This is a genomic window from Desulfomicrobium baculatum DSM 4028 (genome assembly GCF_000023225.1).
Taxonomy (GTDB): Bacteria; Desulfobacterota; Desulfovibrionia; order Desulfovibrionales; family Desulfomicrobiaceae; genus Desulfomicrobium; species Desulfomicrobium baculatum.
Genome location: NC_013173.1, coordinates 1,450,739 through 1,912,111 on the forward strand (window position 1 = coordinate 1,450,739; position 461,373 = coordinate 1,912,111).

Annotated in this window: 360 protein-coding genes and 8 tRNA genes (1 of these 368 running past the window's edge); 169 read left to right on the forward strand and 199 right to left on the reverse strand. The window is 58.6% G+C overall.

The features are described from left to right. Positions 1–207 precede the first annotated feature (207 nt). The 20 genes from DBAC_RS20040 to DBAC_RS06695 form a co-directional block, all read right to left on the reverse strand. Positions 208–714, reverse strand: coding sequence for a Mov34/MPN/PAD-1 family protein (locus DBAC_RS20040; RefSeq protein ID WP_081434373.1), 507 nt, complete (start codon positions 712–714; stop codon positions 208–210). Then, positions 675–2,582, reverse strand: coding sequence for a ThiF family adenylyltransferase (locus DBAC_RS06605; RefSeq protein ID WP_015773510.1), 1,908 nt, complete (start codon positions 2,580–2,582; stop codon positions 675–677). Before DBAC_RS06605 ends, DBAC_RS20040 begins: the two co-directional genes overlap by 40 nt. Then, on the reverse strand, positions 2,575–3,612 hold the full coding sequence (locus DBAC_RS06615) for a cyclic GMP-AMP synthase DncV-like nucleotidyltransferase (RefSeq protein ID WP_015773511.1): 1,038 nt from the start codon (positions 3,610–3,612) through the stop codon (positions 2,575–2,577). The genes DBAC_RS06605 and DBAC_RS06615 overlap by 8 nt, the downstream gene beginning before the upstream one ends. Beyond that, positions 3,609–4,712, reverse strand: a complete 1,104-nt coding sequence (locus DBAC_RS06620) for a CBASS cGAMP-activated phospholipase (protein ID WP_015773512.1) — start codon at positions 4,710–4,712, stop codon at positions 3,609–3,611. The genes DBAC_RS06615 and DBAC_RS06620 overlap by 4 nt, the downstream gene beginning before the upstream one ends. Before the next feature lie 71 nt (positions 4,713–4,783). After that, positions 4,784–5,446 (reverse strand): hypothetical protein, encoded by a 663-nt coding sequence (locus tag DBAC_RS18805; RefSeq protein WP_015773513.1) that lies wholly within the window; start codon positions 5,444–5,446, stop codon positions 4,784–4,786. A 397-nt stretch (positions 5,447–5,843) separates the two neighbouring features. Then, positions 5,844–6,209 carry an MIT C-terminal domain-containing protein gene (locus DBAC_RS06625; RefSeq protein WP_081434376.1) on the reverse strand — a complete coding sequence of 122 codons (366 nt, stop codon included), beginning with the start codon at positions 6,207–6,209 and terminating at the stop codon, positions 5,844–5,846. A gap of 82 nt (positions 6,210–6,291) precedes the next feature. Further along, positions 6,292–8,337, reverse strand: a complete 2,046-nt coding sequence (gene brxL, locus DBAC_RS06630) for a BREX system Lon protease-like protein BrxL (RefSeq protein WP_015773515.1) — start codon at positions 8,335–8,337, stop codon at positions 6,292–6,294. Positions 8,338–8,341: 4 nt separating this feature from the next. Continuing rightward, positions 8,342–10,675, reverse strand: a complete 2,334-nt coding sequence (pglZ, locus tag DBAC_RS06635; protein WP_015773516.1) for a BREX-1 system phosphatase PglZ type B — start codon at positions 10,673–10,675, stop codon at positions 8,342–8,344. Continuing rightward, complete coding sequence (locus DBAC_RS06640; protein ID WP_015773517.1) at positions 10,668–12,362, reverse strand: AIPR family protein; 1,695 nt, start codon at positions 12,360–12,362, stop codon at positions 10,668–10,670. Before DBAC_RS06640 ends, pglZ begins: the two co-directional genes overlap by 8 nt. Then, positions 12,359–15,784 carry an Eco57I restriction-modification methylase domain-containing protein gene (locus tag DBAC_RS06645; RefSeq protein WP_015773518.1) on the reverse strand — a complete coding sequence of 1,142 codons (3,426 nt, stop codon included), beginning with the start codon at positions 15,782–15,784 and terminating at the stop codon, positions 12,359–12,361. The genes DBAC_RS06640 and DBAC_RS06645 overlap by 4 nt, the downstream gene beginning before the upstream one ends. Before the next feature lie 52 nt (positions 15,785–15,836). Beyond that, complete coding sequence (gene brxC / locus DBAC_RS06650) at positions 15,837–19,265, reverse strand: BREX system P-loop protein BrxC (RefSeq protein ID WP_015773519.1); 3,429 nt, start codon at positions 19,263–19,265, stop codon at positions 15,837–15,839. 8 nt (positions 19,266–19,273) lie between these two features. Next, a complete protein-coding gene (locus tag DBAC_RS06655) occupies positions 19,274–19,828 on the reverse strand; it encodes a BREX protein BrxB domain-containing protein (protein ID WP_015773520.1) in 555 nt (184 codons plus the stop codon). Further along, positions 19,815–20,528: a hypothetical protein gene (locus tag DBAC_RS06660; RefSeq protein ID WP_218915598.1), complete on the reverse strand. Its 714-nt coding sequence runs from the start codon at positions 20,526–20,528 to the stop codon at positions 19,815–19,817. The genes DBAC_RS06655 and DBAC_RS06660 overlap by 14 nt, the downstream gene beginning before the upstream one ends. Before the next feature lie 155 nt (positions 20,529–20,683). After that, entirely contained in the window at positions 20,684–22,258 is a 1,575-nt protein-coding gene (locus DBAC_RS17765) for a nuclease-related domain-containing protein (protein ID WP_167320922.1), read from the reverse strand. Between the two features lie 359 nt (positions 22,259–22,617). Beyond that, positions 22,618–22,881 carry a hypothetical protein gene (locus DBAC_RS06670; protein WP_015773523.1) on the reverse strand — a complete coding sequence of 88 codons (264 nt, stop codon included), beginning with the start codon at positions 22,879–22,881 and terminating at the stop codon, positions 22,618–22,620. 13 nt (positions 22,882–22,894) lie between these two features. Next, entirely contained in the window at positions 22,895–23,758 is an 864-nt protein-coding gene (locus tag DBAC_RS17770; protein ID WP_015773524.1) for a metallophosphoesterase family protein, read from the reverse strand. Continuing rightward, entirely contained in the window at positions 23,755–24,438 is a 684-nt protein-coding gene (locus DBAC_RS06680) for a metallophosphoesterase family protein (RefSeq protein ID WP_015773525.1), read from the reverse strand. The genes DBAC_RS17770 and DBAC_RS06680 overlap by 4 nt, the downstream gene beginning before the upstream one ends. Further along, positions 24,435–24,704 carry a hypothetical protein gene (locus DBAC_RS06685; protein WP_143890831.1) on the reverse strand — a complete coding sequence of 90 codons (270 nt, stop codon included), beginning with the start codon at positions 24,702–24,704 and terminating at the stop codon, positions 24,435–24,437. Before DBAC_RS06685 ends, DBAC_RS06680 begins: the two co-directional genes overlap by 4 nt. Continuing rightward, positions 24,679–25,488 carry a DUF6088 family protein gene (locus tag DBAC_RS06690; RefSeq protein WP_015773527.1) on the reverse strand — a complete coding sequence of 270 codons (810 nt, stop codon included), beginning with the start codon at positions 25,486–25,488 and terminating at the stop codon, positions 24,679–24,681. The genes DBAC_RS06685 and DBAC_RS06690 overlap by 26 nt, the downstream gene beginning before the upstream one ends. Before the next feature lie 136 nt (positions 25,489–25,624). After that, positions 25,625–26,344 carry a metallophosphoesterase family protein gene (locus DBAC_RS06695; protein WP_015773528.1) on the reverse strand — a complete coding sequence of 240 codons (720 nt, stop codon included), beginning with the start codon at positions 26,342–26,344 and terminating at the stop codon, positions 25,625–25,627. A gap of 155 nt (positions 26,345–26,499) precedes the next feature. Between DBAC_RS06695 and DBAC_RS06700 the strand changes: the two genes are divergently transcribed. Continuing rightward, on the forward strand, positions 26,500–26,727 hold the full coding sequence (locus tag DBAC_RS06700) for a helix-turn-helix domain-containing protein (RefSeq protein ID WP_043810585.1): 228 nt from the start codon (positions 26,500–26,502) through the stop codon (positions 26,725–26,727). Between the two features lie 26 nt (positions 26,728–26,753). Here the strand turns inward: DBAC_RS06700 and DBAC_RS06705 are convergent, their stop codons facing one another. Then, the gene (locus DBAC_RS06705; protein ID WP_015773529.1) at positions 26,754–27,932 is read right to left on the reverse strand and encodes a tyrosine-type recombinase/integrase; all 1,179 of its coding nucleotides are present in this window, start codon (positions 27,930–27,932) and stop codon (positions 26,754–26,756) included. Between the two features lie 159 nt (positions 27,933–28,091). Between DBAC_RS06705 and DBAC_RS19190 the strand changes: the two genes are divergently transcribed. The 8 genes from DBAC_RS19190 to DBAC_RS06740 all read left to right on the forward strand — a co-directional run bounded on the left by DBAC_RS19190 (position 28,092) and on the right by DBAC_RS06740 (position 64,679). Beyond that, positions 28,092–28,162, forward strand: a tRNA-Arg gene (locus DBAC_RS19190). Positions 28,163–29,020: 858 nt separating this feature from the next. Then, on the forward strand, positions 29,021–30,355 hold the full coding sequence (locus DBAC_RS06710) for a TolC family outer membrane protein (protein ID WP_143891045.1): 1,335 nt from the start codon (positions 29,021–29,023) through the stop codon (positions 30,353–30,355). A gap of 37 nt (positions 30,356–30,392) precedes the next feature. Next, on the forward strand, positions 30,393–57,335 hold the full coding sequence (locus tag DBAC_RS06715; protein WP_015773531.1) for a DUF4347 domain-containing protein: 26,943 nt from the start codon (positions 30,393–30,395) through the stop codon (positions 57,333–57,335). Positions 57,336–57,387: 52 nt separating this feature from the next. Next, complete coding sequence (locus DBAC_RS06720) at positions 57,388–57,702, forward strand: DUF3467 domain-containing protein (RefSeq protein ID WP_050762057.1); 315 nt, start codon at positions 57,388–57,390, stop codon at positions 57,700–57,702. A gap of 177 nt (positions 57,703–57,879) precedes the next feature. Beyond that, positions 57,880–59,718, forward strand: coding sequence for a GAF domain-containing protein (locus tag DBAC_RS06725; protein ID WP_015773533.1), 1,839 nt, complete (start codon positions 57,880–57,882; stop codon positions 59,716–59,718). A gap of 22 nt (positions 59,719–59,740) precedes the next feature. Then, positions 59,741–61,885, forward strand: a complete 2,145-nt coding sequence (locus DBAC_RS06730; protein WP_015773534.1) for a peptidase M50 — start codon at positions 59,741–59,743, stop codon at positions 61,883–61,885. An 11-nt stretch (positions 61,886–61,896) separates the two neighbouring features. Next, a complete protein-coding gene (locus DBAC_RS06735; protein ID WP_015773535.1) occupies positions 61,897–63,888 on the forward strand; it encodes a preprotein translocase subunit SecA in 1,992 nt (663 codons plus the stop codon). Positions 63,889–63,965: 77 nt separating this feature from the next. Beyond that, complete coding sequence (locus tag DBAC_RS06740; protein ID WP_015773536.1) at positions 63,966–64,679, forward strand: efflux RND transporter periplasmic adaptor subunit; 714 nt, start codon at positions 63,966–63,968, stop codon at positions 64,677–64,679. A gap of 468 nt (positions 64,680–65,147) precedes the next feature. Here the strand turns inward: DBAC_RS06740 and DBAC_RS06750 are convergent, their stop codons facing one another. Next, positions 65,148–65,762 (reverse strand): tetratricopeptide repeat protein, encoded by a 615-nt coding sequence (locus DBAC_RS06750; protein WP_015773538.1) that lies wholly within the window; start codon positions 65,760–65,762, stop codon positions 65,148–65,150. A gap of 759 nt (positions 65,763–66,521) precedes the next feature. Between DBAC_RS06750 and DBAC_RS06755 the strand changes: the two genes are divergently transcribed. Next, complete coding sequence (locus DBAC_RS06755; RefSeq protein WP_043810592.1) at positions 66,522–66,782, forward strand: hypothetical protein; 261 nt, start codon at positions 66,522–66,524, stop codon at positions 66,780–66,782. 159 nt (positions 66,783–66,941) lie between these two features. Here DBAC_RS06755 and DBAC_RS06760 read toward each other — a convergent pair whose 3' ends face one another. After that, a complete protein-coding gene (locus DBAC_RS06760; protein WP_015773539.1) occupies positions 66,942–68,354 on the reverse strand; it encodes an aspartate kinase in 1,413 nt (470 codons plus the stop codon). Between the two features lie 255 nt (positions 68,355–68,609). Between DBAC_RS06760 and DBAC_RS06765 the strand changes: the two genes are divergently transcribed. The 9 genes from DBAC_RS06765 (at position 68,610) to DBAC_RS06805 (ending at position 79,640) form a co-directional block, all read left to right on the forward strand. Beyond that, the gene (locus tag DBAC_RS06765; RefSeq protein WP_015773540.1) at positions 68,610–70,421 is read left to right on the forward strand and encodes an extracellular solute-binding protein; all 1,812 of its coding nucleotides are present in this window, start codon (positions 68,610–68,612) and stop codon (positions 70,419–70,421) included. Then, a complete protein-coding gene (locus DBAC_RS06770; protein ID WP_015773541.1) occupies positions 70,421–71,527 on the forward strand; it encodes a microcin C ABC transporter permease YejB in 1,107 nt (368 codons plus the stop codon). Before DBAC_RS06765 ends, DBAC_RS06770 begins: the two co-directional genes overlap by 1 nt. Next, positions 71,524–72,540 (forward strand): ABC transporter permease, encoded by a 1,017-nt coding sequence (locus DBAC_RS06775; RefSeq protein ID WP_015773542.1) that lies wholly within the window; start codon positions 71,524–71,526, stop codon positions 72,538–72,540. Before DBAC_RS06770 ends, DBAC_RS06775 begins: the two co-directional genes overlap by 4 nt. Then, a complete protein-coding gene (locus DBAC_RS06780) occupies positions 72,512–74,146 on the forward strand; it encodes an ABC transporter ATP-binding protein (protein ID WP_015773543.1) in 1,635 nt (544 codons plus the stop codon). The genes DBAC_RS06775 and DBAC_RS06780 overlap by 29 nt, the downstream gene beginning before the upstream one ends. 4 nt (positions 74,147–74,150) lie before the next feature. Continuing rightward, entirely contained in the window at positions 74,151–75,497 is a 1,347-nt protein-coding gene (locus DBAC_RS06785; protein WP_015773544.1) for a TrkH family potassium uptake protein, read from the forward strand. Between the two features lie 9 nt (positions 75,498–75,506). Next, complete coding sequence (locus tag DBAC_RS06790; RefSeq protein WP_015773545.1) at positions 75,507–76,160, forward strand: potassium channel family protein; 654 nt, start codon at positions 75,507–75,509, stop codon at positions 76,158–76,160. A gap of 54 nt (positions 76,161–76,214) precedes the next feature. Further along, positions 76,215–76,646 (forward strand): thioesterase family protein, encoded by a 432-nt coding sequence (locus DBAC_RS06795; RefSeq protein WP_015773546.1) that lies wholly within the window; start codon positions 76,215–76,217, stop codon positions 76,644–76,646. Beyond that, positions 76,646–78,013: a DEAD/DEAH box helicase gene (locus DBAC_RS06800; protein ID WP_015773547.1), complete on the forward strand. Its 1,368-nt coding sequence runs from the start codon at positions 76,646–76,648 to the stop codon at positions 78,011–78,013. Before DBAC_RS06795 ends, DBAC_RS06800 begins: the two co-directional genes overlap by 1 nt. Positions 78,014–78,305: 292 nt before the next feature. Beyond that, complete coding sequence (locus DBAC_RS06805; RefSeq protein WP_015773548.1) at positions 78,306–79,640, forward strand: HD-GYP domain-containing protein; 1,335 nt, start codon at positions 78,306–78,308, stop codon at positions 79,638–79,640. Positions 79,641–79,749: 109 nt separating this feature from the next. Here DBAC_RS06805 and DBAC_RS06810 read toward each other — a convergent pair whose 3' ends face one another. The 6 genes from DBAC_RS06810 to DBAC_RS06840 all read right to left on the reverse strand — a co-directional run bounded on the left by DBAC_RS06810 (position 79,750) and on the right by DBAC_RS06840 (position 85,162). Then, the gene (locus tag DBAC_RS06810; RefSeq protein ID WP_015773549.1) at positions 79,750–82,143 is read right to left on the reverse strand and encodes a phosphoketolase family protein; all 2,394 of its coding nucleotides are present in this window, start codon (positions 82,141–82,143) and stop codon (positions 79,750–79,752) included. Positions 82,144–82,988: 845 nt separating this feature from the next. Beyond that, positions 82,989–83,417 carry a hypothetical protein gene (locus DBAC_RS06820; protein WP_015773551.1) on the reverse strand — a complete coding sequence of 143 codons (429 nt, stop codon included), beginning with the start codon at positions 83,415–83,417 and terminating at the stop codon, positions 82,989–82,991. Then, entirely contained in the window at positions 83,410–84,375 is a 966-nt protein-coding gene (locus tag DBAC_RS06825) for a 4Fe-4S dicluster domain-containing protein (protein ID WP_015773552.1), read from the reverse strand. The genes DBAC_RS06820 and DBAC_RS06825 overlap by 8 nt, the downstream gene beginning before the upstream one ends. 45 nt (positions 84,376–84,420) lie before the next feature. After that, a complete protein-coding gene (locus DBAC_RS06830) occupies positions 84,421–84,666 on the reverse strand; it encodes a universal stress protein (RefSeq protein WP_050762058.1) in 246 nt (81 codons plus the stop codon). A 9-nt stretch (positions 84,667–84,675) separates the two neighbouring features. Continuing rightward, on the reverse strand, positions 84,676–84,897 hold the full coding sequence (locus tag DBAC_RS06835) for a hypothetical protein (protein ID WP_015773553.1): 222 nt from the start codon (positions 84,895–84,897) through the stop codon (positions 84,676–84,678). Positions 84,898–84,934: 37 nt separating this feature from the next. Then, complete coding sequence (locus DBAC_RS06840) at positions 84,935–85,162, reverse strand: hypothetical protein (protein WP_015773554.1); 228 nt, start codon at positions 85,160–85,162, stop codon at positions 84,935–84,937. Between the two features lie 249 nt (positions 85,163–85,411). On the opposite strand from DBAC_RS06840, the gene DBAC_RS06845 reads away from it, so the two are divergent. From DBAC_RS06845 to DBAC_RS06855, 3 genes are all read left to right on the forward strand, one after another. Further along, a complete protein-coding gene (locus DBAC_RS06845; protein WP_015773555.1) occupies positions 85,412–86,776 on the forward strand; it encodes a sigma-54 interaction domain-containing protein in 1,365 nt (454 codons plus the stop codon). A 257-nt stretch (positions 86,777–87,033) separates the two neighbouring features. After that, a complete protein-coding gene (locus DBAC_RS06850; RefSeq protein WP_015773556.1) occupies positions 87,034–88,149 on the forward strand; it encodes a Fic family protein in 1,116 nt (371 codons plus the stop codon). Positions 88,150–88,232: 83 nt separating this feature from the next. Continuing rightward, on the forward strand, positions 88,233–88,484 hold the full coding sequence (locus DBAC_RS06855; RefSeq protein ID WP_015773557.1) for an AbrB/MazE/SpoVT family DNA-binding domain-containing protein: 252 nt from the start codon (positions 88,233–88,235) through the stop codon (positions 88,482–88,484). Positions 88,485–88,603: 119 nt separating this feature from the next. On the opposite strand, the gene DBAC_RS06860 is transcribed toward DBAC_RS06855, so the two are convergent. The 9 genes from DBAC_RS06860 to DBAC_RS17775 form a co-directional block, all read right to left on the reverse strand. Next, positions 88,604–88,942, reverse strand: coding sequence for a type II toxin-antitoxin system HicB family antitoxin (locus DBAC_RS06860; protein WP_015773558.1), 339 nt, complete (start codon positions 88,940–88,942; stop codon positions 88,604–88,606). After that, positions 88,939–89,193, reverse strand: a complete 255-nt coding sequence (locus DBAC_RS06865; protein ID WP_015773559.1) for a type II toxin-antitoxin system HicA family toxin — start codon at positions 89,191–89,193, stop codon at positions 88,939–88,941. The genes DBAC_RS06860 and DBAC_RS06865 overlap by 4 nt, the downstream gene beginning before the upstream one ends. Before the next feature lie 170 nt (positions 89,194–89,363). Then, a complete protein-coding gene (locus DBAC_RS06870) occupies positions 89,364–91,748 on the reverse strand; it encodes an FAD-dependent oxidoreductase (RefSeq protein ID WP_015773560.1) in 2,385 nt (794 codons plus the stop codon). A gap of 12 nt (positions 91,749–91,760) precedes the next feature. Beyond that, positions 91,761–93,395 carry a glutamate synthase-related protein gene (locus DBAC_RS06875; RefSeq protein ID WP_015773561.1) on the reverse strand — a complete coding sequence of 545 codons (1,635 nt, stop codon included), beginning with the start codon at positions 93,393–93,395 and terminating at the stop codon, positions 91,761–91,763. Continuing rightward, positions 93,359–94,489, reverse strand: a complete 1,131-nt coding sequence (locus DBAC_RS06880; RefSeq protein WP_015773562.1) for a class II glutamine amidotransferase domain-containing protein — start codon at positions 94,487–94,489, stop codon at positions 93,359–93,361. Before DBAC_RS06880 ends, DBAC_RS06875 begins: the two co-directional genes overlap by 37 nt. Positions 94,490–95,241: 752 nt before the next feature. Next, positions 95,242–95,514, reverse strand: a complete 273-nt coding sequence (locus DBAC_RS06890; protein WP_015773563.1) for a helix-hairpin-helix domain-containing protein — start codon at positions 95,512–95,514, stop codon at positions 95,242–95,244. 9 nt (positions 95,515–95,523) lie between these two features. Next, positions 95,524–96,576: a lytic transglycosylase domain-containing protein gene (locus DBAC_RS06895; RefSeq protein ID WP_015773564.1), complete on the reverse strand. Its 1,053-nt coding sequence runs from the start codon at positions 96,574–96,576 to the stop codon at positions 95,524–95,526. A 6-nt stretch (positions 96,577–96,582) separates the two neighbouring features. Continuing rightward, on the reverse strand, positions 96,583–96,957 hold the full coding sequence (locus tag DBAC_RS06900; RefSeq protein ID WP_015773565.1) for a DnaJ family domain-containing protein: 375 nt from the start codon (positions 96,955–96,957) through the stop codon (positions 96,583–96,585). Further along, positions 96,954–97,421 carry a TlpA family protein disulfide reductase gene (locus tag DBAC_RS17775; protein WP_015773566.1) on the reverse strand — a complete coding sequence of 156 codons (468 nt, stop codon included), beginning with the start codon at positions 97,419–97,421 and terminating at the stop codon, positions 96,954–96,956. The genes DBAC_RS06900 and DBAC_RS17775 overlap by 4 nt, the downstream gene beginning before the upstream one ends. 144 nt (positions 97,422–97,565) lie before the next feature. Between DBAC_RS17775 and aroL the strand changes: the two genes are divergently transcribed. After that, a complete protein-coding gene (gene aroL / locus DBAC_RS06910; RefSeq protein WP_050762059.1) occupies positions 97,566–98,222 on the forward strand; it encodes a shikimate kinase AroL in 657 nt (218 codons plus the stop codon). On the opposite strand, the gene DBAC_RS06915 is transcribed toward aroL, so the two are convergent. The 3 genes from DBAC_RS06915 to DBAC_RS06925 form a co-directional block, all read right to left on the reverse strand. Further along, the gene (locus DBAC_RS06915; protein ID WP_015773568.1) at positions 98,219–99,526 is read right to left on the reverse strand and encodes a 4Fe-4S binding protein; all 1,308 of its coding nucleotides are present in this window, start codon (positions 99,524–99,526) and stop codon (positions 98,219–98,221) included. The genes aroL and DBAC_RS06915 overlap by 4 nt on opposite strands. Next, a complete protein-coding gene (locus DBAC_RS06920) occupies positions 99,523–100,146 on the reverse strand; it encodes a nitrite and sulfite reductase 4Fe-4S subunit (protein WP_015773569.1) in 624 nt (207 codons plus the stop codon). Before DBAC_RS06920 ends, DBAC_RS06915 begins: the two co-directional genes overlap by 4 nt. Before the next feature lie 105 nt (positions 100,147–100,251). Then, on the reverse strand, positions 100,252–100,632 hold the full coding sequence (locus DBAC_RS06925) for a hypothetical protein (protein ID WP_015773570.1): 381 nt from the start codon (positions 100,630–100,632) through the stop codon (positions 100,252–100,254). 136 nt (positions 100,633–100,768) lie between these two features. On the opposite strand from DBAC_RS06925, the gene DBAC_RS06930 reads away from it, so the two are divergent. From DBAC_RS06930 to DBAC_RS06985, 13 genes are all read left to right on the forward strand, one after another. Then, on the forward strand, positions 100,769–100,954 hold the full coding sequence (locus DBAC_RS06930; RefSeq protein WP_167320923.1) for a SlyX family protein: 186 nt from the start codon (positions 100,769–100,771) through the stop codon (positions 100,952–100,954). Between the two features lie 16 nt (positions 100,955–100,970). Next, entirely contained in the window at positions 100,971–103,709 is a 2,739-nt protein-coding gene (locus DBAC_RS17780; protein WP_015773572.1) for an HDOD domain-containing protein, read from the forward strand. Between the two features lie 12 nt (positions 103,710–103,721). Next, positions 103,722–105,143, forward strand: coding sequence for a P-loop NTPase (locus DBAC_RS17785; protein WP_015773573.1), 1,422 nt, complete (start codon positions 103,722–103,724; stop codon positions 105,141–105,143). Between the two features lie 121 nt (positions 105,144–105,264). Continuing rightward, positions 105,265–106,566: a pyridoxal phosphate-dependent aminotransferase gene (locus DBAC_RS06945; protein ID WP_015773574.1), complete on the forward strand. Its 1,302-nt coding sequence runs from the start codon at positions 105,265–105,267 to the stop codon at positions 106,564–106,566. Between the two features lie 4 nt (positions 106,567–106,570). Beyond that, positions 106,571–107,200 carry an NUDIX hydrolase gene (locus DBAC_RS06950; protein ID WP_015773575.1) on the forward strand — a complete coding sequence of 210 codons (630 nt, stop codon included), beginning with the start codon at positions 106,571–106,573 and terminating at the stop codon, positions 107,198–107,200. A gap of 1 nt (position 107,201) precedes the next feature. Further along, positions 107,202–108,020 carry a glutamate racemase gene (gene murI / locus DBAC_RS06955; RefSeq protein WP_015773576.1) on the forward strand — a complete coding sequence of 273 codons (819 nt, stop codon included), beginning with the start codon at positions 107,202–107,204 and terminating at the stop codon, positions 108,018–108,020. Further along, entirely contained in the window at positions 108,020–108,478 is a 459-nt protein-coding gene (locus DBAC_RS06960; RefSeq protein WP_015773577.1) for a hypothetical protein, read from the forward strand. The genes murI and DBAC_RS06960 overlap by 1 nt, the downstream gene beginning before the upstream one ends. 13 nt (positions 108,479–108,491) lie before the next feature. Next, positions 108,492–109,340: an HDOD domain-containing protein gene (locus DBAC_RS06965; protein WP_015773578.1), complete on the forward strand. Its 849-nt coding sequence runs from the start codon at positions 108,492–108,494 to the stop codon at positions 109,338–109,340. Continuing rightward, positions 109,340–109,537 (forward strand): dual CXXC motif small (seleno)protein, encoded by a 198-nt coding sequence (locus DBAC_RS19985; RefSeq protein ID WP_015773579.1) that lies wholly within the window; start codon positions 109,340–109,342, stop codon positions 109,535–109,537. The genes DBAC_RS06965 and DBAC_RS19985 overlap by 1 nt, the downstream gene beginning before the upstream one ends. Positions 109,538–109,614: 77 nt before the next feature. Beyond that, on the forward strand, positions 109,615–110,889 hold the full coding sequence (gene pcnB, locus DBAC_RS06970) for a polynucleotide adenylyltransferase PcnB (RefSeq protein ID WP_015773580.1): 1,275 nt from the start codon (positions 109,615–109,617) through the stop codon (positions 110,887–110,889). Beyond that, a complete protein-coding gene (gene uvrC / locus DBAC_RS06975) occupies positions 110,886–112,703 on the forward strand; it encodes an excinuclease ABC subunit UvrC (protein WP_015773581.1) in 1,818 nt (605 codons plus the stop codon). The genes pcnB and uvrC overlap by 4 nt, the downstream gene beginning before the upstream one ends. A gap of 283 nt (positions 112,704–112,986) precedes the next feature. After that, on the forward strand, positions 112,987–114,552 hold the full coding sequence (locus tag DBAC_RS06980; RefSeq protein WP_492207377.1) for a tetrathionate reductase family octaheme c-type cytochrome: 1,566 nt from the start codon (positions 112,987–112,989) through the stop codon (positions 114,550–114,552). A gap of 5 nt (positions 114,553–114,557) precedes the next feature. Then, positions 114,558–115,199: a cytochrome b/b6 domain-containing protein gene (locus DBAC_RS06985; protein ID WP_015773583.1), complete on the forward strand. Its 642-nt coding sequence runs from the start codon at positions 114,558–114,560 to the stop codon at positions 115,197–115,199. Between the two features lie 196 nt (positions 115,200–115,395). Here DBAC_RS06985 and DBAC_RS06990 read toward each other — a convergent pair whose 3' ends face one another. From DBAC_RS06990 to DBAC_RS07010, 5 genes are all read right to left on the reverse strand, one after another. Continuing rightward, positions 115,396–116,019 (reverse strand): LysE family translocator, encoded by a 624-nt coding sequence (locus DBAC_RS06990; protein WP_015773584.1) that lies wholly within the window; start codon positions 116,017–116,019, stop codon positions 115,396–115,398. Between the two features lie 393 nt (positions 116,020–116,412). Continuing rightward, a complete protein-coding gene (locus DBAC_RS06995) occupies positions 116,413–116,910 on the reverse strand; it encodes an ECF transporter S component (protein WP_015773585.1) in 498 nt (165 codons plus the stop codon). Continuing rightward, complete coding sequence (locus tag DBAC_RS07000; RefSeq protein ID WP_015773586.1) at positions 116,907–117,503, reverse strand: hypothetical protein; 597 nt, start codon at positions 117,501–117,503, stop codon at positions 116,907–116,909. Before DBAC_RS07000 ends, DBAC_RS06995 begins: the two co-directional genes overlap by 4 nt. Continuing rightward, on the reverse strand, positions 117,491–118,009 hold the full coding sequence (locus DBAC_RS07005; protein ID WP_015773587.1) for a P-loop NTPase family protein: 519 nt from the start codon (positions 118,007–118,009) through the stop codon (positions 117,491–117,493). Before DBAC_RS07005 ends, DBAC_RS07000 begins: the two co-directional genes overlap by 13 nt. Next, the gene (locus DBAC_RS07010; protein ID WP_015773588.1) at positions 118,002–118,403 is read right to left on the reverse strand and encodes a hypothetical protein; all 402 of its coding nucleotides are present in this window, start codon (positions 118,401–118,403) and stop codon (positions 118,002–118,004) included. The genes DBAC_RS07005 and DBAC_RS07010 overlap by 8 nt, the downstream gene beginning before the upstream one ends. A gap of 71 nt (positions 118,404–118,474) precedes the next feature. Here DBAC_RS07010 and DBAC_RS07015 point away from each other — a divergent pair, with 71 nt between their 5' ends. Beyond that, positions 118,475–118,891 carry an NUDIX hydrolase gene (locus tag DBAC_RS07015; protein WP_015773589.1) on the forward strand — a complete coding sequence of 139 codons (417 nt, stop codon included), beginning with the start codon at positions 118,475–118,477 and terminating at the stop codon, positions 118,889–118,891. Here DBAC_RS07015 and DBAC_RS07020 read toward each other — a convergent pair. From DBAC_RS07020 to DBAC_RS07060, 9 genes are all read right to left on the reverse strand, one after another. Continuing rightward, complete coding sequence (locus DBAC_RS07020) at positions 118,888–119,454, reverse strand: TlpA family protein disulfide reductase (RefSeq protein WP_015773590.1); 567 nt, start codon at positions 119,452–119,454, stop codon at positions 118,888–118,890. The genes DBAC_RS07015 and DBAC_RS07020 overlap by 4 nt on opposite strands. Positions 119,455–119,466: 12 nt before the next feature. Next, the gene (locus DBAC_RS07025) at positions 119,467–120,219 is read right to left on the reverse strand and encodes a pseudouridine synthase (RefSeq protein WP_015773591.1); all 753 of its coding nucleotides are present in this window, start codon (positions 120,217–120,219) and stop codon (positions 119,467–119,469) included. A gap of 99 nt (positions 120,220–120,318) precedes the next feature. After that, the gene (locus DBAC_RS07030; RefSeq protein WP_015773592.1) at positions 120,319–120,759 is read right to left on the reverse strand and encodes an META domain-containing protein; all 441 of its coding nucleotides are present in this window, start codon (positions 120,757–120,759) and stop codon (positions 120,319–120,321) included. Positions 120,760–120,768: 9 nt separating this feature from the next. Continuing rightward, on the reverse strand, positions 120,769–121,386 hold the full coding sequence (locus DBAC_RS07035; RefSeq protein ID WP_015773593.1) for a carbonic anhydrase: 618 nt from the start codon (positions 121,384–121,386) through the stop codon (positions 120,769–120,771). Between the two features lie 228 nt (positions 121,387–121,614). After that, positions 121,615–122,766, reverse strand: coding sequence for an ABC transporter substrate-binding protein (locus tag DBAC_RS07040; RefSeq protein WP_015773594.1), 1,152 nt, complete (start codon positions 122,764–122,766; stop codon positions 121,615–121,617). Between the two features lie 52 nt (positions 122,767–122,818). Then, on the reverse strand, positions 122,819–124,903 hold the full coding sequence (locus DBAC_RS19935; RefSeq protein ID WP_015773595.1) for an ATP-binding cassette domain-containing protein: 2,085 nt from the start codon (positions 124,901–124,903) through the stop codon (positions 122,819–122,821). Next, positions 124,903–125,667, reverse strand: a complete 765-nt coding sequence (locus tag DBAC_RS07050; RefSeq protein ID WP_015773596.1) for an ABC transporter ATP-binding protein — start codon at positions 125,665–125,667, stop codon at positions 124,903–124,905. The genes DBAC_RS19935 and DBAC_RS07050 overlap by 1 nt, the downstream gene beginning before the upstream one ends. Then, positions 125,654–126,652: a branched-chain amino acid ABC transporter permease gene (locus tag DBAC_RS07055; protein ID WP_015773597.1), complete on the reverse strand. Its 999-nt coding sequence runs from the start codon at positions 126,650–126,652 to the stop codon at positions 125,654–125,656. The genes DBAC_RS07050 and DBAC_RS07055 overlap by 14 nt, the downstream gene beginning before the upstream one ends. 355 nt (positions 126,653–127,007) lie before the next feature. Further along, the gene (locus DBAC_RS07060; RefSeq protein WP_043810607.1) at positions 127,008–127,868 is read right to left on the reverse strand and encodes a branched-chain amino acid ABC transporter permease; all 861 of its coding nucleotides are present in this window, start codon (positions 127,866–127,868) and stop codon (positions 127,008–127,010) included. A 685-nt stretch (positions 127,869–128,553) separates the two neighbouring features. On the opposite strand from DBAC_RS07060, the gene DBAC_RS17790 reads away from it, so the two are divergent. The 4 genes from DBAC_RS17790 to DBAC_RS07080 all read left to right on the forward strand — a co-directional run bounded on the left by DBAC_RS17790 (position 128,554) and on the right by DBAC_RS07080 (position 137,619). After that, on the forward strand, positions 128,554–130,890 hold the full coding sequence (locus tag DBAC_RS17790) for a PAS domain-containing hybrid sensor histidine kinase/response regulator (RefSeq protein WP_015773599.1): 2,337 nt from the start codon (positions 128,554–128,556) through the stop codon (positions 130,888–130,890). A gap of 53 nt (positions 130,891–130,943) precedes the next feature. Further along, the gene (locus DBAC_RS07070) at positions 130,944–134,306 is read left to right on the forward strand and encodes a chemotaxis protein CheB (RefSeq protein WP_015773600.1); all 3,363 of its coding nucleotides are present in this window, start codon (positions 130,944–130,946) and stop codon (positions 134,304–134,306) included. Positions 134,307–134,378: 72 nt separating this feature from the next. Further along, complete coding sequence (locus DBAC_RS17795; RefSeq protein ID WP_015773601.1) at positions 134,379–136,400, forward strand: PAS domain-containing sensor histidine kinase; 2,022 nt, start codon at positions 134,379–134,381, stop codon at positions 136,398–136,400. 73 nt (positions 136,401–136,473) lie between these two features. Continuing rightward, positions 136,474–137,619, forward strand: coding sequence for a sensor histidine kinase (locus DBAC_RS07080; protein WP_015773602.1), 1,146 nt, complete (start codon positions 136,474–136,476; stop codon positions 137,617–137,619). Positions 137,620–137,973: 354 nt separating this feature from the next. On the opposite strand, the gene DBAC_RS17800 is transcribed toward DBAC_RS07080, so the two are convergent. The 11 genes from DBAC_RS17800 to DBAC_RS19790 all read right to left on the reverse strand — a co-directional run bounded on the left by DBAC_RS17800 (position 137,974) and on the right by DBAC_RS19790 (position 151,751). After that, on the reverse strand, positions 137,974–140,730 hold the full coding sequence (locus DBAC_RS17800) for a cache domain-containing protein (protein ID WP_015773603.1): 2,757 nt from the start codon (positions 140,728–140,730) through the stop codon (positions 137,974–137,976). Positions 140,731–140,817: 87 nt separating this feature from the next. Continuing rightward, positions 140,818–141,027, reverse strand: a complete 210-nt coding sequence (gene tnpA / locus DBAC_RS07095) for an IS66 family insertion sequence element accessory protein TnpA (protein WP_143890833.1) — start codon at positions 141,025–141,027, stop codon at positions 140,818–140,820. 81 nt (positions 141,028–141,108) lie between these two features. Next, positions 141,109–141,954, reverse strand: coding sequence for a CheR family methyltransferase (locus tag DBAC_RS07100; RefSeq protein WP_015773604.1), 846 nt, complete (start codon positions 141,952–141,954; stop codon positions 141,109–141,111). A 3-nt stretch (positions 141,955–141,957) separates the two neighbouring features. Further along, positions 141,958–144,018, reverse strand: coding sequence for a chemotaxis protein CheA (locus DBAC_RS07105; protein ID WP_015773605.1), 2,061 nt, complete (start codon positions 144,016–144,018; stop codon positions 141,958–141,960). Positions 144,019–144,035: 17 nt separating this feature from the next. Next, entirely contained in the window at positions 144,036–144,398 is a 363-nt protein-coding gene (locus DBAC_RS07110; protein WP_015773606.1) for a response regulator, read from the reverse strand. Further along, entirely contained in the window at positions 144,395–144,712 is a 318-nt protein-coding gene (locus DBAC_RS07115) for an STAS domain-containing protein (RefSeq protein ID WP_015773607.1), read from the reverse strand. The genes DBAC_RS07110 and DBAC_RS07115 overlap by 4 nt, the downstream gene beginning before the upstream one ends. A gap of 15 nt (positions 144,713–144,727) precedes the next feature. Further along, positions 144,728–146,653: a methyl-accepting chemotaxis protein gene (locus DBAC_RS07120; RefSeq protein ID WP_015773608.1), complete on the reverse strand. Its 1,926-nt coding sequence runs from the start codon at positions 146,651–146,653 to the stop codon at positions 144,728–144,730. 61 nt (positions 146,654–146,714) lie between these two features. Continuing rightward, positions 146,715–147,200, reverse strand: coding sequence for a chemotaxis protein CheW (locus DBAC_RS07125; RefSeq protein ID WP_015773609.1), 486 nt, complete (start codon positions 147,198–147,200; stop codon positions 146,715–146,717). A gap of 19 nt (positions 147,201–147,219) precedes the next feature. Next, the gene (locus tag DBAC_RS07130) at positions 147,220–149,250 is read right to left on the reverse strand and encodes a methyl-accepting chemotaxis protein (protein ID WP_015773610.1); all 2,031 of its coding nucleotides are present in this window, start codon (positions 149,248–149,250) and stop codon (positions 147,220–147,222) included. 157 nt (positions 149,251–149,407) lie between these two features. Further along, a complete protein-coding gene (locus DBAC_RS07135) occupies positions 149,408–151,366 on the reverse strand; it encodes a PAS domain S-box protein (RefSeq protein WP_015773611.1) in 1,959 nt (652 codons plus the stop codon). Between the two features lie 64 nt (positions 151,367–151,430). Further along, positions 151,431–151,751 (reverse strand): hypothetical protein, encoded by a 321-nt coding sequence (locus DBAC_RS19790; protein ID WP_043810619.1) that lies wholly within the window; start codon positions 151,749–151,751, stop codon positions 151,431–151,433. Here DBAC_RS19790 and DBAC_RS19795 point away from each other — a divergent pair. The 5 genes from DBAC_RS19795 (at position 151,729) to DBAC_RS07160 (ending at position 162,325) form a co-directional block, all read left to right on the forward strand. After that, a complete protein-coding gene (locus DBAC_RS19795) occupies positions 151,729–151,869 on the forward strand; it encodes a response regulator (protein WP_267195245.1) in 141 nt (46 codons plus the stop codon). The genes DBAC_RS19790 and DBAC_RS19795 overlap by 23 nt on opposite strands. A 23-nt stretch (positions 151,870–151,892) precedes the next feature. Beyond that, positions 151,893–155,045 (forward strand): PAS domain S-box protein, encoded by a 3,153-nt coding sequence (locus tag DBAC_RS07145; protein ID WP_015773612.1) that lies wholly within the window; start codon positions 151,893–151,895, stop codon positions 155,043–155,045. A gap of 5 nt (positions 155,046–155,050) precedes the next feature. After that, positions 155,051–158,344 carry a PAS domain S-box protein gene (locus tag DBAC_RS17805; RefSeq protein WP_081434380.1) on the forward strand — a complete coding sequence of 1,098 codons (3,294 nt, stop codon included), beginning with the start codon at positions 155,051–155,053 and terminating at the stop codon, positions 158,342–158,344. Between the two features lie 40 nt (positions 158,345–158,384). Continuing rightward, positions 158,385–161,624 carry a PAS domain S-box protein gene (locus DBAC_RS17810; protein WP_015773614.1) on the forward strand — a complete coding sequence of 1,080 codons (3,240 nt, stop codon included), beginning with the start codon at positions 158,385–158,387 and terminating at the stop codon, positions 161,622–161,624. Between the two features lie 305 nt (positions 161,625–161,929). Beyond that, positions 161,930–162,325, forward strand: a complete 396-nt coding sequence (locus DBAC_RS07160; RefSeq protein WP_015773615.1) for a response regulator — start codon at positions 161,930–161,932, stop codon at positions 162,323–162,325. Positions 162,326–162,347: 22 nt separating this feature from the next. On the opposite strand, the gene DBAC_RS07165 is transcribed toward DBAC_RS07160, so the two are convergent. Further along, entirely contained in the window at positions 162,348–163,418 is a 1,071-nt protein-coding gene (locus tag DBAC_RS07165; RefSeq protein WP_015773616.1) for a protein-glutamate methylesterase/protein-glutamine glutaminase, read from the reverse strand. 94 nt (positions 163,419–163,512) lie between these two features. Next, positions 163,513–164,178, reverse strand: coding sequence for a CheR family methyltransferase (locus DBAC_RS17815; RefSeq protein ID WP_015773617.1), 666 nt, complete (start codon positions 164,176–164,178; stop codon positions 163,513–163,515). A 94-nt stretch (positions 164,179–164,272) separates the two neighbouring features. Between DBAC_RS17815 and DBAC_RS07175 the strand changes: the two genes are divergently transcribed. Then, positions 164,273–164,809 carry a chemotaxis protein CheD gene (locus tag DBAC_RS07175; protein ID WP_015773618.1) on the forward strand — a complete coding sequence of 179 codons (537 nt, stop codon included), beginning with the start codon at positions 164,273–164,275 and terminating at the stop codon, positions 164,807–164,809. A 642-nt stretch (positions 164,810–165,451) separates the two neighbouring features. After that, positions 165,452–167,899, forward strand: a complete 2,448-nt coding sequence (locus DBAC_RS17820; RefSeq protein ID WP_081434381.1) for a sigma 54-interacting transcriptional regulator — start codon at positions 165,452–165,454, stop codon at positions 167,897–167,899. 352 nt (positions 167,900–168,251) lie between these two features. Here DBAC_RS17820 and DBAC_RS17825 read toward each other — a convergent pair whose 3' ends face one another. Continuing rightward, the gene (locus tag DBAC_RS17825) at positions 168,252–170,282 is read right to left on the reverse strand and encodes a PAS domain-containing hybrid sensor histidine kinase/response regulator (RefSeq protein ID WP_015773620.1); all 2,031 of its coding nucleotides are present in this window, start codon (positions 170,280–170,282) and stop codon (positions 168,252–168,254) included. A gap of 440 nt (positions 170,283–170,722) precedes the next feature. On the opposite strand from DBAC_RS17825, the gene DBAC_RS07190 reads away from it, so the two are divergent. Beyond that, a complete protein-coding gene (locus tag DBAC_RS07190) occupies positions 170,723–171,958 on the forward strand; it encodes an ISL3 family transposase (protein WP_015773621.1) in 1,236 nt (411 codons plus the stop codon). 98 nt (positions 171,959–172,056) lie between these two features. Here the strand turns inward: DBAC_RS07190 and glpK are convergent, their stop codons facing one another. From glpK to glpA, 5 genes are read right to left on the reverse strand one after another with little or no spacing between them, the layout of a single operon-like run. Then, positions 172,057–173,568, reverse strand: coding sequence for a glycerol kinase GlpK (gene glpK, locus DBAC_RS07195; protein WP_015773622.1), 1,512 nt, complete (start codon positions 173,566–173,568; stop codon positions 172,057–172,059). A gap of 37 nt (positions 173,569–173,605) precedes the next feature. Beyond that, positions 173,606–174,442, reverse strand: a complete 837-nt coding sequence (locus DBAC_RS07200; RefSeq protein WP_015773623.1) for a CoB--CoM heterodisulfide reductase iron-sulfur subunit B family protein — start codon at positions 174,440–174,442, stop codon at positions 173,606–173,608. Then, entirely contained in the window at positions 174,439–176,040 is a 1,602-nt protein-coding gene (locus DBAC_RS17830; RefSeq protein ID WP_015773624.1) for a 4Fe-4S dicluster domain-containing protein, read from the reverse strand. Before DBAC_RS17830 ends, DBAC_RS07200 begins: the two co-directional genes overlap by 4 nt. A 21-nt stretch (positions 176,041–176,061) precedes the next feature. Beyond that, the gene (gene glpB / locus DBAC_RS07210; protein ID WP_015773625.1) at positions 176,062–177,309 is read right to left on the reverse strand and encodes a glycerol-3-phosphate dehydrogenase subunit GlpB; all 1,248 of its coding nucleotides are present in this window, start codon (positions 177,307–177,309) and stop codon (positions 176,062–176,064) included. After that, positions 177,306–178,925 (reverse strand): anaerobic glycerol-3-phosphate dehydrogenase subunit A, encoded by a 1,620-nt coding sequence (gene glpA, locus DBAC_RS07215; RefSeq protein ID WP_015773626.1) that lies wholly within the window; start codon positions 178,923–178,925, stop codon positions 177,306–177,308. The genes glpB and glpA overlap by 4 nt, the downstream gene beginning before the upstream one ends. A gap of 258 nt (positions 178,926–179,183) precedes the next feature. On the opposite strand from glpA, the gene DBAC_RS07220 reads away from it, so the two are divergent. From DBAC_RS07220 to DBAC_RS07255, 8 genes are all read left to right on the forward strand, one after another. After that, positions 179,184–180,011, forward strand: coding sequence for a DeoR family transcriptional regulator (locus DBAC_RS07220; RefSeq protein WP_015773627.1), 828 nt, complete (start codon positions 179,184–179,186; stop codon positions 180,009–180,011). 139 nt (positions 180,012–180,150) lie between these two features. Beyond that, on the forward strand, positions 180,151–181,254 hold the full coding sequence (locus tag DBAC_RS07225) for an ABC transporter ATP-binding protein (RefSeq protein ID WP_015773628.1): 1,104 nt from the start codon (positions 180,151–180,153) through the stop codon (positions 181,252–181,254). A gap of 11 nt (positions 181,255–181,265) precedes the next feature. After that, the gene (locus DBAC_RS07230) at positions 181,266–182,345 is read left to right on the forward strand and encodes an ABC transporter ATP-binding protein (protein ID WP_015773629.1); all 1,080 of its coding nucleotides are present in this window, start codon (positions 181,266–181,268) and stop codon (positions 182,343–182,345) included. Between the two features lie 9 nt (positions 182,346–182,354). Continuing rightward, positions 182,355–183,224: a carbohydrate ABC transporter permease gene (locus tag DBAC_RS07235; protein ID WP_015773630.1), complete on the forward strand. Its 870-nt coding sequence runs from the start codon at positions 182,355–182,357 to the stop codon at positions 183,222–183,224. Further along, a complete protein-coding gene (locus DBAC_RS07240) occupies positions 183,221–184,018 on the forward strand; it encodes a carbohydrate ABC transporter permease (protein WP_015773631.1) in 798 nt (265 codons plus the stop codon). The genes DBAC_RS07235 and DBAC_RS07240 overlap by 4 nt, the downstream gene beginning before the upstream one ends. A 10-nt stretch (positions 184,019–184,028) precedes the next feature. After that, positions 184,029–184,307 carry a DUF2160 domain-containing protein gene (locus tag DBAC_RS07245; RefSeq protein WP_015773632.1) on the forward strand — a complete coding sequence of 93 codons (279 nt, stop codon included), beginning with the start codon at positions 184,029–184,031 and terminating at the stop codon, positions 184,305–184,307. A gap of 83 nt (positions 184,308–184,390) precedes the next feature. Beyond that, positions 184,391–186,130, forward strand: coding sequence for an ABC transporter substrate-binding protein (locus tag DBAC_RS07250; RefSeq protein ID WP_015773633.1), 1,740 nt, complete (start codon positions 184,391–184,393; stop codon positions 186,128–186,130). 121 nt (positions 186,131–186,251) lie between these two features. Next, a complete protein-coding gene (locus tag DBAC_RS07255) occupies positions 186,252–187,082 on the forward strand; it encodes a competence/damage-inducible protein A (RefSeq protein ID WP_015773634.1) in 831 nt (276 codons plus the stop codon). Between the two features lie 45 nt (positions 187,083–187,127). Here DBAC_RS07255 and DBAC_RS07260 read toward each other — a convergent pair whose 3' ends face one another. Beyond that, entirely contained in the window at positions 187,128–187,592 is a 465-nt protein-coding gene (locus DBAC_RS07260; protein WP_015773635.1) for a 23S rRNA (pseudouridine(1915)-N(3))-methyltransferase RlmH, read from the reverse strand. Between the two features lie 194 nt (positions 187,593–187,786). Here DBAC_RS07260 and DBAC_RS07265 point away from each other — a divergent pair, with 194 nt between their 5' ends. The 5 genes from DBAC_RS07265 to DBAC_RS07285 all read left to right on the forward strand — a co-directional run bounded on the left by DBAC_RS07265 (position 187,787) and on the right by DBAC_RS07285 (position 192,741). Beyond that, positions 187,787–188,236: a PilZ domain-containing protein gene (locus tag DBAC_RS07265; protein ID WP_015773636.1), complete on the forward strand. Its 450-nt coding sequence runs from the start codon at positions 187,787–187,789 to the stop codon at positions 188,234–188,236. 13 nt (positions 188,237–188,249) lie between these two features. Continuing rightward, on the forward strand, positions 188,250–188,639 hold the full coding sequence (locus DBAC_RS07270; protein WP_015773637.1) for a hypothetical protein: 390 nt from the start codon (positions 188,250–188,252) through the stop codon (positions 188,637–188,639). A gap of 21 nt (positions 188,640–188,660) precedes the next feature. Then, on the forward strand, positions 188,661–189,578 hold the full coding sequence (locus DBAC_RS07275) for an AAA family ATPase (RefSeq protein ID WP_015773638.1): 918 nt from the start codon (positions 188,661–188,663) through the stop codon (positions 189,576–189,578). A gap of 125 nt (positions 189,579–189,703) precedes the next feature. After that, the gene (locus tag DBAC_RS07280; protein WP_015773639.1) at positions 189,704–191,566 is read left to right on the forward strand and encodes a DNA topoisomerase 3; all 1,863 of its coding nucleotides are present in this window, start codon (positions 189,704–189,706) and stop codon (positions 191,564–191,566) included. Beyond that, a complete protein-coding gene (locus DBAC_RS07285; RefSeq protein WP_015773640.1) occupies positions 191,563–192,741 on the forward strand; it encodes an HD domain-containing phosphohydrolase in 1,179 nt (392 codons plus the stop codon). The genes DBAC_RS07280 and DBAC_RS07285 overlap by 4 nt, the downstream gene beginning before the upstream one ends. Here DBAC_RS07285 and DBAC_RS17835 read toward each other — a convergent pair. The 4 genes from DBAC_RS17835 to folK form a co-directional block, all read right to left on the reverse strand. Beyond that, entirely contained in the window at positions 192,710–193,228 is a 519-nt protein-coding gene (locus DBAC_RS17835) for a hypothetical protein (protein ID WP_015773641.1), read from the reverse strand. The genes DBAC_RS07285 and DBAC_RS17835 overlap by 32 nt on opposite strands. A 493-nt stretch (positions 193,229–193,721) precedes the next feature. Then, complete coding sequence (fsa, locus tag DBAC_RS07295) at positions 193,722–194,366, reverse strand: fructose-6-phosphate aldolase (protein WP_015773642.1); 645 nt, start codon at positions 194,364–194,366, stop codon at positions 193,722–193,724. Between the two features lie 12 nt (positions 194,367–194,378). Beyond that, positions 194,379–194,630: a TRASH domain-containing protein gene (locus DBAC_RS07300; protein WP_015773643.1), complete on the reverse strand. Its 252-nt coding sequence runs from the start codon at positions 194,628–194,630 to the stop codon at positions 194,379–194,381. Beyond that, positions 194,623–195,159 carry a 2-amino-4-hydroxy-6-hydroxymethyldihydropteridine diphosphokinase gene (gene folK / locus DBAC_RS07305; protein ID WP_015773644.1) on the reverse strand — a complete coding sequence of 179 codons (537 nt, stop codon included), beginning with the start codon at positions 195,157–195,159 and terminating at the stop codon, positions 194,623–194,625. Before folK ends, DBAC_RS07300 begins: the two co-directional genes overlap by 8 nt. A 62-nt stretch (positions 195,160–195,221) precedes the next feature. On the opposite strand from folK, the gene xerD reads away from it, so the two are divergent. The 12 genes from xerD (at position 195,222) to lysA (ending at position 208,601) form a co-directional block, all read left to right on the forward strand. Then, a complete protein-coding gene (xerD, locus tag DBAC_RS07310) occupies positions 195,222–196,100 on the forward strand; it encodes a site-specific tyrosine recombinase XerD (protein ID WP_015773645.1) in 879 nt (292 codons plus the stop codon). A gap of 3 nt (positions 196,101–196,103) precedes the next feature. Continuing rightward, positions 196,104–198,782 carry a CBS domain-containing protein gene (locus tag DBAC_RS07315; RefSeq protein ID WP_015773646.1) on the forward strand — a complete coding sequence of 893 codons (2,679 nt, stop codon included), beginning with the start codon at positions 196,104–196,106 and terminating at the stop codon, positions 198,780–198,782. Positions 198,783–198,875: 93 nt separating this feature from the next. Then, entirely contained in the window at positions 198,876–199,616 is a 741-nt protein-coding gene (locus DBAC_RS07320; protein WP_015773647.1) for a basic amino acid ABC transporter substrate-binding protein, read from the forward strand. A 64-nt stretch (positions 199,617–199,680) separates the two neighbouring features. Next, positions 199,681–200,487 (forward strand): amino acid ABC transporter permease, encoded by an 807-nt coding sequence (locus DBAC_RS07325; RefSeq protein ID WP_015773648.1) that lies wholly within the window; start codon positions 199,681–199,683, stop codon positions 200,485–200,487. Further along, positions 200,474–201,214 (forward strand): amino acid ABC transporter ATP-binding protein, encoded by a 741-nt coding sequence (locus tag DBAC_RS07330; RefSeq protein WP_015773649.1) that lies wholly within the window; start codon positions 200,474–200,476, stop codon positions 201,212–201,214. Before DBAC_RS07325 ends, DBAC_RS07330 begins: the two co-directional genes overlap by 14 nt. Positions 201,215–201,216: 2 nt before the next feature. Further along, entirely contained in the window at positions 201,217–201,705 is a 489-nt protein-coding gene (locus tag DBAC_RS07335) for an HIT family protein (RefSeq protein ID WP_015773650.1), read from the forward strand. A gap of 11 nt (positions 201,706–201,716) precedes the next feature. Continuing rightward, positions 201,717–202,064 (forward strand): LapA family protein, encoded by a 348-nt coding sequence (locus DBAC_RS07340; protein ID WP_015773651.1) that lies wholly within the window; start codon positions 201,717–201,719, stop codon positions 202,062–202,064. 93 nt (positions 202,065–202,157) lie between these two features. Further along, positions 202,158–203,177 carry an SDR family oxidoreductase gene (locus DBAC_RS07345; RefSeq protein WP_015773652.1) on the forward strand — a complete coding sequence of 340 codons (1,020 nt, stop codon included), beginning with the start codon at positions 202,158–202,160 and terminating at the stop codon, positions 203,175–203,177. A 10-nt stretch (positions 203,178–203,187) separates the two neighbouring features. Next, complete coding sequence (locus DBAC_RS07350) at positions 203,188–204,282, forward strand: tetratricopeptide repeat protein (protein WP_015773653.1); 1,095 nt, start codon at positions 203,188–203,190, stop codon at positions 204,280–204,282. Beyond that, positions 204,279–206,897 carry a DNA mismatch repair protein MutS gene (gene mutS / locus DBAC_RS07355; protein WP_015773654.1) on the forward strand — a complete coding sequence of 873 codons (2,619 nt, stop codon included), beginning with the start codon at positions 204,279–204,281 and terminating at the stop codon, positions 206,895–206,897. Before DBAC_RS07350 ends, mutS begins: the two co-directional genes overlap by 4 nt. Next, the gene (locus DBAC_RS07360) at positions 206,894–207,310 is read left to right on the forward strand and encodes a hypothetical protein (protein WP_015773655.1); all 417 of its coding nucleotides are present in this window, start codon (positions 206,894–206,896) and stop codon (positions 207,308–207,310) included. Before mutS ends, DBAC_RS07360 begins: the two co-directional genes overlap by 4 nt. A gap of 19 nt (positions 207,311–207,329) precedes the next feature. Further along, the gene (gene lysA / locus DBAC_RS07365) at positions 207,330–208,601 is read left to right on the forward strand and encodes a diaminopimelate decarboxylase (protein WP_015773656.1); all 1,272 of its coding nucleotides are present in this window, start codon (positions 207,330–207,332) and stop codon (positions 208,599–208,601) included. Between the two features lie 114 nt (positions 208,602–208,715). Here lysA and DBAC_RS07370 read toward each other — a convergent pair whose 3' ends face one another. Then, positions 208,716–209,792: an SO_0444 family Cu/Zn efflux transporter gene (locus tag DBAC_RS07370; protein WP_015773657.1), complete on the reverse strand. Its 1,077-nt coding sequence runs from the start codon at positions 209,790–209,792 to the stop codon at positions 208,716–208,718. After that, complete coding sequence (locus DBAC_RS07375) at positions 209,789–210,148, reverse strand: ArsR/SmtB family transcription factor (RefSeq protein WP_015773658.1); 360 nt, start codon at positions 210,146–210,148, stop codon at positions 209,789–209,791. The genes DBAC_RS07370 and DBAC_RS07375 overlap by 4 nt, the downstream gene beginning before the upstream one ends. 208 nt (positions 210,149–210,356) lie before the next feature. Here DBAC_RS07375 and DBAC_RS17840 point away from each other — a divergent pair, with 208 nt between their 5' ends. The 3 genes from DBAC_RS17840 (at position 210,357) to DBAC_RS07390 (ending at position 213,247) form a co-directional block, all read left to right on the forward strand. Further along, positions 210,357–211,376: a GGDEF domain-containing protein gene (locus tag DBAC_RS17840; protein WP_015773659.1), complete on the forward strand. Its 1,020-nt coding sequence runs from the start codon at positions 210,357–210,359 to the stop codon at positions 211,374–211,376. 114 nt (positions 211,377–211,490) lie between these two features. Continuing rightward, positions 211,491–212,300 (forward strand): AraC family transcriptional regulator, encoded by an 810-nt coding sequence (locus tag DBAC_RS07385; RefSeq protein WP_015773660.1) that lies wholly within the window; start codon positions 211,491–211,493, stop codon positions 212,298–212,300. Positions 212,301–212,344: 44 nt separating this feature from the next. After that, positions 212,345–213,247 carry a DMT family transporter gene (locus DBAC_RS07390; RefSeq protein WP_015773661.1) on the forward strand — a complete coding sequence of 301 codons (903 nt, stop codon included), beginning with the start codon at positions 212,345–212,347 and terminating at the stop codon, positions 213,245–213,247. 40 nt (positions 213,248–213,287) lie between these two features. On the opposite strand, the gene DBAC_RS07395 is transcribed toward DBAC_RS07390, so the two are convergent. From DBAC_RS07395 to DBAC_RS07410, 4 genes are all read right to left on the reverse strand, one after another. Then, entirely contained in the window at positions 213,288–213,629 is a 342-nt protein-coding gene (locus tag DBAC_RS07395; RefSeq protein WP_015773662.1) for a HepT-like ribonuclease domain-containing protein, read from the reverse strand. After that, on the reverse strand, positions 213,619–214,008 hold the full coding sequence (locus DBAC_RS07400) for a nucleotidyltransferase family protein (RefSeq protein ID WP_015773663.1): 390 nt from the start codon (positions 214,006–214,008) through the stop codon (positions 213,619–213,621). Before DBAC_RS07400 ends, DBAC_RS07395 begins: the two co-directional genes overlap by 11 nt. Before the next feature lie 155 nt (positions 214,009–214,163). After that, positions 214,164–215,450, reverse strand: a complete 1,287-nt coding sequence (locus DBAC_RS07405) for a citrate synthase (protein WP_015773664.1) — start codon at positions 215,448–215,450, stop codon at positions 214,164–214,166. Between the two features lie 148 nt (positions 215,451–215,598). Then, positions 215,599–218,289 carry a bifunctional acetate--CoA ligase family protein/GNAT family N-acetyltransferase gene (locus DBAC_RS07410; RefSeq protein ID WP_015773665.1) on the reverse strand — a complete coding sequence of 897 codons (2,691 nt, stop codon included), beginning with the start codon at positions 218,287–218,289 and terminating at the stop codon, positions 215,599–215,601. A gap of 171 nt (positions 218,290–218,460) precedes the next feature. On the opposite strand from DBAC_RS07410, the gene acs reads away from it, so the two are divergent. The 5 genes from acs (at position 218,461) to DBAC_RS07435 (ending at position 225,481) form a co-directional block, all read left to right on the forward strand. Continuing rightward, complete coding sequence (gene acs, locus DBAC_RS07415) at positions 218,461–220,434, forward strand: acetate--CoA ligase (RefSeq protein WP_015773666.1); 1,974 nt, start codon at positions 218,461–218,463, stop codon at positions 220,432–220,434. Between the two features lie 115 nt (positions 220,435–220,549). Then, entirely contained in the window at positions 220,550–221,122 is a 573-nt protein-coding gene (locus tag DBAC_RS07420; RefSeq protein WP_015773667.1) for a TetR/AcrR family transcriptional regulator, read from the forward strand. Positions 221,123–221,125: 3 nt separating this feature from the next. Further along, complete coding sequence (locus DBAC_RS07425; protein WP_015773668.1) at positions 221,126–224,275, forward strand: MFS transporter; 3,150 nt, start codon at positions 221,126–221,128, stop codon at positions 224,273–224,275. 65 nt (positions 224,276–224,340) lie between these two features. After that, positions 224,341–224,538: a MoaD/ThiS family protein gene (locus DBAC_RS07430; RefSeq protein ID WP_015773669.1), complete on the forward strand. Its 198-nt coding sequence runs from the start codon at positions 224,341–224,343 to the stop codon at positions 224,536–224,538. A 4-nt stretch (positions 224,539–224,542) separates the two neighbouring features. Then, positions 224,543–225,481, forward strand: a complete 939-nt coding sequence (locus DBAC_RS07435) for a PP-loop family protein (protein ID WP_015773670.1) — start codon at positions 224,543–224,545, stop codon at positions 225,479–225,481. A gap of 65 nt (positions 225,482–225,546) precedes the next feature. Here the strand turns inward: DBAC_RS07435 and DBAC_RS17845 are convergent, their stop codons facing one another. After that, entirely contained in the window at positions 225,547–226,554 is a 1,008-nt protein-coding gene (locus tag DBAC_RS17845) for a GGDEF domain-containing response regulator (RefSeq protein WP_015773671.1), read from the reverse strand. A gap of 212 nt (positions 226,555–226,766) precedes the next feature. Here DBAC_RS17845 and DBAC_RS19800 point away from each other — a divergent pair, with 212 nt between their 5' ends. The 9 genes from DBAC_RS19800 to DBAC_RS07485 all read left to right on the forward strand — a co-directional run bounded on the left by DBAC_RS19800 (position 226,767) and on the right by DBAC_RS07485 (position 233,405). After that, complete coding sequence (locus DBAC_RS19800) at positions 226,767–227,078, forward strand: IscA/HesB family protein (protein WP_015773672.1); 312 nt, start codon at positions 226,767–226,769, stop codon at positions 227,076–227,078. A gap of 192 nt (positions 227,079–227,270) precedes the next feature. Further along, a tRNA-Val gene (locus DBAC_RS07450) sits at positions 227,271–227,346 on the forward strand. Between the two features lie 14 nt (positions 227,347–227,360). Next, positions 227,361–227,437, forward strand: a tRNA-Asp gene (locus tag DBAC_RS07455). A 301-nt stretch (positions 227,438–227,738) separates the two neighbouring features. After that, positions 227,739–228,758 carry an IS110 family RNA-guided transposase gene (locus DBAC_RS07460; protein ID WP_012805434.1) on the forward strand — a complete coding sequence of 340 codons (1,020 nt, stop codon included), beginning with the start codon at positions 227,739–227,741 and terminating at the stop codon, positions 228,756–228,758. A gap of 522 nt (positions 228,759–229,280) precedes the next feature. After that, positions 229,281–229,622, forward strand: coding sequence for a hypothetical protein (locus tag DBAC_RS18815; protein ID WP_015773673.1), 342 nt, complete (start codon positions 229,281–229,283; stop codon positions 229,620–229,622). Between the two features lie 161 nt (positions 229,623–229,783). Further along, positions 229,784–230,197, forward strand: coding sequence for a DUF3192 domain-containing protein (locus DBAC_RS07465; RefSeq protein WP_015773674.1), 414 nt, complete (start codon positions 229,784–229,786; stop codon positions 230,195–230,197). A gap of 744 nt (positions 230,198–230,941) precedes the next feature. After that, entirely contained in the window at positions 230,942–231,376 is a 435-nt protein-coding gene (locus DBAC_RS07470; RefSeq protein ID WP_015773675.1) for an AAA family ATPase, read from the forward strand. A gap of 31 nt (positions 231,377–231,407) precedes the next feature. Continuing rightward, positions 231,408–232,519, forward strand: a protein-coding gene (locus tag DBAC_RS07480; RefSeq protein WP_092194752.1) for an IS3-like element ISDba1 family transposase whose coding sequence is annotated in 2 segments (ribosomal slippage) — positions 231,408–231,657 and positions 231,657–232,519 — 1,113 coding nt in all. Because the reading frame shifts where the segments join, the coding sequence is not laid out codon by codon here. Next, the gene (locus tag DBAC_RS07485) at positions 232,497–233,405 is read left to right on the forward strand and encodes a tyrosine-type recombinase/integrase (protein WP_050762063.1); all 909 of its coding nucleotides are present in this window, start codon (positions 232,497–232,499) and stop codon (positions 233,403–233,405) included. Before DBAC_RS07480 ends, DBAC_RS07485 begins: the two co-directional genes overlap by 23 nt. Before the next feature lie 44 nt (positions 233,406–233,449). On the opposite strand, the gene DBAC_RS07490 is transcribed toward DBAC_RS07485, so the two are convergent. The 6 genes from DBAC_RS07490 to DBAC_RS07515 form a co-directional block, all read right to left on the reverse strand. Beyond that, positions 233,450–233,526 (reverse strand) — tRNA-Asp (locus tag DBAC_RS07490). 14 nt (positions 233,527–233,540) lie between these two features. After that, positions 233,541–233,616, reverse strand: a tRNA-Val gene (locus tag DBAC_RS07495). A gap of 255 nt (positions 233,617–233,871) precedes the next feature. Further along, entirely contained in the window at positions 233,872–234,300 is a 429-nt protein-coding gene (locus tag DBAC_RS07500) for a PGPGW domain-containing protein (RefSeq protein ID WP_015773677.1), read from the reverse strand. A 12-nt stretch (positions 234,301–234,312) separates the two neighbouring features. Beyond that, on the reverse strand, positions 234,313–235,308 hold the full coding sequence (locus tag DBAC_RS07505; protein WP_015773678.1) for an adenosine kinase: 996 nt from the start codon (positions 235,306–235,308) through the stop codon (positions 234,313–234,315). An 87-nt stretch (positions 235,309–235,395) separates the two neighbouring features. Next, positions 235,396–236,439 carry an AI-2E family transporter gene (locus DBAC_RS07510; RefSeq protein ID WP_228644940.1) on the reverse strand — a complete coding sequence of 348 codons (1,044 nt, stop codon included), beginning with the start codon at positions 236,437–236,439 and terminating at the stop codon, positions 235,396–235,398. A gap of 210 nt (positions 236,440–236,649) precedes the next feature. Further along, a complete protein-coding gene (locus DBAC_RS07515) occupies positions 236,650–238,833 on the reverse strand; it encodes a glutamine synthetase III family protein (protein WP_015773680.1) in 2,184 nt (727 codons plus the stop codon). 423 nt (positions 238,834–239,256) lie between these two features. Here DBAC_RS07515 and DBAC_RS07520 point away from each other — a divergent pair, with 423 nt between their 5' ends. Further along, positions 239,257–240,501, forward strand: a complete 1,245-nt coding sequence (locus DBAC_RS07520; RefSeq protein ID WP_015773681.1) for an EAL and HDOD domain-containing protein — start codon at positions 239,257–239,259, stop codon at positions 240,499–240,501. A gap of 8 nt (positions 240,502–240,509) precedes the next feature. On the opposite strand, the gene DBAC_RS07525 is transcribed toward DBAC_RS07520, so the two are convergent. Further along, the gene (locus tag DBAC_RS07525; protein WP_015773682.1) at positions 240,510–242,960 is read right to left on the reverse strand and encodes a glycogen/starch/alpha-glucan phosphorylase; all 2,451 of its coding nucleotides are present in this window, start codon (positions 242,958–242,960) and stop codon (positions 240,510–240,512) included. A gap of 128 nt (positions 242,961–243,088) precedes the next feature. On the opposite strand from DBAC_RS07525, the gene msrB reads away from it, so the two are divergent. Together msrB and DBAC_RS07535 are read left to right on the forward strand one after the other, a co-directional pair. Then, complete coding sequence (msrB, locus tag DBAC_RS07530; RefSeq protein ID WP_015773683.1) at positions 243,089–243,568, forward strand: peptide-methionine (R)-S-oxide reductase MsrB; 480 nt, start codon at positions 243,089–243,091, stop codon at positions 243,566–243,568. Positions 243,569–243,788: 220 nt separating this feature from the next. Then, positions 243,789–244,271 carry a 3D domain-containing protein gene (locus tag DBAC_RS07535; RefSeq protein WP_015773684.1) on the forward strand — a complete coding sequence of 161 codons (483 nt, stop codon included), beginning with the start codon at positions 243,789–243,791 and terminating at the stop codon, positions 244,269–244,271. 98 nt (positions 244,272–244,369) lie between these two features. Here DBAC_RS07535 and DBAC_RS07540 read toward each other — a convergent pair whose 3' ends face one another. The 3 genes from DBAC_RS07540 to DBAC_RS07550 are packed head-to-tail and all read right to left on the reverse strand — an operon-like array spanning position 244,370 to position 246,609. Next, the gene (locus DBAC_RS07540) at positions 244,370–244,672 is read right to left on the reverse strand and encodes a Dabb family protein (RefSeq protein WP_015773685.1); all 303 of its coding nucleotides are present in this window, start codon (positions 244,670–244,672) and stop codon (positions 244,370–244,372) included. A 10-nt stretch (positions 244,673–244,682) separates the two neighbouring features. Further along, on the reverse strand, positions 244,683–245,357 hold the full coding sequence (gene nadD / locus DBAC_RS07545) for a nicotinate (nicotinamide) nucleotide adenylyltransferase (RefSeq protein WP_015773686.1): 675 nt from the start codon (positions 245,355–245,357) through the stop codon (positions 244,683–244,685). Further along, positions 245,350–246,609, reverse strand: coding sequence for a glutamate-5-semialdehyde dehydrogenase (locus tag DBAC_RS07550; RefSeq protein ID WP_015773687.1), 1,260 nt, complete (start codon positions 246,607–246,609; stop codon positions 245,350–245,352). The genes nadD and DBAC_RS07550 overlap by 8 nt, the downstream gene beginning before the upstream one ends. A 236-nt stretch (positions 246,610–246,845) precedes the next feature. On the opposite strand from DBAC_RS07550, the gene DBAC_RS07555 reads away from it, so the two are divergent. From DBAC_RS07555 to DBAC_RS07590, 8 genes are all read left to right on the forward strand, one after another. Beyond that, positions 246,846–247,493 carry a tetratricopeptide repeat protein gene (locus DBAC_RS07555; protein WP_015773688.1) on the forward strand — a complete coding sequence of 216 codons (648 nt, stop codon included), beginning with the start codon at positions 246,846–246,848 and terminating at the stop codon, positions 247,491–247,493. Between the two features lie 129 nt (positions 247,494–247,622). After that, positions 247,623–249,191, forward strand: a complete 1,569-nt coding sequence (locus DBAC_RS07560; RefSeq protein WP_015773689.1) for a sigma-54-dependent Fis family transcriptional regulator — start codon at positions 247,623–247,625, stop codon at positions 249,189–249,191. A gap of 60 nt (positions 249,192–249,251) precedes the next feature. After that, positions 249,252–250,607, forward strand: coding sequence for a sensor histidine kinase (locus DBAC_RS17850; protein WP_050762064.1), 1,356 nt, complete (start codon positions 249,252–249,254; stop codon positions 250,605–250,607). Continuing rightward, entirely contained in the window at positions 250,589–252,055 is a 1,467-nt protein-coding gene (locus DBAC_RS07570; RefSeq protein WP_015773691.1) for a response regulator, read from the forward strand. The genes DBAC_RS17850 and DBAC_RS07570 overlap by 19 nt, the downstream gene beginning before the upstream one ends. 139 nt (positions 252,056–252,194) lie before the next feature. Then, positions 252,195–253,643, forward strand: a complete 1,449-nt coding sequence (locus DBAC_RS07575; RefSeq protein WP_015773692.1) for a UTP--glucose-1-phosphate uridylyltransferase — start codon at positions 252,195–252,197, stop codon at positions 253,641–253,643. A 40-nt stretch (positions 253,644–253,683) separates the two neighbouring features. After that, positions 253,684–256,191, forward strand: a complete 2,508-nt coding sequence (locus tag DBAC_RS07580; protein WP_015773693.1) for an ABC transporter substrate binding protein — start codon at positions 253,684–253,686, stop codon at positions 256,189–256,191. Between the two features lie 217 nt (positions 256,192–256,408). Then, positions 256,409–258,133 (forward strand): methyl-accepting chemotaxis protein, encoded by a 1,725-nt coding sequence (locus DBAC_RS07585; protein WP_015773694.1) that lies wholly within the window; start codon positions 256,409–256,411, stop codon positions 258,131–258,133. Between the two features lie 218 nt (positions 258,134–258,351). Beyond that, complete coding sequence (locus DBAC_RS07590; RefSeq protein ID WP_015773695.1) at positions 258,352–260,076, forward strand: methyl-accepting chemotaxis protein; 1,725 nt, start codon at positions 258,352–258,354, stop codon at positions 260,074–260,076. 234 nt (positions 260,077–260,310) lie between these two features. On the opposite strand, the gene DBAC_RS07595 is transcribed toward DBAC_RS07590, so the two are convergent. Further along, on the reverse strand, positions 260,311–261,300 hold the full coding sequence (locus DBAC_RS07595) for an Lnb N-terminal periplasmic domain-containing protein (protein WP_015773696.1): 990 nt from the start codon (positions 261,298–261,300) through the stop codon (positions 260,311–260,313). 99 nt (positions 261,301–261,399) lie between these two features. Then, positions 261,400–264,627 carry an EAL domain-containing protein gene (locus DBAC_RS19940; protein WP_015773697.1) on the reverse strand — a complete coding sequence of 1,076 codons (3,228 nt, stop codon included), beginning with the start codon at positions 264,625–264,627 and terminating at the stop codon, positions 261,400–261,402. Positions 264,628–264,771: 144 nt separating this feature from the next. On the opposite strand from DBAC_RS19940, the gene DBAC_RS07605 reads away from it, so the two are divergent. Further along, the gene (locus DBAC_RS07605) at positions 264,772–265,236 is read left to right on the forward strand and encodes a YehS family protein (RefSeq protein WP_015773698.1); all 465 of its coding nucleotides are present in this window, start codon (positions 264,772–264,774) and stop codon (positions 265,234–265,236) included. Further along, positions 265,233–266,063, forward strand: a complete 831-nt coding sequence (locus tag DBAC_RS07610) for a CvfB family protein (protein ID WP_015773699.1) — start codon at positions 265,233–265,235, stop codon at positions 266,061–266,063. Before DBAC_RS07605 ends, DBAC_RS07610 begins: the two co-directional genes overlap by 4 nt. Before the next feature lie 103 nt (positions 266,064–266,166). Here the strand turns inward: DBAC_RS07610 and DBAC_RS07615 are convergent, their stop codons facing one another. Further along, positions 266,167–267,201, reverse strand: a complete 1,035-nt coding sequence (locus DBAC_RS07615) for a membrane protein (RefSeq protein ID WP_015773700.1) — start codon at positions 267,199–267,201, stop codon at positions 266,167–266,169. 475 nt (positions 267,202–267,676) lie between these two features. Between DBAC_RS07615 and DBAC_RS07620 the strand changes: the two genes are divergently transcribed. Next, complete coding sequence (locus DBAC_RS07620) at positions 267,677–268,081, forward strand: hypothetical protein (RefSeq protein ID WP_015773701.1); 405 nt, start codon at positions 267,677–267,679, stop codon at positions 268,079–268,081. Between the two features lie 344 nt (positions 268,082–268,425). Here the strand turns inward: DBAC_RS07620 and DBAC_RS07625 are convergent, their stop codons facing one another. The 13 genes from DBAC_RS07625 to DBAC_RS07660 all read right to left on the reverse strand — a co-directional run bounded on the left by DBAC_RS07625 (position 268,426) and on the right by DBAC_RS07660 (position 285,954). Further along, positions 268,426–269,067, reverse strand: a complete 642-nt coding sequence (locus DBAC_RS07625; protein ID WP_015773702.1) for a hypothetical protein — start codon at positions 269,065–269,067, stop codon at positions 268,426–268,428. A gap of 31 nt (positions 269,068–269,098) precedes the next feature. Then, positions 269,099–270,493, reverse strand: a complete 1,395-nt coding sequence (locus tag DBAC_RS07630; protein ID WP_015773703.1) for an ankyrin repeat domain-containing protein — start codon at positions 270,491–270,493, stop codon at positions 269,099–269,101. A gap of 156 nt (positions 270,494–270,649) precedes the next feature. Further along, positions 270,650–270,913: a hypothetical protein gene (locus DBAC_RS07635; RefSeq protein WP_015773704.1), complete on the reverse strand. Its 264-nt coding sequence runs from the start codon at positions 270,911–270,913 to the stop codon at positions 270,650–270,652. Positions 270,914–270,976: 63 nt separating this feature from the next. Then, positions 270,977–272,044, reverse strand: coding sequence for an ankyrin repeat domain-containing protein (locus DBAC_RS07640; RefSeq protein ID WP_015773705.1), 1,068 nt, complete (start codon positions 272,042–272,044; stop codon positions 270,977–270,979). A 311-nt stretch (positions 272,045–272,355) separates the two neighbouring features. After that, on the reverse strand, positions 272,356–272,685 hold the full coding sequence (locus DBAC_RS18820; protein ID WP_015773706.1) for a hypothetical protein: 330 nt from the start codon (positions 272,683–272,685) through the stop codon (positions 272,356–272,358). 226 nt (positions 272,686–272,911) lie between these two features. Beyond that, the gene (locus tag DBAC_RS18825) at positions 272,912–273,214 is read right to left on the reverse strand and encodes a hypothetical protein (protein ID WP_143890839.1); all 303 of its coding nucleotides are present in this window, start codon (positions 273,212–273,214) and stop codon (positions 272,912–272,914) included. Positions 273,215–273,223: 9 nt separating this feature from the next. Continuing rightward, positions 273,224–273,463, reverse strand: a complete 240-nt coding sequence (locus tag DBAC_RS18830) for a hypothetical protein (protein ID WP_015773709.1) — start codon at positions 273,461–273,463, stop codon at positions 273,224–273,226. Beyond that, a complete protein-coding gene (locus DBAC_RS07645) occupies positions 273,460–273,954 on the reverse strand; it encodes a hypothetical protein (protein ID WP_015773710.1) in 495 nt (164 codons plus the stop codon). The genes DBAC_RS18830 and DBAC_RS07645 overlap by 4 nt, the downstream gene beginning before the upstream one ends. Positions 273,955–274,266: 312 nt before the next feature. Continuing rightward, positions 274,267–274,596: a hypothetical protein gene (locus DBAC_RS18835; protein ID WP_143890841.1), complete on the reverse strand. Its 330-nt coding sequence runs from the start codon at positions 274,594–274,596 to the stop codon at positions 274,267–274,269. 225 nt (positions 274,597–274,821) lie between these two features. After that, positions 274,822–275,373 carry a hypothetical protein gene (locus DBAC_RS18840; protein ID WP_015773711.1) on the reverse strand — a complete coding sequence of 184 codons (552 nt, stop codon included), beginning with the start codon at positions 275,371–275,373 and terminating at the stop codon, positions 274,822–274,824. Next, the gene (locus DBAC_RS07650; protein ID WP_015773712.1) at positions 275,370–283,382 is read right to left on the reverse strand and encodes a hemagglutinin repeat-containing protein; all 8,013 of its coding nucleotides are present in this window, start codon (positions 283,380–283,382) and stop codon (positions 275,370–275,372) included. The genes DBAC_RS18840 and DBAC_RS07650 overlap by 4 nt, the downstream gene beginning before the upstream one ends. A 21-nt stretch (positions 283,383–283,403) precedes the next feature. After that, positions 283,404–285,161: a ShlB/FhaC/HecB family hemolysin secretion/activation protein gene (locus DBAC_RS07655; RefSeq protein WP_015773713.1), complete on the reverse strand. Its 1,758-nt coding sequence runs from the start codon at positions 285,159–285,161 to the stop codon at positions 283,404–283,406. A 427-nt stretch (positions 285,162–285,588) separates the two neighbouring features. Continuing rightward, a complete protein-coding gene (locus DBAC_RS07660) occupies positions 285,589–285,954 on the reverse strand; it encodes a CGGC domain-containing protein (protein ID WP_015773714.1) in 366 nt (121 codons plus the stop codon). Positions 285,955–286,296: 342 nt separating this feature from the next. Here DBAC_RS07660 and DBAC_RS17860 point away from each other — a divergent pair, with 342 nt between their 5' ends. From DBAC_RS17860 to DBAC_RS19430, 6 genes are all read left to right on the forward strand, one after another. Further along, positions 286,297–286,812 (forward strand): universal stress protein, encoded by a 516-nt coding sequence (locus tag DBAC_RS17860; RefSeq protein WP_015773715.1) that lies wholly within the window; start codon positions 286,297–286,299, stop codon positions 286,810–286,812. 203 nt (positions 286,813–287,015) lie between these two features. Continuing rightward, positions 287,016–287,558, forward strand: coding sequence for an RNA polymerase sigma factor (locus tag DBAC_RS07670; RefSeq protein WP_015773716.1), 543 nt, complete (start codon positions 287,016–287,018; stop codon positions 287,556–287,558). Continuing rightward, entirely contained in the window at positions 287,555–288,145 is a 591-nt protein-coding gene (locus DBAC_RS07675) for an isoamylase early set domain-containing protein (protein WP_015773717.1), read from the forward strand. Before DBAC_RS07670 ends, DBAC_RS07675 begins: the two co-directional genes overlap by 4 nt. A 7-nt stretch (positions 288,146–288,152) precedes the next feature. Further along, positions 288,153–288,854, forward strand: coding sequence for a hypothetical protein (locus DBAC_RS07680; RefSeq protein ID WP_143890843.1), 702 nt, complete (start codon positions 288,153–288,155; stop codon positions 288,852–288,854). A 46-nt stretch (positions 288,855–288,900) separates the two neighbouring features. After that, positions 288,901–289,869 carry a tetratricopeptide repeat protein gene (locus DBAC_RS07685; protein ID WP_015773719.1) on the forward strand — a complete coding sequence of 323 codons (969 nt, stop codon included), beginning with the start codon at positions 288,901–288,903 and terminating at the stop codon, positions 289,867–289,869. 17 nt (positions 289,870–289,886) lie between these two features. Further along, the gene (locus DBAC_RS19430) at positions 289,887–290,603 is read left to right on the forward strand and encodes a hypothetical protein (protein ID WP_015773720.1); all 717 of its coding nucleotides are present in this window, start codon (positions 289,887–289,889) and stop codon (positions 290,601–290,603) included. A gap of 95 nt (positions 290,604–290,698) precedes the next feature. Here DBAC_RS19430 and DBAC_RS07695 read toward each other — a convergent pair whose 3' ends face one another. The 8 genes from DBAC_RS07695 to DBAC_RS07730 form a co-directional block, all read right to left on the reverse strand. Next, positions 290,699–291,523 (reverse strand): protoheme IX farnesyltransferase, encoded by an 825-nt coding sequence (locus DBAC_RS07695; protein WP_015773721.1) that lies wholly within the window; start codon positions 291,521–291,523, stop codon positions 290,699–290,701. Further along, positions 291,516–292,715, reverse strand: a complete 1,200-nt coding sequence (coxB, locus tag DBAC_RS07700; RefSeq protein WP_015773722.1) for a cytochrome c oxidase subunit II — start codon at positions 292,713–292,715, stop codon at positions 291,516–291,518. Before coxB ends, DBAC_RS07695 begins: the two co-directional genes overlap by 8 nt. Then, positions 292,712–293,008 carry a cytochrome C oxidase subunit IV family protein gene (locus DBAC_RS07705; RefSeq protein ID WP_015773723.1) on the reverse strand — a complete coding sequence of 99 codons (297 nt, stop codon included), beginning with the start codon at positions 293,006–293,008 and terminating at the stop codon, positions 292,712–292,714. Before DBAC_RS07705 ends, coxB begins: the two co-directional genes overlap by 4 nt. Before the next feature lies 1 nt (position 293,009). Next, positions 293,010–293,609: a cytochrome c oxidase subunit 3 family protein gene (locus tag DBAC_RS07710; protein ID WP_015773724.1), complete on the reverse strand. Its 600-nt coding sequence runs from the start codon at positions 293,607–293,609 to the stop codon at positions 293,010–293,012. After that, positions 293,602–295,221, reverse strand: coding sequence for a cytochrome c oxidase subunit I (ctaD, locus tag DBAC_RS07715; protein WP_015773725.1), 1,620 nt, complete (start codon positions 295,219–295,221; stop codon positions 293,602–293,604). Before ctaD ends, DBAC_RS07710 begins: the two co-directional genes overlap by 8 nt. Before the next feature lie 23 nt (positions 295,222–295,244). Then, positions 295,245–296,273, reverse strand: a complete 1,029-nt coding sequence (locus DBAC_RS07720) for an SCO family protein (RefSeq protein ID WP_015773726.1) — start codon at positions 296,271–296,273, stop codon at positions 295,245–295,247. Between the two features lie 146 nt (positions 296,274–296,419). Next, positions 296,420–296,728 carry a c-type cytochrome gene (locus tag DBAC_RS07725; protein ID WP_015773727.1) on the reverse strand — a complete coding sequence of 103 codons (309 nt, stop codon included), beginning with the start codon at positions 296,726–296,728 and terminating at the stop codon, positions 296,420–296,422. A gap of 27 nt (positions 296,729–296,755) precedes the next feature. Further along, entirely contained in the window at positions 296,756–297,067 is a 312-nt protein-coding gene (locus DBAC_RS07730) for a c-type cytochrome (protein WP_015773728.1), read from the reverse strand. 352 nt (positions 297,068–297,419) lie between these two features. On the opposite strand from DBAC_RS07730, the gene DBAC_RS07735 reads away from it, so the two are divergent. Beyond that, entirely contained in the window at positions 297,420–298,856 is a 1,437-nt protein-coding gene (locus DBAC_RS07735) for a sigma-54-dependent transcriptional regulator (RefSeq protein ID WP_015773729.1), read from the forward strand. A gap of 234 nt (positions 298,857–299,090) precedes the next feature. Then, positions 299,091–300,083, forward strand: coding sequence for a hypothetical protein (locus DBAC_RS07740; RefSeq protein ID WP_015773730.1), 993 nt, complete (start codon positions 299,091–299,093; stop codon positions 300,081–300,083). A 90-nt stretch (positions 300,084–300,173) separates the two neighbouring features. Here the strand turns inward: DBAC_RS07740 and murA are convergent, their stop codons facing one another. From murA to DBAC_RS07760, 4 genes are all read right to left on the reverse strand, one after another. Continuing rightward, complete coding sequence (murA, locus tag DBAC_RS07745; RefSeq protein ID WP_015773731.1) at positions 300,174–301,424, reverse strand: UDP-N-acetylglucosamine 1-carboxyvinyltransferase; 1,251 nt, start codon at positions 301,422–301,424, stop codon at positions 300,174–300,176. Between the two features lie 33 nt (positions 301,425–301,457). Further along, complete coding sequence (locus tag DBAC_RS07750; protein ID WP_015773732.1) at positions 301,458–302,042, reverse strand: VOC family protein; 585 nt, start codon at positions 302,040–302,042, stop codon at positions 301,458–301,460. A gap of 66 nt (positions 302,043–302,108) precedes the next feature. Continuing rightward, a tRNA-His gene (locus tag DBAC_RS07755) sits at positions 302,109–302,184 on the reverse strand. Positions 302,185–302,235: 51 nt separating this feature from the next. Then, positions 302,236–302,311: transfer RNA gene (locus DBAC_RS07760), tRNA-His, on the reverse strand. 134 nt (positions 302,312–302,445) lie between these two features. On the opposite strand from DBAC_RS07760, the gene htpG reads away from it, so the two are divergent. After that, positions 302,446–304,338, forward strand: coding sequence for a molecular chaperone HtpG (gene htpG, locus DBAC_RS07765; protein ID WP_015773733.1), 1,893 nt, complete (start codon positions 302,446–302,448; stop codon positions 304,336–304,338). A 776-nt stretch (positions 304,339–305,114) separates the two neighbouring features. On the opposite strand, the gene DBAC_RS07775 is transcribed toward htpG, so the two are convergent. Beyond that, a complete protein-coding gene (locus DBAC_RS07775) occupies positions 305,115–306,884 on the reverse strand; it encodes an ABC transporter ATP-binding protein (RefSeq protein WP_015773734.1) in 1,770 nt (589 codons plus the stop codon). Positions 306,885–307,262: 378 nt separating this feature from the next. Here DBAC_RS07775 and DBAC_RS07780 point away from each other — a divergent pair, with 378 nt between their 5' ends. Both DBAC_RS07780 and DBAC_RS07785 read left to right on the forward strand, forming a co-directional pair. After that, complete coding sequence (locus DBAC_RS07780) at positions 307,263–308,465, forward strand: OmpP1/FadL family transporter (protein WP_015773735.1); 1,203 nt, start codon at positions 307,263–307,265, stop codon at positions 308,463–308,465. Between the two features lie 123 nt (positions 308,466–308,588). After that, on the forward strand, positions 308,589–309,242 hold the full coding sequence (locus tag DBAC_RS07785; protein WP_015773736.1) for a ferredoxin-like domain-containing protein: 654 nt from the start codon (positions 308,589–308,591) through the stop codon (positions 309,240–309,242). Positions 309,243–309,349: 107 nt separating this feature from the next. Here the strand turns inward: DBAC_RS07785 and DBAC_RS07790 are convergent, their stop codons facing one another. The 11 genes from DBAC_RS07790 to DBAC_RS07840 all read right to left on the reverse strand — a co-directional run bounded on the left by DBAC_RS07790 (position 309,350) and on the right by DBAC_RS07840 (position 322,578). Next, on the reverse strand, positions 309,350–309,952 hold the full coding sequence (locus DBAC_RS07790) for a histidine phosphatase family protein (protein ID WP_015773737.1): 603 nt from the start codon (positions 309,950–309,952) through the stop codon (positions 309,350–309,352). Next, positions 309,949–311,061: a DVU_1551 family NTP transferase gene (locus DBAC_RS07795; protein WP_015773738.1), complete on the reverse strand. Its 1,113-nt coding sequence runs from the start codon at positions 311,059–311,061 to the stop codon at positions 309,949–309,951. The genes DBAC_RS07790 and DBAC_RS07795 overlap by 4 nt, the downstream gene beginning before the upstream one ends. Continuing rightward, the gene (locus DBAC_RS07800) at positions 311,058–312,083 is read right to left on the reverse strand and encodes an XdhC family aldehyde oxidoreductase maturation factor (RefSeq protein WP_015773739.1); all 1,026 of its coding nucleotides are present in this window, start codon (positions 312,081–312,083) and stop codon (positions 311,058–311,060) included. The genes DBAC_RS07795 and DBAC_RS07800 overlap by 4 nt, the downstream gene beginning before the upstream one ends. Further along, on the reverse strand, positions 312,080–313,387 hold the full coding sequence (locus DBAC_RS07805) for a DVU_1553 family AMP-dependent CoA ligase (RefSeq protein WP_015773740.1): 1,308 nt from the start codon (positions 313,385–313,387) through the stop codon (positions 312,080–312,082). Before DBAC_RS07805 ends, DBAC_RS07800 begins: the two co-directional genes overlap by 4 nt. Continuing rightward, the gene (gene trsS, locus DBAC_RS07810) at positions 313,384–314,787 is read right to left on the reverse strand and encodes a radical SAM (seleno)protein TrsS (protein WP_015773741.1); all 1,404 of its coding nucleotides are present in this window, start codon (positions 314,785–314,787) and stop codon (positions 313,384–313,386) included. The genes DBAC_RS07805 and trsS overlap by 4 nt, the downstream gene beginning before the upstream one ends. Further along, positions 314,780–315,226, reverse strand: coding sequence for a DVU_1555 family C-GCAxxG-C-C protein (locus tag DBAC_RS07815; RefSeq protein ID WP_015773742.1), 447 nt, complete (start codon positions 315,224–315,226; stop codon positions 314,780–314,782). The genes trsS and DBAC_RS07815 overlap by 8 nt, the downstream gene beginning before the upstream one ends. A 328-nt stretch (positions 315,227–315,554) precedes the next feature. After that, positions 315,555–316,256 (reverse strand): DVU_1556 family methyltransferase, encoded by a 702-nt coding sequence (trsM, locus tag DBAC_RS07820; protein ID WP_015773743.1) that lies wholly within the window; start codon positions 316,254–316,256, stop codon positions 315,555–315,557. After that, positions 316,243–316,452, reverse strand: a complete 210-nt coding sequence (locus tag DBAC_RS07825; RefSeq protein WP_015773744.1) for a DVU_1557 family redox protein — start codon at positions 316,450–316,452, stop codon at positions 316,243–316,245. Before DBAC_RS07825 ends, trsM begins: the two co-directional genes overlap by 14 nt. Beyond that, complete coding sequence (locus DBAC_RS07830; RefSeq protein ID WP_015773745.1) at positions 316,449–318,725, reverse strand: pyridine nucleotide-disulfide oxidoreductase/dicluster-binding protein; 2,277 nt, start codon at positions 318,723–318,725, stop codon at positions 316,449–316,451. Before DBAC_RS07830 ends, DBAC_RS07825 begins: the two co-directional genes overlap by 4 nt. Positions 318,726–318,790: 65 nt before the next feature. Beyond that, on the reverse strand, positions 318,791–321,505 hold the full coding sequence (locus DBAC_RS07835) for a molybdopterin-dependent aldehyde oxidoreductase (protein ID WP_015773746.1): 2,715 nt from the start codon (positions 321,503–321,505) through the stop codon (positions 318,791–318,793). 50 nt (positions 321,506–321,555) lie between these two features. Continuing rightward, positions 321,556–322,578, reverse strand: coding sequence for a molybdopterin-binding protein (locus tag DBAC_RS07840; RefSeq protein ID WP_015773747.1), 1,023 nt, complete (start codon positions 322,576–322,578; stop codon positions 321,556–321,558). A gap of 560 nt (positions 322,579–323,138) precedes the next feature. On the opposite strand from DBAC_RS07840, the gene DBAC_RS07845 reads away from it, so the two are divergent. Beyond that, the gene (locus tag DBAC_RS07845) at positions 323,139–323,540 is read left to right on the forward strand and encodes a NifB/NifX family molybdenum-iron cluster-binding protein (protein ID WP_015773748.1); all 402 of its coding nucleotides are present in this window, start codon (positions 323,139–323,141) and stop codon (positions 323,538–323,540) included. A gap of 30 nt (positions 323,541–323,570) precedes the next feature. Here DBAC_RS07845 and DBAC_RS07850 read toward each other — a convergent pair whose 3' ends face one another. Together DBAC_RS07850 and DBAC_RS07855 are read right to left on the reverse strand one after the other, a co-directional pair. After that, positions 323,571–323,990, reverse strand: coding sequence for a winged helix-turn-helix domain-containing protein (locus DBAC_RS07850; RefSeq protein WP_015773749.1), 420 nt, complete (start codon positions 323,988–323,990; stop codon positions 323,571–323,573). A gap of 8 nt (positions 323,991–323,998) precedes the next feature. Continuing rightward, on the reverse strand, positions 323,999–325,672 hold the full coding sequence (locus DBAC_RS07855; RefSeq protein ID WP_015773750.1) for an FmdE family protein: 1,674 nt from the start codon (positions 325,670–325,672) through the stop codon (positions 323,999–324,001). A gap of 298 nt (positions 325,673–325,970) precedes the next feature. Here DBAC_RS07855 and DBAC_RS07860 point away from each other — a divergent pair, with 298 nt between their 5' ends. After that, positions 325,971–326,819, forward strand: coding sequence for a transposase (locus tag DBAC_RS07860; protein WP_228644945.1), 849 nt, complete (start codon positions 325,971–325,973; stop codon positions 326,817–326,819). Positions 326,820–326,891: 72 nt separating this feature from the next. Here DBAC_RS07860 and DBAC_RS17870 read toward each other — a convergent pair whose 3' ends face one another. Genes DBAC_RS17870 through fdnG form a run of 3 tightly spaced genes read right to left on the reverse strand, consistent with a single transcriptional unit; the run spans position 326,892 to position 331,717 of the window. Continuing rightward, a complete protein-coding gene (locus DBAC_RS17870) occupies positions 326,892–327,827 on the reverse strand; it encodes a formate dehydrogenase accessory protein FdhE (protein ID WP_015773752.1) in 936 nt (311 codons plus the stop codon). A gap of 59 nt (positions 327,828–327,886) precedes the next feature. Next, positions 327,887–328,657 (reverse strand): 4Fe-4S dicluster domain-containing protein, encoded by a 771-nt coding sequence (locus DBAC_RS07870; RefSeq protein WP_015773753.1) that lies wholly within the window; start codon positions 328,655–328,657, stop codon positions 327,887–327,889. A 15-nt stretch (positions 328,658–328,672) separates the two neighbouring features. Then, positions 328,673–331,717 carry a formate dehydrogenase-N subunit alpha gene (gene fdnG, locus DBAC_RS07875; RefSeq protein ID WP_015773754.1) on the reverse strand — a complete coding sequence of 1,015 codons (3,045 nt, stop codon included), beginning with the start codon at positions 331,715–331,717 and terminating at the stop codon, positions 328,673–328,675. Between the two features lie 330 nt (positions 331,718–332,047). Here fdnG and DBAC_RS07885 point away from each other — a divergent pair, with 330 nt between their 5' ends. Further along, the gene (locus DBAC_RS07885) at positions 332,048–333,565 is read left to right on the forward strand and encodes a B12-binding domain-containing radical SAM protein (protein WP_015773755.1); all 1,518 of its coding nucleotides are present in this window, start codon (positions 332,048–332,050) and stop codon (positions 333,563–333,565) included. 144 nt (positions 333,566–333,709) lie between these two features. Here DBAC_RS07885 and DBAC_RS07890 read toward each other — a convergent pair whose 3' ends face one another. Together DBAC_RS07890 and DBAC_RS07895 are read right to left on the reverse strand one after the other, a co-directional pair. Next, the gene (locus tag DBAC_RS07890) at positions 333,710–334,087 is read right to left on the reverse strand and encodes a type II toxin-antitoxin system VapC family toxin (RefSeq protein ID WP_015773756.1); all 378 of its coding nucleotides are present in this window, start codon (positions 334,085–334,087) and stop codon (positions 333,710–333,712) included. Then, the gene (locus DBAC_RS07895) at positions 334,084–334,332 is read right to left on the reverse strand and encodes a type II toxin-antitoxin system Phd/YefM family antitoxin (protein WP_015773757.1); all 249 of its coding nucleotides are present in this window, start codon (positions 334,330–334,332) and stop codon (positions 334,084–334,086) included. Before DBAC_RS07895 ends, DBAC_RS07890 begins: the two co-directional genes overlap by 4 nt. Before the next feature lie 1,057 nt (positions 334,333–335,389). On the opposite strand from DBAC_RS07895, the gene DBAC_RS07900 reads away from it, so the two are divergent. After that, a complete protein-coding gene (locus tag DBAC_RS07900) occupies positions 335,390–336,517 on the forward strand; it encodes an ADP-ribosylglycohydrolase family protein (RefSeq protein WP_015773758.1) in 1,128 nt (375 codons plus the stop codon). Here DBAC_RS07900 and DBAC_RS18850 read toward each other — a convergent pair. The 4 genes from DBAC_RS18850 to DBAC_RS07915 all read right to left on the reverse strand — a co-directional run bounded on the left by DBAC_RS18850 (position 336,475) and on the right by DBAC_RS07915 (position 338,688). Beyond that, a complete protein-coding gene (locus tag DBAC_RS18850) occupies positions 336,475–336,723 on the reverse strand; it encodes a hypothetical protein (protein ID WP_143890845.1) in 249 nt (82 codons plus the stop codon). The genes DBAC_RS07900 and DBAC_RS18850 overlap by 43 nt on opposite strands. Positions 336,724–336,854: 131 nt before the next feature. Next, positions 336,855–337,175: a putative quinol monooxygenase gene (locus DBAC_RS07905; RefSeq protein ID WP_015773759.1), complete on the reverse strand. Its 321-nt coding sequence runs from the start codon at positions 337,173–337,175 to the stop codon at positions 336,855–336,857. 461 nt (positions 337,176–337,636) lie between these two features. Continuing rightward, positions 337,637–338,476 (reverse strand): KilA-N domain-containing protein, encoded by an 840-nt coding sequence (locus DBAC_RS07910; protein ID WP_015773760.1) that lies wholly within the window; start codon positions 338,474–338,476, stop codon positions 337,637–337,639. Further along, on the reverse strand, positions 338,473–338,688 hold the full coding sequence (locus DBAC_RS07915) for a hypothetical protein (RefSeq protein WP_015773761.1): 216 nt from the start codon (positions 338,686–338,688) through the stop codon (positions 338,473–338,475). Before DBAC_RS07915 ends, DBAC_RS07910 begins: the two co-directional genes overlap by 4 nt. Positions 338,689–339,344: 656 nt before the next feature. On the opposite strand from DBAC_RS07915, the gene modB reads away from it, so the two are divergent. Then, on the forward strand, positions 339,345–340,016 hold the full coding sequence (gene modB / locus DBAC_RS07920; RefSeq protein WP_015773762.1) for a molybdate ABC transporter permease subunit: 672 nt from the start codon (positions 339,345–339,347) through the stop codon (positions 340,014–340,016). A 47-nt stretch (positions 340,017–340,063) separates the two neighbouring features. Continuing rightward, positions 340,064–340,843, forward strand: a complete 780-nt coding sequence (locus DBAC_RS07925) for an ABC transporter ATP-binding protein (RefSeq protein WP_015773763.1) — start codon at positions 340,064–340,066, stop codon at positions 340,841–340,843. A gap of 55 nt (positions 340,844–340,898) precedes the next feature. Here the strand turns inward: DBAC_RS07925 and DBAC_RS07930 are convergent, their stop codons facing one another. Continuing rightward, positions 340,899–342,035 carry a TOBE domain-containing protein gene (locus DBAC_RS07930; protein ID WP_015773764.1) on the reverse strand — a complete coding sequence of 379 codons (1,137 nt, stop codon included), beginning with the start codon at positions 342,033–342,035 and terminating at the stop codon, positions 340,899–340,901. 172 nt (positions 342,036–342,207) lie between these two features. On the opposite strand from DBAC_RS07930, the gene modA reads away from it, so the two are divergent. Next, positions 342,208–342,957: a molybdate ABC transporter substrate-binding protein gene (gene modA, locus DBAC_RS07935; RefSeq protein WP_015773765.1), complete on the forward strand. Its 750-nt coding sequence runs from the start codon at positions 342,208–342,210 to the stop codon at positions 342,955–342,957. Positions 342,958–343,024: 67 nt separating this feature from the next. On the opposite strand, the gene DBAC_RS17875 is transcribed toward modA, so the two are convergent. After that, the gene (locus DBAC_RS17875; protein WP_015773766.1) at positions 343,025–345,391 is read right to left on the reverse strand and encodes a hybrid sensor histidine kinase/response regulator; all 2,367 of its coding nucleotides are present in this window, start codon (positions 345,389–345,391) and stop codon (positions 343,025–343,027) included. A 13-nt stretch (positions 345,392–345,404) separates the two neighbouring features. Continuing rightward, positions 345,405–346,361: an ABC transporter substrate-binding protein gene (locus DBAC_RS17880; protein WP_143890848.1), complete on the reverse strand. Its 957-nt coding sequence runs from the start codon at positions 346,359–346,361 to the stop codon at positions 345,405–345,407. A 239-nt stretch (positions 346,362–346,600) separates the two neighbouring features. Between DBAC_RS17880 and DBAC_RS07950 the strand changes: the two genes are divergently transcribed. Then, entirely contained in the window at positions 346,601–347,755 is a 1,155-nt protein-coding gene (locus DBAC_RS07950) for an iron-containing alcohol dehydrogenase (RefSeq protein WP_228644949.1), read from the forward strand. 60 nt (positions 347,756–347,815) lie between these two features. On the opposite strand, the gene DBAC_RS07955 is transcribed toward DBAC_RS07950, so the two are convergent. From DBAC_RS07955 to hpsG, 3 genes are all read right to left on the reverse strand, one after another. Continuing rightward, a complete protein-coding gene (locus DBAC_RS07955; protein ID WP_015773769.1) occupies positions 347,816–349,204 on the reverse strand; it encodes a sigma-54 interaction domain-containing protein in 1,389 nt (462 codons plus the stop codon). A gap of 162 nt (positions 349,205–349,366) precedes the next feature. Beyond that, positions 349,367–350,311 (reverse strand): (2S)-3-sulfopropanediol dehydratase activating enzyme, encoded by a 945-nt coding sequence (gene hpsH / locus DBAC_RS07960; RefSeq protein ID WP_015773770.1) that lies wholly within the window; start codon positions 350,309–350,311, stop codon positions 349,367–349,369. Positions 350,312–350,416: 105 nt separating this feature from the next. After that, a complete protein-coding gene (gene hpsG, locus DBAC_RS07965) occupies positions 350,417–352,909 on the reverse strand; it encodes a (2S)-3-sulfopropanediol dehydratase (protein ID WP_015773771.1) in 2,493 nt (830 codons plus the stop codon). A gap of 660 nt (positions 352,910–353,569) precedes the next feature. On the opposite strand from hpsG, the gene DBAC_RS07970 reads away from it, so the two are divergent. The 5 genes from DBAC_RS07970 to DBAC_RS07990 all read left to right on the forward strand — a co-directional run bounded on the left by DBAC_RS07970 (position 353,570) and on the right by DBAC_RS07990 (position 359,456). Further along, the gene (locus DBAC_RS07970) at positions 353,570–354,577 is read left to right on the forward strand and encodes a TRAP transporter substrate-binding protein (protein ID WP_015773772.1); all 1,008 of its coding nucleotides are present in this window, start codon (positions 353,570–353,572) and stop codon (positions 354,575–354,577) included. 182 nt (positions 354,578–354,759) lie between these two features. Then, complete coding sequence (locus tag DBAC_RS07975; RefSeq protein WP_043812137.1) at positions 354,760–356,619, forward strand: TRAP transporter large permease; 1,860 nt, start codon at positions 354,760–354,762, stop codon at positions 356,617–356,619. 93 nt (positions 356,620–356,712) lie between these two features. Further along, positions 356,713–357,543 carry an amidohydrolase family protein gene (locus DBAC_RS07980; RefSeq protein ID WP_015773774.1) on the forward strand — a complete coding sequence of 277 codons (831 nt, stop codon included), beginning with the start codon at positions 356,713–356,715 and terminating at the stop codon, positions 357,541–357,543. An 88-nt stretch (positions 357,544–357,631) separates the two neighbouring features. Then, on the forward strand, positions 357,632–358,375 hold the full coding sequence (locus tag DBAC_RS07985; protein ID WP_015773775.1) for a sulfite exporter TauE/SafE family protein: 744 nt from the start codon (positions 357,632–357,634) through the stop codon (positions 358,373–358,375). A 61-nt stretch (positions 358,376–358,436) separates the two neighbouring features. Then, positions 358,437–359,456 carry a nucleoside phosphorylase gene (locus tag DBAC_RS07990; protein WP_015773776.1) on the forward strand — a complete coding sequence of 340 codons (1,020 nt, stop codon included), beginning with the start codon at positions 358,437–358,439 and terminating at the stop codon, positions 359,454–359,456. Between the two features lie 157 nt (positions 359,457–359,613). Here the strand turns inward: DBAC_RS07990 and DBAC_RS07995 are convergent, their stop codons facing one another. The 5 genes from DBAC_RS07995 to rnk form a co-directional block, all read right to left on the reverse strand. Then, positions 359,614–359,988, reverse strand: a complete 375-nt coding sequence (locus tag DBAC_RS07995; protein ID WP_015773777.1) for a hypothetical protein — start codon at positions 359,986–359,988, stop codon at positions 359,614–359,616. Next, the gene (locus DBAC_RS19215) at positions 359,985–360,137 is read right to left on the reverse strand and encodes a hypothetical protein (protein ID WP_153304564.1); all 153 of its coding nucleotides are present in this window, start codon (positions 360,135–360,137) and stop codon (positions 359,985–359,987) included. Before DBAC_RS19215 ends, DBAC_RS07995 begins: the two co-directional genes overlap by 4 nt. A 72-nt stretch (positions 360,138–360,209) precedes the next feature. Next, entirely contained in the window at positions 360,210–360,821 is a 612-nt protein-coding gene (locus DBAC_RS08000) for a response regulator transcription factor (protein WP_015773779.1), read from the reverse strand. Further along, on the reverse strand, positions 360,809–362,071 hold the full coding sequence (locus DBAC_RS08005; protein WP_015773780.1) for a PAS domain-containing sensor histidine kinase: 1,263 nt from the start codon (positions 362,069–362,071) through the stop codon (positions 360,809–360,811). The genes DBAC_RS08000 and DBAC_RS08005 overlap by 13 nt, the downstream gene beginning before the upstream one ends. Next, positions 362,068–362,481 (reverse strand): nucleoside diphosphate kinase regulator, encoded by a 414-nt coding sequence (rnk, locus tag DBAC_RS08010; RefSeq protein WP_015773781.1) that lies wholly within the window; start codon positions 362,479–362,481, stop codon positions 362,068–362,070. Before rnk ends, DBAC_RS08005 begins: the two co-directional genes overlap by 4 nt. 641 nt (positions 362,482–363,122) lie before the next feature. Between rnk and DBAC_RS08015 the strand changes: the two genes are divergently transcribed. Next, positions 363,123–364,217, forward strand: coding sequence for a lipid II:glycine glycyltransferase FemX (locus tag DBAC_RS08015; RefSeq protein WP_015773782.1), 1,095 nt, complete (start codon positions 363,123–363,125; stop codon positions 364,215–364,217). 59 nt (positions 364,218–364,276) lie between these two features. On the opposite strand, the gene DBAC_RS19310 is transcribed toward DBAC_RS08015, so the two are convergent. After that, positions 364,277–364,747, reverse strand: coding sequence for a FlxA-like family protein (locus tag DBAC_RS19310; protein WP_015773783.1), 471 nt, complete (start codon positions 364,745–364,747; stop codon positions 364,277–364,279). A 126-nt stretch (positions 364,748–364,873) separates the two neighbouring features. Here DBAC_RS19310 and DBAC_RS18380 point away from each other — a divergent pair, with 126 nt between their 5' ends. Next, positions 364,874–365,842, forward strand: coding sequence for a hypothetical protein (locus tag DBAC_RS18380; protein WP_015773784.1), 969 nt, complete (start codon positions 364,874–364,876; stop codon positions 365,840–365,842). Between the two features lie 122 nt (positions 365,843–365,964). Here the strand turns inward: DBAC_RS18380 and DBAC_RS08030 are convergent, their stop codons facing one another. Both DBAC_RS08030 and DBAC_RS08035 read right to left on the reverse strand, forming a co-directional pair. Further along, positions 365,965–366,723 (reverse strand): slipin family protein, encoded by a 759-nt coding sequence (locus DBAC_RS08030; protein WP_015773785.1) that lies wholly within the window; start codon positions 366,721–366,723, stop codon positions 365,965–365,967. A 13-nt stretch (positions 366,724–366,736) separates the two neighbouring features. After that, entirely contained in the window at positions 366,737–368,206 is a 1,470-nt protein-coding gene (locus DBAC_RS08035; RefSeq protein WP_015773786.1) for an NfeD family protein, read from the reverse strand. 315 nt (positions 368,207–368,521) lie between these two features. Between DBAC_RS08035 and DBAC_RS08040 the strand changes: the two genes are divergently transcribed. Beyond that, a tRNA-Leu gene (locus DBAC_RS08040) sits at positions 368,522–368,607 on the forward strand. A gap of 132 nt (positions 368,608–368,739) precedes the next feature. After that, positions 368,740–368,949, forward strand: coding sequence for a hypothetical protein (locus DBAC_RS08045; protein ID WP_015773788.1), 210 nt, complete (start codon positions 368,740–368,742; stop codon positions 368,947–368,949). Here the strand turns inward: DBAC_RS08045 and rsmG are convergent. Beyond that, positions 368,920–369,564, reverse strand: a complete 645-nt coding sequence (rsmG, locus tag DBAC_RS08050) for a 16S rRNA (guanine(527)-N(7))-methyltransferase RsmG (RefSeq protein WP_015773789.1) — start codon at positions 369,562–369,564, stop codon at positions 368,920–368,922. The genes DBAC_RS08045 and rsmG overlap by 30 nt on opposite strands. 158 nt (positions 369,565–369,722) lie before the next feature. Between rsmG and DBAC_RS08055 the strand changes: the two genes are divergently transcribed. The 7 genes from DBAC_RS08055 to htpX all read left to right on the forward strand — a co-directional run bounded on the left by DBAC_RS08055 (position 369,723) and on the right by htpX (position 378,111). Further along, the gene (locus tag DBAC_RS08055) at positions 369,723–370,646 is read left to right on the forward strand and encodes an ACP S-malonyltransferase (RefSeq protein WP_015773790.1); all 924 of its coding nucleotides are present in this window, start codon (positions 369,723–369,725) and stop codon (positions 370,644–370,646) included. A 12-nt stretch (positions 370,647–370,658) separates the two neighbouring features. Then, a complete protein-coding gene (argS, locus tag DBAC_RS08060; RefSeq protein WP_015773791.1) occupies positions 370,659–372,314 on the forward strand; it encodes an arginine--tRNA ligase in 1,656 nt (551 codons plus the stop codon). A gap of 22 nt (positions 372,315–372,336) precedes the next feature. Continuing rightward, the gene (locus DBAC_RS08065) at positions 372,337–373,041 is read left to right on the forward strand and encodes an SPOR domain-containing protein (RefSeq protein WP_015773792.1); all 705 of its coding nucleotides are present in this window, start codon (positions 372,337–372,339) and stop codon (positions 373,039–373,041) included. A 54-nt stretch (positions 373,042–373,095) separates the two neighbouring features. Beyond that, the gene (speB, locus tag DBAC_RS08070; RefSeq protein WP_015773793.1) at positions 373,096–373,971 is read left to right on the forward strand and encodes an agmatinase; all 876 of its coding nucleotides are present in this window, start codon (positions 373,096–373,098) and stop codon (positions 373,969–373,971) included. 2 nt (positions 373,972–373,973) lie between these two features. Beyond that, complete coding sequence (locus DBAC_RS08075) at positions 373,974–375,143, forward strand: class I SAM-dependent RNA methyltransferase (protein ID WP_015773794.1); 1,170 nt, start codon at positions 373,974–373,976, stop codon at positions 375,141–375,143. A gap of 102 nt (positions 375,144–375,245) precedes the next feature. Further along, positions 375,246–377,000 carry a long-chain-fatty-acid--CoA ligase gene (locus DBAC_RS08080; protein WP_015773795.1) on the forward strand — a complete coding sequence of 585 codons (1,755 nt, stop codon included), beginning with the start codon at positions 375,246–375,248 and terminating at the stop codon, positions 376,998–377,000. Between the two features lie 268 nt (positions 377,001–377,268). Further along, a complete protein-coding gene (gene htpX, locus DBAC_RS08085; RefSeq protein WP_015773796.1) occupies positions 377,269–378,111 on the forward strand; it encodes a zinc metalloprotease HtpX in 843 nt (280 codons plus the stop codon). A gap of 76 nt (positions 378,112–378,187) precedes the next feature. On the opposite strand, the gene DBAC_RS08090 is transcribed toward htpX, so the two are convergent. Next, positions 378,188–378,898 carry a DUF3047 domain-containing protein gene (locus tag DBAC_RS08090; RefSeq protein ID WP_218915601.1) on the reverse strand — a complete coding sequence of 237 codons (711 nt, stop codon included), beginning with the start codon at positions 378,896–378,898 and terminating at the stop codon, positions 378,188–378,190. On the opposite strand from DBAC_RS08090, the gene DBAC_RS08095 reads away from it, so the two are divergent. Then, positions 378,897–380,438, forward strand: coding sequence for a flagellar hook protein FlgE (locus tag DBAC_RS08095; protein ID WP_015773798.1), 1,542 nt, complete (start codon positions 378,897–378,899; stop codon positions 380,436–380,438). The two genes, DBAC_RS08090 and DBAC_RS08095, sit on opposite strands and share 2 nt — an antisense overlap. Position 380,439: 1 nt before the next feature. On the opposite strand, the gene DBAC_RS08100 is transcribed toward DBAC_RS08095, so the two are convergent. Continuing rightward, a complete protein-coding gene (locus tag DBAC_RS08100; RefSeq protein WP_015773799.1) occupies positions 380,440–381,255 on the reverse strand; it encodes a histidine racemase CntK family protein in 816 nt (271 codons plus the stop codon). A gap of 122 nt (positions 381,256–381,377) precedes the next feature. On the opposite strand from DBAC_RS08100, the gene DBAC_RS08105 reads away from it, so the two are divergent. The 3 genes from DBAC_RS08105 to DBAC_RS08115 are packed head-to-tail and all read left to right on the forward strand — an operon-like array spanning position 381,378 to position 384,014. Then, the gene (locus DBAC_RS08105) at positions 381,378–382,169 is read left to right on the forward strand and encodes an undecaprenyl-diphosphate phosphatase (protein WP_015773800.1); all 792 of its coding nucleotides are present in this window, start codon (positions 381,378–381,380) and stop codon (positions 382,167–382,169) included. Beyond that, positions 382,166–382,807, forward strand: a complete 642-nt coding sequence (locus tag DBAC_RS08110) for a class IV adenylate cyclase (RefSeq protein ID WP_050762068.1) — start codon at positions 382,166–382,168, stop codon at positions 382,805–382,807. Before DBAC_RS08105 ends, DBAC_RS08110 begins: the two co-directional genes overlap by 4 nt. Further along, positions 382,797–384,014: an aminopeptidase gene (locus DBAC_RS08115; protein WP_015773802.1), complete on the forward strand. Its 1,218-nt coding sequence runs from the start codon at positions 382,797–382,799 to the stop codon at positions 384,012–384,014. The genes DBAC_RS08110 and DBAC_RS08115 overlap by 11 nt, the downstream gene beginning before the upstream one ends. Here the strand turns inward: DBAC_RS08115 and DBAC_RS08120 are convergent. Beyond that, positions 384,011–384,358 (reverse strand): Hpt domain-containing protein, encoded by a 348-nt coding sequence (locus DBAC_RS08120; RefSeq protein WP_050762070.1) that lies wholly within the window; start codon positions 384,356–384,358, stop codon positions 384,011–384,013. The genes DBAC_RS08115 and DBAC_RS08120 overlap by 4 nt on opposite strands. 175 nt (positions 384,359–384,533) lie before the next feature. On the opposite strand from DBAC_RS08120, the gene DBAC_RS08125 reads away from it, so the two are divergent. The 9 genes from DBAC_RS08125 to DBAC_RS17885 all read left to right on the forward strand — a co-directional run bounded on the left by DBAC_RS08125 (position 384,534) and on the right by DBAC_RS17885 (position 393,903). Beyond that, on the forward strand, positions 384,534–385,064 hold the full coding sequence (locus DBAC_RS08125; protein ID WP_015773803.1) for a metal-dependent transcriptional regulator: 531 nt from the start codon (positions 384,534–384,536) through the stop codon (positions 385,062–385,064). A gap of 188 nt (positions 385,065–385,252) precedes the next feature. Beyond that, entirely contained in the window at positions 385,253–385,504 is a 252-nt protein-coding gene (locus DBAC_RS08130; protein ID WP_015773804.1) for a FeoA family protein, read from the forward strand. Next, positions 385,497–387,665: a ferrous iron transport protein B gene (gene feoB, locus DBAC_RS08135; protein ID WP_015773805.1), complete on the forward strand. Its 2,169-nt coding sequence runs from the start codon at positions 385,497–385,499 to the stop codon at positions 387,663–387,665. The genes DBAC_RS08130 and feoB overlap by 8 nt, the downstream gene beginning before the upstream one ends. Then, complete coding sequence (locus DBAC_RS08140) at positions 387,665–387,919, forward strand: FeoA family protein (protein ID WP_015773806.1); 255 nt, start codon at positions 387,665–387,667, stop codon at positions 387,917–387,919. Before feoB ends, DBAC_RS08140 begins: the two co-directional genes overlap by 1 nt. Then, positions 387,916–388,617, forward strand: a complete 702-nt coding sequence (locus DBAC_RS08145; protein ID WP_015773807.1) for a TIGR04283 family arsenosugar biosynthesis glycosyltransferase — start codon at positions 387,916–387,918, stop codon at positions 388,615–388,617. Before DBAC_RS08140 ends, DBAC_RS08145 begins: the two co-directional genes overlap by 4 nt. A gap of 3 nt (positions 388,618–388,620) precedes the next feature. Continuing rightward, positions 388,621–389,283 carry a TIGR04282 family arsenosugar biosynthesis glycosyltransferase gene (locus DBAC_RS08150; protein WP_015773808.1) on the forward strand — a complete coding sequence of 221 codons (663 nt, stop codon included), beginning with the start codon at positions 388,621–388,623 and terminating at the stop codon, positions 389,281–389,283. Continuing rightward, positions 389,271–390,227: a phosphotransferase family protein gene (locus tag DBAC_RS08155; protein WP_015773809.1), complete on the forward strand. Its 957-nt coding sequence runs from the start codon at positions 389,271–389,273 to the stop codon at positions 390,225–390,227. Before DBAC_RS08150 ends, DBAC_RS08155 begins: the two co-directional genes overlap by 13 nt. Before the next feature lie 122 nt (positions 390,228–390,349). Next, positions 390,350–390,691, forward strand: coding sequence for an SUI1 family translation initiation factor (locus DBAC_RS08160; RefSeq protein WP_015773810.1), 342 nt, complete (start codon positions 390,350–390,352; stop codon positions 390,689–390,691). Continuing rightward, positions 390,691–393,903 carry a PAS domain S-box protein gene (locus tag DBAC_RS17885; protein ID WP_015773811.1) on the forward strand — a complete coding sequence of 1,071 codons (3,213 nt, stop codon included), beginning with the start codon at positions 390,691–390,693 and terminating at the stop codon, positions 393,901–393,903. The genes DBAC_RS08160 and DBAC_RS17885 overlap by 1 nt, the downstream gene beginning before the upstream one ends. Before the next feature lie 119 nt (positions 393,904–394,022). Here DBAC_RS17885 and greA read toward each other — a convergent pair whose 3' ends face one another. From greA to ilvB, 3 genes are all read right to left on the reverse strand, one after another. After that, positions 394,023–394,511: a transcription elongation factor GreA gene (gene greA / locus DBAC_RS08170; RefSeq protein WP_015773812.1), complete on the reverse strand. Its 489-nt coding sequence runs from the start codon at positions 394,509–394,511 to the stop codon at positions 394,023–394,025. A gap of 205 nt (positions 394,512–394,716) precedes the next feature. Then, a complete protein-coding gene (ilvN, locus tag DBAC_RS08175; protein WP_015773813.1) occupies positions 394,717–395,007 on the reverse strand; it encodes an acetolactate synthase small subunit in 291 nt (96 codons plus the stop codon). Further along, the gene (gene ilvB, locus DBAC_RS08180) at positions 395,000–396,679 is read right to left on the reverse strand and encodes an acetolactate synthase large subunit (RefSeq protein WP_015773814.1); all 1,680 of its coding nucleotides are present in this window, start codon (positions 396,677–396,679) and stop codon (positions 395,000–395,002) included. The genes ilvN and ilvB overlap by 8 nt, the downstream gene beginning before the upstream one ends. Positions 396,680–397,116: 437 nt before the next feature. Here ilvB and DBAC_RS08185 point away from each other — a divergent pair, with 437 nt between their 5' ends. After that, positions 397,117–397,665 (forward strand): hypothetical protein, encoded by a 549-nt coding sequence (locus DBAC_RS08185; RefSeq protein WP_015773815.1) that lies wholly within the window; start codon positions 397,117–397,119, stop codon positions 397,663–397,665. 51 nt (positions 397,666–397,716) lie between these two features. On the opposite strand, the gene DBAC_RS08190 is transcribed toward DBAC_RS08185, so the two are convergent. Together DBAC_RS08190 and DBAC_RS08195 are read right to left on the reverse strand one after the other, a co-directional pair. Then, entirely contained in the window at positions 397,717–399,285 is a 1,569-nt protein-coding gene (locus tag DBAC_RS08190; RefSeq protein ID WP_015773816.1) for an NAD(P)/FAD-dependent oxidoreductase, read from the reverse strand. Continuing rightward, on the reverse strand, positions 399,282–399,947 hold the full coding sequence (locus tag DBAC_RS08195) for an HAD family hydrolase (RefSeq protein ID WP_015773817.1): 666 nt from the start codon (positions 399,945–399,947) through the stop codon (positions 399,282–399,284). Before DBAC_RS08195 ends, DBAC_RS08190 begins: the two co-directional genes overlap by 4 nt. 183 nt (positions 399,948–400,130) lie before the next feature. On the opposite strand from DBAC_RS08195, the gene DBAC_RS08200 reads away from it, so the two are divergent. Then, a complete protein-coding gene (locus tag DBAC_RS08200) occupies positions 400,131–401,834 on the forward strand; it encodes a potassium channel family protein (RefSeq protein WP_015773818.1) in 1,704 nt (567 codons plus the stop codon). Between the two features lie 71 nt (positions 401,835–401,905). Here DBAC_RS08200 and DBAC_RS08205 read toward each other — a convergent pair whose 3' ends face one another. The 4 genes from DBAC_RS08205 to DBAC_RS08220 form a co-directional block, all read right to left on the reverse strand. Then, complete coding sequence (locus DBAC_RS08205) at positions 401,906–403,078, reverse strand: iron-containing alcohol dehydrogenase (protein ID WP_015773819.1); 1,173 nt, start codon at positions 403,076–403,078, stop codon at positions 401,906–401,908. Positions 403,079–403,200: 122 nt separating this feature from the next. After that, positions 403,201–404,094: a serine O-acetyltransferase EpsC gene (gene epsC / locus DBAC_RS08210; protein ID WP_015773820.1), complete on the reverse strand. Its 894-nt coding sequence runs from the start codon at positions 404,092–404,094 to the stop codon at positions 403,201–403,203. Positions 404,095–404,096: 2 nt separating this feature from the next. Beyond that, positions 404,097–405,026 (reverse strand): cysteine synthase A, encoded by a 930-nt coding sequence (gene cysK, locus DBAC_RS08215; protein ID WP_015773821.1) that lies wholly within the window; start codon positions 405,024–405,026, stop codon positions 404,097–404,099. A gap of 109 nt (positions 405,027–405,135) precedes the next feature. Continuing rightward, a complete protein-coding gene (locus DBAC_RS08220) occupies positions 405,136–405,441 on the reverse strand; it encodes an HU family DNA-binding protein (RefSeq protein ID WP_015773822.1) in 306 nt (101 codons plus the stop codon). Between the two features lie 159 nt (positions 405,442–405,600). Between DBAC_RS08220 and DBAC_RS08225 the strand changes: the two genes are divergently transcribed. Next, positions 405,601–410,160, forward strand: coding sequence for a glutamate synthase-related protein (locus DBAC_RS08225; protein ID WP_015773823.1), 4,560 nt, complete (start codon positions 405,601–405,603; stop codon positions 410,158–410,160). Between the two features lie 46 nt (positions 410,161–410,206). On the opposite strand, the gene DBAC_RS19220 is transcribed toward DBAC_RS08225, so the two are convergent. From DBAC_RS19220 to ypfJ, 3 genes are all read right to left on the reverse strand, one after another. After that, positions 410,207–410,371 carry a hypothetical protein gene (locus DBAC_RS19220; RefSeq protein WP_015773824.1) on the reverse strand — a complete coding sequence of 55 codons (165 nt, stop codon included), beginning with the start codon at positions 410,369–410,371 and terminating at the stop codon, positions 410,207–410,209. A 159-nt stretch (positions 410,372–410,530) separates the two neighbouring features. Continuing rightward, positions 410,531–413,926: a PAS domain S-box protein gene (locus tag DBAC_RS17890; protein WP_015773825.1), complete on the reverse strand. Its 3,396-nt coding sequence runs from the start codon at positions 413,924–413,926 to the stop codon at positions 410,531–410,533. A 293-nt stretch (positions 413,927–414,219) separates the two neighbouring features. Beyond that, positions 414,220–415,077 (reverse strand): KPN_02809 family neutral zinc metallopeptidase, encoded by an 858-nt coding sequence (gene ypfJ / locus DBAC_RS08235; protein ID WP_015773826.1) that lies wholly within the window; start codon positions 415,075–415,077, stop codon positions 414,220–414,222. Positions 415,078–415,479: 402 nt separating this feature from the next. Between ypfJ and DBAC_RS08240 the strand changes: the two genes are divergently transcribed. The 4 genes from DBAC_RS08240 (at position 415,480) to DBAC_RS08255 (ending at position 419,616) form a co-directional block, all read left to right on the forward strand. Further along, on the forward strand, positions 415,480–416,037 hold the full coding sequence (locus DBAC_RS08240; protein WP_015773827.1) for a hypothetical protein: 558 nt from the start codon (positions 415,480–415,482) through the stop codon (positions 416,035–416,037). Between the two features lie 776 nt (positions 416,038–416,813). After that, complete coding sequence (locus DBAC_RS08245; RefSeq protein ID WP_015773828.1) at positions 416,814–417,113, forward strand: type II toxin-antitoxin system Phd/YefM family antitoxin; 300 nt, start codon at positions 416,814–416,816, stop codon at positions 417,111–417,113. Beyond that, the gene (locus DBAC_RS08250) at positions 417,110–417,547 is read left to right on the forward strand and encodes a putative toxin-antitoxin system toxin component, PIN family (protein ID WP_015773829.1); all 438 of its coding nucleotides are present in this window, start codon (positions 417,110–417,112) and stop codon (positions 417,545–417,547) included. The genes DBAC_RS08245 and DBAC_RS08250 overlap by 4 nt, the downstream gene beginning before the upstream one ends. 623 nt (positions 417,548–418,170) lie before the next feature. Further along, positions 418,171–419,616, forward strand: coding sequence for a Fic family protein (locus DBAC_RS08255; protein ID WP_228644951.1), 1,446 nt, complete (start codon positions 418,171–418,173; stop codon positions 419,614–419,616). Between the two features lie 126 nt (positions 419,617–419,742). Here DBAC_RS08255 and DBAC_RS08260 read toward each other — a convergent pair whose 3' ends face one another. The 6 genes from DBAC_RS08260 to DBAC_RS08285 form a co-directional block, all read right to left on the reverse strand. Further along, positions 419,743–422,940, reverse strand: coding sequence for a hypothetical protein (locus tag DBAC_RS08260; RefSeq protein ID WP_015773831.1), 3,198 nt, complete (start codon positions 422,938–422,940; stop codon positions 419,743–419,745). Between the two features lie 138 nt (positions 422,941–423,078). Continuing rightward, on the reverse strand, positions 423,079–424,413 hold the full coding sequence (locus DBAC_RS18385; RefSeq protein WP_015773832.1) for a GNAT family N-acetyltransferase: 1,335 nt from the start codon (positions 424,411–424,413) through the stop codon (positions 423,079–423,081). A 13-nt stretch (positions 424,414–424,426) separates the two neighbouring features. Next, positions 424,427–424,837 (reverse strand): hypothetical protein, encoded by a 411-nt coding sequence (locus DBAC_RS08270; RefSeq protein WP_015773833.1) that lies wholly within the window; start codon positions 424,835–424,837, stop codon positions 424,427–424,429. 87 nt (positions 424,838–424,924) lie between these two features. Next, positions 424,925–425,569 (reverse strand): hypothetical protein, encoded by a 645-nt coding sequence (locus DBAC_RS08275; protein ID WP_143890856.1) that lies wholly within the window; start codon positions 425,567–425,569, stop codon positions 424,925–424,927. Next, positions 425,566–425,904, reverse strand: coding sequence for a mCpol domain-containing protein (locus DBAC_RS08280; RefSeq protein WP_015773835.1), 339 nt, complete (start codon positions 425,902–425,904; stop codon positions 425,566–425,568). The genes DBAC_RS08275 and DBAC_RS08280 overlap by 4 nt, the downstream gene beginning before the upstream one ends. Before the next feature lie 348 nt (positions 425,905–426,252). Next, a complete protein-coding gene (locus DBAC_RS08285) occupies positions 426,253–426,489 on the reverse strand; it encodes a hypothetical protein (RefSeq protein ID WP_218915602.1) in 237 nt (78 codons plus the stop codon). Between the two features lie 448 nt (positions 426,490–426,937). On the opposite strand from DBAC_RS08285, the gene DBAC_RS08290 reads away from it, so the two are divergent. The 3 genes from DBAC_RS08290 to DBAC_RS08300 all read left to right on the forward strand — a co-directional run bounded on the left by DBAC_RS08290 (position 426,938) and on the right by DBAC_RS08300 (position 428,848). After that, positions 426,938–427,987, forward strand: coding sequence for a T6SS phospholipase effector Tle1-like catalytic domain-containing protein (locus tag DBAC_RS08290; protein WP_015773837.1), 1,050 nt, complete (start codon positions 426,938–426,940; stop codon positions 427,985–427,987). Positions 427,988–428,114: 127 nt separating this feature from the next. After that, positions 428,115–428,537: a nucleotidyltransferase substrate binding protein gene (locus DBAC_RS08295; protein WP_015773838.1), complete on the forward strand. Its 423-nt coding sequence runs from the start codon at positions 428,115–428,117 to the stop codon at positions 428,535–428,537. After that, positions 428,537–428,848 (forward strand): nucleotidyltransferase domain-containing protein, encoded by a 312-nt coding sequence (locus DBAC_RS08300; RefSeq protein WP_015773839.1) that lies wholly within the window; start codon positions 428,537–428,539, stop codon positions 428,846–428,848. Before DBAC_RS08295 ends, DBAC_RS08300 begins: the two co-directional genes overlap by 1 nt. 79 nt (positions 428,849–428,927) lie before the next feature. On the opposite strand, the gene DBAC_RS08305 is transcribed toward DBAC_RS08300, so the two are convergent. After that, positions 428,928–432,143 carry a hypothetical protein gene (locus tag DBAC_RS08305; RefSeq protein WP_015773840.1) on the reverse strand — a complete coding sequence of 1,072 codons (3,216 nt, stop codon included), beginning with the start codon at positions 432,141–432,143 and terminating at the stop codon, positions 428,928–428,930. A 2-nt stretch (positions 432,144–432,145) separates the two neighbouring features. Beyond that, positions 432,146–434,674: a hypothetical protein gene (locus DBAC_RS08310; RefSeq protein ID WP_015773841.1), complete on the reverse strand. Its 2,529-nt coding sequence runs from the start codon at positions 434,672–434,674 to the stop codon at positions 432,146–432,148. Positions 434,675–434,863: 189 nt separating this feature from the next. On the opposite strand from DBAC_RS08310, the gene DBAC_RS08320 reads away from it, so the two are divergent. Continuing rightward, on the forward strand, positions 434,864–438,730 hold the full coding sequence (locus DBAC_RS08320; protein ID WP_015773842.1) for a hypothetical protein: 3,867 nt from the start codon (positions 434,864–434,866) through the stop codon (positions 438,728–438,730). A gap of 77 nt (positions 438,731–438,807) precedes the next feature. Here DBAC_RS08320 and DBAC_RS08325 read toward each other — a convergent pair whose 3' ends face one another. The 13 genes from DBAC_RS08325 to DBAC_RS08385 form a co-directional block, all read right to left on the reverse strand. Next, on the reverse strand, positions 438,808–439,416 hold the full coding sequence (locus DBAC_RS08325; protein WP_015773843.1) for a hypothetical protein: 609 nt from the start codon (positions 439,414–439,416) through the stop codon (positions 438,808–438,810). A gap of 65 nt (positions 439,417–439,481) precedes the next feature. After that, positions 439,482–442,139, reverse strand: a complete 2,658-nt coding sequence (locus tag DBAC_RS08330) for a hypothetical protein (protein WP_015773844.1) — start codon at positions 442,137–442,139, stop codon at positions 439,482–439,484. A gap of 60 nt (positions 442,140–442,199) precedes the next feature. Beyond that, a complete protein-coding gene (locus tag DBAC_RS08335; protein ID WP_015773845.1) occupies positions 442,200–444,242 on the reverse strand; it encodes a DUF4352 domain-containing protein in 2,043 nt (680 codons plus the stop codon). Continuing rightward, positions 444,239–444,949 (reverse strand): SEL1-like repeat protein, encoded by a 711-nt coding sequence (locus tag DBAC_RS08340; protein ID WP_015773846.1) that lies wholly within the window; start codon positions 444,947–444,949, stop codon positions 444,239–444,241. The genes DBAC_RS08335 and DBAC_RS08340 overlap by 4 nt, the downstream gene beginning before the upstream one ends. A 101-nt stretch (positions 444,950–445,050) precedes the next feature. Next, positions 445,051–446,154 carry a S41 family peptidase gene (locus DBAC_RS08345; protein WP_015773847.1) on the reverse strand — a complete coding sequence of 368 codons (1,104 nt, stop codon included), beginning with the start codon at positions 446,152–446,154 and terminating at the stop codon, positions 445,051–445,053. Then, positions 446,151–446,693, reverse strand: a complete 543-nt coding sequence (locus DBAC_RS08350) for a coiled-coil domain-containing protein (RefSeq protein WP_015773848.1) — start codon at positions 446,691–446,693, stop codon at positions 446,151–446,153. Before DBAC_RS08350 ends, DBAC_RS08345 begins: the two co-directional genes overlap by 4 nt. Continuing rightward, entirely contained in the window at positions 446,690–447,337 is a 648-nt protein-coding gene (locus DBAC_RS08355) for a YMGG-like glycine zipper-containing protein (RefSeq protein WP_015773849.1), read from the reverse strand. Before DBAC_RS08355 ends, DBAC_RS08350 begins: the two co-directional genes overlap by 4 nt. A gap of 27 nt (positions 447,338–447,364) precedes the next feature. Then, positions 447,365–449,074, reverse strand: a complete 1,710-nt coding sequence (locus DBAC_RS08360; RefSeq protein ID WP_015773850.1) for a formylglycine-generating enzyme family protein — start codon at positions 449,072–449,074, stop codon at positions 447,365–447,367. Further along, positions 449,064–450,893 carry an ABC transporter permease gene (locus tag DBAC_RS08365; RefSeq protein ID WP_015773851.1) on the reverse strand — a complete coding sequence of 610 codons (1,830 nt, stop codon included), beginning with the start codon at positions 450,891–450,893 and terminating at the stop codon, positions 449,064–449,066. Before DBAC_RS08365 ends, DBAC_RS08360 begins: the two co-directional genes overlap by 11 nt. Then, complete coding sequence (locus DBAC_RS08370) at positions 450,890–451,645, reverse strand: ABC transporter ATP-binding protein (RefSeq protein WP_015773852.1); 756 nt, start codon at positions 451,643–451,645, stop codon at positions 450,890–450,892. The genes DBAC_RS08365 and DBAC_RS08370 overlap by 4 nt, the downstream gene beginning before the upstream one ends. Before the next feature lie 12 nt (positions 451,646–451,657). After that, on the reverse strand, positions 451,658–453,766 hold the full coding sequence (locus tag DBAC_RS08375) for a vWA domain-containing protein (protein ID WP_015773853.1): 2,109 nt from the start codon (positions 453,764–453,766) through the stop codon (positions 451,658–451,660). A 296-nt stretch (positions 453,767–454,062) separates the two neighbouring features. Beyond that, positions 454,063–456,597: an ABC transporter permease gene (locus tag DBAC_RS08380; protein WP_015773854.1), complete on the reverse strand. Its 2,535-nt coding sequence runs from the start codon at positions 456,595–456,597 to the stop codon at positions 454,063–454,065. Then, complete coding sequence (locus DBAC_RS08385) at positions 456,597–457,271, reverse strand: ABC transporter ATP-binding protein (RefSeq protein WP_043810724.1); 675 nt, start codon at positions 457,269–457,271, stop codon at positions 456,597–456,599. The genes DBAC_RS08380 and DBAC_RS08385 overlap by 1 nt, the downstream gene beginning before the upstream one ends. Here DBAC_RS08385 and DBAC_RS08390 point away from each other — a divergent pair. From DBAC_RS08390 to DBAC_RS08410, 5 genes are all read left to right on the forward strand, one after another. Beyond that, positions 457,270–457,920 (forward strand): arylesterase, encoded by a 651-nt coding sequence (locus tag DBAC_RS08390; RefSeq protein WP_015773856.1) that lies wholly within the window; start codon positions 457,270–457,272, stop codon positions 457,918–457,920. The genes DBAC_RS08385 and DBAC_RS08390 overlap by 2 nt on opposite strands. Before the next feature lie 33 nt (positions 457,921–457,953). Next, the gene (locus tag DBAC_RS08395) at positions 457,954–458,667 is read left to right on the forward strand and encodes a hypothetical protein (protein ID WP_015773857.1); all 714 of its coding nucleotides are present in this window, start codon (positions 457,954–457,956) and stop codon (positions 458,665–458,667) included. 69 nt (positions 458,668–458,736) lie between these two features. After that, positions 458,737–459,441, forward strand: coding sequence for an RluA family pseudouridine synthase (locus DBAC_RS08400; protein WP_015773858.1), 705 nt, complete (start codon positions 458,737–458,739; stop codon positions 459,439–459,441). A gap of 175 nt (positions 459,442–459,616) precedes the next feature. Then, positions 459,617–460,120 carry a MauE/DoxX family redox-associated membrane protein gene (locus tag DBAC_RS08405; RefSeq protein ID WP_015773859.1) on the forward strand — a complete coding sequence of 168 codons (504 nt, stop codon included), beginning with the start codon at positions 459,617–459,619 and terminating at the stop codon, positions 460,118–460,120. Beyond that, positions 460,117–460,641, forward strand: coding sequence for a rhodanese-like domain-containing protein (locus DBAC_RS08410; RefSeq protein WP_015773860.1), 525 nt, complete (start codon positions 460,117–460,119; stop codon positions 460,639–460,641). The genes DBAC_RS08405 and DBAC_RS08410 overlap by 4 nt, the downstream gene beginning before the upstream one ends. A 133-nt stretch (positions 460,642–460,774) precedes the next feature. On the opposite strand, the gene lolA is transcribed toward DBAC_RS08410, so the two are convergent. Beyond that, on the reverse strand, positions 460,775–461,373 hold the 3' portion of the coding sequence (gene lolA / locus DBAC_RS08415; protein ID WP_015773861.1) for an outer membrane lipoprotein periplasmic chaperone LolA. Its footprint extends 40 nt past the window's final position; the window shows 599 of its 639 coding nt (coding positions 41–639); the start codon falls outside the window, past its right edge; it ends in the stop codon at positions 460,775–460,777.

The window sequence follows — 461,373 nt, forward strand, 5'->3', positions numbered from 1 at the left end:
CCGTTTATTCTTCAAAAATCTCAGCAGTTTTTGATATTTCGCCTGCGGGGCTGGATCAGCGTGCGCTATCGTCGGCCGAGGATTGCGGAGTCGAAAACCGAGCTGCCAGAAAAGGCGCTGACATTGACGAACTCCAAGCGAGATCCTCCATTTTTATCTTAGGACTGGCATGCTACTGGGAATCATACAAAACAAACATAAGAAAATCTAACTATACGGTAACACTAGTTTTGTTGATATACTATTATTTTGCAGGCCAACCCACAGTCCCCCTGGGAAGGGATTTGTACCCACGATCACCATGAGCATCGCGTGGAGTTCATGGGTCGACTTCTGGAAGCGACTTTGGAAAGTCTGGTAGTCCATTGGCGAGGGGGTGGGAATAGTCGCCGGATGCGTATGCCAATCACCCAAGTAGTGCAGCCCCTTTTCGAATTCGGCATTGATCTCCCTCTGATCAGCCCGTTGGTTTAAAATGATCCTGTTCCAGAATCTTCGATAGGCAGATACCGGTCCGGTCGCCTTCTCTACCTTCATAATGTTCGGGGCGGGGAATGTCCCGAACAGTTGCCCGCCTGCCTCACTGCGCCCCCCTCGCTGCGCGTTCGCTTCAAAGTGGGCAAGGACGTTCGGAGTGAGGGTGACAACTAGGCTGGACCCCTGGGCCGTAAAGGTCAACTCCTGCATACGTGGCAACCCTTGTCCTGATCCCATGGGGCTGTAAAGAAGGTCCCTTCGTGCCTAGGGGGAAGAAAATCGGCAGCCCAGTCGGATTCACGACCATCGTGAGCGCTGATTATGCTGGCTGCAGCAACGTACACGCGCTGGCTGGGTGATTCGACCTCACCGAGAAGCACCTCAATAGAAAATTTGGCAGTCATGGATGCGATAGGATTCATCTCCAAAGCACCATACGGCATGAATGAATCTCCGCAGGCCGGGACCAAAGTCTTAAGGAGTCTTTCGCGAGGGAATGTACACGCTTCGCTTTTAACTGTACGCCCCACTTCTATGCCGCACTCCAAGCATCCGGAAGCAAAATCCACAAGCACTGCCTTCCCCGCACAACAGTAAGCCTCTGCCCATGCGAAAATTGTATCAGGCACGGGTCTCTTCCTACTATACGATACCAAAACACGATTCAGGAATAAATTCGACTGAAGTTCGCCGGTTGTGGACAGGATCAAATCTGCCCCAAGAAGCTCTTCTTTGTGCTTCGGGATGTTCAGGGCCTCTTCCCACTTCAAGGGGATCCCATTAAGTGACAGATGCGGAAAACGTCGGAGGAGTGCTCGGCTCGTCTCCCTGGCCTTGTTCCCGCGTATGGTGTCAACTCCCAGCAAATGGCGACCGATATTTCCTGCCTCCATGTCATCATGGTCCAGGATCGTAAGTTGGCCAACGCCCGCCGCGCACAGCATCTCCGCCACCCGACTCCCGAGGGATCCCGCGCCGATCAAGACCACATGGGATTCGCTTAGTACCTGCTTCTTTTCCGATGCGGAATCGTCCCCTCCTCGGAATCCGAGCCAATCGCCATCGACGCGTGTGATATTGAACGGCAATATCTCGCCACCAAGGCCGAAAAACTGTCTCTGGATCAGATTACTCATACCGGGCTGCCAATAACCTGAAGAAGTCTTTGGACCTTGATTTCTGGATGGTGGAAGCGCAAGCAATCCGGCGAGAGCTGGTCCGTGTTCCGTATCGAACCCAAAGCAAATCGGTAGGTCGTTGCGGCGGCCTTTTGCCACCTTCCTAATGGCCTTCTGGCGTTTTGTAGGAGTGCATGCAAGGAGCACCTCCGCGGCAGCATCGTCCGCCAACGAAAGGAGCGCACGGAGGTGCTTGTTTCTCAATGGGTATAAACCCGGCATGAGCCCTTCTTTCAGCCAAAGAAACGCTGCGGGTTGTGTATACACCTTAACGTCGGGACCAAAGACGTTCTTGGCCCAAGCCACCCCATCCTCTTGATTTTCAGCGAGGAGGTAACCTGCTTTCTTGTCTCCGGTGAGTGTTAGATGGGATACGACCCGGGATCGCTTTATGGATATTTTAAGAAGAGACCAGCGAGGTTTCATAGGCGTTTGCTTCAATCTACAAAAATTGGCCCAATAGCTAAGAAATTCTTGTACAAAATGATCCGCGTTTTTCCTCGAAAAATTGTCACGTAGAAGAACCGCCGTGGCGGCTAGAAGATGGTCGCAAAGGTCGCGGCACATTGCGTCGTTCAGAGCAGGATATGCATTGTCCTGCGGTCCCAGAAGACACAGTCTGCCACTGAGCTCGACGTGAGGATACTGTATGGCCATCTTCTCATGAGGTTCAAGGAGGTAGACGTCGGGAGGAGACAGAGGAAAACAGTTCCGCAGGAAGATTCCAAGGATAACTTTATGGTCATCAACATTAAAAGGGAAAGACCAACCTTTTGCGAATACTCCTTTGGTGGAGGTGCGCTCTTGGATTTCCACGAGGGAGAGCTCTTCAATGTCGCCGACAAGCCGGTTTAGGTGTCGTCCGATACCTCCCGCAGCCTTATAGTAGATTTCTGGGAAAAAAGGTAAAAAGGAGCCTTTAGCCAAAGGTGGTGTCTCCACCCTTGTCTACGGCCTTCTTGGGTATCCCCCCCGTCGCGACGAAGCAATTGCGATTCTCGGGATTGTCTTCCTCTTCATCCTCAATGTACTGATCGAAGTAGTGCGTGTTAAAGAACTTATTCCATGCGTCTAGTGCTTGATTTTTAGTGCAGTCGGGGTCGTCAAGGATTTCGAGCTTCGGGAGCCACTCGTTGAGCTTGGCCTGCAAATTGTCCATCTTGGCCTCGCGTCCGGACGCGAAATCCTCATCGAGATCGGGGGCGGGGTGCTGGGCGGTCTTGTCTCCTCTGTCCAGGCGGCACTTGAGGGCCTTCAAAAGAGCATGAAACGCATTGTCGTCACGGTCGCGCCGGGGAACGTACAGTTCGTCGACCAAGACGGAGAAGATCAAACCGCTGGGAAGGTTCCACGACGCCCGACTAGATGACCAAGCTTTGAGCAGGCACACAAGTCTACGCATCTGGTAGGGTTGATTGTCTTCCGGGCTTTTTTCGGGGACCACCTTCTTGAACCAGTTGGTTATGATCTGCGGATTCGACTCAATCCAGTCTGCGGCGGCCAGTTCGCGGTGTTCGGTGCCGTCGTCATCGGTCCACTCTCGATATACCGGAATGTCGACGTGGTAGCCAGCTGCGTAGTGTACGCGGACGCACTTTGGGAGACACTCGGGCTTTTTCTTGAAACTTCCATCGTCAATGGCATCGCGGACCATCTGGCGAGCTGCCAACGCCGTCTTGTCCGCGCCCTGGGCACCTTTTAGGTCGTCACGGGAGAAGCAGGCCCCGTCATCGATGTCGTAGTCATCGTCAGGACGCTGGACCATTGTGTACATCGCGTAGGATCCCTGAATCAGATGATGTGTGGGCGTAGGCATCATGTTCTTTATCAAGCCATTCTTCAAGCGATTACGGTTTGTCTTACGACGCTCCTTCATCTCCTTCCTTTTATCTTCAGGCAGTTTGACCTCGCCCCCATAAAACGCAAACAATTCAGCATGAGTATTTATAGTGGTCATTGATATACCTCCTCAAAAGGCTTCATTATCTCGAAAACCCGGCCTAAACGACAAAGATCCTCGTCTCCGTTTTTGATTTTTCTAAGTACCTCCTGCGAATCATGTCTGGCCCTGTTTAGAAGAGCACGGACGGCCTTTTGTGAAGGATTGTCCAGTGTAAGGTGTTTGGCCTCTTTTGAGGAAGGAGACGAACATGGAAGGCGGACAATGGTGGCTTCACATTTTAAATATCTTGCAATGTGCGTGGCCATAAAACTGTGTCCTGTGGCCTGGGCATCAATGGACAGGCTCAGAGGCTTTAAGCCGACGTGCCAAGCGAGCACTCCTCTATCGGGATTCGCAATGTCGTCTCCGCTTGCTGGCGAACATGTGCCAACGGAAAAGACCTCTATAGGCCGATCGTGATCGCCATTTAGTTCATTGATATGAAGGGCCTCGATGAGGCCCACCAAAACAGGATTGTTCGCCCATAGGCCGCCGTCGATAAAAAAACACTCGCGACTCTCATTTTGAGGGTCTTGTATCTCGGCAATCGGGAAGATAATCGGCGCGGCACTCGTCGCTAGGCAGACATCAGAAAGCTTAAAAAGACAGTCAATGGTGTATGTCGGGTCATGAGGTGTTTTGAAAACTTTACTAGTTGAGGTCCCCGCGTGGACCGCAGGGATGCATAGAGCAACTCTCCGTTCCTTGTAGAGGTCTGCCAATGTCGTGTGACCAAACACCTCTTCGAGTCTGGCCTTTAGGGCTAAGTTATTCGCGGACGAGGATATACTGTGCTTAATGGCCCAAGCCAGAAGCCACCCCAGACCAGAGGGTGCTGGACTTGGAAAAATCGAAGGACCGTGTTCGCGGTAAAGAGAGACCACAGCATTAGGGTGAAGCCCCTTTGCCAATGCGCAGGCCAGTATGCCTCCGGTGCTCGTCCCGGCAATCAGGTCGAAGCCGGTGCCGATGTCGAGGCCACTTTTCACGCCCCTTAACAGTGCATAGTGGTCCATTATGTCTTTTAGCAATGCGGCAGTGTACAGGCCGCGTATTCCACCGCCATCTATGGTCAGGACTCGAAACGGTATTGCTTTATCCTCTGGCGAACACACCGTGAAACCTCGTATTTTATGACAACTCTAAAAATTCGGACGATCAGTGGCCTAGAGTAGTCATTTAATCATTAAAGATTTATAAATCCTGACACGCACTGGCCACAAACGATTGCTTCTAAATTGAATACGTAGTTTAGCCTGCTCTGTTCTTTATTTTGGAAAAATGATCTAGTAGAGGACTTTTTTTCTATTTTGTAAATATCCCATTGTCCATCATGTGTTCGGATAAGAAATGTTTTGTTAGCTTCGAGTGTTTTATTGGTAAAGTCGACAATGACTATGTCGCCATTTTTTAAGTATGAAATTGAGTCTTTTTTTTCATGGACCCAATAGCCAGTGTTTTTGGGTGTTAATTTATTCGTTTCCATAAAATGTTTTGTAAGAGGAATTCGGGGATTGATGTCACTGATGATCGGCCTTCCGTCATTAGTTATTTTTGAAATGTTATTAATAAGGACGATGTTGTTATATAGAGAAATATGAAATGAGTCGTATTTCTCTCCAATTCCATATGCGATCCAGTCAAAGTTAAATCCCTTATCCTCGAATCTTTTTTTCCATCCAGATGGTATGTGATTTTTTTTCAGCGCTGGGGTGATATTTGACCGATTACATTCTAATATCCTTGCAAGTGCTGAGTAGTTTCTTATAACTTTGGCATCAATTAATCTGTTATAAACTTCTTCGAATGTGATACCTGGGATCGCAGTATCGTAATTATTATCTGGCATTGTGTGTGTTATTCTTGATAAAAAGTTGGCGGGGCATGGAGGGGAGATGTCTCCCCTCCAGCACTTCTCCTATGCAATTTGCTATGGCTTCCTCAATATACACGCTATAATGATGGTCTATGCTGCCCCAGAAGTGCTGTTCCCGCCATTAGTAACGTTAATTCAGTCATCTTTGTTGCTCCTATGTCAAATTTCGAAGTAAATGTTGATTGAACTATTCCAATTTCAACATCAAAGAAATTTGGGGTGAAGCCGATCAAGAAGATAAGTATATCAATTATTCCATAGCTAGCGAATAGGCATTATTATGATATATAAATTGTATTATATTTTCTGGAGAATCATGTCTTGGAATTTCGATAAATATCGACCTTCGTCTCCAAACACTTTCTCAATCTTAAATCAGTGGCACCAAGCTCATACCACCCCCCCCGGGCTTTTGGTAGAAATCAAGGCCTCGACCAATTTTTATTACCCATCCGTTATTGAATCTGATTTCTCGGTCGTGAATTTTTGGATTCAAGTTAATATCCAATTCAACATCAATCTCAAGCAAGCTTTGCTTAAGCTCATCCAACTTGGCGTGCATATCAGCGTGCCGGTTGTTATCATCATAACTCGTGATGAGCGAAATTTTACGAATGGTACCTTCTTTGATAACCGTTTCGCAGAATCGTACAAAGTTTTGAATTTGATGAGGAATACGAATATATGGGTCTTCGACTGTCACAACAGTTGTTCCAGAAAGACATGACCCGACAATTGGGCATTAAGCACCTGTCTCTTTGAGTCCTTATGTACAGATAAATTATAGTAATATAAGTAAAATTCGAATTAAATAGTTTTTATTCAATAATTGCTTTCAATAACGCATCTTTAGCGTCAGAATAGAACTGAATATCGACTTTTGTCGCCATATCATCTGATAAATCGAATAATTGCTTTCGACATGAAACTGGAATTAAAAGAGACGTCGCTCCTTTTTCCACTGCTATTTCGGCAATATTTACTGGATTATGAATTGATTCAATTGAACCGCCAAGATTAATTTCGCCTACCAGTATAAGCCCGCCCCGCACGCTTTTTTTGAGCAGGGCAGTGCATAACGCCACCAGAGCCGCAACTCCGATCTTGGCTCCTGATTTTGAGGCATCAAAGGCCCTAAGTTGAGCTGTGAATTCGTGGTGCCTTGGGTCTTTGTCTCCGACCAGTTGGCTTGCCCGTGAGTAGAGATTTTGCTCGGCGCATCCGATGCTTTCCCGGAATGCCGGTGGAATAGGTTTGTTGAGAACCTTCAGCCCAGAGCCTGGTCCTTCGTTAACTTCGATTCGGTAGAGTCCAGGATTTTCGCCATTACCACCCGGGCTGATGGCCCAGACTTGACCAGGCTCAAGAGGATCTGTTCCGATGCTGTTGTCGCTTTGAAGTTCCGGTGTTGAAACGAATTTCTCCACACCGTCCGTCCCCATCACATAACTGAAATGGGTATTTCGGAATTCGGCGGCACCGATTCTTTTTTGCTGTTCCTTTACGCGTCTTCGAGATTCCATGGCGATTCTGACCGCCCATTCAATGTCTTCCTCTGGAATCTGTTGTGTGCCGTCAGGATGAAGAAGTTTAAGCAGCCCGCTCACGGTTTTGTTCACGGCATTGGTGTCCCGACCTGACAGTGCGCCACCATAGAAAACTCTGTTTTGAAGCTGTGAGACACGGCTCTGATTTCGGAGTTGGGTCCAACACTCTGAAAGGAAATCGCTGACCAATCCGAAATGATTGGTTAGCAGCTCCTTGCTGATTTTGGGTACATCCCAGCCTGGTAGGAATGCGTGCAATCGGTCCATGAAGGCAGTGTCATCCCTCATTTCGGCTGGCATTGGGCCAAAAAGATGGCCGACCCGTTGCTGGTGTTCCACGTCAACATCGAAGTTGCCTACCATGACAACACTTCCGTCCGCCCTGATACTCTCCTTTCCACGGCTGAATTCACCGGACTCCATGTAGCCCTTCATGATGTTTACGCCGTCTTTCTGGTCGAAAGATATCCCGGAAATTTCATCAAAGCAGACGACATCGTATTGGCAAACAAGCCCTTTTTGTCCGGTGCCCATATGCACGAACATTCTGGCTACAGTAGCCTTTCCACCGGATATCAAGTGGGCATAAGGAGAAACCTGCTGGAATAGATGACTTTTGCCGGTTCCACGAGGACCAAGTTCGACCATATTGAAGTTACGCTCAACAAAAGGAACCATACGCAAAAAGAGGGCATTTTGCTGTCGTTCCGACAGCGCGGAATCCTCGATGCCAATTGAGCGCAGAAGTAATGTCTTCCACTCCTTGGTGGAGAACTGTGCTCTTGCTTCGCCAAGTTTCTCCAGGACATCTCGATTCGAAAGTTGGATCTCCCGCAAACCGTCAATTCCGAAAGGGCGTCCAGTTTTTTCTTGGGCAATTATCGGGTCGTAGCCAAGTGTGATCTCAGCGTAAAAGCCTCCGGTCAGCATGCGCTCGTGTTTGCTGACAACGGCGGCCTCAATGCGTGCGTCTGTGAGCCTTAAGCTAGGCAGGGTCGCCAGGTAGGAATCGGATTTGGCATCAAGACGGGCGGATACAAGGTCGATGATTTTGACCTGTCCCTTCTCCCTGGCGCGAGATTTGAAAAGTTCTTCCTCGCCAGCCTTGACGGTGCGATCCAGGAGTTGCCGTTGGACAATGCCCAGACCTTCATCGATCTCATCCTGATCGATACTGGCGCAATACCTGCCGAGCAAAAATTCTACGACATAGGTTGGAACAGGAAACTGTCTGCTGAAGGTTCGAACCAGGTCCTTGCGAACCAGATAACCTTCAAACGTCGAGGCCGCTTTGCGATCAATTGCGTCCAAATTCATATGGTTATCCACCGATTCGTGTCGAAATTTGTGTTGTCACTGTGCCCGCATCATTGGTTAGCACGATAAAAGCATCTGTTCCGTCCAGATCCCCGTCCATGTCAACGATCAGCACAGAAGCGCGTCCGTCATCTTCAATGGGTTTGGCTTGATTGATGAGGGAAGTATCTGCATCTTCTGCAAATTTGCGGACGTCGAGTTGAAGCCCGCTCAATGCGCCTTGGGCTAGCACGGAACAGCGTAAGCCTTTCCATCGGACTTCAGCGATGGTGACGGCTTCTTGAAGAGAATCTGAAGATACAATCAGGTCCAAGGTTAAGCATTCTTGAAGGCTTAAACCACCATGGGTGTATTCTTCGTTGCTTCGGAAGCAACTGATTCCATCGGCCAGAACGACTGACTCGTCAGGATTCCAATGCCAAGGAAATATGCGATGATCGGTAATTGCACCGGATTTTATCAGGGCGCACCGACCCCATTTGCTTTCAGAAACGGCGCTGGGCAGGTTTGATTTTGGCAGACCACCAGGCAGGAGGAGCCAGCCATGATCAGTGACTACTCGAATGCGAGACCATCCCGCAGAAAGCAGGGCTTCGATTCTTTCGGCAACTTCTGCCAAGAGGGCCGGGAGCTGCTTCGCAAGCTTCGCTCCCCGTTCGTGCCCTTCGTGATCGATGTTGCCGATCTCCACCCAAAGTTTGTTGACCGTGGACGCGACGGGGTAGCCTTGGCAAATTGGGGCTGGAATCGGATCTTTGGCTCGGATTACCATCCAGCCTGAGTCTTTGAGAGCTTTCTCGAATTGATACGGAGACATCGCTTGAAAGTCTGTGGAACTTGGATTCTCCGCAGCACTGGTTGAGGCCAAAGGTGCCACTGCTGGCTTTCCCGTCCCTGTCACACTTGGCAATGCAGCCCATCGAATTTGCTCCTTAACGACAGCACCTTTTGATGCAAGGATGGACTTTAAACGCCGAGCGGAATCAGCACGCAAACCGTCGACAAAGACAATGCAGCTTTCGGCATCAGACGAAAGGTTATCAATCTTCGCTATTGGTTCCCAAATATTTTGCAGATGGCGGGCGGAGTCCTCCAACCAGGGAAGGTAGACGCTTCGAATCGCCACTGTCACGGCGTTGAAATCTTCACTGCTTTCCACGCATGCAAGCGCGGACAAAACTGCATCGTCGGCTTTCCAGGCACTGTTCAGGTAAGCTTGGACTACGTCATCCAGAGAGCCTGCGTTCAAAGATTTCCGTATTTCTGACGCCATTACCATCAAATGCTCTAAGGCTAGGGCTAAAGACGCTTCTCGCAGTTCCGCCCACACCAGACTACGGCGTGCGACATGGTGCTGTTCAAACTTGATAAGTTCAGTGCGGCATGTGGATGCATCATGCTTTGCAAGGGACAATAGCCCTTGGCGTAACGCCGTTTCTTGCAACTCGTTCCATTGTGGCCAGCCTTCATACTCCGATGCTTTGCCCATGCTCCACAGCATCGAGTTTCCGGGCATTTTGCATTTTTTGATTTGTGCGGGGATATTAGGATACCTGTTGGGCGCTTCGCAAAACCTATCCCACACGGTTTTCCACGGACCTTCTCTCAAAGCGAGTCGCTCAGAGGCAACAAGGGGGCCGTCTTTTTCAGGATGGATGCCAAACTGAGAACGGCAAACCTCAATAAACGCCAGCCATTCGTTTTCACTAGAGTTGGTTCGGTATTTTTCTGAGTGGTCGATCCACTCCAAAATTTGCCGACGCGGATCACCGATCAGAAGTTTTTTGAAAAATTCGGCATCAAGCCGTTTGTTTTTTAATGGCTCGACTTCTTCATCCAGCAGGCGGCTGAGAGCCAGTAGCATAGACTGTTTGGTGTCGTTGTCTTGGGCAACGTCTAGGCCCAAGCCCCCTTGGGCTGATCTTAGAAAGGCGAGAATGGTCCAGTCCTTTGCATTGCTTTGATTCCAGATCGTTCCCCGGTATTGCAACTCAGCAAGTGGTTTCAGGTGTTCCGGACAATTTTCAACAGCGCGCAAGTCTTGCCTACTTACACCAGGAAGATACAGGATCGGCGTCTGATTTAACGGCCTTGGGATGTTGGATAATGTATTAGCCAGGACACAACGTAGCCAGATGGCCGGGCCAGTCCTCTTGTCCGAGGAGTAGTCTCCAAGGATGAATAGTTCCGGAAGCTCATCAAGCAGGAGCAGAATGATTCCTTCCCACTGTCTTTCTTTGTCTGGCCAAAGGATGCAGACGGGAGGTGTCTGGATTTCTGGGTTGTGATTGCCTGAACTACGGATTGTATTGGCTAGTTCCTTGAGGATGTTAGGCACCTAATGCAACCTCACCCTTCAACTCTTGTAGTAAATCACCGCGCCGGAAAGTTGCCGCCAGCCTTTGTAGGGAAAGATTTTGCTGTCCATACAGCTTTCCGATTGCCTTTTCTATGGCCGTGACAGCCTCCTTGAAATATCTTTCCGCATTCTGATCCCACTTACTCCTGGCTTCCAAGAAATTTAGGTGATTCAGTTTGTCCAGACCAATGCCAAGATCATGAAGAAGGTATTGTCCCATGAGCATGGCCAGAAAACACGAAGCATAGCTTATAAAGTCTGGAGAACCTTCCGGCGGACGCCTGCGCATGTTTTCGGCATGGCGAAACAAAAGAACTGCCATAATGACTTGAGCCGCATGCAAATCATCCGTAAAGATCAGGTCATAGAGCTTTCCAAAGTGTTCCCGTCCATAAAACTTCGCCTGATGCGGGCGCTCTCGCCATACAGACAAGACAGCTTCTGCCGCCGTCGCACTGCTGATATCGGTCGGTTTCAAAGATGCTTGGCTGCGGTGCCGATGGTAGGCGAACCCCAGGTCACTGATGGAAGTCTCCAAACTTTTTTGCTTGGGATCGTTGGAACGCAGGTCGCGGAGGTCTACAGGATTCTGACTGTTGGTCGCGTAGATAATGCTCCGCACCAAGTCGGCGGATTCAGAGGGCAACTGATAGAGGCGAACAAGAACGAATGCATTCTCCATTCCGTCGTCCATGCCGGCCAGTGACGCCAGAGTTGTTTGAATAGTCTTGCAGGTCTGACCGCCGTTGATGACTTGTAAACCTTCAACTCGAACTTGGTAGTTTTCCCCTTGGAGTGCATTGTATGCAAACTTGCGGCATAACAAGGTAATACCGTTGTTATAGAAGTAGAAGTTGCCGCGTTCTGCTTCGGTCTTCAGGGTATGTTCGATGTTCTGATTGACCCGATTTCCCTGCAAACCCAGAAACCGGCGTACGTTTCTCTCAAGCAGGAGGTCGCCGTGGCGATTGAAGAGCACCTCGACTTCCCGCACAGGAATTTTCCCAACGAGTACTCGACAGTAGTCCAAATCTTCAATGATGGCCTTGCCAGATAATCTCAAGGTATCATCAACTTGCTTTGTCGATTGCAACATGCGGACTATGCAATCATGATTGACGTGCTCCCAAACCACTTGGTCATCTGGGTATCCGGCGCGTTCGATGAGTTGCTGCGCGGTATCCGTCCACTTCAAACCATTGTTGCAGAGTACCACCCGCACTCGGGGAATGTGGCCATCGCGCACCAGCGACCGGATTTCTTCCAACCGCTTGGTCAGGTTCTCGTTGGTGGTAATGACTGCATCTGGATCGAAGAGGTACCGAATCGCCTGGATGGTTTTTTCGACACCTGTCTGCGGAAAATTGGCATCACCAGCTAGATTCTGTTTGTACTTACCCTGGAACAGGGTCACTGCAAACTCGCCATCTTCCACATCCCCTATGTGAAGGGCGTCCACGCCAAAATCGTTGCCGCCTTCTGTAAGGCAGTCCAGCCCCTGCTCGTCGGGTAGGTCAAGTATGGTTTTCACAACCAAAAAAACAAAAGAAAGCGAGCGTTGTTTGTTTTCATCGTTCTTGATATTCAGCCGGGCCTCAAATTCCGCTGCCAAGTCTTCGGCGAGTTTGCGGATACGCTGATCAATGATTCCGATATTGATGCTCATGATGTACTATCCTCTGCTCTTATCACGCGACGCGCCCGGCGTTTAACGTCGAGGCTGTAATGACAATTATTGTAACGATCGCCGGTGAACTCCGCCCCACCTGCAAAATCAATGGTTTCATCCCATCCCCAGAACCAAGGAAAATCATTTTGTGGACGAACTGGTTCCTTGCCTCGATCCTTCTTCCAGTCAATTCTTGGTTTTTCACGAAGTACGCCTGCGCCTTTCTTCTTGATGTCAGGCACGGTCATGAAAGGACGAATATTAACACGTACACCGTCATTCAGGTCTGGCTCCCAACCAATTGGTTGTTTCAGTAACGGCTTCCAACGCACAAAAATGTCGTAGGGCGTATCCCCTTGAAGGATCAGTTCGAGCCTTTGCTTAAGTGTTTCAGCAGCGGCCAGTCTCTCTTGTGCGCCATCCGTGTTTGACAATATCTCGTCTCTCTGGCGTGTGATCCAGTCACCTAGATACGTATATATCAGAGTTTCCATATTCTTGCGATCGAGCTTGTGGTAATTGACCAAGGCTGAAAAACCATCGGGAAGGCCGTCCCATATGTGCCAGATGAAAGGGCGTTGATGAAAGAGTTGGCAGTGTTGGATAAAGAATTTATTGCGCAGCCAAGACTCGATCGTTTTGCCGGCATGATCTGCGGCTTTGAGGAGTTCGGAGAGCATTTCAGAGCCCCAATTTTGGCCGTACGCCAAGGCCAGAAGATTTAGTAAGCGTTCGACGGCAGGAGCTTCCCCGCGAACTGGCGGGATACAAACAATGCCGTCGCTGTCTGCAAAGTGACCCAATTCGGCACAGCTATTGGCTAATTTACTGGCTCGATTACTGAGGCGCATGTTTGCGTCAAGCTCGGCAGGCCATCGGTAGCCAAGCAGGCGGGCGACAGCAACTTGAAGTGGAGCGAAAGAGTTTTCTGGTCGTCCATGGAAAAGCCATTGAGTTGGGTCATCGCTTTCCGGTTCTGGGAGTCCGCTGGGGTATTTCTCCGCGGCGACCTTCTGCCAGTGGTCGAGGTCGAAGGGCAGCTTCTCGAAGGTGGCATTCGTTACTCCGACCTTTTGGTCTAGGACTCGGACACCGGTGACAAACTCTGGAGAAGTGGCGAACGCCCAGATCGCGGGCAGATGGTTATGATTCGTCGGTTTTAACACACAAGCATTGTTGTCGTAGGGCGTGCCTTGGTAGAGAGTTGCACACATACGAGCCATTTGGCCCACCACCACACCAGGGCTTCCCCACGCTCCGCGGCCATATGTTCGTGCACCTGGAACTTCGTTCATCGGGCCATTGCCGTCATGCCACTCAACGATTGACTCACACCCGCCGAACGTGATGTGTGCTTGGACAGTGCTTTGGAACCATTCCCACCCAGGAAGGCGCCGTTCGACCTCCCAAAAACGTCGGATAAAACGGTCAGAGTCACCTGTAGTGATACCTTTAACGCTTTCAGCAAAATCACCAAGCCGTTTCAAATCGCAATGAAGTTCGAACAGAACTCGTGCGTCAGGGTTTTTGAGTTGCTCCTTCTGAGGCAGAACCAAAATCTCAGCAGGATCATCTCCTCGTAGCAACGCCGCCTTTTCTTCGGGACGGCTGGCCTCAGAAACATCGATTCCAGACATCGCCTGATCGTCAACGGGTTTGGAAGCAGTGAGTACGCTGAGTTGGATATTGAAGTCCCACATTGGTGTTTGAAAGCCTTTTGCTCCCAACCTAGCCACTATCTCCCATGAACGGTTTCGCAGGAGAGTTTCGCGAAGATTTTTATAAGTCGTCAGGAAAAGCCAGTTCTGGGGTGTCACCAGCGCGGTGGACCCTCCCTTGGTACAGAATTCGAGGCAACGCAGAACAAAAGCGGTGGCTAGGTCGGCCTTACCAAGAGGATATTGGGTTTCCAGATGTTTTTTGAGCACATCATCCTGTTTCCCCCGCCCGAGATAGGGCACATTAGTGACCACCAAGGTATAGCGCTCCGCAAGTAGTTCGGCTGCTTTAGTTAATCCGGCGGCCACAACCCCAAGTTCATACTTGTCCGAAGCGGTCGATTCGAATTTTATAGCTGTGCGCAAAACCTGCATCAGGACTCGCATGCCACTCTCGTCCAAGAGACCACGTCCCAAAAACCTATGCGGATTGATCAAACTGCCTAGGGTTGGCGCTTTGGTGAAAAGATTGTAAAGTTGCTCAAAATGGAACCGCAGGTCGAGCTTCAGATGCTGCCCTTCCAAGATAGCCATCCATTGTTCTTTAGTACTGCTGATGGAAAGTCCAGTCGAGGCCACATTAAGTTCGGGCAATGTCCGATAACCGCCAGCGCTTGGATATCTCCATGCGGTGAGGGCTAGGGCAAAGGCGGCAATCTCAACACAGCGTTGATCAATCTCAAGACCGTGGAGGTTCTCAGTGAGAACTTTGTCGATAGCCTCATGCACTGACAGCTTCTCAAGCTCCATGCGCATGGGTACCAGCATTTGCAAAGCGGCGACCAGAAAGTGACCCGAACCGCAACTTGGATCGAGTATTTTCAGCTCAGAAAATGTTCTCGGCCAACCAAGGAATGTTCCCGCAGCCGGAGTCCACAAATCGTCTTCACTTTTTACAAAACGCAGATACGACAGCGGGACGCCGGGGAGCGATGCCTTCCTGCGGAGTTCGTCTTCGTCTTTTGCAGAGCTTAATTCAGATTTCGTCAGTTTTCTTGATGCCCACCAAGAGCCCAGCGTGTTGTCCAAGAGAAAAGCAACCATATAAGGCTCGGTGAAAAGCTGGGTCACGGCAGGCAACTCTCTCGCGCCGATCTTGACCTCAGATGTATTAACCTCGTCTTTGCGCTTGCTTTGCCAGAACTGGTACACCCACCCTAAGGAATCGGACGCCATGAAAACATCTACGGGTAAATCTGCGATGAGCCGCTCCAGACTTCGCTGATGCTCCGGAGAAAAATGCAGTTTGAAGACAACTGAATCCGTGCGAAATATCTGAGGCAGCATGGCTCCGGCCAGATCGGCGGCCATCTCCCATTCATTGGTAAAGCCTTCATCTTCATCTGCTGCCAGCTCCGCGCATTCTGCCAACGTGACGGCCACGCCGTCGAACATGAGCAAATTATTATCAGCCAGAAAACGGGCAAAAAGCATGCGATGCCAATGCTCATATGCCACTTCTTCCAAAAGCAAGGTTATTTCCTGCTCCCCTTTGGTAGATCGAATATCTCCAAGTTGTCTCCCGTGAGCCCGGAGCCTTCGCCGTAAGTTCTTTTGTTCGTCTGATAGATGCGAAAACGGCACAGACTCACCAACTCCAAGTTGCTCCAAGCATGCCTTGGCTGCATTTTCAGCAATGTCGCGAGCGGATTTGACGGTTTTCTCCAAATCGTTGCGAAGGGATCTAGCGAGAGGCTGCATGGGGTATAGCTCCTTGCATTACAGGATCATCGAGTAGCTCACTACTTTTGGACTACTGAATAACCACAGGCCCAGAGTTTAGCGCAGTCACGAGTTGTTTTTTTACTTCTACCAGCCAAGCATCCAACTCATCCGCAGACTTGATAGTCCGCCGCGGCAGATGAACGAACTTCGCTTCCGGTTCCATGAGTTCTGCCGCAGCTTGCAGGACTGCGTCAAATCGTCCCGGCATAGCGGCAATGCGGTCCTCAAACATGCTCAGCGAGAAAGCTTCCAGTGTGCGCAGCACGTCTTCCGTTGCTTGGACTTCAACTTTTGGTCTGGCAGACTCATGCAGCATTTGGCCTGACAAAAGTTGATGACGCTGTTCCGGTTCCAACTGTTGCCAATTGTCATCCTGTTTAAGCCGGGCCATGCCCTCTTCGTGTTTGGTCGAATACTCACGATCAAGACGGTTCAGTTCTGCTCGCAGAATTTGGGCCAGACTGGATACGAGGGGACTTACCAGATCGGGATCATTTAACAGTTGGCGTTCCTGTTCAATGATCGAAATCTGATCGAACAGCAGCTTGGCTTGGGATAAGGTTGCGGCGTGTTTTTTCAGACGGACCAGGGTGGTCCAGGCAGGACCGCGCTTGGAGATTTGATCTGCAACTTCTGTCCAGGAATCAATCAAGGCGGCTAACTCATCGCGCAGATTGTACACCGCAAGAAGCTGTTCGTTCCCGGTTGTCAGTCTGATGTCTTCGAGGCAGGCGGTATCCGGTATCGCAGGCTTGGGTGCATCGCCGCCCGCTCGCTCGGCCAGGTTTTTCATGCTCTGCACAAACTCGGGGATCGAGGCGGATTCCTCACCCTGTTTGGCGGCAATGCCAATTTTTTGCAGAACCTTGCGGATCTGGATTTTTTGGGCCGCACTGATGGTGGTCGCTTCAACTTTAAAAGAGGTTTTGCCGAAATTCCTTCGGTCTAACGTCTTCGCGTCCAAGGCCTTGCCCATGTCATCCAGAGCACGAACAAGACCCGCGTTGACCATGACGAGCAAGGCTCCATCCACTGCATCCCTCGGCCATCCGTATACGGGGCCTTCAAAGTGACTACGGATGTCGACGCCTTTTTTTCCTCCGGCGATAAAGCCCAGGATCGCTTTGCAAACGACATTGGCTCCAGGCTCACCTTCATAGCCAACGGCCTTCAAGGCGTCAGGAGCGCCTTTTTGGGCGCGTTCAAGCACTTTGGTCCAGCCATTGTTGTCTGCAAGGTCGAATTGTGGAAACAGGCGGGCCAATGAATTTTTGGCTGCTTCCGTCACCTTGTCCTGAAGCTCATTGCCCAGAATTTCGTTACCGCCTCCTTGGAACACTCTGGCCCCCGAAAACGCATCATCCAGAAGTGCGGCTATGCGTGCTTCCGCATTAAATTTCGCCGTTTCCATGGCGGCTCGGGCTTCGGTGCCTTCCGGGGTTGAAGGGACTCCACGTTTTTCCAAGGTGGCGCTGGCTGCCTTGTAATCCATCAGTTGATGACGAAGGTCATCAGCCGAGCGTTTGGGAATAAAAACAAAGATCGTGGGGGATTGGTTTCCGGCGTGCCGGGCATCAGCTAAAACGGAATTTTCATCCGTGCTCCAGCCGTCACGAATCCATACGCAGATTTTTCCGGAGGCGTCAGACGGGAGCTGGGAATCAAAGATCGTAGAGATATCACGCGGTGTCTTGGACATTCCGTGCTGAATAGAAATCTTGCGCAGAGACTCACTGACCTTGCGTCTGATGCGGTCGTCACGTTCTGTTTCGATGCGATGGGCGGTGCTGGCCAAGCTTGTGCGTTGGCTTAAAAATTCGTCATTCCAAGCCGCGCTTTCTTCGGTCTGGATGCGGTACTCGTCGCCAACCTTCATCAGCAGTTCGCAGGAGTTCAACAGGCCCGGAAGCTTGCTGCGCAGCACGCTTGAGCCTTGGGACAAATCCTCCACGAGTAAGTCTGCGAGCGTGTCCACCGTAGTTTTCAGGCCGATTTCAGTGTTTGCAGCGGCTAGCTTGGTGATCAAAAACACAAGGGCGCACGCTCTGGACATGAGCTGTTCATCGGTAGACCCGGATTTCCACCCCACGGTTTTTTCGTACACTTTGCGCGGCAGGATTCTGGTACGGAGGAGATTTTCCGCCAGGTCAAAGAAAATAAAGTCCGCCGGTGCGACATGCCCGATGGGTTGTTCGGCATTGGTTTGGATGACCTTGTGAATCAGGCTGAGCTGGTTGCGGAGCTGACTGTCCGTCCCAGACTGATCCAGGACACGTAAGGCATTTTCCCAAAGACGGCGGCGAACCGGCAGGATGGGGTAGTCATGAACGATGTATTCCAAGTCCGCCTGGCGGTGCGCGATGGTGGTTCCTGTCAGATGGCGGGAGATTTCGCCTAAATTGGCCTGGACCATTGAACTGATGGGAGCCATGGCCTCAGGTTTTTTGGCCAGGATGACCTGCCGAATAACCGCGTCCACATCGGCGTCAGAAAGCTCGACTCGGACCGTAAACCGTCCTTCAAGTTTTTTGAGGTTGCTTGTCCCAGTCACGGCGGTCTGCCCGGTGCCCACAAAGAGCAGCTTGCCGCCGATGTTCTTGGAACAGGCCTCGACAACTTCCTGCACATCGATCGACCGTTGACTGTCCTCGCCGATGTATTGTTGGACTTCGTCCAGCACGATCAGGGTCAGCGGCAGTTTGCCATCCTTGGACAGGGCCTGCTTGATAGCTTTTATCATGTCGTCGCTGGAAACGTCTTTGCCGGATGGAAACTGGTTTCGCAGAATATCGGCGCAGGTTTTTTCATCGAAAAAGATTTGCGGCCTGATTTTGACCAGAGCTTCGCGGAGCACCGTGGAGACGTGCAGACGCAGGACTTCCTGGTCCCAAATTTTACCCGCATTTTCGACATGTTGTCGAATTTGATCCAAGATGCCTTCTTCCTGGAGCCACATGACGAATGATGCAAAGTGGTACTTCGCGGGCAGTCCGACGGATTTGAAGATCATGGCCAAAATGGCGGCGCGGGCACTGTTGCTGTCATCGTTGGCCTTCAAGGTGCCGCTGACGCTGTGTAAACCGCCATGTCTCTGTCCGGCTGTTTTCAATTCTAGGAATAGCTCCTGAACTTCAGGTGGGAGGGTCGTGATGCCTCGCGCGGTGGCTCCATCGGAAAAGATATAGTCCAGCCAGAGAGCGGCCAGAATTTTAACCAAGTGCGATTTGCCTGACCCGAAAAAACCGCTGATCCAGACGCCTGGCTGTTGGGGGTGTTTGAGATTCTCCAAATACGTCCGCAGAATGTGCACCAATCCTTTTTCGTACTGTCCGCTGCACACAAAGGTTTCAAGCTCGTAGCGAAGGATGCTTTCGTCCGACTCGTTAACGCTTGCCACGCCCTGGTTGGCCAGTTTGCGCGATACAGGATCTTTGAGAAAAATGTATTTGTTGAGCATGGGAGTTCCTAGAATGATTTGTCGGCGGTGATGGGTACCGCGAGATAATTCCAGCCATCGTAGCCGTCGAGCAGGCGATAGTTGTTGTTTTCGTAACTGCCGGGGAAAAAGATCATCAGGCGTCCCTTGACCAAAGGAGCCAAGCTATCCACGAGGTCTTTGACCTTGGCGAATCCAAAGAGTGCGCCCACACCCAGCACCGCGATTACAGCGTTTGGATTTGCCGTGGCCTCACCTATGTACGTATTGAAGGATGAGATTAGGAAACGAAGATATTCCTCCGGGAGAAGGTCGCCCAGTAGGCTTGGTTCTCTGAAGAATTCCTCGGCGTAATCCTCGTTTGCCAACCACAGGGCGAATGAGTCGGTCACATCAAAGACAAACCAGTCGTGACCGGCTTGGCGTGTGGTCAGCTCGAACTCTTCGATTTTGGCCCTGAGACGAAGTTCTTCATTCTCGTCATAAACGCAGAAAATGACCCGCTGGGCTGGGGCGGCATCTTCACGCCAAGGGACGGCGATAAAGTTGGCATAGGATTGGATCAGCCTTTTAACTTTGCTCACGCAGCAACTCCATTTCCTTATCAGTCAGAAGGTTTGGAAAAAGGACTTCGACCACGGTGCCGATCCTTTTTAAAACGATCCAGCCACGGCGAGAAGCCTCTGCGGCGGCATCAAGAGCCGATTCCAGGGGACAGTCAAGGAGGTTCATGTATTCTGATTGGAAAAGGGACATTCCACGCAACCCGTTAAGATACCCCAAAAGAAGAGCATAAGCCGTCGCGCCAGGGGTGACGGGTGGCTGAGAGCGAATTTTTCGGACACGGCCACTCAGATAACCCGCCTGCGTCCAGGACGAACTGATATTCTGCGCCAGCGATTTAAGCGTGGCGGCGCTGAAACGGTCAGTCTCCAGCGAATCAATGTAGTGTTCGAGGTTCTGCCGGATGACCGTTGATCCAATGGGGTGATCAAAGAGGAATGGTGTTGCGCTGCGTAAAAGGGGGTCGCGGGCGTACGCGCAAAGGAAGGCCAGAGATGCCCTGGCGGATGGATCCCGCTGCCAGAGGTAAAGGAGGTTACGAAATAAGGTGGTCCCTGTGTCCAGACTATAAAGATCCACGAGGTGCCGGTAGGTCAGCAACCTCGTTCGGCCCGAACGCTTGTTAAGGCAGTTCTCGTCGACAATGGCCTTCCGGAAGTCATCTTTGGAAACCGTAAATTCCGTAGGTTGCCGCAAGACTTCCTGGAGTTCCTCGAACATGATGGTTCGAGCCAGATGGGCTCCCCCTCGTTCATAACTGAATCCGAACGGGCTGATTCCCTTAGAATGCTTATCTTTGTTCGTCAAAACACGTGCCTTTTATAATGAATAATTGGTGAGAAGCTTTTTTCTGAAAAGTGTTAAACAGGCCATCGTCAAGAAGGCCCCCCACGTTTGAAGGCCGCCTTAACCCATGCCTTAGCTTCTGTAATAGGGCTTGGGCCTCCTTTCTGAAGGAACATGCTGGACGTGGCTTGAATGGACGTGACGTTGCCTGTTTTCGTCTGAGAACTCAAGGTAATAAGGGCTTTCTTCGATTCTGATGCTGGGCCGAACAAGTCTTCGTAGCCCTGCCAGGCTTCGCCGGTGACAATGACGTAGCCCAAGTCGACGCGGGGGAGTGTCGTGGTCAATTTTTCGTTCGCGCGAACGCAGGCCCGCAAGGCGAGGGTTTTGGCCTTGTTGTCGAAGAAAAGCAGTATCACATTCTGCCCTCGATCTTCCTCAAAGACGAAAGTGATCGCCTTTGCGGAATTATCCGATGAGACAGCGTGCGTAAGTGGAAATGTTGCGAGATGAACTGAATTCGGCTCATCTGGAATAGGCTTTTCTGGGGCCTGCTTGGTTTGCGTTTGTGGGGGGCTGAAAATGCTGGTCACGGTGGCCTGCATGGTTTTGTAGGCACCGATCAAGAGGAGGGCGGCCAGGGCGCATGCTGCTAATTTGAGCGTCAGCGCAGACCACTGAATTTGTTTGGTTGGCGATTGCTTGTGCTGCGAATCCTGGCCGGAAAGAAGGGCTTGCAATGTCCTGGTTAAATCCTTGGGGGCTGCTGCCTGGGCGGACGTGCTGTCGTGAGGTGAATTCGTCTGGACGTGGGCGTAGATGACGCCGCATTTCGGGCATTCGCCCGCGCTAAAGTGCAGATCATCGTTTTGTGTACGCTCATAATAGCATTTCGGACAGACAATGCCGCCGGTCTTGGACTGAGGGACCATTGGGCTGGGTTGTGCTGTCTGGTCGGACAACGCCGCGGCCAGAAAGGGGATGATTTGATCCCTCGCCTGGGCCGGAAGACTCCCACGCTGCGAGAGAATATACGGCCGTAAGAAGCGGATATTCAGCACCTCAACGCCTCTCACCAGCCCACGAATTTGTATAAATCCCCGAGAGAAGCAAAGAATAGGCATGATCGTCTGTCCGCCAAGTCTCTCCGCGCCCAGATGATCCCGGAGCGAGTAGGTTTGGCTCCAGCATTGATTCAAAAAATCCTTGAAGAATTTACGCCCGTTTCTGAGCAGAACGTCGTTTTCCTGGGTTATGTTCCCTTTCTGGCTCTTGGTCTCCACCAGAAAAATGCCATTGGGGCCGATTACGACATGGTCGATGTTGAAACCAGGGAATTCGAGGTCATGGAAGACGTAGTAATCGTCAGGGAGTTCCTGAAGGGCGTCGGCGACGGCTTGTTCAGCTTCGGCGCCTGTGTCGGCGTCGGAAATGCGTTTTTTGAGCTTGATTCCGGTTTCTTCAAGTGACTTGATGGAGACGATATAAATGCCAGCGACCACGACGCCCCAGAAAAAATGGCCACGGGTTAGCAGATAATACCCGAGAGGTATCAGCAGCAGTAGCGAAAGCATGGGCAGGGCGATGCGCGAAAGCAAGTCCTGATACCGTGTGTCGCCCATGGAAAAAACACTTTTCCCAGCTGATCCAAAGACCTGAGCCATTTCCTCCTCGTCCTCCTGGTTCGTGAGCACTCGAAATGTGCTGCACATTTTGTTGCAGCCATTTTGATAAGCCTCAGCTGGGCGAAAGTGTCAAGAATTTTAGGATGTAAGACATCTTGGCCGGTGTTGTTGAATTCGTGCGGAAAATTGGTTCTTGTCAGACGCCAGCCGAAACATAATGTTTCCAATACACCTTCTTTGGGGATTTATCGTCTTGGATAGTGGAGATCGTCCCAGGCTGTTGGGACGATCTCGTGGAAATTCTGTTGCGCTTTTTCTGTTTGGTAAGCGGTATCAATGAAAGGCCATCTCGATTTATTTCGGGATTTTTTCGATGATTATTGAACTATCTGAGCGTGTTATTCATGAGACGATGCGTTATTCATGGCATCCAACTCTGCAACCGCATCCTTTGCGGCGTGGTAGTCCTTCTCCATCAGATACTTACGCAGAATCAGGCGCTCTTTTGACGTCACCTTGAGCTCAGGGTGAAGGCGTATGCGGTCGTCTTCGATGTCCCAAGGATACTTTCGCAGTATGCGCCTGAGCGTAGTCACTTCCTCGGGATCAATCGGATTCTTTGGAGGCCTCACCTTGGAGAAGTCATAGACCATTGTGTGCATGGGTGTTCTCCTCTTATCTACGCTTGGGTTTCTTCATGAACGTTTCAAGAAGCAGGGCGCCTTTTTCCTGCAAGGCGTTCAGATCGGGCGCCGTAAGATCTTTGAACTTTTCCTGGCCGACGAACTCGCCTTGGAACATCTTTTTTTTCGGGTCGTATCCCATTGCAAGCACATTGCCGCCAGGGAAGGCCGAAAGCCAGAAGAGCCCATCCCTTGGCTGAAGCCATTCGATCATCATGCCCGACATGCCCACCCCGGCAACCCTGACGCCGCCATCAAGCATGGCGTCATAACGCTCGTGGTGATGAGCGTGAACATGAATTCTGGCCTTGAGGGAGCGGGCCACTTCACCCAGGATCCGGTAGCCGAGTTTGTAGGATTCCGGGGCCTCGTGACTCACGATGACGTCGACGCGGGTCTTGCTGGCAAGGCGGGCCATCAGCGCAAGGTCTTCCGGGAAAATTGTCGTGTGATCCTGCGGGGCGAGCTTCTTGTCCTTGCGAATCAATGCCAAGCTTTGGCGAGTGTCCTGGGGGCGGACGTGGGGCAGGTCGCTCAACGTCGTCTGCCGGTCAACGCCCAGGACATTGGACCGAAAAGTGCCGCCGAGACCGGCGATGCGCAGGCCATCAATCTCCACCACGCGGCAATGCAGGTTTCTGTCGGCCATAGACGAGTGATGCTTGATGTATTCGGGATCGTCACTGTCATGGTTGCCGAATATCCACCATGTCTTTGCCGCGATCTCCGGGCCGAGGATGGCTGCCAGATCGTCGAGGGGTTCCTGGTCGCCAAGGAGGACGACTGCTGTGGCCCCTACTGCGGCTTCGAGCATGGGTTCAAAGTCGCCGTGGCAGTCCCCGACGAAAAGGATCATGACCGGTCTCCCAGACCTTGGCCCAGCCAGAAAAAACCTTCGGCGGTTCTCGCCATTCCGATCCCTTCCACGCGAATGTCACCGTCCAGGGTGGCGCTGTAGCGTTCGTGGTGGTGGCCGTGGATCAGCATCCTGACGCCCATGGCACGGGCAATGTCACCGAGGAGTGGGAAACCGAGCGGGTGAGACTCGGGTGCCTCGTGTGTGACTAAAACATCCACGTGTCCTGTCAGCGCCAGCAAGGATTTTAAATCGTCAGGAAAGATCGAGGTGAAGTCTGCGGGGTACGCTCGTCCGCCTCGCCGAAGTTTAATCCATGCTTCCCGGTAGTCCTGTGGGCAGTCCAGATCCACTTCGGCCAGGCGCGTGGTCTGGTCAATTTCGAACTTCTTTGCGCGGAACACCCCGCCCAGACCCGCGACCCGCAAGCCCCCGATCTCGACCACCTGGCAGTGCAGGTTCCGCTCGGCCATGGATTCGTGGTGTGTCATGTAGTCGAGGTAATCGCTGTCGTGGTTCCCGTAGATCCACCACGTCTTCGGGGCCACGCCAGGCCCCAGCTCCGCGGCAAGGTCGTTCAGCGGCTCCTGGTCGCCCAGGAGCACTACAGCCGTGGCCTCGCCGGCCTCCTCGATGACAGGGATGAAATCCCCGTGGCAGTCACCTGCAAACAGAATCATATTCCCCCACAGTCTTTGAAATTAGGCCCCCAGGACTCCCTCTCTGGATCCTGCACCCATCTCCACCATTCCTGGTAAACCAGATCGTCAAAGGGGCTCTTCAAGTTCTTCTCGCATCCGGCGATCTTGTTCAACCGCACCATGATCTCCTGATCATCGAGCGCAGCTTGCCGCATCTCATCCCAATCCTGTTGGCGGCCTCTGGTGATGCAGGAGTCAATAGCCGCCGGGGTCCACAGTTCATGGTTCAAATTTCTGTGCTTCATTTCTTCTTTTCTTCCACCGCCGTTCCCACGCTCTATAAGTCCGCCCAGGTCCAACCAATTTCCATTTTTTAAAATTTGGCAAAGCCTTATCAACGCCAACAAAGTATTCAGTCCTCGGATTCAATGTTTTGCGAAGCATTTCGCTCAAGTGCAGATGCTTCTCAATTTCAAATATCGCACCAAGCAACGCCCGTACCTGCGGAGGATATTGCAGTCCATACTTCAAAAGATAACCAAGATGCTCGATCGTCACGTGCTGTTTGAAGAGTAAAAAAAGTTGGTTCACAACGTGATTCGGTGACGAATCACTGACGTGACGTATTTCTTTGAGTGCATCAAGAATCATAAGTGCCAGCCTTGCCGCATGCACCTTCGGGATTTCTTTAATTGTAGATTGTATATAGCGCACTTTCTGGTATCCAAAACGCCTCTCATGAGTCCAACTAGGCGTCGCAATAGTCAAGACCATCGGGACTTGTGTAGAAAGTCCGAGGTCGTTATGCGCCCATGAGCCGGCAGGATAGCCCACATCCAGGGCCTCGCGCAGCAGTTCACGGCCAAAAAGCTCCATAGGGCCGAAACGGTCCGACGCCCTTGGCCGGTAGAACCGGCCCGGGTATGCCCGCCGGATCTCCTTGTCCTTGACCATCTGTCGCAGTGCCCGCGAGAGCGCCCTGCGCCTGGTCGTGGCCAGATCCCCGAAATCAGCGAAGCCGAAGCTCTGAGCAACCGGTATCTGCTCGACCATCTGCCTCACAATCTCGATGACGCTTTTTTTTTTCACAACAAAACCTCCGCAGCCCGCCTTTCACCGTCGCCTCATAGTACCAAAGTCTAAAAAAATTGGACTACCGTACTATGAGCCGCCTTTCACCGTCGCCAAGAAGTACAGTAACGTCAAAATCTGACGCTAACGTACTTCATCCCACTTCCACCCACCACTTGCCCCCAAGGCCTTCGCCGGACAGGCACTGCCAGGCGCAGCCATGATCCACTCCCTTTGCGTGTAAGTGGAAGTGCCCAAAGAACCACTGCTTTGGGTGAAACTCGCCCAAAATTATGTCCAAAAGCGCCACTGTGGGATCCATAAGCCGGTCATGGTCAATCTTGTTCTTCGGGAGCTGCTGCAAGAAGGCCAAAGGCCCCGTGTGCGAGATCACCATGTCGACCCGCCCTCCGTGGGCCAGGACTTGTGCCCGGGCGTGCTCCAGGTCCGTCTTTGTAGGCACTTCCCCGGCCCACCAGTCATCGCCCTCAACGCGGCCCTCCTTGTCCGTTGACATCGCCCCACCAAAGAAGAGTATGTTTCTGCCGTCGTCCAGGGTCAGGATTGAGCCCTTGGGCATGTAGAAGCATCCCGGAACCGGGATCTCAATCGGTCCGTCCGGGGCAGCCTTCACGCGTTCCTGCAGATCGTCGTGATTTTCGTGATTCCCGTCGCACCAGTATATTTTTGTGCTTTGCGGCTTGATGGAATACTGATCGAATCGGCGATTTCTGGTGATTTTCTCTGTTCCGTGTCGATGTGGCCACCAGCCGAAATCTCCGCATTGCAGAACAATGTCCGGCTTCTTTTTGTTCAGAAACTGGTTCAACGACCCAAAATCTGCGTGAATGTCGCCCATGATGATAATTTTCATAACAATCTGTAAGTAATAGATTTTTTCTCAAGATACGGCTTTAATGTCGGTGCCGGTAGAAGGTAAAGGTTGATGAATACAGTAATATATTACGTTGAGCTTGTCAATAGATTTCCGCTAGTCTCACCCAAAATAATCAGGACGGTGGTGGGGTCATGTCAATTTACGATATTCGTTTGGAAACAACAGGGATTACGAGTAATGTGAAGCGAATCATGGAAGAGAAAAAAATATCCATAGTAGCGCTTTCAAATGAAACAAAGTTGTCCACAAAAATTATTGAGCGAGCCAGAACAAGCCAAATTAAATTGTGCAAGCTTGAAACTCTTGCAATAATTGCCAAGGGATTGAATGTAAAAATAGTTGAATTGTTTAACGAGTGATATCTGGCAAAGCGCCGATTATACGATTATTTTTCGGCGTTGATTTTTGAGACTGTGGCCTTTTTCTTCACCTTCACCATGTCATCCGCAAGAGAAGCGGCACGCCGCAGCGCCTGGTCGGAGAGATGTGCATACCGTTTCGTCACGCTGAGGTCGCCATGAGTCAGGAGCGTGCCCACCTCATACAGGCTCGCGCCTGAACTGGCCAGATGGCTGGCAAAATGATGCCGGAGTCCATGCACCGGACGGAAGTCCGCCGGGAGTCCGGCTTTGTCCCTGAGTCGTCGTCCCATGCGCCGCATGTCTTCTCTGGCGCCTCCATTCTGGCCTGGCCAGATGTAAGGAGAGTTCGGGCGCACGATGCCTTTCAACACCTCCACCGCGCCGGGGGAGAGGGGTATGGTCTGCGTCTTTTCGTTCTTTGCCGTGGCCCCGCGCAGGGTCAGGAATCCATTCTCGAGATCCACGTCTGACCACATGACGTTGAGAAGGGCGGTCCGCCTGATCCCTGTCAAAAGTGCGATGCGGAAAAAGGCCGCGCAGTGCTGGTTCGATTCTTCATCCAATGCTTTAAGATATGCCGAAAGCTGGTCCTCGGTCATGAACTCGGTCTTTTCGTTATCTACGGTCGGCATGCGGAACTTGAGGTGCACTGGCGGATCAATATGTCCCATGTCCGCCGCCCACCTGAGCATGCGCTTGAGCAGGGCCAGGACGTGTTTCTGGGTCTGAGCGGAGAGGGTCTTGCGCGTTCTGGGGCTCTTCGTCTTGGCCAGATTCCGGCGCAGACGTTCAAGGTCCAGCGTCACGATTTCGGAAGGGGTCTTCTCGCCAAGTTCGGGCAGGAGGCGGTTTGCATAGGACGCGTCCGGCTTAGCGCAGGCCCGGTCCTTGTGTGCATCATCGTATTCATCCCAGATCTTCTGGACTGTCCAGCGCCCGGTAATGGCTTCTTGGGCGGCCTTCTCCTGCGTCCTGCGCTCTGTGTTGGGCAAGGTTTGCCCCGTCATGCGTGCAGCCCTTGCCTGGGATGCCTTGGCTTCAGTCATGGCGGATGTGGACTTCCCCACGGGCTCTTCGATTTCCTTGGAACCACGCCCCCCGAGCCGATAGCGAATGTAATAGGTCTTTTCGCCATTCTCGGGATTTTTACGCCAATATACGCCTGGATATTTCTTCGACTTCTCGCGCTTTTCCTCGGTCATGAATTCCCCCTCGCGTTTCGGTACCTCAAGCGATTCTTCCCCGCACCTTCCCCGCACGCAAGGCGTAAATACAGCTCGGGGACCAGAAGTCAATAGAGAGTGACTAATTGATAACTATCTGAAAAATATGAGATATAGGATGCAATGGGATTTGGTAGAAATTGATGAAAAAGTGACTTTTAAGCCTCCGGAGCTAAAGGCCGCAAGTTCGATTCTTGCATTGCGCACCAAGAAAATCAGGGAGTTAGGTATTTAAGCCTAGCTCCCTTTTTCTTTTTCCCATCATATCTCCGCCCCGCAAAATCCACGTCACAACTCTCCATATCTCCAGGTCCTGCCCTGGACTGATACGCAGCGGCTGATAATCCTTCTTGTCTTTAGGATTGACTTTTTTGTGTTTCCTGTCTTCATTCTTGATGGGGTCCTCTCTCTGTTCCCGTCCTCTCTTTGTCCTCTATATGTTCCGTTTGATGCGTAACATTTCTCAATCCTCTGATTGTCAATGTTTTTACTTTACTGTAACAGCAATAATCATGCACAAAAAAATTTATTATTGAATTTTAAGTTAAATTTATTTCCATAAAAAATAAATACGATGTATTTTAGAATTGCTTATGTAAGTTAAAAATTATGAATTAAAAAAAATATTTTGAAATTCTGTTTTTTACATATATTCCAATCGAAATTTCTGTCATGACGCATAAAATAAATGAATACTGTGGTACGTATTTTGAGCCGGAGGCGTACTGTTTACGGACTGGAAAATTGGAAGGAAAGGGGCTGTTTTAGTGCTCATAAATGTACTTGCAACTACCTGTTAACTAGGAGTATTATTCACAAGTTTTGATACAGAGTGTATTAAAATTTATACGGATTTACTAAAATATAGCTAGTATTAATGAGTATTCTAGGAAGTTAGTAATACATACCAATATTTATTTTCACTAATATATTTTTTTTACGCGCTTTTCAAACGTTTTTTCATTTTATTGTTTAATAATTTTCCAGAATTTTATTTATTACAGGCGTTTAAATTTTTTCAGGAGGAAGCAATGAGGCTGATTATTTCCTTTTTGAATGGTATTTCTATGGTTCGCTGCATTAAAATTTTCCTCACGTTACTTGCTTTCCTTTCTTTTTCAACGCCTGCTGTCGCGACAGGTCTGCTGGATATGTACAAGCAGGCCGTTCAGAATGATCCTATATTTCAAAGCTATCAATTTCGGACCTTTGTCGCCCAGGAAGGGAAACGGCAGGCTTTGGCCGCCATGCTGCCGACGGTGATGGCTACGGGCAGCTATATGCACAAGAGTCAGGACATCGTCAGCAGCGACAACGAGGTCTACGCCTCGGGCAGTTCCGAGTACGGGACCACCGTCTATGGCGTAAACCTGACTCAGCCTTTGTTCAACTGGGCCTCTTACACCGGGTGGAAGCAGGCCGAGATCGTTCGCGTCCGCTCGGAGATGGAGTTCGTTCTGGCCGGGCAGGAGCTGATCACCCGGGTCTCGGACCTTTATTTCCAGGCACTGGCCGCAAAGGACAGGCTCGACTACGCCCTCGTCGAGCAGGCCGCCGTCGAGAAACACTTCGAACTGGCCCAGGGCCGTTCGGACATGGGCCTCATTCCCATCACCGACCTGTACGACGCCAAGGCGCGCCTCGCGGCCACCGAGGCCCTGACCATCGAGGCGCACAACAGGCTTGATGACGCCCTGCAAGCCTTGAGCGAAGTGACCGGCGCACCCGTGGATGACCTCATTCCTCTGGCACCAAACATCAAGCTGAAGAGGCCTGAGCCGCCGACCCTGGATTCCTGGCTCGCTGGAGCCCTCGAAGGGAACCCGGCCATCGAGCTCAGCAAAAAGGCCGTGGAAGTGGCCGAACTCGAAGTGAAGCGCCAGAACGCCGCCCATTATCCTACGCTGGACCTGGTCAGTTCCTTCGACAACGAGAACACCGAGGATTCGCTTTTCGGTGGAAGCAGCGAGGTCGACACGTACAAGATCGGCGTGCAGTTCAACCTGCCCCTGTATCAGGGCGGTGAAGTCGCTTCCAAGACCCGCTCTGCGCGGCACGAGGTCGGCATCGCCCGGCAGGATCTGGTCAAGCAGTCCCGGTCGGTTGCGCGCAAGACCCGCTCGGCCTTTCTCGGCGTCGACAGTTCACTGAAGAGGGTGGACGCGCTCGCGCAGTCCCTCGACGCCAACAAATTGGCTCTCGAAGCCAAGCAGGACGGCTACATGTCCGGATTGTTCACCAGCCTTGGCGTCCTTGACGCCGAACGCGACCTGGCACTGGTCAGCATCGACCATGCCCAGGCACGCTATGATTACATTCTCAATAGCCTGCGGCTCAAGCAGGCTGTTGGATCCCTGACCGAACAGGACTTGCTGGATCTGGAAAACTGGCTTGTGAAATAGGCTCGTACACGCTGCCGACCACTTGGAGGGTATGGGAATGCTGAAGCATCTGCGCGAAAGATTCGCCGCCATGAGGCGTGGTTCCGTTTCGCCGGTCGAACCAAGGCGAAAGATGAGGTTTGAAACCCTGGAACCGCGCATCCTGCTTTCGGCGGATCTGGGCATGGAAAATCCCGATCCCGGTCCTCATGGACAAGACGCCACGGTGGCCATCGAGCAGCCTCTGGTCCAGACCCAAGACCCTGCCGTCGTCGCTTCCGACGACACCACGCCCACGGACAGCCCATGGCTGGAAAGTCCCGGACAGGAGAGCCCCGGGCTGCGTAGCTCCACGGAAATGGTTCTCGTCGATCCGTCCGTGGGCGATTACCACTCCCTCCTCGACAGCCTGCGCTCTTCTTCTGAAAATCTTGCCCAGTACGAGGTCCACGTGCTGGACGCGTCCCGGGACGGGTTCGAGCAGATCTCGTCTCTGTTGCAGGATCGGGAAGGAATCGATGCGCTGCACCTTGTCGCGCACGGGGATGACGGGAATCTGAGGCTCGGGACGACGATTCTGTCCGGGGCCAACCTGTCGCAACATTCCGACGAGCTGCGTTCCTGGAACACTGCCTTGAGCGATAACGGCGACATCCTGCTGTACGGCTGCGGCATCGCCGCCGGACAGGACGGCGTGGAATTTGTTCAGGAACTCGCCTCCATGACCGGGGCCGATGTCGCGGCCTCCATCGATGCCACGGGCAGCGCCGGCCTTGGTGGCGACTGGGATCTGGAATACGCCACCGGCGCCATCGAAAGCGCCACGCTGTTCGCCAATCACAACGATTACGCCCGGCTGCTGCAGGACCGCTATGTCACCGGCACCGACAGCGCCGATACATTCACTCTCGACCTCGCAGGGCTCACCCTGACCGGCGGGGGCGCGAGCCTCTCCCTGAACACCACCGACAACTATATTCTGAACGGAGCGGGCGGTTCCGACACCCTGATGATCGTGGGCGGGACCGGCGAGGACACCGTTTCGCTTTCCTCCACCGGCATCGCCTTCAACGGCACGACCTATAATTTTCTGTTTGGCAGCATGACCAGCGTGGAATCGGTGATCATCACCCCCGGCGACCACTCTGAGGATGTACTTTCCGTGGGAAGCCTGGACATGGACGGCAGCCTGACCCTGCTGGCGTCCCAGGGGACGGTGGCGATTGAAGCAGGCGCCGTCGTGACCTGCGACACCGGCATCTTCGTCACCGCGCCGACCATCACCATCGCCGACGGGGCCGTGCTGACGACAGACCAGGATATCCGGCTCATCGCCAGCGCCGGGGTGCAAGTGACCTGGCTGACGGCCACGCCGGTATTCAATTATCAGAAAGCCGAGGCCTCCATCGATATTGGCGCCGCCACGCTGAACGCCGACAACGTACTGATCCATGCCGATGCCACCACCATCAAGAAATTCGAGCTGGTGGTGGACGAAAACGCCTTGAGCAGTTTTGTCGACAGGCTGGTAAGCGGGCTGCTGCCCGCCAACACCTCCCTTGCCTTCACCGACAGCGGAGGGGCTGCGGCAGATGCTATCACCCGCGGCGACGGCGGAAGCTGGATTTCCGACGGGTTCAGCGCCGGTCAGTTGATCCGGATCAGCGGCACGGCCTCCAACAACGGGATCTACCGGGTTGATTCTCTGACGGCCGACACTCTGACCCTGGGAGCGGAATACGCCCTGGTCAACGAAACCACGGCTTCGGCTTCCGTGGCCTCCGCCGTGGCCCTGACCGGCGAGCTTCAGCTTGCCTTCAACAACATCGACAACGCCGCCGACACCATCGTCCGCGCCGTCGGCACCTGGGCCGCGGACGGCTTTGTGGCCGGCCAGTACATCAGCGTGACCGGTTCCGCCGACAATGACGGGATCTACCGCATCGCCTCCATCTCCGGCGCCGTCATCACCCTGCAGAGCAGCTACGTACTGTCCCGGGAAATCCAGACCGAAGCGTCAACAAGCGTGGCCTCCCTCATTGGCATGACGGCCGCGGATCAGCTGACGCTGGCCACCAGCGGGGGCGTCTCCACCATCATCCGGGATTCGGGAAGCTGGCTCAGGGAAGGATTCCAGGCCGGACAGAGCATCGAGATTTCCGGATCCACCGCGACGATCACGCTGTCGGGCGATTTCCATTTCAGGGACAATGGCGCGGCGGCGGACACCATCGAGCGCGCCGACGGCCTGTACTGGGAAGATGGCGGGTTTCAGGCGGGGCAGTACATCTCGGTCGCCGGCGCCAATGCGGGCGTTTACCAGATCGCGGCGGTCGAGGGGTCCGTGCTGACCCTCATGGATATGGACAGCCTGGCCGCGATGGATTCCCAGGCCGCCGTCATCACGGCCGTCACGGCCATGGTTGGCGCTCCGTCCCTGACCTTCGCCGCCACGGCGGATCAGGGGGCCATGGTCTCACGGGATACGGGCAGCTGGGTGGAGGATGGTTTTTCCGCCGGCATGACCGTTTCCGTCGGCGGTTCCGCGTCCAATGACGGAGTCTACCGCATCGCCTACCTCGACGACCTCAATCTGATCCTGGAATCGGGCGCGGTGCTTACGGACGAAGCGCCCGAGGACGGCGTCACCCAAAACATCACCGTCCTTTCCCCCCGCAGCGGGATCAATAACGGCACCTTTCAGATTCAGTCGGTTTCCGCCGACGGCCGCACCCTGACTCTGACGGACACCTTCGTGCTGCTGGCGGAAACCGGCAACGGGTTCACGGTTACGGCCGACCCCGTTTCGGCCGCCGATGTCCCCATCGCCATCGTGGACCAGAGCCAGGGGATGACGGGTACTCCGGCGCTCTATTTCGTGAACAAAGGGGTGCTGGCCGGGGTTGGAAGCCTGACCTTCACCGACAACAGTATCACTCAGGACACCATTTCCCGGGATACGGGCAGCTGGGTGACCGACGGCTTTGCCGTGGGCCAGGAAATCACCGTCACCGGATCCGCCGGAAACGACGGGGACTACGTCATTGCCGACATCATCGACGGCGGAAAGACCCTGCGCCTGGTTTCCGGTCAGGAACTGACGAACGAGACGGCTCAGTGCGAGGATGTCAGCGTCATGACCGATACCGCCGACACCATCACCCGCGCCACCGGCAGTTGGACCTCCGACGGCTTTGCCGCCGGCCAGTACATCGCCGTGTCCGGCACGGACAACAACGACGGCACCTATCTGATCGCAGCCGTTTCCGCCGACGGCAGAACCCTGACGCTGGACGGTGTTTACACCCTGAATGGGGAAATCACGGACAGCGCCTCGGTGGCCCGGATCGCTTCCGCCCTCAACAGCAGCGGCGGACAGCTGACGGCCGGGGATGTCTCCGCTCAGCTTCTGAGTCAGGTCGACGGGGTCGGCCTGTTCAACACGATCAGCTATGTGGCCCAGGTGCTTCTGGCCGAGGCTACGAGCACCATCACTCTCGGCGCGACGATCAACGCGGCGGGGAATGTGGTGGTTGAGGCCGAATCCGTCGCCAACACCACCCTGAAGACTCCCAGCCTGATTTTCGGGGTGTCGGTGGGATCGTCCACGGCAACGGCGTCGGCCGTTGTGGAAAGCGGGTCCGTCATTACAGCGGGCGGGAATTTCAGCCTGACCACCACGGTGGACAACACCCTCAGTGTGACCTCGGCCGCCATGAAGGGCATCCAGAAGATCATCGCCCAGAAAGTGCTGCATATTCCCAGCGGCCCCGGGCTGTTCATCGCGGTGGGCGTGGCCGATTCGAACAATACGGTCGCCGTGAACAGCGGTGCGGTGATCGAGGCGGACTCCGTGGCCGTGCGCGCGGAAACCACCAACAGTTTCAGCACGGCCGCCAAAAGCGTCGTCATCACGCCGCAGAAGAACATGGGTGAGGCCATCGGGGTTGCCGTGGCCACCTACAGCTCCGATACGAGCGCCCATATCGGCGGCACGGTGACCGCTACCGTTGGAGGGGTGTCGGTGGCGGCAGAGTCCGTCAACGTTGTCGATCGGGTCAGCGCCGCCTCGGCCGTCAAGGCCAAGCCTCCCCTTGCCGGACGCATGATGGGCGCAGTCACGAACAAACTGTCCGGCACCAAGGATCCAAAGGCCGGGTTCAGCCAGTTCTCCATGGCGGCCAGCGTGGCGGTCGCGGTGAGCAGCAACAACGCCGAAGCCTATATCGCGGACGGGGCCGTCGTCACTGCCGCCGGCGACATCGTGGTGACCGCCCGGGCCGAAGACAATTTCAAGGTGATCTCCACGGCGGCGGCCAAGCTCAACGCAGCCGTCAGCATCGCCGGAGCCGTGGCGGTGACCGATTACACCAATACCGCCAATGCCCAAATCGGAGCGGACGCGACGGTGATTTCCGGCGGCGATGTGATCGTGACGGCCGACGCCGTGGTGCCGAGCCAGTTCAAGGTCGTCAGCGATTTCATCACGCTCATGACCTGGTTTGCGGATCTGGACCAGAACATCACCGCGCCCAGCATCGATTTCAACCTGCCCAGCATCGATTCGAGCACCGGGACCATCGACTTTGCCGCCTCCCAGGACACCCTGACCCAGCTGTCCACCTACAGCTCGGAAACCCTGGCCGAACTCCTTGAGCCGGTGCAGCTGCTGATCGGTTACCTGAAGGTGGTGCCCACCAGCATCGCCACCACCTTTGTGCAGGCCAGTTCCGCGTCCAAGACCGAGAAGGACAAGAAAACCGGTCAGGTGAAAGACCCCGACGCCATCGGCAAGTTTTCCGCCTCGGGCATCGTCAACGTACAGTCCGTGGACAATGTGGCCAGCGCCTTCATCGGCGCCGGCGCGGTGGTGTCCGGAGATAACGTCGTGGTGGAAGCCGCCGCCAGCATGGACACCATCAGCATCGCAGGGATGAAGCTGGGCAAGATCCAGGATGTCATCGCGCTGCTGAAGGCCGGCGGGGCCGCCGGAAACGAAAGCTCCGGCAGCGGGGCCGGCGGCACGTACAACGGTCAGACCTTTGCCAATCGGGCCACAGCCCTGGTGGACGACGGCGCGGTGGTTACGGCCACCGCAGGCGGCATCACTATCGCGGCTGACGTAAGCAACTGGATGCTCAACATCGCCCAGGCCGGCGGTAGCGCCGAAAAGTTCGGGGTGTCCGGGGCCTTTGCCTGGAACAACGCCACCCATGAAGCCGTGGCCCATGTGGAAGACACGGCCACCCTCGCCGCAACGGGTAATGTCGATATTGAGGCGTCCACGTCCTACCAGAACATCAATATCGTCGGTGCGATCCAGAAGGGCGGCACGGCATCGGCGGGTGCCGCGGTGGTGCTCAATCAGGTCAGCAACATCACCGAGGCCTTTGTCGGCGACACGTCCCACAGCGCCGAGCCTGCGGTTTCAGGCACGCCCACCCTGACTTTTGCCGGTAACGCCGTCATTCGGTCCGGCGGAAGCTGGACGACCGATGGGTTCCGCGTCGGACAGTTGATCCAGATTTCAGGAACCGCCGGCAACAACGGTCTGTATCGCATTGTGTCCATTTCTGCGGGCGGCACGACCTTGACGCTCGACGCGGCCGTTGTCGCCGAAGCGACGGCTGCTGCCGGCGTTTCGGTACTGGGTTCCATCACGTCCGGCGGGGCGGTTAGGCTTGATGCCCGCTCGGATGAACTGCTGGTCACGGTCACGGTGGCCGCTTCCCAGTCCAAGGGCGGCACCAAAAAGGAGGAGACGGGCAGTTCCCCGGATGATCCCCTGGACGGCGAGAGCCTCCCGAACCTGTTCAGCGAAGAGCCGACCAACGTTAAGCAAGTGGCCGGCATCGCCGTTTCCGGCGGGGCGAGCGTCAACACCGTGAGCGATGTCACCCGGGCCTACGTCAGTGACGGCGTTCACCTTGATGCGGCGGGAGATTTGATCATCACGGCCGACAACCAGGCTCTGCTGGTTTCCGTTTCGACGGCCCTGGGCATCGACATGAGCAAGGCCGATGGGGGCGCGGCCCTGGCCGGGTCTTTCGCCTACCAGGATCTGGACCGGGACGTGAAGGCCTATGCGCAGGATGCGGTAATTTCGGCGCATAATGTCTCCACCGTCGCATCCAGCGATGATCTGGTGGTTTCCGTCAGCGCCGGCGGGGGCGGTTCCAAGAAGGGGAAACTGTCCGTGGCCGGATCCGCGGACCTCGTCCTGGTCGACAGCGACGTGCAGGCCGGTCTGTGGGCCAACACTTCCCTGGATGCCGGGGGGGATGTGACCATCGACGCTTCGGGCAAGCTGCTGGACGTGTCCGTGGCCGGGGCCGTTTCCTATTCCGGCGGCGCCAACGGCATCGGTGGGTTTGGGGCGGCGGCCGATGCGGTGGCGCTGGTGCAGACCGTCAAGGCCTTTATCGGCGATAACGCCGTGGTGGATGCCGCCGGGGATATCAGCATCACCGCTTCCCAGGATACGGATATCATCTCCGTGGCGGCCTGCGGGGCTGTGACCAAAGGCAAGATCGGCATGACCGGTTCCGCCTCGATTCAGGTGGTGACCAATGTCGTAGAGGCCTCTATCGGCGCCGACGCCGTGGTGACCACACCCGGAAGCCTGCTTCTGGACGCGGACGACTCGCTCTTTGTGGTGTCGGTGGCCGGGGCCGTGGCGTACGGCAACACGGCCGGGTTCGGGGCGTCCGGGGCGGTCGGGGTCATCGATCAGACCACCTCGGCCTATATCGGCGATGACGCGACGGTTTCGGCCCAGGGGCACGGCGATGGGGTTTCCGGCGGCAGCGGCCTGTCCGCCAACGGCATCGTGATTGATGCCGGCACTTCGGACACGATTTTCCGCATCGCCGGCGGCGGCGGTATCAGCAGCAAGACAGTGGGCGGGGCCTTTTCCGCAAGCACCGATACAATCGACATCGACACCTTGGCCTATATCGGCGACGGAGCCTCCATCAACGCTTCCACCACGGGGGCGGCGGCCAGTCAGGCCGTCAGGCTCCGTGCCGAGGATTCCCTGTTCAAGGTGGGCGTGGCCGGATCCCTGGGCGTTTCCAAAGCCGTGGGCGTCGGCATTGCGGCGGACGTGGAGGTCATCGGACGGCGCACCAAGGCCTATATCGGCAACGACAGCACCGTGAATGCCGTGGATGATGTCGGCTTGCAGGCGGATACGAACGGGAAGATCTTTTCCTTTGCCGCCGGTCTGGGGATCGGCAGCGACACGGCAGGCGTGGCCGGTTCGGCCGCCGTGGTGACCACCACCGATGTGACCCGTTCTTCCATCGGCAGCGGATCGACGGTTTCAGTCGGCGGCGACGTGTCCCTTCATGCCGCCTCTGACACACTGCAGGTCGGCGGCGCCGGAGTGTTCGCGGTGGGCGGCAAGGCCGGTATCGGCCTGACCAACGTGACGGTGGTGCGCAGCGACACGGTGGAAACCGAAATAAGCGGGGCCACGGTGACGGCTGGCGGCGCGGTCGGTCTGGAATCCGGCGCTCATTCCTCTGTCGTGAACCTGGCCATCGGCGGGGCGGCTTCGTCCGAATTCGCCGCCGGCGCCGGCATTGCCGTGAATATCGAGACCACCACGGTCTATGCCGGAATCTCGGGCAACGCTACGGTGACGGCGGGGGGGGATGTGACCGTACAGGCCCTCAATGACCGGTCGGTGGATACCTTGGCCATCGGCGGTTCCGGCGGCGGCAGCTACGCCGGCGCGGCCGGAGTGGCCGCCAATGCGGTCATCAACCGCGTCACGGCGGAGATCGCCGCGTCGACGGTGAAGGCCGGCATGAACGCCGACGGCTCCATAGCCAATGAGGCGGCGGATGTTGTCCTGCTGGCCCAATCCTCCTCCAGCATCCGGGCCCTGGCCCTCGGCGTTTCCGGAGCGGGCACCGGAGCTCTTTCCATCGCGGCGCTGGGCAATGTCGTGACGAACGCCATCGGTGCCCGTATCACCGGCTCCACGGTGGCGGCCGGGGGAGACGTCACTTTGACGGCCAGGGAGCTGGCACCGTTCAGCATTCCGGACTGGATCGTGCCTGCGGAGGCGGCCGCCGACCTATCAACCGCCCTGGACGGATCCCCGGTGCAGCTGGACGCCAACATCCTGGCCGTGAACGTGAGCGTGGCCGGTTCCGGTAAGGTCGCCGTGAGTGGGCTTCTGACGGGCAATGTGATCGCCAACGACATTTCCTCGGAAATATCCGCATCTACGGTAACGGCGGGAAGACACACCGCGAGTGGGGATATTCTCAATCCGTCTGCCGACGTCATCCTGACCACCTTGACCGATTCGGCCATCCTGGCCCTGTCCGTGGGCGTGGGCGCATCGGGCCAAGTGGCGGTGCAGGCCACCGGCTTCGGCAACGTGATCACCGGGGGCGTCGAGTCGAGCATAACCTCGGCATCCACCGTCCAAAGCGGTGGTCTGGTGACGCTGTCCGCCGATGACCAGTCCCACATCACCTCGGTCGGCCTGAGCGTGGCGGCTTCCGGCAGTACGGCGGTCTCCGCCATCATCGGCGCCAACGTGATCACGAGCACCGTGGATGCGCTGATCTCCGGGGCTACGGTCACGAGTGGCAGCACCCTGGCCCTCACGGCCACGTCCGCATCCACCATCTTCAGCTTTGCCGGCGGAGTGGCCGCTTCCGGCTCCACTGCCGTGCAAGTGACCATGGCCGGCAACGTAGTCACGAACACCACCCGGGCCGCAATCCTGGCGGGAACGAGCGCCTCGGATGTGGATGCCGTCGGCGCCGTCACGCTTTCGGCCACGGACACCTCCATCGTCGACGCCATTGCCTTCGGGGTTGCCGGCAGCGGCAGCACGGCCGTGGGCGTGGGCATGGCCGCCAACGTGATCACCAATTCCACGGTGGCCGCTGTCGGCGGATCGAGCCTTGATACGGGCTCAGCGCTGACCCTGACTGCGCAGTCCACCGAGATCATCCGCGCGCTGGCCCTGGGCATTGCCGGGTCCGGTTCGGCGGCCGTGCAGGTCACGGCCCTGGGCAACGCCATCATCAACAGCGTTGCCGCCACCATTTCCGGGTCCACGGTGAGCGCCGCCGGAGACATCGTCCTGACCGCCCGGGATCTGGCCCCGAGCGTGCTGACTCCCTGGAACCTGGGCAGCGAGAAAAACGAAGACGATGTGGACGCCGCCCTGAGCGGTTCGCCCATCTCCCTGGACGCCAACATCCTGGCCCTGAACGTCGGCGTGGCCGCGTCGGGATCCGTGGCGATCAACGCCGTCCTGACCGGCAACGACATCACGGGCTGCGTCGAGACCGGGATCACGGGCTCCGTGGTCACGTCCACCGCCGGCGACATCGTCCTCGACAGCGACGCCAGTTCCGGCATCATATCCATGACCGTTGGCGTGGCCGGATCGGGCGCCGTGGCCGTGAACGCCACGGGCTTTGGCAACGTCATCACCAATTCCGTCACCTCCACCATCAGCGGCAACTCCACGGTAACTGCCGGCGGCCTGGTGGATCTGAGCGCCACGGATCAGTCCATGATCCGTTCGCTGGGCGTCAGCGTGGCCGGATCGGGCGCTGTGGCCGTCGGCGCCCTGATCGCCGCGAACGTGATTACCAATACGGTTGTGGCGGAGATTTCCGGATCCACGGTGACCAGTGGCGGGGCCCTGGGTGTCGCGGCAACCAGCGATTCGAGTATCCTGTCCCTGGCCGGCGGCGTTGCGGCGTCCAGCGTTAGTGTGATGATGTCGCTCACCGGCAATGTCATCACCGGAACCACTAGTGCCGTGGTGTCGGATTCGACACTCGAAGCCGGGGGCGCGATGACGATCGAGGCGGTCAACAGTTCCAGCATCGACGCCCTGGGCTTCGGGGTGGCGGCGGGCTCTGTCGGCGTCGGCGTGGCGCTCTCCGCCAATGTCATCGTCAATACCACCGAGGCCCTGATCAGCGGCTCGACCGTGACCAACGCCGGATCGCTGGACGTTCTGGCCGAGTCCTCGGCGATCATCCGTTCCTTGGCCGTCAACGTGGGCGCGGGCGCCGTTGGCGTCAACGTTGGCGTGCTCGGCAATGCGCTGACCAGCAACGTTCTGGCGACCGTTGAGGATTCCACCATCACTGCAAACGGGGATATCGTCATTTCCGCCCTGGATCAGGCGCCAAGCAGCATTCCCGACTGGATCATTCCGGATCAGTACCAGGAGGATCTCGAGTCGATTCTTGACGACACCCCCATCGACTTGGATGCCAATATCCTGTCGGCCACCATCAACGTCGGCGCCGGCGCCGTCGGTGTCAACGTAGCCCTGGTCGGCAACCTCGTCATCAACACCACCGAGGCGAGGATCGACAACTCCACCGTCACATCGACCACCGGCAAGGTGGCGTTGGGTTCCTCCTCCGAATCGGGCATCACCTCGTTCAACGTGGGCGTGGGCGGCGGCGCCGTGGCCGTCAATGTTGTAGGCTACGGCAATGTTGTCACCAGTATCGTCGGATCGACGGTTGAAAATGGTTCAGTTATCGATGCCGGCGGTGCGGTGGCGATCACCGCCGAAAACACGGCGAGCATCCGCGCTCTGGGGATCGGGGTCGCGGGTGGCGCAGTCGCTGTCGGGGTCATGGCGGCGGGAAACCTGATCGTCGGCACGGTTGATGCCACGGTGGATGCATCCGAGGTGACGAGCGGCACAACCCTGGACATCACGGCTCTCTCCGAGGCGAATATTATAGCCCTGACCTGTGCTGTTGGTGCCGGTGCGGTCGGGGTCAATGCCACTTTCTCCGCCAATATCGTCACCGGAACCACCAAGGCTGGAGTGATTGCCGGATCGGTACTTGAGTCCGGCGGTGCCACCACCATCGAGGCGGTCAACAGTTCCGTCATCGATGCCCTGGCTTTCGGGGTCGGTGCCGGTGCGGTCGGGGTTGGCGTTGCGCTCTCCGCCAATGTCATCGTCACTACCACCGAGGCCCTGATCAGCGGCTCGACTCTGACCGATGCCGCGTCGCTGCACGTTTTGGCTGAGTCTTCGGCAATCATCCGTTCCCTGGCCATCAACGTGGGCGCGGGCGCCGTGGGCGTCAACGTCAATGTGCTCGGCAATGCGCTGACCAGTAACGTTCTGGCGACCGTGAAAGATTCCACCGTCACGGCAGACGGGGATATCGTCATTTCCGCCCTGGATCAGGCGCCAAGCAGCATTCCCGACTGGATTATTCCGGACCAGTACCAGGAGGATCTTGAGTCGATTCTTGACGACACCCCCATCGATCTGGATGCCAACATCCTCTCGGCCACCATCAATGTCGGCGCCGGTGCCGTGGGTGTCAACGTGGCCCTGGTCGGCAACCTTGTTGTCAACACCACCGAGGCGAGGATCGACAACTCCACCGTCACATCGACCACCGGCAAGGTGGCGCTGGATTCCGCTTCCAGTTCGGGCATCACATCGCTCAACGTGGGCGTGGCGGGCGGTGCCGTGGCCGTGGACGTGGTCGGCTATGGCAATGTGATCACCAGCACCGTCGGATCCACGGTTGAAGATGGTTCCGTCATTGATGCCGGCACAGCGGTGGCGATCACCGCCGAAAACACGGCGAGCATCCGCGCTCTGGGGATCGGGGTCGCGGGTGGCGCTGTCGGCGTCGGAGTCATGGCGGCGGGCAACCTGATCGTCGGCACGGTTGATGCCACGGTGGATGCATCCGAAGTGACGAGCGGCACCACACTGGATATCACGGCACTCTCCGATGCGAAAATCATGGCCCTCACGGGCGGGGTTGCCGCAGGTGGGGTAGGCGTGCATGTCGCCTTCTCCGCCAACATCATCACCGGTTTCACCACGGCCGAGGCGGTATCGGGCTCGGTGCTTCATGCCGGTGGGGCAACGACGATCCAGGCGCAGAACAACTCCACCATCGACGCCCTCTCCTTCGGCGTCGCGGCGGGCGGCGTCGGGGTCGGCGTGGCGCTCTCCGCCAATGTGATCGTCAATACCACCGAGGCCCTGATCAGCGGGTCGACCATTACCGGCGATGCATCGCTGGGCGTCCTTTCCGAATCCTCGGCGATCATCCGCGCTCTTGCGCTCAACGTGGGAGCAGGCGGCGTGGCCGTCAATGTCGGCGTTCTCGGCAACATGGTCACCAGCGATGTCCGGTCGGCAATAACGGGTTCCACAGTCACGACCGACGGCGATATCCGTGTTTCCGCCCAAGATCTGGCACCGAGTATCATTCCTGCCTGGATCGTTCCGGCTCAATATCAGGCGGACCTCAATGCGAGCCTTGCCGATTCCCCGATCGATCTGGACGCCAACATTCTGGCCGTCAACGTCAGCGTGGCAGGTGGCGGCGTGGCCGCGAGCGGCGCGCTGACCGGCAACGTCATCACCAACACCGTGCAGGCGGAAATCAATGATGCAGGCGTAACCTCCAGCGCGGGCAGCGTGGCCCTGGACGCATCCAGTTCGTCCGGCATCATCGCCCTGACCGCCGGCGTCGGCGTCGCCGGCAGCGTGGCGCTGAACATCACCGGTTTCGGCAACGTCATCGAAAACACGGTGGACGCGTCCATCAGCAACGATTCGAATGTCACCGCCGAGACCACGGCCTCCCTGTCCGCCACGGACTCCTCGTCCATCACCTCCATCGGCCTCGGCCTGGCAGGTTCCGGCGGCGTGGCCATAAACGGCACGGTGGGCTACAACCTCATCACCAATTCCATCACCGCCGAAGTGTCGGGTTCGAGCCTGACCAGCACCGGCGCGGCCAGCCTTCTCGCGACCTCGGAAGCCGACATCCTGAGCTTCGTCGGCGGCGTGGCCGGTTCCGGCTTGGCGGCGGCGCAACTGTCCCTGACCATCAACGAGATCGAAAACACGATCAGCGCCTCCATCGTCGACGACGATGCCGGAGCCTCCACCGTGACCGCCGGCTCCCTGTCCCTGTCGGCCACGGACGCCTCGACCATCGACTCCGTGGCCATGGGGCTGTCGGCCGCAGGCTTTGCAGCCGGCGGAGCGGCCGTGTCCAAGAACCTCATCGCCAACGAGGTGAACGCTACCATATCGGGTTCCGGAGTGACGGCCACCGGCGCGGTCTCCCTTGAAGCGGAGTCCTCGGACATCATCCGCTCCTACGCCATCGGCGTGGCCGGCGCAGGGCTCGGGGCAGCCAACGCCTCCCTGACCCTGAACGATCTCGGCAACACCGTCACGGCCAGGGTGAAGGATTCGACCGTCACCGCGGGGGGCAATATCTCGCTTTCGGCTTCCGAGACGGCTCCCGCCGTGGTGCTCGATTTCAACTCGGCCATCGCCGCTCCGGCGGGCATGGTCTCTGCTTTGACCTCGGCCCTCAATGGAAATGAGGTCAACCCCAACGCCAATATCGTGTCCTTCGCCGGCAGCATCTCGGTCGGCGGCGTGGCGGCGCTAGGCGCGGCCGTGGCTGACAACGCCATCCACGGAACCGTCACGGCGGAGATCGTCGATTCCACGGCAACCTCGACCGGCGGTTCGGTGACGGTTTCGGCCGTATCCGATGCGGCCATCGCCAGCCTGGCTGCCGGTTTCGGCGCTTCGCTCGGTATCGCGGCCAACGCCTCGGTCGTGCACAACTCGCTGACCTCGACGATCCAGGCCGGAATCCGTGGAGCGTCCACGGTTTCCGCATCCGGCGATGTCACGGTGGATGCCTCCGATACGTCCGCCATCGACGCCCTGGCCTTCAGTCTGGCCGGGGGGTACGCCGCCGTGGGCGGGGCGGTGGTGGTCAACACTGTCGCCGACACGGTCAAGGCCTCTATCGAGGGAACCTCGGCCACGGAAAAGGCGAGAATCGTCAAGGCGACCTCGCTCCATGTCGACGCTCATTCGACGGCCGACATCAGGGCCACAAGCATGGGCGTCACCGCAGGAGCGGTGGCCGTCGGCGCAACTCTGGCCAACTCCACGGTCGGCGGGTCAACCGAGGCCTACATCGGGCCCCACACGGCCATCGGCAAGGCTGTCGGCCTTGTTGTCGGTTCCATCGACGTTTCCGCGCAGGCCGACTCCAGGGCGGCGGCGACGGCCTACGGGCTTTCCGCCGGTATCGGGGCCGGTTCCTACAACCAGGCCGGTGCGACGATAAATACGTCGGTTTCGGGCCATGTCGATGACGCCGACATCGTCGCCAGCGGTGCCGTGAGCATCGGGGCGACGTCCAACGAGTCCGCCAAGGCCAGAGTCATCGGCGTGAATGCCGGACTTGCCGCGGTAGGCGCGTCCAACGCCCTGACCCTGCTGGACACCGATGTCAGCGCTTCTTTTTCCGGCAGCCTTGCGGCGGACAGTTTTTCCTTGAGCGCCGCCAGAGGGAACCTCGATACCTACGCCGCAACCGCCCAGGCCTCGGGATCTTCCGGCGCGCTGGTGGGCATCGACGCCACCTTCAGCAAGACCACCAACAACGGCAGCGTCTCGACTTCCGTTGCGGACGGCTCGGAGATCGACGTCGACGCCGGAGCCGTCCTGAGCGCCACCAGCAACACCCGGCAGTACGCCGATGCCGACAGCGCCGCCGGCGGTATCATCGCCGTGGGCTTCTCCCGGGCGACCAGCTCTTCGGATACCAGCGTCACGATCGAGGTCGGCGATCACGTCACCATGACCGCCTCCAGTCTGGGCATCACCGCCGACGGCCTCGACGACAATTTCGCGACATCCACCGCAGGCAGCGGCGGCGTCGTGGCAGGCGCGGCCTCGCGCTCGACCACCTCCAACACGAGCGTCACCACGGTCACCGTGGGCGACAACACCGTAATGGACGTGGACGACCACCTCTCCATGCTCGCAAAACACACGGCCGTGTTCGACGGCAAGACCAACAGCCTCACGGCGGCCGTTGTCGGAGCCAGCGGAGCGTACGTCGTCAACACCGTGGACGCGGATGTGACCCTTGGTCTCGGCGATTCGTCCGTGAGCGCCGGATCCATGGAGCTGAACGCCCGCAACATCATAAGCAAGAATGTCGGCGGCGTGAACGGTTACAACGTGACCGCCGGGGCGGGCGGCGTGCTCAACGCGTCGGCTGCCTCCAGTTCGACGACCATCGCCAATTCCTCCACCATCGGGATCGGCGATGGGGCGACCCTGACCACGGACGGCACGGACACGAATGTGCTGCGCCTTTCGGCTGTGACCGACCTGACGGTTCTGGACAAAGTTAAGCTCGATGCCGGGGGTGCCATTGCCGTGGCCAAGGCCAGCTCGTCCATCGTCAACACCGTCAATGTGAACCGCATCACCGTGGGCGACGCCGACCTGGACAGCGTCGGCGATCTGGAAATTTCGACGCTGACGAATGTTACGATGCAGGCCAATGCGGCGGTCAAGACCTACGGCGTGGCCGGTGCCGCCCAGGGCGACTCGAAGGCCTACGTCAACGCCGACAACAGTGTCGTCATCGGTTCCGGCGCGGTACTGACGGCCGACGGCGTCATCGCGCTCATGGCCGGCCAGGAACGCGACGGCACCGTCAGCCGGTACGACATCCTTGCCCGAACCGATCTCTGGAACCGGACGGTGCTGCCCATTGAGACCGACCCCCAGGCCGACGGCGAACTGGTTCAGCACAGCACGCTGACCGTGGAGGACGGGGCGTACAGCGGCAGCGGCAAGAATACCTATCTGCTGGCCGAGATGGGCTCCATCCACGTGGACGGCATCGGGTCCGGAACCGACCTGTACCGCGAGGCACTGGAGGCTCTGGGCGAAATCTTCGGAGGCGACACGTCCCTGGCCATCGAGGGCGGCAACGGCGGCGTCCAGAGCGGCAGCGCCGACGTGGCCGTCGGCGGCATCGTGGAAACAGGCATCAACAACAAGCAGACCCTGCTGATCATCGACAAGGATGCATCTTGGCCGGCCGGGTACGATTTGGATGGCCTGACGATTCACGACTATTCCGCGCAGTACGGCATCAAGATCGCCGTGTCCGCCGGCATCGACTATTCCATCGACAGCGGCAGTTCGCTGATCGATGTCCTCAACGAGCGCATCGACGCCATCAACGCCCTCATCAGTTCATATGCCGGCACCGACGAGATCGCCAAATTCGAGATGCAGCTTGCCATTCTGAACACGCTGAAAGCGGACCTGATCCAGGGCGGGGAAGAGGTCGGATACGTCAACGTCGAGCCCGTGAGCATCTCCTCCGGCGACATCGTCATCAAGGCCAACACGTTTACCGGCGACGTCACGGGGCGTCTTGTCGCCAGAAGCGACAGTTTCATGACCGTTGTTAACGATAGCGATTATTACCTGCGGACCAGCGACATCGTTATTTCTGCATATACCGGCGGGTATGTGCGGTTGAACTATCGCAAGCTTACGGCCGGGGAGCTGACCTCCTTGGCCGAATACACAACCATTGAGAACGGCACCTCGAACGACCCGAGCATTTTTATCGAAAGCACCCGGGACACGAGCATCGAGGTCACCGGCGATGTCAGCAACTACAACGGCAGCGTTTCCGTCTCCACAGAGGGCAGTCTGTACTTATGGAGCAATATCGACGACCTGGAGAACAGCGTTTCCATTCTCGGGGACACGGTCACCTTGTACGCCGGAAAAGATTTCGTGCAGGCGAGCCTCCCGGTGACTCAGGACGTCGGTTCGACGCCGGAAAGCACATGGGGAGGAGTGGCCGATGCGGCGCAGGTCGAATCGGACCCCGGGGACAGCATTGTCATAACAGACGCCAATGGAACTGCGGTCATCGGCAGTTCCAGCGGCGTCTCGGCAGGGAATGCGAACGCGGTGCTGGCTGCGGTTACCGGCCTGGACATCGGCGAGAGCGGTTCGGTCGTTGCCGGCAACAAGGTCTTCATCAGCGCCTCGTATCTGAACATCAACGGGCTTGTGCAGAGCGGATTCGCGGACAAGACCATCGTCATCCCGGCTGCTGGAACCACGGCGGGCGATCAGCTTCTTGCCGACATCGCCGGTTACCGGCTCGACTACCAGACGAAGGTCTCCTCCGGCGTCGAGGCCAGCCCGTATTATCGTCTGGATCTCGGGGCCAATGCGTCCGGCGTCGGCAACGTGATCTATTACAACGCCCAGGCGAACGCGATCGAAATTCTGGATATGACGATCCAGGGCGGGTACATCCAGCTCTACGGCGGCATCGTCAACACGGGTTCTGGAACCTTGCGCGCCCTGGACGGGTACGGCCGGATCTCCATCGAAAACAACAGCGGCTTCGATCTTGTGATCAACAATCTGAATGCCGGCGAGGAAATCGACGGGGTGATCAGGATCATCGACACGACCGACAAGGTCGTCGCCGGCACGAGCTTCACCACAACCACGACCACCTATACCCGGACCCTCGATGATTCCGGCAACAGCGTCATCAACACAACGATCGAAAGGACAGCCGCCGACGGGACGACGGTGACGGAAGCCGCCTCCGCATCAGGCGACAATACATCCTATCAACCGACTGACGGCTATCTGTACACCTGGGTTACCGGCCAGTCCAAGACCATGATCGATGTCCGCTACGACCACGACAAGTCCCTGAACCTGTGGCTGTGGAAAGTCGACAGCCTGATCGCGGATTCGGTCAACTGGAACCATTTCTCTTTCGACATCGACATCATTCCCCTGCTCGAGGGCTCCTACTACACGGCAGCAGCCCCCTCGGACCTGATCTACAGCTACTCGGTCTACCAGAAGGAACTCAGTTCCTGGAGTCTGGTCGACAACTCGGAATTGGACGAGATCGAGGACGCAATCAGTCACGATCTCAAGGACACTAATCCCTTCCAGCAGGATCTGACCTACTGGGAATGGCAGGATTTCGGCTTCAACATCAGGATTCCGTTCATCGGCTCCGTGCATATTCCCATCTGGCTCTATGTGCCGATCTACGAATCCTACAGCGAACTGGTGTTCAACAAAGACGTCAAGGTCGTCCGCACCAACACCATTTCCGCAGACAATCCCATCACCGTCGAATTCAGCGGGCACGACACGGCCTCGGTTTCCATCTCGTCCACCGAGGACGTGACGCTCAAGGGGTCGATTCTCAACGACAACGGTGTGACCACCATCACCTCCGGCGGTTCGATCGAGCGCGCCGAGGGCGCGGATAACGCAATCATCAACTCCACGGACATCCGTCTGTACGCCGGCACCGGCATCGGCGACGAGGAGTCGATTCTGGTCAGCCTGGAGGGCGGAACCCTTTCCGCGGCCACGGACAGCGGAGATGTTTTCATCGAGGAAGTGCTCGGGGACATGACAGTGAACACCATCTCGGTGCCGCATTTCGATCCGTTTGCCGAGCCGTCCGACGTCCTCGGGTTCTCGAATTCGGATGTGACCGACTCCGTCTGGACCATTGAGTTCACACAGGCCCACGGCCTACACACCGGGGACCAGGTGGTCTATTCCAGCGACGGCAGCGCGCTGACCGGCCTGGTGTCCGGTCAGACCTACCAGGTGCTGGTCGTGAACACGACCACGGTCATGCTGGCCGATACCTCTACGGACCTGACGGGAGCGGAGGCGTCCCTGCAGACCGGAGGGGTCGGCGCCATCGGCGGTCTGGTCTTCCATCTCGAAGGCACGTCAGCCGAAGCGGCCCACTCCCTGACCAAGGTCGCGGGGCGAACCTCCACGGTCACGGCCGACCTGTCGGGGGCGGCGTCGGTCAATGCGAACACCATCACCTTCGCCGCCGCGCACGGGCTGCGCGACGGCCAGGCCGTGACCTACCGCTGTGCCAGCGGAGGCGTCATCCCGGGCTTGGAGGACGGCGCCGTGTACTACGTGTCCGTTGTCGACGCATACCGCATCCGCCTGGCCGACGACCGCGACAACGTCATTTCCTACCTTCCGGACCTGATCGACCTCGACGCCGCGGTAGCCAGCGGCTTCGGGCATTCCTTCACGGCGGCCGACGGCTCCGTCATCGCCATCAATCGCTTCACGCTGGAGCAGAATCCCGTCGTGGCGGCCGAGACCTTCACCTTTGACCCGGTGACAGCCATCGACAGCTACAAGTCGGCCTTCACGCTGCCTTCGGCCCACGGGCTGAACGATGGGCAGACCGTGATCTACAGGGACAGCGCGGACGGCGATTCCATCGCCGGCCTGGCTGTCGGAACGAGCTACACGGTGAAGGTGCTCGACGCCTCTTCCTTCCGCCTCCTGGACGGCTCCGGCAATGTCGTGGCCATCGGCGTCCCGGAGACTCCGGCCGCCTCGTACTGGTTCGACTACAGCACCGCTCTTGAAGCCACGCTCGACGAGGCCGTTCCCCTCGAGCGCGAATTCTCGTTCCCGAATTCCCCGGAAGCGGGGGAGGGATGGATCCATCTCGGAAACGGCCACGGGTTCGCGGTCGGCGACGGGGTGACCTGCCTGCTCGACAGCGAGGCGGGCGTGACCGTTCAGGGCATAACGTCCGGAACCGCCTATTATGTCCAGGCGGTCACGGACACGTCCGTGCAACTCGCGACATCGGCCGGCGGCTCCACCCTGTCGATCTCGGTGACCGGCACAACCACTTCGTTCAGCCACACCATCTATCGGCTTTCCGCCAACGACAGCACGTTCGGCTATTCCGGCTTGGTTTCGCTGGAGACGGGGGACAATGCCGCAACCGTCTCCATCGATAGCCAGACCAACGGGACATCGATCAGCGGCACGGGGGATACGTTCAGCGACGGGCAGACCGTGGTCTATGACAGCGGCTTCGACAACGCAGTGGGCGGTCTCGGCGACGGTACGTCATTCACGGTTTCGCAGATCGGCAACTACACCCTCCAGCTCCGCTACGCCGGCAGCAGCAGCGCCGTTTCCCTCGATTTCAGCGGCAACACCGGGGACGAACAGCACGTGCTGTCCACTGCGGACGGCACGGAATACGGATTCGTCACCTCGCACCAGAAGTACTATCTCGTCTTCAATGCCGCCCACGGCCTGTCTGATGGCGCCACCATCACCTATGCCGGCGCGACAGGCGGGGGGCTGGTACACAACGCCGTGTACGAGGTCGAGAAATTGGACAACCGGACCGTCAGCCTTGCCGTGAACGGGACGAGTACCCCCGTGTCACTCGATTTCAGCGGCCTGAGCGGCACACGCAGCTTCCAGAGCGGATCCGGTGAAAATCTCAAGACGTATTCCTTCGATGCCGGAGCGCAGGAAACCTATCTGTTCCTGACCAAAACGGGGGGAACCAACAGCCTCAACGGGGCCACCGTGACCTATGACGGCAATGACTGGACGGACATCGTGGCACTGGCTGATGTCGGGACATGCACGGCAAGCGTCGTCTCCTCCAGAACGCTGAGTCTGCAGCGTGCCGACGGCAGCACCGTCAGGCTGGATTTTTCCTCAGCCACCGGGACCAGCCACAGCCTGGGCACTTCGGCGTTCGATCCTTCGGCGCAGAGCACATACCTGGTTTTCGGCGCCATCCATGGCCTGACCGAGGGACTCGAAGTGACCTACAACACTGCGGTCGGCGGCGCGGTAGGCGGTCTGACGGACGAAGCGACATATCATGTCCATGTCGTCGACGACCACACGATCACGCTCTCGGCGGCTTCGGGTGGCCCGGCCATAGCCCTGAACTGGGCTTCCGCGAGCCAGAGCGGCCATCTTCTCGAATACGACAACGGCGGCACCCCGGATTCCGTCGCCTTTGATCCCACAGTGCAGGACACCTATGTCGTCTGCACGATCGGACACGGATTGGCCAACGGTCAGTCCGTCAGCTATGATCCCGGTTCCGCGGCGGCCATCGGCGGCCTGACCGACGGCGGCACCTACCATGTCATCAGGAACGGCGACGGCACGATTTCGCTCCGTTCCTCGTCCGGCGGGTCGGCGCTGACGCTTGCTTTCAGCCAGACGGTCACGGATACGCACGCGCTGACATCCGCAACGGCCATCGCCGGTGACGGCGAGTTCATCAGCGGCCAGAAGGTGGTCTTCCATTCGCAGAGCGCAACGGGCGTGGAAGACAGCCCCGGCGCCACGTTTTTCGGCGGCCTCGTCGCCGGTGCGACGTACACGGTGCAGGTGCAGGGCGATGGCGGCTACGTGCTCTACGACAGCGGCAACCACATGGTCGCGCTGAACATCGACGCGTTCCAGTCCGGCGACGGCACCTCCTATTACCTGAGTTCGGCCTTTGCCCTGACGATCGATGCGGGCACCACGCTGATCGCGGGCGAGACGGTCCGTTTTGAAAGCGGGTCCGGCAACGCCATCGATGGTCTTGTGGACGGGCATGAATATACTGTCGGCACTATCAGCGGACAGGTGGTGACGCTGCTGGACGGGTCCGGCAACCCGGTCGGTGCGGACATGTTCTCGGCCATTGCCGCAAGAACGCATACGGACAGCCTGGACAAGGTCTATCACCTGGTGTCCCTCGACAAGCTGGATCTCGGCGTGGAACATGGTTTCAGCGACGGCGCTGCCGTTGTCTACCATCAGCTCGGCAGCACCGGGATCGGGCTGGTCGAGGGGGCGTCCTACACCGTCGAGAAGGTCGACGCGACCACGATCATGCTCCGCGATGCCGGCGGCAATCTCGTGGACCTCGACGTCGACGACTTCGACGGCAGCGAGCACCGCTTCGTATCTGCACGGGCCCTGTCCGTTGATCCCGCAGTGATCGTCTTCAGCCTGACGACACTGAATCTCGGGACGGCACACGAGCTGAACTCGGGTGATCTGGTCACATACCATGCAGGCGGCGACGGGGATTTCATCACCGGCTTGACTGATGGCGCCGACTATTACGTCGACGTGGTCAACGAGACGACCATCCGCCTTGCGGCATCACTCGAAGACCTGATGACGGGCGCGTTCATCGCCCTCGACACGACAACGGTCAGCGCCGCGACCTCCGGTCATCGCTTCACCGTCGTCGATACCGGCTCTTTGAACACCGCGGCCGACGTCGTTGACGGCTTCACCATCGAACTCGGATACGCGCACGGCCTGACCACAGGGGACTCCGTAGTCTACAACAGCGGCAACGGGGACGCCATCGGCGGCCTCGTGGATGGACAGATATACTCCGTCGTGGTGGTCACGCCCACGTCCTTCCAGCTCACGGCATCCCTTGACGGCATTCTGGTCGACAGCCCGCTCGTGCTCAGTCTCGGCGACACGGAGTCCGGCTCGCATGAATTCACCGTCACCGAAGTGGCGGACAGCGGCATGGGCGACGTCACGCTGACGGCCAACGGGGCCATCCTGGCGGCGGGCGGCGGGTCCCTGATATCCGGCGGGTCGGTCTTCCTGACTGCGGGCACGACCATCGGCAGCGCGGCGCAGGCACTCCGTCTCGACATGGCGACGTCATCGAGTTCCAGCCTGACCGGCGTGGCCAACGGCGACATCCATATCCAGGAAGTCAGCGGCAACCTGAACCTCGTGCGGCTCGAATCCCGCACCGGCGATGTCGCCCTGATCGCGGACGGCACCATCCGCGACGCCAACCGGACCGACGAGGAGGACTCTCGGACGGCAGACGAACTGCTGGACCTATGGGACGACATGAACCTGACCGGCACTGCGGCTGAAGCCGCCGCCCAGGAATCCATCGACGCCTATCTGGCCATGCGCGACCGTGAATACGCCACCTACTGGGAATATCGGGACCGGCAGGATGATCCGTCCGTTTACGATCCGCAGTTCAATTTCACCTTCACGGACCGCGAACGAACCCTGTACGAGGACTACTTCACGGAATTGGGCGCCAGCCAGGGCAAGACCGGCGAGGAACTGGCCGGCTTCGTCGACGACACCCTCACCACCTTGGAAAACAAGCGAACCGACGAATACCGCGAGCTGCACAGCCGCTATGGCGTCCTCGGCGACACCAGGATCGACGGCTGGAGCTACGCAACCTCCGTGGCCTACGAGCCTTCGTTCGATGCGGCTTCGGATGTGGAAGCGGACGCCGACGCCATCGTCATCGGCACGCACCTCTTCAGCACGGGCCAGGCGGTTCTCTACAGGGCCGACGGCGGCACGGCCATTGCCGGCCTGGAAGACAACACCGTCTACTTTGTGATCGTTGTCGATGCGACCACGATCCAGCTGGCCGCGTCCGAAGCCGACGCCCTGGCCCCTGCGCCGGTTGCCCTCGATCTGACGGCGGGCGGCAGCGGGGTCCAGAACGTTTCCGACACGGAGGCCATGCGCCAGGGTTCTGTCTGGACGGACTCGGAACTGAAATACGCCCTGGGCGGAGGCTGGCTCAAGGAAACGAGCGACACGACGGTGCGCGTGGAGGACCCCAACGTCGTCGGCGCGAACATCACCCTGGAAGCGGCGGGGCTCGGGTCGCAGACGGACCAGCTCGTCATCGACCTCAGCAACGGTCTGACCGATCTGAGCGACGAGCAGAAACTGATCCTGGTTTCGGCCGAACGCAGAGACATGGTCATCGTCAACCCCGACGAGAACAGCATCACCTTCGGCACGGTGCACGAACTGACCACAGGCCAGACGGTAAACCTTGCGGAACGATGGCAGATGTACGGCATCGCAGGTCTGACCGACGGCGCGACCTACCATGCGGTCGTCGTCGACGACTTCACGTTCCAGCTGGCCGCCTCGTACGACGCGGCCGCGAGCGGCGATGTGCTTGACATCACGGCCAGGGAAGTCCGCATCTTCTCGCACGAGGATCTGGACGTGGCCGCATCGGGCACGCTGTCGGCCACGGTCACGGGCGATGCGTATCTCGGATCGGAACAGAGCCTGGCCCTTGGCAGGATCGTTGCTGGTGGATTGGTGCAGATCAAGGTCGACGGCTCCATCACCGACGGTAGCGTCGGCGATGCGGTCGGCAACGTCGAGGCCGGGGACCTGCTGCTTGAAGCCGGGCGGGGCGCTCTTGGCACCGAAGGCGACGAGGCGGACGTTGACATCACCCTGACCGGAGGCGTGCTGACGGCCAGGGCCGAAGGCTCGATCTTCCTGACGTCCGTGGCGGGCGACATGCGCGTCGACACGATCTACGCCGAGCAGGACGTGACGCTACGCACGGAAGGCGGCTCCATCGTCGACGCCTACGACACGGACAACCAGAACATTGCCGCCGTGAATCTGACCCTCGTCAGCCAGAGCGGCATCGGTACCGCAGCCAATGCCCTGGAAACCAACCTGACTCCTGAAGGCGCGCTGACGGCGGACGCTGCGGGGGACATCTCCCTGACCGAGAGGGCCGGCGACATGAACATCGGCCGGGTCAGTTCGGCCACGGGTGATGTGTATCTGGTCGCGGCCGTGTCCATGCTCGGCCGCGAGAACGACATCAATGCCGATATCGCCGGAAATAGTATCACTTTGACGGCCCTGGCCGGGTCGCTGGGCGCTCCCAATGGCGAGGACATCAACATCGACAGCGCACGATCCAACGTGGGCGTGCTGACTTCGTCGAGCCATGCCAACAGCTACATCCACGAGACCGCCGGCGACCTGACGCTTTTTGCCATCGGCAGCACCCTGGGCACGGCCTTCATCGACAGTTCGGGGGGCATCTACAACGGCAATGTCGGAGGCAGCAACGTCACGTCCGGAAAAACCAGGCTGTATGCATCCGCAGATATCGGCACCGCGGGCAATCAACTGGAAACCGTGGTCGGCCATCTGGAAGGACGGTCCACGTCCGGCAGCGTATACATTCACAACTCGGGACATCTGACCGTCGGCGGCGTCAGCGACGGTGCGGAAGGCATTTTGGCCACCGGTTCCGTGATTCTGGTGGCGTCAAGTCCGATCACTGTTTCCGAAACGGTCCAAGCCGCGTCCATCACCATGACCGCCTCGGAAGACGGCGTCGACATTGACGATAACCTTGTCGTCGAAGCCGGCGTGACGGTCTGGTCCACGACCGGGGATGTCACTCTGTACGCGGGCGACGACCTGATTATCGTCGAAGGGGCAACGGTCAGAGCGGCGGGCAGCGTGTTCCTGTACGGGGATTACGGCAACAACGATGCCGAAGGCAGCATCATCGACCTGCACGGCACCATCCAGGCGCAAACCGGTTCCGTACAGGTCTTCGGCGATTCGGACAACGATATCGTGATCGTGCCGGGAATACTTTCCGCGACCACGATCCTCACGGGCGGCGGCGACGACGCCATCCACGTCGGCAGCAACGCCGACGCGTCGGGCAGCACGGGTGGAACCATGGCCGGTATCACGGCCCTGCTCGACATAGACGGCGGCGATCATCCAAGCGGCGACACCCTCGTCATCGACGATTCCGGCAACACGAACGACAGCAGCTGCATCCTCGACGGAACCACGCTGACCATGACCGGCATGCCCGGTTCCATCCAGTATGTCCGGATCGAGAACGTAAGCATCTCCTTCGGCAGCGGCGACAACATCGTCAACGTGCGGGGCACGGCGGCCGGATCCACCATATTCCTGACCACGGGGGACGGCGACGACACCTTCAATATCTCCTCCGACGCGCCGACGAACCTGGGCAACCTGGACGGCATCCGGGGTGACCTGGTGCTGGCCGGCGGCGCGGGAGTCAACATCCTGAACGTCAGCGACCGGGGCAACACCACCGGCCGCACCGGCGTGGTCATCACCGATCACGACATCACCGGCATGACCGGCGACGCGGGCGGCTCCGGGATCATCGGCTTCGACGGGAGTTTCAACGACGGCGTAAACGCTTATTTTGGTTCGGGAGCGGACGGCATCACGGTCCAAGGGGTCCGGCCCGGCAGGATCTTCGAGATCAGGGTCGGAGCGGGCGACGACACGGTCACGGCCGTCGATGCCGTTGCCGGCGAAGACGGACTGCTGATCGTCTTCGGTGAAAGCGGCTCCGACACCCTCGACGCTTCGGCCTGGAACAGCGGCGTTGTTTTCTTCGGCGACGACGGCGTGGCGACGAGCCGGGGTTCTATGACTCCGGAAAACCTGGTTTCCCTGGAGTCCGCGGCACCAGCCGGTGACGGAAACGACATTCTTATTGGGGGTACAGGCAATGATATCCTCATCGGCGTTGGAGGCGACGACATGCTGCGGGGCGGTGCGGGCAACGACGTCCTCATCGGTGACGCAGGCCGGGTGACCTTCAGAAACGGCGAACTTTACGAGGCCGGAACACTGGGGCGTTACAGCTCGTCCGACGGGGATGACACCCTCGACGGCGGAGCCGGGAACGATTTCATGTTCGGCGGGGAGGGGTCCGACCTGTTTTACGGTGACCTGTCCGAGGATGTGATGATCGGCAAATACGGCAAGGTCACCCTGAGCGGCGGGAAGGTCGAGGAGGTCATCGCCCTGGGCGATCTGATCAGCCAGACCATGATCGACCTCTACAGTATCGAGGAAACGCTTGGCGGGTCCAGGGGACGCTCGACCGGGCAGGGCGCGCCCCTCACCTCGCAGCCCGCGCCCGACGCGCTGGAGATCGAACAGGTGCGGTCCGAATCGAGTTACTCCCGCCGCGTGAGCCATCATGGCGGGCAGTCGGCTCAGGCGGCCCAGGCGCAGCCCGGACAGGATGCTGCCCCGGCCGACGGTCCGGCCCAGGAGCAAGGGGCGGCGGCGGAAGCTAAGGCCGGGCTGCGACCCGCCGTTTTTGGCCCGAGGCAGTCGGGCGGCGAGCCTTCCGTGCTGGCGCAAGAGCCGGAGGAAACGCTCTCTGCGACCCGGGACGTCGCGGAGTCGACGGGCCTCCAGGGCGCTGTGGCGGGTCTGACCTGCCTGGGCGCGCTGTCGACCCGGGGCAGGGATGAAAAGCGTCGACTGACCCCCGGGGAGCTGGAGGGTTTCGCCAAGCCCAAGGGCCGGAGCTGGAGCTGGGACGGGGAAAGGCTGCAAGGCGAGGAGAAGACGGAATCTTCCCCTGCGCGGCTGGTTACTATATCGGGATTCATCGTTGAAAAGAAACGTCAGGCTGCGGACGCATAGTCCGGCCTTTTTCATACGGAGCCTGCAACATACAAGGAGTGTACACGTGACAATGGAAGACAAGACGCCCCAGGAAAAAGCGGAAGACCAGGCGGCCCAGATCCGCTGGGACGGAAGCCGCATGCGTACCACGTACGCCAACGTCTGCAACGTATCGAGCACGCGCGAGGAAGTGGCGCTCATGTTCGGCGTCAACAAGAACTGGCATCCGTCGCAGAAGGATCTGGTCATCGAGCTTTCCGACCGCGTCATCATCAACCCCTACGCGGCCAAGCGCCTGGCCATTCTCCTGGCCAATACCATGAACGAGTACGAGAAGCGTTTCGGCGTGATCAGTCTCGAAATGCCCGATGTCACGCCGCAATAGGGCGGGACGCGGACTTATGCATCAGGCCCGGCACGGCGGCGTGCCGGGCCTTCACGCGCCTGATTCCGGGTTTCCCCTTGTTTTTTGAGCAGATAGCTGGTTAACTGAGTACGTAAAAGGGGTTTGATCTACTGCCTGCACCGGCGTCGCCGCTGCAGTCGATCAGGTTTCATCATTATGAGCAGCAACACTACCATACAAGACTCCGCACCGACCGGCGCAGGCCCCGTCCTGTCATGGGCCGAGTTCTCGTCGGCCTCGAGCACCCGGGAGTATTGCCAGGGGTGGATCGGGCTGCAGAGCGGCCTGATTCCAGGCGTGATCCAGGGAATTCTGGTCACCGAGGGGGAGGACGGGCAGTTCACCCCCGCTGCGGTGTGGCCGCACGGCGGCGCGGACCCGGTCCGGCTGGCCGAGGCTCTGGAGCGGGTCATCGATGACGAGCGAGGCTTGGTGCTGGAACTGGATACTGCTGACCGGTATGCCATGGTCTACCCCGTCCGGGTGGACGATAGGCTGTTCGCCGTGGTGGCCATGGAACTGGCGGCGGACAGCGAGGCCGATCTGAACCGGGCCATGGAGCAGTTGCAGTGGGGCTGCTCGTGGCTGGAGCTGCTCCTGCGCCGCCGGGAGGCCGACGAGGACAAGGCTCGTCTGCTGCGGCTCGGGACGGCGGTGGACATGCTGGCCCTGACCCTGGACCGGCCATCCTGCCGCGAGGCGGCCATGACCTTCGTCACGGAGCTTTCGGCCGCCGCCCAATGCGAGCGGGTCAGCCTCGGTTTCGTGCGCGGGCGGTCCGTTGTCCTCGAAGCGGTCTCGCACAGCGCCGAGGTCGACCTGAAGATGAACCTGACCCGGAACATCGAACGGGTCATGGACGAAGCCCTGCTGCAGCGTCGCGAGATCTCCTGGCCCACGGACGACGCCACGGTAATTTGCCGCGAGCACGAGGCCCTCTCGCGCCAACAGGCCATGGCTGCGGTCCTGACCCTGCCCCTGTACGGACAGGACCGCTACTATGGCGCCCTGACCGTCGAGCGCGCCGCGGACCAGCCCTTCACGGAGCGCGACGCGGAATTCTTCCGGGCCGTGGCGGCGCTGGCCGGTCCCATTCTGGAGGCCAAACGCCAGTCCGACCGCTCCGTTCTCGACCACGTCCGCGCCAGTCTGTCCGAGGCGGCCGGGCGGCTGCTTGGCCCCCGGCACTACGGCCGCAAGCTTGCCGTGGCGGCGCTGGCCTGCGTGGCCCTGTTTCTTTTCTTTGCCCACGGGGATTACCGCCTGCGCGCGGACATCGCCCTGGAAGGGGGTATCCGCCGAGCCGTGACCGTACCCTTCGACGGCTTCATCCAGCAGGCCCCGTTCCGGGCCGGCGATCTGGTGAACGAAGGAGACGAGCTCTGCCTCCTCGACGACCGGGACCTGCGCCTGGACAGAATGGTCACCGCCAGCCGTCTGCGGCAGCTGGAGCAGCAGCTTCAGGAGGCCGTGTCCCAGCACGACCGGGCCCAGTCCAGCATCATCCGCGCGCAGCTGAATCAGGTTCAGGCCGAGCTGGATCTGGCCGACGCGCAACTGGCCCGCACCTGCCTCACGGCGCCGTTCCCCGGCCTCATCGTCAGCGGGGACCTGAGCCAGCGCCTCGGCAGCGCCGTGAAGCAGGGTGACGTGCTCTTCGAGGTCACGCCGCTGGACTCCTACCGGGTCATTCTCAAGGTCGACGAACGGCGCATCGCCGACGTTCGGGTCGGACAGCGTGGCGAGTTGGTCCTTTTCTCCCTGCCCGGCCAAGAGTTCGGGTTCACTGTCAGCAAGATCACACCCATCGCGAGGGCTGAGGAAGGCAGCAATCATTTCCGGGTGGAGGCGTCGCTGGACAGCGTGGACCAAACCCTGCGCCCCGGCATGGAAGGGGTGGGAAAGGTTGCCGTGGACCGGCGTAAACTGGTTCACATCTGGATCCGGGACATGCGCGAATGGCTGACCCTCTTCTTCTGGAAATGGCTGCCTTGAGACGCCACGGCGGGGGTAGCGCATGAGCGCTTCGCTGCTCAGTCCGTCGTGGTACCGGGTCGCCCCCCTCAAGCCACGCCTGCGCAGCCATGTGCGCATCGAGCGTCACGAGTATCGCGGCCAGGACTGGTATGTGATTCAGGACGGTTTCACCGGGCGCCATCACCGTTTTTCCTCCGAGGCCTACCAACTGGTGGGCATGATGGACGGCCGCCGGACCATGGACCAGATCTGGCAGGCCGTTTGCGCCCGCCTGGGCGACCACATGCCGACCCAGGACGAGGTCATCGAACTCCTGGCCCGCCTGTACCGCGCCGATCTCTTGCAGACCAGCGCCATCCTCGACTTTTCGGACCTGCACCAGCGCAGCGTGAAGAGCAGGCGTAGCCGCCTGTTCACGCAGATGGCTTCGCCGCTGTCCCTGCGCTTCCCGCTCCTGGACCCGGACCGCTTCCTGACCCGGACCATGCCCTGGGTCCGCCCGTTTCTCGGCTGGCAGGCCTTGGCGGTCTGGATGTTGGTGGTGGCCGCGGCCGCGATCCTGGCCGTGCTGCACGGGGACGCCCTGCAAGGCGATTTTTCCGACGCTCTTTTGAGCATGGAGAATCTGCTGCTGATCAGCCTGCTCTATCCCGTGCTGAAAGTCCTGCACGAGTTCGGGCATGCCTACATGGTCAAGAAGGAGGGCGGTGAGGTGCACGAGATGGGGGTCATGCTGCTGGTCTTCATGCCCCTGCCGTACGTGGACGCGTCCTCGTCGACGTCTTTTCGGGACAAGCGTCAGCGCATGCTCGTCGGGGGGGCGGGCATCATGGTGGAGCTTTTCGTGGCCGCCGTCATGCTTCTGGTCTGGCTGAACGTGGAGCCCGGGGTAGTGCGTGCCCTGGCCTACAAGACCCTGCTCGTGGCCGGGGTGTCGACGGTCCTCTTCAACGGCAACCCGCTGCTACGTTTCGACGCCTATTACATTCTTTCGGACTGGCTGGAGATTCCCAACCTGGCGCAGCGCGGCGTCGGCTATCTGGGCTACCTTTGCAAGCGGTATCTGCTGGGAGTGGACAGCGCCGAATCACCGGCCCGCAGCCCCGGGGAGGCCCGCTGGTTGTTCTTTTACGCCGTGGCCGCCTTCTGCTACCGGATTTTCATTTCCGTGCGCATCGTGCTCTTCGTTGCCGGGCAGTTTTTTTTCGTCGGCATCGTCCTGGCCATCTGGGCGGTGTTCATGATGCTCGTCATGCCCACGTGGCGCGTGGCCGGTTTTCTCGTCAAGGATACTCATATGCAACGCAAGCGCATTCGCGTCATGATGACGGTGGTCCTTCCCCTGGTTCTGTTGGCGGGGGTTCTGGCTATGGTCCCGGCGCCGCTGTACACCAACGCCGAAGGCGTGGTCTGGGTTTCGGAGGAATCCAGGGTTTACGCCGCTGCCGGGGGGATGGTGGAGGCCGTGGTCACTCCCGGCGGGACCACCGTACAGTCCGGCGATCCGCTGATCCGCAGCACGGACCTGTTGCTGGAAACCCAGGTCCGGCTGTTGCAGGCCCGCCGGGAGGAATTCCAGGCCCGCCGCCAGTTGAGCATGAACAGGGACCGCGCCGAGACGGGCATGCTGGATGAGGAGCTGAAAAGCATTGAAACGGAAATCGCTCGCGCCCAGGAGCGTCAGGCGGCCCTGATCACGCGCAGCCCTGCGGCCGGGATTTTCGTGCTTCAGGACGAGGCGGATTTGCCGGGGCGCTTTCTGCGGCGCGGCGAGCCCGTAGGCTACATCGTCGACCCGCTGCGCATGCACATCAGGACCGTGGTCACCCAGGCCGATATCGAGCGCGTGCGCTCGGATGTCCGCAGCGTGGAGGTGCGGCTGGCCGAGAACATCGGACAGGTGCTGCCGGCGCGGGTCTCCCGCGAGGTGCCCGCCGCGAGCCGCGTGTTGCCGAGCCTGGCCTTCAGTCTCGACGGCGGCGGGCGGTTCGCCCTCGATCCCCGGGAAAAGGAGGCTCCCCAGGTGCTGGAGCGCCTCTTTCAGTTTGACCTGGTGCTTGAGGGGCCCGTGCCGGGCAACGTGGAGGAGCGCGTCTTCGTCCGCTTCGAGCACAGCCCCGAACCTTTGGCCTGGCGGGCCTACCGGGCGCTGCGGCGTCTGCTGCTCACCCGCCTTGCCGTGTAGCGTGGCACAACATGAGTAGTCGGCTCCATCTGGTTCTTCCCCCCGCCACCCGCGACGTCCGGGCTGAGCGGCCCGATCGGATCGAGACCTGGCTTGAGCGCCAGGCGCACCGTCTGCACGGACGCGTCCTAGCGCTGCGCGGAAAGGGCGGCTGGCTGCGACGGGAGACGGCGGCCGTGGGCGAGGCGGGCCTGCGTCTGGTAGGCTTGAGCGAGAAGGAGCTGGCCGACGAGATCCGTCCGCTTCGCGAGCGGCTGCTGACCGACGGTTTTCTTCCGGCCCACGTGGCGGACAGCTTCGCCCTGATCCGGGAATTCTCCGCGCGCATCCTGGGCCTTCGCCACCACGACAGCCAGGTCATGGGCGCGCTGGTCATGCTTCGAGGCATGGTGGCGGAGATGGAGACCGGCGAGGGCAAGACCCTGACGGCAACTCTCACGGCGGCCACTGCGGCCCTGGCCGGGCTGCCGGTGCACGTCATCAGCGTCAACGACTACCTGACGGGTCGCGACGCCGAGAATACCACGCCCCTGTTTCGGGCCTTGGGCCTGAGCGTGGGGTGCGTGGTGCACGGTCAGTCTCCGCAGCAGCGTCGGCAGGCCTACGGATGCGACATCACCTATGCCACCAACAAGGAACTGGTCTTCGATTACCTTCGAGACCGCCTGACCCTGGCCGACCGGCCGGACCCGATCATGGTCCAGGCCGAAAGCCTGAGTGGCCAGGGCTCTCGCGCCGGGCGGCTGCTCATGCGCGGTTTGCATTTTGCCATCGTGGACGAGGCCGACAGCGTGCTCATCGACGAGGCCCGGACTCCGCTCATCATCTCCGGTTCCTCGGGCGTGAGGGAGGAACGGGAGTTTCTGGAACAGGCGCTGAACCTGGCGGGAGATTTCGTTCGGGACAGGGATTTCGAGCTCGACGAGGCCCGGCGGCATATTCTGCTGACTCCTGCCGGCCGGAGCCGCATCGAGGACGCGGCGCGTCGGCTGGGCGCCCTGTGGAGCGGGCTGGTGCGACGGGAGGGGGCGGTGCACCAGGCCCTGACGGCCCTGCACCTGTTTCGCCGCGACGAACAGTACCTGGTCCGTGACGGCAAGGTGCAGATCATCGACGAATTTACGGGGCGGGTCATGCCCGACCGTTCCTGGGAGCAGGGGCTGCACCAGCTCATCGAGCTCAAGGAGGGGTGCGAGCTGACCCAGCGCCGGGAACCTCTGGCCAAGATCAGTTATCAGCGTTTTTTCAGGCGATACCTGAGGCTTGCGGGCATGACCGGCACGGCGCGCGAGGTGAAGGACGAGCTGTGGAATGTCTACGGGTTGGCCACGCTGCGCATGCCTACCCACCGGCCGGTGATCCGGCGCAGGCTCAAGGAGAGGGTTTTTCCCACCAGGCACGACAAATGGCGGGCCGTGGTGGACCGGATCGGCGAATTGCACCGCCAGGGCCGGGCCGTGCTCGTCGGGACGCGCACCGTGGCGGCCTCCGAGGAACTCGCCGCCCGCGTTCGGGAAGCAGGGTTGCCGCATCTGGTCCTGAGCGCCAAGCAGGACGCCGAAGAGGCCGGAGTCATCAGCCGGGCAGGCCAACCCGGAAGCGTGACCATCGCCACGAACATGGCCGGGCGGGGCACGGACATCATGCTTGCGCCCGAGGTGCGCGATGCGGGCGGCCTGCATGTCATCATCACGGAATACCATGAGGCCGCACGCATCGATCGTCAGCTGGCCGGGCGGTGCGGGCGGCAGGGTGACCCCGGCAGTTTTGAAGGCATTCTGTCCCTGGAGGATTTTCTGTTCCAGGGAAAATGGGGCGACCCGCTCATCCGCGCGGCCATGTTCGTCGTCACCCGGACGAGGACTCCCCAATTCGCGGCGCGCTGGCTGCTGCGGCGCATGCAGCGCAGCGTCGAGCGGCACAACGCCCGGGTGCGCCGAAATCTGTTCCGGCAGGACCAGGCGCAGGGCAGCCTCATGTCCTTTGCCGGAAGGTTCGAGTAGCAAAGTATTTCTCCCCTGTTTGGGCTGTTTCAGGCCCGACGGAAACACTGGACCATACGCATCAAGGAGAACAAGAGATGAAACGCATATTTTTCCTTGCACTGTTGTGCATGATGGCCGCCACGGTTTGGGCCGGGGACCTGCCGCCCTTCGAAGGGCTTATCGAACCTCGGGAGACCGTCAATTTCGGCAGCCAGGTTCCGGGCATCCTGGAGAAGGTCATGGTCGAGCGGGGAGACAAGGTTGAGGTCGGGCAGATCCTGGCCCGGCTCAAATCCGGGGTCGAAGCCGCAGCCCTGCGCACGGCCGAGGCCAAGGTGGATTTCGGGCAGCGCACGTCCCAGCGCAACGAGGAACTGACCAGAAAAAAGCTCATTTCGGTGCATGAAAAAGACGAGATCGAGACCGAACTGCAGCTGGCCCGACTGATGGTGGCCGAGGCCAAGGCGCAGCTCGAAATGCGGGTCATCCGCAGTACGATCAAGGGCGTGGTGGTCAAGCGCACGGGAGCGCCCGGCGGCTATGTCGGAGAGGAACCCTTTCTGACCGTGGCGCAGATCGACCCTTTGAGCGTCGAGTTGGTCATCCCGGTCCAGTATATCGGGTCCATCAAGGAAGGGGTGACGGCCAAGGTCCTGCCGGACGAGCCGGTGGGCGGCGAGTACAGCGCCAAGGTCGTGGTCGTGGACAAGGTCATCGATGCCGCCAGCGGAACCTTCGGCGTGCGCCTGGAACTTCCCAACCCAAAGCTTCGGCTGCCGGCGGGGATGAAGTGCCGAGTGATCTTTTGATCGCGAAGGAGTTCCGGCAGCCCTTGCCCGGAACCCGCCGACACGCGCAGTCCCGCAGAAAAAGATGAAGAGACAACCACCCCGCCCTTCGGGCACCCCTCCTTGGCAGGAGGGGAGTTGGAGCGGCTACTGGCGGAATCTTGATGTTTTAAAGTTCAGGCCCTTGTTTCGTGTCTGCTTTCATGACGTAAGATTATCAGTCTGCAGCCGTACCCATTCGTGAAGTTCCTCTGCCGTGACCGGCGTTCCGCGTATGAGGGCTTTGATCGTAAAGTCGTACAGCACCTCTTCCGGGACCCCCTTCACGTCCGGAGGAGAAAAGTCGAATATATTTCGATACAAGCGTTCCACTTCATGTCTTCCCTTGCCTGATGAGTTCACCTGTCCTCCATGCAGCTTTTCAAATCAAGCGCGTCATTTGTTATTCGGAAAAAAAATTTGCCTCATTCCAATGGTTGATCTGTCACCTTAAACGCTTTTTGATGAGATGGACCCCTTTTTCCACATCAGCGTGGGACGGGGGTATTTCTTGTTGAGTTCATGCGCCCGCAAGTAATCGTGGTAAGCCTCGGTTATGTTTTTGAGCTTCATGAGAGTGGTTGCGCGTTGGTAGTGGTAGTCCGCGACTCCCGGCACGAGTTCTATCAGTTGGCTCAGATCTTTGATGGCCTGGCCGTAGAGCGCCATGCGCAGACAAAGTTGGGATCGGCCATAGAGGGCCTTGGTATGGGTAGGGGCGATGGTGACCGCCAGCGTGTACCTGACCAGGGCCTCCTGATAATTTTCGGCTTTGGCCAGGGCTTCGCCAAGGGCAAAATGCACTTCCGCAGATTCGGGAGCAAGGCTGGCAGCCTTGGAATAGGATGCTATGGCTCCTTGGAGATTCCGCTCCCGTTCCAGTTTGCGGCCTCCGTCCATGTGGCGTTTCGCCTCCATTGACGCGATCGACACGTTATTTTTACCCGGCTGGCCGTAAGCATCTTCAGACCCGGAGATCGTCGCTGCCGCCTGACAATTGCCTACAGTGAAAAGTGTGAGGAATACGACAAGAATTGAATGGACGCCTATGGTGGAGCTTTTCATGGTACCTCCTCATGTACGTACGTACATTCTATTTCACCATGATGGTTAAAGACAGTATTGAGGCTTTTATATACTGATTCATGATTATCATATCGGAAATACGAATAAATAATTTATGGGGTATTTTTGTTTTTTAGTGAAAAATAATTCATTATTTTAATCAAATATCCGTTTTTTTTAAAAAAATTTAATAAATTTATTATTTCGTGATAGGTTTTAGTACACATATTTATGTATAAGCTTCAACTAAAAAGTACATTGTTGTAATTATAAATTTTGCATTAAAAAAAGTACCTACATATTTTTTCGCATAAATAATATGTAGGTACTTATATTGTGAAAGATCACAAAAAATGAAGAAAACTTCAAAAATACAATCAGAACACCATATGTCGACAAGTTTAAAATTATAATTTTAATAAAATTAAGAGTTTATTGATTTTATTAAAAAATGGGTAATACTGATTATTTATCTGTGTTGATATTTTTATTTAACTACAGTGGATTGGCTTTCGTTCGCGCATGATTGCCGGAATGGTTTACAGCTTGGAATTACTGCAAAAAGACCGAAATTTCCGCCGGAAAAATCTTTTACATGTACGCTTGACCATTATGGCGAGATGGGTGTGGCTTTGTCATGGAGAATGCATTTATAGGAATTGAAAATGACATGAATCCCCTTCTTCAAGAGACACGGTATTCTTTTAAGACCGCGACCATCACGAATTCGCTCACTGAAACTCATTATGCGGGGCTTTCATGAACAAGGAGCAAAGTGCGGATCAGGATGCGAACGATACCGCAACCGTTGATTCGGAGCACCAAACATCTCGTGACAGTGACGCCATGAATATCCCTGATGCGGAACAGGCGCGTCATGATCTTTTTCATGCGGCTGTGAAGCGGATTTTGGAGCGAAACGACACGAAATTGAATAGAGTCTTGAAAACTGCTGAGGAAAAAGGTTCGCGTTACACGAGCTTGCTAACGAGCAGTGAACTGAGATTTTTGTTAAAATGAGGGTGTTAAAAGCACGCCTCGCCTTTTCCGAGGGATGACGATTTTGCGCAGAGTCTTCTTGAAATGACGCTTTCAAAGGCTCAGGCATGCACAAAGAAACCCCCGGGACAGAGCTCTGTCACGGGGGTTTCTTTGTGCATGCCTGGTTGAAAAGGAAAACTACGCTGCGCCTGTACACGCCCGGGGGGCGCTCATGCACAGGGCCGCATGCAGGGCGATCTGGGCCTTGGCGAACTGGCTTCGTTCGACCACGAATTGCATGTTGGTCTGGCGGGCGGTCTGCGAGACGGCCAGGATGTTGATCCCATCGGCAGCCAGCGCGCTTGCCGCCTTGGCCATGATGCCGGGCTGTCCGATGTTGGAGCCGATGGCGCAGACGATGGCCACCTTTTGCAGGGTGATCTGCTCGAATCTGTTTTGCAATTCGGCGATCATCTCGGGACGACAGTCGCGGTCGGCTATGATCATGCCGATGGTGTTGGCGTTAGTGGCCTTGCTGATATAGGAAATATCGTGCTTGGCCAGCACCTGCAGAATACGCAGGTCAAAGCCGACCTCTCCGACCATGCGGGTGTCATGCACTTCCAGGCAGGTGACTTTCTCCGATCCGGTCACGATCTCGACCATGGATTCGGGTGCGATGAAATCCTTGGTGATGAGCGTGCCGCTGTGGTCCGGATCAAAGGCGTTCTTGATCCGGATGGGGATGTCGTTGACTTCAAGCGGTTTTGACGCCTTGGGATGGATGGCCTCCATGCCCACGTCGGCCAACTGGTCGGCCACGTCGAAGTTGGTGTTGCAGACCGGGTGGATGTTTTCCTCGCCGATGAGCATGGGGTCGCCGGAGCAGAGATGATATTCCTTGTGAATGATGGCTTCGCTGGCGCCCAGAATTACCGCGACCTTGGAGAATGTGACCTCCGAATAGCCCCGGTCGAACTCGCGCATGATGCCTTCGGTGCCCTTGGTGTAGCCGGTGGCGAAGCAGATGGTCGAGAAGGGGTCGATGCCTTCGAAGCTGTCTTTTATGCGCTCGTCGATGGTCAGCTGGCGGCTGTCTTCCCAGCCGCTCAGGTCCACGAAGGTGGCGTCGAAGCCGCGGTTCTGCAGGATGTTGGCGGAGTTGAAGGCGCTGTGCATTTCGCCAAGGGACGCGAGCAGTTCTCGAGCCGCCAGGAGCAGGGCCGTGCGCGAAACATAGCCCGAGGCCAGAACGTTATCCATGCTGCGCAGGATGTTGATGGCCAGGTCGATGTGGTCGTCGACGAATTCATTGGCAGCGTTCAGGTCAAGCCCGATGGGTACGAAGGTCTTGTTCAATTCAAAGAGGCTGTCGCGCAGGGCGAGCATTTTTATGGGGTAGTTCTCCTGCTGGCGGAAGAGCTGGTATATGCCGGGCTGACCGGTTTTTTTGTGCTCCAGCAACTCGTTGGTCACCCCTCCGTAGGCGGAGACGATGTAGATCCGGCCAAAGATGTCGGCCGGATTGCGAAGAATGATATTGTCGATGATTTGCGGGAACCGTGACATGGACGTTCCGCCGATCTTTTCAACACGAACTTTAGTTTTCATGGACTTTCCCGGACTGAAGTGATGTTGAAGGGCGCTGGCGGCCGAAGCCGGCTGCGCTTGATAACCCTTGAGCGATATTGCTTAAAGTGGTGAGGCGTCAATACGAAGTGATAAGAAAATCGATTTTCGAAAACCTCACAGTTCCGAACTGTTCCGATGTCGACCCAAGACTCCGCCAGCGCTCCTGACCTGTTTGACGCTCTGGGCCGGTACGGCTAAAAGGGCGCAAATTCGCCAACTCAAAGCAGGTTCATCATGAAGCATTTTTTCCTTCTTGTCCTTCTCCTTGGTTCTGCTCTACCTGCGTCGGCAGGAGATTTTTCTCATGCCCTGGCCATGAACGGTCAGCCCCGCTACTCTGCGGATTTCACCCATTTTGATTACGCAAACCCGGACGCCCCCAAAGGCGGAACCGTGCGCCTGGCCGCCACCGGTACCTTCGACAGCTTCAATCCCTACATCGTCAAGGGCAACTCCGCCGACGGCCTGGGCCTTTTGTTCGACACCCTGACTGAGCAGTCCCTCGACGAGCCATTTACCGAATACGGTTTGCTGGCTGATCGCATCGAGCTGGCCAAGGACCGTTCCTCCATGAGCTTCCACCTGCGCAAAGAGGCCCGCTTTCATGACGGCAGCCCCGTCACCGCCCAGGATGTAGCCTTCACCTTCAAAACCCTTCTGGCACAGGGGAACCCGCATTACGCTCAGTATTACGCCGACGTGGAGCGGGTCGACGTGGTCGATACACAGACCGTGACCTTTGTCTTCAAGCCGCAGAGCAGCCAGGAGCTGCCGCTCATCCTGGGACAGCTGCCGGTCCTGTCCGAAGCCTCCTGGCAGGGACGTGATTTTTCCGCCTCCAGCCTGGACATTCCCATGGGCAGCGGCCCGTACCGCATCGGCGAGTTCAAGGCCGGACAACGCCTGACCTTTGTGCGCGATCCCGGGTATTGGGGGCGCGACCTGCCCGTGAACACGGGGCGGCACAACTTCGACAGCATCATCTATGACTATTACCGTGATCTGACCGTGACCCTGGAAGCCTTCAAGGCCGGGGAATACGATTTTCGCCAGGAGTACAATTCCAAGCAGTGGGCCACGGGCTACACCGGCCCGGCGGTGGAGGCCGGGCTGATCCGCACCGAGAACATTCCGCACAAGCTCTCCCAGGGCATGCAGGCTTTCGTCTTCAACACCCGGCGCGCCATTTTTGCCGACCCCCTGGTGCGGCAGGCGCTCAATTTCGCCTTCGACTTCGAGTGGAGCAACAAGAACCTTTTTTATGGCCAGTACGTCCGCTCCACGAGCTTTTTTTCCAACTCGGACATGGCCGCATCCGGCTTGCCTACAGAAGAAGAGATGGCGCTGCTTGAACCGCTGGAGCTGCCTGAAAAAGTGTACACGAAAGAATTCTCCCTGCCGGTCACCGACGGCAACGGCAACATTCGTGACAATCTGCGCGAAGCAGCGGACCTTTTGCGTCAGGCCGGATGGAGCGTAGAGGGCGGCAAGCTGGTCAAGGACGGTCGGCCCTTCGTCTTCGAGATGCTCCTCGTGCAACCCGATTTCGAACGAGTGGTGCTGCCTTTCCAGCGTAATCTGACGCGGCTTGGCATCACCATGAGCGTTCGCATGGTGGACACATCCCAGTATCTGGAGCGGCTGCGCGGGTTCGATTTTGACATGATCGTCTCAAGCTTTCCCCAGTCCCTGTCTCCGGGCAACGAGCAGCGCTCCTTCTGGCATTCGGCCTCGGCGGACATGCCCGGTTCGCGCAACTACTGTGGCATCAAGAACCCGGCCATCGACAAGCTGGTCGACCTGGTCATCGCCGCCCCGGACCGCGACGCGCTCATCCTGCGCTGCAAGGCCCTGGACCGGGCCCTCTTGTGGGGCTGGTACGTCATCCCGCACTGGCATGCCACGTCTTGGCGCGTGGCCTATTGGGACAAATTCGGGCGGCCGGACAAGCTCGCGGACTATGGGCTTGATTTTCAGTCCTGGTGGGTTGACCCGGACAAGGAACGGGAACTGACGGACAGGCGGGGACGGCTGGGGAGCAAGTAATGTTCATCTACATCCTGCGTCGTCTGGCACTCATCATTCCGACCCTGCTGGGCATCCTGACGCTCAACTTCTTCATCATCCAGGCGGCCCCCGGCGGGCCGGTGGAGCAGATGATCGCCCAGTTGCAGGGCCTGGACGTGGCCGCCACGGCGCGGGTCGGCGGCGGAGGGGGAGGGGAGACCGCCGGAGCAAATGTCTCGGCCCAGGCATCCTCCACTTCCGCATATCGCGGGGCCCAGGGCCTGGACCCCGCGGTGGTGAAACGCATCGAGAGCATGTACGGCTTCGATAAGCCGCTTTGGGAACGTTACGTAAAGATGCTCGGGAATTACGCCACCTTCGATCTCGGTGAGAGCTTCTTTCGCAGCAAAGGCGTGCTTGAGCTCATCGGCGAAAAAATCCCCGTTTCCCTGTCTTTGGGCCTGTGGAGCACGCTCATCATCTACACCCTGTCCATCCCCCTCGGCATCATGAAGGCCGTGCGACACGGCACGCGCTTCGACATCTGGACCAGCACGGTCATGATCGTGGGCAACGCCATCCCGGTTTTTCTTTTCGCCATTCTGCTCGTGGTCCTCTTCGCGGGCGGGAGCTATTTCAACTGGTTCCCCTTGCGCGGCCTGATCTCGCCGGGCTGGGAGGATTTTTCCCTCTTCCATAAGATTCTGGACTATTTCTGGCATCTGGCCCTGCCCGTCACGGCCATGGTCATCGGCGGCTTCGCGACCCTGACCATGCTGACCAAAAACTCCTTTCTGGACGAGGTAGGCAAGCAGTACGTGACCACGGCCCGCGCCAAGGGTCAGACCGAGAGGCGCATCCTCTACCGCCACATCTTCCGCAACGCCATGCTGCTCATCATTGCCGGGTTTCCGGCGGCGTTCATCTCCATGTTCTTCACGGGCTCGCTCCTCATCGAGGTCATCTTCTCCCTTGATGGCCTGGGCCTTTTGGGGTTCGAGGCGACCATCAGCCGGGACTACCCGGTCATGTTCGGGTCCCTCTACATTTTCACCCTCATCGGCCTGTTCACGAAGCTTTTATCAGATCTGACCTACATGCTGGTCGATCCGCGCATCGATTTCAGCTCGCGGGAGCAGCGATGAATCCCATTATCCGCCGCAGATTGCGCGCTTTTCGCTCCAATGGCCGGGCGTTCTGGTCCCTGTGGATTTTTTTGTTCCTGTTCCTCTCAAGTCTCGGAGCGGAATTCATCGCCAACGACCGGCCGCTTGTGGTCTATTACGATGGTGCATTCTACGCCCCGGTCTTTAAAGCCTATCCCGAAACGACCTTCGGCGGCGATTTCGAGACCGAAACCGTGTACCGCGACCCCTTTGTTGAGGACCTGATAAAGGCCAAAGGCTGGATACTCTGGCCGCCCGTGCGCTACAGTTACAAGACCATCAATTACAACCTGCCCGTGCCCGCCCCGGCCCCGCCCTCGCGTGAGAATCTGCTGGGCACCGACGACCAGGGCCGCGACGTGCTGGCGCGGATCATCTACGGGGTGCGCCTGTCCGTGCTCTTCGGGCTCATGCTCACCCTCGGCGGCTCCGTGGTCGGGGTTTGTGTCGGCGCGGTGCAGGGCTATTACGGCGGAATCGTCGATCTGGCGGGACAGCGCTTCCTGGAGATCTGGTCCGGCATGCCTGCGCTTTTCATCCTCATCATCCTGGCCTCCATGGTCGCGCCGGGTTTCTGGTGGCTACTGGCCGTGACCATGCTTTTTTCCTGGATGAGCCTGGTCGATGTGGTGCGGGCCGAGTTCCTGCGCGGCCGCAACCTCGAATACGTACGCGCAGCCAAGGCCCTGGGCCTGCCGGACCGGGTCATCATGTTCCGCCACATCCTGCCCAATGCCATGATCGCCACCGTGACCTTCATGCCCTTCATCGTCAGCGGGTCCATCACTACCCTGACCTCGCTCGACTTCCTCGGTTTTGGACTGCCGCCTGGTTCGCCGTCCCTGGGTGAGCTGCTGGCCCAGGGCAAAAACAATCTACAAGCCCCGTGGCTCGGCCTCTCGGCCTTTGCGGTCCTGGGCACGATCCTCAGTCTGTTGGTCTTTATCGGAGAAGGAGTGCGCGATGCCTTTGATCCCCGACACCGGAGCTAGTCCCACAGCGGCTAGCCGGACGCAGGACGAAGCCCTGTTGACCATTCGCAACCTGAGCGTTGATTTCTCCGTGGAGGATCGCACCGTCACCGCCGTGCAGGACGTGTCCCTATCCGTTTATCCCGGACGGACCTGCGCCCTGGTGGGGGAGAGCGGCTCTGGCAAGTCCGTGACCGCTCTGTCCATTTTGCGTCTGCTTCCGCCTGAGGTCGCGCGCAGCAAGGGGGAGATTCTGTTCGAGGGGCGCGACCTCGCGCGTCTGGACGAAAAGTCCCTGCGCGAGGTGCGCGGTGGACGCATCGGCATGATCTTCCAGGAGCCCATGACCTCGCTCAATCCCGTGCACGCTATCGGCCGTCAGATCGCCGAAAGCGTGCTGTTGCACCAGCCTGGAGTTGACGCCAAGGCCCGCACCCTGGAGCTTCTGGAGCTGGTCGGCATCCCGGATGCGGCCTCGCGTCTGAACAGCTTTCCCCATCAGCTCTCCGGCGGTCAGCGGCAGCGGGTCATCATCGCCATGGCCCTGGCCAACAATCCGGTGCTGCTGATCGCCGACGAGCCGACCACGGCCCTGGACGTGACCATCCAGGCCCAGGTGCTGGACCTCTTGAAGGATTTGCAACGGCGACTGGGCATGGCCATCCTGCTCATTTCCCACGATCTGGGCGTGGTCCGGCACATGGCCGACGAAGTGCACGTCATGCGCGAGGGCAGGATCGTGGAGAGCGGGCCGCGTGACGACATTTTCAAGAATCCGGGCCACCCGTACACGAAAACACTGCTGGCCAGCACCCCGTCGGGCAGGCCGGATCCCCTGCCCGAAGACGCGCCGCTCTTGATCGAGGCCAGCGGAGTGCAGGTCTGGTTCCCGCAGGGCAAGACGCTCTTTGGCCGTCCCAAAAGTTTCATCAAGGCCGTGACCGACGCCGAACTTTTCATCCGTCAGGGCGAATCCCTGGGCGTGGTGGGGGAGAGCGGGTCCGGCAAGACCACCCTGGGGCTGGCCCTCTTGCGCCTGCAGTCCTGCCGGGGAGTGATCGATTTTGACGGAGAGCGCCTTTCCGGCATGCGTGAAGGGCTGCTTCGAAGCTTGCGCCGCAATTTTCAGATTGTCTTCCAGGACCCGTATGGCAGCCTCAGCCCGCGCATGACCGTCGGTCAGATCGTGGCCGAGGGCCTGGACGCGCATCGCCTGGCCACGGGCACGGAGCGGGAGGAACGCATCGCCGAGATATTGGAAGCCGTGGATCTCGACCCTGCCGCCATGCACCGTTACCCCCATGAATTTTCCGGCGGCCAGCGCCAGCGCATCTCCATTGCCCGGGCGCTCATCCTGCGGCCCAAATTCGTGGTTCTGGACGAGCCCACCTCGGCCCTGGACCGCACGGTGCAGTTCCAGATCGTGGAGCTTCTGCGAGGCCTGCAGACCCGCTTCGGCCTGACCTACATGTTCATCACCCACGACCTGGCCCTGGTGCGGGCCCTGTGCCACCGCATCGTCATCATGAAGGAAGGACGGATCGTGGAGCAGGGGGCGACGGATGCGATCTTTGCGAGCCCGGTCCAGGAATACACCCGCACCCTGCTGGCCGCCGCCCTGGAATAAAGCCATGAAACACGCCCATAAATTTCTCTCTCCGGCGGTTCTTCCCGTTTATTTCTTCGCGGCGACCATACTCCTGGGGGGGGTGCTGCTGCACCTGCCGGTTGCATTGAACGGGACACACTTGACCTGGCTCGACGCCATGTTCACCTCCGTCTCCGCCACCTGCGTGACCGGACTTGTCGTGGTGGACACGGGCACCGTGTTCTCGACTTTCGGCCAGACCGTCATCGCCGTACTCATCCAGATCGGTGGTCTGGGAGTCATGACCTATACCAGCCTGGTTTTCTACATGTGGCGCCGTCGTGTTTCACTGACCGACCGCATCGCCGTGGGCCAATCCCTGCAGGGGGACCCGTCCTTCAAACTGGGCCGTTTTCTGGTGCAGCTTTTTCTGGTCTGTTTCGGCATCGAGGCCCTGGGTGCCGTGGCCATGTACGCCTTCAGCCTGGGAGAGCTGGACTGGTTCAGCGCTTTTTTTCATTCGGTTTCCGCCTTCTGCAACGCGGGTTTCAGCCTCTATCCGGACAGCCTGATGCGGTTTTCAGGCAACCTGCCCATAAACCTCCTTTTCATGACTCTCATTTTTTTGGGCGGGATCGGTTTTTACGTATTGGTGGAGCTTCCCGGCTTTTTTGGCGCCGCGCTCCGTGGACGTCCCCTGCGGGGCGCATTGAGCTGGCAGGGGTCGCTGGTCATCCGCACCAGCCTGTGGCTGATTCTCATCGGGTGGGTGGTTTTTTTCCTCATCGAGCAGCGGCAGGACGGGATGGCGACGGCGCTGCTCCAGAGCCTCTTTCAGTCCGTCACGGCCCGCACGGCCGGGTTCAACACCATGGACATCGGCATCATGACCGACACCTCGCTCTTTATCATGATTCTGCTCATGATTATCGGCGGTTCTCCCGGATCCTGCGCGGGCGGTATCAAAACCACGGCCCTGCGCGTACTTCTCGGGTTCGCCGTATCCCAGATCAAGGGACGCGATCAGGTCGTTGTCGAGGGCTATGGCGTGGACGCCTCCACCGTGAACAAAGCCATGACTCTTGTCATTTTCGCCTTTGTTCTCATCATGGGCTCGGTCTTCATCCTGACCGTGACCGAAGGTGCCAACCAGCCGCATCAACTGGTGCGAGGCAAGTTCATGGAACTCTTTTTCGAGGCCTCGTCCGCGTTCGGTACAGTGGGTCTGAGCACCGGCCTCACGCCTCATCTTTCGACGCCGGGGAAATTCATCATCATGCTTCTCATGTTCGTCGGCCGTCTTGGTCCCATCGTTTTTTTGACCATGCTGCAAGCCTGGCAGACGCGTGAACGTTTCAAGCGTGCCGAAAAGAGCATGCTCATCGGGTAGGAGGTTTTTATGACTCACAAGGAATTCGGTGTCGTGGGTTTGGGCAAGTTCGGGCTCAGTCTGGCAAGGTCCTTGATGGCTCACGGCCAGAAGGTGGTCGGAGTCGACAACGATCCGGACAAGGTCAAGGTCGCTGCGGAGGCTTTGACGCAAGTCTATCAGGCCGAAGCGGTGGACAAGATCGCCCTGGAGCAGCTCGGGTTCGGCGAGCTGCAGGAGGTGATCGTCAGCACCGGTCACAACATGGAAGCGAGTATCCTGATCACGCTCTTTCTGAAGGAACTGGGTTGCAAGAGCGTGACGGTCAAGGCCATGAGCAGGGATCACGAGAAGGTGCTGATAAAGGTCGGGGCGAATGCGGTCATCTTTCCTGAACGCTACGCCGCCGAACAGCTGGCGGCCAAACTGGCCGTGCCCGGCCTCATCGATTATCTGCCTCTGGGCACGAACATCATCCTTAAGGAGTTCACCGTGGAAAAATGGGCAGGCAAGACCTTGCGCGATCTGGACCTGACCAACTCCTTCGGCATCCAGGTGGTGGCCGTGAAAGGCCTGGAGGATAAGCAGTTCGTTTTCGTGCCCTCGGCCGACAAGTCCTTGCAAAAAGGGGATATCATGGCTGTCATCGGCCGGGGGGAGAAACTTCTGGAACTGGAGTCCTGAAGTGGGAGAGCGAAAAATCAGGATGAAGTTTGACGGTTTCCGGAGGGATATCTGATGGCGCGCGTGCAGATCGAATTACCGAGGACATGGCTTTACCGGACGCGGCTTGATGTGCGCGTGACCGACGTGAATTATGGCGGGCATCTGGGCAATGACCGGGTGTTGGCCCTTGCCCACGAGGCGCGGGTGCGCTGGCTGGCGTCCTGCGGTCTGTCTGAAAAGGACGTCGGCGGGGTGGGGCTGATCATGGCCGATGCGGCACTGGTTTTTAAGGGAGAGGCGTTTCTGGGCGATGAACTGGACGTGGAACTGGGCGCGGTCGAGGTGCGGCGGTCGAGTTTCGATCTTGTCTGCCGGCTGAATCGTCCTGCCGATGGCGCGGAAATCGCTCTGGTCAAGACGGGCATGGTCTGCTTCGATTACGTCGCGCGCAAGGTCGCCCGTCTGCCTCATGTGCTGGCCCGTTGCCTGGAAAGCGTGTCCTGATGCGCTGCCGGATCGCCCACAAACTTTTCCTCTCCGATATCCCGGAACCCATCCAGACGCAGGTCATGGCCGAGCTGACCCTGGAGAACCCCAAGTGGCTCGAAAATTTGAAGATGGGTCGCACCAATTACAAGATCTCCCGGCATCTGAAGTTCTATTCCGTGCGCAAAAGCGGCGGGCTCATCCTGCCGCGCGGCTATGGCGGACGGCTGGCCCGGATCTGCGCCGAGCACGGCGAGGCCGTGGAGTACGAGGACGAGCGGCGCAGCCTGCCGGAAATTGATTTCACCTTTCAGGGGGAACTGCGTCCCTACCAGCAGTCCGCCTGCGACGCCATGCTCCGCCGCCGCTTTGGCACGCTCTGCGCCCCCACCGGCGCGGGCAAGACCGTATGCGGCCTGTCGCTTGTCGCCAGCCGTCGCCAGCCTACGCTGATCGTGGTACACACTCGCGACCTGGCCATGCAGTGGGTCGAGCGCATCGAGCAATTCCTGGACATCCCGGCCCGCAAGGTGGGCATGATCGGCAGCGGCAAAAGCACGGTGGGCGAGGCCGTGACCGTGGCCACGGTGCAGTCCGTGTACAGCCGGGCCAAGGAGCTTAAAAAACGCGTCGGCCACATCATCGTCGACGAATGCCACCGCGCCCCGAGCCGCACCTTCACCGCCGCCGTGACCGCCTTCGACTGCGCCTATTCCCTTGGCCTCTCGGCCACCCCGTACCGGCGCGACGGCCTGACTCAGCTCATTTTCTGGCACCTGGGTGAAATGCACGCCCGCATCGACAGTGATGATCTGATGGAAAGCGGGGCGATCATGCGCCCGGAAATCTGCATCCGGCCGACTTCTTTTAAGTGCGAGCGCGATCCGACAGAGGAGTACGGCCTCATCATCGCCGACCTGACCGAAGACATGGACCGCAACAGCCTGATCGTCGATGAAGTGGCGCGGGAAGTGGCGTCCGGGCGGGGAGTCGGGCTGGTGCTGTCCGACCGCAAGATACACTGCCGGATGCTGCAGGAGCTCCTGGAAGAACGGCATGGGATCAGCGGGGCGATCCTGACCGGCGACACACCCTTGCCCGAACGCAAACGCCTGGTGGACCAGATCCAGTCGGGCCGGGTGGATGTGGTCTTTGCAACGGGCCAGCTTATCGGCGAAGGTTTCGACGCCAGCAACCTGACGTCCCTGTTCCTGGCCACGCCTGTCAAATTCAGCGGCCGCCTGATCCAATATCTGGGCCGGGTGCTGCGTCCCTCTGCTGGAAAAGCTCAACCAAAGGTTTATGATTTCGTGGACGAAAAGGTCGGCGTGCTTGACGCGGCAGCCCGTGCCCGAGCGGCGGTGTATGCGGATATTGGCGAGTAGGCGGGGCGCTTCAACGAGCAGATCAAGCGCAATTTGCGGCGGTTCCCTGAGGACTTTATACTTATGTTGACCGTAAAGGATAAAGCCAGGGTGATCGCAAATTGCGACCACCTCGGAAAGCTGAGATTTTCACCATGTAATGATGGTGAATTGAGATATGGGGAATTGCCATTATAGCCCATTTCCCGATCGGGTAGATGCAGCATGACAACGCGGTGGAGAGCGGTTACATTCCTGAGCGCCAAGCGGCCAATCGCTTTCATGAACACGAACCGCTCATCAGGAGTGACGCATGTATTCGCCGCGAAACGTTCCGCTCTTGACGTACGTGCGTCACGTCCTCGTAGCCCGGCTCGCGCTCATGGCCACCGTCATCGCCCTGACTCTGGCCACTCTGGCCTATCTGGCGGAAGAGCGCATGTTGGAGGAGGCGGTGGTGGCCGAGGCGCAGGAGGATCTCGCGGAACTGGTGGAGCGCACCCGCGCGATTGTCTCTCATGACGGGCTGAAGCCCCTGGACGCCTTTCGTCTGGCGGTCGGGGAAAAAATCGCCGCCAATGCCAGGAAAAGCAGGCGTGGCAAGGTCGTCTACGCCAGATTTTTCAAGCCGGGCATCTCCGGCGCAGAGGAGTATCTGGACCAAACCTTTGTGTTGCACGAGGCGGTGCGCGCGCACGCCCATGCAGGCAAGAGCCCCGAGCCCAATGCCGGGGCCTGGTCGGAAACGGTCTTTATCGCTGATATCCTCTGCGTCCACGCCATACTTCCCATAGACGAGTTTGGACGGAGTGATACCGGCCAGGTCGAAATCATCTTTGTCCCAGCCCCTTCTGTGCTGGCCGCCATGGAACGCAAAGCATTTTACACCGTCGGTGCCGTCGCGTTCGTCGCTCTGGCCACGGCGGCCCTCCTCTATCCGGTCATCCTGCGCCTGACCAACCGCCTCGTCGCCTTTTCCCGCAACCTGCAGGCGGCGAACTTTGAAACGTTGGCCCTGCTCGGCTGCGCCGTCGCCAAGCGGGACAGCGACACCGACGAGCACAACTACAGGGTGACCCTCTACGCCTTGCGCATGGCCGAGGCCCTTGGCCTGGACGCGGCCGGAATGCGCGCCCTGGCCAAGGGCGCCTTCCTGCACGATGTTGGCAAGATCGCCATAAGGGACAGCATCCTGCTCAAGCCCGGCAAACTCACGGAAGACGAATACGAGATCATGAAGACCCACGTCAGACACGGGCTGGAAGTGGTCGCCCGCTCGACCTGGCTGCGCGACGCGAAGGACGTTGTCGGGTGCCACCACGAAAAATTCAACGGAAAAGGGTATCCAAACGGAATAAGCGGAAAGGACATCCCCCTCACGGCGCGGATCTTCACCGTGGCGGATGTCTTCGACGCCCTGACCTCGCGCCGGTCTTACAAGAACGCGCTGAGCTGCGCCGAGGCCCTCGACATCCTCATGCGCGGGCGCGGGAAGCATTTCGATCCCAAGATAGTCGACACCTTCGCCACCATGGCCGCGCCCCTGCATGAACGATACGCCCACAGGTCCGGCCGTGACCTGAGCGCGGAACTGATCGACGTCGCCTGGAAATATTTTCATGTCGGGACCGACACGCTGGTCTCGTGACGGTCCGTTGAAGTATTCCTGACCACTGGCTTGAATTGCCTGGCAGGCATTGTGCGGCCGACCTGCCGGGATACCACGAACGTTCAATTCGTGAGGGGTTTCTTTCGATTCAAGACTCGCGTTTTCCGCCCGCCAGTTTTTCCTTTTCGCCCAGCCCCCATCGCCAGTTCCGAATCTCCGGCAGATCTTCGCCGTGCTCCTCGATGTACTGCCGGTGCTCGATGAGTTTGTCGCGGATGGCCTGCTTGGCATACGCGGCCGTGGCGCCGACCTGCGGCACGCGATCGATGACGTCGGCCATGAGGCGAAAGCGGTCGAGGTCGTTCACGACCACCATGTCGAACGGCGTCGTGGTCGACCCTTCCTCCTTGAAGCCGCGCACGTGAAGGTTCCCATGGTTGGTGCGACGGTAGGTCAGCCGGTGGATCAGCCACGGGTAGCCGTGGTAGGCAAAGATGACCGGCTTGTCGGTAGTGAACAGCGTGTCGAAATCGCCGTCGCTCAAGCCGTGTGGGTGCTCGCGGTGATGCTGCAGCTTCATGAGATCGACCACGTTCACCACCCGGATTTTCAAGGCCGGGAAATGTTCGCGCAGGAGCTGCACTGCCGCCAGGGTTTCGAGGGTGGGCACGTCGCCGCAGCAGGCCATGACGACATCCGGCTCGCAGCCCTGGTCATTGCTGGCCCACGGCCAGATGCCGATGCCGGCGGCGCAGTGCTTGACGGCGGCGTCCATGTCCAGCCACTGCGGCCCGGGCTGCTTTCCGGCCACGACCACGTTCACGCAGTTGCGGCTGCGCAGGCATTGATCCGTCACGCAGAGCAGGGTGTTCGCATCGGGCGGGAGATAGACGCGGATGACCTCGGACTTCTTGTTGGCTGCGACATCGATGAAGCCTGGGTCCTGATGGCTGAAGCCATTGTGGTCCTGCCGCCAGACATGTGACGAGAGCAGGTAGTTGAGGGAGGCGATGGGGCGGCGCCAGGGAATCCCGCGCGTGACGTCCAGCCACTTGGCGTGCTGGTTGAACATCGAATCCACGATGTGGATGAACGCTTCATAGCAGGAAAAGAAGCCGTGGCGGCCGGTCAGGAGATACCCTTCGAGCCAGCCCTCGCACTGGTGCTCGCTCAGCATCTCCATGACCCGGCCATCGGGCGCGACGTGCTCGTCGCCGGGGACGATGGCCGCCATCGAGCAGCGGCTGGTGACCTCGAACACCGCGCCCCAGCGGTTCGAGCTCGTCTCGTCCGGGCTGAAGACGCGGAAGGTGGATGGGTTGCGTGCAATCACGTCGCGGATGAACTCGCCCTGCACGCGGGTGGCCTCGGCGTCCACCGCGCCGGGTTTCGGGACCTTGACCGCGTAGTCGCCGAAATCCGGCAGGCGCAGGTCGCGCAGGAACAGGCCGCCGTTGGCGTGGGGGTTGGCGCTCATCCGGCGCTCCCCTGCCGGCGCGAGCCCGGCCAGCTCGGGGCGGAGCCGGCCGGACTTGTCGAACAGCTCCTGCGGCCGGTAGCTCTTCATCCACGTCTCCAAAAGCTTCACATGGCCTGGATGGCCCATGTCGCCCATGGGCACCTGATGCGACCGCCAGGTGCCTTCCGTGGGTTTTCCATCCACTTCCCGCGGGCAGGTCCAGCCCTTGGGCGTGCGCAGGATGATCATCGGCCAGCGCGGCCGCTCCGTGAACCCCTGTTCGCGGGCGTCCCGCTGGATGCGCCGGATCTCGCCCACCACGCGGTCAAGAGTGGCGGCCATGAGGACGTGCATCTCCATGGGCTCGTCACCCTCGACGAAATGGGGGGTGTAGCCGTAGCCATGGAAGAGCGCCTCCAGTTCGTCATGGGGAATACGCGCGAGCACGGTGGGACCGGCGATCTTGTAGCCGTTCAGGTGCAGGATCGGCAGCACGGCGCCGTCATGGACCGGATTCAGGAACTTGTTCGAGTGCCAGCTCGTGGCCATGGGGCCGGTCTCCGCTTCGCCATCGCCGATGACGCAGGCGACAAGGAGGTCCGGGTTGTCGAAGGCCGCTCCGAAAGCATGCGACAGCGCATAGCCCAGCTCTCCGCCCTCGTTGATCGAGCCCGGCGTCTCCGGCGAGACGTGGCTCGGGATGCCGCCGGGGAAGGAGAACTGCTTGAAGAGCCGCGTCAGGCCCTCCTCGTCCTGCGAAATGTGGGGATAGACCTCGCTGTAGGTCCCTTCGAGATACGCGTTGGCAACAAGCCCGGGCCCGCCATGGCCCGGCCCGGTGATATTGATGATGTTCAGATCGTACGCCTTGATGATGCGGTTCAAATGCACATAGATGAAGTTCAGGCCCGGCACCGTGCCCCAGTGACCGAGCAGGCGCGGCTTGATGTGCTTCAGCATGAGCTCTTTTTTCAGCAGCGGGTTGTCATAAAGATAAATCTGGCCGACCGACAGGTAGTTGGCGGCGCGCCAGTAGGCGTCCATCATTGCAACGAGTTCCGGGGAGAGGGCCTTTGTCTGCATGATTTGATTTTTCCTTTATTCAGGCCGTGAAGGGGCTTTTGCGTCGTCAACCTTTGCTTGCGCAGCTCGACGATCCTTTTTCCTTCGTCGGGCCAAGCAGCCACCAGACCAAACCGAGTTCGTCCATCCGTCTTGTTCTGCCCCACAATAACCCTGGCAAAAGGCCCCAGCGTGAAAGCCGACTCCTGCACGCCAGGGGCTCATGCCCATGCAACCTCCATGGCAACTCCCGTGCCGGACACTGCCCCGGTGCACTTTGCTGATTACACAGGATTAATCGGAATAAGGGAGCTGGCCGGCAAAAGAAATCCATCAACCGTTCCGCCACATCCAACAAAATCGCCCTATATGACGGCACAAGGAAAAGGAGGCGCTTTGACTTAACTTTTTCATCCGCTTCGGCGCTTTCAAAATAAGTGCACATGTTCAGAGGGGGCCTTTCTCTCGCACGACATGAATGAAATGGGATGGCCGCGTTTCCCGGTATTCGTCCCCGATCAACAAAGTCGAAAGCCCCCGGACAGAGGCTGTCAGGGGGCTTTCGACTTTTTGAGGAGGAGAGGAAATGCTATTGCTCGCCTGCATAGGGCCAGGCCATGAGGCCTCCTTCCATGACACGGACGTCTGTGTACCCGGCGCTTTCCAGAATGCGCTGGGCTTCGTAGCCGCTGCCTTGGGTCCGGCCGCGGTTCCTCCGATGACTATGATGCGATTGGGGATCATATTCCTTTCTGTGGTCTTGTTGGTTGAAATCTGGAACTAGACTTCCCGTCGCGCGCACCCAGTCGCGGATGCGCGGCCACTATGAGGGAACGGTCCGAAACATCAGGTGTCCCTTTAACTGTTCAGTGGCTTTTCACAGTACGGACTCGCACTCTGGAGCGCATCAGACTCGCTGCCCCAAGCAGCATGACAAAACCGAGGTGAAGCCAGTCGACCCACATGACAAGGGTCGGGGAGAAATAGCTCTCCGGTTGGTTCTTCATTACCCGGACGATGCCGGTCAGGACGATACCGGCCCAGCACAGGCCAACGATCACGTCCATGGCCGTCCAGGCCGGGCGGCGCAGGACGCGGGGCAGCCGCCAGCCGAGAATGGCCAGCAGCACGATGGCCAGGATGTAATGCGCCACGTGGTTGAAATAGTAATCCGCAGTCCAGCCGAAACCCGGCACGTCGGCCAGATAGTAGCGGGCAAAGATGGGCATCTGGGCGAAGCCCGTGAAGGCCAGGGCAAAAACCGTCAGGCGAAAAACAAGGGTTCGGCTATTCATGGTCGTCCTCCGAGGTCGCGCCGCGCACCAGATGCAGCACTCCGGCCATGATTCCCACCAGCGGGGCCCCATACACGGCGCGAGCCAGCAATTCTTCCTTGGCAAACGGATTGCCGACCGAAGCCAGATGCGGCTTGCCCGGTCCCAGTTCGATGGCCTGGTTCAGCGCTTCAAAGGGTACGGGGGAAACGTAGAAAGTGTTGGTGCCGCCGTTTTCCGTGTCGCCATAGATGAACCCTCCGGTGCGCGTGGACAGTTCCCGGGCCTGGGCCAGGATTTCATCGCGCGGGCCGATGGTCTGCACGCCTTCGGGGCAGACCTCGATGCAGGCCGGAGTCTCGCCCAGGGCCACCCGGTCCCGGCAGCGGTCGCACTTGTACATGACGCCGTTGCCGGCAAAGCCCGGAGCCAGCTTCAGATACAGGCCAACGCCCGTCTGGCGTTCGGGGATGTGCCAGGGGCAGACATCCTTGCATTTGGACCCGCCCAGGCAGATTTCGTCATTGATGCTGACAATGCCCTTGGCGTCCTTGGATGCCGCGCCCCACGGGCAGAGGTTGGCGCAGGGCGGGTTCTGGCAGTGCAGGCAGCGCCTTGGGATGTGCAGCTCGAAGGGCTCGCCGTTGTATTCGCCCGTGGCGGTCTGTATGTAGAGCCAGTTGTAGGGGGTCAGGCGGTCGTCCACATCCTGTTTGTCCGACCAGTCGGCGGCCTTGACCTTGGCCGGGTACATCTTGGGGAAGGGCTTTTGCGGCTGCGGGTACTTGTGCCCGTTGGTCTCACGGCAGGCTTCCACGCACGCGCCGCAGGCGATGCATTTGGAGATGTCCAGCAGTGTGGCCAGCACGACATGCTCAGCGGTTGCTGCGCCCCCAGTGTTTGCCGCCGCCGGGCGCGCCACGGCTGCTGTGGCGGCTGCCAGACCGGCCGCGAGGAAGTGTCTACGATTGACTTTCATGTATCTCTCCGACGTATCCGTTATGCGAGTTTCAAAGGCATGTATTCATTCTGCCGTATTTTCTTTCGGCAGTCGTACCGTCAGCACCGGCACCGTGCTGAGTCTTACGACCTTGTTTGCCACGGATCCGAGCAGCATGTCCATGAAGGCCCTGCGTCCGTGAGCGCCCATGACCACCAGATCGTTGTTCCCGGTATGAATTTCGGCCAGGATGCGTGCGGCCGGGTCTCCGGCCTGGATTTTCAGTTCGGCGCCGGACACGGGGCAGCGGGGACTGTCCGTGACTTTCATCCTTGTTCGTTATTCTTCACACGTGGCGCTGGTCTCGATTTCCCGGCATTCCGGGTTGCTCATGCACGGCGCTTCCTTTTCCTTCATCACCTTGGTTCCGCTCGCTCCGCGTTCGACAATGAACCGCTTTCCACATCCGGGGCAGGCATGAAACTGCGGAGCATAGTCTTCGCCCTGGGTGACGGTTACGCTTTGCCGGCAATACGGACAGTCGACTGTGACTGCGGACATGGGTTCCTCCTTGTGACAGGTTTGCACGTTCAAGGGTTCACGCCTTTCTGACCTGGAACAGATAGTCGCCGCCGTTCTTCACATCATGGGCAGGCGGGATGAGCTGAAAGCTGCACTCCGGATGCACCCTGCGCAGATCGGGTAGAAAGGATGCGTCGTTGACCAGAATCAGCATGGATTCTCCGGCTTCAAGTCTTTTGATGAGCGCGCATGCCGTGAGCATGCCAAAAAAATCCACCGTGTTCCGCATGTCGAGTGTGTTCATAACAATTATCCTCGCATGCCGGCCAGTGCCGACATTTTTTCTTTAGCCAGCGTCGTGCCAGAACGTCGCTTTTCCGGGATCGCTCTTTTTTATAGAAATAATATTCTGAAATAATGGATTTAAATTTAATAGGCGCGACGTTTTCTTGTTCACGATGAACCGAGGTGTTGCGTTTTGAGTGTTCACTAAGTAAACAGGTGAACAGATGTTATGTTCACAAACAAAGCAGAAGGGCATGGAGCAGTAGGGATGGAAGAAAATCTGAATCAATATTGGAAGACCGTGGTCAACACCATTCAGGACGGGATCATGATCGTCACGCCCGATGGCCAGATCGTGTCCGTCAACGAAGGCCTGGTGGCGATGACAGGCTACTCCCGCGAGGAACTCATCGGCGCGTCATGCGCGATTCTCGGCTGTTCGGCCTGCGAGCTGGCGCGGGGGATTCCGCAGTGCCACTGGTGCGTCATGTTCAAGCAAGGTTCCTTGCGCAAGCAGCAGTGTGCCCTGGTGCGCAAGGACGGAACGCGCGTGCCCGTGGTCAAGAACGCTTCCGTGCTGAAAGACAAGGACGGCGAGACCATCGGCGCGGTGGAGACCATCACCGACATCTCCGATCTGGTGGACAAGGAGGAGCAGCTGGAGATCTTCCGGCGCGAGATCTCGCGGGAAGACTCCTTTCACGGGATCGTGGGCCGCGCGGCCACCATGCAGCAGGTTTTCGATCTCATCGACGGCGTGGCGCAGATCGATGCTCCGGTCATCATCTACGGCGAAAGCGGGACGGGCAAGGAGCTGGTGGCCAAGGCCATCCACGATGCCGGGCCGCGCCGGGACAAGCCTTTCATCAAGGTCAACTGCGCGGCGCTGAACGAATCGCTGCTGGAGAGCGAACTCTTCGGGCATGTCAAAGGCGCCTACACAGGAGCGCACAAGGATCGCATGGGCCGCTTCGAGAGCGCGGGCGACGGGGACATCTTTCTGGACGAAATCGGGGACCTGCCCGCCAGTACCCAGGTCAAGCTCCTGCGCGTGCTGGAGGAAAAGGTCATCGAGCGCGTGGGCGACCATCGTCCCATCCCGGTCCAGGCCAGGATCATCACCGCCACCAACCGCGACCTGACGGATCTGGTCGCCAGAAACCTCTTTCGCCAGGACCTCTACTACCGCATCAATGTCATCCCTATCCGCATGCCTGCGCTGCGCGAGCGCCGCGAGGACATCCCGCTCCTGGCCTCCACCTTTTTCCTGCGCACGCAGCTCAAATCCGGCAAGAAAGTGCACGGCATCTCGCCCGCGGCCATGGAGCTGCTCGTGCGCCACTCCTGGCCCGGCAACGTGCGCGAGCTGCGCAGCGCCTTCGAGTACGCCTTCGTGGCCTGCAAGACGGACATGATCGAACCCCGCGACCTGCCGGCCGAACTCATGAACGGAGCGGTCGTGTGCACCCCTGCCGATGTCGCGGCCAGAAGCCTGGACGAAATCAAAAAGGAACGCCTCGCCCAAGCCCTGCGCGAGGCAAACGGAAACCAGTCCGAAGCGGCCCGAATCCTCGGTATTTCCCGGACCAGCGTGTGGAGCCAGATGCGGCGCTACGGGATGGGCAAAGGGTGAGGCTGCGCAGAAACAGGAGGAAGGGGCAGCGTTGCGGAGCGTGGTGGTGCTGGACCGGGCTGTTCGGCAAGTACTGCTTTGGCAGTACGCAAGGGGTTTGCGTTGCTGAAGCACATCCGTATTTCAAAAAACAAATGCTCGTGTAACTTGCCGTTATCGTAAACGTTCGTGTTCGCGGCTGAAATTGATTCAGGGCACTTTCCCGCCACGGCATCCCTTCCCTTGACACTGCGGTGAATACCCCGCACAATCACCGCATGATAAGCGGAGAAAAAAAATACATCTGGCAGCAGGACGACTGGCCGCGTTGGGTTTACGACCTGAAGCGGCTGTTGCCGTTGCTTTCACAGGTGCACTTGGCCCAGGGGCACTTGCTGGGGCGGATGCATGATGTCGGGATGGAGCTGCGCGATGAGGCTACGCTTCGGGTTTTGTCGATGGACGTGCTCAAGACCAGTGAGATCGAAGGCGAGAAACTCAACCTTGAGTCGGTCCGGTCCTCCATTGCCAGACGTTTGGGCCTCGATATCGGGGCGTTGGCACCGGCGGACCGCCACGTCGATGGGGTGGTGGACATGGTGCTGGATGCGACCCAGCGCCACGCCGATATCCTGACCGCCGAGCGGCTGTTCGGCTGGCATGCGGCCTTGTTTCCGACGGGCTACAGCGGTCTGGCCAGGATTCGGGTCGGGGCCTGGCGTGATGACAGCCAGGGGCCGATGCAGGTCGTGTCCGGCCCTGTTCAGCGCCGCCGGGTTCACTACGAAGCGCCTCCGGCGGCCATGCTGGATGCCAAGTTGTTTGAATTTCTGCGCTGGTTCAACGCCCCGCACGATGAAGATCCCGTCATTACGGCGGGAATAGCCCATCTCTGGTTCGTGACCATTCATCCTTTTGATGACGGCAATGGCCGCATCGCCCGCGCCGTGGGTGACATGGCCCTGGCAGGGGCTGATCACTGCGTGCAGCGCTACTACAGCGTGTCTGCGCAATTGCTGCGCGAGCGCAAGGATTACTACGACTGGCTGGAACGAACCCAGAAGGGAACGCTTGATGTCACGGACTGGCTTGAGTGGTTTTTGGGATGTTTGCTGCGTGCCGTTCAAGGGGCCGAAAGCACGCTCTCGGCAGTGCTGGCCAAGGCCGGTTTCTGGAGTCGCTGGGCTGGGGTGTCCATGAACGAGCGGCAGATCAAGCTGCTCAACAAGCTGCTTGATGGTTTCGACGGAAAGCTGACCAGCAGCAAATGGGCCGCCATCGCCAAATGCTCCCAGGACACCGCCCTGCGCGATATTTCCGACCTGCTCGCCAAGGGCGTGCTGGTCAAATCCGCAGCCAGCGGCCGCAGCACGAGCTATGAGCTGACGACGTGATCATCAACCGCAGGCTGACTCCCCGTCTTGATTTGTCGGCGTTCAGTGATTGAACTGTGCCTAAACATGCGAAGGATTCCGCCATGACCGAAACCATTCTGGTCATAAGAAAATGGGGAAACAGTCTGGGGGGCCGTCTGCCTGCGGCCGTAGCCCGCGAGGCGAAGTTGCATGCCGATCAGCGGGTCAGGATCAGCGTGGAAAATGGAAGGATCATCATCACGTCGCTCAGTGAGGTTCATCTGACCCTGGAGCAACGTCTTGCCAGTTTCGATCCTGCCCGGCATGGCGGCGAGGACATGCAGACCGCCGAGAATCGTGGAGCCGAGAAATAGCCCATGACCGCATAGGCTTCGGATAGAGAAGATGTTGTCTGGACAGCTTGTTCTTTCCAGGCGGGGCGGAAAATGCTCCTCATCCGCCTATTCCTCGCTTCAATGCCAGGCTTCGTGGATCATGCGCGGGCCACGGCTTCGCGCACGGCTTCGGTGATGAACTGGTTCAGGCTTTTTCCGCTGGCGGCGGCGGCGATAGTGGCCTGGCGGTAGATGTCCTGATCCAGGCGCAGGGCGAATTTTCCTTTTGCCTTTTTGGGCTCGATGCCACGTGCGGCGCATTCGTCCAAAAAGACCTTGAGCGACAACGCGCCTTCTCGCTTGAGTCCTTCCAGGTCCGTGGCGTAGAAGTCGGCTCCGCCATTCAAGCCGACAAATTCTCCCCGGAACATTTCCAGCTCGGAATCGTAGCCAATGACGGCAGAGTAACCGCCGGGAAAATCAAGTACGTTCTTCATGGCTTCACCCCATTCGTTTCGAGCCACTTCCTGATGCTTGCCACCGCGCCCTTGTCCTTGTCCGGCGAAGGATGCGGGCGATGGAAGATTCTGATCTCTCCAAAAAGAAACACGCTGATGCGCGAACCTTCACGCTCCGCTATTTCCGCTCCCAGCTCCGCAAACAAGGCCTCGATATCTGCCCATTTGATCCCGCCAGATGTCGGATGGTCAAAAATCCTGCGGAGAGTGGATTCGTGTTTGCGTTTCATTGTTTTACGATATTATTTTTTGATATCATGTCAAGATGACGTTGGTGCTGTTGCGTGGAAGAAGACTCAGTCGAAACTCGATGTTGGTATCGGAAATGGTGTTGAAAAAAGATCGCAACAAAAAAGGGGGAAGTCGCCTTCCCCCCTTTTAGTTGTCTTTTTTTCAAACACTATTCCAGCGGCGTATTCGGAATGAGCGTCCAGATGCCGCAGGGGCAGGCTCCGGCGCAGAAGCCGCAGCCGATGCATTTTTCGGAGTCGCAGACCATGGCGAACTCATTGTCCGGCAGGGCCTCACGGCTTATGGCTCCGCGCGGGCAGATGGCCTCGCAGATGCCGCAGTCCCGGCACACGCCGCAGGATGAGCATTCCTCGGCGCACTGGTCCAGGCTGTCGAAACCGCCCAGGCGCGGGTCGAAGTAGGCCAGGTTCATGCGCGAGTAGTCGATGGTCTCGGACATGTGATTGCCCGGGTCCATGTACTCGATGCGCGTCTTGAGCCCCTCGTGCATGTCCGCCGTGACCGAGAGGGGGCGGCGGCCGCTGATGATCTCGTCGATGGCCTGGGCCGCGCGGCGTCCGTCGCCGATGGCCTGGGTCAGTAAACCCAGCTTGACCAGATCGCCGATGGCGAAGACGCGCGGGTCCGTGGTCTGGTTGACGTCGTTGACGGTGATGAAGCCGCGCTCACGGGCGATGTTCTCGGGGAAGGCCTCCAGGTCCGGCGTGTCGCCGATGGATATGATGACTGTGTCACCGGGAATGACGCGGCCGTCGGTCAAGAGTACGCCTTCGGCCGTGATCTCCTTGGTGAAGCAGGGCCACAGGAATTTGGCTCCGGCCTTTTCCGCCTCTTCACGTTCCTTGCCGAAGCTCATGGGCTTCTGCACGTCGATGAGCGTCATGCTTTTCGCGCCCAGGCGGGCGGCTTCCGTGGCCACGTCGCAGCCAACGTTGCCCGCGCCGATAATGACCACGCGTTCGCCGACCTTGGCGTCACCGTGCTTTGCGGCCTTGAGGAAGTCCGTGGCCGTGGTCAGGCGTTCGTTGCCGGGCACGGGCAGGGTGCGCGGACGCTGGGCGCCGGTGGCCAGGACGATGAAGTCGTAATCGCTTTTGATGGCCTCGAAGTCGTCGCGGGTCAGCTTCTTTTCCAGGCGCACATGGGGGATGACCTCCCGCGCCCGGTCCAGCTCCGCCGCCAGCACTTCGGGCGGGATGCGGTTGGCCGGAATGGAGGCCTGCAGTTTGCCGCCGAGCTTCTCGTCCATGTCGAACACGGAGGCCTTGTGGCCCTTGAGGCGCAGCTGCCAGGCCACGGAGATGCCGGCCGGGCCGCCGCCGATGACTGCGACCTTCTTGTCCGAGGACAGGGGCAGCATGGGCGGGTGGGCGTTGATGCCTTCCTTGCCGAGCATCTTGGCGTCCACGGGTTTGAGACTCCCCAGGCCGCGCGTGCATCCTTCCATGCACAGGTTGGGGCACAGATAGCCGCAGACCGTGGCCGGGAAGGGCGTGTACTCCAGAGACAGGTCCACGGCCTCGGCCAGGCGGCCTTCGCGCACCAGCTGCCAGCGCTTTTGCACCGGAATTCCCGATGGGCAGCTGGCCTGACAGGGCGGCATGTATTTGCAGTTTTCCCAGACCGGGACAAAGCGGCGCAGTTCCCCGCTGGTGATGAGCCCAATGGGCGAGCGGTCCACGGAGGTCAGGTCGCCGACCAGTCCGCCCCGGCCAAGCTCCATGTCCCAGACCTGGGAACGGAAATCGGACATGTTCTTGCGCTTGCGGGTGACCTTCTCATAGGGCGACTTGGCGACGACCAGATGCCACTGGTCGCGGGTGGCCAGGATGTCGAAAAGGTCGGACTTGTCGATTTTCTGAAGGTATTGCTTTAAGTTTTCCTGGAGCCAAGTCCAGTCCTCGTCGCTGATGGGCATGTGCTTGGCATCGGCGTTGCTGATGGCCTGTTCCTGGCCACGGTAGAAAATGCGTCCGCCGACCATGCCCACGCAGGGGCGGTAGCCCATGACGTTGGCCTGGTCGTGGGCGTCCACGCCGCAGACCACGGCCGTGCCGCCGGCCATGAACTCGGCGAAATAGTCGCCCGTTTCGCCCAGGACCCACAGCTCCGGGGCCGTGAAGCGCGGGTTCTGTTTGGTCATGGTCATGCAGCGCGACCCGACGTTGCCGCCGACACAGACCTTGCCCTGAGCCATGGCGTTACAGATGCCGTTGCCCGCGTTGCCGTGGACGATGATTTCGGCTCCGGCGTTCAGCCAGCCGATGTCGTCGGAACCCGGCCCCATGACTTCGATGGTCGTGCCGGGGAAGCCCAGGGAACCCAGACGCTGTCCGGGCGCGCCGATGACCTTGACCGTGACCGCTTCAGCCTTGGAGACCCAGAGGCGCCCGCCGATGCCGTGCTGACCGCAGGCTTCGACTGTCAGCTCCCTGGCTCCGGCCTTGACCGCGTCCTGGATGCGTTCCTCCAGGATGCGCGATTCCAGGCGCACGCCGTTTTCCTTTCCGTCAATATGTATGGTGCTTTGCATGTCTTTCCCTCATCAGACCACGTATTTGATGGCCAGTCTGTCCGCCGCGTTCTTGTCGGCGATCCCCAGCGCGTCGGACATGCCGATGGGCAGGGACGTGGACCTGCCCAGGGGGGCGAAGATCTTCTTCATTTCCATGTCGAAGCTGACGTAGAGCTCGACCAGCCTTTCGGCCACCTTTTCCGGATCGAGCCTGCGGTAGATGCGCGGGTCCTGGGAGGTGATGCCCTTGGGGCAGACGCCGATGTTGCACACGTTGCAGCGGTCGGACTCCGAGCCCACGCATCCGGCCGCGGCCTGCATGGCGTATTTGCCGATCTGCACGGCCGAGGCCCCGAGCATGATCAGCGAGGCCGCGTTGGCAGCCAGATTGCCGTTCTTGCCGATGCCGCCGCCGGCGATGAGCGGGACTTCGTTCTGTTTGCCGATCTTGCACAGGGTCAGGTAGGCATCGCGGATGTTGGAGGCGATGGGGCTGCCCATGTGGTTCATGGACACGTTGTAGGCCGCGCCCGTGCCGCCGTCTTCGCCGTCAACCGCCAGACCGGCCGCGTAGGGGTTGCGGCAGAGGTTGTTCAGGACCGCGTTGGTCGTGGTCGTGGCCGAGATCTTGGGATATACGGGCACGCGGAAGCCCCAGGCCATGGACATGGACTGGATCATCTTGGCCACGGATTCCTCGATGGAGTATTGGGTCTGATGCGTGGGGGGGCTTGGCAGGCTCACTCCCGGAGGCACGCCGCGAATGGCCGCGATGAGCTTGTTGACCTTGTGCCACATGAGGAGGCCGCCGTCGCCGGGCTTGGCGCCCTGGCCGTACTTGATCTCGATGGCGCAGGGGTCTTCCTTCATTTGCGGGATGGCGTGGATGATCTCGTCCCAGCCGAAATAGCCCGAGGCGATCTGCAATATGACATATTTGAGAAAACGTGATCTCAAAAGGCGCGGCGGACAGCCGCCCTCGCCGGTACACATGCGCACGGGCATGCCCAGCTCTTCGTTCAGGTACGCGACGCCCATCTGCAGGCCTTCCCACATGTTGGGCGAGAGCGCGCCAAACGACATGCTGCCGATCATGAGCGGATAGATTTCGCGCACGGGCGGAGCCCAGCCGTGCTCCTTGATGGTGGCCAGCCCTTCGGCGGGGCTCTGGATGCGCCCGATGAGGGTGCGCAGGTCGAATTCGTGGCGGCCCGAATCCAGGGCCGGGTCCGTCAGCATGGAGATGCGGATGAACTTGATCTGGTCGAGCAGGGAATTGTTGTCGTTGCGCCGCCCGCCACGGGTGCGCGGCTGGCCGCCAAGATTGACGTGGTAGCGCAGCTTGTCTTTTTCGTCGGAGTGCATGGGCAGGATGGCGTCGTTGGGACAGACCATGCTGCACGTGCCGCAGCCCACGCAGGCCTGATGCGGGGCCGTGCGCTGGCGGATGCCGTAATAAATGGAGTGCTCGTTCTCGGGCTTGTTCTTGAACCCGGCCGGGACCTTGATTGTGCGTTTGCGGAAGGTGCCGAGCTCCAGCGACTGCATGGGGCACACGGCGCAGCATTGGCCGCACAGGGTGCACCGGTCCTTGTTCCATTCTATCTGCCAGGGCAGATCCTTGATGCTCAGTTGGGAAGGGCTAATGGCTGTGTTTGCCGACATACTTTGATCTCCTGGCGGTCCGGGCCGACAATGGCCGAATCAAGATGCATGGGTTGAAAATCCTGGGATTTGTCACGGTCGGGGATGGCCAGGTCCAGGCCGCAGATCTCGGAAGAGAACGCGTACAGGCCGGGGCGGCCGCCGACCACGCCGGGGCGCAGCTTCTTGCTGTCCTGAACCATGAACATGGACTTGTCCGGCAGGCAGCCGATGACGCAGTTGGGGCCGTCGATGATAAGACGGCGGCAGATCTGCTTCAGCTTGGACAGGAATTCCTTGTCCGGATGGTCTTTCATTTCATGGTCTTTCAAAGGCGTGATGATGTGCTTGTAGGCTTCAAAGGGCAGGCCCAGCTTTTTGATCGTGTAGTGCAGGATGTGCGTGAAGACTTCGGAATCGGAGTTGTAGCCCTCGTAGCCGGGAATCCCCTGGGATGCGAGGTAATCACGGATGGGGATGAAGGCCGTGTTCTCGCCGTTGGTCATGGTGCTTAAGCCTTCGATGAAGAAGGGGTGGCAGGCGTACAGATTGATGGCGTAGTTGGTGTTCTGACGGCCCTGGGCCAGGACGAGTCGGCTCTTGATCTCGGGCCGGTCCAGTCCCAGATATTCGCCGACCTGCAGCGGGTCGCCGATCTCCTTGATCATGACCGTGTCCGGCCAGAAGGAGAAGACGGTGATGTCCTCGCTAGCGAGGCCCATGTGCTTGAGCTCAAGGCGGGTCTTCAGGTAGCCGAGGCCCTTCTCATCTTCGCTCAGATCCTTCCACGTCGCAGGGATGTCATAGGCCCGTACGATGTAGCGTTCCCGCTTGGGCGTCCAGGTGGGCATGGCCCCCTTGGGGGTGATGGCGAGATCGTACTTGATGGCGAAGCCCTTGGCGTTCATGAAGGCGTCCAGACGCTGGACACCGGCGTTGGTGAAAATTCCCGACAGGATGGGGCAACCCTTCATGGACTCGAACGGACCGCCCATATCCGACAAATAAAGGCCGACTCCCGATCCGTCGTGCCCCTCGCGCATGACATCCAAGGCCCGGATGGCATCCATGGGGGAGACGGGGTCGCTGCTGGTCAGCGCAAACAATCGACACATAGCGCGCTACTCCCTGATGAGTGTTCAATTCCCGTCGCCTCAGGAGGGTGAATGCATATATGACAGAAATGTCATATTTTCCCAAGGCGACACGGCTTTTAATGACAAAAATGTAGAGAATTATGCTTCCCGGCCTGAATTTCAGGCAGGGGCGATGAAATAAGCAAGTAAGAGGCCAAAAAAATCGATTATCTGATGGGAAAACAGGCGGTCAAGTGGGAAATATGCCCGGTTGAATTGGGATATTATCCTGTTGCGGGGAGACGTGGTGTGGCTGATCAGGAAGTGCGCTCGTGCGCCTGTCTTGCTGTACGAAGCAAAAGGTTTGTTCTGGTCGCGAACGCACAAAGCTTCACGGTCCGTCAATAGCCGCTCCAACTCCTCTCCTGCCAAGGAGGGGTGCCCGAAGGGCGGGGTGGTTGACTTTTGAGATTTTTGCTCGTGTGCGGCCGCCTTGCTGTCCGATCCGGGCGAGGCACGTCGAAACTCCTTCGCCGGCCTCGTACCATTTTCCCGTCGCTTCTCCGAACAGGGGCTGTCGCTTCGGGCGATGGGCGACGGGAAAACGAACGATGCCTGGCTCAGTCAGACAGTCGACGAGCCTCGCCCGGATCGGACAGTAAGGCTAGGATCGGAGTTTTGGAGAAAGGTCGGAAAGAAGAGGTCGGAGAAAATCATGGATCCCTGCGAAGGTGGAAATCCATCTTTCGGGCAGGAAGTGGCTTCGCGCAGGGATTGAACGTCGTGGGCCGCTATTTTCTCTCAGGCGTGTAGTGCCACCACGGCCTGGCTTCCTCTCCGTCCATGAACCGTGTCACGGACACGAAGACATCCAGCACGCAGGGGTCCTGGCGGACTCCTGTCAATGCGCTGAGGCGGTCGTAGAGGGCTTGTGGATTCTGGCCCGCAAGCTGGCCGGGATGCTCGAAGCCGAGCAGTTGCAGGTCACGGGCCATGGCCGGGCCGATGTTGGGCAGGTCGGTCAGCGCGAGAAGCCGGTCGCGTCGGACTTTGGCAGGATTCACAACGGTTTCCTACGCGATGCGGCGGGTAATTTCGTGATGGTTGACGAGGATTCTGCTGACGTATTCCACAGTCTCGGCAAAATTAGGGATGCGTCCGTAGGAGGAATAGACCCCGTATTTGGAGTCGGTGTTGCCAAGACCGGCATTGTATCCGGCCGTGGCCGCCAGAATGTTGCCGCCGCGGGCGCGCAGGTTCTCGGCCATCATTTTGACCATGGCGTTTATTGCATGGGAATAGAGGACGCGCTGGTCGAATTTTTCGAAAAAGGCCACGTCCTGGGGTGAGAAAATGGAGCGATCCCTGAAGTTCTCATCGAGATACAGGCGGCAATTATCCCGCGCCGCGTTGTATTGGGCTTGCAGCAGATCCATGCGGTCCAGGGCCAGGGCGTAGGTTCCGGCGGCGCTCAAGGGTTTGCCTGCAGCCTGGGCGTTTACAAGGGTGCGCAGCAATTTGGCCGGGCTACCAAAGAGTTCCGACTGTTCCTTGCGCAGGGCCCGCATCTGGGTACGGTACGCACCGGCCTGTTCGAATTCCGGTTCCAGGTCTTCGCGCCGCGCAAACCCTGCAGGCTGCCCGTGTTCGTCGGCGCAGACCAGGCCGTACCCTCTGGCCGTGGCGGCGATGAATTGGCAGGGGCCCACAGCCAGGGCCGAGGACACGGCGAATTCATAAAAAAAGGATTCGGCCATCATCTGCCCCATGATCCAGCAGGGGTCCACCGGGTAGATGGAGGCGTGACGCAATACGCCTTGCACCACGTGCGTACAGATCTCAGGAATGCGCGAGTGCAGGTCGATCTCGGACAGCGGTTTTTTCCAAACCGGCAGATTGCCCTTGGGGTAGCTTTCGATGATGAAGGCTAGGGTAGACTGGGCCATGGAGTGGGCGAATCCCGGAGCCGAAACCCGCTCCAGGATACGTGCGGGGTCCTTGGTCTGAATGATCCGGATCTCGGAAATGTCCGAAACCGGCACCGACGCCTGGGCCTCAGAGGTCAGAAAGGGCAGCAGAAGGGGGGCCAGAGCGGCTTTTAAGAGCGAACGTCTTGGGATATTCATGGGAGTTCAGGCTTTGTTGAGCGTGACGCGGGCCACGACTTTCTGGAAATATTTTTCGTTTTCTTCCTGCAGCAAACCGCCGTGCTCCATCTTGGCCCGGGCGATGAAAAGCTGGACCTTTTGGATCTGGCGCATCTTTCGAAACTCGTCCGTTTCCTGTTCGAGACATTCGATCAGGGAGCGGATTTCGCGCTGGTCCTCTACTTCCTTGGGGATGTAGCCGGCATTCTTGAGCACCTTGTAGGCCATGCGCAGCGTTTCAGGCATGAACGGATCGCCGCTCTCCGGCAAAGGGCGTCCCTGACCGTTCAGGTCATCGAATTCGCCGCGCTCCTGGGCCTCGCGGATCGCCCTTTCAGCCAGTTCGGCGAGAACGTTCATGGCATCTTGAGAAGTCGCTCGATAACATGCCGGAAGCTTTCCTCGGAAATGAAACCGAGATGATCGAGGATCTTCTCCCCGGCGCGGTTGTAGATCAGGGTGCGGGGTATGGACTTGATGTCGAGCATGGAGCCTATGGATTCGTCATCAAGAAGTATAGGGAAATTGACCTTGTTCAGTTTGACGAAATTTTCCACCGGGCGCATGCCGTAATCCATGGAGATGCCGATGATGGTCAGCTCATCCTCCGAAAATTCCTGGCGCATATTCATGAGTCCTGGAAATTCCTTGACACACGGTGAACACCAGGTCGCCCAGAAGTTGATGATCAGGACCTTGCCCTTGTTTGATTCGACGATATTTTTGAAATCATGGATTCCCGCTTTATGGATATCCTGCGACAAAGCGTTCGAAGGCAGAAAAGAAAGCAGCAGGAGCAGGACGAATGTCTTCAGAAAATTCATGGATAGTCCTCGTTTGGATGTCGTATAATTGAGTTGCTAGCTGTTTGCCATTTGCCAGTCAATGCGGCGACCATGGCGTCAGGGCATTGCAATTTGCATGCTTTTCGCCCATTCCTGTGACCGCATCACAGAAGGAGGAGATAAATGACAAGTTTTATCAAGAAGAAAGTGGAAGTCGATGACGCCGCCGCCAGCATGACCTTTCGTCCGGGACAGTTCAAACGTGAACCTTTTTCCCTGCAAAAGAAAAATATTTACCTGCTTGGCATGCGGGCCAGCGGTAAGACCACCGTGGGCAAGGCGTTGGCCGAGGCCCTTGGATGCGCTTTCGTCGATACCGACGCCCTGGTCGTGACCGAGGCCGGGCAGGATATCGACGCCATCGTGGCCGGGCAGGGCTGGGATGCCTTTCGAAGCCTGGAGGAAGCTGCCTTGTCCCGCGCGGCGGAGCTTCCGGGCAAGGTCATCTCCACGGGCGGCGGCATCGTCCTCTCCCCGGCCAACCGCGACCTCATGTACCGCACCGGGGTCAGCTTCTATCTGGCAGCCGACGCCGGGCTTCTCATCGCGCGCATGCTGCGCGACCCTAATGCCGCCCAGCGTCCGGCCCTGACCCCCCTGGCACTGCACGACGAGGTGGCGGCGATCATGAGCGAACGCGAAGCCCTGTACATGGCCAGCATGGACCACATGCTCCAGGCCCACAGGAGCGTGGAGGAGCTGGTCGACGACGCGCTCGTGGCCCTGGGGCTCAAAGAGTGGGATTATTCCGAGAAAGAACGGGTGCTGGACCGCTACTAAATCCTGGCCACGGCCAGGAATACCGTGTGCAGACCGGCCACCAGAACCACGAAAACCTGGCGCGCACGCTCCCTGGTCAGACCGGGAAAGCTGTAGCCCAGATGTCCGTGAGGACAGCGGGGCAGGCAGTCCCCGCACAGGGAGCAGGTCAGGCCGGGTCGCCCTTTTTCCAGATCCAGGCGGGTCAGGGCATTGTAGCGGCACGCCCTGGAGCAGAGTCCGCACTGCGTGCAGCCGCTGCCGATGGTCACGCGCCAGGGCAATATGCGCCCGATGAGATTGTTGACCAGCCCGATGGGGCAGTAGGCCGTGCAATGGACCATGGTCCCGCTTTTGCGCGAGATCAGGGCCATGATCCCGACCCCGACCGCTCCGAAGATCGCGGCCAGACCCAGCGCCCAGGGCCAGGAAACATCCAGCAGGCGCAGGACCACTGGAATGACGATCGTGGCCAGCAGCAATCCGGCCCGCAGACGCGGCGCCCAGAGGGGCAGGGGGGTCGGCCGTGCGGGGGCAAGACGGGCCATGCGGTCGTCCCAGGCGCCGATATAGCACAGGTAGCTGCACCAGGCCGGGCCGACCAGTAAAAGGGACACGCCGAGCAGGATGGGCATGAAGAAGCCCTCGCCCCGAAACAGCGGCCCGGCCAGGATCAGGGCCGGGACGGGCAGGTGCAGTTTGCCGGTCATCAGGAAAATGCTCCATCCGGCAAGGCCCAGCAGGAGCTGGCCGAAAAAAACGACCGAAAACAGGGTCCAGATGCGGCCACGAACCTTGCCCCTGTTGTCGGTCAGCAACCAGCCGCTGACCAGCGCCCCGTAAAAAGCGAAAAGACAGATCCAGAAAATTCCGGAACCGGGGAAAAAACGATCTCCAAGGAGCAGGGGGAGGGGCGTCTTGTCACGGGCCAGCAGCAGGATGCCGCCCACCAGCAGGGCCGTGGCGGTCTTGATCAGGTCGGCATCGCGCATGGGGCCGAAGAATTTCTGCCCGGCGCGGCCTGTCAGGAGCGCTGCGAGGCCCAGGTGAGTCAGGCAGACGGCGCCGAGGATCAGGGCGAGGCGCATCCAGGGCAGGCCGAAATTGATCCGCCACGACGCCAGCTCCACCCCCTGGAACGCCCACAGCAGCGCGCCGCCCAGGGCGGCCAGGATGAGAAGGGGCCTGGGCAACAGGCGCGGAAAAAACGCGGCCGCCGCCGGGAACAGGGCGGGGACCGCGTCCCAGAGCGTGCCGAAGCGCAGGAAATGCGCGGCCGTGGTCAGGCTGCACAGCACGATGAGGATGCGCAGAAAATGCGTCATGGCCGCACCCGCCGGTCGAATTCCTCTCGCCCGAATTTTTCGATGAGTTCGCCCAGGCGCAGTCCTGGTCGCCGTTGCTCCATGAGCACGTTTAAAACATTGCCGAGAATTTCAAGCGCCTGGGGCAGGCTGTATAATCCCAGTTCATGGGCCAGGCGCGGGTGGCGGCCGAGTTTGCCGCCCAGGAGCACTCGGTAACCAGTCTCATCCACACGCAGGGCCTTGTCCGCGCAGACCCGCGCGCACGCGGCGCACCCCAGGCAGCGCGAGACATCAAGCCGGATGGCGTCTTCCAGATGCAGGGCCTTTTCCGCGCAGACGGCGACACAATGGCCGCAGCCCGAGCAGCGCTCCGGCAAGGCCCCGATGCGCGCGAAGGCGATGAGCCCGAAATCCGCGATATGCGGCTGGGAGCAGCCGTTGGGACAGGACGCCACGGCCATCCTGAACTGATGATGATGGCGGATGGGGCGATTCATGCCGGCCAGAAATCCGGACCAGCCGGAGGCGGCGATCACCGCTTCGAGTTCGGTGGTCAGATCCCGGCCAAGGACCGCATGCGGGCATTGGGCAGCGCCACGGCAGACTTTGAGCGTATGAGCAGGGAGCTGGGCTTTCATGGCGTTGCCTGTACCTCGAAACGAGTTCGGGAATCCTTGACCTAGGTCAAAAATTCCCGACGTCCGAATTTTGTTGTGAATTTTGTGGAAATTGAAGGCTGTTCGTTACGCAACCTTGATGGTAAAGGGAATGACATGCAGGCTTCGGGATATTTCGCGAGTTGAGCCCAGCGCCCAGGAAGCCATGCTCGCATTGATGCGCTCGGGCAGGCTCTGCGCCAGCTTTCCCACGCCAAGCAGCGGATGCCGGGTGAAAACCTGTGGCAGCCCGTAGGTCAGATTGCAGGCCAGACACATGCCGGGGCGTTGCAGGAGATGGAAGGCAAAGCGCAGCTCTTCCTGACTGTGCCCCTCGAATCTGAGCCTGATGTCGTAGGCGCCGTCCTCGGCATCGCCGAACAGTGCTTCAAAAAAGGCGTCGGTGATCGATGGGGGAAATATTTCGTCCAGGCTGGCCGGGGTGAAAATCTGGTCGGCGTTGGTCATGTTTTTCTCCTTTGCGTCCGAGTCGTTCGCGGTGTATTTTTCATGACCGTGCTTGCGGGTCAAGGGTAAGAATAGCCCGAAAGCACTGTGGGGCCGGTCTTATAAAACATCCCTGGGGAAATTCATGCAAAAACGAATGGAAGATATTGAAATAAAGTATATATATTTGCAAAAAACGGTTGATGATCTGAACGTGGTTGTCATAGAACAACAAAAGGAAATTCGGGAGCTCAAAGCCACGCTGATGCTTTTGGGCAAAAAGCTCCAAGACATCTCTTCCATGGAGCCTTTCGATCCCGATGAAAAACCACCCCACTACTGATTGGCCGGAGTTTTAAGTGGACACCTCTTTTTCTCATCATGAGCCAGACCCGGGGCATTTGAAAAATGCTTCTGTCGAGGACCGGTCCCTGCGTTCCATCCTGCAACAGATCGAAGCGCTTCCATCTCTTCCCGCCGTCGCCAATACCATCCTGGGGCTGGTTCTGACCAAGGACTTCGACCATTCCAAACTGGCGCGCATCATCGAGACCGACCCCGCCATGACCGTCAAGGTTCTTGAGCACGCAAACAGCGCTACCTATGCCAGCCGTGGGCAGGTGGTCCAGGTGGAGCAAGGGCTCAATCGTCTGGGCAGCAAAGTGACGCAGACGCTCATGCTCTCCATGCTCATCAAGGATTCCCTGATCAAGGGCGACAAGAAGTCCGAAGCGATTCAGACCGCGCACTGGAAACACAGCCTGGCCACGGCCGTATTCGCCTCCCTCATCGCGGCCAAGGCGTCTCCCGCCCTGGCCGGCGAAGCCTTTGGCGCGGGCATCATGCATGATATCGGCGGGATTTTCCTGCAGCTGCATCTTCAGGAACAGTATGTTCAGGTCACGGAGCGGATGGAGGAATTGTACGAGCCCGTCCTTGAGGCTGAGCAACAGGTCTTCAAAACCGATCATACCGCCGTCGGCCGCTGGATTGCCGAGAAATGGAAACTGCCCCAGTCCATGACCGACGCCATCTGGCTGCATCATCATACGGCTGCGGCCCTGGAAACCTTCAAGGACAACACCCGCCTTGTGGCCATCGTGGCCCTGGCCAACATTCTGGCGCATTCGACCCTCATGGACTCGCCTCGGGTCATGGCCCGCGAAAAGCAGCGTCAGCTTGGCCTGCAGGAAGTGCTGGGCCTTGGCGACAAAGAGATGCAGGCGATTCTGACCGCCTTTGCCCCGGCCTTTGCCGAGAGGGCCGAACCTTTCGAGCTGGACGGCGATCAGGTCGGCCTTTTTCTTTCATCTCTGCAAAAGGCCAATCAGCAGCTCATGCGCATGAGCCTTGATCTGGAACTGGCCAACGGCCGACTGGAGGACGCTCACCGCTTCACGAGCATGGGCTCCACGGTGGGGCTCAAGATGAGCAAAGCCAGGACCCCGGACGAAGTTTTCGAATCAGCGGCCATGTGCATGCATGACAGTGTCGGAGTTCGTGGCGGTTTTGTATACTGGATCGTCCCTGCCGAGCGCATTATGCAGGGTCTGGTCTGGAACGGTAACGGCCACCGGCGTGTCATCTCCTATCCGCTGGAAGGTGACGGCCTGCCGGCCTTGAATGGCGGGACCAGTCTGCCCGACAACCTGAAGGCCATTCTGCTGACGCATCACGAACGTCACGAAGGCGCTTCCCTCATGGACCGGGAGCTCAGGCTCAAGCAATTTTTCGTGGTGCGAGGATATTGCCTCTTTCCCCTTGTCGGCAGTGATTTCACCGGCGAGATTTGCATCCTGCGCTCGGGCGACCGGCCGTCCAAGATGACCCCCCAGGAATACATGGGGTATTCCCAGGTCTCGTGCGTGGCTTCGGCCTCGCTTGACCGGGTACGGCTCTTCGACAGCCTGCAACTGCGCGCCGACGAGCTGTCCCTGGCCCTGTGGAAGAACCAGCAGATCAACCTGCAGCTCCTGCAGACCGAGCGGCTGGCGGCGGTGGGGCAACTGGCGGCAGGCGCGGCCCATGAGATCAACAACCCCCTGGCTATCATCTCCGCGCGCACCCAATTGCTGGAAAGCCGTGAAAACGACGAGAAGAAGCGCCGGGACCTGCACCAGATCTCCGAACAGATCGAACGCATCTCGTCCATCCTGCAGAGCCTCATGGGCTTTGCCAGACCCAATGCGCCCCAAGTCATCAATCTGGACATCAATTCCCTGTTGCTCAAGATCATCGGCCTAGTGGAATCAATTTTCCAAACCCACCGCATCCCCATCGTTCAGAGCCTTGCCCCGGACCTGCCGCTCATCCTGGCCGACGCCAATCAATTGGAGCAGGTTTTTCTGAATCTGGTCATAAATGCCCAGCACGCAATGGAGAAAGAAGGCGGGGTGCTGACCGTAAGCTCCGCCTTCATGCCCGACGGAAAGCGCATCAGCATCTCCGTCAGGGATACCGGCACGGGCATTTCGCCGGAAAATCTTTCGCGCATCTTCGATCCCTTCTTCTCCACCAAGTCCGAAGGAAAGGGCACGGGGCTGGGGCTGTCCACGGCATATGGCATCGTCACCAACCATTATGGCGAGATCAAGGTGATCAGCACGCCGGGTCAGGGCACGGAAATGATCGTCGTACTGCCGGTGTCCACGCCGGTGACCCTTCCTGAAAAGCCGGTCGTGCGCCTGGAGACCGAATGCGCCATGCCAACGGCGACCAAAGGGCACAGAATTCTGGTCGTCGATGACGAACAGCACATTCGCGACATTCTCTCCGAAACCCTGCGCGAGGCCGGTTATGTTGTCGAAACCGCGCCCAACGGAGATGAAGGTGTCCGTAAATTGCGTTCGGGTTCTTTCGATCTGATTCTGCTCGACATCCGCATGCCCATCCATTCCGGGCTCGACGTGTTGAAGCTGCTGCGTCGCAACGGCGGCGCTCCGCCCGTAATAATCATTACGGGCCTTGCTTCTTCCGAGGAGTTGGAAGAAGCCTTGCGTCTTGGTGCAGCCAAGTGTATACGCAAGCCCTTTCATTTGAAGACCCTGCTGTCCGACATCTCCGGTATTTTACATTCGGGCTGTCCCGCGAACAATTAACCCCCGGCTTTAATGCAGCACTCGCCGTCAACCGCAAAGCCCAGGACCCGTCACACCCGCATCCTGGCCCTGGCCAGTGGCAAGGGCGGGACAGGGAAAACCACCGTGGCCGTCAATCTGGCCCTGGCGCTCAATCGCGCCGGGCACACGGTTTGTCTGCTCGACGCCGATTTCGGCCTGTCCAACGCGGAAGTGCATCTGGGGCTGCCGTCTCCTCTCCACACGCTTGAAAACGTCCTCTTTGACTCCATGCCTCTGGAAGACTGTCTTGTTCCCGTGCGACCCGGGTTTGATCTTCTCTCCGGCAGCAACGGCGTGGCCCGCATGGCCGAACTTGACGTGGCGAACCGCAAGCGACTGGTGGCCGAATTTTCCGCGCTCTCCGGGTACGATTTCCTCATTCTCGACAATTCGCCGGGCATCTCCGCCCAGGTGGTCTCCTTGTGTCTGGCCACGCGCGAGATCATTCTGGTGGTCAATCCCGAGGCCAGCGCCCTGGTCGACGCCTACGCCCTGATCAAGGTGCTCAAGGAAAACGGGCTGTGGTGGCCGCCGCTGGTCCTGGTCAACCGCTCGGAATCGGGAGTGCAGGCCAGACAGGTCTTCACCCGATTTCAGGAGACGGTGGAGCAGTTCCTGGGTCTCAAACCCCTTTTTCTGGGCGCGGTACCCATGGACGACGCGGCCCGGAAAATGACGGCTCTGGGCAAGCCCTTTGTGACCCTGCGCGACGATCTGCCCGCAAGCCAGGCGATCATGTCCATCGCCAAGATCCTGGCCGAACGCCTGAACAAGGATTGGGCCAAAAACAAGCCCGCGGATTTTTTTGAGAACGTCGTGGTGCGCATGAAGCAGCGTCCGGATTTCGGCTTAAGCCAGATCGCCGCCAATTCCAGCGCCCCCACCAATGATACCACCCAGCCCGACGTGTACATGGAGCTGGTGGCCATGCTCGACAAGGCCTCGCGCCTCTGCGAAAAGCTGCTTGAAAATCCGGCCTATGCCTTTGTGCGGGACCGTTTCGGCCTGGTGCGTCTGGCCATGGACAATTTTCTGAATCCCCTCGACCGACTGCGCAAGCCCCGCGGAATCCTGAAACCGCGCATCCTGGTACTCAGCAACCACGAACAGATGCGGACCATGCTTGGTGAAATCGTGGCGGAGGTCGGCTACGAGGGCGAAGCCTTCGCGCCCGGACACGGAGATTTCCTCAAATTCCGCGACACCTGCAATTTGATCCTGGTCTCCTGCGATCGCCCCGAGGCCCTGATCCGTTCCTGCCTGCTCCAGATCCCAGAGGTCCCCCTTATTCTCCTGACGGGATTCGGCAACTCGTCACTGGAGACGGAATTCCGCCACCGGACCGTGGCCGTGGTGCCCAGACCCTTTCATATCAACGAATTGCGCACCATTCTGCAGTCCGCCTTACGCTAGGTACCTATTTACAATCCCCGCCCCCTGGCATAAGCAAAACACCTTTCTTTCCCATTCTTTGGGAGCAGTCATCATCCTGTGAAATCCGGCCGTGCGGATTTTGCAGCATTCGGGAATGCATATGCGCAGAGACATCGAACATGTGGGTTGGGGAAAACTGACCTATGAAATCAGGGCGATAGTGGCCGTGGCTCAGGATCTTCGCAACCTGGGCCTTGAGATTACCTGGGAAAACATCGGCGACCCCATCGAGAAGGGCGAGCAGGTTCCCGGCTGGATCAAGGAGATCATCGCCGGTCTTGCCATGCAAGACAAGACCTATGGCTATTGCGCCACGCAGGGCGTGCTTGAGACCCGCGAATTCGTGGCCCAGCTGGTCAACAAGCGGGGCAGCTATCAGGTCACGGCCGACGATATCATATTTTTCAACGGACTTGGCGACGCAGTGGCCAAGATTTTCGGCTTCCTGAAGCGCGAAGCCCGGGTCATCGGGCCGTCTCCGGCCTATTCCACCCACTCGTCGGCCGAAGCCGCGCATTCCGGTTACGAGCACCTGACCTACGAGCTCGACCCGAACAACGGCTGGATGCCGGATCTGGTCGATCTGGAGAACAAGGTCCGCTACAACGATTCCATCGCGGGCATCCTGTTCATCAATCCCGACAATCCGACGGGCGCGGTCTATCCATGCGAACTGATTGAAAAGATCGTGGACATCGCCCGGCGCTACAATGTTTTCGTCCTGGCCGACGAAATCTATGCCAACATCGTCTACAGCGGTCATCCGACCTGCAGTCTGTCCGAGGTCATCGGCGAGGTTCCCGGCATGGCCCTGCGCGGCATTTCCAAGGAATATCCCTGGCCGGGCGGGCGCTGCGGCTGGATCGAAGTCTACAACAAGGACAAGAATCCGGATTTTCGCGCCTACATCAGGAGCCTCTTGAACGCCAAGATGCTTGAGGTCTGCTCCACCAGTCTGCCCCAGCTTTCCATTCCGCCGATCATGGGCGACCCGCGGTATCCGGCCCACCTCGACGCCCGGCGCAGGATGTTCGAATACCGCGCCCAGGAGGCCTGGGAAGCGTTCCAGGGCGTGAAAGGGGTCAAGGTCATCAAACCCCAGGGCGCCTTCTACATGTCGGTCATGTTCGAGGATGGGGTTTTAAACGGCAAGCAGACCCTTGAAATCGGGAACCCCAAGGTGAAGGCCCACATCGAGGAGATCGTGCAGGGAGTGGAAGTGGACAAGCGTTTCGTCTACTACCTGCTCGGCGCCACCGGCATCTGCGTGGTGCCACTGACAGGCTTCTGCTGCAATCGCAAGGGCTTCCGCGTCACGCTCCTGGAGACCGACGACGCCAAGCGGCTGCAAACCTGGCGGACCATCGTCGACGCCATCACCCGTTACTTGGCCTCGGCCTGAACCCGTGACCGAAGGTTGCAACCCGCGCTGGCTGGATTGGGCGCGAGAGATTCAATCCCTGGCGCAGACAGGTCTGGCCTTTACCAAAAGCCCCTATGACCGGGCGAGTTTCAGCCGCCTGTCGGACATCGCGGCGGAAATTTTGGCGGAACACTCGCAGCTTGACGCCCAGGCCGTGAAGCGAGCCTTTTCCCTGGAACCGGGTTACGCAACGCCCAAGGTCGATGTGCGCGCGGCGGTGGTGCGTGACGGACGCATCCTCTTGGTGCGGGAAAGTGCCGACGGAAAATGGGCCATGCCTGGCGGCTGGTCCGACGTGGGCGACCGCCCCTCGGAAACGGCCGAACGCGAAACTCTTGAAGAGAGCGGCTTCGTGGTGCGGACCACGAAACTCGTCGGTGCCTTCGACGCCAACCGGGGCGAGAAGGCCAGCATGTTTTTTCACGCCGTGAAATTGATTTTCCTCTGCGAACTTCTCGGGGGAGAGGCCAGAGGCAGCCTGGAAACCCTGGAGGTCGATTTTTTCGACTTTGCCGACCTGCCGCCCCTGTCCATGCAACGAACCAACCAGCGCCACCTGGAGGAAGTCCGCGCCCATCTGCGCGATCCCCTGCGGCCGGCTGCTTTTGATTGATATGTACGAATCCGAATGCACTCTGCCCATCGGGGTTTTTGATTCCGGCATCGGCGGACTGACCGTGCTGAAGGCGCTGACCGAAGCGTTGCCCAAAGAGAGTTTTCTCTATCTCGGGGACACGGCGCGTCTGCCTTACGGCACCAAAAGCGCCAAGTCCGTGACGCGCTACGTGCTGCAAACCACGGCTCTGCTCAAAGCCAGGGGCATCAAGCTTCTAGTCATCGCCTGCAACACGGCCACGGGCGTGTCCCTGGAAGCCTTGCAGGAGGCCTATCCGGAACTGCCGGTCATCGGCGTCATCCGCCCCGGAGCTGAAGCGGCCTGCCGGTCGAGCAGAAATGGCCGCATCGGGGTCATCGGCACGGAGAGCACCGTAAACGCCCGTGGGTATGAGCGCGAAATCCTGCGCATCCGGCCTGACGCCCAGGTTTTCGCCCAGGCCTGCCCGCTTTTCGTGCCCCTGGCCGAAGAAGGGTGGTGCGATGGGCAGATCGCAAGCCTTGTGGCCGAGCGCTATCTGGGCGGCCTGGTCAGGGATACCGGCATCGACACGCTGGTGCTCGGCTGCACCCACTTCCCGGTTCTGGCCGATGCCATCCAGGATGTCGTGGGCCCGGACGTGACCCTGGTCGACTCCGCCCGCACCACGGCGGAATTCGTGCAGGACATGCTGGAGCGCCGCGACATCTGCTCGACCACGAAAGAGCGCTGCCTGACCTTTCTGGCCACGGACGGCGCCAGACGCTTTGCCAGGGTCGGCGGGGTGTTCATGCATCATCCGCTCGATCCTGCCGATGTGGAGATCGTGGATCTCTGATGTCCGCATTGCTGGCCGTGGACGCGGGGGTGCGTACGGGCCTCGCTCTTCTGGACCGCGACGGACGTCTGCTTTGGTGCAGGTCGCACAATCTGGGCACCACGACACGGCTCAAAAAAGCCGCGGCCCGGGTACTTTTTGAATTGCCCCATTTACAGTTTCTGGTAGTGGAAGGGGGCGGGCAGACGGCAGGTATATGGGAGCACGCGGCTGCCAAAAGAAATCTGCCCTGCATGATCATCCAGGCCGAGCGCTGGCGCGAGCAGTTTCTGCTCCCACGGCAGCGGGCCAGCGGACAGAAGGCAAAGGCGGCAGCCTGCGCTCTGGTGTCCATAATTTTACGACGCGAAGGCTGGTCTTCTCCGACCGTTCCAGGCCATGACGCGGCCGAAGCCGCGCTCATCGGGCTGTGGGCTGCGGTTCAACTCGGGTGGCGGGCTATGCCCGCGCTCAAATAATTCGACGGAAAACATGGACAAACTCAGTTTTGATCTTCCCGGTATCAGCCCGGTCGGTCTTGACCTCATTACGTTGCTGAACACATCGAATGCCACGGTCAAACAGATCGCGGCCCAGGCCAAGCTTGACCCGGTCATCTTTGGCAATATCATCGCTTGCGCAAACTCGCCCATGTATCACGAGGCCAACAATTCCACTGATATCCTGACCTCCCTGGTCCGTCTGGGGCAGCGGGAAATCAAGCGCATCGTGTACCAGGTCGTGCTCAGATCGGCGTTCTTCCATGAATCCTCGGAAATCAGCGGAATCCTGCGCCGGATCTGGCAACAGAGTCTGACCGCCAACGTGTTCATGCAGAAATTCGTCTCCTCCGTTCCGGACGCCTACGCCCTTGATGCCGAGGGCATGGAATGCATCGAATGTCTGGGACTTATACACAATATCGGCTACGTGGTGCTGCTGGTCAATTTTCAGGATCGTTTCCAGGAATTCTTCACCCGTGACGATGAACAGGATTTGCCCTCCTTCTTCGAGGAAGAGCGTCTCTGGTTTGACGGATTCGATCATTTTTCAGCAGGCCATGCGGTGCTCAAAACCTGGGGTTTCCCTTTGCCCCTCTGCGAAGTCGTCGCCCAATACGGCTTTGAAAACCACGTTTTCAAAGGCCGCTATCCTGAGCTGCACAATCTGCTTCGCCTCTCCAGGCACGTGATCATGATAACGGAATCCAATTTCCACCCCAAAAAACCTGCTGATTTCTGGTTGAACGGGACAGAGCTGCCATCGGCGGAAGTCGATTACGAGCAGATCATTGACGACGTGCGCCAGTGCGTCCAAAGCATCGAGGGGGCATTCGCATGATGCCCGGTCAAAACGAATTCCGGACACGGCTGCGTTGCACGAAATGCCACGGCATGCTGCAGGTCCGTCGCACCTGACGGGCCGTGGAGCTTCGCTGCAAGTCTTGCGGCGCTACCTTTGGATTGCAGGAGTTTGGCACCAATCTTGACGACCTGCTGGAAGAGTATCTGGCCAATTTTCCCTGCGACAGGGTCTAGGCCCTGCACGATTATCGGACCGGCTCCCGCGCAGGGGCCGGGAGTAACATTTTGCGCACAGGATTTCTTACAACCCTATGACTTCAGTTATAATTCCCCGATCGGAACATTCTGTTTCCCGCCAAAACATCCATCCCGATGCGCTCAAGGTCATGTACCGTCTGGTGCGCAAGGGTTTTACCGCCTATCTGGTGGGCGGCGGTGTTCGCGACCTGCTGCTTGGACGCACGCCCAAGGATTTTGACGTCAGCACCAACGCAACGCCAAGCCAGATCAAGAAGATCTTCCAGAACTACTTTTTGATCGGACGACGGTTCCGCCTGGCTCACATCCGATTCGACGATCACGTCATCGAAACCTCGACCTTTCGGCGCTGTCCGGACCAGGAAGAGGAGAACGGCGATGAAGATTTGTACATGCTGCGCGACAACTGTTACGGCACGCCCGAGGAAGACGCCCTGCGCCGTGATTTCACCATCAACGGCCTGTTCTACGAGGTCGAGCGCTTCTCCATCATCGACCACGTCGGGGGCCTCTCCGACATAGAGAACCGCCTTATCCGCTGCATCGGCGACCCGAACATCCGCTTCCGGGAAGACCCGGTGCGCATGATCCGGGCCGTGCGTTTCGCCGCGCGACTTGATTTTCATATCGAGCCCGCGACCTACAACGCCATCATGCGCCACCACGAGGAAATCCTCAAAGCCTCGCCGCCCCGTGTTTTCGAGGAACTGCAGAAGCTTTTCGCCTACGGCTCCGGGGAAAAAGCCGTCCGCCTGCTCTACAAGACCGGGCTGCTGCACAACCTGTTGCCCGAGATTGCGGACTTTCTCGATCACGATCACGGACAGGATTCGATCCTGTGGACGTGGCTTGAGCATCTGGACCGCCGTATCAGAACCGTGGGCAAGGTCGAGCCGGTGCTGGTTTTCGCCGCCCTTTTTTCCGCGCCGGTGCGGCATATCGCGGCCCGATACGAGGCCGACGGCGAGCGGGTGGTCTACAACGCCATGCTTGAGGATCTTTTGCAGCCCATCTGCGTGCGCATGAGCATGCCCAAATGGATGTGTTCACGCATGATTCAGATCATGGCCAATCAGACCCGTTTCGAGCCGGACAAGAAAAAGCGTTTTTCCAAGCGCGGCTTCGTGGCCCACGAGTGCTTTCCCGAAACCCTGGCCCTTTATCAGCTCGGTCTGCTGGTCAGCGGGGCGGATCTGGGACCGGCGGAAATGTGGGGCAGTCTGCGCAGCGAAATGGAAGCGGAAAACCCCCAGGTTCTGCGCACGGATCCACGGGGACAGCAGGGCCGTCCGCCGCGCAAGCGTCCGCCCCGCAGACGTCGCAGATGATCTCGCGTAAAATCCTGCCAAGCTTTCCCACCTGCCCGGGCGTGTATCTGATGAAGAACGCCACGGGCAGAATCATTTATGTGGGCAAGGCCAAGCATCTGCGCCGCCGCCTGGCTTCGTATTTCCAGCCCGAGCATCGCCTCGCCCCCAAGGTGCGGGTCATGATGACCCGGGTCGAGACCATCGATTTTCTGTGCACCTCCACGGAAAAGGAAGCCTTGCTGCTTGAAGCCAGCCTGATCAAGAAGCACCGGCCCAAGTACAACATCGTCCTGCGCGACGACAAGCAGTACGTCCTTTTCTGCCTGTCCAGGAACCATCCCTTCCCGGCCCTGCGCCTGACGCGCAAGGTGCTGCGCGACGGCTCGGTCTATTTCGGGCCCTTCACCTCGGCCCTGTCCGCCCGCGAGACCAAACGGGTCATCGACCGCCTCTTTCCCTTGCGCAAATGCCGGGACACGGTTTTTTCCAACCGCACCCGTCCCTGCCTGCAGTACCACATCGGCCGCTGCCTGGGACCGTGCTGCCTGCCCGTGTCCGAAGAGGAGTACCGGCAGGTCGTGCGCCGGGTCGAACTTTTCCTGTCCGGAAAATCCGACGAACTCATGGCCGGCCTGCATGACCAGATGATGCGTCTGTCCGATGCCCTTGATTTCGAGGGCGCGGCCCGGCTGCGCGACAGCATCCGCGCCCTGCGCGAGACCGTGGAACGCCAGGCCGCCGTGCTCTCCGACGGGCGCGATCTGGACGTCATCGGCGTGCATGGCCATGAAAACGGCGCGGCCTTGGCCATCGTCTTTGTGCGGCAGGGCCGGATCATCGATGGGCAGGCGTTCTGGTTCGCGGACGCGGCGGTGGACACTCCGGAAGCGGAGGCCGGCCTCACGGACTCCTTTCTCATGCAGTACTACAACGCGGAGCGTTTCATCCCGGCCCGCATCATCACCGCTTTCGGCAGCCAGGATCCGGCGCTGGAAGACGCCCTGGCCGACATGCGCGGGGGCAGGGCGAGCGTGGCCAAGGCCCGCGGCGACCAGGAACGTCGGCTGGTGGACATTGCCACGGCCAACGCCAAAGCCCACGCCCTCCGCCAGCGCCGAACCATACCCACTCGGGCGGAACTGGCCGGGGTTTTGGGCGTGGAGGGGGAGGTGGAACGCATCGAGTGCGTGGACGCCTCGCACATCCAGGGCGAAGGCATGCGCGTGGGCATGGTCGTCTTTGTCGACGGGAGGGAAGAAAAAAGCGCCTACCGCGTCTATTCGTTTCCGGAGCTTGAAGGCACTGCGGACGACTATCTGGCCCTGGCTTCTTTTGCCGCTCGCCGCGCCAAATCCGGCCCTCCCTGGCCCGATCTTCTTCTCATCGACGGCGGCAAGGGACAGCTTGGCGCCGTGGAACGCGCCATGGCCGAAAACGGGTTGTCTGCCGTCCCTTTGGCTTCCATTGCCAAGGGGGTGAGCCGCAGGGCGGGAGAGCTGGGCGATGTCATTTTCCGGCCCGGGCGCAAGAATCCCCTGAATCTGAGGCCCGGAAGCCCGGAACTGCTTTTTCTGCAGCATGTCCGCGACACGGCCCATCGCTTCGTCATCTCCCGGCTGCGCCGTCACAAGCGCGCTGCCCAGCTTTCCTCCGACCTTGACAATCTGCCCGGAATCGGTCCCAAGACGGCCCGTCTGCTCTGGGATCATTTCGACTCCGTACAGGCCATGACCCAGGCCCGCATCGAGGATCTGGCCGCCTTGCCCGGATTCGGCCCCAAAAAGGCCGCCGCCCTGCACGCCGCGCTCAAGACTCTGCCCGGAAATGACTGACCGGCGCTTTTGTTTATAAAATTTCTTGCCTGCCTACCTCTTACCTCTGCATTTTTTTCACAATGAATCTTCGCAATCAATGTTATAAAGGTATTTTTTGAGTCTTTCAGTCCGATTTATTTTGCGTAACACAGAGCCTGCTTGCCTGAATTCGCATTTGTGGTACAAAATGATCTGAAATGGATTTGTCTTGTTTTTCCACTTCAGATTTCATGGAGGGACTATGAATCAGACGTTACGGAAGGCGGTCCTTTGCGGGGCTCTTGCCGTGTGCCTGGGCCCCATGGTGGCCTTTGCCGCGACAGAGGACAGCGAAGCGCCGGGCCGAGCCCTGGCGAGACAGACCGTCAAGAATGACGCCCAGAAATGGATCACCACCGATCATTCCCAACATCCGATTCTCAAACAACAATTCAGTTCGCCTGAAGAAGTGACCAAGGCTTGCCTGACGTGCCATAATCAGGCCGCCATGCAGCTGCACAAGACCATCCACTGGACCTGGAAGGACCCGGCCGACCCCAGCGGGGAAACAGGCAAGGGCGGCCTGTCCGTCAACAATTTCTGCATCAGCGTGGGCTCCAACGAACCCCGCTGCACCTCATGCCACATCGGTTACGGCTGGAAGGACAAGAACTTCGATTTCAGCAAGGCCGAAAAGGTGGACTGTCTGGTCTGTCACGAACAGACCGGCACATACGAGAAATTCCCGACCAAGTCCGGTTACCCCGTGACCAACGCAACCATGTTCGAGGGCAAGATAGAATTCCTGCCCCCGGACTATAACGCGGTGGCGCAGTCGGTGGGGCGTCCGGGGCGCGACAACTGCGGCACCTGTCACTTCTACGGAGGCGGTGGCGACGCGGTCAAACACGGCGACCTGGACTCGTCCATGGCCATGCCAAGCAAGCAGCTCGACGTGCACATGGGCACGGACGGACAGAATTTCGATTGCAGCCGCTGTCACACCACAAACGCCCACAATATCGCCGGGCGCATCTACGCCACTCCGGCTTCCACGGAGCGCAAGAGCCTGCTGGAGGACGACCTGACGCCCAAGATCATGTGCGAATCCTGCCACGGCGCGCAGCCGCACAAAACCAACCAGAAAGCCAACGATCACACCGACAAGGTCTCCTGTCAGGCGTGTCACATCCCGACCTATGCCCGCATCAATGCGACCAAGATGCACTGGGACTGGTCCACGGCCGGGGACAAGAAGCGCGAGGTGAAGAAGGACGAGTTCGGCAAGGCGGACTACGACGCCAAGAAGGGCTCGTTCGTATGGCAGAAAAACGTCGTTCCTCGCTACGAGTGGTTCAACGGCTCCATCCGGGGCACCACGGCCAAGGACGTTATCGACCCGTCCTCGACGGTACGCGTTTCCTGGCCCATCGGAGGCATTGGCGACCCCAATTCGCGCATCTTCCCCTTCAAGGTGCACACCGGCAAGACCCCGTACGACAAGGTCAACAAGACTATGGTCATTCCCAAGCTCTTTGGCCCCAAAGGATCGGGCGCGTACTGGGCCGAGTTCGACTGGAACAAGGCCATCGCGATCGGGCAGGAGTACAACGGGCTGCCCTACAGCGGCGAGTATGATTTCGTGGACACGGAATACGTCTTCCCCATCACCCACATGGTCGCGCCCAAGGAACAGGCCGTGGCCTGCGTGGAATGTCATGCCAAGGGCGGTCGGCTCGACCATCTGGAAGGCTTTTACATGCCCGGCCGTGATTCGGTGCAGCTCCTGAACATGGGCGGCTGGGCCATGGTCGCGGCCTCGGTTCTGGGTGTCGTCCTGCATGGGCTGGGGCGTTTTGTGAGCAGCGTCGGACGTCGCAAGGAGTGATTGATATGAGCACAAAAAAGAAAATCTACCTGTACACGAGGTTCGAGCGTTTCTGGCACTGGGTTCAGTCCCTGCTCATCTTCCTCTTGCTGCTGACCGGTTTCGAGGTCCATGGCACCTTCACCCTGTTCGGCTTCCAGAAGGCGGTGGAGTACCATAATTTCCTCGGCCTGACCTGGGTCATCCTCTTCATCTTCATCGTCTTCTGGGTCGTGACCACGGGTGAATGGCGGCAGTACATCCCGACCACCAAGAAGCTCTTCGAGGTCATTGGCTATTATTCCTCCGGCATTTTCAAGGGGCTGCCGCACCCGGTCAAAAAATCCAAGGAGACCAAGCACAACCCCCTGCAGCGCCTGACCTACCTGGGCCTGACCGCGATCCTGCTGACCCTGCAGATGGGCACGGGGCTTTTGTACTACCTCTACAACGACTGGGCCATCTGGAACTGGACCTTCCTGGACCTGCGCCTCCTGGCGCTCATCCACCTGGCCTGCGCGTTTGCCATCCTGGCTTTCATCATCGTCCACGTCTACATGACCACCACCGGCCACACCCTGACCAGCCACATCTCCGCCATGTTCAGCGGCTGGGAAGAAGTGGAAGAGGGCGAAGTGGCGGAGTGGGAAGTGCAGAAGAAAAGATAGAATCCTCCCTCCCAACGCAAAACCGCGGTCGGCCGGGTGGCTGGCCGCGGTTTTGCACCTTTTTGGTTTTCGAAGCTTCTGACCGACCCCGAATGTAAAAGCCGCGACCTGTGATGGAACAGATTGCGGCTTTTTGTGGTGCTTAGAAAAATTCAAGATTCAAGACCCCAGCCCCTTGAACCCTGCTCCGCCGATTTCACGTCCGCCGTATGGCAGCGGTCAAAACCCCCGCGCCGATCAGGGCAGAGCCACCTGCCCAGTTGACCATCTTCATGATCCGGGGATTCGTCACTGCGTATCGCGCCCTGGCCGCCAGAAGCGCGTACAAAGTGGCGTTGACTACCGCCAGGATCACAAAGGTCGATCCAAGGATGAGGACTTGAGCCATGACCGGTTCGGCGTGATTGATGAACTGAGGCATGAAGGCGCAGAAAAAGGCAATAGACTTGGGATTGGTAGCCGTAACCGCAAATGCACGGAACACGCTGGCCCCGCGCGATACAGAAGCAACACGCGGCAAGTCCTTGCCCGACACGGGGTTGGTTCGAAAGGTCTTTACGCCCAAGTAGACGAGATAGAACGCACCTACCCACTTGAGCACAGTGAACAGCGTGGCCGAGGTGGCAAGCAATGCGCCAAGCCCGGCCATGGACGCAATCATTGCCACGGTGTCGCCAAGACCGACGCCCAGGGCTAGCGGCAGGGCTAAGCGTTTGCCTTGGGTCAGCGAACAACTCACCACCAACATGATAGTCGGTCCAGGAATGACCAAGACTACTATGGTGGCCAAGAGAAAGGCGAGATAGGTATCAGGGCTCATGAACATCTCCGAGGAGTAGCGTATGTAGGTATCGGAAGGTCTTGGAGAAAGGGCAGAATGTCAAGATGGAGCCGGGCCAGTGCGACAACGCGTGGAGTAGCATCCAATTGGACCGGACGTTATAGGTTCTCATTTTCAACAGTCTAACAGGCTGTCCATCTAGTTTGGTAATTCTGCATCATTCTGGCTCTGCCTGCGGATGGATTACGATCTCGAAATAGCCGCAGACAGACAGCTTCCGAGGATTTGTAAAGAGGTCAAGCAGATGACTGTGGCTTGAAGTGTGGGTTGCTTAGGAAAATTCAAGATTAAAGATCTGACCACCCGGCCCCGCGAGAAGGACGACCCGGCTTCTGCTTCCAGCCGGGTCGTCACTGCCGAGTAATCCCATTATCAGATCATTTTTGTCTTCTTGAGCGCAGTGGCCGCGAACATGCCGCCCACTGCGCCGCCCACGGCCTGGATCAGGTTGGCCGGGATTTCGGCCACTGCGCCCTGCAGGCCGATGTTGGGCATCATGACTTCTCCGAAAAAGTAGATTCCGACCATGGCCGCTCCGCCAAGGGCGAGCACCGTGTAGCGGGCCGCCCCGGTCCTGCTTGCGGCTACGGCGGCAAGCGCGCCTTCCGCGCCCTTGGCGGCGAAGGTCAGGGGCGCGAAAACCGCGAATCCGCCCAGGATGTCGGCCAGGGCCGAACCGATGCCGCAGGCTCCGACCGCCCACAAGATGCCCTGTCTCGGATTCATGAAGCCAAGGACCAAACCACCGAAGACCACGGCCACATCGCCCACGTTGAAATACCCACGGCTCGGCAGCGGGATGCGCACGAAGAGGGTGGTCAGGCAGGTCAGGGCCACGATGGACAGGGCGGCTATCTTGATGTTCTTCATTTTTCTTTCCTCATATATCTGGTGCGGTGGTCAAACAGGGCCTGGGTCTTTTCGGCCTGGCCGTAGATGCTGATGTAGGCGGCCACGATGACCGCGCACAGACGCTGGAACCTGTGCCAACGTCGGCCGTCGAAATGCGGGGTCAGGTCCATGAAAAAACGGTAACGGTGCAGCAGTGGGGTACATTTTTCCATCACGGCCTTCAAGACGATGGCGTTGCGTCGTCCTCCCGCGCCAAGTGGGAGATGGACGATGTCGCGAAAGGTGATGGCTTCAAGGCCGAGCTTCACGGCCAAAAAGGAATTGGGAAAGACCAGGGCTTTTATGAGCGAATCGTGAATCCAGTCGGTGCGGCCCATGAGCCCGATCCACTGAAAGATCGCGCCGAAAAGAATCAGGGACAGCACAAAGGGCAGGATGAACCACATGGCCTGCACGGTGCCTCTCGGGCCATTCCTCCAGACGCTGACAGCCAGGAACGCAAGCAGCAAAACGGCCTGGAGGTCCACCTGCTCATAACCGGCCCCGAAGACGAAAAACCGGAAATAGGCCCCGAGCAGCCCGAAGATGCCAAGCAGTTTCAACGTGGCCATAACTGTGTGAGCCTTACGTTGACGTCCGTTCCTTCCTGCCTCTCGAAGGCCAGCTCAAAACCATGGGAAAATTCGGTGCATCGCTCACGTCGCGGCAGATGCGAGACCTGCACGACCCAGTCGAATCCGGGCAGGTTCAGAGCCTTTAGTTGCTCAGTGCTCACGTATTTGTCGAACTCGTCAAGAATGATGGTGTCCCGGCACCCGCTGGTTCTGACCCAGGCCACGGCCATGTCCGCCAAAGAATCAGGGACATCGTGTCCGAGCAGGGCCAGGGTGGTGCGGATGGTGTTCTGTTGCAGCTCCATGTCCTGGGCCAGATAGAGCAGGCTGTGCTTTTTGCGCAGGCTGGGAATGAGAACATGTTCCAGAAAGGTGCTCTTGCCCGCGCCGTTGTCCCCGCTCAGATACAGGCAGCTGTGCCTCGGCAATTCAAGGGCGCGGTCAAGGACGAAGTTCAGTCCGGCCTGCGCGACGGGATAGGTCCGAGCAGCGAGTTCAAACATGATCGGCCAGGGGTTTGGGTCCGTTTTCCGTCAGCACCGAGAGCGACGCGGCCGGAAGAAGGGCGGCGAATCTGTCCAGAAGGAGGCTGCGATTGCGCGGGGAGAGGGTCTCCAGCACGTGGACCAGGAGGACGCACAGCTTTTCCTTGGGCAGCAGGTGCATGAGCAACAGGCAGCAGATGATGCTCTGCTCGCCGCCTGAATAGGAGGGAAGCTTGCGGCCGGGCTCAAGCTGCAGGCCGAAGCGGGAGCACTCCTGGGCAATGACGGAAAAAAGGTCGTCGCCCGCTCCCAAAAGCAGAATTTCATCCTCCAGCGTGGTGCCGACAAAGAGATTATGCGTGTCGATGACACAATAGTCGCGGCCATATTCCGCAAGAGTCGCGAAGCTCATGGGCGCTCCAGCGGGCGGATGGGCCTTGTTTTGCTTGACGGGGAAAGGCGGTGGTGCAAAAGAGTTGTCCCATGATAAAATTCAGTATCGAATGCTGGCTCTACAATGATCTGGAAGACCGATTTCTGCTCTTGCGCTGCCCCGTGACCCATCGCCATGATGAATACTGGCAACCCGTGACCGGCGGACGAGGCCCCGACGAGCCCTGCATCGAAGCCTGTCTGCGCGAAGTGGAAGAGGAGACGGGCGTGACGCTGACCGCGGAGCAGCTGGAAGTGGTCATCCCCGAGTTCTCTTTCTGCATCCCCGACGCGCGCATCGAGTTGCGCAAGCCCATCTACCTGGCCCGGGTCAGAGTCGAAAAAGTGGTCCTCTCCGCAGAGCATATCGGCTACTATTGGTTTGACGCCGGGGATGTCGATGCCCAGTTGCACTGGGATTCCAACCGCGAATCGTTTCGTCAGGTTCTGGCCCACACCCGCCCCTAATTGCTCGTCGCCTTGGCCAGGGCGTCCAGATAGGCGACGATTTCCGGTGCATCCCACTGGGCGATGCCCGTATGCGCAAAGACCACCTTGCCTTGACGATTGAAGATGTATGTCGTCGGCAGTCCTTCGGGATCCAGCTCCGGCGGCGCCGGCGAGGTGAAGACATATAGGGGCATGGTCAGTGATTTCGCCAGGGGGTCCTGGCGCACTTCCGCCAGGGTCTCCTTGCTGATGCACAGCACCTGGACCTGGTCATTGTCCTGGAATTTCTTCCACAATCCTTCCAGAAAAGGCATCTCCGCCCGGCACGGCGGGCACCAGGTGGCCCACAGATTGATGACCACGACCTTGCCTCGCAAATCGGCCAGCGTGAAGCTTTGACCACCCAGATCCGAGAAGGTTGCCTGCAGATCATGCAGACGGGTCATGGGCGGAAGGGCCTGGGCATCGTCTGCCGAGCCCACGCTGCTCACGAGCAGCATGGCAGCGCCCGCCTCCAGCAGCAGCAACAGCAGGACCGCGCATAAAAATCCGGTGATTGGTTTGGTTGCGATACTGTTCATGCGCCTCCAGGGTCAGTCGAGACCAAGGCTTGATTTCAGGGTCTTTATTTCGGCGTCGGTCAGGGCGCGCCATTTTCCGGGTTCAAGATTCCCCAAAAACAACGGTCCCAATTCAATGCGACGCAGTCGCAGGATGGTCAGCCCCAGGTCGCGGCACATACGCCGGATCTGACGGTTCACGCCCTGGCGCAGAGTCATGCGCAAGAGCGTCGCCCCGCCGGCATCGGAGGCGCTTTCGACTTCCACCGGAGCCAGCCGTTCACCTTCCTGCAGGCGCATGCCCTGGCGCATGATGCCAAGGGATTTCTCCGTCACCGCCTCGCGCACCAGCACCTCGTATTTTTTCGGGTGTTCGTAGCTGGGGTGGGTCAGGCGCAGGGTGACCTCGCCGTCATTGGTCAAGAGGAGCAGGCCCTCGGACATGTAATCGAGCCGTCCCACGGGAAAGAGGCGCAGCGTGCGGAGTTCTTCGGGCAGCAGGTCGACGACGGTCTTGCGGCCCTGGGGATCATTGACCGTGGTCACCGTATGCACCGGCTTGTGCAGCATGATGTAGGAGGACGGTGCATTCTGCTTGGCCGAGACCGGTGCGCCGTTGCAGAGCACCGTGTCCTGGCCGGGAATGACCCTGGTCCCGGGCTCGCGCTGGATAAGGCCGTTCACGCAGACTCGCCCGCCCTGGATCAGGGCGTCGGCTCCGCGACGGGAGGCTATGCCGGCATCGGCAAGATATTTGTTCAAACGAACGGGGCTGTTTTCTGGCATGGGCGAACAAATAGGAAGATAGCGGGAACAGGGCAAGCAAAAAGGCGCGTCGGGACGAAAAACGAAAGGCTCCGCGCGGAGCCCTCGCGTTCCGGGATGTCAGCGCACGGCCTCGAACCTGGCCAGGGGGGCCATGCGCGCCTTGTACAGGGCAAGGGTTTTGCCGTCACAGGCGAAATTGTCCGTCATGGACAGCACGTTGAAAAGCTCCTGCTCCGAGTCCATGTCCGGACAAGCCATCATGGTGCTGGCCATGTTCGTGAAGCGGACGCGGTTGCCGGCCTTGAGCTCATAGCCGCCACCGAAGCTGTTGCATCCGCCGAAGCCCGAGATGCGTCCCTCCTTGGCATGGAGTTGGATAAACGGATACCGTTCGACCTCCGCCACGGGTTTTCCCCAAAGCTCCACCAATTTCCAGCGTGTATCCAGAATGCGCGCGTCCATCAGATCCAGGGACGTATCGATGTTTTTGTTGTCGGCATGCACGCAGCCCCACAACGCCGTACAGGCGAAAATCGTTATCAGGATGAGTTTTTTCACTGCATTCTCCTAATGTTTCGGACGCAGTGGAGCTTCAAGGGGTTCCTCTTCCTGCTTGTCCGGGCCGCGCGTGATGCACAGGTCGTGGATCAGGCCGTTGGAAATGGAATAGATCCAGCCATGCAGATAGAGGTTGCGACCACGCTGCCATGCCTTGCGCACGATGCTGTTCAAGGCCAGATTGCGGATCTGCAGCTTGACGTTGAGTTCGCACATGTCGTCGAGATTGGGGCGGCCCTTGCGTTCCATCAGGTCGTGCACGTTTTCCAGCCAATGGGCCAACAGGCCCGGAGTCTGGTCTTGCATGACCGCCTCGATGCCGCCGCAGCCGTAATGACCGCAGACGATGATATGCTTCACCTTGAGCACGTCGATGGCGTACTGCAACACGCACATCAGGTTGATGTCGGTGTTGATGACCTGATTCGAGATATTGCGATGCACAAAGACCTCGCCCGGCATGACGCCGATAAGCTGGTCCGCCGGGACCCGGCTGTCCGAGCAGCCGATCCACAGGAATTTTGGCTTGTGCTGGTTCTCCAGTTTGCGGAAAAAACCGGGGATGTTCTTTTCGACGTTCTGGGCCCAGGTCTTGTTATTATCAAGCAGCTTGCTGATTTCTTTCATTTTTAATCCTTATAAAAGGGTTGGCGACATTTTTATTTACCCATTTCAGGCTTGGCGCGCAATCCTTGGCCTCACGCTCAAAACCTGGGACGACGGGCTGCCGGCATTGGAAAAATATTGCGCCCCAAGACGGTGTCTCGGCCTATCCGCTGGTTATTTCCCCGCGACTCAAAAAAAAAGCCTCCCCCGCGAAGGAGAGGCCTTGTTGTGTTCGTAACGCAGGACCGTTTAGTCGGCCAGAACGAACTTGCCGTCCTTGACCTGGACCATAACCATGGAGTCCACATCGAGTCCGTTGTGGTCTTCGGGGGTCAGGTTGTAGATGCCGGAGATGCCGACATAGTTCTGCGTTTTCTCGATTTCGGCGCGCAGGGCTTCGGGCTCGGTTCCGACCTTGGCGATGGCGTCGACGATGAGCCGGATCGCATCCCAGGCATAGCCGGAGTGGGTGTTGATGGGGAACTGCTTATCGTAGCCCTTTTCGACGTAGAGCTTGACGAATTCCTGGATCACGGCCTTCTGAGGGTCCGTGTCAGGCAGTTCGTCCACGACCATGAGTTTGGTCGCGGGCATGCGGTTGCCTTCGCTCGCCGGTCCGGCCAGTTCGATGTACTTGGGATCGGGCAGGCCATGGCACTGGAACAGGGGCAGATCAATGCCGAGCTGGGCCACGTTCTTAGCGCTGATGGCCCCGGCCGGGCCCGTGGTCCAGACAACGAGCGCCTGGGGACCTGCGTTCTTGGCCTTGGTCAGCTGGGCGGTCATGTCCGTGTCGCGGGCGCCGAAAGATTCCTTGACCAGCATTTCAATCCCGAAAGCGGGGGCCAGCTCTTCCATCCAGCGCAGGCCGTCCTTGCCGAAACCGTCATCGGCCGAGAGCAGGGCGACCTTGGTCAGCCCCTTGTCCTTCAGATAGGTGAAGAGGCGTTCAACCGCGATCTTGGAGCGCTGGGGCGATTTGAAGACCCATTCAAAAGAGCCGAACTTGCCGCCCATGATGACCGGATCCCCGCCCACGGTCATGACGATGGGTGTCTTGCCGGAGTCCACGATCTTCTTCACGTTCATGCCCGTATCGGTCAGGGTCGGCCCGACAATGGCCACGACCTTGTCCTTGTGGATGAACTTGGTGGCGATGTTGGCGGCCTTGGCCGGATCGCCCTCGGTGTCGGCCATGAGCAGCTCGATCTTCCTGCCGTTTATCCCGCCCTCTGCGTTGATCTTGTCAACGAGCATCTCTGCGACCAGCTTGCTCGGAGTACCGATGAAAGACGCCCGGCCCGACAGGTCGAAAAACGCGCCCAGCTTGATGGTGTCCTCGGACAGGGCCGGGGAAGCCAGCAGCATGAGACAGCTCAAAAAACAGAAAATCTTGCGCATGACATTTTCTCCTCTTCAGATTGATTGATGCCTATATGGCCCAGTCGTAAAATCAAACGATCTCGTCCTGAATCCGGCTGTCGAAAACCCGCTGGCTCTTGCGATCCGAACGGGGCAAAGCGCCGTAGTCCACAAGTTCCAAGTCCACCGTGACCATGAGCTGTTTTTTTATCTGATGTCCAGCCTCATGCGCCAGCTCCGGCCCACGCCCTGCGGCCACGCCCTCGGCGCGTTCGATCACGAGCCGCAGATTGTCGCGGCCGCCGTCGCCCCGGGTCAGATGGATCTGATATTCCGAACCAAGTCCAGGCACGGACGAAAGGATGGTGTCGATGGAGCTGGGGTAGATATTCACGCCCCTGAATTTGATGGTGTCGTCGGAGCGGCCCTTGATGCGCGAATGCCGGGGCATGATGCTGCCGCAGGTGCAGGGCTCGGGGATGATGCGCGTGATGTCGCGAGTACGGTAGCGGATCAGCGGCGAGCCTTCCTTGCACAGGGTGGTGATGACCATCTCGCCCCATTCGCCGTCGGGCAGCGGCTGGAGGGTCTGTGGATCAAGGATCTCCAACAGGTAGTAGTCGCTCCAGTAATGGATGCAGTCGTGATCGGAGCATTCGATGCCCGTGCCCGGCCCGTAGAGTTCGGTCAGGCCGGTGATGTCGAAAAGCTCGGCCCCGCCGAAGAGCTCGGAGATCTTCTTGCGCATGGACCGGCTGGAGCGCTCGGATCCGTAGATGATCTTCTTGATCGCGATTTTGTCGGCGATGCCTCGTTTGTGGATCTCCTCGGCCATGAGCAGCGCCATGGAGGCCGTGGAGCAGAAGACCGTGGACTGGAAATCGAGCAGGAACTGGATGTGCATGTCGATGTTGCCGGGACCCACCGGCACGGCCAACGCGCCGACCTTTTCGCAGCCGAGCTGAAAGCCCATGCCCGCCGTCCAGACTCCGTAACCCACGGCGATCTGGACCCGATCGAGGGAATTGACGCCCGCGCTCTGGTAACAGCGGGCGAACATGTCGGTCCAGTCGTCCAGATCTTTTTGCGTGTAGCAGAGCACCTTGCGCTTGCCCGTGGTCCCGGAACTGGCGTGCACGCGCACCAACTGCTCGAAGGGCACGCTTTTCAGCGGGAAGGGGTAACCGTCGCGCAGATCGTCGGTGGTGGTAAAGGGCAGGCGCTTCAGATCATCCAGGCTCTGGATCGAATCCGGGGTCACGCCCGCCGCCTCAAGCTTGGCGCGGTAGGCGGGGGACCCTTCGAAGGCGTGGCGCACGGTCCACTGCAGCCCCTGCAACTGGTGGGCTTTGAGTTCTTCTTCAGAGTTAAAGGAAGGCATGAAGTTTTTGTGCATGGGCGGTTTCTCCAGACGGATATTGGTCAGCCCGGCCGCTCCCAGGCGGCTGGCGGATGGGTTGTCTTGACTGGCCGCGCCCAGGAATGCGGCGCGCAGGGAAGGGTCCAGGAGCAGATCGCGGCTATTGCCCTGCTCGACAATGTTTCCCCCGGCCAACAGATAGGCCGTGTCCGATGCGGACAGGGCGCGGGCGGCGTTCTGTTCGACAATGAGGATGGTCGTGCCGGCGCGGGCAAGCTGGTGGATGATGGAAAAGATTTCGTCGGTGATGAGCGGGGCCAGCCCGAGGCTCGGCTCGTCCAGGAGCAACAGGCGCGGCGCGGCCATCAGCGCCCGGCCCATGGCCAGCATCTGCTGTTCGCCGCCGGACAGGGTTCCGGCCAACTGCTGCCGACGCTCCTTAAGTTTTGGAAAACGGGCGAAAATCTCTTCCATGCGCCGGGTTTCCTCGGCCTTGGCCAGGCTCAAGGGGATGGCGCCGAGCTGCAGGTTTTCCAGCACAGAGAGCTGGGCAAACACCTCGCGCCCTTCGGGAGACAAGGCCAACCCGTGACGAACCATGCGCGCCGGACTCGATCCGGTCACGGTTTTGCCATCGAGGAGGATTTCCCCGCCCGTGGGCCTAACCAGACCCATCACGCATTTGAGCAGGGTGCTCTTGCCCGCGCCGTTGGCCCCGACCAGGGCCACGGTCTGCCCGGCCCCGACCTCCATGTCGATGCCGAACAGGGCCTGGGCCGCACCGTAGTGCGCCGTAAGATTCTTTATGGTCAGCATCAGGCCGTGGCCTCCATTCTTCCAAGATAGGCTTCAAGCACCAGCGGGTTGCGGCGGACTTCATCGGCCGTGCCCGTGGCGATGCAGCGGCCGCTGTCCAGCACCACCACCAGATCCGCGATGTTCATGACCAGATCCATGTCGTGTTCGACCAGTAAAATGGTGTGTCCCGCGCGGCGCAGGTTTCTGAGCTGCTCGCCCACGGCCGCCGTTTCTTCCGCGTTAAGGCCGGCCACGGGCTCGTCGAGAAGGAGCAGCTTCGGTTTGCCGACAATGGCCCGCGCCAGCTCGACTCGCTTCTTGTCGCCGTAGGCCAGCACTCCGGCTGGCCACTGGGCCTTGTCGGCCAGTCCGAACTGGTCCATCGCCTCAAGGGCCCGCAGCTTGAGCTGCCGTTCGCGGTGGCGCAGATAGGGCAGACGCAGCATGGCCATGATCATGGATTCGCCCCCTTCGCAGGTCAGGCCGGTCAGCACATTGTCCAGCACCGAAAGGCGGGGAAAAAGGCGCAGATTCTGAAAAGTACGGTGGATGCCCAGACGCGTGATGCGATGGGCCGTAAATCCCGCGATTTCCTGATCCAGAAATCGGATGGATCCAGAGCTTGGGGGGAGCACGCCGGTCATGCAGTTGATGAGCGTGCTCTTGCCCGCGCCGTTGGGGCCGATGAGCGCGGTCAGCTGCCCGGCGGGCACGCTGATGGATACGTCCTGCAGGGCAGGCAGTCCCCCGAAAAATTTACTGAGCCCGTCAAGCCGCAGCATGGTCGCGCCTCCACAGGGCCAGGCGCACCCGGATCATGTCGGTCAGGCCCGTGATCAGGCCCTGCGGCAGGAACATCAGCACCAGCACGAGAATGCCGCCGTGCACGAAGTCCTTGTAGGTATCGAAGACCTCCATCCATTCCGGGAGCAGAGTCAAAAAGGCCGCGCCGAAGACCGAGCCCCAGATGGAGCCCATCCCGCCGACCACGACCATGATGACGAGGTCCGTCGAGGTGAAGATGCCGAAGGTGTCGGGGCTCACGTAGGAATAGCAGTGGGCGAAAAGGCTTCCGGCCAGTGAGGCGAGCACGGCCGAGAGCACGAAGACCTTGACCTTGGCAGCGCGGGTGTCGACGCCCAGGCTCGCGGCCGCGGTCTCGTCCCCGGCCAGGGCGGCCAGGCCCCGGCCGACCCCGCTGCGCACCAGATTGAGACACAGCAGCAGACACGCCATGGTGAAGCCCCAGAGCAGATAATGCAGGCTGACCGGGTCATCGAAGACCACATCGGCAACGGACAGGCTGGGGATGCCTGCGAATCCGCTGGGGCCGCCCGTGACCTCGTCCCATTGCAAAAGGACGGTGTGCACGACGTAGTTCAGGCCAAGCGTGGCCATGGCCAGATAGTGCCCCGACAGGCGCAGCACCGGGATGCCCACGGCCAGCGAGACCAGGCCCACCAGCGCCGCGATCAGAAACATGGCCGGCCAGGGGGGCAATCCGAAAGTGACGGTGGCGATGGCCGAACCGTAGGCGCCAAGGCCGAAAAAAGCGGCATGGCCAAGCGAAATCTGTCCGGCATAGCCAATGAAGAGGTTCAGGCCCAGAACCACGATGGCGTTGATGGCGATGAGATTGGTCAGGCCCAGGGTGTAGGGGTTGTCCTCGATATAGGGAAAGAGGATCAGCGCCATGGCCATGAGGGATACGAAGAGTCCTGTCCGGTGCAGGGAGAGAAAGTAGAGAATGTTTTGTCTGCCGGTCATGAGAGTCCTTGAAGAATGGTGTCGTCTGGGCCGGGAAAGTATAATCGATTTGGCCGGGGGTAAAGCATATAAATTAGTGTTTTGCCATGAAGATGTCGAGCGTAGGGGCAGGCCCAAGTGCCTGCCCTCTTCGTCTTGGCGGGATGGGTGAGCATGCCGAATTATGAATCTCCCCCTGCCAAGGGGGAGTACCCGCAGGGGGAGGGGGTATTCCCCTTGAATGAAGCAATCAGACTGTAAGAGTCAACCACCCCGCCCTTCGGGCACCCCTCCTTGGCAGGAGGGGAGTTGAAGCGGCTGCTGACAAATCGTGATGCTTTACGCGTTCGCGATCTTTATAGTCAAAGGAAAGTCGTCACTTGCCCAGCAATCCCTTGGGGCGAACAAAGAGGACCAGCAGCAGAACCACGAAGGCTACCACGTCCTTGTAGGCGCTGGACAGGTATCCGGCGGACAGGGATTCGAGAAGGCCAAGTCCCAGGCCGCCGAGGATGGCTCCGGGGAAGGAGCCGAAGCCACCGAGGATGGCGGCGGCGAAGCCCTTGAGGCCCAGCAGCACTCCCACATCGTAGTTGAGCGTGGTGATGGGCGTGACCAGCACTCCGGCCAGGCCGCCCAGGGCTCCAGCGATGGCGTAGCTGGTCAGGCGGATGCGGCCCGAGGCAATGCCGACCACGGCCGCAGCCGTGGGATTGGAAGCCACGGCGCGCATGCACAGGCCAAGCGAGGTCCGGTGAAAGAACCAGGTCAGGACTGCGATGGCGACCACGGTCAGACCCAGAATCCACAGAGCCTGCGGCAGCACGCTCGCTCCCAGGATCTGCACGGGCACGTCCGGAGTCAGCGGGGGCAGCGCCATGCGGTTCTTGCCCCACACGATCTTGATGATCCCGCGCAGAATGATGGACAGTCCAACGGTCAAAAAAATGAGCACTAGATGATTGTCCGATCTCGCGGGCCTGAGGCCGATACGCTCAACCACCATGGCCACCAGCGCCACAAGGCAGACGGACAGGCCAAGCGCCGGGACCGTGGGCAGGCCGAGGGCGAACAGCGCCGAGAACATGAACATGCCGCCCAGGGTGACGAAATCGACCTGGATGAAGTTGACGATGCCCATAGTGTTGCTGACCACGCAAAAGCCCAGCGCGATGAGCGCATAGATGGCTCCGCCGGTCAGTCCGCTGAAAATATACTGAAGGAGATCTGTGTACAAATTTGTTTCCAACTGCTTGAAATGTGAAGATGGTTTCGTGTAATGGAGATGGCAAGGAATTTCAAGGATTGGTGCCGGCTTACTCCTGTGCATTCTGGCCGGACCCTGTCGATACAAATCGCATGATTACTCATGGTCCGGTAAAATGTGAAATGCGGCAACCGACCGGAAACTCACGCGTAACAAAGACAGCAACTCAATCATTTTTTGTCCTACGCATATTGTATGACAAACTTCGTAATGAATACCTGCATTGCTTGGCGGCCCGAGTTGCTTAATATTCAAGAGCAAATTTCAGCCGTTCACACAAAATCACCTTGGCACGAATCCTCTTTGACAAATGTTTTGACTTCCGGAGCATCTTAAGAAAAAAATGTCTTACAAAAAATGCTTGCTCGCCAGAAGACGCCTACTTTACGGTGGCCGCAAGCATAGATCAAAAACAAAGGCGGGCTCCGCGCCTGTCTGACACGATTATTCGAGACCGGATTCAAGCCAGGATTCAAGCCCAGTTTCAAGATCGGCACGAACAAACGAAAGGTAGTGGAGTCTTCGCAAACTGTGGTCGAACGTACGAATTTTTAACACGAGGCGTGTTTGAAGTCATTCCCCTGCGTTATCCTGATAAACGTCCTGCACACGGAGACCATGGTGGTAATGATGTCGCTACATTGCGGAGCCGGACATGGCTCCTGATCATTCCATAAGCCCCCCCTCGCGACTGTCCGGATTTCAGGATGTGGACGATCTGCTGCTGAGCGCTCCCATCGGCGTGTTCTCATCCACTCCCGAAGGGCGGTATCTGTACGTAAACCCAGCCTGGGTCAGAATTTTCGGCTACGATTCGCCAGAGGACGTCCTTGTCTCCATTACCGACATCGGCACGCAGGTTTATGTCGATCCGGCCCAAAGGGAGGAATTCAAGCGTGTGCTTGAAGCCCACGGCGAAGTCGTCAACTTTGAAAGCAAATTTAAGCGGCGGGATGGATCCATTGTCTGGGTGTCCAGAAACGCCAGGGCAGTACGCGACGCGCAGGGCAGAATCTCCCATTACCAAGGCTTCACCACGGACATTACCGAGCGCAAGCAATCCGAAGCAGCCTTGCAAAAACAAAAGGCAATGCTCGAGCATTTGTTCGACAGCTCGCCGGAGGCCATTGCCATTGTTGATAACCAGGGTTTCGTTTTGCAGATCAACAAGTCTTTCACCTATCTTTTCGGATACGAATGGGAAGATGCGCACGGCAAGCAGATAAACGATCTCGTTTCCCAGGGCATGTACCGTGACGAAGCGGGACACTATTCGGATCTCGTTTTTAAAAATGGAACGATCGTCGAGACGGAAACAGTGCGTTGCACAAAAGACGGCACGCCTCTCGATGTTGTGCTCATCGGGTACCCCATCCTCATCGACGGACGCATCATCGGCGCCTACGCCATTTATCGCGACATAACAGATCGCAAGCTCGCCGAGAAATCGCTCCAGGAAAGCGAAGAGCGCTTCAAGGCCCTGCACAATGCCTCTTTCGGCGGCATAACAATCCACGACAAGGGGATCATTCTCGATTGCAATCAGGGGTTGTCCGGCATCACCGGCTACTCCGTGAATGAATTGATCGGCATGGACGGCCTGCTGCTCATCGCTGAAAAGTCGCGGAAAATGGTCATGAAGAACATTCTGGCCGGGTACGAAAAGCCCTACGAAGCGGTCGGCCTGCGCAAGAACGGTCAGGAATACCCGCTGCGCCTGGAAGCCCGAAACATACCGTACAAGGGCCGCATGGTCCGATCCGTCGAATTCCGGGACGACACAGAGCGAAAACTGGTCGAAGCAGAGCTGATCAAGGCCAGGGACGCGGCCCAGGCGGCCAACCAGGCCAAGTCTGAATTTTTGGCCAACATGAGCCACGAAATCCGCACCCCTTTGAACGGCGTCATGGGTCTCATGCAACTGCTGCAAACCACGCTCCTGGACGACGAGCAGCGCGAAATCGTTTCCATGGCCATCAGGTCTTCAGACCGTCTGGCCCGTCTGCTGACAGATCTTCTCGACATCTCGAAGATCGAGGCGGGCAAGATGGATGTCGTCGAAGAGGATTTCAGCCTGCGTGAGCTGTGCGATTCCGTAACCGAACTTTTCGCCGTCAACGCCGACAAAAAAAATGTCTCCCTGGAGTATGTCATCGACCCCGACCTGCCGCCGATTCTTATCGGCGGTGTCGCCAGGTTGCGGCAGATTCTTTTCAACCTGGTCGGCAACTCCCTTAAATTCACCGATCAAGGCAGGGTGCGGCTGGAGATGGCTCCCATCGCTCCTGCCAAAAACGGCGAACTGCGGCTTCTTTTTTCCGTTTACGACACGGGAATCGGCATCCCCGAGGATAAACTGAGGGATCTGTTCAAGCCTTTCGCGCAGGTGGAAGGATCCTACACGCGCAAATACCAAGGTGCGGGCCTCGGACTGGCCATAGTGCGGCGTCTGGTGGAGCTTATGCGAGGGCACATTTATATGGAAAGCGTTCTGGGCAAAGGGACCGCGGTGCATGTGGTCCTCCCGTTCAAGTCACTGCAGGAGCTGCCCCCGGCAAGGATGAGGGAAAAGGCAGATATAACCGGTCGTAAAACCATGCACGTTCTGATGGTCGAAGATGATCCGTCCAACCAGGTCGCCACCCGCAAATTGCTGGAAAAATCCGGCCATGCGGTAACCCTGGCCGAAAATGGCCAGGAGGCTCTTGATCTCTTGCGCACAGGAGATTTCGACATCGTGCTCATGGATATTCAGATGCCGGTCATGGGAGGCCAGGAGGCCACCAAGGAAATCCGCAACTCTCCCGGCCTAGCCGCCTGCAAGAGCATCCCTGTCATCGCACTGACCGCGTACGCCATGACCGGGGACCGGGAAAAATTTCTCGCCTCGGGAATGGACGACTATCTGGTCAAGCCGGTCAGCCTGGAGAACCTGCAGCGAATGATCGAAAAACATGCTCCCCGTGCCGGGAGTCGAAACATGCATCCCTGACGCTTCGGACTGTTTGACGCGAACCATTGAAACCCCGGCACGAGGTCTCTTTAATGACAAAAAAGTATTCCCCCAAACAAAAGAAGCCGGCATCCGCCGCATCCAACACGCAGACGTCGATCAAACCGTCCCTGTATGTGGCGGTGGGAGCTTCGGCCGGAGGCCTGGAAGCCATTGAAGCTTTTTTCTCGGGCATGGCCCCGGACAGCGGCATGGCCTTCATCGTCATCCAGCACCTGTCTCCGGACTACAAGAGCCTTATGGTCGAGATCCTTTCCAAGAAGACCAAGATGAAAGTGCTCCGGGCCGAGGAGGGCATGCCGGTCCTGCCGGACAACGTCTATCTGATTCCGCCCAAGAAGAACCTGAGCATATTTCACGGCAAGCTGCTCTTGAACGACCAGGAACACGTCAAAGGCACCATCAACCTCCCCATCGATATTTTTTTGCGTTCCCTGGCCGAAGACCAGGGCGACAAGGCCGTTGCCGTCATCCTTTCTGGATCGGGCAGCGACGGCATGCGCGGCGTGCGGGCCATCAAGGAGTTCGGCGGCATGGTCATGGTCCAGAGCGAAAGCACGGCCAAATTCGACAGCATGCCCCGGGCCTCCCTTTCCACGGGACTGGTGGACTTCATCCTGCCGCCGGAGGAAATGCCCGAACGATTGCTTTCCTACGCCAAGCACCCCTTCGTCATAAAAGCCGAGCGCTCCGAGACCGTCATCAGCGACGAGGACGCCCTGACCCGCATTTTCGCCATCCTGCGCGACAAGTTCAAGGCCGATTTCACCTACTACAAGCCCAGCACCGTGACCCGGCGCATCGAACGCCGCATGTCCATAAACCGCATCGATGAGATCCGGGATTATGTGGCCTACATGCAGAATTTTCCCGGCGAGGCGGGCACGTTGTTTCGCGAATTCCTGATCGGCGTGACCAGATTCTTCCGCGACCGGGAGGTGTTTGAACTTTTGAAGGAAAGCTGGCTACCGGAAATCCTGAACCGCTCCGCCGGAAAAGAGAGCCGGTTCTGGATCGCCGGTTGCTCCACGGGAGAGGAGGCCTACACCCTGGCCATCCTGGCCAAGGAATACATGCTTCAGTCCGGAATCAACCGTGACCTGAAAATTTTCGCCACGGACATCGACCGCGACGCCGTCCTTTTCGCGGCCAACGGGGTCTACCCCGACAGCATCGCCGCCGACGTCCCGCAGGAGCTGCTGAGCAAGTATTTCTACCGCAAGCAGGACAGCTATCAGATTTCCCGCAACATCCGCGAGATGGTCGTCTTTGCCCAGCACAACCTCATAAAAGACCCTCCGTTCACCAATATCGATCTTATCTCCTGCCGCAACCTGCTTATCTACCTGCAGCCTGTCCTGCAGCGCAAAGTTTTGGAGTTTTTCAATTTTTCGCTCAATGCCCAGGGCGTTTTGCTGCTCGGCACCAGCGAAACCATCGGCGAGATGGGCGACTGTTTCGAGAGCCTCGATCACAAAAGCAAGATTTACCGCACCAAGGGGCGGTTCAAGCACAGCCTCGATTCTCATGAGCTGCCCCAGGTTCCGGGTTCGACCTACCGCGACCTGGGCAGCCGTTTCCCGGTGATGCGCCGGGATCCGCACGTCAATGACGAGCGCATTCTGGAGCGTTTCCTGGAAGCGCTAAGCGCGGACAATTTCCCCCTGGCCGTGGTCGTCAACGAGCAGATGGAGGTGCTGCACGTCTTCGGAGACACCACAGGGTATTTCAAGCTGCCCTCGGGCAAGCTCTCGCGGGACATCTCCAAGATGGCGGCCAAGGATCTGTCCATCCCTCTTTCCACCGGCATCCAGAAAGTTTTCCGCAAGCAGGAGGCGCTTCGCTTCTCCAACATCAAGCTGCGCGACATGGATGCGCTCAAAGTGGTGGATTTGCGGATTCTGCCCCTGCCCCAGAAAAAAGGGCAGGAGCCGCTGGTGGCCGTATTTCTGGAAGAGGTCGCACGGCCCGACATTCTGGACAAGACACAGGCCATTCAGGCTTATGATCTGTCCCTGGAAGCCGAGCAGCGCATCACCGACCTGGAGCAGGAGCTGCAATTCACCCGCGAGAACCTGCAGGCAACGGTAGAGGAACTGGAGACCGCCAACGAGGAATTGCAGGCCACCAACGAAGAGCTCCTTGCCAGCAATGAGGAGTTGCAATCCACCAACGAGGAACTGCAATCCACCAATGAAGAGCTGTATTCGGTCAATTCCGAGTACCAGTCCAAGATCGTGGAGCTGAGCGAGCTGCACAACGACGTGGACAACCTCTTGAACGTCAGCCAGATCGGGCAGCTCCTGCTCGACGAGAACATGGATATCAGGCGTTTTTCACCCAAAATCGCCGAGGTGTTCAATGTGCTTGGCGCGGATGTGGGGCGGAGCTTGTCGGACATCTCCCACCAGCTCGAAAATGCCGATCCGGTCCGGATCATCGAGAGCGTGCACAGGCAAGGGAAATTGGCAGAGCACGAGGTCCGCGCCAAGGATGGCCGCTGGTATCTGATGCGAGTGGTGCCGTATTCCGTAGGGCCGAGGGTCTTTTCCGGCACCCTGGTTTCCTTTGTGGACATCACCCGCATGAAGCTCGGCGAGGAGGCTCTGCGTGCAAGCGAGGAAGAATACCGCGCCCTCTTTGAAACCCTCCCCTTAGGCGTGGTCTACCATGAGGCCGACGGCTCCATCATCTCCGCCAACCCAGCTGCGGGACGCATTCTGGGGCTTACCCTGGACCAGATACTGGGCAAGACATCCATGGACCCGCGCTGGAATATGATCCGCGAGGATGGCTCCACTGTGGCCGGAACGCACCACCCGGCCATGATCGCCTTGCGGACCGGACACAAGGAGGGACCGGTGGTGAGAGGGGTCTTTCATCCCGAGAAGAACGCGCACATCTGGCTCTCCATCACCGCCATGCCTCTGTTCAAACCCGGCGAGAGCACGCCTTCGCAGGTCTATGCGACATTTGAGGACATAACTGAAAAACGCCAGGCGGAGCAGGACTTTCAGACGCTTTTTCGGGAAATGTTCAACGGATTCTCGTTGCATGAGATCATCTGCGACGAAAAAGGCACGCCCGTGGATTACCGTTTTCTGGCCGTCAATCCCGCTTTCGAGAGGATGACTGGCCTGAAAGCCGAGCAGGTTTTGGGCAAGACCGTTCTTGAAATCATGCCGGATACGGAAAAATTCTGGATCGAGGCTTTCGGCGAGGTGGCCCTGACCGGTAAGTCCTCGAAATTCGAACAATATTCGTCGCAGGTCGGCAAACGTTTTCAAGTCACGGCTTTCAGGCCGGCGCGTAATCAGTTTGCCTGTATTTTTGCCGAGGTCATGGATGGTGAAGGGGTCGATAATGCGGTTCAACCCACCGCCCAGGCCTCTTGACCAGTGTCTATATGATGACCATTTTATCAAGTATCTTAGGGTGATCACTGACAACCAAAACATGGGAGAGCCATGACAGCGACCTTTGAAGTCAAGAAGAAGATATTGCGAGAGCAAGCCGAGGCACGCCTGGCGCAATCCGTCAGCACGGTCGAGAATCTTTCCCTGGAAGAGATCAAGACCCTGTTTCACGATTATCAGGTGTACCAGATCGAGCTTGAGCTTCAAAACGAGGAACTGCGCGACACCCAGAAACAGTTTGAAATCGCGCGGGACCGTTTCGCGCGTCTCTACAATGACGCCCCGGTCGGGTATCTGACCATCGACCAGAGCGGAATCATAGCCCAGACCAATCAGACATTTGCCGAAATGGTCGAAAAGGACCCCTACCTGCTTTGCGGCAAGGCCTTGGTCGATTTCATTGCCGCGCCGGACCGCTCGGCTTTTCTGGGCCGTTTCAAGGCGTTTTTCAAAAACCCCGATGGCAAGGAATTGAGCTTCGCCCTGGCCGGCTGCCAGCGCACGGTGCGCTGTGTCGGCAGAATCGAGAATCACAGGCAGGAATCGGAACAGGAGCGTAGACTGCTCCTGATCCTGAGCGACATCACGGAGCAAGCCCGGATGGAAGAGGCCCTGCAGGAGCGGGAACGCTTCCTGACTTCCATTCTGGAAACCACCCAGGACGGATTCTGGGTCATCGGTGCGGACGGGCGCCTGACCGATATCAACGATGCCTATTGCCGCATGACTGGCTACACGAAAGGCGAACTTGAAGGGATGCGCATCGGCGAGCTGGACGCTCTGGAAGACAGCGCCGTGACTGAAGCGCGTCTTGTGCGCATCGTCGAAAACGGCTCCGAATTATTTGAAACGAAGCATCGTCGAAAAGACGGCAGCATTTTCGATGTGGAAGTCTCCGCATCTTACCTGGAGCTGTACGGAGGCATGTTTATCTGTTTCTGCCGCGACATTTCGAATCGCAAATCAGCGGAGCTGGCTTGCCGAGAAAACGAAATGCGCTATCGACTGCTTTCAGATGTGACTATGGAGGGGATTGTCATCCACAAAAAAGGCGTCATCGTGGATTTGAATGCCGCCCTGGCCAGACTTCTTGGTTATGAACAGCAGGAAATACTCGATAAAAACATTCTCGATTTCTTGGTTCATGAGCAGGATAGGGATATTGTCCGCAAGAATATAGTCAAGGAATATGCACGGCCGTATGTCGTCAGATTTGTGAGAAAAAATGGTGAAGCCGTTTTTGTCGAGCTTGAAGCGCGAAATTTTGAAATCAACGGCGAAATCATGCGCGTGGCTGCGGTGCGTGACATCAGCGAGCGCATAAAATCCGAAGAGGAGATTAGGCGGGTCAATACGGAACTGCGAAATGCGATTGCGGAAAAGGACAAGTTCTTTTCCATCATTGCCCATGATCTCAAATCCCCCATATCGGGTTTCCTTTCCCTGACCAAAATTCTGGTCGAGGATTTCGAGGAATTGACTGTAAAAGAAGTCAACAGGTCTTTGGACGCCTTGTACGCAAGCTCTGTTCGCGTTTACGCGCTGCTGGAAAATCTTTTGGAGTGGGCCAGAGTCCAGCAAGGGCTGCTGACCTGTTCGCCAAGTCATTTTCTGTTGAAAGGAGTCGTCAGAGCGAGCCTTGATTTCACGCATTCCGTGGCCGACCAGAAGGGGATCGTCCTGCGTGACGAGACTCCGGACGATCTGGTTGTATGCATCGACCCGCCAATGATAGGTACTGTGCTACGGAACATCATTTCCAATGCCCTGAAGTTCTCGAATCGGGGCGAACAGGTTCGTATTACGGCTCGTCGCGATGGGGACATGGTCACGGTCGAGGTACGGGACGAGGGTGTGGGCATGGACCAACACACCCTGTCCATGCTCTTTGCCCTCGACAACAAGATCACCCGGCCCGGCACCGAGGGAGAAGCGAGTACGGGCCTCGGGCTCATCCTGTGCAAGGAATTCGTCGAAAAGCACGGAGGCACGATCTGGGCGGAAAGCAGCCTCGGGCAGGGCACGACATTCTATTTCACGCTTCCCCTCGCAGACAAGGAATGCGACATTTAACGCACGTGCGAAGTCGCAGACAGAGACAGCGCCATCGAAATTTTCCTCAACATCCACATAGAAGCAGTCAATAATGAACAAGAAATGTGAAACACTGTGCGCTCCCGGCGAACGATTGCCCATACATGAAATTCAGCAGGAAAATGCCCGGATCGGAAATCATCTGTGTTCGCAATATTTCGATTTTTTTCCGTTGCCTCTTCTGGTGCTGAACTCTTTTCGTCAGATCCTATTCAGCAACAAGGCCTTCACCGACCTTTTGGGCACCAACGATGTCGGCTCATTTCTGGCCAAGCGCCCGGGCGAGGCCATAGGCTGCAGCTATTCCGATGTGGGGAAAAACGGATGCGGCACGTCACTGTATTGCCGCGAGTGCGGAGTGCTGCGGGCGATGCTCGAGAGTATACGAACCCGGGAAAAAACCGTGCACGAATGCCAACTGCTGTGCGGTGATGAGCACGGCGCGACCGTGGCCCGGGATCTGCGGGTCTTCGCCTCCCCGTGGGAAACCCCGGACGGCACGTATTACGTGCTGACCCTCCTTGACATAGCGGACGAAAAACGCCGCCAGGCCCTGGAGCGGATCTTTTTTCACGACATCCTCAATTCTGCGGGCGGGGCCAGAAATCTGGTCGACATCCTCATGAACGAAGTGCCCGAGGACGCCCGGGAGATCGCCCACATGGCCAAGTCCTCGCTCTTCGCCCTGGTCGACGAGATCCAGAAACAGAAGCAGCTCTTGGCTGCGGAAAGAAATGAATATGCTACTTCAAAGATAACGCTGCAGGGACTTGAAATTGTCCAGTCCGTTGTCGGAGAATTCCGCACCCATCCCAAGGCTCTGGGCAAAAACATCCATCTTGACGGTGGCAGCTTCAATGTGGCCGTCTACTCCGACTTTTCCCTGCTGCGCAGAATTCTGGTCAACATGCTCATAAACGCCCTCGAAGCCACTCCCGCAGGGGGCATCGTCACGGCCGGGCTGCGCCGGGAGGAGGACATGGCAGTGTTCTGGGTCGGCAATCCCGCCGTCATGGAAGAATCGGTCCGGCTGCAGGTCTTCAAGCGCTCATTCTCGACCAAGGGCCAGGACCGGGGGCTGGGAACCTATTCCATCAAGCTGCTGGCGGAGAATTATCTCGGCGGGGAGGTCGGCTTCACGTCCGAGGAACCGGCAGGCACGACATTCTGGGTGCGACTGCCGGCTCTTGAAGCCTGATTGCGTGGACATACGGGGGGATTAGTAAGCGCTGTGGGAACCCCATCTTCCAATAATTTCAAGCGATGAGATAATGGGCCTTCAATTCAAGTAGGTCTTTATGAAATCTCAGTTTGCACAGAATCATGCGGCACGCTATCCGTCTTGTCGCCAGGCACAGGTTATTGAAGTCTGGGGGCTCGATATCGTGGTCTTGCCGATTTCGACCAGGGAGCGCGTGGCGCTAGCGTCCGCACCCAAGGGGGCTCTATACCGTGCTTTACTCAAGCATTTTGACCTACCTTTTTGACCCACCCAAATCGATCTATAATACCTGAAGCAACTTGTCCTGCGCCACAAGGTGCGTCTGCTTCCCTAACGCCGCTGTTCTGAGAGCGTTTCGACCATCATCTGCATGAGGGTCTCCATAGTTACGGGCTTTGCTACGTATCCGCTCATGCCCGCAGCCAGAAATTTCTCCTTATCTCCGGCCATGGCGTAGGCCGTCAGGGCGATGATGGGGACATCCCGTTTGTGTGAGTTTCTAGAGCCTCGGATGCGCCGGCAGGCTGCGATGCCATCCATGACCGGCATCGATACGTCCATGAGGATGAGGTCGAAATTATTCGCTTCATGCATTTCCAGGGCTTCCTGCCCGTTGTGGGCCAGGGTTACGCTGTGCCCGGACTTCTCCAACAGCCTGCTGATACTGAAACCCGTTGTCTCGTCGTCTTCGGCCAAAAGGATTTGGAGGGACGTCGGCGGCGCAGTAAGGCTCTCTGGCGCAGCCTCGTCGTCATGAGGCTGCACTTCCTTGCTGAAGGTCACGCAAAAAGCAAAGGTCGTGCCCACTCCCTCCTCGCTCTCCACGGCCATGTTGCCGCCCATGAGGGCCACCAGTTGCTTGCTGATGGTTAGGCCCAATCCGGCACCCTGGTGGTTCCGATTATATCCCTGGCTTACCTGGGTGAAAGGTTGGAACAGATTCCCAATATCTTTTTCCGCAATACCGCACCCCGTATCTTCAATGGCGAAGAAAACTCTTAAGGTATCGATGCTGCGTGACGGAAGCGGATAGGCCTCGACGTGCACGTGCCCGCGCTTGGTGAATTTGAAGGAATTACCGATCAGATTGGTGAGCACCTGCTGTAGCCTGATGGAATCTCCGACAACCCAAATCGGAAGACCAGGGTCGAGATGCGCTGTCAACGTGACACCGGTCTGAACGGCGACAGGTCCGAAAAGATCAATGGTCTGAGTCAGTGCGCTGTGCAGGTTGAAGCGTTCGGAGCGGATGAGCATCATGCTCGCCTCGACCCGGGAGAGGTCCAAAATGTCCGAAAGCAGGCTAGTCAGACGATTGGTGGACTGGATGGCCAAGGCACAAAACTGCAACTCTTCCTTATCCTGCACAGATGTCTCAAGGAGCTGAAGCATGCCCAAGATGCCGTTCAAGGGAGTTCGGATCTCGTGGCTCATATTGGCCAGGAATTCGGACTTGGCCCGGTTAGCTGCTTCGGCATGCTCCTTCGCCAGCAGCAGTTCTTTCTCCTCCCGCTTGCGCTCGGTGATGTCCTGGACCATGCCGACGGAGCGGATGACCGTGCCTTCGGCATCCCGCTCATGGACGCAGCGTTCGATTACAAAACTGATTTCTCCGTCGTCCCTGCGTACGATGCGATGCTCAATTTCGTAGCGCTCCCCATTTTCCTTAATGGAGGAGGCATAAGCATGGTCAACGGCGGCGCGGTCGTCGGGGTGCACGATGGCCATGAACAGCTCGTAGCTGGGTTCAACTTCGTCCTGCGTTGCACCAAAGATGCGGTAGGCTTCGTCCGACCATGTCAGGCGCTTTTCGACCAGGTCCAGCCGCCAGCTGCCCATGTGGCCGATGCTTTGAGCCTGCTCCAGGATGCCCTGGGTTTTGTGCAATGCATCTGCCTGTTGGCGCAAGGCCTCTTGTTGGGCGAGATTGTTGCGGTGGTACTCCGTGAACAATTGGCGCATCCAGCGCGAGAATATCCATGAGACGATCAGGCCGATCAGCAACGCCATCAGTCCCGCCAGCGTGATTGTCAGTGCCTGCCGGGTAATCAGCTGCGCGTGATTTTGTTGTTCAGCTGCGACCGCCGCATGCACCTCGTCATCGAATATGGTGGTCACCACGACCCACTGCCAGGGAGCATAGGTCTGAACATAGGCCGTTTTTTTCGCCAGCGTGCCGGTGCCTGCTTGCGGCCAATCGTAGTGGACGATGCCGCCGCCGGCTCGGGCAGTGCTCAGCAGCTTTTCGAGGACGCTGCGTTCAAAGACAGACAGGTCGGCTGCCGTCTTGCCTTCAAGCGCGGCTTTGGAGGGCGAGAGCAGCGAACTGCCGTCGGAATCGAACAGCGCGACGTAGCCGGTTGTGTTGAAGCGGTGATCACGCAGTTGCAACATCGCTTCCTGCTTTTGCCTTTCCGCCCACTTGTAGAGGTAGTCGCCAGTGCCGATCAGCCAGTCGTAAGGCTCGAAATATCGGACGTAGGACAGCTTGTCGGCCATCACTGTGGGATTTTCCGGCGTGTACCAGCGATAGCGCGAGAAGCCCTCGCCGCGAGGCAGTCTTGCGGCGGCGATCAGGCCTTGCATAATGAAGTGGCCGGTGTCATCCTGATTGTCGAGCAGGGTTTTGCCTTCGAGCTCTGGCGACGTGGGCAGCAGGATGAACTGGCCGTTCATGTCATCGATGAAAAAATAGCCGCGGCCGTCGTAAAAGCGTATCGGCCGGAGCGTCTCGACGATCATTTTTTGGACTTCGGCCTTCGGCCGGAGGCCAGACTCCCGGGTGTGGATGGCTTCGGCAATCTGATAGGCGCTATCTACCTGCTGCACAATGCTTTCACGCAGGACTGCCTCAGTCTGGCTGCGGATATATTCGAGGGTGGTCATGGCGCGGTGCATTTCAGCCTTCAGGCGTGCATCGATCTGCTCGGTGAGGGTCTGCTCAATGCGGTCGAAGGACGATTGCGCATTCTGCCGGCTTTGCCACAAGTTATAGCCGGCAAGTCCGACCGTTAGCAGCAGTACGACTAACAGCGTGCCGACCAGATGAATGCGCGGGATTGACTTTTCGTTGGCGATCAGCCGCATAGTCTCTCTCCTGTAACAATGCCGTAATGCGGGCCCATCAGGATCAAAAGTCCATTCCTCATACCTCGTCCCCCCGGTCGCGCTCGGTTACCGCAGCGGCTGCCCGGCCAGGGTCAGCAGTTCAGCAGTGGATTCGCAGCCAGAAGATGGTTGGGACTTTGCTATCCAGTATTGAAACGTGATCAAAGCCAAGCCATTTTCGCGGCAATATCGGGTCTTGCCAAGGGCAATCTCCCGCCATTGCTGGACATGCGCCATCCAGCGAGCCGAGCGATTCTGTGCAAACTGTGATTTCATGAAGACCCCCTTGAATTGGAGGCCCATTAGCTCACATGAAAAATTTATGGATAGATGCGGATCGGTGAGCGCTTACGGAGATCATAGGCGCATGTAGGTGGCCGGAGCCAGCTGTTTCAGCGGCAGGTCCGTGCCGGCCAGGCTTTCGGAATGGCCGATGAACAGATAGCCGCCGGGTTCGAGGTGGTTGCAGAATTTCTGGACCAGCTCATTCTGGGTCTTCTTGTCGAAATAGATCATGACGTTGCGGCAGAAGATCAGGTCCATCTTCTCGCGGAACTGAAAGTCATCCATGAAATTGAGGCGTCTGAAGCTGACCGTGTCGCGCAGTTCCGGGATGATGCGGACCATTCGCCTGCTCCTGTCCTTACTACGCAGCAGATATTTGCGTCTGAATTCCACCGGAATGGTCCCGATTTTTTCATCTTCATACACGGCGCGCGCGGCCTTCTTCAGGATGTCCGTTGAGATATCCGTGGCCACGATGGTGAAGCGCAAGGGGCTGACCCGCTGGTGGTAGTCCATGAGGGTCATGGCCGTGGTGTAGGGCTCCTCCCCGGATGAGCAGCCCGCGTTCCAGACGGCGAAAGTCTGGCCGGGATGTTTTTTTTGCCACTGCGGCAGGATGATCTGGGACAGGTACTCGAAATGCTTCGGTTCGCGGAAAAAGCTGGTGGTGTTGGTGGTCACCGCGTCGACCATCTGCGGCAGTTCGACCTCCAGCCCCTTCAGGGACTGCAGATACTCAAGATACTGCCCGTAGGACCTCATGTTCAGGGTGCGCAGACGGCGCTGCAGCCGGGCCTGCAGCATGGTCTTCTTGGTCTGGGTGATCTTTATGCCAAGCTCGGAATAGATGAACTCACTGAACTGCTTGAGTTCCTTGTCGGTCATGAGCGGCGCGGTCTGGCCGTTTGCGTCGTACATGGATCAGGCCACAAGAGCTGCGATATCAAGGATAAGCGCCATGCTTCCATCGCCCTTGATGGTCGCGCCGGAGATGCCTCGCACGTCCTGGTAGACCTTGCCCAGGCTCTTGATGACGGTCTGGTGCTCGCCGATGACCCGGTCCACGACGATGCCGACCCGCCGCCCCTGGGAGTTGCAGACCACGACCTGCTCGATCTCCGGAGTCTGGCCCGGAATTTCGAAACCGGCGCGCAGGCTGACGTACGGCACCATCTGGCCGCGCAGATTGATGAGATCGGCGCGGTCCTTGTCCTTGCGGATGAGCTCCACGCACTCCTCCACGGCGGAGAGGGGCATGATGAAATAGCTGTTTTCGACCTGGACTTGCAGTCCGTCGATGATGGCCAGCGTCAGCGGGATGCGCACCGAGATCGTGGTGCCCTGGCCGGGCACGCTCTCCAGGGAGATGCGCCCGCGCAGGGCGTCGATGTTGCGCTTGACCACGTCCATGCCCACGCCGCGCCCTGAAACGCTGGTGACCTTTTCGGCCGTGGAAAAGCCCGGCGCAAAGATGAGCATGAGGGCGTCCTTGTCGGAAATGAGCGAGTCCGGGGCAATAATCCCTTTTTCCACGGCCTTGGCCCGGATGCGCTCGGGATCTATGCCCGCGCCGTCATCGATGATGCGGATGAGCACCTCGCCGCCGGAATGCTCGGCCGAGAGTTCGATTCGGCCTTCGGGATTCTTGCCTTTAGCCAGACGCTCCTCGGGACTCTCGATGCCGTGGTCGATACTGTTGCGGAGCAGGTGAACCAGCGGATCGTTCAGACGTTCGATGACGGTTTTGTCGAGTTCCGTGTCTTCGCCGTGAGTCTCGAGCACAATGCGCTTGCCAAGCTCCTGCGAGAGGTCGCGCACCAGGCGCTTGAAGCGGCTGAACGTCGAGCCGATGGGCAGCATGCGAATGCCGAGGGTGTTGTCGCGCAGCTCATCGGAGAGTCGCTCGATCTCTTCGGAGATGGCCTGCAGCCGTGCGTCATTCTGCTCGCTGGCGAATTGGGTCAGCCGCGCCTGGGCCGTGACCAGTTCGCCGACCAGATCGACCAGAAAATCCAGCTTCTGCGCCGGAACCCGGATGCTCGACGCCTGCGGCTCGGCGCCAGCCGTCTGACGCAGACGTTTGACTTCCTGCTGCTCGACCAAGGCCGCCTCGACCTGGCTTGCGCTGACCAGCCCCGCCTCGGACAGAAGCTGTCCGATGGGCTTGCGCTCAAGTAAAATGCGCTCCAGGGCATCCTTGGTGATGTCGTTCTTCTCGACCAGGATCTGGCCGATGAGCTTGTAGGATTCCTCGTCGATGCCCTGACAGCTCCCGACCATCTGGATGGTCAGGTCGCTGTCCTCTTCCACGAAGATGAACACGTCACGGATATCGTCCTCGCTGCTGGCCGTGGTCAGGATGATATCCCACCAGACCAGACAGTCCTCGGGATTGAGCTGGGGCAGGGCGGGGATATCCTTGGTGTGCATGATGACGTGGTGTTCACCCATCTCGCACAGTTCTTCCAGGAGGGAGGCCGGGTTGGTACCGCTCATGAACAAATTCTTGGGCGGGGCGAAGCGAATGCGCCAGGTGTTCATGGACGAATCCGTGGCGCAGGTCGGCGTGGCCGTCTTGACCGCAGGGTCCGGTTCAGTCTGCGTGCGGCTTGGAGTCAGCGCTTTGAGCCCCCGTATGACCTCGCCGGCCCGCGCGCCCAGGCCCTGCTCCTCGCCTTCGAGCATGGACAGAATATGGTCCCTGGCCAGAAGCGTCAGGTCCAGAAGCTCTTTGGATACCAGAATCTGACCATTGCGCGCCAGATCGAAGACCGTCTCCACCTCGTGGGTGAACGAGGCGATATCCTCAAAACCGAACATGGCCCCCGAGCCCTTGATGGTGTGCATCGCCCGGAAAACGCGGTTGATGACCTCATCATTGGCCGGATCTTCCTCCAGTTCGAGGAGGGATGTCTCCAGTTCGCCCAAAAGTTCCAGGGCTTCTTCTTTAAACGCCTGACGGTTCAGTTCTTCTCTGGACATTTTTGCTCCGAGGTGGGTTAGCGCAGCAGTTTCTTGGCCACTGCCAGGAGCTGATCCGGCTTGAACGGTTTGACGATCCAGCCGGTGGCCCCGGCCGCCTTGCCTTCCTCTTTGGTGGAAGCCTGGGATTCCGTGGTCAGCATGATAATGGGCACGAACTTGTACTGAGGCGTAGCGCGCACGGCGCGGATAAGTTCGATGCCATTCATGTTGGGCATATTGAGATCGGTCACGATCATGTCCACCGGCCCGGAGAGTTTGGCCAGGGCGTCCTTGCCGTCGCAGGCCTCGATGACCGCATAGCCGGCGTCTTTGAGGGTCAGGCTGACCATCTGACGGACGCTGGCCGAGTCATCAACCGTCATTATGGTTTTACTCATACGTTTTCCTCTGTACGGCTCGTTATTTCTTTGATGAGCCCGTCCGCCCCAAGGCTCGCCGCATTTTCGAGCAGGTGGGTGGGCAGGTTCACGAAGCTGATTCTTTTGTCCTCATCCTTCAAGAGGGAGCAAAGGATCTGCACAAAAGAGAGGTCCGATTTTTCCGAATCAGCCAAATCAAGGGTAATGGCGCTGGCCTGAGGCAAACGGGCCAGCAGCTCGGCGTGTATATCCCTGGAATGATCGAGGGTGAGATTGCCGGAAAGTTTTATGACCGGGTGTTCCGGGGGGCCCTGGACGGTGCATGAAAACATGAAAGGCTCCTGATTTTAGAAAAGTTCCACGTTGTCGCCGAGATCCTCTTCGGGTTCGGCCTTCTTTTTTGGCGCGTTCGGCTGCCCGTCGAAAAGTTCGACATTGTCGTCGTCAAAAAGCTCCACGTTGTCATCACTGAAGAGCTCGACATTTTCATCGCCGAAAAGTTCGACGTCATTATCGCCGAACAGATCGACCTCGCCATCTTCATGAGCGGTGCCATGGTGCCCAAGTACGGACAAGTGGACCAGCCGTTCGCTGTCCATGGTGTACCTGGAGAGCTGCTCCCGCAATTTCTCGGGCTGTCTGGCCGTGTCGAGCTCTGTAGAGAAGGGGGCGAACGTGTCTTTCAAGACCGTGATTTCTTTTTCCAAGGTCAACAATTGGTCCGATACCAACTCATGGAAATGGATGGAAGATGTCAAGGCGTTGATTTGTGACACAAGCCCTGTGCTAAGCTCCGAGAGGTGTGCGATGTTTGTCCCGAGTTCGGCATCAAGACCGGCCAGATGGTCGAGCACGGTTTCAAAACGGCCTTGGATTCCGCCCACCATTTCGGACACGTCCGAGTCACGGGCCAGGGTGGAGAGGCGTTCGGCCACGGAGGAAATGCGATTCAGGATTTCGGCCACCGTACCGGTGCGGGCGCGGGCGTCCACGGAAAGATTCTGGATTTCCATGGCGATGACCCCGAGGGTGCGGCCCTGGTCTCCGGTGTGGGCGGCTTTGACCCGGGCGTTCAGGGCGATGAGCTCGATTTCGGCCCCGATGTCCTCGATGCCGTGCACGAAGGTGCTGACCGTGGAGATGGTTTCCGCCATGTGCGACATGGTTTTGGATGTCTCCGAGATGTGTCCGCTGGTGGTCCGCATGGCGTTCGTGACATCGCCGATGTGATGCCGAATGGCATCGAGAATGGAAACGCCGCCTTTCCTGTCCGCATAGGCCACGGCGGTGATCTTGCCGTGCAGGTCCTTGATGCCATGTCCGATGGAGATCAAATTGCTGATAAGCTCTTCCACGGCCCCCGAAAACATTTCCTGCGCCTGACGCAGTTGCGGAGCCTGGAGCGTGAGCACGTCCCGCACCCAGGCTCCAAGGCCTGGATCGCCATCATTATTTGCGCTGGTGCGGATTTCCCGAACGGCCTGATCCAGAATTTCCTCGACGTGTTCGACCTGCTGGCGGGTGATATCGTGAAATTGCACCGAGGCGATGACCTGTCCCATGCTCTCGGTCACCTGCCGCGACCCGTGGGCCAGATCCTGAACCAGACCGGCCGAATGGGTGCGCATGGACTCGAGTTCGGAAATGCCGGCAAAGAGTTCCGTGAACATGTCCTCGACAATGCGTTTCTGCGAAGCGATCTGCATTTTGCTGCGCTCGCAGGCGGAGGTCACCTGGTTCATGAGCAGGTGCGAATGCTCGCGGATTTTTTCCGTGTGCTCGTCGATGATCGTGCCCAGCGCCCTGACATCGTCGGCCAGGGTGGTGAACCCGGCACCGGCGCTGCCCAGGCGGGCGCTCTCGATGCGGGTGGTGATTTCGAGCACTTTCAAGGTCTGCACCATATTGAAAAATTGGGCCATGGCTTGGTCCAGGCTGCGAATAAGGCCCAGCACCTCGGACATGCCTTGCAATTGCTCCGTGGACGAGACGGAAGAAAATACGGCTTTTGCCTCGTCGGCCCGGGTCTGCAGTTCGCCGATGGCCGCGTGCAGCGCGCCTTCTCCGACGGAAGACGCCATGGCCGAAGCCGTGGCGGAAAACGTGTTGGCTTTTGAATTGATGCCGAAAATCGTGGACCCAAGTCCGAGAAATTCCTCTTCTCTGTCTTTGATGACACCGGCAAGGCGGGGCAGAAGGATGGGCAGGCTGTTGGCGCATTCCTCCATCACAGAACCCAGTTCGTGGAGAGGATGCGCTTTTTCGTGGGGCATGGACCGGTCCTTGTTCATGATGCGGGCCGGAGTTAATGTCCGGCCCGCGTTGTTTCTTGTGTTACGCTTCCAGTTCTTCGGTGCTGCGCAGAACCTGCAGTTCCTCGGGGGAGAAGACCCTGCCGATGTCGAGGATCATGATGAACTCCTCGTTCTGCTTGCCCATGCCCCGGATGAAGTCAGCCCTGATGGCCGTGCCCATGCGCGGCGGCGGGTTGATCTGGTCGCTGGTCATCTCGAACACTTCGCGTACCGAGTCAACTATCGCGCCCATGTAGCAGTTTTCGCCTTCAACTTCCACATCAACTATTATGATGCATGTATTCACAGTATCCTGGGCCGTTGGCATGTCGAACTTTATGCGCAGGTCGACCACCGGCACGGCATGGCCGCGCAGATTGATGACCCCGCGCATGTAGGCCGGCGTCTTGGGGATGCGGGTCACGGACACGAGCTCGATGACCTCGCGCACGGAACCCGTCTCCAGGGCAAAGACCTCCTCGCCAAGACCGAAGGTCAGGTACTGCAGGGTAGTGTTGTCACTCATGAGTCACCTCGACCTTTGGTTAGAAACGTTCGAATTCATCATCTTCATCGTCGCGTCCCATATCAAGGGCCAAGCCGCTGGCTGATCCCTTGGCGGCCAGGGCCTTGGGAGCCGCCTTGCGGGAGGCCTGCGGCCGTCCGCGATGGGCGGCCTGACGGGTGACGCGGGCCGCTGTCGCGCCCAGATGGAAGAAGGAGATGGAGGACTGCAGCTGCTCGGCCTGGCTGGACAGTTCTTCGGAAGTGGAAGCCATCTCCTCGGAAGCCGAGGCGTTCTGCTGAATGACCTGATCAAGCTGCTGCAAGGCCTTGTTGATCTGTTCGGCACCGGCGTTCTGTTCGTTTGAGGCGGCGGAAATCTCCTGCACCAGCTCTGCCGTGCGCTGGATGTCCGGGACCAGCTTGACCAGCATCTGCCCGGCCTGATCGGCCACGCTCACGGTGGAGGAGGACAGTTCGCTGATCTCGGCCGCGGCCGTGCCGCTGCGTTCGGCCAATTTGCGCACTTCCGCCGCGACCACCGCGAAGCCCTTGCCGTGTTCGCCTGCGCGGGCAGCTTCGATGGCAGCATTGAGGGCCAAGAGGTTGGTCTGGCGGGCGATCTCCTCGACGATGGAGATCTTCTCGGCGATGTTCTTCATGGCGCCCACGGCCTGGACCACTGCCTTGCCGCCGGCTTCGGCGTCAAGGGCGGCCTTGAGGGCGATCTTTTCGGTCTGGGAGGCGTTGTCGGCGTTCTGGCGGATGTTGGAGCCCATCTCTTCCATACTCGACGATACCTCTTCAACAGAGGCGGCCTGCTCGGTCGCGCCCTGGGAGAGCTGTTCGGCCGAAGCGCTCAGTTCCTCGGAACCCGAGGCCACGTTGTCGGAAGCCGACTGCACTTCGGTCACGATCTCGCGCAGCTTGGCGACCATGTCGCGCAGCGCCTGGGCCAGGATGCCGACTTCGTCCTTCTGGTCCACGTCCAGTTTGGCGGTCAGGTCACCCTGAGCCAGCTTGCGGGCAAAATCCACGCCCAGCTGCACCGGGCCGGTGATGCCCTTGGTCAGGAAAATGGCGGTGAGGATGCCGATGATGACGCCGACGCTCAGGCCACCGATCATGACAGTGGAGGCCGAGTTCAGATTGGCGACGGCATCGTCGGCGATCTTTTGCGTGCCTTCAAGTCCGGCTTCCGCGGTGGTCTGAGCGGAAACAAGCACGGCCTCACCGGTCTTGGTGCGCTTGGCGTTGATCTCGCTCAGCTCCTTCCAATGCTCGTTCAGGCTGAGCATGGCATTCTTGTATTGGAGCGCGGCATCGCGGGTTTCCGCAATTCTGTCGAGATCTACGTCCAGGCGCGTGATGGACTTCAATTTATCAAACAGCACATCCATTTTGGGAAAATTGTCCATGGCTGATTCGATAATCTTCGGATCACGCTGTGCTTGAGCGCGCCAGACCTGGATGCGCGTGTCATTGCCCATTTTAATGATTTCGTTGACCAGAGATATTTTTTGAAGCCGCTCGGCCAGTTGATCCGGAGCGGCCCCTGCCGTGATCTCCTGGTTCATGGCCTGATTCTGTCCCGCAAGGAAATCCGCGCAATTTTTCATGTACTGGGCGGCGCCAAGATCCAGATTTTTTCGATCATTGTTCATCACTTGTATAGTGGCCACGGTCTGATCCGCCAAGCTGGCATATTCGGCGACTTCACTTTTTGCCTGGACAATCTGTTCCTTCAGTTTGACAAGGGCCGGAAATGTCTGCGCATGCTTTTCGGCCGTGCTCAGGGCCTGCTGCACGGATGCCAGCTGTTTGCGCCCTTCATCCAAAAAGGAGCTTTCTTCTGTAAAGGAGTAGCCGCGCCAGGCATACATGGTCAGCAAAGACGTGCGTTCAAGTTCGTTGGCCATCCCGACTTCCGGCACATACTCATGGGCCAGCCGGATGGAATCTCCCTCGACGGTTTTCATGTTGAATACGGCCAGACCACCCAAAGCGCATGCGATAAGAATCAGAACTCCGAAACCTCCGCCGATCTTGATCCCCAACTTGATGTTTTTCATTCCCCCCTCCTTGTGAGTGAAACGGCGAAAATTCGCCTGCAGGGCTGCACCACGCTCCGGGTGGATGAACTTGGCCGCCTGGGCCGATGCCAAGGCGGTGAGGCTCTTCCTACGCGGATTTATTGATCAAAAGCCAGAAAAAAATGAAACCGTGAACTCATTGCGAACCGCTCGTAAGCAGTTCGAGAGTCTTTCTGGCTTCGATATCCTCTACAAAAACATCATACTGTAAAAGCTCGCCCCGGGCGTCGCGAACCACGCGGATGGTGCGGGAAGTCCAGATTGTGCTCCCGTCGGCGCGGCGAATGCGGCACTCAAATCCGAAAATTTCGTCCTGCGCTTGGAGCATCTTCCGCAGCCGCTGCCAATCTTCAGCAGAATCAAAAAGCTCGGATACGTCGCGCACGGAATTCATCATCTTGCCGGATGACGCGTAGCCGTAGAGGCGGGCGTAGCTGGGGTTCATGGACACGAACCGGCCACGGGCGTCCACCGTGCACATGCCGATGGGCGCGCCTTCGTAGATGGTGTGATACTTGTTCTCGATTTCGGCCAGGGCCTGCTGAATCTGTCTTTTGGAGGTGATGTCGCGCACGAAGACAATGACGCCGGTGACCAGTCCGCTTTGCGCATCCTTGATCGGATATGCGTTGAATTCGATGGCGCGAGAGGCCGTTGAGGACATGATTTCGAGTATTTCGAATTCATTGCGACCCGTGCGCAGGGTTCTGACCGCCGGACAGCGGGAACAGCACTCGCCCAGACGATGAAAGGCCTGATGGCATTTGCGTCCCACGACGGGCATCTCTTCGGCATACCAGCGGGTCATGGTCTGGTTGGCGTAGCGAACCGTCATGTCCGGTGCGAGCACGCTGATTCCTTCCTCGATGCTGCCGAGCAGATTTTCAAGGAAAGCCTCGTTGGCGAGGATCTGTTCTTCGGCCGCCTTGCGCTCGCTCATGTCGTAGTTCGTGCCGATAATGCGTATCGGTGTCCCAATGCCGCTTTTCTCCATGAGCTTACCCCGTGAGTGGATCCATTTGTAGGAACCGTCACTGCAGCGCAGGCGATATTCAAAATCATAAAAATCCGTTTCCCCGCGAAAATGGGCTGAAAGCATGTTCAAGGTCGGAACGCGGTCATCGTGGTGGAGCAGGGCTTCCCATTGCGTGATGGTCGGTTCAAGGTCCCCATCCTTGTAGCCAAGCATCGTGTACCACGAAGGCGAGCACTGCATTCTTCCGGAAGGGACATCATAATCCCACACTGCTTCCTGCGCCCCCTCCAGGGCGAATTTCCAGCGCTGCTCGCTGGCCTCCAGGGCCTGCTTGGCATGCATGAGCTCCGTAACCTCGAACTGCATGTGGACGATCTGGGTCACGTTGTCATGAGTATCGAGCACCGGGGCGCTGCGAACGAGCCAATGCTTGCCGTCCGGGGACCTGTAGGTTCCGTTTTGCACTGTGCGGGTCTTCATGGCCCGCCAGGCGGTGCTGAAAGCTCCCGATTCGGATTCGCTTGAACCGTTTTGGCTTGCCGGCTCACTCTTCTTCAAATCGTGGTGATCCAGAAAATTCGCAGGGCTTTCGGTAACCGGGGAATTTGACCACAGAATGCGAAACTGGGAATCCAGCAGCGTCACCGACACGTCCTGCAGATTTTCCAGAATGGTGCGCTGCACCCGCTGCTGCTCGCGCAGTTGCGACTCAAGAACCTGGCGCTCCCGTATTTCGTCGCGCAGCAGGCGGGTCAGCTCTTCGAGTTCGTTTTTGCGCAGATCCTTGCGCAGGGCCGGAGCATCGGGCATGCTTGCGTTCTGCTTTTCAAGTGCTTCCACGCTGCCGAGAAAAAGCAGGGGATTTGAACGGATGAGTCCGGTGATACGATCGGACAATTTCCCGGACAGAGCCATGAGCAGATCCGGATCTTCTCCCAGAAGCCTGGCCAGGGCGTGGATGCGCTCTTCCGTCAGGGGCGCGTTCTCACCGCGTTCCAGCTTGCTCAAGTAGGAATGATGGATGCCGATACGCTTGGCCACGCTCCGGATTGAATATCCGGAATGTTTGGCGGCGAGTGCTTTTCTGCGCTCGGTGAGATAACTTCCTAGTGCGCTCATGTGTCTATGATATGGTAGTCAGTTTTTCTTGGGCAAGCATTTATTTGTCGGACGCGCAAATTATTTATTTGAGGCGTATTGCGGCCATGAAGGCCGCGTTTGGGCCGTTGTTGGCAAGCCGTTTGTCGGACAAGGGGTAAATACTCACAAAAACAGTGATTTCTGGCTCAAATGCATGACGGCGGCCCGCAGCCTGCACCGGCATCCATGGCGATAGCGCTTTCGGCAGGTTTTCAAAAAAACATGTTGACCACAAAACATTGGCTATTTCATACTCGCCAACAGGGCCAGCTGAATGAGTAAAGGCGACCCGGCGCATCCGGGCGGAGCAGTCCCTCTGCGGCAAAGCCCGGATTCCCATCATCGCCGTGACCGCTTTCGCCATGAGCGGAGACAGGGAGCGGTTCCTGGACGCGGGCATGGACGACTACATCCCCAAACCCGTGAACATGAATACCCTGGTCGAAGCCATGGACAGGGTGGTGGAATTCAACAGGATGTGAATACAAACTTTTTGGGGGATGGAATGAAGAGTTTACGTTTGACCGACAGCGCAATCCCGCAGGTGGTGCGGTGCGGTGCGCGGCAGTTCCTCCCCCTCTTGCTGCTCTGTCTGTTTCCGCTCTCTGCCTTGGCAGAAGGGGAGCGGGTGCTTTTTATCAGTTCCTATCATCCAGGTTTTCCGACCTTTTTTCAACAAACCGAGGGGCTGCGTACGGAATTGGAACCGGCGGGCATCACCCTTGACGTCGAATTCATGGACACCAAGCGTTTTTCCGGAACCGAGTATGAGGCGCTCTTTTTGGAACATCTGCGCTTTAAGCTGAAAAAAGTCCCTGCCTACGACGCTTTCGTCGTTGCCGATGACGCTGCATTGCATTTCGCCTTGGATAACCGTCAGGAGCTCTTCGCAGGGAGACCCGTGATTTTTTGCGGCGTCAACAATCAGGACCTGGCCCACGCATTGAGCGGTACTCCAGGCATCACCGGCGTCATCGAATCCATTTCAATACGTGAGACTCTTGAAGCCATGTGGCGCTTGAGGCCCGGGTTGAAAACGGTCTACGCGCTGGTCGACGGGGAGCCTGGCGGTCAGGGCGACCTGCGCACCTATCTGGCGCAGCGTGAGTTTTTTTCCGAAAAAAGCCTCCAGGTTCTGGGCCTTGACACCATGACCTGGAACGAACTTAGGGACAGACTTTCCGCTCTGCGGCAGGATGAAGCCGTCCTGCTGCTTTCCGCATATCGTGACCGTGACCTTATAACCAGGTCCTTTGAAGATGCTTTGAAATTCATTCTGGCTCACACGCGCGTGCCGGTGCTGCATCTCTGGGAACATGGTCTAGGCCAGGGAATCTTCGGAGGCAGGATCATCTCGCACACGGAGCAAGGGCGCATCGCTGGCCAGTTGACCCTGAAAATACTGGCGGGAACGCCTGCTCATTCAATACCTGTGGTCGAAGGCAGCGAGGCCAACCGTTATGTTTTTGACCATGCGGTCCTGACCCGCTTCGGCATCAAGGAATTCCAGCTGCCTTCGAGCAGCGAAGTCCGGGGCAAGCCTTTCTCCATCCTTTCCCAATACGGTACGGAAATTTTTGTCGCGGTCGTGTTCCTGGTTACGCTGATAGCCCTTGTAGTGACCCTGATCAGTCACATATATCGATTGCGCAGGGCACAGGTTCAGATCACGGACAGCGAGAAACGCTACAAAGCCCTCTTCGATGCCAACTCCGATGGAATTCTGGCCGCCGACAGCGTGACTCGACGTTTTGTTTTCGCCAACCCCGCCGTGTGCCGAATGTTCGGCTACTCCGAAGAGGAGTTTCGCGGGTTGAAAGTAGACGATATCCATCCGCAGGAAAATCTTGAAGAGGTTCTTGGCAATTTCAACGCCCAGGCCCTCGGGCAAACAGACGTTGCGGAGGCGCTGCCCTGCCTGCACCGGGATGGGAGTGTTTTCACGGCCGACATCCGCAGTTTTTTGCTCAAGATCAATGGAACGTCCTGCGCCGTGGGCCTTTTCCGGGACGTGACCGAGCGCAGCCAGATCCTTGATGCCTTGCGTCAGACTCAGGAGCGTCTGGCACTGGCCATCGCCGGCAGCAATGACGGCATCTGGGATTGGGACCGGGTTGCCGACCAGGTCTATTTTTCCCCGCGCTGGAAGGAGATCATCGGCTACGAGGATCACGAACTGCGCAACGACCTGGAGGAATGGCGAAGCAGGATTCATCCCGAGGACAGGGAGCGGGTGCTGGCCGTGAACAACCAGTTTTTCAGCAGCGATGCGTCCCACTTCGTCATTGAATACAGGCTGCGCCACAAGGACGGAACCTACCGCTGGATCATGGGGCGAGGCACCTGCCTGCGCGACGATGAAGGCGTGCCATGCCGCATGGCCGGTTCGCACGCGGACATCACCGAACGCAAGGCCATGGAACTCGAACTTGTGGGCGTACGCGACGCTGCCCTGGCTGCAAGCGTCGCCAAGAGCGCCTTTCTGGCCAACATGAGCCACGAGATCCGCACGCCGTTGAACGGGATAATGGGCATGCTGCAGTTGCTTGACTCCTCATCCCTGACCGAAGAGCAAAAAAACTACGTGCGCATGGCCGATGTTTCGGGCCGGCGTCTGACAGCACTTTTGTCAGACATTCTGGACATCTCCCGGATCGAAGCTGGTAAGTTGTTGTTGACGGAACGCGCTTTTGACCTTGAAGAGATGCGGACTTCCATTATAACTCTTTTTTCAATCCCCGCGCAGGAGAAAGGCATAAGCCTTGTCGTTGAGCTGGCTCCTGATCTTCCTCCAAGGTTGATCGGGGATGATCTGCGGCTGCGGCAGATTCTTTTCAACCTGGTTGGAAACGCAGTCAAATTTACCAATGAAGGTTTCGTGCAAACGCAGATAAGTTTGCTGTCCAGCCAGGCCGACAACGGATGCCGACTTCTGTTTTCTGTCCAAGACAGCGGTGAGGGCATCAGCGACACGCTCTTGCCCGCCATTTTCGAGCCTTTCGTGCAGGGCGAGGGGTCCTATGTGCGCTACCACCAGGGGGCGGGACTTGGCCTGGCCATTGTCGGACGTCTCATGCGCATGATGGGCGGGTCGCTGGCCATCGACAGTTCGGACAGCGGCACGACGATATGTTTTTCCCTGAACTTCAGGATCCCGGAAGCACCGGCAAAAACAATCGTCGAATGCGAACATTCTGAAAAGACAGGGCACGGGAATCTGCGTATTCTGCTCGCTGAGGACGATCCGGTGAACATGTTCGCCGCGCGGCGCATTCTGGGCAAGGCGGGACATGCGGTCACCCCGGCCACGAACGGTGGGCAGGCTGTCGAATTGCTGCGGGAGTCGGAGTTTGACCTTATCCTCATGGATGTGCAGATGCCGGTCATGGACGGTTTGGAAGCCACGGCAATGATTCGTGGCGATGCAACCCTGGGTGAAAAATCCCGCATCCCCATCGTGGCCATGACCGCCTACGCCATGAGCGGCGACCGGGAGAAATTCCTGGCCGGAAGCATGGATGGCTATATCGCCAAGCCTCTGAGTTGCGAGACTCTTTACGAAATCATTTCCAATGTCATTGCCCGAAAAAATATCGAACCGGAGCCATGTGCACGAGGTGTTTCGAACGAAAAAGGCACCCTGGAATCTAATCCTTAGGAAGCATGATGCCCACACGAGAAAACGACCTGAAGACTAATCCCGAGCAGGGACAGGCATCTGAAGATCTACTGCGTGAGCTTGAATCGCTGCGCCGCAGGGTGACCGAACTTGAAGACATTACCTGCGCGGCAGCACTGGCCGAGGAGACCCTGGCTCACCAGGACGCGCTCATGCAGGCCATGCTGCGCAATCTGCCCCTGGATTTCTGGGCTCGAGATTTGAACGAAAACATCATCATACAGAGCGACGCATCCGTGCGCCTGTGGGGCGATCTGTCCACCACCAGGGTCGACGACGCCGACGTTTCGGAGGAGATCCGCAGCACCTGGCGCTCGGTCAACGAACGCGTCTATGCGGGGGAGGTCCTTACGGGCGAAAAGGAATACGTCCTGCCAAACGGCGAAAAACGCATTTTTCGCGACATCGTCGCCCCCATTCGCAAAGGCGACGAAACCCTGGGCATCCTCGGCACCAACATCGACATCACGGAGCATGTGCACAGCATCCTCGCCCTGCATAAGAGCGAGGCCCACCTGGCCTCCCTGCTCAATTCCATCGACGAGTCCGCGGCGCTGCTCGAACCGGACGGCAAGGTCATCACCGTCAACAAGACCTTTGCCGCCCGGGTGGGCAGGACCGTCGAGGAATGCCTGGGCCAGTCCATCTATGATTTCATTCCCCCTGAAGCCGCGCAGACCCGAAAACGCATGGTCGAAGACCTGGTGCGCAACGCCCGGCCCGTGGCCTTCGAGGACGAACGCCATGGCCGCTGGATGCGCCACAGCCTGAGCCCGGTGCTCGGCTCCGACGGCACGGTGGCGGCGGTGGCGATTTTCGCCATGGACCTGACCGAGCGCAGGCGCCGTGAAGCCCTCCTGCTCGCCCGCCAACGGCTCGGCGAATACGCCATCAACCATTCCCTCAAAGATCTCTTGCGCAAGGCCCTGGACGAGGCCGAAACCGTGACCGGCAGCACGCTGAGCTTCCTGCATTTCCTTGACGAGAAGCAGCGGACCATGACCATGCAGGCCTGGTCCACCAGGACGCTGCGCACCGGCTTCATGGTCCCGGAGAAAAACCTGCCCTATGACCTGGGGCAATCCGGGGTCTGGGCGGATTGCGTGCGCCTGCGCCGTGCAGTGGTCCACAACGACTACGCCGCCCTGGGACACAAGAAGGGGATGCCTTCCGGCCATCCGCCGCTGGTCCGCATGATGCTTTTGCCGGTCTTCCGCGTCGAAAGAATCGTGGCCATCGTGGCAATGGGCAACAAGGCGTCGGACTACACCGACGAGGACGTGCAGGCCTTGACCGAGCTTGGCACCCTGCTGTGGGATATTCTGGAACACAAGCGCGCCCAGGAGGAACTGGGCAAGAGCGAAGCCCTCCTCAACATGACCCAGCGCCTGAGCCGCATTGGCGGCTGGCAGTGGGATGTGACGCAGGGCGTCATGACCTGGACCCGGGAGCTTTATCGCCTGCACGGCTTTGCACCCGACCAGTTCGAGCCGGGTTCGCCGGAGCATATCAGAAGCAGCCAGGCCTGTTACGAGCCCGAGGACCGGGAACTCATCCGCCAAGCATTCGAGAACTGCGTGACTCATGGCCTTCCCTATGACCTGGAGTTGACGTTCACCCCGGTCGGCGGAGAGCGGATACGGATCCGCACCAGCGGGGAGGCGATGTGGGAGAACGGGCGCGTGTCCAAGGTGCTCGGCACCTTTCAGGACATCACGGAAAAGAGGGCTCTCGAACAACGCTACGAAGCCCTGTTCCAGCACATGCTGGACGGGTTCGCCCTGCACGAGATCATTTGCGACGCCTCAGGCCGGCCCGTTGATTACCGTTTTCTGGAGGTCAATCCGGCCTTCGAACGGCACACCGGACTTGCAGGCAAGGACATTAAGGGCAGGACGGTGCGCGAAGTCCTGCCCCTGGTCGAACAGGTCTGGATCGACACTTACGGGAAGGTGGCCCTGACGGGAGAACCTGTATTTTTCGAGGAATATGCCTCGGCCCAGGACAAATTCTTCCAGGTCAGCGCGTTTCGCCCAACACCCATGCGCTTCGCCTGCATTTTCACGGACATAACCGACCGCAAACGCTACGAGCGGGACCTTCGTCAGGCCAAGGACGCCGCCGAGGCCGCCAATGTGGCCAAGTCGGAATTTCTGGCCAACATGAGTCACGAAATCCGCACCCCTTTAAACGGGATCATGGGCATCCTGCATTTGTTCGAGTCCCAGGACCTTCCTGGCGAACAGAAAAAACTTCTCGAATTGGCCAACACCTCGGCCGGACGGCTGAACGGCTTGCTCTCGGACATCCTTGATCTGGCCAGGATCGAATCCGGTAAACTGGCCATCCAGTCCGCGCCCTTCGCCCCCCGCGAATTGCGGGCTTCGACCCTGGGACTTTTCACCCTGGCCGCCCAGGGTAAAAACCTGAGCCTCGAATTCATCCTCGACGACACCCTGCCGTCCATGCTGGAGGGAGACGAATCCCGGCTGCGCCAAGTGCTCTTCAACCTGGTGGGCAACTCTCTTAAATTCACCCGCGCCGGTTTCGTGAGGGTAGAGGTCGGCCCGTTGCCGGGCGGGGCATCGCCCAGGATTCTCTTTTGCGTCACCGATTCCGGGCCCGGAATTTCCGATCACCAACTTAAAGATATTTTCACCCCGTTTGTGCAGGGCGAGGATTCCTATGTCCGCCGGCATCAGGGCGCGGGTTTGGGGCTCGCCATCGTCAAACGCATCGTTGGGCTGATGGACGGATGCCTGTGCGTTGACAGCTCCGCAAACGGGACCACGATCTGTTTCTCCCTGCCTATGTCCGCTTCCACCGCCGCACAGACCGCCAGTCATGACCCGGCCCCCATCAAGGGCAAAGCAGACAGCGATTTGGCAGGGCTGCGCATTCTCCTTGTCGAAGACGATTCCGTGAGCATGTTCGCGGCCCGTCGTGTCCTGGAAAAGGCCGGACACACCGTCAGCATGGCCACGGACGGCAGCGAGGTGCTGCCGCTGTTGCGGGCACATGATTTCGATGTGATCCTCATGGACGTGCAGTTGCCGGTCATGGACGGGCTACAGGCCACTGCCGGAATCCGCTCCGAAACGTCCCTGGGGGACAAATCCCGCATCCCCATTGTGGCCATGACGGCATACGCCATGAGTGGAGACCGGGAGAAGTTCCTGGCCGCCGGAATGGATGACTACATCGCCAAACCCGTCAGCGCACCCGAATTGCTGGACGTGCTGCGCAGGACGGGAATCCGTTTTCCGGAGAAATCATGAATCGACATTGTCTTGAATTTATTTCGGGAATAAACCAGCCATGACCAAAACCATGCCCCTGAAAAATAACGGTGACCTGCGTTTTGAAGATTTCTTCGATCTGCGGGAGGTCCAGATTATTCAGGACAGTTTTGCCATGGCTACGGGCGTCGCATCTCTGATCACTTCTCCCGAAGGGCTTCCATTAACCAGGCCAAGCAATTTTACCCGGCTCTGCAGTCAGGTCATCCGCGGATCCAGAGCGGGAAACGAGAACTGCATGCGCTCCGACGCCCTGCTTGGTGCGTACAACCCAAGCGGCCCGAACGTAAGCCGCTGCATGAGCGGCGGGTTGTGGGATGCAGGCGTGAGCATCACCGTGGGCGGCAGGCATGTCGCCAACTGGCTCATCGGGCAGGTGCGCTCCAGCCTCGCAGACGAGGAGGCCATGCTCGGCTATGCGAAAACCATCGGCGCCGACCCGCAGGAATACCGCGAGGCCATGAAAGAGGTGCCTTTCATGGAAGAGGCGCAGTTCCGCCGCGTGGCTGATGCCCTTTTCGTCATCGCCAACTCCCTGTCCGAAAAAGCCTATCAGCAAACCATGCTGCTGGAGGAAAAAAGGGAGCGGCAGAAAATGGACGCCATGCGCGAGATGCTCATGGATCGAAGCCTCGACGCCATTGTCGTCGTCGACCAGAACCATCGCATCATCGAAGCCAACAGGCGCTTTGCGGACATGCTCGGCTACACTCCCGCCGAGGTGCTGGGTTTGCGCACCTGGGACTACGAAGCGAACATGACCGAAGGCATGATCAAAGAGCTGTTTTCCGATTTTTCGCAAGTCAATTCGGTTTTCGAGACCAGGCATCGCAGAAAGGACGGGTCGATCTTCGATGTGGAGGTGACTACGGCCGGGGCCAGCATAGACGGCCGGTCCTGCGTCCTGGCCTTCAGCCGGGACATTACCACGCGCAAGGAAGCCGAGCGGCAGCTGCGCCAGAGCGAAAAGCATTTCCGGGCGCTTTTCGAACTGAGCCGGGACGGGTTCATCCTGGCCGACGCGGAAGGACGCTTTCTGGATGCCAACAAGGCATACTGCGACATGACGGGCTATTCGCTGCCGGAGCTACGCGCCCTGGGCGATTTCTACGCGCTCACACCCGAGAAATGGCATGACTGGCAGCGGGACGAGATCTGGACGAGGCTGTTCAAATCCGGCGACACGGGAGTGTACCGGAAAGAATACATCCACAAGGACGGGCACGTGTTCCCGGTGGAACTGCGGGATTTCGCGGTCCATGACGACCACGGCGTCGTCAGGTACGCCTGGGGCATCGTGCGGGACATTTCCGAACGCGTACGGACCGAGGAGCGGATGCGCTCCCTCATGCAGATGGTCGAGCAGAGTCCGGCCTGTATCGTCATGACCGACCCGCAAGGCAACATCGAATACGTCAATCCCAAATTCACGGAGCTTTCGGGATATTCCTTCGACGAAGCCCGGGGACAGAATCCCCGCATTCTCGGTTCGGGCTACAAATCGCGCGAAGAGTATCAGGATCTCTGGCGCACGATCGAATCCGGCCGGCAGTGGCGGGGCGAGTTTCGCAACCGCCACAAGGACGGCAGCCTGTACTGGGAATCCGCCCTCATCGCGCCCATCCTCGACCCTGATGGGCGGACCACCCATTATGTAGCCATCAAGGAGGACATCACCAAACGCCGCCACACGGAAGAGGAGCTGCGCAAGCGCGACATCAACTTCAAGAAGATCGTCGACATCCTGCCGCAACTGGTCTCGTATATTGATAAGGATCTGCGCTACCGCTTTGTCAACGCCACGTATTCCAGTTTTTTCTCGCCCGGGAACCTTATCGGCAACACCGTCGCGGAGGTCATCGGCGAAAAGGCTTTCGAGGCCACACGGGGGCATATCGAACAGGTTTTTCAGGGCAAGACCGTGCATTACGGGGCCACTTTGACGTATCCGGAAATGGGCGAACGCTTTGTCGATGTCTATCTCATTCCCGATTATTCGAGTCATGGTGTCGTGGATGGCTATTACGCGATTCTGAACGACCTGACCCATTTGAAGAGAATCGAGGATTCCCTGCGCCTGGCCAAGGACGAGGCGGAGGCCGCGAACAAGCTCAAGTCCGAATTTCTGGCCAACATGAGCCACGAAATCCGCACGCCATTGAACGGCATCCTCGGCATGCTGCAGCTCATGCAGGGCTCGAACCTGGACGCGGAGCAACAAGAATGCCTGCACACGGCCATCAAATCATCGGAACGCCTGACCCGCCTCCTGAGCGACATTCTCGACATTTCAAAGATCGAGGCGGACAGACTGATTTTCCGGGAGCATGCCTTCGACATCATGGATGTCGAAAAGGCGCTCACGGAATTGTTCGGCCAGGCAGTAAAGGAAGCAGGCATCGCCTACGACTTCAGAGTGGACCCCGGCCTGCCGAAACAGGTCCTGGGCGACGAGGCGCGGCTGGTGCAGATACTTTTCAATCTGGTCGGCAACTCCCTCAAATTCGCTGACAAAGGCTACGTAAGCGTCGATATCACGCCCCTTCCGTTCACGGCGGGCGCGCCGCTGCGACTGCTTTTTTGCGTCACCGACTCGGGCCTTGGCATGTCGGAGCAAACCCAGCGCGACATCTTCGAACCTTTCATCCAAAGCGACGGCTCCTACACCAGACGCCATCAGGGAGTGGGGCTGGGGCTGACCATCGTGCGCAAACTCGTGCAACGCATGGGCGGTAGCCTCTGTCTGGATTCAGTCTCCGGGCAGGGCACGGCGGTGTATGTTTCCCTGCCGTTTGGGCTGCCGCCTGATCGCAGCGGGGAAGATCCCACATCCTGCGGACACTGCGATGGAGTGCCGGGCCTGCGCCTGCTCATGGTCGAGGACGATGCGGTCAATCTGCTTTGCGGACAGCGCCTGCTGGAAAAATCAGGGTATGTGGTCACAACGGCCCGTGATGGCCAGGAGGCCCTTGAAGTACTCATGGTCCATGATTTCGATCTGGTGCTGATGGACATTCAGATGCCGGTACTGGACGGAATCCAGACCACCCGGGCCATCCGCCATGCCGCGCCATTCGCGCACGTATCAACGATCCCCATTATCGCCCTGACCGCTCACGCCATGGCCGGGGATCAGGAAAAATTTCTGGCTGCGGAAATGGATGGATACCTGAGCAAACCTTTTGACATTTGTAAAATCAACCAGGAGATCGCCAGGGTCGTGTCCCTGCCCCGCAGGGGAGCGCGCCAGGCGGATTGACGAGGACAATATTTTGAGAAAAGGCGTCGGCCTGCTCCGTGAAACAGAGCCGGGCCGGAGGAAAAAAAGCCAGCCATGAAAATATAACACCATGAGGCCACCGCAAAAAATCGCGAAAGAGTCTGAATGTCATTCCCGCAAGCGCGTGCCCGGCAGGGCCATGACGGACAATGAGACGAAGTTCATTCCAGGCGGTTAAAAAAACATGGATTCCCTTCTTCAAGGGGATGACGACTTTTTACAACAATCCCGTGCAACCATCATCCTGTCAGTCTTGAAATACCGTCAGAAACAGAGAGGTCTGAATGCGAATACTGATCGTTGAAGATGATTTTGTCGGCCGCAAAGTGATGCACCAACTGCTGCTCGAATACGGAGAGTGCGATGTCGCCGTGGATGGAGTCGAAGCCGTCAAGGCTTTCGAACTGGCCTGGGCGGCGAACCAGCCCTATGACGTCATGTTTCTGGACATAATGATGCCGAACATGAGCGGGCATGAGGCGTTGAAGATCATCCGGGACAGGGAGAAGGAGCGCGGCGTGACACCGCAGAACGAAGTGAGGGTCATCATGACCAGCGCCCTGGATGACGTGAAAAACGTGACCCAGTCCTTTTTTCAAGGCGGGGCTTCAGCCTATCTGGTCAAGCCCATCGAACGGCGCAAGGTCATCGAAGAGCTGCGCAAACTGGGTCTGGTGTAATCCGCTTGTGCCGATCCGCCGGTCAGGATCGGCACAATTGCAGAACCAGGGGCGCGATCTGGGTCAGCGGCACTATTTTGTCCACGCCGCCCAGTTTGATGGCCTCGCCGGGCATGCCGAAGACAACGCATGACGCCTCATCCTGGGCCACGGTCACGGCTCCGGCCTCGTGCATCTCAAGCATGGCCTTGGCTCCATCGTCGCCCATGCCGGTCATGATGACGCCCACCGCGTTTTTGCCCGCGTAACGCGCAGCCGACCGGAAGAGCACGTCCACGGAAGGGCGGTGCCGTGAGACCAGCGGTCCCTCCTTGACCTGCACGTAATATCTGGCGCCGCTGCGTTTAAGCAGCATGTGCTGATTGCCCGGGGCGACGAGGGCCTGACCGCGCAGCACGGTGTCGTTGTCGACGGCTTCCTTGACCACGATGTCGCACAGGGTGTTCAGGCGCTGGGCAAAGGCGGCCGTGAATTTCTCCGGCATGTGCTGGACAATGACGATGCCCGGGCAATCCACCGGCATGGATTGCAGCAGGGTCAAGAGGGCCTCGGTCCCGCCCGTGGAGGCCCCGACCACGACAACCTTCTCCGTGGTCTGGATCATGGCGTTGGACGCGGCCTTGGGCAGCATGACGTCGGCGTTGAGTTTCTGAGTGATCTTCAAGGTCCGGGGCACATATTTGACCACCTTTGCCTTGGCTGCGGCCTTGACCTCGTCGCAGAGCATGATCCGCGACTCCTCCATGAACTGCTTGGTGCCCACCTTGGGCTTCTGGATGATGGACACGGCCCCGTATTCCAGGGCCTTCATGGTCGTTTCGGCGTTTTTTTCGGTCAGGGTGGAGCAGATGATGGTCGGAATGGGGTGCTGGGTCATGATCTTTTTGAGAAACGTGATTCCGTCCATGCGCGGCATCTCCACATCCAGGGAAAGGACATCCGGGGTCTGATCGCGCATGATCTCCGCCGCCGCGAAGGGGTCTCCCGCCGCGCCGATGACCTCGATCTCCGGATCCGAGGAATAGATGGAGGTCAGTGTCTGGCGGACCAGGGCCGAATCATCCACTATAAGAATGCGTATTTTATTTTTCATGCACGCAGGCTCCGGATTTGCATACAACAAACTGATTTTTTTGCTTATATAACGTTACGACCAGAGAGTAAACCAGGAAATGGATTTGAAGTGCCTAGATCGCCTGATACAGCGCATGATCCAGGTGACGGAAACCCGGCATTCGCGGCATGCGCGCCCCCAGGACCAGAATGCCGCCCGGAGCCAGATACTGACGTAGACGGCCGGCCAGGGCCAGAGCCAGGGCGGGGTGAAAATGATGCAGTACCTGACGGCAGACAATGACATCCATGGGTTCGCGCAGGGCGAAGGACTCGAAAATGTCCTGACACCGGAAATTGACCATGTCGCGCACCCCGGGCCGCAGCCGAACCAGGTTCGTGGCGGAATTGCGACTGCGCAGAAAATAGCGTTTGATCAGGGCTTGCGGCAAATCCCGGACGCTGGACGAAGAGTACACCCCGCGTTTGGCCTGGCTAACGTTGACAGGCAGGAAATCCGTAGCCAGTATTGAAAATTGGAGCCCGGAGTGCTCTTTGGCCTCTTCCAGCAGGGTGATGCACAGACTGTAGGCGTCGAGCCCGCGATCACATCCTGCCACAAGGAACGAGGAGAGCGGAGTGGACCCGTTGAGATGATGATCGGCGACGATTTCCGCCAGGAACTCAAATTGCCGGGCATCATGCAAAAAGCCGTGGTCCTTGCCCAGGGCATCGACAAGATAGGGCAGTTCCAGCCGCAGACCCGAGCGAAAGGTGTTTTCTTCTGATGACATGTGCATGGATAAAGGTTACTTTTATCTACAGAATGATCGCTGCCCTGAACGTACACCCAAGGTTTCCAAGTCGGCAATGCAAAGAATCGCAAAAAACAGGATGATCGTCCCGACACAGGCCGTTGACGGCCTCGAAGATTGTCGGGAGCTGCCTCATGACTACCTGCTGGTAGGGCAGGGAGGAGTCTATGCCGCCCCGACTCTGGTGCAGACGGTGCTCGGTTCGTGCGTTTCCGTGACCATGTATTGCGCGAAATACCGCTGGGGCGGAATTTTTCATGCCTTGCTGCCGCGCATCGGCGATTTTCCAGGGAGCAGATCCAGCGGCGATCAGTACCGGTACGTCGACTCGTCCATCTGGAGCCTGCTGCGGGAATTCGCCAAGGCAGGAATTTCAGCAAAGAGCCTCGAATGCAAGGTTTTTGGCGGGGCCTCCCCGCTGCATCAGAATTGCGACGCATCGGCTGGAAACCGCAACGTGCAGGTCGCCATGGAGGTGCTGGCCAACGAGGGCGTGACGGTAAGCGCCTCCAGCGTCGGCGGCTACGGCGGCCGTAAGCTTTTCTTCCGCACAGACACGGGCCTGATTCTGCAGAAACGCTTCCAGGTCAAAACCTGCAGGGATTGCGGGAGCTGAAACTTCTTTTTTCAGCCTCCTGGAATATGCGTGCCTTATCCGGTCCAGACATCGCTACGTGTTGCCGACACAATGCAATAACTCCCGCCTGACATCATCGAATTCGGACAGCTCTTCATGGCTGGCTTAGGTTTTTGCTGACCGTTTTGCTCTTGGCAGGATGTGTTGGCGACGTGTCATTTTTATACATATCCCAAGAAATAGTACGATTATACCGGCAGATATTGAGAATTAATCCCTGTCATACATTTTAAAGGGTTGACATTGTTTTTATATTCATGTTTATGGATGTTTTACAGATCTTCATTTTGTACCTTCAAATGTATTTCGATTCATATTTTATATATTTATTCTTTTCTGAAATTCTTCTTGTGCCGTTATAAAATTAAAATTTTTGTTTATTAACTCCAAATTTAATTTTAAAATATATATTTATTTATATTAAGCACGAAAAATATTTATATCAATAAATATTTAATAATAAAATATATTTTAATAATTTTATTATTTTTTGCGATAATTAATGAATTGTTTTTAATTTATTCTTATAATTTATAAAAAATTTACTTTGATATATATTTTAAAAATATTACTTATTTTTTTAAATATTATTTTATTATAAAAAATGCTTACTAAGAATAAATGATTCAATATGCATGGAGCCAGAAGATGAAGTTAAGCAACGGCCAAAACCAGTCTCTATCCAGGCTCCGCAAGCAAGCGGAAAAGAAGTTTAAAATGAAGTCTGCTGAATTGTATTCGCCCCACACCGAGGCGGATGCGAGACGAATGGTGCAGGAACTCGCGGTTCAGCTGATAGAACTTGAGATGCGGAATAAAGAATCGAGTCGAGGCAAAGATGAGCTGACTCGGTCGCTGGAGAAATACACAGATCTCTACGCTTTTGCACCCATCGGCTATTTTACCCTCAACCGCGGGGGAGAGATTCGCACCGTGAATCTCGCTGGCGCCGTTCTCTTGGGGCTTGAACAGAGTGTCTTGCTCGGTCTGGACTTTAAACTCTTTGTCTTGAATGAAGCCTCCCGTGTTTTTTCTGATTTTCTCGACCGGGTGTTTGCAAGCCAGGTTAAAGAATCCTGCGAGTTCACCCTCAAGAGCAAGCATGCCCCGGCACTTTTCGTGCGGGCGGATGCGGTTGCGCGTGATTCCACCGAGTGTTTCGTCACGATCATCGACGTCACTGCGCACAAACAAACGGAGAGGGCACTGCGCGAAAGTGAGAGGCTGTATCGCGCCATCGGCGAGTCCATTGAATACGGCGTCTGGGTTTGCGCCCCTGATGGACGAAACATTTACGCCAGTGAGTCTCTGCTCAACCTGCTCGGCATAACCCAGGAGCAATGCTCCAACTTCGGCTGGGGCGATGCACTGTACCCCGATGATGCCGAACGCACCATCGCCGCCTGGAAAGAGTGCGTAAAAAGCGAAGGCATTTGGGATATTGAGCATCGTTATCGCGGTGCGGATGGGCAATGGTACCCCATTCTGGCGCGAGGGGTGCCGGTCAGAAATGAAAACGGCGAGATTGTCTGTTGGGCCGGCATCAATCTGGATATCAGCCGCTTGAAACAGGCTGAAGCTGCGCTGCGCGCAAGCGAAGAACTGAATCGCAAAACGTTGCAGGCATTGCCTGCGCATATTGCAGTGATTGACCGTCAAGGCGGCATTATCGCCGTGAATCATGCCTGGGAAGAGTTTGCCCGTCACAATGATGCGGACGGATCACCCTCGGTTACTGTGGGTGCCAACTACTGTGAAGTTTGCCGTCGAGCCACCGCCGGCAAGGATTCCTTGGCGGAGGTGGCCCTGCGCGGTATTGAGGCCGTGTTGAATGGCACAAGTGAGCAGTTCATGATGGAATATCCCTGCCACAGTCCGCAGGAGGAGCGATGGTTTTTCATGACCGTCGCGCCTTTGGGTCTCGGCGGGGAGAACGGTGCGGTCATCACGCACCTCAATATCTCCGAGCGGGTACGGTTCGAAGTCGAACTTCAAAAGGCTCACGACGAACTGGAGCTCCGGGTCGAAAAACGGACGTACGAGCTCCGGGCTGCGAATAAGGAGATAAATCAGCTCAAAGACCGGCTTCAGGCTGAGAACATCTGCCTACGGCAGGAGGTTGCGAGAGAGTACAACTTCGGAGAGATCATCGGTCAAAGCGACTCCATCGTGAACATGTTCGAGCAAATTGAACAGGTGTCGCCACTGAATGCGACAGTTCTTCTGCTGGGCGAGACCGGCACCGGCAAAGGCTTGGTCGCACGGGCCATCCATGCCCGCAGTGCCCGCAAGGGCCGGTCCATGATCACGGTCAACTGCGCGGCGCTGCCGGCCAATCTCATCGAGAGCGAACTTTTTGGGCGGGAACGGGGCGCGTTCACCGGGTCCAACGCACAGCAGTTGGGGCGCTTCGAACTGGCCGACGGAGGCACCATCTTTCTCGATGAAATCGGGGAGATGCCGCTTGAGCTGCAAAGCAAGCTGCTGCGAGTCATTCAGGATGGAGAGATGGAGCGGCTGGGCAGTCCCCGCACAATCAAGGTTGATGTCCGCATCATAGCGGCCAGCAATAGGAATCTGCAGGATGAGATCCGCAAGGGCAGGTTCCGGGAAGACCTTTTCTATCGACTCAATGTTTTTCCTATCTCGATTCCTCCGCTTCGTCAGCGCGACGGCGACATCGCGTTGCTCATCAATTTTTTTGTGGCCAAATTCAACAAGAAGACCGGCAAGAATATCAAAACCGTGCCCAAAAATACCCTGAACGCGCTGCAGGAATATCATTGGCCCGGAAATGTGCGGGAACTGGAAAGCGTCGTTGAGCGGGCGGTGATCACCAGTCCCGGAAGCTCCCTGCAAATATTGGACAGGTTTGAAACATCGAGAAAGACGGTGCCGGTTGATGGAAACATCAAAGCCCTGGTCGATCTGGAACGCGACCACATCCTGCAGGTGCTCCGGAAGACCGGCTGGCGCATTGAAGGCAAAAGCGGGGCCGCGGCGCTCCTTGAAATCAACCCCAGCACCCTGCGCGCCCGCATGCGCAAATTCGGCATCCGGCGCCAGTAGAGAAGCGCGGCAGTCCGAGCGTGAAGTCATGCAAAGGACTAGGCCAATGTCTCGATCAGCACCATTTCCGAAAAAATGAGGTCCTTCCGGAAAATATGTGGGTAGCGCTCCGTGCGGATAATTGGTTTGCCTGCGTGATTACGCCGCCCTCTGCATGCCCCGAACCTGCGACTGAATTCTGGCGCGACCTGCCTCGTCATATTTTGCGTTTAAGTTGGATCTAGCGAGTGGAGTCGAGCAATCCCCTGTTCGGAAATTCATGATTCGCATCAGGATGTAGGCTCTAAAATCCGGGAGTCTCCAGCTTTTTATGCACGCGTTTTTGCTTTGAGCACAAACAATAATCTACTGTTCATCCCGAGCGACTGAAGGCGGTTACGCGGTCTAAGGCCACCGCCAAATCATCCATTCGCACCGGCTTCCCAACATAATCGCTCATTCCCCATTTTAGGAACGTCTCCCTATCTCCCCTCATGGCATAGGCGGTCATGGCAATGATCGGTATGTCCTTTTTGGGGCCAAGATCCGCTGAGGAACGAATAGTCTTCGTCGCCTCCAAGCCGTCCATCAAGGGCATCTGCACGTCCATAAGTATACAGTCAAAGTCGTGAATCTTCAGCAGGTCAATGGCCTGCTTGCCATTCTCTGCCAGCATCACTTCATTTCCTGCCTTCTCCAGCAGTTTGATCATTGCAAACTGGTTGGATGGATCGTCTTCAGCCAGAAGAATTCGCAATTTTTGCTTTTCCGCAATCTGTACGGTTTGATGCTTTAATATGCTCGCTTCGATCGACTGTTTGAAAGGTAAAACTACGTTCATTGACGTTCCTTCACCGACAACGCTATCAACTTCAATGCTTCCACCCATCAAATGGACAAGCTTTTTGACTATAGACAGGCCAAGTCCAGCTCCTTGGTACTTACGAGTATAGGATTTTTCTATCTGGACAAAAGGTTTGAATAGGTTTTTAAGATGATCTTCGTGTATACCAATTCCTGTATCAGAAACAGTAAACAGAACTCTGTAATCATTATTTTTTTCTGATCCCAATGGAGTTATTTCAACAGTGACAGAACCTTCTTTTGTAAACTTTAATCCATTTCCAACTAAATTGAATAAAATTTGGAGGACCCTCCCTTCATCACCAATAACTTCGGGATGAATGGTTGGATCAATAATGCATTTTAAAGTGACAGCCTTGGTCAAGGATTCCACGGCGAAGAGTCCTAAGATTGAGTTACGCAAATCCGCAAAGCGGAATTTTGATTCGTGGATTTCCATCATGCCCGCTTCAATTCGAGACAAGTCCAGAATGTCTGAAAGTAAACGGGTCAGGCGGTTGCACGACGTCAAAGCCAACTCAATATACTTATTTTGATCAGCACCGACAGGTGTGCCATCCAGAAGCTGAATCATGCCCATAATACCGTTGAGTGGGGTGCGAATTTCATGGCTCATATTGGCAAGAAATTCGGATTTTGCTATGTTCGCTATCTCAGCTTGTTTTGTTGCCCGTATAAGAGATTTTAAATTTATTTTGTTCTGAGTCATGTCTCTAATATTGCATTGTACTAAAGATGCTCTATCAACTAAATATATATCTGTATCGATATCAAGATTAAAATTTGTTTTTATACTGACATCATCATAATTTATTACGCCTGTATCTCTTAATTTTTGCATTATAATCTGGAAATCACTGTTTTCGAGAAAAATGCCAATATCTTCTAGATGCTTTCCAAGAATTTCCTTTACGTTATAGCCAAACATCTTCTCGAATGCCGGATTGGCATGAGTTATCGTTCCTTCACGTTTTTCTAGCAGCACAATCCCATCATTGGCTGTCTCAAAAAGACGTCGATAACGCTCTTCAGAATCCGCTAACAAATCCTCCAATCGCTTACGTTCAGTGATATCCTCAATAGCCAACAGGATGATCGGATCTTTGTCCGAAGTGCGCTGAATCTGCCGGGCATTCAAAAGCATGACCCGTCTGCCGATGGAATCAAAAACGTGTTCAACTTCGTAGTTTCCAAAATTTGTTTCTCGGGGAATTATTGTCTCAAGTAATTCCCGTAGTTTTGGAATATCCCACTGCTTGTTACCAAGATCATAGAGAACACTCCCTATCGTCTCATCAGGATTTACACTGAAGGTGTTATAAAAATTACGACTTGCCGAGATAACCTTCATGTCTTTATCCAGAATCAGAAGCGGTTCTCGTATGGTTTCCAGGATACTTTGGGCGTAGTTCAGGGCTTCCTCTGTCAAAAGCACATCGGATTTTGACTCAGTCATCGATTTTTTCAAGGTGACAAATTGCGAACGCAATTCTGTAAGTTCTTGGATAAGTAATGCTTTTGATTTTATTTCATCATCCATTGTGTTCCCCCCTTCAATTGTGAGAGCCGGACAAAACGAACCGCCCCCCCCCCGCTCCGAATCCGACTCCAGCACGCTAGGGTGACCATAACCATGCAATCTCCATGACAACTCCTGTGCCTGCCGATGCCTTAGTACATTTTACTGATTCGCTTGATTAATCGGAATAAGAGAGCACCCTTGAGTAAGAAATCCATCACCGACGTTCCGTCACATTCGACATAATCACACTATATGACGACATCGATCTCCTGCCCAGCAGACTTAAGATGCGGGTCATTTCTTGTCACGAAAGACAGAATAACAAATCAGAAATCACAGGCCGTTGCAAAAGAGTTGGATGAAGACATTACTATTGGCGGTATGATAGTTGATTTTGGTCCTTCCGGAATTGCTGTGAGTAAATGACTTGCTTAGGAGTCTTCTCACGGAGGACGCCGATGAGAGACACCGAACTTTACGCACAGATTCTTGGAGTCAAAGCGCCTTGGTTTGTTGACAAGGTTGATCTGAAAATAGCCGAGAATAGTGTTGATATTTGGCTAGACCATGGTCCAGGCGAGCGCTGGCCATGCCCAGAATGCGGCAAACTTCTGCCCTGCCGGGACCATGTAGGCGAGCGTGTCTGGCGTCACCTGGATACATGTCAATTCAAGACGTTACTTCATGCCCGAGTTCCGCGAGTGGAATGCCCGGAACATGGAGTGCACCAGGTGCTTGTACCCTGGGCTGAACCACGGTCTCGCTTCACATTGCTCATGGAGCGCTGGATTATAGATGTGCTCACGGAGTGCGCGACAGTTGATGGTTTTCGGCGCTTGCTGAAACTCACATGGGATGAGGTTTGGGGAGTAATGGAGCGGGCTGTTCGACGAGGTCTTTCGCGCAAGGAGGCCCAGCCGATTCACTATCTCGGAGTGAACGAGAAAGCATTCCGCAAAGGGCACTCCTACATGACCATAGTCTGCGACCTTATGCGCAGTACGGTCGAGCATGTTTCCGAAGAGCGGAAGAAGAGCAGCCTGGAGGGATATTACCTCAGCCTCTCACCCGGCCAACTGGATTCCATACGGGCCATCGCAATGGATATGTGGGAGCCATATTTCACGGCGACCATGGCGCACGTGCCGGATGCCGGAGCCAAAATCGTCCACGACAGATTTCATGTCATGAAGCACGTGAACGAAGCCGTGGATAAAGTGCGCAAGCAAGAACATAAGGCCCTGATGGCTCAGGGCGACGAAACCCTCAAAGGGACCAAGTATCTTTGGCTGTTTCGCCCTGAGAACTTGCCTGCCCAGCATCAGCCGACATTCGACGTCCTTAAGGCCAGCGATCTCAATGTGGCCAAGGCATGGGCCATGAAAGAGAATTTGCAGTCACTGTGGGACTATATGTCTCCTGGATGGGGACGCAGATTCTTCAAGCGTTGGATAAAATGGATTGATCGTTCCGGCTTGGAACCAATGAAGCGGGTTGGACAGTTACTTTCGCGGCATCTTGAAAATATTCTGACTTTCTGCCGCCACCGGATCACCAACGGCGTCGCCGAAGGGTTGAACAGCAAAATCATGAGCATCAAGCGAAAGGCGTGTGGGTACAGCAACAAGGATCATTTCAAGACGGCGATCTACTTTTTCTGCGGTGGACTTGATCTGTACCCAAGGTCAGTTTGAACACGTTACCCACATATTTTCCGGAAGGACCAAAAATGAAAACGTCCGGAGCGGGGCGCTGCGGACGTTTTCATGTGGCGTGGTGCTGCTCGAATTCGTCATTCGACCCAATCAAAAGTCCTGGTTACGGCCTTTTGCCAACCTGCGAACAACTCCCTGCGTTTCTCTTCCTCCATATCCGGAACCCAGCGTTTGTCCTCTTCCCAGTTGTTGTAGAGCTCCTCGCGACCGGACCAGAAGCCCGAGGCGATGCCTGCGGCGTAGGCCGCGCCCAGGCAGGTGGTTTCGGCCACCTTGGGCCGGACCACGGGTACGTTCAGGATGTCCGCCTGGAACTGCATGAGCAGTTCGTTGAAGACCATGCCGCCATCGGCCTTGAGGGTTTTCAGGTCCACGCCGGAGTCCTTGTTCATGGCCAGGACGATGTCCTTGGTCTGGTAGGCTGTGGCCTCAAGCACGGCCCGGGCGAAATGGTTGCGGTTGATGTAGCGGGTCAGGCCGACCATGACGCCGCGCGCGTCGGGCCGCCAGTAGGGGGCGTAAAGACCGGAAAAGGCCGGGACAATGTACATGCCGCCCGTATCCTCAACTTTCCGGGCCAGAGTCTCTATCTCCGGGGCCGACGAGAACATCTGCAGGTTGTCCCTGAGCCACTGCACCAGGGCCCCGGCAATGGCGATGGAGCCTTCAAGACAGTAGGACGGCTTGCGGCCGCTGAACTGATAGGCCAGCGTGGTGATCAGTCCGTGTTTTGACTGGATGGGCTCGTGACCCGTGTGCATGAGCAGGAAGCAACCCGTGCCGTAGGTGTTCTTGGCTTCGCCGGGCGCGAAGCAGGTCTGCCCCACAAGGGCGGCCTGCTGGTCGCCCACGGCTCCGCAGACCGGCACGCGCGCGCCGATGGGGCCGTCCTCGCTGGTGGGACCCCAGGTCTCGCTGTCGGAGGAGGGCACAATGCGCGGCAGACCCTGCAGCGGAATGTCCATGATCTTCAGGATTTCTTCGTCCCAGCTCAGCGTTTTGAGGTCCATGAGCATGGTCCGGCTGGCGTTGGTCACGTCGGTCACATGCGCGCCGCCTTTGGGACCGCCGGTCAGCCACCAGATGATCCAGGTCTCGATGGTGCCGAAGAGGGCGTTGCCTTTATCTGCGGCCGCGCGGGCCTCGGGCACGTTGTCCAGAATCCAGCGCATCTTGGGTCCGGAAAAATAGGTTGCCACGGGCAGTCCGGTCACGAGGCGGAAACGGTCCTGACCGCCGTCGGCCATGAGCTGCTTGCAGATTTCGTGAGTGCGGGTGCATTGCCAGACAATGGCGTTGTAGTAGGGCTTGCCCGTGAAGCGGTCCCAGACCACGGTGGTCTCGCGCTGGTTGGTGATGCCGATGGACGAGAGATCGGAGCCTCTGATCCCGGACTTGGCCAGCGCTCCCCGGATGACGTCCTGGGTGTTGTTCCAGATCTCCATGGGATCGTGTTCGACCCAGCCGGGTTTCGGATAAATCTGCTCATGCTCTTTTTGATCCATGCCGACGATGCGGCCGTGCTCGTCGAAAATGATGAAACGGCTGCTGGTGGTTCCCTGATCGACTGCTCCTACGTAGCGGGCCATGTGCTCTCCTCCTTGGATGTATCTTCCTACAGGAATTTCATGTGTTCTCAAACCACGAAGCGACGACATCGCCGGGTAGAATCCCGAGGTCGTCCGGATCCAGCCCCAGGGCCAGACCCAGAATCTGGGGGTAGGGGACGGCCGGTATGGTCCCAGGCCTTTTTGTATTCTCGGCCCCGAACTGCAACTGGCAATACGTGCAGGCCGTGGCCAGCACATCCGCGCCGGACGCCTTGGCGCCGGCCAATTTCTTGGCCACCAGAAGATCCGCGATACCCTCGTCGCGGCCGCGCAGCGGATACCCGCAGCATTCCAGCCGCAGGTCCCAGGGCAGGGCAGCGGCTCCGGTGACGGCGATCAGCCGCTCGAAAAGCGTCGGCGCCAGAGGGTCGTCGAAATGGGTGATGTTTTCGGGACGCAAGGCATGGCATCCGTAATGGCAGGCAATTTTCAGATTCCGCAACGGACGGCTCACGGCGCCGGCCACGCTGGACAGATTGTCGTCAAGTACCTGCAGCAGATGCCGGACACGGGTCGTAGCGGGAAAATCAAGCCCGTCCTCTTTCAGCATATTCTTCATGCGACACATGAGCTTTTCATCATGATCGACCTGATGCCGCGCCTGCTGGAAATTGCCGAAACAGCATTTGCATGGCGTCATCAGATCCAGGCCTCGATTTGCCGCCAGGGCGAGGTTGCGCAGGGCCGAATAGACGGATGCGTCCCGGCTCTCGTGGCGCACGGGGTAGCCGCAGCAGTTGAACTCGGGCTTGACCAGTTCCAGCCCGAGATGGGCGCAGACCGCCTCCACGCTTTTTCCGTACTCCGGCAGATGGTGGGCGATCTTGCAGCCCGGAAAATAGGCGTATTTCATGACCGGCCCTCTTTCTTGCGCAGGATTTCCGCGCCCAGTTGCCGCAGCTCGTACAGAATGTCGGCCACGGGCACGCCTTGGGGGCAGTGCTCCTGACATTTGTAGCAGGTGGTGCAGCTCCAGACCATGCGCGCGCCCAGGGTCTGGGCTTTGAGACCCATGCGCAAAAGGTTCATGATCTGCTGCGGGGCGAGGTCCAGATCGCGGGACGGGTCTTCGCTGACCGCGACCACGGGGCAGACCCCCGTACAGGTCGTGCACTGCACGCAGCCCCAGAAGGATTCGGCCCGGTCCGCAAGACCGGCCCCTGTGCTGCCGATCCTGCCCGGATCGCGCGAGCCAAGCTCCCTGGACCATTCACCGGCCGTTCGCTTGCGGATTTCACCGTCAACCCCGGCCCGGCCCGCCTCGGTAAGCGCTTTCTTGGAGGCCATCCAGAGGTCCTGCAGATCGATGCCGGCGGAGCAGACCTCCGTGCAGCGCAGACATTCGGTGCAGATGTGACTTCCCTCCGTCAGAGAGGCTGTGCGGGCGGGCGAAAGCCTGCCGCCCAGATAGCGGCGCAGATCCGAGAGCTTGTCCATGGGCAGAATATCCGCGTTGCCCATGACCCTATGGATCGGCGCGACGCTGCAATGCAGGCTGCATTGGCCGCAGCGGGTGCAGGCGTCCAGGCCCAGGCCGCGTGATAAGGGCGGCGTATCCGCACGGCTTTTCACGCGTCCGCCTCGCACAAGCAGGTTGGCTCCCGTCGCAACGGGGTGAAAGAACTTGCCCCAAGGCAGAAGCCCAAGGCCAAGAAAGGCGAGGCCGACGTGCACATACCAGAACAGGTCGCGCCCCTGATCGGCGATATTCCAGGAAGCAGGCACAAGCGCGGTCATGGAGCGGGAAACAAAGGCCGAGGACGTGGGGGCGTGGCATCCGGCACAGTGATTCTCGTGCAGCTCGGCGCCAAGCTCCATCATTTCAGGGGCTGTCGGCATGAATTCCTTGAAACGCACGCCATTTTCCCTGGCCCAGTAGGCTTTGAGGGAGATCAGCTCGCCGGGTTCCTCCTCGACAAAATAATAGTCCGTCATGCGCGTGAAATCGCCGGCGGACATGATCTTGAATGATTCGAGAAAAAAACCGGAAAGGAGCAGGCCAAAAACCACCGCAAGGAGCGCCCAGTCTTGCGGTATGCTTACTTTTTTGAGTTTTGTGCAGCGATTCCAGAAAAGGAGTGCGAGGCCGAAAACGCTGAGCAGCCCGAAGAGATTGCGCAGAAATTGCCAGGGGTCGAGGGTTGGTTCGTACCCGGCGATGAGGGGACGGGTGACGACCCCGTCCATGGCGTGCAGGACAAGAAGAGGAAGAAAGCCAAGCACCAGGAACATGTGCCCGCTCCAGCGAAGAAAACCCTGACGCAGGGTGCGGCGCAGGAAGACCAGATCGGCCAGTCCGCGCCAGACTGCGCGGAATGTGCCCTGGCGCGGTCCTCCGGGTCCCGGCTTTGCGACTGCTGATCCGCGCGTACGCCATCCGCGCACCCGCCAGAGGATGCCACCGACCGCGCTGATGCACGCAAGGGTGAGACCGATGGAAAAAAAGTCCATGCAGGCTCCACTGGTTTGAAATTACAAAGAGGCCACCGCCTTGTAGGCAGTGGCGATGGCCAGCCCGGCACCGCACTTCATGCGCATCCAGTCCTGATGGGCCAGGATCGCGCCCGCGGCATGCAGGCGCGGGTGAAAGACCCGGCCTTGCGCGTTGAGCGGCCGCAAGGCCTCGTCGGTCTCGACCCCGGCCTGGTTGACCTCGTGTCCACGCGGATCGAAAAATTCGGGCCTGTGCCAGAGGCTGCGATCTTCGGGTTGGGTCACGGGCAGATCGAAGACCGCCTCCTGAATGCGATGACGGTCCGCCTTGAGGCCCTTGCCGAAAAAGCGGCCGCTGGCAAGGATGGCACTGCGCGCGAAAAGCTCCACGGATGTCGAACCGCTTCCGGCGGTAAAATGGAATCCCTCATCCGAACACACCGCCCTTGTGATCAGCTTCTGCGTATAGGTACGCACTCCCAGGGTCGGCAGGCCCCGATCGAAGGCGGCGCGCAGCCGGGGCCCGGCGATGGAGGGGGGCAGGGTAGGGATCTCGAAGACCCGTTTGCCGAGCAATTCTTCCAGGTGCCGCAGCACGGCGGCGGTGTCGGTCATGCCCAGGATGGCCGGGAAGCCGACATAATCGACGTCTCCGGCCAGCGGCGCGACGCTTATCGCCAGTTCGGCCCGGCGCGCCGGGTCGGCCATGCTCCAGGCCATGTGTTCGGGATACAGCTCCCCGCTCATGCCGGGAAATTTTATCCGCGCCACTTTCAGCTCCGGCCAGGAATCTTTCCGCACTTCCGCGATCTGTCTTGCGCTGAGACCCTTGAGGCCATGAAAATCGACGATCAGCGCGGGGGCCTTCGCTTCCCATGCCTCCACCCCGTTCCAGGCGGTGCAGGGCATGAGGTAGGTGGGCTTCATGGTCCCGGCGGAGGTCAAGGTCAGGGTGTTCTTCCCGGCGCGGCCCCGATAACAAAGCCCGTGTTCGCCCAGAAAAAGGGTGAATTCCTCCAGTGCCCGGCAAATCTCCGCGTCGCTCACCCGGCAGTAGGGGTGCGCCGGAAGATCACGGCGCAGGGCGGCCAGCGCGGCAAAGGGGTCCTCCCAGACTTTCTGCTCCGTGATGGGATGCACGGCCAACAGGTCGATGAATCCGGTGCTGAAATCAATGCCGCCCGTGGCTCCTGTCTGGGCCACGGACAGGCCGCGCCTGGCGGCGAAAAGCGCCGCGGCCATGCCGGCGAAGCCGGAGCCGATGACCATGACATCATATGTTTTCATGGCTGCTCCTTGACGGCCGCGGCAGGGCATTTTTCACTCTCCTCGTCCCTGGTCGAAGGGGCGGGCCCGAACTCCAAGTCCATGGCCCCGCAATGCAGGGCCTCCTGCAAGTCGGCCTGCATGAGCGGCACGCCCCAGAGGATCGGCGAAAAGCCTCTCCAGCGGCGCTCGGTGAAGGTTTTCAGCTCCGCCAGCCCCTGCGTCCCGGTGGAAACCTCGCGGTCATAGAGGTGCCCGGTGATGCGCGGTCCGCAGAACCCGCCCTGGCACGGCCCCTTGCCGACCCGGCTGCGCATGCCGATGGCCTTGAGCATGGAACGGCCGCGCATGTCCTTGGCCTCGTCCACGATGGAATCGATGACCCTGCGCGAAACCATCTCGCATTCGCACAGCACGATGTCGTCTTCGGTCCGGCTTTCGATCCAGCTTTTCGGGCCCCGGCCGGGCTCCGTCCACTTGCCCATGGTGGAGGGCGGGAGCGGCTCCGTGCGCGTCCGGCACTTCGCGGACACGCCGAGTTTCGCGCAGGCCAGATCCGCCGCTTTTTCGGCCATGAGCCGATACGTGGTCAGCTTACCGCCGGTGATGGTCATAAAATTCGACACGCCCTCATCGGCGTGGTCGATGAGCGAGAAGCCACGGCTGACCGCGCGGTCGTCCCCGGCCGGGCCGAGGGAAACCAGGGGGCGGACTCCGGCGTAGGCGCGGATGAAGCGCGTGCGCTCCAGGATGGGCAGCATGTGGCGGGCGTCGTCGATAATGCGGTCTGTTTCCGCCACGCTGGGCCTGCATCCGTCGGGGGTTGGCACCCGGATGGAAGTGGTGCCGAGAATGGACACGGTGCCGCCGGGCACAAGGATGTCCGCGTCCGAAGGCGGACGCAGCCGGTTGATGACCCGGGTGGCGATGCGGTCCTGGGTGATGATGAGGCTGCCCATGGAATAGAGTATGTTTATGTGCGCCCCGGCCAGGGCCGCGATCCGTCCTGCCCAGGCCCCCGAGGCGTTGATCACGAGTTCGGCTTCGATCAGGACCTCGGCGCCTGTGGTTATATCCCGGCAGCGCACAAGGGTGACGCGTGCGTCCTGCACTTCCATGGACACGGCGGCGAGATTGCGGCGCACAAAGCACCCCAGGCTCAAGGCCTGGGCGATGTTATCGAGGGAGAGCATGAACGGATCCACCGCGCCGTCCTGCACCGCAAAGGCGGCGATGAGATTCTCCGACAGGGCGGGTTCCATGGCGCGGGCCGTGCTCAATTCCAGTCCACGGCAGGGAACGCCGCTTTTGGCGCAAAGAGCGGAAAAATCAGAGGCATACTTTTCGTCGTCTCCGCGCACGGCCACAAAAAGCCCTCCGGTGTCCTCTATGCACTGCGGCGCGAGTCGGCGCAGGATGTCGCCTTCTTCCCTGCATTCGACCGCAGCCTCCACATCCGAGGCCACATAGCGCGCGCCGCTGTGCAAGAGGCCGTGGTTCCCGCCGGATGCGCCTGAATTGACGTCGCGCTGTTCGATCAGAAGCGCCTGCACCCCGCGCAGAGCGAGATCGCGCAGCAATCCCGCGCCGGTGACACCGGCACCGATGATGAGAACCCGGGTTGTAAGTATGGTCATGGATATCCTTAAGAAGAGTCAAAAAAATAAGAATACGAAAACAAACGAAAAGATGAAATCTTGGCCTACGCACTTCCGGCGTGCGTTCGGGTGCTGGGAAATCATGCTGGCAATGGGAAACAAGCCATGTTAACAGCTTTCGCGGAGCATGCCGCCTTCTGGGGAGATTTTTTAACATGAGCCGGTGCATTCTGCCAGAATTTTTTTCTTAAAACGACACTTCATGTAGTTTTTTTTTCGGAAACGAAAGGAGTAGGTATGCATAACGCCCGCCCCGACAAAAGCGAAGGCCAGGACACGGGAGCCCGGCATGTCACGGTCCGTCAACGCCATGCCGAAATGATCCGCATGGTCCGGGAGACGGGTTTCGCCACCATCCAATCCCTGGCCGACCATTTCGGCATCACCCCGCAGTCCGTGCGCCGGGACATCAACACCCTGAACGCCAAGGGCCTCGTGCAGCGCTATCACGGCGGGGCGGGGCCATGCCTGAGCACGGAGAACATGGACTACCTGGACCGAAAAGTGCTCTGCCTGGCCGAAAAGCGGGTCATCGGGCAGATGGTGGCCAGGGCCATCCCCAACAAGTCGTCGCTCTTCATCAACATCGGCACCACCACCGAAGAGGTGGCCCGGGCCCTGGGCGGACACAAGAACCTGCGAGTCATCACCAACAGCCTCAATGTGGCCTCCATCCTGACGGGAAACCCGGAGGTGGAGATTATCGTGGCCGGCGGCCTGATCCGGCATCATGACGGAGGCATCGTCGGCGAGGCGGCCATCGACTTCATCCGCCAGTTCAAGGTCGACTTCGGGATCATCGGCATCAGCGGCATCGACATGGATGGCACGCTGCTTGACTTCGACTACCGGGAAGTGCGCGCGGCCAGGGCCATCATGGAAAATTCCAGACAGGTCTTCCTGGTCACGGACCATACCAAATTCGGTCGCAACGCCATGGTGCGCCTGGGCAACATCGAGGAAATCGACTCCCTGTTCACGGACAAGACGCCGCCGGCGAGCGTGCTTGAGCAGATGAAACGCGGGAACGTGAAACTGCACGTCGATGAAGATTCGGAAATTTGAGTGTTTACGAAAAAAAATAGGTTAACTGACCAATTTTCTTTTTCAGTTGAGAAAAATATTTTCGTTTGCTATGGGCTTTTGAACACGCTCCGGCCTTCATCCAGATGCCGGAATTCATACCCTGCCACGGAGGAGCCGCATGGGGCTTCAGCTTGATTCCATTGACAGAATCGTGGACGGCGAAACGTACCTCAAAGACATTTCGCTCAATTTTGAAACAGGCCAGCGATATGTGCTGCTGGGCCGCACCCAGGCCGGCAAGACCTCACTCTTGCGCATCATGGCCGGGCTTGATCGTCCTTCAAAGGGCAAGGTCCTGGCCCACGGCAAGGACGTGACTGGCGTGTCGGTACGCCGCCGCAGCATTGCCATGGTCTACCAGCAGTTCATCAACTACCCATCCCAGACAATTTTCGACAACATCGCCTCGCCTCTGCGCATTGCAGGGATGCCAAAGGCCGAGATCACGAAGCGGGTCATGGAGACAGCCCGGATGCTGCATCTTGAACCGTTGCTCGACCGTCTTCCGGCCGAACTCTCCGGCGGCCAGCAGCAGCGCACGGCCATTGCACGGGCCCTGGTCAAGGAGGCCCAGCTTCTGCTTCTGGACGAACCCCTGGTCAACCTCGACTACAAGCTGCGCGAGGAATTGCGCGACGAATTGCAGCAGATCTTCGGCCAGCGCGAGTCCATCGTGGTCTACACCACGACCGAGCCCACCGAGGCCCTCATGCTCGGCGGCAACATCATCATCATGCACGAGGGCAGGGTGCTGCAGACCGGCCCCACGGCCGACGTCTACCATCACCCGGCCACGACGCAGGTCGCCGAAGTCTTCAGCGATCCGCCCATCAATTTCATCACCGCCGAGGTCGATTCGGCCAAGGCCCATCTGCGCATAGGCATCGATCTGCCCCTGAGCGGGCATCTGTGCGACCTGACTCCGGGCGTCTACAAATTCGGCATCCGCTCGCACCATTTCAATCTCACTCGCAAGACCAGCGAGGACGTGGAGATCCGCACCGTTGTCGAACTGGCCGAAATCAACGGCTCCGAAACCTTTGTGCATTTCCACTATCGCAACAGGTCCCTGGTCCTGCAGGAGCAGGGAGTGAGAACCTACAAGGTCGGGCAGGAAATTTCAGTCTTTGTCCGTCCTTGCGATGTCTACGTGTTCGGTGAGGACGACCGTCTGGTCAAGGCACCTGCATGTCCCGCCACGTGCGCCCAAAGCGCCAAATAAAGGATTTTTTCATGGCCAAAATCGAACTTGAGAACATCGCCCACAGCTACCGGTCCAAACCCGCCAGCGATGACGATTTCGCAATCAAGAAAGTGCAGACGGTCTGGGAAGACGGGGGCGCTTACGCGCTGCTGGGTTCCAGCGGGTGCGGCAAGACCACCATGCTCAACATCATCTCGGGCCTGTTGACCCCAAGCCAGGGGCGTGTGCTCTTCGACGGCAAGGACGTGACCAAATTGCCGCCGGAAAAACGCAACATCGCGCAGGTCTTTCAGTTCCCGGTGCTCTACGACACCATGACGGTTTTCGACAATCTGGCCTTTCCGCTGCGCAACCGCAAGGTGGAGGAGGGCGAGGTGCGCGCACGGGTGCATGAGATCGCGGAGATCCTGGACCTGAGCCCCTACCTGAACAAACGGGCCAGCGGCCTGGCCGCCGACGCCAAGCAGAAGATTTCCCTCGGCCGGGGACTGGTGCGAAAAGACGTGGCCGCCATTCTTTTTGACGAGCCCCTGACCGTCATCGACCCGCACCTCAAATGGCAGCTGCGCCGCAAATTGAAGGAAATCCACCAGCAATTCGGACTGACGCTCATCTACGTGACCCACGATCAGACCGAAGCCATGACCTTTGCCGACAATATCGTCATCATGTACGATGGCGCGCTCCTGCAGATCGGCTCGCCGGACGAGCTCTTTGAGGACCCGGCGCATACCTTTGTCGGGTATTTCATCGGCAGTCCGGGCATGAATCTCTTGCCGTGCACGATTGAGGGAAACCAGGCCGTGCTCGATTGCGGCAGCATCCCCCTTGATCCGGCCGTAGCCGCCAAGGCGGGACAGGGCGAATTTAAGATCGGCATCCGCCCGCTGTACCTCGAACTGTCGGACGCGCCCCGTGACGGGGCCGTGGCCGGACGAATCGTCTCTGTCGAGTTCGAAGGCAGCAGCCGCATCGTGACCGTGGAGTCGGGCTCATCCAAGCTCAAGGTCAGGGTCCCCGAAGGGCGGCCCATTCCGGCCGACAGCTGCTGGGTTGTCTTTCCGCCGCAGCGGACCAAGCTTTTTCGCGACCAGTATCTGGTCAAGTAGGAGGTGGGCGTGGAAAAATGGGAAAACAACAGGGCCTGGTTTCTTATCCTGCCCGTCTTCGTCATCGTGGCTTTCAGCGCCATCATCCCGCTGATGACCGTGGTCAACTATTCGGTTCAGGACATCCTTGGGCCCGGTCAGAGCATTTTTGTCGGCACGGAATGGTTTCGCGAGATGCTGACCAATTCCCGCCTGCATGACGCGCTCGTCAAACAGCTCATCTTTTCGGGCCTGGTCCTTCTGATCGAGATTCCGCTCGGCATCGCCATCGCCCTGACCATGCCGGCCAAGGGCTGGACCGCTTCAGCCTGCCTGGTGCTCCTGGCCTTGCCGCTGCTCATTCCCTGGAACGTCATCGGGACCATCTGGATCATCTTCACCCGGCCTGACATCGGCCTCTTCGGGGCGACCATCAACAGTCTGGGGCTGAGCTTCGACCACACCGCCAATCCCCTGCATGCCTGGATCACGGTCATGCTCATGGAGGTCTGGCACTGGACGCCGCTGGTGGTTCTGCTGGCCTACGCGGGTCTGCGCTCCATCCCCGACGCCTACTATCAGGCGGCAAAGATCGACGGGGCCAGCCGCTGGGCCGTGTTCCGCTTCATCCAGCTCCCGAAGATGCGCGGGGTGCTGACCATCGCGGTGCTGCTCCGCTTCATGGACAGCTTCCTGATCTATGCCGAACCCTTTGTGCTGACCGGCGGCGGACCCGGCAACGCCACAACCTTTCTGTCCATCTATCTGGTCAAGCTCTCGACGGCCATGGATCTCGGGCCGGCCGCGGCCTTCTCCATCATCTACTTCCTTATTGTCCTGCTTTTCTGCTGGCTTTTCTATCAGGCTCTGCAGGCCGTGGGCACGGGAGACAAGTCATGAGAAAACGTCATTTCGTCCTGATTTTCTATCTCACGCTCCTGCTGCTGCCCATTTACTGGATGCTGAACATGTCTCTGCGCACCAACGCGGACATCATGCGCTCCTTCGAGCTATTCCCGAGTTCCATGACCCTGGGCAATTATGCCAAGATTTTCTCGGATCCGTCCTGGTATTCGGGTTACATCAACACCATGATCTATGTCAGCATCAATACGGTCATCTCGCTGGTCACGGCGCTGCCCGCCGCCTACGCCTTCTCGCGCTTCCGTTTCATCGGCGACAAGCACGTCTTCTTCTGGCTGCTGACCAACCGCATGGCTCCTCCGGCCGTCTTTCTGCTGCCGTTCTTCCAGCTCTATTCGACCTTCAATCTGATCGATACGCACATCGCTGTGGCCCTGGCGCACTGCCTCTTCAACGTGCCGCTGGCGGTCTGGATTCTGGAAGGGTTCATGTCCGGAGTGCCGCGCGAGATCGACGAGACGGCTTTCATCGACGGGTACAGCTTCCCGCGTTTCTTCCTGGCCGTCTTCATCCCGCTCATCCGTGCCGGCATCGGCGTGACCGCGTTCTTCTGCTTCATGTTCAGCTGGGTCGAGCTGCTTCTGGCCCGTACCCTGACCACCACCGTGGCCAAACCCATCGCCGCGACCATGACCCGCACGGTCAGCGCCTCGGGCCTGGACTGGGGCCTCCTGGCAGCGGCCGGCATCCTGACCATCGTGCCCGGCGCTCTGGTCATCTGGTTTGTACGCAACCATCTGGCCAAGGGCTTCGCCCTGGGCCGGGTTTAGGAGGGCAGCCATGAATATCGCCTGGATGGCCTGGACGCCTGTCACGGCAGGATTTTTCATTTTCATCGTGCTCATGCTCATCAGCATGACCATCTGGCAGATCATCTCTCCGAGCATTGCCCGCCAGGGATTTCTGCCCTTGGTCACCACCCGTGGGGACCGTCTGTTCATAAGCCTTCTGGGTAGCGCATACATCCATCTGGCCTGGCTTGGCCTGACGGAACTGGCTGTCTGGATCGCTACCATGATATCCGTGCTTTTTCTTGTCGCCGTCATGCGCTGGGGTTGAGATCAGGACACCAGCGCGGTGACAGGAGCAGGGCGGAAGCGGCGTTTTGGGGTTTATTGTAATAACCGCAAATGGAGGTCCGTATGCAAGTTCGACGTGTTCTCTTAACCGGAATGCTCATCGCGGCGTTCCTGGGCGTCACCACTTTAGGCTTTGCCGATGAGGCGGCCCAGAAGGCGGCGGCGAAAAAATGGATCGAAGAGGAGTTTCAGCCTTCGACGCTCAGCAAAGATGAGCAGATGAAGGAAATGGAATGGTTCATGAAAGCGGCCGCCCCCTTCAAGGGCCTGGAGATCAAGGTTGTCTCCGAAACAATTCCCACTCATGAATATGAGTCCAAGGTCATGGCCAAGGCATTCTATGACATCACTGGCATCAAGGTCACTCATGACCTGATCCAGGAAGGTGACGTCATTGAGAAGCTGCAGGTCCAGATGCAGTCCGGCGAGAACGTTTTCGACGGTTACGTCAACGACTCCGACCTCATCGGCACGCATTTCCGCTACGGCGCAGTGGTCAACCTGACGGACTGGATGGCGGGCGAAGGCAAGGACGTGACCCTGCCGACCCTCGACATCGACGACTTCATGGGCAAATCCTTCACCACCGGCCCCGACGGTAAGCTCTATCAGCTGCCCGACCAGCAGTTCGCGAACCTGTACTGGTTCCGTTACGACTGGTTCCAGCGTCCCGAACTCAAAGAAAAGTTCAAGGCCAAATACGGCTATGAGCTGGGCGTGCCGGTCAACTGGTCCGCCTACGAAGACATCGCCGAATTCTTCACCAACGACGTCAAGGAAATCGACGGCAAGGCCATTTACGGTCACATGGATTACGGCAAGAAGGCTCCCGATCTTGGCTGGCGTTTTACCGACGCATGGCTGTCCATGGCCGGAGCCGGCGACAAGGGCATCCCCAACGGCGTGCCCGTCGATGAATGGGGCATCCGCGTGGACGGCTGCCGTCCTGTCGGCGCCAGCGTATCCCGTGGCGGCGCAGCCAACGGCCCGGCCGCCAAGTACGCCCTGCGCAAGTACATGGACTGGCTGCGTCTCTATGCACCTCCCGGCGCCCTGGGCATGGACTTCTATCAGTCCCTGCCAAGCCTGGCCAAGGGCAACGTGGCCCAGCAGATCTTCTGGTACACCGCCTTCACGGCCTCCATGGTCGAGAAGGGCACACCCGTGGTCAACGACGACGGCACGCCCAAGTGGCGCATGGCTCCCTCCCCTCATGGCCCGTACTGGGAAGAAGGGCAGAAGCTCGGCTATCAGGACTGCGGTTCCTGGACGCTCCTGAAGAGCACTCCTGTTGATCGCCGCAAGGCCGCCTGGCTCTTCGCGCAGTTCTGCGTGGCCAAGTCGACCTCGCTCAAGAAAGCCCATGTCGGCCTGAACCCGGTTCGCGATTCCGACATCCGTCATCAGTCCTTCACGGACCGCGCCCCCATGCTCGGCGGTCTGGTTGAGTTCTATCGCAGCCCGGCCCGCGTGGCCTGGACGCCCACCGGCACCAACGTGCCCGATTACCCCAAACTGGCCCAGCTGTGGTGGCAGAACATCGGTGAAGCCGTCTCCGGTGAAGTCACCCCTGAAACCGCCATGGACAACCTGGCCGCCGAACAGGACAAGATTCTGGAACGCCTGGAGCGCGCCAATGTTCAGGGCGATTGCGGCCCGAAAATGAACGAGCCCCGGGACGAGCAGTACTGGCTCGACCAGCCCGGCGCTCCCAAGCCCAAGCTTGAGAACGAGAAGCCCAAGGGCGAAACGGTTGATTACGATCAGCTGATTCAGGCCTGGAAGGCCGGCAAGGTCAAATAGACTCCAAAATCCGGCACCAAGCGAGGGAGCGTCTTCGGATGCTCCCTTTTTTATTGTCGGGGCATGGGCCTGCAGGTATGTGAGCCGTGGCAACGGGACAATTTCGGCACAGGGGGAAAGCATGACCTATTCGGCGATTGTGGAGATTCTGGTCATCGGCAATGAAATTCTCATCGGCGACATCCAGGATACCAATACGAGTTGGCTCTGCAGACTGATCAACTCCAGGGGAGGGCATGTGGCGCGCGGGACCATGCTGCGCGACGATGTGGATGAAATCGCGGCCGAGGTCGGGCGCGCGCTGGAACGTGGGGCGGACGTCATCTTCACGTCCGGCGGGCTCGGCCCGACAGCCGACGATCTGACCCTGTCCGCCGTGGCCCAAGGGCTGGGCTTGCCGCTTGAATTGCATCCCGAAGCCTTGCGCATGGTCAAGGAGCAGTACGACAAATTTCATGCCTCGGGCATCATGGCCCAGGGCGGACTCAACCCGGGCCGCGAAAAAATGGCCTGGCTGCCCAGGGGCTCCGTGCCACTCTTCAACCCGGGCGGGACCGCGCCCGGCGTGCTGCTGCGGACGGGGCGGACCGCCATCATCTCGCTGCCGGGAGTACCCTCGGAACTCAAAAACATCATTGAGTCCTCCCTGCAGGAGTTCATGAATCAGACCTTCGGCGACGGGGGGTCCCTCTGCCGGGCCCTGCGCGTGCGCTGCAACGACGAATCCCTTCTGGAACCGATCTTGCGCAAGGTGGTTCCAAGGCATCCCCGGGTCTACATCAAGTCCCTGGCCTCGACCGTCGGCATGACGCCTGAACTGGACATAACCCTGACCGTCACCGGCGGCGAGACAGGGGAGAGGGTTCGGCTTTTGGACGTGGCTTTCGGGGAACTGTGCCGAGGACTGGCGGAGCAGGAGATCGGATTCAGGGAAATGGCGCGAACCGTATAAGAGCGGAAAAAGGCATTTATTCCAAAATATGCCCAACAATTACGATCAATAATGGTACGTCCTCCCGGCCATGATGGTCGTGGCCCGGAAAAGCTGCTCGTAAAGCACCACCTGGGCCAGTTCGTGCGGCATGGTAAGCGGGCTCAGACTGAGCTGGACCTGGGATCGGGCCAACAGCTCCGGCGACAGCCCCAGCGCCCCGCCGATAACGAAACAGCACTCCCCGACGGGATTTTCAAGCAACGGGCGCAAAAATGAGGCGAAATCCAGCGATGTGAAGAGCTTTCCCGTCTCGTGCAGGGCCACCAGAGTGTCCTTGGGGCCTACTTTCTCCAGGATGCGCAAGGACTCCAGGCGTTTTCTTTGGGCCCCTTCGGCCCGCGGGCAATCCTTGACATTCTGGACATCGATACGCACGACTGGCTTGAGCATTTTTGCGTAGTGAGCAATAGCGTCAAGGTAGTAATTTTTCTTGAGTTTGCCTACGCTTATAATTTTGAGTCTGTACATGTTCCTCCGGAATTTCTGCAGATTCACGGCCGCCGAACTGTGCTTTTCGCGATTTTTTACGTTTGCGTCGAGGGATTGATTTTCAATAAAATCAAGGGCAATAATACATCATTGCCAATCGTTGCCTGCCGAAATACATCGGCCCGGCATCGGGTCATGGATAAATTGCCAGCCACGGTCTTTGGAGGTGTTGCATGAACAGCAAGGTAGGACAAGACGATACGGGCGCGAAAACGGCTCGGACAGGCGACGATTCAAGCCTGCTTATCGCCTGCGATAACGAGGGAAAGAAGGTCGTGCGCAAATCTTTTCGCGTACCGGTGCCCCATGGGCTTGTGACCATGAATCATGACGGGCTGAAACATTCCGTAAAGGACCTGTCCATGTACGGCATCGGACTTTTGGTGACGAGCCCCGACGCCTTCGTGATCGGCAGCGTTTTGAACGGGGTACAGATCATCTTTCCGGACCGCTCGTTCCACGTCGACGTCAGGATCGTGCATATCTCGCCCTACGAAGGGGATACCCTCATTTGCGGCATGGAGATCATAAACACCCATGATTCCGGATATATAGACTGGATGACCAGGGTCGTCAGCGAAATCAAGAGTTCGGTCCTTTCAAGCGTCGCAACAAAATCTTGAAGCGGGAAAACAGATGAGCACACGCGAACAGCACGACATTCTCGGCGAACTTTTCCGGGAAGACAGAAACCTTGCGGCCGTGCCCGGCCTGGAAGAGCTTGATTCCCTGATTCATGCCTGCCTGGCACCCAAGACTCCGCAGCCTGCAGCCAGAAAAAAAGTCCTGCCCTTGAAATCGAAGGCGGGAGCCAGCACGAAGAAAACGACCCATTATTTGCGCGAAGATGTGTTTGACGGTTTGACCCAGGCCAAGGTGATCCTGAAGCGTTTGCTACCTGCCGGGGCGAAAGGAAAGGCGTCCAAATCCAATCTGGTCAATTACGCGGTCAATACGTTGCTCAGGGAAATCGAGGAAAAAGGGGCCCAGAGCTCCATCATCAAAAAAATTCTCGAGAAAAAATGAAGTTACGGCAGGAGGCTGTCAATGAAGGTGATCTGTCCGCAGTGCAAAAAAGAGCACAACATCGATGAATCAAAGATACCTGTGGGTGCCACCGTGGCGCAATGCAGAGCCTGCGGCCATCGATTCCCGCTTTTTGAACCGGCGCCTGAGCCGGCCCCTGAAGCGGAAGCTCCAAAAACCGGGCCGCGCCGAATAGGCGTGACTTTGAGCAAGGGCGGCGTGGGAAAAACCACCACCTCCGTCAACCTGGCCGCAGGCCTCGCCCTGGCCGGTTACAAGGTTTTGCTGGTCGATACGGATACCCAGGGCCAGGCTTCCTATCTGTTGGGGCAAAAAACCCAGGCAGGACTGACGGAACTGGTCACAGGCGAACTGCCTGCTGCCGAAACCATTGTTCAGGCCCGGGAAAATTTATGGCTGCTGGCCGGCGGAAGGTCGCTTGCGGGCGTTAAACGCATGATCGACCGCAAGGATTTCGGCGGCGAGCTGACCCTGGTCGAGGCCCTGGAGCCCGTTGAAAAGGATTTCGATTTCGTCATCGTCGATACCTCTCCGGGCTGGGACCCGCTGACGGTCAATGTTCTCTTCTATGTCTTTGAACTCATTACGCCTGTTTCCCTGGAAGTCATGACACTTCAAGGACTGGTTGAATTCTTGAAAAACCTCTCGTCCATCCAGAAATACCGCAGTGAAGTGGCACTGAACTACATCCTGCCGACCTTTTTGGACAAGCGCATCAAGAACCCCGACGCCATCCTGGATAAGCTCAAAGACCTGTACGGGGAATACGTCTGCACGCCCATCCGCTACAATGTGCGGCTCTCGGAATCCCCGGCATACGGAAAAACCATTTTCGAATACGCGCCGGGCTCGCACGGCTCCCAGGACTACCGCGACCTGGTGCGCAAGATCACCGGCCGTCCGGAACTGTTCTCCTGAATGCATTGCACAGCCCTTCAAATCCCTGCGCATTCGCGTGCGCAGGGATTTTTTCTCGATGAAAATCCTGCTGCGATTACGAAGCTACACAGGATTGCTCGTCTGTTGCGGGTAAAGAGGTTCATGTGCCCAGAACGCTGATCATAGCCGAAAAGCCCTCCGTGGCCCGCGAGCTGGCAGGTGTCCTTGGCGTCAAGGGACGCGGGGACGGCTTTCTGCAAGGTCCGGGACACATAGTCACCTGGGCCGTTGGGCATCTGGTCAACATCGCCGAACCGGCCGAACAGAACCCGGCATGGTCCGGCCGCTGGTCCATGCGCCAATTGCCCATGCTGCCTTCGCGTTTCACCCTGGGAATTCTTCCGTCCACGGCCAAGCAGTACGAAATTATCCGCAATTTCCTGCTCGACGACGATATCGATTCCGTCGTTAACGCCACGGACGCGGGCCGGGAGGGGGAACTCATCTTTCGCCGTATCTACCTGCTGGCCGGAAGCACCAAGCCGATAAAACGCCTCTGGGCCAACGACATGACCGAAAAAGGTCTGCAAAAGGCTTTCGCCGGCATGGTCAGCGGAGAGGAAAAAAGAAATCTGGGGCACGCCGCCTTTGCCCGAGCCGAGGCCGACTGGCTGGTGGGCATGAATTTCTCCCGTCTCTTCACCTTGCGCGCGGGCAGCCTGATCACTGTCGGGCGGGTGCAGACGCCGGTTCTCAAACTACTGGTTGAACGCAGGCGCGAGATTGAAAACTTCCTGCCTCGGGATTACTGGACCGTGGAAGGCGAGTTCGCGCACGAGGGTGAGACGTTCAAGGCGACCTGGTTCGCGGCTCCGGATTTCAAGGACTCCAAGATCTGGCAGGTGGAGGAAGGGCAGACCGTGGTCCAGGCCTGCGCCGGAAAGGATGGGGCGGTTCTTGAAATGGAAAAGAAGAAGGGCAGACAAAAACCGCCCCTGCTCTTCGACCTGACCAATCTGCAGAAAGAAGCCAACTCGCGGCTTGGTTTTTCGGCCCAGCAGACGCTCTCCATCGCCCAGGACCTCTACGAAAAAAGAAAGCTCATCACCTATCCGCGAACGGATTCCAGGTATCTGACCAAAGAGCTTTTCGCCGAATGCCTGGAGAACATGCGCGCGGTCTACGCCCATTTTCCCGAAATTTCGCAGTCGGCCGCAGCCAACATCAAGGACGCAAAGAAGAAATTCGAATGCGTCAACGACAAGAAGGTCTCGGATCACCACGCCATCATCCCCACAACCCTGCGCGCCAATCCGGCGACGCTGGGCAAAGAGGAGTGGGCCATCTATGAAATGATCTGCAGGCGTTTCGCGGCGGCCTTCATGGATGACGCCACCTTTGCCAGCTCAACGCTGTGGATCGGGGTGGAAGGGCATCGCTACCGGGCCACGGGCAAGATATTCCAGGACAAGGGCTGGCTTGAGGCCGAGCCCTGGCGCGCGTCCGAGGACAACCCCCTGCCGAACCTGCGCAAGGGCGCGGCCGTCACGGCGCAGAGCCTTGATCTGGTCGCGCACAAGACCAAGCCCCCGGCGCATTTCACCGATGCCACGCTGCTGGCGGCCATGGAGACGGCGGGCAAGCTGATCGATGACGAAGAGCTCCGGGACGCCATGAAAGAGCGCGGCCTCGGCACCCCGGCCACCCGCGCCCAGATCATTGAAACCCTGCTCGCCAGGAAGTATATCGGCAAGGACGGCAAGCGTCTCGTGGCCACGGATCTCGGCTGCTGGGCGGTGGACGTGGTCTGCTCCATGATTCCACAGGTGGCGTCTCCCGAACTGACCGGCGAGTGGGAAAAACGGCTCAAAGAAATGGAGCAGGGCGGCTATGCCTACGGCGTCTTCATGCATCAGGTCCGGGAAATGGTCAGTTCCGGAGTGAGCCGGGTCAAGGGCAGCAACGCACGGCCCCCGGCCTGCCCGGTGGTTTCGGACAGAAAGCCCAGCAAAGAGGTGAACTCATGAGTTCCATTTTAATCGTGGATTCAGACGGCAAGTCCCTGACGGCCATGCAGCGCAAGCTGCGCAAGAGTTTCGAGACCCACATCGCCCTGGGACCCCGCCTCGGCTTGCAGCGAATCAGGGAAGAGGGGCCGTATGCGCTGGTCCTGGCCGAATTTTCCATGCCGGAGATGGACGGTATCGATTTTCTGGCCGAGGTCCGCACGCTTTGCCCGGAGACGACCCGCGTGCTCGTGAGCCGTTCGCCCATGGACGTTGCGAGCCTGATGAGAGCGATCAATTCGGGCAAGATCCATCACGTGCTGCCCGCATCCTGCGAGGAAGCCACGCTCGGCGCGGCCGTGCAGGAAGGCGTCGATCACTACAAGCGCATCTCGACTTCGGCCGGCAACATGCACGAGGTTCACGCCATCTTCGCCAAGGCCGTGCATGAGCTTGTGTGCTGGCTGCGCGGCGACGTTCGCGGAGTGATCAGTCCGCTGCTGCCTTTGCTGCGCAGCCTTGGGCAAAAAGCTCAAAATCCGATGCCGACAATCACCGAGACCGCGATCCTGCTTTCCATCATAGGGCTTATCGTCCTGCCGCCGACTGTACTGGAAAAAATCGTCCGTGGGCAAACGCTCACGGACGATGAACTCCTGATTTTCGCAAGACACCCGGAACACGCGGTGGAATGGGTTCGGCACCTGCCGCAATTGCAAGAGGTTGCGAATGTTCTGCGTGAATATGCCAACGCCCTGCATCTGTGTTTGCTGCCCGAATCCGCGGAACCTGCGGAGCGGCCGGCCATCTCCATGGAAGCGACCCTTCTGGCCATGGTCCTGGAATATCGCCTGGCCGGCTACGCGCAGCTCGAAAATGCCGAAATCCTGGCCAGGATGCGACGCAACAGCCTGTATTCACAAACTTTGGTCAAGGCCTTTGAAGCGGTGCTGCTCGATCTCGATCAAGACGAAGTCGAACTCAGCCTGGACGGCCTGCAGCCGGGCATGGTTCTGGCCAGGGCTGTGATCGGTATTCGTGACGGCGTAGAAGTCGTCATGGTGCCGGAAGGATACGAGTTGTCCCGGACGACCATTGTCTTTCTGCGGCAGTCGGCACGAAACGGCCAAGTCCGGGAACCTTTTTTCGTTCGGAAGATGAGCGTCATTCCTCAAGAAGATAATGATATCGCTTGAGATTCGTGTACGTCCATTCCAGAATTTTCTGCATCTCCGCTGCAACCCCCTCGGTATGAACCTGCCCCTGATAATGGTTTAAATAATAGGCCAACGTACCTGCATCTTCTTGATATACAAGAACAATAGAATACTGAGAGGCGATGCCGGGGCGATCGGGAAATTCGGCCTGGGTGAGTACATGCAGGACAAATTTCTTTTTGTCCGAAACTTTCAGTTCAAACAGCCTGCTGGCGATGACCTCTTCTTTGAGCTTGTACGAAAGCAGGGTGCCACTTTGATCGGAACCTCTGCTTTGAATGTCGAGAGGAAACTTGCCGGGCGAGTCCTCCTGGGGAATACCGGCCGCAGGTATGGTCTTGGGTTGTTGTTCCTGCACGGGCCTGGCGATGCCGGGAGTTGAATTGTCCTGGGTCTCGGCCCAGGCAGGCACGCCGACAAACAACACCGTCAAGGCAATCAAAAGGAACCGGACGCAGCATTTCATGGGTAGACCTCAGGTTGCAGATTCATTTCAGACAGCTGATTCAGTTGCACAGGATCAGCGGATGGTCACAAAACAGCGGTCGTTTTTTGCCATGCACCGATGTGGATCATAACAAAAGAGAAGCGACATAGGCAATGCCGCGACATTGCTCAACCTTGGTTTTTTTAAAGTTAACATAATTTTCATTATGTGTCAAAAAAAACGGGTAAAAATGTGGCCAAAAACGCCGGACCCCTCTCGCAATCGAATGTGCCGGGTTGATTTTGATCGCTTCCGTTCTGTGTTCAAATCGCTTCGTTCGACAGGCGCATTCGTCATGCCCAACGCAGAATAATGGGACGGGTCCATCCCATTATCCTGCGCGGCACTAAACGCCACGGCACGGTGTTGAGACTGTCATTTTCCGCCTGCGGGGAATTCAGCAACGTCCCACAAGCAAAAAAGCCCGAGGCATTGGCCACGGGCTTTTTTGCTTCACTGCGTGCAGGTGTCGTTATTTGCCTTTCTTCTCCCAATCCTTGAGAAACGCGGCAATGCCCTTGTCGGTCAAGGGATGGTCGATAAGCTGGGTCAGGATCTTGTACGGGACCGTGGCGATGTGGGCTCCGGCCATGGCTGCGTCGAGCACGTGCAAAGGGCTGCGTATGCTGGCCGCGATGATCTGCGTGGTGAATCCGTAATTGCCGAAGATGCCCATAATCTGGTGCACCAACTCCATGCCGTCCTGACCGACATCGTCGAGCCGACCCAAGAACGGGCTGACGTAGGCCGCCCCCGCCTTGGCCGCAAGCAAGGCCTGGGCGGCGGAGAAAATCAGGGTCACGTTGGTCTCGATGTCCATGGATTTCAAGATGCGCACGGCTTTGAGCCCTTCTGCCGTCATGGGCACCTTGACCACGACATTGGGCCCGAACTGCACCAGATCCTTGGCTTCACGCACCATGCCTTCGGTATCGAGCGCGATAACCTCAAGACTGACCGGCCCCGGGACCAGCTTGCAGATTGTGCCGGCGATGTCGCGCCAGTCATCCGCTTCCTTGCTCATGAGCGAAGGGTTGGTGGTCACCCCGTCCACGAGTCCCATTTCCATGGCGGCCTTGATCTCGGTCAAGTTCGCCGTATCGATGAAGAATTGCATAGCGTCCTCCTTCTAATCGATCATTTTCAGATATTTGTCCCGGCATTCGTAACTGCAGAAACAGCGCACCTCTTCCCCTTCCTTGATTCTGATGTCCGAATCCTTGGAAACGTAGGTCCCGCAGACAGGGTCCTTTACCAGCACTCCTTCCTTGGCCAGTTTCTCTTCCTGCTTGTGTTTGACCTCGACCTTCTTTTTCTTGTCATTGGTCACCAGTTTGTAAAGGATGAAGCAGACTGCAGCCAGAATGACAAATTTAAGCATTGTTCACCTCGGAAATAACGTTGGTGGCCTGCAAGATCCGATCTCCTTCAAGGCGATACGGAAGCCGGGACAGCCACTGTGATGGATAAAAGTCCCGGATGCGGATATCCGGAGCCAGATGCATGAGCGGGACGAGCACAAAAGCCCTCTCGGTCATGCGTGGATGAGGGATTTGAAGCGTGGGCGAATTCCACTGCATGTCTCCGTAAAGGAGGATGTCGATATCTATGACCCGTGGTCCCCAACGCTTCGCGCGGACCCGGCCCATCTGTGTCTCAATTCCTGCCAGGACGCCAAGCAGCTCTTCGGGGGAATACGAAGCACGAACATTCAGACGTACCACGCAGTTGGCGAACCAGTCCTGGTCACGCACCCCCTGCGGCTCCGTCCGGAAAATCGGGGACACGGCGTCCACCTCAAGGCCGGGGGCGCTGTCCAGGGCTTTGATGGCCTGCTTCACATTGGCCACGGGGTCTCCGATATTGGACCCCAGACTGAGATATGCCTGAGAGGCGCTTGGTTTGGGCATTGGTTGAAAAAGCTACCTTTTTCAGCTTGTGCAGGCAAGGGGGCAGATGTACCTTGCCGGGAATGCACGAAGAAATCGACGCCTATCTCCAGCATCTGACCGTCATTCGCGGATTGGCCGAAAAAACCGTCGAGGCCTATGGTTCGGATCTGCTTTTTTTCCGGGATTTTTTGTCGGAACTTGGCGGCAGCCTGCATCAGATCGATGAACACACCCTCTTCCTTTATATGGTGCATCTGCGGCGCAAGGGTCTGAAAAACACGTCCATGGCCCGCAACATCTCAAGTTTACGCGGTTTTTTCGAATTTCTGGTGCAGGAACGCCACCTCGCCTCCAGCCCCGCCGCTCTGCTGGACAGCCCCAAACTGGTCCGCAAACTGCCGGAAGTCCTGTCCCGGGATGAGGTCACCGCCCTCTTGGACCGCCCCGCCTTGAACACCCCGCTGGGTTTTCGCGACCGGACCATGCTCGAACTCCTCTACGCCTGCGGACTGCGCGTGTCCGAACTGGTCTCCCTGACCGCACCCGACTTTGATCCCCAGGCCGGGCTTTTGCGCGTGCTGGGCAAGGGCAGCAAGGAGCGATACGTGCCTCTGCACGACTCCGCGGTCAGCTTCATGCTCTCGTTCCTGCGCCAGTGGCGCCCCCTGTTCGGCCCCAAGACCGACACCGTATTTCTCAATCGCTCCGGCCTTGGCCTGTCCCGACAGGGCGTCTGGAAGCTGCTGCGCCGCTACGCGCTGGAGGCCGGCATCACGCGTCCGGTCTCGCCGCACACTCTGCGCCACTCGTTCGCCACGCACCTGCTGGAAGGCGGGGCCGATCTGCGCACCGTGCAGATCCTGCTCGGTCACAGCGACATCATGGCCACGGAAATCTACACCCATGTGCAATCGGCCCGCATGGTCGCCCTGCACCGCAAATTTCACCCCCGGTCCTAAGCCATGACCCAGCCCACTTCTTTTAAAACGGTCATCACCTGCCACGCCAATGCGGATTTCGACGCCCTGGCCGCCATGATCGCGGTCAGCAAGCTCTATCCGGACGCCGCCCTGGTCTTCCCCGGCACCCAGGAAAGCTCGCTCAAGGATTATTTCATCCAGAGCGCCATGTATCTCTTCAATTTCAAAAGCTTGAAAGACATTGACCTGCAGGCGGTGCGGCTTTTGGTGGTCGTGGATACACGGCAACGCTCCAGGCTCACCCACGTCGAGCCCCTGCTGGCTTTGCCGGATCTGTCCATTCATCTCTATGATCACCACCCGGCCACCGATGACGCTCTTGAAGCGAGTCTCGACATCTATCAGCCATGGGGCGCGACCACGTCCATCATCGTTGAAAAGCTCCGCGAAAAATCCCTGACCGTCAGCCCCGACGAAGCGACCATCATGGGTCTTGGCATCTTCGAGGACACGGGCGGATTCACCTTCAAATCCACCACCGAACACGATTTCAAGGCCGCGGCCTGGCTGCGGACCATGGGCATGGATCTCGACGTCATCCGCGACATCATGAGCCGCGAACTGTCCACGGAGCAGGTCGCCATCCTGTCGGAACTCATCGATTCCGCCACCACCCACACCATAAACGGCGTCGACATCGTCATCGCCGAGGTCGTGCTTGATGCCTATGTCGGCGATTTCGCCTTGCTGACGCACAAACTCATGGACATGGAAAACATCCGCGTGCTTTTTGCCGTCGGCCACATGGGCGACCGCATCCAGCTCGTGGCCCGCAGCAAGGTTCAGGAAGTGGATGTGGGCGTGGTCTGTTCGTCTTTCGGCGGCGGAGGCCATGCCTATGCCGCGTCGGCGTCCATCAAGGACCGCACTATTTCTCAGGTAAAGGATGAGCTTTTTGCTCTGCTCTACTCGCTCATCAACCCCCAGATGGTGGTCAAGGATTTCATGTCCTCGCCCGTGGTGCGCATCAAGGCAACGCAGAGCGTGGCCCAGGCGGCGGAAGTGATGGTCCGCTATGGGCTCAAAGCCCTGCCCGTGGTCGAATACGCAGACCAGGTCTGCGGCATCATCGAGAACAGCGTGGCCGAAAAAGCCGTCGGACATGGTCTGGGAGAGGAACGGGTCACGGAGTACATGCTGGAGGATTTTCTTTTCGTGACCGAGGCCCAGGACCTCTATCAGGTCATGGAGATCATTCTGGGGCATCGCCAGCGTCTGGTCCCGGTGCTGCGCGAACAGGAATTGGTCGGGGTCATCACGCGCACGGACCTCATCAATCTCATGATTCAGGAACCGGCCCGCATCCCCGAGTCCCTGCTTTCGGACAAGCGCCAGGAAAAGAACATCCGCCAGATACTCCTTGAGCGGCTACCTAAAGACATTGTTTCCCTGCTTCAGCTGGCAGGGCAGACCGGGCAGGAGCTTGGCGTGGAGGTCTATGCCGTGGGCGGGTTCGTGCGCGATATGCTGCTGGGCATCCCCAACGACGACATCGACCTGGTGGTCGAAGGCGACGGGATCGTGTTCGCCCAGAATCTTGGCCACAAGCTCGCGGCGCGGGTGCGCTCGCACCTCAAATTCCGCACCGCGGTGCTCATCCTGCCCAGCGGCCAGAAGATCGACGTGGCCACCGCCCGACTGGAGTACTACGAGTACCCGGCCGCCCTGCCCATCGTCGAACTCTCGTCGCTGAAGATGGACCTGTACCGCCGCGATTTTTCCATCAACACCCTGGCCATCCACCTCTGCCCGCCCCACTTCGGGCGGCTGGTGGATTTTTTCGGCGGGCAGCAGGATTTGAAAGACGGCGTCATCCGCGTCCTGCATTCCCTGTCTTTCGTGGAAGACCCGACGCGCATCATCCGCGCCATCCGTTTCGAGCAGCGTTTCCAGTTCAAGATCGGCTCGCAGACCGAGCGGCTCATCAAAAACGCGGTGCGCCTGAACATCTTTCAGAAGCTCTCCGGGGCGCGCATCCGGCACGAGCTGCGCCTTTTGGCCGAAGACAGCGCGCCCCTTGACGCGCTGATCCGCATGCGCGACCTGGGACTTTTGCAGGAGATCCATCCCCTGCTCCATTTCCCGCAGACAAAAGAAGCCCTGCTGGAGGAGATCGAGAAGATCATCACCTGGTACAAGCTGCTGTTCCGCGAGGAATCCCCGGACATCTGGATCGTCTATTTTCTCGGGCTGGTCTCGGGCTTCGACACGCATCAGGTCCAGGCCCTGACCTCGCGCCTGAAGTTCCCGCCCAAGAGGACGGACCTGGTGGAATCCACCCGCCGCCAGTTGCGCTATGTAGCCATGCAGCTGGCGCAATGGGGGAAGAACGAGGGGTCGTTGGCCGATCTGTACGAGATCCTCTCCCCCTTGTCTCTGGAAGGACTGCTCTATACCATGGCCAAGCAGCGCAAGCTGGAACTAAAGAAAGCCATCTCCCACTACCTGACGCATTTGCAGGATGTGGGCATCCTCGTTACAGGCTCTGATATCAAGGAAATGGGCCTGGAACCGGGGCCGCAGTTTGCGAATATCCTGCGGGCGGTGAAACGGGCCGTTCTGAACGCGGAAGTGCGGACCAGGGAAGAACAGCTCAAATACGCCAAGCGCATGGCGGGATCGCTGCAAGGCCAAAGACGCGCACCCAAAGCCGTTTCTTGACCAAACCATGGCAATTCTTTAATGATTTTGTGTCATTTTGGTCTGTCGGACAAATTTTCGGAAAATCATCATTTTACCAGCTCTGGAGGACGTATGCGTACACGGATTGCACTAGTTTTGCTGGCTCTTTTTCTCATGGCCTCAAATGCCCTGGCCAAGGATGTCGTCTTTGCGGTGGATGCCACCTATCCGCCAATGGAAATGATTGACGCCGACAAGAACATCGTGGGCTTTGGTCCCGAGGTCGTCATGGCCATGGGCAAGGCCGGCGGATTCAACCCCATCCTCAAGAACACCGCCTGGGACGGCATCTTCGCAGGTCTTGCCTCCGGCAAGTACGACGCCATCGCCTCTTCGGTCTCCATCACCGAAGAACGCAAACAGAGCATGGATTTTTCCGACCCCTATTTTGAAGTGAAGCAGGGCGTCATCGTGCCCAAGGGCGCGGCCATCAGTTCCGTGGCCGACCTGGCCGGCAAGACCGTGGCCTCCCAGATGGGCACCACCGGCTATTTCGTCTGCAAGAAGATCGAAGGCGCCACCGCCAAATCCTACGACGAGATCGGCCTGGCCGTGGAAGACCTTTATAATGGTCGCATCGACGCCGTCATCGCCGACGACGCCGTCGCCTCCAACTACGCCCTGCAGCACGAGCAGTATTCCCAGAAGCTGACCCTGGCCTTCCTCATCGCCCCCGAAGCCCCCGAGTACCTGGGCTTTGCCGTGAACAAGGGCAACAAGGAGACCGTGGAACTGATCAACTCCGCCCTGGCCGCCATCAAGGCCAACGGCGAGTACGACAAGATCTACGCCAAATGGTTCGGACCCAAATAATGTCATAAACCGGGGCTAACGCCCCGGTTTTCCTTTTCTTTCCAGCGACTCGACAAGGCCAGTCATGAACCCAAAATTTTCCAAAAAAGCTGTCAAGATCGACATCGGCGACGGCGCGGCCATCCCGCTCAAAAAGGATTCCGGCCTCTTCAACGCCTGGTGGCTCACTTTTTTCGGCGCCATCGGCATCATTACCTATCTGTGCGTGACCAGGCCCGAACCATACTGGCGGATTCTGCAATTTCTTCCCGACGGCGTCGTGGTCACCTTCCAGGTCACGATCCTGTCCATCATGCTCTCCCTGGTGCTCGGACTCATAACAGGCCTTGGCCGCCTGTCCCGCAACAAAGTCCTGAATCTGATCGCTTCGACCTATGTCGAAGTCATTCGCGGCATCCCGCTTCTGGTGCAGCTTTTTTACATCTACTACGCTCTCGGACGCCTCGAATTTTTCAAGGATCTGCCTCCCATGGCCGCGGCAGTGACCGCCATGGGCATCTGTTATGGCGCCTACATGGGCGAAGTATTCAGGGCCGGCATCGATTCCATCGACAAAGGCCAGGCCGAGGCGGCCAGATCCCTTGGGTTCAGCCGCGCCCAGACCATGATGTACGTGATCCTGCCCCAGGCCTGGCGGACCATCCTGCCACCGGTGGGCAACGAATTCATCGCCCTCCTGAAAGACAGTTCCCTGGTCTCCATCCTGGCCGTGTCGGACCTCTTGCGCCGAGGCCGGGAATTCGCCAGCGAATCCTTCATGTATTTCGAGGCATACACCATGGTGGCCCTGGTTTATCTGGTCATCACGCTCTTCTTGTCCAAGGCCGTCAGTAAAATGGAGCAGAGGTTGAATTATTATGAACGGGACTAGGCCCATCATCGAAATCAAGAACGTCTACAAGTTCTTTGGACAGTTGCAGGCATTAAACGACGTCAGCCTGTCCATCAATTCCGGCGAGAAAGTGGTCATCATCGGTCCCAGCGGATCGGGAAAATCCACCCTGCTGCGTTCCATCAACCGCCTGGAAACCATCGACAGCGGAAGCATCGTGGTCGACGGGCAGGATATCAACGCCAAAGACAACAATATCAACCTGATCCGCCAGGAACTGGGCATGGTCTTCCAGAGTTTCAACCTTTTTCCGCACAAGACGGTGCTCGGCAACCTGACCATGGCACCCATGAAGCTGAAAAACGTGCCGGAGCTTGAGGCCAAGAAACGGGCCCTCAGCCTGCTGGACAAGGTCGGTATCCGGGAGAAGGCGGAGGTTTTTCCGGCCATGCTCTCCGGTGGACAGCAGCAGCGCGTGGCCATTGCCCGGGCGCTGGCCATGAACCCCAAGATCATGCTCTTCGATGAGCCGACCTCTGCCCTGGACCCGGAGATGATCGGCGAGGTGCTCGACGTCATGGTCACCCTGGCCAAGGAAGGCATGACCATGGTCGTCGTCACCCACGAGATGGGATTCGCCCGCGAAGTGGCGGACCGCGTCATCTTCATGGATCACGGCCAGATCGTCGAGACGGGCACTCCGGAGCATTTCTTCACCAGCCCCGAGCATCCGCGCACCCAGAAATTCCTGAGCCAGATCCTGTAGACATGAAAACACTGCACGCGCCCTGGCGCATCAACTACATTCTCGGTCCCAAACCCGACTCGTGCGTCTTCTGTCTGCCCGAGTCCACGGACGGCGATGAGAAACGCTTCGTGTTGCACCGCGCCGAGAACTGTTTTGTCATCATGAACATCTTCCCCTACTCCAGCGGGCATCTCATGGTCACCCCGTATCGGCACGTCAGCAACATCACCGAACTCGACGCGAGGGAAAGTCATGAGATCATGGACTATGTACAAAAGTGCTCTTTTATCTTAGAGCAGGCTTTCAATCCCCACGGAATCAATATCGGCGTAAATATAGGCGAGGCCGCCGGCGCCGGGATCAGGGAACATCTTCATGTGCACCTTGTGCCGCGCTGGAACGGAGATCACTCCTTCATGGCCGTCATGTCGGAAACGAGCGTTCTGCCTGAGCATCTGCGCGAGACGTACAAGCGCTTGAAGCCCTTTTTCAACAACCTTCAACGGTAGAGGTGATACGGATGCGATATCTCAAGGTGTTGGGCCTGGTAGCCCTTTTCTTTTTCTCCATGCTTTTCTTTGTTCAGAACCATGAGATCCTGATCCAGGAACTGGCGCTGGAACTCAAAGTCTTCGGCTGGCATTACCAGACCGAGGCGGTGCCCTTCTATCTGATCATCCTCATGGCTTTCGTGATCGGTTCCCTGCTCTGCACCTTCTACTTCTTCCTGGAAAGAATCCGCCTGTCCAAGCAGTGCCGCCAGTACAAGAAGGAAGTGGATGCCCTGGAGCGCGAAGTAGCATCCCTGCGTCCCAAGACCATGGATGAGTACACCACCACGGAATCCACCGACAACATCCAGAACTGAAGCATCCGGAACGATCCGTCGTCCACCCTGCTGTAGTGCGTCCCAAGGATCACCCCTTCGGGACGCAATTTTTTTCCTTATATCGAGTACCTCATGCATAAAAAAATACTCCCTCTTCTGGAATCCAAACAACGCTGGCTCGTCACCGGCGTTGCCGGATTCATCGGCTCGAACCTGCTGGAAACCCTGCTGTGCCATGATCACGAGGTCACGGGTCTCGATAATTTTTCCACCGGCCACAGGCACAACCTGGACGAAGTCCAAGGCAGCGTGACCCCCGAGCAGTGGGCCCGTTTCCGCTTCATCGAAGGCGACATCCGGGACCTGCCCACCTGCATGGAGGCCTGCAAGGGCGCAACCTACGTCCTGCACCAGGCCGCGCTTGGCTCGGTGCCCCGCTCCATTGTCGATCCTCTGCTGACCAACGCCAACAACGTGACCGGCTTTCTGAACATGCTGGTCGCCGCCAAGGACAGCACGGTCAGGCGCTTCGTGTACGCGGCCTCAAGTTCCACCTACGGCGATCACCCCGGCTTGCCCAAGGTCGAGGACACCATCGGCAAGCCCTTGTCTCCCTACGCCGTGACCAAGTACGTGAATGAGCTGTATGCCGAGGTCTTCCTCAAAACCTATGGCCTGGACAGCGTGGGGCTGCGCTATTTCAATGTCTTCGGAAAACGCCAGGATCCCGAGGGCGCCTATGCGGCGGTCATCCCCAAATGGTTCGCGGGCCTCTTGCGCGGCGAGACTGTCTGGATCAACGGCGACGGTGAAACAAGCCGCGATTTCTGCTTCATCGACAATTGCGTGCAGGCCAACATCCTGGCAGCATGCGCCACGGGTCCGGACGTTGCCGGGAGCGTGTTCAATGTCGCCTTTGGTCAGCGCACCACCCTTGGCGAGCTGTTTTATCTCATCCGCGACGAGGCCGCCAAATTCATGCCGGCCTGCGCGGAAGCGTTGCCCTCGCACCGGGATTTCCGGGCCGGGGACGTCCGGCACTCCCTGGCCGATATTTCCAAAAGCCGCAGACTGCTCGGCTACGACCCCGCCTATGACGTGCGCGAAGGCCTGGCCAAGGCCGGCGAGTGGTACGCCAGGCATCTGACCTAGGAGCAAACACATGCAATGGCTACGATCCCTCCTGGGAATGCGCGACGACCACGCCGACCTTTTCTCTCCTGTGCCGCCCAATCCGGCTCAGGACGCCCTGGCCGCCATCGACGACCTGTCTCGTGCCATGCGCAACCATCAGGGCGCGGTGGAGATCTGTTCGGCTCTCGGCAACCTCTACCGCATGCGCGGGGAGCTTGACCGGGCCATTCAGATGCGCAGCTCCCTTTTGCACCGCGCGGACCTGAACCGCGAGGATCAGGCCCGCATCTATTTTGAACTCGGGCGCGACTACTCCCGGGCCGGCATTCTCGACCGCGCCCATGAGGCCTTGCGGAAATGCCGCGACATCGGCGGCGACAATCCCGCGCTGGAACTGGAACTGGCTCTCCTGCATGCCAAAGGCGGCGATTTTCTGGCCGCCAGCCGCCAATACCGGAAAATGGGGCATGATCTGCAAGCCGCCCACTATCTGGTCCGTGCCGCCACAACCGGAACCGAGGTCACGGATCAGGGGCTGCTGGCGGAGGCCAGGGAAATCTATCCCGCCTCCCCCGAGGCATGGCTTGAAGGAATCATGTTCCAGATCAGCCGGGAATCCTGGGATGATGTCCTCTCTCTGCTCGACCAGGGCCTTGGTTCGGTCGGCACGCATCTGGGCTTCGTACTGCTCGACCCCCTGCTTGATTTCGAGGATTCGGGCGCGCCCGTGAAAGCCATCCTGCCGGCGGCATATCTGGACGCCTTGCTGACCGTCATCGACAGGCATCCGCCCGAGCTGGCCCCGCTGCATTATGCCGGATGCCTGCTGCGCGCCCATGGCCGCATCGAGGAAGCCAAGACCTGGCAGGAGAAAACCCTGCTCATGAGCCCCGCCTTCTGGCCCGCCCGCCTGGAGCTTCTGACCATGTCCCTGCCCGAACAGCAGATGACCGCGGTCTTTGAATTGCAACTTGAATTTCTGCTGCGCCGCGCACGCGAGGCGAAACGCTTTGTCTGCGGCCGCTGCGGTCTGAAACGCGGGCAGATCTTCTTCTGCTGTCCCAAATGCATGTCCTGGCACTCCATAACCATCCGCCAGCTCTTGAGCGACGAGGCGTCATGAGCACAGTCAAGGTCACGCCCATGATGGAGCAGTACCTGCGGGTCAAGGAAGAATATCCAGGCACCCTGGTCTTCTTTCGCATGGGAGATTTTTTCGAACTCTTCTTCGAGGACGCCCAGATCGCGGCCCGGGAGCTGCAGATCACCCTGACCAGCCGCAACCCCGGCGCGGAGAATCCCGTACCCATGTGCGGAATGCCGCATCACGCCATCGACGAATACCTTCGCCAGTTGCTGGATAAGGGCTACAAGGTGGCCCTGTGCGATCAGGTCGAGGACCCGAAGCAGGCCAAGGGGCTGGTCAAGCGCGAGGTGACGCGGGTGCTGACCCCGGGCACCGTGGTGGAGGATATCAACCTCGACGCCAAGGGTCACAATTTTCTGGGAGCCCTGTACTGGGATGCCGACCTCGGCGGCGGTCTGGCCTGGGTCGATTTCTCCACCGGCGTCTGGTCCGGCATTCAGACCAAAAGCGAGTCCGTGCTGTGGCAATGGCTGGTCAAAATGGACCCGCGCGAGCTGCTCCTGACCGAGACCCAGGCCCTGCCCAAGGGCTTCGAGCAATGGCAGGCCAGGCTCTCGCGCTATCCGCAGAAATCCTATTTCGACGAGCGCGGCGCCCGGGACAAGCTCCTGCGCGCCCAGGCCGTCCCCAACCTGCAGACCCTCGACCTGGACGACAAGCCGGCCCTGATCCGCTGTTGCGGAGCGCTCCTGACCTACCTGGAGCTGACCCAGAAGCGCGACCTTGGCCACCTCTCACCTTTCATTCCCCTGGACCTCTCCGCCACCCTGCTCCTGGACGAGGTCACGGAGCGCAATCTGGAACTCTTCAGGACCATGGACGGAAGAAAGGGGCGCGGCACCCTGTGGCAGGTCCTGGATCAGACCCAGACCCCCATGGGCGGCAGGCTGCTGGAGACCCGGATGCACCAGCCCTTCAAGGACCTCGGGAGCATCCTGCCCGTGCAGGAACTGGTCGCCTATCTGCACGACGGCGATGGCATCCGCGAGGATCTGCGCCGGTCGCTGGACACGGTCTACGATCTGGAACGACTGTGCACGCGCATTGTCGTCAACCGCTCGACGCCCAAGGATTTCGCGGCCCTCAAGGCGTCGATGGGCGTTCTGCCGCGCCTGCGGCAGGCCCTCCTTGAACTTGAGTCCCCGCCGCCGAGGCTTGCCGCATTGCTGCGCGACTGGGACAATCTGGATGATGTGCACGGCCTCCTGACCCGCGCGCTGGCCGATTCCCTGCCGCCGGTCATCACCGAGGGGGGGCTCTTCAGGCCCGGCTACGACGCCGCCCTCGACGAACTCATGGATCTGACCGACCACGGCGAGGCGGCGCTCGCGGGCATGCTCGACCGAGAGCGCGCGGCCTGCAATATTCCCAAGCTCAAGCTCGGGTACACCAAGGTCTTCGGCTATTATTTCGAATTGAGCCGGGCAGTCGCGGCCGAACCACCGGCCCACTTCATCCGCCGCCAGACCCTGGTCAACGCCGAACGCTATATCACTGAAGAACTGAAAATCCTTGAAGAAAAACTTCTCAGCGCCTCGGATCAACGCAAAACCCGCGAGTACCAGCTCTTTCTGGCCCTGCGCGAGGAAGTGGCCGGGCATCGCGCCCGCTTCATGCATATGGCCACAATCCTGGCCGAGCTTGATTTTGCTCAGGGGCTCGCCCATGCCGCGCGCAAATGGGAATGGAGCAGGCCCGAGCTGCATGACGGGCTGGAAATCGCCATCAAGGGCGGACGCCATCCCGTGGTCGAGGCGGTGCAGGGTCGCTCGGGCTACATTCCCAACGACCTGACCCTGGACGACTCCGGCCGGGTACTGCTCATCACCGGCCCGAACATGGCAGGCAAGTCGACGGTGCTCAGGCAAGTGGCGCTCATCTGCATCCTGGCCCAGATGGGAGGGTTCGTTCCCGCCGCCAAGGCCCGGCTTGGACTCTGCGACCGCATTTTTTCACGCGTCGGCGCATCGGACAACCTGGCCATGGGCCAATCGACCTTCATGGTCGAAATGACGGAGACGGCCCGCATCCTGCGCCAGGCAGGCAAACGCTCGCTGGTCATTCTGGACGAAATCGGACGGGGCACAAGCACCTTCGACGGCCTCTCCCTGGCCTGGGCCGTGGCCGAAGAACTGGTCAGACGCCAGGGCGGAATCCGCACCCTTTTCGCGACCCATTACCACGAGCTGACCGTGCTCGAAGACCGCTTGCCCGGGGTGCGCAATTACAATATCGCCATCAAGGAATGGAAGGGCGACATCGTCTTTCTGCGCCGCATGGTGCCCGGACCGGCAGACCGCAGCTACGGCATCGAGGTGGCCCGGCTGGCAGGGGTCCCGGCTTCGGTCGTGACCCGGGCCAAGGAAATTCTGGCGGTGCTGGAGCGTCACGCTCCCGGCGGAGCCAAACGCAATGACTTTATCAGCCGCCAGGTCTCCCTGCCCGGTCTGACCAAGGCGCCGGTCTCGCACAAGCAGCCCGAGGAGCACGAGGTTCTTCAGGCCCTGAAAAAACTCAACGTCAACGAGCTTTCCCCCCTGGACGCACTGACCCTGCTCCACCAGTGGAAAGCAATGGCAGGATTGTCATGAAACGTATTCTTTTCCTGTTTCTTGTTCTCATGCTCGCCGCCTGCGGCAAAAAGGAATGGCCGCAGCCCATCGTCAGTGAAGAGATGATCCAGATCAACCACATGGAAGTCCGCATGGAAGAGGGCTGCGTGCTGATCAATGCCAAGCTGGGCGGACGACTCGTCAATCTCGAATATTTCATGGTCGAGATCGAGCAGGACGGCTGTCCCACCTGCCCGTTCACCCCGTCCTTCGTGCGCAAGTACTACCCCTTCAGTTCCGAGGTGTACCGCCAGGAGAACAGCTATATCTTCACCATCTGCGAGCCGTTGCCGGGCCAGACCCTGCGCGTTCGTCTGAAGGCGGACAACACGCACCAGATCATCGCGCCCGCGTTTTCGGAAATCATCACGCTCACCCCTAGCGCCCCTTAATCCCGAAAGGAGAACACATATGCATCATTTCCAATACAAGAACGGTCAACTTCACGCCGAGGACATAGCCGTGGCCGATCTGGTCTACGAATACGGCACACCGCTCTACATCTATTCCGCGACGACCTTGAAGCGCCACTACAAGGCCTTTGACTCCGCTTTCGACGGCATCGACCACCTGACCTGCTACTCGGTCAAGGCCAACTCCAACCTGAGCTTCCTCAAGATTCTGGCCCAGGAAGGAGCCGGTACGGACATCGTCTCCGGCGGCGAGCTTTTCCGGGCGCTCAGAGCCGGGGTGGACCCGAAAAAAATCGTCTATTCGGGAGTGGGCAAGAAGACCGTGGAGATCCAGGAAGCCCTCTTTGCCGACATACTCATGTTCAATGTGGAGTCCGTGCAGGAACTTGAACGCATCAACGACGTGGCCGGCGGCGTGGACAAGGTCGCGCGGGTCAGCCTGCGCATCAACCCCGACGTGGACCCCAAGACCCACCCCTATGTCTCGACCGGCCTCAAGGAGAACAAGTTCGGACTGTCCCGGGCCGACGCCCTGAAAGCCTACGCCCTGGCCCAGAGCCTGCCCAATGTCGAACCCATCGGCATGGATTGTCATATCGGCTCCCAGCTGACCCAGCTTTCTCCCTTTATGGAAGCACTGGAAAAGCTGAAAGAATTTCATGGCCAGCTGGTGCAGATGGGCATCAAGATCAAGTATATGGATCTGGGCGGTGGCCTCGGGATCACCTACAACGAGGAAGCCCCGCCGCATCCCGAGGAACTTGGCAAGGCCCTCATTGAATCCCTGAAGGGGCTGGATGTGACCCTCATCCTTGAGCCCGGACGGGTCATCGCCGGAAACACCGGCATCCTGGTGACCGAAGTGCAGTACACCAAGACCAACGAGGACAAGACGTTCGTCATTGTCGACGCGGCCATGAACGATCTGGTTCGCCCTTCCCTCTATGGCTCCTACCATCGCATCGCTTCGGTGCGTGAAGGAAACGGCGAGGAGATGACCGCCGATGTGGTCGGCCCCATCTGCGAGTCCGGAGATTTTCTGGCCAAGAACCGCACCTTCCCCAAGGTCGCCCAGGGAGACCTGCTGGCCGCCTTCTCGGCCGGGGCCTATGGGTTCGTCATGTCCTCGCAGTACAATTCCAGAGCACGCGCCGCCGAAATCATGGTCGAGGGCGACAAGCACGTGCTCGTGCGCAAGCGCGAGGTCTACAATGATCTGGTGGCTTTGGAAGAGGATGGGCTGGCCTGCATCGGCAGATTGAAGAAATAGGCGTTGCCTAGAGCCTGACTGATGAATCCCCCGGGCGCCCGAAGCGACCGGGGGATTTTTTTAGACCTGCGATTCAGCGGACGAGTACGAACCAGGCTGCGCGACTATTTTTTTTCATGACCGCAGCAGCCTGAAACGGCGGACGGCCAGCTGCAGGACCGAACGCAGCAGCACCGCAAGCATAATGAGGGCTGCCAGGATCGCAAGCAACCCGCCCTCTTCGGCACCGGAATTCTCGAGCCAGCCGTGCACTTCGAATCCGAGCCACAGGTAAAGGGCGTCGGCCGCCACGGCGCAGACAAGGGTGACGACGATGATGGACCCCACGTAGATGAAGGCGGATTTCCTGCCCAGCAACCTGCCGACCATGACCATGGTGGCCGCGTTGGTGGCCGGTCCGGCCAGCAGGAACACCAGCAGCGCTCCGGGAGAAAAGCCCTTCATAGCCAGGGCCGCGGCTATGGGCGTGCTGGCCGTGGCGCAGACGTACATGGGCAGGGCCACGACGAGCATGGCCAGCATGGAGGTGAATCCTCCGCCCGGCAGCGTCTGGCCCAGGTCATCCGGGAGATAGAGCGTGATGATCCCGGCCAGCAGGATTCCAAGGCCGAACCAGGGCGCGATGTCCGCCAGCAGATCGTCGAAGGCGAAGCGCTGGCCGTCGAGAAAGCGTTTCCAGACGGAGGGCGCAGGCGCCTCGCCTTGGCAGGAACAGCACCCGGATGCGCAGCCCTGCCCTGCGCCCGACGGCGCAAGGGTTTGCGGCGGCGCTGGTTCCTGTGTGCTGTCCTTGTCCGCCGCGTCGATGAAGAATCCCGTGACCATGGCCGTCAAAAAGGCGGAAAGGGGCCGCAGCACGGTCATGAGAGGGTCAAGAAGCGCCCAGCTCACGGCTATGGAATCGACGCCGGTCTCGGGAGTGGAAATGAGAAACGAGGCCGTCGCCCCCTTGCCCGCGCCCTGCCGCCGAAGCCCTGCCGCAGCCGGAATGACCCCGCAGCTGCACAGGGGCAGCGGCACCCCGAAGAGCGCCGCCTTGAAAATGTTTCCGGACTGGTTCTTGCCCAGGTGCCTGGCCACCAGATCGGAGGGCACGAACGCGCGCAGGAGTCCGGCCATGAAGAAGCCAAACAGCATCCAGAACGATGAATCGACCAGAATATCCCAGCATGCTTGCAACAATTCGTTCATTCCCCGCACCTCTGTCTGCAGTGATCAAGGGCCATATCGATGAGTTTTTCGACATGCCCGTCGTGAATCGTGTAGAAAATCACCTTGCCCGCCCGCCTGCCGCGCACCAGCCGGGCCGTTCGCAACAGCCGCAACTGATGGGATATGGCCGAAACGGACATGGAAAGCACCGCCGCCAGGTCGCAGACGCACAATTCTCCGAGGCGCAGGGCGTCCATGATCTTGAGCCGCGTCGGATCGGAGATCACGCCCAGAAGCGCGGCGGCTTCGTCCAGCACGCCGTCATCGGTCCTGGCACGCTGCGCCCTTTGCACGTTTTCTTCATGGATACAGCGTACTTCGCAGACATCCTTCATTTTGACTCCTCTGGAACGCAGATTGTGGCGATATCAAACCAACGCTTGAATAGTTGTTCAAGTATTAACTTGGAGTGCGCAGGTCAAGAGCCGCGCCGCACAGATTCTCCTTTCAAGGCGAGGCTCTTTTTCGTAAGATATTGATGCAGCGCACGGCTTTGGCCCGCGAAGCGGCCCCGCATCACATTTTCAATGAACACGAGCACAGATGACTATTCCAGGATCAGATCACTCCGCGCAACCCTTCGACACAAAGGCGCTGGTTCACGTCTTTGAGCAGCTCTGGAAGCATTCCAGCGATCCGTTCTGGATCTGCAGGCCCGTGGACGAGGACTATGAATTGCTGATGGCCAACGATGCCGCGGTCCGTCTGGACGCCAGGCAGGTCCCCGGGAATACGGTGCGCTCCATTGTCGGTTACGCCCTTGCGGGTGATCAGCTCATTTCCGGATATCACGAGTGCATGGCCCGCGGCGAAGCCGTGACCTTTGAACAGCGCCCGGTCCTGAATGGCAGCCAGCGGCTTTTCGAGACACTGCTTGTGCCTGTGAAGGACGAAGCCGGCACGATCACCCACATCTGGGGCATGGCGCGCGACCTGACACGCTTTCTGGTTTCCCAGAACGCGCTGGTGCATTTGAACGAACAGCTTGAAGCCAAGATTCTCCAGCGCACCAGGGAATTGGAAGAGGCGAACCACAGGCTGTCCGAGCTCTCGCTGACCGACGGGCTCACGGGCATCGCCAACCGCCGCAGGTTCGATGCGGCCTTGGCCGAGGAATGGTCCCGGTCCGCGCGAACGGGATCGACACTGGCGCTCATCATGCTCGATATCGATCACTTCAAGAAATACAACGATCACTACGGACACCAGCAGGGAGACGACTGTCTTCGGCGCGTGGCGGAGGTGCTCAGGTCCAGCGCCCGCCGTCAGGGAGACCTTGTGTCGCGCTACGGAGGCGAGGAATTCTGCATGATCCTCCCGGACACGGCCTTGCCGGGGGCGTTTGAAATCGCCGAGCGATTGCGGCGTGAAGTGGAAAACATGGACATGCCGCACGTCTTGTCGGACGTGGGCAGGGTCACGGCCAGCATGGGCGTGGCGGCGAGCATGCCGTGCAAGGCCATGAGCCCTGCCGAGCTGCTGCGCCGTGCCGACGAATCCTTGTATCAGGCCAAGTCCGAGGGCAGAAATTGCGTGCGGGGCGCTTTTTCCTGCGTTGGTTGAAATTCTGTCATGGGCGAAAATTACGCGGATGACATGATCTCATCGTGAAGAAACCTGGGGAAAGCGCAATTTTTTCCAAGACGGCCTCCCCCTCCCTGGTCTATCAGCGTGCCCATGCCCTGTCCGTCCATCAATTTCCTGCATGTTCAGCCCGGTCTCGAAATGAGCCAGGTCGCGCGCAGCAGCCATGTCTTTCCCCGCCATTTCCATGACGACCTCTACGCCATCGGACTCATGCGCCAGGGAGCAAGCTACTGCCTCGGCCCCTCGCATTCCGAGGCCACGGTGCGACAGGGACAGGCGTGTCTGATCAATCCCGGCCAGGTCCACTCCGGCGTGCCGATTTCGGACGATACCATATCCTACACCATGTTCTACCTGCATGCAGACCTGGTCCGGAACATGGCCGAAGACATGAGCCGGCGACCGGGAACGGCACCGGAATTCACGGCCCTGATCTGCGACCGGCCTGATCTTGTCATGTCCCTGCACGGACTGGCGCAGGCCTTGGCCGCAAGCAACGGACTGGCCCGCGAATCGGCCCTGGTCAGAACACTGGGGGATATTCTTGGCGCGCACGGCGGAGTGAAGAGCAAATCCCCGGAGCACGCCCCTGTGCTCGTCCGTCAGGCCACAGAAATACTGCGCTCGAACCTGGAACAAAAAATCACCCTGCGGGCCATGGCCGCCATGCTCGGGATAAGCCAGTATCAGCTGCTGCGCGCCTTCAAGCGCCAGACAGGGGTGCCGCCCCATGTCTTCCGCACCCAGCAGCGCGTGGAGCGGGCCCGGTCCCTGATCCGGCACGGCATGGTCCTGTCGGAGGTGGCGCAGGCCACGGGCTTTTCCGATCAATCCCATTTCAGCAACACATTCAAACTCTACACCGGAGCCACGCCAGGCCAGTATGCGCTTCTGCCCTGAAGCTCTCCGGCCGGTTCATCTTGCGTACGACTCAAGGAGCTTTCATGAAATCCGAATCCCTTTCCATCACCGCCGCCAGCCCCGTCGCCCTGCTGCCAAGGCTCGCCGTGCTCGGTGCGGTGGTGCTCTGGGGCGCGTCCTTTTCGACCATGCGCATCGCCCTTCAGGACCTCCATCCGCTGAGCGTGATGTGGCTGCGCATGATCATCGCCCTAACCTGCATCCTGCCGCTGTACCGGACCGTAAGCCTGTCCGCGTATCGCAAGGGCGACTGGAAGCTGCTGTTGGCCGCCGTCATTTTTCAGCCCTGCCTGTACTTCTGGCTGGAATCCGCGGCCCTGGGGCTGACCACCTCGGCCCAGGCCGGGATCATCTCCGCCTCCGTGCCGCTCCTGGTCGCCGTGGCCGCCTGGATGATCCTCAAAGAACCCATGAGCACGCGCATCACCGCCGGGCTGCTTCTTTCCGTGGCCGGCGTCGCGGTCCTGACCCTCGGCGGACAGGCCACCGAGTCCGCCCCGTCCCCGCTCCTGGGCAACAGCATGGAGTTTCTGGCCATGGTCTGCGCGGCCGCGAACATGATCCTCATCCGCATCCTCGGCAGGCGCTACGACGCCTGGACCCTGACCGTCATGCAGGTCGTCACGGGCTGCCTCTTCTTTTCGCCCGGCATCGCCCATCTGATGGAAGTTCCGGCGGGGACCTTCGACCTGCAACTGGTCCTGATCCTCGTCTTCCTCGGCGCGGGCGTGACGCTTGGCGCTTTCTCCCTCTACAACTGGGCCATAACGCGCATGCCCGCGAGCACGGCTTCGGCGCACATCAACCTCATCCCGGTGGTGGCCGTGGGCTGCGGCTTCGCCGTCCTGGGCGAGACCATGAACCCGCTCCAAATGGCCGCCGCCTGCGTGGTCCTCTTCTCCGTGCTGATGACCCAGAAATTCTGAGCGCAAAAAAAGGGAGCCAGGCTCCCTCTCCTTGCGGACATCATCCTTTCGATTCCGGCGCGAGCGGATCCAGCAACGCCAGAAGTTCAGGCAAGTCCCTGTGCACGGTGTCCCAGACGATATCCATGTCCACATCGTCGTAATCATGGATCATGAGGTTGCGCATTCCGATCATGGCTGCCCAGGGAATTTCGGGATGCAGTTCCCTGGTCTGTGACGAAACGCGCCGCGCCGCTTCACCGTTGACTTCGATGCGCCTGATCACCGCATCCTGACATCGGGTATCGAGCAGGAAATCCTTGAGAGTCAGGTCATCGACATAGGAAAGAGCGAGGCGTGCGGCTTCGGTGATATCGAAAATGTACGCGCGGTCACGATCCATGGAAGACCTCCGCGCTTTGCAGAATCGCATTTCGACGAATGTGATTTCGGCTTTGTTCCAGGCCGCGACGGCTGACCAAGTCAACCTTGCGACCAAAAATCCCTTCCAATTCGTTTTGCATGCGGACCATGTCGAAAAGGGTCGGACGGGCATTTTTTTGAAAGCGGACCAGCACATCGACATCACTGTGAGGTCGAAAATCTTCACGCAGCACGGATCCAAAAAGCGCCAGTTCCGAGACACTCCATTTCAGACAAAAAGCGGCCACCGCCTCCCGGTTCACGGAAATTCCGTGCACTATCGATGCGGGCGTCGCGCTGGACGCATCGAATCCCTGACGTTGCTGGTCCGAAACGTTCATCGCCTGGTTTTTTGCCATGCCTGCCTCCATTTCAGAACAAAGAATGCTTTTTCCGTAAATAAATAAAAAAAGTGTACGAAGAACACGGATTGAAGGCCAGAATTTTCTGAACCAAAGGCGGCTGGACTATGCAATGGGGTTGTTAAAAAAAGGGAGCCTAATGCCCCCTTTTCTCAACGATCCTTCATCAGGATATAGTCCCTTATGTTCGGCCCCACGTAGATCTGACGGGGGCGGTGGATGCGGGTGTTCTCTTCCAGGTGCTGCTCGTGCCAGTGCGCGATCCAGCCCGGCAGGCGGCCGATGGCGAACATGACCGGGAACATGTTCACCGGAATGTTCAGGGCGCGCAGGATCAGTCCGGAATAGAAGTCCACGTTGGGATAGAGCTTGCGCGAGACGAAATAATCGTCATGCAATGCGATCTCTTCAAGCTCCTGGGCGATATCGAGGAACGGGTCCTTGATGTGCAGCGAAGCCAAAAGGTTCGTGGCGCATTCCTTCAAAACCTTGGCCCGGGGGTCGAAGTTCTTGTAGACCCTGTGCCCAAATCCCATCAACCTGAATTCCTTGCGTTTAACCTTTTCGATGCAATCCTTGACGGTGAGATCGCCGTCGCGGATGTTTTCGAGCATCTGCACCACGGCGGAGTTGGCCCCACCGTGCAACCGGCCCCACAGGGCGCAGATGCCGGCCGAGACCGAGGCAAAAAGATTGGCCTCGCTCGATCCGACCATGCGCACCGTGGAACAGGAGCAGTTCTGCTCATGGTCGGCGTGCACCAGCAGGAACTGCGACAGCGCTTTCTGGGCCTCGGGGGTGGGCACGTGCTCCTTGTAGGGCACGGAAAACATCATGTGCAGAAAGTTTTCACAGTAGGAGCGGCTGGGGTCCGGGTAGATGATGGGCAGCCCTGCGGACTTGCGGTAACTGAAAGCCGCGATGGTGCGCACTTTGCTGACCAGCTTGGCCACGGCCTTGCGAAACTCCTCTTCGGTCTGGATGTCCAGCAGATCGGGATTGTAGGCTCCGAGCGAATTGATGACCGCCGAGAGGATGGCCATGGGATGGCCGTTGGGTGGAAAACCCTCGAAGTGGTGCATGAGATCCTCATGCAGCAAGGCCGTGTCGCCGAGCATGGTGCGGAACGCGGCCCGCTCTTCGCGGGTCGGCAGTTCGCCGAAGACAAGCAGCATGACCGTTTCCACGAAGGAACTCTGCCGGGCCAGCTGTTCAATGGGATATCCGCGATAGCGCAGGATCCCCCTCTCCCCGTCCACGAAAGTTATGCCGCTGTAACACGAACCGGTATTGGCGTAGCCCTGGTCCAGGGTAATGACCCCGGCCCGGGTTCGCAGACAGCTCACGTCCACCCCGATCTCGCCTTCGGTGCCGCGCACGATGGGCAGCTCGTAGGTCTGGCCGTCAATGGTCAAAGTGGCTGTATCTTTTTTTTGCATAAATCCTCCTGCAATCTTTCCCCCCGCCAGGAAAAAGACCAGTCTTGAACACGTTCCGAGCCTGCCCACGCTCACGCGGGGGCAGGCTCAGTCTCGCGAAAAAAATCGTTTAACGGAAATCGATTGAATTATCCAGACGGCAAAAAGGCTAGGATTTCGGCTCCCATTCCCACAAAGGCAAACGCATTTCTACCAATTCTTCTTCATAGTTATGCGACACATTCAGGCCGAAGCGCTTGGCCAGACCGATCATGCCCTTGTTGCGCGGCATGGTCTGCCCCTCAAGATAGCGGGTCCCCCGCCCTTTGCAATAGCGGATCATTTTTTCAAACAGCACCGAGCCAAGGCCCGATCCTTTCATGTCCGCGCTGATGATTATGGCGAATTCGGCCGACGAATTATCGGGTTTGGTGGACGTGCGCACCACGCCAAGAGTCTTGGGCTGGCCATCGACGTTCTGGGTGGCGATGAAAGCCATCTCGCGGTCGTAGTCGATCTGCGTGAACTTGGGCATGTCGCTTAAAACGAAATTCTGGACCAGCCCGAAAAAGCGCAGGCGCAAATCCTCCTCGGGCAGGTTGTGGATGAAATCGAGATGGGCCTGGGCATCCTCCGGCCGGATGGGCCGCAGCAGGACCTGCTCGCCGTTCTTGAGGCGCACGCATTCTTCCAGCTCCCGGGGATACGGACGGATGGCCAGTCTTTCCGGTCCCGTGACCAGCGAGGGCTGAATCCAGATCCGCGCGCCCAGGGCCAGCACGCCCAGATCGTCGGCAAAGATCGGGTTCATCTCCAGGGTCACGATCTGGGGCAGGTCAATGACCATCTGACTGATCTGGATGAGGGCCAGACAGATGTCGTCGATGTCCGCCGCGGCCTGACGCCTGGATCCCTGCAGCAATTTGTAGATGCGGGTGCGGGAAATGAGTTCCTTGGCCAGCCCCATGTTCAGCGGGGGCAGGGTCACGGAGTGGTCGTTGATGACCGGCGCGGAAACGCCGCCATGTCCGAAGCGCAGCACCGGACCGAAGACCTTGTCCGTGAAGATGGAAATGAAAAGCTCATGCGCCCCGGGCCTGCGCCCCATTTTCTGGACGGTGAAACCCTCGATGTAGGCGTTGGGAACCTGGGCATGGACGCGCGCCGACATGTTCGCCGCCGCTTCGAAGACCAGATCAGGGGTGGTCAGGTCGAGGGCGATGCCGCCGATGTCGAAAGGCTGGGTGATCTGCGGGGAGCGGATTTTGAGCGCGACCGGAAAGCCGATCTCGGAAGCCGCCTCCACGGCCTGCATGGCCGATTTGCAGATTCTGGTCTCGACCACGGGCACGCCGTAGGCGGCCAGGACCTGCCTTGATTCGTCCTCGGTGAGGTGGTTGCGGTCTTCGTCGAGGGCGGTCTTGATGATCTGAAGGGCGTGCTCCGTGTCCGGAAAAAAGTCCGCCGGCAGGGAATCCGGGGTTTGCATCAGGATCTTCTGCGTGCGTTTGTAGCGCAGCATGTGCAGATAGGCCATGATGGCCTTGCCCGGCCGGTCGAAGACCGGGATGGCGGCCTCTTCGAAAACTTCCTTGGTGTCCTGCACCGTTTCCTCGCCCAGCCAGTTGGCCAGCACCAGGCAGCGGCTGGTCTTGGCCACCTGGGTCACGGCCTGGGCGATCTCAAGGCTCGACGTACCCTGGAAAGGCACATGCAGGATGAGTACGCAGCCCACGTCCGCCGCCCGCACCAACACGCTGAGGACCCGGGCATAGGTGTCGGGGGTGGCATTGTAGGGCAGGGTCACGGGGTTGTCGGAGCAGCGCTCCTGACCCAGGATCTCCTCCAGCTTGAGCTGGGTCTCCTCGTTGATGGCCGCCAGCTCCCCTCCTCCGTTGATGAGGGTGTCGGCGGCCAAAAGGCCGATGCTCTGGCCGTTGGTCATGATGGCCAGGCCGTTGCCGCGCAGAGGCTTGTAGTTGGCCAGGGTGCGGGCGCCCTCGAACAGGGAGTCGATGTCGTCCACGCGGACCATGCCGGCGCGGCGGAAGGCGGCGTCGTAGATCTGGTCCTGGTCCATTTCCGTGAGTTCGCTGGCGGCGTCGCGCAAATCGCAGGGCAGACGGCGCGGACGGATGACCAGGATGGGCTTGTTGCGTGCGCTGGCTCGGGTCGCGGACATGAAGCGGCGCGCATCCTGGATGTTTTCCACATAGAGAAGGATGGCCTTGGTGGCCGGATCGGAGCCCAGATAGTCGAGCACGCAGCTGAAATCCACATCCAGCTGGCGCCCAAGGGAGATGCAGTGGGAAAAACCGACGTTGTTGGTCCTGGCCCAGTCCAGAACGGATTCGAACAGACTGTCGGACTGGGTCACAAAGGCGATGCGGCCCTCCTTGGCTCCCACCCGGGACAGGCTCGCATTGACCCCGCTCGCCGGGACGATCATGCCCAGACTGCCCGGACCGAGCACGCGGATATCTTTCTCGCGCAGCACCTTGCGGATCTTTTCATCCATGAGCGCTCGCTCTTTTGCTTCAAGTAAGGCATAACCAGGGTCCATGATCACGGCCACGTGCGTGCCATTATCGACCAGCTCGACAAGACGGTCCGGAATCTCGTGCGCCGGGGAGCAGATGATGGCCATGTCCGGGGTCAGCGGCAGGGAGGCCACGTCCACATACGACAGGACGCCGAAAATGGCCTCCTGCGCCCCGGAAACAGGCAGCACCGGTCCGAGAAATTTGCCGGACATGAGGTTGCGCATGAGGATCGCGCTGACTGAATTCGGATCGCGGGACGCCCCGATGATGGCCAGGGAATTGGGCTTGAACAACAGATCCAGGTGTTTGACGCTCATCGTCCGAAAAGCTCCGTTTACCGACTTGAAGGTGGTGGCGTTTCCGTTAACCGCCAATATCAGCCATTTACCAGAAAAGGGGGGAAAACAAAATTCATTTCTTCTACACCCTATTGTCAGATACACGTCCTTCAAGGACATCGCCTACCCAACAGCAAAGGAGGAATCACCATGACACCTGACAATATCCAGAGCCTGCAGCACGAACAGCGCCTCTTCAACCCACCCGCCGCCAAACGGGCCCACATCCCCGACATGGCCACCTACGAAGAGCACTATCGCCGCGCCGACCAGGACCCCGAAGGCTACTGGGCCGACCGCGCCAAGGAGCTTCTCAGCTGGAGCAAACCCTGGGACAAGGTCATGGACTGCGATTTCACCGTTCCGAAGATCAACTGGTTCGTGAACGGCCAGCTCAACGTCAGCTACAACTGCCTTGACCGGCATGTGGAAAACGGCCTGGGCGACAAGACGGCCATCATCTGGCAGGGCGAACCCGAAGAAGATGTCCGGCACATTTCCTTCCGCGAACTTTTGCACGATGTCATCCGCTTCGCCAACATCCTCAAAAAACTCGGAGTCGGACGCGGTGACCGCGTGGCCCTCTACATGCCCATGGTGCCGGAACTGGCCGTGGCCATGCTGGCCTGCACGCGCATCGGAGCCACGCATTCCATCGTTTTCGCGGGCTTTTCGGCTTTGAGCCTCATGAACCGCATCCAGGACTGCGAAGCCAAGGTGCTGGTCACCGCCGACGCGGTGCTGCGCGGAGGCAAGAAGATCCCCCTCAAGGGCAATGTCGACGAAGCCCTCAAAGGCTGCCCCACCGTGACAGCTTGCGTGGTCCTGAAGCGGGCCGGCATCGACATCAACATGGTCGAGGACCGGGACCTGTGGTGGCACGACGTCATGGCCGACCCGAACATCGCCACGAGCTGCCCCTGCGAACCCATGGACTCCGAGGACCTGCTCTTCATTCTGTACACAAGCGGCTCCACGGGCAAGCCCAAAGGGGTCATGCACACCACGGGCGGTTACCTGACCTACGCGGCCCACTCCACGCAGCTGGTCTTCAACCTGCATGACGACGACATCCATTTCTGCACGGCGGACATCGGCTGGATCACCGGGCACACCTACATCGTGTACGGTCCTCTGGCGCTGGGCGTGACCTCGGTCATGTTCGAAGGCGTGCCGTCCTATCCCGATCCGTCCCGGTTCTGGCAGTTGGTCGAGAAGTTCAAGATCACCTCCTTCTACACCGCGCCCACCGCCATCCGGGCGCTGATGCGAGACGGCTCGGAATGGACGCAGAAGAACGATTTGTCCTCCTTGCGCGTGCTCGGCAGCGTCGGCGAACCCATCAATCCCGAGGCCTGGATGTGGTATCACAAGAACATCGGCAATTCCAAGCTGCCCGTGGTCGACACCTGGTGGCAGACGGAAACGGGCGGCATCCTCATCTCCGCTCTGCCCTTCGCCACGCCACTCAAACCCGGCTCCGCCACCCGTCCTCTGCCCGGCGTGCATGCCCGCATCGTCGACGCCGAAGGCAACCCGACCTCTGCCAACGAAGGCGGCCACCTGATCATCGAGCGCCCCTGGCCGGGCATGCTGCGCGGCGTGTTCGGTGATCCCGAGCGCTTCAAGCAGCAATACTTCGAGCGCTTTCCCGGCCGCTACGAGGCCGGCGACGGCGCGCGCCAGGACGAGGACGGCTATTTCTGGATCATGGGCCGCCTTGACGATGTCATCAACGTGTCCGGCCATCGCCTGGGCACGGCCGAGATCGAGTCCGCCCTGGTCTCGCATCCGGCCGTGGCCGAGGCCGCCGTGGTCGGCATGCCTCACGACATCAAGGGCCAGGCCATTTATGCCTACGTCACCCTGCGCGCCGACGCGGACGAATCCGACGAACTCATAAAAGCCCTGCGCAACCACGTCCGCAAGGAAATCGGGCCGCTGGCCTCTCCCGAAGTCATCCAGTTCACCGTGGGCCTGCCCAAGACCCGCAGCGGCAAGATCATGCGCCGAGTACTGCGCAAGATCACCTCCGGTTCCACGGCCCTGGAAGACTTCGGCGACACCTCGACCCTGGCCGATCCTTCCGTCATTCAAGATCTGATCGCCGGTCGCCATACCTAACCCCAGGCTCCGGTTTTCGTCTCCCTCCCCGGGCGCGCTCTTATGAGCGCGCCCTTTTTCTTGACGTGAATCGAGAATGAGTAAATACATACTCACATCAGAAAGGAGGCCTACCATGTCACGACCAGTCATGAAACGCGAAACCATAGAAGAATCCGCCATCCGCCTTTTTGCCACCAAAGGGCTGGCGCGTACCACCATAAAGGATATCGCAAGCGAGGCGGGAGTCACCGAGGGCGCGCTGTACCGCTACTATTCCGGCAAGGAAGAAATGGCGTGGAAGCTTTTCAACCGCGAGCTGGACCAGTTCACCCATCTGGTATCCGAGGTCCTCTTCGACGACCGCATGCCGTTCGATCTGCGTCTGGGGCTCGCGATCCAGACCATCTACGACTATTACATATATAATGGCGACCAGTTCGCCTTCATCCTGCTGACCCAGCATGGCTTTCCCGAAGACAAGCTCCTGAGCCGCGAGACCGAGCCCATGGCCATGGCCGAACGCTTTATCGGCCAGGCAGTGGGCGCGGGCGAGATTCCGCCCTGCGATGCCGATCTCCATGCGGGGCTGCTGATGGGAGCCATCATGCAACCGCTCGTTCTGCACCGCTACGGCAAACTCGAACTGACCCCCGGCACGCCCGCGCAGGTCACGGCCGCCTGCCTGCGCATGCTGGGTCTGTGCTGAGCCATGGAAACACGCACCTCGCACCGCCTTGGGCTCCTGAAAATCCGGGGATTTTTGCCCTACCTTACTGTCGTCCTGGTCAACGCCATGCTCGACCTGGGGCACAAGATCATCATCCAGAACACGGTCTTCAAGTGCTATGACGGATCCACCCAGATTGCGCTGACAGCCCTTGTCAACGCCTGCATCCTGCTGCCCTTCATCATGTTCTTCACGCCTGCCGGATTCCTGGCCGACCGCTTCTCCAAGCATCGGGTCATGCGCTGGACCGCGGGTCTGGCCATTCCCATGACCGTGCTCATTTACGGCAGTTATCTCTTGGGCTGGTTCGAAGCGGCTTTTGTCCTGACCCTGATCCTGGCCGCGCAGTCCGCCTTTTATTCCCCGGCGAAATACGGATACATCAAGGAAATGGCCGGCAAGGACAACCTCGGCATGGCCAACGGCGTGGTCCAAGCCGTGACCATTGTCGCCATCCTGCTGGGCGGCGTCCTCTTTTCCCTTCTGTTCGAGTCCCTCATCGGCGACGCCACGACCAAGGAAGACATCCTGCACGCCATCGCTCCCAGCGGGCTGCTGCTCATCGCGGGCGCCGTGGCGCAAACCCTAGTGGCCCTGCGCATCCCGCAGTACAAACCCGGCGACACGACCCTGCACCTTGATTTCAAAACATATGTCCGTGGAGTATACTTAAAGAAGAACTTGAAGAACATCTATGGCCACGAGACCATCTGGCTCTGCGTGCTCGGCCTGTCGCTCTTCTGGGGGGTCAACCAGGTGCTTTTCGCCGCTTTCGGCGCGCACCTCAAGGATTTCGCGGGCGTGACCTCCACCGTCGTGGCCCAGGGGCTGCTGGCCATCGGCGGCGTTGGCATCATCGTCGGCTCCATCACCGCCGGACGCCTCTCGCGGACCTATATCGAAACCGGGATCATCCCCCTGGCCGCGCTCGGCATGACCATCTGTCTGGCCACCATCCCCGGCATGAGCAATATTCCCGCCCTCGGCTGTCTGCTGGCCGTGTACGGATTTTTCGGCGGTCTCTATGTGGTGCCGCTCAACGCGCTCATTCAGTTCAATGCCAAGGATTCGGACCTGGGCACGATCCTGGCCGGCAACAATTTTTTGCAGAACGTGTTCATGCTGGCCTTCCTGTGCATGACGGTGCTGGCTTCCCTGACCGGGCTCTCCAGCGTGCCCATCATCCTGACCCTGGCCGCGATCATGGCTCTGGGTTCGGTCCACACCCTGCGCAAGCTGCCTCAGTCTTTCATGCGTTTTCTGCTGCGCATCGTCTTTGCCCAGCGCTACCGGCTGGTTGTGACCGGCCTGAAGAACATTCCGTCCCAGGGCGGGGTGCTGCTCCTCGGCAACCACACCAGCTGGATCGACTGGGCCGTGCTGCATCTGGCCGTGCCCCGGCCCGTGCGCTTTGTCATGTCGCGCCATTATTACAGCCGCTGGTATCTGCGCTGGTTCCTGGATCTCTACCGTGTCATCCCCATCTCTTCCGCGGCCAGCAGTTCAGCCTTGCGCACGATCACCGAGAACCTCAAGGCCGGCGAATGCGTGGTCCTTTTTCCCGAGGGAGCCATCAGCCGCAACGGCCAGCTCGCGGCCTTCCGGCGCGGCTACTGCATCCCGGCGGTCCAGAGCGAATGCACCATCGTGCCCTTCTATCTGCGCGGCCTGTGGGGCAGCAGGTGGTCCGCCGTGAGCAGGCATTTCCGCCGCAACACCAACGGCGTTCTGGCGCGTGACGTCAATCTGTGCTTCGGCCCTGCCCTGCCTGCCACGGCTACGCCGCAGGAAGTCAAGGACGCCGTGCACCGTCAGTCCATCATGGCCTGGCAGGAATTCGCCCGCACCCAGACCTCCATCCCGCAAAGATGGCTGCGCGCGGTCAAACGCGCTCCGGCCAGGCTGGCCGTGGCCGATTCCGGCGGAGCCCAGGCCACCGGCGAAGAGCTGTTCCTTTCCGCCCTGGCCCTATCCCGCACGCTCAGCGCCCTGCCCGAAAAGGCGGTGGGCATCCTGCTGCCGCCGGGAGTAAGCGGCGCTGCGGCCAACATGGCCGTGCTCATGGCCGGCAAGACCACCGTCAACCTTGATCCGGGCCTGTCTGCGCCGGCCTTTGCGAGTTGCCTGCAGCAGGCCGGAATCGGGACGATCTTAAGCACCCGCAAGCATCTTGAAAAATTGCGCGGCCAGGGATGCGCCGGGCTTCATGACGAGCTGCGTTTCCAGTTCGTGGAAGATTGCCGGACATCCCTGCGCGACACAGCCCTGACTCGCCTCCTGATCCGCCTCCTGCCGGTGGCTCTGCTGCGTTTTGTCCTGCCTCTGCGCGTCTCGGCCCAAAGTACGGCCGCCATCGTCTTCGTGCCCAGGCAAGAGCCCATGCCCGTTGGCGTGTGCCTTGGACACTCCAGCATCATCACCAACGCCCGCCAGATCGCCTCTCTCTTTCCGCCTCGGGGCGACGACGTGCTGCTGACCGCCCTGCCCCTGCATGACGCCCTGGGGCTGACCACGACCATGTTTCTGCCCTTGCTCGAATCCGTGCCCATGGCCTGCGCCCATGACCCCTTCGAGGCCCGCAGGATGGGACGGCTGTGCGTCGACTTCGAGGCGACCATGCTCTGCGCCGATCCCGCGATGCTTGAGGCGTACATCGTCAGCCCCGCGCTGCACCCGCTGATGTTCGCGTCCCTGCGCTCCGTACTGTCGGGCGGACTGGCGCTCTCCGATTACTGCGTGCAGGCCTTCCGCCAAAAATTCGGACTCATCGTCCATGACGGCTACGGCACCACCGAGACAACGCCCGTGGCGACCGTCAATGCCCCCGATGTGCTCAATCCCCTGGACCTGAACATCCAGCAGGGCCGCAAACCCGGCACCGTGGGGCTGCCCCTGCCCGGCTCCGCCCTGCGCATCGTGCACCCGCAGACCCTGACGGACCTGCCCCATGGCGAGAGCGGCCGCATTCTTATCGGCGGAACCCAGGTCATGCAAGGCTACCTGGGCCGCGACGACCTGACCGCAAAAGCCATCGTCGAAGCGGACGGCATCCGCTGGTTCATCACCCAGGACACAGGACGACTGGACGAAGACGGCTTTCTGATTCTGGAAATCGGACCAAAGCGGTCTTGAATTTTGCAACGCATCGATTTAGGGCACGCACCTGTCAACACCGACAGCAAAAGCCCAGGAGAAACATGATTACTGTCCGCCTTGAACCCGAAAACCGGGAACTGACCATCGACCGCGCCGCCACGGTCACCCAGCTTCTGCACAAACTCGGACGCAAGCCCGGCCGGGCCCTTGTCATCCGCAACGGCGGGCTGCTCACTCCGGATCTGAACCTCAAAGACGGCGACCACGTCATCGTGCGCGACGTCGGATCGAAGGGATAGCCATATGAAATGCAAACGCTGCCAGATCCCCGCCGTTGTCGCCCTGCCCAGCCACCACACCGCTTTCTGCAAGGACTGCTTTCTTGTCTTCGCCCGCAGGCTGGTGGAACGGGCCATCAAGGAACACGGCATGTTCACCTTCGATGACCGCATCCTCATCGCCATCTCCGGCGGCAAGGATTCCCTGGCCCTGGCCTGGCAATTGAAGGATCTCGGCTACAACATCGAAGGCCTGCACATCGACCTCGGCATCCCTGAATCATCGCCCATCGCGCGGAGCTACGCCGAGCGTTTCTGCGCGATGGGCGAGATTCCCCTGCACGTTATCGAGACGGCCAAATTGGGACTGGCCATGTGCGACGTCAAGCGCCGGGTCAAACGCCCCATCTGCTCCGTCTGCGGACAGACCAAGCGCTACCTGTTCAACAAGTTCGCCCAGGAGAACGGCTTCACGGTCCTGGCCACGGGGCACAATCTCGACGACGAAACCTCGCGCCTTTTCGCCAACGTCATGCGCTGGGATGTGGAGTTTCTGAGCGACCAGGGGCCGGTCATGCCTGCCGAGAAAGGGTTCGCCAAGAAGGTCAAGCCGCTTTTTCGCCTGACCGAATTCGAGACCGCGAACCTCTGCTTTCTGGCCGGCATCGACTATGGCTACGCGCCATGCCCCTACAGCTCCAAGGCCAGCTTTCCCATCTACAAAAACCTGCTGGCCGATCTGGAAGACATCCAGCCGGGACGCAAGATCCGCTTTTATGACGGGTTTTTAAAAGATGGCCGCCAGGGCTTTGCCCCGCGAGGCGAAACGAGCGTGGACATCCAGCCCTGCACGACCTGCGGATATCCGACCTCTGCCGGGGAATGCGGCTTTTGCCGTCTGACGGCGACGATGAACGAAGATGACGGGAAGCGTGAGACGCGCGACGTGAAGCGTAAAGCGTAAAAGCGGGAGGCGTGAAGCGGGAATGAAGTGGCTCGTGCCGACCGCTCACCTCTCCCTGAATCTGATCACTTGCAAACCGTAGTGTTGCGACCGCATTTCTTGGCCGCGTACATATTCTGGTCGGCCCGGTCCACGAGGTCCGAGACGGATTCTCCGGGACAGTAGCTGGTCACTCCCAGGCTCAGCGAAACATGGACACCCTGCGCATTTTTCGGGTAAAAGGAATGTTCGAAAAAAGTGGTCCGGATGCGTTCGGCCACTCTGGCGGCTTCTTCGCGGGGTGTTTCCGGCAGCACGATGATAAACTCCTCCCCCCCGTAGCGGTAGGCCGAGTCCGCGTCGCGGATCAGTTTCTGAATGAGGCGGCCCAGCTCCGCGAGCACGGCGTCGCCGCATAAATGCCCGTAGGTGTCGTTGTACCGCTTGAATTTGTCGATATCTATGACGCACAGGGATAGCGGGCTGTTGTAGCGCGTGGCCCGTTCCACCTCGGCCTGCACCTGCCGGAAGAAATGGCGTGCATTGTAAAGCCCTGTCAGTTCGTCGGTCAAACTCAGCTCCTTGTAGCGCATCTCGCTGCGCCGCAGATCCTCCTCGATGCGTTTGCGGGCGATGATCTCCTGACGTAATTCAGCGGTTCGACGCTGCACCTCTTCTTCCAGATGTTCCCGGTAAAGCCTGTTTTCCCTCTTCAAATGCACCTTTTCAATGCTTTTGTTCACGGAGTGCAGCACGAATTCCAGATTGAGAAAGGGCTTGACCAGAAAATCCCACGCGCCCCGGCGCAAGCTCTCGATGGCGTCGTCGGTGGACCCGACCCCGGAAATGACAATGAGGCCCGTTTCGTCATCCCGGGAAGAAATATGCTTGAGCACGTCCAATCCGGACAGGTCCGGCAGCTTGAGATCAAGAAGCACCAGATCCGGAAGTTCGGAGTTGTACAGGTCGAGGGCCTTGGTGCCCGTATCGGCCAGAATGACCTCGTGACCTTGTTCGCGCAAAAAGTCGCCGAGCAACTCAAGCAACGTCGGTTCGTCATCGACAAGCAGGATACGGGCTTTCTGTGGGCTCATATTCAGGCCGGGGTTACAAGTGTATAGAAACGGATTACTGATAAACCGTATGAGATGTAAGACACAAGCATCTTTTTCCTGGATGACGAAGTTCCCGGCAGACGGCGATTCCCGGGATTTCAGGGACAGCCATCACCAAAATCCCGCTGCCCCGGACATTGACATCGATAAAATCAATAACTACTCCCTTACCCACATCAAAGGAGGATTCCATGTTCGAACTTACAAAGGCTGCCAAAGAGCAGCTTGATATGCACTTCGCAGGCAAAGAAGTGTCCCCGATCCGGGTCTACATGGCTGCCGGCTGAGGCGGGCCTCGCTTGGCGCTTGCTCTGGATGAGCAAAAAGACAACGACGTAGTACACGAAATTGACGGATACAAATTCCTGGTTGAAACTGCCCTGATGGACGAGTCGAAACCCATTTCGGTGGAATTCCACCCGCACATGGGTTTCAACATCAAGTCCGGGCTTAAAGCGAGTTCTTCGGGATCTGGCTGCTCTTCCTGCACTTCCTGCGGTTAAGACTCAGCTTTTCGAAGACCAAAAGGGCTGTCCGTAACGGGCGGCCCTTTTGTTTTGCACGGTCATTCCAGCCTTCCGCTCCTCTGCCCGGGCTGGTCTCAAGGAAATTTCACTTTTTTTCATTTTCTGCGAAAAAAGTCTTTGACAGCGGGCATGTGGCTCTATAAAGACTGTTTCTCGTTGGACGGGACGGGGCGGTTAGCTCAGCTGGGAGAGCGTCGGCCTTACAAGCCGAGGGTCATAGGTTCGATCCCTGTACCGCCCACCACGAAGACAAAATGCGGGGTCGTAGTTAAGTCGGTTATAACGCCGGCCTGTCACGCCGGAGGCCGTGGGTTCGAGTCCCATCGGCCCCGCCATTAGAGAACAAGGGATTTCAGTCGAAAGGCTGAAATCCCTTTTTTCTGTTGTGGGTTCCGCTGTGGGTTTATGTGATTCCAGCGACCTGTTTTTCGACTATGAACGAAAGGCCATCCGGTGACGGGCGGCTTTTTTTGTAACGATGATTGCACAATAAGTTCCAGTTCTGAGAGAGTCAGAAAATGGTAAGATTCAAGATTCAAGATCTGATAACCATACAAAAGGACACCTCCGAAAATAGCAGGTGACCGATTCCTCTGCTATATAGGAGTTGGCAAACACTCGTATCGGAGGTGTCCAATGGCTATATACGCAGGAATCGATTTGCATTCAAATTCAAATTTCTTGTCTGTGGTCGATAGTGCAGGAAAGATCATTGAAAAACGAAAACTTGCTAACGATGTCCAGGCAATTTTGCATCCGCTTGCTGCCTATCGAGAGCAGGTCCAAGGAATTGCTATCGAGTCGACTTTTAACTGGTATTGGATCGTCGATGCTTTGATGGACGAAGGGTATCGGGTGCATTTGGCCAATCCGGCGGCCATCCAGAAGTATTCTGGGCTCAAGCACAGCGACGACGCCAGTGATGCGGCTTGGCTGGCCGAGATGCTTCGCCTCGGCGTCCTGCCTGAAGGGTACATCTATCCCAAAGCGGAACGCCCGATCCGAGATTTATTGCGTAAACGCGGCCACTTGGTACGTTTAAGAACTTCATTGATCACCAGTTTGAAAGGTATTGTCTCCAGAAACAACGGGCATTCGATTTCGGTGAACAAGATCAAACAGCTTAAGACAAATCACGTAGCACCACTTTGCGTCGCCAATGAGGATCTGGCGCTTTGCGGAGAAGTCAGCAAAGACACCATCGACTACCTGGGGCGGCAGATAAAGAAGATCGAGAAGCAGGCCGAGGAGAGAATCGAACTGCGTCCGACGTACAAGGCCCTGCTTTCCATGCCAGGAGTAGGCGTGATTCTCGGTCTGACGATCATGTTGGAAACCGGTCCAATTGATCGTTTCCCCAAGGCGGGCAATTTTAGCTCATATTGCCGGAAAGTGCCGTCCACTTGGATTAGCAACGGTAAGCGTAAGGGGCGAGGCAACACCAAGAACGGAAACAAGTACTTGGCGTGGGCTTTCTCAGAGGTCGCAGAACTCGCAAGGCGTTACGACGACGCAAGCCGTTCATGGTATGACCGCAAGATGGCCAGAAGCAACAGAATGGTCGCACATAGCGCCTTGGCCCACAAACTTGCGCGGGCCGCGTATTTCATCATGCGGGAGGGCGTGAACTTTGATCACGAGAAATGTTTTGCATAAATTTGGAGGCGGTGGGGAACCAGCATTAGGGTTGGAATAACCACCAGATCTGATTGGTAGCCATCGCTTCCAGCTTTTCGGATGACTTTGTTTCGCCGACCACGACATGAGCCAGCAACGGGTTGGTTCACAACCATGAGATCTGTAAAAACACTTTGGACATGGCGTGGGATCGAAGATTATCTGGCCGTCGCAAGACGGTGGGGCTGCTCCGGCAGCCTAGATCCTGATGGGTGACTGGTGCGGCGAAATACGCTGACATCGCAAAGCTGATATTTCGAGAAAGGCAAAAACAAAGAAATTCGAGGTATTATCAAGTAGTTTTGTCCGAGGCGAGAAAACCTAATTTTCTGGCCCGCTGGAGCACTTTCTCTTGACCTCGGTCCTTTTGATGGGTGACCCCAGATCCCGTTTGTTAGTGACAGTCTATACAAACTAATTGATTCTCTTCAAGAATCTAAAATTTCAATAAACGACATTAGTAAATCTTCATTTTTTTTCGATGATCCTGTCGGGCAAGATTTGCCAGGGCGTGCAGGCGATAAATATTTTGAGTGTGTTGAAGTATCACCCTTACATGAAGATGAATCGCACACTAAAATTGCCGCTTACAAGGCACTTTACGTAAATCTTGATTTTAATATTCCAGTTGAAGTGACTTGGTTTGGAACTCAGCCACTCATTGGTCAAAAGCTGAACTCTGATTTTCTAATTTGTACAGGTGCAAATACTTATATGACTATTGAGAACCAAGAGCGGACAAAAATTAATTTCATTTGGCCCATATGGGCTGTCAAAAATGGATATTATCCAGACGAACTTGCTCAAGAATATCGCAATCGTCTTAATAATAAACAGGAGTAAGAACTACTCAAGAAATGTTTAATTAATAATTTAAATCAAACCTGTCTATTTGGCATTGTGCAAAAGTTGATAATATTTGCTAATTTATCCATCTTATTAATAAAATAAATTTATTGTTAATATTTTTAATATTTTACAGGCATCAACATGTTGGAGAAAAAATGAATTTCAAGTTTATATTATTATTGTTTTTAACAGTACAACTGACAAGTTGCGTTGGATTACAGATTGATAACGCCATAGTAAAATATAATAATGTTTCCAGCAAGATAGAACTTGGTGATAGCAAAGGTAAAGTACTATCTATTCTTTTACCTACGCAAGAAGATGTGCCAATTTCTAGTCGAAAGAGTCCAGAAAAATACATCAAAGATGGCGTCAAGGTTGAAATTTACTACATGAGATCTGTACGTCAACCAGACGGACTAACTACTGATGATGAGTTTGTTCCTTATCTCTTCAATGACGAGAAGCTTGTTGGCATTGGTTGGCAAGTACTCGGTGGGCCAAAAACACAGGGCCAGGCGACTTCAGATACCTATATTAGCAATCAAAATACAACAATAGTATATTAACGGATAACACTATTTTAATAATTAAACATTAATGAATGATTCCATAACTATCTCTATCATCGGATTTATGGGCGCCTTGATTGGGTCTATTGGAAGACTTTATAGTCACTTAAATCACGTGCTTCGCTCGACATAACATAGTAAGGTATAAATCGATGCCTCAAATGAGAATTTTAAGAGATTCTAGGACTACAAACCAAGCACCAGTACATAGCTGATAGATATTTTTGTGGCTCTTTGGCTGCCTATTGGCAGGACCTCAACTGTTCGACCAAATACAGCCAAGAAATGACATCCAGTTTTGGCAAAAGACCTAATAATATTCATAAACATATCTAGTTACTATGGCATGGCATTCTAGGGGGCTTTAACCGAAATTGAATCACAATCCTCTGGGATAGGGTTTATGATTTCGTCCTGCGACTATCGACTTGCAAATAGTAATCATAATCTCTGCAAGTCACCATGGTTCGGACAAAAATGATAACTTGCGCAGGTCGACTTGTTGTATGACAACTTTTTTTGCTGATTTTCAGGTTATACCATGCTACGTGTGTGCTCACGGTTTGACGCTTTAGGGGTGCCCGTTCAAACTATTTGGGTGCCTATGGATTCGTACAATAGAGCCTGCAAGGCTGCCTGACGAAAGATTTCAAGCTTAATAACGGTGATCCTCTGTCCAACGATTGGTGGAACGCCTCTGTAATTGAATGGGGAAAATTTAAAGATAGCCGCAGGCAGGAAATGATCAAGGGAATCGCAAAAATCAAAGGGTTAGGCGTCTATGAAAACTATACCAAGCCAGCAGACGCTCAAGAGTTTGGTGTCAAAAACCTTATCTACGGATGGAACTACTCCGGTAAGACCACAATTTCGCGTCTGTTCGCCCAGCTAGAAAGTAGGACGCCGAATCAAGATCTATCGGGGTGCTCGTTTACATTCGAGACTGACGGCGACCCTATTACTGAGGCGAATTTCACACAGTCAAATCTGCTCGTTCGGGTCTTCAATTCAGACTTTGTCCGGGACAATCTCAACTTCACCGGCCAAAGCTTTAACCCTATCCTCCTTTTGGGAAAGGAGTCAGAAGAAGCGCAACAGAAGTATGATCATTGCGTGGACTTGAGCAGGCGAACGCAGGTGACCTGCCCGGCACTTTTCAGACCAGTCGAAACTTGAGATAGGTTCCCCCTCAACCACGAGGGAACTGATGAAAAAGGGACGATTTTCCGAAGAGCAGATGGTGGGCATCCTGCGCGAAGCTGACCGCAGTCCGGTGGCCCAGGTGGCCAAGAAGCATGGAATCAGCGAGCAGACGATCTATACGTGGCGACAGCGGTTTGCCGGCATGTCCGCCGATGACGTGAAGCGGCTGCGGTTGCTGGAACAAGAGAACACGCGACTGAAGAAGATCCTTGCGGAACGGGACCTCGAAATCGAGGTCATGAAGGAGATCGCCGCAAAAAAGTGGTAGGCGCACCCGCCCGACGCCTCCAGGTGGCATACGCCAGGAGTCGCGGACTTTCACAACGCAGGGCGTGTGCGCTGTTATCCACTTCCCGGTCGTCGCTCCACTACGAGTCACGGCTGGAGGCCCGGGACAAGCCACTGATGGCGGCTATGACAGATCTGGCTGCGACGTATCCGCGCTTTGGATATCGCCGGATCAACGTGTTCATGGAGCGTCTGGGGCATGTCATGGGCGCCGACAAGGCGTTCCGCCTGTGGTCCAAGGCCGGGTTACAGGTGCCCAGGAAGCGGCCTCGGAAACGAGTGGCGGCGTCCCGCCCGAGACCGCAACTGCCGATGGGAGCAAACGAACTGTGGGCGTACGACTTTGTCTATGACGCCTGCGCCAATGGTCAGCAGATCAAATGCCTGACTGTGGTAGACGAATACACGCGGGAATGCCTGGCTATAGACGTTGCCGGCAGCATCAGATCGGGCCGGGTGATCGAGGTGCTGTCCCGCCTGATCAGCGAACGTGGAGCCCCTCTGAGCCTGCGTTCTGACAACGGACCGGAGTTCGTGTCGAAGGCGCTGCTCAGATGGGCGGCTCAGGAGTCTCTGGATCTGGCGCTGATTGAGCCTGGGAAGCCATGGCAGAACGGTTTGAACGAGAGTTTTAACGGCAAATTTCGCGATGAGTGTCTGTCGATGGAATGGTTCCGGTGTCGGTCCGAGGCGCGGGTTGTGATCGAGGAATGGAGGCGGCACTACAACTCCATTCGTCCGCATTCAAGCCTGAACAACATGACGCCAGAACATTTCTGTCGGCAGTATGGGAAAAACCTGAACCGTGGGGAAACTCTCAAGAATTGAGTGGTCCGAAGTTTCCCGGCAGGTCAGCGTCAAGACGTACAAAGAGAAAAAGCTTTGTCATGACATGTTCACAGAACAGTATGAGGATTCTGGTCGGACCCTAAAAATTGGTGGAGGGAGGGGTTGTCTGAAAATCGAACAGATCACACCTCTGCTTGCGCAGCATTACTTTGCGGGTGAGCGAAAGCTGGGAAGAAGCGGCAATGCCGCGAATAAAGATCGCAAAAATTTGATTGCGGCCTGGCAATGGGGCGTTCAATATTGCGGGTTCCCGGCAGAAAACCCATTCAAGAAAGTCAAGCGGCAGGCAGAATCACGACACCCTCGATATGTACCCTCACTCGACGACTTCGTTAAAGTCGTTGCTGTTGCTGACAAAGAAGGCAAGACGCTGCTCATGGCTTTATTCTTTTCAGCAGGTCGCAAGAGTGAGGTCTTCGGATTGAAGACAGAGGATGTTGATTTGCGAGAAAACCGGCTGCGCTTGTGGACACGGAAGCGGAAAAACTCCGACGTAGAAGCTGATTTTGTTCCCATCCCCCCGGAGTTTAAGTCGGCCCTGTGTGAACAGATGAACCGATATCCGAGCGTGGAGCACGTATTCGTTAGCAAGAGGGGCCAAAAGCCATTGGTTGATCACAGACGTTGGCTTTACCGACTTTGCGATCAGGCCGGAGTCCGGCCATTCGGTTACCACGGAATTCGGCATCTTGCAGCAAGCGTAGCTATCTCTGATGGATCCGTTGGTCTGCTCGACGTCCAACAGCTCCTGCGGCACAAATCAGCGACTACGACGCAACGCTACATCCACCGTGTCACAACGGCCAATCGAGCCACGTCAATTCTGGCCTCGAAAATTCTTGGGACACGCAGGCGGGACACGTGAACAAGAAAAAGGGTTTACGCTTTCACGTAAACCCTTGATTTCTTTGGCGGGGCCGATGGGACTCGAACCCACGGCCTCCGGCGTGACAGGCCGGCGTTATAACCGACTTAACTACGACCCCGCATTTTGTCTTCGTGGTGGGCGGTACAGGGATCGAACCTATGACCCTCGGCTTGTAAGGCCGACGCTCTCCCAGCTGAGCTAACCGCCCAGTCCCGTCCAACGAGAAACAGTCTTTATAGGGACACATGCTCGCTGTCAAAGACTTTTTTCCAAAAAATTAAAATTCAAATAAAAAGCTATTAATTCAGCATGTTAAAACATCGAAAATAACGCGACCTGCGGTGTTGAATCACCCATACAAACTCATAATATCCTTAAATCAGAGGATATTCCTCTTTCTGACTGCAAAAAATCTGAACGCTCTTCGCAATAAAGCCCCAGGCCGAACCGCTGCCGAACGTTTTCATTGTCCCCTGCCCTGCTCTCCCACTTCCAAGACCGCCACACCCGCCCGGTACCGAATCCAGTTGATGGCGCGAAGCACGGGGCCGCGTGAGATGATGTATTTTTCCAGGCGGTATTTTCCGGGGAAATCCATCAGCATGATGCCCAGAAAAATGGTCAGCAGCCCCTGTCCCGGCAGGAAGATCATGAGCACTCCAGCCAGGAAGAGGACCAGTCCCAGGAGATTTTTGAGAATCAGCACATACAGCCGCAATATGGGATGCCGTCTGCGCCACTCTGTCTGCCCCCGCCTGGGCGCGGAGAAATAGTCGGCGGGGATGCGCGCGGCCACCAATGGAATGATTATCAGCGACCCCGCGAACGTCAGGACGGAGAGACCAGCCAGCCAGCCAAGCCATTCGGCCCATCCCTCAAGTCCCGCAAACATCCCCGCTCCCCGCTACCGGCCCTTGAATTCGGCCAGGGTCTGGGCGTACTGTTCGGGGGTGAGCCGAGGGCCGAAGGTTGTGACCACCTTGGACGCGGCAAGGCTCGCGAACTCTCCGGCCTGGACGTAGCTCATGGAGTGGGTGATGCCATAGAGGAAGGCCCCGGCAAACATGTCGCCGGCGCCGTTCGTGTCCAGAGGGGTGACCCGGCAGGCGTCGATCTCGTGCATGTCTTCTCCGTCAAAAACCAGAGCCCCCTCGCTGCCGAGGGTGATCACAAAGCTCCGGGCCTTCTGACGCAACTTGGTCACGGCCTTGGCCAGGGTGCGGCACTCGCCCCAGAGCAGCGCCTCTTCGCGGTTGCAGAAAAGCAGATCCACCCCTTCCCCGACAATCTCTTCCAGCCCCAGACGGAAATACTTGACCATGGACGGATCGGAGAAGCTCAGCGCCGTCTTGACTCCGGCAGAGCGTGCGATGTTCATGGCCTCCACCACGGCAGGCCGGGCCGTGGGCGAGGTGACCAGATACCCTTCCGCGTACAGAAATTCGGACTCGCTCAGCTCCGCAGGGCACAATTGCTCCACGGACAGGGATTCGGAGATGCCGAGGTAGGTATTCATGGTCCGTTCGGCGTCGGGGGTGATCATGACCAGACACTTGCCGGTAACCCCGTCGGCGCGGCGTTCCGCGAGATTGGTGTCCACCCCGGCCTGGGCCAGCTCCTGGGCGTAGAAGTCGCCCATTTCGTCGTTGCTGGCCAGGCAGGTGTAAAAAGACTTTCCGCCGAAAAAGGCGTTGGCCACGATGGTGTTGGCCGCCGACCCACCGCCGGAACGGACGCTGCGTTCACTGCGCAGGTATTCGAGCAACTCGAACTGCCGCTCTTCATCGACCAGGGTCATGAAGCCCTTTTCCACGCCCATGGTTTCCAAAAAGGCGTCCGGCACTTCAAACTCCATATCGACCAGGGCGTTGCCCATTCCGTAGATGTCGTATTTTTTCATTAATTTTCCCTATAATCTAATGAGTTGTGTAGTATTTTTCACAGGCCCGCAGGACCCATACGACCTGTTGGTCCTATAAAAACAATCTCAACTTTCCCCCACCACGCATCCGCGCCTCAGTTTCCAGACGCCGAGCACTGATTGCACCAGCGAGGCCAGCGGTATGGCGAAAAACACTCCCCAGAAGCCCCAGATGCCGCCAAAAATCAGGATGGCCGTGATGGACGCGATGGGGTGCAGGTTGACGGCTCCGGACAAAAGGAGCGGCACAAGCAGGTTGGCGTCCAGCAGCTGGATCACCAGATAGACGATCATGGTCCAGGTGAACTGCGCGTCAAAACCCCACTGGATGTACGCGATGATCAGCACTGGCACGGTCACGACCACGGCCCCGATATATGGGATGATTACGGACAGTCCCACCAGGAGGCTCAGCAGCATGGCGTAGTCCAGGCCGAAGAACAAAAACGAGGCGTAGGTCGCGCCCCAGACGATGAGCACTTCCCAGATCCGCCCGCGCACGTAGTTGCCGGCCTGGGTCTTGACGTCCATCCAGACAGTGCTGGCCAAAGTATGGTCCTGGGGCAGAAAGCCGCACAGCCAATCAAGGATCACGTCCTTATCCTTCAAAAAGAAAAAGACCATGATCGGCATGAGCACCATATAGACCACAAAGGAAAAGACGGAGCGCACCGAAGAAAGGGAAAAAGCCAGGACCTGCTGCCCATACTGGGAAAACTGGACGGTCAGGGAATCGACCACGGTCTGCACCTGGGCTTCGGTCAGGATCGGATACTGCCGGGGCAGATGCGTCAGCGCGTTCTGCGCCTTGGAGATGATCCAGGGGATATTGTCGATCAGATCCGTGATCTGCGACACGAGGAGCGGCACCAGGGCCAGAATCATCACCGCCAGAAACAGCATGAACAGCCCGAAAACCAGCACGACGACCAGCATGCGCGGCCAGCGGAACCTGACCAGAAAGCGCACCAGCCCATCCAGCAGAAAGGATATGACCACACTCGCAATGACCGGAGCCAGGAGGTTGCCCACGGACAGGACAATGGCCACGCTGACGACCAGTACCAAAAAGAGGATGACCAGTTGCGTGTCGGAAAAAACAGCGCTCATCCATCTGCGAAAAATTTCCATGGGTGGGTTCTCACGTGCTATGTGCAAAGGCGCCACAGATATCTAGACACACGGGCGCGCGGCGTCAACACAACGAAAAAGGGCTGCCCGAAAGCAGCCCTTGAAAAAATTCCGTGAACCGGCCGGTTTTCGGCAAAGACCTGGCGAGGGGAGGATGCGCTTCGACAGGCCGGTTCGGCGGAAAACTGATTAGCGGATGAAAAGCATCTCCTGGTAGCTGGGCAGAGTCCACAGATCGTCGGCGACGATCGTTTCCAGCAGGTCGGCATGCTTTCTGACCTCTGCCATGGCAGGCAGGATGGTCTTGTAGAAGTAGTTGGCGTGATCCAGGGTCGAGGCGCCTTTGTCACCCTCAAGCAACGCTTCAAGTTCGTAGGTGACCTTCTGCATACCGCGCAGGTTGGCGGTCAGCTGGTCAAGCGTGGTGGTGCCGAATTCCTTGCCGATGGCCTGAAGATTGGCGCAGGCCTGGGCAAGCTCGTTCTGATAGCGGAAGGAAGCCGGGAAGATGACGGTCTTGGACATGCGCAGCATCAGGTTGGCTTCAGTCTCGATGGTCTTGCAGTACATCTCCAGGTAGATCTCTTCGCGGGAACGCAGCTCGGCTTCGGTCAGCACGCCGTATTTGGTGAAGAGCTCGATGGTCGAGGGGATGGACAGCATGGGCAGGGCGTCGGGGGTGGCCTTCAGGTTGGCCAGACCGCGCTTTTCGGCTTCCTTGTGCCATTCGTCGGAGTAGCCGTCGCCATTGAAAATGACCGCATCGTGCTCGATCATGATCTTCTGCAAGAGACTCTGCACGGCTTCATTGAGCTTGGTCTTCTTGCCGCCGGTGGCTTTTTCCAGCTCCGTGGCGATGTAGTCCAGGGACTCGGACATCATGGTGTTCAGGGCCACCTGTGAGCCGGCGATGGACATGGAGGAACCCACCGCGCGGAACTCGAAGCGGTTACCGGTGAAGGCGAAGGGGCTGGTGCGGTTGCGGTCGCCCGGATCCATGGGCAGGGGCGGCAGCGTGTCCACGCCGATGTTCATGACGCTTTTCTTTTTGGAGCTCTTGACCTCGCCCTTCTTGAACTGCTCGAAGACGTCGGTCAGCTGCTCGCCGAGGTACACCGACATGATGGCCGGCGGGGCCTCGTTGGCGCCGAGGCGATGATCGTTAGAGGCGCTGGCGACGGTGGCGCGCAGCAGCGGGCCGTACTTGTGCACGGCGCGGATGGCGGCGGCGCAGAAGACCAGGAACTGGGCGTTTTCATGCGGCGTGTCGCCGGGATCGAACAGGCAGCCGACCTCATCGTTGCCGATGGAATAATTGAGATGCTTGCCCGAGCCGTTGATGCCGGCAAAGGGCTTCTCGTGCAGCAGGCAGACCATGCCGTAACGCTTGGCCACGCTGCGCAGCACGGTCATGACCAGCTGATTGTGGTCCGTGGCCAGGTTGCCCTGCTCGTAGATGGGCGCGATCTCGAACTGGCTGGGCGCCACTTCGTTGTGGCGGGTCTTGACCGGGACGCCGAGCTTGAACAGTTCGCGGTCCACTTCCATCATGAACGACATGACGCGACGCGGCACGACGCCGAAATACTGGTCCTCGAACTCCTGACCCTTGGGCGGCTTGGCGCCGAAAAGGCTGCGGCCGGCGATGAGCAGGTCGGGACGCGCAAACACGAAATTGCGGTCGATGAGAAAATATTCCTGCTCGGGACCGGCGTAGCTGGTCAGGGGCAGCTTGGTTTCGACGCCGAAAAGCTTCAGCACGCGCTTGGCCTGCTTGTTCAGAGCCTGCATGGAGCGCAGCAGCGGAGTCTTCTTGTCCAGGGCCTCGCCGGTCCAGGACACGAAGGCCGTCGGGATGCACAGGAAAGTCCCGTTGGGATTCTCAAGGATGAAGGCCGGGCTGGTCACGTCCCAGGCGGTGTAGCCACGTGCTTCGAACGTTGCGCGCAGGCCGCCGGAGGGAAAACTGGAGGCATCGGGCTCGCCCTGAATGAGCATCTTGCCGCTGAATTCGGCCACAGCCCCGCCCTTGCCGTCGGGGGTCAGGAAGGAGTCGTGCTTCTCTGCGGTCAGGCCGGTCAGGGGATAGAAAACGTGCGTAAAATGGGTGGCCCCTTTCTCGATGGCCCAATCCTTCATGGCGTTGGCCACGACATCAGCCACGGAAGCGTCGAGCTTTTCACCGAGTTCGATGGTCTTCTTCAATGATTTATAGACGGTCTTGGGCAGGCGTTCACGCATGACCTTGTCATTGAACACGTTGCTTCCAAACATTTCCGTAAGGGATGTCTCGTTGAAATTCAGGGGAGCATGCAAGGGTTTGTAGTCGGTGATTGCCTTGATGGCGTCCCTGCGGGCCGTGAGTCCGTTCATGATATCCTCCAGGACAAGTTGATGTATGCTTTTATGCTGCGTTGATCCGTGATTACAGTTGCAAACCCAGAAGCAATTCAGATGCCACAAGCGCAACATGCCGAAATATAAGAATGTCGCGAATTGCACGATTAAATAGATTACATTTTTGAAATATGCAATCCCGGCAATCCCAAATATATCGGGAAATAAATTACAAATTTGCAAAACCATCCAAAATGCCACAACATCTTCTCAGGGTGCGCCATGCCTGGAGTAACGCGCATGGCATCAAGGCCAAAACAATCCGCAACGCCGCGCCGGAGAAAAGCATGCACATAAATGTCAACACGGGTTTGCGGCCGGCAAATAACATTTCAAAATTGTGCCTGGTTCTGCTAAAATGATCATACCCCACAATTCCAACCCAACCGGGAGCCACCCATGCCCGCAGCAGTTCCGAGCACGACAAACCTGCACCTCCTGTCCCGAAACCCGATTTTCACCGCCGCCAAGACAGTGTGGGGTTATGAGATTCAGGCCACTTCAAGCCTTGCCGCAGGCCTTGCCCAAAACCCGGAGCAGGCCAATGTGGGCGCTGCGGTCATCGCCGGTGATTTCATCGGGCTGAACACAATCCTGGCCCGCAACAAGAAAATACTTCTCTCCTACACCCGGGACCAATTGCAAAAGCAGATCCCCTACGCGTTTCCGGCGCAATCCTCAGCCATCCTGGTCAACCCGGATTTCCAAAGCGACCCGGACCTGCTCCCGGCGCTGCGGCAGATGGCGACGGACGGGCACACCATCGCCCTGGAGTGGGATGCCGGCACCGCCCCTTCAGCCGCCATCATGGACCTGGCCGCCGTGATCTGCCTGTCCGCCCCGGACATGGCCGAAGACTTTGCCAAAACCGTGAAGGCCGCAAAGACCGTCATCGCGCGCAACGTGACCAGCCGGGAAGAACTGGAACACCTGCAGAGCCTTGGCATTTCCCTTTTCCAAGGGCGTTTTTTCAAGACCGCGGAGATCATTCCGGGAAAAAAGCTGTCCTCGCACCAGAATTCACGCCTGCAGATCCTGCGCGTCATTGAAGCCAAGTCCCCCGATCTCGACCACCTGGCCCAGACCATCCAGGCCGACGTGACCCTTTCCTACCGGCTGCTGGCCTATCTCAACTCGCCGACTTTCGGATTCATGCGCAAGATCGATTCCATCCGCCAGGCCATCACCCTGCTCGGCTGGACAAACGTGCGCAATTGGCTGCGTGCCGTGCTGCTGGCGGACATCACCCAGGGCGAGGAGCAGACCGAGCTTCTGCATCTCTCGCTGTGGCGGGGAAAATTCCTGGAGCAGACCGTGGCCGGCCACGACTACTGGGACTTCAAGCCCGACGAGATGTTTTTGCTGGGCATGTTTTCGCTTCTCGACGCCATCCTCGGCATCTCCATGGCTGACGCCCTGGCGTTTCTGCCCTTGAACGACGCGCAGAAAAAGGCCCTGCGCGGCGAGAGCACAACTGAATACATGCCGCTCATGACCCTTATGCTCGCGTTCGAAGATCAGGATGAAGACAAGCTGGGCAGGATCCTGCAGGATTTGAATCTGGGCCAGGAGACAATGCGGCGAGTACACCGCGAATCAGGCGCCTGGGCGTCCTCCCTGCTTGAGGTCGGCCAAGGCGCCTGACTGCGGGCTTAAGCCAGAGGCGAGACGTTCCAGATGTTGCGCGCGTATTCCATGATGGAACGGTCACTGGAGAATTTCCCCATGTTGGCGGTGTTCAGGATGGACATCCGCGTCCACAAGGGTCGGTCTTCATAGCACTTTGAGACGTTGCCCTGCTCGGCCACGTATTTGGCGTAATCGGCCAACACGAGATAATAGTCGCCGTGGGCCAGAAGCGAATCGACGATGGGCCTGAAAAGGTCCGGCGCCTCCGGCGAGAAAAAGCCGGTGGAGATCATGTCCAACGCTTTTTTGAGCTCGATGTTGCTTTCGTAAATCTGCACGGGGTCATAGCCCCCGGAGTGCAGACGGTGCACATCGCTTTCCGTGTGACCGAAGAGGAAGAAGTTGTCCTCTCCCACCACCTCCCTGATCTCGATGTTGGCCCCGTCCAGGGTGCCGATGGTCAGCGCCCCGTTGAGGGCGAACTTCATGTTGCCGGTGCCCGAAGCCTCCATGCCCGCCGTGGAAATCTGTTCGGACAGATCCGCGGCCGGGATGAGCTTTTCCGCCTGCGAGACGCAGTAGTTGGGCAAAAACACGACCCGCAGATCGTTGCCCACGGCGGAATCGCCGTTCACGGCCTGGGCCACGGAATTGATGAGTTTGATGATGAGCTTGGCCTGAAAATACCCCGGCGCGGCCTTGCCTGCAAAAAACACCGTGCGCGGAACATGATGTTCAAGGCTTTCCGAGCGGATGCGGTTATAAAGAGTGATGACGTGCAGAACATTGAGGATCTGCCGCTTGTACTCGTGGATGCGCTTTATGTGCATGTCGAAAAGCGTCGCCGGATTGATGCCGACCCCGAGCTTGCGCAGGACATAGCGGGCCAGGAGCTTCTTGTTGCGCTTGCGCACCTCCTGCCAGCGCTGCTGGAATTCCGGATCGTCGGCATGCGCGGCCAGTTCGGAAAGGTGCGACAGATCATGAATCCACTCGTCCCCGATGACGCTCGTGATCAGCTCGGCCAGGGACGGATTGGCCTGCATCAGCCAGCGACGGGGGGTGATGCCGTTGGTCACGTTGGTGAACTTGCCGGGATAAAGCGCATTGAAATCCTTGAACAGCCGGGTTTTGAGAATCTGTGAATGCAGCTCGGCCACGCCGTTGACCGTGTGGCTGCCGACGATGGCCAGATGGGCCATGCGCACCTGCTTTCCATCACCCTCGGCGACCAGGGATAACGACCTCAAGAGGTCGACGCGGCCCGGAAAGCGCTTGCCCACATCGTCCAGAAAACGATGGTTGATTTCGAAGATGATCTGCAGGTGCCTCGGCAGCATGCGTCCGATGAGTTCCACGGACCATGTCTCCAGAGCCTCCGGCAGGACGGTGTGGTTGGTATAGGAGAACGTCTTCTGGCAGATGCTCCAGGCCGATTCCCAGGTCAGGGCCTCTTCATCGACCAGGATGCGCATAAGCTCCGCGATGCTGATGGCCGGATGCGTGTCGTTGAGCTGCACCGCGACCTGGTCGGGAAAGCAGTCGAAGGAGGAGTAGTTGTTCTTGCGGAAACGCCGCAGAATATCCTGAAAGGTCGCGGCCACGAAGAAGTACTGCTGCCGCAGCCTGAGTTCCTTGCCGCGCGGGCTGGTGTCGTTGGGATAAAGCACCTTGGAGATGTTCTCGCTCTCGACCTTGGCCTGGACCGCGCCGATGTAGTCGCCCCGGTTGAAATGCTCGAGTTCGAAATCCCGGGTGGAGATGGCCTTCCACAGGCGCATGTTGGTCACATGGCCGTTCTGATGGCCTGGCACCATGATGTCGCAGGCCATGGCCATGACCGACTCCGTGTCCACCCAGCGAAAACGCTCGTGCCCGGCGCTGTCCTCGTAAGCCTCGCTGCGTCCGTAAAAATTGATGCGGAACATGAAATGCCCGCGCCGAAGCACCCAGGGCGAATCCTGACGCAGCCAGTTGTCGCAGCCTTCATGCTGGTAACCGTTGACAATGGTCTGATAAAAAATGCCGTAGTCGTAGAGGATGCCGTAGCCGTAACCGGGAATTTTGCATGTGGCCATGGAATCCATATAGCAGGAAGCCAGCCGGCCAAGACCGCCATTTCCAAGCCCCGGATTCCATTCCTCCTCAAGCAGCTCATCCAGATCCAGGCCGAAATCCCGCACCGCCTCGCGGCACACCTCCTCCAGACCCAAGGCCTGGATATAGTTCATGAGGAATCGTCCGGGCAGAAATTCCAGGGACATGTAATACACGCGCTTGGTGATGGAATCGTAATATGAGCGCTGGGTCTCAATCCACTGGCCAAGCAGGCGGTCGCGCACGCTGTAGCACAGGCCGAGATAATAGCGCCCCTTGCGCGGGGGGAAGGGGTCGCTGCCCAGGGTCAGAGCCACATGCCGCTGTATGTCGTCCTTCAGGGATTCGACGATTTCATTGATCTCCGGGTTCGCCATCTTGCCTTCTCCTTGGGTCAAAGTCTGTCGTGCAGGATGAGCGAAGCTATCATAAAAGAACACCAAGAGAAACAAGCGCCTTTACAGCCCCGGCACAATTCTTACGTGTTCGAAAAAGGAGACGAAACATGCGCACATGTTCAAAAACAACCCGGTTGCTTCTGATCCTGGCTCTCATCATCGTATGGCCCACGGGAGGATATTCAATGGACAAGATTATAAAGACGGATGCCGAATGGCGGGAAATATTGAGCCCGGAGCAGTACCACGTGCTGCGCGAAAAGGGCACCGAACCCGCTTTCAGCGGAGAACTCAACGATCATCATCAGACGGGAACCTATGTTTGCGCGGGCTGTCAGACCCCGCTCTTCCACTCAGACGCCAAATTCGATTCCGGGACGGGCTGGCCCAGTTTTTTCAAGCCCGTGGATGAAACGCATATCGCAAAGCACGAGGACAAATCCTGGTTCATGGTCCGCACTGAAGTGCTCTGCGCTGTCTGTGACGGACATCTGGGCCATGTATTCCCCGATGGACCAGAGCCCACTGGATTGCGATACTGCATCAATTCCCTCGCTTTGCGATTTGAACCTCAAGACACCAAGTAAAGGCAATAACCATCCGGAAAGAAACAGTTTTCTTTCCGGATTCTTCTTTGGGGACGGCGTTCACATTCAGGGTTGCATCGACCTGGCCGTTCGGTTAAAGAAGTAAATTGTTATGAACTATTGTTTCCATGCGGTCGGCATTTTCCCGCTCTCTCTCTTCGGCTCCCACTCCCCACTCCCGTCGCCGACAACACCCCCCAAAGCATGATGAGGTACATACATGAATAGTCATGGAGTATTTGTCGTCACCTCGCTTTTTTTCGTCATGATCGCCTCTCTGGTAGGATTTGCCGCCTACAACGGAACCAGATTGGAGACGAGCCGGCACTACGAAGCCCGGATCGCGACGCTTAGCGAGGAACGACAGGAACTGACCCGCCAGGTGGCGGAGCTCAGAAATAGATGGGTCAAGGAAGTGACCGTGACGGCCTACAGTCCCACCGTCGAAGAATGCGGGCCCGACCCGCAAACAACGGCCAGCATGGGCAAAGCGCGGCCCGGCATCGTCGCCGTGAGCAGGGATCTGTTCGATGAAGGCTGGGTTTTTGGCAAGAAGGTCTACGTGAAAGGACACGGGATCTTTGAAATCGCGGATCTGATGAGCAGCCGCTACACGCAGCGTATGGACATCTTTTTTCCGGACACCGATAAAGCCAGACAGTTCGGCAAGAAACAAGTCACGGTGGCCCTGTTGGCCAGCTGAAAAAAAGGGGTGCGCAGGCACCCCTTTCTTTTTGCGGAATTTATGAAGGCAAGGGGAAAATACGGTTCGGGCTCCCCCTGGATCACTCGCCACATTCTCTAGAAATTGTAATCCACCATGCGTCTTTCGGCGGCTACGGCCGAGACAAAGGCCACGCATTTCTGGTGTTCGGGGTGGACCTGATACGTCTGCAGGTCTTCGGGGGAATCGAAGACCGTGTACAGGACCACCTGCGTCTCCGGGATAGAGGCGAAAACGTCCGTGCTGACCACCAGGGTGCGCAGCTGCGGGATGAGCCCCGGCAGGGCGCCGAGCATGTCCTTCATGATCTGCGCATTTTCCGCGGCGCTGCGACCTTCCGCGGTGTCCTTCAATTTCCACATCACAATATGTCCGACCATGATTCCTCCGTCAGGGTGATACGTTCCAGCGATCCTTGAAAAGATGGGGTTCGGCCAGCATCCGCCCCCGGACCGCTTCAGGCACGAGGCCGCTGGTTTCAAGGCCCGCGCAAAATTTTTCCCGCACCATGCTCGCGCTGACATCAAGGCGGGCCATGGGCACAAGAACGACCCGCCGGCCTGCGGCGATGCGCCGCACTCCCGGTCCTTCCTCCCGCCAATCCCAGTGCGCATCCAGAAAACCGTCCACCGCCGTCTGTCCCAGCCCAAGCCGGTCCACCACGGCGATATCCGTCAAAAGCGGCAGCTCCAGGCCCCTGTGCCAGTCGGGCAAGGTCAAGAAATCAGGGCTGCCGAGAACAAAGACGTACTTGGTGGCCGGGAACATTTCGCACAGGCGGCTTAAAGTCGCATACGAATATGAAGGGACGGGCATCTCCCCTTCCAGGGCGTTCACGGCCAAACCCTCCACGCCCTCCACCGCCTGGCGCAAGAGGGAAAGCCGCAGGCCGAAATCAAGCAGGCCCGTCTCTTTCTTGTGCGGCGGGACCTTGGCGGGCAGCAACTCCACCCGCGCAAGATCCAGCGCCTCCCGGGCCTCAATGGCCATCCGCAGATGCCCGTTGTGCACGGGATTGAAAGATCCGCCGAGAATCCCCACCGATCCGGACAAAGGTCTAGACACGCACCTGCCCTTCTCCGAAGACGATGTACTTGAGACTGGTCAGCTCTTTCACGCCCATGGGGCCGTAGGCATGGATCTTCGAGGTGCTGATGCCAATTTCGGCTCCAAGCCCCAGTTCCCCGCCGTCATTGAAGCGGGTGGAGGCGTTGATGAGCACGCAGGAGGCGTCCACTGTGCGCAGGAAGCGCATGGCCCGGTCATGGGTGCGGGTCAGGATGGCTTCGGAGTGGCCCGATCCATGGCAGGCGATATGCTCTTCGGCTTCGGCCTGGGTGGCGACGACCTTCACGGCCAGGGTCAAAGACAGAAACTCGCGTCCGAAATCATCGGCCTCTGCGGGGGTGGCCGTCGCCCCGAGAAGCGGCAAGGAGCGGGGACAGGCGCGAAAAGACACGCCCTGCGGCGCCAGGATTGCGGCCAGACGCGGCAAAAATTCCCGCGCGACGCCCTCGTGCACGAGCAGACACTCAAGCGCGTTGCAAACACCGGGACGCTGCACCTTGGCGTTCTCGATGATGGGCAGGGCCTGTTCCTGGTCCGCGTCTTTGTGCATGTAGATATGGCAAACGCCCTTGTAATGCTTGAGGACCGGCATGGTCGCGTCCTTGACCACGGCCCGTATGAGGCCCTCGCCACCGCGCGGGATGACCACATCGATATATTCGTCCAGGGCCAGAAGATGCTTGACCGCGGCCCGCTCGGTGGTCGGTACGATCTGAACGCAGCCCCCGGGCAAGCCGGCGGCTTCCAGGGCCCGGCGCAGCAGACCGCCCAGAATCTGGTTGGAATGATAGGCCTCGGAACCACCGCGCAGAATGACGCTGTTGCCGGCCTTGAGACAGAGGATGGCGGCGTCGATGGTCACGTTGGGACGGGATTCGTAGATGATGGCGATAACGCCCAAAGGAATGCGCATGCGCCCGACCAAGAGCCCGTTGGGGCGCCTTATCATGCCCTCCACCTCGCCCACGGGGTCGGACAAGGCGGCCACGTGCCGGCAGGCTCCGGCCATGGAATCCACGCCGGCATCGGTGATGCGCAGGCGGTCGATTCGCGCCTCGTCCAGACCGCCCGCACGCGCCGCGTCAAGGTCCAGAGTGTTGGCCGCAAAAATTTCCTGCCGGGAATCCTGCAGCAGGTCGGCTAAAGCCAGAAGCGCCTTGTTGCGCTCACGTCCCGTGGCCGTGGCCAGTGTCCTGGCGGCGCTTCGTGCCGATGCGGCCAGTTCGCGCATTTGTAATTCCAGATTCATCCTTCGCTCCTGTCTGTTGAGAAAAATATCCGAAGCCGAAAAATTTATTCATCAAAGACTATACCAACGGTGCGCCGCAGGCAAGAATACTTCGCCAGCGAACCTTTCCCGGGAGGAAATTTCCTTTTATTCGAGACGGTTTTACACTCACGCAATCTCTTTGACCTTTTTTGAAATTGCCTATAAACAGACTGGGCTTTTACAATAATGGCAATTCGAATTTAAGGAGCCCTTCCATGGAAGAACGCAACGCGACAAATGATATTCTAGCAACCATCGAACAGGAAATGGACTCCGACATCCATCCCCTGCTTAAAAAAATCCTGGACAACATAAAGCCCATAGGCATCACCGTCGGCGGCATTGTCATGGCTGTGGCCGTGTATTCAGGCGTCACCACCTATCAGGAGTCACAGCGCGAAAAGGCCGTGAGCGAGCTTGGCGTGATCATGACCATGGCCGACCAGACCGCGCGCATCGAAAAACTGGAAGCCTTCGCCGCGTCCGGCCCCAAAGAGCTGCGCTCCGCCGCGCAGCTCGAACTGGCCCGCATTTTCATGGATCAAAACGATTACGAGAAAGCGGCCGGTGCCTGGCGGTCCGTTGGCCAGAGTTCTGATATCCGCGTCATTGCCGGACTTGGCGAAGCCAAGGCCCTGATCCTCAAGGGCGAGTATGCCAAGGCGGTCGAGATACTGAGCGGGCTCAAAAAAGACGCCAGCCAGGAATTCCTGCCGGCCATTTCCGCCAACCTGGCTTTCGCCGCCGAAAAAGCAGGACAGATCGATCTGGCCATCTCGGAATACGAGGCCCTCAAATCCAAGGAAAGCGGCAATGAAGCCTTTCTTGACTACAAGATCGGCACGCTCAAGTCCAAATCCTAGACCAATGAAATCACAAAGGCGTCCCCGCAATGCGGGGCTCGCCTGCTACCGCAGGCTCCGGCTTCGATCCTTTAAGCCTTTGCCGGAAACGCATCGCGCACGTCCACAAAACGATCTGGAAAACACCCCATGATGACCGCTGAATTCCTGCATTACCTGCAAACGCTTCAAAGCACGGTGCAGCACCTCGACCCCATGAGCCCGCTGCAATCAAGCCTGGACAGCCTGCTGGCCATGACCGCCGAGGCCATGAAGTACAAACGCATGGCCCTGGCCATCTTCGACCCCAAGGCCAACACCATCCGTTTCGACCTCACGTACGGCCACAAAGGCCCCGTAAAGGCCACGTACATGCCTGGCCAGGGAGTCACCGGACAGGTTCTCGACAGCGGAAAATCCATCATCATCGAGGCCATGGGGCATGACGAGCGGTTTCTGAACAAGGCCATGGGCCGCACCCAGAAAGAGCTGGCCGAGCTGTCCTTCATCTGCGTTCCGATCAGCAGGATCAATCCCGACGGAACCCAGGAGGCGCTCGGCGTCCTGAGCGCGGACATCCCCTGCCAGCCGGCCGAGGTGCTACGGGTTCACTGCTCCTTTCTGGAGGTCCTGGCTGCGGTCATCGCCCGCCAGACCGCGTATCTGCAGGAAAACATGGCCCAGAAAGAACTCTGGGCGTCCATGGGGTTCCTGGGCGAGAGCCTGGACCGCGACACGGCCATGGTGCAGGCCAAGATCGTGGCCACATCAAAGGCCATGGCCTTTGTCATGGGGCAGATCATGCAAGTCGCTTCGAGCAAGGCCTCAGTGCTTCTGCGCGGCGAATCGGGCACCGGCAAGGAGCTGCTGGCCGAGGCCATCCACAACGCCAGCTCGCGCCGCTCCAAGACCCTCATCCGCCTCAACTGCGCAGCGCTGCCCTCGGAGCTTCTGGAAAGCGAACTCTTCGGCCATGAGCGCGGCGCCTTCACCGGCGCGGTGGGTTCCAAGAAGGGCCGCTTCGAACTGGCTCACGGGGGCACCTTGTTTCTGGACGAAATCGGGGAACTCAGTCCCGAGGCCCAGTCCAAGCTGCTGCGCGCCCTGCAGGAAGGGGAGATTCAGCGTCTGGGGAGCGAGAAAAGCATCAAGGTCGATGTGCGCATCATCTGCGCAACGCACCAGCCCCTGGAAAACCTGATCAAGTCCGGCGCATTCCGCGAAGATCTGTATTACCGCATCAACGTTTTCCCCATCTTCATTCCGCCCCTGCGGGAACGCCGGGAAGACATCCTGCCCCTGGCCGAGTATTTCCTGGAATTCTTCGCCAAGGAGTACTCGAAGAACATCAAACGCATCTCCATGCCCGCCATCGATCTCCTGACCCAGTACCAGTGGCATGGAAACGTGCGCGAGCTGCGCAACTGTCTGGAACGGGCCGTGCTGATATGCAACGAGGAAGCCATCCGCACCTACCATCTGCCTCCGACCCTGCAGACGGCCGAAAGCTCGGCCACGGACAACCAGCTCTCCTTCGGGGAAGCCGTAGGCAAGTTCGAGCAGGAGATTCTGGTCGAGGCCCTGCAGAAATGCGGAGGCAACATGCTGCAGGTGGCCCGGGAACTCAGGGCCAGCTACCGGATCATCAATTACAAGATCAAGAAGTACAACCTCGACCCCAAAAAATACGACGGGCGGGGCAAAACACGCAAACCCTGATTGCAGGGGGGCAAGGCCTGGGTTATGCTTTCGCGAAATACGCGCAACCCGGGACACACCATGCAACCCTCGCTTCACGCACGCAAACACATAAAAGCGCGCCTTCTTGAGCGCCTTGCCGGCTGCGCCGCCGATGACAGCGCCGCGGCCCGAAGCACGGCGCTGAACCTCTTTTTCGAAGCCAGCTTCGAATTCGAATCCCTGCGCGACCTGAAATCGCTTTGCGTGCTCGTGCCCGATGTATGCCTCAAGACTCCCGCCTCCCTGTACATGCGCGGTCCCAAAGACACGCTGCGGCTGCGGCGGACCACCAGTACGCTTGGGCCCAGGCTCGTCACCTTTCCCGAACCCTCCTGTCCCGATCCGGTGGCCATCGCGCGGCGTGACGGCCTGACCGCCGTTCCCATTTGCGAAACCGGGCCCGAGCCCAAACTGCTGGGCATGCTGTGCCTGCACAAGGACCTGAGTCCAGACGAGGAAACCTTCTATCTGGGGTTCGTCCGCAGCGCCGCCCAGCTCATGGCCGTGAAGCAGATCGCCATCAGCAACCGCCATCGTCTGACTTTCATCAACAATCTGGTGCGCGACATCGGACACAACGTCATTGTGCCCAACATGCATTTCAAGCTGCTCTTCCTGCAGATGGAAAAACAGCTTGAGCGCCTCGGCCGCATAGTGGATGCCCTGCCCCCCATGCGCTCCGACGCCCCGGATCGCGAGGCCCGCCGAGAGCTCGCGGCCATGGCCAAGGAATTGCAGATACGGCAGAAAAGCATCTCCAGACGCTTTCAGCAATCGAGCCTGTTTCTGGAAAGCCTGCTCAGGCGCGGCCACTTCGAGAAAGGAAGTTACGATCTGCAGTTGCGGCCCTGTAAATTCAAGAGCCAGATCTTCGAGCCGCAGCTCGAACGCTTCCGTCCCCTGTTAAGCGCCCAGGGAATCTCCATCCGCATAGCCCCTGACGTACGCATCGACGAAGACCTCGTCCTGGAGGCCGATCTTGGGCTCATCGCCCAGGTTTTCGCCAACCTGCTGTCCAATGCGGTCAAATACACCGTGTCCATGCCGACAGAGTCCGGCCGCGATGAAAAGCTGGTCATTTACGGTTGGGAATCACAGCCGCATGCCTTTGGTCCCGGGCAACCGGGGATCGAGCTTTACATCCGCACCACAGGCCACGAAATCCCCAGCCAGGACTGGCCGCAACTTTTCGATGCGGATTTTCGCAGCAGCGCCACGGATGACGTCGAGGGCTCCGGTCACGGCCTTTTCTTCGTCAAGCAAATCGTCGAGTTGCACAATGGGCGGGTCGGCTACTCCTACGCCACGCCCATGAACACGTTCAGCATCATCCTGCCCTGCCGCAACAATTCCCAAGCATCAACGGAGCCGGGGTCATGCCACATTCCATCCTGATCATCGAAGACGACGAGCATCTGCGGGGCTCCATCACCGCAAGTCTCGAAGACGCGGGATTCAAGGTCCATGGGGCGGCCGAGGCTGGGGTCGCCATGGACCTTTTCGTGCAGCTGGCACCGGACCTGGTACTCCTCGACCTTGGAATTTCCGGCGACGAGGGCATGAGGCTGCTGGACGACATGAAAATGACCCGGCCATCCACTCCCGTGATCATCGTTTCGGGACGCACGCACATCACCTACGCCATCGACGCCTTCAAATCCGGAGCCTTCGACTATGTGACCAAACCCATCCTCAGCATGGATGTCTTCATCAACAGCCTGCGCAACTGCCTGAAACAGTCACGCCTGCGGCGGCGCATCCACGATACTCAAGGGCACCTCTTCAGGCTGGTCCAGAAGCTCCCGGTCATCATTTTCATCATCAACCGCGACCTGGAATTCGAATTTCTGAACCAGGCCTCGACGCAGATCCTCGGCTACACCCCGCAGGAGATTCTCGACTCGCCCAGATCCTTTTTGAAGCGCATCGTGCGGGAAGACCGCGGCCGATTTATGCTGGCGCTGAAAAAAAGCCTGCAGCCGGAAGCTGCCGAGTTTCATTTTGAATTCCGTTTCCTGCACAAGAAGGGATATCCCGTCTCCCTCATGGTCCAGTCCATCGCCCCGCCCCTCATGTCGGGAGGCGCTCCGGACAGGGTCGAAGGCATGATCATGGACATGACCCGCAACTCCTACCTGGACAAGCTCCTGCTGCAAAACGAAAAGCTGAATATGCTCCGCATCATGACCGAAGAGGTTGCCCACGAAATCCGCAATCCCCTGGTTTCCCTCGGCGGATTCGTGCGCCAGTTGCACAATCGCTACCCCGAGGCGATGGAGACCAAAGTCATCCTGGAAGAATGCAACCGCCTTGAACGCCTGCTCCAACGTATCACCGCCTACCTTGAACCCATGAACGTCACGCTGACCTGCTGCCTTCTGCCCCCCACGGTGAACTTCGTCATGCGCCTGGTCTCAAGTAGGCTGGAACACAAATCGATCAGCTGCGACATCGCGTTGGAAGACGATCTCCCCCCGGTCCTGGCCGATCAGGAATTCCTGCATCGCATCTTCATCTACCTCATCGGGCATGGCGCCGACATCGTCGAACAATCCGGTTCGATCCGCATCACGGCTTCCGAAGCCAATGAGCTGGTCATGGTCAACCTGTTCATGAAGCCTGTCCATACACCGGCAACCGGGCACGAACGACTCATCATGCCCTTTGAGGACGACGAGATGAACCTGGCCATGTGCCTGCGGCTGGTGGAACGCATCGGAGGGCACCTGCACATGGAGCGCAAAGATTCCTTGGCTCGGCTGACAATTTCCATGCCGAGGTGCGTGGTCTCTCCCGAAGACCAAAATCTCGAACCGGCAGACGAGAACCACAGATTTTTTTGAACACTCCAAAAATATCCTCTTACGGTCCACGCCATTATGGACGAATAAACTCACATGCACTATGTAGTTCCTTCAACCGCGCACATTCACCGCATGCTCGGCAACACGATCATAAACTTGATTCACAGAAGGAGCCTCCATGGCCCAGGATATCAGTTGCGTCAGCGTCGACGACCCCAAACTCTCCACTCTCTTCAGGCCCTTTGCCCTGAAGATGGAGCAGCAAGGACTGCCGCCCATCGTCATCAACACCTTCAAGTGTTACTTTAACCAATTCCTGTACGGCGCCCAGGTCAAGCTTTCCGACCGCGACGTCATGGCCGTGCATGACGACGAACTGGCAGATTACGATGCCATGGAGCAGTTCAAGGACAAGGGTGAAAAAGCGCTGGGAAAGACCGCGGTCATTAAGCTCAATGGGGGCCTTGGCACCAGCATGGGCCTGGAGTCGGCCAAGTCGCTTATTCCGGTCAAGGAGGGGCTCAGCTTTCTGGACCTCATCCTGCTGCAGGCCTCGACGGTCCGTACCCACTACGGGGTGGATTTTCCGCAAGTCTTCATGAACAGCTTCAAGACGCACATGGACACCATGCTCAAAGTCGGGGACTTTCATAACGGCACGACCGGCATCGACCTCGCTTTTCTGCAGCATCGCTACCCCAAGATCATGGCCAAAGACCACAGCCCCGCGTCCTGGCCCCGGAATCCGGAGCTGGAATGGAATCCTCCGGGACACGGAGACATCTACACCGCCATGATCACCTCGGGCATCCTCGATGCCCTGCTGGACAAAGGCTACCTGTACGCTTTCATTTCCAACTCCGACAATCTCGGAGCCATCATGAATCGCCGCCTGCTCGGCTACATGGTCCACCACAACCTGCCTTTTTTGATGGAAGTCGCCCGTCGCACGGAACAGGACAAAAAAGGCGGGCATCTCTGCCGCCTGAAAAAGAACAAGCAGCTCGCTCTGCGCGAAGTGGCCCAGTGTCCCGACAACGAGATGGAATCGTTCTGCGACATCGAAAAATACAAATTCTTCAACACCAATTCCATCTGGATAGACCTGCGCATCCTGCAGTCTGTTTTCATCTCGCATCGCATGATGCCGCTTGACCTGATCATAAACCCCAAAAGCCTGGATCCTCGCGATCCGTCCTCGCCAAAAGTTTTTCAACTGGAAACGGCAATGGGTTCGGCCATCACCAATTTCCTTAATGCCCAGGCCGTCATCGTGCCCCGAAAACGCTTTGCCCCGGTCAAAACGACAAATGACCTGCTCCTTGTCATGTCCGACTGCTTTGTACGCACGGAGCGCGAGACCATCATCCCCAACCCGGATCGCAGCACACCCATGCCGTCCATCTCTTTGGACGAAAACTATTTCAAGAAAATAGACGCGTTCCTGGCCCGTTTCCCCAAAAACCCGCCGTCCCTGCTCAAATGCGACAGCCTCGTGATCGAAGGAGATGTCCGCTTCGAGGAAGACGTTCGTTGCGTGGGCGATGTACGCCTCGTCAACAGAGGGCCGAAGCAGGAAGTGATCAAAGCCGGCTCCGTACTGCAGGGAGAGACCGTCTTTGCGTGACGCGGGCAGATCCTGCTCGCGCCTTCGCCCGGAGGGACGGTTGCCGTCGCTCCGGGCCGTGCTTCTGCTCTTGATCCTGGCCCTGTGCCCGGCAAGCGCCCTTGCGGCCAAACAGGTTCTCATCCTCAACTCCTACCACCCGGACTACAAATGGTCCTCCGACATCATGCACGGTCTGGAGGCGACCCTGCATCAGTACGATCCGGAAGTGTTCATTCATGTCGAGCACATGGACACCAAGCGCAACCTCGATCCCGCCTATCTCGCCGGCCTACCCAGATTCATGGAACTCAAATACGCTTTCCTGCGCCCCGATCTGGTCATCACGGTGGACGAAAGCGCCTTCTTTTTCTTTCTTGAACACGGGGCACGCATCTTTCCGGACACGCCGGTCGTGTTTTGCGGCGTGAACACCAACCCCCTGCCCCCGCTGCCCAAAAACATGACCGGCGTGCGCGAGTACTCGGACCTGAACACGAACGTGAAACTCATGCGCAGGTTGCATCCGCAAATGCGCGAGCTCGTGGTCATTGCGGACAAGACGGCAACGGGCGATGCCGCCGTGGCTGAGTTGCGCAAGGCCGTCCCGCCGGACCTGCCTCTGCAGGTGCTTGAGGATATGCCGCTGCCGGACCTGGTAGACAGGGTCAAAGAGATTGGACCGGAAACGGGACTTCTTTTTCTGCTCTATTTCCAGGACCGCGATGGGCAGGTCTATGACGCGACGGAAGCCATCTCGGCCATTTCCGGGGCCAGCCCCGTGCCGGTTTACGGAATCTGGAATTTTCTCATGGGGCATGGGCTTTTCGGCGGATATCTGACCAACGCATACGAACAGGGCCGGGTGGCAGGCAACATGGCCGGGCAGATCCTGTCCGGAAAAAATCCCGCCGACGTTCCCGTCACCTATGACGACGGAATCCAGCTTGAAGTGGACATGCGGCAAATGGAACGATTTGGAATCACGCCGGACCGGCTGCCCCCCGATACCAGATTTTTCAATGCCAAAGCGGATACGGAGCACGAAATTCTGCTTCTGCATTCCTACCACACGGGATTCAAGTGGACTGACGACCTGCAGGCCGGAATCCGGGAAAGCCTGGGCGCGGACGCCGCAAAACTCGAAATGCATGTCGAATACATGGACACCAAACGGCATCCCGAGCCTGAATTCACCTACCTCAACTACACCGTGCTGCGCGAAAAATACCAGTCCACCAATTTCTCCGTCGTGCTGACCTCCGACGACAACGCCTTCAATTTTGCCCGCCAGTACCGGCAGACCTTGTTCAACAACGCGCCCATCGTCTTTTGCGGCGTGAACTATCTTGCGGACCCCGCGTCCCTTTCCGCGCAAGGCATTACGGGCGTGCTCGAATCCTACGACATCGTCGCTACGGTGCAGGCCGCAGCCGGGCTCCTGCCCAAAGCCACGAAGCTCTATGTCATCAACGACGCCACGCCGACCGGCATCGGCAACCACAACCGCTTTGAAGAAGTGCGTCACCTCCTGCCGGACCGACTCGACATCGAACTGCTCGAGAACATGTCCATGACCCGTCTGCTGGAACGCCTGCCCTCGCTGCCACCGGACAGCTTCATCCTGCTCATGAGCTTCAATCAGGATCGGGACGGAAACACCTATTCCTACGAAGAGAGCTGCAGAAAAATCGTGGACGTCAGCCCCGTGCCCGTCTTTTCCTTCTGGGACTTCTACCTGGGCTCGGGATCCGTGGGCGGAATGGTCACCAGCGGCCGCCACCAGGGATTGGCGGCGGGAAATCTGGCCCGGAGCATCCTTGGCGGGCAAAAGGCCGAAGACCTGCCCATCATTACCAAAAGTCCCAACGCGCTCATTTTTGACGCCGATGCCATGAAAAAGCATGGTCTGGACTTCAGTCTGCTTCCCAAAGGAGCCGCTCTCATCAATGATGACCCAGACTCATCCCGCTACACGCGCGCCGTGTGGACAATCACGGTCCTGATGCTGATCATCGCCATGCTGCTTTTCATCTTTGTCTTCGTTTACCGTCACCAGCACCGCAAACGCCGGGCTCTGGAACATTCCGTGCGCATTGATCCCCTGACCGGGGCGAGCACCAGAAGCGCCTTTGATTCGGAAATGCCGCACCGGCTCAAAATCGCTACGGAGAAAAATGAAAAATTCATGTTCTGCTACGTGGATGTGGACAAGCTCAAGCAGGTCAACGACACGTACGGGCATATCCATGGCGACACCTATTTGAAGGAAGTCGTCTCCATCATCCGCGCCTGCATCCGCGCCAGTGATGAAATCTATCGTGTCGGCGGAGATGAGTTCGTGCTGATCTTTCCCGGATGCGGCCCGGAGGAGCTACAGCGGATCTGGGGACAGGTGCACGCCCATATCGACGCCCTCAACAACTCCGGCACGATCCCTTACACCATGGGACTCACGCACGGATGCACGGTCTTCAATCCGCAGGAACCGCAGGATATCGCATCCCTGCTCAAAAAAGCCGACCAGTCCATGTACCGCCGAAAGCAGCCCCACTCGTCCCAACCCTGATTCGTGTCCCGGGCTTCACCTCCTTTCCCTACCGGGTGTTGTGCATCTCTCTTCACAGGTCGAAATTCAACAGCCGCTGTCGAAGCAGCCTGTACCTTAATGCAGGCTCACCCTGTGAAATAATGCACACTCCTTTTGTCATACAAACTCTTGCACAAATCTTCCCGATGATGATAATGTATGACAAACCCAAGACAATCTATCCGGAGGCAGTGAGATGAGCATACGTTTGGGAATTCGCAACAGGCTGCTTTTATTGGTTGGCGTGATGCTTGTCTTCATCGGAGTCGTGGTCGCTTTTTTTGTCTACCAGGCAGCGAGCACCAAAACACAGATGATAGATCGCGTGGGCATAATCATGACCGATGAGGCCAAGGACAAGATCATGGTTCTGACCCAGGCGATAACCAACAGCGTGGCGGCAAGCATAAAGAACATCACCGATCAGGATGAAAAAATAGGCATCATCAAAAATCTTGTATACGGCATTCGTTTCGAGAAAGATCAATCGGGCTATATTTTTGTCTATCAGGAAACCACCAACAGGGTCATGCCTCCGAACCCGGCCATGGAAGGGACCGACCTCAAGGACCTTAAAGACCCCAATGGATTGTATTTCATCCGCGAATTAAACGAGACGGCCAAGAAAGGCGGCGGATTCGTCGAATATGTTTTCGACAAGCCAGGGAAAGGTAACCAGCCCAAGGTCAGTTATTCCACCATGATCCCGGGCACTGATTTATGGATCGGCACCGGCGTCTATATCGACAATATCGCCGAAGCCCAGGCAAAAGTCGCAGCGGATCTGGAAAGCGCGGCTGCGAGGTCCCTGACCATAGCCATGTCCTTTATCGGCGCCGGGTTCGCCTTTCTGGTTCTGCCCTTGGCCATCTTCCTCATCCGTTCCATCATCACTCCGCTGCAACGCATGATCGGCATGCTTAAAGACATTGCCCAGGGCGAGGGCGACCTCACCGCCCGCCTGAGGGACACCTCCGGCACCGAGACTCAGGAACTTGCCGAATGGTTCAACAAATTCGTGGAACAGGTGCACGGCATCATCCGCGAGGTGGCGGGCAATTCCGCGCAGGTCAACCAGGCCTCGACCGGGCTGCTGAGTCTGGCCACCAATCTGCGCGGTGCCTCCAGCGACATGACTGCCAAATCCACCAACGTGGCCGCGGCCACGGAAGAGATGAGCTCCAACATGAACTCCGTGGCCTCGGCCATGGAAGAATTCTCCATCAATATTGGGACGGTGGCCACAGCCTCCGAAGAAATGACCGCCACCATCGCCGAGATATCCCAGAACGCCAGCAAGGCCAAAGACATCACCGGGCATGCTGTCGGCAAGGCCACGGAAGCCTCGCGCCGGGTGGACGAACTGGGCCGCGCCGCGCGGGAAATCGACAAGGTCACCGAGACCATCACCGCCATCTCCTCCCAGACCAACCTGCTGGCTTTGAACGCCACCATCGAGGCCGCCCGGGCCGGCGAGGCCGGACGCGGATTTGCCGTTGTCGCCAACGAGATCAAGGAACTGGCCATGCAGACCGCCCGCGCCACCGAAGAAATCCGGGGCAAAATCCAGGGTATCCAAGGCGCGACCGGGATCACGGTGTCGGAAATTCAGCAGGTCAGCCAGGTCATCAATGAAGTGGACATCATTGTTGGCACCATTGCCGCCGCTGTCGAGGAGCAGTCCGTCACGACCCGCGACATCGCGGACAGCGTCGGCCAGGCTTCGCAGGGCGTGCAGGAAGTGAATGAAAATGTGTCCCAGGCAGAATCCGTGACCCGCGACATCGCCAAGGAAGTGGCTTCCGTGAACGCCGCCTCCGAGGATATCGCGCATTCGGCCGCGGCGGTTCAGACCAGTTCCGAAAGTTTGAGCGCCCTGGCCCGCGACCTGAACACCATGGTCGGCAAGTTCAGAATCTGACCCCCCCGCTCTTTACCATATTCAAAAGCCCGGCTACATGCCGGGCTTTTCTTATGTGGGAACGCTAACGTTCACTTCGGTGATCGCTGGAATCGCTTTGCATCCCGGCTCGGCAGCTTTGGAGCGCCCCGCGACTCCCTTTTTTCCTATTCTTGCCATGTTTGTGGCAAGTGATGTAAAAGAAAAATCTTAATTTACCATAATTTTGGAGGAAATTCATGGCCATTCGATTCGGAATCCGCAATCGTTTACTCTTTTTGGTCGGCATCATGCTTGTTTTCATGGGCGCGGTAGTGGCCTTTTTCGTCTACCAGGCCAATGGAACCAAGGATCAGATGATCGACAAGGTCGGACAGATCATGAACGCCGACGCGCGTGACAAGATCATGGTCGCCACCTCGAACATGGCGGCAAGCCTCGGTTCGGCCGTGAAAGGGATGACAAGTGATACGGAACGGATCCCCCTTATCAGCGAACTCATCAACGACATCCGTTTCGAGGAGGACAAGTCCGGCTACTTCTTTGTCTACCAGGAGACGACATGCCGGGTTCTGCCGACCAAGAAAGAGGTCGAGGGCAAGGATCTCGGTGGGAACAAAGACGTGAACGGGCTCTTGTATGTGCAGGAACTGCGCAAGCAGGCCCATGCTGGAGGCGGATTCGTCGAATACGTCTTTGACAAGCCCGGCAAAGGCGACCAGCCCAAAATCGCCTACTCGATGATGATCCCCGGCACGGATTTGTGGATCGGCACTGGCGTCTACATCGACAATATCGCCGAAGCCCAGGCCGCAGTGGCATCTGATCTCAAGAGCGCGGCCGCCAGATCCCTGACCATAGCCCTGTCCTTTATCGGCGCCGGGTTCGCCTTTCTGGTTCTGCCCCTGACCATCTTCCTCATCCGCTCCATCATCACCCCGCTGCAGCGCATGATCGGCATGCTCAAAGACATTGCCAAGGGCGAGGGCGACCTCACCGCCCGCCTGAAAGACACCTCCGGCACCGAAACCCAGGAACTGGCCGAATGGTTCAACAAATTCGTGGAACAGGTGCACGGCATCATCCGCGAGGTGGCGGGCAATTCCGCGCAGGTCAACCAGGCCTCGACCGGGCTGCTGAGTCTGGCCACCAATCTGCGCGGTGCCTCCAGCGACATGACCGCCAAATCCACCAACGTGGCCGCGGCCACGGAAGAGATGAGCTCCAACATGAACTCCGTGGCCTCGGCCATGGAAGAATTCTCCATCAATATCGGGACGGTGGCCACAGCCTCCGAAGAAATGACCGCCACCATCGCCGAGATATCCCAGAACGCCAGCAAGGCCAAAGACATCACCGGGCACGCCGTCGGCAAGGCCACGGAAGCTTCGCGCCGGGTGGACGAGCTGGGCCACGCCGCGCGGGAAATCGACAAGGTCACCGAGACCATCACCGCCATCTCCTCCCAGACCAACCTGCTGGCTTTGAACGCCACCATTGAGGCCGCCAGGGCCGGCGAGGCCGGACGCGGATTTGCCGTTGTCGCCAACGAGATCAAGGAACTTGCCATGCAGACCGCCCGCGCCACCGAGGAAATCCGGGGCAAAATCCAGGGCATCCAGGGCGCGACCGGGGTCACCGTGTCGGAAATTCAGCAGGTCAGCCAGGTCATCAATGAAGTGGACTCCATCGTCGGCACCATTGCCGCTGCTGTCGAGGAGCAGTCCGTCACGACCCGCGACATAGCCGACAACGTCGGCCAGGCATCGCTGGGCGTGCAGGAAGTCAACGAGAATGTGTCCCAGGCCGAAACCGTGACCCGCGACATCGCCAAGGAAGTGGCCTCCGTGAACGCCGCCTCCGGCGATATCGCCCAGTCGGCCGAAGCGGTCCAGGCCAGCTCCGAGAGCCTGAGCGGTCTGGCGCGCGACCTCAATGCCATGGTCGGCAAGTTTAAGATCTGAGCACGTCTTCATCTCGCGCGAACGCAACCAACGACAAAGCCCGGCTCGAAAGCCGGGCTTTGTCATTGATAAAATTGATGAAATTGGTGAGATTGGTGAGATTGGTGAGATTGGCGAGCCGGTCCACTGCCTTTGAGCACAAAACCGAGCCCAATGGATTTGTCAATTGAACCGGGATGGTTGAATTTGCACTGCTGAACGTGTCGCGTGAACTTTGAATCAAAAGGCTTTCGCTTATCCAGGCGTCCTGAGCCCGTCCCGGATGCGCAAGGAAAAATCCGGATCATCACCCAGGGCCTGCGCGCGCGAGTTGATGTGACTGAGCCTCCTGAGCTCGGCGAAAGGGATTCTGGTATCGAGCATGCCTCGCTCGTAGGCCATCTCATCCACAAACCCGTTGACCAGCATGCGCCAATCGATACGGGCGTCGCGGGTATGGGTCAGCGCGTTTGCACGAATACTGGTCGTGCAATTGCTCAGAAGGGCGTTGTACCATTGCGGGCTTTCATAAAGCGCATTCATCTGATGCAGATACTGGAGAAAAACAGGCCCCGCCACATCCGGATTGAAAGCCAGCCGATACAGATACACGTCCTCATTGCGGTAATTGGTGCGCAGGCGGACCAGATCGCGTTCGTCGGCCAGCACGTAAATCAGCTCGTACTGTCGAAAAAATCCGCGCAGCGCCGAATATTCCTCGTCAACGGTCTTACGGGTCTCGATGGAGATGCAGACGAAATCATTTTCCCCGAATTGAAAGCTGAGCATGGTGTGGGCAATCAGCGGCGAGCCCCAGTAAACCAGAAACAGGTCCACGGCCTTGAGCTCTGAGAGGCGCACCGTCTTGTCGTAATGACTCACGGTGTACTCGGTTTCGGAAGTGTATTCGCAATTGCGGATATTGCGCAGCGTGATCAGGTCGCCTTTGATTTCGGCACGCGGGAGAATGGCGACATCGGGCTGCCAGTTCCTGGTGTTGGACGGTTCCCGGGCAAACCACCAGAGCAGGAACACAGAAAACACGAGGCTGAACACTGCCAGCCGCATTCGCCACCTGCGCAGCATGAGAGTCCCCAGCAGCAATCCTCCTGCCGCCGCTGCAGCTGGAATACGCCAGAGCTGTGGCAGATCACCGTAATATACGGCCAGCACACTCCAGAAGACCACCCCCAGCAGCACGGCATAGAGCAGAGCCTGGGCGCCGATACGGATAAATGCTCTCATAAATAGTACTCCGCTTCAGCGCGGGTAAGCAGGAGCGAGCTCTATGTCGTCCCGTTCCGCCCACAATCAGTGTCTTCAGAAGATGCTCACGCCGCAGGATCAGATCACGAGTGGCGGGAGCAGCGCGTCCCTTGACAACAGGGCCTCGAAGTCCTGCGCGGGAACCGGTCTGCTGGCAAGATATCCCTGCAGCACGATGGGGCCCATGGAAGCCAGCAAGCCGCGCTGCGCCTGTGTTTCCACCCCCTCTGCGACGATCCGCAGATTGAGGGTCCGGGCCATGGACACAATGGCCGCGACAATGGCCCGGCTGTCTGAATCATCGGTGATATCCTTTATGAAGGAGCGATCGATTTTGAGACCGTCGATGGGCAGGCGCTTCAGATAGGAAAGGGAGGAATAACCTGTTCCGAAGTCGTCGAGGAAAAAGGTTCCTCCTGCTTCACGCAGATTAAGCAACGTCGTCTCGGCCTTGCTCACATCGCCCATGAGCATGGATTCGGTGATCTCGAAATACAATCTTCCCGGACGCAACTCCGTATCCAGAAGGACCTCGCGCAGCGTCACGGCCAAATCCGCTCCGGAAAACTGACGAGAGGAGATGTTCACGGACATGGTCAGATCATGCCCGGCATCCTGCCAGAGCTTGGCCTGATGCGCAGCCGTCCGCAAAACCCAGTCGCCCAGGGGCAGGATGAGCGCCGACTCCTCGGCCAGAGGAATGAACTCCGCCGGGGAAATGAGCTTGCCTTCGCAGCGCCAACGGATCAGGGCCTCGGCCCCGAGAATGTGTCCGCTCTGAATATGCACCAGCGGCTGGTAAAAGAGTTCAAACTCCTGCGCCTCGATGGCCTTGCGCAGCTTGTACTCCATGGAAATGCGCCGATGCGCGGCCACATCCATTTCCGGGGTGAAATACTGGTAATTGTTGCGTCCCATGCTTTTGGCCCGGTACATGGCCATATCCGCGTTCTTGATCAGTTTCGGCGCCTCGTTACCATCATCGGGGGCGATGGTCAGGCCGATGCTGGCCGTGACGAAATATTCGACATCCCCATGATGAAACGGCGCTTTCAGGGCATCAAGCATCCGGGTCGCGATATGGCTGGCGGCATCGACCGATTCGATCTCGGGCAGTAGAATCAGAAACTCATCTCCGCCCAAGCGGGCCAGGGTGTCCCCGCTACGCAAGAGCCTCTCCAGGCGACGGGAAAGATCCACCAGCAACTCATCGCCGACGCCGTGCCCCAAGCCGTCGTTGATGGTCTTGAAGTTATCCAGATCGAAAAAAAGAAGCGCAAGCTTGCCCCCGCTGCGCGCTAGCTGCGCCAGCGCCATGCGCAGCCGGTCGCCCAGCAGGATGCGGTTGGGCATGCCGGTCAGGGCGTCGTGCTGCGCCTGGTATTCCAGCGCGTCCTGCTGGCGCTTGAGCTCGGTTATGTCGTGAAAAATGGAGACGTAGTTGGTGGTCTGCCCCGCCTCGTTCTTGACCGCGCTTATGGTCAGCCACTCGGGATAGGATTCGCCGTCCTTGCGGCGGTTCCAGATTTCTCCGGCCCAGTGCCCATCCTGCGTCAGCTTGGTCCACATCTCTTGATAGAAATGCTGGGCATGTCGGTCGGATTTGAGAATGCGCGGATTGCTGCCGACGGCTTCATCGGCGGAGTACCCAGTGATAACCGTGAACCCGGGGTTTACCTGCTCGATTGTTCCTTCAGTGTTCGTGACCACAATGCCTTCGACTGTGTTCTCAAAGACCTTGGCGGCCAGCAGCAGTTTCTCCTCGGCCTTTTTGGCCACAGTGATGTCGCGGACCACCGCCAGATAGGATTCAGGATGTTCGCCCTGGTCCCACAGGGGGGAGATGGTCGCCAACCCCCAAAAAACGCCGCCGCCTTTGCGCACATAGCGTTTTTCCAGCGTGATTTCCTTCTGCTCTTTTGTGACAAGGCTTTTCATGGCTTCCTCGGAGGCTTGCCAATCATCCGGATGCACGAGATCGCGGGGAGAAAGCGTGCCGAGTTCCGCAGCGGAATATCCCATCAGGTCGGAAAATTTCCGGTTCACCTTGATAAAACGTCGCGTATCGCCCTCAAACTGCGCAACGCCTACGCTTGCCATCTCGAAAAAAGCCCTGAAACTGCGCTCACTGGCAGACAGAGCCGCGGTACGCTCCTGGACCTGTCTGCTGAGTCGCGTATTGAAAAAGAAAAGCATGGCCGTGATCCCGGTCCCGACAAACAGGAAAACGCCCAGCGCAATCAACGTCGTGCGGATGGCTTGCTCCTTGCCCGCCTGCAGACGCTGCTTGAATTCGGGATACAGGAATTCGGACAGGTCATAATCCGGGCCCATCATCCCCAGCTTGACATAAAGCCCGGCTATATGCTGCCAGCGCTCGGGATTCATATGACCGATCTCGACAAAATCCGGGCGGATCAGCCGGCGCATGGTCTGGGCTTCAAAGAGAAGATGCTGCAAAGAAAGCTGCGTGGAATATTGGTCGCGAATGAGCGTGGCAATCTCTTCGGGATTTTCCATGGCATAGCGCCAGCCGCGCTGCACCGCACGCAGAAAGGCCTCGACCCGCTCCGGATGCCCTGAGACCTGATCCTGGGTCGTGACCAGGCAATCGCCGTAGAAATCCACTCCGTAATTGATGGGCCTGATGAACGAAACGGAAACACCGCGCTCCTGCATGAGATATGGTTCGCTGGTCAGATAGGCGCTCATGGCGTCAACCCGCCCGGACACGAGATCCTCGATATTCCAGGAATGCGGAACCTGGGTCATGCTCTCCAGGGAAATCCCCTCGCTGACGAGCATGGCCATGTTTTCCGGATCAGTTGCGGAGGTCATCATGACACGTTTTCCGCTTAGGTCGTGCGGAGAATCGAGACGTGACTCCTTGAGCGTCATCATGACGCTCGGCGAATGCTGAAAAATGGCGGCCAGAGCGACCAGAGGTTTGCCTTGCTGGCGTTTGATGAGAATCGCCGGGGAATCCACTGCGAACTCGGCTTCTTTGGACAGCAGTTTGGCTGTCGGATCAATACCTGGCGAACCCTCCAACAGTTCGACCTGCAGCCCTTCGTCCTTGAAATACCCCTTGGCCACGGCCGCGTAGTACCCGGCAAACTGGAACTGATGTCGCCATTTAAGCTGCAGGCGGATTTTTTGAACAGAATTTGGAGCGGCAAAAATGCTGCCGGATGGCACAAGAAAAACACCGACCAAAACCAATACGACAATAAGCTTCGTAAATCCGAAAAAAGGCTTCACTACGGCCCGGAATAGAAGGGAGTCGAGACAAGAACGTGTACTCATGCTATCAAACGTACCATGCCGTCACAACGGGTCAAGAGCAAACACGCCCTCGCTTTTTCCCGGGCGGTGGAGCTTTTTTTCTGATGACCGCCGCAAACTTCCCGTGTAGGCGAGGCCAGACGCTTCTCACAGAGGATTCGACTGATGACCAATAACGACATTCTGCGCCGATTGCGCTATGCGCTGAACCTGGACAACGCCGGGGTCATCCGGCTCTTTACGCTGGGCGGACACGGCCTGAGCCAGGAAGACCTCGACCTCTTGCTCAAGAAGGACGATGAACCCGGTTTCGTGGACTGCCCGGATGTGCTGCTGAGCGCATTTCTTGATGGGCTGATCAAATCCAGGCGCGGCGCTCAGGACACAGCCCCGGAAACGGCCGAAACGTTGAACAACAACCTGATCCTGCGCAAGATCCGCATCGCGCTTGAACTTAAAGACTCGGACATGATCCGCATTCTGGAAGCCGGCGGCATGGAGATCTCCAAACCCGAGCTCTCCGCCCTCTTTCGCAAACAGGGGCATCGCAATTTCGTGTACTGCCGGGATCAGCTGTTACGAAAATTTTTGAGCGGGCTGGCGAAAATCTCGCGGGAGGAACTTTCATGATTGAATTCGGCAAAACAGCGACCCTGAAGGTCATGAAGCTGGTCACGGGCGGCGCCTATCTCGACGGCGAGAACCTGGGCGAAGTTTTTGTGCCCAAGCGGGAACTCCCGGCTGGCACGGCGGTCGGCGACAGTTTGAGCGTCTTTTTGTACCGCGACTCCGAGACGGTGCTCACAGGCAGCCTGACAAAACCCAAGGCCGAAGTCGGCCAGTGCGCCTTCATGAAGGTCGTGGCCGTGACCAAGTCCGGGGTCTTCGTGGACTGGGGCCTGCCCAAGGATCTTTTTGTTCCGACGAGCGAGCAGTACAAGGCGCTGGATGAAGGCCGTTCCTACGTCATTCTCGTTTATGTGGACGAGCGCAGCGGTCGTCTGGCAGGCACGGCCAAGCTGCATTCCTATCTGAACGAGGATGGAACGGGATTCAAGCCGGGCCAGGAAGTGGACCTGCTCATCAGCGGCTTCTCGGAGCTCGGCTTCAAGGCCGTCATCAACAACACTCACCTCGGCCTTGTCTTCCGGGACGACGCCCCCGGCGAGCTGCGCTACGGACAGCGCATGAAAGGCTATGTCAAGGCCATCCGCCCGGACGGCAAGATCGACCTGTCCCTCTTGCCCCCCGGCATGTCCGGCCTCGATATGCTGGCTGACCGCATCCTGGCCCACCTGACCCAGTGCGGCGGAAGCACCGACCTGACGGACAAAAGCCCGGCCGAATACATCGCCGCCGCCTTCGGAGCTAGCAAATCCAACTACAAAAAAGCCCTGGGCCGCCTCTACAAACAAAAAAAAATCAACATCGAACCGGACCGGATCGTGCTGCTCTGAATCTGATTTGAAGACACAAGACCACAGAGGTCAACGTAAAAGAGCCGCAAGGATTTTCCTGCGGCTCTTTTACGTTTGATGAAGCGGGAATCGCGCTGGCCCGCTAGCCTCGGCGATCCACCAGATCCCGCAGCGGCTGTGGCAGAAATCCGCGCAATTTCTGGGCAATGGCATTCTCGTTGCGTTGCCAGATGATGCCCATCCATATGACTCCAAGCCCTATGAAAGTCAGGGCGAAGGGAAAGAGCAGGCTGTCCTTGAAGACGTTCCAGGACAGGTAGCCCAGATAACCCGCCGCGCCCAGGCCGCCGAAAACGGCGAAAACCCTGCGACGCAACGCAGCGCCGCAGAAGATGAGCAGCATGTTGATGCAGAAATAAAGAAACTTGTTCAGCTCGCTGTCGGAGCGCATCAGCGAAAGCCCGCCCCAGAGCGCAGTGACCCCGAAAATGTAAAGCCAGAAGGCGTAGTCCTTTTCACTCCTGGTGCGGATGTCGAACCACAGGGCGACAAGGGTGATGACCACGCCGGACCAGAGCGAAACGAGCTTGCGCAGCTCCCAGGTGGCGTCGGCCTGACCGAAGATGAAGGGGGTCAGGTCCATGCTCATGTACCACAGCGTCGCGGCCACGGGCATGACCAGAAACGGCAACCGGTAGCGCCAGAGCATGATTACTCCTGCGGCCAGGGTGCCCAATTCCATGAAGATCCATCGCCAGTCGATATAGACATGGTAGTCGCGGTAAACCCGTCCTTCGGCCCACCAGCCCATTGCTTCCTGGAATCCGTAGATCGCCAGCGGAGTCAGGGCCACGACAAAGGTGGCGATGATTCCGGCCGGAATGGGCAAGCGGCGCTTGTGCAGAAAATTTTCGGTGAGCAGAAGCCCGGCCAAAGCGTAGGCCACGGCAATGCCGAACAGTCCCCATCCCCCGAACGACTCCCAGCCCAGGGTCATGAACAGGCTCATGGCACCGATGGCCATGAGGCCACCCAGATAATAGAGGATGTGCGTGAAGCGGAAGCCAGGCGTGTCCACGTCCGAATCCTTCAGAAACTCCCACAACCGCTCCGCCTGTCCGGCGTCAAGAATGCCCTTTTCCACCGCCTGTCGCAGCCGGTATCTGCTAACGTCCATGCATCCTCCGGATTTGGCGAACATGTCCGGACAACGGGCCCGGAATGCACACCCTTTATTACCGGTGGCGCCGACAAGGCAACGGGCAATCGTGATCATGCCAATCGCCCATCATCACCGCACTCTCTGTGCCGCAATCAGTCACAATAATCCCGACCAAAAAAACATCCGAAAACGGGTGTAGCGTCCCGACACGCAAAAAAAAAATCGGAATACCCGCACAGCCAGGCCAGTCCTTGAGCAGGCCATCGGCCAGACATAAGTAGCCCCCCCTCAGCATTATGAACTCAACATACTTACAAATCCGCATACATTAAAAAATTTACACATTATTTTATTTATAATTATTATATATATTTAATTACAAATAAGCATTAAAAATAATATATATATTTGTATTTAACAAGAACACATCAAATTTATAGAAAAAATAACTATCGGGAGAGATTAATGAAAACTAAATTATTAATTAAGGATGTTTAAAGTGAAAAAAATAATTCACACGGCAGGGCTGATAATGCTTTCACTGCTGCTCCTGACAGGGTGTGCGAGTAGCGGAAACAAAAGCCTGCAAAAAGAGAGCGAATCGTCTGTCGCACAAAAAATTTTCGAGGAAAAAACAACCAAAGATGAAGTCCGTTCTTTATTTGGATCCCCCATATCAACCACTTTTACAGATGGAGGCCTTGAGATATGGAAATACGAGATGGCAAAAATGAGTGCTGATGCAGTCAATTTTATACCATTTGTGAATATGCTCGGCACATCTGCAACCGGTACAAAAAAAGAGCTGACAGTTCTATTTGACGATAAGGGTATAGTGAAGCGCTATTCCATGAGCGAGTCGCCAGTCCAGGTCAAAACAGGTCTGTTTCAGTGAAGATTCAATCCTGCTCCAGCAGTCTAAACAGCCTGCCGGAGCAGGATAATCGCCGAAGGCTGCCTAATAGCCATTCTACTTCTTCTCCAAACAGCCAACTATGGCTGGACCAACCTCATCCGTACGCTGAACTAGATACGCAATCCCGCCGACGAGGTCATTGATGATCTTGGCAAAATTGAGGACTCCTGCTGGTAGAGATATCCATTTCTTGCCTTGTTCAGCATGTAGCCGGACATGTCGTTGAGAAAGACAGGTGCGGAATTCGCGTCGGAACCTGCACTCTCAAGACCGATGCTGTTTGGCGCCCTTTCCCCTTGGCCCTCTTCCCCTCGGACAACAACCTACTGCGCGTTCGTGAATTGAATCGACTTCATATCCTCCGCCGCCTCGGCAATCACATCACGAGTCATCGGTGATTGGTCTGTGCCCATATGTTTCGATTCATAGCGCCAGGCCTGGTACACTTTCACGAACGTGCTGTTGACTTGGGACAAATACAAAAATCCACTTTCTGCATCCATCCCATTGCACACGACTTCGTCTGCAAGTGCCGGACAGTGGTACGTCATGACAATTCGCCCATCTTCCACAGCTACCAATGACGAATTCGCCTGCTTTTTGCACCCCAAGGAAAGCGCATGGAGGGATTCTTCAAGAAAACGCTTCAGGTCATACTCAGGGAGTCGCCATGCGTAGACCCCGTAAATGTTGGTCCAGCTGTTGAACTCTTGTGATTTTGGGATCATCTCAAAGGTAAATGTATTCTCTTCCTGCTTTCTGAAGACATCGAAGTCACTGATTTTATCCTTCGCCTTCATCCATAACGGAGGCGGGTAGTGCAGCATTCCATCATAAAGCTTGATGACCTGGGTCATCTTGAACGACTCCTCCGCTTGGGCAGTCTGCGGTACCGTAGCGGCGATCATGAAAATAATCGCTACGCTTAACTTGACCCATGTGTGTTTCGTGACGCCGATATTCATATGTGATGTCCTGAAGTTGCGTGCCGATATTTCAATCAAGGGGAATGACATTCATTCCTTTCTTCAACACGATGCGCCTAGCCCCGGCCAGGGCGTTGGTCTGGTAATCCCGGGCCGTTGCGGTGTCCACGGAGCGCCACGCCTGCCAGACAACGACGAAGGTGTTTTCAAATTTTCCCAGATACTGAATGCCTTCGACGGGCAGCCCTTGCCTTGCGGAAACCTTGCGGATCGAATGGTCTGGCGACTCTTCGATAGTCTGGATATCCTCAAAGCCCGACTGCTTTGCGGCCATCTTGACGAAATCCCGAAACGATACGCCCGGCGCATAGACAGCGGACACGGTCAGAATGGCCTTCCAATCGTCCAAGGTTTGCCCGGTTGGCAGATACTCGTAACTGATCTTTCCGTTCGTTTGGGCTTGACGTCCCTGAACGTCGAACCTGGTCTCCGACGTCTGCGCCCAGAAGGGAGTTGGATGGGTTAAGTGCACTTCATGCATCAAGACGGAGTCTGTCAGCGGCATGCGCTGCGCCGCCGATTTTGACAGGGGCGGGGCGGTGTCCAAAACGGCAGGTTTCATGGCCGGAGGGCGGTTTCCTTTGGGGGTGTAGTTGAAAACCATGCCGCGTTTTTCCAGGAAATCAACACAGCGCCAGAACCACATATAATGCGGGACAGTATTGTCGCGAGCCAGATTATGGCGGCCCAAATCTATATTTATACTTTCGCGAATGTCTTTTATTCCTCCACCAGTGTAGTTGGACGAATAGTCAACTCCTTGCTCGAGAAGGTATAAAGTGATCTCGAAGTTATCGTAAGACGCCGCGTAAAAAACTAACGGCCGCCCACTTTCATCTTTGTAATCTATTTCAGCTCCTTCTTTGACAAGTATCATGAATGCGTCTTCATTTCCAAATCGGAGCGCCTTTTGGATAGGCCGATATTTTTTATCTGGCGGGAGCAAATTCGGATCCCCTCTGCCAATTTCCAAGCACATTCGCAAATAATCAGTGCCTATATAAGGGGCATCTTCGACGGATCTATGGAGTAAAGACAGTTGCTCTTCAGTTCCGGCATAATGAATGAACCATATCTTGTTTGGGTCAGCGCCATGCTCAAGAAGTCGACGAAACCCAGCCTTGTTGGGATGATGAAACAGCCACTCTGGAACGGCCACACCATATGTACCTACGGCATTCACATCCGCGCCTGCTGCTATCAGTCGATCGATTTCCTCGATGTTACCCCGTTCGGCGGCCAGGGCCAGGGCCTGCGCCTGAGGGTTGCCTGGAAACATCTCTGCCACGCTCATGTACATGAGCCCCTTGGGCCGAGAGGATTTCGAACTTTGCCCCATCCCCGCACATCCGGTCAGTAACAACAATGCCACGCCGAGTGTTATCCATAATTTGACAAACGCCATTCTGCCTCCAAATGTTCTGCTGGCTTTAATTCGGTTCAAAGACTTTGGCCAACGCATCCATGCGAAGCTCCATGCTTACACCTCAATCCTGATCCCCAGAACCGACAGCAACCAATAAACACTTTGCATCTTATGGCTTTCCAAAATTTTCACCGTTCAATTCGACGGGATGACGTCCAAACCTTTCTTCATGACGATCCGCTTGGCACCGGCCAGGGCGTTGGTCTGGTAATCCCGGGCCGTTGCGAGGTCCACGGAGCGCCATGCCTGCCAGACAACGACGAAGGTGTTTTCAAATTTTCCCAGATACTGAATGCCTTCAACGGGTTGCCCCTGCCGTGCGGAAACCTTGCGGATCGAATGGTCTGACGACTCTTCGATAGTCTGGATATCCTCAAAGCCCGACTGCTTTGCGGCCATCTTGACGAAATCCCGAAACGATACGCCCGGAGCATAGACGGCGGACAGGGTCAGTATGGCCTTCTAATCGTCCAGGGTCTGGCCTGTCGGCAGATACTCGTAACTGATCATACCGTTCGTTTGGGTTTGCCGCCCCAGAACATCGAATTTGGTCTCCGGCGTCTGTGCCCAGAAGGGGATGGGATAGGTCAGGTGCAACTCATGCATGAGGACGGAGTCGGTCAGGGACATCCGCTCAATTGGTTTTTTCGACAAGGGCGGCGTGGTGTCCAGCACGGTCGGCCTCACGACTGGTGTTCGGTGTTTATCAGGCGTGTAGTCAAAGACCATTCCGCGTTTTTCCAAGAAATCAACACAACGCCAGAACCACTTATAATTCCGCACTGTGTCGTATCTGGCTACAACGTCGCATTTCAAATCATTATTGATGATTTGCTTGATATCTTTGATTCCTTTTCCGAAGTATGTTGAACTGTAATCCACGCCAAGATTTAGTAAAAATAGCGCGATTTCAAAATTTCCATACAATGCAGCATTAAAAACAAGTGGATGACCTAACAAATCTTTATAATCGTAATTTGATCCTGCGTTGAAAAGCATTAAAAAAGCGTCTTCATTTCCAATACGAAGAGATATTTCAATAGGACGATGTTTCTTATCTGGTGGCAAAAGATTCGGATCGCCTTTTCCGATTTCCAAGCACATTCGCAAATAATCAGTTCCTATATAAGGGGCATCTTCGACAGCTCTATGAAGTAATGAACTTTGCTCTTCAGTTCCAGCATAATGAATGAACCATATCTTGTTTGGATCAGCGCCATGCTCAAGAAGTCGACGAAACCCAGCCTTGTTGGGATGGTGAAACAGCCACTCTGGAACAGCCACACCATACGTACCTATGCCATTCACATCCGCGCCTGCGGCTACCAACCGGTCGATCTCCTCAATGTCGCCACGCCCGGCGGCCAGGGCCAGGGCCTGCGCTTGGGGGTTACCCGGAAACATTTCCGCCACGCTCATGTACATGAGCCCCTTCGGCTGGGAGGATTTCGAACTTTGCCCCATCCCCGCACATCCGGCCAGAAACAACAATGCCACGCCGAGTGTTATCCATAATTTGACAAACGCCATTCTGCCTCCAAATGTTCTGCTGGCTTTAATTCGGTTCAAAGACCTTGACCATGAGAGGGCCAAGGTTCAGATCTTGAATCTTGAATTACGCCATTTTCCAGATGGTTTTCACACCATTGAATAGCGCAAGTCTGTCGCGGCGGTGACTAGTACCTGAGTGCAGTTGAAATCGTCGCCGGAGGTGATGCGCACCGATTGCAGGATGACGCTGTCGCCAGCTGTGACCCCATAGCTTGCCTCGGAGAAACGATGGAGCCAGCTTTCTTGTCTACCCTATGCCTTTGTGACAGGGTGGGGCCATATATGGTCTGTTATGGTTTTGTCTTTTCTCTGCTCGTAAAGCCTTTTTCCCGTACACAATTATTTGCGTCTTGGATTATTTTTGCTGCTTCTTTAACATAAGCATCCGGTTGTGTAGAACCATAATTCGATTGATATCTTCCAGCTGAGATTGATATACCAATTAATTTAGAAGCATATTTAATTTTTTTATCATACTCGCATTCGCATTTCACATTTTTAATTTCATCTTCAGATGCGATATTTCCACTAGGATTGATCCATATAAATTCTTTTTTTTGTTGAAAAGAGCAGCTTGATACTAATAAAGTTATAATAATGATCATTATGAATTTTTCCATTAATTAAGCTCCATATATATAATTAATTATATAATTAAGACAATTCAAATTTCAGGTATATGCAAGATCAAAAATCTAGTCCAATTTCAACTATTAAACCGTCTCTGATTCGCATTGATTTAATGTATAGATTTTCATTGTTTTTTAGTTATTAAATTCTTGTGAAACTATTTAATATTAGTTTTACGAGTTAGCATTTATGTCAAAAATTTAGCTTCAATTTTTATTATTCGTGACCAGGTAAAGTGTTTTCCGGCCAATACGTTTTAAGAATTTTATTCATTTTCTTGCTCGTTGCATCAGGGTCATCGTCAATAGTGAACATTTGCTGAAACACCGGACGCCATTCATCGTCCGGTTTAACACCGATGCCACGCATGATTACGACGAAACCTTCTCTTTGTTGTAAATATATTGAAGCCGCAGTAATAAATTCTTTATCTCCATTGTGATAAGTCCCATACCCTGGAATGTTAAACCCACCTTTAGCTGCATAGTCACTCCATCTTTTTAATTTTCTATCAACCAAAGGAGTGAATTACCTATAATATACAATTTTAGAATCAGGCGAATATACATAACCAACATAAAGAGGATATTTATATTGTTTTACATCTATATTAAGATGATATATTCTACTTATTTCACTTGCTTCATATGGATCTAAGGCAAGATAAATAACCCATGAATCATTATTTTCAATTTTTAAATTTTTTGCATAAGAACTTGTAATGATGGACAAATATAATAATATAAAAACTAATAATCGAATGATCACTTTACAACTCCTTTATCAGCAAAATTTTTTAAAAAATTATCAGCTACTGCATTTGCGTGATTTTCTAGTGGTTGCGAAGCATACAATCCATAAACTTCTTTTGGATTAACATACATTTTATTACTTGCGACCAACAAATAACCAAGATCACTCTTTTTACCACTGATTTGATCGTTCATTATACTAATTTGTCTCATATGAGTGACCTCATGAGTGAAGACATGCACGATATCACCAGTCACCATAACTTCGTTCAATATCTCGCTATTCTCAGGTATGCAGATGACATAATCCGTGCTGAATTTTGAGGAGAAAAAACCATTCTCCAGTGTATTCGGAGTATACGCGATCACGTTGCCAAGTTTTCCATTCGGAGGGACAATTTTGACAGTCACGTTGTCGATGCCCCACGCCTTTCCAAGATCCGATGCAATCCCATTTAATGCCTGTATTCTTTCAGTATAGGATTGGGCATTGCGATAGGTGGCCATGTCGACCTCAAGATTGTTGTTTGCAGCATATGAATTCGCTGCCGAATCAACATGAGAGGGACAAGGGTAAGATCTTGAATCTTGAATTACGCCATTTTCCAGATGGTTTTCACACCATTGAATAGCGCAAGTCTGTCGCGGCGGTGACTAGTACCTGAGTGCAGTTGAAATCGTCGCCGGAGGTGATGCGCGCCGATTGCAGGATGACGCTGTCGCCGGCCTTGACCGCATAGCTTGCCTCGGAGAAACGATGGAGCCAGCTTTCTTGTCTACCCTATGCCTTTGTGACAGGGTGGGGCCATATATGGTCTGTTATGGTTTTGTCTTTTCTCTGCTCGTAAAGCCTTTTTCCCGTACACAATTATTTGCGTCTTGGATTATCTTTGCTGCTTCTTTAACATAAGCATCCGGTTGTGTAGAACCATAATTTGATTGATATCTTCCAGCTGAGATTGATATGCCAATTAATTTAGAAGCATATTCAATCTTTTTATCATACTCGCATTCGCATTTCACATTTTTAATTTCATCTTCAGATGCGATATTTCCACTAGAATTGATCCATATAAATTCTTTTTTTTGTTGAAAAGAGCAGCTTGATACTAATAAAGTTATAATAATGATCATTATGAATTTTTCCATTAATTAAGCTCCATGTAGATAATTAATTATATAATTAAGACAATTCAAATTTCAGGTATATGCAAGATCAAAATCTAGTCCAATTTCAAATATTAAACTGTCTCTGATTCGCATTAATTTAATGTATAAATTTTCATATTTTTTTAGTTATTAAATTCTTGTGAAACTATTTAATCGTAGTTTTACGAGTTAGCATTTATGTCAAAAATTTAGCTTCAATTTTTATTATTCGTGACCAGGTAAAGTATTTTCCGGCCAATACGTTTTAGGAATTTTATTCATCTTCTTGCTCGTTGCATCAGGGTCATCGTTAATAGTGAACATTTGCTGAAACACTGGCCGCCATTCATCGTCTGGTTTAACACCGATGCCACGCATGATTACGACGAAACCTTCAAACTGTTGCAAATTTATACTTGCGGCATAAATAAAATCTTTATCTCCATTATGGTAGTTATCATAACCTGGAACATTAAACCCGCCTTTGGATGCATATTCACACCATCTTTTTAATATTTTATCAACAAGTGGAGTGAATGATTTATAATATATAATTTTAGAATCAGGAGAATATACATAGCCAACATAAAGAGGGTATTGGTATTGTTTTATATCAATACCAAGATGGTATGCTCTACTTATTTCACTTGCTTCATATGGATCTAAAGCAAGATAAATAACCCATGAATCATTATTCTCAACTTTTAAATTTTCTGCATGAGAACATTGGATGATGGAAAAATATAACAATACAAATAATATTAATCGAATAATCATTTTATAACTCCTTTATCAATAGAATTTTTTACAAATTTATCAGCTGCTGCATTTGAATGATATTCTAGTGGCTGAGAAGCATACAATCCATAAACTTCTTTTGGATTAACATACATTTTGCTACTGGCGACCAACAAATATCCAAGATCACTCTTTTGCCCACTGACTTGATCATTCATCATATTAACTTGTCTCATATGAGTGATCTCATGAATGAAGACATGCACAACACTTCCAGTCCACATAACTTGGCTCAATATCTTGCTATTCTCAGGTATGCAGATGACATAATCCGTGCTGAATTTTGAGGAGAAAAAACCATTCTCCAGTGTATTCGGAGTATACGCGATTACGTTGCCAATTTCTTCATTCGGAGGGACAATTTTGACAGTCACGTTGTCGATGTTCCACGCCTTTCCAAGATCCGACGCAATCCTATTTAATGCCTGTATTCTTTCAGTATCGGATTGGGCATTGCGATAGGTGGCCATGTCGGCCTCAAGATTGTTGTTTGCAACATATGAATTCGCTGCCGAATCAACAATAGCCTGCTCTTTCTCCCAAGTTCCAAGAGGCATCAGGTCTTTCGCCTGTATTTTTAACTTGAGATACTCCGATGGGGAATTAACATTCAATACCTTTAAGTAGGTAGTGCCCCCGACCAAGGCCATGAGGCCAAGTTCGTACTCTTGCTGACTTCTCCCCTTTTCCATCGAAACCGCCGCCACTGCGGCCCGCTCCTGCGGAGATAGGGAATCAACATATGCGGCAAGCTGATGCGGATCGTTCATTTTGACCATCCGAGACAATTCCTCTTCCGCAACCTTCAGTTCTGCCTTGGTAAATGAACGTTTAAACAGAAGGGCATCGGCGTCCTTCTTTGTGATGACCCCTTTGGACACCAACTCGGCAAGCAGCTTGACGGCTTCTTCGTTAGTCTTCGGATCCTCCAGCGCTTTTTCAATCAGATCAATAAGTTCTAACAGTGCCTCTGAATCAACATACACTTGGACCTTGACGGCATCATCCCGCGTGATTTCGCGGGCTTTTTCAAGATCGCGGTTCAGCCCCTCCAAGCCCTTGGACGGATCAAGCCGGATGATGATCTCGCCATCGCCGATGGTGGCCCGGTTGATCTGACGCCGGTCTCCTGAACTATAGCCTGCGTCGATGGTGCCGGATGCAGAACTGCTTGAGCCGTTCGCATCTTTTTGATCGCCGCCCGAGGAGGAATAAGAGCCCGCCAGGCTGACTTGGAAGTTTTTGGATTTATCGTGATCCTCGAGATCCCTGTAGGTCAGGGTACCCGTATCCAGCTTGAGATTCCCGTTCTCGGCGGCGATGACCGCGCCCTCGACATGCGTGTTTTTTTCGGTGCGGATATCGACCTTTTCCTGGCCGATGATCGAGGTCTGCTTGTTCACCCAGGCCGAGTCAGCCTTACTCTTGCCCATACCCACATGGGCATCTGCGGAAAAACCGTATCCTAAGGTGGCCGAACCGCCCGCGTTCCAGTTGGAGCCGGCGGCGACTCGTTTGTCCTGTTCGCTTTTCACGACCAGATCGCCGCCAACATCCATGGCGACCTTTTTACCTTCGAGATTGGCACCGGCAACCGTCGTGTCTGCGCCGGACTTCACCGACAGCGTCTCACCGGCCGCAACCGCCGAGTTCGTATGTATTTGAGCGCGGGACGTGTTCTTGGAGCCTGCGGCCTCAGCCTGCACCCGTATGCCTGCGGCGGCTCCGCCCTTTGCGCTGTAGCTTGCCCCGAGACCGACTCCGGCCGAGGCGGTAAAGGAATCCGAACCGGCGCTGAAGTTGTTGGTGGCGGATTTGATTTCGACATCTCGGCCCGCTTGGATGGACACATCCTCTTCTGCCTGCACCGCCGCGCCGGCGATACTGACGTCGCGGTCCGCATCGAGTTCCACATCACGGCCCGCCCGAATGGAAGAGGAAACCGCGTCAGCCGCATCCATGGAGGAACTGCTCTGAGAGACGGACGCTCCGGCGGTGATGGAGGCGGAAGCGCTGACATTGGTCAACTGCTGAGCGGCCGACACGCCGCGCAGGATGGAACTTGCCGCCGTGATGCCCTTGGCCGCGTCGCTGCCTTCCCCCGAGACCATGTTCTTGGGAGTGTCCGCCAGAGTGCGGGCCGCCGTAGTGACGCTCTGCCTGGCTGACGCCGTTACGCCAACCTGGATCTGTCTGGCGTACTGCTCCATGTGCTCAACGTCCTTGTTGGCATCGACATTGATATCGTTGCCCGATTTGAGCGTCACGTCACGGCCGGCCTCGATGCCGGAGGAAAACTGATTGACGTTGTTTCCGGCTTCGATTTTTACATCATTGCCCGCGCTGACAACGGAACCGGCATTGTAATCACCAGTGAATTTGCTGCCGGTTTCTTTCTTGGTAACCCCAGCAAATCCTTTGATTTCGTTTTCAGAAATGGAAAGGGCCGTGAAGCCTATGCTCTTCTCTTTGGTCCTGCGCTCACTGGTCTGCGCGGTCAGACCGGGAATGAGATTGGTATCCCTGACGGCCTTGATATTGACATCATTGCCTGCCGCAACGGTGGAACCGATCACGACAGCATCACGCGCCGATTCCAGATCTACGTTGTTTCCTGCAGTTATGAGGGAACCGAAGTTGGATGATGCGGTATTTTTTCCCTCTTTCATCTTCGAGCTATAAAACTCCACTCCACCACCAACCAATATGGCAAGTGGAATCTCCAGCGGCGCAGACAGATTCCAACCACTCTTCTTTTCATAACGGAACGCCGATACTGTATTCTGGGCACCGGAAACGATAAGATCACTTTCGACGCTTTTAATGTCGACATCGTGATTCGCATGGATTTGACTTGCGGATACGGCAACATTCTTGGCTTCCGCTTTAAGATCGTTGCCTGCGACGATCTCGCTGCCCACCTGGGTTACGCGAGCATCTCCCGAGGCTTTTGATTTTCCGCTGAACAGTGTTGATCTGCTCGAAGCGGAGATCATGGATTCGCTCTCCTGAGCCGAAGAAACGAGGATGCCATCTTCTGCCTTGAGGCTCATATCCACGCCCGACCGCACCTTGCTGCCCACGATCGCCAGATCTCCGGCACCTCCCTTGCCCGCCACCACATTCACATCACCGCCAGCCGTGATGACTGAAGCCACATTGGTCGTGACTTTGCCCGTATGCATCTCCGAGCTAGAGCCGCCGAAGAAACCGCCTTTGCTTTTCTGTTTGAAGTAATAGTCGTAGCCGTCGGTGGCAGCGGTGATGGAGACATCGCGACCAGCTTCGAGGTTCACGTCCGCTCCGGCCGATACGTGGCTGCCGTGAACGGCGACATCCTGGCCCGCGCTGATGTTCACCGAACCACCTACCTCGACGGTGGATGCCTTGCTGGTCAGCGTGTTGAAGCTGCTTTTGGATGTCCCGGTCTTGCTGGAACTGTGCGACTCCAGTTCCTGGGCAACGATAGCCACGTTGCGACCTGCGGAGAGCGTCGCATCGCCACCGGCCTTCACGTCGCTACCGACGATCCCGATGTCGCGCCCGGCTCGCATGCTCAGGTCGCCCGTGGCTTCGATGGAGCCTCGCTGACCGACGGTCTCGCTCGTGGAACTAACGAACGAACTGCGGACCTTCCCTCCGGCCGCGAAGGTGGTCTTGGCCGTGCCGGATATGATGTCCTGGCCGGCGTCGAGCGACACGTCGCGCCCCTTGATCAGCCCGCTGGTGTTAAAAATCGAATCGGCCGCAGCCAGGGTCACCGTGTCGCCCTGGATCGTTCCGAAGGTGTTGAAGATATTTTTGGCATTGATGGCCAGGTCGCCCGAGGCCTTGATCACGCCGCTATTGGCCGTGTCCCCCGTGGTGCGAATTTCCACATCGCTGCCTACGATGACGGACCCGCCCCGGGCTATGGTGTCGAGGCTGCTACGGCAGAGGTAAACGACAGGCACCAGAACCTCGTGCCCGTCCACCACACGGGTTTCCAGCCAGACAATGTCCGAGCTCAGGGCCGAGACCTGATCCGCGCTCAAGGCCACGCCCACGCTCAAATTCAAGTCTTCACGGGCGGCGACGGCATTGTCCATGAGGACCAGCATCTGCTCTGAGTCGCCGGATACGGAGTCCGAAAGGAAGCGCCGCCCCGTGAGGGCGAAAATCTGCTCACGCACCAGTCTGGTTTCATAAAAGGCGTCACCCAGAAGCTGCTGATGGGTCTTGCTCAGATCGATGCCCGTTCGGCTCAGAAAATAGTCGGATCCATAGAACAGGGCCATACTGGTCAGTGCGGGATTGGTTTCGACGAGGTAACGGTGACCAGGAGCTTTGTTGACGCTGAACAGTCCGTCTTTGGGCAGTTCGCCGATTATGTCGCCGATATCGTCGATATTGTGGGCCAAGTCTTCGGGTCTGGGCGGAGCGATGACCCCGCCTTGGGGCCCGATGCTGCCTGGGTAGGAGACTTTACCAGTGTTACTACTGGCCACGCCCGTGTTTTCTAATATTCCGTTATTGACGTGATCTGCGCTGATGAAGACATTGCCGCCAGCGCTGATGGTGCCGTATGCATAGTCGACGGGGGTTTTAAAGATTTCCCTTCCATAGGATTCAACAGCAAGCCATGGGGAGCTGTGATTGTTGGGATGACCAGTGGCCCAGTCCACAGTGTGCGTTTCATAAATAGCTTCACCACTGTTCGCAAAAATATCTGATATAATATGAATATCACCCGCTGAAGTGCTGATGTTACTTAAGAAATTTGCGAATGATTCTCCATCTATGATCAAATTGGCAGCTGCGGCTATTGTACCGCCACTACCAACGCCGACAACAGAGTCTTTTCTGATTGTATCTACATAAGCAGAAACATCTTTTCTATATCTATAAGCTTGCACAGCAATATAAGCGTTTTTTGAATTAACTTCATTTTTTACCCTATTAACAGAGCTTATTTCAGAACTCGTTCCTCCAAATTCAGCGATACGTTTTTCTGTTTTTAAGATTGCAGCATCAAGCTCTGCTCTTAAAAAAGTCTTTCTACTTGAATCAAGACCAAGTACAGATATTTCATAAGGAATAATTATCATCGAATTTCTTTTAAAAGGAACACTCAACTCTTGTTTTTTCAAATTATTATATTCAAAATGCGAAATTTTTGGGTCAATGGAAATTGATTTTCCATATTTATCTAGTGCAACTGAAGCATCAAGCAACGATCGGTATAGTGCCTCTGCTTGCTCCCACTTACTCCCAGTATAATATGAATATATACCTCCCTTGCGGCTCACAACCTCCGTCCCAGGCGTCAACCTAAAATCCAAATTGGAATTCCTCACCACCTTCGCCCGGATGGACATGCCGCCTTCCAGAGTCTCGATGGTTCCCGAATCGTTCTTCAGTTCGAGCATGCGGCTACCGGCTTCCAGACCTTCCAGCACCATGTCGCCCAAGGACAGGATCTGTCCCCTCAGATTGTGCAGCATGCCGCTCACGCTGAACGTCGCCTTGCCGCCGGAAAAAAGAAAGTTTGTGTTGATCAGATCGCCCAACACTGAAAAAACACTGTCGCCCTGAGCCAGGATCTGGCCGCTGTTGTCCAGGCTGGAGGAGGTCAGGGTCAAAATGTCCCCGGAGTGCATGACGCCCGTATTTTCCAGGGAGCCCAGCACATCGAATTCCAGGGCGGTTTGCGACAGGATGTCCCCGTCCGTATTAAAGAGCCCGCCTCCCACGCCAAGCAAACCCCTGCCGGTGGACTCCATCCGGCCGGAATTGCGCAGATCGCCGGACACGTCGAACAATGCCTCGGCTGAAGCCAACATCAAGCCGCCAGCGGCGTTCTCAAGACTCCCCTCGATGTCAAAAGCGACATCGGCGTCGCCTGCAATCTTACCGGAATTGAACAGATCTCCGGCCAGAAACAGGCCAAGATCGCCGGAGGACAGAATCTCGCCGGAATTTAAAAGCTTGCCGCCCAGATCATAGGAACCGCCGCCCGAATGCAGGATTCCCGTATTTTCCAAATCGTTGCTGATTTCAAAGACGGCCTCACCCACGGATAGGATTTTGCCCTCGTTGAGGAGCATGCCGTCTGATCGAAACAAGCCGGTTCCGCCGGATTGAATGCTGCCCGAATTCCTGATGTCGCCTTGAGCCACAAGCTCCATCCCAGTTTGAGCCAGGATGCTTGCGCCCCGGTTGAAGAGACTGCCGCCGCTGCGCACCCGGAGGGACTCCCCGGCATTCAGGACTCCCAGATTCTCCAGATCAGCGCCCAAATCCAGGGACAAAGACCCGAGGGCCAGCACCTGACCGGCAGGGTCATTGCGCAGGTTTTCAGCCCCGATCCGGCTGGACGCGCCGGAATAGATCATTCCCGAATTGCTCAAATCGCCCGTCACCACCACGTCCAGATCGCCTTGGGCAAGGATGCTGCCACCTTCATTACCCAGGCTGCCGGCGCTGATGATTGCATCCCGGTCCGCTCCGATAGTGCCCGTATTTGCAATATGCCTCGCTGCGTCGAGGGTCATGACATCCTTGGCAAGGATGCTGCCGCCCTCATTGCTCAGGCTGCCGGCGCTGATGATTGCCTGCCCTTCGGTTCGGATGGTTCCGGTGTTGGAGATATTTGCCGTTGTCTGAATGGTGGTTGATTTTTCGGATAACACCTCGCCCGTGTTGACGACATCACCTGCGGAATGAATCCTGACCGCACCGATGGACAGCACTCGCCCTGAGTTCTCGACAGCCGCGCTATTGACGGCCAAGCTGTCTTTGGCCTGCATCTGCCCAGAGTTACGCACGGTTCCCGCAACGTTCAGAACCGCCTCCCCACCGGAGAAGAGAACTCCTTCATTTGTGACATCAGCGCGCGTTGCCACGGCCAAGCTTTTCCCAGCTTCGACCCTTGCGTCATTGATGCGCAACGATTCGGTCGCGAGCCTCACATCCTCTGCATACAAAAAGGCCTTTGCACCTGTTCCGGATTGGAGCGACACGGTTTGAGCCGCCGTCACGTCCGCCACTTTCGCTGCAGCCAGCAAACCGGAAATTTCAACGTTGTCGGCGGTGGAAGCGACCCGCACGCCATTATCCGAAGAAACGCTCCCCTTGATCCGAATCTTGCCGTCCGCAGTCAGAACAAGCTCATCAGTGGCGTGGGTGATTCCTTCAAGATTCACCCCCACGCCCTTTTCATTGCCCACAAGGATAATGCGCTCCGCGTACATGCCGCCAAGGGCCGTGGAATCCAGCCCCACAGTCGGGGCTGCCGAACCGTCGGAGGGCAAATCGTAAAATTGGCCAGTGGCAACGTCATGGCTGCCATATCCGGTGCTGATACCCAGCTTCACGGCATGCACGTCGGCATTGATCCTGGCTGTACGGCTGATGATGTCGAAAGCGTCGAGATTGGAGACATTGAGACCCAGCCCGTCGACAAGCACATCCCCCTGACGCACATCCAGGGCGCTTAAGTCACCGAATTCGTCAAACCGGGGCTTGCCTGTGGTCAACGTGGCCCGGGGAGTGTTGATGAACCCACCGCCATTGACCGTGATGCCGTTGGGATTGGCCAGGATGTAATCGGCCGGATAGCCAAAGATTTCCGTGTAGCCTTCAAGGCGTGAGCGACTGCTGCCCGTAACCTCGTTCAGGATGACGCGGGCTTCCGGGCCTTTGCCGAGTTTGGGATTGTTGGTCACCACGCCGCCCAGCTGCGTAAGTCCGACCTTCCTGCTGTTATTCATGATCACGCCGGACTCGCCCACGTTGAAATGATCGTATTTGTTGTGGGAGAGGCCTTTGGAGTTAGGCTTTGCGATATCGACCATGGGCACGCCGTTGGGCGCGGCGCTCAACCCCGGCTGATTGGCTGACGGGGCCGTGGAATCGACCACGATGCCTCCCGCGGTCGCCAGCATTGGATTGAAAACCAACAGAAAGGCCAACGTCAGGCAAATGATTCGCTGAATCGCATGGTTCATGAAATCTCCCGCATTCAAACGTCAAAAATTAGAGTTCAGCGACCAATAGATCTCCCAATCCCTGTTTTTCATGAACGACGGCGCGTCCAACGGGCGCGACACGCACAGGTCGGTCTCAAGGGGGCCGCCCTCGGTACGCACCCCCAAAACCGCGCCTTGCAGGACACCCCGTTCGTATTCGTCTTCCTTGTCACGGTGGATGAAGCCGGCATCATACCCTGCGTATACCTGCAGATCGTTGAATACCGAGGCGAACCACGCAGAGCGGGCTTGAGGCAGAATGGACATGGCAATCTCGTTGCGCACGTATCCGCCGCTATCCCCGCCAAGACTATCGAGCTGGAAGCCGCGAACCGTGTACCGGCCGCCCAGATCCAGACGCTCGGAGTTGTAGAGGGTATCGGGCGACCACTGCGCCACGCCCTGCGTGCTGAATGTGAAAGGATGCCCTGCAATCTCAAAAGGCCGCATCCAGCTGCCCGTCAGGGAGAGCTTGCGGAATTCATGTTTAGGGACACTCCGATCCGAGGAACTGTCCCGGTCAGCCTCGAACAGGGGAAGTCCAAGATGGAATTCACCGCTCAAGCCAAGCGTTCCATCTAAAAATCTGCGATGGTGACCCAGCGATGCACTGAAAATGGACAAGTCGTAGCTGCCGGCAACAAGGCGCTCGTTCTCGATGTAGTTATTGATGTCTTTGACGTTGAATGAGATGCCCGCAGTAGTCTTGCTTTGACTGCTGCGATGCAAAACCCGGTTCACATCCAGGCCATAGGTTGAGGTGCGTCCGTCGCTCGCATACCGAGCTCCGCCACCATCCAGGTGAGTGTAGTACTCAGAAACACTGGCGCTGGCCGTCACGCTCCAATACCCGAAGGGTACGGTGTAGTATCCTGAAACGCTTCTGCTTCCAGGCCGGGACCCGTCGAGCACGGCTTTGGCGTCAGCGCTCAGGTTCAGGGACAGCATGTCGTTCAGGCCAAGCAGATTGTCCGTGTCGACGGACGCGGATGATTTGGTCTCACCCGTGCTTTCCTGGCCGGAATTGTCCAGCCCGACCCGAAAGCGCCAGAACTTGCCCGGCACATCCGTAACCACGATGCGACTGCCCCCGACTTTTTCCCCAGGCTCTATGCGTAGCTGGGCGTTGCCGGAGGGCAAACGATTCAGCTGATCCATGCCCTGCTCGATGTCGCGCAGGTTGAGCGGCTTGCCCACGATCCCGGAAGGAAAAGTCATGGCGATCCGCCGCCTGTCCGCAGCGGAATCCTCGTTGAGCATAACGCTCTCAACTTCGCCCTCAATAACGCGTATTTCGAGCTTCCCTGAGCCAAGATCCTGCGCAGGCACAATGGCACGTGTCGTGACATAGCCGCGCTGTATGTAAAGATTGGTTGTCGCCCGCAACACTTCGTTGATCTGGGATATGTTCAGGCAGCGTCTGATGAATGGCTCGGACAATCTGGCCATATCGGACTCGGAAAGCAGTGTCGCACCAACAAAAACAATATGGTCGATCTGAACGCAGCCCCCCGTTTCCTTACCCTCCATCACTGACGCTGGCTGATCGACATCAATTCTTGACGGCAATCTTTCCTGTGCACTTTCATGCTGTTGCTTTAATTTTCTTCTCTGCTCTTCCTGTTCACGATTTATCTGTTCTTGCTGACGAATTATCTCAGAAGAGGCAAAGCACGGATTTATATCGGTAATAAAACAATACGAGCAGATAAAAAATAAAAAAAAGACGAAAAAAGAATTCGATATTATTTTATACATAATTATTAAATTATATGTTGATAAAATAATATATTAATACAATAAAACACAATAACTATACGTCTTTTTTTGTATAATTTTGTTTATTTTTTATATATCATTATGATTAAATAAAAATTTTAGTACGCATATATACCCATATAATTCCCTCTCTCCACTCTCAAATCAGTCGTAGACATCTGTTTCAAACACGCTCAATAACACTTCCCCTTTAACCGGGAGTGTTGCTGAATCTGAATTGGTCAATTCCTGAATTTTTTTGAACGCCAGAGCCAAAATTTCGCATCAAAAAAGCCTCCAATCACATAGTGATCAGAGGCTCATCTATTTGGACAGAAAACCTGCCGATACGAAAATTTTCATTAAACAGATGCGGAATGAAAAAAAAACCGGGGATACTCACGCATCCCCGGTTCCTGCGCGATTTTCAGGCGAAAATATCTTGAGGCACATAGGGATGCGTGCCTTCGATGACGCGGATGCCGGCCTTGGCTGTGATTTTTTTGATGATCTCTTCCTTGTGCGGACACTGCTCGGCAATGCAGGGTGCGATGTGGATCACGGTGGGCTTCTCGTTCATGGGCGCGTTCCAGAGCTTGACCTGCATAAGCCGGGTCACGATGGCCGGAGCCGGACAGCCGCCGCAGCCGACCATGCCGACGATCTCCGCATCGGTATCCTCGTAGATTTCAAAAACGCCCTGCCTCCTGTTGAAGGCCACCAGGCAACGCGAACAACCGATGCACACGTCGTCCATGGTGTTCTTGCAGCCCACGATCAGAATCTTCTCCACAGCACACCTCCTAAAAAATGTCAAAATAACAGGTTGTTATAAAACATTTCCATTTTAGACCCATTGCGAGGCAATGGCAAGCGTACTCGCGGCATTTTATGGTATGTCGGTCATATCCATAACAAACATCACGTTAACAAATATTGAATTTTCAGCGTTCGCCTGCCCGATTTGACAACAACGACGCAGGCCTTCCAGGCTGTCATGAAACCATTGCCCCCCAACTACCCGCGTTTGCTTCAATTTTTCAGCTCTTATGAAAATTTTCTTGACGCTCCCTTGTGAAGCATGGCACGAATTGGTTGATTAACCAACTCAATCTTTCTTCGGGAGGAACTTCATATGAAATTGCCAGGCTTCAAAACTTTTCTAGTTCCTGTGAACAACAGCGAATCCGCCCGTCGCGCCAAGCGCTATGCCATCGCATTGGCGAAACAATGCGGAGCGAAGGTCATCCTTTTCCACGCTCATGACCTGATCAGCGGACGCATCAGCCCCAGCGGACGCGAAATGATCATCCGCAAGAATCTCGAAGAGATGGGCAAGATTTTTGCCATCTTTGTCGAAGGCTGCCGGGAGGCCGGGGTGGAGTTTGAAATCGTAGTCGAGCAGGGCACTACGTCCGACGCGATCATCAAGGCCGCCAGCGATCATGACTGCGACATGATCATCATGGGCACCCAGGGTCATGCTTCCGCGCGAAAGATTCTCGGGTCCCTGTCGGACACGGTCAGCAAGCAAAGCTCCGTGCCCGTGGTCGTCGTGGGCGAGGAATGCGAATGCTCCAATTCCTGCGGAACATCCTGCCAGAACAAATGGCGTTTCGCACCCGTGCCCAATCTGCAGCACGCCTGCTGACCGTTCGAGCGCGACACTGCATGAAAGCCACGCCGGGAAACCGACGTGGCTTTTGCATTTTCGGCCCCTGGAGGCGGAACCGGTGTCCTGGCAGGAATGCGTCGCTTAAAACAGAAATGACAAACCACAGCGAAAAAGAATTTTTTGCATAATTTTGTCGCCGCATGTGACAAAACGCCACCGAGGAGCGTATATACAAGTACATGGAGCAATGGGAAAACCAAGATGACGCCTGGGCCGTAAGCCGCACCTTGCAGGGCGATACAAAAGCTTTTTCCGTGATTGTCAGGCGTTATCAGGGACCGATCTTCAGACTCATGCTGCGCTTTTCCCGAGACGAACACGCGGCTGGCGAGCTGGCGCAGGACGCATTTGTCAGGGCTTTTGAGCGTCTGGAATCCTATGACTCCAAACGCCGCTTCTTCACCTGGCTCTACACACTGGCCCTGAACCTGGCTCGCGATCATTCGCGGCGCTATGCGCGAACCGCGTTTGAGCATCACGGTCTTGAGCTGGCCGGTTCGGACGGAGGGAACGACCCGCTGGCAATTCTGGAAGGCGCAAGGCTGCATGATGCGCTGCGCGACCTGCCGCCAAAATACAAAGAAGCCCTGGCCCTGCGCTATATCGAGGGCATGTCCCTGGCCGAAGTGGCAGCAACGCTCGGGCTGTCCATGAGTGGCGTCAAGATGCGGATACACCGGGCTCTGCGCATGCTGCGCGAGAGCTATGGAGAGAACCGATGAGGCACATGAAATACGACGATAGACACGAGAATTCAGACGACAATCTGAAATCCGCCCTGTGCGCGCTCGGCAAAGCGGACCCCGGCCCGAACTTCACGGATCGCGTGATGGCGCGTATCGAGACGCGCGCCAAAGACACCGTGCCGGATGCCCGTATCAAGCGTCTGGCTCGCTGGTTCCTCGCTCCCCGCGTCATCCGCATCTCCCCTCTCGGGACGCTGGCCACTGCCGCTGGCCTGCTCATAGTCATGAGCCTGGCCTTTCGAACCGGCACAGTCGAAACAATTGCAACGCCTCAAGGCCTTTCGCCCGTCAAATTCGTACTGACTGCTCCCAGCGCGCGCGAGGTAGCCGTGATCGGCAGCTTCAACGGCTGGAACGCCGCCGGCTGGTCCATGCAGAGGGACAAAGCAACCGGGGTTTGGACCTTATCCGCCGCTTTGCCTCCAGGCAGCCATGAATACGTTTTTCTGGTCGACAAAGCCACACCTCTGCCCGATGCCGCCGCGCCTTTCAGCGCGGATGACGGCTTTGGCAGCCGCAACTCCATTCTCATGGTGAAAAGCAGCGATGACTCGATTCTTTAGAAACATCGTGATCGCACTGCTGTGCCTGGCCGTTCTGGGGCAGTGGAGTCTCTTTGGAGGGATGGCGCTGGCGGGAACCATGGACGGAGCCCTCGAAAAAGCCAAAGCCGCTGGACACCTTACGTCCGACCAGGCCGCCGCCATTCAAGACAGGCTCGAACGCATCCGTATCGAGGGCCTACCGGCCGCGCCATTCACAGCCAAAATCGAAGAGGGGCTGTCCAAACGTGTACATGGGCAGGCCATCGTTCGAGCCCTCGACACCATGCGCGACGATTATGCTTTCGCGGCCAGGAATCTTGAACGCGACGGATTCACGCCGGACCCGCAGGATGTCGTCATTACCGGAGACAGCCTGAGGCTTGGCCTGACCCGGCAGGAACTTTCCGAAATGGCGCAAGTCAACCCCCATGCGACTCCGGCCATGTTGGCCACGGCCGCCAGAACCAGGGCCTATTTGAACGCCATCAATTTCCAGGCGGCCATGACCTCCGATATCGTGCATCAGGGTCTTGTCTTCGCCACCCTCGCGCCCGAATGGACGCAACTCTTCCGAGTAGTGCAGCGCGCCCGCGCGGCAGGAATGGCCGACGAGATTGTCGCCGAGGCCGCTTCGCGGGCCCTGGCCGAAGGGGAAAGCCTCGGCGCGTTGCTGCAGGTACTGGGCTTCACCGGACGCGACACCCGCCAGAAACCGGACAACAACTAAATAATTTGTGACCAATCAGACTTCGTCAAACGTATATGAAGGTACAATGAAGATATTCCTGCCGACATGCCTTACCCTGCTGCTCCTGGCCATGGCCGGATGCGCCGACGTCAAGTCCACCTTCGTGGGACAATACTATCTGAACGCGGCCGAATACGCGCAAGGTCGCTCCGCGTTCACCTCCAAATTGAGCGAAAACCCCGACGATCCGATACTGAACTACTACATGGCGCGTTTCGAACTTGGAGCTGACAACCCGGAAGCCGCTCGACCTTTCATTGAAAAGGCCGTTCGCCTGGCTCCGGACAATGCCGATTACCGCTTCTGGGAAGGCGTGACCTGGTGGGCGCTGATGGAACCCGACAAGGAAAAGGCCGCCTACGAAAAAGCCCTCGCCATCAATCCTGAGCATCTGTCCGCCAACCTGTACCTCGGGCACAACGAGCTCGACCGGGGCAAGAATGCCGTGGCCCTCGACTACTATGCACACGTCCTGCGCATGGATCCTGAAGAGCCACAAGCCCTGTTCAACACTGCCGTGGCCCTTGACCGGCTCGGCCGTAGCCCGGAAATGCGGCGGGCCATGAAACAATATCTGGACCTCTATCCTGACGGCCCGATGGCTCGCCTGGGAACGGACATGCTCAATCGGAACGGTGACTTTTCCTGGCGCAACCACATGCTCGGACTGCGCACGGTCACCCTCAAATCCATCGAATTCGAGGCCGACAGCGCCGCTCTGACCGAAGACTCGAAAGACTCGTTGGCAGTGCTCGGGTCCATTCTGGCCATCAAGCAGGATTTGGATTTGCATGTGGTCGTCTACGCTAAAGGAAATTCCACTCTGGCCCGTCAACGGGCGCTTGCGATCAGGGGCTATGTCAGCGGCATGCATCCCGAAGTCTCGCCAAAACGGCTCATACCGAGTTGGTTCGACCAACCCGAAATCATAAAAATCGACGGTCGGTCCCACGCAAAGGCCGAATCCGTCTCCATCTTCACCAACGTACAATGACCGAGAGGAGAATCACCATGAACACAATCCTGCGCCTCTTTCTGGCCTGTCTGCTGGTACCTGCTCTTTTGTCCAGCGCGGTCCTGGCGGCGGAAGAAACTGACGAGCCCGAAGCGGTCTCGGCCTTCAATAATCCCACCCAGGCCGCCATTGCCGAGGGCCTTGCGGCCGCTTCCCTGGACAATCCCGATGCCCTGGCTACCGAAAAGGCCGCGCTGGATGGCGCTCAGGCCAACTACGATGCAGCCGTGGCGACAGAGGACCCCGTAGCGATCGAGACAGCCCAACTCGAACTCGATGCGGCGCAGACCGCCTATAATGACGCATTCGCGGAGGCGGTCGGCGTGTCGGCGGATCAGATTTCGTCCATGCGCGCCGATGATATGGGCTGGGGTCAAATCGCCCATGCCCTGGGGGTGCATCCGAGTGTCATCGGGCAGAGCGTGGCCAGCCAAAATCCGGGAGCCCATTTAGGCTTGTCCAAGAACAACGCAGCAATGAATCGAAACATGGAAAAAACGCAGATGCGAAACATGAACGCAGTGCGTGACATGACGACAGCGAGGAGCATGGCCAAAAGCAAGGCCAGTGTCTCGGCAAATTCCGCTAAAGGCGGCGCGGCCAAATCTTCCGGCAAGGCTGGAGGCGCAGGAAATGGTGGCGGAAACGGTGGAGGAAAGGGCGGTGGAAACGGCGGCGGCAACGGTGGCGGCAACGGTGGCGGCAAAAATTAGAATCAAAGCCGAATATCAATGACCATTGAAGGGATCGGAATTGCTTCCGGTCCCTTTTTTTGCCCGATATCCCAGGCGGGGCCTAGTCACCCATTTCAACCCAACCTCTCCGCCACGATCATAAGCACCACGCCGGCCAGAAAGCCATCCGAGACGTAACGCAGCACCCTGGCCCGCGCGAAAACCGCCAGCAACGCGTAGGCCGGGCAAGCAGTGGCTAGGGCGTAGGCCTGGCCTGGGCCGACCGCAAGGCCGAAGAGCGGAGCCATGCCGCCGAGCATGGCCAAGGCCAGGGCCCATATTCTGGGGAGTGCCTGGCGGGAGAAACCGGAAAAACTGTTGGCTGGAACCGGGAACCCTGCGGCCGCGTAGTCAGCGGCATTGCTTTCGGCCAGCATCCAGAAATGAGGCATTTGCCAGACGAAATAAAGGGCAAAGAAATACACGGGCGTTACGGCGACAAGCCCTCCGCCGCCGGCCAGCCAGCCAATCCAGAACGGCAATGCGCCGCAGGCCGCTCCGGGGATCATGGCCCAGCCGGTCACGGGTTTCATGAGGGTGTAGAGTCCATTGTAGAGACCAACCACCATCAGCAGGACAGGAAGTACAAACCAGGACAGATGAACCCAAAGGGACAAGGCGGACAGCATGAGCAGGACGGCGAAGATCAGGCTCCCCTGCCCCACGCTCATTCTTCCACTGGCCAGTGGGCGTCCCTTTGTCCGCTCCATGCGCGCATCGCGCCCGCGCTCCTGAATCTGGTTCAGCACGGAAACGGCCGCGCTCAAGACAAAAGTCCCGGCAAAAAGCGGCCCGCCGCCGGACAACTCCCCGGCGGCCAAGGCATACCCGGCCAGGGCCGACAGCCCGACGGCCAGGGAAATCCCGGGCCGGGTCAGTGCCAGCGTGCTTCTAATCATGATTGTCACTTAAGGTATGCATGTAGTCGACCATGGCCTGCAGTTCGTCTTCGGTCAGGTGACCGTAGGACGGCATGATGGGATCATATCCGACGACAATGAACTTTTCCGGATCAAGGATGGCCTCTATCAAATACCGATCATCAGCCGCGATCTCGGAACCGTCGGCCATTTTCACCTTGCGGCCGACGATGTTCCTGAGCGTCGGCCCGGCTATTTCCGAACCATCCGTGGAATGGCAACTCAGGCAGCCTTCGGCCTCCATCAATTGCCTTCCGCGATCCAGATCGCGCGTTGCTCCGCCCGTCAGATATTTGATGATGGCATCCAGATCCTGCTGCGGCATCTCCTCCTTGTAGGACGGCATGCCTTCAAAGCCCACCACCAGTTCCGCGTCCGGTTCGACGATGGCCCGGCGCAGATACGCTTCGTCCACGAAGGCTTCCCGCGTGCCGTTCACATCGCTCACGCTGCGCCGCGCGCCGTAGATGTTCAGGAGCGTCGGCCCCATCTCCTCCGATCCATCCAGGGAATGGCAGCCCGTGCAGCCATACGACTCCAGAAGCCCTATCGCAGCCTCGTTCCCCTGGGCCGAACTCTCGTACCACTGCCGAAAATCATCCGTTGCCATGACCTCGACGGTGGAGAGCATGTTGGAGTGACGCAGGCCGCAGTATTCAGCGCACAGGATATCGTAGGTCCCCTCGCGCTGGGCCTGGAACCAGGCATAGGTCTGCATGCCGGGCACGGTGTCCATCTTGATGCGAAATGCGGGCACGAAAAAGCTGTGGATGACGTCGACGGAGGTCATGTCCAGGCGAACGGCCCGGTCGAGCGGCACATAAAGGGTGCTTGAGCGCTTGCCGTTCTCGTACTCGAAGACCCAGGACCACATGCGCGCCGTGACCTGCACGCGCATGGCGTCGGCGGGTACCGAGCGCAGGGCCTTGAAACTGGCCCAGCCGTAGTAGAACATGCCCATGACCAGGAGAGAGGGGATGACCGTCCAGATGACCTCGGCCAGGACATTGCCGCGAATATCCGCCGCCTTGGGACTGCGGGTGTGGTGATAGCGGATGACGAACCAGACCATGAGCACGGTGATGAAGACCAGTATGGCCGCCGAAACGCCGAAGATGAGCAAAAAGACGTGATCAACCTGAGCTGCGACTTTGGTTATGGACGGAGTCATGGGGTCGTCTCCGGCCGCATCGCCACGTCGAAAAAGGTGAAGCCGATGAAGATGGCCAGGATGACGAAAACCAGCAGCAGAAAGACCCCGAGGATGCGATTTTCGTATTTGAGGTGCATGAAGAAGAAGATAACCAGCAGCGCCTTGGCCGAGGCCACGGCCATGGCCACCAGCACGTTCAGGTATCCGAAGTCGAAGCTCGTCACCCCCACCGTGATGCCGGTCAGGACCATCAGGGCCAGCCAGATCTTGGTCAGGAGAGCGAAGGGCATGATGTGAGTATGTGTTGTCATATCAGCTGATCAGGTAAAAAAGTGGGAAAAGGAATATCCAGATCAGATCGACCAGATGCCAGTACAGGCCGCCGTTTTCAAGCACCCCGAAGTCTTCGGCCGTAACCCTGCCCTGCCGGATACGCAGCATGCAGTAGCCCAGGATGGCCGCGCCGATGACCACATGCAGGCCGTGGGCGCCGGTCATGACATAGTAGAGGCCGAAGAAGATGTTCGTGCCGCCCGCTCCCGCCGCCATCTCCGGGGAGCCAGGATAGATGCCGTGAGCGATCTTGGCCGACCACTCGATGTATTTGTTGACCATGAACACCCCGGCCAGCGTGATGGTCGCGGTCAAAAGCCACAGGCAGAGCGCCTTGCGTCCCTGCTGCAGTGCGGAGATGGCCAGTGCCACGGTCAGGCTCGAGGTGATGAGCACGACCGTGTTGAGCGTGCCAAAAAGACGGCTGAGCTGCAGCCCGCCTGCATGAAACTCCGCCGGATAGCGATGCAGGTAGACCGAATACAGGAGAAAAAGCCCGCCGAAGAGCAGGATCTCGGTGAACAGGAACAGCCACATCCCAAACTTGTCGCCGGTGTAGTCCTTGTGCGCTTCACTCATCGCGGCTCACCCCCTCGTAGGAATAGGGGCCGCGCGGCACGTCCGGCGGATCGATGAAGGTCAGGTGCGGCGGCGGGCTCGGCAGAGTCCACTCCAGGGTGGCGGCGCCCCAGGGATTGTTCCCCACGGTGCGCGGCCCGCGCAGACATTTGGACAGGCCATAGAACATGACAATGAGCCCCGCGACCAGCACCCAGGAGCCGACCGTGGAGACCAACTGCCCGGTCTGGTACATGGGCAGGTAATCGTAATAGCGGCGCGGCATGCCCTGCAGGCCGACGATGAACATGGGAAAATAGAGCATGTTGAATCCGCCGATGAGCAGGTACCAGCTTAAGTTGGCCATGCGGCGGTCGTACATGCGTCCGAAGATTTTCGGAAACCAGAAGTGCATGGCCGCGAAGAGCCCGAAGCCCGTGCCGCCGAAGATGACATAATGGAAATGCGCGACCACGAAGTACGTGTCGTGGACATGGATGTTCGTGCCGGCAGAGCCCAGCACCAGCCCCGTCAGCCCTCCGGCCGAGAAGAGGAAGATGAAACCGAGGGCGAACATGAGCGGCGGCTCCAGATAGATGGAGCCCTTGTACAGGGTGGCCACCCAGTTGAAGACCTTGACGGCAGACGGAATGGCCACCACGAAAGTCAGAAAGGAAAAAACCATGACGGCCGTATCGCTCATGCCGCTGACGAACATGTGGTGGGCCCAGACCAGAGAACCGGCGAAGGCGATGGCCAGGCTCGATATGGCGATGGCCTTGTACCCGAAGACCGACTTGCGCGCGAAGGCCGGAATGATGTCCGAAACCACGCCCATGGCCGGCACGATCATGATGTACACGGCCGGATGCGAGTAGATCCAGAACAGGTGCTGGTACAGGAGCGGATCCCCGCCCTTGGAGGGGTCGAAGAGACCGATGCCGAGCAGGCGTTCGATGAAGACCAGGGCCACGGTGATGCCCAGCACCGGCGTGGCCAAAAGCTGAATCCAGGCCGTTGCATAGAGCGACCAGGTGAAGAGCGGGAGCTTGCCCCAGCTCATCTGCGGAGCACGCAGGCGATGGATGGTGGTGATGAAATTGAGCCCCGTCAGAATGGACGAAAAGCCGAGGATGAAGACCGCGACCACGGCCAGGGAGACGTTGGTCGTGGTCCGCTCGCTGAACGGCACGTAAAAGGTCCAGCCCGTGTCCGGCGGGCCGCCGCCGGTGAAGAGGCTGGTCACGGCCAGGACCGCTCCGGTCAGGTACAGCCACCAGGAAAGGAGGTTGAGGCGTGGAAAGGACACGTCCTCGGCGCCGATCTGCAGCGGCAGCAGAATGTTGCCGAAGGCCGCCGGGATGCCTGGGATGACAAGAAGAAAGATCATGACCACGCCGTGCAGGGTGAACATGGCGTTGTAGGTCTGGGCGTCCATGATGGTCCGTCCCGGCGCGATGAGTTCCAGGCGCATGAGCACGCCCAGCACCACGCCGACGGCGAACATGCTCAGGATGGACCACAGGTAGAGCATGCCGATGCGCTTGTGATCCGTGGAGAAGATCCAGGACAGGATGCCGCTTCGACCCGGATACGGATCAAGAAAGGGCACGGTTTCGCCGGGAGAATGCATGCTGGAAAACCTCTCTTGCAGGCTTAATTTCGGGGAGTGCGCTTCTTGCGGCCGGCAAGCACCAAGGAAACGAGCAAGACGGCCAGGATGAGTAGGATACCCGTGCCGGTTATCTTCATGAAATTGAACGCATAGCGCTTGCCTTCGGGATCGTAGGAGAAACAGTAGGCCAGCACGCGCTTGACGGACAGGCCGATTCTCTCCTTGTCCGCCTCGGTGGCGGCCATGGTCAGGTCGAAGGCCAGGGGTCTGGTGCCGTAAAGATAACGCACAATCTTGCCCTTGGGCGAGACGGCCATGACCACCACCGGATGCAGAAAATCCTTGCCTTCGCGCCGGAAGCCAAAGCCAAGGGAATCCATGAGTTTGCGGATGTTGGCCTCGTCGCCGGTCAGAAAGCGCCAGCCGTTTTCCGGAAACGTGAAATCCATGGCCGCCATGTAGTTATTTTTCTGATGGGCGGCCAGGGTCGGCGTATCCGTGTCGTCGAAGCTGACGCTGACCACTTGGAAATCAACGCCCGGTTCAAGTTTCACATCCGGCAACACCGCCGTCAGGGAACTCTGGATGATGGCGCAGACATTGGGGCAGGAAAAATAGACGGGCACGATAATGGTCGGCTTGTCCACGATTTCGGCCATGGTCACGGCCTTGCCACCTTCATCGAAAAAGCGGGCCTCGGCGGCGATGAATTCCCCGAGCTTCTCCGTCACTCCAATGGACGTTTCGGCCACGGGCGCCGGATGGACATGCTCGGCCGGGACCGGCTGCTCCCCGTGCCCGGCATGATCGGCGGACATGGCCCCAGGCTTTACGAATCCCGAGTCCGTGGCCTCGCCCGGCGCTGCAACAGGAGCGCGATCACCTGCCGCATGGTCCTTCGGTGGCGCCTCAACGTGCTCGGCATGAAGCGCTTCATCGGCCTGCTGGGCCGTGGAGTGGTCATGAGCGGTAACGGCGGCCGCCGCATCGCGAGCCGTGTGCAGCGCACTCTGCGGAAACGCAACCGACGGCCAGGTCAGGAGAATGAAAACAAGAAGAGCTGATCGCATCCGGGCCTCGAAAGAGAGCCCTCCCGGTCAGGAAGGGCTCGTTTGTCTTTGGGTTCAAGATTGGAAGAAGGCAGGCCCAAAAAAATGATTTTTGGGCTGCATTTTCACGGGTGAAGCGTCCCCGCGACGCTGTGCCCCGGTACGATCTATTTCGGAAAAGCACCAATATGCGTGGCCAGCGCCTCTATATCCTCGTCGGAAAGCGATTTGGCCACGCGCTCCATCATGGCCTTCTTTTTGCCGCCATAGGTCTGCTCCTTGTAGCCAAGCAGCGCGGTCTTCACGTCCTCGGCCGGAAGCCCTTTGAGGGGTTTGCTCATGGCCGCATTGGAACCGTCAGCGCCGTGACAGCTTTTGCACAATTTCGCATAACGCTCGGCACCCAGATCATCGGAAGCCACGGCCACCGATGCGAAAAGAAGACCAGCCAAAAGACATGCAAATGCGTATTTCATAACGTCCTCCAGATTTTCAACAGTTTTTCAGTTTGAAGAGCAGAGCGTACTCCGCTGTTGGTCGTCGGCCAGAAAAAGCGCGACGCGAGCAACCTCATCCTCGCTCAGCAGACCATTCTTGTATTCAACCATGCGCAGCACTGTTTCCGTCCACCAATCCGGGTCGGTGGTAGTGACTTCGCAATTTTTTTCCATGCCGTGACAACCCAGGCAGCGCTGGGTGACCAATGCGCTGCCGTCACCGGCCTGGGCAAGGCAAACCGCAAAGAGCATGGCCGTGGCAAAGAAAAGAACCGCACGCGCCATGCCTGGCCTGCGCCGCTTTCTGCCTGGAATCATGACAATCTCCTCAATTTTCACTCAATTCTCCTGCGCGGGTCTGACTGAAAAAAAACAAACTCACCACCTGCTTGCTTTCAATGTTGTTTCGCATGTTGACATAAAAGACCGCCAACAACAATCCGCCGTGGCCTTTTCAGACCCTGAAAATTTCAACTGAAATACATCACTGACGGCACCTGTCGAAATCATTTTTCAGATGGAAGAATATTTTTATTCCCAAAACAGAGAAAAGGCCAGCCCGCTTGTTGTTTTCAAGTTCACAATCTTGATGGAACAGGTGTGCACAAGAATCTTGCTTTTCCAGACATACTCCGACAAAAGCGGTTTTATATTTTGCTTGGAGTTACGAATGGCCAACATTCTCATAATTGACGACGATCAGGATTTCTCCCGTGCATTCCAACGGATCATTGAACGCATGGGACACCCCTGCCGGATCGCTCAGAACATCCGGGACGCTTTTGCGCAGCTCAAAAGCATGAACTGCGATCTCATCTTTCTCGACGTCAATCTGCCCGACGGCAACGGGCTGGCTCACATCAAGCAATTCCAGTCCTTTCCCTCCCTGCCCGAGGTCGTCATCCTGACCGGCGACGGGGATTCCGACGGCGCGACCCTGGCCATCGCCAACGGAGCCTGGGATTATGTGGGCAAGCCCATCTCCCTGAACAACATCACCCTCATCCTGCAACGCACCATCGCCTACCGGGCCTCCAAGGAACAAAACCGAGGGCCGCGCAAGGTGAAACGCAGCGCCATCATCGGCGAAAGCCCGGTCATCATGGGTTGCCTTGAGGTCATGGGCAAGGCGGCAGTCAGCAAGTCCAACGTGATCATCACCGGCGAAACGGGTACGGGCAAGGAACTTTTCGCGCGCGGAATCCACGAAAACAGCGACACACCCGGCAAGCTGGTGGTCATCGATTGCACAAACCTGTCCACCCATCTGGCTGAGAGCACCCTCTTCGGCCACACCAAAGGCTCCTTCACCAGCGCTCACGAAGCCCGGGACGGCTTGTTCAAACTGGCCAACAACGGCACGGTTTTTCTGGATGAAATTGGAGAACTGAGCCTTGACCTGCAAAAATCCCTGCTGCGGGTGCTGCAGGAACGCAAATTTCGCCCCATCGGTTCGGAAAAGGAAGTCAGTAGCAATTTCAGGGTCATCGCCGCCACCAACCGCGACCTGCGACTCATGGTCGAGCAGGGACTTTTCCGCAACGACCTCTACTATCGTCTGAACGGACACCAGATAGAGATTCCGCCCCTGCGCGCCCGCAAGGAGGACATCCTCCTGCTGGCCGAGTATTATACGGAAAAATTCTGCCGCGAGAGCAGCATCACGCCAAAAACGCTCACGCCCGAATTTCTTAACGCCCTCCAAGCGTACAACTGGCCCGGTAATGTACGCGAATTCGTCAACACCGTAGCCGTGGCCATCGACAACTGTCAGGATGAGCCGTCCCTGTACAGCCACCACCTGCCCGTGGATGTGCGCATCGGCATTGCCAAAAACTCGTTTCGCCATCATCCGGACAAGGAGCAGCCCACCCTGCTTGAACCCGGCCGCCATCACGGTGCCATTCCTCTTCCTTTTTCCCCGGGAGATGACCTGCCTCCCCTGCGCGAGGTGCGCGAAATCGTCGTCGGCCAACTCGAAAACGCTTACATGCGGCAGCTGCTCGAACTCTGTGACAACGATGTTCCAACGGCCTGCGAGCGTTCCGGCCTCTCCAGGGCGCGGCTTTACGAACTGCTCAAGAAGCATTCCATCCGTTTGAAATGATCGCGCAGCAAAAAATCATCTGAAAAATTCGAATTCGCCCTGGCGGAAACAAACCAGCCGGCGGTGGCTGACTTTGGCACATTGCGACTTCCGAAGTGAAATCTGCGATGACGCAGGGCTGCGCATCCCAAGAAACCTGCAACGCTCGACTTCCGCAAATTACGGACGAATACTGGCTTGACGCGACGCGCTCCTTAGATACACAAACACCCATTATCCAACAGGGAGTTTGCTATGACCCGGTTCTCTCGATATTCGCTGCTGACCTTTCTCTTTCTGGCCGCCTCCTTCCTCTCCGGCGAGGTCTGGATGCAGGCCGTGCGCCATACCTCCTTCTGCACCACCTCCGCCTGCGACGTGGTCGGAGAGTACGTCCGTTTCGGGGAAGGCAACCTCATCAAGATGGGAGCCGCGTTTTTCTGGTTCCTGTGGGGCCTGGTCTTTTTTGGCGGACGTTACGACAAAAAATGGATCTGGGGACTGGCCAGTCTGCTGCTTTTCGGGGCCCTGGCCTTTGACGGCGCAATCCTGGGCTTTCAGTTCATGGGGCTGAAAGAGAAGTGCCTGCTCTGCGTCATCGTGGGCGCGAGCCTTTTCGTGGGCTTGTGCCTTTTCGCCTGGGTACGAAAATCGCTTCTGACGGTCTTTCTGGGTGTGGCCGTATGGTGTGGAGGGTTCACCGCCAACGCCGTGCTCGACCTGAACGTCGTCCCCCCCGCCATCACCGACACCGCCTTCGCCACCTGGGAGACGGCTCCGGACAACGTCCCGCAGCACGTCCTCTTTTTCAGCCTGCACTGCGACCACTGCTCCAAGATCCTGGCCAACCTGTCCATCAACGCGCACACCTTGCCGGGCAAATGGCATCTGGCCAGTACGGACAACAAGGAAGACGACCTGTACCGCCTGGCCACGGTGCAAAACTCCGACGCGAGCAAGGAGAACCTGTTTCTGGAGGTGCTGCGCGTCGAAAGCATGGACACGATAGACCCCGTGCCGGTGTCCGAGGACTTGCGACAGACAGTGCGCACGGCGCGGGCCTATTTCAAGATGAAGGGCTTCCAGGGCGTTCCTGTCCTGGTGGTCATGGAGCGGCCGGGCTGGGAAATGGTCTTGCGCGGAGAAGGCAACATCACCGAATACCTGCGTGTGCGGGGATTTTTGCAGCGAGAGCTGCAGTTCCCGCGCAACGCGCCAAAGGCAGCGGGTAACGCTACAGCGGAATAGCGCCCCGGGCGGCATGCCCGCAAAAAAACCTCGCCGACAGCATCGGCGAGGTTTTTTACACTGTTACCATTTGCGGCACCGCCGCACCCACTATTCCTTCTCGCGCCTGATCCTGGCCCCCACCGCGCCAAGCTTCACTTCCATCTGTTCGTAGCCGCGATCAAGGTGATAGATACGGCGAACGTCGGTGCGCCCCGTGGCTGCAAGCCCGGCCAGGACCAGACAGGCGCTGGCGCGCAAATCCGAAGCCATGACCGTGGCGCCTTTCAGGGTATCCACACCGCGCACCATGGCGCTCTGCCCGGACAGGGTGATATGCGCGCCAAGGCGGGCCAGTTCCTGCACGTGCATGAAGCGGTTCTCGAAGATGCCTTCGGTGATCACGCCAGCGCCACGGCTGACGCACATGAGCGCCATGATCTGGGCCTGCATGTCCGTGGGAAAGCCGGGGTAGGGTCTGGTGGAAAGATCGACGCAGTTCAGCGGGCCGTCGACAGTGGCGGTCAGAAGGTTGCGATCACCTTCGATGACCATGCCCATTTCACGCAATTTCGAGATGACGGCGTCAAGGGCGTCCACCGGGCAGTCCCGCAGGGTCAGGTCGCCCTTGGTCATTCCCGCGGCCACAAGATAGGTCCCTGCTTCGATGCGGTCGGGCATGACGGGATAGGAGCAGCCGTGCAGGGATTCGACACCCTCGATGCGCACCACGCTGGTGCCATGGCCGGTGATGCGCGCCCCGCAGGTGTTCAAAAATTCCGCCAGATCCTGGATTTCCGGCTCGCGGGCCGCGTTTTCGAGCACTGTCTCCCCTTCGGCCAGCACAGCGGCCATGATCAGATGCTCAGTGCCGCCCACGGTGGGGAAATCAAGATGGATATGGGCCCCTTTGAGACGGTCGCAGGTCCCGATGATGTCGCCGCTCTCCAGTTCGAAGACGGCTCCCATCTGTTCCAGACCTTTGAGATGCAGATCCACGGGCCGCGCTCCGATGGCGCAGCCGCCGGGCATGGCCACCCGTGCCCGGCCGAGCCTGGCCAGGAGCGGCCCCAGGCACAGCACCGAGGCACGCATGGTCCGCACCAGGTCATAGGGGGCTTCGGGCTTCAGGTCGCACGAATGCAAGAGCACGTCCCCGTCATTGAATTCAGCGCGGCAGCCAAGCAGTTCGAGCAGCTTCAGCGTGGTGGCGATATCGCGCAGGTCCGGCACATTGGTCAGGCGCACCTCGCCTTCGACCAAAATGGATGCGAGCAGGATGGGCAGGGCCGCATTCTTGGAGCCGCTGATCCGCACCTCTCCCTTCAGCGGCACGCCGCCTTCTATGACAAGTTTATCCATATTTTCCTCAAATACCCCGGTCTGTTCCGGGATTTATGTTTTCTTAATGAATGCGGCGCGCACGGCTTCGGCCTCGCCGGGATAGATGCCGTGGTCCGAATCCGAAGGAACGGCTTCCCGCCATCTTTCCGGTCGCGGCTCGCTGCCTTCCATTGCGGCCGGCGTCGGATGGGAATCGATCATGATCGGATGAGCGTGAACCTCGTATTCGGGCACGGGATAACTGAATTCAATGGGGATGTTGTTGGGATCGAAGGAGTACAGGGAGATGATGAATCCGTGGTCGATGAATTCCGATGCCCAGAAATCGTTGGCTTCCAGCAGGTCCTTCAAGCGCCCCAGTTCTTCGAGGCTCTCCACGCCGAACGACAAATGGTCGAAAGCCGCTGGCCCGCGCACCGGCGCGCCGTGATCCTTTTCGGCGACAGGCTTCACCCCGGGCCATTCAAAAAAGGCGATCGTGTCCTTGGCCGTAATCTCAAAAAAATAATGCCGATACCCCGGATGTCCAAGGCCCACGACCAGACGCATGCCCAGCAGGTCCCGCCAGAAATGGACCGTGCGGTCCATGTCCGCCGTGACCATGGCCAGGTGGTTGATGCCCGTGAATGCAGCCATGCGACCTCCCCTCCCTCCAAAAAAAAAGCAGAACCAGTTCTTATCCGGTTCTGCTGGGGTGTCAAATGGGGTGAGTGACGCGGCTTGAACGCGCGACATCCTGGGCCACAACCAGGTGCTCTGCCTACTGAGCTACACCCACCACAAAAAAGCGGGAAAAAAAGGGACAGACGAACTGTCCCGTGTGGTCTAATGGGGTGAGTGACGCGGCTTGAACGCGCGACATCCTGGGCCACAACCAGGTGCTCTGCCTACTGAGCTACACCCACCATCCGACAGGGGAAACTCTCTACCCAAGGCCCCCGTCCCGGTCAAGCACAAATCTTGTTTCGGGCGCAGACCTTGACAATGGGGGCAGGCCATTTATTTGGTGCAAACAAAATTTCGCAACCAAGGAGCATTTATGTCCCAGGCACAACAGTTCGAATTTAAAACAGAAATTAAACAACTCCTCGATATTATTACCCATTCCCTCTACACGAGCAGAGAAATCTTTCTGCGGGAGCTTGTTTCCAATGCTTCCGACGCCCTGGACAAGCTGCGCTTCGAGCAAAGCCGGTCCGCCGAAATCGTAAGCCCGGACCTGGATTTGCAAATCTCCATCACGGCCGACGAAGAGAACCGCCAGCTCGTCATCACCGACACCGGCATCGGCATGACCCAGGACGAACTGGTGGAAAACATCGGCACCATCGCCCATTCCGGGTCCGCCGAATTCATCCGCCAGGCCATGGCCGACCAGGCCAACTCCTCCAACATCATCGGCCGCTTCGGCGTGGGCTTTTACTCGGTCTTCATGGTCGCCGACAAGGTCACCATCCGCACCCGCTCCTTCCGTCCCGAAGCCAAGGGTGTGGAGTGGAGTTCCGACGGTATGGGCACCTACTCCGTAGCCGAACTGGACGAGGATATGCCCCGGGGCACGACCCTGACCGTGCACCTGAAGGAAGAGGGCAAGGAATTCGCCGAGCCGAACCGCATCAAGTCCATCATCAAGAAGCACTCAAATTTCATCTCCTTCCCCATCCTGGTTCAGGGCGAAAAAGCCAACACGGTGCAGGCCCTGTGGCGCGAAAACAAGTTTTCGATCACCCCAGAGCAGTACACGGAATTCTACAAATTCCTGACCTACGACCACGAAGAACCCCTCGACACCCTGCACCTGAGCGTGGACGCCCCGGTGCAGTTCTCGGCCCTGGCCTTCGTGCCCCCGCGCAGCCAGGACACCTTCGGCTTCGACCGCGACAACTACGGCCTGGACCTGTACGTGCGCCGCGTCCTGATCCAGAGCAAGAACAAGGACCTCATCCCCGAATACCTTGGCTTCGTGCGCGGCGTGGTCGACACCGAGGACCTGCCGCTGAACATCTCCCGCGAGACCCTGCAGGAAAACCTGCTCATCCGCAAAATCGCCACCACCCTGACCAAGCAGATCCTGACCCATCTCAAGAAGCTCGGCCAGGACAAGGATCGCTACATCACCTTCTGGAAGGAACACGCCAAGCGCTTCAAGCTCGGCTACTCCGACTTCGCCAACCAGGAAGCTTTCGGCGAGCTGCTGCGCTTCAACTCCTCCCGCCACGAGGACAAGGACGGGCTCATTTCCCTGGATGAATACATCGAGGCGGCCAAGGAAGGACAAAAGGAAATCTACTACATCTCCGGCCCCAGCCGCGAGGCTGTCGAGCAGAACCCGCACCTGGAGATCTTCCGCGCCAAGGGCGTCGAGGTGCTCTACCTGTACGAACCCGTGGACGAATTCGTCATGGACAGCCTGCGCAAGTTCAAGGAGTTCGAGCTCAAGGCCACCGAGAACGCCGACATCGCAAACCTCGAACAGTTCGCGAGCGCAGCCGACAAGGCCGACAAGCCCGAAGACCTGAACACCGAGGAAACCAAGGACATGGACCGCTTCCTCGCACGCGTGCAGGAGATCCTGGGCGACCGCATCACCGAAGCCCGCATCTCCAAGCGCCTGAGCCAGAGCCCCTCCTGCCTGGTCAGCCCGGACGGGTCCACGTCCCAGATGCACAAGATCATGCAACTGGTGACCAAAGACTCCTCCATCCCCAAGAAGATCTTCGAGATCAACCAGGACCACAAGCTGGTGCGCAACCTGCTCTCCGTCTTCGCCAAAAACGAGAAGGACGAATTCGTGGCCACCATCGTCGAACAGCTCTACGAATCCGCCCTGCTCATGGACGGCTACCTGGCCGACCCGCACAAGATGGTCAGCCGCCTGAACAAACTGATGGAAGACTCCAGCGCCTGGTACAAAGAACGGGAAGGAAAATAGAAGATGCCTCCGGCGGGCAGGGGACGAGTCCCCTGCACCCCGTTCATGGTTTTGAATTTATCAGCCCGGCACTTTTGAATTTATTCGTTTGAGACAAAAAGTCCCTCTGGGAAGCAAGCCTTTCCAGAGGGACTTTTCTATTTCGCGCGGCCCAAGGAGTCAGGCGGCACAATCTTGAAGAGGCAACCACCCCGCCCTTCGGGCACCCCTCCTTGGCAGGAGGGGAGTTGGTGTGTCCGCTAACGTGAAAATAGCTCATTTATGCGTCAGCGGCATGTTATGGATGCTCGAATCCAACCTGAAGAACGACTATACGCGGCAAGCACAATCTGACTCTCCCCCTGCCAAGGGGGAGTACCCGAAGGGGGAGGGGGTATTCCCACTGTGCGCTCGCGGACTTCGACGAGCTTGGGTTGAGCCCTTTCTCGGCCGCCTGCTGCTTGAGCTTACCCGTCATGCCGTGGAAAATTTGCAGAACGTGACGCACACAACTCACAGTCCCCATCTTTTCCGCCCATCAACCAGCTTCGACCAATCTTGATTCGACCCAAGGAGTCGGGCTGGGCGGTTTGTGTTGCGCCGACTGTCTGACTGAGCCAGGCATCGTTGGCTTGTCCGTCGTCCGCCGCGCTTCCCGTCACATCCGTCCTGCACGCGACGGTCAAGCCTTACGAGGCCCGCGAAGGAGTTTCGGCGCAACGCAAACCGCCCAGCCCGACGCCGCAGCACAGCGCGGCCATCCAATCTTCACCCTTCTTCTTCCATCTTCCTCGCTCTTATTCCCCGCTCTGCACCTGCCACAGCCCCGCATACACGCCGCCCGCCGCGACCAGATCCCCGTGCGTGCCACGCTCGACAATGATCCCATCCACGACCACCACTATCTCGTCGCAATGCCGCACCGTGGACAGGCGGTGCGCGATAGCCAGGGTGATGCGGTCCGCTCGCAGATTTTTGAGATTGTTCTGAATGACCTCCTCCGTACGCGTGTCCACGCTGGAGGTGGCTTCGTCCAGGATCAGAAATTCCGGATCACGCAAGAGAGCCCGCGCCAGGGAGATGCGCTGCCGCTGTCCGCCGGAGAGTTTCATGCCCCGATCTCCGACCATGGTTTCATACCCTTGCGGCAATGCCGCGATGAATTCCCCGGATCCGGCCATGTCCGCCGCCCGAATGATGTCATCGTCCGTGGCCGACGGCGAACCGAGGCGGATGTTTTCGGACACTGTGCCGTGAAACAGGTACGCCTCCTGCGAGACATAGCCGATGCGTCCGCGCCAGGAATCCAGGGTCACGGAGGACAATTCTCGGCCATTGACCAGAATTTCGCCTTCCAAGGGGTCGTAGTAGCGCAGCATGAGCTTCGCCAGGGAGCTTTTGCCCGCCCCTGTGGGCCCGACCACGCCCAGCACTCGGCCACGCTCCAGGCGCAGATTTATTCCGCACAAGACCTTCTCGCGCTCCGGGTAGGCAAAGCAGACATCGCGGACCTCGACCCGCTCAAGCCCTCCTTCAAGAGGCGTAGCCTTGGCCTGGTCACGCACCGTGGGCGTGGTGTCGAAGATCTCATTGATGCGCAGGGCCGAAGCTTCGGACTGCTGAATCTGATTGATGAGCATGCCAAAGACAAACAGCGGTAAAATGAGACGCATGGCCAGTAGCACAAAGGTGGTGAAATCGCCCACGCTGGGCCCGATGCCCGCGAATGTCATCCACCCGCCCCCGCCGATAAGAAGAGCGTACCCCAGCCCCGCCACCCCGTAGAGCAACGGAACAAATCGCGCCCGCTCCCGGGCCGCGCGGATGGCGGCGTCGCGGTATTCCTCGGAACGCAGGCGGATACGGCCGGTCTGGTGGTCCTGGGCCGAGTAGGCCTGGATGACGTTCATGCCCTGCAGGTTGTTTTCGAGGATGGCGTTGATGTCGCCCACGGCCTTTCTTGCCTTGCGGTACTGCGGGGCGACGCGGGTGGCGAAGAAGCGCACGGCCCAGATGGCGATGGGCATGGGGGCCAGAAGGAGCAGCGCCAGATGGTAGTCCATCCAGAAAAGGATGCCGTAGATGCCGGTGAAGGTGATGAAAAGACGCACGATGCTCGTGGACGTGTCCGAGAAAAAGCGCTCCAGATTATCCACGTCCCCGGCCAGCACGGCCATGATGTCGCCTGTCTGGCGGGACTCGAAATAGGACACGTCGAGCTTCTGGACATGGGTGTAAAGGTCCACGCGCAGATCATGGCGGATTCGCTGCGCCGCCGAGTCCAGGGTGTAATCGCTCACGCTCTGAAACACGGCCAGACCGGCAAAGGTGCCCAGCACCAGCAGACCCGCCCACGCAAAATCACTGCCTGCCAGTGCCTGTTCTTCGCGCAAAGCCCCGGCCACGGTGTCCACCACCCGGCCAACCACGATCATGGGCAGCAAATCGAAAAAGCGTGCCCCGGCATTGGCCGCAAGCCCGATGCCGATCCGCCGCGCATGGGGGCGGGCGAAACGCACCAGCCGCCAGAGGGAGCGACCAAGGGCGCTGTTGTCGTTATTTTTCATCAGTTCTCCAATGATATTTCGCCAGAAACCGGGCGGAAAGTCGTAAATATTTTTTCGATCCCGAAGTGTGCCTAAATCCGAGGCCGAATCAAGACAAATATGTCAGAGTAGCACAGACCGAGGCCAAAGAAGATCATCCTACTCAAAGTTTTTATCGTGGGCAAAAGCATGAGCCTTTTTTGACAGCGGCCTTCACTCAAACCACACGACCCATGGCTGACCACACCAATCCGGCTGATACCGGAAACCCCGCAACGCAACGATTGAGCACTCACTTAAGCACTTCTCCTTGAGATGAAAGGCAAAACTCCTTATTGGGCGAGGTTTGTCGCGTCTCCATCGGGACGCGCGTTAACCTGGGTTTTCCAAGGAGGAACAATGGGGAAATGTGTTGCGATTGCCGTGTTGGCGCTGATGCTGGCTGGGCAGCAGGTTCAGGCGGCCGGGTTCGCCATATATGACTGGAGCGCGCGCGGCGTGGCCATGGGCGGCGCGACCATGGCCGGAAAACCCGACGCCTCGGTGGTGGCCTCCAACCCGGCGGCCATGACCGGTCTGAACGGCACACAGGTCATGTCCGGGCTTTCCGCCGTGGCGCCCATGGTCACGGTGTCCATTGCCGGGAAGGAAAGCAGCGATGCGGAGTCCAACGTCTGGATGCTGCCCCACGCCTATGCCGTGAAGCAGCTCGGAGAGCGCTACTGGCTGGGCATCGGCGTCTTCAACCGCTTCGGCCTGGGCACGGAGTTCGACGAGAACTGGCCGGGGGCCGGCAGCGTCTACTATGCGGCCATCAAGAGCGTTTCCCTGACCCCGGTGCTGGGCATGCGCCTGACCGACAACTGGTCCATCGGCCTCGGAGCGGAAGCCAACTATTTCGACTTCACGCAGAAAAAGAAGGTCGGCGGCGCATACGACGTCAAGGTCCAGGGCGACGACGTGGGCGTGGGCGTCAACCTGTCCACCTGGTATGCGCCCACGGACTGGCTGTCGCTGGGGCTCATGTACCGCAGTTCCATCGACGTGCACCCTCGTGGCGAAGCCGACAGCAATCTGCCCTCGTATTTGGGCGGCGACAAACTCAACGGCGACGCCGACGGTGAGATCACCCTGCCCGATTCCTGGTCCCTGGGGCTGTGCATCACGCCCTCGGACAGATTGAGCCTCGAATTCGACGCGACCCGCACGGGCTGGTCCTCGTACAAGGAACTGGACATCCGCATCAACGGCGTCAATCCGTCCGGCGTGGCCGTCAAGGATTGGAAGGACGCCTGGAGACTTGGCATCGGGGCGGAATACGCGCTGACGCCGTCCTGGGACCTGCGCGCAGGCTACGTGTACGACGAAACCCCGGTGCGCACCGAACGGGCCGACTACATGGTCCCGGCCAACGACCGCCAGCTGTTCTCCACTGGCCTTGGCTGGCATGATGCCTCCTGGAGCGTGGACCTGGGATACACCTACCTGCTGATCCTGGATCGCAAGGGGGCGGAGGTATATGTGAACGGCGGAGTGGACAGTGCCGATTTCGAAGACGGCGACGCCCATTTGCTCAGCATGAGCGTTGCCTACCGTTTCTAACCCGACGCGGTTGGGCAGTGAGGCGAGTCGGAAAGCCCGGGCCTTCCGGGCTTCTGACCACCCTTCAATCGTAGCCGCTCGAAAAGATTGCGAAAATCGCGCGTAGTCTTTAGGATTTTGCACATGAACACAGTTTCCGAATCCATCACCATCATGCCCCTGGAACGCAAGGACGGCACGTTCGCGCTGCGCCTGTGCCTCAGCCAGGGCGAGCTTTCCATCGCCATGCTGCGACGTGTCATGGACGTCATGACCGCATACGGCCTGCCCACCTTGCGGGCCACCACCGGCCAGCGCATGAATCTGGAAGGGGTCCCGAAGGATAAGTTGGACGAGATCGTTGCCGCGCTGGGCACTGCCGTCGAGAAATGTCCTCCCGGCGTTTCCGTGTGTCCCGGAAGCGCGGAGTGCAGATACGGCAAGCAGGAGACGCGGAAACTGGGGAGAAAGCTGACAAGCCTGGTCAAGGAAAACGGGCCGTACCCGTTCAAGGTCAAAACCGGCGTGTCCGGTTGCAGCTTCGGCTGCGGGCTCAGTTTTGTGCGCGACATCGGGTTGGTCGGCAAAAGCGCGGGGTGGGATCTCTATTTCGGCGGTTCCGCCACGTTCAGTCCCGGCCCTGGAGTAGCGCTCGGCAAAAAACTGAGTGAAGACGAAGTATTGGACCGCGTGCGCAAGGCTTTGGCATTTTATAAGGAAAACGGCAGAAAACGTGAACGCATCGGCAGCATGGTCCGCCGCCTCGGCCATGAAGCCGTTGCCGAAAGCCTGAAATAGCGTGGGTTTGAGACTTTGAGAGCCTGAGCCTCAAGAACACCGCAGTGGTCATGGGATTGAAGTGGCGTGTCGACAGGAACAGAAACGAAAAAATTCAACATCACCGTTTATTGCGCTGACGATTCACGAAAATTCATCACCTCGACACAAAACCCATCCCGTCCAGTCCGCACCACGTTCACGCACCCATAATCCTGCCCCAACCGAAACAGATTCTCCAGCGGCATCCCCAGAATGCGGCACAGCAGCACCCGGTTGACCCCACCGTGGGCGACGATGGCCTGCGGGGATTTGAAATCTGATAGAACCTCGAAGGCGGCCCAGGCTCGGCGTTCGAGATCTGCGAAACTCTCACCGCCCGCAGGCCGGAACCGGGCCAGATCGCGACCCCTGGCTTCGTAATCGCCGGAAAAACGCTCCCGCACCTCCTCCACCGTCAAGCCCTCCCAGACGCCAAGGCCGATCTCGCGCAGATTCGGCACGACTTCCGGCTCAAGCCCAAGCGCCATGCCGACAATGCCCGCGCTCTCCATGCAGCGGGAAAGCGGGCTGCACAGCAGTCGCGCCAACCCCCTGCCGGCAAGATATTCCGCCACCGAGCGCATCTGTTTCCGGCCTCGATCCGTCAGCGGCAAATCGCTTTGGCCGACGAAACGGCGCGGTGAGGACTGCGTGATTTCCCCGTGGCGAATGAGGTAAATCTCGCTCACGGCAGCACCCCGTCCAGAATCTCCTCAATGTCACGGCCACAAAACCGCTCCACCAATCCACGCAAGGCCAGGGCGTTGTTCATGCGTCCGCGAATGGCCAGGCAGGCGTGCGCATCAAGGCTGTAGAGGGCCAGCTTTTCCGCGAAGCGCTCCTGCACGGAAATTCGCTGTGAACCGCGCACCAGCTTGTCCGCCAGGCAGACAACTTCCTTTTCTGTAAGCACGCCGGAGAGCGGCGGAGGCACGTCGCGGTGGCTGGCCACTATCCCGGCCAGACCATGCAAGCCCAATCCGGCCAAAAGCTCGCCACCGCACGCCTCGTGATTGGGCTGCCCCTTGCCGATATCGTGCAGCAGAGCCGCGTTGTGAATCAGATCCAGATCAAGAGCTCCGCCATGACGGTTCACTTCCTCACCCAACCGCACGGCAACCGAGGCTGCGGCCCGCCCATGGGCCACGCCGCGCTCCGGCATGACCATGGCGGCCAGAAGAGCAGCTTCGGCCCTCGTGCCGACGACAAGCCTTGTAGCGCGGCAGACCAGGGCCGCAAAGTCGTCCGGAGTGTCCGCGTCGAGCAGAACTCCTTGGTCCCAAACAGGCACGTCCAGAGACGGATGCCCCTCCAGAAGGCTTTTCATCCCCCCTTTTCCATCGTGGCCCAAAATTGCCTGGATGAGCCGGGTGGGAATGAGCGGCGGATGCCCGCGCTCGCCTCTGAAACAGGGATAGGCGATGCGCCCGTCATACGCCTGAACCAAAGAATCAACGGTCGCGGGGCGCACCAGCGGGATGTCCACTGGCAAAAGAAAAAAGGCGTCCAGACCCGCCAATGAGGCCACTGCAGCCCGTACGGAAGAAAACATGCCCTGCTCGAAAACGGGATTATGAATGGTCGAAACACCAAATCTCTCAACCTCTACTTGAACTTCCGACGCGCGATGACCGATCACGACCACGATTTTGGCGATTCCCGCATCCCGGAACGTTCTTACGCAACGGGCCAGAACCGTTTGCCCCGCCAGATCCATGAGCGGCTTGAAATCCCCCATACGCGAAGACAGCCCGGCGGACAGAATGACCGCCGCAAAGCGAGGCCCGACCAAAGTCATGCAGACAATCCCGCTCGCACACTGATCATCTCGCCCACAATGCTGACCGCGATCTCTTCGGGGGTATCGGCTCCGATGGGCAGACCGATGGGGCAGTGCACCCGGGCAAGATCCTGCTCTGTATAGCCCGATTCCAGCAGGGAGCGGTACACCGCGTCACGCTTGCTGCGACTGCCGATCATGCCGATGTACCCTGCCTGGGTTCTCAGGGCCTGAGCCAGGACGTCGCGATCGTGCAGATGGCCGCGGGTGACGATGACCACGAAATCATCGGTCCCAAGCTCGCTCAGGCAGCCGTCAAAACTCTGCAGCACCCGCACCTCGCGGGCCTCGGGGTAGCGCTCCTCGCTTGCGAACTCGGCCCTGTCGTCCATGACCACCACCTCGAACCCGGCAAAAGCCGCGACCTTGGCCGTGGCCAGAGCCACGTGCCCCGCGCCGACGAGATGCAGGACGCTCGGATTGATCACAGGCTCGGCAAAGACGCGCAGGTCGTCCCCTTCCAGGCTGAAGGACTGGCGGGCTTTGGCCGCCTTGCGGATGAGCTCTTCGGCCAGCGCGTCGGGCAGGTTCATTCCGTCCAGCCCCTCCCGTGCGCTCCAAACATCCAGGATGGGACTCTCTTCCCCGGACATGACGGTGACGAGCACGGGCCGGTCGCCCTGGCTGCGCATTCGATCCAGCCGTTGAAAAAATTGAAGCTGATCCGGCGTGACCCGCTGCAGGAGGACGCGCACCGCCCCGCCGCAAACCATGCCCGCGTCGGCGGCCTTGGTCGCGGTCATGTCGAAGGACAGGTACCGATGCGACTCCTCGCCTTCCAAAATTTTCCCGGCCATGGCCATGCACGCCCCTTCCACTGCCCCGCCGCCCACGGAACCACGTATCGACCCGTCAGGAAGGACCAGCATCCTCGCCCCGGATGTGCGCGGGGCCGACCCGGAGCTCTCGACGATGCCGCAAAAAACGGCATTGCGTCCCTGCTCCAGGGTGACGATCAGGTCCTGCAATATCTCTTTCATGGTCTGCTCCCGCGTTGGTCAAAAAGTGTGCGCTTCACTGTGTGTGAAGGAGAAAAAGCCGAGACCCGCAGCATGGGCCCAAACCTCAAGCCCCCTTGCGCCAGAGCCGAAGCGATGGCCGGGACCTTCGCAAGTGTCAGGGAAAGTTCCCGATCCACATGTTCATGCCCCGGTCTGGCCAGGAATTCAATGCCGAGCAGATCACACCCGTTGGCGTGACCCAATGTGGCGCGGTAGTCCAGCAGCCCGTCGAGAGCAAAAAGAGCGTCATCCAGATCCTGACTGGTCACGCTGAACCCGCCTGCGAGGCGGCACGCGGTTTGCCGCCCCTGGATGGCGCACAGCCGCGCCGTGACGCCGCCGCAGACGCACGGCTGCGTGACCAGACGGGCCAGATCCCCGGTGCGGTAGCGCAAAAGCGGCATGGCCCGGCGACCGAGCGTGGTCACCACCACCTCGCCCGGTTCGCCCTCGGGCATGGGCTGGCCCGTGTGCGGATGCACGACCTCCACCAGCAGGTCGGATTCGCGCAGATGGCAGCCGTCGTGCGCTCCGCATTCCACTCCCCCGCCCAGCCCGGTCTCCGTGGTCCCGTAATGCAGGAAGGTTTCACAGCCACTGGCCTCTTCGATGCGGGTCCGGAGCATGGGCGGAGCATAATCCGAACACAGCAGCATGCTTCGAACCAGACCATGCGGAAGCGCATACGCCAGAGTCAAAAGATGCTGAGGCAGACCGACGAGACACGAATAGCCTTCACTCCGAATTTGTTCGGCCAGATCCTCCCAATCCGTCGGGGGCCAGAACCCGGCGCAGCGCACTCCTCCTTGCCCGAGGGCCTGCAAGAGCAGGGCTCCCGTGCTGTCCGGCTGGGTAAAAGGCAAGAGGGCCAGCACGTTGTCCACAGGAGAGATGAGGCTCAGCATGCCGTGCAGAAAAAAATCCACCGTCACGTCCAGATCGTCATGCGTGAAATGCAGACGCTTGGGCGATCCTGTGCTACCCGAAGTCTGCAGGGTGATGATGCGGGCCACCTCGCTCTGGGATACGCAGACAAGACGCGGGCCATGGGCCGCAAGCTCGTCGCTGCTCAGCAGAGGCAGCCGGGACAGATCCGCAGAGGTGCGCAGGGAGGCGGGATCAAATCCGGCCAGCCGCTCCCGGTACCACGGGCTTTTGGCGCAGGCATGTTCCACGGTCCGGCGCAGGCTCGCCATCTGCGCCGTCTCCAGGCTCGAGCGCTCCAGCGGCAAAGACAAACCCAGCCGCCGGGCGGTCAGGGCATCCACGGACGAACAGTTCACGCCCGCCCCCGGTACAGGGAGCGCCCATCCCTGGCCGTCAGGTTGAAGGCGCAAAAGGGAACGAGCCGCCCGTCGGGCTGGGCCACATGGATGCAACATCCTTGCAGACGCTCCAGATTGAGACTCCAGGCGTCCTGAAAAGCCATGGCTGAAATGGTGAACGTGTGGGTCCTGGCGCGGGCCAGAAAGCGGTCAAGGTCATTATCGGGGGTGGGGGTGGAAGAAATGCGGGGCTCTGCCCCGCACCCCGCAAGGGGCAACACCCCTTGACCCGTGCAGGGGGTATTCGCGGAGGGGTCGACAGGGCCGGAAGGCGCGGACCATTGGCGGGCCGTGACGCCGATGGATTTGAGCGCTCCGGCTTCGGCGGGTTTGGGCGTGCAGTCGCAGGAAGCGCTGCCCAGACGCGCAAAGCTGCCGTCCTCATGGGTCATGAACTTGCCCGAGAAAGAGCACAGGGCGTGCTCGCAGCCCGGAGGCAGGAAATCCGACGCCTTGACCGCGCCGCCGCTCTGAACCTCAAGACCGGTCATGAGCTCGGGCAGCGTGACATGGTCCGGGATGAAATCCTCAGGATAGCGCCCGAAGTAACTCATGGGCTGAAAATGCACCCCGCGCACATGCGGCTGACAGCCCAGACCGAAACGAACGATGTCCCAAAGCTGATCGACGTTCACGCCACGCGCTACGGTCGGCACGAGCACGATACCAAGTCCGGCGGCAGACGCGTGACCGATGGCTTTCTTTTTGACCTCGAACAGATCCCGGCCGCGCATGGCGCGAAAGGCCTCGTCACGCACGCCGTCGAACTGCAGAAAAATGGACGACAGCCCCACCTCGGCCAACCTTCCGGCCAGCTGCGGATCTTCGGCCAGCCTGAGACCATTGGTGTTGAGCTGCACGAAACCGAACCCGGCCCTCCTTGCCAGCCGCACGATATCCGTCAGATCCGCCCGTACCGTGGGTTCGCCGCCGGACAGCTGCAGGTTGCAGCCGCCGGTGCGGGCCATGGTCTGATCGAACATGCGCCCCAGGGTGGCCATATCCGGGTCTGCCCTCACGCCCCCGCTGTCGGCGAAGCAGACCGGGCAGTTCAGGTTGCAGCGCGAGGTGATCTCGACCAGGGCAGTGCAGGTCCGCTGGGCATGGCGGGCGCACAGACCGCAATCATACGGACATCCTCGCCCGCTCTCTTCGCGCATCCCTCCGCCAAAGGGGAGCTTGGGCCGCACCCAGCTCGAAAATGCCGGTTCCCCGCGCCAGACCACGGTCGAAAACTCCCCGTGCTCGGGACACCTTTTCACCATCCGCACAACATCTCCGTCCCGCAGCAGCTCCCCTGCTACCCGGTTCAGGCACTCCGGGCACACGCTCTCAACCGGACCCAATACCTTATTCATGAACGTCGCTCGACGGATCGAACCCGTTTTCCACCAGAATGGTCATGGCCTTGCCGTAGCATTCCGAGACCAGACCGCCGCAGATGGACGCATCCGGCTTGCCGTCGGCCACGATGTTCGCGCAGTTGATCCCGCCGAACCGCCCCGTGGCGTACTCCTCGAACCAATCGGCCAGCTCGGTCAGCATGAGGGGCAAGCGGTCATGGGCTTCCTCGTCGGCCGCGCCCTTGCCCGCATAATAGGCGACAAGGCACGCCGCCCCGGTAAAAGCCCCGCACGCGCCCCCCGTAGACGAAAACCCAACGCACAGGCCGGACATGGCCCGGATGAGACCGGGATTTTCCACGCCCTGCATCTCCAGAGCCAGCTGCAGCACGATCTGGGCGCAACAGAAGCCCTGACTGTGCAGGCGCAGGATGTCGAGATCGTATTCGTTCATTTCGGCCTCGTGATGTTCAAGAGTACACTCTTCCATTCATCGCCCCGGCACTCCAAAGCGCCAAGGCCGGGGCGGGGTGGTCCGTTCATGGCGCGTCGACTGTCTGACTGAGCCAGGCATCGTTTGGTTATCCGTCGCCTTCCGTCCTGAAGGAACCGACCGACCTGCACGCGACGGAGAACCAGTACGAGGCCCGCGAAGGAGTTTCGACGCGTCATGAACGGACCGCCCCGTCCCGGCCGTCTCACGAACAAAATCCCCGCAGCGCAAGCCCCCAGAGCCAAGACCAACCGACACACCGTCTCCCTGGCAACCAACCCGCCTTTCTTCACTTCCCGCCAGCATGCGCCATCATCAAAAACAGCCCCGGCCGCGTCGCCTTGGACGCCTCGCAGGCGGCAACAGCCAAATCCGGTTCGCCGGTCACGGCCTGCCAGAAGCCATGCAACGATCCGTGCCTGAACACGAAATCGGCGGAGGTCTTCTTCAAAAATTCCGTATGGTCCTCCACCACGTCAATCTCGAATCCGGCCCCTGCCACCTGCTCCATCACAGTCTGCAGGTCCGTGGCCTGCGTAAAGCAGCAGCGCACGGGCCACTCCCCGGCCCTGTACCCACGGGCGTATATGTCGGCCAGAGCGAGCACTCCTCCGGGCCTCAAGACCCGGAAAAACTCCGCCAGCGCCCGCTCCTTGTCGGTCAGGTTCCACGCGCACTCGCACAGTACCAGATCCAGGCATCCATCAGACAAAGGCAGTTCCGCCAGATCGGCCCGCGCGACCCGCAGCTGTCTCCCCCTGCATTCTCGCAGAAAACCGACGTTCAAATCCAGCCCCACGGCCCGCGCTCCATGCTCCTCAAGCAGGACCAGACTCGCCCCGCATCCGCACCCGGCGTCGAGGGCCAAAGCGCCCTGCAGCGGCCCGGCCAGCTCCAGCATGCGCCGGGTCAGCTTCTCGCCGCCCGGACGCAGAGCCCGGCCCAGGGTCGCCCTGACCGGCGCGGACGCATAAAGCTCATTTGTCCTCAAGGAGCTGCTCCACTTCGAAGATCCGCCCCAAGGCCAGCTCTTCATAGACGAACGCGGCCCCACATTTCGGGCAGACCGGAAGCTCCACATGAAAAACCTGGCCAAGATACGCGAGTTCGACCTTGCCTGGTTCAAGGGGCACACCGCACGGTTCGCAGCTCCAGTTCATGTCCTCGGGCAAAAATACGAGACTCATATCCGTCCTCCCGCGATGCGCATGCGATGACTCCAGGCTTTCAGCACCGTGAATACGTCCCGCTCCTCCCGGTATTCCACCCAGAACGTGACCTCGCCCAGCTCGGCCGACGCGATCCTGCGGCCGTCGTCACCATGGATAAAGCAGCGCCCGTCCTCCTTGGACCTGAAAATGACCTGACGCAGATCGTCCTCCAGAATACGGCGCTCCTCAAGCACGGCGGCCACGGACGTCGATATGTCAAGACGCACATCCTCCCAGGGCTGCCGAGGCATGCCCTCCTGGCCGTAACGCTCCAGCACCGCCGTCTTGAGCATGCGCCGATTGACCCGACGCAGCGAGATGCCCGCCGGAGGCTCGTCGGCCGGATGCGCCAGCTCCGGGAACAGGAGGTCCAGGATGTGCAGCACGGGCTTGCCGGTCTTGGCCAGCTGATCCCGGCACATAGCGCAGTAGGTCAGAAAATCCGCGTCGGACTGGGCCACGCGGGCCGTCGCCACCTTGCGGGCCAGGGCCGGATTCACGCTGTCCATGAGGCCGCCGAACCCGCAGCATTCGGTCAGCTCGCCGGACATGGGCAGAGCGGCCAGGGGCTGCCCCATGTTTTCGAGCAGCGTGCGCACATCCTTTCTGGTCCCTTCGTCATGCCGCGACGTGCACGGGTCCGAAAGGGCCAGGGCCGGATGCGCGGCGGCCGCAAGCACGGACCGACCGGCCAGCACGGTCCAGACTGAAACCGCATTCAGCTGCGGCAGATGCTCGCGAAACATCTTCAGGCAGGTCGAGCAGGCCGTGACTACCTTGGGGCCACCCATGTTGATCCAGATCGTTTCCAGCTTCTTCGCAAGCTCCGCAAACTGCTCCGCCTGCCCGGACCAATGGGCCGGGGCCGCGCAGCAATCAAGCCAGATCCCGGTTTGCGGTTCCAATTCGAGCAAGCGGTCGTACAGGCGCAGCGTCTGCGCGGGCCGGATTCCGGCAAGCTGGCAACCGGGAAAAAAGAGTGCCGTGCTCGCTTCCGTACGCGGTGCGTGACGGGCCAGGGCGGCCTGCTCGCTTCCTGCGGAGCGCATCTCCTCCAGGGCGAACCAGTGGGCCGAGGGCGGCATGCGCTTTTCCCGCACCATCTGCCGCCGGGCGTCCAGACACATGTCGGCCATGGAGAAATCATTGGGGCACAAGGTCTCGCACTGGCCGCACAGGGCGCAGGAGTTGATGAACCTGTTGGCCTGACGGGCGCCCTGCACGATGGACAAGTTGTTGAATACGCGGCGGGCATAGGATTTGGGATAACCGTTGTTCTCTTTCAGATAGACGCAGTGGCGCACGCATTCCAGGCACTGGCAATCGATGCAGCGGCCCGCTTCCTCCTCGCCCTCCTGCCGGGTGTACCCCTCCGCGCCTGTGGGGATGACCGGTTCCCGGGATGGGATGTCCTTGGTCTGGGTGAAAAGGTCCGTCCGGCCGTGACGCAAAGGCACCCGGCTCGAAGTCAGGGACGCGCCCTGGAGAAAGCGGTCCATGGACACGGCGGCTTCGCGGCCGTGGGACATGGCGGTGATGAACCGATAGGGATGATCCGTCAGACCCATGCCGCCGGTGAACCAGCCGGGCCGGTCCAGGGCAAAGGTCAGGGAGTCGGGAAAGCCGAGGCCGGCCAGCAGGTCCGGAGCGATCGTGTCATCCTGACCCACATACACTGCGTCGGCCGGATAGGCCGTGACCAGGGCTGCATCCAGCGCGGGTACGGCCGTAAAGGACACGTGCAGGGCGGTCAGGCGACGCAATTCCTCGTCCAGGACTTCAACGGGCAGAACGGAGCCGGGTAGCTTCCGCAGCCATGCGCCGGGAGCGGAGTCACGATGGTACACGCTGACCGGATAGCCCTTTTTGGCCAGATCAAAGGCCACGGCGAGGCTGCTCGGACCGGAGCCGAGCACCGCCACTTTCTTGGGCCGCGCCGGGAGGCGCAGGATCTTGCCTTTAGGCTGCGTCTCGCGGATGCAGAGCCGCTCAAGCAGGCCAATATTGATCGCACCGCCCAGATCCTTGCGGATGCAGAACCGCTCGCACGGGGCCTCGCACAGCCGGGCCGTGATCGCCGCCAGGGGCATGCTCTTCTCCAGAATGGTCCGGGCCGCGTCCACCTCGCCTCTGGCCATGGCCAGGGCGAAGGCGCGGGCGTCAACGCTTAGGGGGCACCCTGCACGGCACGCCGGGGGCTCTTCCTGAATGCATTTGGCTTCCCAGTCCCGCAGTTCCTTTTGATCCATGCCGTCTCCTTGAAATAAAAAAGCCCTCCGGACGCAGCAGCGCCCGGAGGGGAATCAATCGGTCATTACTTTTTCATCGCGGCCAGAATCTTCTCCGGCAGCGCGGGCAGCTCGCGCACACGGGCGCCGCAGGCATTGTACACCGCGTTCAGGACCGCGGCATGAGGAGCGGTCAGGGGCATCTCACCCACGCCCGAGGCACCGTGAGGGCCGGCGGGGCGAGGAGTTTCGACATAGATGATCTCCATGTCGTCCGGGATGTCCTTGGCGTAGGGGATGCCCGCGCCACGGATGGTCGCGTGTTTTTTGAGATCCTCGTAGTCCTCGCTCAGGGCCAAACCGATGCCCTGGGCCACGCCGCCGTGGATCTGGCCGTCAACCACCGAGTAGTTGTTGACCTTGCCGATGTCGCCGACGGTGATCATCTTCTCGACCGTGGTCTTGCCGGTGGCTGTTTCCACGGCCACCTCGGACAGGAACAGGCCGTACATGTAACAGCAGAAGGGGCTGCCCTGGCCGTTGGCATCGCAATCCTTGGCGGGTGCGGTCCACTTGCCGTTATAGCGCAGGGGCAATTTTTCGGCGACCATCTCGTCATAGGTGCGGAAACCGTTACCCTTCTTCATGGCCTTGATCAGCTGCTCGCAGGCGTTGACGATGGCCTGACCGCCCACGACCTGCGAACGGCTGCCGCCGGCGGGACCGGTGTTCGGGGCCACGCGGGTGTCGTTCATGACCAGGCGGATCTGGTCGGAGGTGATGCCCAGGGGGCGCAGGGATTCGTGCGCCGTGCCGAGGGTGCCCATGTCGGCGCCCTGGCCGTGATCCTGCCAGCAGGCGTAGATGGTCACGGTGCCGTCGGCCATGAGTTCGGCGTCGGCGGCGCCGCTGTCAGCTCCGTCGAGGCCTGCGCCGTACACGCCCAGCGCAATGCCCACTCCGCGTTTCACGGCAGCGGTGGAATTGGCGGCGGCGCGCTTCTTGGCCTCTTCATACTTGGGCCGCATGATGTCGAAGATCTCGGACAGGCTGTACACTTCCGGATCCTGGCCGGTCGGAGTGGTAGAACCTTTGCGGTAGATGTTCTTGTAACGCAGTTCGAAGGGATCCATGCCCAGCTTTTCGGCCAATTCATCCATGAGGGACTCGGACGGGAACTCGCTCTCGGGTGCGCCGTAGCCACGGAAAGCCGCGCCCCAGGCGTGGTTGGTGCAGACCGTGCGGCCTTCACCACGGATGCTGGCGATGTCGTAGCCGGCACCGATGTACTGGGCGCCGCGCAGGGTCAAAAGGTCACCGAACTCCGAGTACGGGCCGTGGTCGACGGTCCAGTCGGTTTCCATGCCCAGAAGCTTGCCGTCCTTGGTTGCGGCCAGACGCAGCGTGGTGTGGAACGGGGAGCGCTTGCCGGTGTAGGCCTGCTGCTGACGGTAATCGTAACCCAGGAACACCGGACGGCCGGTGGCCAGGGCGGCCGCGCCGACGAGGGCTTCCATGGTCGGGCTGAACTTGTAGCCGAAGGTGCCGCCTGCGGGGTTCTGCACCAGGGCCATGTTCTCGACCTCGATGCCGAGACCGGGCGCGATCATGTACATGTGCAGGTGCAGACCGATGGACTTGGAATGGATGATCAGCTTGCCGTCGTCATCGATGTAGGCGAAGCCGCAGTCCGGTTCGATGGGCAGATGGGGCTGGCGCTGGGTGTAGTAGCTGCCTTCGATGACCACGTCGGCCTTGTCGAAGATGGGCTTTGTTTCGCCGCCCTTGGCGATCTTCTGGATGTAGTAGACGTTGGGCGTGCCAGGATGAATCTCGATGGCGTCTTCAGCCATGGCCGCCGGGGCGCTCATGTACTCGGGCAGCTGCTCCAGCTTGACCACGACCTTCTTGGCCGCGGCCTTGGCGTTGGCTTCGGTGTCGGCGCAGACGATGGCGATGGCGTCGCCGTACTGGAAGACCTTTTCATCGCAGAGGATGGGCCGGTCCCAACCGTCGCCGAGATTGGAGGGGAAGGTGATGAGGCCGGTGATGCGGTTCTTGCCCTTCACATCCTTGTGGGTCACGATCTTGTACACGCCGGGCATTTTCTCGGCCTCGGCCGTGTCGATGCCCAGAATCTTGGCATGGGACACTTCGGCCTGGACCAGGGCGCACATGAGCGCGTTCTCGGGCAGCTTCAGGCCCAGATCGGCGCCAAAATCAAGCGTGCCGGTGACTTTGCCGAGCGCCGAGGGACGAGGCTGTCTCGTGCCCCAGACCTGGCCGTTTGCAGGCTGCTTGTACTCCAGGTCGGCCGCGCTCTTTTCGCCGCGCAGGACCTTGGCCGCATCCATGACCGCGTCCACCAGGGGTTTGTAACCGGTGCAACGGCAGGCGTTGCGGTGCTTCTGAAACCAGTCGCGCACGTCTTCGCGGCTGGGGCTGGGATTGGTGTCCAGCAGGCCCTTGGCCGAAACGATGAAGCCGGGGGAGCAGAAGCCGCACTGAGCCGCGCCGTGGAGCATCCAGGCGAGCTGCAGAGGATGCGGGTTGGCCGGGGTGCCGATGCCTTCGATGGTGGTGATGCAAGCGCCGTCCTCGACGCGCTTCATCTTGGTCGCGCAGGCACGGACAACCTTGCCGTCCATGATCACGCTGCACGCGCCGCACTGGCCTTCGCCGCAGCCGACCTTGGTGCCGGTCAGGCCAACGGTTTTTCTGATCACGTTGACCAGGGTGTCTTCCGCGTCGACCACCAGATTTCTGGCGATGCCATTAACCACAATTTGCTTTTTGATCATTCCGGTTCCTCCAAATAACGTGTTATTTCAAACAGATTTTGCGCAAGGTTCTAGAGTTTGCCGAAGCCGCAGGCCGGGTAGTGGCAACTGGGGCAGCTTTCGCACAGGCCTCCATGGCCGAACGCAACAATATCCTTGCGTTCCAAGCGTTCCCCTGAGAGCAGACGGGGCACGATCAGATCGAAAATGCTGGCTTTGTAGTACATGACGCATCCGGGCAGGCCGACCACGGGCACGTCGCCCAGATAGGCGAGCATGAACATGGCCCCCGGATAGGTGGGCGCTCCGTAAGAGATGACGCGCGCCCCGGTGGCGCGGATGGCGGCCGGGGTCTGGTCATCCGGGTCCACGCTCATGCCGCCGGTGACGGCGATGAAATCCGCGCCGCGATTCTTGAGGCCCAGGATGGCTTTGGCGGTCATCTCCACCTGATCGGAGACAAAGACCTGATCGAGGACGGTGGAACCCAGGGATTCGAATTTTTTCTTAAGGACCGGACCAAAACCGTCCTTGATGCGGCCGGTGTAGACTTCGCTGCCCGTGGTCACCACGCCGACCTTGGCAGGCCGAAGGGGAAGAACCTGGATAAGGGGCGCATGCTCGCGACACACGGCTTCGGCCTCCTGCAGCAGCGCTTCGGGCACGGCCAACGGAATGACCCGCGTGCCGCCCAGCACCCGGCCCTGCTTTACGAACTGGCCGGTGTGGATGGTGCCGAAAGTGACGTCCGTGATGGAATTGAGGCGAAACAGACCGTTCACATCGATGGACAGCACCCCATCGTGGGCGGCGGTCAGCGTGGACTTGCCCTCACTGGGCGAGCTGATGGAGATGCCCTGCCCGGCGGCGGCCCTGGCCAGGCGCAGGGCGCATTCATCTTCATGTACATACCCGTCCCGAGGGTCGAAAACGTAGAGATTGGCCTTGCCGATATTGAGCAGGGTCTGAATGTCGTCCGGGGTGACGATATGCCCGCGCCGGAAGGCAGGCCCTTTGGCCTCCCCCGGAACAATGCGCGTGATGTCATGACAAAGAACGGTGCCTACGGCTTCTTCAACAGGAATGGCTTTCATCATTTGTCCAAAATGTATCATATTTGGCATTATCAAATTAAAACATGTCAATATTGACATATCTTAAGACCCAAGTAACCAGCACTCATGGGCGTCATCCGGCACGCGGAGAAATTCGGCGCAGGTCTTGGGGCCGAACAGGTCGTGCCGGGAAGTTTCACGAGCACCAGAATATGCCCGGAAAGGCATAACAAAGCCATTAAGGCAAAAACAAGGCCAGTTCACTCCAATTCTTAATAATTAATCACAACAACCTGTATTAAATAGAAATAATTATTTCACATACAGTATTCGAGGACAGATTTCGGCTTCAGGGTCCACAACTGCGCACGAGAAATTGTGCCAAATGGAACCACTCATATCTAGCCAATCGTGACATAATGACACACGTATCATGCACGCGACCAGGCCAAAACAGTCATACAAGTTCGCAGGTTGCGCGTCCGCATGCGCAGGGCTCGCGCAGCCCATGAATCATGCCATTTTAGGCATACTATATGCTTTAGCCATTCATCGCCACATCATATTTCAGCGACCGTCATCACATCCAAGGAGAACTCATGAATATTGCCATCAGCGCTGCCGGACCGACCCTGGACAGCCCCGTTTTCGATGAATTCCGTCGCACGCCGTTTCTGCTCATCGTCAATGTGGACACCATGGAATGCACGAGCATCCCCCATGCGGCCCATGAAGGTTCAGATACGGCTCTGGCCGACACTGTGCTGGAACATCGCTGTGAAGCGTTGATCACCGGCAAAATTGGTGAGGAAGCGTTCAAGATCCTGGCCGACGACCACGTGACGCGCTATGTCGGATCGGGACTTACGGCGGGCATGGCCCTGGAGGCCATGGAGGCGAGAAGCCTGAAGCTCATCCGCAATCCTGACGGATCGGATGAGTGCAATGAAAATCATCATGAAGTGGAAGAGCTGCAGGTCTGCAGCGGGCACACCCACTAGCAGGCGGCGGAACCCATGCCAGACCGATGGTTACGGCCTGGCCTCGCGCCGGGCCAATGGCGTCAGCGGCGTGGCCGCGCGGGGCCTCGTGTTCTTTTCGGCAAAGCTCTGCACCCCTTCGGCGAAAATGAGCCGGGCCTGGGTCACGGCCGCCTTCTCCACGGCAGTGTACCAGGCATTGAACTTGTCCCGATACCACCGGCCGGCAGGGGTCAGGCGATACCCTCCGCGCTTGGCGCCCACGGTCTCGACCAGCAGCTCGCCCACGGCGTCCTCGGTCGCCCGCAGCTTGCCCCAGGCCGCTCGATACGACATGCCCAGCGACTCGGCCGCCTTGCGCAGGGACCCGTGCTCTTCGATCCTGTCCAGGAGCATGAGCCGCCCCATGCCGAAATAGACGCTCTCTCCGGATTCCAGCCACAGATGCATGCGAACGGTAGGTGTCTTCATGTCGCGCCTCACTTTCCGAACGGACATTTGGGATAGGTGCAGCGTTTGCACTGCATGCACATGCCGCCGTGGCCAAGCCGGGCCAGCTCACGCCGCGAGGGCGAGGCTCCGGCCAGGACGCGGGGCAGCAGGATGTCAAGGCTCGTAGTCTTGAAATAGAGGGCGCAGGCCGGAACGCCGATGACATCGACCTCGCCGATGGACGCCAGGAGCGTCATGGCTCCGGGCAGGATGGGCGTGCCGTAGCGCATGTTCTCCAACCCCGCGTCCGCCAGACCCAGCCGGGTCACGTCGCCGGGGTCCACGGACAGCCCGGCCGTGGTCACGATCAGCTCCGCGCCCTGCCCGAGCATGGCCTGCACGGAACGGGAAATGCGCGCCCGGTCATCGGGCACGATGTCCGTCGCCACCACCGGGCAGCCGTAGGCTTCGACCTTGGCGCCGATGATGGGGATGAAGCGGTCCTCGACCAGGCCCTGAAAGACTTCCGTGCCCGTGACCAGGATGCCGACCTTGCGCTTGCGCAAGGGACGGACCTCCAAAAGCGGGCCGCCTTCCAGAATTCTGCCCGCCTCTTCCAGGACATCGCGGCCCAGATAAAGAGGAATGGCCCGCGTGGCGGCGATCTGCTGCCCGCGCGAGACCACGCTGAAGGCATGACGGCTGGCGCACATGATTCCGGGAATGGAGTTGAATGACTCCAGGGCGTTCTCGTCGATCATGAGCATGCCGTCACGGGTGGCGGTCATGGTGATCTTTCCCTCGCGGGGATCACCGGAGCTGTCCACGCCATCCCCGGCCAGGGCCGAGGCCAGCACGCGCGCCGCGTCATCCTCGTGCACCCAGGCCTCGTCCTGCTCGTCCTCCTGCACATAGACCTCGAAGCGGCCCATGCGTTGCAGACGGCAGACATCGCCCACGTCGAGCACCTGGCCTCGGGCGAAGGCGGCGTCCTTGCTGACACTCGGTTCGATGCAGGTCATGTCGTGCAGGGCGTTTTTGCCCACAGCTTCGGCCGTGGGCACTACCCGCAGCTTCGGGCCGTCAAAGCCGAGCTCGCGGCTGTCGTGCCCGCCAATCCAGCCGACATAGGGCGATTCGCCCTTGCACGACCGGCAGACCGAGCCGTCCCGGGCCGGATAGGCCTGGCTGCAGGACGGGCAGGCGGCGATGGCGCCCTTGCCCCGGCCGCCCATGAATTCGGGCCGCAGCTTGATCTCCTTCACGGAGCAGATGGACGCCCCCGCCAGGCGAATCTCCTGGCGCAGCCGGTCACTGTCCTGTTCCTTCTTGGGCTTGAGCTTGAAAAGCCACTCCCGGATGACCGGATACGGTTCCAGCTTGTCGCTCTCCACGGCCACCCGCACACCCTTGCCGGTGGATTTGTCAAAGAGGGACACGGCGTAGAGGCCCAGATTGAAAATCCGCATCCAGCCGTTGCCCACGGTGCAGGGGGTGAGCATCTGCACGGCGTCGGGCAGGCACCAGGCGGTTTCGGAAATGGCGTCGAACAGGACGCCCTCGGCGATGTGACTTCGCGCCTCGTGGACCATGAACCCGCCCAGGATCAGTCCCGGGGCCGCGTACCCGTGAAAACGGGCCGCCGCGTCGATGAATTCGTCGACCGTATACGGACCGATGACGGGGCTGGCATAACTCAAGGCGGAAGATCCTTCAGGCATATTCATGGGCGCTCCAAATGTGAAATTTCAGGGAATGTCGGATGCGAACCTATCACGCGACTCCCCATCATCAACACACGCGCCCTCCACAACCCAACGCTTTGGCCCCGCAAATTCAGCGCAAACAATATTAAAAAACAAATGGTTATAAAGAAAAGACACCCAGATGTCTCTTTTTGACCCATTCTTTTGAGACAGGCTTATTATTATGCCTTGTTTGGCATCATTGTTTATGACAGAAACGCGTACGAGCGGATTGCCAAACATGTACACAATTACGATCCGGCACTGGGAAGCAATGACGAAAATTAATATAATAAGCTTCAATACTTTGACTTTTTCAGAAAAATCGGCACGCAGGTTCTTTTTGGATTTTTGCTGGAAAAACCATCAGCGGTATTGTCCGGCCTGTAAAAATCGAAAACTCTACCATCTCGCCGATGGCAGGCGCAGATGCGGTCGCTGCGGGTACACCTTTCACGACTTCAGCCGCCGCTATCTAAGCCGTTGCGCCTTCACCTCGCGGCAATGGCTCTGGTTCCTGAAGCTCTTTGCGCTGGACATCGCGCCGGCAAGCATCGCGGCGGAAATGGAGGTCAGTTACGCCACCATTCTCAAGGCGGCGGATACCGTGCGGCGGGCCATCGTGGCCCAGGCCCTGGACGCCGGGCGGCTCTATGACGCGGGCATCTGGCCCGGACCGGGCAACCCCCTGCCCACCCAGGAGATCGTCAACGCCCCGGTCTTCGGCATCATCGAACTCGGCGGCGTGGCCATCTGCGATCTGCTGCCGGACCTGCGCGCCGAGAACCTGCTGCACTTCAAGCTGAACTTCTGCCTCAAGACGGCAAGCGTCGGCCAGGTGGTCTACACCGCGCCCTACAAACAATACCTGGCACTTGTCTCGTGCGGCTCCGGACTGTGGCCCGCCCGCTACATCAAGCACGCGGACAAGCGCCTGCCCGTGGAGGCGTCCCCCTTCTGGAGCTTCGCCAAACAGCGCCTGCGCCAGATGCGCGGCGTACCGGCCTCGCATTTTCCGCTCTATCTGAAGGAATGCGAGCTGCGCTACAATTCACGAAATGAGGATCTGATTCCCGTCCTGGCGCAAGCGCTCTGCGCCTTCGTACCCCGGCCTGACGCATAAAAAACGGCCGCCAACGAACCCGCCCGGTCCGCTGGCGACCCTTCACCTTGGAGGAGGGTGAAAATCAGGAAATCATGAGGCCTTGGCCTGTTTCTGCGCGATTCCCATGGCGGTCCATGGGGCCGGGGACAGCGGAAAGTATCCCCTGCTCTGGGCCACGGCATCCAGATGCACCAGCCCCAAAGCGGCCAGATCAAAATCAACGTTCTCGGAACTCTCCACCAGGTCCAGACAGGGCAGGTACTGGTGGCAATCCTCGCAGGCATAGATGTGCTCACGCGGGGAATCCGGAAGGGAAAAGCGCGTGATGCGTTCGTGCTCCTGGTTGCCGCAGCCTGGACAGATCATGCGTACAAAGCGCCAGCGATGCGCGCAAACCGGACAATGATGCCAGAGCTCCCCACTTTTGGAGATCAGAAATTCGGAAGGATCGGGATGGTTTTCGAGCACGGCAAGGTCCGGATCGGAACCGCAGACCGGGCAGTGAGGATTGCGCCACAGCTTCGCGGGCGCGAGGGCCAAAAGGGCCGGCCTGTTGGCCGCGATGCACGGTCCATACGCCGCGCGCAGGGCCATGAGCAGGAAATCGGGGCTGACCGCGGCCTGTCCCGCAGCCAAATCAAGGGCCTCACCCTCGCCATGGACCACGACCTTCAGACACAGGCTGGTCCAGGCCGGATCCGCGTCCAGTTTCCGTCCAAGATCCGTCAGGCTTTCGGCCAAAGCCGGAAAAATAACGCCCGTCACGGGCCACACGCGGAGTGCCGCCGCCTTCAAGGCCGCAGCGAACACTTCGCTGTCCACGAAGCTGACCAGCGCCTCTCCGCCCAGAAACCGACCCTCGTCAACAGTCACCCCATGTATGTTTGCAAGCGGAAGCTCCGTCCGCAGCTCGGCCTGACGGCAGAGCAGCAAGCCAAAACGGTTGATGATCTCCTGAAAGGGCTCGTGGCGTTTGGCCAGGAGGTTAAGTGCGCTCTCCTTGGTCTGAATTCCAGTGCTCGGCATGTTCTCTCCTTGAGAAAGCGGCCCGCCGGGATTCCGGCGGGCCGAAGTTAATGAATGCGTCAGCCCAGAATGTTCTTGAAGGGCTTCGTCAGGCTCGCCAGGAAATCGGCCCTGTTCAGGGGCTTGATCTCGCGGGCGGCATACTGATGGTACATTTCCCTGGGCATCTCCAAAAAGTAGATGACGCCCAGATCTTCCTGATCGAGAATCGTGCAGCTCTTGTGCACATCGCAGGCGATCTTGGTCTCAAGCTCGGACTTCGGCCTCTCAAGATCCGCCTGGGCCTGGGTCAGGCGCAGCTTGGCCTTGATGAGCATGTCCTCGCGTTCGCCGAAGCTCATGGCGCCTGTGCAGCAGGTTTTCACGCACATGGGCACAAGGCCCGCCTGGACGCGATCGATGCACATGTCGCACTTGGCCAGCTCGCCCGAAACCTCGTTGCGGCGCGGGATGTTGTAGGGACAGGAGTCGATGATCTCGTCGCACTGTTCCTTGGTCAGATCCTTGGTCTTTTCCGTGCAGACGACGATGCCGGTGGCCTCGTCCAGCACAATGGCGCCTTCCACATACATGTCCGCCGTGGCCTTGCAGGCGGGCTGCAGGCAATGGCGGCACTGATCGGGAAAGAAGAGCCAATGAACGTGCCCGTCGATCTTGTGTTCCGAGAAACGGACCAGTTTGAAGTTGTTGGGGGTCAGATCCGGCGGATTCTGATGGGTGCCGGTCTGTTTTGTGGGCACGGCCACATGGTCATGCCACTGCTTGCACGCCACCTGACAGCCACGGCAAGCCGTGCAGCGGGTGGTATCGATGAAGATGCTCTTCGCCATGATGTTCCTCCCTGCTTAAATGGCCAGTTCCGTGACCTTGTCGGCCTTGCGGATATTCACCAGACACGCCTTGTACTCCGGAATGGTGGTGTTCGGATCACCAACAGACGGGGTCAAACGGTTCGTGGCGTCGCCCACGCCGGGCGTTGTCCAGCCAAAACAGAAAGGCATACCGACAAGGTGCACGGTCTTGCCTTCCACCAAGAACGGGGTGATGCGCACCGTGACCATGGCCACGGCCTCGACCTTGCCGCGGATGCTCTCGACCACCACATGGTCGCCGTTCTTGATGCCCTTCTCACCCGCCAGCTCGTGGCTCATCTCCACATAGAGCTGCGGTTCGGCCTCAAGCAGGTACGGGGTGTTGCGGGTGTCGCCGCCGCCGCACCAGTGCTCGGTCATGCTGTAGGTGGTCAGCACGATGGGGTATTTCGGATCGGCATTCTTGGCCAGCAGGTCCTTGTCGCTTTTCGTCACCTTCATGCATGGGTTGTTCATCTGCGCAGAGAACGGATTCTTGGCAATGGGCGTTTCGGCCGGCTCGTAGTGTTCCGGGAACGGCCCGTCCACTCGGCCGGGGCCGTAGAGCTGACCGTGGCCTTCTGTGTGCATGATGAAGGGATAGGTTCCCTTTTCCATGGCCATGGGCGGAGCCGGACCATCCGGAATGTCGCCGATCCACTTGCCGTCTTCCCAGGCGATGACAGGCAGCTCCGGATTGAAGGGCTTGCCGTTAACGTCCACCGAGGCGCGGTTGTAGATGATGCGCCGGTTCATGGGCCAGGCCCACGAGTATCCGGGGAAGAGGCCGAGCTTGGCCTGCATGGGCGTCTGGGTCAGATCGCGGCGCTTGGACAGGTTCTTGTCCGCCGCCGGATAGCCGCCGCAATAGAGCCAGTTCAGGCTGGAGGTGGAGCCATCCGCCTGCAGCAACGCGAAACCGGGCACCTGATCACCCTTCTTGTAGGTCACGTCCTTGATGGTCACGTCGCGGGTGAACTGGCCGTTGATGCGTTTGGCCATGTCTTCGGCATCGTATTCCTTGGGCCAGGAGTGGGTCAGAACGCCCTCGGGGAAGACGCCCTTCTCCTTTTCGTACAGGGCGCGCACGCGCTTCATGATCTCGACGACCATCCAGCCCATGGACTTGCTCTTGCCCGCCGGCTCGTAGCCCTTGTAATGCCACTGATACCAGCGGCCGGAATTGGAGGTGGTGCCATCCTTCTCGCCACGCTGGCAGGAGGGCAGCAGGAACACTTCGGTGGGCACCTTCTTGGGGTCCAGCGAAGGGTTGCGCCAAAAGGACGAGGTTTCGGTGTCGTGCGCTTCGCCCACCACCAGCCAGTCCAGCTTTCCAAGCGCCTCGCGGATCTTGTGGGTGTTGGGCATGCTCATGGCCGGATTGTGGCCAAAGATCATGCCGCCCTTGACCTTGCCCTCGTACATTTTGTCGAACATGAACATGCTGGCGTAATCAACGCCCGGCTCGACCTTGGGCAGCAGATTGTAGCAGAACTCGTTCTCGGCCGTGGCCTTGTCGCCAAACCAGCCTTTGAGCAGGCTGACCATGTACTTGGGCCGGTTGCCCCACCAGTTCACGCTCTTGGGATCCTTGGTCACGGGAGTGTTGGCCTTGAGGTACTCTTCCAGGGTCGGCCAGGCCGAAGTGGCCACGGCGTTGTAACCGGGGATGATGTGCCAGAGCAGGGCATGGTCCGTGGAGCCCTGGACGTTGGGCTCGCCGCGCAGGGCGTTGACGCCGCCGCCGGCCACGCCGATGTTGCCCAGAAGGAGCTGGACCATCGCGCCGAGACGGATGTTCTGCACGCCCACGGAATGCTGGGTCCAGCCCAGGGCGTACATCATGGTCCCGGCCTTGTCCGGCTTGCCGGTGGCCGTGTAGATTTCGTAAACCGCGAGCAGGTTGTCCTTGGACACACCGGTGATGGAAGACACGGTGTCCAGATCGTAGCGCTCGTAGTGTTTTTTGAGCAACTGATACACGCAGCGCGGGTCTTTGAGCGTCTTGTCGCGCTTGGAAACCCCGTTCTCGTCCTTGGCGAAGGCCCACTTCTTCTGGTCGTACTTCTTCTTTTCCGGATCGTAACCCGAGAAGAGGCCGTCCTCGAACGTGTAGTCGTCGCCGACGATGAAGGAGGCGTTGGTGTATTCGGTGACGTATTCCTTCTGGATCAGATCCTTCTCCAGAATGTACTTCACCATGCCGCCCAGGAAAGCGATATCCGTGCCGGAACGGAGCGGAACATGCAGATCGCTCCTGGCCGACGTGCGCGAGAATTTCGGATCCACATGGATCACCTTGGCCCCCGCGTCCTTGGCCTTCAAAACCCATTTGAAGGAAATGGGATGGTGCTCGGCAGCATTGCTGCCCATTATCAGAATAGCATTGGCGTTCTTGATATCAATCCAATGCTGGGTCATCGCGCCACGTCCGAACGACTCTGCCAGAGCCGGTACAGTTGGGCTGTGTCAGACCCGGGCCTGATGGTCGATGTACACGCCTCCCAGCGCCCGACACATCTGATGCGTGACGGAACATTCTTCATTGTCCATCTGGGATGTCCCCAGCTGGAAATAGGATTCCCAACGGTTGACGGTCACACCCTTGTCGTTGGTCAGCTGGAAGTCCTTGTCGCGCGTGTCCTTGATCTTGCGCGCGATCTTGTCGAGCATCCAGTCCCAATCCTTCTCTTCCCATTTGTCGCTGCCCGGTGCTCGGTATTTGGGCACGAGCACGCGGTGATCACTAACGTGCATCTGATAGAACGCAGCACCCTTGGGACACAGCGAACCTTCGCTGACCGGATAATCCGGGTCGCCCTCGGAACTGATGATCTTGCCGTCCTTGATGTGCATGATGATCTGGCAGCCGCAGGAGCAGAAAGCGCAGGTCGAAATGACCTCCTTGGCTCCCTCGATCTTCAGGGCCTTGGCATAGGCATAGGCGGGCTTCAGATCGAACCCCAGTTGGGACAGGGACACGGCCGCAACGCCCGCCCCGGTCAGTTTCATGAACCCTCGTCGTGAAAACGTAGTCATCAAAACCTCCATGGTTTTACGGTTCTTGGGTCCGTGCCAGGCATTGCGGCATGAACAACGGACACAAAGATGATGCTACGATACTATATCGATCAATATTATCAATATGTTATAAATAATACATATGGAATTCTCCTTGATTTCAAGAACACGATGACGTGGTGGTTCGCCATGCACGCGGTGCCGTCCCGCTCGATCATGTCGTCGGCCCCATTGGCTTGACTGGAGATATTAAAGTCAGTGAGAACATGAACTCGCCGCTCACGACGTCGAAGGACAGGCAAGCACGGAAAATCGCCCACAACATTTCGCAAACCCAGGCATCCACCTATGCACGATATTGTTCTGACCACGCTGAATGCCCGGTATATCCACCCCAGCATCGGGCTGCGCTACCTGCATGCCAATCTGCATGACCTGCGGCACCGGGCCGTTATCCAGGAATTCGTCATTTCGGATCACCTGCTCGATATCGCTGAAAAAATCCTGGCCCATCGTCCCAGGATCATCGGCCTTGGCGTCTACATCTGGAACGGGAAGGAATGCGAACAGTTGGTGCGTATTCTCAAATCCCTTGCGCCCGAGGTGCTGCTTGTACTTGGCGGGCCGGAGGTCAGCCATTTTCCGCACCGGCTCGATTTTTCCCAGGCAGACCACGTGATCTGCGGTGAAGGCGAAGAGCAATTCCATCAGCTCTGCTGCGCCTATCTGACAGGCAGCGCCGGGTTGCCCCGGATCATCACGGCCAGCCCGCCCGATCCGGACCGCCTGGTCATGCCGTACGACTTGTACACCGACGCGGACGTCGCGCACCGGGTCATCTATGTGGAAGCGTCCAGGGGATGCCCTTTTTCCTGCGAATTCTGCCTGTCCTCCATCGACAAGCTGGTCCGCTATTTCGACCCGGACCGCTTTCTGCGCGAACTGGCCACGCTCTGGGACCGCGGGGCGCGCAACTTCAAGTTCATCGACCGCACGTTCAACCTGAGCATGCAGCGGGTCGGCCCTATCTTAGATTTTTTCCTGCGGCGGCAGCCGCCGTTTCTGGTCCATTTCGAAGTTGTGCCCGAACATTTTCCTTTTGAATTGCGGGAGAAGCTTGCCCAGTTTCCTCCGGGCACCCTGCAACTGGAAGTCGGCATCCAGACCCTGAATGCGGATGTGGCCGCGTCCATTCACCGGCGGCTGGACATGGACAGGATCACGGCCAACCTGCGCTTTTTGGAAGAAGAGACCAATGCCCATCTGCATGTGGATCTGATCATCGGGCTGCCCGGGGAAAGCGCCGACAGCTTTGGCCGCAACCTGAACCGGCTGGCGGGCCTGACCAGGGCGGAAATCCAACTGGGTGTCCTAAAAAAACTGTCCGGCACCACCTTGAACAGACACGATGCCGTACATGGGATGACCTATCTGCCCTATCCCCCCTACGAAATCCTGGCCAACGACCTGATTGATTTTACAGCCATGCAGGACTTGAAGCGCATGGCCCGCTTCTGGGATCTGCTCTATAACAGCGGCAATTTTAACGGCAGCGTGCGCCTGCTGTGGCCGGATCAGGATGTCTATGCCGGATTTCTGCGGTTTTCGAAATGGCTGTACGGCGCGACCGAGTCCACCTGGCAGATTGCCTTGAAACGTCTGGCGGAACTCTTTTTCGCCTACCTGACCGAGGAACTCGGCCTGGCCAAGGACGAAGCGGCCAACGCCATCGCCGCCGATCTTCTCAAGGTCAAAGGCCGCCCTCTGCCCGTGGTGATCTCAGACAACATGACTGTCCATCCCGGCTCGTTGCAGGCCCGGAATACGCTGAGCCCTGGGAAGAGACAGGCCAGGCATGCGGAGTGATGGCCGCTCAACATGACCAAGAAATTCAAGCGGTTTTTTGGAACGTGGACGCCGAGGAACCGGCTTCATCAGAATGCGGAAGGTTCAAGTCGCAAGGCACGAGTGCTGTCGATTTCACAGACCCGGCCCAGAGACCCAGTCGGACTAAATAAGAATGACCAGAGGCGTGTACTTGGCGAGGACTCCGTCGCCGGTGATCAGCCGCATGGGTTCGGCCATGGCCTGAGCCACCAGCATGTGATCAAAAGGATCGTTGTGGTACCTGGATAGTGTCGCCAGCATTTCCGCGTGTGAGCCGAGAAGCGGCAACTCCAGAAACCCGCTTTCCTGCGCTGAAGCGCGAAGTTCAGACAAGTTGGCGTCCAGTTTTTCGATATTCGTTTTGATGGCGATTTCCCACCAGGAGACGGTGCTCACAAAAACTTCGTTCTCGTCCGCAAGCAGCAGATCTCTCACCGGGTCAATGCGCGGTCCATTGATCAGCGCCCAGAGCAGCGCGTTGGTATCCAGCAGCAGCCTCATTTGGCTTCCCCCTCAAAGGCGACGAGAATTTCCGCAGGCAAGGGTTCGTCAAAATCATCGGGAACAATCAGCTTGCCTTCCAGGAGGCCAAGGCGTTTCTTGGGCTTGGCGTTGGCGGCTGAAGAAAGTACGGCCTCCGCCCGGCCATAGCTGCCGATGAAAATGGTTTCACCATCGGCGGCACGTTTGACCAACTGTGAAAGGGTACTCTTTGCCTGGTGCATAGGCACTACTGCTGTGGACATAAAGCCCTCCTTTGTCATGTGTCGTGTAAAAAAAGACTTAGCCATGGCTTAGCCCGACGTCAATATTGGGTGCAGGCAGGGATAGGTGTGAGGCATTCCTCCCGCGCCTCCTACTCTGAAAAAAGCGCGGCCTCTTTTGTATATAAAATGTATTGACTGGTCTTGGCTGACGCCATCTCCATTTCTCGAAGGCGGGAGTTCACGGCGTCGCCCTTTGATCCGCTCGTTCTTTTCCTTGCCCTTAACCATGTCGGAAACCGGTTTGCCGGTTCATAAAGGCAAGGGGCACATCTTGAATCTTGACCAATTCAAAAACCGCCAGCCTCACTCTCCCACTTCAGCCAATTCGCCTGCCTGTACTCTTGGCCTCAGAGACTCAGACCCTAAAATGTCTAATACATACCAACCCGCCAATTTACTCAAATTGGCATACTTACTCGCAATTTCAAGAGTTTTATCATTTAATCACAATATGCTAGACAGAAAAAAACGTCTTCGCAAAGAAAAAAAGCAATTCTAACGCCCGAAAAAAGCCCTTTTTCAAACAAAATATCAAATATTTCAGCATACTCTTGGTCTCAGAGACCCAGACCGCTTGGAGACCCAGACCGCTTGAGACCCAGACCGCTTTGCCAAATATTTCAGTATACTCTTGGTCTCAGAGACCCAGACCGCTTTGTGAGTCGCAATACTGTGGTGCCGACTGGAAAAATGAGGAAACAGAGGCCCTGACGACACCCATTTTTTCCGACTCACATATGCATGACAAATTCATTTGCGACTCATTTATCGGTAAAATGAGTCACAAATCACTAAGCCGACCATTTTTATTCCCAGCCTTCCGTAAATGATGAGCAGCGGTTGGTACCCCAACTCTGCCGGCTTTCATATTTTACAACTTTCCGTAGACCCGCCTGATTGGTTGCATGAAAGTAAATTATTCCCGCCAACTTTCCTTTTCGCCCGAAATGTGAAACTGATTCAAGCTAACCACCAGATTGATCAGCCTTCTGACCACCCTCCTCTGGTGCATACATGGCAAATAAAGGAATCTCCCATGGAACCAACGCCATCAAGCCACGGCCCTATACCGTCCATATCCCTGCAGCGAGCATCGGCGGCCCTCGCCTCTCTTTTTGTCGGCGACTCCCTGGCGATGCCGGTGCACTGGTACTATGACACCGCCGATATCGAACGCGCCTTTCCCGGCGGCATCAAAGAGTTCGAAGCTGCGCCGGAATTTCACCCTTCATCGATCATGTCGCTTCACTCCACCCGGCGTGGCGGCCGGTCGGCGCACGGGGGCCTGTCCGACTCACCGGAGATCATCGGCACGGTTATCCTCAAAGGCCGGCAGCACCTGTGGGGTCAGGCCAATCGGCACTATCACCATGGGATGCAGGCGGGCGACAACACCCTCAATGCGCACTGTGCACGCGTGCTCATGCGTTCCATTATCGCGAGTAACGGCCGCTACAGCCGCGACCACTTTCTGCAGTCCTACATCGAGTTCATGACCGCCGATCCGCCCCGGCACAGAGACACCTACGCCGAATCATATCATCGCGGATTCTTTGCCAACCTTGTCGCAAAAAAGCCCCCGCATCAGTGCGGCGCCCGTACCCATGACACCCCATCCATGGGCGGATTGGTGACCATCGGCCCTCTGGCCATGAGTAGTCTGCTGCATGGGGCTGCGTTGAGCACGGCACAGGCAACCTGCCGGGAGCATCTCTTTCTGACGCATCCGGATGAGACATTGGGCCGTATCTGTGACGGGTATGTCGCCCTTGTTGCAGGCCTGCTCCTGCGCAAGGCAGGTGAGTCCCCGGACCGGTATCTGCTGGAGGCAGCCGAGACGACCATGGGCATCGACCTTGCGCACATGGTGGATCGCGCCCGGACAGACAGGGAAATCGTCGGTGGCAGGTATTCCACCGCATGCTACATCAGTGATTCGTGGCCGAGCCTTTTGTACCTGGCATACAAATACCGCAATGACCTCAAGGCCGCCCTGCTGGCCAACACCAACCTGGGTGGCGAAAACGCTCATCGTGGCGCGGTCCTCGGAGGGATTGTCAGCCTGTCATGCGACAGTACGGCTCCTGACTGGTTTGAACGACTCGTTGACTGTGAGGCCATTCAATCGGAAATAGCGGCATTGCTTGCCCCGCTTCCAGTATGACCAGGCTTTGAACCATAAAAGGCGAGGGTCACATAAAAGGCGAGAATCAGATCTTGAATCTTGACCACTTCAAGAACCGCCAGCCCATTCTTCCGCTTCACCCAATACGCCTGCCTGTGCCCTGCATTTTTGGCACCCAATTCTTTTCGACTCACATGTGCATGATAAATTGATTTGTGACTCATTTTTTCAACAAAATGAGTCACAAAGTCACTGAGCCGACCCTCTTTCTTCCCGGCCTTCCGTAATGAAGAGCAACGCCTGGTACCCCAACACTGCTGGCTTACTCCCGACCTGTTCCTCCAAAATTATGAAGTACTGTTTGTGCAGACCGTCTTCAGGCCTGCTTTTTCCAGACGCCGTCATCGGGAAACAGATGGACACCCGTTGCAATCTCCAGGGGGCTGGCGAGCCAGTTTTTGGTGGTCTCCACCCAGCGAGTGAAATGGGGGGTCTTCTTGTGTTCTTCGAAGGCCTCGGCGCTGGCATAGACTTCGTAAAGGTGCAGGCAGTTCTCGTCCTCGCTGTCCTGAACCACATTGAACAACAGACACGCGCTCTCGTTCCGCACGGACCCGCGTGCGTCGTCGAGCATGGCCTCCACGAATTCTTTCCTGTATTCCGGCTTGATGTGAACATTGACCATTACAGCGAACATGTCATTCTCCTGGATGTTGTTGAGTTGCCTTGTGTGCAGTGCACGACTCGGGATCGAATGCATTGAGCTACAGGAAAAGAGGTGGAGAGCGCAAGCAAGGATGGGAATCAGCCATCGGGCTCGAAATCTACGCTCGGACAAACGCTACGCTTATGTCGTTTACTGTAGATGTGTAGAAATCCACAGGCGTAAGCCGTTCGCGAAGGAGCGGATATCATCGCAGCTCCCGGTCATGTTTTCCGCGCTACCGTGACCGGCTTGAGGCCAACGAACCGGAAAGCTAAGGGATCTTGAAAGTCTCGATACGCGACGTCGGGAACGCCTTCTTGCGGCCCGGTTGTTGCTCAAGAGCCTGGAACCATTTACGGCAGAACACGCCCAACCCTCGCCAACGGAAAATGCGAATGTGACCGGACTCTTCAGAAAGTTTCATATTTTACAACTTTCCGTAGCCCCAGCTGTCACTTTTGCCCTCTTCCCAACTGCTTTGCGATTCGTGCGGTGAGCGTTTGCATCTGGCGGATGGCAATTTGATTAAGCCGTTTCAAACGGTCGCCCTGAGGGAGTCCCATATGGATAAACTCGGCGTTCATGTTTTCGAGGTTGGCGAGAACAAGAAGCTGTTCGAGGCTGGCGTGGTCGCGCATATTACCGTCTTTGCCGAGATTGGCGTCCCGCCATTCGCGGGCGGTCTGGCCGAAGAGGGAGACATTGAGGAGGTCGGCCTCTTCGGCGTATGCGAAAGCGGCCTGTTTTGCGGTAACTTCCTTCGGGATGAGATGCGTCTGAATCGCGTCGGTGTGGATGCGGTAGTTGATCTTGGCCAACATGCGGTTGAGGTTCCAGGCAAGGGAAAGGCGGCGATTTTCGTCCTCTTTGAGACGCTGGAATTCCTTGATGAGGTAAAGCTTGAATTCCACTGAGATCCAGGACGCAAATTCGAAAGCCACATCGGTATGGGCATACGTTCCGCCGTAGCGTCCGGCTTTGGAAACAATCCCGATCGCGCCGGTTTGATCAATCCACTGTTTCGGAGTGAGCGTGAAGCTGTTCAGTCCGGCCTGTTTTTTAATCCCGTCGAATTCGACGGGATTAAAACCGGAGTTGTGAAGTTGCTCCCATATGCCGAGAAACTCCAACGTATTACGATTACGTAGCCAATTGCGAATGAGGTCGTCGGTGTGCTCCGGATTCCTCGACTTTGCGATGTCGGTGAGTGAAATGAAGTCCTCGTCCTGTCGACGAATCACGGTGATCCTGGTGCCGCGGACGTTGATTGTGGTGTCGGAGTTCTTCTTCATTCCTTGGATCCCACGTGTCCGAGAACACCCCTCAGGGCCTTGTCAGTATGCCTGGCCTCCAGTTCAACGGCGTTCGAAACATGGTGCAGCGCCAGCAAAAATCCTTCCGTATCGCCGTCTTCCAGGCATGCATTGAGCATGTCCGCCGCCAAAGCGGGATCTTCCCGGTACATCCTTATGGCCACTTCATCAAAGGGTTTTGTAGCACTCATTTCTTCCTCCGTTCATAGTCGGCCCTGTATTCCCTGGCCCGCTGATTTTGTGGCAAAAGGGTTCCCTCACGAGTCAAAACGCGCACCCTTTATCCACGGATTCCCGCAGGCACTGCATCCGTGACATTCCGGTGCATGGAGCGACTGGCGACCGCGTTAATCATCTTCCACCTCCTCTGGCCAAAATTATCCGGCACGCTCCGGTGAGCCAGAATGGAGCCCTGGATTTAATGAAGAAGCGAAGACATGGACATTCGGCGCATCGTGTACCGCTGCGAAACTGAAGCTACGCAGTATGCGGTATGCGCAGGGACTGAAGTGTGAGATACTTTGGAAGAGAATAACGCGGCATCGCAAAAATATTCGAAAGTGCTCGATATCTGCACTCATAATAACTACGTTTATGTATCCTGCTGCAAATATGTAGAAACCCACATCGTAGTCCGTCCGAAAAGGAGCGGATATCATCGCGGCTACCGGTCACGCTTTTCCGCGCTACCGTGACCGGCTTGAGCTCAACGGACCGGAAAGCTTATAGGATATGAACGTCGGAATCTGCGGTTTCGAGAACACCTTCCTGCGGCCCGGTTGTTGCTTGAGAGCCTGTAAACACCCTCGGCGGAACACCGCCCAACCTTCGCCAACGGACAATGCGAATGGACATGACCTTTCTCTTCCCGGTGCAGCTCAGCCTGCGCGTGGCCGCCCTGGCCACCCTGACTTCCCTGGTCTTCGGGGTGCTCCTGGGCTGGGTTTTCCACCGCTACCGCTTCCCGGGAAAGGAACTGCTCGATTCCATCCTGAGCCTGCCCATGGTGCTGCCGCCGACGGTGCTCGGTTATTATCTGATCGTGCTGCTCGGCCGGAACGGTTTTGCGGGCCGCTGGCTGCAAGAGACCTTCGGCGTGACGCTGATCTTCACCTGGCAGGGGGCGGTCATCGCCGCCGCCGTGGTCTCCTTTCCGCTCATCTTCAAATCCGCCCGCGCCGCCCTGGACGGCGTGGAACGCAAATACGAGGACGCGGCCCGGACTCTCGGATATCCGGAGTGGCGGGTGTTCCTGCGCGTCTGTCTGCCGCTGGCCGGACGCGGCATCCTGGCCGGGACCATGCTCGCCTTCGCCCGCGCCATGGGCGAGTTCGGGGCCACGCTCATGATCGCGGGCAACCTGCCCGGCCGCACCCAGACACTGTCCCTGGCCGTGTACAGCGCGACCCAGGCCGGACAGGACAGCCTGGCCGCGCAGTTGGTGCTGGTCATCTCCGTGCTGTGCACGCTCATTCTCTGGGTTTCAGGGCGTCTTTTAACCCCCAGATGGCAGGCCTGACCATGTTCATGATCGGCCGCACATCCAGCTCCCGTTCCGAGGCATCCATGCACCCACGGACCGAACCGAAGACACCGGCCCGGACCATCTCATGCGACATCGACACCCGTGTGTCCGCGCCCGGCGCTGAGTTTCGCCTTCGGGCCCGTTTCGAGGCGCCCGGACGGCGCATCGCACTCTTCGGCCCCTCGGGTTCGGGCAAGAGCCTGACCCTCATGGCCCTGGCCGGGCTGTTGAGACCCCACAGCGGCCACATCGAGGTCTGCGGCCGCACCTTCTTCGACGCCGCCTCCGGCGTGAACGTCCCGGCCCGCAAGCGCAACATCGGCATGCTCTTCCAGGACTACGCCCTCTTTCCGCACCTGACCGTGCGCGACAACGTGTCCTTTTGCCTCAAACCCGTCTTCGGCCCACTCAAAGCGGCGCACCGTGAGCGCGTCGACGAACTGCTGGAATTGTGTGGCCTGACCGGTCTTGCCGGCCAGCGTCCTGCCCAGATTTCAGGCGGCCAGCGCCAGCGCACGGCCCTGGCACGTGCCCTGGCCCCAAACCCGGACCTGCTCCTCCTGGACGAACCCTTCACCGCGCTGGACCAGCCCCTGCGCGAACGCATGCGCGCGGAACTGTTCGACATCCTGGAGCGCTTCGACATACCCATGGTCATGGTCAGCCACGACCTCGAAGATGTGGACCATTTCGCCCAGACCCTGGTCGCCTTCGGGCATGGCCGGGTACTGGACGTCGTCGACTACGAAGCTCGCCGCAAGAATGAAAATCCTCGCCAGATCCTCGATCCACTTTTCCTGGCCGCGCAGACCTGCGAATGAAAAAGGGCCCGGCGCAGAAAAATTCGCACCGGGCCCACACACAAAGGAGGCTTGATTATTCGAGGGCCAAAATGACGGAGAAGGCCTTGACCATGGCGCAAATCTCATCGCCGACCTTCAAATCCAGGTTGCTCACGGACTCGTCGGTGATGAGCGATGTGATCTTGGTGCCGTCGGCGAGATCCACGACCACCTCGGCCGCGATCTGACCTGTGTTTACGGCGGAAATCCTGCCGCAGAACTTGTTGCGGGCGCTGGTCTTGAGCATGGATTCCTCTTTGACCAGCACCACCCATGGGGCCTTGACCGTGGCGATGACCGTCATGCCCATGGCCAGCCCCAGGTTCTCGAAACTCTCCTTGGTGATGACGGAAACAACCCTGAGCCCTGTGGCTGTGGTCACCTCCACCTCGCTCAGGATGTTCCCGTCGCGGATGGCGCTGATCTGGCCGACAAACATGTTGCGGGCGGATGTCTTCATTTTCCGTTCCTCGAATATGTAATGATTCATGATGCGCCGGGTGTCGGCATCGGAAAAACTGACGTACTGCGAGGACGGCCCCTGGTGCCCGAGCATGGCGTCCACCACAACCAGCGGCACCCCGCCGCGCAGCAGTTCCACGGCGCGGGAATGCCGGAGCACGCGGGGATTGAGGAGTTCACGGGGGATATCCGTGCCCTTGCCCCGCTCCGAAAACTTGCGCCGCACATAGCCCTGGTCCAGGCGAAAAACCTCTCCGCGCAGCTCCAGGCTCATGGGATGCTCGAAAAAGAGGGCCAGCGCGTCCACAACCTCGGCAGGCAAGGGAATCTCGCGAGGCGCGTCGCCCCTGACCATGACCACGCCCCGGGCAAGGTCGAAGTCGGTACCATCGTCGAGATCAAGAACCTCGCCAAGACGCATGCCCGTGTAACGCAACAGAAGAAAGAGGAGCCATATGCGCGTGCGCGCCTGGCGGGTCCGCGCATCGCGGGCCGCATGCAGCCAGTCGCGAAAGGAGCGCGTCAGGGCGTCGAGCTGACCGTGATCGAGATATTTGACCGTCTCCGGGACCTGAAAAATCCTGGCCGCCTTGGGTGCTCGCCTTGGCCCGCCAACCGGATCATCCAGCCCTCGGCGCTTGACTTCCTCCTGCGCCAGACAGGCCAGTTGCATCAATGTATTCGGATCAAGCTGGTCCAATTTGTACATTATTTCTCCAGGCAAGAGCGTTTTCATGACCATGCAAGAGTACTCAACAAGCGATGCACGATATGCAGCGCCCTGAGCAATACAGTCACGCTTTATCATGCGTGCGTGACCATATTGCCAAACGGGGGCTCTTCAGGCCAGGAAAAAAGCAATCAAAAAAAAGGAGACCCCTATGAATTTGAAATCGTTGCATACAATTTTGTCGCTTTGCATTGTGCTCATGTCCACGCCGGCCATGGCCAAGGACCTCCTTGTCTCGGCGGCGGCCAGCCTGGCCAACGCCTTCACGGAAATGAAGGAACCCTTCGAGAAGACCCATCCCGGCACCACTCTGGTTCTGAATTTCGCTTCGTCCGGGGCGCTGCTCAAGCAGATGGAACAGGGTGCGCCCGTGGACGTCTTCGCCTCGGCCGATCAGGCGACCATGGACAAGGCCGGGAAACTCATGGATACGGCCACCCGCGTCAATTTTGCCGGCAATGCCCTGGTGCTGATCGTTCCTGCGGACAGCAAACTCCCCTTGAGCACGCCCGATGAGCTTAAAGGCGAAGCGTTCAAACTCGTCGCCATCGGCAACCCCGACTCCGTGCCCGTTGGCCGCTACACCAAGGGCACCCTTGAAGCCGTGGGACTGTACGAGGCCCTGACCCCAAAATTCGTCATGGCCGAAAACGTGCGCCAGGCCCTGGACTACGTGGCCCGAGGCGAAGTGCAGGCCGGATTCGTCTACGCCACGGACGCGGCCCTGCGCGCCGACAAAGTCAACGTCGCAGCCGAAGTGACCGGCCACAAACCCATCACCTACCCCATCGCCCTGCTCGCCGGATCGCAGAACAAGGACATGGGCCAGGCTTTCGTTAATTTCGTGAAGGGTGAGGAAGGACAGGCCATCCTGGGGAGATTCGGGTTCAAAAAGCCGTAAATTTTGCGGGAAGTGTCTGGAAACGCGTGATACACGCATAAAAGAATTGGAGAGAATGGACGGACTATCAAGCAGTGGATCGATGCGCCGCGATCCTCTCCAGTTCCCGTTGCAGATCGTTGGCGTCCACCGGCTTGGTCAAATACCCATCCATTCCCAAGCCCAGGAATTTTTCCCTGTCACCGATCATTGCATGGGCGGTCAATGCAATGATCGGTATATCTTTGGCGTACCCCGGCCTGGATGACGAGCGAATTGCATGTGTCGCCTCTATTCCGTCCATGACAGGCATCTGAATGTCCATGAAAATGCAGTCGATGGTGTCGCGATCCGGCAGACCGAATATCTCAAGACCGTTTTCCGCCGTTGTCACCTGGTGACCAGCCTTCTCCAGCAGCTTCCGCGTGTACAAAGTGATTATCGGCTCATCTTCCACAAGCAGGATATGCAGCCTGGGAACTGTTGAACCGGTGTCCAGACGGGATTTGGATTCGCCTGCGCGTGAACCCGCCATCTTGAAAGGCAGTTCCACGTGCATGTTCGTCCCCTCGCCTTCGATGCTGTCCGCGAAAATCTGCCCGCCCATGAGCTTCACCAGGCGCTTGACGATGGCCAAGCCGAGTCCCGCTCCCTGAAAGGCACGTGAGGATGCGCCGTCGACCTGCACGAAGGATCCGAATATCCCGCTCAACATGTCCACAGGTATGCCTATCCCGGTGTCCGAAACAGTAAAGAGGACTCTAAGATCGGCGCCCTTGACCGGGGAGAGGAGGATTATCTCGACGCAAACGCATCCCTTTTCCGTGAACTTGATCGCGTTGCCGACAAGGTTGAAAAGGATCTGGCGCACACGCATCTCGTCCCCCACCAGCCGGGCGGGTACGGACGGATCGATGAAGAACTCCAAGGAAATCCCTTTCTCCTGACTGGCCAGGGCAAAAATCTCCATGACCGAGTCGTGCAGATCCGATGTTGAAAACTCCTGCTCATGGATATCGAGCTTGCCTGCCTCGATGCGCGAAATATCGAGCAGATCCGTAAGCAGGCGGGTGAACCTGTCCGACGCCTTGATGGCCAGGCAGACGTAGCGGCGCTGCTCGTCATCAAGCCCCGTGCCTTGCAAAAGCCGCATCATGCCCATGATGCCGCTGAACGGGGTACGCAGCTCGTGGCTCATGTTGGCCAGAAATTCGCTTTTGGCCTCATTGGCGCTTTCCGCGCTCTTCTTGGCCGCGATCAACCCTTCTTCCATGCGTATCTGGGCGGTCACGTCATCCAGACGAATGACCGCGCCATAAACCTCGTCGCTGATCAAAGGGCTGACCAGAATATCCACGGTCCGTCTCTCTTCGGCCTGCTCATAGGACTGCCTGGTCAGGCTGAGCGTCGTCGCCTCATCCATGGATCGCCGCACCGTATCGACCAGCCAAGCAAGCTGCGGAAGGGCCTGTTCCAGAGGCAGTCCGATAACCTGTTCCGGCTCAAGTCCGACCCAAGTTCGGGCCGTGCGATTCCAGTGCGCCACCACGCATCCGCAATCCACCGCAATCAGCACGGAAGGAGAGGAATCAAAAATTCCCATGAAAGAAGTCGTGGCCTTGCGCAAATCATGCTCGACACGGACGCGCTCCGTGATCTGTGCTTCCAGATGGATGTTGGATTCCCGCAATGACGCGGCCTGGCGCGTCAGATCGGCCTGACTGTCGCGCAGACGCCGGGCCATGGCCACGAAATTGCGGCTCAATTCGCCGATCTCGTCCTTGCGCGCCAGCGGCTCAGGCAGGCCTTGCCAATCTCCCCGACTGATCTCCGTCGCGGCTCTGGACAGGTCCAGCACAGGGTCGAGCACCGCCCGGGCGGCGCGAACGTAAAACCACCAGCCAAAAACGGAGGCGATGGCAAAAATAAACGCAACTCTGGCCAGAAATTCGTTGCGGGTAAAACGCATCTCCTCAGCGCTGACGGTCACCATCAGTAGCCAATCCCACTCCGGGATGAACAGGTACGGACCAATCCGCGTTTCCTGGCCGGTGACGCAATCAATCCGGCCCGCTCCGATCCGCAGCAGCTCCGGCAGGCACGACAGCTCAAAATTCTGCTCGCCGGGAAGGCCTACGTACATGACGGCCTCGCCCCGGGACGAGACAATGCCGAGTTGGCCGAACATCTTTGGCGCCCGCGCCTTGAAGGAGGCGAGCAGGTCGGCTTTGGCCTTGTCCTCGTAGTCCCGGATTCCGAGCAAGCCGACGCCGTCGAGCACCTTCCGGGATTCGAAAATCTTCTCGCGGTACTCGTCGAGTTCCTTGTCCAGCAGGCGAAAATTGAGGGTTTCGGTCAGATGATCGATGGTCAACGTCGCCAGGCCTGAAATACCCAGAGTGATGCTGGCCACCAGAATGAATCCGGTCAGATTGGCCCGGAATTTCAAGTCCATGCGTTTCTCCCGATCACTCTTCTTCCTTGCCGATGACGGTCGCCGTCTTGAGCAGGGAAACCGGCAGGACAAGCCCGGCGGCACGGGCCAGTTTCAGGTTGACGATCAGCCTGACCCGCCTGTTCTCGACCATGGGAATGGACGCGGGACTTTCACCGCCAAGCACCCGCAAAGCGGTGAGCGCCATCCACTCTCCCTGCTCCTCGGGATCCTTGGCAAAGGTGAAAATCACGTACGGGGCGAGGTACTCGTCGAAGCTGCCGGTCGGAACACGGGTGTGTTTTCGCAAAAACTCCCGGGCCACGGCATCATCCCAACCTTCGATGCCGCCGTTGCCGCCCATGATGAGCATGTCCGAGCGGGCCTGGACTTCGTTGAAGGCGCGAAGGAACTCCTCGAACCGGGAAACGAGAAGCCCCTGCAATTTGCCCTGGAAACTGCGGGCATTGTAGATCAGCACGTTCTTGCGCTCGCTCTCGGAATCGGCGGCGATGTAGCCGAAACGATCCCCTTGGCCGAACTTGCGCAGCATGGCTTTGGCCGGATCCAGAAGATTGACCTCCACCATGCCAGTCACGTTGGGCGCGGGATAGCCGTGTTCCCCGGCGTCCCAGTTGATCCCAGCCGCCACCACCGGCAGGTCGCCGCCTTTCAGAAAAGGAACCACGAAATAGCGCTGCGCGTTATCATCGGAGGCCATGACCATGTGGGGATCGAACTCCCGCAGAATACGCGAAGCCTCCCGGGCGGACGCCTCTGCGTGTTGCGCTGATGGATTGCGCTTGGTGTCCATGTGCACCACCCGCAATTCCACCCCGGTTCCATCCAAAATTTTCTCGACCCCCCGCGCGATCCCATCCGACCAGGAGAACCCTTCGTGGTAGGATTCAACCCACAGAATGCGTTTCCCCTGAAAAGGGGCAGCCGCGCCCTCGCCTGGGAACGCCAGAACGAAAAGCATCATGCTCATCAAAAATCGCGCAATTCGGATCATGGCACCGCACACTGTAAGATAAAAAGGTCAAGAAACACCCGGACGATAGACAACGAGCACGGGTATTGACAAGGAGATTCAGAACCACGAACCTGATCGTTAACGATTTCAAAGTGCAAAGAGCCCGGCAGCCATGTCACAATCGCTCACCGCAGACCCGTAAAAACGCACGCGCCGCACCGCGCAACACATTTCACGCACGATACTTGGGAGCCATGATGATTCATACGTTCAAAACTGTCAGCACAATTATTCACGGCCAAGGTTCTTCCGCCGACATCGGCCTTGAGATCAAACGCCTCGGCGCGACCCGTGTTCTCGTAGTGACAGGCCAGGGCACTGTTCACCGTGGCAGCCACCTGCCGATCATCGATTCCCTGAAACGGAGCGGCCTCCTCGCTGAAATCTTCTCTGCGGTGACGAACGAGCCGACCCCATCCGTGGTCGAGGCATGCGCGGCCAGCGCCAAAACGTTCAAGGCCGATCTCATCCTCGGACTGGGCGGCGGCAGCGTCTTGGATACGGCCAAGGCGGCCTCCGTACTTGCCGGAAACGAAGGCTCCATCGAAAGATACTTCGGGGTCGATCTCATCCCTTCGCCGTGCCTGCCCACGGTGCTCATTCCCACCACCGCCGGAACGGGCAGCGAAATGACCTCCATCAGTGTGCTGGCCGATATCGCCTCGAACTCGAAAAAAGGCATTGTCAGCGACCATCTCTTTGCCAGGCTGGTGGTGCTCGATCCGGAACTGACCGTCTCCATGCCGCCGCGCGTGACCGCAGCGACCGGGCTCGACGCCTTTGTCCACGCCATGGAGTCCTTCGTCAACCAGAGCGCCACCCCGTTCACGGATTGCGCCAACCTCCAGGCCATGACCATGATCGCGGGCAACATCCGCAAAGCCTACGCCGATGGGAGCGACATCGAGGCCAGGGAGCAGATGCTTTACGGCTCCGCCCTGGCCGGCATGGGCTTTTCCAATACGCAGAACGGGGTCATCCACGCCATCGCCATGGCCGTTCCGGCAGACTACCACCTGCCCCACGGCCTGCTCGTCGGCGCGGTGGCGCCCATGGGCATCGCGTTCAACTGCCTGACCGCGCCGGAAAAATACGCACGCATCGCCGAAATTCTGGGCTGCGATTCCGGCCTGAAAACCGAAAGCGACCGGTCCCGGAGCGCCGTGGCCGGATTCGAAAAGATGCTGACCGATCTGGGTGTCACGCCCGGCTTGGCCGCCCACGGGATACAACGCGCAGACATTCGGGGAATCGCCGAGCGCGCCGCCGCAACGGAGCGCCTGATGCGCAACAATCCGCGTCAGGGGACGGCCGACGACCTTGAAAAACTGCTGGAAGGGTATTTCTGATCCGTCTATGACGGAAGAAATGATGAACAGGGGAGATGATCCGGGGCGGCCGCCCCGGATTTATTTCTTCTGGATTTTCCGAAAAATCGTGCTGCGATCAATCTGGAAAAGATCGGCGACTTTCTGCACGGAACCATGCACTTCCAGGGCCTGCTGCAAAAAATCACGTTCGATGTCGGCCATGATGTTTTTGAGCGCGCGACCACCGGTCAGGATTTCGTCGGCATAACACCGGCCACGGGTCTTGTCTTCGGTGATGTGGACCGGCAGGTCTCGCAAAGAGATGAGCGAACCTTTGTGGGTGATGACCAGTCCATGCACCAGATTCTGGAGTTCCCGCACATTTCCAGGCCATTGATAGCGTGACAGGATGCTGAGGGCGACCTCCATGATGGCCATGCTTTTACCGTATTTTCCCGCATAATACCGCAGAAAATGCTCCACAAGGGGGCGCACGTCGTCGGGACGCTCGCGCAAAGCGGGGATGGTGACCGTGGCCACGTTCAGCCTGTAGTACAGATCCCGACGAAAAGTCCCCGTTTCTACGCATTCGGAAAGATTCTTGTTGGTGGCCGCGATAATCCGGACATCGACCTTCGTGGTGCGACTCCCGCCGACGCGCATGATCTCCCCGTCCTGCAGCACGCGCAAAAGGCGGGTCTGCATGGACAGGGGCAGTTCCCCGATCTCGTCCAGAAAAACCGTGCCGCCGTCGGCCAGCTCGAAATACCCGGCCTTGCCTTTGCTGGACGCGCCGGTGAAGGCTCCGGGCATATAGCCGAACATCTCGGACTCGGTCAGGGTTTCGGAAATACCGCCGCAGTCCACCTTAAGAAAAATCTTGTCCTTGCGGGCGCTGTGCCCATGGGTGAGACGCGCGAAGACATCCTTGCCCACACCCGTTTCTCCCAGCAACAGCACAGACGCATCGGTCGGCGCGACGGTTTGCAGCATGTTCACGACACCTTGAATGGCTTGGCTTTCATAGACCGGAGTAAGCGCCTTGCTGCTTTTCTGGGTGATGTAGGCCATCTGCTCATGAAACTGGTCGATCAGATGCCGCTGCTCCTCCATCTGCTCATTGAGGCGCGTGATCATGGTGATGTCGCGTACGAAAGTGACCACCAGGCGCAGCGCCCCGGACTCGTCAAAGACCGGAAACCCGGACAGGACCAGCTTCTTCCCGTTCTGCAGCTGCTGCACGTGCGTGGCGGGCTTGCCGGTGCGCACGATTTCCGGATTGAGCACCTTGTCGAAGACGCCGTTCTCGACCAGGGCGCGAACCTGCTTGCCCTGGACCTGCTCCTGGGTGAGCCCGGTCAACTGTTCATACATACGGTTGACGCGCAGCGTGATGCCGGAAACATCGGACACAAACACGCCATCGGGCAAAGCATCAAGGATGCATTCAAAATACTTGGAAAGAAAATCCATGGAACGGGTTGTCATGTAAAAAATCTCTCATGGCTTAAAAAAAAAGGCAACCTTGCAAGTCGCCTTTTTGTGTAATACCCGTAAAAACCATAGTAAAATTACATCATAGCAACAATATATTTAATGCATTGTCGCTCATAAAAACAGACACAGCCCTATCGAAACATGGCATGCACCCTATTTGACAACTTCAAGCCTGTCTCCAAGAACATTTCGTGCGACGTCAACCAGCTTTGCCATGATGGATTTATCCAGAGTTACTTCATCCATGGGCGGCACCCTGTCCAGAAAATGATATTTCTGTGTCCCAAGGCGATGATAGGGAAGCATCTCGTAACGCACGTTCGGAAAAGGCTTTATGAATTGCGCGATGGCTTTGATCGCTTCTTCCGAATCATTGAATCCGGGGATGACCGGGGTGCGGGCCAGGATCGACTTGTCCGGGTCCAGCGCGGCCAGCTTCTGGAAATTTTCCAGAATCGTTTCGTTGGAACATCCGGTCTGCTCTTCGTGAATACCGCTGTCCATGTGCTTGATGTCGTACAGAACGTAGTTCAGATACGGCGCGGCTGCCTCCAGCGTCTTCCATGGCACCATGCCGCAGGTCTCCACCGCCGTCTTGATCCTGCGCCGCCGGGCGTCGCGCAAGAGTGCCAGGGCGAATTCACCCTGCAAAAGCGGCTCGCCGCCGGAGAGGGTCAAGCCGCCGCTGGACCTGATGTAAAAGGCCGCGTCCTGCTCGACCACGCTCAGCACATCGTCCACGGTGCGTTCCTGTCCGTAAACGATCAGGCCCTGGGACGGACACGCCTCGGCGCAATTCATCGGACATCCGGAGCACAGCGACCTGTCGATGCGCAGGGAGTCGTCGACCTCGCGGATGATCGCCCCGCGCAGGCAGGCCTGCAGGCAGCGCGTGCATTTGGCGAAGGTCAGACAGCGTCCGGGATTGACCGCCAGTTCCGGTTCGCGGCGCTGCGATTCTGGATTGCTGCACCACCGGCAGGACAAGGGACAGCCCTTCAAAAACACGATGGTCCGAATTCCAGGCCCATCGTGGACCGAGTATTTCTGGATATTGAACACCAGACCTTTCTTCTTTTTGTCTTCAAACGCGCTCATGAGGCCCCTCGATGGTTTCACGCAAAATGCGAGGATGAGTTTTGATCCCGAAGCGAATTTCGCGGCTGGAAAAAGGCAGGGGGCCTTGGGGCCCCCTGCTGATTCTTAAAGAGCGCCATGCTCCGTGCGGGCGATGAGGTCGTCCTGGAGGTCCGGGGACAGATCCACGAAGTAGGCGCTGTAGCCAGCGATGCGCACGATGAGATTGCGGTACTTCTGCGGATCCTTCTTGGCCGCGATGAGCGTGTCGCGGTTGATGACGTTGAACTGCACGTGCCAGATCTTCAGGTCGCAGAAAGTGCGGATGAAGGAGACGAGCTTTTCCGTGCCCTGCTCGCCCTCGATGCACTTGGGCGTGAACTTGATGTTGAGCATGCGGGCCGCGCGGTCGCGCATACCGTAGTTCTTGGTATTGTAGTTGGACAGCAGGATGGCCGTGGGGCCGTTGACATCCGCGCCGTGGGAGGCCGAGGAACCGTCGGACAGCGGGGTGAACTGCTTGCGTCCGTTGGGGGTGGCGCTGACGACCTTGCCGAAAGGCACATGCGAGGTGAAAGGCACGTAGCGCACGTCATTGTGCATGCCCAGTTCCTTGCTGTACTTGCCGCCGTATTCCACGGAAATCCTGTCGATTTCACGACCGATGCTGTCGGCGTAGGGATCGTTGTTGCCGTAGCAGGGGGCGGAGCGCAGCAGCGCCTCGACATCCTCGAAACCTTCGAAGTTGGCGTCAACTGCGTCGATGATCTGTTGCATGGTCAGCTTCTTGTCTTCAAAGACAAGCTTCTTGATGGCCGCCAGGGAGTCCACGACTGTTCCCAGACCCATGTACTCGAAGTAGCCAAGGTTGATGCCCTCGGGGATCTGCTCCTGATGCAGGTCGATGCAATGCTTCATGCACAGGTCATGCACGGCGGAACCCATGGGCTGGGCGAAGCAGGTCGCGCGGATCTTGTTGATGGTGTACTGCTGCACGAAGGCGGCGCGCAGGAACAGAAGGTGCTGCTGCACATAGGCGTCCCAGAACTCGTCCCAGGTGGAGAACGCGGTCGGATCGCCGGTCTTCACGCCCAGGTCGATGTCGCCGTACTTCTTCATACGTCCGTTGCGCAGCACCATTTCCACGGCCGCGGCGAAGTTGATGTACGCGCCACCGGAGGTGTACGTGTCACGGTTGGGCATGCGTGCCTCGGTGCAGCCGGACACGGCGTAGTCATAGGCTTCGGCGAAGGTCGCGCCCTTGGAGACATAGAGGGGCACGATCTCCTCGTCGTTGATCAGCTTGGGGAAGCCCGAGCCGTCCTTGATGGTCTCGGCCACGTCCCACAGATAGCTCTCGGGCGAACGGCTGTGGATGCGGGCGGCGAGGTCCGGGTAGTGCAGCGGAAATTCGCGCTTGGACTTGAGGATGAGGTGAGTCAGGTCGTTGGTGGCGTCGCGTCCCTCCGGAGTCTGGCCGCCAACCGTTACAGCTTCCCAGTGTGCGTAGCCTTCGTTGAAGGCCCCGCCCGTGGGGGAGATGTACATATCGATGAATTCGGCCATGCCGACCCACATGCACTCCAAGAGTTCCATGGCCTTCTCTTCGGTCAGCGTGCCGGCATCGATGTCCTGGGCGTAATACGGCAGGAAATACTGATCCATGCGTCCGTTGGAGATGGTTGTGCCTGTCTTCTGTTCGATGCGGGAGAACATCTGCATGAACCACTGGCTCTGGCAGGCTTCCCAGAAGTTGCGGGCGGGCTCGCCGGGTACGCGTTCGGCGTTTTCGGCCATGCGGATGAGTTCCGCCTTGCGTTCGGGATTGGTTTCCTTTTCCGCCACTTCACGCGCCAGCACGGCGTGACGCTTGGCCCAGAGCACGATGGCGTCGCAGACGATGACTACGGCTTCGAGGAAGGGCTTCTTCTCGCAGTTGTCCTTGGGGCTGAGCGGATCGAGATCGGCCAGCTTTTCCAGGGCTTCGCGCTTGATGTCGTTGAACCCGCGCTTCAAAACCTTTTCGTAGTCATGGACCCACTGGATGGAAGAGCGGAAGGACGCAGTCTCGTTGACGATGAAGCGGGACATGAGACCGGACGGATCGTCATAGGTCAGCTTGTGCACTTCCTCGGGCAGAGCGGCGTTGAGCTTTTCGTGAAAGGTCTTGCCCTTCCAAAAAGGGGCGATCTCTTCCACCACTATCTTGGCGTCCTCGGGGGTGATGGTCGCAGGAGAGGTCGGGCGGTTAGGCAGCTCCTTCACAGCGATGTCGAGGAAATCGCCATCGAGCTCGGGATAGAGAATGCCGTAACGTCCGTCACAACCGGCGCGGCCCAGCAGAAGTTGATCTTCCTGAACGTAAACGGTCATGTTCTCGGCAATGTGCTTCATGGCCTTTGCCCATTGCAGAACCAACGGCTGACCTTCCGTCTGCTGCATTGACTGTGTGAAGAACAAGGCGCGTTCGATATCGATACGCGGCTTCTGTCCATCAAATTTTTCCAAAAGCTTGAAAACGCGGCTATGCGTCTTTCTGAATTTATCTTCTTTGCCTTCGATCTGATTGTAAAGACGTTCTTCCTGAGGTGACATGCAGCCACATGTAAAGCGAGTCATGTTCTTACTCCTGGTCTAAGTTTGCGTATGAAATTTTATAAAACCGCTATCCATTTTTTGCTGCCAGATTAACGTGATAGAATGATAACATTACTGGCTTGCTGATCTGCTTCACTTCAACACAACTGCTGGGCCATGAGCATTCTCTGTGCCAATCCTCTTAACCTATTAAAAAGAAAGAGTATTCACGATTCACCGTGGCATTGCGTTCTTTGGGAAAAATGGAACAAAGCGAACCCGTCGCAAACTTGCAACAAACACGAACATTTCCGACTTTTTTACACAAAAATGGTTGCAAATTTGCAACGGGACACGCAAAATACGCATCATCACGGGTCGCAAAAAAGCCGACGGCAGTGTAAGACAATAATGGACGCCGGGATTTTGTGATTTTATTCCCAAAAACGGCACCTCTGCTAAGAACACCTCTCAGTAGTTGCAGTTTTGCGATTTAAACTCCCTTTCTCCGCCGCGATTGTGCACCATTGACTCACAAGTACTTGAATTTTAATAAATTTAAATTACAACAAGCTGTCCAACCCTCATTTTCCGATGGCATGCATTCTGCTCTGGGGTCATCAACACCCGTGGCCAGAGGGCGACAGCCGGAAACATTGCCTGGCAATGCTGGTCAAAACTCAACTTTTTTTGGAGGAATACATGAAGAAGATCGTCTTAGCCGCACTGAGCCTTATGACCGCAGTAGGTTTGGCTGGCCCCATCGACACGGCGCATGCCGGAAAACCCCTGACCCTGCGTATCGGCCATCCCATGGCCCCGGGCAACAACGTCACCGTAGGCTACGAGAAGTTCAAGGAACTTGTCGAAGCCAAGAGCGACAAGCAGATCAAGATCCAGATCTTCGGCAGCGCCCAGCTCGGCAGCGACCGCGTGACTACAGAGGCCGCGCAGGCCGGCACGCTGGACATGTCTTCGTGCTCCTCCCCGAACATGGCCAGTTTCAGCAAGGCCTTCATGGCCATCGACCTGCCCTACATCACCGACCCCAAGTTCCAGGACAATTTCTACAAGGGCCTCGATGAAGGCGAGCTCGGCAAGGAAGTGGAAAAGGCCGCCAACGAGATCGGCCTGCAGCCGATCATGCTCAGCCAGTACGGCTACCGCAATTTCGTCAGCACCAAGAAGCCCATCCGCACCGTGGCCGACCTGGCCGGCCTGAAAGTCCGCACCACGGACTCCCCCGTCGAAGTCAGCGTTGCCAAGGCCCTGGGCATGAACCCCGCCCCCGTGGCCTGGGGCGAGACCTACACCGCCCTGCAGCAGGGCACCGTTGACGCCGAAGGCAACACCTTCTCCCTCTTGAACGATGCCAAGCACACCGAAGTGCTCAAGTACGCCATGGATTCCAATCACAACTACAGCATGCACCTCTTGCTCATGAACAAGAAGAAGTGGGACGGCCTGACCCCCGAGCAGCAGACGATCATCAGCGAGGCCGCCCGTGAGGCCCTGGTCTGGCAGCGCGCCGAGAGCGTGAAGCTCGAACAGAAGGCCTGGGACGCGTTCAAGGAAAAGGGCATTGAAGTGACCATCCTACCCGACGCCGAACGTGCCAAGCTGAAGGAACTGACCGCCCCGGTGCGTGAGGAATTCGCCAAGCAGATCCCCGGCAGGATGATGGAATTGTTGACCGCAACCCAGCAGTAACCGCAAATCCTGACCGCCGCCGGGACATCCCCGGCGGCGGTCGGGCTGGGCTCTTCCGACGCCCGGGGAACAGCATGCGAATGAACCGCCTCGTCGACGATCACGCACAGGCTCCACACGACAAGGCATAGGGAGAATATATGGAACCGAATACCAATTGCGGCGTGCTGCCTCTTGAGGCCATGGACAGCCCCTCCGCATTCAAAAACATATGGGGCTGGCTGAACGAGAATTTCGAAAAGGTCTTTCTTGTCTCCGGATTGCTGACGATCATTTTCCTGATCACCTTTCAGACGCTGTACAGATACATCATCGTGCATTTCGTCAGCTCGGCGGGCGCGGCGGTCTGGACCGAGGAACTGGCGCGCTACATCTTCATCTGGATCAGCTATCTCGCGCTCTCCGTCGCGATCAAGAAGCGCAGCTCGATCCGCATCGACATCATTTACGACCGGATTCCGGTCCGCTGGCAGAATGCGAGCTGGGTCGTGGTCGACATCTTTTTCCTGATCCTCACGCTGACCATCTGCTGGTACGGCTGGACCCAGATCGAACGCCTGATGGAATTCCCGCAGCACACCACCGCCCTGGGGATACCGTACATCATCCCGTACCTGGTCCTGCCCCTGGGCTTTGGTCTCATGGCGCTGCGCCTTCTGCAGAATCTCAGAGGCCAGACGCAGCTCTGTGGGCCGCTTGACACCGCCATTGCGGTTGCCTTTGTCGGCGCCATCATCGCTCCGGCAGTGCTGGCGGAATACATCGAACCGCTGCCGGCCCTGTTCGGATATTTCGGAATCCTGTGCGTGATCGGTGTGCCCATCGCCATCTCGCTCGGACTCTCCACCCTGGCCACGGTCATCTGCGCCGAGACCCTGCCCATCGAGTACCTGGCCCAGACGGCTTTCACATCCATCGATTCCTTTCCGATCATGGCCATCCCGTTCTTCATCGCCGCAGGTACCTTCATGGGCGCCGGAGGCCTTTCCCAGCGCCTCCTGGCCCTGGCCGACGAGATGCTCGGCGGCCTATACGGCGGCATGGCCCTGGTCACCGTGGCGACCTGCATGTTCTTCGGGGCCATCAGCGGGTCGGGTCCGGCCACCGTGGCCGCCATCGGCGCCCTGACCATCCCCGCCATGGTCCAGCGCGGCTACGACAAGTACTTCGCCGCCGCCATCGTCGCCTCGGCCGGCGCCATCGGCGTGCTCATCCCGCCGAGCAATCCCTTCGTGGTCTACGGCATCTCCGCCCAGGTCTCCATCGGCGACCTGTTCATCGCCGGCATCGTGCCGGGAATTCTGGTCGGTCTGGTGCTCATGACCTACGCCTACCTGTATGCCAAAGCGCGCAACTGGCGCGGCGAAGCGCGCAAGAGAACCGTCGCATCCCTCATGGCCGCGGTCTGGGAAGCCAAGTGGGCCCTCATGGTCCCGGTCATCGTCCTGGGCGGCATCTACGGCGGCATCATGACCCCGACCGAAGCCGCCGCCGTGGCCGCCTTCTACGGCCTCATCGTCGGCGTGTTCGTGTACAGGGAGATCGACGCCCGCAAGTTCGCCGCGTGCTGCGTGGAGTCCTGCGAAACTTCGGCGACCATCATCGTGCTCATGGCCATGGCCACCCTGTTCGGCAACATCATGACCCTCGAAGACGTGCCCGGCACTATCGCCAGGGCCATCCTCGGCTTCACCGAGAGCAAGATCGTCATCCTGCTGCTCATCAACGTGCTGCTGCTCATCGTCGGCACCTTCATGGAGGCGCTGGCCGCCATCGTCATCCTGACCCCGATCCTCTTGCCCGTGGTTGTCGGGGTCGGCGTCTCGCCCCTGCACTTCGGCGTCATCATCGTCACCAACTTGGCCATCGGCTTCATCACTCCGCCCGTGGGCGTGAACCTCTTCGTGGCCAGCAGCATCTCCAAAACCAAGATCGAATACCTGGCTCGCACCGTGTTGCCCATGCTCGGCCTCATGATCCTGGTGCTGCTGATTGTGACCTACATCCCCGAAGTGCCGCTCTTCTTTATAGGCAACAAGTAAACCATCCGCACAACACGCCGCCGGACACCTCGTCCGGCGGCTTCTCAAACCCGGACGGCGTCCTCGCCAGCCTGGAACAGGAGATCTTTGCCCATGAAAATCATCGACTTTCGATTCCGCCCCAACACTCCCGAAATAATTAACGGCATCAAGAATAGCGCCATGTTCAAGGCCGCCTGTCAGGCCATCGGATTTGACGCCCGCAAGCCCCAGCCCCTTCCCGAGATCGTGGCCGATCTGGACAGCCGTGGCGTCGAGCGCGCGGTCATCACCGGCCGCGATTGCGAAACCACCTACGGCTCCCCGGCCAACAACGGCAGCGTGCTGGAGTTCTGCAAGGCCTATCCGGAAAAATTCATCGGCTTCTGGGGTATCGACCCGCACAAAAAAATGGCCGCCGTATATGAAATCGTCAGGGCCGTCGAAGAATTCGGCATGAAGGGCATCGCCATCGACCCCTACCTGGCCCACATCCCGGCCTGTGAGGCCCGCTACTACCCGATCTACACCAAATGCGCGGAGTTGAACCTGCCGGTGTTCGTGACCATGGCCCCGCCGCCGCAGGTCCCCGGTGCGATCATGGACTACGCCGATCCCCGCCACATCGATCAGGTCGCCCGCGATTTTCCCGAGCTGACCATCATCATGAGCCATGGCGGCTATCCGTACGTCAACGAAAGCGTCTACGCCTGCCTGCGCAACGCCAACGTCTACATGGATTTCTCGGAATACGAGCGCGCGCCCATGGCCGACGTTTTCGTGCAGGCCATGAGCACCATCATCCAGGACAAGGTCGTCTTCGCCAGCGCGCATCCGTTCATCGAACTGGCCGACGCCCTTGACGCCTACGCCGGCTTCCCCCTATCGGACGAGGTCCGGCGCAAGGTCATGTACGACAACGCCCGCCGCATTCTCGGATTGTAACATCACCCACGCCGTCGCGGAGAACACGGTTCTCCGCGACGGACCATCGGCTCAAAAATCTATCCGCAACCGCTTTTAAGACGAACTCATGGACATTGCAGCGCTGTATCTCGTAACCATCTTTGGCTGGCTGCTCGGCGGGTTCGTCAACGGCATCGTCGGCTTCGGCGCGGCCCTGGTGGCCATGCCCATCGTGGCCACGGGTCTGGACATGCCGCTGGCCGTATCCACCTGCGGATTGGTGGTACTCTCTCTCAACTTCCAGATGGCCTGGAATTATCGAAAGCATCTGGACTCCTGCGGCATCAAGGCCCTGTTTCTGGGCGGTTTGCCCGGAGCCATCTGCGGCGTGCTGGTGCTGAAGAATGTCCCGGAAGCTGGACTCAAATTCGGGCTTGGCGCTCTTTTGATAGCCTATTCCATCTGGGGGCTGAGCGGCACGCAGGTCAACAAGAGAAAGCTGGCCGCGCCCTGGGGCATGCTGGCCGGATTTCTGTCCACGGGTCTCGGCACGGCCTTCGGGTTCAACGGGCCGCCTCTGGCCGTATACCTGTCCCTGCGCGGCGGCACCCAGCAGCAGATCAAGGCCGCTCTTGGCGCGTTCTTCATCGTCAGCGGCCTCTTCATCGTCGCGGCACACGCCCTGGCCGGACTGTACAGCGTGCACGCGCTCTGGCTCTACATCGCCGCCCTGCCTTCGGTTTCCTTGGGCGCGTGGGCCGGGATGCGGGTGTCCGGACGCTTGCAGGATCTCTCCTTTCAACGCGTACTTTTCCTGATGATCCTGATCATGGGGCTGAGCATGGCCTGGAAGGCGCTGCCTTCGGCATGACCCGAACCTCGCGCCGGAAACCATGCTGGCCAGCTGACACGAACTTCGGTACGTGCCTGCCATGAGCGACGAACCCGATTCACCCCCCTGCCCCGTCCCCGCCCTCGCCGAGGCCGACCTGCCCATCGACGCCAATGGGCGCATCTATCATCTTCAGATCACGCCCGAACAACTTGCGCCCGACATTCTGCTAGTCGGCGACCCTGGGCGGGCCGAATTCATTGCCCGGTCCTTCTTGCGCGACCTGGAGGTAGAACGGGAGCACCGTGGTCTGGTCACGGCCACGGGCACATACTACGCCACCGGCGACCGGGCCACGATCATCTCGCCCGTGCGCGCCACCGTGGCGACCTCGGGCATGGGCACGCCCTCTCTTGAGATCGTGGTCAACGAACTGGTGGCGCTAAACGAGATCGACTTCGCCACAAGAAAGCCCAAACCCCTCTTTCCGAGGCTGCACATCATCCGGGTCGGGACATCCGGGGGTTTGCAGGCATCGACCCGGCTCGGCACATCCATCATCACCACCTATGCGTTAGGCATGGACAACACCGGCCTGTTCTACGAAACGCCCTGCCCGGACCAGACCTGCGCGCGCCTGGAACGGGAACTGGCGGCAGTGGTTGAAAAGGCGGCCAGGCCGGACTCGCGATTCCGGGGAAAAATCCACTCTTATGTCTCCCGCGCCGAACCGGCAGTGGTCCGGGCGCTGACGCAAGCCGCAAAGAACCTGGGAGTTGCCGCCAAGGCAGGCCTCACCGTCTCAAACAGCGGATTCTTCGCCTCCCAGGGCCGCGACATCTCCCGCTTGCGGCCGAGCGCGCCGGATCTGGACAGGGTTTTCAGCGAATTCGATCCAGGACTCGGCGAACAGCGGGTCGAGAACATGGAGATGGAGGCGAGTTTTCTGCTGCATTTCCTCGGCGGCCTCGGGCACTGGGCAGGAGCCATCTGCCCGGCCATCGCCAACCGGCGCGACAACACCTTCGACCACGAGTACCTGGCTGCCATCGAAGGCGCGACCAGAACGGCGCTTGCGGCCCTGGCCGCGCTGACGACGAGCCGAGACTTTGCTTTATGATGGGATGGATGACGGATAGGCAGGGGACGGATGAGGCGCACGAGGCCATGGATCCCCGCCTGCGCGGGGATGACTTCGTGGCAGGTGGAACGTGCGAATCGGCAGCAGTCGTTGTCTGAACCGACTCGGGCCGAGCTGGAATGCTAAAAACAGCCTGCTAAGGCTGATGCGGACTGGCGGTGATGGATTTGGCGCCTGCGTCGACGCAAATTCTCAGGATGTCGTGCAAGGCGGAATCATCTTTCATGGGTGAGGGAAAAAGAGCCAGAATATCCTGCGCGCAAAGGGCGCCGGCTTCCTCCACGGTCTTTTGCAGCACCTCGTCGCAATAGGCCGAAGCGCAGACAAGGCCGTCGCCAGGGATGTTGGTCAGAAAGCCCACGTCGATGATCCTGCCTTCGCGCACGGCCACGAAAATCTCCACAAAGCGTCCCTCTTCCTCCCAGCGGCCCGCCTGACACGGCCAGCCGGGCATGCCCAGGTGCGGCGGATCGAAGGCACGCAGTTCAAGTTCCTCAAGGCTCAGGCTCATCGTCTTCTCTCGGAATATTTGCGGTCGGCGAAATCAAAATTATCCGGCAACGAACGTCTCGTAACGCGTTTTCGCCGGCCAAGCATGACCAGTGACAACGCCAGGCCAAGCACCCCGGCCAGAAGCAACAAAAATCCTATCTCTTCCATGAGGTATCCTTTCATAAAGCCTTAACCTCTGACGCCTCGGATGCAATCTTGTCGGATTTCTCCGACACCCCCTCACATATCGGCCAGACCGCGTTCGAGCAGATAGCGGATCAGGCCGGAGGTGGTGGCGATACCGAGTTTGCGCATGGCGCGGGTGCGGTAGGTGCTGGCGGTCTTGACGCTGACGCCCATGGCCTGGGCGATGGCGGTCATGGTCTCGCCTTTGGCCAGCCTGCGGGCCACATCGCGCTCCTGGCGGGACAGGGTGTCCATGGCCGAGGTCGACCGGCGCGAGTCGAGCAGCGACGGATTGACGTAGATGCCGCCGTCCAGAATGGAGATCATGGCTTCTTCAAGCTCTTCGGGAGCCGAATTCTTGCTTAAGTAACCGCGCGCGCCGAGGCTCAGGCAGCGCTGGGCGTATTCGATCTCGTGGTGCATGCTGAGCATGATCACGGGCAGGCCCGGAGAGTGTTCCTGCGCGTATTCCAAAAAATCAAGCCCGCTCCCGTCGGGCAGGGAAATATCGAGGATCACCAGGTCGAACCGCGCATCCTCCAGCACCAGTCGCGCCTCGTGCAACGTTCCCGCCTCGGAGAATTCGCACTCCGGGAAGCGGTCGATGATGATGTTCATCGTGCCTCGCCGCACCACCGCGTGATCGTCCACAATCAAGATACGCATGAGCCATTCTCCCCGGCCAGGGGCACCCTGACCACAACTTCGGTTCCGCCCTTGGGCAGACGGTCCACTGTAAGCGTTCCGCCGGCCAGGCGGACCCGCTCGCGCATTCCGAGTAGTCCCAGCGAGCCCGAGGCGTCGGCCTGGGCCTTCGTGATACCTCGGCCATTGTCGGCCACGCGCATGACAAGCTCCCCTTTTGCGGCCTGCACGGCCACGTGCAGACGGTTGCCTCCGGAATGGCGGGCCGCATTGGTCAGGCATTCCTGCAAGACCCGGTACATGGATGTGGCCAGGGCCGCAGGCAGGTCGGGAATGCCCTCGATATGCTGATCCACGCGCAGCCCCGAGGCCTGGGCAAAAGTACGGATCTGCCAGGCCACGGCCTCGGCGAACCCCAGTTCGTCGAGCATGGGCGGACGCAGTTCCCGCGAGATGCGGCGCACCGTCTGCAGAGTGCCGGCCACAAGGGCACGCAGCTCCACGACCTGCGCCAGGCGGGCGTCACCCGTGTCCTGGAACGAGCGTTCCAGACGATGCAGACCCATGTTCATGGCGGTCATGTCCTGCCCCAGAACGTCGTGGATCTCGCGCGAAATATGGGCCCGCTCCTTCTCGATACGGTCCTGCAGATATCCGGACAGGGCCCGGTAGCGCTCGCGGGACAGTTCCAGCTCCGCCGTGCGCTCCCGCACCCGCTCTTCGAGGTTCTGCCGGGCCTGATCGAGAAACATGCGGGCCTGCACCCGCTCCGTCACGTCGCGCAGGGACAGGCGCCAGCCCTGGAACCTGCCGCGCGGATCGAAGACGCGGGTGGTCTCCTGGGACAGCCATATCTGGGAACCGTCCAGGCGGCGAATGCGAAAGTCCATGGCCGCAATGTCTTCCCGGTGTCCGCAGTCCATGGTCCGTCGCCATTGCGGAAAATCCTCGGGAACGATGATTCGCGCAAAAAAATCCCTGTCGCGCCGGGCATCCTCTGCCGCGAACCCGGTCATGCGCAGGCAGGAGGGAGAGACATAGCGCAGCGATCCGGCAGCCTCCATCCAGATCTCCAGATCATAGGTGAAGTCGGCCACGGTGCGATACATGTGCAGCACGGCCCGCTGACGGGAACGCAGTCGAGGAATGGCGAATCGAGGCTTCATGGTCGCCATATGAAACAGAAGCGGCCGGGAGGCAACCCCGGCCGCTTCCGCCGGAAAATGGCGGCGCAGATGCGCGCAGGCAAAATGGCTGCTGCGGAGAATCAAAGCTCGTACTCTCCTGCGCGTTCGGGCTGATAGACGATCTCTTCGATGCGCACCTGCAGCATCCCGCCGCCGGGCCGGGGCCACTGAATTTCATCGCCGAGAGAAAGCCCGAGCAGGGCGCTGCCCACCGGAGCCAGGATCGAAATTGTCGTGCCCTGATCGTCAACCCTACCCGGATAGACAAGAGTAAGACAAAATTCCTCACCTGCGGGCATGAGTTTGAATTTGACCGTGGAATTCATGGTCACCACGGTGGGTGGAACATTTTTGGGATCCACGATGCGAGCGCGGTCCAGTTCCTCCTCCAGAGCGGCTTTGCCCGGAAATCCGCCCTTGGGCAGGGAATCGAGAAGTATTTCAAGACGCTCGGCGTCAAGAGATGTTATGGTGATGTTTGGTTTTTTGTTCATGCTTGTCCTCATAGGCTCTTTCTTTCGATTTTGCGCGCCTGCAGCCGCAACCAACATAAAAACATGTCCATGCTGCGACAAAAGCGCGAAAGCACATAATCTTACGGAAAAACAAAAATGGTCAAGCTTGACAGAATATTCTTACAAAACATTTCTCATTTTCTTGGAAAGAGAATTTTTTAACACAAAATATAAAGCACATCATATTCCATGATGAAATTGTTTTTTCGATAACTCTTTTATCGAGTGTGTTTTGCAATGCGCTAAAAAGAGAATTTTTGCGTACAAAGAGCTGAAAAAGCGCTCAATAAAAATAATTTTCCAAAAAAAGATCGACAGGCTTGCATGAATGAAAAAATGCGTATAGCAGTTCGACGTCATTTCGAGTCCGGAATCGTCAGGGGGAGGCTTTCGCAAGCCTCCCCCTTGCTTGTTACCATCTTGCCCGGACCGTGCCGAGGAGGAAAAAAACATGGCCTTTCGAATCGTAAACAGCCCCACTGCCGAAACCCGGCAGTTTCACCAGCGCATGAACGCCTGAACACCTCGAAAATATGACTTCTTTTGGGGGGATGCGTCGTTTGCGCATCCCCCTTTTTATTTACCAAAACTCGATCAAAATACCGACAGGAGGCTGCAAAATGTTCGATCTCAGCGCAAAAACACCAAAGGCGCTTCTGCCTACCGACATCATCTTCCAGACCCCCTACTGGGCGCAGGTCAAATCCCGGTTGGGCTACACGCCGCTGGCCTTCGACCTGGAGTCCAGACGGTGCGGGGACGTGCTGGTGCTCTTGCAGCCCTGCGGGCAAAAAAAGATCGCCGTGGTACCGCAGGGGCCTGAATACGCCCCGGACGAAGAAAACTACGGCCCCTTTCTCGAAGAGTTTTCTTTGTCCCTGGCCCGGGAACTGGGTCCGGACGTGGCCTGCATCCGCTACGACCTGCCCTGGAAGTCGCTCTACGCCGACGAAATGAAAACACGGGAATGGACCGCCTTTCCGGAACCCAGAATCCGGGAGATGCGCATGAACATGGGCACCAGACACTGGAATATCCGCAAATCCCCCAGCGATCTGACCGTGGCCAGCTCGCTGGTGGTGGATCTGGACGGAAACGAAGAAGCGATCATGTCGCGCATGAAGGCCAAGACCCGTTACAACATCGGCCTAGCCCAGCGCAAAGGCGTGACCGTGCGCACGGTCAGCGCTGATAACTTGCCGGAATTTCACGCCCTGTACGGCCAGACTGCGCAACGAAACGGATTTTCGCCATGCAGCTATGAGAACTTCGCGGCCCTGTTCAAATGCCGGTTTGCAGGAAAAGGGAATGCGGAACTTGTCTTTCTGCTGGCCAGCCACGGGTCGGACAATCTGGCCGGAGCAATCATCGGGATTTCTGGCAAGGCGGCCAACTTCCTCTACGGCGCGTCCTCCAACCTGAAACGAAACCTCATGGCTCCCTACCTCATGCACTGGACCGCCATGAACCTAGCCCGGACACGCGACTGCCTGACCTACGAAATGGGCGCGGTCTCGCCTGGGATTGATCCCGCGCACCCCTTCTACGGTATGTACCGCTTCAAGACGGGATTCGGCGGCAGGATCGAACTCAGAAGCGGCTCCTGGGACTTCCCCCTGAATCAGGACGCCTACAGGAGTTTCTGCAACGCGGAGCATCTGGACCGTTCCAGACCTGCGCCGCGTACGAGCCGAGACGGGGCACGTCATGTCTGACGAGGCAGATTACGCGAAAAAAAAGGTCATGACGCGGATCACCGTTGCGAGGCAGCCTGCTAGGCCTTTTTCTGCTGCTCGCTCATGAGCTGCTGCAGTTGTTGCTGCAGCTCCGAAATCTGTTGCAAATACGGGGCGGCCGCGCTTTGTTTCTGTTCAGGCGGCAGATTGCTGTCCATGATGTGCTTGACCTTGTCCATCAGGTCTTTGATGCGCTCCTTGATATCCTCGACCTGGCTGCCGGACCCGGAACCGCTCCCGGATGAGGACCCTTGCGCCGCGCTGACTGCGCCGCCTTGCACGTCGTCAGCCAAGCCCTCGGACGAGGTTTCGGCTGACCCGGCATCGCTTGCCGCTTCCCGATCCGTCGCGTGGACCTCTTTGTTGCGAAAATACTCCATCAGGCGCTTGGCTTCCGCGGACAGGGTGACCGTGTCCCCCTGGCTTGCAGGGATATCTCTGGGTGCGCGTCCCTGAGCGGCGTAATCTGTACGCATGCCCATGATCGAATGCGTGCCGCCGATTTCCATGTTGCCTCCTTGCTTGCAGGAAAATCCTGCCTTATTGAAAACCAAATCATTCCATCTAGCAAAAATCGTACACAATTTCCGCCATTCGGCGTAAAAATCGAATGATGCCGATAATGAGCCAACATCATGAAATGGTTTTTCAAAAAGAAAAAACGTGAAACAGGCCCCCTCGTCGAACGAATTCTCAAGCACATCGCTGACGAGAACGCCTTTGATATCGAGGATGATGCCGAATGCGCCGAAACACTGGTCAATTCTGTAGAGAGAGCCTGCGCTTACGCCGAGACCCTGGTCGAGGAGTTGGGGGAGCCGTTCGTTCTGGACCGCAACGCACCCAGCGAAAGAGCCATTGGCCCGGTTCTTTTCGATACCACCAAAGACGCAGTGGATGCCCTGCGACATTCAGTAAAGATCAAAGAAGTCTTCACCAGCACTCAAAGCCGGGATTGCTTCTTTCTGCTGACAATGCATCGCCACGAGTACATGATTCTCGGTAACGAGATTGAAGGGGAAGTGATCAAGCGGGATGTGCTGCAAAACGCAGTGGAATTCCTGGATCACGAATTTTCCAGTGCGGCCCCGACCCTGCTTGAGTTACGCGAAAAGCTTACGGAAAACGTGATGCGTTATCTCATTGGTCTAGCCCCTGCGCGCATTCGCCAGGACACGAGTTTAAGGACCGAGATGCAGCGATCCGAAGCTATGCTCAAGGCGCAAATGAAAACCCTGGATTATGCGCTCAAGGAAAATAAGCCCATTTCCGCGCCCGCCTCGTTGCAGGCCAAGCTCTCGCAGGGGAAGCGGGAGATGACCGGACTGAAGGAGAAACTTGACTCGCTTGCAACTCAATCGGAACTGGCCCCGTGCCTTCGGAAAATACGCGAAATACTCGATTCGCCTCATGAACACATCCGACTTGAGCGCGTGGTGATGCGCGTGGGGGATTTCGGGGTGAAATCCGACACGGGAAAACTGATCCGTTTCCACGAGTGCCATTTCGGAGAAGATGAGCATCTGGCCGTTTTTCTCGCCTCGATTAACCGCGACAACGCCCAGTACCTTTGGCCGGAACTGGCGGAAGATCCGCAGGGCTGATCCGACAAAGCCTCCTCCCGCAGCCTCGGAGCACGGCACGCGATGCCTCCTGCCCCCCTTTGTGGCGCCACCCCGAACCTGTCCTCATGTTCCCCGGAGCATCTCCCTCGACCGGCGACAATTCAAGACTTTCCGCCGAACAAGGTCTTCAGGGTGTCGATGGGCACCGGGAAAACGATGGTCGAGTTCTTCTCCCCGGCGATTTCGCCCAGTGTCTGCAGGTAGCGGAGCTGGATCGCATTGGTGCTTTCGGACAGCTTTTGCGCCGCCTCCACCAGCTTCTGCGCGGCCTGCTGCTCGCCTTCGGCGTGGATGACCTTGGCGCGTCGCTGCCGCTCCGCCTCGGCCTGCTTGGCGATGGCCCGGATCATGGATTCGTCGAGATCGACATGCTTGATCTCCACGTTGGAGACCTTGATTCCCCAACCGTCGGTCTGGCGGTCGAGAATCTTCTGGATGTCCTCGTTGAGCTTGTCGCGCTCGGCCAGGATTTCGTCGAGTTCATGCTTTCCGAGCACGGAGCGCAAGGTGGTCTGGGCCAGCTGGCTGGTTGCTTCCATGAAATGCTCAACGGCGATGATGGCCTTTTCCGGATCGATGACCCGGTAGTAGACCACGGCGTTGACCCGCACGGACACGTTGTCGTGGGAGATGACGTCCTGGGTGGGAACGTCCATGACCACGGTGCGCAGGTCCACCCGCACCATCTGCTGCACGAAGGGGATGAGGATGATCATGCCCGGCCCCTTGACCTTGTCGAACCGGCCCAGAGTGAAGACCACCCCGCGCTCGTACTCGCGCAGGATCTTGATCGTAAAGTAAAGCAAGACCGCCAGCAGGACTACGCCAAAAGTCGCAAATTGCAGAAAAAAGGGATTCATGCGGTTCTCCTTTTTAGTGTTTGTCGTTGTCGGTCGGCGCCTTGGTCACGGAAAGGACAAGCCCCTCCTCTTCCATGGCGATAACGCGGACCTTGTCGCCCTGACGGATCGGATGCCCTGACCTGGCCGACCAGTTCTCGCCCTGCAGATGCACCCTCCCGAGTCCGTCGATAAAATCCTGAATGGCTTCGGCTTCAAGGCCGACCATTGCCTCGCGGCTGCTGAGCCGCGGTTTTCGCAACGTGCGTGCGGCCACCCAGACGATGCCGCCGAAGAGCAGAGCAGAGCCGGCTCCCATGCCGACAATTGCATATGTGTTGATGCGGAATTCGGGCATGTCGCCCTCGAAAAGAATGACCGAACCAGCCACCACCGCGACAATGCCCCCGATCCCAAGGATGCCGAAGGCCGGAATGAAAAGCTCCACCCCGATCAGCGCCATTCCGAGCAAAATGAGCGCAAGCCCGGCGAAGTTCACGGGCAGGATCTGGAAGGCGTACAGCGCCAGCAACAGGCAGATGCCGCCGATTACCCCGGGCACCATGGCGCCCGGGTTGTAGCCCTCGAGAATCAGGCCGTAGATGCCCACCATCAGCAGCATGTAGGCCAGGGTCGGGTTGGTGATGATGGCCAGCAGTTCGGTGCGCCAGTCGGTTTCGATCTCGACGGTGGCAAGATTTGCCGTTTGCAGGGTGCGCGTGCCGTTCTCCATGCGCACCTCGCGACCGTCGATGGCTTCGAGAAGCTCGGGCAGGTTGGCCGCGACAACATCCACAACCCTCTGCTCCAGGGCCTCGGAGGCCGTCAGGCTGACCGCTTCGCGCACCGCGCGCTCGGCCCACTCGGCATTGCGGGCGTGACGCTCGGCCAGACCCTTGATGTAGGCCACGGCGTCATTGACGACCTTGCGCCCCATGGCGTCGTCGGGCAGGTTTTCCGGCTCTTCGGGCAGATTTTCCGGCTGCTCCGTAGCGTTGGCGCCTTCATCCCCATCCCGCATTTTTTCCATCGCCTCCCGGGCACGCTCCCAGCTCGATGGCGATTTGTCGCTCTCGCCGCCCCCGATCTGCACCGGCGTGGCCGAGCCGAGATTGGTGGCCGGGGCCATGGCCGCGATGTGACTGGCGTACATGATGTACGTTCCGGCACTGGCGGCACGGGATCCGGCCGGCGCGACCCAGGTCACCACCGGCACTTCGGAGGCCAAAATCTTGCGGATGATGTCGCGCATGGAAGCATCAAGTCCGCCAGGAGTGTTCAGACGCAACACGACCACCTCCGCGCCCTCTTTCTCGGCACGCGTGATGTTGCGCACAATGTGGTCGCGGGTGGCGGGTCCGATGGCATCATCAACGGTCAGAACATACCCCCGCCGCCCCGTGTCCGCCTCCTGCGCAAAAACAAAACCTGCCAGCACGGCCAGAATAAGGGCCGCCAGTACGCCGAGAATACGGAAGGAATTGGAGCTTCGGTAAATAGACATGCCTTCTTGATAAGGCCATTACACGAAGGATTCAAGGCCGCAGAGAAATTTCTCCAGGTGCATGGAGAACGGTTTTTGTCAGCGCTATCCCTAAGAAGCTTTGAAGCGTGAGAGAAATCGGCAAGAATCGAGTGGTCCGAAGTTGTCCGGCAGGTCACCGGCCTGGGCGAACATACTCAGCCCCTTGCCTTGCTTCTGAGCCAGCCCCGTCAAGCATTGTCTGGAGGACATCGACACAAATCCTCCTGCAACTGGGATTTTTCCCAAGAATCTGGTTGACTTTGAAATACGGCTTCACTAAGAACGACTCCTCACGCCGGAGTGGTGGAATGGTAGACGCAGAGGACTCAAAATCCTCCGGGGGCAACCCCTTGCGAGTTCGAGTCTCGCCTCCGGTACCATGAAAGATTAAAGGGTTAGCAGCTTAACAGGCCGCTAACCCTTTTTGTTGGTCCATCCTTCAAGCTCTTTGACCACGCGGGGCTCTTGTGGCAGGTAAACCCGGTCGATAGCGCACGCCCAAGGAAGGTCCCATGCTGAGTGAAAAATTTCTGAACGAATTCGAGGAATACCTGACCTCCGGCCAGCTGGAGGAAGACTACGGCTACTCCGCCGAGGACCGTAAGATCGAGATTCTTGAATATCTCGAACGCTTCATGGACCTGGCCGAGGAGGTCGACAAGGTTGCCACGCGCCTGCTCATGCCGCATCTCTCAGAAGTCATGCCCGCCAAGGACAAATAGCCTGAAATACCTTTTCTTCCCGGCCACCGTGTAGTCCCGGACCTGCTCCAGGCTGTAGCCATCCACCGTGTCGGCGGAAGTTTCGTTGCTCATGACCAGCACCCGCCCTTGCGGGGCGAGGCAACCCTTCACCGCGACAAGAAGCTTCTGCCAGGGCATGAAGGCCCGGCTGACGATGAGCCCGGCCTCGCGTCTGGCCGGGGGGAGCGCTTCCATGCGGGCGCAGATGACCCTGGTCCGGGGCAGCTTCATGTGCGCCACGGCCTGCTCCATGAAGATGGCCCGCTTTTGCCGGGGCTCCACCAGATAATAATCGCCCTGCTGCCAGAAGACGCGTAGCGGGATGCCCGGCAAGCCCGCTCCCGCGCCCAGATCCAAGGTCTGGGCGGGCTGGGGCGCGAGGGTCTGCAGCAGATCCGCCAGATGCCAGGAGTCCTGGATCAGGGTATCGAGGATTTCGGTCCAGGTCGCGGGCCCGACCAGATTCATGCGGCTGTTCCACTTGACGAGAAGACCAAGATAGACGCTTAAGAGGCGGGCCTGGTCATCGGTCAGGACCCGTCCCAGGCCTTGGGCCCTGACGGCGATTTCACGCGCGTCCGGAAAAGAATTCATAGACATTCCTTGTTCACGTCGGGGACGGGTTTCACTGGGTTACACCTTACAGGCATTTGCCCGGGGCGCTGCCCGCAAGGCGCAGCCCCGGGGGATTTTCCCTTTACCTGCGCGGGGGCTGCGGATACAAGCAGCTCAGTTTTTTGATTGGAGGAACAATGACCACACAGAGCATAGTATTTCCCGGCCAGGGATCGCAGGAGCCCGGGATGGGCCGGGATCTGGCCGAACACTGGTCCGAGGCCATGGACTTGTGGAAAAAAGCCGAGCGTCTGAGCGGCCTGCCGTTGCGCGAAATATATTGGGACGGTGACGAAAACGCCATGGCGGTGACGCGGAATCTGCAACCCGCCCTGACAGTTGTCAATATGAACCTGTGGTGTTTTGTGGCCGAAAAGCTGAGCCCCGCAGGAATGGCCGGGCACAGCCTGGGCGAATTCGCGGCCCTGTTCGCGGCCCGGGTCCTTTCCCTGGACAACGTCCTGGAGCTGGTCTGCCTGCGCGGCAGGCTCATGGACGAGGCTGTGAACCAGGACGGCCGCATGGCCGCCATCCTGAAGCTCGATCAGGCCAAGGTCGAAGAACTGGTCGCGGCCGCAGCCGGCCTGACCGGCCAGGAAATCCGCATCGCCAACTACAACACCCCGGGCCAGTTCGTGATCAGCGGACATGCCCAGGCCGTGGACCATGTCTGCGCGGGGGTCAAACCCCTGAAGGGCCGGGCCCTGGTCCTGCCGGTCAGCAACGCGTTCCATTCTCCGTACATGAGCGAAGCCGGAGACGAGCTCGCCAAATTCATGGACAAGCTTGATTGGCGCGACCCGCAGACCCCGGTCTATCTGAACGTTACGGCCAGGCCCGAAGCTGACGCCCGGGCGCTGAAAGAGACCGTGAAGCGCCAGATGACCTCGTCCGTGTACTGGACCCAGATCATCGAAAACCAGTACGCCGACGGCATGCGCTCCTTTATCGAACTGGGCCCCAAGGGCGCCCTGTCGCGCATGATCTCCCAGATATTGAAAGACCGGGACGGGGCCCAGACCCTGTCCGTCAGCACTCTTGAACACGCCGCTAGCCTTTGAGGAGACTCTGGCATGAAAGCCAAAAACTATATTTCTGAAAAATTGACCGCACTCATGGCCGCCAAAGGGCAGGCCCTTCCGGCCAAGACCACCATCGAGGCCCCCAAAAGCGAACAGCACGGCGACATGGCCACCAACATCACCATGGTCATGCCCAAGGAAAAAGGCCAGAACCCGCGCACCGTGGCCGAGGCGCTGAAAACCGAACTGCTGGCCATGTGCCCCGAGATCGAGAGCATCGAAATCGCCGGGCCGGGCTTCATCAATTTCACGTTCAAGCCCGTCTTCTGGCAGGAAGTGGCCCTGGCAGCCCTGGAAAACAAAGCCGACTTCGGCCGCATCGATGTCGGCCAGGGCCGCAAGGTGCAGGTCGAGTACGTGTCCGCCAACCCCACCGGCCCCCTGCATATCGGGCACGGACGCGGCGCGGCCGTGGGCGACAGCCTGACCCGCATCCTGCGCTTCACCGGACACGAGGTCGAGACCGAGTACTATTTGAACGACGCCGGACGCCAGATGCGCCTTTTGGGACTGGCCGTGTGGGTGCGCTACCAGCAGGCCTGCGGCATCGAGATCCCCTTCCCCGAGGACTGCTACCGCGGCGACTACATTAAAGACATCTCCGCCGCCCTCCTGGCCGAAAAAGGCAAGGCCCTGCTGGACCTGCCCGAGGAAGAGGCTCTGGACCTGTGCTACGAACGCGGCATGACGGACATCCTGAACGGCATCAAGCAGGACCTCATCGATTTTCGCGTCGAACACCAGCACTGGTTCTCGGAAAAGAGCCTGGTCGACGGCGGCCAGGTCGAGGCATCCCTGAACCGTCTCCTGGCCGAAGGCCGGGCCTATGAAAAGGACGGGGCGCTGTGGTTTCGGTCCACGGACCACGGCGACGACAAGGACCGCGTGCTCAGAAAATCCGACGGTCTTTTGACCTATTTCGCCTCCGACATTGCTTACCATGACAACAAGATCGCTCGCGGCTTCGACATGATGGTCGACATCTGGGGCGCGGACCACCACGGCTACGTGCCGCGCATGAAGGCGGCCATCGAGGCCCTGGGCAAGGACCGCGAATCCCTACAGGTCATTCTGGTGCAGCTTGTGAACCTGATCCAGGGCGGCGAGCAGATCGCCATGTCCACCCGCGCCGGCAAGTTCGAAACCCTGGCCGATGTCTGCGCCGAGGTGGGCGTGGATGCGGCGCGTTTCATCTTCCTGTCGCGCAAGAGCGACTCGCACCTGGATTTCGACCTCGACGTGGTCAAACAGCAGTCCATGGACAACCCGGTCTACTACGTACAGTACGCCCACGCCCGCATCAGCTCGCTCATGCGCAAGGCCGAGGAACAGGGCGTGGCCCTGCCCGAGCCGTCGGGCGCGCTCATGGCCCTCTTGACCACCCCCGAGGACAAGGCCCTGTTTAAAGCCCTGGACGCCTTCGAGGACACACTGGAACTGGCTGCCCGGACCCTCTCGCCGCATCACGTCAGCTACTACCTGATGGAACTTGCGGGACTGCTGCACCGTTATTATACTGTTCACCACATTCTGTCCGGGGACGACCAGGCGCTGCTGCAGGCCCGCATTCTTCTTTTCCAAGCCGTGGCCGGGGTACTCAAAGCCGGTCTTGATCTGCTGGGAGTGAACGCGCCCGAGCGCATGTAGAGCAATCGGACTTTACCGCATCATGATTACACGCAAATCAAGCACCACCAAAAAGAAAGACAAGAACAAGCTCAGTTTTCAGCTTGGCTTGTCGGGTTTTTTGTCGCTGGCCGTGCTTGTGGTTATCGGCATGGCCTGGTCATTCATTCTTGGCATCATCGTGGGACGCGGCTACCAGCCCGAAAAAATGGCCATGGAGATGGCCCAGAAGGTGCTCCCCGAAGACTTTCCGCTGCTGACTGAAAAGAATGAGGAAGTCCTGAAAGGAGAGGAACTTGAATTCTTCGACAAACTGAAGCAGGGGCCCACTTCCGTGGCTCCGGCTCCAGCCCCGCAGGCCAAGGCGCCAACACCTCCTCCGGTCAAGCCGGAGACCGCTGCCGCGCCCAAGCCGCAACAGTCGGCCATTGACGCGGCCCTGCAGTCGGCAGCGGTCGCGGCCGGCCAGAGTCCGACCCCGGCGGCAAAAGTCGCCAAGGAGGAGGTCTTTGTCTTCAACTATCAGGTCGCGGCCCTGGCTTCCATGGAGCAGGCCCAGACCTTCCTGAAAAAGCTCGATCCGTCGAAATTCAAGACGTCCGTGGTCACGGCCACCCACGAGGGCAAGACCTGGTACCGTGTCTACGTGCATCATCAGGGCACCGTGGACTCGGCCCTGGCCCTCAAGGAACAGCTCAAGGGCAGCGGCATCGGCGGCATGCTGCTGCGCTCCCGCACTCCGCTCTGATCCTGCGCCGTTTCACGCACGCCGGGCATCACATCCTGTCTGAAGGAGACATCCATGCATCACGAATTTTTTGACCTCGGGCCACGGCGGGGACGTAATATTTACGTACTGCCCGTCCCATACGAAGGCACGGTCAGCTACGGCACGGGCACGCGCCTGGGCCCGGAGGCGCTGTTCCGGGCCAGCGTGCAGATTGAATCCTTTGACGCGGAACTGGACCTTGATCTGGCCGATCTGGCCCACTTTACCCCGCTCCCCGTGGTCCATCCCCCGGCCAGCGGTCCCGATGGTCTGCACCAGGCCATGCGCGAACACCTCAAGGGACTCGACGCGACCAAGGACTTCGTCCTGACACTGGGCGGCGAGCACTCGGTGCCCTTACCCCTTTTCGAATTCTACCGGCAGGCCCATCCCGACCTGGCCCTGCTGCACATCGATGCCCATGCGGACCTGCGCGAAAGCTACGAGGACAGCCCGTATTCCCACGCCTGCATCATGGCCCGGGCCCGGCAGCTGGGCATCCCCCTGGCCCAGATCGGCATCCGCTCCCTTTGCCGGGAGCAACGGGACTACATGCGCGCGCAGAACCCCTCGGAACTCATGACCCTCTTCGCCTGGGACCTGCCCACTCCTGGCGAGGCGGCAGAACGCATCCGGGCCTTTATCGGGGGCAGGCCCCTGTATATCTCTTTCGACGTGGACGGCATGGACCCCAGCGTCATCCCCGGCACGGGCACACCCGAACCCGGCGGCATCCCCTACAGGTGGATGACCCGCTTCTGCAAAGAGCTGTGGCTCGACGGACTGGGCCCGAAGCTGGTCGGCATGGACATGTGCGAACTCGCGCCCATTCACGGCTCCCAGGCATCGGAGACCGCCGCCGTCAAGCTCATCCAGCGCATCCTGACCGCCTGGCTCGGACTCGCCTGATAATGAGCACCGTAGGCGATCTCTTGACCCTCAAGGTCGAAAAACTGCTCTGGCGCGGGCGCGGTCTGGCCCGCCAGGACTCGGGACAGGTGGTCATGATCGAACCCGGCGTGCTGCCGGAAGAGGTTGTGGACGTACGCGTGACCAAGACGGCCAAGGATTTCCTGCAGGCCGAGGCCGTAAAGATCCAAAGCCCCTCGCCGCTGCGCGGAATTCATCCCTGTCCCCACGCCGCGGACTGCGGGGGTTCGCGCTTCGGCATGGTCGCTCCGGAAACGGGCACGCAGCTCAAGGCGGACATCCTGCGCGACGCCCTGCCCCGCGCGCTTGGCCGGGATCACGGCCTGCGCATTCCCGAGCTCCGGGTCGTGCCCAGCCCCCAGGGCTGGCGCTACCGCCAGCGCGGCCAGATCCATGTCGCCTCCGGCCTTCCCCACGCCATGGGCCACGCCAGCAACGACCTCGTTCCCCTGACCGACTGCCACCTTTTGGCCGCGCCCCTGGCCAGTGCCATGCCCGCCCTGGCAAAAGGCCTGCCAGACGGCCGCTTCACCATCGCGGCCAGCCCGGACACGGGGCAGACCGCAACGGAACGGGACAACGTGCTGCTGCCCTTCTCCTTCCCCGATTTCGGTCTGACCCTGCAACTGCCGCCGAGCACCTTTTTCCAGGCCAATTGGGCGCTGAACCAGCATCTGGTGCGCAGCACCGTGGACGCGCTGCATGGCTTTGAACGCATCGCCGACCTCTTCTCCGGAGCGGGAAATTTCGCCCTGCCCCTGGCCAGTCGGGGCAAATCCGTACTGGCCGTGGAAGGCTCGGCCCCGGCCGTGGATACCGGCATGCGCAACGCCGATCGGCTGGCCCTGAAGTCGGTCACTTTCCGCGATGCCAACCTGGCAAAACCGGCCGCCTGGAAAATGGTGGAAGACTTCGCCCCCCGCGCCGCCATCCTGGACCCACCCCGCACCGGCGCCAAGGGCATCGGCCGCACCCTTCTGGGCATGCCGGGCCTTGAACGCCTGGCCTGGGTCTCCTGCGACGTGGTCAACACCGTCCGCGACGCAAAGCCGCTCCTTGCGGCCGGCTGGAGCATCTCGTCCCTGACCCTCTTCGACATGTTCCCCGGCACCTGGCACATGGAAGTGCTTATGATCCTCGACCGTCCGTAAGGGCAACCCTGTATCCTGAAACCTGACTGGTCCCCAAGGCTTGCGCCAAAACGCGGAGAACTGTAGGACATCCTTCACACTTCACAGCCGCCGGGGGAGCACATGATTGCAGAGGCGATAAACAAGGTCTGGCTCAAGCACTATGATCAGGAAGTCAGTCCGAGCCTGGACTATGAAACCGTTCCGCTCTTCGAAATTCTGGAGCGTGCGGCGGCCAGCTATCCGGACCGTCCAGCCATAGTCTTCAACAACTGGAGCGTGAGCTACAAAAAGCTCAAGCGTCTGGTGGATCTTGCCGCTGCCAACCTGAAAAAGGCCGGGGTCAAACCCGGTGAGCGGGTGGCCATCATGCTGCCCAACTGTCCGCAGACGGTCATCACCTACTGGGCCTGCCTCAAGCTCGGGGCCGTGGTCGTCATGACCAATCCCTTGTACATGGAGAAGGAGCTGCTCCATCATTTCAACGATTCCGAGGCCAAAACCCTCATCACGTTGAATCTGCTCTGGAAACGCGTGGACGCCCTGCGCTCCAGGCTGCACCTGCGGCGCATCTTCGTGACCTCCATCGCCGACTGTCTGAGCTTTCCGCTAAGCGTCCTCTACACGCTCAAATCCAGGCGCGAATACAAGCTCGAACCCATCCCGTACGACAGCACGCACGTGCTGCCCTGGAAAGGACTTCTCAAGCGGGCGACCATCGAACCGCCCCATCCCGTCGATCCCGTGAAGGATCTGGCTGCGCTGCAATACACCGGCGGCACCACGGGCGTGTCCAAGGGCGTCATGCTGACCCATGCCAATCTGGGCTACAACGCCCAGCAGGCCCGGGCCATCCTGCACACCATCAAGGACTCGGGCGAGGTCATGCTCGGCCTTTTGCCTTTTTTTCACATTTACGGGCTGACTGTCTGCGTCAATTTCGGCACCCTCATCGGCGCGACGCTGGTACCCATGGCCAAGTTCGTGCCTCTGGACGTGCTTAAGACCATCCACAAGAAAAGACCGACCATCTTTCCCTGCGCGCCGTCGATCTTCATCGCCCTCTTGCAGCAGAAGAACCTGCACAAATATGATCTTTCCTCCGTGCGCTACTGCATCTCCGGCTCCGCGCCCATGCCTGTGCCGATCATGGAAAAATTCAACAGCCTGAGCAACGGGGCCAACATCATCGAAGGCTTCGGCCTGACCGAAGCGTCGCCCATCACGCACCTCAATCCCCTGCGCGGCAACAGCAAGAACGGCTCCATCGGTCTGCCCTTTCCCGACACCGACGCCGCCATCGTGGACATGGAAGTAGGTTCCCTGCCGCTGCCCGTGGGCAAGATAGGAGAACTTGTCGTGCGCGGCCCGCAGGTCATGCAGGGCTACTGGAAACGCCCCGACGAGACGGCCAGCGTGCTCAGAAACGGCTGGCTCTATACCGGCGACATCGCGTACATGGACGAGGACGGCTTTTTTTTCATCGTCGACCGCAAGAAGGATCTGATCATCACCGGCGGGTACAACGTCTACCCGCGCGAAATCGACGAAGTGCTGCATGAACACCCGGCCATCAAGGAGGCCGTCAGCGTGGGCATCACGCACAAGACCCGCGGCGAGATCATCAAAGCCTACATCGTGCTGCGCGAGGGCGAGAGCCTGACCAAAGCCGACGTCATCGCCTTCTGCAAGGAGAAGCTGGCCAATTACAAGGTGCCGAAACAGGTCGAGTTCAGGGACGATCTGCCCAAGAGCATCGTCGGCAAGGTCCTGCGCCGGGTCATCCGCGAAGAAGAGGACCGCAAGGCTCACGATCATTGCGAGTGCAACGGAAACGGTGAAGACATTGAAGCAAACGGCGACGAGAAGGATCGATAGCCAGGCGCGTGTCGTTTTTTGCGACCGCCTGTGAAACGCCTGCCGGGCCACCCTTGACAGCCGCCGAGCCGGTACTTATTTCAATTAAATCAAAAAGGGGAGTAGCTAGCGGTTCCCGGGCCAACCCGGCAACCGACCCGTGGTTCGTCAGTACGGCGCATACGCCCGGACCCGGGAATCCGACAACGGTCGAGATCAGCAAGACCTTTATCCACATGAACACGGGTAAAGGTCTTTTTCTTTACCCCGGATGTAAACGGAGAAAAAAATGAACCTGCTGAAGACCACGTTTCTCTTGACCCTGCTGACGCTGCTGCTTGTCGCCATGGGCGGCGCCATCGGCGGCAAGTCCGGGATGATCATCGCCTTTGTCATTGCCGGCGGCATGAACTTCTTTGCCTACTGGAACTCGGACAAGATCGTCCTCAAGATGTACAAAGCCCGCGAAGTGACTCGCGCCGACAGTCCGGATTTCTACGGCATCGTCGAAAACCTGGCGCGCAAGGCGAACATGCCCATGCCCAAGGTCTACGTCATCCCGTCGGACAGCCCCAACGCCTTCGCCACCGGCCGCAACCCGGAGCATGCAGCGGTCGCCGCCACCACGGGCATCATGCGCATCCTCTCGCGCGACGAGCTTGAAGGAGTCATGGCCCACGAACTGACTCACGTCATGAACCGCGACACCCTTATCGCCACCGTCGCCGCGACCATCGCCGGAGCCATCTCCATGCTCGGCAGCATGCTGCAGTGGGCGGCCATTTTCGGCATGGGACGCAGCAACGACGAGGAAGGCGGCGGAAGCGTGCTCGGCAGCCTGGCCATGGCCATCATCGCGCCCATCGCGGCCATGCTCATCCAGATGGCCGTTTCGCGTTCGCGCGAATTCATGGCCGACGAGGGCGGCGCGAAAATGTGCGGCAAACCGAAAGCCCTGGCCAGCGCGCTCATGAAGCTGCAGCAGTCCGCAACCAGAGCCCCCATGGAGGAAGCCACCCAGGCCACCTCGCACATGTTCATCGTCAATCCGCTCTCGGCATCAAAGCTGGCCAGCCTCTTTTCAACCCACCCCGCGACCGAAGACCGCGTGGCCAGACTCATGGCCATGTAAGGCTGGAATCTTTTCCTGAAAAAAGAGCCCTCTCCACACGCCGTGGAGGGGGCTCTTTTTGTTCAGGCAATCGTGACTAGTGCTTTGAAAACCACGGCTGCCCGTACCAGGCCCGGGCGGATTGGCCCGAGTTGTCCGTGTCGGTCATGATGGCAACGGCGTCGATTTCCTCGATATCCTCGCCAAAGACCTGTTTCCAGTCCTCGCGGATGTTGCGCTTTTCCGTGACCAGTTCGCCCACACGGGCGGTTCCGCTGCGCACCGCGACCATGTAGGCGCTCGACGTGAAGGCGTTGGGCCACATGGCGCCCTCGGGTTCGGTGCTGGACCAGGCGTAGGACAGGGCCTTGGTTTTCCAGAAGGCCAGCCCGCCCTTGGCCACCACGTAAATACGGGCCGGATAGTCATCCCCGCCCTTCTCGCGCTCGTTTACGCCCTGAAGCACGTTCTCCACCTTCCAGGACCAGTTGAGCCAAGGCGTTGCTCGAAGATCAATCGACTGCTCGAAAAATAGCCCCGAGGCCGTGCCGTTGCTTTCGGCCAGCAGCAGCTTCTCCTCTTGCAGCGGCGTATAGACAGTCCGCCCCACGAACTCCTTTTCCTTCCAGCCCGGATGTCCCGGCGCATAGAGGGCCGGAAGCCCGCCCGCAAGGGCCACGCACGCCCAGCCCATGAACACTGCGGCAAGCACCAGCCGCGCCCATGGACCCATTCCTGCATTTTGCTGGGCAGGCAGGAAAATTCTGCCGGATCGTACACGCATTTTTTCAGTCCCGGAGGCATTCATGAGCATCTCCTCTTCCCTTTATATCGGCACCACGGGGATCATGGCCCAACAGAAGAACATGGCGGTCATTTCCGACAACATAGCCAATGTGAGCACGGTTGGATTCAAATCCTCGCACATGATCTTCAATACCCTGATGAGCCAGCAGATGGGCTCGGCGAGCGTCAGCAACCAGGTCGGGCAAGGCGTCGGCGTCAGTTCCATTCTGTACGACATGTCGCTGGGAGCGCTGGAACCGACCAACACGGCCACCGATATCTCCATCAGCGGCAAGGGATTTTTCATCGTCTCGCCCAACGGAAGCAGCGACCAGCATTATACCAGAGCCGGCAACTTCCGCTTCGACGCGGAAGGCTACCTGCGTGATCCGCAAGGGAACATCCTGCAGGGCTATCGGATGCCGGCGGAATCCATACTGGACACGGCGCCTGTCATTCCGCCCGCCGCAAGCGCTCCCATCACGGACATCCGTCTCGACATGCAGGACGGCGGAGGTCCCGTCTCCGAACCCGAAGCGACGACGGAAATGCGCATGATGATCAACCTCGATTCAAGCTCGCAAGAACGGAGCACCAGCACGACCAGCCCCTTCACGGCCCTCTTCGACAGCTGGGATGCGACGCAGCCGGAGCCTTTGGACGCGGGGGCCTACTCGTATCAATCGGCCATGAAGATCTACGATTCCGACGGCGGAGCGCATGAGGTCAGGGCCTATTTCGATCCTGTGCAGGACGGCGCGAGCGTCCCCAGCGGCAACCGCATGTGGGAATTTCTGGTCACCATCCCGCCCACGCAAGACGCCTCCGGCCTGGACACGAAAAAAGGCGTGCTCATGACCGGAACCCTGACCTTCACGGCATCGGGCGAACTGTTGAACATGAGCGCCTTCGAAGGCTCCTCCGACGACAAAAACAGCTGGGTCCCGGTCAATTTGTCCGAAGACGGCTACCCTGTCCTGAACGTGAACCTGGTCGGAGCGGAGCCCATCTCAAGCGCTCTGGACATGGGACTGCGCTCGAATTCCGGCTGGGCGCTGCCTGCGGGGGTGAACACCCTGGCCGATCTGGGCACGGCGATTTCGGATTTGCCTTCCTTGCAAAACGCGGACAGGCAGATCCTCTCGATCACCAATTTCAACTCCGGATCCAGCACCCTCTATCAATCCCAGAACGGATATGAACGCGGATTCCTGCAATCGGTCAGCGTGGACACCGCAGGAGTGCTCGTCGGCTACTTTTCCAATGGTCAGAATCAGGGCCTCTACAAGATCCCCATGGCCGATTTCATCAATCCGCAGGGACTCTTTCGAGAAGGAGGAAACCTTTTTTCCGCCACCAAGGATTCCGGGGCCGTCTCTGTGGGTTGGGCCGGAGAAGGCAGGCTTGGAAGCGTCATCACCAGCAGCCTGGAAAATTCCAATGTCGACCTGGCCACCGAATTCGTGAACATGATCATCACTCAAAAAGGATTCGACGCCAACAGCAAGGTCATCACCACAGGCGACCAGGTCGTGCAGACGGCCATCCAGATGAAGAGATAGCTTAAAGAAAGGCCTCGCCTCTGGCGACCAGGGTCACGGGTCCAAAAATCCAGACGCCGGGACCGTCACCGTCGGCGCGCACGCCGATCTCGCTGCCGCTGGGCTGCAGGACCCGCAGATCCGTGGGCAAATTTTTCCCACGCCCCAGCCACAGCGCCAAAGCCAGGCTGCCCGAACCGCAGCCGGTCTCGTAATGCGTAGAGGCGGTGGAACGCACCCAGACCACGGGTTTGATGGCGCACGTGGGACTGGTCCGGTACCAGAGGCAGCCCACGGCCTCTTCATCCAGACCGAATTTCGCCCGCAGGGCAGCGCAGGCACTCTCGAAATCCTCGGCAAAAGGGTGCAGCTCCTCGTCAAGGCAGAGATGCGTGATGCCCGGCAGGCGCACCAGCCCAAGGCCCGGTTCCAGCTCCGAAATCCAGTCGTGCCTGCCGACGTCAGAAGATACTGGCAGCGGCATCTCGACCCAGCATTCATACCCATCCGCGGCGACCCGCAGCGCCACCGGACGATCAACGCCCGACACCCGAAGCTCCCCGCGCAGTTCCTCGCCGATCCGGGCCAGCCCAACGCCTTCCCGGGCCATGACCGCCGCAGCCGCGCGGCAGGCGTTCCCGCAGAATTCACCGCCCATCATGTCGAGACGCACAGGGTCGGCCCCAAGGTCTAAAAAGCCGACCTGCTCGGCCTGCAGATGATTCGCATCCATAAGAAGCCGGGCAAGCTGCGCCCGTTGTCCAGGCGGCACCGCATCAAGGATGAGAATGGTCGCATTGCCGCCGGGACTTGCCTTGTAAAACCGAAGTGTACGCACGTTGTTCCCCTTGTGATCAAAGCGTGCAAAGCTACCTCAAGCCCACCTCGCGGGCAAGGCGGTATTGACCCCTCTGTCGCCCGTGCGTAGGACGGTTTTTTCACTTCCACCCCCGAAATCACATGACATCATATCTGAACGCCATCATCCTGGGCATTGTCGAAGGCCTGACCGAATTTCTGCCCGTCTCTTCCACCGGGCACCTGATCATCGCCGGACACCTGCTCGATTTCACCGGCCCCAAGGCCGAAACCTTCAGCATCGTCATCCAGCTCGGGGCCATCCTGGCCGTGGTCGCCCTCTACTGGCCAACCTTCTGGGGGCTTGTACGCCCGACAAAGCGACCCTTCAGCGGCATGCGCGGCCTGATCCTGCTTTTTCTGACCTCTCTGCCGGCAGCCATGCTCGGACTCTTTGCCCACTCGGCCATCAAGGAGCATCTCTTTTCTCCCGTGACCGTGGCCTTTGCCCTGGCTGCCGGAGCCCTGGCCATTCTCATGGTTGAAAGAATGCCCGCCAAAAACCGGGTCACAAGCCTGGACGAGATCACCCCGGCCCTGGCGCTGGGCATCGGCTGCTTTCAGTGCCTGTCCCTGTGGCCCGGATTTTCGCGCTCCGCCGCGACCATCATGGGCGGCATGATCCTTGGCGCCGGGCGCCGCACCGCCGCCGAGTACTCCTTTGTCGCCGCCGTGCCCATCATGTTCGCGGCCACGGGCTACGACATGCTTAAAAGCTGGCGTCTTTTCAGCCCCGATGACTTTCTTATCCTGGGCGTTGGTTTCGCCGTGTCCTTTGTCTCGGCCTGGCTCGCGGTCAAGGGCTTTATCGCGCTGCTGGGCCGCCTGACCCTGCGCCCCTTCGCCTGGTACCGCCTGGCCCTGGCCCCGGTCGTGCTCTGGATCTTCTGGTGAGCGCGCTGGGCATCGAGCACGAGGCAAAATTCATGCTCGGCGACTGCCGGGACATGGAGCCCCGACTGCGCAGTCTGGGCAGGCTCTGCACGCCGTGGCATTTCGAGTCCAACACGGTTTACGACCGCGACGGCGAATTGGCCGCCTCCGGACGCCTGCTGCGCCTGCGCTGCGCCCACGCCGCGACCCAAACTTCGACCCTGACTTTCAAGGAGCCTGCGCCGGACCACGAGAATAAAGGAATCAAGAGCCGCATCGAGCGGGAGATCATAGTCCAGGACCCGAACGCCATGGACGCCATCCTGCGCGGACTGGGCTATGCGCCGCGGCTGCGCTACGAGAAATTCCGCGCCGTCTGGGAGTTACCGCAAGGCCTTGTCTTCCTGGACATTCTGCCCTTCGGCCATTTTCTTGAAATCGAGGCTGAGCCTCAGTCGATCACCGACATCGCGCAAGCGATCGGCCTTGAGCCAGGCTCCGCCATGGACAAAAGCTATCACAGCCTGCACCGGTCCTGGCGCAGGCGGCAAGGCCTCGCCCCGCTGGACGATTTCGTCTTCGACGAGGCCGAGCGCCACCTACTGACCATTCGCCTGGGAGTACTCCCAAGGCCTCAAGGAGAAATACATGCTGACTGATATCCAACTCGAAAAATACGCGAAAGTCCTGTTCTGGGGCATGCAGAAAGCCCGCGTCACCCCCTTTGCGCCGGGAGACATCGTCCTTGTGCGTACGGACCTTGCGGCCCTGCCCCTGGCCGAAAAGATGCAGTCCCTGATCCTCGCGCAGGGCCTCAATCCCGTGCTGCGCATCAATCCCCCGAGCACCCTGGAGAAAGGCTATTTCAGCCTCGCTTGGCAAGAGCAGCTCTCTTTTGTCATCCCCGGCGACCGCGAACTCTATGAGCACCTGGCCGGGCTGATTTCTCTGCTGGCTCCGGACTCCATCACGCACTTGAAAGACATCCCGCCGACCAAGATCGCCACCTTCTCCCTGGCTCGCAAATACCTGCGCGACATTCTGGACAAACGCGAAGCCACCCGGCAATTCGGCTGGACCCTCTGCCTCATGCCCACCCCGGCCCTGGCCGAAAACGCGGGACTTTCCCCGGAGGATTACGCAGCCCAGATCATACGCGCGTCCTACCTGGACGAAGCCGACCCCGTGGCCACCTGGGAGGAAATTTTCCGAGAGGCTCATGGCGTCAAGGAATGGCTCAACGGCATGGATGTGGAGTATTACCATGTGCAGTCCGCTTCCACGGACCTTAAAATCCACCCCGGAGAGTCCCGTTGCTGGATCGGCATCTCGGGACACAATATCCCAAGCTTCGAGCTCTTCATCTCACCGGATTACCGCCTGACCGAGGGCACCTACCACGCCGACCAGCCTTCCTACCGCAGCGGCAACCTGGTCAGCGGCGTGACCCTGGAATTTTCCGCAGGCCAGGCCCGGGTGGTCAAGGCGGATCAGGGCGAGGAGTTTGTGCGCTCGCAACTGGAAATGGACCCGGGCGCGTGCCGGCTTGGCGAATTTTCGCTGACCGACAAGCGTTTCTCGCCCATCAACGCCTTCATGGCGCACACGCTTTTCGACGAGAATTTCGGCGGCGAACACGGCAACTGCCATGTCGCGGTGGGAGCATCCTATGCCGACACCTACGCGGGAGATCCGGCGGAACTGACGGATGAACGCAAAAAGGAGCTGGGCTTCAACGATTCGGCCTTGCACTGGGACCTGGTCAATACCGAACCCAAAAAAGTGACCGCTTTCCTGCGCGGCGGCACGAAAACGGTCATTTACGAGGACGGCATGTTCACCATGCCGGATGAGGCCCGGCTCTAGTCCGCGCAAAACCTGCGCATGGACTCCAGGGTCTCTTCACAGACCAGGGTCAGCTCCGTGCGCAGGGCATCGATCCGGTCCCGCGACCGGGCCTTGGCGACCCGCTCCAGCTCGGCGGCAAGCCCGCAGAGCCGGGTCGCCCCCACCGTGGCCGAAGCGCCTTTCAGGGAATGGGCGGTGCGCTCGATCTGGTAGAATTCACCCTGACTCGCAAACTCCTCGATACTGCGCAACTTCTTGGGCGCATCGTCGATGTAGAGCTGAAAAAGATTGGCCAGCAGTTCCCGGTCTCCGGACATGCGCTCCAGCGTTTCTTCAATGGAAAGCAGCGGTATATCAGACACGATTCACTCCCTTCGGGTTCAAGCAGTAACGATTTGCAACCCTTACCTATTTTTTACCTGCCTGAAAAGGGTCTGGCTGCTTGCGCTTTTCATGTTTCATCTTCCTCTTGCCACGTGCACGCAAAATTACTAGTCGTAACTAACATTTTTCGAGCAACCGCAAAAGGACAACACCATGGACCACATGTCCTCCAATCTGGAAGACTATCTCGAAGTCATATTCTCCCTGGAGTCAGTCAATTCCGAGGCCCGGGCCAAGGATATCGCCGACGCCATGGGCGTGCAGAGGGCCTCGGTCACCAACGCGCTGCAGAAGCTTTCCCAGCGGGGGCTCATCAATTACCAGCCCTACAGTTCGGTCACCCTTACTCCCGAAGGATTCCGCACGGCGACCCGCATCGTGCACCGCCACAAGGTGCTCTACGACTTCCTACACACCTTTCTTCAGATCCGGCCCGAAGTGGCCGAGGACACGGCCTGCAAGCTCGAACACCACATCGACGACGAAAGCCTTGAGACCCTGACCAAATTCGCCCGCTTCATCATGACCTGCCCCCGCACCGGCAAGGACTGGCTGGAGGCGTTCACCCGCTCCTGCAATGAGCGAGGAACGTGCACCAACTGCTCCGAATGCATCAAATCCTGCCTGGAACGGCAGGATGACAAGTGTCCTGGCAGCTCCGAGCCCAGCTCAAAAACATCCTGAAAACTTCATGTCCGCGCTGCGAAACCCAAAGAAAACGCTTGTGAAGCTGGTAAAATATCTCAAAATCACAGTCTGTTGAGCTTACATAACGGCTGCAAAGAGCCCTTAAGCTGCTTGACAAATTAGACGTACTAAATATTGTCTCTTCGGCTCAAACACGAGTCGAAAGACCGCATCAAGGAGATCCTGTGCCTACCATCGTCAATTTGCGTGAAATGCGCGTGAATCAGCATGGCATCATCAAGACCATCGGCGCGCAGGGAGAGCTTGGCCGCCGTATCCGCGACATGGGGCTGGTGCCCGGAACGGAAATCATCGTCATCGGCCGCGCACCGCTCAAAGACCCTGTGGCCCTGCGGCTCAAGGGTTTCACCCTGACCCTGCGCAACAGTGAAGCCGATTTCATCACCGTTGAACTCCCGGATAACGATCTTGTCTGAACCTGTCATTGCAACCATAGCCCTCGCCGGCAACCCCAACGCGGGCAAAACAACCCTGTTCAACGCCCTGACCGGCTCGCGGCAACACGTAGGCAATTATCCGGGTATCACCGTGGAGAAGAAGGAAGGGTATGTGGACACCCCGGCCGGACTGACCCGAGTGGTGGACCTGCCCGGCACCTACTCCCTGACCGCCTATTCCCAGGAAGAGCTGGTGGCTCGGGACTTTCTGATCCACGAGCGCCCCCAGGGCGTCATCAACGTCCTCGACGCGACCAGTCTGGAGCGCAACCTGTACCTGACGGTGCAGTTCCTTGAAATCGGCATTCCCGTGACCGTGGCCCTGAACATGGTCGACGCCCTGGAAGCCAAAGGCATGACCATCGATTCGCAGCGTCTGGCGAGCCTCATGAATGTGCCGGTGGTACGCACCGTGGCGCGCTCCGACAAAGGGGTGCGCGAAGCCCTGGATGCCGCCATGAATCACCCGCAAAAGGTCTGGCAGCCGCTGCACATCTCCTACGGCCCCGACCTCGACCCGGTCCTGCAGGAAATGACCGACCTCATAAAAGAACGGAATTTTCTGACACAGACCTATCCCCCGCGCTGGCTGGCCCTCAAGTTTCTGGAAAACGATCTGGTCGTGCGGCAGCTTTTCGAGGCGGATTCCGAGTTGCACCGCAACATGCGCGACATGGCCGACGATGTCGCCCGGCACTGCGAAAAAACACTCAAGACCCAGCCGGAATTCATTGTCGCCGACTACCGCTACGGATACATCTCGTCCATTCTGCGCCAGGGCGTGCTGACCATTCAACCCGATCTGCAGGGCCGCGCCGACCTGTCGGACAAGATCGACAGCGTCCTGACCCATCAACTGGCCGGGCCGACCATCATGCTCTGCGTCCTCTACGGACTCTTCAGCGTGACGTTCGCCATCGGCCAGGTTCCCATGGGCTGGGTCGAGTCCTTTTTCGAATGGCTCTCCGCGCTGGCCATGCACATGCCCGGCGGCCTGGCCAGATCCCTGATCGTGGACGGAATCATCGCCGGCGTTGGCGGTGTGCTGGGCTTTGTACCGCTTATCCTGATCATGTTTCTGGGCATCACTTTTCTTGAAGATTCCGGGTACATGGCGCGCATGGCCTACATGCTGGACCGGGTCTTTCGCATCTTCGGATTGCACGGCAGCTCGGTCGTGCCCTTCATCATTTCCGGAGGCATCCCCGGAGGCTGCGCCGTGCCCGGCGTCATGGCCGCGCGCACCCTCAGGAGCCCCAAGGAGAAGCTGGCTACGCTCTTGACCGCCCCCTTCATGGTCTGCGGGGCCAAAGTGCCCGTCTTTATCCTGCTCGCCGCCGCCTTCTTTCCGGGACACGGGGCCAGAGTCATGTTCCTGATCACCCTGGCCGGCTGGGCCGCGGCCCTGGTGGTGGCCAAATTGCTGCGTTCATCCGTCATTCGCGGGCCGTCCACCCCCTTTGTCATGGAGCTGCCGCCCTACCGCATGCCCACGGCCATAGGCATGGTGCTGCACACCTGGGAGCGCGGTTGGCAGTACATCAAAAAGGCCGGCACCGTGATTCTGGCCATCTCCATTCTGATCTGGGCTATGATGACCTTTCCGGCCCTCTCCGTGGAGGTGGCCGCGCCCATAGAGGCCCAGATAGAAAGTCTGGAGACGCGCCTGGCTTCGGAACCGGTGGAAGAGATCCGGCTGGCGCTGCACAACGACATTTCAGAATTCAGCCTGCGCCTGAAGGAAGAAACTCTGGCCAATTCCCTGGCCGGTCGTATGGGACGCGCCATCGAGCCCGTCACGGCCTGGGCCGGGTTCGACTGGCGGACCAATATCTCCCTGGTGGGAGGAATCGCGGCCAAGGAGGTCATCGTCTCCACCCTGGCCACGGCCCATGCCCTGAGCGACGACCAGACGCAGAGCTTCTCCGAACGCATCGCTTCCGCTCCCGGCTGGAACACCAGCGTGGCGGTGAGCCTCATGATCTTTGTGCTGCTCTATTCCCCCTGTTTTGTGACCGTGGTCGCCATCGCCCGCGAGGCTTCCTGGGCATGGGCCGCTTTCAGCGTCGTCTTCAACACGAGCTTTGCCTTTGCCCTGGCTGTGGCCGCGTACCAGCTCGGCATGAGGATGGGGTGGTAATGTTTTTCTGCAAACTCAAAGACACGGTCAATGGGGTCCGCACCCTCTGCGACCTCAAAGACGGCGAAAAAGCGGTGGTCCAATGTCTGATCAAATCCCAGGGCTGTCATCTGAGCAAGCTCGCAGCCATGGGTATCACGCCGGGCACGCAGATAGAGATGATTTCCAACTCAAGCGGCCCGCTCATGGTTCTGGTCCGCTCATCCCGGCTGTGCCTGTGTCGCAGCCTGGGCAAGTCCATTGTGGTGGAATGAAGATATCCGTTGTCATCCCGGTCTTCCGGGAGAAAGGCATCGCCGCCTTGCTGGAAGACCTCCTGCGACAAATCCATATTGAAGAAGCAGGCACGGACACCGAAATACTTGTCGTTGACGGCGCGCCCGAAGCCGACACCCTGACCCGCATAGGCGACACTCCCGTATTGCGGCTGTCCTCCCCACCCGGCCGGGGGGTGCAGCTGAACCACGGCGCGGCAGCCGCCGGGGGCGACGTTCTGCTTTTTCTGCATGCCGACACCCTCCTGCCCGCAAACGCCTTCACCCTCATCCGCCAGACCCTGCGCGACACACGCCTTTCCGGCGGGGCCTTCAGCCTGCGCTACGAACCGCGCACGCCGGGGTTGTCTTTCATCGCCGCGCTGGCCAACCTGCGCTCCAGGCGCACCCGCGTGCCCTACGGGGACCAGGCCATCTTCGTGCGCCGCAGCGTTTTCGAGGAACTGAACGGATTCGCGCCCATACCCATTATGGAAGACCTGGAATTCATGACCCGCCTGCGCAGGCAGGGACACAACATCCGCATCCTGGCCATGCCGGTGCGCACCTCCGCCCGGCGTCAGCTGCGTGAAGGCATCCTGCGCTGCACCCTGCGCAACCTCTGCCTGCGACTCTTTTACCACTGCGGAGTGCCGCCAAAAATGCTGGCCAGCCTGTATCGCAGGCACGAGGGCTGAACCATGCGCGTGCTGGTCTTCACCAAATATCCGCAGCCCGGCATGGTCAAAACCAGGCTGGGGCAGACAGTGGGGCTTGAGTGCGCGGCGAAGCTGCACGAGGCGTTCATTCAGGACGAATTGCACATGCTGAAGGAGATCGGCGCAGAAGTGACCATGTGCTGCGACCCCAGCCTCCCCCTGGCCGACTACAAGCGCCTTTTCGGCCCCGGGATCGGATATTGCCCGCAACAGGGGGCTAACCTGGGCGAGCGCATGCTGCACGCCCTGCACCTGGCTCTGCGGGGAAACGAAACAGCGGTGCTCATCGGCAGCGACCTGCCCGATCTGCCGGGACAGCATATCAAAGAGGCGTTCGCAGCCCTGCGTGCCGCCCAGGTCTGCCTGGGTCCGGCAACCGACGGAGGTTTTTACCTTCTGGGCCTGCGCGAGCCCCTGCCCGTTGACATTTTTAATGGGGTCTCCTGGAGCGGCCCGCAGGTCCTGAAAAAGACCCGGGCCAACTTCACGGCCGCAGGCCTGACCCATCATCTCCTGCCAGCCTGGCCGGATGTGGACACGCTGGATGATCTGTCCGCCTACGCCGCCCGCAACCGGAACAAAAAATCACGCTCGATGGATCTCATCCGCAGCCTCGGGCTGGTGGAGAACGCATGGAAACCCTGATCCGCTCCTTTCTGCTCGATCACGAATGGGTGCGGGACACGCCAGAAGTCAGCTTCCTGGCAGCCGGCGAGTACAATCAGAATTTTCTTGTGCAGTGCGGGAACCAGCGCCTCGTGTTTCGTATCAACCATGGCAGCCAGCTCGGTCTGGATGACCAGATCGGATATGAATTCAAGGTGCTGCAATGCGTCGCACCTTCCGGAGTGACTCCGCGTCCCGTGCGCGTGCATCCGGATCACCGGCCTTTCGGCGGCGGAGTCATGCTCATGCAGCATCTGCCGGGCGAAGCGCTGGTCTACGAACGCGACCTGGAACGCGCGGCGGACATATTCGCGCGCATCCATGCCCTGCCGCCCTGTCCGGAGTTGCTGGTGCAGGAGGATCCGATCGCGGCCATCGCCGCGGAGAGCCTGACGCTCATCAACCGCTATCCAGATCACGCCCTGACGCGGCAGCGCGCCCGCTTGATCGACTATCACGGACGCATCGTGCGCCTGGGCGAGGATAACCGCGCCCTCTTCGCAGCCGACCGCCTCTGCGTGGTCAACACGGAAGTCAATTCTGGCAACTTTCTGATCTCTCCAACAGCGGCGTTTCTGGTGGACTGGGAAAAGGCCGTGGTCTCCAGCCGCCATCAGGATCTGGGGCATTTTCTGGCACCCACGACCACCCTGTGGAAAAGCGAGACGCTTTTCGCCCCGCAGCAAAAAAACGCATTCCTGCAGACCTACCACCGCCAACTGCCCGAGCCCCCGGCGCTTGAAGAGCTCATCCATCTCAGCCGGATCATGGAACAGGTCATCATCCTGCGCGGCCTGTCCTGGTGCTTCATGGCACACCATGAATACACCCACGCAGCAAAGCCCCTGACCGATGCCGGGACCCGATGCAAGATCGAACTCTACATGCACGACATGGACAGAATCATCCCCTCTCTCCCATGACCCGATTTGAAAGTCTGGGTTCTGTATGACGAACGCCTTGTCATCAAGCAAACTTTAACGCATTGTCCGACGTCGGCTGCAAAGCCGCCGCAATTTTTCTGGACCATGCAAAGGATGCCTTCATGCCTCGCGATTCCTTCAAGACAGTCTACTCCACGGAAAAGCCCGTCTGCCGCAAATGCGGACGGGTGGACTGCATCTGCGGCCAAAACGGACCCGCAGCCTCCGGCCCGATACGGGTCGGCAGGGAAACAAAAGGCCGCAAGGGCGCAGGAGTCACGGTCGTGACCGGCTTGCCCCTGCCGGAGGCGGAACTCAAAGCGCTGCTGTCGGACTGCAAGAAGCGCCTAGGATGCGGCGGCACCCTGCGCAATGGCGTCCTCGAATTCCAGGGGGAACACCGCGACACCCTGCTGGCCTTCCTTAAAGACCGTGGCATATCCGCCAAAAAATCGGGAAGCTGATGCCGGCAACCATTTCCCTGCAGCGTCAGCTCGACCACCTGAACCGCGCCCAGCGTCACGCTGGCATCGGCTCCTTCGAACACGACTTTTCAAGCGGCGCGACCTTCTGGTCCGACGAACAGTATCGTCTGCTCGGATTCTCGCCCGATGAGACGCTTCCATCCCTGGACCGCTTCCTTGAACTGCTTGATCCCCGGGACCGGGACCGTTTCCTGCGCAAGGTCGGAGTCTGTTTCACCAAGCGGCGCGAACTGCGTACCGAAGTGCGCTACACCCCGAAAAGCGGCAAACTTCGCACCGCCCAGATCCGCGCCGAATTCGAACCCGACGAGAGCGGCCGGATTCGCGTCATCTCCGGCACATTTCAGGACGTGACCGAGCGCAGAGCCGTGCAGTCGGCGTTGCGTCAGAGCGAAGCCGGCTACCGGACCATCTTCGAAAACGCCCTGGAAGGAATCTACCAGTCCACCCCCGGCGGCACATTTCTGAGCGTCAACGCCTCCATGGCCAAAATCCTGCGCTACGACGATCCCGCCGACCTGATGGCAAGCATCAAGGACATCGGCCACGATCTTTACGCCGACCCCTGCGACCGCAAGCGCTACATGGAACTTCTGGAAGAGCATATCCGGGTCATGGGCTTCGAGACGCAGGTGCGGCGCAAGGACGGCAGCCTTATCTGGGTGACCCTCAACTCCACCCTGATCCGGGACGCGGGCGCCAACCGGCCCTGTCTGATCGGAACCATGGAAGACATCAGCACGCGCAAGCGCTTTGAACTGTCGCTGATCGAATCGGACCAGCGCTTTCGGAACCTGCTGCAACAGATAAGCTGCATCGCCGTGTCGCTGGACAATCAAAGCCGGATCGTCTTTTCCAATCCTTTTCTGCACCAGCTGACCGGGTGGAGCGAGGCGGAACTGAACGGCCAAAACTGGTTCGACGTATTTCTCCCCGCCGGACAGCGCGAAACCATGAGCAGGGTTCTCACGCCTCACCCCACGGCGGCCACGCACGGGTCGGAATCCATGGACACGGAAATCCGGACCCGCCAGGGGGCGCTGCGCCTCATCCGCTGGAACACCGTGCCGGACATCAACGTGCAGGGCGAGATCATCGGGGTTACCTGTCTGGGCGTGGATATCACCGCCATCAGGATGGCCCGCGACACCTTGAGCAAGAGCGCGCAGATGCACTCCATGCGCCTGCGCATCGACGACGCGGCCCATTCCACCCCGGATTTTGCCACCCTCATGCGCACCGTCCATGAAATTCTGGGCGAAGTCATCGACGCCAAGAATCTGATCACGGCCCTGATCAACACGGACAAGAATTCACTGGAATTTCCCTACTGGGTCGATGAAATGACCGATGTCAGCGAAGCGGCCCCACGCATCGACGATCTGAACGACCCTGAAAACCGTCGCCTGACCCTGGAGCTCTTGCGCGGCAATATTCCCAATATTTTGAGCAGCAGCGACATGACCGCCTTGGCCGAGGCGGGAAAAATCCGTCTGGTGGGCGTCATCCCCCAGAGCTGGATGGGCGTGCCCCTGAAGGTGCGCGGCAAGGGCATCGGGGCGCTCATCGTGCAAAACTACGCAACTCCGAAACACTACACCCGGAACGATCTGGACATCCTGCTCGAGGTCTCAGAACAGATCGCTCTGGCCATCGAGCGCCAGCGCCACGACGAGCTTTCCCAGACCGCCGAGGAAATCTTTCACGACATTCCTTCGGGTCTTTTCATCTACAAATACCGGGAACCGGACCAGCTGATCCTGGAAAGCGCCAACCCGGCCGCGCTGCGCCTTATCGACAAACGTCTTGAAGAGGCCCGCGGCACGCTCTTCACGGACATCTGGCCCCGAGCCACCCTGCAAAGCAATTATCTGCGCTGCCTGCACACCAAGGAGCCCTTCGACAAGGAAGCGCACCTCTACGAGGACGAACGCATCCGGGGCTATTTCCGTATTCACGCCTTCCCCCTGCCCGGGGAAAAGGTGGCCGTGGCCTTCGAGGACGTCACCGAACGCCAGCAGGTCCAGCAGGCCTTGGTCCGCGCCAAGGAGATCGCCGAATCGGCCAACAGGGCGAAAAGCGAATTCCTGGCCAACATCAGCCACGAGGTGCGCACCCCCTTGAACGGGATCATGGGCATGTTGCAGCTGGCCATGCAGTCGGAGGTACCGCCGGAGCTGGAGGATTACATACGCACGGCCCTGGAATCGTCGCGCAACCTGCTGCGAGTGTTGAACGATGTGCTCGATTTCACCAAGGTCGATGCGGGAAAAATGGAAATTGTGGACCGGGATTTCAGCCTGGACGACCTGTTGTCCCAGGCCGTGAACTTTTTCAGGGCCCTGGCCATGGACAAGAAAATCAGCCTCGTGCTCTCGGCCCCGCGCGATATCGGCAGATTTGTCGGGGACGAGGGGCGCCTGCGCCAGATCCTCTTCAACCTGATGGGCAACGCCCTCAAGTTCACCGACACGGGCAGCGTAACCCTTGAAGCCTGGCCTGTGGGCGAGCAGGGAGATGCGACGCGCATCCTCTTCGCCGTCAGGGACGAAGGGATCGGTATCCCCACGGACAAACTGGGTTATGTCTTCGAATCCTTCACGCAGGTCGACGGCACCTATTCGCGGCGCTACCAGGGGACAGGTCTGGGACTGCCCATCGTCAAACGGCTGGTGACGCTCATGGGCGGCAACATATCGGTGGAGAGCATGGAAGGCGAAGGCACGACCATCTTCTTCGTCCTCCCCCTGCGGGCGGCCCCGCCGCTCCAGCAGGTACAGACGTCGGCGCAGCCCGAGCTTGCCATGACCGCTGTGCGCCCGCTTGGCATTCTGCTGGTGGAGGATGACGTGGTGAACATGACCATGGCCAGGCGGATGCTGGAAAAAATGGGACACAGCGTCATCTGCGCCCGCAACGGCCAGGAAGCCCTCGATACGCTGCAGGCTCCGGGCGTTGATCTGGTGCTCATGGACATCCAGATGCCGGAAATGGACGGAATCGAGGCCACGGAGATTGTCCGCAACGATCCCCTCTTCACGCCCTACGCCCGAGTCCCCATCATTGCCCTGACCGCCCACGCCATGGGCGGCGACGAGGAAAAATTCCTGTCGCACGGCATGGACGCCTATCTCTCCAAGCCCTTCGATCATGCCCGCCTGCAGGAGCTGTTGCACCGCTTTTTCGGCTGACACGCCCCACGGGCCCACACGCCGTTCACGAGGCATGGCGCCGGAAAAGACGTATCCAGGCAAAAAAAAAGCCTCCGCAGGAATCCCCGCGGAGGCCGTTCTTTACGGTGTCCTGGCGGCTATTTCAGTCCGGCCGTGCCGAGGAAGCTGACGGAAATGACCTCGTAGTCCACACGGCCCTTGGGCACCTGCACGGATATCTCGTCGCCCTCCTGTTTGCCGAGCAGCGCCCGGCCCACGGGGGACTCGATGGAGATGGTGCCCTTGGTGTGATCGGCCTCGTCGGCCCCAAGCAGGGTGTAGGTCTTGCGCTCTTCGGTCTCCACGTCCTCCACGGTCACGGTGGCCCCGAAGACAGCCCGGTCGCTCTGCAGCGTATCGATATCAATGACTTCAAAACGAATCATGCGTGATTCGATATGGCTGATCCGCGCCTCCAGCATGCCCTGGCGTTCACGTGCGGCGTCGTAACCGGCGTTCTCGCGCAGGTCGCCTTCTTCGCGGGCCTCTTTGATGGCCTGGATAATGGCCGGCCGTTCTTTCTTGAGGTCTTCCAGTTCCTTTTCCAAACGCTTGAAGCCTTCGACTGAAATGGGAATCCTGTTCATCATCATCCTTTGTGTGCAAAAATCGCATTAGGCCAATAAAAAAAAAGATGCTTTGCCCACCAATTGGCTTGTGGCGGGCAAAGCTGTAGCAACATTTTCAATACCAAAACAATATCCCAAATAGTGCATCCCCGGTTGCGGGTCAAGGGCCTTGGCAAACCAATCCGTCATCGCGACCCGGCTAGCGCCCGCGCCGACGGATTTCTCAGGCGCTCATGATCTGGCCAAGCTGGGCAAAAGTCTCTTCCGCAGCGGGCCGCAGACGCACGTCGTGCACATCCTGCAATTTGCGCATCTGCCGGATCATCTGCTCCAACCGTTCATCCTCGCTGACCAGAAGCCAGATGCGGCTCTCCTCTCCACCGTCAAGCGGCAGGCACAGGATGGCCTCGACATTGAAGGCGCGCCGCGAAAAAAGACCGCAGACATGGGACATGACCCCAGGATGGTTTTTGACCAGCACATCAAGGACGGTGCGTGACGTATCGCTATGCATGGCATTCACCTCCAAGCATGGTTCTGTTGGCAGCCCCGGGAGGGACCATGGGCCAGACTTTCTCGTCCCGGTCCACCGGGACATGGATCAGGGTCGGCCCCCGGTGGGCCAAGGCCTCACCCAGCACAGCGTCGGGATCGGCGGCTCCGGCCAGATCCCAGGTTTTCCAGCAAAAACCCGAGGCGATGAGCCCGAAATCCACGTTCACGTCGTAAATGGATGAAAAATAATTGGCCTTGAAAAAAAGTTCCTGCTGCTGGTGCACCAGGCCAAGGGAAGCGTTGTTCATGAGAACGACGGTCACGTCCACGCCCTGTTCGGCGGCCGTGGCCATTTCCTGAATGTTCATGAGCAGGCTGCCGTCACCACTGAAGCAGACGACCTTGCGCTCCGGCGCCGCCAGAGCCGCGCCGATGGCCGTGGGCAGGCCAAAACCCATGGTGCCGAGGCCACCGGAGGTCAACCAGCCGGTACCGGGCGTGAAGGGATAGCCCTGCGCCGCCCACATCTGATGCTTGCCCACGTCGGTGACCACAATGGCCGAGTCTCCGGCCAGTTCCCCCACCCGGCGGATGAGTTCCAGCGGAGTGGCGTGCCCGCCCTGCTCCGGAATGCGGGAGGGAAAGGCCCGCTTCAAGGCCTCGATGTACCCGATCCATTCCTGACGTTCGGCGGGTTCGACCTTGGGCAGCAAAGCGCGCACCACGTCGCGCACATCGCCCAGAATGGGCAGGGAGGCGGCCCTGAGCTTGTCCAGCTCGCTGTGGTCGATGTCGATATGAATGACTTTGGCCTGGGGACAGAACTCCTGCACCTTGCCCGTGGCGCGATCGTCGAAGCGCACCCCGGCGGCCAGGATGAGGTCGCAGGCCTCAAGCGCCATGTTGGTGTGCCGCTGGGCATGCATGCCGAGCATGCCCATGTTCAGCGGATGGTCGTGGGGAACGACGGTCAACCCCATCAGCGTCGAGGTCACGGGCATGGAGAGGCGTTCGGCCAGCGTCAGCATCTCCCGGCCCGCGCCCGAGGCGACCACTCCTCCGCCAAGCCATAAAATCGGCCGCCGGGCGGAATTGAGCATCTCCACGGCCAGGTCGAGATCACCGTCGAAACAGGCCGGCACGGGCTCGCGCTCGCCGATCTCGGGCCACTGCCCAAAATCGACCATCTCCAGCTGGACATCGCGGGGGATGTCGATCAGCACCGGACCGGGACGCCCGCTGGTGGCGATGGAAAAAGCCTCGGGAATGATGTGCAGGAGGTCGCGGGCCTGGCGCACGAGAAAATTGTGCTTGGTGATGGGGATACTCATCCCGTAGGTGTCCACCTCCTGAAAGGCGTCGGTGCCGATCATGGCCCGGGGAACCTGTCCGGTGATGCAGATGACGGGCACCGAATCGAGCTTGGCGTCGGCGATGGCGGTCAGGATGTTGGTCGCGCCGGGCCCGGAGGTGGCGAAACAGACGGCCGGGCGGCCTGTGACCCGGGCCATGCCCTGGGCCAGAAAGCCCGCGCCCTGCTCATGGCGGGTCAGGACGTGACGGATGCGGGTACTGCGTGAAAGCGCGTCGTAAAGGGGGAGGTTTGCGCCGCCGGGGATGCCCGCAATGGTGCGGATGCCTTGGCGTTCCAGAAGGCCAATGGTCAGTTGCGCGCCGGTCATGGAAAACATCGTGCACTCCTTTTGTCAGCTCGTCTGTAGACCGGCGGAGGGTGAGCTGAAAAAGGAAAACCCCCGCCGGCGCCTGCGCTGGCGGGGGAAGAATTCGTCCGTATCCCGTTACAGCGTCAGGGCGTCCATAACGACGCATACTACTACGACTACGACTAGGCTTACGGAGACGTCGGCAGTAATGCGGTTCATGGGGCTCTTCCTTGGGATGTGGATAATCGAGTATCGAAGAATTTTTTTTAGGCCGTTCAAAAAAAACTGTCAAGCAAGCGCTTGACCTTGAGCACCCCGACAGGACAGAAAAAGCTTGCCTGCCGTGTCTGCCCGTGACACGCCGAAATGATGCGAGACCTTGATTCAGATACGTTTTGCGGGCATGGTGCTCTTGCGGCTGACAGACTCATCGTATTGAACTTCAACCACTCACAGGAGGGCTCATGCCCACATCGGAATACACGCTTTTCAGCGGCGGCGCCCAAGGTGCGGAAACGGAATTTGGCCGTCTGGCCGAACAATACGGCATCCAGGAAGTGACCTATACCTTTGAAGGCCACAAGATTGAGCGGACCAGAGGGCTGCGCGTACTGACCCCCGAAGAGTTGATGCGCAAGGATGTGAGTCTGAGCTATGTCTCCAAGCTCCTGAACCGGACCTTCACCAACGCCCCCATGATGCGCAGCATCCTGCAGACCGTCATGTACCAGATCGAGTCCGGCTACGAGATCTTCGTTGTCGGAACCATCATGGAAGACGGCACGGTCAAGGGCGGAACGGGCTGGGGAACGGAATTCGCCAAAATCTGCAACAAGCCCCTGTACTGCTTTGGCCAGGTCCGCAATTCCTGGCACAAATGGACCGGAGAAATCTGGGAACGCTGCGAAACCCCGACCATAACCAGCCATCATTTCTGCGGCACAGGCACCCGCTTTCTGGAAGACAACGGCCGCCAGGCCATCGCCGACCTGTTCGCGAAGTCTTTCAAATAACAATCTTCTGGCTTTCCATAGGTCCTATAGGTCCCACAAGACCCATAGGACCTATTTTTTGAGCTGCCGTTCCACCGCCCGCGCCACAGCCACCCCGTCCATGGCCGCCGACACGATGCCCCCGGCATACCCAGCCCCTTCGCCGCAGGGAAAAAGACCGCTCACCTGCGGATGCATCAGCGTTTCGCTGTCTCGCGGGATGCGCACCGGCGAACTGGTGCGTGACTCCACGGCCAAAAGCGTCGCTTCGGAACTGTCGAACCCCTTGTTTTTCTTGCCCAGAATGGCGAGCCCCTCCTGCAGGGCCCGGGTCACGAAAGCGGGCAGCAGCTCGTGCAGCGGCGCGCCATAAACGCCCGGGATGTACGAGGTCGCACCCAGATTCGCGGAAATCCTGCCCTGCAGGAAATCATCGGCCCGCTGGGCCGGGGCGCGCTGGGTCTTGCCGTCTCCGGCGCGGAACATGGTCTGCTCGACCTCGGCCTGAAAACGCAGCAGCGCCAGCGGATCGTCCCCCTGTACGTCGGCGGGGTTGATCTGGGCCACGAGCCCCGCATTGGCGAAGGGGGCCTTGCGGCTGGCCAGGCTCATGCCGTTCAAAACCAGTTCGCCCGGAGCCGTGGACGCCGGGACCACGAACCCGCCTGGACACATGCAGAACGAGAACACGCCCCGCTCCGAGGTCTGGCAGGCCAGGCGGTAGCTGGCAGGCGGCAGGGCCGGATGACGCGGGCTGTGGTGGTAGAACATCCTGTCGACCAGTTCCTGCGGGTGTTCTATGCGCACCCCCAGGGCAAAGGGCTTGGCCTCCACGAGTACCCCGCGCCGGAGCAGAAGGCCGTAGATGTCGCGGGCCGAATGCCCGGTGGCCAGAATCACGGCCTCGCCTTCCACCGTCTCTCCACCGGTCAGACGCACGCCGCGCACCTGTCCGGAATCGAGCAGCAGGTCGGCCACATGCGCCTCGAAATGGATCTCTCCGCCCGCCGCGACGATGGCCTCGCGCATGTTCCGCACCAGCTTCGGCAGCACGTTGGACCCCAGGTGCGGGTGCGCGTCCACGCCGATGTCCGGGGATGCGCCGAGAGCCACGAAAAGATCGAGGATACGGTCCACATCGCCGCGCTTTTTGGAGCGGGTGTACAGCTTGCCGTCGGAATAGGTGCCCGCCCCGCCTTCGCCGAAACAGTAGTTGGAGTGCGGGTTGACCAGACCTTCGGAGTAGATCTTCTTCACGTCCTTGAGCCGGGCGCGAACGTCGCGTCCGCGCTCCAGCAGCACGGGCTTAAGGCCCGCCTCGAGGAGGGTCAGGGCCGCAAAATAACCGCCCGGCCCGGCCCCGACCACGATCACGCGCTGACCGCCAAGCGCCTTGGGCGCGAATACGGAAGGGGTCGCGTCCGTCCCGCCCACGGCGACACGCAGCAAAAATCTGGGCATCTTGGCCCGTGCATCTATGGAGCGGCGCACCACCCGCACGCGGATGCTCCCGTCGTCGTCCAGGCCCGCCTTGGCCAGGGCCTGAGCCCGCACATATGCGGCGTCATCGTGTTTGTCCGGCTCCACCAGCACGTCGACATGCACAGGTTCCATGGGTGTTTTTGTAGTCAGAGTATTCAAAACCAATCCTCGCGGTTATCAAAAGCGTGGTTCAGGGAAGGATAAATATGGGCCGCACCGGCCCGCACATGGGGCTCCGGCGCGACCAGCTCGGGGATCATGATAGCGCGGGCGCCGGAGGCGATGGCTGCGCGCATGCCGGGGTTTGAGTCCTCAAAGACCACGCAGTCCGTGGGCGCGACCCCGAGATGCGCGCAGGTCCGCAGATAAATATCCGGATCCGGTTTGGGGCGTGCCACCTGCTCGACGGTCATGATGGACGCGAAGCGAAAGAGTTCCGGCCAGCTTGCGCGATGGCGGTCCACAGCCTCGCGCGAGGAGGACGTGGCCAGGGCCATGGGCACTCCCTGCCCTTCAAGCCAGGCCACAAGTTCCAAGGCACCGGCTTTGGGCGGGATGCCACCATTATTGTGCTGCTCTGCCCGCGTCGCCTTCCAGTCGCTCCGGAATTCGTCGAGGGGAAAATTCTTAAACCAGAGCATGAGCTTTTCCTCGCACAGGACGTTGGGAACCCCGACCAGATGCGCATAGAGGCTGTCGTTCAAATCAAAGCCCAACCGGGCCGCACAGTCTTGCCAGATCCGCTTCAGGGTGGCTTCGGAATCGATGAGCAGGCCGTCCATGTCAAAAAGGACGGCTGCGGGTCGTTGCGCTTTCTTCATGGGGTTGGAGCTAAGCGTGAACGTGAGAAGAGGCAAGGGGGAAATTGCGCCGTGAACTGCGTGCGGCTTTACAGCATAGCGCGCCATGGGTAATCGTTGACGATGACTCTTGGATAGACGCCTTGATCCCCGGATCCTCCATGGGCTGGATATGACCCTCACCCCTTCATTACGAGCGCACCCATGAAATTTCTCGTCTCTCAGATGGCGGCCCTGGTCCAGCGCGGACAACAGAAAGCCAATACGCGGCTGATGGTCCGCTTTCTGCTCATCCTGCTCGGCTTCTTTGCCGCCTTCACGGTCCTCTTCCATTTCCTGATGGCCTACGAAGGCCAGGATCATTCCTGGATCACCGGCCTGTACTGGACCCTGACGGTCATGAGCACCCTGGGCTTCGGGGACATCACCTTCACCTCGGACCTCGGGCGCCTGTTTTCCATCTTCGTGATGCTGAGCGGCGTCGTTTTCATGCTCATCGTTCTGCCCTTCACCTTCATCCAGTTCTTCTATGCACCGTGGCTGGAGGAACAGAACAAGGCCAGGGCGCCGCGAAAAGTTCCGGACTCCCTCTTTGGCCACGTCATCCTGACCTTCTGCGACGCGATCACCCTCAATCTGGTCGACAAGTTGAACCAATACGGCATCAGGTACGTCATTCTCGTCCCGGACCTGCAGCAGGCCCTGAACCTTCACGAGACGGGTCTCAACGTCGTCCTCGGAGAACTGGACGACCCCGAGACGTACCTGCGCCTGCGGGTGCGCGAGGCGGCCATGGTCGTGGTCATGAACGAGGATGTGGCCAGCACCAACATCATCTTCACCATCCGCGAGGTCGCGGACAAGACGCCCATCATCACCAACGCCGATCAGGAGGACTCCGTGGACATCCTCAATCTGGCCGGCAGCACGCACACCTATGAGTTCACCACTATGCTGGGCCAGGTCCTGGCCAGGCGGGTCATGGGGGTGAGCATGAAGGCCAACGTCATCGGCAACTTCGACGAACTGCTCATCGCCGAGGCTCCGGCCATGCGCACGCCCCTGCAGGGCCGAACCCTGGCCGAAAGCAGGCTGCGCGAACTGACCGGGGTCAATGTCGTCGGCATTTGGGAACAGGGGCGCTTCCATCTGCCCGACCCCATGACCATGATCGGCGCGTCCACGGTGCTGGTGCTGGCCGGTTCCGAAAACCAGTTCGACATCTACGATTCGATCATGGGACCAAGCGGAAAGGACAGGGAACATAGCGGGCCGGTGGTGGTCCTGGGCGGGGGCAGGGTCGGCATGTCCGTGGCCCGGACCCTGGCCGAACGGGGCGTCGACTATCGCATCGTGGAGAAAAGGATGCTTAAGAACACGGAGGACGCGCGCATAATCCAAGGCAGCGCGGCCGACCTCGACATCCTCGTCCTGGCCGGGATCAACGAGACGCCGTCCATCATCATCACCACCCATGACGACGACCTGAACATCTTTCTGACCATCTACTGCCGCCGCCTGCGTCCGGACGTGCAGATCATCAGCCGGGCCAGCCTAGACCGCAACATCAACACCCTGCACCGCGCCGGGGCCAATCTGGTTATGTCCTTCTCGTCCTTGTTCGCGACCACGGTCTTGAACCTGCTCAATCCCGAGAAGCTGCTCATGCTCTCCGAAGGGCTGAACATCTTCCGCTCAAAGCCGAGCGAAACCATCGTGGGCAAGGCGCTGCGGGAACAGAAAATCCGTCAGACCACGGGATGCAGTATCATCGCCATCAAGCGGGGCGAAGAAATGCTGCTCAATCCCGATCCGGGGACCATCGTATCAAAAGACGACGAACTCATCCTGATCGGAACGGCGCAAGCGGAAAAGAATTTCATGGAGCACTATCTGGCCCCGTCCTGAAAAGGATCGATGATCCGGCCCTGAGCCCAGGAGCGCTTCAGGCACGAACAAGGCACGACCCGCGCCGTGTTTTACGAAAAAGAAGCGCCCTCGCCCATGGCTTCGCGCAGGATACCCAGCAGTTCATCCCGCGCCAGGACAATGGGATTGCCATGCATGCTCGATGCCCGGGCCGCCTTTTCGACCACGTCCTCCATGAGCCCTTCGGTCAAGCCGAGAGCCGCAAGCCCGCGAACGCCGAGGTCGCGGCAAAGCGCGCGCACGAATTCCACCCCTTCCGTGGCCGCTGCCCCCTCTGTGCCGGTCAGCATCCGTCCGACCTCGTCGTATCTGGCAAGCGCCGGGTGCCTTGGAGCCGAGCGACGCAGATTGCGGATGTTGGCCTCCATGACATGAGGCAGCAGGGCCGCGCAGATTTCGCCGTGCGCCGCGCCGAGCATGGCCCCCAGCGGGGCGGCGAAGCCATGCACGGCCCCGAGCTTCGCGTTGGCCAGGGCCATGCCTGAAAACAAGGCGGCCAGAGCCATGTCCGAACGCGCCCGCAGGTCGGCGCCATCCTGCACCGCAATGCGCAACGACCTCGCCGCTCGCGTCAGTCCGTCGCGGCAAAGCGGATCGGTCAGCGGGCTGGCCGCATGGGACACGAAGCTCTCCATGAGCTGGGCCAGGGCGTCCATGCCGGAAGCCGCGGTCTGCCTCGGAGGCAATGAAACAGCCAGTTCGGGATCGACGATCGCCAGGGACGGGATCAGACCAGGCGCGCGCAGGCTGGCTTTGACCCCGTGCGCGGGCGAAAGCAGCACGGCGTTGGCCGTGACCTCGGCCCCGGTCCCGGCCGTGGTCGGCACCGCGATCATGGGCAGGGGATCATGCTCAAGCGGCGCGCCGCGTCCGACCACCTCCAGATAATCGAACAGGTCGCCTGTATTCGCGGCCAGCGCGGCCAGGGCCTTGCCCGCGTCGATGACGCTCCCGCCGCCGATGGCCACGACCACATCGCAACCAGCCCGTCTGGCGGCCTCAGCCTGTGCGGAGATAAACGCGGTCTCGGGCTCGCCTGAGATGGCCACGCTCGCAACCTCATCCATCACCTCCCGTAAATTCCCCAGCAGCCAGTCGCAGCGCGCGGCGCGGCTCCCGGTCACCAGCAGGCAGCGTTTTCCCAGATGCGCGGCGTGCGTTGCCACGCCAGCCCTTGCGCCGATACCGAAAACCACGCGTGCGGTGGAAAATGAATATATCATGCGGCCTCCATGCCTCGTATCGTATGCCCTCCCGCCTTTGTCCACAAGCGCAGGCGCCGACGCCGGGAACAAAAAAACCGCACTCCGAGCGAATGCGGTTTTTGCCGGGCAGGGGAGCCTGGTTAAAGATTGCGATACACTTTGCTCCCCGGAGCCACGTCGTCCACGACCCAGACATTGCCGCCGATGACCGCGCCCTCGCCGATGGTGATGCGCCCAAGGATGGTCGCCCCGGAGTAGATGGTCGCGTTGTCCTCGACAATGGGGTGACGGGCGATGCCCTTGACCAGATGGCCGTTCTCGCCCTTGGGAAAGCTCTTGGCCCCCAGGGTCACGCCCTGGTACAGACGCACGTTTTTGCCGATGATGCAGGTCTCGCCAATGACCGTGCCCGTGCCGTGATCGATGAAGAAGGACTCGCCGATGGTCGCGCCGGGATGGATGTCGATGCCCGTGGACGAATGGGCCATCTCGCTGATGATGCGCGGGATGAGCGGCACGCCCAAGAGATAGAGCTCGTGGGCGATGCGGTGGTTGGTCACGGCCCGGATGGACGGGTAGCAGAAGATGGTCTCGCCGGGATTCTTGGCCGCGGGGTCTCCGGCAAAGGCGGCCTGCACGTCCGTGGCCAGCATGTGGCGGATGCGCGGCAGGGTCTGCAGAAATTCGTTGCAGAGGTTTTCCGCCCGCACCTCGCACTCCACGGAACAGGAGTGCTCATCCTTGTCGCAGGCAAAGCAAAAACCCCGCTCCACCTGCTGAATCAGCTCACGACGGACCTTTTCCAGTTTGGAGCCGACGAAATAGGCCATGTTCTGCGGCGTGATAAAGGATTCCTTGAAGAAGCCCGGAAAGAGCACGGAGCGCAGCCGCTCCACGATCTCCGACAAGAGCTCCACCGACGGCATGGGCGATCCGAAGGATGGCTGGTGATAGACGCCCTTGTAGGATTCCGGGGCGCAGAGGCTTTCCACCACGCCGCCCAGGACATTGTCGATTTTCAAATATTTGGCCATGTTCAGCTCTTGGATGCAAAAAGTTCGGTGGTCAGGTAACGTTCGCCCGTGTCGCAGATGATGGCGACGATGAGCTTGCCCTTCATTTCCGGTTCACGGGCCATCTGCAGGGCCGCCCAGACGTTGGCGCCCGAGGAGATGCCGCACAGGATGCCCTCTTCGCGGGCAAGCCGGCGGGCCGTGATCATGGCGTCCTCGTTGGAGACGGTGATTATGCGGTCCACGGTGCTCCGATCGAGCACTTCGGGGATGAAATTGGCGCCGATGCCCTGGATCTTGTGCGGCCCGGCCTTGCCTCCGCTCAAAAGCGGTGAAGCCGCCGGTTCCACGGCCACGCCCAGAAAACCCGGTTTGCGGCGTTTCAGGGTGCGGGCCACGCCGGTGATGGTCCCGCCCGTGCCCACGCCCGCGACCAGGGCGTCGATGAGGCCGTCGGTGTCGTGCCAGAGCTCTTCGGCCGTGGTCCGCTCATGCATGGCCGGATTGGCCGGATTGACGAACTGGCCCGGCATGAAGCCGTCTTCAAGGGAGGTCAGGATCTTTTCCGCCTCGGCCACGGCTCCGGCCATGCCCGCCGACGCAGGGGTAAGCACCAGCTCGGCGCCCATGGCGGAGAGGAGCATGCGCCTCTCCAGGCTCATGGATTCGGGCATGGTCAGGATGAGATGATACCCACGCACGGCGCAGACAAAAGCCAGGCCCACGCCGGTGTTGCCGCTGGTCGGCTCGACAATGACCGTTCCGGGGCGAAGCCTGCCGCCGCGTTCCGCCTCGTCGATCATGTTCAGCGCGATGCGGTCCTTGATCGAGGACAGAGGGTTGAAAAATTCGAGCTTGACCACGACATCGGCCACACAGCCGGCAGCCATGCGATTCAAGCGAACCAGAGGAGTATTACCGACCAGATCGGTCATGGAATTTGCAATCTTCATAAAGCCTCCTGAAAAGGACTGACAGCGCAAAAATGAACCAGGACAGGGGGTAAGTCCAGGCAAAAAAAAACCGGCCTGAGGCCGGATCGAACCATACGAAATATATTTTTTATTCCAAACCCTTGGTTATAAAATCAAGAGACGTGAGGGCATCTTTAAGACGCTTGCCGGGAGAAAATTTGATATCCCTTCCCGTGGAATGGTCCTCGCCCTTGCGCAAACTCCGCTCGACCACGGCCATTGTCCCGATGCCCGGCAGGTTGATCTTGTCGCCCTTGCTCAAGGACTCGGTGATGCTTTCCATCATGGCGTCCACAACGCGTTCGGCCTCTTCCTCGGAGTAGCCCATTTCGGCCTTGAGGCGCGCGATCAGGTCAGCTTTTTCCACATGAATCTCGGCGTCGTCCGCTACCATATACATCTCCTCACATTAATATGAACCATTATGGAGACAAAACCGGCCATGAAGCAAAGATCCTCGCAAAGCCTTGTGAAATATTTATTAAAATAGCAACGTAGCGTACATCACGATATGGGGAATTATTCTTGTTTTGTCAATCCCGGGAGACCCGTCATGTATAGACCACACCTGCTTGTAGAAGAGCGCGACGCCTGCGCCATCATCGCCTTCGTGGACAAACGCGGCCGCGCCACGCACGCCAATATAGTCAAGACCATCGACGCCCTCAAAAAAATGGCCCACCGCTCCGGCGACATCAACAGCGAAGGCGACGGCTGCGGCATCCTGACCGACATTCCGCGCTCCCTCTGGGGACAGCGTCTGCAGGCGGCGGGGCTGAGCCGTCACTTGAGCGAAAGCCGGGGCTTTTTCGTCGGCCATTTTTTCCTGCCCCCGGACGGCAGGCTCGATGAACTCAAAGGCCGCATCCGCGCCATGCTGACCGCATCCGGCGCGGAAACGCTGCTGGAAGTGGATGACCAGATGCACGCCGCCGAGCTTGGCCCCATGGCCCGGGTCGAAGCGCCCCGCTTCCTGCAGATCTGCGGTCTGGTCCGCGACGAGACCAGGCAGGAGGGAGCCAGACGCCTCTTCAACATCCAGATGGAACTGGAACAGAGCATGCCCGAAACGCATGTCTGTTCGCTCAGCCTGGACAGCGTCATTTACAAGCTGCGCGGCACGCCGGATCTTCTGATCCGGGTCTATCCGGACCTGCAGAACCCGGACAGCAAGTCGCTCATCACCCTCGGCCACAGCCGCTACTCCACCAACACCCTACCCACTGCCGAGCGCGCCCAGCCCTTTTCCCTCCTGGGCCACAACGGCGAGATCAACACCATCGAGAAACTGCGCAGCTCGGCCCGGGCGCTCGGCATCATCCCCACGCCCGGCGGCAGCGACTCCCAGGATCTGAACCGCATCCTTGAAGGCCTCATCCACCTGCACGGATTCGAGTTCATGGAAGCCCTCGAAATGGTCTTTCCGGCCATCCACACCGAAGTCGAGCGCATGCCCGCCGAGCTTGGCCGCATGTACGGCTTCTACCGCTGGTTCTTCGCTCCCTCGGCACAGGGCCCGGCGGCCGTGGTCTCGCGCTTCGGCGACATGTGCATGGGCAGCGTCGACGCCCTGGGCCTTCGCCCACTGTGGTTCGGGGAGAGCGACTACGACTATTTCCTGTCCTCGGAAAAAGGCGTGGTCGACCTGCAAAGCACCATCCACGACCCCCGCCCCCTGGCTCCGGGCGAAAAGATCGCCATCATCTCCGGCGCGGGCAAACGCGGCGAGGTGCTTGATTATTGCGCCGTGCAGCAGCGCCTGCTGCGCCTCTTCGAGCAGGGCCGCCTGACCCCGCTGGCAGGCAACCTGCACCGGGAGATCCCCGAATCCATCCTGAACTGCCCTGAAGGAGCCTGCCACGAACTGCGCCGCTTCTTCCAGGACAGGCCCGTGTTCGACGACCGGGAATGCCCGGCAACCACCGCCCTGCTGGCCGCTTTCGGCTGGCACAAGTACGATCAGGACATGCGCAAGCATGTCGCGGCGACTGGCAAGGGACCCATCGGCTCCATGGGCCATCAGGGACCGCTGGCCTGCATGGACACCGAGGGCCTGTCCAATGTCAGCGATTATTTCAAAGAAAATGTGGCCGTGGTCACCAATCCGGCCATCGACCGCGAACGCGAGGCCGAACACTTCTCCACCGCCGTCATCCTCGGTGACCGCCCGGACAACCCGGACCGCCCGCCCGTGGGCCTGCGCCTCAAAACCCCCATCCTGCTCGGAGGCGAGTTCACCCCGGCCCTGTCCTCCCTGGACATCCTGGCCGTGTGCCGCGAGCACGGCACGCACACCCTCGAACAGGTTCTCGACTTTTTCACCGCCCAGCAGCGCGACCCCTCGCGCATGGCCATCCTCGACGCGACCTACGTTCCGGACCAGGGGCTGGCCGCGCGGCTTGCAGAGCTTGAAGGCGAAGCATCGCAGGCCGTCGAGGCCGGAGCCGCCATCCTCGTGCTGGACGACAGCGCATGCTTCGTGGACGGGCGGGTCTACATCGACCCCGGCCTGGCCACGGCCCGGCTGCACAGCGCCGCCGAAGCGGGCCGCATCCCGCGCCTGCCATCGCTGGTCGTGCGCAGCGGGGCCATCCGCAACCTGCACGACATCATGTTCGTGCTCGGCCTCGGCGCGGCGGCGGTCAATCCCTACATGCTCTGGAAGCAGGCCTATGCCCAGGCTGAAAGCGCCGAAGGGCTGCAGCGCACCCTCTCCAATACCCTGACGGCGCTGCAGACGGGCGTGGAAAAGATCATGTCCACCATGGGCATCCACGAGCTGTGCGGTTACGGCCGCATCTTCTCGTCCATCGGCCTCAAAAAAGAGCTGGAGGAAATTTTCGGCTGCTCCAATTTCTGTTCGTCCACGTCCTCGGGGCTTGGCTACGCCGAACTCGAAACCCAGGGCCGCAGGCGGGTGGCGCTAGTCCGGGAGGGCCTGGAACGCAAGCTGCAATCCGACCCCAAGCGCAACGCCAAGGTCGGCAAGATCCTGCGTTCCGTGGCCGTGGGCAAGACCGGATATCTGCAGATGGCCGAGGGGCTGGCCGAGGTGGACCGGGACAATCCCGTCGGGCTGCGCCATCTCCTGGACATCAGGACCCGCGACGCCGCCCCCCTGCCCCTTGAAAACGTGGACATCTCCATCGGCTCGCACGCCATGCCGCTTCTGATCTGCGCCATGTCTTTCGGCTCCCAGGGGGAAAGCTCGTTTCGGGCCTATGCCGAGGCCGCGCGCAAGGTGAATATCATCTGCATGAACGGCGAGGGCGGCGAAATTCCGGACATGCTCGGCAAGTACCGGGAGAATCGCGGACAACAGGTCGCCTCGGGGCGTTTCGGCGTGTCCATGGAGCTGCTCAACTCCTCGAATTACCTGGAAATAAAAGTCGGCCAGGGCGCCAAGCCCGGCGAGGGCGGCCACCTGCCCGGCTCCAAGGTCACGGACATGGTGGCCCAGGCTCGGCACTGCAAGCCCGGCATCGCGCTCATCTCACCGTCCAACCATCACGACATCTATTCCATCGAAGACCTCTGCCAGATCATCACGGAGCTGAAAACCGCGAACCCTTTTGCGCGCATCTCCGTAAAAATCCCGGTCACCAGCGGCGTGGCGACCATCGCCGTGGGCGTGGCCAAGGCCGGGGCGCACATCGTCAACATCAGCGGCTTCGAGGGCGGCACGGGAGCTGCCCGTGAACACGCCAAGAAGTATGTCGGCCTGCCCGTGGAGATCGGCGTGACCCAGGCCCACAGGGGGCTGGTGGAAGCCGGCCTGCGCCATCAGGTCGAGCTCTGGTGCGACGGCGGCGTGCGTTCCGGGGCGGACGTGGTCAAGCTCATCTGCCTCGGCGCGGACCGGGTCGGGGTCGGCACTGTCGCCCTCATGGGCGTAGGCTGCATCAGCTGCGAGCAGTGCCACCTGGACGTCTGCCCGCGCGGCATCTCCACCCAGCTGCGCTCCGTGGAAGAGGCCACGAAGCGCGGCCTGAAACTCTTCAAACCCCTGCAAGGCGAGGTCGAAGCCGAGAACCTGGCCCGCCTGCTGCGCGCCTTCGGCGATCAGATCCGCCACATCCTGGCCGGGCTTGGCGAAAAGCGGCTGTCCGACCTGGTTGGACGCACGGACCTGCTCGTGCAGGCCAGGGGCCGCGAATTGACGGACCTGACCGACCTGCTCATTCCTGCGCCTATGGACTCGGTCACGTCCTACTGCCCGGTACCGCGCATCGTGCGCAGGCCGCTCGACAACCTGACCCGGCTCATCTCCGACATGGCCCTGTCCACCCTTGGGCAGGAGTGCGGATTTGTGCAGTACAAAGAGGAGAATGTACGCTCCGTGGACCGGGCCGTGGGCACGTACCTGGCCGGGGCCATGGTCCGGGAGCGCTCGGAAGGCGACCGGGGCAAGGTGGAGTTGCTGCTGACCTCCTCGGTACCCGGCAACGGCCTGTGCGCCTTCAATATCGACGGAATCGGCACCGTGGTCGAGGGCGGCGGCCAGGACGGCATCGCCAAGGGCTCGCGCGGCGGCGAGGTCTGCATTTTGAAAGGGGTCAACATCCTGGGCCAGCGCGTGGACGGGTCCGTGGGCAAGTCCCTGGCCTACGGGGCGCTTTCGGGCACGGTCATGGTCCAGAACCAGGCCGACTCGCGGGCCTGCGTGCGCATGTCCGGGGCCGACGCCATCTTCGGCGGCCGCATCACCGCGCCCGTGCGCGACGACCTGGGCAACATCGCCTCGCGCGCCCACCTGAAGGGCTTCGCCTTCGAGTACATGACCGGAGGCCGCGCCGTGGTCCTGGGAGATCCCGGCCCGTGGATGTGCGCGGGCATGACCGGCGGGGTCGTCTACCAGTGCCTGTACCCCGAATGGAACTTCGGGAGGGAGAATCTTGAGCGCCGCTTCTCAAGCGGCGCGCATGTGGTCATCCGAGGCCTGGACGCGGACGACGCGGCGCAGGTGCGGGAGTTGCTGGACAAGTACGTACGCACCCTCAAACAGAGCTTCCAGAATGATGAGGCGCAAATCGTGCAGGGCCTGGCGGAAGAGGCCGAAAAGCGGTTCGTCAAGATCGTGCCGGGATCCGGCACAGGCATCAAGCCGGAATAGGAAAAAGGCGCCGGGAGTGTTTCCTGGCGCCTTTATCCGCTGAATTTCATAACGGCAGTCCGGTGATCACCACCGCCACCGCCAGCAAAAACGGCAGAATGAGCGCGGCTCCCAGCAGCCTGCGATCCGCCGCATCTTGTACGCAACCCGCGCAGTGATTAGTATCCCCGGACAGACGCGTCCCGCATTTGGGACAAAATCGTGCAGCCATGACGCCCTCCCTTTTTTTTAAGGACGATCATAGCTTGCAAATTTGGCCTGTTGAATACGCAGTCACCGCACAATATTTACAAAGCAAATACAGAAAAACACGTAGCCAACGGACTGGAAGAAGAATCAACCCGCCGGGCCCTTCTCCCGCTCGTTTCGGCTATGAACGGCTTGCCCGGCCCGACAAAACGGCGTCGATGGCCCGGGTCAGGTCTTTCATTCCGACCGGCTTGGCCACATACCCATCCATCCCGGCCGCCAGGAAGATTTCCTTTTCTCCGTCCATGGCAAAGGCCGTCAGGGCGATGATGGGAATGCTTCTCTTGTCGCCAAGGCCCGGATCGCTGCGGATGATCCGGGTCGCCTCGACGCCGTCCATGCCGGGCATCTGAACGTCCATGAGCACCAGGCCGAAATCCTGTTCCCGGAGCAAGGAGACCGCCTCGTGCCCGGTGCGAGCGACGCTGACCTCGTACCCGGCCCGCGTAAGCAGGGCGCGCGTGGCGAAAATGGTGACCTCGTCGTCCTCGGCCAGGAGGATGCGCACCGGACGCGAAGGCGATGGAACTTCGCCTAACGCTTCCGGAACAGTCGTGGCACCAGGCGCTGTTTTGAAGGACAGGCTGAACGAGAATGTGGTGCCGCAGCCGGGTTCGCTCTCCACGGCCATGGTGCCGCCCATGAGGGCGATCAACCGCTTGGTGATGGCCAGACCGAGGCCCGCGCCCTGATGATCGCGGGTGAACCCCCTGGTGACCTGGCTGAAGGGCTGGAACAGGGCGGAAAGGGCCGCGTCCTCGATGCCTCGTCCGGAGTCCGCTACCGAGAACAATACCCGGACGCTGTCGCTCTCGTGCGACGGCAAGGGGTGGGCCTCGACGGCAACGAACCCCTTGGTCGTGAACTTGAAGGCGTTGCCGATCAGGTTCATGAGCACCTGCTGGAAGCGCACAGAGTCCCCGACGACGAATTCTGGAAGCGCAGGGTCGAAATGATGCCGAAACTCCAGCCCGGCCTGCATGGCGATGGGATTGAAGAGATCGACGCTCTGCCCAAGCGCGTCCCGGAGGTTGAACGGTTCGATGCGCATCTGCATCTTGCCCGCCTCCACCCTCGACAGGTCGAGGATGTCGGACAACAGCCGTGTCAGCCGGCCCGTGGCCTGCAAAGCCATGGCGCAGGTCCTGTGCTGCTCCTCGTCCCGCGCCCCGGACTCCAGAAGCTGGATCATGCCCATGATGCCGTTCAAGGGGGTGCGAATCTCGTGGCTCATATTGGCCAGGAACTCCGATTTGGCCAGACTGGCGGCTTCGGCGGCCTCCTTGGCCTTGACCAGCTCGTTCTCCATGCGCTTGCGCTGATCGATGTCCACATGGGTGCCGACCATGCGTAGCGGCCGCCCGGCGGCGTCCCATTCGACGACCTTGCCGCGGCTCATGACCCACTGCCAATCCCCGGCCTTGTTGCGAAGCCGGAATTCAAGGGCGAAGGGCTCGCCGCGCTCGATGTGGTCCAACTCGGTTCGCTTGGTCTTCTCGAAGTCATCGGGATGCAGGAGCTTTTCCCAGCCGGTGATATTGAGTTCGAGATCGCCCGGATCATACCCGAGCATGCCCAGGTAGCGCGGACTGAAATACACCTCACCCGTCTGAAAGTTCCAGTCCCAAAGGCCGTCACTGGAAGCTTCCAGAGCCAAAGCAAGGCGCTCCTCGCTCAGGCGCAGGGCCTCCTCGGAGCGCTTGCGCTCGGTGATGTCGATGCCGATGCCGGTGAAATAGATGCGGCCTTCAAGTTCCAGACGCACGGCGGTCAAGAAGAAGGGGATGCGCCGTCCGTCCTTGGTCTGAAGCTCGGCCTCCTCGGTGCCGATGCCCTCTTCAAGCACGCGCTCAATGGCCCTGGCGACCTTCTGCTGAGAGGCGGGGTCGTCCCGGTACCAGTCCATGAGGTGCATGGCGCCAAGCTCCCGGTCCGAGTAGCCCGTCAGTTCGCAGTGCATCCTGTTCCAGCGCACCAGCCGCCCGTTTTGCTCGTACAGGTAGAGCAGGCCTGGAACGCTGTCGATGATCGCCTTGCTGAGGACGCGTTCGCGCTCCAGCTGCGCCTCGATGTACCTGCGCTCGGTTATGTCCAGGTTGATGCCCAGGATGCCGACCACCTCGCCCTGCATGACGATGGGCGCGCCCATGGAATGAAAGATGCGATGCCGCCCGTCGGTCAGGACCAGAACCTCTTCCTGCTCGATGGTTTCCCCGGCATAGAGGCGGTCGTGCTTGGCCTTCCATTTCTCGGCATTGTGGGAATGCCTGGACTGGGCGTCGAAATTCGCTGAGCAGAAATCTCCCCAGTGCTCCTTGCTGAGTCGGCTCTGGATGATGCCTCGGCCATCCTTGTCCCGCGCCCAGAAGTCCACGGGCAGGTTTTCAAGCATGGAGGAAAGCATGGCTTCGCGCTGGGCGAGCTGGGTCCGGGCCTCTTTTTCTGCGGTAATGTCGGTGTCGTTCCCGCGATAGCCCAGGAGATTCCCCGCGCCATCAAGCAGCGGAAAGCCATTGGTGGAAAGCCAGATCTCGCGCCCATCCCGGGTGAGGGCCCGGTTTTCGAAATTCGTGAATTCCCCTCTTCGGCCAAAGACCTCAAAGGCCGCGGATTTGAAAGCCTCGCGCCCGTCCTCCGGATGCAGGTCGAAAAAGCTCATGCATCCGACGAGCTCTTCCGGGGCATACCCCAGAACGGAAGCCGAAGCATTGGAGACATAGATGAAGAGGCCGCCGGCATCCACTTCCCAGGTCACGGTGCGGCTGTGTTCGGCGAGTTGCTCGAATCGGTCCTCGCTTTCGCGCAATGAGCGTTTGTAATTGCGGAAATGAACATGACTCGCGCCAAGGCCGGTCAGACCGAGCAGGCCGATGACCAGATGCGCGATGACGAGGTGCAGGCGTTGCTGCCCGGCGAGGCCAAGATAGGTTTGCAAAGGCACCGAGACACTGATGCCCCCGATGACGTCTCCCTGGGCATAGCCCTGGGCAGCGTGACATTTGAGGCAGGGCGGGTCGGCGAAAAGCGGACGCATCAGCCTGAAGTACGGCTGTCCGTCGAAGCTCTGCCGGGTGGTTTCCTTGAGGCTTCCCTCGACGAACGACCGCAGGACCTTTGTTTCCCACTCGTCGGGCGCGTTCTCGGGGCGCAAGGGCTCAAGGCTTGTGATGTGCCCGCGCAGACCGTACTTCTCCTTCCCCAGTTCATGCACCTGACGCGTCATGTAGGCCGGATTGACCAGGGTCAGTTTTTCTCCGCCGGTGGTTTCAACGTCGCGTTGCGGGATATGCTTGAGATAGGGATTGGGCGGGGTGTTCTCCGATAGCGGCACATACACCCCTCCCTGCATGGCGGCCCACAACCTGTAGGTCACGTCCTTGTGAAATGCGGCATTGGCCTCGGATTCGGCCAGCCCGATCAACGACCGTTCGAGGTGTTGCCAGTTCCACCCGAGGGAAAGGGCCAGCAGCATGATCCAGAATACCGCAGCCAGAATTGTCCATCGCAAACGTGTCATGCCGTGCTCGAGCTGAAGTGAACCGGGAAGCGCCGGGACGCCGCCGGACCTGTGTATGGCAATACCTAGAGGATGTGTCCGAATGTGTAAAGACAACCCGCAGGCACAGCGACGCCGCAACAAATAACGTCAGTTCGAAATCCAGACAGCGCCAACTTTTTATGCTTCGACTTCTGGAATCGAAGCCTTTGATGGACTGAAGTCTTGCAGTGGAAGCTTCCAAGACGGATGGAAGTTACGCCAAAGCGGGACGTGCCCCCCATTCCGGGGCCTCCTCGCCGTCCACGCGCTCCCTACATCGCGCCTGGTTTGAAGGTGTCGCCTTCGGACAGATCGCCGGTCCGGAAGCCTTTTCTGAACCAGAGCATGCGCTGCTCCGAAGTGCCGTGGGTAAAGCTGTCGGGCATGATGTAGCCTTGCGTCTTCTTCTGAATGGTGTCGTCGCCCACCGCGCTGGCCGCCGTCATGGCCTCCTCGAAGTCGCCCTCGTCGAGCAGGTTCTTGTTCTGGACATGGTGTGCGAACACCCCGGCCAGGTAATCGGCCTGCAATTCCAATTTGACCGACAGGGCGTTGAACTGCTCCTGGCTGATGCTGGACCGCTGGGAATGGACCTTATCAAGGATGCCCAGCAGGTTCTGGACATGATGCCCCACCTCGTGGGCGATGACATAGGCCATGGCAAAATCCCCCGGCGCCCCGAACGTGCTGTGCATGTCATCGTAGAAGCCTAGATCGAGATAAATTTTTCCGTCCAGAGGGCAATAGAAAGGCCCGGAACCGGAGGAGGCGACTCCGCATCCGGACTGCACGCTGCCGGAATAAATCGCCAGGGTCGGCTCTTCGTAGGCTTGCCCGCTCCTAGCGAACAGCTCGTTCCAGACCTCCTCTGTTTCCTTCAGCACGACCGCTGAAAACGTGCGCAACTGCGCTTCTTCGGCGCTTTCCTGATAGTTGCCCCCGCTCTGTTCATAGGCGGTCGGCTGTTCCTGGACCATTGTCAGCAGGTCCAGGGGGTTGCCGCCCATGAGCATGTAAACCACGGCAACAATCAGCCCCAAACCGCCCAGCCCCCCTACTCCAGCCCGCCGGACGCTCCGCCCTCTGCGGTCTTCGATGTTCGTACTTTCCTGCCGCCCGCGCCATTTCATAAGGATGCCCTCCTCGCCCCGGGGCGACCCCTATTCAGGACGTGCCGGAGAATTACATCGTGTTTCCATCAAGCAAAGCCTGAGGATATCGGGAGCAAAGCGACTATACCCATGTTTTCCGTCAGCAGGCAACTGAATCGGGCAAGCCTGCGTGATCCGTACAGACACGAAGGACGGGAGGTCGGGCTCAGGTAGCATTGATCTGCATCATTCGCATCGGTGCCTTAAAGGAAGACCCGATCCGGGCCTCTTGCGATCCGAACGTGATTGGCAGGCGATTTCCGACAAAGCAAACTTCACGGTGCGCCCCGTTCCCGCCGCGTCATCCAGCGCTGTCCTTGCGGCATCCCCCTTGCATTTCCATGATATTTCACTGCAATTTTTTCTTCTGGAGGAATCTGCATGACCTCGATCGAGAACCGCATTTCAGTGCACGACGCGCAACCGCTGGACATGGGCAAAATTAAACCCGTAGCTGTCTGGGAACAGCCAGAGGAATTGTTCGAGAATTTCATGAGCGCCCACGAGGCGATACTTGAATCGCGCCATTCCACGCGTCCGGACACATCGAAGAACCCGGCCTACGCAGCCTACGCCACTGTTCAGGTTGGAGGCCAGGTGGTGGCCGAGATCGACAATCACGGTTTTGTCACCACCTCCAATAGGGCGGGCGCCATGCTTGGAAACCTGCCGAACTCCGCCCAGGGAGTGATCTCAGGGCCGAACCTGGCCAAAGCCAGAGCGGAATATCTTGCCGACCTGCTCGGCGGCGAGGTGGTCATGTCTTCCACGGCGCTGACCCAAGCCGCATTTGCAAACGTGCCCCAGCCCAAGGTCGAACTGGACACGAAGGCCATGCTGTCCGACCCTCTGTACCAGAACCTGCAACGCCTGAAGCAGGCCAGGGCGCGATACATCGAAGGGCTCGCACCGGACGCCGCTTTCGGATCCATCGCCTAGGTTAAAAAAGAAGACTCGCGCCCGCCGCCTTCTTCAGGATGCGACCCGCTGAACTGCCAATTCAGCTTCGTGCGCAAAATGAAGAAGGCCGCAACGAGTGCGTACCTTGTTTAAGAAAAGTCAACGCGAGCCTCGACCCCTTTTGCTAACATTTCAGCGAAGGGTTCACGAACGATCAGTTCGAGTATGCCCATATTTGACACATAAGATTGCTTATTCTCTCAGATGGGTTACATAGAGTGAATGATAACATTAATAATAATTGTCAGCATTTTTCTCGTTCTTCTGGTTGCCGTGTTCCTTCTCAGGAGCAATCATGAAACGCTAAACCGCGAGATTAACATCTGTTTCAATGAGATGAAGGCGAAGGAAATTGGCAATCGTTGACGACAGCATCATGTAGCACCGCTCCGAACCGGAGCTTATTCTGCGAAGGAAGCTACAAAAAAGTTGCGGAACGACTGAAAGTGCTCCTTTGCGTACACTGAAAACAACAAAACCACCCGTTGTCGGATGGCTTGTTGTTTTTTTCATATTCAAGAGTGGATCAGATTATTGAGACCAAAATTTGCGTCTATATCCAATAAATTCATGATTCAAGATCAGATCTGATCCCAGTTTCCCATGTGGCGGACTTCAAGGCGGACGCGCTGGGTATTCTCAATCCGTGGCAGTAGAAGCGAAACGTGGCCCATTTCTTCACTTGACACGCATTGTCCCGGTTCATACTTGTAGCGAATATGTAGCCATATTGTAGCCAAGCAGAGGATGCCAGCATGAGATTATTCACCGATCGCGAGTTCCGCAACGAACCGGGCAAAATCCGAGAAGCACTCGCCGACCAGGAAGTCGTCATGACGAGCCGGGGCAAGCCATATGCCGTCTTGCTACCAGTCCACGACAGCAACGACATCGAGGAAGTCCTCCTCCTGGCACGCCGCATCAGGGCGCAGATGGCGCTTTCCGCCGTGCGACGAAAGGCGGCGCAGTCCGGTCTGGATAAAATGCCCGAGACGGAGATCGATGCGGAGATTTCGGACGTGAGGGCGAAACGCGGCCGGTCCGACGCAGAATGAGCGTACGCGTTGTCATCGACACCAACGTGCTGGTTTCTGGTTTGCTTGGCGTGTATTCCTATCCGGCGCGCATCATCGACCTTGTCTATTCCGGACGGTTCCACTGCGTCCACGACGACCGCATCCTCATGGAATACCGGGAAGTACTGTCACGCCCGAAGTTCGCCAGCGCAATTTCCGAGCACGAGAGAGACGACCTGATCGACTATCTGGACCGCTGGGGCCTGCATGTCCTGCCCGGCCCGATTGGCCCGCTTGCGGCCACCGCGCCTGATCCCTTCGACCTCCCCTTCGCCGAGGCGGCCGTCGCAGGACAGGCAAGCTACATCATCACCGGAAACACCGCCCATTTCGATTTCTTTTCGGGCAACCACTGGGGAATCCGGGTTCTGACTCCCAAGGATTGCCACGCCCTAATCTGCGGCGGCGCATGAACCGAAGCGACGCGTTCAGTCAATTTTACACTGGCATGTGATCTCGAAAGCTCGCCTCGCTGGCATAGCTTTGTCAAAAGAAGACCAGCCCTCTTTCCTGATCGATATTGGGACGCATGATCAGGTTTATTAAATTGGATGAGTTGTTTGGATTTTTGAAAATTCAAGATTCAAGATGCGACCCCATTTCCCGCGATGTGGCGGACTTCAAGACGGACGCGTTGGGTATTCTCAATCCGTGGGAGTAGAAAGGGTGACGATTTCGCTTTTCGTTTGCTATTTCTGACGATTTGTCTTGATTGACGGGCTCATGAGCGAAGATGCGTCAAAGGAAGCTCCCGTGCCCTTGACAGGCTTCGATAACTGTTTTTCTTGAATAATGCCAATTTGTAATCATATTTTAAGACACAAACTCATTTTTTGAGAACTCCCCCCGTTTTGACCTCACCCCAGGCATCTCAAACAATTATCTTGAAAATTACCGCAATAATAACTATATTTTTAGAATATACGGTTTTTATAATCATTTTTTGAGAGCCGTAACGATTTTTTGAGGTGTGATGATATTGGGCACGACACAGATCCGACCAGCAGGCTATGCGTTTCTGATAGAGCAATACGGCTTGAGCGCTTTGCCGAACTGGCACACGTCCTCAGTCAGCCCGACGGGGACGCTGCGCTCGACTGTTCAGGATGGGCGGGAGGAATCCGTCTATCCCCAGTCCTATTGGCCCGGAGACGGGACGGGAGGCCATCTGGAGTTCGCCCTCAAGTACGACGGCGTCAATCTTGGCATCCTGTCGGCCCTTTTCGACGTGGTTCCGCCAGAAGAGATAGCGGCCTGGGTCAATTCAAAACCGACCGGGAAATACGCCCGCAAAATCTGGTTCCTGTATGAATTCCTGACCGGACGGGAACTCCCTCTGCCGGATCTGACCAAGGGAAATTACACCCCGCTGCTTGAACCGGACCGTTACTACACCGCAGCGCCCGGCCGTCGCATGCAGCGCCAGAGAGTCATCGACAATCTGCTTGGGGGGAAAGATTTCTGCCCCATCATCCGGCGCACCGAAAAGCTCGACGCCATGGAAGGAATCGACCTGCGCAAACGGTGCGAAGAGGTCGCTGCCTCCTATCCACCCGAGCTTCTCAGACGGGCACTCACCTACCTGTACAACAAAGAGACCAAGTCCTCATTCGAGATCGAGCACATCAAGCCAAGCCCCTCCCGGACAGAGAAATTCATCGGCTTGCTGGAGATGGCCGAGCACAAGGACTTTTGCGAGAAGCCTCTCCTGATCGACGTGCAGAACCGCATCGTCGATCCCCGCTTTCAAGACTCGGACTACCGGGCCAACCAGAACTACGTCGGTCAAGCCGTTTCCTATCAGAAGCAGGTCGTTCACTATGTCTGTCCCAGACCGTCCGACCTCCCGGAACTGATGGAGGGACTCCTCACTGCCCATCACGTGATGAAGAAGGGCGCGCTCCCCGCCATCATCCATGCCGCCGCCATCTCCTACGGATTCGTCTTCATGCATCCCTTCGAGGACGGCAACGGCCGTATTCACCGGTTTCTCATTCACAATATCCTGTGCCTGCGCGGCGAGATCCCGAAAGGGCTCATGTTTCCGGTCTCCGCCGCCATGCTGAAAAATCCGGAGCTTTACGATCACTCCCTGGAGGCGTTCTCAAACCCGCTGATGCGGCTGGTCGAATACAACCTGGACGATCTCGGCCAGATGACCGTGACGGATGAGACCGGGCCTCTGTACAGGTACATCGACATGACCGCGCAGGCGGAAGCGTTGTATGATTTCGTCAAGATCACCATCGAGCACGAACTCGTGGAAGAACTCGATTTTCTGGCGAATTACGACAAGACCAAGCAGGCCATGCAGCAGATCGTTGATATGCCAGACCGTCTCATCGATCTTTTCATCCAGCTCTGCCTGCAGAACAATGGTCGTCTTTCAGCAAGAAGGAAGGAATCACATTTCGGATTTCTGACCGATGACGAGTTGGCCGGCATGGAAAACGCCGTTCGTGAAGGATATGCGAGGAACTGAGTTTCAAGGGGGAGAGGATCGGGCTCGGACAGATTCGTTAAAGGACGACCTGACCCCTTGCCCCTCCTGCACCATCTTCGCTATGTCCAAATTCGGCCAATAACGGACATAGAATGCCGCATAAAACTAGGAAAAATCTCGAATGCGAAGTGCCATTGATTCAAGGTCATGTTCTCCAACATTTGCTGCTAGTTTAACAGTAAGATTGTGCTTCAATATGGCGAGATCAAAGAGCAATTCTGGGATCCCTGAATCTCCGAATAAGGCCGGCAATATGTAGAATGCTCCAAAGTGACGGTATGAATTAAGAAATCTTTCTAAATTAGTACCATTGTCGGGCGTCATAGTTAGAGATCTACTGGCCATTGTCATCACTTGATTTGATTTGAAGCTGCTCGTTTCGGGCAATTTGGAGGTTAGCAGAACACAATAGTGATGCTCGTTTTGTTTCGGCAATCGCTGAATGATGGATAAAGAAATCTCTTCATTTTTATCCTGTGTACCAAACCGTTCCAACCACCGCTCAAAAATTTTTCTTCCGCCTTCCTCATTTTCAAAAAGAAACGCTATACATGGCGGCTGGGAAGGGCTGAATTGAGCATAAGCTGTTCCTCTCCACTGTGCTTGATTCCAAGCATGAATATCAATGACAGATTTAACGCTATATGCCCGGTGATCTTTTGGCATCGGCGGTCTGTCACTTTGAGATTCTATTTTATCATCTTCTTCTGTAAGTGGAACAAGGTTTAGCGCCGGGCGTTCGCTATGTAATTCGTAAGATTTCTGTATGGCGTCTTGCCAGTCTGCTATTCTGGAAATGCTGCGCGTCGCTATCCTGTGGTAACTGGTAGAGGCTAGCGCCACCATTGTCATTCTGTGCTGTACCGCCTCATCTGTATAAAGATTTTTCAGAAATTTATCTGCATCTTCAATGATACAGCATGCGGCAAGGACGTGGCCTGATACTTTCGCCCAGAATTTATGAATCTCGTTTTGATTTTCAAAGCTACTGGGAGAAAGATTAATGGGCCAGGTGATAGTGCCGGTTATATCCATGGCGCTCATTTCAAAAGATGGCTCGGGTGCTTTAGTGCATTCCACCACATTAAGCCGTAATTTTTCTGTATGAGGAACAATGCGCTGTTCAATCGCGGTGGCAAAGAAGGCCTCCAAAGAACCCAAAACAGCTTCCGCAATAAGGACGGATTGAGTGCTGCCTTCAACATGGATTTCAACGGTCATACCCAGAATAGTTGTGTTTAAAGTCTGCGGTTCTTCGGTGTTCAGGACAAGAGAGGCGCGCAGATTATGTGCAACAGGCTGGCTTGCGAGCATTGAAAAAATGCGGTTTGCATCTTCATCGGATTCATCCTCAGGTAAGCTGCCGTCGGCCCGTAAAACATCGGCATGGCCAAGAGTATAAAGAAGCGCAGACCGCGCCATAAATAATCCGAGAGCATCAAGGATATCCGGCAGATTCTCCAGATTACGAAGATCAGGTTCAGTCAAATTCAGTAACAGGCTGCCCAGCGCCATATCAAATTTCCGAATATCTTCGCTGACCTTTTCTTTCGAATCGTCTGCCAATGGAAGAGTGGCCAGAGCGCCGTTTAATAATTGAATCGAAAAGAGGAAATCGGGAATGTGACACAATTCCAGCGATATCCACGCCCAGATTTTCATCGTTGGAACAAAGCTAACCGGCAATGCACTGTCTTCTTCACCTTCCATAACAAGGGATGCGGCAAGAAAGGCACAGCTTGCCCGCGCAGCCCACAACAGGCCAGCACTCCGGTAGGCAAGCATCAACAGTTGAAGGGCTTCGATGAGATGTTCCGTGTACTCCTTTTTTGTCAGCCCTATAGCGGCTTTTCCAAGCAGGCGGATCATTTCAAAGTTATTATCAAAATCCAGCTTCTGTGCCCGTTTAAGGAGTATCAAAGCGCCTTCGGCTTCACTTTTCCGTTTGGAAACAAATTTTGCCGTTTTTTCTACCAGATCGTTGTAAGCGGGATCATTCCCTGCCACATTTCCGGCGACTTCCACCATTTGCACCAACCGGTCAGCTTTATACTCGCCAAGTCCGCTTGCTTTTTCCAAGGTTGCGGAAAAATCGCTCCAAACGCTGGCCAATTCCTCGCGTTTATTATCAAGCATAGCTTGGTTCATCCGGATAATAAGGAGAGAGGTTTGCGCTTCAAGTGCATTGTTGGGACGATCTTTATCTGTTGCTATCTTTCCTAACGCGTCCTTGAGCCTACCTGTGCGCTCCTCCAGCCTGCATTCATCGCGGGATATATGGTCATGAATAACGGAATTTACGAAGAGTTGAAGCAGATTGCTTAAAAATTCCAGATTCAAAGCATGATCGGATTTAAGCACCAGCGTTTCAAAGGTTTCATATGAACTCTTTAAAAAATGAAAATCATCAAACCACCAGAATGCCGTCCAAATATGTTCGTATTTGGCTTCCAACTTTTGCCGGTAGGTACCGTCTGCCTCTGCCAGTCGGATAGCTCGGAGAAATCTTCCGTCTGTTTCGTGGCGTGGACGTTCCATATTCCGGGAGAGCTTTGCCGCCAAGAGGGCTTCTGTAACCCGCTGTTGTTCCATGCCTGCAAAGGCATCAGGGTCATCAATGGACTTTTCAATTTCTGTCAGTTGCTTTGTCCGTGAATAGTCCGTTGGCCCCAGTCTTAGCGGATCATCTTTGGCTTCGCCGATTTTCAGGTAATTGTAGGCAATATCTTTACGATCATTTTCTATGATCTCTTTTACGATCCATGATCGATCGTGAATTGTAACCGGAATACCAAATTGTTCTGAAAGCTCATCCTCGATACGGGCACGAACCTTATCCCGTGCAAACCTGCTCGTGACAAAAAATATCCTTTTGTAATCACGCTCCGTTTCAACAATGCCTTTCACATCACTGCGAACCTTTACTGACCATTTATTTTCAGCACTAAAAGCAAAAGCCCATCGCTCCTGTGCTGACTTTAGCTCGCCAACATAAAACAAAGCCGCAACTTCTTCAGCTACGGGGTATGTTTCAGTATCAGCCTTGCTATCGCCTCCGCCATCCGGCCCCGTATGCGCGCGTAAGTTTGGACAAACCGTCCGTTCGCAGAGTTTCCGGCAAAAGATTTCAAAGTCATGTGTTTGATTGCGAGAGGTAATAGAATTTAAATGGTATTCTAACGTGGGAGTGTCCAGAAAGTAGGCTATCCGGTCTTGGGTATCCGAATAATATTCAGGCCGTAGTCCCCTCATGAATTGAGATGGTGAGATTATCTCCATATGTGATTCTTTATCTTTGGCCATTACTCTCTACTTTATAGTAATCAAAAACGTCCGCTTGGGTCGATATCGAACTTACTACGCTCAACGTGGAGTTCAGTGGTGAAATTCTGCGAATCCGCTGGAACGATTTGTTGAGCAATTTATATTAACTTTTAGAAATTAACCAAACTCCTCTGAGAGATCTAAAACATACACTCCTAATCTTTCCTTATGTGGAGGATATATATCTGAAAGTAATTTTTCTGTTTCTTCTCTATTATTTGAATTTGGAGCAATTAGTTTGTAGTTTTCGTGATTTAGCATTTCAGAAAACGTTTTATATATCCTTATTTCTTTTACTGTTCGAACGAGTCGTTCGTCACGAGACATAAAAACTATAGATTCACCACTCTTTATTGTTTTGATGTTGTCATACCCAACTCTAACCTCTAAAGTTTTTTTGCCTCTTTTTATAAACTCTAAAAAATTCTTTTTTAGTCTTATAATTCTCATAAAGCGATCCCTCTCAAACTCCTTACTCCATTGTTGAGTTGCTATACCAACTTGATATGCATCAGGCATTACACCATCCATCTGCCAACCAGCTTGTTCCAAAAATCTTACTTGTTCAGCGTCTGGTACTATATGAACATATACTTTCCTGCCATATTCTCTCAATAAACCTGGTACATCGAACAATAGAGCAAAAAATGCAGACGAATCTTTTGCCACAAATGGCATGAGCTTTATTGGCTCCCCTTTCTTAGGGGTAGCCCCTGTAACTCCAAGGACTTTTCCGTAACTATCTGTAGCTGTAAAGATAAGCTTGTATTTTGAATCAATATCTTTTGAATCTCTTCGATTATGACCATCAAATAATTTTTCAACCCATTCGTCATTAATACCAATAAAATCGTTAGGCAACTCTTCGAGAAGGATTCTCTTCACTTGCTCTTTGTTTTTGTCATCAAGAGGCAAAACTGAAATATGGTCAAAATCAAATTCATCATCTCCAGATATATGTTCAAAACTTTTATAAAGCATATATTCTGTATGACCGTCTTTGTAATGATTTTCGCTTTTACCTGCCAAAATAAAATTATTTTTCAAGAATAAACCTAATGCCTTTCTATTTTTTTCAGCAACAGTACAATATAATTGTCTACAATTATTTTTCTGAGCATATTGCTCAGCAGTTTTGATCAAAAAATTTCCTATGCCATTTTTACCTCTAAAATCTTTATGAACGATTAACGGGCTAATTTTACATGTTTTTTGTCGCTTGAGTACGAGGTGCAATAAACCTGCTTTATTACCATTTAGCTCTACAATAAACATTTCCTGCTTTAACGAAAAAAAGCCAATTTTATCGATTCCACCAGAGTTATGAGCATTGAAAATTCTCATAGCATGTGCATAATGGTCGCCACCATAAAATGGAGATAGTGCCTCTACCATTAAATTAATAACAAAATCTTTATCTTCAAAAGTGGCAGATCGTATACGTAAAAGCATCAATATAAAACCTTTAAATTTTAGTTGGCAAAGCGATAATTCCTAACCAAGCTCCGCCAGCAAAACTTAAAATTGAGAGAAATAGAGTAGAAAGCAAAACTACCCTAAGCACTGTACCATTAAATAAGAAAGGTCGTTTTTTAAACGCTTCCTCTTTAAAATATGTAAATTGAGTCATGTAACCCAGGATCGCAGAAATACCACCGAGAACGACACCAATAATAAAAAATGTTGCAGATATTTTTAGATTTTTTGACATAGACAAATAAATATTTTTTTCGATATCACCAATAAAAGTTAATGTTGCTATTAAAGCACCACCATTAATTAAAATTGAAATCGATACTGCTTGAGTAACAAAACCAAGGAATGATTTATAAAGTTCGACAAACTGCTCTTTTGACATTCTTTCGAATTCAATCATTTTAGCATCCACTTACTTATTAGTATTTCGATGATTTTTTTCTAAGCACAACGCAGTGTTCACCGATTTATCCGGTGTAACACCTTGTTATATATTTTTAACTCTCAGGCTTATAATTGCCAGATAGAGACCTGCCGCACCAATCATAAGGCTGAATAAATTCACAAGATCTTCCGGTACAACAAAAGATGGGATAAAAATCTTAGACACAGATACAACCAAGAACACAGAAAATAGAATGCCAAAAGCGATGATCACATGCCGCTTATGAAAATGTTCCTTATAAAGTGAAGACAATGCTCCCGAACTCATAAGATCTGAATAACGGTGGTTACCATCAACCAAAATCCAGTCTTCATCTTTTTTGAAGCGTTTCAACCAATTTAGTTGGCAAACATGTACACGCCGAATACCAATGGCGGCCGCAGAGAAATTAATTGCTAATTCTTTGCTTACTGCTGTCACGTCCACCACATCCCATCCCTCCACAACGCTCACATAGTTTTCGCTAGCACGCTCGATCTCCAACTTTACTCTAGTAGCTTTTGCATATCGAGAATTACTAAGAAGTGAGACAAGTCGCTTTTGAATATTTGACACAAAGTTTTCATCTGGGTCAGAATCAACGAATGAAAGCATTATGTGCTCTACTGAATACTCTTCACAGATTGCAGACATTACATTAACATACGTGTCCACCGTTGTACTTTGAACCATAATTTTTGCCTTCACAAAATCACCTCAATGCGCCTCTTCCCTAGTCCTTTTGCCTTTTTAAGGGCTAATGTCGCATCACAACAATTGGCTCCTATACCTGCAGAAAAAGTCAAACCACCAAGTGATAGGCGCTCTAAATTTAGATCAATCTCGTGTTTAGAGTAGGCCAATAGACTGTCGCCACCACAAAAAACGATAGTGGCTGAATTCTCTTCGAAGTAAGTTTTTAGCTGAACCAAAGATTCGCAAACCTCTTCCGAAAGCATTTGTATTGATTTCAGATCACCTAATAGGGCAAACTTTTCGAGCTTCGCCCCAATGTCATCCCCATCTATGGCATAAAAGTACACAAATACCCTCCAATCTATGATGTATAACAGTGTTATTATCCGGACTTCGCCAAAATGGCAGCCCGTTGATTATTGAATTTACAGCAGCAAGTTTTGATTTCGTACATATATCACTAATTATTCAATATTATTGAATATTTCTCCAACAACTATCATCAGCTTGGCTATGAAGTCAGCTTTATACCTCTAACTGAAGTCAGGGTTATGCGGAACCCACAAGCGCATCTGAACAAAATTGCATCCCATCGAGGAAAATAATGCTACGGATGACTTTTCGAATACGGGAACTGCAAACGCGAAGACGCCAGAAAGGGGTCGTGCCTTCCTTTGACTCATCGTCTTCAACCATCAGGAAGCAGTGGATTTCACAGAATCGGCCGCCCAGCTCTCCTTTTCCACCCAATACGCCTGCCTATGCCCCTTCCTCTCATACTCTCGCACCAAAGCCAGCGCCTCTTCTTCCGTCAACCCGCTCCGAACCAGAAACTCATTGTTATTGTCATCCAGGCGCCAGACGGAAAAGGCCGACTCACCTTGGTTGCCATTCTTTTCCATTCCATCCTGATCTTTTCGGTCACGCATCATTGCCTCCAAAGGGATCAATGATCATAAAATTTTTTAGGCCATACATCACATGAAACAGGCAAGCAACTTAATTTTCCATTGTCATACATAGGACTCACTCATGTACTACAATATCGTGCAAGAGTACTCGACTACGCAATGAACCGTTCACAAACACCCCTCATTTACCTACCGCATGATTCAACCCATCTGCTTAGCATCCAGTAAAAATTTGTCGAAACATCTCATAACTCGTCCCCATCCATCGCCAACATAAATTCCGTAAAAATCATCGCCTGAAACTTCCGGTCCGCTTCCCCGGCATCCGCCGGGTGGACTCAAAGCGCGGAAGCGGAGGTCATTTGCGGCAACAATGGCCGCATTCGCAGACTCTTCGCGATCCATGCACGCAGGACGCAGCCAATACGCCCCGGCTCCAGCAATTTCACTCAATTTTAAGGGAGAGCTCATGTCCAAACGCATCGTCATCTGTGCCGACGGCACCTGGAATACTCCGGATCAGAAAGATGAAGGGGTGGTTTCGCCGACCAATGTGGCCAGGCTGGCCATGTGTGTGGCGCCGTTTGCGGGGGATGGTCGGCGACAGCTGCTTTATTACGAGTCCGGCGTGGGCACGCGGTGGTATGACAGGATACGGGGCGGGATTTCCGGGGTGGGGATTTCGAGGGTCATTCTGCAGGCGTACCGGTTTCTGATGGAACAGTACGAGGACGGCGACGACATCTTTCTGTTCGGCTTCAGCCGTGGGGCCTACACTGTGCGCAGTCTGTCCGGGTTGCTGCGCAATTCGGGACTCTTATGCACGAACTACCTGCACAAGCTGGACGACGCTTACCGGCTCTACCGCCGCCGCGACAAGCAGTCCCACCCACGGGCCATCGAGTCCGAACTCTTTCGCCGCACCTATTCCCGCGAGGTCCGCGTGCACTGCATCGGTGTGTGGGACACGGTGGGGGCGCTGGGTATCCCGTCCAGGAACTTCGACATCTTCAACAAGCTCTTAAACGTCGAATTCCACGACGTGGAACTGAGCAGCCGCATCAACAACGCCTTTCAGGCCCTGGCCATCGACGAGCGCCGCAGCGCGTTCGAGCCCTGCGTGTGGAGACAGCAGGAAGGGTCCTACTGCCAGCGACTGGAGCAGGTCTGGTTTGCGGGCGTGCATTCCAATATCGGCGGGGGCTACCGGGATACCGGCCTCTCGGACATCGCCCTGACCTGGATGATGGAGCGGGCGGAAGAATGCGGCCTTGAGTTCGACCCCGCCCCCATGAAGCGCCTAGACCTTGCAATCCGCCCGGCCTGGGACGGCCAGTTGGTGGACTCCAAAAAGGGGCTCTACAGCCTTTTCCCGGACCACATCCGCCCCATCGAACCCTCCGCTGCCGACGACAACACCGCCGTGGCTCCGCAGGCCTGGCAACGCTTCGACGCCGACCCGGCCTACCGGTCAAGCTGCCCCAACCTGGCCCGGCTTGACCGAGACGGACGACCTTGAGGCACGATTGCTGAAGATAATCCCTCTCGCTGCCTGTTTCCTTTTTCCGCGTTTTGTCGCACGATCATGAAATGTTTCGCGCAACCTTGCACGGCGACAAACGTTGAACCAACAGACCAAAAAATGCATGAATCCTGACATCCGCTGGAAGCAACGCTTCGACAACTTCGTCCGGGCGCTATCCACTCTGGAACATGCGGCGCACCTCGCCAGCCAGCGCCCTTTGAGCGATCTGGAGGAGTTGGGGCTAATCCATGGATTTGAATTCACGCACGAACTGGCTTGGAACACCCTCAAGGACTTTCTTGAACACAAGGGTATCACCGGGCTTATCGGCTCACGCGACGCCACTCGCACGGCGTTCAAGAACGAACTGATCGAGGATGGCCAGACCTGGATGGACATGATCAAGGACCGCAACCTGAGTTCCCGCACCTACCATCTGGAAGTGGCAAACCGCATCGCGGGCAACGTGCTGACACGTTACTATCCCGCTTTCCAGGCCCTATCGACCCGCCTCAAAGCCGCCATGAACGAGGAAACCGCCTGATGCGTTTCGGACTGCCCGAAGAGGCCATACTCGAAATCAAGTCTGTACTGGCCCTGTATCCTGAGGTCGAAAAGGCGATTCTTTACGGTTCCCGCGCCATGGGCACGTTCAAGCCCGGCTCGGACATCGACCTGACCCTGGTCGGCGAAAAGCTGACCCACAACCACCTTTTGGGCATCATGTCCGACCTCGACGACCTGCTCCTGCCCTGGCTCATCGACCTGTCCCTCTACGCCGATCTCGATCATTCCGGGTTGCGCGAGCACATCGACCGTGTCGGGCAGCCCCTGTACGAACGGGACATGAAATAGCACGACGTTTCTTGCCCTCTTCCTCACTTCGCCAATGTCTTCGACCGCGTCGAAGGACGCATGCAAGCCGCCCGGTCGGCTACTGCGCGGCCGCCGTCTTGCCGCGATTGCGATCGCGGATCTTTTCCATAAGCACATCGTCGATGCGCTGGCCCGAGTCGGGCACGACCTTGCCGTCGTCGCCCTTTTCCATGTTCATGCGATTGGCCGCCAAACACGTTTCCCAGATGCCGGAATCCGATGGCAGCGGGTAGCGCATGCAACCGAAGCCTGAGACGACACACGGGTCGCCCGGCTTGTTGCAGCTGTACTTGGGGTTGTAATCGCCAATGGTATCGGGGTGGTAGATCTGTGCGGTGCCGGGGCTTCCGTAACCCGCCGAGCGGCACAGGCAATTCAGGAACTCCTGGGATGGGGCGACACCCAAGTGCTCGAAGACATTCTCCATCTTCTTGTGGTTGAGACTCTTCAGGTACTCCACCAGGCTCTTGTGCTTGACGGCGACCTCCTTGACCGGGGCCTTGCCGCCCTTCCTGCCCGCCACATACTTGAGGTAAACTTCGCGGACCTTGTCGGAATTCTCGTCCTCGGCGAAGGCCCGGGCGGCCTCCAGGGCTTCGTCCTTGGGCACGCCGTTGCCGCGCAGAACCTGATAGAACTTGGCCGCGCGCTCGTTATTGCGCATCTTCTCCAGATTGTTCTCCTCATACCATTCATAAACCATGTCCAGGGGCCTCAGCACGGTCTTGCCCTTGTTCTCCACCATCTCCCACGCGTTGTTCCTGATCTCCTTCCAGTAGTCGCCGGCTTCGTAGGAATCCGTGCGGCCAGTGGCGTCCAGGCCGGACGTTCCTGTCTCCGGGTCCACGACTCCAGCCTGCTTCAGACGCTGCGCGATGCCGTTGAACTCCGACGAATCCCCCGACCGCTTCAGATCCACGGCCCGACGCGCCTCCTCGTACGGCACGCCCATGCGCATCATCTTCTTGACCACCTGATTGTCCACATCGTCCTGGATGCCGCTCTGGGTCCGATCCTGCTCGGCTCCCAAGGCTTTGCGCTGGGCCATCGCGTTCTCGGTCTTTTCCACGATGCCGCCGTAAAAGCCGTCGACGTATTTGCCGGTCTGCCTTGCTCCCTCCTTGAGGCGCTCCTTCGCGCCGTCCTCCTCCTGCAGCGCCCCACCGGCATCCAAGGCGCGCTGGCCATCGTCCTTGATTCCCTTTTCCTTGATACGGGCCACGTTCTCGTGAAAACCGAGCCGGTCGCCCCTCTCGTACCTGTTCCTGGCCTCCCGGGCCTCGGCTTGCGTGGCGCCCATGCGACGCAGTTTGGCCTCAAGCTCGGCTGCCACTTCCTGATCTTTGGCATCCAGAGCCTTGCCCTCAAGCTCAGCCCACTCGTAGGCATTCTTCATTCTGGCCCGTTCGGACGTATCCTGACCGAGGATGGGTGACGCGGCCTTGGCGGCGTCGCCCTCCTTGATGCCCTCGACGACGGTGGTGCCGATTTCGATGGTCTGGATGATCATGTCCGCCTTGTCGGCGGCGTTCATGCCCTTCTGGGCAATGCCGTCGCCCTTGGGAACTCCGGGCGTGGCGGGCGTGTCCACATCCGTGACGGGACGCCTGCTCTTCGCCTGCATGTCCGCATCGCCGCCCTTTGTGCGTCCGGCGCTTGCCTCTGAATCGGCGGAGGCCGCCTTCTTCGACCCGGCATCGCCGTCAACGTCCGTGACGGATTTCGCGGCAGGGTCGGCATCGCCCTTGGCCGTCAAACCATCGGCGTCAGCAGTCCCCTTGCCGGTGGCAGCGGGATCGGCGGAGGCCGTCTTCTTCGGCCCGGCATCGCCATCAACGTCCGTGGCGGGTTTCGCGGCAGGGTCGGCATCACCCTTGGCCGTCGAACCATCGGCGTCAGCGGTCCCCTTGCCTGTCGCGTCGGAATCGGCGGAGGTCGTTTTCTTCGCCCCGGCATCGCCATCAACGTCCGTGACGGATTTCGCGGCAGGGTCGGCATCGCCCTTGGCCGTCGAACCATCGGCGTCAGCGGTCCCCTTGCCTGCCGCGTCAGACTTTGGCGGCTGACCGTCCGCCCCCTGCACTCGTTTTTTCGCCTCGGCGTTGGCCTCGTCGATGTAGTCCGCCCTTTTCTTGACCTGCTCAGCCGTGTCGTCGGTCCCGCCGCCCTTGCTCTTCTTACTCTGGCCCGGCTCGTCGCCAAGCTGATCCTTCCAGTTCTGGTCGGCATTGCCCTTGGCTGTCTTCTCCACTTTTTCGGCCATGTTGCGCCGTGCTTCCTGGAGCTCTTCGCTTCGCTGCTGCGCCTTGTGCTCGGCTACCTCTAAATCGGCTTCGGCCTTGTTCGTCCAGTCCTTGAGCTTTTGCTCCTGCACTTCCTTGGACTCGCCAAGTCGGGTGATGCCCACCTCGCTCGGACTCTTGTAGTTGCGCAAGGCGTCCGCCTGACGGCTGACCGGCGAGGCGTGCCCCACGTTTTCGGCGGCCTTGCTGAGGCTTTTGCCCATGGTCTTCATGTCCTTGACCTCGCGGGCGTGTTGAAACTTCTGCTTGTTGTCGAGGGCATAGCCCAGGGGGTCGGTCATGGCCTCGGGACCCGTCACGCCCACGGCCTTCTTGCCGCCGGGGGTGACGAAGGCGTCGGCGTCGGCCTGCCGCGCCTTCTGCCGCTCGGGCGTGGCTGGCTCCCAGATGGTGGCGTCATGGATCTTGCTGACGTATTTTCCCGTCTTCGGATCGTAGGTGATGGTGTAATCCCCGTTCTTGCGCCATTCATCCACGAGCTTTTTCGCCGCTTCATCGGTCTTGGCCGTGAGGTCCAGGTCAGCGCGCACGTCCTTGGGCGGCTTGAGATCCTTCGTCTTCACGTCGGCCTTCGAAGCGGGGACGGTCTTGGCATCGGTCTCCGTGGCGCCCGAGCCGGAATTCTCGATGAGCCCGTCGTAATCCTTCTGGATCCGTTTGAGTTCCGGGAGCCTCGGGTCGTACTTGGCGTATTTCCCCCGGGCCTTCTCCATCTGCTGTTTGTACTCCGCCTCCACCTTGCGGTAGGCCTCGCTCTCGACATTGACCGTGCCGTCCGGATTGCCCGCCACCTGCCGGGCTTTTTCGGAATATTTGGCCTCGATGGCGTCCAGCTCTTTTTTCTGCAGGGAGCGCAGCGATTCGAGATCATGGCCGAAAGCCCCCGCCCCCCAGAAAAGACACATCGCGGCGACAAGACAGGCCAGGGCGAACCGTGCCGCGCGACCGTGGTTCATGAATGCTTCGGACATACTCACTCCTCCTTGGGCAACGCGCCGGACACATGGTCCAGGAACGCGTCAGCGTCGAATTTCTCGTCGTCCACAAGGGTCCACCGTTCATCCGCGCCCATGCCGGGAGGAGTGACCCATCCGCCTGTGATCTTTTTTAAGGTCAATGCGGACGCGCCGCTTTTGACATGCGGGCAGGCCGTAACGGCCATGTGGTAGCTCCAGCCCTTGCCCGTGCGCATGTCCGCGCCGCGAATGGACGGTCCGCCGGGCAGTCCGGCCTCGACCCAGCCGTCTCCGAAACGGACCTCCAGAACCCCGTCCCAGTTGGCCTCGACCCAGTCCGCGTCCACCCGGCGCGACCAGGTCCGGTAGGTGGAGTGCTCCCCGCTCAGGGACAACACGTACTTACCCGCGTCGGGCCCGGTGTCGTGGCGGACAAAACTGGTCAGAACCTCCGCGCCCTTGTCCATTTCCGCAGTCTTGGCGGAACGGAACACGACCTCGACGCCGCTGGTGCGCTCGCGGTCGCAGGCCACGCGCACGGCGTAGGGCGTGTGCAGGATGCGCTCGTTGAACGTGAGCACGGGATCCACGGAAACGATCCCGATCTTGGGCCAGGAGTGGGCAGCGGCGGGCACTTCCGCCACGAGGCGGCCGTCCTCGAAGCGGCCGTGCTTGGCAAAATCGGCGCCACGAATGCCATAGGGCTCCCATCCGCCCAGTGCCGGACCGGCGAAAAGAAGATCGACATCAAGAGGCGCGACGCCCTCGGTCGGCTCGGCAGCGGGCGGGGAAGCCCCGGCCACGCGGTCAAGGGTGATGCGTTTGAGAGCCATGCGCATGGGCAGTCCCGCCTTCTGGGCCTGACTGAAGGCATAGACGCGAAAACCCATGTTCGGAACGGCCCATTTCCAGGGGAACCGTTCATCGGGACCGCCCAGTCCCTGGGCCAGGACACCGTCCGGCGAAATGCGCAGGGTCACTTTTCCAGGAGCTTGCGGCCCGGTCTCGACCTTCCATGCCCCCTCGCGGGAATCCGGATCGATCAGGAGCATGCTCGTGCCCCCGGAACCGTCCTCCTTGAGGGTCCACTGCGCCCAGACGAAGGGCTTGCTCGGATCGTTGCGCTTAAGATTGTAGAGCGGAGACAGGGCCACGACAAAGCCCGTGGTGCCCGCCGGGTCGAACTCGAAGGTCACGCCGGCCTCGGACCCGAACCCGAAGCCGTCCAGCCAGACCATGGGTCCCGGGGAATAGATGCCGACCTTGGCCGAGCCCGCGCCGCCCGGCACGTCCACGGCCACCACGCCGTCCTCCAGTCGGACGTGCTTGTCGAAATCCCCGCCCTGGGGCGACCACCAGCGGCCCAGCACGCCGTCGTCGAAAAGGATCGTCCGCCGCGCCCCGTCGGGAACGGAATCATGGGCAGCCTGGACGAAAAAAGGCTCCGGACTGCGTTCGATCCTCTTCAGGGCCATGCGCACCGGCTTGTTGCCCCGCTTCGTGGCCACGTCGGAGAGGGCGTAGAGCCTGTACCCGTCCTTCGGGACTTCGCCGGGCAGGACGCCCTGCAGGAGGATCTTCCCGCCGGAGTCGGTCACCACGACGGCGTCGTCCGGACGCAGGACGAGGTCGATCCGTTCCGGCACGGCGTCGATCTCCCGGGTCATGACCGCCTGCTGAGCGATCCACAGGGTCATGGTCTTGGGGCCGTCATCGGTTTCCAGATGCACACCCACGCGGACATGGTGGTATCTCCACTCGTTGTCGGTCTTGGCCTCGGCCGGGACCAGCGAGAGCACAGCGTCGGTGGTCCCCTGCGGATCGAGCAGGACCGAAAGCCGCACGCCCTCGCTGCCGCCGCGCGGGCTGACGACCATGCTGGCGTTGGAATGCATGCCCGTACGCCCCCAGGAATGCCCCGCCGGGACGTCCACGACCAGCATGCCCTGATCAAGCTTTGCGAAATCCTTGAATTTCCCGCCGTCCGCCTGGTACGGGACCCACTGGTCCGACATGTCCCCGGCAAAAAGCACTTCCGGCCCCTTTGCGACCGGCATGGTCGGATCAAAGGGCTCCGGCGCGGCGGCCTGCCCCTGCGGGCCCTGCACCCACAGGCGACCATCGCGCCGCAGCAGCGCGCCCGGCGCGACGGCCCCTTCCTCGGCAACGGCTTCCCAGTCCAAAAATTCGCCCCGCTGCAGATAGCCGAGCAGGTCTTTGAGGCCATCCCTGGACGGGGCCAGGCGGGCGTCGCCTTCCTCGGCCAGAGCCAGCCACTGTGCGACGGTTCCGGCGTCGGCGTCGAGCAGATTCACGCCCGCTTCCTTGCGCAGGGTCTGCCCCAAAGACACGAACTTCGCGGGCAACCGTCCCCACGCGCCCAGGGCGCGGACGCTCATTGCCCCCTCCTGTTCCAGCCGCACCATGGCCGCGGGGCCCACCGCCCTCTCCAGGGCGGCAGGCGACGCGCAGACGGCGACAGGCGGGCACGCCGAAAAAAGGGCACACAGGGTCAGGAGAAACGCCATCGTGAAACGAAAATGCATTTTTAAATCCTCCCGGAAAACGGCGCTGGAAAAAACCGGCCCGTGTTTCGCCTTCGGGCCATGCTTCGACATACAGACAAGATGGCATGCAGAGCAAGCCGGTTGCCCTCTCGCCGTCCAACCGCAGCGGATTGTTTTTTTTCGTAAAAATACCTAGGTATGAGCGAGAAACACGTTCAGGAGGATAGCATGTTCCTTTCCAGCGCCAAGCGCATCCCGGCCCGTTCACCCGGAGCGACCATTTTCTTTCTGATCCTGCTCCACTTCCTTGCAATTTGGACGGCGCACGCCCAAAGCGAAGCGCCGCAGACCATCGGCGGATCGCGGCAAACGGCCTCGGACGGACAAGCCGCCGAGGCCCTGCGCGGCCTGGCCGAGAAGAACGCCCTGACCGTGCGCGCGCTGGTCGGCTACGGCCGCATCCCCGCCGCCGACATGGCGCCCCTGGCCGGCCTGCGCGGCAAGGGCATCGACGTATTGGGAGCCACGCCCGAGCAGCTTGACGCCATTCTTCAGGAACACGGCGCAACGCTCTCCCCCGAAGAGCGGGACAGCCTGGGCCGGGTCGCCGAGGCTATGCGGGAGGCTGGCGCGGGCGAAGCGGCCGCCGATAGCGCCCCGCAGGAGAAGGCCACCGACGTCACGGAGAACGCCCCGATCGATGACGAGGCCCTGGATGCGGAGCTGGCAGCGATTCTGGCCGAAGAGGTCACGGAAATCCCGGCACAGGAGGACGAATCCGAGCCGAGCCAGGACAACGCCGTTGCCCGGACAGACGGCGTCACCTTCACCGCGTCAAACGTCGAGCCAGCCGCCCTGCCGCCCATGAAGTCCGCGCCATTTCTGGATATCAACGCCCTGACCCCGACCCAGTGGGATGGAGCCGTGGCAGCGGCCATGGAAGGCATGCGCATGGTCTACGGCCCCATGTCCGAAGCCGAGGAAGAATCCTTCCGCAAGACCTGGGGCGTGCTGCGCCAGTACCCCTCCCCCGACGCCGTGGACTACCTGAACAGGTTCAACCCGCTGCTGGGCGAATTCCTGTCCCTGCGCGGGGCCGTGGCCGAGGCCGGAGCCAGGCTTGAAGAGACCGTGGAACAGATCGCCTGGGCGGCCGAAGCCGACGATCCGGCCCTGGCCATGGACGCCATGACTCTCGCCCGCCAGCACCGCAACACCATCCTGTCCTGCCAGAAGCGCCTGGACGAGGTCGTGGCCGAACTGGTTGCCCTGGGCAACCCGCCCGACGGCGCGGCCCTCATGGCCGAAGGCCAGCAGCAGTACAAACGCGCCAAGGATTTCCTGCGCGGGCTCATGGTCCAATCCGGACCCGAAGGCGAATGGGTCGGCTACGTTACCCACCCCAATAACTACGTTGGCACGGACGTCGGCGACATCAAGCATCAGCCTTACTACTTCCTGATTTACTCCCATGGCGACCAGAAAACGTATTCCGGCATCGCTCTGGACACAGACACCTACAATGAAAAGGAGTACAATTACGTCGAGGGCTTCGACCTGGACAGAATAAACCTGCTGTCCGGCCTTGAGGGCGATACAATCAATTTTGAATTCACGGACGAAGACGGAGACCCTTGGATTATTCACGCACAGCGTTATACGGGCGGTCCATTCCCGGAATTTTCCGAGGTCTCGCCAGAACTGTTCGAGGAGGCGCGCATCACGAATGACCGCATTTACGCGGAACGTCTGGAAGCGGCCAGGCTCGCCAATGACGGCACCCTCACTGCGAGCATCGGCCACGCACTGAACGACTCGCCCATCAAGGAAAGCCTGGCTCACTACCGGATGCGCGACGCCTTCCATGCCGCCGCCGTGAAGTGGGCCGCCATGGGAAAAGAGCTGCCCGAATCCGAAGAGGCCCGCCTGCGCCAATTCGACGCGCTGGTGGCTGGCGGCGCCCCGCAGCAGGTTGCCGAAGCACAGGCTGCAAAGCAGAAGCCCCAGGGAGAAAAGGAGGGGGCCAAGGAAGCGCAGGAACCCAAGGTCGAAATCGGAAAGGGCGACACCCCCCTGCACATCGTCGACGATCAGCCTGCCGAGGATCGGCGCGTCATCGACCAGGAGGCCATTGATTTCCACTCGGCCAACGTGGCCATCATCCAGCTCAACATGGACAAGGACCTGGCCGAAGCCACGAAGGAGACGGACCCCGTCCGCCGGCACGATCTGGAGATGCGCGTCCTGAATGCCAAGGCCAACCTCCAGTCCGAACAGGACCGCATCGAATCCCTCAAGACCGGCGTCATCGTACACACCCGCTCCGAGTGGGACGACTTCGCCCGCAGCCAGTTCATCCAGAACATCGCCGCGGACCAGCGCAAGATGGAAAAGGTCGACCGGGCCATGAAGAAGGCCCTGGCCATGGCCGACACCCTGCCCTACGACAAGGCCGCCCAGGTGCGCGAGATCGTGGCCAAGGGCTTCAGCCCCGAAGTCATGACGGCCACCGACACGGCCAAAGCGTCGGAAGTCATCAACAATGTCTACACCGTGGCCACGGGCCACTGGGAAGGCGAGAAGAAGAAGGCCGACGCCGACGCCGAGTGGGCCGACACCTGCCTGCAGACGGCCGAGATAACCAAAAGCGTCGCCGACAAGTCCCTCATGGCCCTGTCCTTCATCGGCGGCCCTGCCGTGAACCGGGTCTATCAGGGCACGCTCGGCTACATCGAAGGCGGGCCCAAGGAGGCCTTCCTGCGTGTGGGCGGCTCCTACAACCAGCTCACCGGCATCGCCGTGGACGGCTACCGGGGCTTCGAGGCCGCCGTGGAGAGCGGCGGCGGCTGGGAAGAGGGCCTCAAGGGCGCGGGCTGGGAAGTGGTCAAGGGCATCGCCACGGACAAGGCCATGGGCTTCGTCGCCGGCGGGGTGTCCCGGGGCTATGGAGCCTTGAAGGGCCTCAAGGGCGCTGACGCGCCAAGCACGTCCAAGGCGTCCAAGGGCAAGACCGGAGAGGCCGATGTCCAGATCTCCGGCGGCGCGACGAAACCCAAGCCCTCGACCGTTCCCGACGACGGCTTCAACCGACCCCTGACCGAGGCGGAGTTGAAGGGCTACAAGGCGGGGGTGGTCGAAGGCCGTCAACGCGTCAATTCCTACAAGAGCACGTTCAAGAAGTTGCAGACGGCCCGCAAGGAAAAGGCCCCGCCCTCCGAGATCAAGAAGATCCTGCGCGAACTGGACAAGCGCTCGGCCATGATCCACTCCTCTCCACAGGCCAAAATGATCATGAAGAGCAACCAGCGCAACCCGAAGAACAAGGAGATGGTCAAGCGCTTCGTGAACAGCATGGACCGGGTCCACAACCGGGTGCAGAAACGCTTCCATGAAAAGATGGACGCCGAGTGGGAGCGCGAGGGCCTCGCACCCATCCGCAACGCCGGCAGCGGCAAGAGCGTCAACACGGACTACGACATCGCGCGCCAGGTCAAATTCGACGAAAACGGGGTGCCTATCCCGCCAAAGAAGAATGGCCGGCCCGTCCCGGAAAGCCTGTGGCAGGCCGAAGCCCAGAATAAATGGGAAGATTCGTACCGGGAAATCACGGGGCAAAGTCCCAAACGATCATGGGAGACCGTGACCACCAGCGGACACTCCGAAGCCTACAAGGACCTGGCCCTCATCGAAAAGAACGGCGTCCTGCGGGCCAACAAGGCCTGGGCCGGGCAGACCTCCGACGTGAACCAGTTCAAGGGCGACCACCTACGGAGAAAAGACCAACCGTTCACCCGCATCGAGAAGCACGTGGAGATCACGCGTAGCACGGCCAAGGAGTACCAGAGGCGCCTCAAGCCCCTCATGGAAGCCCAGGTCCCGCCCAAGACGGACAAGGCCAATTACGAGGCCTTCATGAAGCACAAGGAGTACTGGGAAAAGATGAACGAAGTCATGGAGGGCATGGGCTCGGGCCGCATCGACCCCCTGGAGGGCGACCGCCGCATCCGCCTGCTGTCGGGCGGCAAGAGTTCCCTCGAAGTGACGCACGACCTGCGCAACTTCCTGGAGTCGCTGATCAAGTTTGGCAAGTCATAAGCTCCTCAGTCCCCGCGAAGAAAAAAGCCGGGCGCCGCTCCTCGCGGTCCCGGCCTTTTTCTTCGCGGCGGCTCAATTCATTTTACCAGCCGCAGCAGAGTCTCATGATCCGGCTCCGGGGCGCGGCAGCGGGGACAGGTCCCCGCGCCGTGGGCGTAGAGGTTGCCGCAGGCCAGGCAGACCCGCTCCTCGCGGTCCGGCTCCGCCTTTTCCGGCCAGTCCAGCCCGGAAATCTTGAACACCACGTCGCCGGGGGCGAAATAGCCGTACAGGCTCTCGGTCAGGCGCAAGGTCATCGCCTTGCCGCCCCGGGTACGGATCCTGGCCCTGGGACTGTAGGTGATGTCGTCGGACTGATTCCCGTCGCGGCTCGCCCGCACCTGCTTCATGAACAGCTCCTCCACCACCCCGGCCCAGCTTTGCGTCGTCTGTTTGCGGGACCATCCGGCCAGAAGAAAGGTCACTGCGGCGGCAAAACTGAATGAATATAGCACGTCGTCGTTAACCTCGCCCATCTCCCACCAGATCAACCCAAAGATCATGGACAGGACCAGGGCGAAAAATCCCCAGGCGTAGATGCGCGAGTGGCGGCCATAGGTCCGCACCCAGGCCGTTGTCTGCTCAGGGGTCAGCGGGCTCGCGGCCGTGGAGCGTTTTTTGGCCGAAGCCCTTCTTTGCGCCGCCATTTCCTTCTCCTTTTATTAATATGAAAGCGGCCCGCTCCTGACCGGGGAACGGGCAGCCTTCTTTTCTAGTCGAGGGGAATGCTCTCTCGCCGGAAGTGCGTCCCGTCGATGGCCAGGTACTCAAGGCCACCCTCCACGAACACCGCGCGGGGCGGAATGATGTCGTGGGCGCGCTCCTCGCCGCCGAACACGACGATGTGCATCTTCTTTTCCTTGCGGTCGCGGGTGAAATAGACCAGATGCCGCCCGTCGGGGCTGAACTGCGGAGGCTCTTCGTCGTAGATGTCCCTCGCCTCCGGCCCGGCCTGTCCGTCGAGACAGATGCGCGCGGACGTCTTCTGCTTTTCCAGCCACGCCACCCTGGTCCCGTCGGGGCTGAAGACGATCCCCCTGGGCGAGCCCTGGCCCCGGCCGATCTCCTTGCCGTCCACGACGACGACGTATTCCTCGTCACTCAGCTGAAAGCCCGCCGCCCAGCGACTACCGTCGGGACTGAAGGTTTCATCGACGACGCTTTTCAGCGCTCCGAAGCCGTGGGAAACGATCTGGCCATCGACCACCAGAAAAGACTCCTTTTCCTTTTTGGCCGAATAGATGTGCCGCTGGCCGTCGGCGCTGAAGGTGGCCGGATCCCAGATGTCACTGAAATCAGGTCCGATCTGCCCGTTAATGACCATTGACCTCACACTCTCGTCCACTTGGGCGACATAGGCATAAAAGGCGCTGTCGGGAGTCACCGAGAACTTGTAGCCGCTCCCCATGGTGGGCTTCAGTTCTTCGCCGTCACGCACCAGAAAGCGGTCCCCGCCCTCTTTTTCGGCGATATAATAGAGTTCGGCGCGATTCTGCGTGAATCGGGGGCTGCCGTGAATAGCCGGGTACTTTTGCCCTTCGGAACCATCGGCGGTCACGACCATGGCGAACTCGGCCCCGGTCTGAGGGTCTTGCCCCCTTTCTATCCAGGCTGCTTTTCCGTTCTCGGCCACGGCTCCGTCCCGCACGGAGGCGTTCGTCTCCCGCACCTGCTTGCCGTCGAGATAGACCCGGTACACGCTGCCCGTCTTGCCTCCGGCCAGGACATGTTCCCCGCTCGCGCTCATATCCACGAATTCGAGGTCGTCGAAGATCGGGCCGTCGGCCCCGTTGAACACAGGGATCTCCTTCTCACCCAGCTCGGCCTCATAGCGGAACATCTCTCCCCCGGGCGTGAAGCGCAAGGCGTATCCCTTGACGTCATCGTACCATTTTCCGGGGACACCGTTGACGACAACGCGCTTCTTTCCCTCTTTCTCGCCCTCGACCCAGGCCACATGGCGCAGATCCTCCGAAAGGCCGATGGCGGTCTCGTCCAGGGCATATTGGGACACCTGAAAATCGAACTTCTCCGGCGCGGGAGCCGGTCCGGCAGTCCCGCCCGCCGACAGGGACTCCTCCTGACCCACGGCGTACAGCGCGCCTTCATGCTCGTACACGTCGCCCGGCATGGCCACCACGACCCAGCCGATGCGGTGCTGGCTGGTGCTTAAAATGCCCAGCTCGTTATCGCCGATGTACTTTTTGATCCTGTAGGACATGTATATGCCCAGAACCCTGGGGCCGACCGGGCGACCGGTGGCGGGGTCGATGCGGGGGGTCCAGCGCACCTCGCCGTCCAGCTTGTCGTCGAAACCAATGTCGGCGTCGCCTCTGGCCTCGTCGTGCTCGTACACATAAACCGATTTGCCGGCCACGCGATAGGAAATCCTGTCCGCGATCTCCTTCTCGCTCAAGGGGATTTCCGGGTTATCAGGGGCATCGACGCGGATGACCACCGGCGTGTCCGGGGTGGCGAACCCGAGGACGAGGTTGTAGGAGGCGTCGTCGTCAAGCACGGGCTTCACGTTCAGATATTCGGAAAGCTTGTTGAAATACCCTTTCTCTCCTGCCAGCACAGCGGGGTCCTCGGGCAGCATGTGCTGCAGACGCCGCTGGAAATAGGGGTCATCCTGCGGAGCGGCGACGGAAAGCCCCTCCACCTGCAATTTGACCCTGTACGTTCCCGGCACCTGATCGTTGAGGGGAAACTCCACGCCATCCCCCGGCCCTGCGTCGCTGGGGGCGGCCGGAGGCAGGGAGGACGTCGTATTCGTGCCCCCCTCCTGAACAGGCTCAGCCTGAACAGGCTCGGCCTGAACAGGATCAACCAGGACGGGTTCGGCCTGGGCGGGCTCCGCCTGGACAGGCTCGGTCGCAACGGTCTCGGTCGGAGCGGGCTCCGCCTGGACAGCGCTCGGGACTTCGACGGGACCGTCCTCGGCCTGTGCCCAGCGCGTGGCGCCGCTGCGCACCAGGGTGCCGGCGGGCACGGAAGCGCCCGGGGCGGGCGGCGACCAGTCGAGATGCTCACCGCCTTCCATGAAGGCGGCCAGCTTGGCCAGTTCGGCGCCGAACTGCGCCAGGGCAGGGTCCGCACTCCACTGCCGGACCTGATCCAGATTCGCCCCCAGGAGGTCCAACCCGGACTCCTGCCGCATCCGCTGCGCCAGTTTCACGTACTCGTCGGGCAGCCTGCCCCAGCCCCGCAGAGCCCGGACCGTGACCTTGCCCTGCTGCTCCATCTGCAGGAGCCCGTCGGGGCCGGTGGCGATTTCCACGGTGGAGGCAAAGCCAGGGCCACAGCAAACAACCACAAGCATCAAACACACCGATGCGGCCAGCGCCTGCGTCATGAGAATTCGCCTCATCCTACCTCCCATAAGACCAAATTGTAGGCTTACCGTTCAGAATGATTATAATCATTCTATCTATTTATGAAAAAGAAATTGCAAATCCGGCTTTAATGAGTACCCTTTTAGATAATGAAACTCTACACGATTCATATTTTTAGGCATCAAATACACCATGCTTCCTTCAAATGATTCTCCAGGAGACAGTGTTTTCGCCCCGAAAGTATCAGGCATCGACTCGTCTGTCTTAACACCTGAATATTGTTCTATTCCATTTCGATGTCCTTGACTGTCAACCCACTGAAAATCGTTTGCTCCTATACTTTCTTCTTCATTCGATATATTCACGAATCGAACAGCGACGACGATATATTCTTCATCTTCTTTCTTGTCTTTTGTCCAATACGATGCTTTTGCGACAGCCGTTACAGTTATCTCAAAAATATCTGTTCGACCTGCTTGGCCAAGATGAAGAAATTTCGCATCTTCCTCATTCGGGGGCGCTTCATTCGCAGGCTCCTCGTTGACCGCCAACACCTCTACGCTTTTGACGACTTCGCCGATTTGGCCCTTGTCGTCCTTGACACGGAAACTCACAGTTTTTTCGCCCGGCTCCGCCGGGGCCTGCCAATAGAACACCGCGCCTGTGGACAATCCGTAGCCGCCCATGTCCAGCGGCCGATAGTCGGGGATGCCGCCGGTCAGGCTGACCTCGAAATGCACGACCTCTCCGGGCGCCACCGAGTCCGGCCCGCTGACCGTTGCCTGCCCCAAGGGAGGAGCCTCGGCGATCATGCGGTCGATCTGCGCGATCAGTCCCTGCACCTGCCGCACCCTGTCCTCGAGTTCGGGATGACTGCCCTGGGCCTCCGTCAACACGGCGAGGGCCTCCTCCACATACGCCCGGGCCATGGTCAGGTTGCGTCCCTGGCTGGCCAGGCGGAAGCCGTACATGTAGGGAACCCGGGCCCTGGCGATGACCTGGTTGGCGGCCCTGCGCTCCTCGGCCTTGGCCACGACGCTCTTGAGGTCCTGGATCTTCTCGAAAATGCCTTCGTTGGGGAAGCTGTGCTCCACCGCGTAGCGCTCGACCTTGGCCAGATAGTCGCCCGCGGCCTCGGTTTTGCCGGCCTTGAGCAGCTCGTCGACCTTGAGCATGCCGCGGATGGCGTTCATGCGCAGCTCCATGTCCGCCCACTGCTCCTTCATGGCCGCGTTGGCGCGGTCGTACTGCAGCATGATCATCTCCGTAACCAGCTCCTTGACCTGGGAACTGGACCAGCTGACCACGAGCCCCGGCAGGAATCCCCCGCCCAGGGCGGCCGTGGCCGCCGTGCCCGCAGTCTGGGCGGCGAAGCCGAAACCCGTGCCCGTGGCGCTGGCTGCCGCTTCTTCGGCGTCGTTCAAGGCCAGAAGAGCAGGTACGTCAAAAGCCAGGACAAAGACACCATCTACAAAGGTGCCGATGACTCCGGGGTTCTTGACCAGGTAATCCTTGACCGCGGCCTTGGTGCCCTTTTCGGACAAGAGTTTCCGAGCCGCCCGGATCTGTTCGGGGGAGAGTTGTTGCAGGGCCGTCTTAAGATCGTTGGCCAGATGCGCCGGGACCTTCCCTGTCGCGGTGATGGCATCCTCAACTCGGTTCAAAAGATCAAGAGCCCTGACGCCGGCATCGTCCAGGGCGTCACCGCTGTAGGCCACGAGCTTTTTCAGACCGTCGGGGCCGACATTGTGAAAAGCCCCCGAGGCGCTCTCATCCAGTGCGACGACTGCAAACTCCCGGAGTTTCTTGCTCCGGATCATGTCCAGCAGCTCCTCGCGGTTGGAACCAGCCAGCTTGCCGAGCCTGCCCGCAAACTCCTTCAGCCCGTCCTTGTTTCCCTTCCAGTACTCAAGCGCGGCGCGAAGCTCCCCGCTTGCTCCTTCCGGAAGCGAGTCGTACGTCAAGCCCGCGCTGAGAAAGGACTTCATGACCGCCTTCATGCTGTCGTCCACCACGACCTGCTGTGCAATCTCGGCCTGTGTGGGTTGCTTCAATTCATCGGCAAGAGACGCGCCGCCACCTGCAAGCACCAGAACCAGAAATAAAACGCCCGCCCTTTGCAATGCCTTGATGTTCATTCGAGCCCCCACTGCCCCAGTTGTGATCCTGCTTCCGCGGCTTTGCGACGCAGCTGCCCCGCCTTTTCCGCATCCTGGGGCACCCACAGGCCGGATTCGTATTCATCAGCCAAAAGCGCCATGGCATCGGCATCACCCGCTGCCGCAGCGTCCTCAAGAAGGGCCACGGACCGAATCGGATCAGGCGGTCCGTCAACGCCAGTCCTGACCGCAAGGGCCAGGCTGACCTTCGCCCCGGGATCACCGCCGTCGGCCTGAGCGCCAAGCTTCCCGATCATTTCGCCAAGGTCCGGAGTTTCCCCTTTGACGTCGGCATCGACAACGGGAGGATCCTGGACAACGGACGTCCCTGAAGCGGGCTGCTCGCCCGAGGACAAACCTTCGTCCATGCGGCTGATAAGCTGTCCCAGAACATCACGCTGGGCTTCGCTCAGAGCAAGCTGTCCCTCACCTGCCTGCTCCTTCCAGGTTGCAAGTTGCGCCCTGTCGGCGGAAATGAGGTCCAGGCCCAGGGCGCGGAACTCCATGGCTATTTCCGCAGTGGACGGAGGGACCAGCTTCCAGGCCCACAGGGCCCTGACTGTGAGCCGCCCTTCGTCCCGCAGCCTGACCAGCTCGGGCGGAAGCGTGTCATAGGCCGGTTCGGAGGCAAGAGCCGGGTGTGGCAGAACCAGCATGAAAAAAAGAAGAGCGAGCCAACGTTTCATTTTGCCTCCGTGTTCAAAGCGCTTGGTTCTCAGCGCAAACGACAGTCCCCAACTCCGATCCGTCCGTGATGGCAGAACATCCCGGCAGCTCCATTCGAAGATCACTTGCCGGCCAGAACGCTATCCACCACCTGCACCAGCCCCGCCAGATCCATAAGCTCGGCGCCGGACACTTCCCTGTCCGGCATGAGGCCCGCGCCGGAGCAGGAGCTGCCATCCGGAAGCAGGACGTCTCGGTTGGTGTAGCGCAGCACCGAGCCGTCGGACAGGCGGGCGTCGGTCTGGGAGCTGCATTTGCCGTAGGTGCGCTGGCCCACGAGCAGGGCCCGGCCCTGCTGGTGCAGGGCCCCGGCGAAGATCTCGGCCGAACTGGCCGTATCCGGGCCAACAATAAGCGCCAGAGGCATGGAGTACTTCTCCCCGGACGGGGCCCGCACTGGGCGAGCATCCTCGCCCCGGCCCTGGATCGTGCCCAGAAGGGTCCCGGCAGGCAGAAACATGCCCGCCATGTCGAAGGCTTCGTACAGATCGCCGCCGCCCGCGTCGCGCAGATCGATGACCAGCAGCCCAGCTGGCCCCGCGCCCTTTCGCGCCAGGAAATCAATGGTGGCTTGCAATGCGGGTTTGGTCATGCCTCCGACAAACTCGCGGACACGCAACACCTGCCGGTCCCCCGGCGGCACAGGCTCCACGTCCAGGGGCTTGAAGGCCTCGCGCACGACCCGGATGTCAAAGCTCTTCCCGCCTGGCCGGGCCAGAGTCAGGCGCACGACAGTGTCTTCCCCTCCTTTGAGCAAAGACGCCACGCTCTGGGCATCACGCCCGGCCACGCTCTCGCCGTCGACTTCAAGCAGCCTGGACCGGTCGGGCACCCCAGCCTTGTCCGCCGCTCCGCCCCGATAGACGGAGAGGAAAATATCCTCGCCGCGCACGATCAGCTCCGCGCCGATGCCGATCCAGGCCTCGCGTCCGGTCATGGGGGACTGATATTCCCGCGCCGGGAAATAGCGCGCATACGGATCGAACCGTTCCAGAAAGGCGGGCAGTCCGGCTTCGTCCAATTTTTCCAGTTCCGCATGATTCGGGGGAACCAGAGCCTCGTTCAGCAGAATCCTGCGGATCTCCTCCAGGGGCGCGGACTGCGCCCCCGCAGGGACCGGCAAGGCCATCAGCACGGCCAGCATCCAGAAGGACGCAATCCTCACTGGGCAAGCTCCATCTGCATCTTCATGAGCAGGTCGTATTCCTTGCGCAGGGCATCGCGCTGCTTTTCGAGCTGCTTGCGGCGCAGGTCCATGTCCGCGTCGCCAAGACCGCTGCCTTCCAGATCATCCAGGGACGATGCCTGCTGGTTCATTTTCCCTTTCAGGTCGGTGACCCGCTTCTGCAGGTCGGCCACGCGCTGCGCGTCCGCGCCATCCTGGGCGGCGAGGCTTTTGGTCTTCTTGTCCAGGGCCGCTATCTCGGTCTGCATGGCTTTCACTCGGGCCTGGTCCTTGTCGACCAGGGCCTGGGCCGCCGATTTCTGGGACTCCAGCTGCCCCTTTTCGGCGTCGAGTTCGCTTTGGGTGGCACGCAGCTCTGCAAGCCGGGCCTCGCGCTCCGCCACGCGATCCTTGTAGCCGCCGCCACCCAGCCCGGCCACCCCGCCGAAAAAACCGCCTGTGCGCGGATCGTGCTGACCCGCGCAACCGCCCAGCAGCATGGCCGCCAGCAGCATGGGGATGAGAATCGCCGTCCTCATACGCTCAGCCTCTGGTCGATCTGAGCCAACTGGGTGCTGCCGTCACGCAGCTTGTCCAGGTTCTTCTGCAGCGTGCCGACTTCCTTTTCCAGGCGAGCGACGTACTGGTCGCCGGCAGGGCGGGTCTTTTTCTCGTCGGCCAGGATGGCGGTCTGGACGTCAAGCTCCTTGGCCAGCGTATTTTCAAGCTTCTTGCTGGCGTCGATCTTCTTCTGCAGTTCGTCGCTCTTGGCCGCCAGAACCTTCTTGTCCACCGTGCCCTTGTCATACTGGGCGCGCAGGGTCTTGGACTGCTTTTCCAGCGTGGCCACGTCCTTGGAGAGCTGCGCGTTGTAGGCGATGGCGGTCTTGTTGTACTCCTGCGTGGTGGAGATTTCCGCGTCGAGGAACTCCTCCGTAGTGGCGTAGGCCTGCTTGCGCTTTGCGATCTCGTTGCCGACAAGAAAACCCAGGCCCGCGCCGGCCGCGGCTCCGATGGCCGCACCCTTGCCCCCACCCACGGCATAACCGAGCAGGCCGCCCAGCACCGCGCCCACGCCCGTCCCTTCGGCCTGGGTGCGGTTCTTGTCGGTCATGGTCGCGCATCCGGGCAACAGAGCAAAGACCAGAAGCACCACGACGAGCACGTTCACAATCTTTTTCATAACTTCATCCTCCTGAAATTATTTGTTTTATGAATCTGAAAATTCGGCAAAGCCCTTGCGAAATTCCTCCAGCCAAAGTTCGGTGTCGGCCCGGCGCTGCTCGGCGTAGTTCTGGGCGTGCCCTTTGAGCAGCTTCATGACCAGGCGTTCGCGTTTGGTCATTTCCCGGGCCTCAAGCTCCGTGAAGGCGAAGTCGATGTAGGCCTTTTCGTACTCGCCAAGGGTCCCGATCTTGTCCTTGTAGCCCTGCATCTGCTCGCCCAGCGCCGTCTTAAGCTCAGCCATGGACTTCTCCACCGCCGCGACCTGCTCCTGGTAGCGCGTCGACGTCTCGGCAAGTTCCTTGGCCAGGGCCAGAGTGTCCGTCAGCCGCTCCAAGCGGGACAGATAGACCGACAGGTTGACCCCGTTGCGGGCCGCGTCCTGGGCCAGGCTGCGCGCGCTCTCGCGCTGGGCCAGTTCAAGGCGCTCTCTGGCCTTGTCCAGGGTGGACTGAACCGCCCCCAGGGGCTCTTTGAGGGCCGGATTGTCCTTGATCAGACGCTCGATGATGGGGTCGGCCGCGCCGATCTGGACCGAAGCCTGGCTGACCAGGTTATCCAGGGTGCGCCCCACGGGCATGGTCTTGCGCAGGTCGGCCTTGTAGGCCTCGTACTCTTTCTCGATGCGGGCGCGCTGGGCCGAGGTCACGACCACGTTGGCCCCGATGGCCAGGCGCGCCCCGGTGTTGAAGGACTTGCGCTCCTCGACCTTCTTCTCGTCCACGTTCCAGGCGTAGACGTCGAGCTCCGCCCTGAGCGCGCTGCGCAGGTCCGCAGCCGGGGTGGAGACGCTCCCGCCGCGCACGGCCACGCCACCGGGCTTACCCTGCCAGATCTCCGGCCGGAACAGACCCGAGGTCATCTCCTGGGCGTTGCCGAAGAGGTCATGAAAGCCGTTTGCGTCCGCATTGCGCAGCCCAACCGGCCGCAGTTGGTGCTTGGCGTTGCCCAGATGCCACGCGAACTCGTTGGCCTCGGCCGCAGCAAACGGCAGGGCTTTGTCGAAGGCCCCGGCCTGGATGGACGCGAGGCCGCCCCGGGCGCAGTATTCCCACTCATCCTCCGTGGGCAGACGCATGAATCCGGGGGCCTCGTCCACACGTGGCATGGCCGCCACACGTTCCGGGTGGGCAGGATCGAAGAGCCACTGGTTGTAGCGGCGGAGGAATTCAAGCACGTCCCCATGGCTGACATAGGCCAACGGGAGCATCAGCGCGTCGCGCAGCTCGCGGCCCTTCAGGGTCGGCAGCTTTTGGTCCTCCGGGTCACCGCTGGCGGCCAGCAGGGCGTCCATGCCCATGACCGCGACATACTGGCCACGGGTCAGCTCGTACTTGGCCATGACCAGCTCCCATGCCTCATCCTTGCCGGACGGAAAGGAGCCGCTGATCTGAGTGCGCTGCAGTCCCTCGAAGATGCCCCCCGAAGCGTCGCCGATCTGAATGATGCGACTCTGGTCGCCCCAGAACCCGCTGCCCGGCACCGGCACCCTGCGAAAAACCATCTCGGCGTCGCCCGGCATGGGCAGGATCAGGTCGCCTTCGGCCGGTTTGGGATTGTACGGGGTCTGCGGCGGCGCTTCGGCCAGGGCCGCCGTGGTCGAAAACGCGAGACAAAACACCCACGCCGCCACGAAAGACAGGGATAAAATCATGGCCGAAAATTTCCGGTCGCGCCTCACGCCATCATTGTTCACGAATGACCTCCGCAGGATCGATGCATGTCGCCCGCCACGCGGCTGCCAGAGAGGCCAGAGCCGCCAGGGCGAGGGTTACGATACAGAAAACCGGAACATAGGCTCCCGGCAGAACGCAAAAAGCCTCGCCCGGGGCAAGCTCCGAGGCAAAGGCATGGTTGATGGTCGCGGCCAGGACTCCGTAGCCGCCGAATCCGGCGGCCAGACCCAGTGCGGCAATCATGAGCCCCTGCACAATGGGGAAGAAAAAGACATGCCTACGCGCAAAACCCAGGAGCCGGAGCACCCCCAGATCGCGCCTGCGCCGCTCCACGGCCGCGTACAGGCTGGACACCAGCACGGCCGTGCCGCCGAAAACTCCCAGCAGCGCGATGAGCCAGAAGAGGCGGGTCAGGCCCCGGTCCAATACCTGGATGCGCTCGATGGCCTCGACTTCGGCCATGACCTCGATGCCCTGTTTTTTGAGTCTGTGGTACAGGCCAGGCACAGCGTCGATGCTGCGCGCATAGAGGCGAAAGCCCCGATACCCGCCGCGCGCCATCTCGAAGCGTTCCGCCGCGCGGTCGAAGGCCACGGCGCGCTGCGTGGCGGTGCGCAGCACCCCCAGAAGCTCCACCGGCACCACCGGATACTCAAGCGCGGTCTCACCGGCCTGATGCAGGTCGAATTCCAGTTCGGCCGCCCCAAGGCTGCGCACCGCTGTTTTATCTGCGGCGGGCACGTTCTGGACCGCAGGCCACTGCACGCTCAGAATGCGCTCGGGCAGCCTGCCGGTGTATCCGCCCCACGGCGTTGGCGAAAGCCCGAGCAGCCGTGCCTGCTCCTCGTCTATGGACAGGCCCACCAGGCGCAACTCCTGATCCCCCCGCTTGACCACGACATCCAGGACATACGGCAGCAGCACGCGGGTGTACCCGCGCAACTTCTGATCGATGGCCCGCAGGTTGGACGCGGTGATGGACGCGCCTGGGGAAAGCAGGTTGTAGACCGCAAGATCCGGCGGCGGCGAAAAACCGAGCAGGTCTCTGACCCCGTCCGGCGAGATGTCCGCGATGCGGCCAAAGCCGGTGTTGATGACCAGGCCGGATCTGCTGATGGGAGGCAGCGGTTCGGGCAGCACAAGCACGGCTCCGTCGAAGCTCGCGTAAGGCTCCGGCGTGTCGCCGGCCCAGCCCCGCGCCGGGGCCGCGTACCCTTCCTTGTAGGCCTCCACGTCGAGCACGAACGAAAGCGGCGCATAGACCCGCGCCAAAGACCCGGCCCGCGCATCGAGCACGGCCGCGACCCGCAGCCTGACCTCCACGTTCTCGGTGCGTCCGCCCCGGGATCGCGTCACCCGCGCCACGGCCTCGCCTCCGGCGCTTAACCCCAGTTGCCTGGCAGCCTCGGCCGTGAGCACGGCCTCGCCGTCGGCGGGCACGATTCCACCGTTTTCAAGCAGCAGCGGATCGCCGGGAGCGGTCGGAATGAGATCGAAGAGTTCGGTTTTGTCCGTTTCGCCGCGCACCATGCTGATGACCGAGGACAGGGGCAGGATGGTCGGGGTCAGAAAGCCGATGCCGGGCCAGGTTGCCATGTCCTTGAACCACTCGGGCTTGAACTCTCTGGTTTGCGACGGCCGGATCTCGCGAAAAACCGGGTCTTCCACCAGGCGCTCGCGCAGGGTCTGGATGGTGCCGTGTTTAAGGCCGAGCAGGACAAGCAGGGGGGAGATCACCGCCGCCAGGGCAATGATTAGGCAAAGAGTCAGAATCCACTCGTGGCGCAGGTGCAGGGCGGCGAGGGCGGGGATGAGCTTTAGGGGCCGGGCCGGGGTCATGACCCGCTCCCGTTGACCGGCCGGCAGAGCGAGCTGGTGACATGCTCGGAGACCTGCTGCGTATCGAAGGTGTAGGCCACGTCGGCACGGTCCATGACCAGGTCCACGTCATGGGTCACCACCACCACGGCCACGGACTCGTCCCGGGCCAGGCGGTGCATGTCGTCCATGATGGCGCGCGCCCGGGCCTTGTCCACGGCCGCCGTGGGCTCGTCGGCCAGCACCAGGCGCGGCTGATGCGCCAGGGCCCGCAGGATGGCCACCCGCTGGCGCTGCCCGATGGACAGGGCTACGGGCATCCGGTCCAGGCAACCGGCCACTCCGAGGCGATCGGCCAGGGCGTCCAGCCTGGACGGAGCGATGTCGCCGCCCTTGATCCGCGCCGGCAGGCAGATGTTCTGCCGCACGCTCAAAAAAGGGAGCAGGCCGCCGGTCTGCAGAACATAGCCGAACAGGTCGCGGCGCAGGGCGGACAGGGCATCTTCGTCGTCCCGGGCCCACAGGGCCGCGACATCGCAAGCGCTTTGCGATTCGGAAGTGATCTCAAAACGCCCGACCCGGGTCGGAGCCATGACCAGGGCGAGCGTATCAAGCAGCGTGCTCTTGCCGCAGCCGCTCTCGCCGATGACCGCGACCATCTGACCGGGCCGGACCGTAAACTCCGGCACGCGCAACTCGAAGACGCTCTCGCTCTGGGAACGCGTCTTGACGAGCCCCTCCAACCGGACCATGGGCGCGACCGCTTCAACCATCTTTCATCCCGCCTACGGCAGGTAATCGAGATGCAGCGGATAGACCAGATCCTGGTCCGGGTCCGTGTCGTTCAAGCGGAACCAGGCGTCGACCTGCTCGTTGATGGTGCGGTACTGATCGAGCTTGGCCAAGACGCTCCACTCCAATTGCGAGCGCTGCTCCGCCGTCATGCTCGCGAACATGTCGTCGGTCAGGGACAGGATGTCGCTCTTGTAGGGCAGGCTCTGGATGAAGGCCGGGAGCAGGCCCGATTCGGCCAGGGTGGCCGCACCGCCGATGTCGTCGGGGCGCTTCATGGCTTGCCCGGACACGCTCTGCAGGGCCTCGAAGAACTGTCCCTGGGTGACTTGGGCGCGCATCAGCGCCTGCACGACCTGATCCAGGGACTGGGCCAGGGAAGACAACTGTTCGCGCGTGACCAGAACACGCACGTCGAGCGCCCGGTCGGCGGGGTTGATCAGGTCACGATCCAGAGTCCAGGCCACGATGTCCTTCGGAGGGGTCGCTTCCTTGCCGACGTATTCGATGAGCGCCGCTTCCCAAAGCTTGTCGAACTCCTCAAGCGGAGCCGCGCCCGCCGGATCGGCGCCGGCGGAACCGCCCATGGTTTGGCCCAGCAGGGCATTGATGCGGCCGGTCAGATGCTCGACCAGATCGCGGTACTGCTGCTCCTCGAAAGCGTTGACCTCTTTGATGGCGGAACTCTCGGCATCGCCGCGCACGCGCGAGAGGTGGGAAAACTGGGCCAGGGCGCGGGGATGATCCTCGGCCGCGCGGGGATCCTGCAGATGGATGGCGAAAAGGTGCACCTGGGCGTCGTCGTATTCGCGGCGCAGATCGGTTTCGTCCTTGCCGCTGGTGTTCTGGGGATGGCCCTTGGGATGCGAACTGGCGTCACCGATGAAGATGACGAAGCGCAGCGCCCCTTCGCGCCATTTGGAGCGCAGGGCCTCGTCCACGCCGGCAAAGGCCTCTTCCGCATAGTCCACGCTACCGACGGCCGTGGCCCCGCCTTCCTTTTCCAGCAGATCGACGAGCTGTTCGCCCGGGACCAGCTCGGGGGTGAGGTTGCGGGTCACGTATTCAAGCTGCGGCGCGGCTTCCAGGGAATCCCGGAAGACCACCAGACCGAAACGGTAGCGATCGGCGGTTTCGGCGCTGATTTTTTTGGTCATCCCGGCCACGGCCTCGCGGGTCATGTCGATGAAGGGCTGCATGCTGCGGCTGGTGTCGATGACGAAAACCACATCGGTCTTCACGTCGCGCATGACCGCCCCGCCCGCCGCACGGCCCACCTGAGCCTGCTCCAGATAGTCCGGGCTTGCGAGGGTGTCGGCCCCGCGGCTGTTCGGCACGGCGGCAGCAAGCTGCAGGAGGCGGACGTCATCGCCGTCGATCCTGGTCTGCGACCACTGCAGGATGGGCAGCACGTAAAATTGGCGGGTGATGTCGACAAAACGCTGCGGCTCCATGCTGACCACGCTGTCCGGGATGTTGCCGCCGTCGATGGCCGCGTAGATGCCCTTGGCCTTACCGGCCATGTCCATGTCGTCGACCACGGCTTCCAGGGCGGCGCGGTCGTTGAACATGAGCACGGGCCTGCGCCCTTCAAGGGGGTTGCCGGGATGGGTGTAGGAGACGAGCAGGGCCTGCCGCCATTCGAGCACATCCTTGGCCTGCATCCAGCCCACGGGCTCGGACTTGGAGGGACCGACCTGGTACCAGCCACGCGGATCAGCAGCCTGGCTCAGATCAAGGCCCTGGCGGTCAAAGACATAAAGGGGTTTGAAGGCGGGAACATTGGCCTGGACGATGCCGTCCTCGCTGGCCACCGCCTCGCGGTACATGGCGGAAAAGGGACGGGGCAGAATACGCAGCGGCAGTTGCGTGGCCGCTTCCAGGCACGGAGCCCCGGGCTGGCAGACTATTCCGTCATCAGGAGCGGCGGCCCCGGCATGCCCGGCATCTCCTTCCAGGGCGGAAAGGGAGTCCGTCGGTGCGTGCCCTTGCGTGCCTTCGAGATCAGCAAGGGCCGCGTAACCTAGTCCGACGAATGCCGTCAGGCACAGTACCGTGCCCAGCGAGAGAATTCTCCGTGCCGCCGCAAGATAACGAAACATGACGCCTCCTGACTACGTGAGTTGAAATTCTACTTACTGCAATGAATGGATTCTCAAAATTTACTCACAAAAATGCTAAAATAAATTGAACAATAATGCAAACTTATATTAGGCAATCTGAGGCAGGAAGAATGAAATAGGCACGTATGTTATCTGCATATGATCAAGTAACCACCGAACAATCCTTTCTATTTCGAGTTCTTAAAATAGGACACCGCTTTAAAATCATATCCTTGCGAAAAAGAGTCGGTAATGTGCAAAAAAAGGCGCACCTGTGCGCAAAAACGTCACCCGCTTCATTCGTTGCGCAAAAACGGAGCCGCCTTGCGGCCCAGTACGCGCCATGTGCCAAGCAAGCCCATGCACAGCGACACCCCGACACCCACCAGTACGGTCAAAATGCCCATGGCGAGGTCCGGTCTGAACTGCATGCGCAAAAGGCCCTGGACCACGCCCCAGGCCGTGAGCGTACCCAACGCCAGACTGCCAAGGCCCGTGAACAGCCCGGCCAGGGAGAATTCGGCCACGAGAATGGCCAGGATGTCGCGCCGAGTGGCCCCGCAGACCTTGTAGATGACGCTGTCGTAGATGCGCCGGTGCTGGTCCGCCGAAAAGGCTCCGGCCAGCACCAGAAAGCCGGCCAGGAGGGCAACGCCGGCCATGACCTGAAAGATGCGCACCGTGCGGGTCAAAATCAGGGCCGCGTTGTCGAGCACCTCGCGGATGGTGATCACGGCCACCTCCGGAAAGGCTTGCGTGGTGCGGGCGTAAAGGCTCTCTTCGTTGTCCACGCCGTAGGCCGCGCCGAGCCAGGTCTGCGGTGCGCCGTCAAGAGTTCCGGGAGAAAAGATGATGGCAAACTGCATGGCCAGGGTCCGCCAGTCGACCTCGCGGATGCTGGATATGGTTCCGGTCAGGTTGCGGCCGAGCACATTGACGGTCAAGGTGTCGCCAAGGTCCACCCCGAAGCCCTTGGCCAGGTCGGAAGTCAGGGAAATGAGCGGAGGGCCGGCATAATCCGCCTGCCACCACTCGCCCCGCAAAAGGGTGCTGCCGGCCGGAAAATCCACGCTGTACGACAGGCCCCGGTCACCGCGCACGGCCCAGGACACGTCCTCGGCCACGGTGGCATTCTCCACGGGCGTGTCACCGATGCGCACGATGCGCCCCCGGATCATGGGGCGCAGGTCCAGACGCGAAACGCCGGGGGTATCAAGGGCAAGGGCGCGAAACCTTTCGACCTGATCGGGGCGGATGTCCATGAAGAAAAAATCCGGGGCCTCCTCGGCCAATTCGGCGGTCAGCGCCCTGGTCAGGCTGGAATTGACCATGACCACGGCCACCAGGGCCGTGAGCCCGAAGCCCAGGGCAAAGACCAGGCTCACGCCCGGCGAGCCGGGACGATGGATGTTGGCCACGCCGATGCGGGCGCTGGGCCAGGGCAATTGTGGCGCCTTGCCCGCCAGCCAGCGAATGACCCGGGCCAATCCTTTGAACAGCACAAAGGCCATGATGGTGCCGCCCACGAACCAGGCCGAGAGCCTGGTGTTGCCTGCGAACCAGAAGACCATAAGCGCCAGCAGGGCAAAGGCGCAGGCCGTGGGCAGGATCGCGGCCCGCGGGATGCGCGCCATGTCGGCCGAGACGTATCCCCGGAAAATACCCGAAGGCCGCACCATGACCGCGCGAAAAAGGGGCGGCATGGAAAAGGCCAAGGTCGTGACCAGCCCAAAGAGGGCGGCCTGTAGGAGGGGGGCGACGTAAATTCCGCTGCGGACCTGGATGGGCAGGACGTCGGAAAAGAATCGCCCGGCCAGCCAGGGCACAAGGCTCCCGGCCAGGATCCCGGCGCAGGCTCCGACAAAGCCCAGGAACAGAACCTGCGCCAGGTATGAAACGAACAGCACCCTGCTCGATCCACCCATGCATTTCATGGCCGCCATGTGGTTGAGCCGCCCGCCCAGGTACCCGCGCACCCCGCCGGCGATGCCGAGGCCCCCGACCAGCAGCGCGCCGAGTCCGATCAGGGTCAGGTCCACGCTCAGGCGCTCCAGCACCGTGCGGATGCGCGGGGCGGCGTGCATGTAATCGCGCACCCGCCAACCTGAATCGGGATTATCAGCGCGAATGCGGCTGACCGCCTGCTCGGCGCCCCCGCCAGGCAGACGCAGCAGGTACTCGGTGCGGAAAAGGCTGCCCGGCTGGGTCAGGCCGGTCTGCCCAAAGGCGCTGGCGGAAACCATGAGACGGGGCCCCAGGCTGAAAAATTCGACCACGCGGTCCGGCTCGCGCTCGATGACCGCGCGCAAGGCGAAACGCACTTCGCCGACACGGATCTCATCCCCCACGGCCAGTCCGAGGCGGGTGAACAGGGCCCGGTCAGCCACGGCCCCGGGCAAACCGTCACGGACCGCAAGCAGTTCCTGCACCTCCCCGCCGCCTTCCAGCTCCATGCGGCCGTACAGGGGGTAAAGAGCGTCCACGCCCTTGAACTCGATCAGCACGGAGCGCCCTTGTTCCGGCGCGGCTGTCTCCGCGCGGGCCATGGTCCGCGTGGAAAGGGTCCGGCTCAGATCACCGAAGCCGCCGAGATATGCCGCTTCAGCCTCGCTCAGGTCCCGCGAGGTGAGGCTCACGCTCACATCCCCGCCCAGGATGGCCTTGGCGTCACCGGCCAGACCCGCTTCCAGGGCGCGCCCCAGAGAACCCACGGCGCTGATGGCCAGGACGCCCAGAAACAGGCATCCCAAAAAGACGCCGAAGCCGCGCAGGCCGCCCCGCAGCTCCCGGCGGCACAGAGTCAGGGCCAGGCGCATGTCCTTGGTGCTCATCACGCCTCCATGCGCCCGGAGTGCATGGTCGCCACCCGGTCGCAGCGTTTGGCCAGGGAGCGGTCATGGGTGACCAGGATCAGGGTCGCGTTCTCTTCGGCCTGCAGCGTAAAAAGCAGTTCCATGACCCGCGCCCCGGTTTCCTCGTCAAGGTTCCCCGTGGGCTCGTCGGCCAGGATGATCCGCGGCCGCGCGGCAAAGGCGCGGGCCAGGGCCACGCGCTGCTGCTCGCCGCCGGAAAGCTGCGAAGGATAATGTCCGGCGCGATGGCCGAGCCCGACCTGTTCCAGCGCCTCCAGAGCCCGGCTTCTGGTCTTTGGATGATGGGCGAATTCCAAGGGCAGGGCCGCGTTTTCAACAGCCGTCATGGTCGGGATGAGATGAAAGGCCTGAAAGACGATGCCCAGATGCTCGCGCCTGAAGCGAGACAGCGCGTCCTCGTTCAGGGCGGTCAGATCGACCCCGGCCACCTGCACCTGACCGGAAGTCGGCCGCTCAAGCCCGGCCATGAGCATGAGCATGGTCGTCTTGCCCGAACCGGAGGGACCGACCACGGCCAGGGTCTCGCCCTGGCCCACCCGCAGATTGATGCCGTTCAGGATGTTGACCGGCCCCGAGCCGGCGGTTAGCGTCAAATGAACGTCACTGAGCACAACAGAAGAGGAAACATTCATGTCGTCGATCCTTATATGGAGTATCACCTGGGCCGCGGCCCTCATATTGTTATGTCCGGTCCGCGGAGCGTGCGCGGGGCCCGAGATACACATCCTCGCCTTCGGGGACAGCCTGACCGCCGGCTACAACCTGCCTCCCTCCAAGTCCTTCGCCGCCCAACTGGAGGAGCGGGTGCTGAGCCAGGGACGAAAAGTCCGGGTCACCAACGCGGGTCTGTCCGGCGACACCACCAGCGGCGGGCGGACACGCCTGGCCTGGTCCCTGCAGGACAAGCCGGACCTGATCATCCTTGAACTCGGCGCCAATGACGGCCTGCGCGGGCTGGATCCGGTCTTCATGCGCGAGAACCTCGACGCCATGATTCAGGAATGCCTTGACACCGGAGCCCGAGTAATACTGGCCGGAATGCGCGCTCCGGTCAATTGGGGAGAAGCTTATCGAACGGAGTTCGAAAAAGTTTTCCCCGAGCTGGCTCAAAAATACGGGCTGCCTCTGTACCCTTTTTTTTTGGAAGGGGTTATAACAAATCCGGCCCTACTTCTTGAAGACGGACTGCATCCCAATGCTGGTGGCGTGGAGCGCATCGTGGACGGTATCCTGCCCCTGGTCCTGGACGAAGTGGACGGCCTGATGCAAAGTCCCGCATAATCGAAAACACGACATCCTTGTCGCGGGGAACTCATGACCATTCTGCCTTTCGTACTGCTGGGCGTCCTTATCGGGGCCTGGTTTTTGTCCATCAAGATCATGCGCATCACCGTCGATGCGCTGGCCTCTCCCCGGGAGCGGATGGCCCCGCGCTCCCACGTCCCCTCGGATCAGGAACTGCGCCAGCCGCTACGTCAGGCCGAAGAATGGGCCCGCGAACACGGGTTCGACGACGATGTCATGTTCGACTTTCAGATCGCCTCCAAGGAGCAAACCCTCTTTTGCCGGACCTGGAAAAACACGACCGAGAAAACCTATCTGGTTTTCTACTACGGAATGGGCAAGCACTTCGTGGAACTGGTCACGATTTACGACGACAAGACCGGCGTGACGACAACCAACGCTCCCGACGCGCACACCCTGCCGGCCGTGCCCGGAGCCTTCATCCAGAGCTTTCCCGGATCGAGGCTGACGGATCTGCTCGGGCTGCACCTGCAAGGCCGCGCCACCCTTGAACGGCGCACAGGCCTCACTGCGCAGGAACGTCAGGAGGAGACCATCGAGCTCATTGCCCGGTCCCTGAAACGACAGGCCACCTACGTCATGTCCATCCCCGGCTGGCAATGGAAGGGACTCTGGTGGATCACCGTGCGCAAGAAGAAGATGATCGGCAAGGATGTGGGCTGGCAACTCGACCAGCTTGGCGTCTTTGAACCCAGCGCCGAGTCTCCGGAAATTCTGCAGTGAAAACCCGGCGCCATTTCTCCTGCTCCGGGATCCGCCGACGCCCAAAGCGGACAGCCAAAGCGGCCAGCAATGTCTCTTGAACCGCTGCGCTACGATCCTCCGACCGAGCCCAGGCTGGCCGTCATCCACGAAGACCGGGACATGGTCGTGGTCAACAAGCCGAGCGGCCTCCTTTCCGTGCCCGGCCGCACCCCGGAGCTGTTCGACTCGGTCCTGTCACGGGTGCGCGAAATCCACCGGGGCGCCCAGGCCGTGCACCGGCTGGATCTTGGCACCTCCGGAGTGCTGGTCGTGGCCACCCGGCGCAAAGCCGAAACGATTCTGCGTCAGCAATTTCAAGACCGCCTGACCCGCAAGCTCTACCTGGCGCGGGTACAAGGCGTGATGAGCGAGGACTCCGGACAGGTCGACCTTCCGCTCATCTGCGACTGGCCCAACCGCCCCATGCAGATGGTCTGTCATGACACCGGCAAACCGGCCCTGACCGATTATCAGGTGCTTGAAAGCGACGGGGAAAGCACCCTCGTCCTCCTGCGCCCGCATACCGGCCGGTCCCACCAGCTGCGCGTACACATGGCCAGCCTTGGCCATCCCATCCTGGGCGACAACCTCTACGGCGAGCAGAGGCCCGGCGAACGCCTGCTGCTCCACGCCAGCCAACTGGGCCTCTATCACCCCTACAGCGGAGAATGGACCACCTTCCACGCCCCCTGCGACTTCGCGGAGCACATAGCCCCCATCGTGCTGAAAGCGCCCACCCTGGCCAGTCCATAACCGGGACTTGCAAAGCATGAAGGCAGCAGATCGCCCCTTGCCCCCTGCACGCCCACAATCCGTTTGAAACCCGGCAGCCCCCCGCACAACCATCGGCAATTTCAATCCATGCCCAATCTTCTGATTTAAAAGAACGATTTGACCGCAGGCCCGCCTCGGGTCAGATAGTTTCCCCATGATCCCAATATACTGGAAATCCTGGTCCTACGCCTTCGTGCGGATCGGACTGGCCCTGTCCTTCCTCGCGGCCGGAATCATCAAGATTCTGGACCCCATGACCTTTGCCGTGACCATTGACGCCTTCGGCATCCTGCCGGGGCCGTTGGTCCTGCCCGTGGCCGTTTTGCTGCCTGTCGTCGAAATCATCGGCGCGGTGGCCCTCATCTTCGACATCCGGGGCAGCCTTGGCCTCATCACCCTCATGATTCTCATGTTCATCGCTGTCCTCGGCTACGGGCTGCACATGGGCCTGGACATCGACTGCGGCTGCTACGGACCCGGCGACCCCGAAGGCGAGGCCTACGCCGGAATTCGGGGAGCACTGCGGCGGGATCTGATCATGCTCGGATGCGCGGCAATACTGTATGCGTGGCGGAAGCTGCTGGGCGTGCGCCCGGATTCTCTCGCAACGAAATACGAATCCATAAAAACCTTTATTTTCAAGGAAGAAACTGCATGAAGAAAATTGCCACCCTCGCCCTGACCCTGTGCTGCCTGCTTCTGGCCAGCCCCTCTTTTGCCCTCTTCGATTCCAAATTCGAGGCCGAAACAACCAAGGAAACCGAAGCCGTGAAGCTTTTCCGCGACACCACCGCCGGCGGCTACGACCTGGTCACGGCGGCCGAACTCAAGAAGATGATCGATGCGGGCAAAGACATGCTCATCATCGACACCATGCCCTACGAGGACAGCTACAAGAAGGAGCATGTGCCCGGCGCCCTGCAGTTTCTCTTCCCCATCCCGGACATGAAGGGATGGGACGACAAGGAAACCGGCGGCAAATCCCAGGCCGACTTCGAAGCCATGCTTGGGCCCGACAAGGACAAGACGATCGTCGTCTACTGTGGTTTCGTCAAATGCACCCGCAGCCATAACGGCGCGGTGTGGGCCAAGAAGCTCGGCTACAAGAACGTATACCGCTTCCCCGGCGGCATCTTCGGGTGGAAAGGCGCCGGATTTCCCGTAGGCACGCTCAAGTAACTCCCCCGGCGCGAGGTGGATCCACCCGGCGCTTTTTCAAAGCCGCAAAAAAGCCCCCGGATCGTTATGATCGGGGGCTTTTCCATTGTTGCACCCAGAATAAGGACTTATCCCTTTCTCATTCCGCTCTTTTTCACTCTCCGACAAGCCCTTCGATCACGTCCGTGCCCTTGGGCGGCACCAGGGTGAATTCCTTGTCTTCCACGGGCACGTCAATCTCAATTCCGGTCAGTTCCAATTCATTGATATTTCCGAAGAAATCCACCAGCTTGATCTTCTCCAGCATATCCTGGCCGGGCCGGACCCAGAGTTCTCCCTCGACCAGATTGGGCTCGGGCTCCTTGGGGATGATCTTCAAATGCCTGAAATCCCCGTCCGCGCCCAGATCCTGCACGATGAAGTCGTCCTTCAGGTTGGCCTCGCCGGACAGGAAACGGATCATGGTCTTGGAACTTAAAACCTGCTCCACCGAGTAGCGGTAGACAGTCTCCTCTGCGGGAAAATATTCCCAGACCGTGTCCTGCCCGATGATGAGCAGCTCATTCTCGGGGCTGGTCGTTTCCCAGCGGATGAAGCGGGGGCGTTTGAAGGTGATGCTGCCAAGCCGCTCCTGCACTTCGTGGCTGGAGGCATTGGTCAGCTTCTGCAGAAAAAACCCTCTAAAAGACTGCAATGTATCATATCGCTTTTGGATCTGATCGCTCAAATCCGCAGCCTGTGCGCACCAAACGC

Bases quoted from the DNA above. Each gene is read 5' to 3' on its own strand.
- DBAC_RS06750 (WP_015773538.1), bottom strand. From the start codon at position 65,762: ATGAAAAGCTCCACCATAGGCGTCCATTCAATTCTTGTCGTATTCCTC.
- DBAC_RS07315 (WP_015773646.1), top strand. From the start codon at position 196,104: ATGACCCAGCCCACTTCTTTTAAAACGGTCATCACCTGCCACGCCAAT.
- DBAC_RS06700 (WP_043810585.1), top strand. From the start codon at position 26,500: ATGTCAATTTACGATATTCGTTTGGAAACAACAGGGATTACGAGTAAT.
- DBAC_RS18380 (WP_015773784.1), top strand. From the start codon at position 364,874: ATGAAATGGTTTTTCAAAAAGAAAAAACGTGAAACAGGCCCCCTCGTC.
- msrB (WP_015773683.1), top strand. From the start codon at position 243,089: ATGCGCACATGTTCAAAAACAACCCGGTTGCTTCTGATCCTGGCTCTC.
- DBAC_RS07510 (WP_228644940.1), bottom strand. From the start codon at position 236,439: ATGAGCGCTGTTTTTTCCGACACGCAACTGGTCATCCTCTTTTTGGTA.
- DBAC_RS17890 (WP_015773825.1), bottom strand. From the start codon at position 413,926: ATGACACGTTTGCGATGGACAATTCTGGCTGCGGTATTCTGGATCATG.
- DBAC_RS06925 (WP_015773570.1), bottom strand. From the start codon at position 100,632: ATGACCAACGCCGACCAGATTTTCACCCCGGCCAGCCTGGACGAAATA.
- DBAC_RS07785 (WP_015773736.1), top strand. From the start codon at position 308,589: ATGAACACAGTTTCCGAATCCATCACCATCATGCCCCTGGAACGCAAG.
- DBAC_RS07340 (WP_015773651.1), top strand. From the start codon at position 201,717: ATGCGATATCTCAAGGTGTTGGGCCTGGTAGCCCTTTTCTTTTTCTCC.
- DBAC_RS07425 (WP_015773668.1), top strand. From the start codon at position 221,126: ATGGAAACACGCACCTCGCACCGCCTTGGGCTCCTGAAAATCCGGGGA.
- DBAC_RS07590 (WP_015773695.1), top strand. From the start codon at position 258,352: ATGGCCATTCGATTCGGAATCCGCAATCGTTTACTCTTTTTGGTCGGC.
- DBAC_RS07400 (WP_015773663.1), bottom strand. From the start codon at position 214,008: ATGGCAAAAAACCAGGCGATGAACGTTTCGGACCAGCAACGTCAGGGA.
- hpsH (WP_015773770.1), bottom strand. From the start codon at position 350,311: ATGAGCGCGTTTGAAGACAAAAAGAAGAAAGGTCTGGTGTTCAATATC.
- DBAC_RS08195 (WP_015773817.1), bottom strand. From the start codon at position 399,947: ATGAAGAAAGCGCAACGACCCGCAGCCGTCCTTTTTGACATGGACGGC.
- DBAC_RS07895 (WP_015773757.1), bottom strand. From the start codon at position 334,332: ATGTCCACAGCAGTAGTGCCTATGCACCAGGCAAAGAGTACCCTTTCA.
- cysK (WP_015773821.1), bottom strand. From the start codon at position 405,026: ATGAAGATTGCAAATTCCATGACCGATCTGGTCGGTAATACTCCTCTG.
- DBAC_RS06670 (WP_015773523.1), bottom strand. From the start codon at position 22,881: ATGCACACAATGGTCTATGACTTCTCCAAGGTGAGGCCTCCAAAGAAT.
- DBAC_RS07860 (WP_228644945.1), top strand. From the start codon at position 325,971: ATGACGAAAATTAATATAATAAGCTTCAATACTTTGACTTTTTCAGAA.
- DBAC_RS08380 (WP_015773854.1), bottom strand. From the start codon at position 456,597: ATGAGCACCAAGGACATGCGCCTGGCCCTGACTCTGTGCCGCCGGGAG.
- DBAC_RS07250 (WP_015773633.1), top strand. From the start codon at position 184,391: ATGCAAGTTCGACGTGTTCTCTTAACCGGAATGCTCATCGCGGCGTTC.
- glpB (WP_015773625.1), bottom strand. From the start codon at position 177,309: ATGAAAACATATGATGTCATGGTCATCGGCTCCGGCTTCGCCGGCATG.
- DBAC_RS07990 (WP_015773776.1), top strand. From the start codon at position 358,437: ATGAGCGACGAACCCGATTCACCCCCCTGCCCCGTCCCCGCCCTCGCC.
- DBAC_RS07335 (WP_015773650.1), top strand. From the start codon at position 201,217: ATGAAAACACTGCACGCGCCCTGGCGCATCAACTACATTCTCGGTCCC.
- DBAC_RS07240 (WP_015773631.1), top strand. From the start codon at position 183,221: ATGAGAAAACGTCATTTCGTCCTGATTTTCTATCTCACGCTCCTGCTG.
- speB (WP_015773793.1), top strand. From the start codon at position 373,096: ATGCATCACGAATTTTTTGACCTCGGGCCACGGCGGGGACGTAATATT.
- DBAC_RS06705 (WP_015773529.1), bottom strand. From the start codon at position 27,932: ATGACCGAGGAAAAGCGCGAGAAGTCGAAGAAATATCCAGGCGTATAT.
- DBAC_RS07005 (WP_015773587.1), bottom strand. From the start codon at position 118,009: ATGTTTGAACTCGCTGCTCGGACCTATCCCGTCGCGCAGGCCGGACTG.
- ypfJ (WP_015773826.1), bottom strand. From the start codon at position 415,077: ATGAAATGGCGCGGGCGGCAGGAAAGTACGAACATCGAAGACCGCAGA.
- DBAC_RS06870 (WP_015773560.1), bottom strand. From the start codon at position 91,748: ATGCAAAGCACCATACATATTGACGGAAAGGAAAACGGCGTGCGCCTG.
- DBAC_RS06785 (WP_015773544.1), top strand. From the start codon at position 74,151: ATGAAACACGCCCATAAATTTCTCTCTCCGGCGGTTCTTCCCGTTTAT.
- DBAC_RS18840 (WP_015773711.1), bottom strand. From the start codon at position 275,373: ATGATTATTCGATTAATATTATTTGTATTGTTATATTTTTCCATCATC.
- DBAC_RS07870 (WP_015773753.1), bottom strand. From the start codon at position 328,657: ATGGCGAAGAGCATCTTCATCGATACCACCCGCTGCACGGCTTGCCGT.
- DBAC_RS07360 (WP_015773655.1), top strand. From the start codon at position 206,894: ATGAAACGTATTCTTTTCCTGTTTCTTGTTCTCATGCTCGCCGCCTGC.
- DBAC_RS07675 (WP_015773717.1), top strand. From the start codon at position 287,555: ATGAGGCACATGAAATACGACGATAGACACGAGAATTCAGACGACAAT.
- DBAC_RS08205 (WP_015773819.1), bottom strand. From the start codon at position 403,078: ATGATATATTCATTTTCCACCGCACGCGTGGTTTTCGGTATCGGCGCA.
- DBAC_RS07515 (WP_015773680.1), bottom strand. From the start codon at position 238,833: ATGAACGGACTCACGGCCCGCAGGGACGCCATCAAGGCAATCACCGAC.
- DBAC_RS07730 (WP_015773728.1), bottom strand. From the start codon at position 297,067: ATGATTCCAGGCAGAAAGCGGCGCAGGCCAGGCATGGCGCGTGCGGTT.
- DBAC_RS08055 (WP_015773790.1), top strand. From the start codon at position 369,723: ATGACCACACAGAGCATAGTATTTCCCGGCCAGGGATCGCAGGAGCCC.
- xerD (WP_015773645.1), top strand. From the start codon at position 195,222: ATGCACGAAGAAATCGACGCCTATCTCCAGCATCTGACCGTCATTCGC.
- folK (WP_015773644.1), bottom strand. From the start codon at position 195,159: ATGCCCAAACCAAGCGCCTCTCAGGCATATCTCAGTCTGGGGTCCAAT.
- DBAC_RS07850 (WP_015773749.1), bottom strand. From the start codon at position 323,990: ATGAAGACACCTACCGTTCGCATGCATCTGTGGCTGGAATCCGGAGAG.
- DBAC_RS07025 (WP_015773591.1), bottom strand. From the start codon at position 120,219: ATGCCAGAAAACAGCCCCGTTCGTTTGAACAAATATCTTGCCGATGCC.
- DBAC_RS07405 (WP_015773664.1), bottom strand. From the start codon at position 215,450: ATGCAAAAAAAAGATACAGCCACTTTGACCATTGACGGCCAGACCTAC.
- DBAC_RS07955 (WP_015773769.1), bottom strand. From the start codon at position 349,204: ATGACAACCCGTTCCATGGATTTTCTTTCCAAGTATTTTGAATGCATC.
- DBAC_RS06855 (WP_015773557.1), top strand. From the start codon at position 88,233: ATGACCGAAACCATTCTGGTCATAAGAAAATGGGGAAACAGTCTGGGG.
- DBAC_RS07825 (WP_015773744.1), bottom strand. From the start codon at position 316,452: ATGAGTCTCGTATTTTTGCCCGAGGACATGAACTGGAGCTGCGAACCG.
- DBAC_RS17875 (WP_015773766.1), bottom strand. From the start codon at position 345,391: ATGGACTTGAAATTCCGGGCCAATCTGACCGGATTCATTCTGGTGGCC.
- DBAC_RS07705 (WP_015773723.1), bottom strand. From the start codon at position 293,008: ATGACAACACATACTCACATCATGCCCTTCGCTCTCCTGACCAAGATC.
- DBAC_RS08330 (WP_015773844.1), bottom strand. From the start codon at position 442,139: ATGAGGCGAATTCTCATGACGCAGGCGCTGGCCGCATCGGTGTGTTTG.
- DBAC_RS07780 (WP_015773735.1), top strand. From the start codon at position 307,263: ATGGGGAAATGTGTTGCGATTGCCGTGTTGGCGCTGATGCTGGCTGGG.
- DBAC_RS19310 (WP_015773783.1), bottom strand. From the start codon at position 364,747: ATGGAAATCGGCGGCACGCATTCGATCATGGGCATGCGTACAGATTAC.
- DBAC_RS08355 (WP_015773849.1), bottom strand. From the start codon at position 447,337: ATGAAAAAGATTGTGAACGTGCTCGTCGTGGTGCTTCTGGTCTTTGCT.
- greA (WP_015773812.1), bottom strand. From the start codon at position 394,511: ATGAACAGGATTCCCATTTCAGTCGAAGGCTTCAAGCGTTTGGAAAAG.
- DBAC_RS07925 (WP_015773763.1), top strand. From the start codon at position 340,064: ATGCACCCACGGACCGAACCGAAGACACCGGCCCGGACCATCTCATGC.
- DBAC_RS07720 (WP_015773726.1), bottom strand. From the start codon at position 296,273: ATGCGATCAGCTCTTCTTGTTTTCATTCTCCTGACCTGGCCGTCGGTT.
- DBAC_RS18805 (WP_015773513.1), bottom strand. From the start codon at position 5,446: ATGCCAGATAATAATTACGATACTGCGATCCCAGGTATCACATTCGAA.
- DBAC_RS07375 (WP_015773658.1), bottom strand. From the start codon at position 210,148: ATGAAGGATGTCTGCGAAGTACGCTGTATCCATGAAGAAAACGTGCAA.
- DBAC_RS07625 (WP_015773702.1), bottom strand. From the start codon at position 269,067: ATGAATATCGGCGTCACGAAACACACATGGGTCAAGTTAAGCGTAGCG.
- DBAC_RS07985 (WP_015773775.1), top strand. From the start codon at position 357,632: ATGGACATTGCAGCGCTGTATCTCGTAACCATCTTTGGCTGGCTGCTC.
- ilvN (WP_015773813.1), bottom strand. From the start codon at position 395,007: ATGCATAGCGATACGTCACGCACCGTCCTTGATGTGCTGGTCAAAAAC.
- DBAC_RS08080 (WP_015773795.1), top strand. From the start codon at position 375,246: ATGATTGCAGAGGCGATAAACAAGGTCTGGCTCAAGCACTATGATCAG.
- DBAC_RS08155 (WP_015773809.1), top strand. From the start codon at position 389,271: ATGGAAACCCTGATCCGCTCCTTTCTGCTCGATCACGAATGGGTGCGG.
- DBAC_RS07835 (WP_015773746.1), bottom strand. From the start codon at position 321,505: ATGATCAAAAAGCAAATTGTGGTTAATGGCATCGCCAGAAATCTGGTG.
- DBAC_RS07430 (WP_015773669.1), top strand. From the start codon at position 224,341: ATGATTACTGTCCGCCTTGAACCCGAAAACCGGGAACTGACCATCGAC.
- DBAC_RS07105 (WP_015773605.1), bottom strand. From the start codon at position 144,018: ATGTCCAGAGAAGAACTGAACCGTCAGGCGTTTAAAGAAGAAGCCCTG.
- DBAC_RS07435 (WP_015773670.1), top strand. From the start codon at position 224,543: ATGAAATGCAAACGCTGCCAGATCCCCGCCGTTGTCGCCCTGCCCAGC.
- DBAC_RS07330 (WP_015773649.1), top strand. From the start codon at position 200,474: ATGAACGGGACTAGGCCCATCATCGAAATCAAGAACGTCTACAAGTTC.
- DBAC_RS07200 (WP_015773623.1), bottom strand. From the start codon at position 174,442: ATGAAATACGCCTATTTTCCGGGCTGCAAGATCGCCCACCATCTGCCG.
- DBAC_RS06995 (WP_015773585.1), bottom strand. From the start codon at position 116,910: ATGAAGAACATCAAGATAGCCGCCCTGTCCATCGTGGCCCTGACCTGC.
- argS (WP_015773791.1), top strand. From the start codon at position 370,659: ATGAAAGCCAAAAACTATATTTCTGAAAAATTGACCGCACTCATGGCC.
- DBAC_RS08150 (WP_015773808.1), top strand. From the start codon at position 388,621: ATGCGCGTGCTGGTCTTCACCAAATATCCGCAGCCCGGCATGGTCAAA.
- DBAC_RS06765 (WP_015773540.1), top strand. From the start codon at position 68,610: ATGAAGCATTTTTTCCTTCTTGTCCTTCTCCTTGGTTCTGCTCTACCT.
- DBAC_RS07120 (WP_015773608.1), bottom strand. From the start codon at position 146,653: ATGCCCCACGAAAAAGCGCATCCTCTCCACGAACTGGGTTCTGTGATG.
- DBAC_RS19215 (WP_153304564.1), bottom strand. From the start codon at position 360,137: ATGGAAGAGATAGGATTTTTGTTGCTTCTGGCCGGGGTGCTTGGCCTG.
- DBAC_RS07855 (WP_015773750.1), bottom strand. From the start codon at position 325,672: ATGCCTGAAGGATCTTCCGCCTTGAGTTATGCCAGCCCCGTCATCGGT.
- DBAC_RS07520 (WP_015773681.1), top strand. From the start codon at position 239,257: ATGCCCGCAGCAGTTCCGAGCACGACAAACCTGCACCTCCTGTCCCGA.
- DBAC_RS07420 (WP_015773667.1), top strand. From the start codon at position 220,550: ATGTCACGACCAGTCATGAAACGCGAAACCATAGAAGAATCCGCCATC.
- DBAC_RS06945 (WP_015773574.1), top strand. From the start codon at position 105,265: ATGCGCAGAGACATCGAACATGTGGGTTGGGGAAAACTGACCTATGAA.
- DBAC_RS07550 (WP_015773687.1), bottom strand. From the start codon at position 246,609: ATGAATCTGGAATTACAAATGCGCGAACTGGCCGCATCGGCACGAAGC.
- brxC (WP_015773519.1), bottom strand. From the start codon at position 19,265: ATGCTCAACAAATACATTTTTCTCAAAGATCCTGTATCGCGCAAACTG.
- tnpA (WP_143890833.1), bottom strand. From the start codon at position 141,027: ATGAAATCACAGTTTGCACAGAATCGCTCGGCTCGCTGGATGGCGCAT.
- DBAC_RS07650 (WP_015773712.1), bottom strand. From the start codon at position 283,382: ATGAACCATGCGATTCAGCGAATCATTTGCCTGACGTTGGCCTTTCTG.
- DBAC_RS08400 (WP_015773858.1), top strand. From the start codon at position 458,737: ATGTCTCTTGAACCGCTGCGCTACGATCCTCCGACCGAGCCCAGGCTG.
- DBAC_RS08065 (WP_015773792.1), top strand. From the start codon at position 372,337: ATGATTACACGCAAATCAAGCACCACCAAAAAGAAAGACAAGAACAAG.
- DBAC_RS06810 (WP_015773549.1), bottom strand. From the start codon at position 82,143: ATGCAGACAAAGGCCCTCTCCCCGGAACTCGTTGCAATGATGGACGCC.
- coxB (WP_015773722.1), bottom strand. From the start codon at position 292,715: ATGACTCCGTCCATAACCAAAGTCGCAGCTCAGGTTGATCACGTCTTT.
- DBAC_RS08160 (WP_015773810.1), top strand. From the start codon at position 390,350: ATGCCTCGCGATTCCTTCAAGACAGTCTACTCCACGGAAAAGCCCGTC.
- DBAC_RS07350 (WP_015773653.1), top strand. From the start codon at position 203,188: ATGCAATGGCTACGATCCCTCCTGGGAATGCGCGACGACCACGCCGAC.
- DBAC_RS07300 (WP_015773643.1), bottom strand. From the start codon at position 194,630: ATGCTTAAATTTGTCATTCTGGCTGCAGTCTGCTTCATCCTTTACAAA.
- DBAC_RS07230 (WP_015773629.1), top strand. From the start codon at position 181,266: ATGGCCAAAATCGAACTTGAGAACATCGCCCACAGCTACCGGTCCAAA.
- pcnB (WP_015773580.1), top strand. From the start codon at position 109,615: ATGACTTCAGTTATAATTCCCCGATCGGAACATTCTGTTTCCCGCCAA.
- murA (WP_015773731.1), bottom strand. From the start codon at position 301,424: ATGGATAAACTTGTCATAGAAGGCGGCGTGCCGCTGAAGGGAGAGGTG.
- DBAC_RS06760 (WP_015773539.1), bottom strand. From the start codon at position 68,354: ATGAAAACTAAAGTTCGTGTTGAAAAGATCGGCGGAACGTCCATGTCA.
- DBAC_RS07465 (WP_015773674.1), top strand. From the start codon at position 229,784: ATGAATTTCAAGTTTATATTATTATTGTTTTTAACAGTACAACTGACA.
- lysA (WP_015773656.1), top strand. From the start codon at position 207,330: ATGCATCATTTCCAATACAAGAACGGTCAACTTCACGCCGAGGACATA.
- DBAC_RS07910 (WP_015773760.1), bottom strand. From the start codon at position 338,476: ATGAAGAAGAACTCCGACACCACAATCAACGTCCGCGGCACCAGGATC.
- DBAC_RS08125 (WP_015773803.1), top strand. From the start codon at position 384,534: ATGGACCACATGTCCTCCAATCTGGAAGACTATCTCGAAGTCATATTC.
- DBAC_RS08310 (WP_015773841.1), bottom strand. From the start codon at position 434,674: ATGCATTTTCGTTTCACGATGGCGTTTCTCCTGACCCTGTGTGCCCTT.
- modA (WP_015773765.1), top strand. From the start codon at position 342,208: ATGAATTTGAAATCGTTGCATACAATTTTGTCGCTTTGCATTGTGCTC.
- DBAC_RS07040 (WP_015773594.1), bottom strand. From the start codon at position 122,766: ATGCGCAAGATTTTCTGTTTTTTGAGCTGTCTCATGCTGCTGGCTTCC.
- DBAC_RS06720 (WP_050762057.1), top strand. From the start codon at position 57,388: ATGGAAGACAAGACGCCCCAGGAAAAAGCGGAAGACCAGGCGGCCCAG.
- DBAC_RS07470 (WP_015773675.1), top strand. From the start codon at position 230,942: ATGATCAAGGGAATCGCAAAAATCAAAGGGTTAGGCGTCTATGAAAAC.
- DBAC_RS06710 (WP_143891045.1), top strand. From the start codon at position 29,021: ATGGTTCGCTGCATTAAAATTTTCCTCACGTTACTTGCTTTCCTTTCT.
- DBAC_RS07010 (WP_015773588.1), bottom strand. From the start codon at position 118,403: ATGAGCTTCGCGACTCTTGCGGAATATGGCCGCGACTATTGTGTCATC.
- DBAC_RS19430 (WP_015773720.1), top strand. From the start codon at position 289,887: ATGAACACAATCCTGCGCCTCTTTCTGGCCTGTCTGCTGGTACCTGCT.
- ilvB (WP_015773814.1), bottom strand. From the start codon at position 396,679: ATGTTTTCCATGACCGGCGCGCAACTGACCATTGGCCTTCTGGAACGC.
- DBAC_RS08350 (WP_015773848.1), bottom strand. From the start codon at position 446,693: ATGAGGACGGCGATTCTCATCCCCATGCTGCTGGCGGCCATGCTGCTG.
- DBAC_RS08365 (WP_015773851.1), bottom strand. From the start codon at position 450,893: ATGACCCCGGCCCGGCCCCTAAAGCTCATCCCCGCCCTCGCCGCCCTG.
- DBAC_RS07685 (WP_015773719.1), top strand. From the start codon at position 288,901: ATGAAGATATTCCTGCCGACATGCCTTACCCTGCTGCTCCTGGCCATG.
- DBAC_RS08370 (WP_015773852.1), bottom strand. From the start codon at position 451,645: ATGGTTGAAGCGGTCGCGCCCATGGTCCGGTTGGAGGGGCTCGTCAAG.
- DBAC_RS06640 (WP_015773517.1), bottom strand. From the start codon at position 12,362: ATGAGCATCAATATCGGAATCATTGATCAGCGTATCCGCAAACTCGCC.
- DBAC_RS08260 (WP_015773831.1), bottom strand. From the start codon at position 422,940: ATGGCCAAAGATAAAGAATCACATATGGAGATAATCTCACCATCTCAA.
- DBAC_RS07830 (WP_015773745.1), bottom strand. From the start codon at position 318,725: ATGGATCAAAAGGAACTGCGGGACTGGGAAGCCAAATGCATTCAGGAA.
- DBAC_RS08145 (WP_015773807.1), top strand. From the start codon at position 387,916: ATGAAGATATCCGTTGTCATCCCGGTCTTCCGGGAGAAAGGCATCGCC.
- ctaD (WP_015773725.1), bottom strand. From the start codon at position 295,221: ATGCATTCTCCCGGCGAAACCGTGCCCTTTCTTGATCCGTATCCGGGT.
- DBAC_RS06835 (WP_015773553.1), bottom strand. From the start codon at position 84,897: ATGTCCGCAGTCACAGTCGACTGTCCGTATTGCCGGCAAAGCGTAACC.
- DBAC_RS08390 (WP_015773856.1), top strand. From the start codon at position 457,270: ATGTCGTCGATCCTTATATGGAGTATCACCTGGGCCGCGGCCCTCATA.
- DBAC_RS17810 (WP_015773614.1), top strand. From the start codon at position 158,385: ATGACCAAAACCATGCCCCTGAAAAATAACGGTGACCTGCGTTTTGAA.
- DBAC_RS07015 (WP_015773589.1), top strand. From the start codon at position 118,475: ATGATAAAATTCAGTATCGAATGCTGGCTCTACAATGATCTGGAAGAC.
- DBAC_RS17835 (WP_015773641.1), bottom strand. From the start codon at position 193,228: ATGAAATGCTGCGTCCGGTTCCTTTTGATTGCCTTGACGGTGTTGTTT.
- DBAC_RS08095 (WP_015773798.1), top strand. From the start codon at position 378,897: ATGAGCATCTCCTCTTCCCTTTATATCGGCACCACGGGGATCATGGCC.
- DBAC_RS19940 (WP_015773697.1), bottom strand. From the start codon at position 264,627: ATGAGTACACGTTCTTGTCTCGACTCCCTTCTATTCCGGGCCGTAGTG.
- DBAC_RS07555 (WP_015773688.1), top strand. From the start codon at position 246,846: ATGGAAGAACGCAACGCGACAAATGATATTCTAGCAACCATCGAACAG.
- DBAC_RS06695 (WP_015773528.1), bottom strand. From the start codon at position 26,344: ATGAAAATTATCATCATGGGCGACATTCACGCAGATTTTGGGTCGTTG.
- DBAC_RS17815 (WP_015773617.1), bottom strand. From the start codon at position 164,178: ATGCACATGTCATCAGAAGAAAACACCTTTCGCTCGGGTCTGCGGCTG.
- murI (WP_015773576.1), top strand. From the start codon at position 107,202: ATGTACGAATCCGAATGCACTCTGCCCATCGGGGTTTTTGATTCCGGC.
- DBAC_RS06805 (WP_015773548.1), top strand. From the start codon at position 78,306: ATGTATTCGCCGCGAAACGTTCCGCTCTTGACGTACGTGCGTCACGTC.
- DBAC_RS17870 (WP_015773752.1), bottom strand. From the start codon at position 327,827: ATGCCGAGCACTGGAATTCAGACCAAGGAGAGCGCACTTAACCTCCTG.
- DBAC_RS07980 (WP_015773774.1), top strand. From the start codon at position 356,713: ATGAAAATCATCGACTTTCGATTCCGCCCCAACACTCCCGAAATAATT.
- DBAC_RS17805 (WP_081434380.1), top strand. From the start codon at position 155,051: ATGATGCCCACACGAGAAAACGACCTGAAGACTAATCCCGAGCAGGGA.
- fsa (WP_015773642.1), bottom strand. From the start codon at position 194,366: ATGCAATTCTTCATCGATACGGCGAACTTGACCGAGATCAAGGCCGCC.
- brxL (WP_015773515.1), bottom strand. From the start codon at position 8,337: ATGAATTTGGACGCAATTGATCGCAAAGCGGCCTCGACGTTTGAAGGT.
- DBAC_RS06775 (WP_015773542.1), top strand. From the start codon at position 71,524: ATGAATCCCATTATCCGCCGCAGATTGCGCGCTTTTCGCTCCAATGGC.
- DBAC_RS08295 (WP_015773838.1), top strand. From the start codon at position 428,115: ATGAATCCTGACATCCGCTGGAAGCAACGCTTCGACAACTTCGTCCGG.
- DBAC_RS07970 (WP_015773772.1), top strand. From the start codon at position 353,570: ATGAAGAAGATCGTCTTAGCCGCACTGAGCCTTATGACCGCAGTAGGT.
- DBAC_RS08075 (WP_015773794.1), top strand. From the start codon at position 373,974: ATGAGCACCGTAGGCGATCTCTTGACCCTCAAGGTCGAAAAACTGCTC.
- DBAC_RS07615 (WP_015773700.1), bottom strand. From the start codon at position 267,201: ATGGACGTTAGCAGATACCGGCTGCGACAGGCGGTGGAAAAGGGCATT.
- htpG (WP_015773733.1), top strand. From the start codon at position 302,446: ATGTCCCAGGCACAACAGTTCGAATTTAAAACAGAAATTAAACAACTC.
- DBAC_RS07225 (WP_015773628.1), top strand. From the start codon at position 180,151: ATGGGGCTTCAGCTTGATTCCATTGACAGAATCGTGGACGGCGAAACG.
- DBAC_RS08090 (WP_218915601.1), bottom strand. From the start codon at position 378,898: ATGAATGCCTCCGGGACTGAAAAAATGCGTGTACGATCCGGCAGAATT.
- DBAC_RS06685 (WP_143890831.1), bottom strand. From the start codon at position 24,704: ATGAAGCACAGAAATTTGAACCATGAACTGTGGACCCCGGCGGCTATT.
- DBAC_RS06840 (WP_015773554.1), bottom strand. From the start codon at position 85,162: ATGAACACACTCGACATGCGGAACACGGTGGATTTTTTTGGCATGCTC.
- DBAC_RS07560 (WP_015773689.1), top strand. From the start codon at position 247,623: ATGATGACCGCTGAATTCCTGCATTACCTGCAAACGCTTCAAAGCACG.
- DBAC_RS06790 (WP_015773545.1), top strand. From the start codon at position 75,507: ATGACTCACAAGGAATTCGGTGTCGTGGGTTTGGGCAAGTTCGGGCTC.
- DBAC_RS07620 (WP_015773701.1), top strand. From the start codon at position 267,677: ATGTTTAAAGTGAAAAAAATAATTCACACGGCAGGGCTGATAATGCTT.
- DBAC_RS07460 (WP_012805434.1), top strand. From the start codon at position 227,739: ATGGCTATATACGCAGGAATCGATTTGCATTCAAATTCAAATTTCTTG.
- trsS (WP_015773741.1), bottom strand. From the start codon at position 314,787: ATGAATAAGGTATTGGGTCCGGTTGAGAGCGTGTGCCCGGAGTGCCTG.
- DBAC_RS07630 (WP_015773703.1), bottom strand. From the start codon at position 270,493: ATGGCGTTTGTCAAATTATGGATAACACTCGGCGTGGCATTGTTGTTA.
- DBAC_RS07845 (WP_015773748.1), top strand. From the start codon at position 323,139: ATGAATATTGCCATCAGCGCTGCCGGACCGACCCTGGACAGCCCCGTT.
- DBAC_RS19220 (WP_015773824.1), bottom strand. From the start codon at position 410,371: ATGGCTGCACGATTTTGTCCCAAATGCGGGACGCGTCTGTCCGGGGAT.
- DBAC_RS06780 (WP_015773543.1), top strand. From the start codon at position 72,512: ATGCCTTTGATCCCCGACACCGGAGCTAGTCCCACAGCGGCTAGCCGG.
- DBAC_RS06895 (WP_015773564.1), bottom strand. From the start codon at position 96,576: ATGAATATCCCAAGACGTTCGCTCTTAAAAGCCGCTCTGGCCCCCCTT.
- DBAC_RS07605 (WP_015773698.1), top strand. From the start codon at position 264,772: ATGACCAATAACGACATTCTGCGCCGATTGCGCTATGCGCTGAACCTG.
- DBAC_RS06770 (WP_015773541.1), top strand. From the start codon at position 70,421: ATGTTCATCTACATCCTGCGTCGTCTGGCACTCATCATTCCGACCCTG.
- DBAC_RS07750 (WP_015773732.1), bottom strand. From the start codon at position 302,042: ATGGCTGCATTCACGGGCATCAACCACCTGGCCATGGTCACGGCGGAC.
- DBAC_RS07740 (WP_015773730.1), top strand. From the start codon at position 299,091: ATGACCCGGTTCTCTCGATATTCGCTGCTGACCTTTCTCTTTCTGGCC.
- DBAC_RS06875 (WP_015773561.1), bottom strand. From the start codon at position 93,395: ATGTCGGCAAACACAGCCATTAGCCCTTCCCAACTGAGCATCAAGGAT.
- DBAC_RS08200 (WP_015773818.1), top strand. From the start codon at position 400,131: ATGAAATTTCTCGTCTCTCAGATGGCGGCCCTGGTCCAGCGCGGACAA.
- DBAC_RS07815 (WP_015773742.1), bottom strand. From the start codon at position 315,226: ATGAACGAATACGATCTCGACATCCTGCGCCTGCACAGTCAGGGCTTC.
- DBAC_RS07635 (WP_015773704.1), bottom strand. From the start codon at position 270,913: ATGGCCGCAAAGCAGTCGGGCTTTGAGGATATCCAGACTATCGAAGAG.
- DBAC_RS07115 (WP_015773607.1), bottom strand. From the start codon at position 144,712: ATGTTTTCATGCACCGTCCAGGGCCCCCCGGAACACCCGGTCATAAAA.
- DBAC_RS06755 (WP_043810592.1), top strand. From the start codon at position 66,522: ATGAACAAGGAGCAAAGTGCGGATCAGGATGCGAACGATACCGCAACC.
- DBAC_RS07130 (WP_015773610.1), bottom strand. From the start codon at position 149,250: ATGAAAAACATCAAGTTGGGGATCAAGATCGGCGGAGGTTTCGGAGTT.
- DBAC_RS07275 (WP_015773638.1), top strand. From the start codon at position 188,661: ATGAAGGTGATCTGTCCGCAGTGCAAAAAAGAGCACAACATCGATGAA.
- DBAC_RS07905 (WP_015773759.1), bottom strand. From the start codon at position 337,175: ATGTTCGCTGTAATGGTCAATGTTCACATCAAGCCGGAATACAGGAAA.
- DBAC_RS07125 (WP_015773609.1), bottom strand. From the start codon at position 147,200: ATGAGTGACAACACTACCCTGCAGTACCTGACCTTCGGTCTTGGCGAG.
- DBAC_RS07370 (WP_015773657.1), bottom strand. From the start codon at position 209,792: ATGAACGAATTGTTGCAAGCATGCTGGGATATTCTGGTCGATTCATCG.
- DBAC_RS07795 (WP_015773738.1), bottom strand. From the start codon at position 311,061: ATGACTTTGGTCGGGCCTCGCTTTGCGGCGGTCATTCTGTCCGCCGGG.
- DBAC_RS08015 (WP_015773782.1), top strand. From the start codon at position 363,123: ATGTTCGATCTCAGCGCAAAAACACCAAAGGCGCTTCTGCCTACCGAC.
- DBAC_RS08395 (WP_015773857.1), top strand. From the start codon at position 457,954: ATGACCATTCTGCCTTTCGTACTGCTGGGCGTCCTTATCGGGGCCTGG.
- DBAC_RS08115 (WP_015773802.1), top strand. From the start codon at position 382,797: ATGCTGACTGATATCCAACTCGAAAAATACGCGAAAGTCCTGTTCTGG.
- DBAC_RS17830 (WP_015773624.1), bottom strand. From the start codon at position 176,040: ATGGACTTTTTTTCCATCGGTCTCACCCTTGCGTGCATCAGCGCGGTC.
- DBAC_RS08035 (WP_015773786.1), bottom strand. From the start codon at position 368,206: ATGTCTATTTACCGAAGCTCCAATTCCTTCCGTATTCTCGGCGTACTG.
- DBAC_RS07020 (WP_015773590.1), bottom strand. From the start codon at position 119,454: ATGAACAGTATCGCAACCAAACCAATCACCGGATTTTTATGCGCGGTC.
- DBAC_RS07800 (WP_015773739.1), bottom strand. From the start codon at position 312,083: ATGAAAGAGATATTGCAGGACCTGATCGTCACCCTGGAGCAGGGACGC.
- DBAC_RS17860 (WP_015773715.1), top strand. From the start codon at position 286,297: ATGAAATTGCCAGGCTTCAAAACTTTTCTAGTTCCTGTGAACAACAGC.
- DBAC_RS17825 (WP_015773620.1), bottom strand. From the start codon at position 170,282: ATGGATGATGAAATAAAATCAAAAGCATTACTTATCCAAGAACTTACA.
- hpsG (WP_015773771.1), bottom strand. From the start codon at position 352,909: ATGACTCGCTTTACATGTGGCTGCATGTCACCTCAGGAAGAACGTCTT.
- DBAC_RS17770 (WP_015773524.1), bottom strand. From the start codon at position 23,758: ATGATCCTTTTCGTCGGGGACTGCCACGGCGACTTTGAACCCATGCTC.
- DBAC_RS17800 (WP_015773603.1), bottom strand. From the start codon at position 140,730: ATGCGGCTGATCGCCAACGAAAAGTCAATCCCGCGCATTCATCTGGTC.
- DBAC_RS08410 (WP_015773860.1), top strand. From the start codon at position 460,117: ATGAAGAAAATTGCCACCCTCGCCCTGACCCTGTGCTGCCTGCTTCTG.
- DBAC_RS08220 (WP_015773822.1), bottom strand. From the start codon at position 405,441: ATGGTAGCGGACGACGCCGAGATTCATGTGGAAAAAGCTGACCTGATC.
- DBAC_RS08270 (WP_015773833.1), bottom strand. From the start codon at position 424,837: ATGATTGAATTCGAAAGAATGTCAAAAGAGCAGTTTGTCGAACTTTAT.
- DBAC_RS06740 (WP_015773536.1), top strand. From the start codon at position 63,966: ATGAAACGCATATTTTTCCTTGCACTGTTGTGCATGATGGCCGCCACG.
- DBAC_RS08285 (WP_218915602.1), bottom strand. From the start codon at position 426,489: ATGATGCGTGACCGAAAAGATCAGGATGGAATGGAAAAGAATGGCAAC.
- modB (WP_015773762.1), top strand. From the start codon at position 339,345: ATGGACATGACCTTTCTCTTCCCGGTGCAGCTCAGCCTGCGCGTGGCC.
- DBAC_RS06990 (WP_015773584.1), bottom strand. From the start codon at position 116,019: ATGAGCCCTGATACCTATCTCGCCTTTCTCTTGGCCACCATAGTAGTC.
- DBAC_RS07575 (WP_015773692.1), top strand. From the start codon at position 252,195: ATGGCCCAGGATATCAGTTGCGTCAGCGTCGACGACCCCAAACTCTCC.
- DBAC_RS07525 (WP_015773682.1), bottom strand. From the start codon at position 242,960: ATGGCGAACCCGGAGATCAATGAAATCGTCGAATCCCTGAAGGACGAC.
- DBAC_RS08105 (WP_015773800.1), top strand. From the start codon at position 381,378: ATGACATCATATCTGAACGCCATCATCCTGGGCATTGTCGAAGGCCTG.
- DBAC_RS08320 (WP_015773842.1), top strand. From the start codon at position 434,864: ATGTTCCTTTCCAGCGCCAAGCGCATCCCGGCCCGTTCACCCGGAGCG.
- DBAC_RS06960 (WP_015773577.1), top strand. From the start codon at position 108,020: ATGTCCGCATTGCTGGCCGTGGACGCGGGGGTGCGTACGGGCCTCGCT.
- DBAC_RS06930 (WP_167320923.1), top strand. From the start codon at position 100,769: ATGGAAGATATTGAAATAAAGTATATATATTTGCAAAAAACGGTTGAT.
- DBAC_RS06730 (WP_015773534.1), top strand. From the start codon at position 59,741: ATGAGCGCTTCGCTGCTCAGTCCGTCGTGGTACCGGGTCGCCCCCCTC.
- DBAC_RS06795 (WP_015773546.1), top strand. From the start codon at position 76,215: ATGGCGCGCGTGCAGATCGAATTACCGAGGACATGGCTTTACCGGACG.
- DBAC_RS07410 (WP_015773665.1), bottom strand. From the start codon at position 218,289: ATGAGCGTCAAACACCTGGATCTGTTGTTCAAGCCCAATTCCCTGGCC.
- DBAC_RS06980 (WP_492207377.1), top strand. From the start codon at position 112,987: ATGGTGGCCTTTGCCGCGACAGAGGACAGCGAAGCGCCGGGCCGAGCC.
- glpK (WP_015773622.1), bottom strand. From the start codon at position 173,568: ATGGCCCGCTACGTAGGAGCAGTCGATCAGGGAACCACCAGCAGCCGT.
- DBAC_RS07255 (WP_015773634.1), top strand. From the start codon at position 186,252: ATGACCTATTCGGCGATTGTGGAGATTCTGGTCATCGGCAATGAAATT.
- DBAC_RS07135 (WP_015773611.1), bottom strand. From the start codon at position 151,366: ATGAGCGCACTAGGAAGTTATCTCACCGAGCGCAGAAAAGCACTCGCC.
- DBAC_RS06725 (WP_015773533.1), top strand. From the start codon at position 57,880: ATGAGCAGCAACACTACCATACAAGACTCCGCACCGACCGGCGCAGGC.
- rnk (WP_015773781.1), bottom strand. From the start codon at position 362,481: ATGAACAAAAAACCAAACATCACCATAACATCTCTTGACGCCGAGCGT.
- DBAC_RS06965 (WP_015773578.1), top strand. From the start codon at position 108,492: ATGGACAAACTCAGTTTTGATCTTCCCGGTATCAGCCCGGTCGGTCTT.
- DBAC_RS06915 (WP_015773568.1), bottom strand. From the start codon at position 99,526: ATGACGCATTTTCTGCGCATCCTCATCGTGCTGTGCAGCCTGACCACG.
- DBAC_RS17775 (WP_015773566.1), bottom strand. From the start codon at position 97,421: ATGAATTTTCTGAAGACATTCGTCCTGCTCCTGCTGCTTTCTTTTCTG.
- DBAC_RS17885 (WP_015773811.1), top strand. From the start codon at position 390,691: ATGCCGGCAACCATTTCCCTGCAGCGTCAGCTCGACCACCTGAACCGC.
- DBAC_RS06880 (WP_015773562.1), bottom strand. From the start codon at position 94,489: ATGTGTCGATTGTTTGCGCTGACCAGCAGCGACCCCGTCTCCCCCATG.
- DBAC_RS07245 (WP_015773632.1), top strand. From the start codon at position 184,029: ATGAATATCGCCTGGATGGCCTGGACGCCTGTCACGGCAGGATTTTTC.
- DBAC_RS07190 (WP_015773621.1), top strand. From the start codon at position 170,723: ATGAGAGACACCGAACTTTACGCACAGATTCTTGGAGTCAAAGCGCCT.
- glpA (WP_015773626.1), bottom strand. From the start codon at position 178,925: ATGACCATACTTACAACCCGGGTTCTCATCATCGGTGCCGGTGTCACC.
- DBAC_RS17795 (WP_015773601.1), top strand. From the start codon at position 134,379: ATGACAGCGACCTTTGAAGTCAAGAAGAAGATATTGCGAGAGCAAGCC.
- DBAC_RS07145 (WP_015773612.1), top strand. From the start codon at position 151,893: ATGAAGAGTTTACGTTTGACCGACAGCGCAATCCCGCAGGTGGTGCGG.
- DBAC_RS20040 (WP_081434373.1), bottom strand. From the start codon at position 714: ATGGGATCAGGACAAGGGTTGCCACGTATGCAGGAGTTGACCTTTACG.
- DBAC_RS08000 (WP_015773779.1), bottom strand. From the start codon at position 360,821: ATGCGTATCTTGATTGTGGACGATCACGCGGTGGTGCGGCGAGGCACG.
- DBAC_RS07840 (WP_015773747.1), bottom strand. From the start codon at position 322,578: ATGAAAGCCATTCCTGTTGAAGAAGCCGTAGGCACCGTTCTTTGTCAT.
- DBAC_RS06860 (WP_015773558.1), bottom strand. From the start codon at position 88,942: ATGAAGAACGTACTTGATTTTCCCGGCGGTTACTCTGCCGTCATTGGC.
- DBAC_RS07695 (WP_015773721.1), bottom strand. From the start codon at position 291,523: ATGATTAGAAGCACGCTGGCACTGACCCGGCCCGGGATTTCCCTGGCC.
- DBAC_RS18835 (WP_143890841.1), bottom strand. From the start codon at position 274,596: ATGGAAAAATTCATAATGATCATTATTATAACTTTATTAGTATCAAGC.
- epsC (WP_015773820.1), bottom strand. From the start codon at position 404,094: ATGGCCAAATATTTGAAAATCGACAATGTCCTGGGCGGCGTGGTGGAA.
- DBAC_RS07670 (WP_015773716.1), top strand. From the start codon at position 287,016: ATGGAGCAATGGGAAAACCAAGATGACGCCTGGGCCGTAAGCCGCACC.
- DBAC_RS06615 (WP_015773511.1), bottom strand. From the start codon at position 3,612: ATGACCACTATAAATACTCATGCTGAATTGTTTGCGTTTTATGGGGGC.
- DBAC_RS06825 (WP_015773552.1), bottom strand. From the start codon at position 84,375: ATGAAAGTCAATCGTAGACACTTCCTCGCGGCCGGTCTGGCAGCCGCC.
- DBAC_RS06820 (WP_015773551.1), bottom strand. From the start codon at position 83,417: ATGAATAGCCGAACCCTTGTTTTTCGCCTGACGGTTTTTGCCCTGGCC.
- DBAC_RS06985 (WP_015773583.1), top strand. From the start codon at position 114,558: ATGAGCACAAAAAAGAAAATCTACCTGTACACGAGGTTCGAGCGTTTC.
- DBAC_RS17820 (WP_081434381.1), top strand. From the start codon at position 165,452: ATGATTCAATATGCATGGAGCCAGAAGATGAAGTTAAGCAACGGCCAA.
- DBAC_RS06845 (WP_015773555.1), top strand. From the start codon at position 85,412: ATGGAAGAAAATCTGAATCAATATTGGAAGACCGTGGTCAACACCATT.
- DBAC_RS07285 (WP_015773640.1), top strand. From the start codon at position 191,563: ATGAGTTCCATTTTAATCGTGGATTCAGACGGCAAGTCCCTGACGGCC.
- DBAC_RS07100 (WP_015773604.1), bottom strand. From the start codon at position 141,954: ATGTACGACGCAAACGGCCAGACCGCGCCGCTCATGACCGACAAGGAA.
- DBAC_RS07975 (WP_043812137.1), top strand. From the start codon at position 354,760: ATGGACAGCCCCTCCGCATTCAAAAACATATGGGGCTGGCTGAACGAG.
- DBAC_RS08245 (WP_015773828.1), top strand. From the start codon at position 416,814: ATGAGATTATTCACCGATCGCGAGTTCCGCAACGAACCGGGCAAAATC.
- DBAC_RS07540 (WP_015773685.1), bottom strand. From the start codon at position 244,672: ATGGTCGGACATATTGTGATGTGGAAATTGAAGGACACCGCGGAAGGT.
- DBAC_RS08325 (WP_015773843.1), bottom strand. From the start codon at position 439,416: ATGGCGGCGCAAAGAAGGGCTTCGGCCAAAAAACGCTCCACGGCCGCG.
- DBAC_RS08290 (WP_015773837.1), top strand. From the start codon at position 426,938: ATGTCCAAACGCATCGTCATCTGTGCCGACGGCACCTGGAATACTCCG.
- DBAC_RS08250 (WP_015773829.1), top strand. From the start codon at position 417,110: ATGAGCGTACGCGTTGTCATCGACACCAACGTGCTGGTTTCTGGTTTG.
- DBAC_RS06850 (WP_015773556.1), top strand. From the start codon at position 87,034: ATGATAAGCGGAGAAAAAAAATACATCTGGCAGCAGGACGACTGGCCG.
- DBAC_RS07160 (WP_015773615.1), top strand. From the start codon at position 161,930: ATGCGAATACTGATCGTTGAAGATGATTTTGTCGGCCGCAAAGTGATG.
- DBAC_RS17790 (WP_015773599.1), top strand. From the start codon at position 128,554: ATGGCTCCTGATCATTCCATAAGCCCCCCCTCGCGACTGTCCGGATTT.
- DBAC_RS07035 (WP_015773593.1), bottom strand. From the start codon at position 121,386: ATGAAAGAAATCAGCAAGCTGCTTGATAATAACAAGACCTGGGCCCAG.
- DBAC_RS07165 (WP_015773616.1), bottom strand. From the start codon at position 163,418: ATGAAAAATAAAATACGCATTCTTATAGTGGATGATTCGGCCCTGGTC.
- DBAC_RS17880 (WP_143890848.1), bottom strand. From the start codon at position 346,361: ATGAGCATGATGCTTTTCGTTCTGGCGTTCCCAGGCGAGGGCGCGGCT.
- DBAC_RS07595 (WP_015773696.1), bottom strand. From the start codon at position 261,300: ATGAGAGCATTTATCCGTATCGGCGCCCAGGCTCTGCTCTATGCCGTG.
- DBAC_RS07080 (WP_015773602.1), top strand. From the start codon at position 136,474: ATGAACAAGAAATGTGAAACACTGTGCGCTCCCGGCGAACGATTGCCC.
- DBAC_RS08030 (WP_015773785.1), bottom strand. From the start codon at position 366,723: ATGAATCCCTTTTTTCTGCAATTTGCGACTTTTGGCGTAGTCCTGCTG.
- uvrC (WP_015773581.1), top strand. From the start codon at position 110,886: ATGATCTCGCGTAAAATCCTGCCAAGCTTTCCCACCTGCCCGGGCGTG.
- DBAC_RS08405 (WP_015773859.1), top strand. From the start codon at position 459,617: ATGATCCCAATATACTGGAAATCCTGGTCCTACGCCTTCGTGCGGATC.
- DBAC_RS06900 (WP_015773565.1), bottom strand. From the start codon at position 96,957: ATGAACGTTCTCGCCGAACTGGCTGAAAGGGCGATCCGCGAGGCCCAG.
- DBAC_RS07260 (WP_015773635.1), bottom strand. From the start codon at position 187,592: ATGTACAGACTCAAAATTATAAGCGTAGGCAAACTCAAGAAAAATTAC.
- DBAC_RS07345 (WP_015773652.1), top strand. From the start codon at position 202,158: ATGCATAAAAAAATACTCCCTCTTCTGGAATCCAAACAACGCTGGCTC.
- DBAC_RS07610 (WP_015773699.1), top strand. From the start codon at position 265,233: ATGATTGAATTCGGCAAAACAGCGACCCTGAAGGTCATGAAGCTGGTC.
- DBAC_RS07915 (WP_015773761.1), bottom strand. From the start codon at position 338,688: ATGAGTGCTACAAAACCCTTTGATGAAGTGGCCATAAGGATGTACCGG.
- DBAC_RS06715 (WP_015773531.1), top strand. From the start codon at position 30,393: ATGCTGAAGCATCTGCGCGAAAGATTCGCCGCCATGAGGCGTGGTTCC.
- DBAC_RS08335 (WP_015773845.1), bottom strand. From the start codon at position 444,242: ATGAACATCAAGGCATTGCAAAGGGCGGGCGTTTTATTTCTGGTTCTG.
- DBAC_RS17845 (WP_015773671.1), bottom strand. From the start codon at position 226,554: ATGAGCCCACAGAAAGCCCGTATCCTGCTTGTCGATGACGAACCGACG.
- DBAC_RS07395 (WP_015773662.1), bottom strand. From the start codon at position 213,629: ATGGATCGTGACCGCGCGTACATTTTCGATATCACCGAAGCCGCACGC.
- DBAC_RS07385 (WP_015773660.1), top strand. From the start codon at position 211,491: ATGCCCTGTCCGTCCATCAATTTCCTGCATGTTCAGCCCGGTCTCGAA.
- DBAC_RS07950 (WP_228644949.1), top strand. From the start codon at position 346,601: ATGATGATTCATACGTTCAAAACTGTCAGCACAATTATTCACGGCCAA.
- rsmG (WP_015773789.1), bottom strand. From the start codon at position 369,564: ATGAATTCTTTTCCGGACGCGCGTGAAATCGCCGTCAGGGCCCAAGGC.
- DBAC_RS08240 (WP_015773827.1), top strand. From the start codon at position 415,480: ATGACCTCGATCGAGAACCGCATTTCAGTGCACGACGCGCAACCGCTG.
- DBAC_RS06680 (WP_015773525.1), bottom strand. From the start codon at position 24,438: ATGATTCTGTTTGCAGGTGACTGCCACGGGGATTTCATCCCTGTCATC.
- DBAC_RS06735 (WP_015773535.1), top strand. From the start codon at position 61,897: ATGAGTAGTCGGCTCCATCTGGTTCTTCCCCCCGCCACCCGCGACGTC.
- DBAC_RS07725 (WP_015773727.1), bottom strand. From the start codon at position 296,728: ATGAAATACGCATTTGCATGTCTTTTGGCTGGTCTTCTTTTCGCATCG.
- DBAC_RS07570 (WP_015773691.1), top strand. From the start codon at position 250,589: ATGCCACATTCCATCCTGATCATCGAAGACGACGAGCATCTGCGGGGC.
- DBAC_RS07640 (WP_015773705.1), bottom strand. From the start codon at position 272,044: ATGGCGTTTGTCAAATTATGGATAACACTCGGCGTGGCATTGTTGTTT.
- DBAC_RS07900 (WP_015773758.1), top strand. From the start codon at position 335,390: ATGGAACCAACGCCATCAAGCCACGGCCCTATACCGTCCATATCCCTG.
- DBAC_RS07320 (WP_015773647.1), top strand. From the start codon at position 198,876: ATGCGTACACGGATTGCACTAGTTTTGCTGGCTCTTTTTCTCATGGCC.
- DBAC_RS08300 (WP_015773839.1), top strand. From the start codon at position 428,537: ATGCGTTTCGGACTGCCCGAAGAGGCCATACTCGAAATCAAGTCTGTA.
- DBAC_RS07110 (WP_015773606.1), bottom strand. From the start codon at position 144,398: ATGAGTAAAACCATAATGACGGTTGATGACTCGGCCAGCGTCCGTCAG.
- DBAC_RS07930 (WP_015773764.1), bottom strand. From the start codon at position 342,035: ATGTACAAATTGGACCAGCTTGATCCGAATACATTGATGCAACTGGCC.
- DBAC_RS07535 (WP_015773684.1), top strand. From the start codon at position 243,789: ATGAATAGTCATGGAGTATTTGTCGTCACCTCGCTTTTTTTCGTCATG.
- DBAC_RS07585 (WP_015773694.1), top strand. From the start codon at position 256,409: ATGAGCATACGTTTGGGAATTCGCAACAGGCTGCTTTTATTGGTTGGC.
- DBAC_RS19935 (WP_015773595.1), bottom strand. From the start codon at position 124,903: ATGCTGACCATAAAGAATCTTACGGCGCACTACGGTGCGGCCCAGGCC.
- mutS (WP_015773654.1), top strand. From the start codon at position 204,279: ATGAGCACAGTCAAGGTCACGCCCATGATGGAGCAGTACCTGCGGGTC.
- DBAC_RS07050 (WP_015773596.1), bottom strand. From the start codon at position 125,667: ATGCTGCGGCTTGACGGGCTCAGTAAATTTTTCGGGGGACTGCCTGCC.
- DBAC_RS07390 (WP_015773661.1), top strand. From the start codon at position 212,345: ATGAAATCCGAATCCCTTTCCATCACCGCCGCCAGCCCCGTCGCCCTG.
- DBAC_RS06865 (WP_015773559.1), bottom strand. From the start codon at position 89,193: ATGAAACGCAAACACGAATCCACTCTCCGCAGGATTTTTGACCATCCG.
- DBAC_RS08340 (WP_015773846.1), bottom strand. From the start codon at position 444,949: ATGAAACGTTGGCTCGCTCTTCTTTTTTTCATGCTGGTTCTGCCACAC.
- DBAC_RS06645 (WP_015773518.1), bottom strand. From the start codon at position 15,784: ATGCAGCCTCTCGCTAGATCCCTTCGCAACGATTTGGAGAAAACCGTC.
- DBAC_RS17785 (WP_015773573.1), top strand. From the start codon at position 103,722: ATGCAGCACTCGCCGTCAACCGCAAAGCCCAGGACCCGTCACACCCGC.
- DBAC_RS07175 (WP_015773618.1), top strand. From the start codon at position 164,273: ATGATCGTCCCGACACAGGCCGTTGACGGCCTCGAAGATTGTCGGGAG.
- DBAC_RS06800 (WP_015773547.1), top strand. From the start codon at position 76,646: ATGCGCTGCCGGATCGCCCACAAACTTTTCCTCTCCGATATCCCGGAA.
- DBAC_RS08225 (WP_015773823.1), top strand. From the start codon at position 405,601: ATGTATAGACCACACCTGCTTGTAGAAGAGCGCGACGCCTGCGCCATC.
- DBAC_RS06660 (WP_218915598.1), bottom strand. From the start codon at position 20,528: ATGTTCGAGGAACTCCAGGAAGTCTTGCGGCAACCTACGGAATTTACG.
- DBAC_RS07070 (WP_015773600.1), top strand. From the start codon at position 130,944: ATGACAAAAAAGTATTCCCCCAAACAAAAGAAGCCGGCATCCGCCGCA.
- htpX (WP_015773796.1), top strand. From the start codon at position 377,269: ATGAACCTGCTGAAGACCACGTTTCTCTTGACCCTGCTGACGCTGCTG.
- DBAC_RS07000 (WP_015773586.1), bottom strand. From the start codon at position 117,503: ATGGCCACGTTGAAACTGCTTGGCATCTTCGGGCTGCTCGGGGCCTAT.
- DBAC_RS07710 (WP_015773724.1), bottom strand. From the start codon at position 293,609: ATGAGTGAAGCGCACAAGGACTACACCGGCGACAAGTTTGGGATGTGG.
- DBAC_RS07655 (WP_015773713.1), bottom strand. From the start codon at position 285,161: ATGTATAAAATAATATCGAATTCTTTTTTCGTCTTTTTTTTATTTTTT.
- DBAC_RS07220 (WP_015773627.1), top strand. From the start codon at position 179,184: ATGCATAACGCCCGCCCCGACAAAAGCGAAGGCCAGGACACGGGAGCC.
- DBAC_RS17840 (WP_015773659.1), top strand. From the start codon at position 210,357: ATGACTATTCCAGGATCAGATCACTCCGCGCAACCCTTCGACACAAAG.
- DBAC_RS08385 (WP_043810724.1), bottom strand. From the start codon at position 457,271: ATGAATGTTTCCTCTTCTGTTGTGCTCAGTGACGTTCATTTGACGCTA.
- DBAC_RS07995 (WP_015773777.1), bottom strand. From the start codon at position 359,988: ATGAGCCTGAGCCTTGAGGAACTTGAACTGCGTGCCTTCGATCCGCCG.
- aroL (WP_050762059.1), top strand. From the start codon at position 97,566: ATGACAAGTTTTATCAAGAAGAAAGTGGAAGTCGATGACGCCGCCGCC.
- DBAC_RS07055 (WP_015773597.1), bottom strand. From the start codon at position 126,652: ATGACCGGCAGACAAAACATTCTCTACTTTCTCTCCCTGCACCGGACA.
- DBAC_RS07885 (WP_015773755.1), top strand. From the start codon at position 332,048: ATGCACGATATTGTTCTGACCACGCTGAATGCCCGGTATATCCACCCC.
- DBAC_RS07500 (WP_015773677.1), bottom strand. From the start codon at position 234,300: ATGTTTGCGGGACTTGAGGGATGGGCCGAATGGCTTGGCTGGCTGGCT.
- DBAC_RS08305 (WP_015773840.1), bottom strand. From the start codon at position 432,143: ATGTCCGAAGCATTCATGAACCACGGTCGCGCGGCACGGTTCGCCCTG.
- DBAC_RS07325 (WP_015773648.1), top strand. From the start codon at position 199,681: ATGAACCCAAAATTTTCCAAAAAAGCTGTCAAGATCGACATCGGCGAC.
- DBAC_RS18385 (WP_015773832.1), bottom strand. From the start codon at position 424,413: ATGCTTTTACGTATACGATCTGCCACTTTTGAAGATAAAGATTTTGTT.
- DBAC_RS07775 (WP_015773734.1), bottom strand. From the start codon at position 306,884: ATGAAAAATAACGACAACAGCGCCCTTGGTCGCTCCCTCTGGCGGCTG.
- DBAC_RS08375 (WP_015773853.1), bottom strand. From the start codon at position 453,766: ATGTTTCGTTATCTTGCGGCGGCACGGAGAATTCTCTCGCTGGGCACG.
- DBAC_RS08140 (WP_015773806.1), top strand. From the start codon at position 387,665: ATGTTTTTCTGCAAACTCAAAGACACGGTCAATGGGGTCCGCACCCTC.
- DBAC_RS18820 (WP_015773706.1), bottom strand. From the start codon at position 272,685: ATGGAAAAATTCATAATGATCATTATTATAACTTTATTAGTATCAAGC.
- DBAC_RS17850 (WP_050762064.1), top strand. From the start codon at position 249,252: ATGCAACCCTCGCTTCACGCACGCAAACACATAAAAGCGCGCCTTCTT.
- DBAC_RS07505 (WP_015773678.1), bottom strand. From the start codon at position 235,308: ATGAAAAAATACGACATCTACGGAATGGGCAACGCCCTGGTCGATATG.
- DBAC_RS08185 (WP_015773815.1), top strand. From the start codon at position 397,117: ATGCCCACATCGGAATACACGCTTTTCAGCGGCGGCGCCCAAGGTGCG.
- DBAC_RS19790 (WP_043810619.1), bottom strand. From the start codon at position 151,751: ATGGCGAAAGCGGTCACGGCGATGATGGGAATCCGGGCTTTGCCGCAG.
- acs (WP_015773666.1), top strand. From the start codon at position 218,461: ATGACACCTGACAATATCCAGAGCCTGCAGCACGAACAGCGCCTCTTC.
- DBAC_RS07265 (WP_015773636.1), top strand. From the start codon at position 187,787: ATGAACAGCAAGGTAGGACAAGACGATACGGGCGCGAAAACGGCTCGG.
- DBAC_RS07645 (WP_015773710.1), bottom strand. From the start codon at position 273,954: ATGGCCACCTATCGCAATGCCCAATCCTATACTGAAAGAATACAGGCA.
- DBAC_RS06830 (WP_050762058.1), bottom strand. From the start codon at position 84,666: ATGAAAGTCACGGACAGTCCCCGCTGCCCCGTGTCCGGCGCCGAACTG.
- DBAC_RS07890 (WP_015773756.1), bottom strand. From the start codon at position 334,087: ATGAGGCTGCTGCTGGATACCAACGCGCTGCTCTGGGCGCTGATCAAT.
- DBAC_RS17765 (WP_167320922.1), bottom strand. From the start codon at position 22,258: ATGGCTCAGGTCTTTGGATCAGCTGGGAAAAGTGTTTTTTCCATGGGC.
- DBAC_RS08045 (WP_015773788.1), top strand. From the start codon at position 368,740: ATGCTGAGTGAAAAATTTCTGAACGAATTCGAGGAATACCTGACCTCC.
- DBAC_RS07270 (WP_015773637.1), top strand. From the start codon at position 188,250: ATGAGCACACGCGAACAGCACGACATTCTCGGCGAACTTTTCCGGGAA.
- DBAC_RS07735 (WP_015773729.1), top strand. From the start codon at position 297,420: ATGGCCAACATTCTCATAATTGACGACGATCAGGATTTCTCCCGTGCA.
- DBAC_RS06920 (WP_015773569.1), bottom strand. From the start codon at position 100,146: ATGAAAGCCCAGCTCCCTGCTCATACGCTCAAAGTCTGCCGTGGCGCT.